406 protein-coding genes and 9 pseudogenes (2 of these 415 cut by a window edge) are annotated in these 452,402 nt (G+C 72.8%); 200 read left to right on the top strand and 215 right to left on the bottom strand.

Annotation, left to right across the window (positions count from 1 at the left end; translation table 11 throughout):
• Together ACZ6BG_RS17785 and ACZ6BG_RS17780 are read left to right on the top strand one after the other, a co-directional pair.
• Positions 1-593: the 3' end of an ATP-binding protein gene (locus tag ACZ6BG_RS17785; protein WP_469002087.1), read on the top strand. The gene continues 1,690 nt to the left of window position 1, outside the view; only the last 593 of its 2,283 coding nucleotides appear in the window; its start codon lies off the left edge, out of view; the stop codon is at positions 591-593.
• Positions 594-1,000: 407 nt separating this feature from the next.
• Complete coding sequence (locus ACZ6BG_RS17780; RefSeq protein WP_469002085.1) at positions 1,001-1,438, top strand: SRPBCC family protein; 438 nt, start codon at positions 1,001-1,003, stop codon at positions 1,436-1,438.
• Between the two features lie 137 nt (positions 1,439-1,575).
• On the opposite strand, the gene ACZ6BG_RS17775 is transcribed toward ACZ6BG_RS17780, so the two are convergent.
• The 4 genes from ACZ6BG_RS17775 to ACZ6BG_RS17760 form a co-directional block, all read right to left on the bottom strand.
• The gene (locus ACZ6BG_RS17775; protein ID WP_469002082.1) at positions 1,576-2,316 is read right to left on the bottom strand and encodes a class I SAM-dependent DNA methyltransferase; all 741 of its coding nucleotides are present in this window, start codon (positions 2,314-2,316) and stop codon (positions 1,576-1,578) included.
• Between the two features lie 149 nt (positions 2,317-2,465).
• On the bottom strand, positions 2,466-2,999 hold the full coding sequence (locus ACZ6BG_RS17770; protein WP_469002080.1) for a putative immunity protein: 534 nt from the start codon (positions 2,997-2,999) through the stop codon (positions 2,466-2,468).
• 50 nt (positions 3,000-3,049) lie between these two features.
• Complete coding sequence (locus tag ACZ6BG_RS17765) at positions 3,050-3,688, bottom strand: NAD(P)-dependent oxidoreductase (protein WP_469002078.1); 639 nt, start codon at positions 3,686-3,688, stop codon at positions 3,050-3,052.
• Positions 3,685-4,695, bottom strand: coding sequence for an EamA family transporter (locus ACZ6BG_RS17760; RefSeq protein ID WP_469002076.1), 1,011 nt, complete (start codon positions 4,693-4,695; stop codon positions 3,685-3,687). The genes ACZ6BG_RS17765 and ACZ6BG_RS17760 overlap by 4 nt, the downstream gene beginning before the upstream one ends.
• An 80-nt stretch (positions 4,696-4,775) precedes the next feature.
• Here ACZ6BG_RS17760 and ACZ6BG_RS17755 point away from each other — a divergent pair, with 80 nt between their 5' ends.
• From ACZ6BG_RS17755 to ACZ6BG_RS17745, 3 genes are all read left to right on the top strand, one after another.
• Positions 4,776-5,666: a LysR family transcriptional regulator gene (locus tag ACZ6BG_RS17755; RefSeq protein WP_469002073.1), complete on the top strand. Its 891-nt coding sequence runs from the start codon at positions 4,776-4,778 to the stop codon at positions 5,664-5,666.
• 149 nt (positions 5,667-5,815) lie between these two features.
• Complete coding sequence (locus ACZ6BG_RS17750) at positions 5,816-7,873, top strand: M6 family metalloprotease domain-containing protein (protein WP_469002070.1); 2,058 nt, start codon at positions 5,816-5,818, stop codon at positions 7,871-7,873.
• Positions 7,874-8,000: 127 nt separating this feature from the next.
• Positions 8,001-8,531 (top strand): hypothetical protein, encoded by a 531-nt coding sequence (locus ACZ6BG_RS17745; protein WP_469002068.1) that lies wholly within the window; start codon positions 8,001-8,003, stop codon positions 8,529-8,531.
• Between the two features lie 91 nt (positions 8,532-8,622).
• On the opposite strand, the gene ACZ6BG_RS17740 is transcribed toward ACZ6BG_RS17745, so the two are convergent.
• On the bottom strand, positions 8,623-9,009 hold the full coding sequence (locus tag ACZ6BG_RS17740; RefSeq protein ID WP_469002065.1) for a hypothetical protein: 387 nt from the start codon (positions 9,007-9,009) through the stop codon (positions 8,623-8,625).
• A gap of 317 nt (positions 9,010-9,326) precedes the next feature.
• Entirely contained in the window at positions 9,327-9,821 is a 495-nt protein-coding gene (locus ACZ6BG_RS17735) for a hypothetical protein (RefSeq protein WP_469002062.1), read from the bottom strand.
• A gap of 487 nt (positions 9,822-10,308) precedes the next feature.
• Here ACZ6BG_RS17735 and ACZ6BG_RS17730 point away from each other — a divergent pair, with 487 nt between their 5' ends.
• Positions 10,309-11,211, top strand: coding sequence for a class I SAM-dependent methyltransferase (locus ACZ6BG_RS17730; protein ID WP_469002060.1), 903 nt, complete (start codon positions 10,309-10,311; stop codon positions 11,209-11,211).
• A gap of 57 nt (positions 11,212-11,268) precedes the next feature.
• Here ACZ6BG_RS17730 and ACZ6BG_RS17725 read toward each other — a convergent pair whose 3' ends face one another.
• Complete coding sequence (locus tag ACZ6BG_RS17725) at positions 11,269-11,805, bottom strand: hypothetical protein (RefSeq protein WP_469002058.1); 537 nt, start codon at positions 11,803-11,805, stop codon at positions 11,269-11,271.
• A gap of 150 nt (positions 11,806-11,955) precedes the next feature.
• Between ACZ6BG_RS17725 and ACZ6BG_RS17720 the strand changes: the two genes are divergently transcribed.
• Positions 11,956-12,888, top strand: coding sequence for a MerR family transcriptional regulator (locus ACZ6BG_RS17720; protein WP_469002055.1), 933 nt, complete (start codon positions 11,956-11,958; stop codon positions 12,886-12,888).
• Positions 12,885-14,117, top strand: a complete 1,233-nt coding sequence (locus ACZ6BG_RS17715; protein ID WP_469002053.1) for an MFS transporter — start codon at positions 12,885-12,887, stop codon at positions 14,115-14,117. Before ACZ6BG_RS17720 ends, ACZ6BG_RS17715 begins: the two co-directional genes overlap by 4 nt.
• Here ACZ6BG_RS17715 and ACZ6BG_RS17710 read toward each other — a convergent pair.
• The 3 genes from ACZ6BG_RS17710 to uriH form a co-directional block, all read right to left on the bottom strand.
• Entirely contained in the window at positions 14,087-14,317 is a 231-nt protein-coding gene (locus ACZ6BG_RS17710; RefSeq protein ID WP_469002050.1) for a hypothetical protein, read from the bottom strand. The genes ACZ6BG_RS17715 and ACZ6BG_RS17710 overlap by 31 nt on opposite strands.
• A gap of 464 nt (positions 14,318-14,781) precedes the next feature.
• Positions 14,782-16,233, bottom strand: coding sequence for a uridine transporter UriT (uriT, locus tag ACZ6BG_RS17705; protein ID WP_469002048.1), 1,452 nt, complete (start codon positions 16,231-16,233; stop codon positions 14,782-14,784).
• Entirely contained in the window at positions 16,230-17,177 is a 948-nt protein-coding gene (gene uriH, locus ACZ6BG_RS17700) for a uridine-preferring nucleoside hydrolase UriH (protein ID WP_469002045.1), read from the bottom strand. Before uriH ends, uriT begins: the two co-directional genes overlap by 4 nt.
• 233 nt (positions 17,178-17,410) lie before the next feature.
• On the opposite strand from uriH, the gene ACZ6BG_RS17695 reads away from it, so the two are divergent.
• Together ACZ6BG_RS17695 and ACZ6BG_RS17690 are read left to right on the top strand one after the other, a co-directional pair.
• A complete protein-coding gene (locus ACZ6BG_RS17695) occupies positions 17,411-18,463 on the top strand; it encodes a LacI family DNA-binding transcriptional regulator (RefSeq protein ID WP_469002043.1) in 1,053 nt (350 codons plus the stop codon).
• Between the two features lie 167 nt (positions 18,464-18,630).
• Complete coding sequence (locus ACZ6BG_RS17690; protein ID WP_469002040.1) at positions 18,631-19,446, top strand: SAM-dependent methyltransferase; 816 nt, start codon at positions 18,631-18,633, stop codon at positions 19,444-19,446.
• A gap of 45 nt (positions 19,447-19,491) precedes the next feature.
• On the opposite strand, the gene ACZ6BG_RS17685 is transcribed toward ACZ6BG_RS17690, so the two are convergent.
• From ACZ6BG_RS17685 to ACZ6BG_RS17670, 4 genes and pseudogenes are all read right to left on the bottom strand, one after another.
• Positions 19,492-19,776, bottom strand: coding sequence for a hypothetical protein (locus tag ACZ6BG_RS17685; RefSeq protein ID WP_469002977.1), 285 nt, complete (start codon positions 19,774-19,776; stop codon positions 19,492-19,494).
• 126 nt (positions 19,777-19,902) lie between these two features.
• A complete protein-coding gene (locus tag ACZ6BG_RS17680; RefSeq protein ID WP_469002038.1) occupies positions 19,903-20,544 on the bottom strand; it encodes an HD domain-containing protein in 642 nt (213 codons plus the stop codon).
• Positions 20,545-20,591: 47 nt separating this feature from the next.
• Positions 20,592-21,260 carry a GrpB family protein gene (locus ACZ6BG_RS17675; RefSeq protein ID WP_469002036.1) on the bottom strand — a complete coding sequence of 223 codons (669 nt, stop codon included), beginning with the start codon at positions 21,258-21,260 and terminating at the stop codon, positions 20,592-20,594.
• Between the two features lie 124 nt (positions 21,261-21,384).
• A pseudogene (locus ACZ6BG_RS17670) lies at positions 21,385-21,492 on the bottom strand (nSTAND1 domain-containing NTPase); the annotation flags it as partial.
• An 880-nt stretch (positions 21,493-22,372) separates the two neighbouring features.
• Between ACZ6BG_RS17670 and ACZ6BG_RS17665 the strand changes: the two are divergent.
• From ACZ6BG_RS17665 to ACZ6BG_RS17650, 4 genes are all read left to right on the top strand, one after another.
• Entirely contained in the window at positions 22,373-23,752 is a 1,380-nt protein-coding gene (locus ACZ6BG_RS17665) for an MFS transporter (RefSeq protein ID WP_469002033.1), read from the top strand.
• 148 nt (positions 23,753-23,900) lie between these two features.
• The gene (locus ACZ6BG_RS17660; protein WP_469002031.1) at positions 23,901-24,506 is read left to right on the top strand and encodes a response regulator transcription factor; all 606 of its coding nucleotides are present in this window, start codon (positions 23,901-23,903) and stop codon (positions 24,504-24,506) included.
• Positions 24,507-24,748: 242 nt separating this feature from the next.
• Positions 24,749-24,973: a 50S ribosomal protein L28 gene (rpmB, locus tag ACZ6BG_RS17655; RefSeq protein ID WP_469002029.1), complete on the top strand. Its 225-nt coding sequence runs from the start codon at positions 24,749-24,751 to the stop codon at positions 24,971-24,973.
• A 692-nt stretch (positions 24,974-25,665) separates the two neighbouring features.
• On the top strand, positions 25,666-27,111 hold the full coding sequence (locus tag ACZ6BG_RS17650) for an MFS transporter (protein WP_469002027.1): 1,446 nt from the start codon (positions 25,666-25,668) through the stop codon (positions 27,109-27,111).
• A 213-nt stretch (positions 27,112-27,324) separates the two neighbouring features.
• Here ACZ6BG_RS17650 and ACZ6BG_RS17645 read toward each other — a convergent pair whose 3' ends face one another.
• The 7 genes from ACZ6BG_RS17645 to ACZ6BG_RS17615 form a co-directional block, all read right to left on the bottom strand.
• Positions 27,325-27,957 carry a DoxX family protein gene (locus ACZ6BG_RS17645; RefSeq protein ID WP_469002025.1) on the bottom strand — a complete coding sequence of 211 codons (633 nt, stop codon included), beginning with the start codon at positions 27,955-27,957 and terminating at the stop codon, positions 27,325-27,327.
• 301 nt (positions 27,958-28,258) lie between these two features.
• Positions 28,259-28,789 carry a GNAT family N-acetyltransferase gene (locus tag ACZ6BG_RS17640; protein ID WP_469002023.1) on the bottom strand — a complete coding sequence of 177 codons (531 nt, stop codon included), beginning with the start codon at positions 28,787-28,789 and terminating at the stop codon, positions 28,259-28,261.
• A gap of 143 nt (positions 28,790-28,932) precedes the next feature.
• Positions 28,933-29,160, bottom strand: coding sequence for a ferredoxin (locus tag ACZ6BG_RS17635; RefSeq protein ID WP_469002021.1), 228 nt, complete (start codon positions 29,158-29,160; stop codon positions 28,933-28,935).
• Complete coding sequence (locus ACZ6BG_RS17630; protein ID WP_469002019.1) at positions 29,160-30,395, bottom strand: cytochrome P450; 1,236 nt, start codon at positions 30,393-30,395, stop codon at positions 29,160-29,162. Before ACZ6BG_RS17630 ends, ACZ6BG_RS17635 begins: the two co-directional genes overlap by 1 nt.
• 326 nt (positions 30,396-30,721) lie before the next feature.
• On the bottom strand, positions 30,722-31,366 hold the full coding sequence (locus ACZ6BG_RS17625) for a maleylpyruvate isomerase family mycothiol-dependent enzyme (RefSeq protein WP_469002017.1): 645 nt from the start codon (positions 31,364-31,366) through the stop codon (positions 30,722-30,724).
• A gap of 182 nt (positions 31,367-31,548) precedes the next feature.
• A complete protein-coding gene (locus ACZ6BG_RS17620) occupies positions 31,549-33,813 on the bottom strand; it encodes an ATP-binding cassette domain-containing protein (RefSeq protein ID WP_469002015.1) in 2,265 nt (754 codons plus the stop codon).
• 175 nt (positions 33,814-33,988) lie between these two features.
• Positions 33,989-35,896: a helix-turn-helix domain-containing protein gene (locus tag ACZ6BG_RS17615; RefSeq protein WP_469002012.1), complete on the bottom strand. Its 1,908-nt coding sequence runs from the start codon at positions 35,894-35,896 to the stop codon at positions 33,989-33,991.
• 256 nt (positions 35,897-36,152) lie between these two features.
• Between ACZ6BG_RS17615 and ACZ6BG_RS17610 the strand changes: the two genes are divergently transcribed.
• The 3 genes from ACZ6BG_RS17610 to ACZ6BG_RS17600 are packed head-to-tail and all read left to right on the top strand — an operon-like array spanning position 36,153 to position 39,315.
• Positions 36,153-36,998 carry a helix-turn-helix domain-containing protein gene (locus tag ACZ6BG_RS17610; RefSeq protein ID WP_469002010.1) on the top strand — a complete coding sequence of 282 codons (846 nt, stop codon included), beginning with the start codon at positions 36,153-36,155 and terminating at the stop codon, positions 36,996-36,998.
• A complete protein-coding gene (locus tag ACZ6BG_RS17605) occupies positions 36,995-37,789 on the top strand; it encodes an SAM-dependent methyltransferase (RefSeq protein ID WP_469002008.1) in 795 nt (264 codons plus the stop codon). Before ACZ6BG_RS17610 ends, ACZ6BG_RS17605 begins: the two co-directional genes overlap by 4 nt.
• Entirely contained in the window at positions 37,786-39,315 is a 1,530-nt protein-coding gene (locus ACZ6BG_RS17600; RefSeq protein ID WP_469002005.1) for a helix-turn-helix domain-containing protein, read from the top strand. Before ACZ6BG_RS17605 ends, ACZ6BG_RS17600 begins: the two co-directional genes overlap by 4 nt.
• A gap of 57 nt (positions 39,316-39,372) precedes the next feature.
• Here the strand turns inward: ACZ6BG_RS17600 and ACZ6BG_RS17595 are convergent, their stop codons facing one another.
• Positions 39,373-40,242, bottom strand: coding sequence for an alpha/beta hydrolase (locus tag ACZ6BG_RS17595; protein WP_469002974.1), 870 nt, complete (start codon positions 40,240-40,242; stop codon positions 39,373-39,375).
• Positions 40,243-40,467: 225 nt separating this feature from the next.
• On the opposite strand from ACZ6BG_RS17595, the gene ACZ6BG_RS17590 reads away from it, so the two are divergent.
• From ACZ6BG_RS17590 to ACZ6BG_RS17575, 4 genes are all read left to right on the top strand, one after another.
• Positions 40,468-41,130, top strand: coding sequence for a TetR/AcrR family transcriptional regulator (locus ACZ6BG_RS17590; protein WP_469002002.1), 663 nt, complete (start codon positions 40,468-40,470; stop codon positions 41,128-41,130).
• Between the two features lie 84 nt (positions 41,131-41,214).
• Entirely contained in the window at positions 41,215-41,817 is a 603-nt protein-coding gene (locus ACZ6BG_RS17585; protein ID WP_469002000.1) for a DUF2867 domain-containing protein, read from the top strand.
• Positions 41,818-41,999: 182 nt separating this feature from the next.
• Entirely contained in the window at positions 42,000-43,172 is a 1,173-nt protein-coding gene (locus ACZ6BG_RS17580) for a trypsin-like serine peptidase (RefSeq protein ID WP_469001998.1), read from the top strand.
• Between the two features lie 52 nt (positions 43,173-43,224).
• A complete protein-coding gene (locus tag ACZ6BG_RS17575) occupies positions 43,225-44,796 on the top strand; it encodes a carboxylesterase/lipase family protein (RefSeq protein WP_469001996.1) in 1,572 nt (523 codons plus the stop codon).
• 48 nt (positions 44,797-44,844) lie between these two features.
• Here ACZ6BG_RS17575 and ACZ6BG_RS17570 read toward each other — a convergent pair whose 3' ends face one another.
• From ACZ6BG_RS17570 to ACZ6BG_RS17540, 7 genes are all read right to left on the bottom strand, one after another.
• Positions 44,845-45,849, bottom strand: a complete 1,005-nt coding sequence (locus ACZ6BG_RS17570; RefSeq protein WP_469001993.1) for an MASE1 domain-containing protein — start codon at positions 45,847-45,849, stop codon at positions 44,845-44,847.
• 137 nt (positions 45,850-45,986) lie between these two features.
• Positions 45,987-46,529 carry a hypothetical protein gene (locus ACZ6BG_RS17565; protein WP_469001991.1) on the bottom strand — a complete coding sequence of 181 codons (543 nt, stop codon included), beginning with the start codon at positions 46,527-46,529 and terminating at the stop codon, positions 45,987-45,989.
• A gap of 220 nt (positions 46,530-46,749) precedes the next feature.
• Entirely contained in the window at positions 46,750-47,517 is a 768-nt protein-coding gene (locus ACZ6BG_RS17560; protein WP_469001990.1) for an ABC transporter permease, read from the bottom strand.
• Positions 47,514-48,521: an ABC transporter ATP-binding protein gene (locus ACZ6BG_RS17555; protein WP_469001987.1), complete on the bottom strand. Its 1,008-nt coding sequence runs from the start codon at positions 48,519-48,521 to the stop codon at positions 47,514-47,516. Before ACZ6BG_RS17555 ends, ACZ6BG_RS17560 begins: the two co-directional genes overlap by 4 nt.
• Positions 48,522-48,606: 85 nt before the next feature.
• Positions 48,607-49,272, bottom strand: coding sequence for a response regulator (locus ACZ6BG_RS17550; protein ID WP_469001985.1), 666 nt, complete (start codon positions 49,270-49,272; stop codon positions 48,607-48,609).
• Positions 49,269-50,462, bottom strand: a complete 1,194-nt coding sequence (locus ACZ6BG_RS17545) for a sensor histidine kinase (RefSeq protein WP_469001981.1) — start codon at positions 50,460-50,462, stop codon at positions 49,269-49,271. The genes ACZ6BG_RS17550 and ACZ6BG_RS17545 overlap by 4 nt, the downstream gene beginning before the upstream one ends.
• Positions 50,463-50,504: 42 nt before the next feature.
• Positions 50,505-51,422, bottom strand: coding sequence for a helix-turn-helix domain-containing protein (locus tag ACZ6BG_RS17540; protein ID WP_469001978.1), 918 nt, complete (start codon positions 51,420-51,422; stop codon positions 50,505-50,507).
• A gap of 97 nt (positions 51,423-51,519) precedes the next feature.
• Between ACZ6BG_RS17540 and ACZ6BG_RS17535 the strand changes: the two genes are divergently transcribed.
• The 3 genes from ACZ6BG_RS17535 (at position 51,520) to ACZ6BG_RS17525 (ending at position 53,446) form a co-directional block, all read left to right on the top strand.
• The gene (locus ACZ6BG_RS17535) at positions 51,520-52,194 is read left to right on the top strand and encodes a molybdopterin-dependent oxidoreductase (protein ID WP_469001975.1); all 675 of its coding nucleotides are present in this window, start codon (positions 51,520-51,522) and stop codon (positions 52,192-52,194) included.
• 138 nt (positions 52,195-52,332) lie between these two features.
• On the top strand, positions 52,333-52,899 hold the full coding sequence (locus ACZ6BG_RS17530) for a cysteine hydrolase family protein (RefSeq protein WP_469001973.1): 567 nt from the start codon (positions 52,333-52,335) through the stop codon (positions 52,897-52,899).
• A gap of 4 nt (positions 52,900-52,903) precedes the next feature.
• Entirely contained in the window at positions 52,904-53,446 is a 543-nt protein-coding gene (locus ACZ6BG_RS17525) for a DUF1707 SHOCT-like domain-containing protein (protein WP_469001971.1), read from the top strand.
• Positions 53,447-53,533: 87 nt separating this feature from the next.
• Here ACZ6BG_RS17525 and ACZ6BG_RS17520 read toward each other — a convergent pair whose 3' ends face one another.
• Positions 53,534-53,944 (bottom strand): TM2 domain-containing protein, encoded by a 411-nt coding sequence (locus ACZ6BG_RS17520; RefSeq protein WP_469001969.1) that lies wholly within the window; start codon positions 53,942-53,944, stop codon positions 53,534-53,536.
• Positions 53,945-54,130: 186 nt separating this feature from the next.
• Entirely contained in the window at positions 54,131-54,910 is a 780-nt protein-coding gene (locus tag ACZ6BG_RS17515) for a DeoR/GlpR family DNA-binding transcription regulator (RefSeq protein WP_469001967.1), read from the bottom strand.
• Positions 54,911-55,057: 147 nt separating this feature from the next.
• Between ACZ6BG_RS17515 and ACZ6BG_RS17510 the strand changes: the two genes are divergently transcribed.
• The 12 genes from ACZ6BG_RS17510 (at position 55,058) to ACZ6BG_RS17455 (ending at position 77,518) form a co-directional block, all read left to right on the top strand.
• The gene (locus ACZ6BG_RS17510; RefSeq protein ID WP_469001964.1) at positions 55,058-55,942 is read left to right on the top strand and encodes an SIS domain-containing protein; all 885 of its coding nucleotides are present in this window, start codon (positions 55,058-55,060) and stop codon (positions 55,940-55,942) included.
• 20 nt (positions 55,943-55,962) lie between these two features.
• Positions 55,963-56,820 carry a class II fructose-bisphosphate aldolase gene (locus ACZ6BG_RS17505; protein ID WP_469001962.1) on the top strand — a complete coding sequence of 286 codons (858 nt, stop codon included), beginning with the start codon at positions 55,963-55,965 and terminating at the stop codon, positions 56,818-56,820.
• Positions 56,821-57,192: 372 nt separating this feature from the next.
• The gene (locus ACZ6BG_RS17500; protein WP_469001959.1) at positions 57,193-58,551 is read left to right on the top strand and encodes a cytochrome P450; all 1,359 of its coding nucleotides are present in this window, start codon (positions 57,193-57,195) and stop codon (positions 58,549-58,551) included.
• Positions 58,552-58,882: 331 nt separating this feature from the next.
• Positions 58,883-59,188 carry an acyl carrier protein gene (locus ACZ6BG_RS17495; RefSeq protein ID WP_469001956.1) on the top strand — a complete coding sequence of 102 codons (306 nt, stop codon included), beginning with the start codon at positions 58,883-58,885 and terminating at the stop codon, positions 59,186-59,188.
• A complete protein-coding gene (locus ACZ6BG_RS17490; protein WP_469001954.1) occupies positions 59,185-60,348 on the top strand; it encodes an acyl-CoA dehydrogenase family protein in 1,164 nt (387 codons plus the stop codon). Before ACZ6BG_RS17495 ends, ACZ6BG_RS17490 begins: the two co-directional genes overlap by 4 nt.
• Positions 60,345-61,370, top strand: coding sequence for a 3-oxoacyl-ACP synthase (locus ACZ6BG_RS17485; protein ID WP_469001951.1), 1,026 nt, complete (start codon positions 60,345-60,347; stop codon positions 61,368-61,370). The genes ACZ6BG_RS17490 and ACZ6BG_RS17485 overlap by 4 nt, the downstream gene beginning before the upstream one ends.
• Complete coding sequence (locus tag ACZ6BG_RS17480; RefSeq protein WP_469001949.1) at positions 61,367-64,303, top strand: HAD-IIIC family phosphatase; 2,937 nt, start codon at positions 61,367-61,369, stop codon at positions 64,301-64,303. The genes ACZ6BG_RS17485 and ACZ6BG_RS17480 overlap by 4 nt, the downstream gene beginning before the upstream one ends.
• A 43-nt stretch (positions 64,304-64,346) precedes the next feature.
• Positions 64,347-68,432, top strand: a complete 4,086-nt coding sequence (locus tag ACZ6BG_RS17475; RefSeq protein WP_469001947.1) for a condensation domain-containing protein — start codon at positions 64,347-64,349, stop codon at positions 68,430-68,432.
• The gene (locus ACZ6BG_RS17470) at positions 68,429-69,304 is read left to right on the top strand and encodes a 3-hydroxyacyl-CoA dehydrogenase family protein (RefSeq protein ID WP_469001944.1); all 876 of its coding nucleotides are present in this window, start codon (positions 68,429-68,431) and stop codon (positions 69,302-69,304) included. Before ACZ6BG_RS17475 ends, ACZ6BG_RS17470 begins: the two co-directional genes overlap by 4 nt.
• On the top strand, positions 69,291-75,851 hold the full coding sequence (locus ACZ6BG_RS17465) for an amino acid adenylation domain-containing protein (protein ID WP_469001941.1): 6,561 nt from the start codon (positions 69,291-69,293) through the stop codon (positions 75,849-75,851). Before ACZ6BG_RS17470 ends, ACZ6BG_RS17465 begins: the two co-directional genes overlap by 14 nt.
• A 1-nt stretch (position 75,852) precedes the next feature.
• The gene (locus ACZ6BG_RS17460) at positions 75,853-76,689 is read left to right on the top strand and encodes a helix-turn-helix domain-containing protein (protein WP_469001937.1); all 837 of its coding nucleotides are present in this window, start codon (positions 75,853-75,855) and stop codon (positions 76,687-76,689) included.
• A gap of 76 nt (positions 76,690-76,765) precedes the next feature.
• Positions 76,766-77,518 (top strand): phytanoyl-CoA dioxygenase family protein, encoded by a 753-nt coding sequence (locus ACZ6BG_RS17455; RefSeq protein ID WP_469001935.1) that lies wholly within the window; start codon positions 76,766-76,768, stop codon positions 77,516-77,518.
• A gap of 47 nt (positions 77,519-77,565) precedes the next feature.
• Here ACZ6BG_RS17455 and ACZ6BG_RS17450 read toward each other — a convergent pair whose 3' ends face one another.
• The 3 genes from ACZ6BG_RS17450 to ACZ6BG_RS17440 form a co-directional block, all read right to left on the bottom strand.
• Positions 77,566-78,888 carry a condensation domain-containing protein gene (locus ACZ6BG_RS17450; RefSeq protein ID WP_469001932.1) on the bottom strand — a complete coding sequence of 441 codons (1,323 nt, stop codon included), beginning with the start codon at positions 78,886-78,888 and terminating at the stop codon, positions 77,566-77,568.
• Between the two features lie 137 nt (positions 78,889-79,025).
• A complete protein-coding gene (locus tag ACZ6BG_RS17445) occupies positions 79,026-81,380 on the bottom strand; it encodes an ABC transporter permease (protein ID WP_469001929.1) in 2,355 nt (784 codons plus the stop codon).
• Positions 81,377-82,084 (bottom strand): ABC transporter ATP-binding protein, encoded by a 708-nt coding sequence (locus tag ACZ6BG_RS17440; RefSeq protein ID WP_469001927.1) that lies wholly within the window; start codon positions 82,082-82,084, stop codon positions 81,377-81,379. The genes ACZ6BG_RS17445 and ACZ6BG_RS17440 overlap by 4 nt, the downstream gene beginning before the upstream one ends.
• A 214-nt stretch (positions 82,085-82,298) precedes the next feature.
• Between ACZ6BG_RS17440 and ACZ6BG_RS17435 the strand changes: the two genes are divergently transcribed.
• Entirely contained in the window at positions 82,299-83,609 is a 1,311-nt protein-coding gene (locus tag ACZ6BG_RS17435) for a sensor histidine kinase (RefSeq protein ID WP_469001925.1), read from the top strand.
• Complete coding sequence (locus tag ACZ6BG_RS17430) at positions 83,606-84,430, top strand: response regulator (protein WP_469001922.1); 825 nt, start codon at positions 83,606-83,608, stop codon at positions 84,428-84,430. Before ACZ6BG_RS17435 ends, ACZ6BG_RS17430 begins: the two co-directional genes overlap by 4 nt.
• A 147-nt stretch (positions 84,431-84,577) precedes the next feature.
• Here the strand turns inward: ACZ6BG_RS17430 and ACZ6BG_RS17425 are convergent, their stop codons facing one another.
• Complete coding sequence (locus tag ACZ6BG_RS17425) at positions 84,578-85,384, bottom strand: S1 family peptidase (protein WP_380889728.1); 807 nt, start codon at positions 85,382-85,384, stop codon at positions 84,578-84,580.
• 468 nt (positions 85,385-85,852) lie between these two features.
• Between ACZ6BG_RS17425 and ACZ6BG_RS17420 the strand changes: the two genes are divergently transcribed.
• The gene (locus tag ACZ6BG_RS17420; protein ID WP_469001918.1) at positions 85,853-86,053 is read left to right on the top strand and encodes a hypothetical protein; all 201 of its coding nucleotides are present in this window, start codon (positions 85,853-85,855) and stop codon (positions 86,051-86,053) included.
• 79 nt (positions 86,054-86,132) lie between these two features.
• On the opposite strand, the gene ACZ6BG_RS17415 is transcribed toward ACZ6BG_RS17420, so the two are convergent.
• The 4 genes from ACZ6BG_RS17415 to ACZ6BG_RS17400 form a co-directional block, all read right to left on the bottom strand.
• On the bottom strand, positions 86,133-86,264 hold the full coding sequence (locus ACZ6BG_RS17415) for a hypothetical protein (protein ID WP_469001916.1): 132 nt from the start codon (positions 86,262-86,264) through the stop codon (positions 86,133-86,135).
• Positions 86,265-86,285: 21 nt separating this feature from the next.
• Positions 86,286-87,104, bottom strand: a complete 819-nt coding sequence (locus tag ACZ6BG_RS17410) for a maleylpyruvate isomerase family mycothiol-dependent enzyme (protein ID WP_469001912.1) — start codon at positions 87,102-87,104, stop codon at positions 86,286-86,288.
• A 201-nt stretch (positions 87,105-87,305) separates the two neighbouring features.
• Positions 87,306-89,036 carry an ABC transporter ATP-binding protein gene (locus ACZ6BG_RS17405; RefSeq protein WP_469002971.1) on the bottom strand — a complete coding sequence of 577 codons (1,731 nt, stop codon included), beginning with the start codon at positions 89,034-89,036 and terminating at the stop codon, positions 87,306-87,308.
• A 611-nt stretch (positions 89,037-89,647) separates the two neighbouring features.
• A complete protein-coding gene (locus ACZ6BG_RS17400; protein ID WP_469001910.1) occupies positions 89,648-90,937 on the bottom strand; it encodes an ROK family transcriptional regulator in 1,290 nt (429 codons plus the stop codon).
• Between the two features lie 237 nt (positions 90,938-91,174).
• Between ACZ6BG_RS17400 and ACZ6BG_RS17395 the strand changes: the two are divergent.
• Positions 91,175-91,986 (top strand): annotated as a pseudogene (locus ACZ6BG_RS17395) (family 1 glycosylhydrolase).
• 90 nt (positions 91,987-92,076) lie between these two features.
• Here ACZ6BG_RS17395 and ACZ6BG_RS17390 read toward each other — a convergent pair.
• Together ACZ6BG_RS17390 and ACZ6BG_RS17385 are read right to left on the bottom strand one after the other, a co-directional pair.
• Complete coding sequence (locus ACZ6BG_RS17390; RefSeq protein ID WP_469001907.1) at positions 92,077-93,240, bottom strand: hypothetical protein; 1,164 nt, start codon at positions 93,238-93,240, stop codon at positions 92,077-92,079.
• Positions 93,234-93,947 carry a GntR family transcriptional regulator gene (locus ACZ6BG_RS17385; protein ID WP_469001905.1) on the bottom strand — a complete coding sequence of 238 codons (714 nt, stop codon included), beginning with the start codon at positions 93,945-93,947 and terminating at the stop codon, positions 93,234-93,236. The genes ACZ6BG_RS17390 and ACZ6BG_RS17385 overlap by 7 nt, the downstream gene beginning before the upstream one ends.
• A gap of 159 nt (positions 93,948-94,106) precedes the next feature.
• Between ACZ6BG_RS17385 and ACZ6BG_RS17380 the strand changes: the two genes are divergently transcribed.
• Both ACZ6BG_RS17380 and ACZ6BG_RS17375 read left to right on the top strand, forming a co-directional pair.
• On the top strand, positions 94,107-94,640 hold the full coding sequence (locus tag ACZ6BG_RS17380) for a YbhB/YbcL family Raf kinase inhibitor-like protein (protein WP_469001903.1): 534 nt from the start codon (positions 94,107-94,109) through the stop codon (positions 94,638-94,640).
• A gap of 8 nt (positions 94,641-94,648) precedes the next feature.
• Positions 94,649-95,341, top strand: a complete 693-nt coding sequence (locus tag ACZ6BG_RS17375) for a metal-dependent transcriptional regulator (RefSeq protein ID WP_469001901.1) — start codon at positions 94,649-94,651, stop codon at positions 95,339-95,341.
• A gap of 112 nt (positions 95,342-95,453) precedes the next feature.
• Here ACZ6BG_RS17375 and murJ read toward each other — a convergent pair whose 3' ends face one another.
• The 10 genes from murJ to ACZ6BG_RS17325 all read right to left on the bottom strand — a co-directional run bounded on the left by murJ (position 95,454) and on the right by ACZ6BG_RS17325 (position 107,999).
• Positions 95,454-97,022 (bottom strand): murein biosynthesis integral membrane protein MurJ, encoded by a 1,569-nt coding sequence (gene murJ, locus ACZ6BG_RS17370; RefSeq protein ID WP_469001898.1) that lies wholly within the window; start codon positions 97,020-97,022, stop codon positions 95,454-95,456.
• A 144-nt stretch (positions 97,023-97,166) separates the two neighbouring features.
• The gene (locus ACZ6BG_RS17365; RefSeq protein WP_469001895.1) at positions 97,167-98,354 is read right to left on the bottom strand and encodes a M6 family metalloprotease domain-containing protein; all 1,188 of its coding nucleotides are present in this window, start codon (positions 98,352-98,354) and stop codon (positions 97,167-97,169) included.
• Between the two features lie 90 nt (positions 98,355-98,444).
• Positions 98,445-99,710 carry an alpha/beta fold hydrolase gene (locus ACZ6BG_RS17360; RefSeq protein WP_469001891.1) on the bottom strand — a complete coding sequence of 422 codons (1,266 nt, stop codon included), beginning with the start codon at positions 99,708-99,710 and terminating at the stop codon, positions 98,445-98,447.
• Between the two features lie 191 nt (positions 99,711-99,901).
• A complete protein-coding gene (locus ACZ6BG_RS17355; RefSeq protein ID WP_469001889.1) occupies positions 99,902-101,299 on the bottom strand; it encodes an aldehyde dehydrogenase family protein in 1,398 nt (465 codons plus the stop codon).
• Positions 101,296-102,300 carry a proline racemase family protein gene (locus ACZ6BG_RS17350; RefSeq protein ID WP_469001885.1) on the bottom strand — a complete coding sequence of 335 codons (1,005 nt, stop codon included), beginning with the start codon at positions 102,298-102,300 and terminating at the stop codon, positions 101,296-101,298. The genes ACZ6BG_RS17355 and ACZ6BG_RS17350 overlap by 4 nt, the downstream gene beginning before the upstream one ends.
• 106 nt (positions 102,301-102,406) lie before the next feature.
• Positions 102,407-103,315, bottom strand: coding sequence for a dihydrodipicolinate synthase family protein (locus tag ACZ6BG_RS17345; protein WP_469001883.1), 909 nt, complete (start codon positions 103,313-103,315; stop codon positions 102,407-102,409).
• Between the two features lie 182 nt (positions 103,316-103,497).
• Positions 103,498-105,012: an FAD-dependent oxidoreductase gene (locus ACZ6BG_RS17340; RefSeq protein ID WP_469001878.1), complete on the bottom strand. Its 1,515-nt coding sequence runs from the start codon at positions 105,010-105,012 to the stop codon at positions 103,498-103,500.
• Positions 104,993-105,313 carry a (2Fe-2S)-binding protein gene (locus tag ACZ6BG_RS17335; RefSeq protein WP_468459012.1) on the bottom strand — a complete coding sequence of 107 codons (321 nt, stop codon included), beginning with the start codon at positions 105,311-105,313 and terminating at the stop codon, positions 104,993-104,995. The genes ACZ6BG_RS17340 and ACZ6BG_RS17335 overlap by 20 nt, the downstream gene beginning before the upstream one ends.
• A gap of 29 nt (positions 105,314-105,342) precedes the next feature.
• Positions 105,343-106,497: an NAD(P)/FAD-dependent oxidoreductase gene (locus ACZ6BG_RS17330; RefSeq protein ID WP_469001875.1), complete on the bottom strand. Its 1,155-nt coding sequence runs from the start codon at positions 106,495-106,497 to the stop codon at positions 105,343-105,345.
• A gap of 140 nt (positions 106,498-106,637) precedes the next feature.
• Positions 106,638-107,999, bottom strand: coding sequence for an aminopeptidase P family protein (locus ACZ6BG_RS17325; RefSeq protein WP_469001873.1), 1,362 nt, complete (start codon positions 107,997-107,999; stop codon positions 106,638-106,640).
• A gap of 129 nt (positions 108,000-108,128) precedes the next feature.
• Between ACZ6BG_RS17325 and ACZ6BG_RS17320 the strand changes: the two genes are divergently transcribed.
• The 5 genes from ACZ6BG_RS17320 to ACZ6BG_RS17300 are packed head-to-tail and all read left to right on the top strand — an operon-like array spanning position 108,129 to position 113,947.
• Positions 108,129-109,871, top strand: coding sequence for an ABC transporter substrate-binding protein (locus tag ACZ6BG_RS17320; RefSeq protein ID WP_469001871.1), 1,743 nt, complete (start codon positions 108,129-108,131; stop codon positions 109,869-109,871).
• A gap of 14 nt (positions 109,872-109,885) precedes the next feature.
• A complete protein-coding gene (locus tag ACZ6BG_RS17315; protein WP_469001869.1) occupies positions 109,886-110,860 on the top strand; it encodes an ABC transporter permease in 975 nt (324 codons plus the stop codon).
• On the top strand, positions 110,857-111,843 hold the full coding sequence (locus tag ACZ6BG_RS17310; protein WP_469001866.1) for an ABC transporter permease: 987 nt from the start codon (positions 110,857-110,859) through the stop codon (positions 111,841-111,843). The genes ACZ6BG_RS17315 and ACZ6BG_RS17310 overlap by 4 nt, the downstream gene beginning before the upstream one ends.
• Positions 111,843-112,883 (top strand): ABC transporter ATP-binding protein, encoded by a 1,041-nt coding sequence (locus ACZ6BG_RS17305; protein ID WP_469001864.1) that lies wholly within the window; start codon positions 111,843-111,845, stop codon positions 112,881-112,883. Before ACZ6BG_RS17310 ends, ACZ6BG_RS17305 begins: the two co-directional genes overlap by 1 nt.
• Positions 112,880-113,947: an ABC transporter ATP-binding protein gene (locus ACZ6BG_RS17300; RefSeq protein WP_469001862.1), complete on the top strand. Its 1,068-nt coding sequence runs from the start codon at positions 112,880-112,882 to the stop codon at positions 113,945-113,947. Before ACZ6BG_RS17305 ends, ACZ6BG_RS17300 begins: the two co-directional genes overlap by 4 nt.
• Here ACZ6BG_RS17300 and ACZ6BG_RS17295 read toward each other — a convergent pair.
• Positions 113,892-114,554: an NADPH-dependent F420 reductase gene (locus ACZ6BG_RS17295; protein ID WP_469001860.1), complete on the bottom strand. Its 663-nt coding sequence runs from the start codon at positions 114,552-114,554 to the stop codon at positions 113,892-113,894. The two genes, ACZ6BG_RS17300 and ACZ6BG_RS17295, sit on opposite strands and share 56 nt — an antisense overlap.
• A 254-nt stretch (positions 114,555-114,808) precedes the next feature.
• On the opposite strand from ACZ6BG_RS17295, the gene ACZ6BG_RS17290 reads away from it, so the two are divergent.
• On the top strand, positions 114,809-115,504 hold the full coding sequence (locus ACZ6BG_RS17290) for a type 1 glutamine amidotransferase domain-containing protein (protein ID WP_469001857.1): 696 nt from the start codon (positions 114,809-114,811) through the stop codon (positions 115,502-115,504).
• A gap of 184 nt (positions 115,505-115,688) precedes the next feature.
• Positions 115,689-116,561, top strand: coding sequence for an aldo/keto reductase (locus ACZ6BG_RS17285; protein ID WP_469001855.1), 873 nt, complete (start codon positions 115,689-115,691; stop codon positions 116,559-116,561).
• Between the two features lie 124 nt (positions 116,562-116,685).
• Here ACZ6BG_RS17285 and ACZ6BG_RS17280 read toward each other — a convergent pair whose 3' ends face one another.
• Positions 116,686-117,873: an MFS transporter gene (locus ACZ6BG_RS17280; RefSeq protein WP_469001853.1), complete on the bottom strand. Its 1,188-nt coding sequence runs from the start codon at positions 117,871-117,873 to the stop codon at positions 116,686-116,688.
• A 417-nt stretch (positions 117,874-118,290) separates the two neighbouring features.
• Between ACZ6BG_RS17280 and ACZ6BG_RS17275 the strand changes: the two genes are divergently transcribed.
• A complete protein-coding gene (locus tag ACZ6BG_RS17275) occupies positions 118,291-119,841 on the top strand; it encodes a methionine--tRNA ligase (protein WP_469001850.1) in 1,551 nt (516 codons plus the stop codon).
• Between the two features lie 5 nt (positions 119,842-119,846).
• Here the strand turns inward: ACZ6BG_RS17275 and ACZ6BG_RS17270 are convergent, their stop codons facing one another.
• Together ACZ6BG_RS17270 and ACZ6BG_RS17265 are read right to left on the bottom strand one after the other, a co-directional pair.
• Entirely contained in the window at positions 119,847-120,929 is a 1,083-nt protein-coding gene (locus ACZ6BG_RS17270; protein WP_469001847.1) for an LLM class flavin-dependent oxidoreductase, read from the bottom strand.
• Positions 120,929-121,441, bottom strand: a complete 513-nt coding sequence (locus ACZ6BG_RS17265) for an SRPBCC family protein (RefSeq protein WP_469001844.1) — start codon at positions 121,439-121,441, stop codon at positions 120,929-120,931. The genes ACZ6BG_RS17270 and ACZ6BG_RS17265 overlap by 1 nt, the downstream gene beginning before the upstream one ends.
• Before the next feature lie 153 nt (positions 121,442-121,594).
• On the opposite strand from ACZ6BG_RS17265, the gene ACZ6BG_RS17260 reads away from it, so the two are divergent.
• Both ACZ6BG_RS17260 and helR read left to right on the top strand, forming a co-directional pair.
• On the top strand, positions 121,595-121,993 hold the full coding sequence (locus ACZ6BG_RS17260; protein ID WP_469001841.1) for an ASCH domain-containing protein: 399 nt from the start codon (positions 121,595-121,597) through the stop codon (positions 121,991-121,993).
• Between the two features lie 198 nt (positions 121,994-122,191).
• Positions 122,192-124,396 (top strand): RNA polymerase recycling motor ATPase HelR, encoded by a 2,205-nt coding sequence (gene helR, locus ACZ6BG_RS17255; protein ID WP_469001839.1) that lies wholly within the window; start codon positions 122,192-122,194, stop codon positions 124,394-124,396.
• 29 nt (positions 124,397-124,425) lie between these two features.
• Here helR and ACZ6BG_RS17250 read toward each other — a convergent pair whose 3' ends face one another.
• The 3 genes from ACZ6BG_RS17250 to ACZ6BG_RS17240 form a co-directional block, all read right to left on the bottom strand.
• Positions 124,426-124,776, bottom strand: a complete 351-nt coding sequence (locus ACZ6BG_RS17250) for a VOC family protein (RefSeq protein WP_469001836.1) — start codon at positions 124,774-124,776, stop codon at positions 124,426-124,428.
• Positions 124,777-124,840: 64 nt separating this feature from the next.
• The gene (locus ACZ6BG_RS17245; protein ID WP_469001833.1) at positions 124,841-125,338 is read right to left on the bottom strand and encodes a winged helix-turn-helix transcriptional regulator; all 498 of its coding nucleotides are present in this window, start codon (positions 125,336-125,338) and stop codon (positions 124,841-124,843) included.
• 45 nt (positions 125,339-125,383) lie between these two features.
• Positions 125,384-125,995 carry a CGNR zinc finger domain-containing protein gene (locus ACZ6BG_RS17240; RefSeq protein WP_469002969.1) on the bottom strand — a complete coding sequence of 204 codons (612 nt, stop codon included), beginning with the start codon at positions 125,993-125,995 and terminating at the stop codon, positions 125,384-125,386.
• Between the two features lie 206 nt (positions 125,996-126,201).
• Between ACZ6BG_RS17240 and ACZ6BG_RS17235 the strand changes: the two genes are divergently transcribed.
• Both ACZ6BG_RS17235 and ACZ6BG_RS17230 read left to right on the top strand, forming a co-directional pair.
• Positions 126,202-127,425 (top strand): MFS transporter, encoded by a 1,224-nt coding sequence (locus tag ACZ6BG_RS17235; RefSeq protein WP_469001830.1) that lies wholly within the window; start codon positions 126,202-126,204, stop codon positions 127,423-127,425.
• 64 nt (positions 127,426-127,489) lie between these two features.
• Positions 127,490-128,008, top strand: coding sequence for a hypothetical protein (locus ACZ6BG_RS17230; RefSeq protein WP_469001828.1), 519 nt, complete (start codon positions 127,490-127,492; stop codon positions 128,006-128,008).
• Between the two features lie 31 nt (positions 128,009-128,039).
• Here the strand turns inward: ACZ6BG_RS17230 and ACZ6BG_RS17225 are convergent, their stop codons facing one another.
• Entirely contained in the window at positions 128,040-128,648 is a 609-nt protein-coding gene (locus tag ACZ6BG_RS17225; RefSeq protein ID WP_468459049.1) for a TetR/AcrR family transcriptional regulator, read from the bottom strand.
• 110 nt (positions 128,649-128,758) lie between these two features.
• Here ACZ6BG_RS17225 and ACZ6BG_RS17220 point away from each other — a divergent pair, with 110 nt between their 5' ends.
• The 3 genes from ACZ6BG_RS17220 (at position 128,759) to ACZ6BG_RS17210 (ending at position 131,677) form a co-directional block, all read left to right on the top strand.
• Positions 128,759-130,234, top strand: a complete 1,476-nt coding sequence (locus ACZ6BG_RS17220; RefSeq protein ID WP_469001822.1) for a cytochrome P450 — start codon at positions 128,759-128,761, stop codon at positions 130,232-130,234.
• A gap of 130 nt (positions 130,235-130,364) precedes the next feature.
• Entirely contained in the window at positions 130,365-130,619 is a 255-nt protein-coding gene (locus ACZ6BG_RS17215; RefSeq protein WP_469001820.1) for a hypothetical protein, read from the top strand.
• Positions 130,616-131,677: a glutathione S-transferase family protein gene (locus tag ACZ6BG_RS17210; protein WP_469001818.1), complete on the top strand. Its 1,062-nt coding sequence runs from the start codon at positions 130,616-130,618 to the stop codon at positions 131,675-131,677. Before ACZ6BG_RS17215 ends, ACZ6BG_RS17210 begins: the two co-directional genes overlap by 4 nt.
• 73 nt (positions 131,678-131,750) lie before the next feature.
• Here the strand turns inward: ACZ6BG_RS17210 and ACZ6BG_RS17205 are convergent, their stop codons facing one another.
• Positions 131,751-132,965: a glycosyltransferase gene (locus tag ACZ6BG_RS17205; RefSeq protein ID WP_469002966.1), complete on the bottom strand. Its 1,215-nt coding sequence runs from the start codon at positions 132,963-132,965 to the stop codon at positions 131,751-131,753.
• A 188-nt stretch (positions 132,966-133,153) separates the two neighbouring features.
• A pseudogene (locus ACZ6BG_RS17200) lies at positions 133,154-133,909 on the bottom strand (MerR family transcriptional regulator); the annotation flags it as partial.
• A 686-nt stretch (positions 133,910-134,595) separates the two neighbouring features.
• Here ACZ6BG_RS17200 and rpmF point away from each other — a divergent pair.
• Complete coding sequence (gene rpmF, locus ACZ6BG_RS17195; RefSeq protein ID WP_469001816.1) at positions 134,596-134,766, top strand: 50S ribosomal protein L32; 171 nt, start codon at positions 134,596-134,598, stop codon at positions 134,764-134,766.
• 51 nt (positions 134,767-134,817) lie between these two features.
• Here rpmF and ACZ6BG_RS17190 read toward each other — a convergent pair whose 3' ends face one another.
• Positions 134,818-135,516 carry a TNT domain-containing protein gene (locus ACZ6BG_RS17190; protein WP_469002963.1) on the bottom strand — a complete coding sequence of 233 codons (699 nt, stop codon included), beginning with the start codon at positions 135,514-135,516 and terminating at the stop codon, positions 134,818-134,820.
• A 100-nt stretch (positions 135,517-135,616) separates the two neighbouring features.
• Positions 135,617-136,843: a hypothetical protein gene (locus tag ACZ6BG_RS17185; RefSeq protein WP_469001813.1), complete on the bottom strand. Its 1,227-nt coding sequence runs from the start codon at positions 136,841-136,843 to the stop codon at positions 135,617-135,619.
• Between the two features lie 217 nt (positions 136,844-137,060).
• Here ACZ6BG_RS17185 and ACZ6BG_RS17180 point away from each other — a divergent pair, with 217 nt between their 5' ends.
• On the top strand, positions 137,061-138,296 hold the full coding sequence (locus ACZ6BG_RS17180; protein ID WP_469001809.1) for a lactonase family protein: 1,236 nt from the start codon (positions 137,061-137,063) through the stop codon (positions 138,294-138,296).
• Positions 138,297-138,331: 35 nt separating this feature from the next.
• On the opposite strand, the gene ACZ6BG_RS17175 is transcribed toward ACZ6BG_RS17180, so the two are convergent.
• Positions 138,332-138,982, bottom strand: a complete 651-nt coding sequence (locus tag ACZ6BG_RS17175; RefSeq protein ID WP_469001807.1) for a CGNR zinc finger domain-containing protein — start codon at positions 138,980-138,982, stop codon at positions 138,332-138,334.
• Between the two features lie 125 nt (positions 138,983-139,107).
• Between ACZ6BG_RS17175 and ACZ6BG_RS17170 the strand changes: the two genes are divergently transcribed.
• Entirely contained in the window at positions 139,108-140,085 is a 978-nt protein-coding gene (locus ACZ6BG_RS17170; protein WP_469001805.1) for a 2-dehydropantoate 2-reductase, read from the top strand.
• 148 nt (positions 140,086-140,233) lie between these two features.
• On the opposite strand, the gene ACZ6BG_RS17165 is transcribed toward ACZ6BG_RS17170, so the two are convergent.
• The 4 genes from ACZ6BG_RS17165 to ACZ6BG_RS17150 form a co-directional block, all read right to left on the bottom strand.
• Positions 140,234-140,821 carry an isochorismatase family protein gene (locus ACZ6BG_RS17165; RefSeq protein WP_468459071.1) on the bottom strand — a complete coding sequence of 196 codons (588 nt, stop codon included), beginning with the start codon at positions 140,819-140,821 and terminating at the stop codon, positions 140,234-140,236.
• Positions 140,822-140,946: 125 nt separating this feature from the next.
• On the bottom strand, positions 140,947-141,663 hold the full coding sequence (locus ACZ6BG_RS17160; protein WP_469001799.1) for a DUF2470 domain-containing protein: 717 nt from the start codon (positions 141,661-141,663) through the stop codon (positions 140,947-140,949).
• A 204-nt stretch (positions 141,664-141,867) separates the two neighbouring features.
• Entirely contained in the window at positions 141,868-142,527 is a 660-nt protein-coding gene (locus ACZ6BG_RS17155; protein WP_469001795.1) for an MBL fold metallo-hydrolase, read from the bottom strand.
• Positions 142,527-143,612, bottom strand: coding sequence for an S-(hydroxymethyl)mycothiol dehydrogenase (locus ACZ6BG_RS17150; protein WP_469001793.1), 1,086 nt, complete (start codon positions 143,610-143,612; stop codon positions 142,527-142,529). Before ACZ6BG_RS17150 ends, ACZ6BG_RS17155 begins: the two co-directional genes overlap by 1 nt.
• A 107-nt stretch (positions 143,613-143,719) precedes the next feature.
• Here ACZ6BG_RS17150 and ACZ6BG_RS17145 point away from each other — a divergent pair, with 107 nt between their 5' ends.
• Together ACZ6BG_RS17145 and ACZ6BG_RS17140 are read left to right on the top strand one after the other, a co-directional pair.
• On the top strand, positions 143,720-144,556 hold the full coding sequence (locus ACZ6BG_RS17145) for an ABC transporter permease (protein WP_469001790.1): 837 nt from the start codon (positions 143,720-143,722) through the stop codon (positions 144,554-144,556).
• Between the two features lie 10 nt (positions 144,557-144,566).
• Complete coding sequence (locus ACZ6BG_RS17140) at positions 144,567-145,058, top strand: glutathione peroxidase (RefSeq protein ID WP_469001786.1); 492 nt, start codon at positions 144,567-144,569, stop codon at positions 145,056-145,058.
• Between the two features lie 13 nt (positions 145,059-145,071).
• On the opposite strand, the gene ACZ6BG_RS17135 is transcribed toward ACZ6BG_RS17140, so the two are convergent.
• Together ACZ6BG_RS17135 and ACZ6BG_RS17130 are read right to left on the bottom strand one after the other, a co-directional pair.
• Positions 145,072-146,046, bottom strand: a complete 975-nt coding sequence (locus ACZ6BG_RS17135) for a GNAT family N-acetyltransferase (protein ID WP_469001784.1) — start codon at positions 146,044-146,046, stop codon at positions 145,072-145,074.
• Positions 146,047-146,093: 47 nt separating this feature from the next.
• Positions 146,094-146,843 (bottom strand): AraC family transcriptional regulator, encoded by a 750-nt coding sequence (locus ACZ6BG_RS17130; RefSeq protein ID WP_469001780.1) that lies wholly within the window; start codon positions 146,841-146,843, stop codon positions 146,094-146,096.
• Between the two features lie 256 nt (positions 146,844-147,099).
• On the opposite strand from ACZ6BG_RS17130, the gene ACZ6BG_RS17125 reads away from it, so the two are divergent.
• The 5 genes and pseudogenes from ACZ6BG_RS17125 to ACZ6BG_RS17105 all read left to right on the top strand — a co-directional run bounded on the left by ACZ6BG_RS17125 (position 147,100) and on the right by ACZ6BG_RS17105 (position 151,974).
• Positions 147,100-148,395, top strand: a complete 1,296-nt coding sequence (locus tag ACZ6BG_RS17125) for an MFS transporter (protein ID WP_469002961.1) — start codon at positions 147,100-147,102, stop codon at positions 148,393-148,395.
• A 296-nt stretch (positions 148,396-148,691) separates the two neighbouring features.
• Positions 148,692-148,856: pseudogene (locus tag ACZ6BG_RS17120) on the top strand (GNAT family N-acetyltransferase); the annotation flags it as partial.
• A gap of 185 nt (positions 148,857-149,041) precedes the next feature.
• Positions 149,042-149,758: a hypothetical protein gene (locus ACZ6BG_RS17115; protein WP_469001775.1), complete on the top strand. Its 717-nt coding sequence runs from the start codon at positions 149,042-149,044 to the stop codon at positions 149,756-149,758.
• Positions 149,759-150,964, top strand: a complete 1,206-nt coding sequence (locus ACZ6BG_RS17110; RefSeq protein ID WP_469001773.1) for a D-alanyl-D-alanine carboxypeptidase family protein — start codon at positions 149,759-149,761, stop codon at positions 150,962-150,964.
• Positions 150,961-151,974 carry a Gfo/Idh/MocA family protein gene (locus ACZ6BG_RS17105; protein ID WP_469001771.1) on the top strand — a complete coding sequence of 338 codons (1,014 nt, stop codon included), beginning with the start codon at positions 150,961-150,963 and terminating at the stop codon, positions 151,972-151,974. Before ACZ6BG_RS17110 ends, ACZ6BG_RS17105 begins: the two co-directional genes overlap by 4 nt.
• Positions 151,975-151,995: 21 nt before the next feature.
• Here ACZ6BG_RS17105 and ACZ6BG_RS17100 read toward each other — a convergent pair whose 3' ends face one another.
• Positions 151,996-152,718, bottom strand: coding sequence for a siderophore-interacting protein (locus ACZ6BG_RS17100; RefSeq protein ID WP_469001769.1), 723 nt, complete (start codon positions 152,716-152,718; stop codon positions 151,996-151,998).
• Between the two features lie 95 nt (positions 152,719-152,813).
• Positions 152,814-153,227, bottom strand: coding sequence for an SsgA family sporulation/cell division regulator (locus ACZ6BG_RS17095; protein ID WP_469001767.1), 414 nt, complete (start codon positions 153,225-153,227; stop codon positions 152,814-152,816).
• A 181-nt stretch (positions 153,228-153,408) separates the two neighbouring features.
• On the opposite strand from ACZ6BG_RS17095, the gene ACZ6BG_RS17090 reads away from it, so the two are divergent.
• The 3 genes from ACZ6BG_RS17090 (at position 153,409) to ACZ6BG_RS17080 (ending at position 158,316) form a co-directional block, all read left to right on the top strand.
• The gene (locus ACZ6BG_RS17090; protein WP_469001764.1) at positions 153,409-155,100 is read left to right on the top strand and encodes a sigma factor; all 1,692 of its coding nucleotides are present in this window, start codon (positions 153,409-153,411) and stop codon (positions 155,098-155,100) included.
• A 164-nt stretch (positions 155,101-155,264) separates the two neighbouring features.
• Entirely contained in the window at positions 155,265-156,581 is a 1,317-nt protein-coding gene (locus ACZ6BG_RS17085; RefSeq protein ID WP_469002959.1) for a carboxyl transferase domain-containing protein, read from the top strand.
• Positions 156,582-156,777: 196 nt separating this feature from the next.
• Positions 156,778-158,316, top strand: a complete 1,539-nt coding sequence (locus ACZ6BG_RS17080; RefSeq protein WP_469001760.1) for an ATP-dependent DNA ligase — start codon at positions 156,778-156,780, stop codon at positions 158,314-158,316.
• Positions 158,317-158,457: 141 nt separating this feature from the next.
• Here ACZ6BG_RS17080 and ACZ6BG_RS17075 read toward each other — a convergent pair whose 3' ends face one another.
• Together ACZ6BG_RS17075 and ACZ6BG_RS17070 are read right to left on the bottom strand one after the other, a co-directional pair.
• Positions 158,458-158,703 carry a hypothetical protein gene (locus ACZ6BG_RS17075; RefSeq protein ID WP_469001756.1) on the bottom strand — a complete coding sequence of 82 codons (246 nt, stop codon included), beginning with the start codon at positions 158,701-158,703 and terminating at the stop codon, positions 158,458-158,460.
• 71 nt (positions 158,704-158,774) lie between these two features.
• Positions 158,775-159,869, bottom strand: a complete 1,095-nt coding sequence (locus tag ACZ6BG_RS17070) for a PhlD (protein ID WP_469001753.1) — start codon at positions 159,867-159,869, stop codon at positions 158,775-158,777.
• Between the two features lie 176 nt (positions 159,870-160,045).
• On the opposite strand from ACZ6BG_RS17070, the gene ACZ6BG_RS17065 reads away from it, so the two are divergent.
• Entirely contained in the window at positions 160,046-160,186 is a 141-nt protein-coding gene (locus ACZ6BG_RS17065) for a hypothetical protein (RefSeq protein WP_469001751.1), read from the top strand.
• Here ACZ6BG_RS17065 and ACZ6BG_RS17060 read toward each other — a convergent pair whose 3' ends face one another.
• Both ACZ6BG_RS17060 and ACZ6BG_RS17055 read right to left on the bottom strand, forming a co-directional pair.
• Positions 160,187-161,128 carry an MBL fold metallo-hydrolase gene (locus ACZ6BG_RS17060; RefSeq protein WP_469001748.1) on the bottom strand — a complete coding sequence of 314 codons (942 nt, stop codon included), beginning with the start codon at positions 161,126-161,128 and terminating at the stop codon, positions 160,187-160,189.
• Positions 161,129-161,270: 142 nt separating this feature from the next.
• A complete protein-coding gene (locus ACZ6BG_RS17055; RefSeq protein WP_469001746.1) occupies positions 161,271-161,426 on the bottom strand; it encodes a hypothetical protein in 156 nt (51 codons plus the stop codon).
• Positions 161,427-161,530: 104 nt separating this feature from the next.
• Between ACZ6BG_RS17055 and ACZ6BG_RS17050 the strand changes: the two genes are divergently transcribed.
• The 9 genes and pseudogenes from ACZ6BG_RS17050 to ACZ6BG_RS17010 all read left to right on the top strand — a co-directional run bounded on the left by ACZ6BG_RS17050 (position 161,531) and on the right by ACZ6BG_RS17010 (position 171,595).
• On the top strand, positions 161,531-162,001 hold the full coding sequence (locus ACZ6BG_RS17050) for a cation:proton antiporter regulatory subunit (RefSeq protein WP_468459109.1): 471 nt from the start codon (positions 161,531-161,533) through the stop codon (positions 161,999-162,001).
• A 4-nt stretch (positions 162,002-162,005) separates the two neighbouring features.
• Positions 162,006-163,343, top strand: coding sequence for a cation:proton antiporter (locus tag ACZ6BG_RS17045; protein WP_469001743.1), 1,338 nt, complete (start codon positions 162,006-162,008; stop codon positions 163,341-163,343).
• Positions 163,344-163,458: 115 nt separating this feature from the next.
• Positions 163,459-165,021, top strand: a complete 1,563-nt coding sequence (locus ACZ6BG_RS17040; protein ID WP_469001740.1) for an MFS transporter — start codon at positions 163,459-163,461, stop codon at positions 165,019-165,021.
• A gap of 54 nt (positions 165,022-165,075) precedes the next feature.
• The gene (locus tag ACZ6BG_RS17035; RefSeq protein ID WP_469001737.1) at positions 165,076-166,605 is read left to right on the top strand and encodes an MFS transporter; all 1,530 of its coding nucleotides are present in this window, start codon (positions 165,076-165,078) and stop codon (positions 166,603-166,605) included.
• 153 nt (positions 166,606-166,758) lie between these two features.
• Positions 166,759-167,694, top strand: a complete 936-nt coding sequence (hemC, locus tag ACZ6BG_RS17030) for a hydroxymethylbilane synthase (RefSeq protein WP_468459117.1) — start codon at positions 166,759-166,761, stop codon at positions 167,692-167,694.
• A 153-nt stretch (positions 167,695-167,847) separates the two neighbouring features.
• Positions 167,848-168,486 (top strand): annotated as a pseudogene (locus ACZ6BG_RS17025) (ABC transporter ATP-binding protein); the annotation flags it as partial.
• 170 nt (positions 168,487-168,656) lie between these two features.
• The gene (locus ACZ6BG_RS17020; protein ID WP_469001734.1) at positions 168,657-169,442 is read left to right on the top strand and encodes an ABC transporter permease; all 786 of its coding nucleotides are present in this window, start codon (positions 168,657-168,659) and stop codon (positions 169,440-169,442) included.
• 17 nt (positions 169,443-169,459) lie between these two features.
• Positions 169,460-170,938: a sensor histidine kinase gene (locus ACZ6BG_RS17015; RefSeq protein WP_469001731.1), complete on the top strand. Its 1,479-nt coding sequence runs from the start codon at positions 169,460-169,462 to the stop codon at positions 170,936-170,938.
• A gap of 12 nt (positions 170,939-170,950) precedes the next feature.
• Positions 170,951-171,595, top strand: a complete 645-nt coding sequence (locus tag ACZ6BG_RS17010; protein ID WP_469001729.1) for a response regulator — start codon at positions 170,951-170,953, stop codon at positions 171,593-171,595.
• 107 nt (positions 171,596-171,702) lie between these two features.
• Here the strand turns inward: ACZ6BG_RS17010 and ACZ6BG_RS17005 are convergent, their stop codons facing one another.
• Positions 171,703-172,137, bottom strand: a complete 435-nt coding sequence (locus ACZ6BG_RS17005; RefSeq protein ID WP_469001727.1) for an SgcJ/EcaC family oxidoreductase — start codon at positions 172,135-172,137, stop codon at positions 171,703-171,705.
• A 449-nt stretch (positions 172,138-172,586) separates the two neighbouring features.
• Here ACZ6BG_RS17005 and ACZ6BG_RS17000 point away from each other — a divergent pair, with 449 nt between their 5' ends.
• A complete protein-coding gene (locus ACZ6BG_RS17000) occupies positions 172,587-173,999 on the top strand; it encodes a PP2C family protein-serine/threonine phosphatase (protein ID WP_469001723.1) in 1,413 nt (470 codons plus the stop codon).
• Between the two features lie 144 nt (positions 174,000-174,143).
• Here ACZ6BG_RS17000 and ACZ6BG_RS16995 read toward each other — a convergent pair whose 3' ends face one another.
• Complete coding sequence (locus ACZ6BG_RS16995) at positions 174,144-175,643, bottom strand: DNA-binding protein NsdB (RefSeq protein ID WP_469001720.1); 1,500 nt, start codon at positions 175,641-175,643, stop codon at positions 174,144-174,146.
• Between the two features lie 234 nt (positions 175,644-175,877).
• Here ACZ6BG_RS16995 and ACZ6BG_RS16990 point away from each other — a divergent pair, with 234 nt between their 5' ends.
• The gene (locus ACZ6BG_RS16990; RefSeq protein ID WP_469001717.1) at positions 175,878-177,062 is read left to right on the top strand and encodes an aminoglycoside phosphotransferase family protein; all 1,185 of its coding nucleotides are present in this window, start codon (positions 175,878-175,880) and stop codon (positions 177,060-177,062) included.
• A gap of 144 nt (positions 177,063-177,206) precedes the next feature.
• Entirely contained in the window at positions 177,207-177,995 is a 789-nt protein-coding gene (locus tag ACZ6BG_RS16985) for a bestrophin-like domain (RefSeq protein WP_469001715.1), read from the top strand.
• Between the two features lie 82 nt (positions 177,996-178,077).
• On the opposite strand, the gene ACZ6BG_RS16980 is transcribed toward ACZ6BG_RS16985, so the two are convergent.
• The 6 genes from ACZ6BG_RS16980 to ACZ6BG_RS16955 all read right to left on the bottom strand — a co-directional run bounded on the left by ACZ6BG_RS16980 (position 178,078) and on the right by ACZ6BG_RS16955 (position 187,170).
• The gene (locus ACZ6BG_RS16980; RefSeq protein WP_469001712.1) at positions 178,078-181,224 is read right to left on the bottom strand and encodes a ThuA domain-containing protein; all 3,147 of its coding nucleotides are present in this window, start codon (positions 181,222-181,224) and stop codon (positions 178,078-178,080) included.
• 74 nt (positions 181,225-181,298) lie between these two features.
• Positions 181,299-182,150, bottom strand: coding sequence for a sugar phosphate isomerase/epimerase family protein (locus ACZ6BG_RS16975; protein WP_469001709.1), 852 nt, complete (start codon positions 182,148-182,150; stop codon positions 181,299-181,301).
• Positions 182,151-182,206: 56 nt separating this feature from the next.
• Complete coding sequence (locus tag ACZ6BG_RS16970; protein ID WP_469001707.1) at positions 182,207-183,454, bottom strand: substrate-binding domain-containing protein; 1,248 nt, start codon at positions 183,452-183,454, stop codon at positions 182,207-182,209.
• The gene (locus ACZ6BG_RS16965; protein WP_469001703.1) at positions 183,438-184,565 is read right to left on the bottom strand and encodes an ABC transporter permease; all 1,128 of its coding nucleotides are present in this window, start codon (positions 184,563-184,565) and stop codon (positions 183,438-183,440) included. The genes ACZ6BG_RS16970 and ACZ6BG_RS16965 overlap by 17 nt, the downstream gene beginning before the upstream one ends.
• On the bottom strand, positions 184,562-185,575 hold the full coding sequence (locus ACZ6BG_RS16960; RefSeq protein WP_469001701.1) for an ABC transporter permease: 1,014 nt from the start codon (positions 185,573-185,575) through the stop codon (positions 184,562-184,564). Before ACZ6BG_RS16960 ends, ACZ6BG_RS16965 begins: the two co-directional genes overlap by 4 nt.
• A complete protein-coding gene (locus tag ACZ6BG_RS16955; RefSeq protein ID WP_469002957.1) occupies positions 185,572-187,170 on the bottom strand; it encodes a sugar ABC transporter ATP-binding protein in 1,599 nt (532 codons plus the stop codon). Before ACZ6BG_RS16955 ends, ACZ6BG_RS16960 begins: the two co-directional genes overlap by 4 nt.
• 200 nt (positions 187,171-187,370) lie before the next feature.
• Here ACZ6BG_RS16955 and ACZ6BG_RS16950 point away from each other — a divergent pair, with 200 nt between their 5' ends.
• From ACZ6BG_RS16950 to ACZ6BG_RS16935, 4 genes are all read left to right on the top strand, one after another.
• Entirely contained in the window at positions 187,371-188,594 is a 1,224-nt protein-coding gene (locus ACZ6BG_RS16950; RefSeq protein WP_469001699.1) for an ROK family protein, read from the top strand.
• A 112-nt stretch (positions 188,595-188,706) separates the two neighbouring features.
• Complete coding sequence (locus ACZ6BG_RS16945) at positions 188,707-190,158, top strand: WGR domain-containing protein (RefSeq protein WP_469001697.1); 1,452 nt, start codon at positions 188,707-188,709, stop codon at positions 190,156-190,158.
• A gap of 195 nt (positions 190,159-190,353) precedes the next feature.
• Complete coding sequence (locus ACZ6BG_RS16940; protein ID WP_469001695.1) at positions 190,354-191,493, top strand: PQQ-dependent sugar dehydrogenase; 1,140 nt, start codon at positions 190,354-190,356, stop codon at positions 191,491-191,493.
• Positions 191,494-191,585: 92 nt separating this feature from the next.
• Entirely contained in the window at positions 191,586-192,584 is a 999-nt protein-coding gene (locus tag ACZ6BG_RS16935; protein WP_469001692.1) for an SMP-30/gluconolactonase/LRE family protein, read from the top strand.
• A gap of 17 nt (positions 192,585-192,601) precedes the next feature.
• Here the strand turns inward: ACZ6BG_RS16935 and ACZ6BG_RS16930 are convergent, their stop codons facing one another.
• Positions 192,602-193,090, bottom strand: coding sequence for a hypothetical protein (locus ACZ6BG_RS16930; RefSeq protein ID WP_469003039.1), 489 nt, complete (start codon positions 193,088-193,090; stop codon positions 192,602-192,604).
• A gap of 145 nt (positions 193,091-193,235) precedes the next feature.
• Positions 193,236-193,646, bottom strand: coding sequence for a hypothetical protein (locus ACZ6BG_RS16925; RefSeq protein ID WP_469001690.1), 411 nt, complete (start codon positions 193,644-193,646; stop codon positions 193,236-193,238).
• On the opposite strand from ACZ6BG_RS16925, the gene ACZ6BG_RS16920 reads away from it, so the two are divergent.
• The 3 genes from ACZ6BG_RS16920 to ACZ6BG_RS16910 all read left to right on the top strand — a co-directional run bounded on the left by ACZ6BG_RS16920 (position 193,645) and on the right by ACZ6BG_RS16910 (position 194,848).
• Positions 193,645-193,791 (top strand): hypothetical protein, encoded by a 147-nt coding sequence (locus ACZ6BG_RS16920; RefSeq protein ID WP_469001687.1) that lies wholly within the window; start codon positions 193,645-193,647, stop codon positions 193,789-193,791. The two genes, ACZ6BG_RS16925 and ACZ6BG_RS16920, sit on opposite strands and share 2 nt — an antisense overlap.
• Before the next feature lie 220 nt (positions 193,792-194,011).
• Entirely contained in the window at positions 194,012-194,383 is a 372-nt protein-coding gene (locus ACZ6BG_RS16915) for a DUF488 domain-containing protein (protein ID WP_469001685.1), read from the top strand.
• 15 nt (positions 194,384-194,398) lie between these two features.
• On the top strand, positions 194,399-194,848 hold the full coding sequence (locus ACZ6BG_RS16910) for a nuclear transport factor 2 family protein (protein WP_469001683.1): 450 nt from the start codon (positions 194,399-194,401) through the stop codon (positions 194,846-194,848).
• 56 nt (positions 194,849-194,904) lie between these two features.
• On the opposite strand, the gene thrS is transcribed toward ACZ6BG_RS16910, so the two are convergent.
• The 4 genes from thrS to sigJ form a co-directional block, all read right to left on the bottom strand.
• Positions 194,905-196,143, bottom strand: a complete 1,239-nt coding sequence (thrS, locus tag ACZ6BG_RS16905) for a threonine--tRNA ligase (protein ID WP_469001681.1) — start codon at positions 196,141-196,143, stop codon at positions 194,905-194,907.
• 171 nt (positions 196,144-196,314) lie between these two features.
• A complete protein-coding gene (locus ACZ6BG_RS16900) occupies positions 196,315-197,175 on the bottom strand; it encodes a choice-of-anchor K domain-containing protein (RefSeq protein WP_469001679.1) in 861 nt (286 codons plus the stop codon).
• 352 nt (positions 197,176-197,527) lie between these two features.
• Positions 197,528-198,718: an NAD(P)/FAD-dependent oxidoreductase gene (locus ACZ6BG_RS16895; RefSeq protein ID WP_469001676.1), complete on the bottom strand. Its 1,191-nt coding sequence runs from the start codon at positions 198,716-198,718 to the stop codon at positions 197,528-197,530.
• Positions 198,719-198,799: 81 nt separating this feature from the next.
• Complete coding sequence (sigJ, locus tag ACZ6BG_RS16890; protein WP_469001674.1) at positions 198,800-199,747, bottom strand: RNA polymerase sigma factor SigJ; 948 nt, start codon at positions 199,745-199,747, stop codon at positions 198,800-198,802.
• Between the two features lie 53 nt (positions 199,748-199,800).
• On the opposite strand from sigJ, the pseudogene ACZ6BG_RS16885 reads away from it, so the two are divergent.
• A pseudogene (locus tag ACZ6BG_RS16885) lies at positions 199,801-199,923 on the top strand (DUF6204 family protein); the annotation flags it as partial.
• A gap of 349 nt (positions 199,924-200,272) precedes the next feature.
• Here the strand turns inward: ACZ6BG_RS16885 and ACZ6BG_RS16880 are convergent.
• Complete coding sequence (locus ACZ6BG_RS16880; protein ID WP_469001672.1) at positions 200,273-201,556, bottom strand: TolB family protein; 1,284 nt, start codon at positions 201,554-201,556, stop codon at positions 200,273-200,275.
• Positions 201,557-201,822: 266 nt separating this feature from the next.
• Here ACZ6BG_RS16880 and ACZ6BG_RS16875 point away from each other — a divergent pair, with 266 nt between their 5' ends.
• From ACZ6BG_RS16875 to ACZ6BG_RS16865, 3 genes are all read left to right on the top strand, one after another.
• Complete coding sequence (locus tag ACZ6BG_RS16875) at positions 201,823-202,398, top strand: RNA polymerase sigma factor (protein ID WP_469001669.1); 576 nt, start codon at positions 201,823-201,825, stop codon at positions 202,396-202,398.
• Positions 202,395-203,126, top strand: a complete 732-nt coding sequence (locus ACZ6BG_RS16870) for a hypothetical protein (RefSeq protein ID WP_469001660.1) — start codon at positions 202,395-202,397, stop codon at positions 203,124-203,126. Before ACZ6BG_RS16875 ends, ACZ6BG_RS16870 begins: the two co-directional genes overlap by 4 nt.
• Before the next feature lie 106 nt (positions 203,127-203,232).
• Positions 203,233-204,066 (top strand): pentapeptide repeat-containing protein, encoded by an 834-nt coding sequence (locus ACZ6BG_RS16865; protein WP_469001652.1) that lies wholly within the window; start codon positions 203,233-203,235, stop codon positions 204,064-204,066.
• 58 nt (positions 204,067-204,124) lie between these two features.
• Here ACZ6BG_RS16865 and ACZ6BG_RS16860 read toward each other — a convergent pair whose 3' ends face one another.
• Positions 204,125-205,417, bottom strand: coding sequence for a serine hydrolase domain-containing protein (locus ACZ6BG_RS16860; protein ID WP_469001650.1), 1,293 nt, complete (start codon positions 205,415-205,417; stop codon positions 204,125-204,127).
• A 140-nt stretch (positions 205,418-205,557) separates the two neighbouring features.
• On the opposite strand from ACZ6BG_RS16860, the gene ACZ6BG_RS16855 reads away from it, so the two are divergent.
• Both ACZ6BG_RS16855 and ACZ6BG_RS16850 read left to right on the top strand, forming a co-directional pair.
• Complete coding sequence (locus ACZ6BG_RS16855) at positions 205,558-205,890, top strand: hypothetical protein (protein WP_469001648.1); 333 nt, start codon at positions 205,558-205,560, stop codon at positions 205,888-205,890.
• Between the two features lie 223 nt (positions 205,891-206,113).
• Positions 206,114-208,102 (top strand): N-acetylmuramoyl-L-alanine amidase, encoded by a 1,989-nt coding sequence (locus ACZ6BG_RS16850; RefSeq protein ID WP_469001645.1) that lies wholly within the window; start codon positions 206,114-206,116, stop codon positions 208,100-208,102.
• A gap of 86 nt (positions 208,103-208,188) precedes the next feature.
• Here ACZ6BG_RS16850 and ACZ6BG_RS16845 read toward each other — a convergent pair whose 3' ends face one another.
• The 3 genes from ACZ6BG_RS16845 to ACZ6BG_RS16835 all read right to left on the bottom strand — a co-directional run bounded on the left by ACZ6BG_RS16845 (position 208,189) and on the right by ACZ6BG_RS16835 (position 211,945).
• Positions 208,189-210,570 (bottom strand): glycoside hydrolase family 95 protein, encoded by a 2,382-nt coding sequence (locus ACZ6BG_RS16845; protein ID WP_469001643.1) that lies wholly within the window; start codon positions 210,568-210,570, stop codon positions 208,189-208,191.
• A 144-nt stretch (positions 210,571-210,714) separates the two neighbouring features.
• On the bottom strand, positions 210,715-211,215 hold the full coding sequence (locus ACZ6BG_RS16840; protein ID WP_468458109.1) for a hypothetical protein: 501 nt from the start codon (positions 211,213-211,215) through the stop codon (positions 210,715-210,717).
• 91 nt (positions 211,216-211,306) lie between these two features.
• Positions 211,307-211,945, bottom strand: coding sequence for a CGNR zinc finger domain-containing protein (locus ACZ6BG_RS16835; RefSeq protein WP_469001640.1), 639 nt, complete (start codon positions 211,943-211,945; stop codon positions 211,307-211,309).
• 67 nt (positions 211,946-212,012) lie between these two features.
• Here ACZ6BG_RS16835 and ACZ6BG_RS16830 point away from each other — a divergent pair, with 67 nt between their 5' ends.
• Positions 212,013-212,720, top strand: coding sequence for a leucine-rich repeat domain-containing protein (locus tag ACZ6BG_RS16830; protein ID WP_469002954.1), 708 nt, complete (start codon positions 212,013-212,015; stop codon positions 212,718-212,720).
• A 49-nt stretch (positions 212,721-212,769) separates the two neighbouring features.
• On the opposite strand, the gene ACZ6BG_RS16825 is transcribed toward ACZ6BG_RS16830, so the two are convergent.
• Entirely contained in the window at positions 212,770-214,173 is a 1,404-nt protein-coding gene (locus ACZ6BG_RS16825) for a lysine N(6)-hydroxylase/L-ornithine N(5)-oxygenase family protein (protein ID WP_469002952.1), read from the bottom strand.
• 67 nt (positions 214,174-214,240) lie between these two features.
• On the opposite strand from ACZ6BG_RS16825, the gene ACZ6BG_RS16820 reads away from it, so the two are divergent.
• On the top strand, positions 214,241-215,191 hold the full coding sequence (locus tag ACZ6BG_RS16820) for a methionyl-tRNA formyltransferase (RefSeq protein WP_469001638.1): 951 nt from the start codon (positions 214,241-214,243) through the stop codon (positions 215,189-215,191).
• Positions 215,192-215,414: 223 nt separating this feature from the next.
• Positions 215,415-215,624: an MbtH family protein gene (locus tag ACZ6BG_RS16815; RefSeq protein WP_468482074.1), complete on the top strand. Its 210-nt coding sequence runs from the start codon at positions 215,415-215,417 to the stop codon at positions 215,622-215,624.
• Positions 215,625-215,687: 63 nt separating this feature from the next.
• Here the strand turns inward: ACZ6BG_RS16815 and ACZ6BG_RS16810 are convergent, their stop codons facing one another.
• Positions 215,688-216,317 carry a hypothetical protein gene (locus ACZ6BG_RS16810; protein WP_469001635.1) on the bottom strand — a complete coding sequence of 210 codons (630 nt, stop codon included), beginning with the start codon at positions 216,315-216,317 and terminating at the stop codon, positions 215,688-215,690.
• A gap of 118 nt (positions 216,318-216,435) precedes the next feature.
• On the opposite strand from ACZ6BG_RS16810, the gene ACZ6BG_RS16805 reads away from it, so the two are divergent.
• On the top strand, positions 216,436-218,016 hold the full coding sequence (locus ACZ6BG_RS16805) for an amidohydrolase (protein WP_469001633.1): 1,581 nt from the start codon (positions 216,436-216,438) through the stop codon (positions 218,014-218,016).
• Positions 218,017-218,117: 101 nt separating this feature from the next.
• Here ACZ6BG_RS16805 and ACZ6BG_RS16800 read toward each other — a convergent pair whose 3' ends face one another.
• The 5 genes from ACZ6BG_RS16800 to ACZ6BG_RS16780 all read right to left on the bottom strand — a co-directional run bounded on the left by ACZ6BG_RS16800 (position 218,118) and on the right by ACZ6BG_RS16780 (position 222,487).
• On the bottom strand, positions 218,118-218,363 hold the full coding sequence (locus ACZ6BG_RS16800) for a DUF397 domain-containing protein (protein WP_030357441.1): 246 nt from the start codon (positions 218,361-218,363) through the stop codon (positions 218,118-218,120).
• 116 nt (positions 218,364-218,479) lie between these two features.
• Positions 218,480-219,658, bottom strand: coding sequence for a thiolase domain-containing protein (locus ACZ6BG_RS16795; RefSeq protein WP_469001628.1), 1,179 nt, complete (start codon positions 219,656-219,658; stop codon positions 218,480-218,482).
• The gene (locus ACZ6BG_RS16790; RefSeq protein WP_469001624.1) at positions 219,655-220,722 is read right to left on the bottom strand and encodes a thiolase domain-containing protein; all 1,068 of its coding nucleotides are present in this window, start codon (positions 220,720-220,722) and stop codon (positions 219,655-219,657) included. Before ACZ6BG_RS16790 ends, ACZ6BG_RS16795 begins: the two co-directional genes overlap by 4 nt.
• Positions 220,723-221,670 carry a Zn-ribbon domain-containing OB-fold protein gene (locus tag ACZ6BG_RS16785; protein WP_469001622.1) on the bottom strand — a complete coding sequence of 316 codons (948 nt, stop codon included), beginning with the start codon at positions 221,668-221,670 and terminating at the stop codon, positions 220,723-220,725.
• A gap of 16 nt (positions 221,671-221,686) precedes the next feature.
• The gene (locus ACZ6BG_RS16780; RefSeq protein WP_469001620.1) at positions 221,687-222,487 is read right to left on the bottom strand and encodes a crotonase/enoyl-CoA hydratase family protein; all 801 of its coding nucleotides are present in this window, start codon (positions 222,485-222,487) and stop codon (positions 221,687-221,689) included.
• Between the two features lie 166 nt (positions 222,488-222,653).
• Here ACZ6BG_RS16780 and ACZ6BG_RS16775 point away from each other — a divergent pair, with 166 nt between their 5' ends.
• Positions 222,654-224,267, top strand: coding sequence for an acyl-CoA synthetase (locus ACZ6BG_RS16775; RefSeq protein WP_469001617.1), 1,614 nt, complete (start codon positions 222,654-222,656; stop codon positions 224,265-224,267).
• A 120-nt stretch (positions 224,268-224,387) separates the two neighbouring features.
• Here ACZ6BG_RS16775 and ACZ6BG_RS16770 read toward each other — a convergent pair whose 3' ends face one another.
• On the bottom strand, positions 224,388-224,648 hold the full coding sequence (locus ACZ6BG_RS16770; protein WP_469001615.1) for a hypothetical protein: 261 nt from the start codon (positions 224,646-224,648) through the stop codon (positions 224,388-224,390).
• 1,440 nt (positions 224,649-226,088) lie between these two features.
• On the opposite strand from ACZ6BG_RS16770, the gene ACZ6BG_RS16765 reads away from it, so the two are divergent.
• Positions 226,089-226,427 carry a MerR family transcriptional regulator gene (locus ACZ6BG_RS16765; protein ID WP_469001613.1) on the top strand — a complete coding sequence of 113 codons (339 nt, stop codon included), beginning with the start codon at positions 226,089-226,091 and terminating at the stop codon, positions 226,425-226,427.
• 216 nt (positions 226,428-226,643) lie between these two features.
• Here ACZ6BG_RS16765 and ACZ6BG_RS16760 read toward each other — a convergent pair whose 3' ends face one another.
• The 3 genes from ACZ6BG_RS16760 to ACZ6BG_RS16750 form a co-directional block, all read right to left on the bottom strand.
• Positions 226,644-227,087 carry a DUF2267 domain-containing protein gene (locus ACZ6BG_RS16760; protein ID WP_469001610.1) on the bottom strand — a complete coding sequence of 148 codons (444 nt, stop codon included), beginning with the start codon at positions 227,085-227,087 and terminating at the stop codon, positions 226,644-226,646.
• Positions 227,088-227,144: 57 nt separating this feature from the next.
• Complete coding sequence (locus tag ACZ6BG_RS16755) at positions 227,145-227,540, bottom strand: DUF2267 domain-containing protein (RefSeq protein ID WP_469001607.1); 396 nt, start codon at positions 227,538-227,540, stop codon at positions 227,145-227,147.
• A gap of 101 nt (positions 227,541-227,641) precedes the next feature.
• On the bottom strand, positions 227,642-228,073 hold the full coding sequence (locus ACZ6BG_RS16750) for an Hsp20/alpha crystallin family protein (RefSeq protein ID WP_469001603.1): 432 nt from the start codon (positions 228,071-228,073) through the stop codon (positions 227,642-227,644).
• Positions 228,074-228,202: 129 nt separating this feature from the next.
• Between ACZ6BG_RS16750 and ACZ6BG_RS16745 the strand changes: the two genes are divergently transcribed.
• The gene (locus ACZ6BG_RS16745) at positions 228,203-228,826 is read left to right on the top strand and encodes a type III effector protein (RefSeq protein WP_469001600.1); all 624 of its coding nucleotides are present in this window, start codon (positions 228,203-228,205) and stop codon (positions 228,824-228,826) included.
• 74 nt (positions 228,827-228,900) lie between these two features.
• On the opposite strand, the pseudogene ACZ6BG_RS16740 reads toward ACZ6BG_RS16745, so the two are convergent.
• Positions 228,901-229,509 (bottom strand): annotated as a pseudogene (locus tag ACZ6BG_RS16740) (IS5 family transposase); the annotation flags it as partial.
• A 232-nt stretch (positions 229,510-229,741) separates the two neighbouring features.
• Here ACZ6BG_RS16740 and ACZ6BG_RS16735 point away from each other — a divergent pair.
• Both ACZ6BG_RS16735 and paaK read left to right on the top strand, forming a co-directional pair.
• Positions 229,742-230,791, top strand: coding sequence for a glycoside hydrolase family 5 protein (locus ACZ6BG_RS16735; protein ID WP_469001597.1), 1,050 nt, complete (start codon positions 229,742-229,744; stop codon positions 230,789-230,791).
• Between the two features lie 241 nt (positions 230,792-231,032).
• On the top strand, positions 231,033-232,328 hold the full coding sequence (gene paaK, locus ACZ6BG_RS16730) for a phenylacetate--CoA ligase PaaK (protein WP_469001594.1): 1,296 nt from the start codon (positions 231,033-231,035) through the stop codon (positions 232,326-232,328).
• On the opposite strand, the gene ACZ6BG_RS16725 is transcribed toward paaK, so the two are convergent.
• From ACZ6BG_RS16725 to ACZ6BG_RS16710, 4 genes are all read right to left on the bottom strand, one after another.
• Positions 232,297-232,809, bottom strand: a complete 513-nt coding sequence (locus ACZ6BG_RS16725) for a PH domain-containing protein (RefSeq protein WP_469001592.1) — start codon at positions 232,807-232,809, stop codon at positions 232,297-232,299. The two genes, paaK and ACZ6BG_RS16725, sit on opposite strands and share 32 nt — an antisense overlap.
• Before the next feature lie 43 nt (positions 232,810-232,852).
• Entirely contained in the window at positions 232,853-233,281 is a 429-nt protein-coding gene (gene arr / locus ACZ6BG_RS16720; protein ID WP_469001590.1) for an NAD(+)--rifampin ADP-ribosyltransferase, read from the bottom strand.
• A gap of 42 nt (positions 233,282-233,323) precedes the next feature.
• Positions 233,324-233,746, bottom strand: a complete 423-nt coding sequence (locus ACZ6BG_RS16715) for an SDR family NAD(P)-dependent oxidoreductase (RefSeq protein ID WP_469001588.1) — start codon at positions 233,744-233,746, stop codon at positions 233,324-233,326.
• A gap of 296 nt (positions 233,747-234,042) precedes the next feature.
• Complete coding sequence (locus ACZ6BG_RS16710) at positions 234,043-234,348, bottom strand: trypco2 family protein (RefSeq protein ID WP_469001584.1); 306 nt, start codon at positions 234,346-234,348, stop codon at positions 234,043-234,045.
• 117 nt (positions 234,349-234,465) lie between these two features.
• Here ACZ6BG_RS16710 and ACZ6BG_RS16705 point away from each other — a divergent pair, with 117 nt between their 5' ends.
• Positions 234,466-237,660, top strand: a complete 3,195-nt coding sequence (locus tag ACZ6BG_RS16705; protein ID WP_469001582.1) for a trypsin-like peptidase domain-containing protein — start codon at positions 234,466-234,468, stop codon at positions 237,658-237,660.
• A 32-nt stretch (positions 237,661-237,692) separates the two neighbouring features.
• On the opposite strand, the gene ACZ6BG_RS16700 is transcribed toward ACZ6BG_RS16705, so the two are convergent.
• Positions 237,693-239,237, bottom strand: a complete 1,545-nt coding sequence (locus ACZ6BG_RS16700; RefSeq protein ID WP_469001579.1) for an acyl-CoA synthetase — start codon at positions 239,235-239,237, stop codon at positions 237,693-237,695.
• Between ACZ6BG_RS16700 and ACZ6BG_RS16695 the strand changes: the two genes are divergently transcribed.
• The gene (locus ACZ6BG_RS16695) at positions 239,236-241,824 is read left to right on the top strand and encodes a penicillin acylase family protein (protein ID WP_469001576.1); all 2,589 of its coding nucleotides are present in this window, start codon (positions 239,236-239,238) and stop codon (positions 241,822-241,824) included. The genes ACZ6BG_RS16700 and ACZ6BG_RS16695 overlap by 2 nt on opposite strands.
• A gap of 32 nt (positions 241,825-241,856) precedes the next feature.
• Here ACZ6BG_RS16695 and ACZ6BG_RS16690 read toward each other — a convergent pair whose 3' ends face one another.
• Together ACZ6BG_RS16690 and ACZ6BG_RS16685 are read right to left on the bottom strand one after the other, a co-directional pair.
• The gene (locus tag ACZ6BG_RS16690; RefSeq protein WP_469001572.1) at positions 241,857-243,407 is read right to left on the bottom strand and encodes an acyl-CoA synthetase; all 1,551 of its coding nucleotides are present in this window, start codon (positions 243,405-243,407) and stop codon (positions 241,857-241,859) included.
• Between the two features lie 58 nt (positions 243,408-243,465).
• Positions 243,466-244,584, bottom strand: a complete 1,119-nt coding sequence (locus ACZ6BG_RS16685; protein ID WP_469001568.1) for an NAD(P)H-dependent flavin oxidoreductase — start codon at positions 244,582-244,584, stop codon at positions 243,466-243,468.
• Between the two features lie 149 nt (positions 244,585-244,733).
• Here ACZ6BG_RS16685 and ACZ6BG_RS16680 point away from each other — a divergent pair, with 149 nt between their 5' ends.
• Positions 244,734-245,969: an FAD-dependent oxidoreductase gene (locus tag ACZ6BG_RS16680; RefSeq protein WP_469001566.1), complete on the top strand. Its 1,236-nt coding sequence runs from the start codon at positions 244,734-244,736 to the stop codon at positions 245,967-245,969.
• Here ACZ6BG_RS16680 and ACZ6BG_RS16675 read toward each other — a convergent pair.
• Positions 245,966-247,297, bottom strand: coding sequence for an enolase C-terminal domain-like protein (locus ACZ6BG_RS16675; protein ID WP_469001563.1), 1,332 nt, complete (start codon positions 247,295-247,297; stop codon positions 245,966-245,968). The genes ACZ6BG_RS16680 and ACZ6BG_RS16675 overlap by 4 nt on opposite strands.
• Before the next feature lie 275 nt (positions 247,298-247,572).
• Here ACZ6BG_RS16675 and ACZ6BG_RS16670 point away from each other — a divergent pair, with 275 nt between their 5' ends.
• Positions 247,573-248,361: an IclR family transcriptional regulator gene (locus tag ACZ6BG_RS16670; RefSeq protein ID WP_469001559.1), complete on the top strand. Its 789-nt coding sequence runs from the start codon at positions 247,573-247,575 to the stop codon at positions 248,359-248,361.
• A 71-nt stretch (positions 248,362-248,432) separates the two neighbouring features.
• Here the strand turns inward: ACZ6BG_RS16670 and ACZ6BG_RS16665 are convergent, their stop codons facing one another.
• From ACZ6BG_RS16665 to ACZ6BG_RS16655, 3 genes are all read right to left on the bottom strand, one after another.
• On the bottom strand, positions 248,433-249,710 hold the full coding sequence (locus ACZ6BG_RS16665; RefSeq protein WP_469001557.1) for an amidohydrolase: 1,278 nt from the start codon (positions 249,708-249,710) through the stop codon (positions 248,433-248,435).
• Positions 249,711-249,842: 132 nt separating this feature from the next.
• On the bottom strand, positions 249,843-250,478 hold the full coding sequence (locus ACZ6BG_RS16660; RefSeq protein ID WP_469001555.1) for a TetR/AcrR family transcriptional regulator: 636 nt from the start codon (positions 250,476-250,478) through the stop codon (positions 249,843-249,845).
• Between the two features lie 96 nt (positions 250,479-250,574).
• Positions 250,575-252,143, bottom strand: coding sequence for a phytoene desaturase family protein (locus tag ACZ6BG_RS16655; protein WP_469001553.1), 1,569 nt, complete (start codon positions 252,141-252,143; stop codon positions 250,575-250,577).
• A 155-nt stretch (positions 252,144-252,298) separates the two neighbouring features.
• Between ACZ6BG_RS16655 and ACZ6BG_RS16650 the strand changes: the two genes are divergently transcribed.
• Entirely contained in the window at positions 252,299-252,958 is a 660-nt protein-coding gene (locus tag ACZ6BG_RS16650; RefSeq protein WP_469001549.1) for a hypothetical protein, read from the top strand.
• Between the two features lie 28 nt (positions 252,959-252,986).
• Here the strand turns inward: ACZ6BG_RS16650 and ACZ6BG_RS16645 are convergent, their stop codons facing one another.
• The 3 genes from ACZ6BG_RS16645 to ACZ6BG_RS16635 form a co-directional block, all read right to left on the bottom strand.
• Entirely contained in the window at positions 252,987-255,254 is a 2,268-nt protein-coding gene (locus tag ACZ6BG_RS16645; protein WP_469001546.1) for a serine/threonine-protein kinase, read from the bottom strand.
• A complete protein-coding gene (locus tag ACZ6BG_RS16640) occupies positions 255,236-256,174 on the bottom strand; it encodes an oxygenase MpaB family protein (RefSeq protein ID WP_469001544.1) in 939 nt (312 codons plus the stop codon). The genes ACZ6BG_RS16645 and ACZ6BG_RS16640 overlap by 19 nt, the downstream gene beginning before the upstream one ends.
• Before the next feature lie 128 nt (positions 256,175-256,302).
• Positions 256,303-256,614, bottom strand: a complete 312-nt coding sequence (locus tag ACZ6BG_RS16635; RefSeq protein ID WP_469001542.1) for a YidB family protein — start codon at positions 256,612-256,614, stop codon at positions 256,303-256,305.
• A 313-nt stretch (positions 256,615-256,927) separates the two neighbouring features.
• Between ACZ6BG_RS16635 and ACZ6BG_RS16630 the strand changes: the two genes are divergently transcribed.
• The gene (locus tag ACZ6BG_RS16630) at positions 256,928-258,232 is read left to right on the top strand and encodes a hypothetical protein (RefSeq protein ID WP_469001541.1); all 1,305 of its coding nucleotides are present in this window, start codon (positions 256,928-256,930) and stop codon (positions 258,230-258,232) included.
• A gap of 16 nt (positions 258,233-258,248) precedes the next feature.
• Here the strand turns inward: ACZ6BG_RS16630 and ACZ6BG_RS16625 are convergent, their stop codons facing one another.
• Positions 258,249-259,280 (bottom strand): sulfotransferase, encoded by a 1,032-nt coding sequence (locus tag ACZ6BG_RS16625; protein ID WP_469001539.1) that lies wholly within the window; start codon positions 259,278-259,280, stop codon positions 258,249-258,251.
• Positions 259,281-259,404: 124 nt separating this feature from the next.
• Positions 259,405-260,595, bottom strand: coding sequence for an acyl-CoA dehydrogenase family protein (locus tag ACZ6BG_RS16620; RefSeq protein WP_469001537.1), 1,191 nt, complete (start codon positions 260,593-260,595; stop codon positions 259,405-259,407).
• A gap of 203 nt (positions 260,596-260,798) precedes the next feature.
• Here ACZ6BG_RS16620 and ACZ6BG_RS16615 point away from each other — a divergent pair, with 203 nt between their 5' ends.
• Together ACZ6BG_RS16615 and ACZ6BG_RS16610 are read left to right on the top strand one after the other, a co-directional pair.
• A complete protein-coding gene (locus ACZ6BG_RS16615) occupies positions 260,799-261,560 on the top strand; it encodes a YoaK family protein (protein ID WP_469001536.1) in 762 nt (253 codons plus the stop codon).
• Between the two features lie 131 nt (positions 261,561-261,691).
• Positions 261,692-262,663, top strand: a complete 972-nt coding sequence (locus ACZ6BG_RS16610) for a hypothetical protein (RefSeq protein ID WP_469001535.1) — start codon at positions 261,692-261,694, stop codon at positions 262,661-262,663.
• An 87-nt stretch (positions 262,664-262,750) separates the two neighbouring features.
• Here ACZ6BG_RS16610 and ACZ6BG_RS16605 read toward each other — a convergent pair whose 3' ends face one another.
• On the bottom strand, positions 262,751-264,160 hold the full coding sequence (locus tag ACZ6BG_RS16605; protein WP_469002948.1) for an FAD-dependent monooxygenase: 1,410 nt from the start codon (positions 264,158-264,160) through the stop codon (positions 262,751-262,753).
• Positions 264,161-264,292: 132 nt separating this feature from the next.
• On the opposite strand from ACZ6BG_RS16605, the gene ACZ6BG_RS16600 reads away from it, so the two are divergent.
• Complete coding sequence (locus ACZ6BG_RS16600; protein ID WP_469001534.1) at positions 264,293-264,982, top strand: TetR/AcrR family transcriptional regulator C-terminal domain-containing protein; 690 nt, start codon at positions 264,293-264,295, stop codon at positions 264,980-264,982.
• Here the strand turns inward: ACZ6BG_RS16600 and ACZ6BG_RS16595 are convergent.
• Positions 264,979-265,455 carry a VOC family protein gene (locus tag ACZ6BG_RS16595; RefSeq protein WP_469001533.1) on the bottom strand — a complete coding sequence of 159 codons (477 nt, stop codon included), beginning with the start codon at positions 265,453-265,455 and terminating at the stop codon, positions 264,979-264,981. The two genes, ACZ6BG_RS16600 and ACZ6BG_RS16595, sit on opposite strands and share 4 nt — an antisense overlap.
• 155 nt (positions 265,456-265,610) lie before the next feature.
• On the opposite strand from ACZ6BG_RS16595, the gene ACZ6BG_RS16590 reads away from it, so the two are divergent.
• The gene (locus ACZ6BG_RS16590; RefSeq protein WP_469001531.1) at positions 265,611-267,083 is read left to right on the top strand and encodes a M4 family metallopeptidase; all 1,473 of its coding nucleotides are present in this window, start codon (positions 265,611-265,613) and stop codon (positions 267,081-267,083) included.
• Between the two features lie 12 nt (positions 267,084-267,095).
• Here the strand turns inward: ACZ6BG_RS16590 and ACZ6BG_RS16585 are convergent, their stop codons facing one another.
• The 10 genes and pseudogenes from ACZ6BG_RS16585 to ACZ6BG_RS16540 form a co-directional block, all read right to left on the bottom strand.
• Positions 267,096-268,844 (bottom strand): hypothetical protein, encoded by a 1,749-nt coding sequence (locus ACZ6BG_RS16585; RefSeq protein ID WP_469001528.1) that lies wholly within the window; start codon positions 268,842-268,844, stop codon positions 267,096-267,098.
• A 6-nt stretch (positions 268,845-268,850) separates the two neighbouring features.
• Positions 268,851-269,744, bottom strand: a complete 894-nt coding sequence (locus ACZ6BG_RS16580; RefSeq protein ID WP_469001524.1) for a protein phosphatase 2C domain-containing protein — start codon at positions 269,742-269,744, stop codon at positions 268,851-268,853.
• Between the two features lie 2 nt (positions 269,745-269,746).
• Positions 269,747-270,418: a vWA domain-containing protein gene (locus ACZ6BG_RS16575; RefSeq protein WP_469001520.1), complete on the bottom strand. Its 672-nt coding sequence runs from the start codon at positions 270,416-270,418 to the stop codon at positions 269,747-269,749.
• Complete coding sequence (locus ACZ6BG_RS16570) at positions 270,415-271,377, bottom strand: hypothetical protein (protein ID WP_469001517.1); 963 nt, start codon at positions 271,375-271,377, stop codon at positions 270,415-270,417. The genes ACZ6BG_RS16575 and ACZ6BG_RS16570 overlap by 4 nt, the downstream gene beginning before the upstream one ends.
• Positions 271,364-274,222, bottom strand: a complete 2,859-nt coding sequence (locus tag ACZ6BG_RS16565) for a hypothetical protein (protein ID WP_469001513.1) — start codon at positions 274,220-274,222, stop codon at positions 271,364-271,366. The genes ACZ6BG_RS16570 and ACZ6BG_RS16565 overlap by 14 nt, the downstream gene beginning before the upstream one ends.
• Positions 274,215-276,173, bottom strand: a complete 1,959-nt coding sequence (locus tag ACZ6BG_RS16560; RefSeq protein WP_469001509.1) for a hypothetical protein — start codon at positions 276,171-276,173, stop codon at positions 274,215-274,217. The genes ACZ6BG_RS16565 and ACZ6BG_RS16560 overlap by 8 nt, the downstream gene beginning before the upstream one ends.
• A 182-nt stretch (positions 276,174-276,355) precedes the next feature.
• Positions 276,356-277,309, bottom strand: a complete 954-nt coding sequence (locus ACZ6BG_RS16555; RefSeq protein ID WP_469001505.1) for a universal stress protein — start codon at positions 277,307-277,309, stop codon at positions 276,356-276,358.
• Between the two features lie 76 nt (positions 277,310-277,385).
• A pseudogene (locus ACZ6BG_RS16550) lies at positions 277,386-279,743 on the bottom strand (phosphoketolase family protein); the annotation flags it as partial.
• A 225-nt stretch (positions 279,744-279,968) separates the two neighbouring features.
• Positions 279,969-280,838, bottom strand: a complete 870-nt coding sequence (locus ACZ6BG_RS16545; RefSeq protein ID WP_469001503.1) for a universal stress protein — start codon at positions 280,836-280,838, stop codon at positions 279,969-279,971.
• Between the two features lie 163 nt (positions 280,839-281,001).
• Positions 281,002-281,286, bottom strand: a complete 285-nt coding sequence (locus tag ACZ6BG_RS16540) for a hypothetical protein (RefSeq protein WP_469001500.1) — start codon at positions 281,284-281,286, stop codon at positions 281,002-281,004.
• A 473-nt stretch (positions 281,287-281,759) separates the two neighbouring features.
• Here ACZ6BG_RS16540 and ACZ6BG_RS16535 point away from each other — a divergent pair, with 473 nt between their 5' ends.
• From ACZ6BG_RS16535 to ACZ6BG_RS16520, 4 genes are all read left to right on the top strand, one after another.
• On the top strand, positions 281,760-281,987 hold the full coding sequence (locus ACZ6BG_RS16535) for a type A2 lantipeptide (protein WP_468458214.1): 228 nt from the start codon (positions 281,760-281,762) through the stop codon (positions 281,985-281,987).
• 123 nt (positions 281,988-282,110) lie between these two features.
• The gene (locus ACZ6BG_RS16530; protein ID WP_469001495.1) at positions 282,111-282,917 is read left to right on the top strand and encodes a biotin/lipoyl-containing protein; all 807 of its coding nucleotides are present in this window, start codon (positions 282,111-282,113) and stop codon (positions 282,915-282,917) included.
• A complete protein-coding gene (locus ACZ6BG_RS16525) occupies positions 282,914-285,199 on the top strand; it encodes an NHLP family bacteriocin export ABC transporter peptidase/permease/ATPase subunit (protein ID WP_469001493.1) in 2,286 nt (761 codons plus the stop codon). Before ACZ6BG_RS16530 ends, ACZ6BG_RS16525 begins: the two co-directional genes overlap by 4 nt.
• Position 285,200: 1 nt before the next feature.
• Positions 285,201-288,083 carry an NHLP bacteriocin export ABC transporter permease/ATPase subunit gene (locus ACZ6BG_RS16520; protein ID WP_469001489.1) on the top strand — a complete coding sequence of 961 codons (2,883 nt, stop codon included), beginning with the start codon at positions 285,201-285,203 and terminating at the stop codon, positions 288,081-288,083.
• Between the two features lie 81 nt (positions 288,084-288,164).
• Here the strand turns inward: ACZ6BG_RS16520 and ACZ6BG_RS16515 are convergent, their stop codons facing one another.
• The 3 genes from ACZ6BG_RS16515 to ACZ6BG_RS16505 are packed head-to-tail and all read right to left on the bottom strand — an operon-like array spanning position 288,165 to position 291,749.
• Positions 288,165-288,806 (bottom strand): DUF6338 family protein, encoded by a 642-nt coding sequence (locus ACZ6BG_RS16515; protein ID WP_469001487.1) that lies wholly within the window; start codon positions 288,804-288,806, stop codon positions 288,165-288,167.
• A gap of 4 nt (positions 288,807-288,810) precedes the next feature.
• Complete coding sequence (locus ACZ6BG_RS16510) at positions 288,811-289,080, bottom strand: hypothetical protein (protein WP_469001484.1); 270 nt, start codon at positions 289,078-289,080, stop codon at positions 288,811-288,813.
• Positions 289,077-291,749 (bottom strand): CHAT domain-containing protein, encoded by a 2,673-nt coding sequence (locus ACZ6BG_RS16505; protein ID WP_469001481.1) that lies wholly within the window; start codon positions 291,747-291,749, stop codon positions 289,077-289,079. Before ACZ6BG_RS16505 ends, ACZ6BG_RS16510 begins: the two co-directional genes overlap by 4 nt.
• 265 nt (positions 291,750-292,014) lie before the next feature.
• On the opposite strand from ACZ6BG_RS16505, the gene ACZ6BG_RS16500 reads away from it, so the two are divergent.
• Genes ACZ6BG_RS16500 through ACZ6BG_RS16470 form a run of 7 tightly spaced genes read left to right on the top strand, consistent with a single transcriptional unit; the run spans position 292,015 to position 299,396 of the window.
• A complete protein-coding gene (locus ACZ6BG_RS16500) occupies positions 292,015-293,727 on the top strand; it encodes a GTPase domain-containing protein (protein ID WP_469001476.1) in 1,713 nt (570 codons plus the stop codon).
• Positions 293,724-294,494: a C39 family peptidase gene (locus ACZ6BG_RS16495; protein WP_469001472.1), complete on the top strand. Its 771-nt coding sequence runs from the start codon at positions 293,724-293,726 to the stop codon at positions 294,492-294,494. The genes ACZ6BG_RS16500 and ACZ6BG_RS16495 overlap by 4 nt, the downstream gene beginning before the upstream one ends.
• On the top strand, positions 294,491-294,901 hold the full coding sequence (locus ACZ6BG_RS16490) for a hypothetical protein (RefSeq protein WP_469001468.1): 411 nt from the start codon (positions 294,491-294,493) through the stop codon (positions 294,899-294,901). Before ACZ6BG_RS16495 ends, ACZ6BG_RS16490 begins: the two co-directional genes overlap by 4 nt.
• A complete protein-coding gene (locus tag ACZ6BG_RS16485; RefSeq protein ID WP_469001466.1) occupies positions 294,894-295,529 on the top strand; it encodes a hypothetical protein in 636 nt (211 codons plus the stop codon). Before ACZ6BG_RS16490 ends, ACZ6BG_RS16485 begins: the two co-directional genes overlap by 8 nt.
• A 6-nt stretch (positions 295,530-295,535) precedes the next feature.
• Positions 295,536-297,698, top strand: a complete 2,163-nt coding sequence (locus ACZ6BG_RS16480; protein WP_469001464.1) for a dynamin family protein — start codon at positions 295,536-295,538, stop codon at positions 297,696-297,698.
• Entirely contained in the window at positions 297,695-298,945 is a 1,251-nt protein-coding gene (locus ACZ6BG_RS16475; RefSeq protein ID WP_469001461.1) for an Hsp70 family protein, read from the top strand. The genes ACZ6BG_RS16480 and ACZ6BG_RS16475 overlap by 4 nt, the downstream gene beginning before the upstream one ends.
• On the top strand, positions 298,935-299,396 hold the full coding sequence (locus ACZ6BG_RS16470) for a hypothetical protein (protein ID WP_469001458.1): 462 nt from the start codon (positions 298,935-298,937) through the stop codon (positions 299,394-299,396). The genes ACZ6BG_RS16475 and ACZ6BG_RS16470 overlap by 11 nt, the downstream gene beginning before the upstream one ends.
• 272 nt (positions 299,397-299,668) lie before the next feature.
• On the opposite strand, the gene ACZ6BG_RS16465 is transcribed toward ACZ6BG_RS16470, so the two are convergent.
• A complete protein-coding gene (locus tag ACZ6BG_RS16465; protein ID WP_469001454.1) occupies positions 299,669-300,349 on the bottom strand; it encodes a hypothetical protein in 681 nt (226 codons plus the stop codon).
• A 457-nt stretch (positions 300,350-300,806) separates the two neighbouring features.
• Here ACZ6BG_RS16465 and dhaK point away from each other — a divergent pair, with 457 nt between their 5' ends.
• The 6 genes from dhaK (at position 300,807) to ACZ6BG_RS16435 (ending at position 304,683) form a co-directional block, all read left to right on the top strand.
• Positions 300,807-301,799: a dihydroxyacetone kinase subunit DhaK gene (gene dhaK / locus ACZ6BG_RS16460; RefSeq protein ID WP_469001451.1), complete on the top strand. Its 993-nt coding sequence runs from the start codon at positions 300,807-300,809 to the stop codon at positions 301,797-301,799.
• A gap of 83 nt (positions 301,800-301,882) precedes the next feature.
• Positions 301,883-302,494 carry a dihydroxyacetone kinase subunit DhaL gene (gene dhaL / locus ACZ6BG_RS16455; RefSeq protein ID WP_469001448.1) on the top strand — a complete coding sequence of 204 codons (612 nt, stop codon included), beginning with the start codon at positions 301,883-301,885 and terminating at the stop codon, positions 302,492-302,494.
• Positions 302,487-302,678: a hypothetical protein gene (locus ACZ6BG_RS16450; protein ID WP_469001446.1), complete on the top strand. Its 192-nt coding sequence runs from the start codon at positions 302,487-302,489 to the stop codon at positions 302,676-302,678. Before dhaL ends, ACZ6BG_RS16450 begins: the two co-directional genes overlap by 8 nt.
• Positions 302,671-303,081 carry a PTS-dependent dihydroxyacetone kinase phosphotransferase subunit DhaM gene (locus ACZ6BG_RS16445; protein ID WP_469001442.1) on the top strand — a complete coding sequence of 137 codons (411 nt, stop codon included), beginning with the start codon at positions 302,671-302,673 and terminating at the stop codon, positions 303,079-303,081. Before ACZ6BG_RS16450 ends, ACZ6BG_RS16445 begins: the two co-directional genes overlap by 8 nt.
• A gap of 120 nt (positions 303,082-303,201) precedes the next feature.
• Positions 303,202-304,221 carry a fibronectin type III domain-containing protein gene (locus ACZ6BG_RS16440; RefSeq protein WP_469001440.1) on the top strand — a complete coding sequence of 340 codons (1,020 nt, stop codon included), beginning with the start codon at positions 303,202-303,204 and terminating at the stop codon, positions 304,219-304,221.
• 90 nt (positions 304,222-304,311) lie between these two features.
• Positions 304,312-304,683, top strand: coding sequence for a hypothetical protein (locus ACZ6BG_RS16435; protein ID WP_469001437.1), 372 nt, complete (start codon positions 304,312-304,314; stop codon positions 304,681-304,683).
• A 75-nt stretch (positions 304,684-304,758) separates the two neighbouring features.
• On the opposite strand, the gene ACZ6BG_RS16430 is transcribed toward ACZ6BG_RS16435, so the two are convergent.
• Entirely contained in the window at positions 304,759-305,355 is a 597-nt protein-coding gene (locus tag ACZ6BG_RS16430; protein ID WP_469001432.1) for a PadR family transcriptional regulator, read from the bottom strand.
• Between the two features lie 138 nt (positions 305,356-305,493).
• On the opposite strand from ACZ6BG_RS16430, the gene ACZ6BG_RS16425 reads away from it, so the two are divergent.
• Entirely contained in the window at positions 305,494-305,970 is a 477-nt protein-coding gene (locus tag ACZ6BG_RS16425) for a nuclear transport factor 2 family protein (protein WP_469001429.1), read from the top strand.
• Between the two features lie 27 nt (positions 305,971-305,997).
• Here ACZ6BG_RS16425 and ACZ6BG_RS16420 read toward each other — a convergent pair whose 3' ends face one another.
• Genes ACZ6BG_RS16420 through ACZ6BG_RS16410 form a run of 3 tightly spaced genes read right to left on the bottom strand, consistent with a single transcriptional unit; the run spans position 305,998 to position 308,713 of the window.
• Positions 305,998-307,344 carry an aldehyde dehydrogenase family protein gene (locus ACZ6BG_RS16420; RefSeq protein ID WP_469001426.1) on the bottom strand — a complete coding sequence of 449 codons (1,347 nt, stop codon included), beginning with the start codon at positions 307,342-307,344 and terminating at the stop codon, positions 305,998-306,000.
• Between the two features lie 7 nt (positions 307,345-307,351).
• Entirely contained in the window at positions 307,352-308,014 is a 663-nt protein-coding gene (locus ACZ6BG_RS16415; protein ID WP_469001423.1) for a TetR/AcrR family transcriptional regulator, read from the bottom strand.
• Positions 308,015-308,017: 3 nt separating this feature from the next.
• Positions 308,018-308,713, bottom strand: coding sequence for a type 1 glutamine amidotransferase domain-containing protein (locus tag ACZ6BG_RS16410; protein WP_469001420.1), 696 nt, complete (start codon positions 308,711-308,713; stop codon positions 308,018-308,020).
• A 150-nt stretch (positions 308,714-308,863) separates the two neighbouring features.
• Between ACZ6BG_RS16410 and ACZ6BG_RS16405 the strand changes: the two genes are divergently transcribed.
• The 5 genes and pseudogenes from ACZ6BG_RS16405 to ACZ6BG_RS16385 form a co-directional block, all read left to right on the top strand.
• Positions 308,864-309,805 carry a LysR family transcriptional regulator gene (locus ACZ6BG_RS16405; protein ID WP_469001417.1) on the top strand — a complete coding sequence of 314 codons (942 nt, stop codon included), beginning with the start codon at positions 308,864-308,866 and terminating at the stop codon, positions 309,803-309,805.
• A 233-nt stretch (positions 309,806-310,038) separates the two neighbouring features.
• Positions 310,039-310,542: a hypothetical protein gene (locus tag ACZ6BG_RS16400; protein WP_469001414.1), complete on the top strand. Its 504-nt coding sequence runs from the start codon at positions 310,039-310,041 to the stop codon at positions 310,540-310,542.
• 220 nt (positions 310,543-310,762) lie between these two features.
• Positions 310,763-311,731 carry a bile acid:sodium symporter family protein gene (locus tag ACZ6BG_RS16395; RefSeq protein ID WP_469001411.1) on the top strand — a complete coding sequence of 323 codons (969 nt, stop codon included), beginning with the start codon at positions 310,763-310,765 and terminating at the stop codon, positions 311,729-311,731.
• A gap of 91 nt (positions 311,732-311,822) precedes the next feature.
• On the top strand, positions 311,823-312,371 hold the full coding sequence (locus tag ACZ6BG_RS16390; RefSeq protein WP_469001409.1) for a DM13 domain-containing protein: 549 nt from the start codon (positions 311,823-311,825) through the stop codon (positions 312,369-312,371).
• Between the two features lie 93 nt (positions 312,372-312,464).
• A pseudogene (locus ACZ6BG_RS16385) lies at positions 312,465-313,485 on the top strand (FAD-dependent oxidoreductase); the annotation flags it as partial.
• Here the strand turns inward: ACZ6BG_RS16385 and ACZ6BG_RS16380 are convergent.
• Positions 313,475-314,239: an NIPSNAP family protein gene (locus ACZ6BG_RS16380; protein WP_469001407.1), complete on the bottom strand. Its 765-nt coding sequence runs from the start codon at positions 314,237-314,239 to the stop codon at positions 313,475-313,477. The pseudogene ACZ6BG_RS16385 and the gene ACZ6BG_RS16380 overlap by 11 nt on opposite strands.
• A gap of 69 nt (positions 314,240-314,308) precedes the next feature.
• On the opposite strand from ACZ6BG_RS16380, the gene ACZ6BG_RS16375 reads away from it, so the two are divergent.
• From ACZ6BG_RS16375 to ACZ6BG_RS16365, 3 genes are read left to right on the top strand one after another with little or no spacing between them, the layout of a single operon-like run.
• A complete protein-coding gene (locus tag ACZ6BG_RS16375; RefSeq protein ID WP_469001405.1) occupies positions 314,309-315,319 on the top strand; it encodes a helix-turn-helix transcriptional regulator in 1,011 nt (336 codons plus the stop codon).
• A 53-nt stretch (positions 315,320-315,372) separates the two neighbouring features.
• On the top strand, positions 315,373-316,125 hold the full coding sequence (locus tag ACZ6BG_RS16370) for a sugar phosphate isomerase/epimerase family protein (RefSeq protein ID WP_469001402.1): 753 nt from the start codon (positions 315,373-315,375) through the stop codon (positions 316,123-316,125).
• On the top strand, positions 316,122-317,258 hold the full coding sequence (locus ACZ6BG_RS16365) for a Gfo/Idh/MocA family protein (protein WP_469001398.1): 1,137 nt from the start codon (positions 316,122-316,124) through the stop codon (positions 317,256-317,258). Before ACZ6BG_RS16370 ends, ACZ6BG_RS16365 begins: the two co-directional genes overlap by 4 nt.
• Here the strand turns inward: ACZ6BG_RS16365 and ACZ6BG_RS16360 are convergent.
• The 3 genes from ACZ6BG_RS16360 to ACZ6BG_RS16350 all read right to left on the bottom strand — a co-directional run bounded on the left by ACZ6BG_RS16360 (position 317,255) and on the right by ACZ6BG_RS16350 (position 320,489).
• Positions 317,255-317,788, bottom strand: coding sequence for a PadR family transcriptional regulator (locus ACZ6BG_RS16360; protein WP_469001393.1), 534 nt, complete (start codon positions 317,786-317,788; stop codon positions 317,255-317,257). The two genes, ACZ6BG_RS16365 and ACZ6BG_RS16360, sit on opposite strands and share 4 nt — an antisense overlap.
• 67 nt (positions 317,789-317,855) lie before the next feature.
• The gene (locus ACZ6BG_RS16355) at positions 317,856-319,877 is read right to left on the bottom strand and encodes an NADPH-dependent 2,4-dienoyl-CoA reductase (RefSeq protein ID WP_469002945.1); all 2,022 of its coding nucleotides are present in this window, start codon (positions 319,875-319,877) and stop codon (positions 317,856-317,858) included.
• A gap of 159 nt (positions 319,878-320,036) precedes the next feature.
• Positions 320,037-320,489 carry an Lrp/AsnC family transcriptional regulator gene (locus ACZ6BG_RS16350; RefSeq protein ID WP_030357535.1) on the bottom strand — a complete coding sequence of 151 codons (453 nt, stop codon included), beginning with the start codon at positions 320,487-320,489 and terminating at the stop codon, positions 320,037-320,039.
• Positions 320,490-320,599: 110 nt separating this feature from the next.
• Here ACZ6BG_RS16350 and ACZ6BG_RS16345 point away from each other — a divergent pair, with 110 nt between their 5' ends.
• Positions 320,600-321,235 (top strand): LysE family translocator, encoded by a 636-nt coding sequence (locus tag ACZ6BG_RS16345; RefSeq protein ID WP_469001387.1) that lies wholly within the window; start codon positions 320,600-320,602, stop codon positions 321,233-321,235.
• A gap of 164 nt (positions 321,236-321,399) precedes the next feature.
• Positions 321,400-321,897, top strand: a complete 498-nt coding sequence (locus ACZ6BG_RS16340; protein WP_469001383.1) for a methylated-DNA--[protein]-cysteine S-methyltransferase — start codon at positions 321,400-321,402, stop codon at positions 321,895-321,897.
• Between the two features lie 42 nt (positions 321,898-321,939).
• On the opposite strand, the gene ACZ6BG_RS16335 is transcribed toward ACZ6BG_RS16340, so the two are convergent.
• Positions 321,940-322,392, bottom strand: a complete 453-nt coding sequence (locus ACZ6BG_RS16335) for a hypothetical protein (RefSeq protein WP_469001379.1) — start codon at positions 322,390-322,392, stop codon at positions 321,940-321,942.
• A gap of 207 nt (positions 322,393-322,599) precedes the next feature.
• Here ACZ6BG_RS16335 and ACZ6BG_RS16330 point away from each other — a divergent pair, with 207 nt between their 5' ends.
• A complete protein-coding gene (locus ACZ6BG_RS16330; RefSeq protein WP_469001377.1) occupies positions 322,600-323,328 on the top strand; it encodes a 2OG-Fe(II) oxygenase in 729 nt (242 codons plus the stop codon).
• Positions 323,329-323,349: 21 nt separating this feature from the next.
• Here ACZ6BG_RS16330 and ACZ6BG_RS16325 read toward each other — a convergent pair whose 3' ends face one another.
• From ACZ6BG_RS16325 to lnt, 6 genes are all read right to left on the bottom strand, one after another.
• Positions 323,350-324,027 (bottom strand): alpha-ketoglutarate-dependent dioxygenase AlkB family protein, encoded by a 678-nt coding sequence (locus ACZ6BG_RS16325; protein WP_469001374.1) that lies wholly within the window; start codon positions 324,025-324,027, stop codon positions 323,350-323,352.
• A 16-nt stretch (positions 324,028-324,043) separates the two neighbouring features.
• Positions 324,044-325,210 (bottom strand): methyltransferase, encoded by a 1,167-nt coding sequence (locus ACZ6BG_RS16320; RefSeq protein WP_469001371.1) that lies wholly within the window; start codon positions 325,208-325,210, stop codon positions 324,044-324,046.
• A gap of 33 nt (positions 325,211-325,243) precedes the next feature.
• On the bottom strand, positions 325,244-325,870 hold the full coding sequence (locus tag ACZ6BG_RS16315; RefSeq protein ID WP_469001368.1) for a hypothetical protein: 627 nt from the start codon (positions 325,868-325,870) through the stop codon (positions 325,244-325,246).
• 73 nt (positions 325,871-325,943) lie between these two features.
• Positions 325,944-326,651 carry a hypothetical protein gene (locus tag ACZ6BG_RS16310; protein WP_469001364.1) on the bottom strand — a complete coding sequence of 236 codons (708 nt, stop codon included), beginning with the start codon at positions 326,649-326,651 and terminating at the stop codon, positions 325,944-325,946.
• A 112-nt stretch (positions 326,652-326,763) separates the two neighbouring features.
• A complete protein-coding gene (locus ACZ6BG_RS16305) occupies positions 326,764-327,234 on the bottom strand; it encodes an NUDIX hydrolase (protein ID WP_380853539.1) in 471 nt (156 codons plus the stop codon).
• 9 nt (positions 327,235-327,243) lie between these two features.
• Complete coding sequence (lnt, locus tag ACZ6BG_RS16300; protein ID WP_469001360.1) at positions 327,244-328,836, bottom strand: apolipoprotein N-acyltransferase; 1,593 nt, start codon at positions 328,834-328,836, stop codon at positions 327,244-327,246.
• Positions 328,837-329,057: 221 nt separating this feature from the next.
• Here lnt and ACZ6BG_RS16295 point away from each other — a divergent pair, with 221 nt between their 5' ends.
• Positions 329,058-330,152, top strand: coding sequence for an O-antigen ligase family protein (locus ACZ6BG_RS16295; protein WP_469001357.1), 1,095 nt, complete (start codon positions 329,058-329,060; stop codon positions 330,150-330,152).
• On the opposite strand, the gene ACZ6BG_RS16290 is transcribed toward ACZ6BG_RS16295, so the two are convergent.
• Complete coding sequence (locus ACZ6BG_RS16290; protein ID WP_469001355.1) at positions 330,109-330,660, bottom strand: hypothetical protein; 552 nt, start codon at positions 330,658-330,660, stop codon at positions 330,109-330,111. The genes ACZ6BG_RS16295 and ACZ6BG_RS16290 overlap by 44 nt on opposite strands.
• A gap of 223 nt (positions 330,661-330,883) precedes the next feature.
• Positions 330,884-331,711: a glutamate racemase gene (locus ACZ6BG_RS16285; RefSeq protein WP_469001353.1), complete on the bottom strand. Its 828-nt coding sequence runs from the start codon at positions 331,709-331,711 to the stop codon at positions 330,884-330,886.
• 58 nt (positions 331,712-331,769) lie between these two features.
• Here ACZ6BG_RS16285 and ACZ6BG_RS16280 point away from each other — a divergent pair, with 58 nt between their 5' ends.
• Positions 331,770-332,954, top strand: coding sequence for a glycosyltransferase (locus ACZ6BG_RS16280; RefSeq protein ID WP_469001351.1), 1,185 nt, complete (start codon positions 331,770-331,772; stop codon positions 332,952-332,954).
• 28 nt (positions 332,955-332,982) lie between these two features.
• On the opposite strand, the gene ACZ6BG_RS16275 is transcribed toward ACZ6BG_RS16280, so the two are convergent.
• Positions 332,983-334,299, bottom strand: coding sequence for a TerD family protein (locus ACZ6BG_RS16275; protein ID WP_469001348.1), 1,317 nt, complete (start codon positions 334,297-334,299; stop codon positions 332,983-332,985).
• A 280-nt stretch (positions 334,300-334,579) separates the two neighbouring features.
• Between ACZ6BG_RS16275 and ACZ6BG_RS16270 the strand changes: the two genes are divergently transcribed.
• The 4 genes from ACZ6BG_RS16270 (at position 334,580) to ACZ6BG_RS16255 (ending at position 339,883) form a co-directional block, all read left to right on the top strand.
• Positions 334,580-335,053 (top strand): DUF6643 family protein, encoded by a 474-nt coding sequence (locus ACZ6BG_RS16270; protein ID WP_030358088.1) that lies wholly within the window; start codon positions 334,580-334,582, stop codon positions 335,051-335,053.
• A gap of 45 nt (positions 335,054-335,098) precedes the next feature.
• Positions 335,099-335,923, top strand: a complete 825-nt coding sequence (locus ACZ6BG_RS16265; protein ID WP_469001341.1) for an MOSC domain-containing protein — start codon at positions 335,099-335,101, stop codon at positions 335,921-335,923.
• 217 nt (positions 335,924-336,140) lie between these two features.
• A complete protein-coding gene (locus tag ACZ6BG_RS16260) occupies positions 336,141-336,746 on the top strand; it encodes an Rv1733c family protein (protein WP_469001337.1) in 606 nt (201 codons plus the stop codon).
• Positions 336,747-337,471: 725 nt separating this feature from the next.
• Complete coding sequence (locus ACZ6BG_RS16255; protein ID WP_469001333.1) at positions 337,472-339,883, top strand: right-handed parallel beta-helix repeat-containing protein; 2,412 nt, start codon at positions 337,472-337,474, stop codon at positions 339,881-339,883.
• Here the strand turns inward: ACZ6BG_RS16255 and ACZ6BG_RS16250 are convergent.
• Entirely contained in the window at positions 339,834-342,164 is a 2,331-nt protein-coding gene (locus ACZ6BG_RS16250) for a hypothetical protein (protein WP_469002943.1), read from the bottom strand. The two genes, ACZ6BG_RS16255 and ACZ6BG_RS16250, sit on opposite strands and share 50 nt — an antisense overlap.
• A gap of 407 nt (positions 342,165-342,571) precedes the next feature.
• Here ACZ6BG_RS16250 and ACZ6BG_RS16245 point away from each other — a divergent pair, with 407 nt between their 5' ends.
• Together ACZ6BG_RS16245 and ACZ6BG_RS16240 are read left to right on the top strand one after the other, a co-directional pair.
• Positions 342,572-343,438 (top strand): DeoR/GlpR family DNA-binding transcription regulator, encoded by an 867-nt coding sequence (locus ACZ6BG_RS16245; protein ID WP_469001329.1) that lies wholly within the window; start codon positions 342,572-342,574, stop codon positions 343,436-343,438.
• Between the two features lie 62 nt (positions 343,439-343,500).
• Positions 343,501-344,001: an SRPBCC family protein gene (locus ACZ6BG_RS16240; protein ID WP_469001325.1), complete on the top strand. Its 501-nt coding sequence runs from the start codon at positions 343,501-343,503 to the stop codon at positions 343,999-344,001.
• A 28-nt stretch (positions 344,002-344,029) separates the two neighbouring features.
• On the opposite strand, the gene cds1 is transcribed toward ACZ6BG_RS16240, so the two are convergent.
• Positions 344,030-345,136: an L-cysteine desulfhydrase Cds1 gene (gene cds1, locus ACZ6BG_RS16235; RefSeq protein WP_468458540.1), complete on the bottom strand. Its 1,107-nt coding sequence runs from the start codon at positions 345,134-345,136 to the stop codon at positions 344,030-344,032.
• A 380-nt stretch (positions 345,137-345,516) separates the two neighbouring features.
• Here cds1 and ACZ6BG_RS16230 point away from each other — a divergent pair, with 380 nt between their 5' ends.
• Entirely contained in the window at positions 345,517-345,843 is a 327-nt protein-coding gene (locus ACZ6BG_RS16230; protein WP_468458329.1) for a hypothetical protein, read from the top strand.
• A 190-nt stretch (positions 345,844-346,033) separates the two neighbouring features.
• A complete protein-coding gene (locus tag ACZ6BG_RS16225) occupies positions 346,034-346,546 on the top strand; it encodes an ATP-binding protein (RefSeq protein WP_469001318.1) in 513 nt (170 codons plus the stop codon).
• A 26-nt stretch (positions 346,547-346,572) separates the two neighbouring features.
• Here ACZ6BG_RS16225 and ACZ6BG_RS16220 read toward each other — a convergent pair whose 3' ends face one another.
• From ACZ6BG_RS16220 to ACZ6BG_RS16210, 3 genes are read right to left on the bottom strand one after another with little or no spacing between them, the layout of a single operon-like run.
• A complete protein-coding gene (locus tag ACZ6BG_RS16220) occupies positions 346,573-349,188 on the bottom strand; it encodes an ABC transporter permease (protein ID WP_469001314.1) in 2,616 nt (871 codons plus the stop codon).
• Positions 349,185-349,988 (bottom strand): ABC transporter ATP-binding protein, encoded by an 804-nt coding sequence (locus ACZ6BG_RS16215; RefSeq protein ID WP_469001312.1) that lies wholly within the window; start codon positions 349,986-349,988, stop codon positions 349,185-349,187. Before ACZ6BG_RS16215 ends, ACZ6BG_RS16220 begins: the two co-directional genes overlap by 4 nt.
• On the bottom strand, positions 349,985-350,263 hold the full coding sequence (locus tag ACZ6BG_RS16210) for an SHOCT domain-containing protein (RefSeq protein ID WP_469001310.1): 279 nt from the start codon (positions 350,261-350,263) through the stop codon (positions 349,985-349,987). Before ACZ6BG_RS16210 ends, ACZ6BG_RS16215 begins: the two co-directional genes overlap by 4 nt.
• Before the next feature lie 258 nt (positions 350,264-350,521).
• Between ACZ6BG_RS16210 and ACZ6BG_RS16205 the strand changes: the two genes are divergently transcribed.
• The 4 genes from ACZ6BG_RS16205 to ACZ6BG_RS16190 all read left to right on the top strand — a co-directional run bounded on the left by ACZ6BG_RS16205 (position 350,522) and on the right by ACZ6BG_RS16190 (position 353,172).
• The gene (locus ACZ6BG_RS16205; protein WP_469001306.1) at positions 350,522-351,082 is read left to right on the top strand and encodes a TetR/AcrR family transcriptional regulator; all 561 of its coding nucleotides are present in this window, start codon (positions 350,522-350,524) and stop codon (positions 351,080-351,082) included.
• A 73-nt stretch (positions 351,083-351,155) separates the two neighbouring features.
• Positions 351,156-351,557 (top strand): (R)-mandelonitrile lyase, encoded by a 402-nt coding sequence (locus tag ACZ6BG_RS16200; RefSeq protein WP_469001302.1) that lies wholly within the window; start codon positions 351,156-351,158, stop codon positions 351,555-351,557.
• A gap of 32 nt (positions 351,558-351,589) precedes the next feature.
• A complete protein-coding gene (locus tag ACZ6BG_RS16195; RefSeq protein ID WP_469001298.1) occupies positions 351,590-352,177 on the top strand; it encodes a DUF4865 family protein in 588 nt (195 codons plus the stop codon).
• Positions 352,178-352,215: 38 nt separating this feature from the next.
• Entirely contained in the window at positions 352,216-353,172 is a 957-nt protein-coding gene (locus ACZ6BG_RS16190) for a phosphotriesterase family protein (protein WP_469001294.1), read from the top strand.
• Between the two features lie 153 nt (positions 353,173-353,325).
• Here the strand turns inward: ACZ6BG_RS16190 and ACZ6BG_RS16185 are convergent, their stop codons facing one another.
• The gene (locus ACZ6BG_RS16185) at positions 353,326-354,318 is read right to left on the bottom strand and encodes an NAD(P)/FAD-dependent oxidoreductase (protein WP_469001292.1); all 993 of its coding nucleotides are present in this window, start codon (positions 354,316-354,318) and stop codon (positions 353,326-353,328) included.
• Between the two features lie 118 nt (positions 354,319-354,436).
• Here ACZ6BG_RS16185 and ACZ6BG_RS16180 point away from each other — a divergent pair, with 118 nt between their 5' ends.
• Both ACZ6BG_RS16180 and ACZ6BG_RS16175 read left to right on the top strand, forming a co-directional pair.
• A complete protein-coding gene (locus ACZ6BG_RS16180; protein WP_469001290.1) occupies positions 354,437-355,036 on the top strand; it encodes a TetR/AcrR family transcriptional regulator in 600 nt (199 codons plus the stop codon).
• A 128-nt stretch (positions 355,037-355,164) separates the two neighbouring features.
• Entirely contained in the window at positions 355,165-356,364 is a 1,200-nt protein-coding gene (locus ACZ6BG_RS16175; protein WP_469001286.1) for an MFS transporter, read from the top strand.
• A 22-nt stretch (positions 356,365-356,386) separates the two neighbouring features.
• Here the strand turns inward: ACZ6BG_RS16175 and ACZ6BG_RS16170 are convergent, their stop codons facing one another.
• Positions 356,387-357,619, bottom strand: a complete 1,233-nt coding sequence (locus ACZ6BG_RS16170) for an ROK family protein (RefSeq protein ID WP_469001284.1) — start codon at positions 357,617-357,619, stop codon at positions 356,387-356,389.
• Positions 357,620-357,853: 234 nt separating this feature from the next.
• Here ACZ6BG_RS16170 and ACZ6BG_RS16165 point away from each other — a divergent pair, with 234 nt between their 5' ends.
• Together ACZ6BG_RS16165 and ACZ6BG_RS16160 are read left to right on the top strand one after the other, a co-directional pair.
• Complete coding sequence (locus ACZ6BG_RS16165; protein ID WP_469001281.1) at positions 357,854-359,119, top strand: MFS transporter; 1,266 nt, start codon at positions 357,854-357,856, stop codon at positions 359,117-359,119.
• 88 nt (positions 359,120-359,207) lie between these two features.
• Complete coding sequence (locus ACZ6BG_RS16160) at positions 359,208-359,936, top strand: maleylpyruvate isomerase family mycothiol-dependent enzyme (RefSeq protein WP_469001277.1); 729 nt, start codon at positions 359,208-359,210, stop codon at positions 359,934-359,936.
• Between the two features lie 43 nt (positions 359,937-359,979).
• Here the strand turns inward: ACZ6BG_RS16160 and ACZ6BG_RS16155 are convergent, their stop codons facing one another.
• Complete coding sequence (locus tag ACZ6BG_RS16155; RefSeq protein ID WP_469001273.1) at positions 359,980-360,402, bottom strand: MarR family winged helix-turn-helix transcriptional regulator; 423 nt, start codon at positions 360,400-360,402, stop codon at positions 359,980-359,982.
• 87 nt (positions 360,403-360,489) lie between these two features.
• Here ACZ6BG_RS16155 and ACZ6BG_RS16150 point away from each other — a divergent pair, with 87 nt between their 5' ends.
• Positions 360,490-362,031: an MFS transporter gene (locus ACZ6BG_RS16150; RefSeq protein ID WP_469001269.1), complete on the top strand. Its 1,542-nt coding sequence runs from the start codon at positions 360,490-360,492 to the stop codon at positions 362,029-362,031.
• A 167-nt stretch (positions 362,032-362,198) separates the two neighbouring features.
• A complete protein-coding gene (locus tag ACZ6BG_RS16145) occupies positions 362,199-362,576 on the top strand; it encodes a DUF6332 family protein (RefSeq protein WP_469001264.1) in 378 nt (125 codons plus the stop codon).
• Here ACZ6BG_RS16145 and ACZ6BG_RS16140 read toward each other — a convergent pair.
• The 3 genes from ACZ6BG_RS16140 to ACZ6BG_RS16130 all read right to left on the bottom strand — a co-directional run bounded on the left by ACZ6BG_RS16140 (position 362,568) and on the right by ACZ6BG_RS16130 (position 366,067).
• A complete protein-coding gene (locus ACZ6BG_RS16140; RefSeq protein ID WP_469001262.1) occupies positions 362,568-363,233 on the bottom strand; it encodes a response regulator in 666 nt (221 codons plus the stop codon). The genes ACZ6BG_RS16145 and ACZ6BG_RS16140 overlap by 9 nt on opposite strands.
• The gene (locus ACZ6BG_RS16135) at positions 363,230-364,525 is read right to left on the bottom strand and encodes a sensor histidine kinase (protein WP_469001259.1); all 1,296 of its coding nucleotides are present in this window, start codon (positions 364,523-364,525) and stop codon (positions 363,230-363,232) included. The genes ACZ6BG_RS16140 and ACZ6BG_RS16135 overlap by 4 nt, the downstream gene beginning before the upstream one ends.
• 339 nt (positions 364,526-364,864) lie before the next feature.
• Positions 364,865-366,067 (bottom strand): geranylgeranyl reductase family protein, encoded by a 1,203-nt coding sequence (locus ACZ6BG_RS16130; RefSeq protein ID WP_469001254.1) that lies wholly within the window; start codon positions 366,065-366,067, stop codon positions 364,865-364,867.
• A gap of 133 nt (positions 366,068-366,200) precedes the next feature.
• Between ACZ6BG_RS16130 and ACZ6BG_RS16125 the strand changes: the two genes are divergently transcribed.
• Positions 366,201-367,556 carry a M20/M25/M40 family metallo-hydrolase gene (locus tag ACZ6BG_RS16125; protein WP_469001250.1) on the top strand — a complete coding sequence of 452 codons (1,356 nt, stop codon included), beginning with the start codon at positions 366,201-366,203 and terminating at the stop codon, positions 367,554-367,556.
• Between the two features lie 69 nt (positions 367,557-367,625).
• On the opposite strand, the gene ACZ6BG_RS16120 is transcribed toward ACZ6BG_RS16125, so the two are convergent.
• Both ACZ6BG_RS16120 and ACZ6BG_RS16115 read right to left on the bottom strand, forming a co-directional pair.
• Complete coding sequence (locus ACZ6BG_RS16120; RefSeq protein WP_469001247.1) at positions 367,626-368,432, bottom strand: response regulator; 807 nt, start codon at positions 368,430-368,432, stop codon at positions 367,626-367,628.
• Complete coding sequence (locus tag ACZ6BG_RS16115; RefSeq protein ID WP_469001244.1) at positions 368,429-369,688, bottom strand: sensor histidine kinase; 1,260 nt, start codon at positions 369,686-369,688, stop codon at positions 368,429-368,431. The genes ACZ6BG_RS16120 and ACZ6BG_RS16115 overlap by 4 nt, the downstream gene beginning before the upstream one ends.
• Before the next feature lie 273 nt (positions 369,689-369,961).
• On the opposite strand from ACZ6BG_RS16115, the gene ACZ6BG_RS16110 reads away from it, so the two are divergent.
• Positions 369,962-371,323: a tannase/feruloyl esterase family alpha/beta hydrolase gene (locus tag ACZ6BG_RS16110; RefSeq protein ID WP_469001240.1), complete on the top strand. Its 1,362-nt coding sequence runs from the start codon at positions 369,962-369,964 to the stop codon at positions 371,321-371,323.
• 127 nt (positions 371,324-371,450) lie between these two features.
• Positions 371,451-372,167, top strand: coding sequence for an MBL fold metallo-hydrolase (locus tag ACZ6BG_RS16105; protein ID WP_469002939.1), 717 nt, complete (start codon positions 371,451-371,453; stop codon positions 372,165-372,167).
• A gap of 19 nt (positions 372,168-372,186) precedes the next feature.
• Here the strand turns inward: ACZ6BG_RS16105 and ACZ6BG_RS16100 are convergent, their stop codons facing one another.
• Positions 372,187-372,981 carry a hypothetical protein gene (locus ACZ6BG_RS16100; protein WP_469001237.1) on the bottom strand — a complete coding sequence of 265 codons (795 nt, stop codon included), beginning with the start codon at positions 372,979-372,981 and terminating at the stop codon, positions 372,187-372,189.
• A gap of 179 nt (positions 372,982-373,160) precedes the next feature.
• Positions 373,161-373,628 carry a peptidase inhibitor family I36 protein gene (locus ACZ6BG_RS16095; RefSeq protein WP_469001234.1) on the bottom strand — a complete coding sequence of 156 codons (468 nt, stop codon included), beginning with the start codon at positions 373,626-373,628 and terminating at the stop codon, positions 373,161-373,163.
• Positions 373,629-373,884: 256 nt separating this feature from the next.
• Between ACZ6BG_RS16095 and ACZ6BG_RS16090 the strand changes: the two genes are divergently transcribed.
• On the top strand, positions 373,885-374,805 hold the full coding sequence (locus ACZ6BG_RS16090; RefSeq protein WP_469001230.1) for an ArsR/SmtB family transcription factor: 921 nt from the start codon (positions 373,885-373,887) through the stop codon (positions 374,803-374,805).
• A 38-nt stretch (positions 374,806-374,843) separates the two neighbouring features.
• On the opposite strand, the gene ACZ6BG_RS16085 is transcribed toward ACZ6BG_RS16090, so the two are convergent.
• Positions 374,844-375,887, bottom strand: coding sequence for an NUDIX hydrolase (locus tag ACZ6BG_RS16085; protein ID WP_469001226.1), 1,044 nt, complete (start codon positions 375,885-375,887; stop codon positions 374,844-374,846).
• Between the two features lie 305 nt (positions 375,888-376,192).
• On the opposite strand from ACZ6BG_RS16085, the gene ACZ6BG_RS16080 reads away from it, so the two are divergent.
• Both ACZ6BG_RS16080 and ACZ6BG_RS16075 read left to right on the top strand, forming a co-directional pair.
• Positions 376,193-376,582 carry an STAS domain-containing protein gene (locus ACZ6BG_RS16080; RefSeq protein ID WP_469001222.1) on the top strand — a complete coding sequence of 130 codons (390 nt, stop codon included), beginning with the start codon at positions 376,193-376,195 and terminating at the stop codon, positions 376,580-376,582.
• A gap of 174 nt (positions 376,583-376,756) precedes the next feature.
• The gene (locus ACZ6BG_RS16075; protein WP_375256634.1) at positions 376,757-376,834 is read left to right on the top strand and encodes a 50S ribosomal protein bL37; all 78 of its coding nucleotides are present in this window, start codon (positions 376,757-376,759) and stop codon (positions 376,832-376,834) included.
• A 65-nt stretch (positions 376,835-376,899) separates the two neighbouring features.
• On the opposite strand, the gene ACZ6BG_RS16070 is transcribed toward ACZ6BG_RS16075, so the two are convergent.
• From ACZ6BG_RS16070 to ACZ6BG_RS16060, 3 genes are all read right to left on the bottom strand, one after another.
• On the bottom strand, positions 376,900-377,829 hold the full coding sequence (locus ACZ6BG_RS16070; RefSeq protein ID WP_469001219.1) for a carbohydrate ABC transporter permease: 930 nt from the start codon (positions 377,827-377,829) through the stop codon (positions 376,900-376,902).
• Complete coding sequence (locus ACZ6BG_RS16065; protein WP_469001217.1) at positions 377,826-378,740, bottom strand: carbohydrate ABC transporter permease; 915 nt, start codon at positions 378,738-378,740, stop codon at positions 377,826-377,828. The genes ACZ6BG_RS16070 and ACZ6BG_RS16065 overlap by 4 nt, the downstream gene beginning before the upstream one ends.
• Positions 378,741-378,823: 83 nt before the next feature.
• Positions 378,824-380,092: an ABC transporter substrate-binding protein gene (locus ACZ6BG_RS16060; protein ID WP_469001215.1), complete on the bottom strand. Its 1,269-nt coding sequence runs from the start codon at positions 380,090-380,092 to the stop codon at positions 378,824-378,826.
• A 266-nt stretch (positions 380,093-380,358) separates the two neighbouring features.
• On the opposite strand from ACZ6BG_RS16060, the gene ACZ6BG_RS16055 reads away from it, so the two are divergent.
• Positions 380,359-382,440: an NPCBM/NEW2 domain-containing protein gene (locus ACZ6BG_RS16055; protein WP_469001212.1), complete on the top strand. Its 2,082-nt coding sequence runs from the start codon at positions 380,359-380,361 to the stop codon at positions 382,438-382,440.
• Positions 382,441-382,528: 88 nt separating this feature from the next.
• Here ACZ6BG_RS16055 and ACZ6BG_RS16050 read toward each other — a convergent pair whose 3' ends face one another.
• From ACZ6BG_RS16050 to ACZ6BG_RS16040, 3 genes are all read right to left on the bottom strand, one after another.
• On the bottom strand, positions 382,529-383,227 hold the full coding sequence (locus ACZ6BG_RS16050; protein WP_469001210.1) for a GNAT family N-acetyltransferase: 699 nt from the start codon (positions 383,225-383,227) through the stop codon (positions 382,529-382,531).
• 49 nt (positions 383,228-383,276) lie between these two features.
• Complete coding sequence (locus tag ACZ6BG_RS16045) at positions 383,277-384,059, bottom strand: hypothetical protein (protein WP_469001207.1); 783 nt, start codon at positions 384,057-384,059, stop codon at positions 383,277-383,279.
• Between the two features lie 144 nt (positions 384,060-384,203).
• Complete coding sequence (locus tag ACZ6BG_RS16040; RefSeq protein ID WP_469001205.1) at positions 384,204-385,175, bottom strand: ROK family protein; 972 nt, start codon at positions 385,173-385,175, stop codon at positions 384,204-384,206.
• A gap of 490 nt (positions 385,176-385,665) precedes the next feature.
• Between ACZ6BG_RS16040 and ACZ6BG_RS16035 the strand changes: the two genes are divergently transcribed.
• Entirely contained in the window at positions 385,666-386,652 is a 987-nt protein-coding gene (locus tag ACZ6BG_RS16035) for a LacI family DNA-binding transcriptional regulator (RefSeq protein ID WP_469002936.1), read from the top strand.
• Between the two features lie 33 nt (positions 386,653-386,685).
• Here ACZ6BG_RS16035 and ACZ6BG_RS16030 read toward each other — a convergent pair whose 3' ends face one another.
• The 5 genes from ACZ6BG_RS16030 to ACZ6BG_RS16010 form a co-directional block, all read right to left on the bottom strand.
• Positions 386,686-387,204, bottom strand: coding sequence for a hypothetical protein (locus tag ACZ6BG_RS16030; protein WP_469001202.1), 519 nt, complete (start codon positions 387,202-387,204; stop codon positions 386,686-386,688).
• Positions 387,205-387,227: 23 nt separating this feature from the next.
• Complete coding sequence (locus ACZ6BG_RS16025; RefSeq protein ID WP_469001200.1) at positions 387,228-388,091, bottom strand: RNA polymerase sigma factor; 864 nt, start codon at positions 388,089-388,091, stop codon at positions 387,228-387,230.
• Between the two features lie 49 nt (positions 388,092-388,140).
• Complete coding sequence (locus ACZ6BG_RS16020) at positions 388,141-389,220, bottom strand: GNAT family N-acetyltransferase (protein WP_469001196.1); 1,080 nt, start codon at positions 389,218-389,220, stop codon at positions 388,141-388,143.
• A gap of 122 nt (positions 389,221-389,342) precedes the next feature.
• Positions 389,343-391,427 carry a serine/threonine-protein kinase gene (locus ACZ6BG_RS16015; protein WP_469001193.1) on the bottom strand — a complete coding sequence of 695 codons (2,085 nt, stop codon included), beginning with the start codon at positions 391,425-391,427 and terminating at the stop codon, positions 389,343-389,345.
• Positions 391,428-391,554: 127 nt separating this feature from the next.
• Entirely contained in the window at positions 391,555-392,853 is a 1,299-nt protein-coding gene (locus tag ACZ6BG_RS16010) for a DUF6986 family protein (protein ID WP_469001192.1), read from the bottom strand.
• A gap of 273 nt (positions 392,854-393,126) precedes the next feature.
• Here ACZ6BG_RS16010 and ACZ6BG_RS16005 point away from each other — a divergent pair, with 273 nt between their 5' ends.
• Positions 393,127-394,029, top strand: coding sequence for an endonuclease/exonuclease/phosphatase family protein (locus ACZ6BG_RS16005; RefSeq protein ID WP_469001189.1), 903 nt, complete (start codon positions 393,127-393,129; stop codon positions 394,027-394,029).
• A 107-nt stretch (positions 394,030-394,136) separates the two neighbouring features.
• On the opposite strand, the gene ACZ6BG_RS16000 is transcribed toward ACZ6BG_RS16005, so the two are convergent.
• From ACZ6BG_RS16000 to ACZ6BG_RS15985, 4 genes are all read right to left on the bottom strand, one after another.
• On the bottom strand, positions 394,137-395,099 hold the full coding sequence (locus ACZ6BG_RS16000; RefSeq protein WP_289954191.1) for an electron transfer flavoprotein subunit alpha/FixB family protein: 963 nt from the start codon (positions 395,097-395,099) through the stop codon (positions 394,137-394,139).
• Between the two features lie 61 nt (positions 395,100-395,160).
• Positions 395,161-395,949: an electron transfer flavoprotein subunit beta/FixA family protein gene (locus ACZ6BG_RS15995; protein WP_087883011.1), complete on the bottom strand. Its 789-nt coding sequence runs from the start codon at positions 395,947-395,949 to the stop codon at positions 395,161-395,163.
• Positions 395,950-396,180: 231 nt separating this feature from the next.
• On the bottom strand, positions 396,181-396,687 hold the full coding sequence (locus tag ACZ6BG_RS15990; RefSeq protein WP_380853665.1) for a flavin reductase family protein: 507 nt from the start codon (positions 396,685-396,687) through the stop codon (positions 396,181-396,183).
• Between the two features lie 207 nt (positions 396,688-396,894).
• Positions 396,895-397,344: a TlpA family protein disulfide reductase gene (locus ACZ6BG_RS15985; RefSeq protein WP_469001182.1), complete on the bottom strand. Its 450-nt coding sequence runs from the start codon at positions 397,342-397,344 to the stop codon at positions 396,895-396,897.
• Positions 397,345-397,532: 188 nt separating this feature from the next.
• Between ACZ6BG_RS15985 and ACZ6BG_RS15980 the strand changes: the two genes are divergently transcribed.
• A complete protein-coding gene (locus ACZ6BG_RS15980; RefSeq protein ID WP_469001180.1) occupies positions 397,533-398,261 on the top strand; it encodes a lysophospholipid acyltransferase family protein in 729 nt (242 codons plus the stop codon).
• Between the two features lie 22 nt (positions 398,262-398,283).
• On the opposite strand, the gene ACZ6BG_RS15975 is transcribed toward ACZ6BG_RS15980, so the two are convergent.
• From ACZ6BG_RS15975 to ACZ6BG_RS15940, 8 genes are all read right to left on the bottom strand, one after another.
• Positions 398,284-399,015, bottom strand: a complete 732-nt coding sequence (locus tag ACZ6BG_RS15975; RefSeq protein ID WP_469001177.1) for a B3/B4 domain-containing protein — start codon at positions 399,013-399,015, stop codon at positions 398,284-398,286.
• Positions 399,016-399,103: 88 nt separating this feature from the next.
• Positions 399,104-401,347, bottom strand: a complete 2,244-nt coding sequence (locus ACZ6BG_RS15970; protein ID WP_469001173.1) for a glycosyl hydrolase family 95 catalytic domain-containing protein — start codon at positions 401,345-401,347, stop codon at positions 399,104-399,106.
• A gap of 212 nt (positions 401,348-401,559) precedes the next feature.
• Complete coding sequence (locus ACZ6BG_RS15965) at positions 401,560-402,165, bottom strand: transglutaminase-like domain-containing protein (RefSeq protein WP_469001171.1); 606 nt, start codon at positions 402,163-402,165, stop codon at positions 401,560-401,562.
• 92 nt (positions 402,166-402,257) lie between these two features.
• Entirely contained in the window at positions 402,258-403,328 is a 1,071-nt protein-coding gene (locus ACZ6BG_RS15960) for a threonine aldolase family protein (protein ID WP_469002933.1), read from the bottom strand.
• Positions 403,325-404,065, bottom strand: a complete 741-nt coding sequence (locus ACZ6BG_RS15955; RefSeq protein ID WP_469002930.1) for an SDR family NAD(P)-dependent oxidoreductase — start codon at positions 404,063-404,065, stop codon at positions 403,325-403,327. The genes ACZ6BG_RS15960 and ACZ6BG_RS15955 overlap by 4 nt, the downstream gene beginning before the upstream one ends.
• Before the next feature lie 26 nt (positions 404,066-404,091).
• Entirely contained in the window at positions 404,092-405,495 is a 1,404-nt protein-coding gene (locus ACZ6BG_RS15950; protein WP_469001169.1) for a DUF6421 family protein, read from the bottom strand.
• Positions 405,496-405,576: 81 nt separating this feature from the next.
• Positions 405,577-406,668 (bottom strand): alpha/beta hydrolase, encoded by a 1,092-nt coding sequence (locus ACZ6BG_RS15945; protein ID WP_469001166.1) that lies wholly within the window; start codon positions 406,666-406,668, stop codon positions 405,577-405,579.
• 338 nt (positions 406,669-407,006) lie between these two features.
• The gene (locus ACZ6BG_RS15940; RefSeq protein ID WP_469001164.1) at positions 407,007-408,143 is read right to left on the bottom strand and encodes an LLM class flavin-dependent oxidoreductase; all 1,137 of its coding nucleotides are present in this window, start codon (positions 408,141-408,143) and stop codon (positions 407,007-407,009) included.
• A 253-nt stretch (positions 408,144-408,396) separates the two neighbouring features.
• Between ACZ6BG_RS15940 and ACZ6BG_RS15935 the strand changes: the two genes are divergently transcribed.
• The 3 genes from ACZ6BG_RS15935 (at position 408,397) to ACZ6BG_RS15925 (ending at position 410,847) form a co-directional block, all read left to right on the top strand.
• Positions 408,397-409,116, top strand: a complete 720-nt coding sequence (locus ACZ6BG_RS15935; protein ID WP_469001160.1) for a lysophospholipid acyltransferase family protein — start codon at positions 408,397-408,399, stop codon at positions 409,114-409,116.
• Between the two features lie 132 nt (positions 409,117-409,248).
• On the top strand, positions 409,249-409,884 hold the full coding sequence (locus tag ACZ6BG_RS15930) for a PadR family transcriptional regulator (protein WP_469001156.1): 636 nt from the start codon (positions 409,249-409,251) through the stop codon (positions 409,882-409,884).
• A gap of 279 nt (positions 409,885-410,163) precedes the next feature.
• Positions 410,164-410,847, top strand: a complete 684-nt coding sequence (locus tag ACZ6BG_RS15925) for a glycerophosphodiester phosphodiesterase (RefSeq protein ID WP_469001154.1) — start codon at positions 410,164-410,166, stop codon at positions 410,845-410,847.
• A 33-nt stretch (positions 410,848-410,880) separates the two neighbouring features.
• On the opposite strand, the gene ACZ6BG_RS15920 is transcribed toward ACZ6BG_RS15925, so the two are convergent.
• Positions 410,881-411,435: a GNAT family N-acetyltransferase gene (locus tag ACZ6BG_RS15920; RefSeq protein ID WP_469001151.1), complete on the bottom strand. Its 555-nt coding sequence runs from the start codon at positions 411,433-411,435 to the stop codon at positions 410,881-410,883.
• A gap of 135 nt (positions 411,436-411,570) precedes the next feature.
• On the opposite strand from ACZ6BG_RS15920, the gene ACZ6BG_RS15915 reads away from it, so the two are divergent.
• From ACZ6BG_RS15915 to ACZ6BG_RS15895, 5 genes are all read left to right on the top strand, one after another.
• Positions 411,571-411,957 (top strand): VOC family protein, encoded by a 387-nt coding sequence (locus ACZ6BG_RS15915; protein ID WP_469001149.1) that lies wholly within the window; start codon positions 411,571-411,573, stop codon positions 411,955-411,957.
• A 197-nt stretch (positions 411,958-412,154) separates the two neighbouring features.
• Positions 412,155-412,775, top strand: a complete 621-nt coding sequence (locus ACZ6BG_RS15910) for a DUF5134 domain-containing protein (RefSeq protein WP_469001147.1) — start codon at positions 412,155-412,157, stop codon at positions 412,773-412,775.
• Between the two features lie 285 nt (positions 412,776-413,060).
• A complete protein-coding gene (locus ACZ6BG_RS15905; protein ID WP_469001144.1) occupies positions 413,061-413,993 on the top strand; it encodes a M56 family metallopeptidase in 933 nt (310 codons plus the stop codon).
• A 33-nt stretch (positions 413,994-414,026) separates the two neighbouring features.
• On the top strand, positions 414,027-414,719 hold the full coding sequence (locus ACZ6BG_RS15900) for a phosphatase PAP2 family protein (protein ID WP_469001142.1): 693 nt from the start codon (positions 414,027-414,029) through the stop codon (positions 414,717-414,719).
• Between the two features lie 108 nt (positions 414,720-414,827).
• Positions 414,828-415,538, top strand: coding sequence for an HAD family hydrolase (locus tag ACZ6BG_RS15895; RefSeq protein ID WP_469001140.1), 711 nt, complete (start codon positions 414,828-414,830; stop codon positions 415,536-415,538).
• A 105-nt stretch (positions 415,539-415,643) separates the two neighbouring features.
• Here ACZ6BG_RS15895 and ACZ6BG_RS15890 read toward each other — a convergent pair whose 3' ends face one another.
• Positions 415,644-415,889: a DUF2630 family protein gene (locus ACZ6BG_RS15890; RefSeq protein ID WP_469001136.1), complete on the bottom strand. Its 246-nt coding sequence runs from the start codon at positions 415,887-415,889 to the stop codon at positions 415,644-415,646.
• A 221-nt stretch (positions 415,890-416,110) separates the two neighbouring features.
• On the opposite strand from ACZ6BG_RS15890, the gene ACZ6BG_RS15885 reads away from it, so the two are divergent.
• Entirely contained in the window at positions 416,111-416,734 is a 624-nt protein-coding gene (locus tag ACZ6BG_RS15885; protein ID WP_469001134.1) for a TetR/AcrR family transcriptional regulator, read from the top strand.
• 152 nt (positions 416,735-416,886) lie between these two features.
• Positions 416,887-417,447, top strand: coding sequence for a histone deacetylase (locus tag ACZ6BG_RS15880; protein WP_469002928.1), 561 nt, complete (start codon positions 416,887-416,889; stop codon positions 417,445-417,447).
• Between the two features lie 218 nt (positions 417,448-417,665).
• On the opposite strand, the gene ACZ6BG_RS15875 is transcribed toward ACZ6BG_RS15880, so the two are convergent.
• On the bottom strand, positions 417,666-418,634 hold the full coding sequence (locus ACZ6BG_RS15875) for a threo-3-hydroxy-L-aspartate ammonia-lyase (RefSeq protein WP_469001132.1): 969 nt from the start codon (positions 418,632-418,634) through the stop codon (positions 417,666-417,668).
• A 19-nt stretch (positions 418,635-418,653) separates the two neighbouring features.
• Positions 418,654-419,385, bottom strand: coding sequence for a helix-turn-helix transcriptional regulator (locus tag ACZ6BG_RS15870; RefSeq protein ID WP_469001128.1), 732 nt, complete (start codon positions 419,383-419,385; stop codon positions 418,654-418,656).
• A gap of 152 nt (positions 419,386-419,537) precedes the next feature.
• Here ACZ6BG_RS15870 and ACZ6BG_RS15865 point away from each other — a divergent pair, with 152 nt between their 5' ends.
• The gene (locus ACZ6BG_RS15865; protein ID WP_469001126.1) at positions 419,538-419,831 is read left to right on the top strand and encodes a hypothetical protein; all 294 of its coding nucleotides are present in this window, start codon (positions 419,538-419,540) and stop codon (positions 419,829-419,831) included.
• Here ACZ6BG_RS15865 and ACZ6BG_RS15860 read toward each other — a convergent pair.
• Complete coding sequence (locus ACZ6BG_RS15860) at positions 419,818-420,477, bottom strand: hypothetical protein (RefSeq protein WP_469001122.1); 660 nt, start codon at positions 420,475-420,477, stop codon at positions 419,818-419,820. The two genes, ACZ6BG_RS15865 and ACZ6BG_RS15860, sit on opposite strands and share 14 nt — an antisense overlap.
• A 369-nt stretch (positions 420,478-420,846) precedes the next feature.
• Here ACZ6BG_RS15860 and ACZ6BG_RS15855 point away from each other — a divergent pair, with 369 nt between their 5' ends.
• Together ACZ6BG_RS15855 and ACZ6BG_RS15850 are read left to right on the top strand one after the other, a co-directional pair.
• Positions 420,847-421,548 (top strand): FadR/GntR family transcriptional regulator, encoded by a 702-nt coding sequence (locus tag ACZ6BG_RS15855; RefSeq protein ID WP_469001120.1) that lies wholly within the window; start codon positions 420,847-420,849, stop codon positions 421,546-421,548.
• Between the two features lie 126 nt (positions 421,549-421,674).
• Positions 421,675-422,949, top strand: coding sequence for a CynX/NimT family MFS transporter (locus ACZ6BG_RS15850; protein WP_469001117.1), 1,275 nt, complete (start codon positions 421,675-421,677; stop codon positions 422,947-422,949).
• Between the two features lie 12 nt (positions 422,950-422,961).
• Here the strand turns inward: ACZ6BG_RS15850 and ACZ6BG_RS15845 are convergent, their stop codons facing one another.
• Entirely contained in the window at positions 422,962-424,176 is a 1,215-nt protein-coding gene (locus ACZ6BG_RS15845) for an alkene reductase (RefSeq protein WP_469001113.1), read from the bottom strand.
• Positions 424,177-424,235: 59 nt separating this feature from the next.
• Between ACZ6BG_RS15845 and ACZ6BG_RS15840 the strand changes: the two genes are divergently transcribed.
• A complete protein-coding gene (locus ACZ6BG_RS15840) occupies positions 424,236-424,601 on the top strand; it encodes a MerR family transcriptional regulator (RefSeq protein ID WP_469001110.1) in 366 nt (121 codons plus the stop codon).
• 28 nt (positions 424,602-424,629) lie between these two features.
• Here ACZ6BG_RS15840 and prcB read toward each other — a convergent pair whose 3' ends face one another.
• On the bottom strand, positions 424,630-425,475 hold the full coding sequence (gene prcB, locus ACZ6BG_RS15835; protein WP_469001106.1) for a proteasome subunit beta: 846 nt from the start codon (positions 425,473-425,475) through the stop codon (positions 424,630-424,632).
• Between the two features lie 226 nt (positions 425,476-425,701).
• On the opposite strand from prcB, the gene ACZ6BG_RS15830 reads away from it, so the two are divergent.
• The 3 genes from ACZ6BG_RS15830 to ACZ6BG_RS15820 all read left to right on the top strand — a co-directional run bounded on the left by ACZ6BG_RS15830 (position 425,702) and on the right by ACZ6BG_RS15820 (position 429,259).
• Positions 425,702-427,198, top strand: a complete 1,497-nt coding sequence (locus tag ACZ6BG_RS15830; protein WP_469001103.1) for an esterase — start codon at positions 425,702-425,704, stop codon at positions 427,196-427,198.
• A gap of 357 nt (positions 427,199-427,555) precedes the next feature.
• A complete protein-coding gene (locus ACZ6BG_RS15825) occupies positions 427,556-428,410 on the top strand; it encodes a glycoside hydrolase family 16 protein (protein WP_469001101.1) in 855 nt (284 codons plus the stop codon).
• A 177-nt stretch (positions 428,411-428,587) separates the two neighbouring features.
• Positions 428,588-429,259, top strand: coding sequence for an AIM24 family protein (locus tag ACZ6BG_RS15820; RefSeq protein WP_469001098.1), 672 nt, complete (start codon positions 428,588-428,590; stop codon positions 429,257-429,259).
• A gap of 30 nt (positions 429,260-429,289) precedes the next feature.
• On the opposite strand, the gene ACZ6BG_RS15815 is transcribed toward ACZ6BG_RS15820, so the two are convergent.
• The 3 genes from ACZ6BG_RS15815 to ACZ6BG_RS15805 all read right to left on the bottom strand — a co-directional run bounded on the left by ACZ6BG_RS15815 (position 429,290) and on the right by ACZ6BG_RS15805 (position 433,040).
• Positions 429,290-430,549 (bottom strand): MFS transporter, encoded by a 1,260-nt coding sequence (locus ACZ6BG_RS15815; protein WP_469001094.1) that lies wholly within the window; start codon positions 430,547-430,549, stop codon positions 429,290-429,292.
• Between the two features lie 135 nt (positions 430,550-430,684).
• Positions 430,685-432,667 carry a sigma-70 family RNA polymerase sigma factor gene (locus tag ACZ6BG_RS15810; protein ID WP_469001092.1) on the bottom strand — a complete coding sequence of 661 codons (1,983 nt, stop codon included), beginning with the start codon at positions 432,665-432,667 and terminating at the stop codon, positions 430,685-430,687.
• A gap of 49 nt (positions 432,668-432,716) precedes the next feature.
• On the bottom strand, positions 432,717-433,040 hold the full coding sequence (locus tag ACZ6BG_RS15805) for a YciI family protein (RefSeq protein ID WP_468458477.1): 324 nt from the start codon (positions 433,038-433,040) through the stop codon (positions 432,717-432,719).
• Positions 433,041-433,180: 140 nt separating this feature from the next.
• On the opposite strand from ACZ6BG_RS15805, the gene ACZ6BG_RS15800 reads away from it, so the two are divergent.
• Complete coding sequence (locus tag ACZ6BG_RS15800; RefSeq protein ID WP_469001088.1) at positions 433,181-433,861, top strand: DUF998 domain-containing protein; 681 nt, start codon at positions 433,181-433,183, stop codon at positions 433,859-433,861.
• A 221-nt stretch (positions 433,862-434,082) separates the two neighbouring features.
• Here ACZ6BG_RS15800 and ACZ6BG_RS15795 read toward each other — a convergent pair whose 3' ends face one another.
• Genes ACZ6BG_RS15795 through ACZ6BG_RS15785 form a run of 3 tightly spaced genes read right to left on the bottom strand, consistent with a single transcriptional unit; the run spans position 434,083 to position 437,417 of the window.
• Positions 434,083-435,072, bottom strand: a complete 990-nt coding sequence (locus ACZ6BG_RS15795) for a BtrH N-terminal domain-containing protein (protein ID WP_469001086.1) — start codon at positions 435,070-435,072, stop codon at positions 434,083-434,085.
• Positions 435,069-435,875 carry a MerR family transcriptional regulator gene (locus ACZ6BG_RS15790; RefSeq protein WP_469001084.1) on the bottom strand — a complete coding sequence of 269 codons (807 nt, stop codon included), beginning with the start codon at positions 435,873-435,875 and terminating at the stop codon, positions 435,069-435,071. Before ACZ6BG_RS15790 ends, ACZ6BG_RS15795 begins: the two co-directional genes overlap by 4 nt.
• A gap of 60 nt (positions 435,876-435,935) precedes the next feature.
• Positions 435,936-437,417, bottom strand: coding sequence for an amidase (locus ACZ6BG_RS15785; protein WP_469001082.1), 1,482 nt, complete (start codon positions 437,415-437,417; stop codon positions 435,936-435,938).
• Positions 437,418-437,648: 231 nt separating this feature from the next.
• On the opposite strand from ACZ6BG_RS15785, the gene ACZ6BG_RS15780 reads away from it, so the two are divergent.
• The 4 genes from ACZ6BG_RS15780 to ACZ6BG_RS15765 all read left to right on the top strand — a co-directional run bounded on the left by ACZ6BG_RS15780 (position 437,649) and on the right by ACZ6BG_RS15765 (position 440,260).
• Complete coding sequence (locus tag ACZ6BG_RS15780; protein ID WP_469001079.1) at positions 437,649-438,695, top strand: alpha/beta fold hydrolase; 1,047 nt, start codon at positions 437,649-437,651, stop codon at positions 438,693-438,695.
• Positions 438,692-439,204: an SRPBCC family protein gene (locus ACZ6BG_RS15775; protein ID WP_469001077.1), complete on the top strand. Its 513-nt coding sequence runs from the start codon at positions 438,692-438,694 to the stop codon at positions 439,202-439,204. Before ACZ6BG_RS15780 ends, ACZ6BG_RS15775 begins: the two co-directional genes overlap by 4 nt.
• A 142-nt stretch (positions 439,205-439,346) precedes the next feature.
• On the top strand, positions 439,347-440,051 hold the full coding sequence (locus ACZ6BG_RS15770) for a TetR/AcrR family transcriptional regulator (RefSeq protein WP_469002926.1): 705 nt from the start codon (positions 439,347-439,349) through the stop codon (positions 440,049-440,051).
• 20 nt (positions 440,052-440,071) lie between these two features.
• Positions 440,072-440,260 carry a hypothetical protein gene (locus ACZ6BG_RS15765; protein ID WP_469001074.1) on the top strand — a complete coding sequence of 63 codons (189 nt, stop codon included), beginning with the start codon at positions 440,072-440,074 and terminating at the stop codon, positions 440,258-440,260.
• 138 nt (positions 440,261-440,398) lie between these two features.
• Here the strand turns inward: ACZ6BG_RS15765 and ACZ6BG_RS15760 are convergent, their stop codons facing one another.
• Entirely contained in the window at positions 440,399-441,118 is a 720-nt protein-coding gene (locus ACZ6BG_RS15760) for an SDR family NAD(P)-dependent oxidoreductase (protein ID WP_469001072.1), read from the bottom strand.
• Positions 441,119-441,185: 67 nt separating this feature from the next.
• Between ACZ6BG_RS15760 and ACZ6BG_RS15755 the strand changes: the two genes are divergently transcribed.
• Positions 441,186-441,761: a MarR family winged helix-turn-helix transcriptional regulator gene (locus tag ACZ6BG_RS15755; protein ID WP_469001069.1), complete on the top strand. Its 576-nt coding sequence runs from the start codon at positions 441,186-441,188 to the stop codon at positions 441,759-441,761.
• Between the two features lie 123 nt (positions 441,762-441,884).
• Here the strand turns inward: ACZ6BG_RS15755 and ACZ6BG_RS15750 are convergent, their stop codons facing one another.
• Together ACZ6BG_RS15750 and ACZ6BG_RS15745 are read right to left on the bottom strand one after the other, a co-directional pair.
• Complete coding sequence (locus ACZ6BG_RS15750) at positions 441,885-444,824, bottom strand: FAD-binding and (Fe-S)-binding domain-containing protein (protein WP_469001067.1); 2,940 nt, start codon at positions 444,822-444,824, stop codon at positions 441,885-441,887.
• Between the two features lie 230 nt (positions 444,825-445,054).
• Positions 445,055-446,221 (bottom strand): pyridoxal-phosphate-dependent aminotransferase family protein, encoded by a 1,167-nt coding sequence (locus tag ACZ6BG_RS15745; protein ID WP_469001065.1) that lies wholly within the window; start codon positions 446,219-446,221, stop codon positions 445,055-445,057.
• Positions 446,222-446,318: 97 nt separating this feature from the next.
• On the opposite strand from ACZ6BG_RS15745, the gene ACZ6BG_RS15740 reads away from it, so the two are divergent.
• Together ACZ6BG_RS15740 and ACZ6BG_RS15735 are read left to right on the top strand one after the other, a co-directional pair.
• A complete protein-coding gene (locus ACZ6BG_RS15740; RefSeq protein WP_469001063.1) occupies positions 446,319-447,086 on the top strand; it encodes an IclR family transcriptional regulator in 768 nt (255 codons plus the stop codon).
• A 298-nt stretch (positions 447,087-447,384) separates the two neighbouring features.
• Positions 447,385-448,764 (top strand): SLC13 family permease, encoded by a 1,380-nt coding sequence (locus ACZ6BG_RS15735; protein ID WP_469001060.1) that lies wholly within the window; start codon positions 447,385-447,387, stop codon positions 448,762-448,764.
• A gap of 148 nt (positions 448,765-448,912) precedes the next feature.
• Here ACZ6BG_RS15735 and ACZ6BG_RS15730 read toward each other — a convergent pair whose 3' ends face one another.
• On the bottom strand, positions 448,913-450,496 hold the full coding sequence (locus ACZ6BG_RS15730; protein ID WP_469001057.1) for a PTS ascorbate transporter subunit IIC: 1,584 nt from the start codon (positions 450,494-450,496) through the stop codon (positions 448,913-448,915).
• 17 nt (positions 450,497-450,513) lie between these two features.
• Positions 450,514-451,332: a PTS sugar transporter subunit IIAB gene (locus ACZ6BG_RS15725; RefSeq protein ID WP_469001053.1), complete on the bottom strand. Its 819-nt coding sequence runs from the start codon at positions 451,330-451,332 to the stop codon at positions 450,514-450,516.
• 165 nt (positions 451,333-451,497) lie between these two features.
• Between ACZ6BG_RS15725 and ACZ6BG_RS15720 the strand changes: the two genes are divergently transcribed.
• Positions 451,498-452,292 (top strand): SDR family NAD(P)-dependent oxidoreductase, encoded by a 795-nt coding sequence (locus tag ACZ6BG_RS15720; protein WP_469001051.1) that lies wholly within the window; start codon positions 451,498-451,500, stop codon positions 452,290-452,292.
• Positions 452,293-452,343: 51 nt separating this feature from the next.
• Here the strand turns inward: ACZ6BG_RS15720 and ACZ6BG_RS15715 are convergent, their stop codons facing one another.
• A protein-coding gene (locus tag ACZ6BG_RS15715; RefSeq protein ID WP_469001049.1) for a hypothetical protein crosses the window boundary here: on the bottom strand, positions 452,344-452,402 show its final stretch. It continues 1,063 nt past the right edge of the window; the window shows 59 of its 1,122 coding nt (coding positions 1,064-1,122); the start codon falls outside the window, past its right edge — the gene reads right to left on this strand; it ends in the stop codon at positions 452,344-452,346.

Below are 452,402 nucleotides of genomic sequence, written 5' to 3'. Positions count from 1 at the left end.
GCGTGGTCCTGTGGCTCGCCGGGCGGCACGAGGACAGCGCGCCACCACTCAGGCGGGCCCTGGAGGCGGTCAGCGAGGTCGGTGACGTCCTGGTCGCCGCGCTCTGCTGTCTGGGCCTCGGCTGGCACGCGGCCGGGCAGCGGCGGTACACCCGGGCGGCGTGGCTGCTCGGGTACGCCGAGAGCGCGCGGCGGCTGACCGGCGACCCGGTGGCGATGATGCCGTCGCTCCTCGAACAGCAGGAGTCGACGCAGCTAGCCGTGCGGGACGCGCTCGGCGCCGCCGCGTTCGAGCGCTGGCACGGCCTGGGCGCGCGGATGACCGGCACGGAGATCCTGGAGGCGGTGCGCGCCGACGTCGACGTACCGCCGTCGGCGCGGTGCGTGCCGGGAGCCCGGCAGGCGCGGCCCTCGGACTCCCTCACCCCGCGTGAACGGGAGGTCGCCGAACTGGTGGCGGGCGGCCTGTCCAACCGGGAGGTCGCCGAACGCCTGGTGATCTCCAAGCGGACCGCGGACACACATGTCGAGCGCATCCTCACCAAGCTCGGCCTCCGTTCGCGGGCGGAGATCCCCGGTTCGCTGACGGATTGACCGCTCCTGGGGCGGGCGATCACGTACGTACGTATGCCGCGCGCCGCGCCCGACCGGGCCCGCCCCGCCGCTACGTATACGGATCCCGGCGCGTTACGGATGCCGGGACGCGCCGCCGCCCGGGAGGATGAGGCGGTCGCCCGGGGGCCGGGAGCGTGGTGGGCGCCGGCAGCGCGGAGGTGTCCCACGCTGCCAGGCACGGGCGCCCGGTACCGCCTCCCCCCTCAGGCGGTGCGGGAGGGGTGCGGCTGCCGGCGTCGGCGGGGCAGCCGCACCTCCGCAAGGCGTCGCGGGCGCCCGTCGCGCCCGTGACGCCCCGGACCGCGCGGACGCGCTCGCCGCCGCGGTCGCCGACCCGCCGCCGTGGCCCGGCCTGTTCCGCGCCGCTCCCTGCCTACGATCCCCCCATGGCTCTCTTCCGCGTCGAACGCGCCACTCCGCTCAGCCCGGCCGAGGCCTGGCGGCGGCTGACGGACTGGGAGCGGCACGGTCGGGTCGTGCCCCTCACCCGCGTCACCGTCTCCGGCGCCCCGCCGCACGGCGCGGGCACCGTCTTCACGGCGCGCTCCGGGGTCGGACCGCTGGCGTTCGACGATCCGATGGAGGTCACCGTCTGGCGGCCGCCGGAGGCGGCGGAGACGGGGCTGTGCCGCCTGGTCAAGCGCGGTGTGGTGGTGACGGGTTGGGCCGAGATCGAGGTGCGGCCGGTGGGGCAAGGCGCGCGGGTGGTCTGGCGGGAGGAACTGCGGATCCGTTGGCTGCCCCGACTTCTGGACCCGGTGGTGGCGCGGGTGGCCGCGCGGGTCTTCGGGCGGGCGGCCGGGGCACTGCTCGCCTCGCCGTGAGGGCCGGCCGCCCGGGACCGTCGTCGCTCCGATGACCGGGTCCGGCGAATCAGTCGCTCTGATGACCGGTCCAGGGAGTCAGTCACTCCGATGCCCCGGTCCGGCGGCACGGTGGCTCCGCCGCCCGGTCCCGGCGGTCAGTCGAGGGGCTTCTCCCACACCGACACGTGCTGGGTGCTCTCGCCGGTGAACGGCGTCCGCGACCACTCCTGCCACCGGTCCCTCAGCCGCAGTCCGGCGAGCCGCGCCATCAGGTCCAGCTCGGCCGGCCACACGTACCGGAACGGGACGGCCCAGTGCTCGGCGCGGCCGTCGGTGATCGTGACGTAGTTCGAGCTCATCGCCTGGGTGGCGACGTCGTAGGTGTCGAACGCCCACTCCGTGGGGCCGATGCGGAACGGCACGGCGGTCTGGCCGGGCGGCAGGAGGCGCAGGTCCGGTACGCCGACCTCGACGACGAAGGTGCCGCCGGGCAGCAGATGGTCGGCGGCGTTGTGGAAGCAGGCGACTTGGGCGTCCTGCGTGGTCAGGTTGTTGATCGTGTTGTAGACGAGATAGGCGACCGTGAACGTGCCCGGCACGCGGGTCGTGGCGAAGTCGCCGATGGTGACGCCGACGGCGTCGCCGCCGTGCTTGTCCCGCAGACGGGCCGCCATCGCGCGCGACATCTCGATGCCGTGGACCGGGACGCCACGGGCCGCCAGGGGCAGCGCGATCCGGCCGGTGCCGACGCCGAACTCCACCGCCCGCCCGTCGCCCGCCAGTTCGGCGAGCAGGTCGACCGCCGGGTCCACGGCCTCGGGCCGGAACATGTCCGCCGAGGAGTCGTCGTAGGTCGCCGCGATGTCTTCCCCGAAGTATCCGTCCTCATCAGGCATCCCAGGACCGTAGCGCCCGGGATGCCTGGGGTGCGCGGCAATTTCCGTGCGCTTCGGGCGCGGGGTGCGGCACCTTCTCCGAGGTTCGGGTGGACGGTGCGGCATCTTCTCCGAGGTTCGGGTGCGTGGTGCGGAGCCTTCTCCACCGCTCAGGCGCGCAGCCCGGCGTCGAGGTCGCGGATGAGCTCGCCCACGCGCCCGCCCCCGGGAGGTGCGGCGGGCAGGCGGCCGAGGACCGCGCCGACCGCCGCCGGTGCGTGCTGACGCGCCCACTCCAGGGTCTGCGCGCCGACGCGCGGGTCGTCCCCGGCCACCAGTTCCTCCGCCCGCGCCGCGTGCGCCGCCGCACCGACGATGTGCTTCACCTGATGGGCACTGGCCTTGGGGTGGAGGAAGGCGGCCGCCGCCGCGTGGCTCGCCGACCACGCGGCCGCGGCGGCCGCGGGCGAGGCGGCCTCCTTCGCCGCCTTGTACGCGGCCCACGCGCTCTGCCGCAGAACGGTCGTGCGCCGCTCGCCCGCGGCGAAGGCGTCGGCCCCCTCGATGGCTTCGCGAGGGCGGGTGTCGGCGGGGAGTTGCTTCTCGAAGACCGCAAGGACCCTTCGGGCGCAGGCGGCCGCGTAGCCCGTGATCTCCCGCAGTTCGTCTTCGCTCAGCTCGATTTGCTCTGTCTCGGTCGGCACGGGCCCATCCTGCCGCAGGCCGCGGCGGCCCGGCCGCGGGGTGGGTCCCGTCAGCTCTCGCCGACCGTGAAGTGCCGCTCCTCGCGCGGGTTCTCGAGTTCGTCGAGGACCGCCACGGCGAGGTCCTCGGCCGAGATCCGGGACACCCCGTCGGCGTCGGTGACGAGGGTGGTGGTGCCGCGTCGGTACGTACCGCTGCGGTGCCCCGGTTCGAGGAGGGCGGGCGGGCTGAGGTAGACCCAGTCGGCCGCCGGGTGCGCACGGCAGACGTCCAGTTGCGCGGCGCTCGCGGCGGCGATGCCGCGCCACTCCTGCGGCACGTACTCCGGGGTGTCGAGGACGAGCCGGGCGGGGTGGCCCGGTGCCCGCAGGGGTGCGGAGCCGCCGACGACGAGGATGCGGGTGCGGGCCGTCGCGGCCGCGTCGAGCAGCGCCGTCGTGGTCGGCACCACCGTGTGTTCGTGACCGGGGGCGGGGCGGGTCGCGGCCACGATCGCGTCGACGCCGCCGAACAGGGCGCTCATGTGGTCGGGGTCGTCGGCGTTGCCCTCGACGGCGGTCACGCCGGGCGGCAGGGCGGCCGTCGGTGTTCTCCGGAACACGGCTACGAGGTCATGGCCTCGGCCGGCGGCTTCGCTGACGACACGGGAGCCGACCATGCCCGCGGCTCCTACTACGGCGATCTTCATCGGGGTGTGCCTTTCGATACGGGTGCGGAAGCGGAAGCAGGGGTGGGGTTCGGGGTGGGACCGGGCGTAGAACCGGGCGCGGGCGCGGACTCATGTGCGCGCCTGGACGGCGGCAACTGCCCCGCGACGATCGCCGCCAGGGAGAGCCCGAACCCCACGAGTTGGACCGGGCCCAGCGTCTGACCGAGCACGGCGGCCCCGAGTACGGCGGCCACCAGTGGCGACAGCAGGCCGAGCACCGCCACGGACGTGACGGGCAGGGTGGTGATGCCGCGGAACCACAGGACGAACGTGATCAGGCCGCCGACCAGACCCAGCCAGAGGTAGCCGAGTGCGGCGGACAGGTCGACCGCGGGCGGCGCCCCCTCGGCGAGGAAGGTGAGGGGCAGCAGGAACAGTCCACCGGCGGCGAGTTGCCAGCCCGCGAACGCGGTGGGGCTGACCCCGGCGGGCCGCCCCCAGCGCTTGGTGAGCGTCACGCCGAGCGCCATCGTGGCCGCGCCGGCGAGGCCCGCCACCACCCCTACGGCGTCGAACCCGGCGTTCGGCCTGATGACGACCAGGCCGACGCCCACGGCACCGACCGCGCCCCAGACGAAGCGCCGGGCGGAGGGGCTCTCGTGGAGGACCGTCACGGCCAGGACCGCGACCATGAGGGGCGACGCCGCGGCGAGGGTGGCGGCGACCCCGCCCGGCAGGCGTTCGGCGGCGACGAACAGCAGCGGGAAGAACAGCCCGATGTTCAGGACGCCGAGCACGGCGGCCTTCCCCCACCACGCACCGCGCGGCAGCGTCCGGGTCACCGCGAGGGCGACGAGCCCGGCGGGCAGCGCGCGCAGCAGCCCCGCGAACAGGGGGTGCCCCTGCGGCAGCAGTTCGGTCGTCACGACGTAGGTCGTGCCCCACACGGCGGGAGCGAGCGCCGTCAGGGCGATGCGGGGCAGATTCCCTCGAAGAGCACCCGCGCCGGTTCCGCCGGAACCCGTCGGTGCTGCTGGACTTGTCATACCCGTAGCCTCGCCCGGCCCGATTGATGAGTCCAACACATGTTTGTCAGCTCATCGATCTCGATACAAGATTGATCGCCATGGAACTCCAGCAGATGCGGTACGTCGTCGCCGTCGCCGAGACGAACAGCTTCACCCGGGCCGCCGAGCGGTGCCTCGTCGTCCAGTCCGCCCTCAGTCACCAGATCGCGCGCCTGGAGAAGGAGTTGGGCGCGCGGCTCTTCGAGCGCACCAGCCGCAGGGTGCGCCTCACCCCGGCCGGCGCGGCGTTCCTCCCGGCGGCCCGCCAGTGCCTGGACGCCGCCGAGCGGGCGGCGGCCGAGGTCGCCGCGGCGGTGGGAGAGGTACGCGGGCGGCTCGCCGTGGGCCTGATCCCCACCGTCGCCGCGGTCGACGTCCCCGGCGCACTGCGGGACTTCCGCCGCCAGTACCCGCAGGTGCGGATCAGCCTGCGCGTGGGCGCGAGCGACGACCTCATCGAGCAGGTCAGGGAGGGCGCCCTCGACGTGGCCTTCCTCGGCCTTCCGACGACGGCGCGGCCCCAGGGCGTCGCGGCCCACGAACTCGCCCGCGACCGGCTCGTCGCCGTGGTCGCGCCGGACCACCCCCTCGCCGGTCGGGCGTCGGTCAGCCTGCGCAGGCTCGCCACCGAGGTCTTCGTGGACCTCCCCGCGGGCACGGCCGGGCGCCTCCAGTCCGACCAGGCCTTCTCGGCCGCCGGTCTCAGCCGGGACGTCGCCTTCGAGGTGACGGCCGCCGACTACATGACCCGCCTCGTCGCACCGGGCCTCGGCATCGCCATGCTCCCCTCCGCCTACGCGCCCCAACTCACCGGCGTCACCACCGTCGAGGTCGCCGACGCACCGGCCCGCGTCGAGTACGTCATCTGGAGCCGCCACAGCCGCACACCGGCGGCGGCCGCCTTCCTCACCGTCATCGACATCCCGACGGGGGACGCGCCCGCCGTGTGACACACCCCGCGCCACGGGCATCGAGGACGGCGCACCACCGGACCAACCCGTCCCAAAAGTCTGTTGACTCCCCAGTGGGCTCAGGCGGAAAGTACCGCTGACCGGCTTGTCATGTTCTTGTCCACACCCCCTCCGACAAGAGGTGAGCCTTGTTCCTCCGCCGCACACCCACACGACGCGCTAGAACGACGCACCCCCGAGCCCGCCGCGCGGGCCTCGTCGCCGCGCTCCTGGCCCTCACCCTCTCCCCGCTCGCCGCCGTCCCCGCCCAGGCGAACCCTGAGCCGTCCGGCAGCCGCCCCCTCGTCCGGCCGATCGACCCACAACGCTGGCAGAACCCCGACGACATGACGTGGGCCGACTACAGGTCGGTGCCCGGCACCGACTGGGCCAACCCCGAACTGGAGCCGACGAAGCGGACCTTCAAGGGCGCCCTGGTGCTGCTGGACTACCCCGACGAGGAGTTCACGGTCACCAAACCGGCGGGATCAAGCCTCTTCGGGAATCCGCAGCCCAGCGCGTCGAACGTGCCGCGCGGCCAAGTGCCGTCGTTCTACCGCGACTTCCTCAACAAGCCGGGTGCGCTCAACAAGGGCCACACCATCAACGAGTACTGGATGGAGGACTCCGGCGGCCGCATCGGCGTCGACCTGACGTCCTTCGGCGTCTACCGCATGCCGCACAAGTCGTTCCAGTACGGCATCGAACCCCAGATGAACCCGGGCGCCTGCCCGGCCGGCTTCAGCTGCGGCAAGGACATCCGCGCCGACGGCAAGGCGGCGTGGGTCGCCGACGCGGGCGAGGCCGAGACCGCGAAGTACGACTTCGTCTTCTACCTCACCGCCGGGCAGGACGAGTCGTCCGTCTGGCAGGAGTTCGGGCAGATGAAGTTCGCGTCGCCGCGGGACGTACCGGCGAAGTGGGGGCCGCCCGCGCCCATCTCCACCGGGGGCAACTCCGCCAACACCCGCTACGTGCCATGGACTTCGTGGGCGGCGGCCGCCCGGATCTGGCCGAACGCCTCCAACGGCTCCTCCACGCAGGCCGAGAGCTCCGGCATGGCCGTGTACGCCCATGAGTTGAGCCACATCCTCGGCATCGCCGACAACTACAACAACCCCTACGGCACACCGACGCGCCGCGCCTACACCGGCATCTGGAGCATGCTGTCGCGCGGCTCCTTCAACGGCCCCGGCGGCCCGCACACCCGCTGGCAGATCCCGGCCGCCAACGGCGCGTCCATGGGCTCCCAGCACATCCTGCGCGACAAGCTGAAGCTCGGCATCGTCGACGAGAAGAACGTGCTGCGCCTGGACCGCGACGCGCTCAAGGACTCCGGCACGGTCGTCGCCCGCGTCACCGCGCGCTCCGCGCCACCCGGCGACAAGGGGCTCAGCGGCGTCAACATCGCCATGAACCGCGACCTGTCACCGTCCTGCGATCCCGCCACCGACCCCCTGTGCGACGGCGGCGGCTACAACAACTACACCGTCGAGGTCGTCGACCGCATGGGCATGGACTCCTTCACGCCCGACAACGGCGTCCTGCTCAGCAAGACCAAGAACCAGGACCGCGCCCCGTTCGCCTGGGTCGTCGACTCCCACCCCGAAGACATCGACATGGTCGACTTCAAGCGCCCCGACGGCAGCCCGCAGAAGATCACCATGGGCGACTACCGGCAGCTCAGCGACGCGCTCCTGCACGCCGGTGCCGACTCCGGCAGCGAGTACGAGTACGTCGACCGCGCCAACCGCCTGCACTTCTACGTCCTGGACCTGCGCCGCACCCGCGCCGGTGTGCTCTCGTACACCGTCGCCGTGAAGTCCCTGGACGGCGCGGGCCCGCAGCGCCGCGGCGCCGACCTGAGCCGCGGCCGCGCCAAGGGCGACCCCGACCGCCGGGCCGTGTGCAGCTTCGACCTGGACAACACGGGGCGCGCCAAGGCCCCGCAGTCCGGACACCCCGAGAACGTAGACACGTACCTGAACTCCGACGTCTACCGCCTCACCGCCAAGTCCTCCGCCCGCGGCTGGTCGGCCTGGCTGCCCAACCGCCTCGCGACCGCGCGGGCGGGCGGCTCCGTCGAGGTCGATGTCGCCGTCAAGGCGCGTCCTGGCGCCGAGCGGCACAACCGCGTCACGCTCACCGCCCGCTCGGAGAGCGACCCGGGCAAGTCCGCGACCGCTGTCTGCAAGCTCAGGAAGTAGCGGCGGGGGCGGTCGCCCACCGGGCGTGGCCGACCGCCCCTGGCTTACGCGTGGCCGTCGTCACCCCTCGGAACCGGCTCCCTCGCCGCCCGTTCCTCCTAGGCTTACGCCTGGAAAGGTGGGACTGATGGACATACCAAACGTTGTCGGAGACTGGCAGGAATATCAGTCCGAGGAGTGGGCCGGGCTGCGCGTCCGCGTGCACCACCTCCGCAGGGCCACACCGCAGCGCGGGCGCGACGAGGACGCCAAGGGCCTGACGTATGTCGCTTTCGACGTCACCTTCGACAACCGCGGCTCCACCTACTTCGCCATCGACCTGCACGATCACCCGCGCCACTACGACGTCCGCGTCGGCAGGGACGGACACGGCGCGTTCGTCGACGAGTTCGGCGGCGCCGTGATCCGCGACTTCAATCTCTATCCGCAGCGCCGGGTCACGGCCACGCTGTACGCCGCCGCGCCCGCCGCGAAGCTCAAGCAGCTCGACATCCAGATCAGCCCGGCGGTCGACGACGAGCCCGCGTTCGGCTACGTGTGGTCCGGGGGGCTCGGCGTGCACGAGGGCTCCACGCGCACCGACGGACGCGCGTCGTCGGCCAAGACCGGCGTCGCCAGCGAAGTGGAGCGGTTCCTCCAGGACAGCTCGGGCGACTGAGCCGAGGCAGGAACGCCGCCGGGCCCGGTCGGCACGGTCACGCTGTGCCGACCGGGCCCGGTGACTCCTGTCAGTGGGTGGCGGTCCCCCGTCAGTTGGTGATGGTCACACAGGGCAGGCCCACGCTCGCCCCGCCGCGGAAGCCCTCGGCGCAGAGCCGGGTGCCCGCCGGGAAGTGGCGCTGGGGGTAGGCCTGGTCGCGGTACGTCCTGAACTGGGCGACGTCCTCCACCTTGGTGTTCGCGGACCAGCCGTTGGTGGTCCACACACGCGCGGAGATGCGGTTCGGCTGGTTGGTGTTGGTGACCGACACCTCGACCCGGCCGAGGTAGGTGCCCGAGTCGTACGTCTCGATGCAGACGGAGTGGTTGCACCACTTGCCGTCGGCCACGGCCGAGGGCCCCGCGACGATGACACAGCCGAGCGCGGCGACCACGGCGGCGAACCCGGCGGCGACCTTCTTGGTGAGCTTGTACATGCTGAGCACTCCTTCGAGCGTTTCCCTCACGCCCCCGCGACGAGGCACTGGGAGCTGACGATTCGGATCCCTCTGAGCGGGCCAGGACCGGTCCGATGTCGCCGGACAGGGACGGCCCAGGCGGACCAACGCGGGGCAAGATCATGAGTTACGCCGGTGTCCCTCTGCGAAGCGTGCGGGACCGTCCGGGCCCGCCGCAGAGGGGGCGAGACGGTCCTGGAAACGCGGCGGAGCCCGGTCGACCGAGGTCGACCGGGCTCCGCTTCGTGTCGTCAGGAGGTCAGGGGTCGCGCCCCGGCCCTCCCTCGGCTCAAGGTCTAGCGACCCCAGGTGCCCTGGTTCACCGCGCAGTTCCAGCCGTTGCCGCGGACGCTGAACTTCACCTTGTAGGACCTGGTGTTCAGCAGCCGCGTGCGCACCTGGACGCCGAGGCTGGCCTTCTTCTTCAGGGTCTTGGTGTGGACGGAAACGGTCCGCGACGTCTTGCGGGTGACCTTGCCGCCCTTCGCCTTGGCGCTGCCGAAGCGAATGTTCTTCACGTTGGTCACCGTGAAGGTGACCTTCTTGAAGCTCTTGGTGCTCTTGTTCTTCAGGCCGAAGTACAGGCCGTTGCCGGTGACCCAGCCGTTCGAGTTGGTGTAGAACCTCGACGTGTAGACGATGTCGATCGGGCAGCCGGCGCTCCGCGGCGCGACCTTGGAAGCGGACGGAGCGGCCTTCGGCCCCTCGGACGCGGACGCGGCACCGGCCAGACCGAGCTGAGCGGCGGTGATGGCCCCGGCGGTCGCCAGGACAGCGGCAGACGTGCGCATGCGGTTCACTACGGAATTACCTCTTCCCCCTGTGGCCCCTTGTGGGACCAACTGACAGCACAATGCAATGTGTTCGCGCCGGACGATTCACGTCCCTGCGGCGCGCCCCGTATTCCTAGCACGAGGACGCCACAGGAGAACAAGTCAGCCAGCGCGTCACCACGGCACCGTGACAGAAGCCGGACAATCGTAAGGCATTCCGAGGTGTACTCCGGAACGGGTTCCGAAGGGGCCCTTTCCGGGGTGATTCCGGTGAACTTCCGGAGTCGGCTTCCTTGGCCTTTCGCTTCCGGACCCTGCCGTTCCTCATCCGGACGCGTTCACAGAATGCGATTGCAGTGGCTAATTCTCGCCCCTCGCGGGAGCGTCGGACGTGGCTTGACTGCGTCGTCACGGGGGCCACGGTGGCGGATGCAATGGACGGTGCACGGGAACGGACCTGTCCGCGCGGGCCCCGTCGGCCCGCACCTGTCCTGAGGAGACCGCCTTGGCGACGAACCCGACCTCGAACACACCCGGCGCGACCGACGCTTCGCACCCCACCCCCGACGACGTCGGAGCAATGTACGACCAGTTCGGCGACCTGCTCGCCATGACGCTGGGGTCGACGGCCGTGCACATCGGCATGTTCGTGCCGCACGGCGAGCCCACACCCGTCACGTCGCTCGTCGGCCTCGCCGACCTCGCGCAGGACCGGCAGACCGAATTCCTCATCGACACGCTCCACGGCGCCGTCGGCCACGTACCGGCCCCGCACTTCCTGGACATCGGCTGCGGCACCGGCGGCCCCGCCCTGCGCCTCGCCGAGCGCACCGGCGGCCGGGTCTCCGGCATCACCGTCAGCAAGACCCAGCTGGCCCGGTGCGAAGACCGGCGCCGGGGGCACCGCGCGGGCGAGCGCGTCGACTTCGCGTACGGCAACGCCATGGACCTCAGCCACCCCGACGCCTCGTTCGACGGCGCCTGGTCGATCGACTGCGTGCCCCATCTGTCCGACCGGCCCGCCGCCCTCCGCGAGGCCCTGCGCGTGCTCAGGCCGGGCGGGCACCTGCTCTTCACGGAGTTCGCGCTGCGCGGCACACCCACCGAGGAGCAGTCGTCGGCGTACACGCGCCTGTGGACCTGTCCGCCGCTGCGGCCCTTCTCCACCCTCGTCGGCGAGATCGAGGAGACCGGCTTCCGGGTCGTGCGGGCGCAGGACATGACGGCCAACGCCGTGCTGTGCTCCGAGCTGATGTCGACCCTGTACCAGGACCGCCGTACGGAGATCGAGGAGCGCTTCGGCAAGGAGGCCCTGACCCACACCGACCCGCTGATGGCGCCCTACCGTTCCTTCTGCCGGAACCACTTGGACTACTACTTGATGCTGCTGCGCAAGCCGGAGGCGTAGCGGAAGGCAGCGCGGGGGCGCACCTGCCCCGGTCGTCCGCGGCGTACGGCATCCGGGTTACCCGCAGGCGTCCACCACCTCGTCGAACGTCTCCAGGAGGCCGAGGAACGCCTCCCTCCCCCAGGCGCCCACCGCCAGCGCGGCCGCCAGGACCGCGGCGCCGTGCGCGCACGCCACGTCGTCCCGCCCCCGGGACCGCAGCCCGGTGTCGTCCCCGTCGGCCCAGGCCCGCACCGCCTGGGACACGGCGAGTTCGTGGTGGGGCGGCCCGGCGGCGGCGATGGCGTCGGCCGCGCGGACGACGTCCGACGGAGTGAGGGTGCGCGGGGCCGAGAGGACGATGCCGACGACCAGGCGCAGGATGTCCCCGGTGACGGAGGGCAGTTGGCGGGCCGCGGCGGGGTCCGCTCCGTCGAGGGCGGCGGCGACCCCGGCGGCGTCCTCGCGCGCGTAGGCCCGGACGAGCGCGAGCCCGCGCCGCGTGGCCTCCCGGCCGGACGGGGCACCGGGCAGGGCCGGTCCCCCGCCCATGTCCTCCGGATCTGCTGCCGCCGGCGCCCCGTACGGGTCCAGCTGTGAGCGGTACGACGCCATGCCCATTCCCCTTTCACAGGACGTACCGAGATCCTGCGACCTCAAGTGCACTCGAGGTCAAATCGACCGATCGGGGTGTACGGAGTCGATCCGGGGCGGACAGGGCAGCCGCTTGAGTCTCCTGTAAGGGGAGACTGCAAGGTGGGGCCCATGAGCGACGAAGTGCTGTACTCGATCGGTGAGCTGGCCCGGCGTACCGGGCTGACCGTCAAGACGATCCGGTTCTACTCGGACCGGGGTGTCGTCGAGCCGACGGACCGCAGTCCGGGTGGCTACCGCCGCTACGGCGCCGAGGCCGTCGCCCGGCTCGAACTCGTGCGGACCCTGCGTGATCTGGGCCTGGATCTCGACACGGTCCGCAAGGTGGTCGAGCGGGAGCTGTCGCTCGCCGAGGTCACGGCGGCGCACGCCGAGGCGCTGGACGTGCAGATCCGCGGCCTTCGCCTGCGGCGGGCCGTGCTGGCGGCGGTGGCCCGGCGCGGCTCCACCCCCGAGGAGCTGGACCTCGTGCACCGGCTCGCGAAGCTCTCCGAGGCCGAACGGCGGCGTCTCGTCGACGGCTTCCTCGCCGCCGTCTTCGACGGCCTGGACGGACATCCGGAGTTCATCGGCGTCAGGCGATCGATGACGCCCGAGCTGCCCGCGGACCCGGAGGTCGAACAGATCGAGGCGTGGGTGGAGTTGGCCGAGCTGTTCCAGGACCCCGGCTTCCGCGCCGGCATGCACGGCATGGCCCACGACATGGCGGCCGACCGGGCCCCGGACGACACCACCGGCCTCCCCCGCGTTCTCGCCGAGGCCCTCCGCACCCGGGTCACCCCTGCGCTGGCCGCGGGCATCACCCCGGACGCCCCCGAGGCCGGTCCGGTCGTCGCCGACCTCGCCGCCCACTACGCACACATCCTCGGCGACCGCCTCGACCCCGCTGACCTGCGCCAACGGCTGCTGTCCCGCCTGGAGTCGATGAACGACCCACAGCGGGACCGTTACTTGGAGCTACTCGCCGTCGTCAACGGCTGGCCGCCGCCGGACAGCCTGGCGCCGGTACTCGACTGGTCCGTCGCGGCACTCCGCGCGCGGTGACCACGGCCTCCGACAAGGTGACCGAACCCGCCGCACACCGGCCGCCGTCCGGCTACCGTGCGCTCCGCGCGGTGCCCGGCTTCTGGCGGATCGCCGCGACCGGCATGCTGTCGAAGCTGCCCACCAGCATGGCCTCGCTGAGCCTGCTGCTTCTGATCAGCCGTCACCATTCTTACGGCATCGCCGGGTTGGCGGTGAGCTGCTCGGCGATCGGCCAGGCGCTCACGGCTCCGGTACGGGGGCTGCTCGTGGACCGCTGCTCCCACCGTCCGGTACTGCTGTGCTGTCTCGCCGGGCAGGTCGGGGCCATCGCGCTCCTGGTCGCCGTACGGAAGCAGGGCTCGCCCCTGCGGCTGCTGGCGCTCGCGACGCTGCTCGGGGCCAGTGCGCCGCCCGTCGCCGTCATGATGCGTACCGTCTGGCAGGGGGCCGCCGCCCGCGCCCTCGGCCCGGCGATGGCGCTCGACTCGGCGATGACGGGTGCGGCGCTGATGGTCGGGCCCGCCCTCGCGGGCTGGCTCAGCGTGTCGGTCTCGCCTGTCGCCCCGTTCCTCACGGTGGCCGTCCTGTCGGCCGGGGCGGTCGGGTCGCTGCTTGGCCTGCCGGTCACGCCTCGACCGGTCACGCGCGGGCACGGGGCGGGGCCGCTGCGGAGCGCGCCGCTGCGCCGACTCCTCGCCGTGAACGGCCTGTTCGTGTGCGCCGTCACCGGCATGGACGTGGTGCTGCCGAGCTATGCGCGCGAACACGGCGCGGCCGTGTACGCGGGGTGGTGTCTCGGCGCGCTGGCCGTCGGGAGCGTCGTGGGCGGTCTGGTGCTCGGGGCCGTGCCCGCTCTGTCGGGAGGGCCTGGGCGCCGGGTCGGGGTGCTGCTGTGCGTCTTCGCGGCGGGCGCGGGCGCGCTGGCCTGCGCGGCGCGGGTCTCGCCGCCGGTCGTCCTGCTCGTGTGCCCGGTGGCCGGGCTCGCCGTCGGTTCTGTCTTCGCGGCGCTGCGGACGACCGGTGGGGATCTCGCGCCGGAGGGACGTGTCACGGAGACCATGTCGTGGCTGAGCACCCTCGACCTCGCGGGAGGTGCGGTCGGGGCGGCCGTCTTCGCGCAGGTCGCGGCGGTGGCGGGGAGCGGGACGGCGCTGGTGGTGGTGCCGGGGGCGGCCGTGCTCGCCGTCGCCGTGGGTCGGATTCCCGTACGCGCTCCTCAGGCCAGCCACGCCTCCGGGTCCCGATGACACCCGAGCCCCACCGCCGCGAACTCGTTCTCGGCCCTACCCGCCACCGTGCCCAGCCGCCGCAGCGCCCGGGAGATCGGCCTCCCGGCGGCGGGAAGGCGCTGCCCCTCCCCCACCCGCAGCGGCCCCGGGGCGAGCGTGCCGCCGTCCCACATGGCGGCCCGCTGCTCGCCCGCGCCGCCGACGTACTCGGCTTCCACGTGCGCCACCGCCCCGCGGCCGACCACTTCGCGAGGAGGGTGCCGAAGCCGCCGGGCGGCCGCCAGAACGCCGGAGGACGCACGGGGCCGCCGTCCGTGACGGCGTCGGAGAGTGCGTCGGCCATGGGCATCAGCGACAGGCCCTGGCCGAGCGGTGCGAGGCGGGCGGCTGCCGGGCCGCGTGCCGTGCCCCGCGACAACGTGGCTTCGGCGATCACCGCGTGCAGCGCGTAGCCGATGCCGACGTCCCCTCCGCGACCAGCCGGTGCGAGGCCCTGCCCTGCCCCAAGGGCCCCGAGGCGCTCACAGGCCCACGACCCCACGACCCACGGCGATCGCGCCGAAGCCGACGCGGGACGCACGTGGGCGCCCCCACCCGCCGTGCGGAGGGGGCGCCCACATCACAGGGATCGCGTCACTACGGCCGTGTCACAACGAGCGCGCGGGGCCAGGGGCTCCGGCCCTCACTCGTGTGCCTCCGCCTCCACCGGCTTGGGGATGAGGAAGGACGTCACGAACGCCGCCGCGATGAGAGCGACACCCGCGATCATGGCGGCCGAGTAGCCCGCGGTCGACGTCTTGTCGGCCGGTTCGGCGGCGGTCTGGACGGCGTACAGGAGGGCGAAGCTCAGGCCCGCGCCGAGGTTGAAGGCGCCGGCGTTCAGGCCGGGCAGGAAGCCCGGGTTCTCCTTCGGGGAGAGGACGATGCCGAGGCCGTTGAGGACGATGTTGCCGACTCCGGCGTAGGTGACGCCGATGAGGACCGACGAGACCAGCAGGAGCGCGCGGGAGTCCGCCTGGAGGGTCACGAGCATCAGGGCGACGGTCGCGGCCGAGCCGATGAGGCCGAGGCGCAGGATCTTGCCGTAGCCGTGGGTGGCGGCCAGGCGTCCGGCGAGAGGGCCCATGGCCAGGCCCGCGAGGGCGTACGGGGTGAGGGTCCACCAGGCCGACGCCTCGGCGCTCATCCCGAATCCGGCGTCCGCGTTCTGGGCGAAGGCGGGGATCATGCCGTTCATGACCGCGAAGACACCGGTCATCGTCAGGACGGTGGTCAGGAGCAGCGCCCACGTGGAGCGCTGGCGCAGGTGCCGGGTCGCGACGAGGGGGTGCTTGCTGCGGTCCTCGGCTCGCCAGAACCCGGCGAAGGCGATCGCGGCGACGACGGCGAGCCCGGCCACGAGCGGCCAGTTGGCCTTGCCCAGCTTCCCGGCCTCGTTGAGGGCGATGAGGGCCGCGCCGACGGAGACGACGAGGAGCGCCACGCCGGGCCAGTCCATGCGGTTGTCGGAGCCGGAGGCGCGCGCCGTGGACTCCGGGGTGAGCGTGGCGACGAGGACCATGGCGAGTCCGGCGACGACGGCCATGACCCAGAAGACGGACTGGAAGCCGTAGTGGTCGGCGAGGGAGCCGCCCGCGATGGAGTCGACGCCCGCGATGCCGCCGTTGACGGCGGTGATGACGCCGAGGAGCGTGCCGTACCGCTTCGGCTCGTGCACCTCGTTGCGCAGCATGATCAGGCAGAGCGGCACGGTCGGCCCGGACACGCCCTGGATGACGCGGCCGACGAACAGCATGGGCACGCTCTGCGCGAGGGCGGCCACGACGCAGCCGACGGCCATGAGCGCCATCATCGCGGCGAGGACGCGGCGGCGGCCGATGAGGTCGCCGAGGCGCGGCAGGAAGAGCGAGAACAGCGCTGCGGACGTGAAGAACGCCGTCTGGGTCAGGCCGACCTCGGCGGAGGTCGCGTCGAGGGAGTCCTCGACGCTCTTCAGGGCGGGACTGAGCATGCTCGCGTTCAGCTGGAAGGCGAAGCAGGCCGCGAGCAGCGCGGTGACCAGGACCCAGACGCGCACGGGTCGGCCGCCGGGAGAGGCGGCGGGAGGTGCGGGTTCGGCGAGGGAGGCGTTCACGCGGGCACGTCACCGATCCGCTCGAGGGCGTCCACGACCAGGTCCCAGAACCGCTCGTGGTCCAGGTCGACGGCGACCTGGGTGCGGCAGTCGGCGGGGGCGGGCGCGCGGAAGTCCGCGACGGTCATGCCGAGGGTGAGGGTGCCGGTCAGCTCGATGTCCACGGGGGCCTTGCGTACGGTCATGACGCTCGGGTCGATGACGTACGCGACCGCGCACGGGTCGTGCACGGGCGGGGCCTCGAAGCCCTGGTTCTTCAGGTACATGGCGCCGAAGAAGTCCAGGAGCTCGTTGACGAAGACGGCGGGCTTCGTGCCGACGTTCGCGATGCGCTCGACGACCTCGGGGGTCGCGAGGGCCTGGTGCGTCAGGTCGAGGCCGACCATCGTGACGGGCCAGCCCGCGTTGAAGACGATGTGCGCGGCCTCGGGGTCGATCTTGATGTTGAACTCGGCGACGGCGCTCCAGTTGCCCGTGTGGTAGCCGCCGCCCATGAGGACGACCTCGCGGACGCGCTCGGCGATGCGGGGCTCCTTGCGCACGGCGAGGGCGATGTTCGTCAGGCCCGCGGTGGGCACGATGGTGATCTCGCCGGGCTCGTGCGCCATGACCGTGTCGATGATGAGGTCGACGGCGTGGCGGGGGTCGAGGGCCAGGGTGGGCTCGGGCAGGACGGGGCCGTCGATGCCGCTCTCTCCGTGGATCTCGGCGGCCGTCTCGACGGTGCGCACCAGGGGGCGGGGGCAGCCTGCCGCGAAGGGGACGCCGGTGATGTCGGCGATGCGGGCGACGGAGAGGGCGTTGCGGGTGACCTTCTCCAGGGTCTGGTTGCCGACGACCGTGGTGACCGCGACCAGTTCGACGTCCGGGTTGCCGTGCGCGAGGAGCATGGCGATCGCGTCGTCATGTCCGGGGTCGCAGTCGAGGATGATCTTTCGGGCCATCGGCGGAACCTCTTTGTTCGGCTGAGCTGCCACGGCGGGGCGGCGCTCGGGAAAACGTTCTCCAAAGACTTTGTGCAGGAGTATGAATTATGTCAATGACCTGCGGCACGTCCCGACCGGCGTGCCGCAGCGCACCCTGCTCCGCCCCTCTCACCTGGCACGAAGAAACCCTGGTCGCCGACCCCCGCCGTTGATAACGTTTGCCGAAACGCACCGAAGGGGTGGACCGAGGCGTGGCTGACGTAACACTGCGGGACGTGGCCCGGGCCTCCGGCTGCTCCGTCGCCACGGTCTCCCGGGTCCTCGCCGGGACGCGCCCCGTCGGCCCGGAGACGGCCCGCCGCGTCCGCGAGGCCGCCGAGGCCCTCGGCTACCGCCCCAACCAGGCCGCCCGCGCCCTGCGCAGCCGCTCCACCGGCACCGTCGGCCTGGTCCTGCCGCAGATCACCAACCCCTTCTACCCCGCCCTGGTGCGTGAGCTGACCCACGCCCTGCACGCCGAGGGCCGCGCCGTGCTGCTCGCCGACTGCGACGACGACCCGACGGCCGAGGCCGAGTACATCGACGACCTGCTGAGCCGTCGGGTCGACGCGCTCCTCGTCATCCCGGCCGACGAGCGCCGCAGCCGCGACGCGGTCGCCGCGGCCGCCGCCCGGGTGCCGCTGGTCCTGATGGACCGCGGCTGCGGGCCGGGCATCGCCGACTCCGTGGGGGTCGACAACGCCGCGGGCATGGCCCTCGTCCTCGGACATCTGGCCGCGACGGGCCGCCGCCGGGTCTGCTACCTGGGCGCCGACGGGACGGCGTCGGCCGCCGCCGAGCGGCGCGCGGCGTACGCGGCCGGGGCCGCCGTGCTCGATCCGGGCGCGCCCGGGCGGATCGCGCTCGGCGGCTTCTCCGTGGAGTGGGGCCGAGCCGCCGTCGACCTGGTGTGGGACGCCCGGCCGGACGCGCTGGTGTGCGCGAACGACCTCATCGCGGTCGGCGCGCTGCAGCGCCTCCAGCAGCTCGGCGCGGACGTGCCCGGCGACGTGGCCGTCACCGGCTTCGACGACATCCCGATGGCCGCGCTCGCCGCCCCCGGCATCACGACCGTCCGCCAGCCGGTCGCCGAACTCGCCGCAGAGGCCACCCAGTTGCTCAGCCGCCGCCTCGCCGGGCGCGGCGAGGGCCCGCAGCGGGCGATACGGCTCGCGCCGGAGCTGGTCGTACGGGAGTCGAGCGCGCCGGGGACGGGCGAGCCGGGCGCGGGCGAGGCGGGCGCCGCTGTTCTTCCGACGCGGTGAGGTCCGCCCCCCCCTTGAACGCGGCTCACGCACCCCTGGACGCGGCTCACTCGCCCTTGAACGGGGCTCGCCCGCCCCTGAACGGGCACCGGTGTCCCCATCAAGGTCATCGGGACGTACCTTGTGCGGTGAGACAGTTCACGCCCCGGTAGAAGACGGACGGTGCCATGACCGACCCCTCGACGACGCCCGGACCGGCCGCGCGCCCGCACATCGACACGTCGGTGCCGCACTCCGCCCGGATCTGGAACTACTGGCTGGGCGGGAAGGACAACTACCCCGTCGACGAGGCGGCCGGTGACGCCTACAGCGCCGTCTACCCCGGCATCGTCACCATCGCCCGCAGCAGCCGCGCCTTCCTGGCCCGCAACATCACGTACCTGGTCGGCGAGGCGGGCATCCGGCAGTTCCTTGACATCGGGACCGGCCTGCCGACCGTGGACAACACCCACGAGGTGGCGCAGCGCCTCGCCCCCGAGACCAGGATCGTCTACGCCGACCACGACCCGATGGTCCTCGCACACGCCCGCGCCCTGCTCACCTCCACACCGGAGGGCGCGACCGCCTACGTCGACGCCGACATCGCCGACCCCGACCGCATCCTGGCGGCGGCCGCCGAGACGCTGGACCTCACCCGCCCCACCGCCCTCATCCTCAGCAACATCCTGGGCCACGTCGCCGACTACGAACAGGCACGCGCCATCGTCGCCCGCCTGCTAGACGGACTGCCCTCCGGCAGCTACCTCTCCGTCAACGACGGCTCACGCGGCATCGACGCCGACTACGAACAGGCCCAGGACGCCTACAACGAAACCGGCGCCGTCCCCTACTTCCTGCGCCCCGTCGACCAGATCGCGGCCTTCTTCGACGGCCTGGAACTCCTCGAGCCCGGCGTCGTGTCGGTCCCCTTCTGGCGCCCGGACCCCCAGTCCCCCGCCCCGGTGGCGATCGGCGAGCACGGAGGCCTCGCGCTCAAGCGGTGACGCCCGACGCCGTTCGCGCCGACGAAAGCCGCCCGCCAAGGCATCTCACAGCCACCCGGCGTCGCTCACGGATCCCAGGCCGGTGCCCGACAGACGGCGGTGCGGGGTCATGGCCTGGTCCTCGGTCAGGGACGCGACGTGGTCGGCGGCGGCCCGCAGCGGGTCGCCGTGCAGGTCGAGTTCCTCGGCCCGGTGGGTCGGCAGGAGCGTGGGGAATTCATGGGTCCAGCGCGGCAGTTCGGAGACGACGCGTCGTTTTCCTGCTGCTCGGTGGCCAGTGCCGGGCGGTCGATGACGTAGCGCCGGACCAGTTCCTTGAGCGGGTCGCAGGCGGCTCGGCGCTCGGCGGGGACGACGAGCCCCGGGGCGGGAAGAGCCCGGCCAGCGGGATCAGACCGGTGCGGGAGAAGTCCTCCACATCGTGACAGGCGTACGTGGCGTCGTCGACCCAGTCCATCACCCGCTCCTCGACCGGCACCGCGCCGTCGCCGCGGCCCGCCCGCACCCATGCGAACGCCTGCCGGTCGACGGCGTAGACCCCCCACTTGGAGTGCCGCGCGGGGTCGACGTCACGCGGGACGCGTTCCCAGGGGTACTTGGTCGCGGCGTCCAGACAGGCCCGGGGAGGTGCAGGCCGCGGTGGCCGGGGGACTTGTGCGCGGCCAGGAAGGTCAGGATGTGCAGGGTCTGCGCGTTGCCCTCGAAGCCGTCGAGCACCCCGTCGGCGGCGCGCAGCTCGTCCATCGTCGCCCGCAGCGCGGTCTCGTCGGCGTGTCCGCAGGGCGGGTGGCCGATGTCGTGCGCCATGCAGGCCACCTCGACCAGGGCCGGGTTCGGGCCGCCGTAGCGCCGCTCAAGCCGCTCCGCCATCCGCCGCCCGAGCTGGGCGGCCTTCATCGAGCGGGTCAACCTGATCTGGCACGCGCCGAGTTCACCGCTCGCGACGACCTGACTCTTGCCCGCCAGCGCGCGCCACTGCGTGGAGTACAGGATCCGGTCGACGTCGTGCTCGAACCCCGATCGCTGTCCGTCGTCCGCGTTTCTTCGGCACAGGGAGTGCTGTTCCAGGTCTTCTTCGCTGTACCGAGCCGGTCGCATCACGGGATGGTTGTGCCCCTGCCACCGTCCACGACGGGGTACGTGCGTCAGCGCCCACTCCCCTGCCCGTGGTCACCCTTCACCCCGGCCCCCTCCTCCGCCCTCGCGAGGATCCCCTCGACCACCCCCGACTTGGCGTCGGCGTAGTTCTGCATGTACTCCCATGTCCGCTCCGCCAGCGTCCTCTTGGTACGGGCGTACAGGTCACGGTCGTCGTCGTGGGCGCGGAGCCAGTCCCGGAACCGGAGCATGCGGGCGGTCTCCTCGCAGCCCTCAGGAAACACGTGCAGGTTCGCCGACGCGGCGCCGGGCGCGAGGTCCTGTCGGCGCAGCACGCGGTGCTCGTACCAGTCGGGCTCCCGGATGGCGAGCGTGTAGCCGAGTCGTTCGAGCGCGGGCACGTACGTCGCCTCCTCCCCCGGGTCCGGGACGGTCAGGAGCATGTCGATGACCGGCTTGGCGGGCAGGCCGGGCACCGACGTCGAGCCCACGTGCTCGATCGTGTGCCGCACGTCCGCGAGCGTACCGCCGAGCCGTGCGGCCTCGGCGGCGAAGACCAGCGGCCAGCGGGGGTCGTACTCCGCCAGCGTGACCCGGCCGTCGAGCTTGGGCACCGCGCCCACGTTGGCCGCGGCGATCTCCTCGGCGGTCATCGGCACTGTGCCGTCGACCGCCGGTGCTTGCGGCTCCTGACCCTGGTTCCCCTGCTCGGGCATGGCTTGCGGCTCCTCGCCTCGGTGTGTGGGTGGCGTACTCATGATCCGACAGCGGGGCCCCGGGTGACCGCCTATGCCGGGCACAGGTCCTTCACCGGGTGCGCCCGGAGCGGACGGTCCACAGACGCCTGGTGCCGTTTCGTAATCGAGGGATGAGGCCCGCGCGCAAGAGGGAGGACTTGCCGCTGCCCGAGGCGCCGAACACCACCAGGCACGGTCGGGCCTCGGCCAGGTGTAGGGCCGCGTCTCTGTGAGCACTGACTCCTGCGGAGATGGCGAACCGGAGGCGCTGACCCACACCACCCCGTATCTACCGTCGGCCTGGGGGCCAGGTCGGTGTGGGGTGCGGGACGCTCGGCAAGCCTGCTGGCTGCGTAGGCGCGGCTGTACGACGACGGTCTCGTGTACCGCCGTTCTTCTCACCAACGGTCGACCCCACCTTGGTGGCGAGAGCCGTCAAAGGGGAGGCGCGAGCAGGCCCTGTCTGGGCTGCGGGGCACGGGGTGGCCCAGCGGCAGCTGTCAAGCGATAAGCGGTGTTCGTGCTGACTGCACGACGTGGGCGTGCAGTCAGCACGGCTGCATCCAGGTGGCGGCCCGTATCCGTAGCGTGGGACGGGGGCCGTACATGGCACCGGCGATCCGCTGCGCATACGAAGAATTCCCTGGTGGGAGCCCCCAGACGCGAGTCTCTCTCGCACTGCACGGGGTCTGTGATGCGGCCTGGGGTGGGAGTTCAGGAAGGCGAAATTCGATTGCTGGCCTCGCGATCAGGTGCCTAGCCTGGGGCCCGTCGTGGAGCTGTCCGCTCCGTTCGTTTATGTCACGAGGTGATGACCTATCTCCCAGGCTTGAGAGCCGCTCGCCATGAGGCTTGACCCCCTGCTCCGTGCAGCAGCGTGCGGTCGTCTCTCGGCAGCGGTCTGCCCTTCGGCCTGGGCGTTGCCGTACCCGAATTTTCCTGTCGCGCAGTCAGCGGGACGGGCATGCCTGGCCTGCCCCTTTCCCCTTTCTGTCCGCCAGAACAGGAACTGCGTTGTGTCTGCTGACACCAAAGCCCTCCCCTCCCGCTCCGCCCCCACGGGCAACCGTTCCGGCCGTGGTCGCACCGTCATGCTGGTCGTCGTCCTGGTTGCGGAGCTGATGAATGCCCTCGACGGCTCCGTCGTCTACACGGCTCTGCCCTCCATTCAGCAGGACACCGGCGCCTCGGGCGCCGCGGTGCAGTGGATCCACTCTGCCTACGCGCTGGCCTTCGCCCTCGGGCTGATCACCGGTGGCCGGCTCGGCGACCTCTATGGCCGCAAACGGCTCTTTCTCCTGGGTACCGGCGTCTTCACCGCAGCGTCGCTGTTCTGTGGCCTGGCCGGTTCGCCCGCTCCGCTGATCGCTGCCCGCGTCGTCCAGGGGGGAGCCGCGGCTGTCATGGTTCCTCAGGTCCTGGCCACCTTGCACGTCAGCTTCGACGAAGGCTCCCGCGCCAAGGCGTTCAGCCTCTACGGCACCATCATGTCGCTGGGCAGCGTCGCCGGACCGGTCCTGGGCGGGGTGCTCACCAGCGCCGATGTTTTCGGCCTCGGGTGGCGCCCGATCTTTTTGATCAATGTGCCCATCGGGCTGGCGACCGTGCTTCTCGGCCTGCGGTACCTTCCCGAATCCCGTGACCTCGCCGCCCGGCGCCTGGACCTCACGGGGATGGTCATGGCCGGCCTGGGCCTGCTGCTGATCGCCTACCCGCTGACCGTCGGCGGTGCGCATCAGTGGCCTGCCTGGAGCTTTTTCACGATGGCCGGGGGGTTGCTGACGCTGGCGGTCTTCGTGGTCCAGCAGCGGGCCAGGACCGCACGCGGCCGCGACCCGCTCGTCGTCCTGGCGCTGTTCAAGAGCAGGTCGTTCACCGCGGGTCTGTCCGCGCAGCTCGTCTTCGGGCTGCTGTCCGGTGTGTTCTTCCTGGCGTGGACCCTGTTCATGCAGGACGGGCTCGGGCTCTCCCCGCGGCAGGCGGCGGCAGGCTTCGTGGCGGCCTCGGTGGGTGAAATGGCCGGCGCCTGGCTGGCGATGAGTCTGGCCGTCCGGCACGGCAGGCGCGCCCCGCAGACCGGCGCCCTGCTGGCCGCGGCCACCCTGGTCGGATACGCGTGGCTGATCGCAGAGCAGAACACCGGCCTTTCCCCGGTGTTGGCGGTTCTGCCCATGCCGGCGGTCGGCCTCGGCCTCGGCATGATGGGAGCGGCCTTGGCCGACATGACGCTGCGCCAGGTCGACCACGAGCACGCCGGGTCAGCGTCGGGGCTCTTCAACACCTCGACCCAGCTCGGCATCGCGCTGGGCACGGCGTTGACCGCCGTGGTGTTCTTCGCCCACTCCCCGGTCGGCAGCCACGGCACCACCGTCACGACCGCGTTCACCGGAACCCTCTGGTACGTCATCGCCGCCCTGCTGGCGATGTGGGCCCTCGTGCTCTGGTTGCCCAAGCGCCACGCCACGCACTAGGAACAGCCCTCTCCGGGGCCCGGACGGCGACGTCCGGGCTCCGGGCGTGCCCCAGGGCAGCCGCCCGGACGGCAGGGTCCGCGACCACCGGTCGCGACCGCTGCTCTCACCCGCCGATGAGTCCGCCAACGAGGAACAACCGCCCCCCATGATCCGACTGTTGATCGCCGATGGCCTGCGACTGACGCGCGAAGCGCTGGCTGTCGTCCTTGCGTCCGAACCCGGCATGCAGGTGGTTGCGCAGGTACCACGAGGCGACGAGATCGTGCCGAACGCCCTGCGCACCCGCCCGACGGTGGCGCTGCTCGACGCCCACCTCCCCGGCCTGGACGGGCTCTCGGCCGCGGCACAGCTCAAAGCCGCCCTGCCCCCCTGCCGCATCGTCATCCTGACCACCCCAGAACGCGCCAGCGCCCTGCGAACTGCTCTGGAGGTGGGGGTCGACGGGTTCATGAGCAAAGGCGTATCGGTCAACGACCTGACCGACTCCGTCCGCAAGGTCGCACGCGGTGACCGTGTCCTGGACCCGCGGCTCGTCACTGACGCTCTGCACACCCCCGACAACCCGCTCAGCGAACGCGAGACCGACCTTCTCCGCCTGGCCGCGCACGGCCACACGCCCCCAGAGATCGCCGAGATCCTGCATCTCGCATCCGGAACGGTCCGCAACAACCTGGCCGCCATCAACCGCAAAGTCGGGGCACGCAACCGCATCGAGGCGATACGCACCGCCTCCGCCCGCGGCTGGATCTGACCGTACCGACCTCCGTCACCGCGCCTCCCGAGTGCAATCTGCACGAAGACCCATGCTTTTCACCTTCACGGCACCCCCGCGCCACCTCCTAAAGCGTCCATATCCGCTGGTCAGCGCGGCGGCAGCGAAGAATGTCGGATCCGGAACCGGTTCGGGGGCCGTCATGACCTTGGAAGAATCCGAACCCGGTCGGCCTTCGGATGATCCGTCGCCCGCCATGATCTGAACGAGAAGGAGACATCGTGTCCAGCCGGTGTGATGTGTGCAGCAAGCAGCCCAGTTTCGGCAAGCGCGTGGCCCGCTCCGGGTCCCGCGCCCAGAGCCGGCACGTCCGGGGACGGTCAAGCCGCCGTTTCAACCCGAATATTCAGTCCGTCCGGGCTGTCAAGAATGGGACGCCCCTGCGCATGAACGTGTGCACCTCTTGCATCAAGGCGGGCAAGGTGGACCGTCGCGTCTCCGCGTAAGCATGAGGAAGAAACTGGCACCCAGGCTCCTCAGCCGTATCCGCGCTGCGGTGCCTGGGTCCCGGCGCCCTCCGCCTAGGAACGAATTCCCCTGTGATGACTGCGGATTGCCGACCGCTCCCGTTGACGGCCCTGATGAGTGGTACACCGTACTCGACGGAGTGTGGGAACGCGCTGGTGCCGCCGAGGACAATGTCCTTTGCGTCGGTTGCCTCGAAGTACGCCTGAAACGCCGTCTCGTGCACACCGACTTCATCTCGGCAGCCCTCAACGACCCGAACTACGGACACCACAGTGAGCGCCTGCTGAGTCGTCTGCGACCCGCAACCCAGGATTGATATCCACCGGCACCGCCCCGGGCGCAAGCGGAATTTATTCCGTTGCATGGAGGATCGCTGCCGTTTTAGTCTGTTGTGGTTCCGTTGTATTTCCGTCGGTGCCCGTTCTGGGGCCCGACGCCGTGTTCCGAGGTGATGACGTATCCCCCAGGCCAAGTAAGTAGCCGCTGGTTTTTGAGGCGCTCTTCCGGTTGTCCGCGATGGCGGACTGCCGACGCATGCCTCGACGGCGGTGTTCCTTGATGGCCTGGGTCGTTGCACCTTGCTTTCCCCTGTCGCGCTGAGCGGCGTGCGGGGCATGCCCAGGCTGCCCCCGCCTCTTGTCCCTTCTGTACGCGAACAGGAATCTTCACCGTGTCGACCGACACCCACACCACCGGCCGCCCACGCCCGACCGGGGCTGCCCGTGCTGCCACGATCACGCTCCTCGTGATCCTCACCGCCGAGCTGATGAACGCGCTCGACGGTTCCATCGTCCACACCGCGCTGCCGTCCATCCAGGCGGACACCGGCGCCTCCAGCGCCGCCGTGCAGTGGATCCCCGCCGCCTACACCCTCACCTTCGCCCTCGCCCTGATCACGGGCGGGCGCCTGGGTGACCTTTTCGGGCGCAAGCGGGTCTTCATCGCCGGAACTGTGCTGTTCACGCTGGCCTCGCTGCTGTGCGGGACTGCGACGGGCCCGGAGTTCCTGGTCGTCGCGCGGGCCCTGCAGGGCGCTGGCGCGGCGGTGATGGTGCCGCAGGTCATGGCTACCATCGCGGTCACCTTCCAGGGGGAGTCGCAGGCCAAGGCGTTCGGCATGTACGGGATGATCATGTCGCTCGGCGGCGTCCTCGGGCCCGTCCTGGGCGCTGTCCTGACCTCCGCCGACATCGCCGGTCTGGGCTGGCGGGCGATCTTCCTGATCAACCTGCCCATCGGCCTGGCCACCGTGCTGTTCGCCCTCCGGTTCATCCCGGAGTCCCGCGAGCAGCAGGCCAGGCGTCTTGACCCGCTGGGCATGCTGCTCTCCTCCGTGGGTCTCCTGCTGATCGCCTACCCGCTCACCGTGGGCGGCGAGAAGGACTGGCCCCTCTGGAGCTTCCTCATGATCGCCGCAGGCGTGGTCGTGCTGGCCGTGTTCGTGGCCCAGCAGCACGCCAAGACCGCCAAGGACGGTTCGGCGCTGGTGGCGCTGTCTCTCTTCAAGAGCAAGGCGTTCGCCGGCGGGCTCTGCGCGCAGTTGGTCTTCGGTCTGGTCTCCGGTGTCTTCCTGCTGACGTGGGTGCTGTTCATGCAGTCCGGCCTCGGCCTCACGCCAGGGCAGTTCGCCCCGGCGTCCGTCGCCATCTCCCTCGGCGGTGTGGCCGGCGCCATGCTGGCCTCCACGTGGGCGGGCCGCCACATGCGGCGCGTGCCGCAGGCCGGAGCCGTACTGATCGCTCTCACGCTGGCGGGCTACCAGCTGCTGGTCTCCGCCCAGCAGACCGAGACGCCGTTCGTGGCCGCTGTCGCTCCGATGATCCTCGTCGGGGCCGGTTTCGGCATGGTCGGCGCGGGTCTTGCCGGGCTCACCCTCAGCCAGGTCGGCCACGAGGACGCAGGATCTGCGGCGGGACTGTTCAACACCGCCATGCAGCTCGGTACCGCACTCGGTATCGCGACGGCCTCCGTGGTGTTCTTCAACCACGCCCCCGCGGGCAGCCACGGCACAACCGTGACCGAGGCGTTCGCGGGCAGCATCTGGTACGTCGTTGCCGCCCTCGCGGTGATGTGGGCGCTGATGTTCCGGCTGCCCAAGGCGGTCAAGGACGCCTGACCCACAGCCGGGGCCCGCCCTCGCCGGGCGGGCCCCGGCCCCTCGACCACGCCGTGCCACGAGGCCTGACGGTCCTGCTCGGCCCCAACGGGGCGGGCAAGTAGACCCTGCTGCGCCTCGCGGAAGCCACCTACACAGCCGTCGGCGCGGGAGGGTAGGGCGGCACGGACCGCCCCAGGGGGTGAGCAGGCCCGCACTGGGGCGGCCGCAGGCTCAGTCCCGCAGCACCACCAGCACGAACGCCGCCGACACCGCGCCCAGCACGACGGCCGCGACCCCGCGTGAGAACCGGTGGTCCCGCAGCACGGGCAGCAGTTCGTCGGCGGCGAGGCGGCCGGGCCCGGCCAGGGCCACCGACACGGCGCCGGCCAGGAGCACGATGTCGTACTCGACGCCTTCGGGGCTGAAGAAGCCGCCGCCCCACTTCACGGCCATGGCGTTGAGCATGATGCCGAGGATCCCGGCGCCCGCGAGGGGGGTGAGCAGGCCGATCGCGAGGCCGAGGCCGCACAGGGTCTCGGTGAGCGCGGCGACCCAGGCCATCGTCTTGGCGGCCTTGTAGCCGTCGGAGGAGAAGAAGGCCGCGGTGGCGTCGAGGCCGTTGCCGTCGAACCAGCCGAAGAGCTTCTGCGAGCCGTGGGCGGCCATGGTGAGGCCGACCGCGAGCCGGAGCAGCAACAGGCCGACATCGGCGCCGGGTTGGGGCCCGGAGGCGACCGCGAGGGCGTGTCGGCGCGGTGCGCGCGGCGACGCGGAGGCGTAGGGGGACGGGGGTGGGGGCGGGGACGAGGAGTCGGCGGAGCGCGGGGAGTCAGCGGAGTGAGGGGGACGGGACGGTGAGGACATGCGTGATCTCTCCTTGTGCCGAGGGGGGAAGGACGGGGACAGGGAGGAGAGGTCCCTCTGCGTGCTGAACGGCTTTGTGCTGAACGGCTTTGTGCTGAACGGCGCGCGGCGTGGCTCCCGCAAGCGGGACGTCCTGTCGGAGCCGGGGCGCCCGCCCCGGCCCGAGGGCGTACGCTCGCCCGCTCATGTCGACCGATGATAGGTCCAGACCAAGTCGGTATGAAGCCCTCCGACCGTCACAGACCCCGGCCCGGCTCACTGCGGCCGGATTTCACCCCTCGTCGCTCCCCTCCCCCCCTGCCTACCGGGCCGCACCGGCGGACGGAGGCACGGGGCGTCGCATGCACACCCGGGGCCAGCGGTCCAGGCCGTGCGCGGCCTCGTTCTCCCGGACGGCCCGCAGCCCCGGGCCCAGTTCGGCGTCGTCGAGGAGCACGAAACCGCAGCGCGCGTAGTACGGGGCGTTCCACGGCACGTCCCTGAAGGTCGTGAGCGTCAGCGCGGGGACCGCCTCGGCCGCGGCGCGGTCGGCGAGGTGGTCGAGGAGGGAGCGGCCGATGCCGTGGCGGGCGTGGTCGGGGTGCACGGTCACCTGCTCGACGTGCAGGTCGCCGTCGACGTGGTCGGCGAGGAGGTAGGCCACCGGTACGTCGTCCGGGTCGGCGGCCACCCAGGCGAGCCCGGCGCGCTGGTAGCCCGCGAGTTCGTCCGGGGCGGGCGGCTCGTCGTCGGCGATCTCCGGCATGCCGACGTCCCGGAAACAGCGGCCGGCCGCCCGCTCGATGTCCTGAAGGCGGGTCAACTCACCGTGGCGCAGGGATCGGATACGCATCGCGCCATTGTTCCAGGTCAGTGGGGCGCCATGGCCTCGGCCCCGGGCACGGCAATGCGGTCGGCAACGAGGCGAAACCGCCTTGCCGACCCCCGTCGAGCTCCGGGGTCGGCAAGGCGGTTTCCGCTCGGCCGCGCAGCCGCTCAGGCCCCGTTGCGCCGTGGCTCGGTCGGGAACGTCTCCGTGTGCAACGTGATCGCCCGCACCGGGCAGGCCCGTGCCGCCTCCCGCAGCATGGGGTCGCCCACCCCGTCCTCGCACCCGGGCAGCAACTCGCTGAAGCCGTCGTCGTCCTGAGTGAAGACCTTCGGTGCCGTCAGGACGCACTGACCGGCGCCGATGCACACGTCCGTGTCGATGGTGACGCGCATCAGCCGCGCCCCCAGGTGACGGGCAGTTCGACCAGGCCCTGGATCGTGTCGCCCGGCTTCATCCGGATCTCGTCCGCCGGGACGGCGAGCCGCAGGTCGGGGAGGCGGGCGAGCAGGGACCGCAGGGCGATCTCCAGTTCGGCGCGGGCGAGGTTCTGGCCGAGGCACTGGTGGATTCCGAAGCCGAACGCGAGGTGGTGCCGGGCGCTGCGGCGCACGTCGAGGTCGTCGGGGTCGGGGTAGACGGCGGTGTCGCGGTTGATGGTGGAGGCGGCGAGGACCACGCCCTCGTCGGCGCGGATGGTCTGCCCGGCCACCTCGATGTCCTCGGTGGCGACGCGCACGAGTCCGTCCGCGATGGACAGGAAGCGCAGCAGTTCCTCGACGGCGTCGCGGGTCAGGTCCGGGTCGGCGCGCAGGGCCGCGAGCTGGTCGGGGTGTTCGAGCAGGGTGAAGGTGCCGAGCGAGATCATGTTGGCGGTGGTCTCGTGCCCGGCGACGAGCAGGATGAGGGCGATGCGTACGAGTTCGTCGCGGTCCAGGCTGCCGCCGCTCAGCCGTTCGCGGACCAGTTCGTCGAGTACGCCCTCGGGGGTGGCGTCGGCCGCGGCAGCCCGCCCCGTGCCGCCGTCGGCCGTCTTGGTCTTGCGGTCGACCAAGTCGCCCAGGTAGTCGAGCAGTTCGACGCGGCCAGCCTCTGACTCCTCGGCCGTGGCGCCCCGCAGGATGCGGCGTGCGGCGTCCTCGAAGAACTCGTGGTCGGCGTACGGGACACCGAGGAGTTCGCAGATCACGATGGACGGTACGGGCAGGGCGAAGGCGGTGACCAGTTCGACGGGCGGCCCCTGGGCGATGACGGCGTCGAGGAGTCCGTCGACGATGTGCTGGATGCGGGGGCGCATCGCCGCCACCCGTTTCACCCCGAACGTGGGGATGAGCATGCGGCGTTGCTTGTTGTGCAGCGGGTCGTCGACGCCGAGCAGGGCGAGCGGCTCCCGGCGGGAGAGCTCGAAGCGCGGGGCGATCATCGGGAAGGCGGGATGCTGCCGGTCGGTGGAGAGGCGGCGGTCGGTGAGCAGGGCCTGGGCCTCGGCGTGCCCGGTGACGAGCCAGGCCTCGCTGTTGTCGTAGAGGGTGACGCGATTGACCGGGCCTTGAGTGCTCAACGGCCGGTATCCGGCGGGCGGGTGATAGGGGCAGGTTCGGTCCTGGGGGAAAGGGGCGGCTTGCGCCATGGGGGCCTCCGATGTGCTCGGACGGGTTGTGCGGTGTCCCGACCCCCACTTCATGCCCCATGCAAGCATCTGGAACATGCCCGGTTCGGCCAACTTCGCGCAGGACGCCCCCGAGTTCAGCATCGCGGCCGATTTGTGATGCTCCCCCGACGCCGTCGCGCCTCATGACCTCGCAGGAGCCGCAGCTCTCCCCAGGATTTTTCGCGACAGCCACTGACACGAATGGCGTGATCACGCCGGTCTCCCGCACCGACCGCGCCGTCAGGCCGCCCATGCCGCCCACGGGCGCGCCCTCACCACACCACAAGCCCCGGCCACACGAAGAGCTAGAGCACCGATGCCAGACGCTCGGCGCCCGATCCGGACACGCCCGCGAGTCCGGCGGGGCGGCCGGTCGCCAGGAGCAACAGGTCGCCCGCCGGGCCGCGGACCTCGCCCGTGCCGTCGCCCGTCGACCAGTCCGCGTCGGTGGCGATCAGGCGCAGGCCGCGCAGGCGCTTGCGGGCGCCGTAGAACGGGCTGCCCACGACGTGGTCGAGAGCCGTCGTCGTCGGCTCCAGGGGCATGGCCCGCGTGCGTCCGAGCGGGCGCGCGATGTCCTGCCCGTGGACGAGGAAGTCGACCAGGGGATCCGCGGGGGCGGCCATGGGTGCCCGGCGGGGCGACCCCGCCGTCTCCCGGATCTGGGCGATCAGTTCGGCGGGCGGGAACGCGGCCGCCCTCCGCACGGCGAACTCGGCCTCCATGCGGTTCCAGTCACCGCGGGCGCTGAGGGCGCCGCCGAGCACCATCCGCCACGTCGTGCGCGTCGACAGCGTCAGATGGGCGGCGACGTCCCGTACCGTCCAGCCCTCGCACAGCGAGGGCGCCTCCCATTCGGCGTCGTCCAGATCCGCCAGGAGGTCGGCGACGCCGAGGCGCTCCGTCTCCACCCAGCCGAGAATCCGCTCCGCGTTCGTCTTCGTACCCATGGCTTCGCCTCTCACCTCGAAGGCAGCAGGACTCCGGCGGCACGGGGCCGCCGGAACCTCTGCGCGGGAAGTGCAGGTATGACCACCCGCCCGCCGAGAAGTGAGCGATCCACGAATGTGACCTGGACCACAAAAGGCGCGGAGGGCGGGTCACGGTCGGCGACCCGCCCCTGCGGCACCGGTCAGGAGCCGACGTACTCCCGAAGGTGACGGGCCGTCAAGGTGTCCCCGGCGGTGACCAGTTCGGCGGGCGTGCCGGTGAAGACGATCTCGCCGCCGTCGTGGCCGCCGCCCGGGCCGAGGTCGATGATCCAGTCGGCGTGGGCCATGACGGCCTGGTGGTGCTCGATGACGATGACCGAGTTGCCGTCGTCGACGAGCCGGTCGAGGAGCGCGAGGAGCTTGTCCACGTCGGCCAGATGGAGGCCGGTGGTCGGCTCGTCGAGGATGTACGTGGAGGACTTCTCGGCCATGTGGATGGCGAGCTTCAGGCGCTGGCGCTCGCCGCCGGAGAGGGTGTTCAGGGGCTGGCCGAGGCGCAGATAGCCGAGGCCGACGTCGGCGAGGCGGCCGAGGATGGTGTGCGGCTGGCCGGAGGGGAAGAAGTCGTACGCCTCGGCGATCGACATGCCGAGGACCTCACTGATGTTCTTGCCGTTGAGGCGGTAGGTGAGGACCTCCGGCGTGAAGCGTTCGCCCCGGCACTCCTCGCAGACGGAGGCGACGCCCTGCATCATGGCCAGGTCGGTGTAGACGAGCCCGAGGCCGTTGCACTTCGGGCAGGCGCCCTCCGAATTGGCGCTGAACAAGGCCGCCTTGACGCCGTTGGCCTTGGCGAAGGCGTTGCGGATCGGCGTGAGCAGGTTCGTGTACGTCGCCGGGTTCGAGCGGCGCGAGCCACGGATCGGGGACTGGTCGGCGACCACCACGCCGTCCTGCCCGGACAGATAGCCGTGGATGAGCGAGCTCTTGCCGGACCCCGCCACACCGGTGACGACGGTCAGGACGCCGAGGGGCACGTCGACCGAGACGTCCTTGAGGTTGTGCGCGTCGGCACCCTTGATGGCCAGGTGGCCCTTGGGGGTGCGGACGGTGTCGCGGAGCCGGGCGCGGTGGTCGAGGTGGCGGCCGGTGAGGGTGCCCGAGGCCCGCAGGCCCGCCACGTCGCCGGTGTAGCAGATCTCGCCGCCCGCCGTGCCCGCGCCCGGGCCGATGTCCACGACGTGGTCGGCGATCGCGACGACCTCCGGCTTGTGCTCGACGACGAGCACGGTGTTGCCCTTGTCGCGCAGCCGCAGCAGCAGGTCGTTCATGCGCTGGATGTCGTGCGGGTGCAGGCCGATCGTCGGCTCGTCGAAGACGTACGTGACGTCGGTGATGCTGGAGCCGAGGTGGCGGACCATCTTCACGCGCTGCGCCTCGCCGCCGGAGAGGGTGCCCGAGGGGCGGTCGAGGCTGAGATAGCCGAGGCCGATCTCGGTGAGCGAGTCCAGGAGGTCAAGGAGGTTGGCGAGGAGCGGGGCGGTGCCCGCGTCCTCGATGGAGCGGACGAAGTCGGCGAGGTCGTTGATCTGCATCGCGGAGCACTCCGCGATGTTCACGCCGTCGATCCGCGAGGAGAGCGCCTCCCGGGTGAGGCGGGTGCCCTCGCAGAGCGGACACTGCCGGAAGACCACGGCGCGGTCGACGAAGGCCCTGATGTGCGGCTGGAGTCCGTCGCGGTCCTTGGCGAGCCAGGTGCGCTGCATCTTGGAGACGAGGCCCTCGTACGTGAAGCCGTTGGAGCCGACCTTCACCTTGACCGGGTCCTTGTGCAGGAGGTCCGCCCACTCCTGCTCGGTGAAGTCCTTGAGCTTCTTGTCGGGGTCGTAGAAGCCGGAGTTGGCCATGACCTGCCAGCTCCAGGAGTCCACCGCGTAGTACGGGAGGGTCAGGGCGCCCTCGTTGAGGGACTTCTCGCGGTCGAGGAGCTGGTCCACGTCGACGGTCGAGACCTCGCCGGCGCCCTCGCACTCGGGGCACATGCCGTCGGGCAGGTTGAAGCTGAAGGCCCCGGACGTGCCGATGTTCGGCACGCCGAGGCGGCTGAAGATGATCCGCAGCATCGTGTACGCGTCCGTGGCGGTGCCGACCGTGGAGCGGGAGTTGGCGCCCATGCGCTCCTGGTCGACGACGATCGCGGCGCTGAGGTTGCGCAGCTCGTCGACGTCGGGGCGGCCCACGCTCGGCATGAACGACTGGATGAAGGCGGTGTACGTCTCGTTGATCAGGCGCTGGGACTCGGCGGCGATGGTGGCGAAGACGAGCGAGGACTTGCCGGAGCCGGAGACTCCGGTGAACACGGTGAGGCGCCGCTTGGGCAGGTCGAGGGAGACGTCCTTGAGGTTGTTCTCCCGCGCTCCGCGGACCTGGATCAGGGTGTGGCTGTCGGCGGGGGTGACCTTCACGGGGGCTCCTTGTACGGCTCGCACAGCTGTCCGGCATGAATAGCGTACAGCGTACTCAGTCAGGGAGCGCGATGCCTCTGTTTTTTGTGAGCCTCCCGTGCTGCGGCTTTCTGTGCGCCTCCCGTGCGGCGGTCCCTCGGGTCTCCGTACGCCCCGGGTGTCGTGGGTCCGTCGATCACGTCGCCGGACACAGGACCCCGCGGCCCTCCGCTATCTCGACCTTCCCGGTCGCGACGTGCAGGGCGAACTGAAGGTCGCGCAGGCCGCTCAGCGACCCGAGGTCCCGGGACATGTGCGCCTCCAGGGCGCGCAGATGGGAGCGCACGGTGGCCTCCGACAGGCCGAGGGCCCGCGCGGCCGCCTCCAGGTGCGCCTCATGGGTGAGCCACACCGTGGCGGTCGTGATCAGGTCCCTGCGATCGCCCCGGGCCGACCGCAGCAGGGTGTCCGCCCACGCCGTCACCTGGGGCGAGGCCAGGAGGGAGTGGAGGGTCGGCGCGTACGTTCCCGGCGTCGTGGACTGCGCGGGCGGCTCCCGGTGGGTGACCAGCTCCAGCGCGAGGCCGACGGCTATCCGGTCGGCGACGGAGGCGAAGTCCACGCGCAGCGCCTCGGCGGCCCGGGCCACGCGGCGCGTGACGGTGTTGCGGTGCAGGTTCAGCCGCCGTGCGGCGACGGTGTAGGGGTGGGCGAGGGCCATCGACAGGGTCTCGCGCATCTGCTCCCACTGGGCGTCGTGGCGCATCAGCGGGTCGAGCAGGTTCCTCGCCCACAGTTGCGCGTCGCGCGGCGGGAGCAGGCCTATCAGGTCCGTGTTCGGCGCGGACAGCGCGGCCGCGTCCGGCTGGAGCAGGGCGAACCCCTGGGCGGCGCTCGCCTCCCGGAGCGCGTCGGCGAGCAGGGACATGGAGTAGACGCCGCTGCCGCCGACGGAGGCCTCGGCGCCCAGGGCGGCGACGAGCCGGGTCAGGTCGGCGCCCACGCCGTCGTCGGCGCGGCCGGGGCGGACCGGTTGGACGACGATGATCCGGCGGTCGGAGCGCGGGTCGGCGATCACCAGGGCGCGGCCCTCCGTGACGACCTCGCACCGGCGCACCGCGACGTCCCGGTGGGCGCACGGGACGTCGACGACGAAGACCCGGACCGTGTCGGCCTCGAGGAGACCGGGCGCCTGGGCGGCGAGCACCCGGCGCGCCTTGTCCACCTCCCCGTCGAGGAGCAGCTCCACCGCCGCCCTGCGGGCCGCGCGGGAGGTCTCGGCGGCGGCGCGGTACTCCCGGCGCGCCTGGTCGAGCAGGCTCAGGAGCTTCGCGGCGTGCCCGAGGAGGCGCACCTCGGCGTCGTCGAAGGGGGCCGTGCCGCGGGCGATGGCGAGGACCGTGCCCGCCCCGCGCGCCGGGCCGAGGGAGATGAGCCGGGTGTGCGGGCCCGAAGGACGGCCGGACGCCGTGCCGTCGACGGAGCTGTGGATGATCGCCGGGGCGAGGGTCTCGGCGGCCGTGGCGGGCGAGGCGGCGAGCACCCGGTGCGGGTCGCTGACCAGGACCTGTACCTGCAGGGCGCGCGCGAGCCAGTCCGCGATGCGCTGCATCGCGCGGGGGTCGGCGAGTTCGGACGGCACCTGCTGCACCAGCGTGGCGAGCTGGCTTGCGCGCAGTTCGGCCCCGGCGAGGCGGCTCTCCTGGAGACGGTGGCGCGTCTTGGCCCACTCCCGCAGCGGCGCGGTGGTGACGAGCACCGGGACGGCCAGCGCGTGGGACAGGTCGCGGATCGCCTGGGGCAGCGGCTGGTGCGCGCCGGGCTCCAGGCTCACCACGAGGCCGGCGCACTTGTCCAGGGCCAGTTGCTCCATGAGCGTCTCCAGGGCGACCTCCGCGCGGCCCCGAGCGCGGAACTGCAGCCCGGTAACCAGGACGAGGCATCCGGCGTCGAGGCGCCGCTGGGGCTCGCCCTCCAGCAGCTGCGACACGGTCAGGGCCGTCAGTCCGGCCACGCCGACAGCCCCGAACCGGGCAGCGTCGACACCTCCGGCGAAGGCGAGCTCCAGCTCCGCCCTGCCGACCAGCACGCCCAGTGTCAGCACGTCATCTCCCCCTTCTGCCCGAGGAGTTGGTGATGTCCCTCGACGGGGCTCACAGCCGCATGGTGTGCCGACGCGCTCTCTCTCGGGCTCGCCGACACGTCAACTCCAGCCGAAGCAAGCTCAGGCAGTGCACAGCGACTTGACCGGTTTCCCGTCGGCGGTCGCCATGGACATACTCAAAGGGTTGCGCACACAGATTGCAAGCGACAAGGTGTGCACTATCCGCAAGTTGTGGAGAGTGCCGGAAGGAGCGTTCGTGGCCCGCGAAAGGTCAGGTCCGACCCTCGCGCATCTCGTTCTGGCCACCCGGCTCAAGATCCTGCGCGAGGCGGCGGGACTGTCGCGAAAACAGGCCGCCGACGCCCTCGGCGCCCACCCGGTCACCGTCCGCCGGATCGAGCACGCGCAGACGTCCCTGGACGAGGGTCAGGTCCGCTCGCTCCTCGGGGCGTACGGGGCACCGGACGCGGAGATCGAGGAGTTCCTCGGTAAGCTCGCGACCGCCAACCTGCCCGGCTGGTGGCATCCCTGGCGCACTGTCATGGACCCCTGGCAACTCGACCTGATGAGCGTGGAATCCGCGACCAGCATCATCCGCACCTGGGAACCGGCCCTCGTCCCCGCCCTCTTACGCACCCGGGACTACGCCCGCGCCGTCGACGACGCCCTGCGGCCCGATCTGACGGCCGCCGCCAAGGAGGCCCGCACCGAACTGCTCATGGTGCGCCAGGAGCGGCTGCGCACCCAGCAGACCCGGATCTGGGCGCTGATGTCGGCCGTGGCCCTGCACACCCGCGTCGGCAACGAAAGCGTCATGGCGGAGCAACTCACCGCGCTGCGGGCGGCCGCCGAGCGGGCGGACGTGACCTTGCAGATCCATCCGCTGGACGGCCCCCCGCACGCCCTGACCGGCAAACCGGCCATCACCGTCTACCGCGTCGAGGCACCGGAGATCCCCGACCGGGTGGTCCGCGAGGGCGGCCCGGTCGGCGCCGCCGACATCTGGGACGCGCCCACCACCGTGACCGACTACCGCCTGCTCCTTGACTACTCCTGCGCCACCGCCTTCCATCCAGACAAGTCGAAAGAGGCACTGTCATGACCGAGCCGACAGACCCCCTGCAGATCGACACCTCTGTCGCCCACAGCGCCCGGGTCTGGAACTACTGGCTGGGCGGCAAGGACTGGTTCCCCGCCGACCAGGCCGCCGGTGACGCCTACCGCGACAAGTACCCGATGATCGAGCCGATGGCCCGGGAGTCCCGCGGCTTCCTCATACGCAGCGTCAACTGGCTGGCGCGGGAGGCGGGGATCAGGCAGTTCCTGGACGTCGGCGCCGGGCTGCCCACGGCCAACAACACGCATGAGGTCGCCCAGCGCATCGCACCCGAGTGTCGGGTGGTGTACGTCGACCACGACCCGCTCGTCCTGCTGCACGTCCACGCGATGCGCAAGAGCACGCCCGAGGGCGCGATGGACTACGTGCTCGCGGACATGCGGGACACCGACGCCGTCCTTCAGGGCGCCGCCAAGACCCTGGACATGACCCGGCCCATCGCCTTAGTGATCAATGACGTGCTCGGCCACATCGTGGACTGGGACGAAACGTTGTCGCTGGTACGCCGGCTCGTCGCCCGGCTCCCTTCGGGCAGCTATGTGTCGCTGAGCCACTCCACCGCCGCCGACGAACGGCACCGGGAGGTCCAGGAGGAGTACAACAACTCCGGCGCGATCCCCTACATCTTCCGGGAGCCGGAGCAGACGATCGCCTTCTTCGACGGCCTCGATCTGGTCGAGCCCGGCTATGTGTCCTGGCCCAACTGGCGGCCCGACGCCACCACCGGACGGCTCACCGAGCGGGCCGGGTGGGGCGGGGTCGCCCGGATCTCATGACGACCGGTGGCGCGGGCCGTCCGCAGCACCTCACGGGGCCCCCGTCCACTCCCGTCGCGCCGGACCCCGCGAGCCAATGGGTGCAGCGGCTGACGCGGGCGGCGGCGCGCTCCGGCGCCGTCCTGATCGCCGAGACCGCCGCGCTCGCCGACGGCTGGGCCGCCCTCGTGGACCCCTCGGTCGGCACCGTCCACAGCACCCCCCGTACGGCGGGGCCCGACGGCGAGCGCGCCGCCGCGCACCCGCAGGCCCATCCGCACCTCACCGTCCGGCACGTGGGCGACGCTTCCGGTTCCGTCCTCGTCGTCGGCCCCGGGCGGGCGCCGTGTGCCCACGTCGCCCTGATCGCGCAGGCCACCGCCGACCTGCTGCGGGTACGGGCCCGGCGGGCGGACGACGTGCGCGGCACCGAGCAGCGACTGCACGCCGCCGTACTGAACCTGCTGCTGCACGGGCAGCACGCCCTGGCCTCCTCCGTCCTGGGCGACGGCACCGCGACGCACGCGACCGTGTACCGCCTCACCGGGCGCACCGTGCACGCCGCCTACCAGGCCCTGTGGCGGGCCGCGCAGCCCGGTGCGTTCCTCGGCGGCCCCCGGATGCTGGTCTGCCTCGACGGGACGGAACTGGTGGCCGTCGCCCGCCACGACGCGCACGGCGATCACACCTCCGCGCGCACGCTCATCGCGCGCGTCGCCGAACGGCACCACCTGACGGGGGGCGCGGCGGAACCCGCCCCCCTGGACATGTTCGCCACCGCCTGGTCCGAGGCCGGCGCCGCCCGGCACAGCGCCACCCCGGGCCGCCTCGCCGCCGCGAGCGGCCTCGGCGCGGACGGGCTGCTCCGGGTCGTGCCGGGCGACCGCCTCGGCGCCTGGTCCGCGGCCGTCCTGCGGCCCCTGGACCGGGAGCAGCGCCGGACCCTGGAAGCCTGGCTGCGGTCGGGCTCGGCGCAGACGGCCGCGCCCGCGCTCGATGTGTCCGAGGGGACGGTACGCGCACGACTGCGGGCGGCAGGAAGCCTCCTCGCCGTCGATCTCGACCACCCCACCGTGCAGGCGCAGTTGCTGCTCGCGCTGCGCGCCCCGGCCGCTCCCCTGCCCGTGCCCGCGCAGGCCGCCGCCCCGACGACCGCTCCGGTCCTGCCCGTACCGCCGATCCGGGCGACCGCCCCGACCCGGCTGCGCACCGACCCGGCGCTGCCCGCCGGTCTGCTCGGCCCGCAGGACGCCGCCCGCTGGGCGTCCGGGCTGCTGGAACCGCTGGACACCCGCTTCCGCATCACGCTCCGGTGCTGGCTCCGGCACCGGGGCCGCACCGCGCCCGCGGCCGCCGAGCTGGGGCTGCACCGGTCCACGCTCACGGCCTGGCTCGGCGAGTGCGGCAAACTCCTGGACCTGGAGCTGTCGTCGGCGACGACCAGGAGCGAACTGCACCTGGCCGCCGAGACGATCGCCACCCCCGCCGACACACCGGCGGCGCTGCCACGCCGCGGGGGCAGGACCTATCGGGGGGCCGGGCGGTAGGCGCACATCCGTCGGACGGGCACCACCGCCACCGCCGAATTCCTCAGCCGGCCGCGCTCACGGCCCTTCGGCAGCGGCCAGGGGCGCGGCGAGTTCGCCCAGGAGCCGGGCCGCCGGGGCGGGGTGGACGAGCCACTTCAGGTGGCTGCCCTCGAGGTCGCGGACGTCGTAGGGGTTGTCCGGGGTCAGCGCGTCGCCCTCGCGGATCAGGCGGTCCTGCAGGGCGAGCGGCAGGCTCGTGTCGTCGGTCAGACGCACGTAGGTCTTCGGGATCCGGCCCCAGGTCTCGGCCCGCGCCCGGTCGGCGGAGGTGCCGACGTCCAGGTTCTCGTCGGGCTGGAAGGTGTTCAGGAAGGTCAGGAACTCCTCGTCGGTGCCGTCGGCGAGGAAGGCCGCCTTGAACGCCGCCAGGGCGCCGGGGTCCGCGGTGCGGAAGTTGACGCGGAGCAGGCCGAGTTCGGCCGGGTTCCCGGCCATCGCCAGGGCCAGGGACGCGGCGTCGACCGTGGCCATCTCCGGCTCGGCGTAGTAGTCGCCGACGTCGAGGACGACCGGGCACCAGGCGGAGACGTAGACGATGCGGTCGATGAGGTCGGGTCGCGCGTTGGCCGCGGCGGTCGCCGTGACGCCGCCGCGGCTGTGCGAGACGAGTATCACGGGGCCGTTCCGCTTGGCCCGCTCCAGGGTCCCGATCAGATGCGCGACGTTGTCGGCGAGGGTGACGCCCTTGATCGCGCCGGGCGCGGTGGCGAGCCCTTCGGGGTCCTGGGGCGCCTGGTAGGCGCGGGTGTAGGTCGCGGCGAATCCGTGCCCGGGCAGGTCGACGGCGACCGAACGGTGGCCGAGGAGGCCGAGTTCGGCCTGGAGCGGTGCGAAGGAGAAGGAGTTCGCGAACGCCCCGTGCACCAATACGAAGGTCGGCTGCATCTGTCTGCTCACTTTCTGGCCCCCCACGGCGTCGGCGGCGCGCGCCACACCGGGAAAACTGGTCTCCGGTTTCCGATGGCGCACCCTACCTGCGCATTTCCACGAGAATCACCCCCTCGAAGAAACATACACACGTGCATGTATGGTTGCTGTCGGAGGAAGGGCAACCAGCCTCCGCGCAGCAGGACTTCGGCCATCCGGCGCGACGAACCGAGCGGAGCAGCCATGCGAACCCCGGACACACGAGGCGGGACACGGCGGCAGCCGACCGCGCCGGACGGCGTCGACCGCCCTCGCCCCACCCAGGCCGATCGCAGCGCGCGCTCGCGCACCGCTCTGCTCGAGTCGGCCGCGCGGGGCCTGTCCCGCTACGGCTACGGCCATCTCAAGCTGGAGCAGGTGGCCCGCGAGGCCGGGTACACACGCGGTGCGCTCTATCACCAGTTCAAGGACAAGCAGGATCTGGCCCTGGCCGTGTGCGCGTGGTTCCGCGAGACGTACTGGCACGAGGTGGCGCGTTTCGTCGAGCAGGAACCGGACCCCGTCGTGGCGCTGCTCACCCTCGCCCGCGGCCACGCCGTGTTCTGCCGGCGTGACGTGGCACGCGTACCGATCGCGCTGCGCCTCGAGTTCAGCGGTCAGGACCATCCCGTCGGGCGCGAGGTCGAGCGGAACTACGACACGCTCCTCACCCGCGTCGCCGGTCTCATCGACGCCGGGCGCGCGGCGGGCGCGATCCCGCCCGGCCGGCCGACCGAGGCCCTCACGCTCGCCTTCGTCGGCGCGCTCGAGGGCACCGTGATCGCACTGGCCGGCCGAACTCCGGACGACGAGCTGTTCGCGGCCCGGGCCGTGGCGGGCGTGCTCGGCATCGCTCCCCCGCCCTGACGCGGAGCCGTAGCGCGATCTCGTACCCCATCCGGACCCACTCCCTCGCAGTCATCCGACACCGAGCAGACGGAGGTTCCACGCATGAGGCTCCCCAACACCGCGCACACGTCCCGGCCCTGGCGGATCCACGAGATCACGCCGGACTTCCGTCTCTACGACGTGTGGGCCCTGCCGACGCCGGGCGGACCCGACGACTTCCCGCACCTGGTGCGGCAGACCACCGGCGGCGACACGTCCGACAACCCGTCCCGGATCGCCCGTGTGCTCTTCGCGATCCGCTGGAAGCTCGGGGAGTGGTTCGGCTGGGACAAGGCCGACGCCGGTGTCGGCTCCCGCGTGGCGACGCTGCGGGACCGGCTGCCCGACGATCTGCGCGGCGGCCCCTTCGGCCCGGAGTTCGACCGTCTCCCGTTCCGCTCGGTCCTCCTGACGGACGACGAGTGGGCGTCGGAGATGAGCAACCGGACCATGCACGGGGTGATGCACCTGAGCTGGGTCCCCGACGGCAAGGGCGGGTATCGCGGCCAGATGGCCGTGCTCGTCAAGCCCAACGGCCTGTTCGGGAAGGCCTACATGGCCGCGATCGCACCGTTTCGGCACCTGCTCGTCTACCCGCCCCTGATGCGCGGCATCGCCGCCGAGTGGCGGGCCGACCCACCCCAAGGGGCCAACCCCACGGCCTAGTTCGCGTCAGCGGCGCCCCGGCGGACCGGGCCACCCTCGCGGGGACGGCCCCTGCCGGGCGACCGCTGGCCGGTACGCCTCTCACATCTTGTCATGTCCACACCTACCTTGGTGTGTCGAAGCGGTCGCGCGCAGCGGTCCGCTTCTGGCCGACCCACGGCCGACCCACCAAGGAGGCAACCGTGTTGAGACGCATCATCGTGGCCGCCGCTCTCGCGGCCACGAGCATCCTGGTTCCCGTAGCACCGACGGCGGCGGGCGATGCCGCGCCGCCACGCGCCGAGGCCGCCCCGATCCCCACCGTCGGCGAAGAGCAGGCGGTGGATCTCAGGCTCGGGTCATCCGGGAACCCGGCCCGGCAGGAGATCCGGCACCGCGGAGCGGCGTACGTCAAGGTGCACTTCGCCCGGCTCGACCTCGCCCCCGGCGACTACGTGACGGTCGCGGACCCGGCCGGACGCGAGGTGCACGCGTACCACGGCGATCCCACGCGCGGGGCCGCCGCACGCGACGACGCCGGGTTCACCCGGCACGGCCGCACCGGCTTCGCCGCGATGTCGGTCGACGGCGACACCGCCGTGGTCACCCTGCACACCCGCGGGAAGGGCGGATCGCACGCCGCGATCGACCGCTACTGGCGCGGCTACAGCGAGGCGGAGATCGCCGACAGGAACCCGCGCAGCGTGTGCGGCGCCGACGGCCGCCGGGACGCGGTCTGCTACCGGGCCAGCCATCCCGCGCAGTACGCCGCGTCGCGCGGTGTCGCCCGCATGCTCAAGAACGGCGGCGGCTGGTGCACGGCGTGGCGCGTGGGCCGCGGCAACCACATGATGACCAACAACCACTGCGTCAAGAACCAGGCCGAACTCGACACCATGGAGGTGCAGTTCGACTACGACTGCGCCACCTGCGGCGGCAACGACCCGCGCCCCGGAACCAAGGTCGGCGCGAACGCCCTGCTCCGCACCTCGCCTTCGCTCGACTTCTCGCTGTTCAGCGTGGACAACTTCGACCAGATCACCCAGTTCGGCACCTTGTTCCTGGAGACCCGCGCACCGATCGCCAACGAGCGGGCCTACATCGCCGGGCACGGCGACACCAAACCGAAGCGCATATCGCTGTACGAGGAGAACGACGGCGGCGCCTACTGCGGGATACGCAACCCGCAGCTCGGCACCGAGGACGTCGGGTACAACTGCGACACCTCGGGCGGCAACTCCGGCTCCCCGGTCCTCGCCGGCTCCTCCAACAAGGTGATCGCCCTGCACTGGGGCGGCTCCTGCCCGCACAACGTGGGCACACGCATGGACAAGATCTATCCGCAGATCCAGGACCTGGTGGACAACCGCCCCTGATCGGCGTTGCCGGACCGTGGCCGACCACGGTCCGGCAACGGGTCGTCCCACCATGTGTCGGCGGGAGTTCCGCGAGGGAAGGAAGGCCGGTGTGACTGCTTATGGGTCTGAGCACGTGTCCGACATCCGTACGGCGCGCGGGACGGTTCGCGGGCGGTGGGAAAGCGGGGTGGCGGTCTTCCGGGGGATTCCGTACGCCCGGCCGCCGATCGGCCCCCTGCGGCTGGCGGCACCGGTGCCCGCGCTGCCGTGGGAGGGCACGCGGCACGCCGACGACTTCGGCGAGTCCCCTCCGCAGTCCCGGGCCTTCGGCCCCCTGGGAGGGCCCGAGAGCACGGCGGAATCCGGGGACTGGCTGACGGTGAGCGTCTGGACACCCGATCCGGGCGCGGCGGGGCTGCCCGTGCTCGTATGGATCTACGGCGGGGTCTATCTGTTCGGCACCAGCGCCGGCCCGACCTACGACGGCACGGGGCTGGCCCGGCGCGACACCGTGGTCGTCACCTTCAACCACCGTGTGGGGGCGGAGGGTTACGGGCACTTCGAGGGGGCGGTGCCCAACCGTGCCCTGCTCGACCAGGTGGCCGCGCTCCAGTGGGTGCGGGACAACATCGCCGCCTTCGGCGGCGACCCGGGCCGGGTGACGGTCTTCGGTGAGTCCGCGGGTGCGGGCGCGATCGCCGCGCTCCTCGCCATGCCCCGCGCGTCCGGCCTCTTCCACCGGGCGGTGGCGCAGAGCGTGCCGGGGCCCTTCTACAGCGCCGCGCTGGCCGCTGACATCGGGGCCACCGTCGCGGCCGAGCTGGAAGCGGCGCCCACGTCGGCCGAGCTGGCGGCGGCGACCCCCGAGGCATTGCGCGACGCGGCCGACGCCGTACTGCACAAGATCAGCCAGTACGAGCCCCGTTGGGGGCGGGCCGCACGCGCGCGCATGCCGTTCGCGCCCGTGGTCGACGGCGAGGTGCTGCCCCGCTCGCCCTGGGAGGCGCTCCGGGCGGGCCAGAGCGCCGATGTGGACCTGATGGTCGGTCATACACGTGACGAGACACGGTTGTTCACCGCGTTGTCCGGGCAACTCGGCCTGGTGACCCCGGAGGAGGCGGCCGACACCTTGACATGGTTCGCTCCCGGGGATGCCGGTCGGCGCGCCTACCGCGCGGGGCATGCGGCGGCCGACCCGACCACGCTGCGGGACCTGGTGATGTCGGACTGGCTGTTCCGTATGCCCAGCCTCCATCTGGCCGAGGCGCACGCCGAGGGCGGCGGCACCACGTACGCGTACGAACTCACCTGGGAGGCGACCGGACAGGGAGGCGTCCTCGGCGCCTGCCACGCGCTCGACGTGCCGCTTGTCTTCGGCACGCTGCGCGAGGGGATCGCGACGCTGCTCCTGGGCGAGGAACCGTCGGACGAGGCCGTCGCGCTCTCGGACCGGATGGGGGCCGCGTGGACGGCGTTCGCCACGACCGGCGCCCCTGGCTGGGCCCCGTACCGGGTGGAGGAGCGGCTGACGCGCGTCTTCGGCGCGGAGCCGCACACGGCTCCTTGTCCGGAGGAGACGTCCCGTCTGATCTGGGCGGACCATGAGTTCACCGTGCTGGATGCGGCTCCAGCGACGGACTGACGCGCACGGAGGAGGAGAGGGGCCGGTGACGTCGTCCGCGCCGCGCTGTCACGGGGCGTCCTTGGGTGCGGCCTCGGCCTGCCGCGACCCGGGCAACCCTTTGAGGAGCGTCAGCTGCGGGACCAGCTCGGAGAGTTGGAGGTGGACGCGGGCGAGCTGTTCGTGACTGCGGTTCCGCTCCGCGACGACCGTGGCGAGCACCAAGGAGGTCAGGGCGGCGGAGCCGTTCAGGGCCTGCAGGACGAGCATGCGCGTCGCGACGTCGTGGCCGGCGAACGGGCCGGTGCCCGCGGCGGCCGCGGGGACGGCGAGCACGGACACGAGCAGGGCGCAGGCCACGCCGCCGACGATCTGGAAGCGGTAGGCGGCCCAGATGAGGAACGGGAAGACCAGGAACGACAGACTGAGCGAGGTGCGCGTCGCGAGCAGCGTGACCGCGACCGTTGCCGCCACGAGGGCGGCCCCCTCGGCCCAGCGGGCCACCGGGATCCGCCGCGGCCACGAGGCGCCGAACAGCACCAGAAGCAGCGGGGTGACCAGCAGGACCCCCATCGCGTCGCCCGTCCACCACACCGACCAGGTCGCCCAGACACGGCCCGGGCGCAGCGCACCGGTCGCGGCCAGGACCGCGGTGCCGACGGTGGCGCTGACCAGCATGCCGGTCAGGGCGCCCAGGAAGACCAGGGACAGCGTGTCGCGCAGCGCCATGAGCGTCGGGCTGAAGCGGACCTGGCGCAACAGCAGGACCGCGCACACCGGGGCCAGCGTGTTGCCCGCGGAAATGCCGCAGAGCGCCCAGAGGGAAGGACCGAGGGGCCAGTTGACGAGGATGGCGCCGAGCGCGATCGCGGGCCACATGCGCAGCCCCCACAGCAGCAGCGCGGCCACGGCGATCCCGGTCGGCGGCCACAGGGGGGTGACCTGCCCGCGCACCACTTCCAGGAGCAGGCCGCAGCGGCCCGCGCCGTAGTAGACGGCCGCCACAGCGGCCAGGCGCAGGATGCGGTCGGTGTGGTGGCCGAGCGGGACGGGTGTGCTGCACCGCAGTGCCAACAGGGGCTCCGAGGGTGTGCTGCCGCCGGCCGGGGACTGAACCGGCGCCATTCGTACGGGATGTAACGATTCCACGCTAGCGCCTTCGTGAACCGCGGCGCCCCGCAACGGAACGGCCCGACCGGCCCCTTACTCCGTCAGGTTTCCCCGTCAGGTCTCTCCGCCGAGGGGGTGCGGACCCTGGGCTCGGACTCGGCCCACGGGCCGCGGTAGGCGAGACGGAGGTGGCCGTCCAGGGTGCGGTGCAGATCCAGACCGTGGTCGTCGTTGCCTCTGGCCGGGAGGGAGTCCAGTGCGGTGGGGGCGGGTTCGAGGTGACCCGCGTGCGAGACGGGCAGCCAGGCGGGCGCTCCGGCCGACAGAGGTTCGATGTAGTCGGTGACGGCGAGGCTGACGCCGCCCGGGTCGACGGTGATGCGCAGTCGGTAGCGGGACAGAGTGCTGTGCCCCACGAGGTAGTGGGCGGCGACGGTGGCCGCGTCGCTCATGCGACGGGCCAGCGGAGGCGGAGCGCCGATCGCGATGAGCAGGCTGTGGGCGGCCTCACCGATCAGGGTGTGGGTGCGCTGACCGCGGCCGGTTTCCACGGCGAGGGACAACTGCGGCGGTGCGGGCTCCGGCGCGGAGGGCGCGCCGGGCGCGTAGGGCGATGTGGTGCTGCGGTGGACCGTGCTGGACATCTCGGGCTCCCGCTGCGGGGTGAGGGTGTGAGACCGCGAGAGGCGGGGCCAGTTCAGCGCCTCTCGCGGCCGCGTCTACAGCATTGGCCGGGGTCCGGGACCAGGCGGAAAACTAGGCCGCGCGGCCGCCAATGCCTAGGCACGTACTCAGCCATTCGCAGACGAACTGAGCCAACATGGTTCGTTCTACGTCGAATTGACGAACCGGCAAGTCGGCCACTCACACGTCGCGGTACCGCAGTCTCCAGGTGGCGAGGCCGAGGAGCAGCGCACTGTAGGCGGTCACCAGTGCCAGCGAGGGCCAGGCGCCCAGGGAGCCCACCGCCTGCGGCCCTGCGTCGGAGGTCTGGGTCAGCTTCTCCAGCGCGGCGGTCGGGGAAGCGCCCGCGATCCACCGCTGGGCGTCACCGAGGAGGGGGCCGAACAGGGAGGGCAGCAGCAGGACGGCGACCACGGTGGTCACCGCGCCGACGGAGTGTCGCAACAGGGTGCCGATCGCCAGGCCCAGGACGCCGACGACGGCGAAGAGCGCGGCGATCCCGAACAGCGCGGGCAGCGGTTCGCCGCGTGCGTACGCCCCGTCCTCCAGGATCGCGCCGCCGAGCAGGTACGCCACCGTGCAGGAGACGAACGCGACCCCGTACAGGAGCACGGCGAGGAGAGCCGCCTTGGCGCCGAGGACCCGGCCCCGGCGGGGCACGGCGGTGAACGTGCTGGTGACGGTTCCGCTGGCGTATTCGCCGCACACGGTCAGGGCGCCCACCACACCCGCGATCATCAGGGACACGATGCTGAGGGTGAGGCTGCCGCCGAGGACCGTGTCGTCGGGTTGCAGGCTGCCGCTGACGCCGACGAAGACCGCGCCCACCATGGTGACCAGACCGGTCGCCGCCGTGGTCCAGAGGGTCGAGCGGAGGCCCGCGAACTTGGTCCATTCGAAGGCCAGGGCCGCACGGAAGCCGGGTGCCCGGCCGGTGAGCGTGCTCATCGCGCCACTTCTTTCGTTTCGGGGGCCATTTCGGGGGTCTCTTCGGGCGTCGCGCCGGGGGCCGTTTCAGGCGTCACGTCGGGGGTCACTTCGGGGGTGGCGCCCCGGTACTCGACCGAGGCCTTGGTCATGGCCGTGTAGACGTCTTCGAGGGAAGAGAAGACCGGGGTCAGCTCGTGGACGGCGAGGTGGTGTGCGCGGGCCAGCTCGCCGATCTCGGCGGGCGGCAGGCCACCGACGCGCCAGCCGCCCCGCGCGTCCAGGCGCACCCGTGCGCCGTGCGCTTCCAGCAGGGCGCGCATGCGCTGCGCCTCACCGTCGGCGGTCCGCACCCGGGTGCCGCCCCGCGAATGGTCCTCGATGAACGTCCGCATGCCGGTGTCGGCGAGCAGCCGACCCTGTCCGATGACGATGAGCCGATCGGCGGTCAGCTCCATCTCGCTCATCAGGTGGCTGGAGAGGAAGACGGTACGGCCCTGCGCGGCGAGTCGCCTGAGGAGGTCTCGGATCCAGCGGATGCCTTCGGTGTCGAGCCCGTTGACCGGCTCGTCCAGGATCAGGACCGCCGGGTCGCCGAGCAGTGCGGCGGCGATGCCGAGCCGCTGGCTCATGCCCAGGGACAGGCCCTTGGCCCGCCGGTCCGCCACCCCGTCGAGGCCGACCTCGCCGAGGACCTCGGCCACGCGCCGCCGGGGCAGGGCGTTGGAGCGGGCCAGGCCGAGCAGGTGCCCGCGCACGGTGCGCCCGCCGTGCACCGCGCGTGCGTCCAGGAGCGAGCCGACCTCGCGCAGGGGTGCGGCGAGGTGGTCGTAGCGGTGTTCGTTGACGGTGACGGTGCCCGAGCTCGGTGCGTCCAGGCCGAGGATCGCGCGGATGGTGGTCGACTTGCCGGCCCCGTTCGGACCCAGGAAGCCGGTGACCACACCCGGTCGCACCGTGAAGGTGAGCTGGTCGACGGCGGTCCGCGCGCCGTACCTCTTGGTCAGTTCCCGTACTTCGATCATGCGGCCGACGCTACGGACACCGGGTGGCCCCGGACATCTGCCGCGGGGAGTCGGCGACTGCTCTCCTGGGAGTAGCCGCGGAGGCTCAGCTCTCGCCGGGCCGCACCAACGCGGTCTCGTACGCGAGCACGACCAGCTGGGCCCGGTCGCGGGCGCCCAGCTTCGTCATCGCCCGGCTGACGTGTGTCTTCGCGGTGAGCGGCGACATCAGCAGGCGCGTGCCGATCTCGTCGTTGGACAGGCCGCGTCCGACGAGCGCGAGCACCTCGCGTTCGCGGTCGGTCAGCGGCGCCAGCCGCTCGCGGGCCTCGATCCGCGGGCCCTGCAGCCGGGCGAACTCCTCGATCACGCGCCGGGTCACCGTCGGCGCGAGCAGGGACTGCCCGGCCGCGACCGTGCGGATGGCCGCGCGCAGGTCGTCCGGGTCGACGTCCTTCAGCAAGAAGCCCGCCGCTCCGGAACGCAGGGCCTCGAAGACGTACGCGTCGGCCTCGTAGGTCGTCAGGACGAGGACGCGGACGCCGTCCAGGGAGGGTTCGGCGCCGATGCGGCGGGTGGCCTCCAGGCCGTCGACGCCGGGCATGCGGATGTCCATGAGCACGACGTCGGGCCGGGTGGCGCGGGTCAGCTCGACCGCCGCCGCCCCGTCGGCGGCCTCGGCGACCACCGCGAGATCGTCCGTGAGGTCGAGCAGCGCGCGGAAGCCCGCCCGTACGACGGTCTGGTCGTCGGCGAGCAGGACCCGGATCACGGCGCCTCCAGGGGAAGCACGGCACGTACCCGCCAGCCGCCGCCCGGAACCGGCCCTGCCGCGGCGCTTCCGCCCGCCGCCGCGGCCCGCTCCCGCACGCCGATCAGGCCGTAGCCCTCGGTGGCCGCACCGTGCACGGGCGGGCCGTCGTCGGTCGCCTCCACGATCAGGGCGTCCCCGTCCGGGCGGCCCGCCGCCAGGACGACCGAGACGGCCACGTGCCGGGCCCCCGCATGCTTGATCACGTTGGTCAGTGCCTCCTGGACGATCCTGTACGCCGCCAACTCCACCATCTGCGGTACCTCCCGGCCACCGGTGTCCACGTGCAGCGACACCCGGAGTCCTGATCCCCGCACCCGCTCCACCAGCTCCGCAAGGCGTTCCAGGCGGGGCGCGGGCCCTCGTTCGGGCTGCTGCCCCTCCCGCAGCACGCCGACCGTCGCCCGCAACTCCCGTACCGCTTCCTTCCCCGAAGCCCGCACCTGCCGCATGGCGTCGCGCGCCACCTCGGGCCGCTTGTCCAGGGCGTCCAGTGCCAGCCCGGCCTGCACGGTCATCGCCGACACGGTGTGCGCGACCACGTCGTGCAGTTCCCGGGCGATCCGCACCCGCTCCTCCCGCACCTTGCGCCGGCCCTCCCGCTCCCGCTCGGCCTCCGCACGGACCGCCCGCTCGGCGTACTCCGCCAGCAGTTCCTGGCGCCCGCGCACCACTTCGCCCAGGAGCAGCGGCACGAGCGGCCAGAGCATCTCCAGCAGGGGTGCTCCTTGGGGCTGCGCCACGTCGATGCCCGCCACCACCGACACCACGCCCGAGGCGAACGCGGCGATGGCCGCCGCCCTCAGGGTCCGCCGCCGGTCACCGCGCACGGCGAGCGCGTACAACGCCACCATCACCGGCAGGTTCAACAGTTCCCCGATGTGCCCGTACAGCGCCCAGCCCGCGCACGCCGCCCCCGTGACCGCACTGACGGCCACCGGCCACCGGCTGCGCACAAGGAGCGCGGCGATGGACACGCCGAACAGGAGCCAGGTCAGCCAGTCGGCCTGCCGGTAGGAGGGATCGTTGACCGCCGCGTCGGCGCCGGTGAACACCGCGACCACCGCCGCCACCACCAGGTCCGCCACGGGCGGGGACGGCGGCCACCGGATGCGACGCGGGCCGGGGAGAACAGGGCTCGGGGAGGGCACGTTCCGAACGATAGGCCGCCGGTCGGCGTCCCGCGTACGTCGTCAGGAGTACGCGTTTCCCGGCACACTGCCGCGGCCGTACTCGGCGACGACGCCCTCCGCCAGCCAGCAGTGCGTCTGGCCCAGGCTCGGCCCGGGGGCGGTGGTGAGGGCGTCCAGATGCCGCCAGTAGCGGCGGAGCAGGGGAACGGTGGTCCGCACGCCGGTGGCCATGAACGCACGGAAGTCGGGGGTGTCCTCCCTGTCGAGGGCGCGGGCACACGCCCGGCAGAAGGCGTCCAGCGCCTCGCACCTGTGCGGTGCGTGCCCGGCGGCGACGGCGGGTGCGGCACCCTCCGAGGCGTCGATCAGCGCCGCGTACATCGATGCCTTGTCCCGTACGTGGGGCGCGGCCCAGTAGTCCAGGAACGCCGGCTCCGCCACGAGGAGGTGCAACTCGGCGTAGGCCAGTACGGCGCCGGGTGTGGGATCGAGGGGCAGTTCGGGAACGGCCTGCGCGATGACGGCGGCGGCCAGGCGCGGCGGCAGGCCCTCGGGCAGGGCGCGCTGCCACGCCCGGGTGAGGTCCGCGGTGTCCTGCGGTCGGCGCTGCACCCCGGCCAGCAGGCGCAGGCGGCGCAGGCGCTCCGGGCCGTGGCACTCCTCCAGCGCCCGCAACGCCGCCTCGCGCCACCGCAGTTCCGCCAGTTGCGTCTGTGTCCTCTCCAACTGCCCGGCCACCAGGTCGCCGAGACCGGACTCCCCCTTCGCGACATCGGTGATGGCCGCGATCGGCACATCGAGCGCACGCAACTGCCGTACCAACTGGAGTTGTTCCAGGGCCTGCGGCGGGTAGCGGCGATGACCTCCCTGGCTGCGCGGGGCCGTGGGCAGGAGGCCGATGTCGGTGTAGTAGGGGATGGCCTTCACCGAAAGCCCCGCACGGGTGGCGAGTTCTCCGATCGACCAAGTGACGTGCATCCCAGCCCCTTGAATCTCCCGCGCGGTGGAGGTCCTAGCGTACGAGTGTCGGACCACGCCCGCCCTCAGACCGAGCCGCACCCCTTGGAGCAGCGACATGGCGCTTCCCCCTGGCCAACGAGCCGTCGTCGGATTCCCGCGCTTCGGCACCCATCTCCATCACCCACCGCCGCCCGTCCCCGCCGACCCGGTGATCGTGATGGTCGGAGCCCTCGCCGAGGACATCACCCTGCCCGTGGCCGACCTCGCCAAGCTGCCGCGGCAAGAGCTCGCGGCCGACTTCCACTGCGTCGCCGGATGGTCGGCGACCGGCCTGCTGTGGGAAGGAGTCACGTTCGGGGCCGTGTACCGCACCCAGGTCGAACCGCAGCTCAGGTCGGACGCGCCCCTCAGCCACGTCGTCTTCGAAGGGCTCGACGGCCACCGGTCGATCGTGTGGCTCGAGGACGCCTTGGCCGACGACGTCCTCATCGCCGACCGGCTCGACGGGCGGCCGCTCGACAGCGACCACGGTGCTCCGGTGCGCCTTGTGAGCCCCAGCCAGTACGGCTTCGTCAGCACCAAGCATCTCTGCCGCATCGAGTTCCACACGTCCCCGCCCCCGGATCCCGACCGGTGGTCGCCCATCGCGGCGCACCACAGGGCGAGGGTCTGGCGGGAGGAACGGCACCGCCGTCTTTCCGGCCGTGTGGTGCGGCCGCTGTACCGGACGCTGATCGGACCGATCCGCGCGCTCAGCGCGCGAGGCAGCCGCACAGGGCCGCAGGGATAGCGCTCGCCCCGCTGCTACCGCAACGAGCAGGGGCCACAAGGGCTTTCACGGCGCAGCCCGTGCCCGGCTCGTTAGGATTCGAACATCGGACCCCCCGGCCCGTTGCGCACACGAACTGACTTCGTTCCTGGAGACGACATGAGCAGCGCCCTTCTCGTGATGGACGTCCAGCAGGCCATCGTGGACATCGCCGACGACGGCTCCGGATATCTGCCACGGCTGAGCAGGGCCATCGACGGGGCCCGGGCCGCGGACATCCCCGTGATCTACGTGGTCATCGCGCTGCGCCCCGGCTTCCCCGAAGTCGGCACGCGCAACAAGCCCCTCGCCGCCATCGCGCAGGCCGGTCTCTTCGTCGAGGGCGCCCCGGGAACCGAGATCCACCCCGAGGTCGCGCCCCGGCCGGGCGACGTGGTGGTCACCAAGAGGCGGGCGAGCGCGTTCTCGGGCAGCGACCTCGACGTGGTGCTGCGGGCACGCGGTATCGACAGCCTCGTGCTCACCGGGATCGCCACCAGTGCCGTGGTGCTCTCCACCGTGTGCCAGGCCAACGACCTGGACTTCGGGCTCACCGTGCTCTCCGACGCCTGCCTGGACACCGACCCGGAGGTGCATCGGGTCCTCGTCGAGCGGCTGTTCCCACAGTGGGCGGACGTCGTCAGCGTCAACGACTGGGTCAAGGCGACGATGCCGACGCTATCGTGATCGCATGTCCTCCGTGCCAGAGAACGTATCGCCACGGGTCACAGAAGTTGACCGTGACTCCGCTGTTCAGCGCCTGCAAGAGGCATTCGCCGAGGGGCTGATCCCTCAGGACGAGATGCACGCGCTGCTCCAGACGGCGCTGACCGCCACGACCCAGGCCGAGTTGGCGTCAGCCCTGGCTTCACTGCCGGACGAGGACGCGGGACCGACGGTGGTCGTGAACGCCGCCGGCGGACTGATCCACCGGCGCGGCAGGTGGCACGTGCCGCGGAACTTCAAGGTCACCTCCAGGATGGCCAAGGTGTACCTGGACCTGTCCCGAGCGGTCATCGAATACCCCGTGATCAACATCGAGTTGCACCTGGGGTACGGCTGGGCCCGGATCATCGTGCCGCCCGACGCGACGGTCGACTACGAGGAACTGGCCGCCGAATGGAAGCAGCCGAGCTACAAGGCCCCGCAGCACAGCGGCGCGAACGGGCCGCGCGTCCGGATCTTCGGGACCATGGGGCACGGCCGGTTGCGCGTCAAGCACGGCCGCGGCTGAGGACCCGGCCGCCCGGCGGCTCGGCGCGGCCCACGAGGAGCGCCCCGGCAGACGTGTCGGGCCGGGGCGCGGGCGGTGCCGTGGATCTCAGCCGCGCAGGACGCGGCCCTCGGCGTCCGTCTTGCCGTTGCTGACGAGCATGAGGACCCCGTCGAACAGCGACCAGACGCCGAGACCGCCCAGGGTGACGAGCTGGCACACCGCCATGCGGGTGTGGCCGGTGTAGAAGCGGCCGATGCCGAGCGGGCCCAGGACGATCGAGAGCGCGCCCGCCACGTACTTGGACTTGTCGGAGTAGGGGCGCCCGAACGGGTCGTAGCCGTAAGGGGCGTTGATGTCGGACGCGCCGCCGGGGGCGCCAACGCCGGGGGCCATGCCCGGCCGGGGGGCCGGAGCCGCGCCTGGCGGGGGCGTACCCACGTGGTCCCCACTGGGCTCCGCCTGGCCCAACTGCTTCATTTCCTGGCCGTATTGGTTGTTCGGGACCGGGTGGCTCACGAGTGTGTTCCTCCGAGCGATCGTGGTGGGGGACTCTACCCATCGCGAGGGGCATCACCCTGGGAACCCCCGTGCCGCAGTGACAGATCCTGACCATGCTGTCCATGCGGAGCTGCAATTGTCCAGTACAGTTTTGGACGCTTGAGGCACAAACTTTGCCGCGGCCGCCTGGCATCTCCGCACAATCTATGCCGTGACTACTGACACCCCTGCGTCGGTGAACCGTGCGGCCATTTCCTCGGAGACGGCCGTGTCGGTCACGAGCGTGTCCACGCGCCCGGCCTCGCAGATGCGCGCGAACGCCCGGCGGCCGAGTTTGGTCGCGTCGGCCGCGACCACGACCCGCGTGGCACGCTCGCACAGCAGACGGTTGATGGCCGCCTCGTCCTCGTCGTGCGCGGTCGCCCCGTGCACCACGTCGAAAGCGCCGACGCCGAGCACCGCGACGTCCAGCGTGATCTGACCGAGCACCCCGCCGGCGAGCGGACCCGTGAGCTCGTACGACTGCGGGCGGGCCACCCCGCCCGTCACCACGATCTTGAACTGCGGCCGCACGGCCAGCTCGTTGGCGATGTTGAGGGCGTTGGTCACGATGGTCAACGCCGGTGACCCGGCGGCCAGTTCGGTCCGCACGGCGAGGGCCCGCGCGACCTCGGTGGTCGTCGTGCCGCCGGTCAGGCCGACCGCCTCGCCCGGGGCGATCGAATCCGCCACAGCCTTGGCGATCCGCTGCTTCTCCGAGGCCTGCCGGGCGGTCTTGTAGCGCAGCGGCAGCTCGTACGAGACGCCGTGGACGACCGCGCCGCCCCGGGTGCGCACCAACATCTGCTGCTCGGCGAGCTGGTCGAAGTCCCGGCGGATGGTCGCGGCCGAGACGCCGAGCTCCGTCGCCGCTTCCTCGACGTCCAGGCGCCCCCGGTCGACGAGCAGTTCAAGCAGCGCCTGCCAGCGGGCATCGCGCGACATCCGCACCCTCCACTCCGTTCCCACTCACTGTCCGTAATGACCTTAACCCACGAGTGAATGCTTGATTGTGCTTGAAAAATGGCTATAGATTGCAGAAAAGAGCATCCTGGCGCCCAGGGCGCCCGACTCACAGGGTGGAAGCCGGCCATGAGCCATGCCGAGAACGAACTGATCACCCAGCCCGAGTGCTGGACGCGCGCCGCCGACCTCGCGGTGCGCCACAAGGACGCGCTGACCTCGCCGGGCGAGCGCGTCGCCGTGGTGGGCTGCGGAACCTCCTTCTTCATGGCGCAGGCCGTCGCCGCGCTCCGCGAGGGCGCGGGTCTCGGCGAGACCGACGCCTTCGCCGCCTCCGAGTTCCCCGCGGCGCGCTCGTACGACCGGGTAATCGCCCTGACCCGGTCCGGCACCACGACCGAGGTGCTCGACCTGCTCGCGCGGCTGCGCGGCGGCGTCCGCACCACCGCGATCACCGCCGACCCCGAGACCCCGGTGATGCGCGCGGCGGACGACCTCGTGGTCCTCGACTTCGCCGACGAGCAGTCCGTCGTCCAGACCCGCTTCGCCACCACCGCCCTGACACTGCTCCGCGCCCATCTCGGTCTGCACACCGAGCAGGCCGTCGCCGACGCCCGCGCCGCGCTCGCCGAGCCGCTGCCCGACGGGCTCGTGGAGTGTTCCCAGTTCACGTTCCTCGGCAAGGGCTGGACCAACGGCCTCGCCCAGGAAGCCGCGCTGAAGATGCGCGAGGCGTCGCTGTCCTGGACCGAGGCGTACCCGGCCATGGAGTACCGGCACGGCCCCATCAGCATCTCCACGGACACCACCGCGACCTGGATGTTCGGCGAGGCACCGGTGGGGCTCGCCGACGAGGTCCGGGCGACCGGCGCGCTGTGGATCGAGGGCGCCCTGGACCCCCTGGCCGAACTCGTGCGCGCCCAGCGCCTGGCCGTCGCGGTCGCCGCCTTCCGGGACCTCGACCCGGACCGGCCGCGCCATCTGCGCCGCTCCATCGTCCTCGACAGCCACTGACCGGGACGGGAGGAGACCTGATGCCGCTGGCACAGACCGGTGCCCTCGTCGCCGAGGCCGCCGCCAAGCGCCGCGCCGTCGCGGCCTTCAACATCATCACCCTCGAACACGCCGAGGCCGTCGTCGCCGGCGCCGAGGCCGCCACGTCCCCGGTGGTGCTCCAGATCAGCGAGAACGCGGTCAGCTACCGCTACGGCCGCATCCTGCCGCTCGCCCGCGCCGCGCTCGCGCTCGCCGAGGCGGCGACCGTGCCGGTCGCCCTGCACCTCGACCACGTCACGCAGGACGCCCTGCTGCGGCAGGCCGCCGACGCCGGTTTCAGCTCCGTGATGTACGACGCGTCCCGGCTTCCCTACCACCAGAACCTGACCGCGACCCGCGCCGCCGCCGACTGGGCGCACAGCCAGGGCCTGTGGGTCGAGGCGGAGTTGGGGCAGGTCGGCGGGAAGGGCGGCAAACCGCCGCTGGACGCGCACGCTCCCGGCGCGCGCACCGGCCCCGAGGAGGCCTGCCAGTTCACGGCCGAGACCGGCGTCGACGCGCTCGCCGTCGCCATCGGCAGCTCGCACGCCATGACCTCGCGCACGGCCGTCCTCGACCACGCCCTGCTCGCCCGCCTCGACGAGGCCCTGCGGGTGCCCCTGGTCCTGCACGGCTCCTCCGGCGTCCCGGACGACGAGCTGGCCCGGGCGGTCTCGGGCGGCATCGCCAAGGTCAACATCGGCACGGCCCTGAACATCGCCATGACCAACGCGATCCGTGCCTATCTCGCCGACCACCCCGAGGCAGTGGACACCCGCAGCTATCTGACCGTGGGCCGCCAGGCCATGACGACGACGGTCACGCGTCTGGTCGGGGTGCTGAACGCGGACAGCTAGCGGACACCACCGATGCTCATGGCCGACGCCCGGCGGGTCACCGCCGGGCGTCGGCCATGTCCGTTCTCGCCACCGGCTCCGGGGGGCCGGGACGGGTCGACAGTCCCGTGATCGAAGAAGCGTGGATTTTCGAACACCGTACGGGGCATGCTGCTCCGAAGCCGAAGCCTCTCGCGCCCGTCGAGCGAACCGCGAGGGCTCACGCGCGCCAACGCGCCGACGGCGCACCAACGAGCGTCGGCCGCGTACCGATTCGGCCGCGCGCCCAAGACGCGCCGACGAGACGGCGACGGCCCGTCCCCCACAGCTACGACCCACGAGGGGCGCACGCAGAACGCACTCATCCACGCGAGGATCGGAGACGAAGACCGCATGAGCGCAACCGCACAGGGATCGCAGTGGCTCGCCCAACAGGTCCGCTGGACTCTCGGGCACGCCCTGCCCCGCATCGCCATCGCCGGAGCGGCACGGCGAGACGAGCTCCACAGTCAATTCGTGGCCCAGTCCAGGAACCCCGACCCCACGGGCGCGGGCGAAGGGCGGCTCTACCACTTGATGGACCGCATCCGCGACCAAGGCTCCGTGCATCGCGGCCGGTACGGCCTCGTCACGGCCTCCCACGCCGTCGTCAGGGAAGTACTCAGCAGCAACGACTTCCGCACGGGAATCATCCCCGACGGAACGAGCCCGCTCGCGCGCCTCGCCGCCTGGTCCGCCGCGAACGCGCCGATGGGGCCCCTGAAACCGCCGTCCCTGCTGGTCACCGAACCGCCCGAGCACACCCGCTACCGCAAGCTCGTGACCCGCGTCTTCTCCGTCCGGGCCGTACAGCAACTGCGTACCCGCACGGAGAAGATCGCCGACGAGTTGCTGGGCGACCTCCGGCGCCGCGAGCCCGCCGCCGCACCGGTGGACCTGGTCGCCTCGTACTGCAGCCTGCTTCCCATCACCGTGATCGCCGAGATCCTCGGTGTCCCGCAGTCCGAGCGGCACCGGCTGCGGTCCTTCGGCACGTCGCTCGCTCCCAGCCTCGACTACGGGCTGACCTGGCGCCGGTTCCGTTCGCTCGAGCGCTCGCTGATCAGCTTCGACCGCTGGCTGGCACACCACATCGAGCGGGTCCACCGCGAGCCCGGCGACAATCTCCTCAGCCAACTGGTCGCCGCCCGTGACGACGACGGCAGCGGCCTCACGGACGTCGAACTCCGGGCCACCGCCGGGCTGGTGCTCGGAGCGGGCTTCGAGACCACGGTGAACCTGCTCAGCAACGGCGTCGGGCTGCTGCACCACCATCCCGACCAGCGTGCCGCGCTCGGTGACGACCCCACCCTGTGGCCGAACGCCGTGGACGAGATGCTGCGGTTCGACCCGCCGCTGTTCCGCACCGGAAGGACCGCCGTCCGGGACACCACCGTCGCCGGACGCGCCATCCCCCAGGGAGCGGTCATCTCCCTCCTGCTCGCCGGAGCGAACCGCGACGCCTCGGTGTTCACCGAGCCGCACCGCTTCGACATCACCAGGACCAACGCCAAGGACCACCTGTCCTTCTCCACCGGCCGCCACTACTGCCTCGGCGCGGCCCTCGCCCGCATGGAGGGGGAGGTCGGGCTGCGCACTCTCTACGAACGCTTTCCGCGGCTCGACCTGACGGCAGGGGCCCGTCGTCGCGGCACCCGCATACTCCGCGGCTATGAACGCCTGCCCGCCCGTCTGGAGCCGACACCGGCCTAGCCGCCGCTCGTCGCCTTCACAGTCCCGAAACTGGCAAATTTCTGCATACCGCTGTCAAGTGAAAGGGGAAGTTCATGTTCCGAAATGCCTTGGAGCTGCAGACTTTCCCTTTCATTTGATGTCACACAAGGAGATCCATTAGATCTCTGGACGCACGAACAAGCCCTGTGACAGACTCGCCGCGTTGCACGTGAATCCTGCACGCAGTTTGACCGACCGCCCATGCATGCCGCCATGACCTGCACTTATATGGCGGATGCGGTAGCGGCCACCGTGAGCTTCACACCATTGAGGCCGTCACGGGGCCGTCGCGAAAGGAATTGAACGCGGCATGACCAAACAGGCACATTCTTTGCATGATGCTGTGCACGACGATCTCCTTGTTGAGTTGCAGAATCACCTTGAGTCGCTCACTGCCTCCACGATTGAACCGGACGACGATTTCTTCGAACGCGGGCTCATCAATTCTCTGAGAGCGCTGGAAATCGTGGTCCACGTCGAACAGGTCTATGGCGTTTCCGTCGAAGTCGAGGACCTCGATCTCGACAATTTCCGCACCGTCAGACGCATCGCCGAGTACGTGCGGCGCAAGCGTGGGGAGCAGCCGTCGCCCGCCGCGGAAGCGGTGCCGCGGTGACGGTGACCGACCTCGCCCCCGGCCTCTCGCCCGACCTCTCACCCGGCTTCCCGGCGCTGCTCGCGAGAGCGACGGCCGAGGCGTCCGCGTGGGACGCCGGAACCGGCCTGCCCCGGGACGTCATCGGCGAAGCCGCGCAGGCGGGGCTACTCGGCCTGGACCTTCCCGCCGCGTACGGAGGCGGCGGCGCCGGGGCCCGCGCGATGGGGTACGCCGCGGCTGAACTCGGCGCGGTCTGCTCCTCGTTGCGCGCCCTGCTCACCGTCAGCGGCATGGTCAACGCGGCCGTCCACCGCTGGGGTACGGCCGAGCAGCGGCAGAGCTGGCTGCCGCGCCTCGCCTCGGGAGACCTGCTCGCGGGCTTCGCCGCCACCGAACCCGGCGCGGGGACCGAACTCGCGGCCGTCGCCACCCGCGTCGAGCCCCGCGCCGGCGAGGTCCGGGTCAGCGGCCACAAGGTGTGGGTCACCTTCGGCCAGGACGCCGACGTCCTGCTGGTCCTCGGCCGGGCGCCGGGCGGGCTGACCACGGTCCTCGTACCGGCCGACGCGCCCGGCGTGAGCCGGCAGCCGGTGACGGACGCGCTCGGCCTGCGCGGCGCCCGCCTCGCCCACATCAGCTTCGACGACGTCCGCGTTCCGGCGGACCAGGTCATCGGCCCGCCCGGATTCGGGCTCACCCACACCGTCGGCACCGCCCTCGACCACGGGCGCCACACGGTCGCCTGGGGGTGCGTCGGGATGGCCGAGGGCTCTCTGGCCGAGGCAGCCGGGCACGTCGCCCGGCGCAGGCAGGGCGACGTGCCGCTGTCCGGGCACGCCACCGTGCGCGCCGCCCTCGGCCGTGCCCACGTGCGCGCCGAGGGCGCCCGCTCCCTGTGCGAACGGGCCGCCGCCCTGCGGGAATCGAAGGACCGCGAGGCCATCACCGCGACCATCATGGCCAAATACGCGGCCGCCACCGCCGCCGCCGCGGTCAGCCGCGACACCGTCCAGCTCCTCGGCGCGGCGGGCTGCGCGATCAGCGGCCGGGCCGCGCGCTTCTTCCGGGACGCCAAGATCATGCAGATCATCGAGGGCACGGACGAGGTCTCGGAGCTCGCGATCGGCGACCGGGTCGTCGCGCGGCACACCCCTCACGTCAGGGACGGGCAGCGGTGACCGCCGCCCCACCGGTGACCATCGGCCATGTCGGCACCTGGTTCCCCGACACCGTCAAGTCCCTCGACCGCCTGACGGACGGGCTCCCCGCCGCCCAGCGCGGGCACGCCCGCGCCCTCGGCATCGACGAAGTGCGCGCCGCCGACGGACTCACCGAGTCCGACCTCGCGGTACGGGCCGCGGAGGCGACGCTGCGCGCGACCGGCACCGAGGCCGCCGAACTGGACGCGCTGCTGCTCGTCCAGGGCCGCGCGCCGCAGTACCTGATGGCCTCGGAGGCGACCCGCGTCCAGCACGCCATCGGCGCCCACCGGGCGCTGGTCTCCGGCGTCGGCGACCTGGGCTGCGTCTCGGTGTCGGCGGCGTTCAGCCTCGGCACCGGGCTCCTGCGCGGCATGCCCGGCTTCCGCCGTGTCCTGGTCGTCGCCACCTCCAAGGCCGCCGCGCCCGCCCGCTACCGCCCGCCGATGACGATCGTGGGGGACGGCGCAGCCGCCGTGCTCCTGACGAAGTCCGAGGCGCCGGGCCCCTTCGAACTGGTCGACCAGTCGTTGCGCACGGACGGGGCCTTCGCCGACTTGTTCCGCATCGACTACCGCGACGTGCCGGAACGCGACTGGGCGGAGCGGTGTGCCAACGAGCCGGACTACACGTTCCGGCTCGCCGTGCGCAGCCGCAAGGAGTTCCTCGCCCTCAACGCGGATCTGCTCCGCCGCAACGACCTGACCGGCGACGACATCACGGCCCATCTGATGCAGAACCTCTCCGGGGGCGCCTTCGGCTTCTGGCAGGAGGCCCTCGACGTCCCCATCGACCCGGTCTGTGGGCGCAACCTCGCCCGCTACGGGCACCTGGGCCCCGTGGACGTCCTGCTCAACATGGCCGACGCCGCGCCCGCCCTCGCCCCCGGCACCCACGCACTCGTGATGAACAGCAGCCCCGTGGCCGCCTGGAGCAGCTGGCTCGTACGCCGCACCGCACACGCGGCGACCCCGACACCGGGAACGGAGGACCCGCGATGACCTCACCGGTGAAATGCCTGGTGTGGGACCTGGACGACACCATGTGGGACGGCGTGATCCTGGAGAACGACACCGTCACCCCGCGCCCCGAGGCCCTGCGCGCCCTGGCCGAACTGGACCGGCGCGGCATCCTGCACGCCGTCGCCAGCCGCGGCGACCACGAGACGGCCACGACCCACCTGCGGGCCCACGGCCTCCTCGACCGGTTCGCCGCGGTGTGCGTGGGCTGGGGCGACAAGTCCGAGTCCGTGCGGCGGATCGCTCGGGAGCTGAACATCGGCGTCGACTCGCTCGCCTTCATCGACAACGACCCCCTGGAACGGGCCGAGGTCAAGCACGCCCTGCCGGAGGTCCGCGTCTACGCGCCCGAGGACATGGCCGGTCTCCCGGAGCGGCCCGAGTTCACCCCCGCCGTCACCACCGCGGAGTCCGCGGACCGCGCCGCCCTCTACCGCACGGAACGCGCGCGGAAGGAGAGCGAGGACGCGTTCGACGGCACCCGCGAGGAGTTCCTGGCCTGGCTCGGCCTGGAGATGCGTGTCTGGCGGGCCACCCCGGAAGACCTGGCGCGGGCCCACGAACTCACCGTACGCACCCACCAGTTGAACAGCACCGGCCTGGTGTACGGGATGGAGGAACTGCGGGAGCTGATGGCTTCTCCCGACCACGAGATCCTCGTCGCCTCGCTGCGGGACCGTTTCGGCGACTACGGCACCATCGGGCTCTCCGTCTCGCACCGGCGCGGTGGTGACAGCGTGCTGCGGCTGCTGCTCATGTCCTGCCGGGTGATGTCCCGGGGTGTGGGTGCCCTGTTCATCCAGCACGTCAACGCCCGGGCCAGGGCGGCGGGCCTGCGCCCGCTCGCCGAGTTCGTGGCCACGGACGTCAACCGCGTCATGCTCGTGACGCTGCGCTTCTCCGGCTTCCAGGTACTCGATCCCGGACCGGACCCCGTGGTCCTCGTCGCGCCCGACGCGCAAGGGCCGCCCACGCCGCACGTCACGCTCATCGACGACTCGGCGGCGCCCGCCGCGGCCGGCACTCCGCCCGACGTTTTCGGCCTGATCTCGCGGCAGTTCCAGCGGGTGCCCGGGCGGACCGCCGCGGCTGTCGGCGCGGAGTCTGTGACGTACCGTCAACTAGACGTGCAGAGCGCCGCTTTGGCACTCCGGCTGCGGGGCTCCGGTGTGCGACCCGGGGACGTCGTGGTGCTCCACGCGCGGCAACGGCTCTCGCTCGTCGTCGGCATGGTCGCGGCCCTGCGCACGGGAGCGGCCTGGTGCGTCGCCGACCCGGGGCATCCCGTGGCGCACTTGCGGGCGGTCGTCGGCGACACCGGCTGCGCGGCGGTCGTCTTCCACGGCGAGGACGCCGCGACTTCACCCGAGAAGGTACGCGCGGCGGTGGCCGTCGACGGTGCGGCACCCGGGCTCATCGACCTGGACACGGCGCCGGGTGGACGGGCGCGGACCGAGAGCGCGGGCACGACCTCGCCCCCTGTCGCGTCGTACACCGTTTCGTCCCCCCACTCCCCCGCGTACCTCATCTCCACCTCCGGCACGACCGGCCCGCCCAAGAACGTGATGATCAGCCGCGGCGGGCTCGCCTCCCTGATCGCCTCGCGCCCTTACGAACCCGGGCTCACGGCCTTCTCCGCGCTGCGTCTTGCCTTCGACGGTTCGCTGATGTTCACGTTCCACGCGCTGTGCACGGGCGGCACCGCCGTGCTCCCCGACGCGGACGAACTCATGTCCGCCGAGCGGGTGGCGGCCCTGCTGCGCGCCCACGAGGCCCAGCAGTGCCTCACCACACCGTCCTTCTACCGGCAGTTGCTGGAGCACCTCGACGGCGCCGACCGGCACCTGCGGCTCCTCGTCCTGGCCGGTGAGGCCACCGCGCCCGCGCTGGTGCGGCGGCACCGTGCCGCACTGCCGGGCACCCGGCTCGGCAACGAGTACGGGCCTACGGAGGCGACGGTGGCGGTCACCGCGCACGACGTCAGGGGCGTCCCGGAAGATGTGGTGCCCATGGGCGCGATCACGGCGGGGTCCACCGCGTACGTCTTGGACGACCGGCTCCGCCCCGTACCGACGGGCGACACCGGCGAGCTGTACCTGGGCGGCCTGCAGCTCGCCCTCGGCTACGCCGCGCGCCCGACGACGACCGCGCTGCGGTTCGTCGCCAACCCCTTCGCGCCCGGGGAGCGGCTGTACCGCACCGGTGACCTGGCGCGGCTCAACACCGAGGGGCACTTCGAGTTCCTGGGCCGCAGCGACGGCCAGGTCAAGATCGGCGGGGTCCGGGTCGAACGGCTTGCCGCCACGGCTGTCCTGGAGAGCCACCCCGGGGTCGGGCAGGCCGTCGTGGTCGACACCAAGGCGGCACTCGCGGGAGTGGACGACGCGGACGTCACCACGCTGACCGCCTACTGGGTGCGCGCCGCCCCGGAACTCGGGCAGCAACCTCCTCCCGAGGCACGGGAGTTGCGGGAGTTCTGCGCGCGCCACCTCGTCCCCCAGGCCGTACCCGGACGGTTCGTGGTGGTGGACTCCATCCCGCTGACCCCCAACGGCAAGGCGGACGAGGCGGCTCTGCGCCGACTCCACACGGCGACGGCCGACACCGTGGCCCTCGACGCCGACCGGTGGCCGACCGGCGTGCAACGGGAGGTCGCGACGTGCTGGGCGGGCGTCCTCGGCCACGGCGACTTCGACGCGCGGGACAGCTTCTTCGACCTCGGCGGTACGTCGCTCCAAGTGCTCGCGCTGCACGCGTCGTACGAACTGCGCTGGCCCGGCGCCGTGCAACTGGGCCAGCTCTTCGACAGCCGGACGGTCGCCGCCCACGCCGAGCTCATCGCGAGCACCGCCGCGCCGGAGACGGCCGCCGCGCGGGCGCCGGGCCCGGCCGTGCCAACGGGGAGCGACGTATGAGCGGCGCGGAACGCACGAACCGCAGACGAAACGGAGGGGCCGCATGAGCGGGGGAGCACAGATCGGCACCGCGATCCGGCGGGGCGAGGCGCACGAGTACCGGGAGCCGGCCAGGAGCCCGGGGGCACACGGCCAGGAACCGGCCACGGGGCCGGTCGGCCCGCAGGAAGCGGACGCCCCCGCGAGGGGCGTGCTCGACACCGACATCGCCATCGTGGGCATGGCCGTGCGCTTCCCGGGCGCCGACGACCTGGACGCCTTCCGCGCCAACCTCCGCGCGGGCCACGACGCCGTGCGCACCATGCCCGCGGCGCGGGCGGCGGCCACCGGAATCGACCCGGCGGCGGACTACCTGCCCATGGGCTACCTGGACGACATCCACACCTTCGACCACGCGTTCTTCGGACTCACCCGGCACGAGGCCGGGCTGATCGACCCCCAGCACCGTCTCGCGCTGACCCTCGCCCACCAGGCGATCGAAGACGCGGGCCAGAGCACGGGAGAGCTGCGCGGCCGGTCCACCGCCGTGGTCTTCAGCGCCACGTCCTCCGGCTACGGCAGTCGCATCGACCTCTCCGACGTCGTCGGCTCTCTGGGCAACGCGCCCTTCGGCCTGCCCGCCCGGATCGCGCACACCCTCGGCCTCGACGGCCCCTGCTACTCCCTCGACAGCGGCTGCAACGGGTCGCTGCTCGCCGTCCGGCTCGCCTGCCGCGAACTGGCCGCGGGCGACGCCGAGTACGCGCTCGCCGGAGGCGTGAGCGTACGCCCCGACGGTGTCACGCGACAGCAGGTCGGCGGCTTCGCCGAGATCGCGTCGAGCAGCGACCGCTGCCGGTCGTTCGACGCGACGGCCGACGGCACCGTCGCGGGCGAGGGCGGTGCGGCACTGCTGCTCACGACGGTGGCGCGTGCCCGCGCCGCGCACCTGCCGGTCCATGCCGTGATCCGCGGGATCGCCGCCCGCCACAACGGCGGCGCGGCCGCGACGATCAGCGCGCCCAGCGCGGCGGCGCACGCCACCGTCATCCGGCAGGCGTGGCGGACGGCCGGAGTCGACCCCTTCCGAGCGGGGTTCCTGGAAGCCCATGGCTCGGGCACCAGGCTCGGGGACGCGGTGGAACTGGAAGGTCTCGCCGAGGTCTTCCGGGGCCGTTCGCGACCGCTGCCCGTCGGGGCGGTGAAGTCCGCCATCGGCCACCTCGACGGCGCGGCCGGGGTGGCGGGCCTGGTCAAGGCCGTCCTGAGCGTGCGCGACGCCGAGCTCTACCCCTCGCTGCACTTCACCGAGGCGCCACCCGGGGTCGACCTGCGGGCCGCCTCACTGGAGATGATCGGCGAGACCCGGCGCTGGGAGGACGACGAGCGCCTCGCGGGAGTCAGCTCCTTCAGCCTCGGCGGCGGCAACGCGCACTGCGTCGTACAGGCTCCGCCCCGGCCGCCCGTGCCCGCCACCACGGACACGCGGTCCCCGCGGCTCATCGGCGTGTCGGCTCGCAGCCGCACTGCCCTCGCGCGGCTGTGCGCCGATCTCGCCGTGGCCCTCCACGGCGACACGCGGCACCTCGACGACATCGCCTACACCCTCAACAGGGGCCGCGCCCACTACGGGCACCGCGTCGGCGTGACCGCGGATTCGACCGGTGCGCTCGCCCTGAACCTGGCCGCCCAGGCCACCTGGCTCAACGCCGGCCCCGAAGAGGACACGCCCACCACAGCGTCCCGGAGCGACCGTCCCCGGGTGGTGCTGCTGCTCTCCCCTGACGCCCCGGCACCCGTCACCACCCCGGCGGACCTGCCGGACCAGCTCCCGGCCGTCGGCGCCACCGCCGAGATCCTGTCCAGCCAACTGGCCGCCGTCACCGAACTGAGGCGCTGCGGCATCCGCCCCGACGTGGTCATCGGCGCGGGCGTCTCGCGCTACCTGGCCCGTCACCTGCGCGCCGAACTCACACCGGCGGACGCCGCCGACCTAGCCGCGGGCACCGACCCCGGCCCGCTGGACACCGGCCGCTTCGCCGAGGTGGTCGGGGACCTGCTCGACCAGGGGCCCGCCGTCTTCGTCGACGTCACCCCCGGCGGGTCTCTGGGCACCCTCGCGCGCGAGCGGTTCGGCACCGACCCGCGTGCCCACTGCCATGTCGTCAGCCCCGACGACCGGGGTCTGCTGGGTGTGCTCGGTGCGCTGTACGAAGCCGGGGTGGACCCGGACTGGTCTGCGGTCGGCCCGGCCGCGCCCCGGCACAGCCGCGTCCGGCTCCCCGGGCACCCGTTGCGGCCGACCACGTGCTGGCTGCCGCCACGGGACGCGAGCGTGGCGCCGCCCCCACCGGCATCGACTCCGGCGCCGAGAGCAGACGCCGTCCGCGCCGCGGAGCCGGGCGACGCGCCCGGCACGCTCGACTGGCTGTGCGCGACCCTCGGCGAACTTCTCGGGATACCGGTCCCCGGCCCCGAGAGCGACTTCTTCGAGCTGCGGGGCAACTCGCTGATCGCGCTTCAGGTCATCAACCGCGTCGAGGAACGCTTCGGGGTCCGCCACCGGCTCCTCGACCTCTACGAACACCCGCGGATCGAGGACTTCGCCCGGTTCATCGAGCCCTCCCCGGACGTGCTCGCCCCCGACCTGGCGGCACCTGCCCCCGACCTGGCAGCGCCTGCCGCCGGCGCGGAGCCCGCTCGCGCGCCAGAGCCCGCCGCACCGGCAACCCGGCCGGAACTGGTCCTCCGCGACGAACTGACCATGTCCTTCGGTCAGGAGCGCATGTGGTTCCACCATCAGATCGACCCCGGCACCACCCTGTACAACCAGCCGACGGTCCGGCGGATCGACGGTCCGCTGGACGTGGACGCGCTGCGCGGCATGTGGCACGACCTCGCCCTGCGGCACGAGCCGCTGCGGTGCAACTTCGTCGACGTCGACGGTGTACCACAGCTGCGTGTCCGCCCCGACCCCGGTGACTTCTTCACCTTCACCGACGTCTCCGACTCCCCCGACCCGGAGTCGTCCGCCAGGGAACTGGTCCTGCGGGCCGCACAGCACCGCTTCGACGTCGCCGGCGAACCGCTGCTGCGGGTCCTGCTGGTGCGCATCGCGCCCGAACGGCACGTGATGCAGTACACGACGCACCACGCCGTGAGCGACGGCGGCACCCCGCGCATCCTGCGCCGTGAACTGCCCGAGCTGTACGCGGCACGGCGCGAGGGGCGAGCGGCTCGGTTGCCCGCCCTGCCCGTGCGGTACCGGGACTACGCGTTCTGGCAGCGTGAGTTGCTCGCCGGCTCCGCCCTGGACCACGAACTCGCGTACTGGAAGAAGACCCTCCAGGACGCGCCCCGCGTCGAGCTGCCCCTCGACCACCCGCGACCGGCGCGCAAGTCGTACACCGGCGACATGGTGCCGTTCACCGTCGAGGCGCCGGTGGTGGAGCGGCTGCGGACGCTGGCGGCCGAGGAGTCGGTGACGCTGTTCGTGGTGCTCCTGTCCGGGTTCAATCTGCTGCTCGCGCGGCTCACCGGACAGCGGGACCTGGTCGTCGGCACGCCGACCTCCGGCCGCAACCATCCGGCCCTCCAGGACCTGATCGGCTACTTCAACAGCACGGTCGCGCTGCGCTGCGCGGTGCCTCCGCAGGCCGGTCTCGGTGACTTCCTGCGCCAGACACGGGCGACGGTGCTCGACGCCATGGACCACCAGGAGGTCCCCTTCGACCGGGTGGTCAGCGCGCTGGGCGCCCCGCGCGAGGCCGGTCGCGACCCTGTCGTCGACGTGTCGTTCGTCCACCAGGAGGTGCCCGGCTTCACGCTGGCCGACGGCAGCCGCGGCGGCCTCTTCGACGAGCGGGAGAACGTCGTCACCCTCGTCGAGGGGATGCCCGCCCACACCTCCAAGCTCGACCTGACGCTGGTCACCAGCGTCAGGGAGGGCCGGGCGGACGTGACCGCGGGCCTGGAGTACAGCACCGAGCTGTTCACCGCCGACACCGCAGCCGGCTTCATCAGCGCCTACCAGGACGTACTGCGGGCCCTGGCGTTCACACACGACGCCGCACAGCCGATAGCGGCGCTCCTCGGCCCCTCCGAAGCACCACGCCGCGATGCAGACTCAAGCCCGGAAGGACCACGATGACCGCAGGGAACCGCCCCCAGGACGCTTCGGAACGCGTCGGCGTCGTCGGCGCAGGGACCATGGGCAGCGGAGTCGCCCAGAGCCTCGCCCAGGCCGGGTACGAGGTCGTGGTCGTCGAACCCGACCCCGCCGCGGCCGAACGGGCACGCGCCGCCATCAAGGACGGCGTGCGGCTCGCCGCCCTCCTCGGCCGCGTCCAGCGGGGCGCCGCCGTCGGCGTCCTCGGCCGCGTGCGGTGGGCACAGGCCCTGGACGCCCTGGACGACGTCGGCTTCGTCATCGAGTGCGCCACCGAGCGACAGGACCTCAAGGAGAAGCTCTTCGCCGAGCTCGACCGCGTCACCCCGCCGGGCGCCGTCCTCGCGTCCCTCACCTCGGCGATCCCCATCGCCGGGCTCGCCGCCCGCACCGACCGCCCCGACCGGGTGCTCGGTCTGCACATCATGAACCCGGCGCCGCTGAAGGAGACCGTCGAAGTCGTCCGGACGCCGGAGACCAGTGACGACACGCTCGCCGTCGCGGCGCGTCTCCTGGAGCGCATGGGCAAGCGGCAGTTGGTGGTCCTCGACGGCCCCGGCTTCGTCATCAACCGCGTGCTGATGCTGACCATCGTCGAGGCGGCGGCGGCCATGGGCGAGGGCAAGGCCGACGCGACGACGACGGACGCGCTGTTCGAGCAGTGTCTGGGCCATCAGATGGGCCCCCTGCGCACGGCGGACCTCATCGGCCTGGACAACGTGGACGACACCTTGACCGTGCTGCGGGCGCACACCGGGGACAGCCGCTACACGGCACCGCCCGCCCTGCGGAAGCTGGTGGACGCGGGGCACTTCGGCCGTAAGACCGGAAAGGGTTTCCATGACTACGCATGAGACGCGCGGCCCGGAACGGGAGAGCGGCGGTGCGGCGCCGGAGGACACCGCGGAGCGCCTGCGGGACACCTTCCGTCAGATGAGCGCCGACGAGCTGCGCGCCCATCTCGACACGGTCCTCCGTGCCACGCCCCCACAGACCTCCGCACCGCGGCAGCCCGTCCGATCCGTTCCCGGCCACCAGCCCGCGCCCGACCCCACCGACCTCGGACGGCGCCCCGCCCTCGTGCACGAGCGCTTCGCCCAGTGGGCCGCACGCACCCCGAACGCGGTCGCCCTGGTCGACCGCGACACCCAGGTCACCTACGCCGAACTCGACGCCCGCGCCAACCGGATCGCGCACCGCCTGCGCGAAAACGGGGTCGGACCCGGCGTCCTCGTCGGCGTCAGCATGGACCGGTCCGCCGGCCTGGTCGCGGCTCTCCTCGCCGTCCTCAAGGCCGGGGGCTGCTACGTCCCGCTCGACCCCTCCTACCCCGAACGACGGCTCCGGTACCTGGCCGAGGACTCCGGGGTGGCCACGGTTCTGGTCAGCCGGGAGATCCCGCGGTGGTGGTCCGGGTTCACGGGCACCGTCCTGGACCTGGCCGACGCCCGGGAGGACGATCCGTACCCGGCCACGCCGGTGGAGCGGAGCGCCGGGCCCGACGACCCCGCGTACATCATCTACACCTCGGGCTCCACGGGCCGCCCCAAGGGCGTCGTGGTGCCGCACCGCAACGTCAGCAGGCTGTTCGGCGTCACCGAGCAGTGGTTCCGCTTCGGCCCGCGGGACGTGTGGACACTGTTCCACTCCTACGCCTTCGACTTCTCGGTGTGGGAGGTCTGGGGCGCCCTCGCCCACGGGGGCCGGCTCGTGGTGGTGCCGTACGAGACCAGCCGCGCGCCCGACGCGTTCCTGCGGCTCCTGCGCGAGCAGCGGGTCACCGTCCTGAACCAGACTCCGTCGGCCTTCCACCAGCTCGTCCGCGCCGACGCCGCCGCGCGGCCGGACGGGGGCGAACTGGCCCTGCGCTACGTGATCTTCGGCGGTGAGGCGCTCGACCCGCGCGCGCTGGCCGACTGGTGCGCCCGGCACGGCGACGCCACACCCCAGTTGATCAACATGTACGGAATCACCGAGACGACCGTGCACGTCACCTACCGCCCGATCACGCTGAAGGACGTCACGGCGGGCACCAGCAGTGTGATCGGGCGCCCACTGCCGGATCTGGAGCTGCACGTCCTGGACCCGCGCCGACGACCGGTGCCGACCGGAGAGGCCGGCGAGCTGTACGTGGGCGGAGCGGGCCTGGCCCACGGCTACGCCGGCAAGCCGGGCCTCACCGCCGAACGCTTCGTCCCGCACCCCTTCGCGACACGCCCCGGGGAGCGGCTGTACCGCACGGGGGACCTGGTGCGCGTGCTGCCCGACGGGGACATCGAATACCGCGGCCGGCTCGACTCCCAGGTCCAGCTCCGGGGGTTCCGGGTGGAACTGGGCGAGATCGAGTCGGTGCTCGCCGAACACCCGGCCGTGCACGAGGCCGTGGTGGTGCCGCGCACCGACGACGAGGGGCACGTCCGCCTCGCGGCCTACGTCACCGCGCGCGAGGCGGCCCCCGGCCCCGGGGCGCTGCGCACCCACGCGATCGGCGGGCTGCCCGCCCACATGGTCCCGTCGACCTTCACCGTCCTGCCCGAACTCCCCCTCACGGGCCACGGCAAGGTGGACCGCGACCGGCTGCCCGTGCCGGACGCGCACGAGGACGGGGCCGCCGAGCCCTACGTCGCTCCCCGCGACCAGGCGGAGAAGATCCTCGCCGACGCGTGGTGCCGGGTCCTGGGCCTGGAGCAGGTGGGCATCGACGACAACTACTTCAGCCTCGGCGGCGACTCCATCCTCAGCATCCGGATGCTGGCGCTCGCCCGGAAGGCCGGCCTGGAGCTGGCGTTCCAGGACCTGCTGGAGTGCCAGACGGTCCGCACGCTCGCCGCGGTGGCCCGGCACACCGCGCGCGAGCCCCGGGCGACTCCGGTGTACGAGGCCTTCTCCCTGCTCACGGCGGCGGACCGGGACCTGTTGCCGGACGGCATCGCCGACGCCTACCCGATGACGCGGCTTCAGCAGGGCATGCTCTTCCACAGCGATCCGACGGCGCCCGGAGCGGCGTACCACAACGTCTCGACGTACCGGCTGCGCGGCCCCTTCAGCGAGCGTGCCTGGCGCGAGGCCGTCTCCGGCCTCCTAGAGCGGCACGACGTCCTGCGTACCTCTTTCGATCTGGTCCGCTTCAGCGAGCCCTTGCAGCTGGTGCACCGGCGGGCCGAACTGCCCCTGACCTTCGAAGACCTGCGTGGTGAAGATCAGGTCGAGCTGAACGCGGCTGCGGACCGCAGGTTCGGCCGGGAACGGGCCGAGCGGTTCGACTGGCGGTCGGCCCCGCTGATCCGCTTCCATGTGCAGCGCCGCACCGACGACACGCACCAGTTGTTCGTGACCGAGCACCACGCGATCCTCGACGGCTGGAGCGAACGCTCGCTCTTCGTCGAGTTGCTGCGCCGGTACGCCGACGGGGTCCGTGGCACGAACAGCCCGACGCCACCCGCGCCCGCCACCCGCTTCGCCTCGTTCGTCGAGCTGGAGCGCGCCTCGGTGGCGAGCGAGGCCGACCGGCGGTTCTGGGCGGAGCAGTTGGCGGGCGCCACGTTCACGCCGCTGCCGCGCGGCGTGCCGGCCGCCGAGCAGGCACCGGGGCCGGTGATGCGGATCGACGGCCGCTGGGTTTCCCCGCAGGTGTACGAGGGCCTCCGGGCGTTGGCGCGTGAGCTGGGCGTCTCGCTGCGCATCGTGCTGCTCGCGGCGCATCTGCGGGTGATGGGCCTGCTGAGCGGCTCGGACGACGTCGTCACCGGCGTCATCCACAACGGGCGCAGCGAGGAGGAGGACGGCGACCTCACCCTCGGGCTCTTCCTCAACACGCTGCCCGTGCGCGGCCGTCTGACCGGAGGGACCTGGCGCGACCTGGTGCGCCACACGGCGGAACTCGACCGTGCCGTCCAGCCGCACCGCCGCCATCCGCTCGCGGAGATCCTGCACGGCACGCGGACGCCCGAGCTCTTCGAGACGTTCTTCAACTACACCCACTTCCACGTCGAGCGTTCCCTCGCCGACCAGTCGCAGGTGGAAGTCGTCGAGCAGAACGTCGTCGCCGACACGCACTTCCCCTTCGGCGTCGAGTTCCTCCAGCGCAGCACCGAGGACGGGCTGGGCCTCGGACTGCGGTTCGACGCCTCGCTCTTCACCGCCGAGCAGATCGACCTCGTCCACGGCTACTACGTGGCAGCGCTCACCGCCCTCGCCACGGACGGGGACGCGCGCTACGAGACCGCCGACCTGCTGTCGGCAGCCGAGCACCGCAGGATCCAGGAGTGGAACGACACCACCGAGCGGTACGACCGCCCCCACGTCCTGCACACCCTGGTGGCGGAGCAGGCAGCCCGGACCCCCGGCGCCACGGCCGTGCGCTTCGACGGCGAGGGGATGACGTACCGCGAACTGGACGAGCGGGCCGACCGGCTCGCCCATCTGCTGCGGGCCGAAGGGGTACGGCGCGGCAGCCTCGTCGCGGTGGTCCTCGACCGTTCGCCGGAGCTGCCGGTGACCTTGCTCGCGGTGCTGAAGGCCGGTGGCACCTACGTTCCGCTGGACCCCGAACACCCGCGGCAGCGGCTGCGCGAGATCCTCGCCGACGCGGGGATCACCGTGGCCGTCTCCCGGGGGCCGGGGAGCGAGAAGATCGCGGCACCGGGCATCACGGTCGTCGGACCGGGTGCGGCCGAGGTACCCGGCTTCAGCTGTCCGCCGGGACCGCCTGAGGGCGGGGCCGGGCCGGACGACGGGGCCTACATGATCTTCACGTCGGGCTCGACCGGGAAGCCGAAGGGGGTCCTCGTCTCCCACGGGGCGATCGCCAACCGGCTTCTGTGGCTGCAGCGGCAGTTCCCGCTGCGGCTCGGCGAACCGGTACTGCAGAAGACCCCCGCGACCTTCGACGTGTCCGTCTGGGAGTTCTTCTGGCCGCTGTTCACCGGGGGCGTCCTGGTCGTGGCGCGGCCCGGCGGCCACCGCGATCCCGCCTACCTCGCCGAGCTGATCGTCGCCGAGTCCGTCACGACGGTGAACTTCGTGCCCTCCATGCTCCGGGCGTTCCTGGAGGATCCGGCCGGTTCCCGGTGCACCGGGCTGACCCGTGTCCTCTGCGCCGGGGAGGCCCTCCCGTACGACCTCCAGCGGCAGTTCCAGGCCACGCTGCCCGCGGAGCTGCACAACATCTACGGTCCCACCGAGGCCGACCTCACCCACTGGAGGTGTGCCGAGGACGGCAGCGGCACCGTGCCCATCGGGTGGCCGATCGCGAACTCCGAGGTGCATGTCCTCGACCGTCACGGGCAGCACGTCCCCCAGGGTGTGACCGGGGAGCTGCACCTCGCCGGCGCCGGACTCGCCGAGGGCTACCACCGGCGGCCCGACCTGACCGCGGACAGCTTCGTCCAGCACACCGACCACACGGGCGTGACCCGCAGGATGTACCGCACGGGTGACCTCGTACGCCATCGACCCGACGGGGCGTTGGAGTTCCGCGGCCGTGCCGACGCACAGCTCAAGCTGCGCGGCCACCGGATCGAGCCGGGGGAGATCGAGGCCGTGCTGCGGAGCCATGACGACGTGCTGGAGTGCGCCGTACTGCTCCGGGAGGGGCAGCTCGCCGCCTACTTCGTCGCGGACGCGGGCGCTCGTCCCGACGCCGCGGACATCACCGCGCACGCGGCGAGCAGCCTTCCCGCGTACATGGTGCCGACGGTCTGGACCCAACTCGACGCGCTGCCGCTGACCGGGAGCGGCAAGGTGGACCGCAAGGCCCTGCCGTCGGTGGCGGGCACCCTGCTGACCGACAGGTCACTGGACACCACGCCGCCGCGCGACGCACGCGAGGCCCGGCTCCTCGAGCTCTGGACCGAGCTGCTCGGCGGGCAACAGCTGGGCGTGCACGCCGACTTCTTCGCAGCGGGGGGCCACTCACTGCTGGCGACCCGCCTCGTCTCGCGCATCCGTTCCGAGTTCGGCGCGGAGCTCGGCATCGGCACCCTGTTCGAGAACCCCACGGTCGCCGCGCTCGCCGCGGCCCTGGACACACCCGGCCGCCACCGGCCGGCACTCGTCCCCGGGCCCCGCCGGCCGGTGACTCCGCTGTCCTTCGCCCAGGAGTGGTTCCGGGACGAGCTGGACGGCCCCACCCGCCACAACATCACGATGGCGTTGCGGCTCACCGGCTCCCTGGACCGCAAGGCACTGGAGACGGCGCTCCAGGACGTGGTGGCCCGCCACGAAACGCTGCGGACGATGTTCCCGTTCGTGGAGGGCGAGCCCTGTCAGCGCGTCCTCGACGTGGACGCCGTCTCCTTCGGCCTGCCGGTGCGCGAGGTGTCGCGCGACGAAGTCGACCGGGCCATCGAGCGCGCGGCCCACCACGCCTTCGTCCTGAGCGACGAGATCCCGTTGCGGGCCCACCTGCTGGCCGTCGCCGAGGAAGAACACGTCCTGGTGATGGTCGTGCACCACATCGCGTCGGACGGATGGTCGGAGTACGTGCTGGGCCGGGACATCTCGGCCGCCTACGCGGCCCGCGTCGAGGGCGGGGCGCCGCGATGGGATCCACCGTCGGTGCGCTACACCGACTACACGTGGTGGCAGCGCGACCTCCTCGGCGACAAGGACGACCCGGACAGTCCGCTGCACCAGCAACTGGCGTACTGGAAGGCCAGGCTGGCAGGGGTCCCGGAGGAGCTGGCGCTGCGCACGGACCGGCCGCGTCCCGCCGTCGCCTCGCGCCGAGGCGGTGATGTGCCGGTGCGGGTTCCGGCCGACACGCACCGGAACCTCGTCGCGCTGGCCGAGGGGCGCGGGGCGAGCGTGTTCATGGTGCTGCAGTCGGCGCTCGCGCTGCTGTTGTGCCGCATGGGGGCGGGCCGGGACATCCCCATCGGTACGGCCGTCGCCGGGCGCACCGACGAGGCGCTGGAAGACCTGGTCGGCTTCTTCGTCAACACCCTCGTCGTCCGGCACGACCTGTCCGGCGATCCGTCCTTCAGCGAACTCCTTGAGCGGACGCGCGCACACACGCTCGCCGCCTACGACCACCAGGACCTGCCCTTCGAACGGCTCGTGGAGGAGCTGGTCCCCGACCGGTCGGCGGCCCGCTACCCCCTGTTCCAGGTCAAGCTGGTCCTGCACAACACCCCGGAAGCCGCCCTGGACCTCGCGGGCGTCCAGGCCGCGCCGGTCCCCATGGAGCACACGTTCATCGTCTACGACATCAACATCCACCTGTACGAGCGGTTCGACTCCGCAGGACACCCGGCCGGTATCGAGGGGAACCTGATCTTCGCCACCGACCTCTTCGACCGGAGCACCGTCGACACCCTGGCCCAAGGGCTGATCCAGGTCCTGACCGCGGCGGCCGCCGATCCCGGACGGCCTGTCAGCGGATTCCCCGCCCCGGTCTGAGATGCCCTCGACGCCCGTGCTGCTGGAGGCCCCGGAGAGGACGCGGGACGATCGCGACTGGCTGCGGCGTCTGGACCGGCATCCGGACGTCGGGATGCTCAAGTACGGGACGGCGCCCGCGGATTGGGAGGTGTCGTTCGACCACGGGCTCTCCGAGCATCTCATCCACCTCGTGGTGGCCGGCCGGTACGAGGGTGTGGCCGGCCACCAGCGGATCCAGGTCGGTCCGGGGACGCTGGTGTGGCTCAAGCCAGGGGTGCCGTTCGCGCTGCGCGCCGCGGATTCGCGGCCGCTCGCCCTCTACCGGCTCCAGCTGCCGCCGGCGCCCGCGGAGGATCCGCCGCTGGGGCCGGTCGTCGTGCTGCCCGGGGCGTGGGAACTGCGGGCGCCCCTCGACCTGTTGATCAACGAGAGGGAGGAGCGGCAGCCGTTCCGCGAGGTCCGGATGCGGGCCGCGCTCGAGTTGCTGTTCAGCTCGGCCCTCCGGCTCGCGGAGCAGCAGCGGACCGTACGTCCGGCGCTGGACGCCGCGCAGCGGCGCCTCTTGGAGGACCACGCAGACAAGCGGGTCGCCGAGCGGGTGCACCCGGCCGAGCTTGCCCGACTCCTTCGGATGTCCCCGGAGCACTTCACCCGCTGCTTCCGCCGGACCTACGGCTGCCCGCCCAAGGTGTGGCTGGTGCGGCGGCGTATCCAGCACGCCGCGCGGCTGCTCGACGAGACGCAGGACACGATCACCCGGATCGCCCGCAGCCTCGGGTACTGCGACGTCTACCTCTTCAGCCGCCAGTTCAAGTCCACGATGGGTGTTTCCCCGCGGACCTACCGAGCGCGCTGAGGCATGCGGTTCAGTGCAAACTTTACCCGGCCTCGGGCATGGCAGCCGGGGGCCGCCCGGTGACACCGTGATCTCCATGGACACCACCACTGCCGCGCTGACCAGCGACGAGGTCGCCCGATTCAACGAGCAGGGCTTCCTCGGGCCGTACGTCGCCTGCTCGCCCGAGGAGATGGACACCTTCCGCAGGCGCATCGACGCCGAGGTGCTCACCTCGCCCGGCCCCAACCCGGCGACGCACCTGCACTCCCGTCACCTGGACCACCGTCCGGTCCACGACCTCGCCACCCTGCCCGAGGTGCTCGGCCGGGTGCGGGGGCTGCTCGGCGACGACATCCTGCTGTGGTCCACGTTCCTGTTCAACAAGGAGCCGGGCGGTCTGGAGGTGCCCTGGCACCAGGACATCGACAGCTGGCCGCTCGACCCGCCCGTGAACCTCTCCCTCTGGCTGGCGATCGACGAGGCGACCACGGAGAATTCGTGCGTACAGATCATTCCCGGCTCGCATCGCGAACTGCTGCACCACGTGCCCTCACGCCCGGGGATGAGTTTCCCGCAGGAGATCGACCCCGCAGTCGTCGACACCACCACGGCCGTCGACATGGAACTCGCTCCGGGTGAGTTCTTTCTCTTCAGCGAGCAGTTGATGCACCACTCCCACAAGAACACGTCGGACCGGCGCAGGCTCGGGCTGTCCGCCCGATACACGACCCCCGAGGTCAACATCGTCGACCAGGACTCCTCGCCCCTGTTTCCGGGCCACGCGTGCGTCCTGGTGAGCGGGAGCGACACCGTGGGTCACAACCGCATGACGCAACCCCCGGCCTGACCCCGACGGGCCGGTGCGGTGCGTCCCCTTCCGACCTCCGCGCCGGCTCAGTCGGCCCCCGGGATCCCGCCCGCCCCCAAGGCGGCCACGCTGGTGGTGACGTCGGCCACGATGTCCCGGACCAGTGCCTCGTACCACCGCGCATAGCCGGTGACATCGTCGAGGCCGAACCTCGCGGGGTCGAAGTGCAGCCCGCCCTGCAGGGCACCCTCCATCTCGCCGATCTGCATCCACAGGGGGAACTGGCCGACCTGCTGCCGGATCGGGACAGCCTCGACCTCATGGCCGAACAGCTCGGCCGGTCCCAGGTCGCCGAAGTGCATCCGGGCCCCGTGGGAGAGTCGTTCGGGTTCGAACTGGAAGCTCACCTGATGGATGGCGCGCGCGACTTCGGGGGTGACGCCGCTGAGCACGGCGGGGATCGGTATCGCCTGGTGGCGGACGGCGCCGACGAGTGCGGCGTGGGTGGCGGACAGCAGTGAGTCGAATCCGTCGTCCGCGACGACGCCGGTGCGCAGCGGCAGCGAGTTGACGAAGTACCCGACCGTGCGTTTGAAGGGCTTCTTACGGCCCTCGATGGGAAAGCTGACGACGATGTCGGTTTCACCGGTGAGTTTGTGCAGCAGTACGTTGAAGGCCGCGAGCAGGACCGTGGCGGTGGACGTGCCACTGGCGTCGGCCGTCCGCCGGACCCCGTCCGCCAGGGGGCGCGGGAGGGTGAACCGGGCCAGTGCCGGGGCGTCCGCGGCCGTGGTGGACCCGGTGCCGGGAACGTCGAGTGCGAAGGCGCAGCCGGCCAGCCGATCCGCCCAGTAGCGGCGCATGGGCTCCGACCTGGCGCTCTCGAGGAAGGTGCGTTCGTGCGCGACGTGGCGGGCGTACGAGTTGTCGGCCTGGACCGGCTCCTCGGCATTGCCCTCGCGATATCCGGTCAAGAGGTCTTCGCACACGGTGAACAGAGAAGTCAGGTCACCCACCATGTGGTGCACCACCATGAGCAGCGTGGAACGCTCCGCGTGCTGGTAGAGGAAGAGCCGGGCGGGTGCTTCCTTCTTCAGGGCGAAGGCAAGGGAGTAGTCCTGGTTCACCACTCGCGTCAGGTCATCGGCGTCCATGCCGGGTACCTCACGCACCGTCAAAGGCGGCTCGGCCGAGTACCAGCGTTGTGCGTAACCGCCCGCTCCCGCGAAGACGACTCCCGTGAGCACCGGGTGTCGGGCCCACACCCTCTCCCATGCGCCTCGCAGACGCCCGGAATCGAGTTTCTCCCGCATCGTGATGCCGACAGCCATGTTGTACATGGTCGACTCCGGGGCCAGCTCATGGATGAAGAAGAGCGAGCTCTGCCCGATGGACAGCGGAACTTCCACGCTTTCCCGTCCGGGCCCGTCCTGTCGGTGCTGAGTGTCGTGCGTCAACGTTGTGCACCCCCGTGCCTGCGATGGTCCGACTGACCGAGATCAAACTCTCGGGCAGGGAAGGGGATTTCGCAACAAGTCAGCTCCCCTTATTCGGTGCGCAAGGCCGTGGTGGTGCGGGCTCTGGCAGCCCAGCCTGCGGGCAGGAGCGCGCCCAGGATGGCGATGAGCAGGCCGCCGAGGGCGAGCGGAAGCAGTTCGGCCGCGTCGTAGACGGCGATGACGGAGTCGGGCAGGCGGAGCCCCACGCTGTCGCCCATCGCGGGGATGACCCAGCCGTGCAGGGCCACGCCGAGCGGCACGCCCACGGCTCCCGCGACGAGTCCGGTCACGGCGACCGAGGTGAGGACCATCGTGATGGTCTGCCGGGGGGTCATGCCGAGCGCCTTGTGGACTCCGAGTTCCCGCACGCGCTCGCGCGTGTCGAGCAGTACGCCGTTGAGCACACCGAGCGCGGCGACAGCGACGAGCATCAGCGTCAGGATCGCGGACAGCGCGTTGAGCGTGGCGGCCATGTCACCGCCGGCGCCGAGCCCACCGGCCCGGGCGGTGACGCCCAGCGGCGCCAGGTCCCTGTTCAGCGCGTCGACGTAGCCGGTCACTTCGGTGCCGGACTCCACCGCGATGTGGTGGCTCGCCTCTGTCAGACCGGGATGTGCGCCCGTGAGGGTCGAGGCGTCGGTGAAGACCTGCATGCCGTCGTTGCGGGTGTCGAGGACTTCACCGACGATCCGCACGGTGACCGGCTCGGCCAGGCCGCTCAGAGTGACGGTGTCGCCGACGCGGATGCCGGTGGCGGCGAGGAAGGGGGTCGGGACCACGGCCTCGCCGGGCTCGTCGATCCAGCGGCCCGAGACCATGGTGTAGCCGCCCCAGGAGGCGTCGCCGGTGATGGCGTTCACCTCGATGGTGCCGCTCAGGCCGGACACGGTCGCGCGTACCTTCGCGGTGCTGTAGTACTTCCCGGTTCCGGCGGCGGCCTTGATGGCCGAGGCGACCGCGGCGGGATCGGGCTCGGGCTGCCGCTTCTCGGTGGCGGGGCCTTGGGGTCCGGCGTCCGGCAAGGGCGCGGGCACGACGACGTCGGCGGCGTCATGGGCCTTGGCTTTCATCACCTGGCTGAGCGAGGCGCCCATGCCCACGGTGAACGTGACTGCGATGGCGCCGAACACGATCGCCGTCCCCATGGCCAGCGCGCGGGCGGGCCGCGCGAAGGGCCGGGCAAGGCCCAGGGCGACCGGCCGCGGCAACGGCAGTCGTCCGGCCAGACGGGCCGCCCACCGGCCGCGGCCCGCCGAAGCGGTGCGCCCGACGGCGAGCACGTCGACCGTACGCAGCCGCCCGGCCCGCCAGGCGCCGGCCCACGCGGTCGCCGCGACCAGGCCGAGCACCCCGGCGACCACCGCCAGGTCGACCCAGGGGGCGATGGCCAGGGACGAGGTGCCGTAGACCTCCTCGGTCTCGGCCAGTACGGGGACGGCGAGCAAGTGACCGGCGAGTACGCCGAAGACCGTTCCGGCGGCGGCAGGGATCAGCGCCTGGCCCACGTAGGCCCGCACGACCTGGGCCGGGGCGAAGCCCACGGCCTTGAGGATGCCGATGCGGCGCGTTCCCGTGCCGACGGCCGACGCCACGACGTTGCCGACGATGAGCATCGACATGACCAGGCCCAGAGCCCCGAACGCGACGAGGAACGGGACGTACAGGGCGGTGTCGCGCTCGGCGGACTTCCTGACGGTGAGCCAGGACTGTTCGCCGACGGCCGTGCCCGGCGGCAAGGATTCCGTGACGGCCTTGCCGCCTGCGGTGATCTGTGCGGCGGTGCTCGCGTCGGTGAAGCGGTAGAGCATCTGGTACCCGCCGCTGCCGTTCGCGGTGAGCGCCGGCATCTGGGACGGAACCACCCAGGCGTCAGCGGTTCGCGTGACCGAGCGGGCCACACCGACCACTGTCAGGGTCGGATCGCCGGGCAGGTCGGGGAAGACGAGCTTCATGCCCATGGTCGGGATGACCGAGGAGCCCGCGGACAGCACGATCTCGCCGGAGCGCGTGGGCCACCGCCCGTCCAGCAGTGCCACCTCGTCCACGTCCCGGCCGGAATCACCCCGGCCGACCACGGTCATCGGCCATCCAGGGGTGTCCCGGCCGTCCGGCCTCGGGGTGACCGACGCCGTACGGAACGGCCCTGCCGCGTCGCTCACCCCCTGCGCGTGCCCGGACCTCGACAGCTGTCCCGCGCTCACCTTGCCCGCGTCGAACTGCAGCGACAGATGGGCCCCGTGGCTCTTGGCGAAGGCGTCGTCGAAGGGCGCTCCGGACACCGCGAGCAGCGATCCGCCGAGCACGGACGCGGCCACTGCCATCATCGTGGCGAGCCCGATCACCAGCGTCTGCACCCGACGTCGTCCCACCTCCGAGCGCACCACCTTGCCGAGCGCGCTCATCGGTCGGCCCCGGAGACGACGGCCGACGAGCGGACGTCTTCGGTGATCCGGCCGTCGGCGATCCGGACCGTGCGGTTCGTGCAGGACCGGGCCAACGCCAGGTCGTGGGTGACCACGACGATGGTCTGGCCCTCGGCGTTGAGGCCGCCGAGCAACCTGCTGACGTCCTGTCCGGCGGCCGTGTCGAGGGCGCCGGTGGGCTCGTCGGCCAGGAGCAGCGTCGGCCGGTTCATCAACGCGCGGGCCACCGCGACGCGTTGGCGTTCGCCGCCGGAGAGCCGCCCCGGGCAGGCGCGAGCGTGCCGGTCGACGGCAAGGAGTTGAAGGAGTTCCGCCGCCCTGCGGTCCGCTTCGCCGCGCGCCATCCCCGCGAGCCGCGCGGGCAGTACGACGTTGTCGGTGACCGTCAGATCGTCGAGCAGGTTGAAGAACTGGAAGACCATGCCGATCTTCGATCGCCGGTAGCGCGCCGATCCGGCTTCGCCCAGTCGGTCCACTCGTACCCCGTCCACGGTGACGCTCCCGGTATCGGGGCGGTCCAGGCCCGCGATCAGGTTGAGCAGTGTGGACTTGCCGCTGCCGGAAGGGCCGAGGACCGCGACGGCCTCTCCGGGCCGCACGGTCAGCGAGACGTCGTGCAGCGCGGGCGGGCCGTCGTCGTAGCGGCGGCTCACCGCACGCAGTTCGATCACCGGCATGGTCATGAAGGGCTCCTCGGGTACGGGCAGTTGGCCGTGTGAACGCTAGGAGCGAGTGGGGCCCGTACGCGTCGCCCGTGCGAACCCCATGCGGTACCGCGCTGGGACAAGCCGCGAGAACGTCATCCCTGCGATGTAGGCGGCTGATGTATCCGGTGCGCCGACGACGACCGCCAAGGCGGACTCCACGGGTTCACGCGGTGGCGACAATGAACCGGTGATGAACGTACGTACGACGATGGCGCGGCTGGCGGAAGCCGCCCGGCGGACGGTCCTCGACGCCGGGCTCGCGAGCGGTCCACCGCTGCGGCCCACCCGGCGCGCCTGGCAGTTCGACGTGCTGGTGGCGCTGGTCATCGGAGTCTCCACCGTCTACTACGGCATCGACAACGCCGGCAACGTCGTGGTGCGTGAGATCGCACCCGGCGTGCAGCATGTCGTGCGGCGCCCGCACGGCCCCGGCGGCCTGGCCTTCATGGTGACCCTCGCGGCCGTCGCCTCGGGCGCACTGGCGCTGCGCCGCCGCTACCCGCTCGCCGTGCTGTGCGTCGTGACGGCCGCGACCCTGGCGACCCCGCAGAGCGTTCTGCGGCTGACCTTCTACGCGTTCGTCATCGCCGTCTACAGCGCCGCCGTGTACAGCCCGTACCGGGTGGCGACCCTGGCGGCGCTACCGGTGTCGGTCGTCCTGGTCGGCACCTCGGGGAACTCGGTGACACCGATCGTCCCCAACGAATACATCGCCCTGCTGATCCTCGTCCCGATGGCCGTGGCCGCTGTCGGCCTGCGCACCTGGAAACTCCGCACCGACGAGGGCCGCACCCGGCTCTCCGCCCTGGAACGCGAACAGGCCGAGGCGCTGCGCCGGGCCGTCGAGCACGAGCGGGCCCGCATCGCGCGCGAACTGCACGACGTCGTCACGCACAACGTGAGCGTGATGGTCATTCAGGCGGGCGCCGCCCGCACGATCATGAAATCCTCCCCCGAGCAGGCCGGCGAGGCGCTGCTCGCGGTCGAAGCGGGAGGACGGGCGGCCATGACCGAGCTGCGGCACGTCATGGGGCTGCTCACCATGGCCGACGAGGGCGAGGAACCGGGCCGGGGCGCCGACTTGGCCGACGCGTCGAGGGAGCTGGCCCCGCAGCCCGGCCTGGACCAGTTGGAAAAGCTGGTCGGCCGGGTCCGTGACACCGGACTGCCCGTCGACCTGACCGTGACAGGTCCGCCCCGTCCGCTGCCCCCGGGCCTGGAACTCGCCGCCTACCGTGTCGTCCAGGAAGCCCTCACCAACACCGTGAAGCACGCGTCCGGCGCCACCGCCGCCGTGACCGTCGAATACCGTCCCGAACAGCTCAGGGTGGAGGTGACCGACGCCGGAGGACGCCCCGGCGCGGACGCGGCGGCCGGAAGCGGCCGGGGCCTGATCGGCCTGCGCGAGCGCCTCGCCGTCTACGACGGAACCCTCACCACAGGCCGGTGCCTGACCGGCGGCTACCGTGTGGAGGCCTTGATCCCCTTGGAGACACTGTGACCGAGCCGCTGCGTGTGCTCCTCGCCGACGACCAGACCCTGGTCCGTACCGGATTCCGGTTGATTCTCGGTGCCGACGGCATCGACGTCGTCGCCGAGGCCACCAACGGGGCCGAAGCCGTCGACAGGGCCCGCCGTACCCGTCCCGACGTGGTCCTGATGGACATCCGGATGCCCGAGATGGACGGCCTGGAGGCCACCCGCCACATCCTCACCGGCGCCCCGGACGAGCCACGCGTCATCATGCTGACCACCTTCGACCTCGACCGGTACGTCTACGCGGCACTGTCCGCCGGTGCCAGTGGCTTCCTCCTCAAGGACGTCACCCCCGAGCAACTGACCGCGTCCGTCCGCACGGTCCGTACGGGCGACGCTCTCCTCGCACCCGCCATCACCCGTCGCCTCGTGCAGCGTTTCGCCGGAGGCGAACATCAACGCAGTGCCGGAGGCGAACATCAACGCAGTGCCGGAGGCGAACATCAACGCAGTGCCGGAGGCGAACATCAGCACGGCTCCGCAGGCCAACATCGGCACGCCCCCGACACCGCCCCCCTCCACCGCGACCTCGCCCCGCTCACCCCGCGCGAACTGGAGGTCCTCGGCCTGCTGGCACGCGGACTGAGCAACGCCGAACTCGCCACCCACCTGCATCTGGCCGAGGCGACGGTCAAAACGCACGTCGCCCGCATCCTCGCCAAGCTCGGCCTGCGTGACCGTGTCCAGGCCGTCATCGTCGCGTATGAATCAGGGCTGGTCAGCGCCGGTGCGTACGAGCCCACCCAGCATCCCGCCGGGCGGACGTGGGCCGGAGCCGAGACATGAGCTGAGCAGAAGCAGGCGGACAGGCCGCATGGGCCGACACGCACGTGCGCCGTACGTCCGCGGGCGGCCGGAACCGGTCCCCGCGGACGTACGGCGCGAGCAGACTCACCGGACGGGCTCAGACAGCGGCCCGCCGGACGACGGGCGTCAGCCCAGCTCGCCCGCCGCCTTCTTGATGTCGGCCGCGAAGTGGCTCACCTCGGTGTAGACGCCCGGCTTGGACGGACGGGCGCAGCCCTCGCCCCAGCTCACGATGCCGACCTGGACGAGCTTGTCGCTGTCGTCCTTGCGGAACATGGGGCCGCCGGAGTCGCCCTGACAGGTGTCGACGCCGCCGGTGTCCATCTTCCCGGCGCACAGCTCCTCGTCCTCGACCAGGTTGGAGTAGGCGCCCTTGCAGGTCGCGTCGTCCACGAACGGCACCTGGGCCTTGAGGAGGTGGCGCTGCTGGCTGCCGCCCTCCTTGTCGGCGCCCCAGCCGGCGATGGTGAAGTCGCCCTTGTCGAACGAGTTGTTCTCGGCTATCGGCAGCGTCGGCTGGTCGATGGCCTTCTCCAGCTTGATGACCGCCCAGTCCTTGCCGGTCCCGTTGTAGCCGGGAGCCTGGATGACCTTGGTGGCCTTGACCGTGACGGCGTCCGGCGACTCCAGGTCGACCACACCGCCGGTGGCGGTGATGTTCGGGTTGTCGCTGCTGCCGTCGACGCAGTGGGCGGCGGTCAGCACGACGTCCTTCTCAAGGAGCGAGCCGCCACAGCCCATCGAAAGACGGACCATGAAAGGGAATTCGCCCTGCTCGGCCGGGGTGCCGCCGACGACCCTCGTGCGGGGCCCGTCGCCGCCGGGCCCGTCAGCGGGCACAGCCCAGGAGTTGGCCGGGTTCAGGCTGAAAGCGGCGAGGGTGACGGCGCCGACGGCGGCGGCCCTCTTGAGGTACGTGACCGTGTTCTTCAACGGACTTCCTCTCGGTGGGGGGAGAGCACTCTGTTGGGCTCATGCCAACCCCAGGCCGGAGGCGCCCTTCGGAAAAACCGCATGGACAAGGGCAGTTGACCGCAAGGTGTCCGGGCCCCGTGGGGTGAGCCCGTGAAGTGCTCCCGTGATTATGGAGACCCACCGAACGGCTCGGCAAGACCTCCTCACACACCAGTCACGCACAACCCACCTCACGCGCACGGCACTTCTGCCTCGTACTGCGGCCCAATGCCGCGCCCCGGAGCCCGTCCGATGGGTCGGCGCGAAGCAAGGATCGGCTCGAAGCGGGAACTTCGCTCCGCCCTGGCCGTGGTCTGCGCGTTCAGCCGGTACGGCGATCCCGGCGACGACGGCAATGTTCCCGAACCGTTCGATCATGTCAACGTCGGGGCCCGTGCGGTCCATGACAGGCTTGCAGTTCCTGGGCCGCCCGTCGCCCTCGCCGTCATGGAGTACGCCGTCCTGGCGGTGCGGTTCGTCGACGACGACGTCGAACTCCCCTTGCCCATGGGCGGGTTTCACGACCGCGTCCGCCATCTGACCGCCCTGCCGGTCCGCGCCCTCGATCCCGCGCCGCGCGCCGCCCCCGCCCCCGCCCCCGACGAGCGCGAGAAACTTCCTCCCCGGCCCGCGCAGCCGGGCCCCTGACTCCCCGGCCCCTCGCAACGACACCCCACCTACCGCAAGCGAGGGCGCGACCATCGCGCCTACATCGTCGAGTACAAGCTCACGTGCGGCGCATGACCGGCGGCCGGGGCTGGGTGGCCCACCAACGGAAGTGGTCGGCGGCGTCCGCGCCGGTCGTCCGGGGGCGGATCCACGGGACGACCGGGTTCGGTGTGAGGTGGTCATGGTGCACAGCGGCAGAGCCTCTGCCTCGTCACCTCCGGAGCCACGCGCTGACTCCCTCCCGCCACTCCTCGAACAGCTCCCGCTCCCCGACGATCTCCACCGCGTCGTCCAGGACGGAGTCCCGTTGGTACATGAGCAGCAGGAGCGCCGCCGCCGAACCGCGCAGACTCACGGCCGCTCCCCCGGGTGCGCCTTCTCCCGCTCCGTGGCGCCGCACGGCGGGCGCCTCACCGGTGAGGTCGATCAGCCAGTCCCCCCGCGCCCCGGGGGCCGCGTCCGTCGCGTGGAAGTGGACGGTCCGGCCGGGCCCGAGCAGGCCGCGCATCGCCTCCGGGGACTCGTAGACCTGCGGCAGTTCGAGGAAGCCCAGCCACTCGGCCAGGGCGTCGAGGGCGACGTCGTGGTCCAGGATGTACGTCCCGTCGACGGCCGCGACCGCGTCCGCGCGGTGCACCACTGTCTCCACCGTCATGCGGCGCGCCCAGAACACCGGGGTGCCGCTCGGCGCCACCGTCCACACCTGCGCGTCCGGTCCGGCCTTCCGCAAGGCGTCCGCGAACAGCTCCGCGCCCTCGCTCAACCAGGCGCCGAGCGCGGCGACATCCGCCCTGTCGTCGCCCGACACGTCGTTCACCTGGTCGTCCGGCACCGGGCCCGTCGCCCGGGTGCGGACGATCTCCTCGGCCCAGCGGTGCGCGCCACCCAGGTGCCGCAGGAGGTCACCGAGGCTCCAGCCGGCGCAGGTCGGCACCGGGGCGGCAAGGTCCGCGCCCTTGATCGAGAGGGTCAACCGCTCTGTCTGCGCGACGATTTCGGCGGCGTAGCGATCCAAGGTCAAGTCGGTCATGGGGGCACGATAGCGGCGGCTCGGCGCTGGGGCTCGCTGCTTTTTCCCGGGCGTGGAGGGCCGCATGCCGCGGGCGTGGAGGGCCGCATTCTCCAGGTCCTGGAGGGTCGCGTTCCCCAGGGCCCGAGCGCCGAGGGTGGCGGCCGCGTGCACCACGGCCGCCCTCCCCCGCACCTGTCGCGTCCAGCCCGCGGCTCCCGCTCAGGACGACGTCGCCAGGAACTGGGTCGCGGCCAGCTCGCCGTACAGCGGATCTCCCTCGACCAGTTCGTCGTGCGTGCCGACCGCGCGGACCCGGCCCGCGTCCATGACGACGATCCGGTCGGCCAGCGTGACCGTCGACAGCCGGTGCGCGACGACGAGGACCGTCACGGTCTTCGACACCTCGGCGACGACGTCGCGCAGCGCCAGTTCGTTGACGGCGTCCAGTTGCGAGGTCGCCTCGTCGAGGAGCAGCAGCCGGGGCTTGCGCAGCAGGGCGCGGGCGATGGCCACGCGCTGGCGTTCACCGCCGGAGAGCTTGGAGCCGCGGTGGCCGACCACGGTCTCCAGACCGTCGGGCAGCTTCTCCACGAGGCTGTCCAGGCGTGCTTGTACGAGGACGTCGTGGATCTCGGTGTCGGTGGCGTCCGGCGCGGCGAACAGCAGGTTCTCGCGCAGGGTGCCCGCGAGGACGGGGGCGTCCTGCTCGACGTACCCGATGGTCGCGCGCAACTCGGCGAGCGGCCAGTCCTGTACGTCCCGGCCGTCGACGAGGACGCGGCCGCCCGTGGCGTCGTAGAAGCGCTCGACGAGCCCGAAGACGGTGGTCTTGCCCGCGCCGGACGGGCCGACGAAGGCCGTCATGCCGGGGCCGGGGACGGCGAAGGTCACTCCGTGGTGGACGTGGGGGAGGTCGGGGCGGTAGCGGAAGGTGACGTCCTGGAAGAGGACGGAGGCGGGCCGCTCCACGGCTGCCCGACGGCTCGCCGCCCGGTCCCCCTGCTCCGTGACGGTGGCCGCCTCCTCCGTCTCCATCCGCTCCGCCTGCACGATGCGGGCCACGGCGGCGGAGCCCACCTGGTACTGGGTGACGGCGTCGACGAGACGGCTCACCGGGTCGATCAGGTAGAAGAGCAGCATCAGGAACGCCACGAGGGTAGCGACGGAGATCGCCTCGGAAGCGACGCGCGCGCCGCCGACGCCGAGCACCGCGAGGAACGAGACCTGGATGGCGAAGCCCATCGAACTCCACGCCACCGCCTGCCACTTGGCCGACTTCACACCGTGCCGCCAGGCCTCGCGCGCCGCCGCCTCGACCTTGGCGACCTCGCGTTCCTCGGCGCCGGAGGCCTTCAGCGTGCGGAACGCGCCGAAGGCCCGCTCCAGAGCGGTCGAGATCATGCCGACGGCTTCCTGCGACCGCTGTGTCGCCTTGGAGATCTTCGGCATGACCAGGCCGGTCGCGGCCCCGATGAGGACGATCACACCGAGCGTGACGCCGAGGAGCACCGGGTCCATGAAAGCCATCATCACGATGGTCGCGACGACGGTGAGCGCCCCGGAGAACGCGGACACCACGGCCTGCGTGGTGACGGCCTGGAGCAGCGTCGTGTCCGAGGTGACGCGGGACATCAGGTCGCCGGGCTGTACGCGCTCGATCTCCGAGACCTTGAGCCGCAGCAGGCGCCCGATGAGGGACCGCCGCGAGTCGAGGACGACGGACTGCGCGGTGCGTTCCAGGATGTAGCTGCCGACGGACTCGACGGCCGTCCCGACCACCAGGAGCCCCGTGAGCAGGACGAGGATCGAGGTGATCGACTCGTCGTCCTGAAGCCGGCTCACCAACTGCTCGACCGCGACCGGCTGCGCGAGGCCGGTGGCGGCGCCGATCAGGGTGAACAGCGCGCCGAGCGCCACGATGCCGCGGTGCGGCTTGAAGTGTCTGTACAGGACGGTCCAGGTCTCCCGCGCGGGAAGCCGCTCGGGCGCGTCCTTCTCCTCGGTCTGCTCGGCCTTGTTGGCCTTCGCGGCCCTCTCGGCCCTCTCGGCCCTCTCGGCCTTCTCAGCCTCGCCGGAGGCGCGGGCGCCTTCGGCGTCGGGGGCACCGGCGGACTTGCCCGTGCGCACGGGCCCCCCGCCGCCCGCCGGCTCTTCGGCGTGAGACTGTTTATCGAACGTTGGTTCTGGACTGGTCACACACGACAGGACGCGTCAGGGCGCGTTCCGCCTGACCTAAATTCGCGGTCGATCGCGGGGCCGTCGCGCCGAGATTCACGGTCAGGGCCCGTGGCGCGGCGGGGGAGGGTGGCTTTTCGCCAGCAGAGGGCGCCGCCAGCCTCTGCGCCTGCGGGCGAACTGGTGGCATGTGCGGAGTTGCCAGGCGGTTGGGCGGGGTGCCGGAACCTCAAGAAATACTCCGGAACTCTCTTCCATCCATGTGTGAAGGCGCAGGTCACGGCCTGTGGTCCCCGCACGCGCGGGGGTGACCCCTCCAAGCCCCCCACGGCGAGGCCGTCCGCAAACAAGCCCGCAGCGAATGACCGATCAAGCGCGGGTCCGCGTCAAAGCGCCGCCCGCGCCGCCGAGCCCAGCAGCGGGCCCGCCCCCGGCGCCTCCCCCGTCTCCTCCCGCCGCCGCCCGCCCCGCGCCAGGAAGTCCGCGAGGGGCAGCGTCGCCGCGCCCACCGTCACCGCGTCCGGGCCCAGTTCGCCGAGGGCCACGGTGACGCGGGCCGCGGGATGGCGCAGGGAGTACGCCGCGGCGTGCTCGCGGACGGCGGGGAGGAGGTGCGGGCCGAGGGCGAGGCCCGCCCAGCCGCCGACGAGGACGCGTTCGGGGCCGAAGAGGTTCACCAGGCCGGAGATGCCCGCGCCGAGATACTCGGCGGTCTCGTCGAGCACGGCCCGCGCCACGGGGTCGGCGGCGTCGCCGTCCTCGGGGTGAGCGGCCGCGATCAGCGCGGCGACCCCGCTCTCCTCACCGGTCCCGGGCGGCTCGCCCCCCGCCTCGCGCCAGCGGTCGAGCAGCGCCTCCGCCCCCACGTACGCCTCCAGGCAGCCCAGCGCCCCGCACCGGCAGCGCCGCCCGCGCACACGGACGGTCAGGTGCCCCCACTCGCCGGGCCCGCCGTGGATGACGCCGTCGGTGACGATGCACGCGCCGACGCCGGAGCCGAGGAGGACGATGACCGCGTCGCGCACCCCGCGGCCGCCGCCGAACCACATCTCGGCCTGGCCGAGCGCGCGGGCACCGTTGTCGATGAAGTACGCCGATTCCGGTGGGAGTTGGACGGCCTCGCGGAGCAGGGACTCCAAGGGCACCGCGTCCCAGCCGATGGTCTGGCCGTGGACGAGGGCGCCGCCGGGGGCGGTCGTCTCGACGATGCCGGGGACGCCGACGCCGACGCCGATCAGACCCTCGCCCGCCGTGAGCCCGGCGGCGGCGGTGACTTCGGCGACGCCGTCGCGGATATGGGCGACGACGGCCTCGACGTCATGGCCGGTCGGGGTCAACGGGCGGTCGGCGCGGGCGAGTTCCGCGAGGGCGAGGTCGAAGGCCTCGATGCGGACGCGGGTCTCGCCGACGTCCACGCCGATGAGGTGGCCGCTGCCGGGGGCCACCCGCAGCAGGGTGCGGGGGCGCCCGCCGTCGGACTCGACGACCCCGGCCTCCTCCAAGAGGTGGTCGGCGGTGAGTTCGGCGACGACGTTGCTGACGGAGCCGGAGCTGAGCCCGGTTGCGCCGCCGAGCGCCTGGCGGCTCATCGGCCCGTGGAAGTACAACCGGCGCAGCACCGAAGCCCGGTTGCCCAGACGCAGGTCACGCACGGTTCGGCTGTTCCGCTCGGCCATGTGGCTCCTCTCCCCGTTCGCAACATACCCGTGCCGTACCCCTTGACGCGACTTGCCTTCAGGATTTAACTCACGCTCTAAGTTAAGCCGTGAAGCTCATTCAAACACTGAACACAACCATCACGGGGACCCCTCTCAGCACCCACCGGGTTCCCCAACACGACTGCGCTCGACAGGACTTGAGCGCAGCCAAGTGACCGCTCCCCCGCCCGTCCCGCCCCCGCCGAAAGGACCTCCATGACCGACACCTCCGACCTCGCCGCGCTCCCCCACCCCTTCACCTGGGGGGCTCCACGTCGGCGTACCAGATCGAGGGAGCCGCCGCGGAAGACAGCCGCTCCCCCGTCCATGTGGGACACCTTCTCCCGCACCCCCGGCAAGGTCGCGCACGCCGCCGTGGTCGCCGAACGCCTCGGCGACCGGGTGCCGCAGTGGGCCACGCTCAACGAGCCGCTCTGCTCGGCCTGGATCGGCCATTTGGAGGGCTGGAGGTGTACGGCACCGAAATCCCGCAACAGCACGGCGACTTGGACGTCATCGCGCAGCCCCTGGACTGACTGGGCCTCAACTACTGCATCCCCGCCCACGTCACCGACGACCCCGCGGGCCCGCCCCCGCGCGCCCACCGGATCCACCGCCCCGGCCGACGGCACACCGGCATGGGCTGGGAGATCGACGCGAACGGCCTGGAGACCCTGCTCCTGCGCCTCACCAAGGACTACGGCGCGCGCAAGCTCTACGTCACCGAGAACGGCTCGTCCTACCCCGACGTGGTCCGCGCCGACGGCTCCGTCGACGACCCCGAGCGCACCCAGTACCTCCGCGAACACCTCACGGCCTGCGCCCGCGCCGCCCACCGGGGCGCACCCCTCGCCGGCTACTACGCCTGGACCCTCTTCGACAACTTCGAGTGGGCGTACGGCTACGACAAGCGTTTCGGCCTCGTCCACGTGGACTGCGCGACGCGGCGACGCACGGTGAAGGGCAGCGGGCGCCTGTACGCGGACCTGATCCGCCGGCATCGGCTGCGGGCTCGGCGGGCGGCCTGAGGGACGCCCGTGCGGCGGCTCGTGGGGTGGCTGCTGCCGCGGGCGTCGCGGGAGCCCTCGGGCGTCGAAAGGCCGTGGGGTGGCAGTTGCTCAGTGGCCGGTCACCGGTGTCCACAAGGGATCGTCGTCTCCGTCGACATCGCGCAGTTCCCAGTCGGTCGGCACGTCGCCGAGGCCCGTGGAGCCCGTGAGCCAGTACGTCGTGTCCGGGCCCCACCCAGCGAGCACGGTGGCGCGGGGCTCGCCGGAGTCCCCCGCGTCTGCCGTGGCGCTCACGTTCAACGCCCGGCCTGCCGTGCTCAGATATCCGGTCCCCGTGAGATGCACCGCGTCGAAGTCGGCGGCGACCGCCTCCCAGTCGGGGATGTACCACTGGGCCGTGCGACCCGTTGCCCGCGACCAGTCGTGCCGCCGCCCCCGGGTGACCCGCAGGGGGTACCGCGCGACCAGGTCCGTCCAGGCCCGCGGCCCGGTGATCTCATAGGTCCGGCCGTCCTGCGGCACACGCGTCGGCCACAGCCGCGCACGCGTCCAGCCCGCACCGTCCTCGACGGCCATGAGCTGCGTGGCACCCAGCCGCGGGAGCGCGCGGGAGGTCACGGTCACGCCGGAGGCCGGGGGCGTCGACCACCAGATCCCGCTGTACGAGACCGAGGGGTCCTCGCGGAAGGGCGGTGCGTCACGCTCGTCCTTCACCGTCTGCGCCTTCCACCTCCGCAGGGACTCGGCGGCCCCGCGGGCGGGCGGCGGACGGTCCTTGTCCCCGGGCTTCTCGATCCACTGGACGTGCACCTGCGCGGTTGGCTCCATGGCCGCCGCCCACCAGGTGGTCTCCGGCGCGTCACCGACGGCTCGCGCGAGCGGGCGCAGTGCCTCGACGAGCTCTTGGTGGCCGAGCAGGGAGTCCTCCTCGTCCGGCTCCTGCCAGTACATCGCGGCGGCCGCGCTGTCGCCCAGAGCCCTCATCAGGCCCAGCTCTCCCGCGGCCGCGACCGTGCGGACAGGGTCCAAGGCGTCCAGGTGCCGGAGCAGTCGCCTCCGCCTCCGCTGGTCGGCGGGATCGTGCGCCGCGTGGAAATCGTGCGCCGCGTGGAAGAAGGCTTCCCTCACGTCGTCGGAACGCTCCGCGAGCACCATGCACAGCCGGCGACCGCGCGGACCGTCAAGTATGTCGAACGCGCCCATCTGCTGGCTCTCCTGGTCCGTGGGGGTCCACCGCTGTCCGTCCGACCCGGAGTTGTACCTGATCAGCAAGGTCCGGCGGAGTCGGTCAGTGCGGTCGCCGTCTGGGTGAGGTGTCGGGCCAGGACCTCGGCCGCCGTGTCGGCGTCGCGGGCCAGTGCCGCCTCCTCCAGGCGGCGGTGTTCGCCGAAGCCGTCCCGGTCGGGGTCGCGGTGGGCCGACCAGCGGCGGGCCAGTTCGCTCGCGGTCCACATGCGGTCGAAGGTCTCGAGGAGGACGGGGTTGCCGCAGCCTTCGAGCAGGGTGCGGTGGAAGACGCGGTGGGCCTCGGACCAGGTGCTGCTGTAGTACTCGCCCTCCCCCGGTTCGTACGCCGGGGTGCGGGCCAGGCGGTGGTGGGCGGCTCGTACGCGGGCCTCCCAGTCGACGTCGCCGCGCTCGACGGACATGCGCAGGACGACCGGTTCGACGGTCCTGCGGGCCTCGGCGATCTCCTGCCAGCGGCGGTCGGAGAAGGCCGGGACGGCGAAGCCGCGGTTGTGCAGACGGTCGGCCAGGCCTTCGCCGACAAGCCGCACGAGCGCCTCTCGCACGACGGCCAGGCTCACGCCCTGGTCCTTGGCCAGGTCCTGCGGCTTGAGGGCGTCACCCGGGGCGAAGTCCCCGCACATGATCGCGTCCCGCAGGTGTGCGTGGACCTGCTCGGAGAGCATCTGCTTCCCCGACTGCCTTCCCGTCCGCTGTCCCGACGGGGGTGAGGTGTGGACCGTCTGCGTCATGCCGCCAGCATAGACGATCTCTTCAATAATCGATTATTGATGCTATGGTCGATTCATCGGCGATAAGAGACGGCGGCGGTGCCTCCGCACGACGCCGCGTGCCTTGCCGTCCTGACCTCTCGTCGCCACCCCGTAGCACGGCCTGAAAGGAACGACGCGATGAACGCCAACAACCCCTTCGCCCGCCTCCCCGAGGCGGCCTCCTTCACCGTGACGAGCGCCAACGTCACCGACGGCGCCGCCTGGTCGCCCGAGCAGCTCTCCGCCGGTGTCCCCGGCGGCAAGGACGTCTCCCCGCAGCTCTCGTGGAGCGGCGCCCCGGACGGCACGAAGAGCTACGCGGTCACGGTCTACGACCCCGACGCCCCCACCGGGTCCGGGTTCTGGCACTGGGCGGTCGCCGACATCCCCGCCACCGTCACCGAGTTGCCGGAGGGCGCGGGCGACGACACCGGCTCGGGCCTGCCCGAGGGCGCCTTCCAGTTGCCCAACGACGCCCGTATGGCGCGCTACATCGGCGCCGCCCCGCCCGCCGGACACGGCCCGCACCGCTACTTCGTCGTCGTGCACGCCCTCGACGTGGAGTCCATCGGCGTCCCCGCGGAGGCCACCCCGGCCTTCCTCGGGTTCACCATCGCCGGTCACATACTCGGCCGCGCGGTCCTGACCGCCACCGCCGAGACCTCCGCCTGACGCACGGCATGACCCGACTCATCGACGCCACGGAGATGTACCTCCGCACCGTCCTGGAGCTGGAGGAGGAAGGCGTGGCGCCGCTGCGGGCCCGCATCGCCGAGCGCCTGGACCAGAGCGGCCCCACGGTCAGCCAGACCGTGGCCCGCATGGCACGTGACGGACTGCTGCGCGTGGCCGCCGACCGGCGGCTGGAGCTGACGGAGGAGGGGCGGCGGATCGCCACGCGCGTGATGCGCAAGCACCGGCTCGCGGAATGTCTCCTCGTCGACGTGATCGGGCTCGAGTGGGAGCGGGTGCACGCCGAGGCCTGCCGCTGGGAGCATGTGATGAGCGAGGCCGTCGAGCGCCGCGTCGTGGAACTGCTGCGGCACCCGACGCAGTCGCCCTACGGCAATCCGATCCCGGGCCTGGAGGAACTCGGCGAGCGGAGCGCCCCGGGGCCGGGCCCCGACGAGGGCATGGTCAGCCTCAGCGACCTCGAACCCGGGCCGAACGGCGTGCGTGCGGTCGTCCGGCGCATCAGGGAACGCGTCCAGACCGACCCGCGGTTGCTGGACACCCTGTGGCGGGCGGGGGTGCGGCCCGGCGCGGTGGTGAGCGTGACGTCGGCACCCGGCGGTGTGTTGGTCGGCAGCGGCGGGGCGGCTGCCGAACTCCCCGCGCGCACCGCCGCGCACGTCTTCGTCACGGAGCACTGAGCCCGGCGCCCACACACGGGGATGGCCCTCGATCACCATGGTGGTCGAGGGCCATCCCCGTTTCTTCCGTGGCCGAGAGCCATCCGCCCGTGGCCGAGAGCGGTCCGCCGACTCAGCGCAGGACGCGCAGTCGCAGCTCACCGACCTTCAGCAGCCGTGCGAGCAGCACGTATCCGACGATCAGCACCGCGGCGCCCGCCGTGAGAGCGAGGGCCGTCGTCGCCGTGTCCGCGGCGTCCGTCCGGTCCGCGCAGGCGCGGGCCACCAGCCAGGCGAGGGCCCCGGCGGGGGCGGCGGCCAGGGTGAGCTTGCCGTACGTGCGCACCAGACGCCTGCCGTCCATGCGGCCGTCGAGGCGCCTGCGCAGCAGTCGCGCGGTGAGCAGCAGACCGACGGCGTACGACAGCGTGTACGCGGCGGCCATGCCGACGACCGCCCAGCGGGCGGGCAGGAGTTGGTAGCAGACGGCGGCCAGGGCGATGTTCACGGAGGCGATCCACGCCGCCGTCCAGAACGGGGTGCGGGTGTCCTCGTAGGCGTAGAAGCCGCGCAGCAGCAAGTACTGGGCGGAGAACGGGATCAGGCCGAGGCCGAAGGCCTGGAGCATCTGGCCGAGCGGGCGCGTGGCGGCCGCGTCGGCGGCTCCGTGGCCGAACAGGAGCGCCGCCGTCTCCGGGCCGAGCGCCAGGAAGAAGAATCCGGCGGGCACGATCACGACACCGGTCAGGCGCAGCGCCCGGGACAGTTCGCCGCGCAGGTCGTCGGTGCGGCCCTGCGCCGCGGCCTTGCTCAGCCGCGGCAGGAGCGCGGTGACCAACGAGACCGTGACGATGGACTGCGGAAGGAGCCAGATCGTCTGCGCGTACGTGTACGCCGTGTACCCGGCCCCCGCGTGCGGCAGCCGCTGGTCGGTGGCGTTGGCGTAGTTCGAGACGACGGTCAGGGCGACCTGGTTGGCGAGCACGAGCAGCAGGGTCCAGCGGGCGGCGCGGGCGCTCTTGCGCAGGCCCGTGCCGCGCCAGTCGAAGCGCGGCTGGAAGCGGAAGCCCGCCTCGCGCACGTACGGCACCAGTGCGAGGGCCTGCAGCGCGATGCCGCAGGTGGTGCCGACACCGAGGAGCCGGACCTGCTCGGCGGTGATGTCGCCGACGCTGTGCGGCGCCGTCATCAGCGCCAGGTAGGCGCCGAACATGGCGATCAGGACGACGTTGTTGAGGACCGGCGTCCACATCATCGCGCCGAACTTCTCGCGGGCGTTGAGGACTTGGCCGAGCATCCCGAACATGCCGTAGAAGAAGATCTGCGGCAGCAGGAAGCGGGCGAAGACGACGGTGAGTTCGAAGGCCTCGTGGTTCTCCGCCGTGTCGCGCATGTACAGGCCGATGATCTCCGGCGCCGCCCACACGGCGAGCGCCGTGCCCGCCGCGAGGACGCACAGCACCAGGGTGACCAGCCGCTGCTCGTAGGCCCGGCCGCCGTCGGGCTGCGTGGCGCGGGCCCGTACGAGCTGCGGCACGAGCACCGCGTTGAGCGCGCCGCCGATCAGCAGGGTGTACAGGCCGGTGGGCACGGTGTTCGCCGTGTTGTACGTGCTGGCGAGCAGGCCGGTGCCGAGTGCCGCCGCCTGGAGGACCTGCCGGATGAGGCCGGTCGCCCTGGACACGACGGTACCGACGGCCATGAGCAGCGAGGACCGTGCGAGTCCGCCTTGCTCCGCGCTGTTTCTCCTGTGTTTTGCGTTGGCGTGTCTTGCGATGGTGTTCCCCTCCCCCATCCCGCCACCCTACGCAAGGAAGATCAAGCGGGGGCAAAGGACACATCGCTCTCAGGGCCTGCTGAGCCGGATGGTGTCTCCCTCCCCGCTACCCCTGATCACGGTGATCCTCGCTCCGGTGTCGGGGTCGGTGAAGGTCTGGCCGGGGGTATGGGCGGCCAGGTCCAGGGGCACGCAGCCCGGGGGCGGGGTGGGGGACGGCGCGGCGTTCATGACGCGGACGGGGCCCTCGCCGGTCGGGGTGGCGGAGTCGACCTTGTAGATGAGGACGCCGCTGGAGCAGGCGGTCCGGTCATGGCCCTCGGCCCGGCGGGACTCGGCCACGTACGCCGTCGTCCCGCCGGTGCGCAGGACGGCGATCTGGGTGCCGCCCCCGCGCTCCACCGGGGTCAGCCGCACCGTGCGCCGCCCGTGCGCGGGCAGGCAGGCCACCTGGGCGTCGCGGATCCAGCCGAGCTTCCAGGAGTGCCAGCCGAGGTGCTGCGGCGCACGTCCCGCGATGTCACCCATGACGTCCCAGCCGCCGGTGTACCGGTGGGTGTCGCCCGCGAACGCGTAGAGATCGGGCAGGCCGAAGGTGTGGCCGGTCTCGTGGGCGGCGACCTTGTGCCCCCAGCGCCACAGGTCCTGGCCGAAGGTGACCCCCCACTTGAGACGCCTGCCGTCGGCGCTCACGCCGGACGTGCTCGGGTCGAAGAGGTAGGTCGGCGAGAAGGTGATGGCGGCGGCCGCCCGGGTGGGGACGACATAGACCATGTCGTAGCGGGAGAAGTCCGCGTGCGGGTCGGCGGCGGTGACGGCGTCCCGTACGTACTTCTCGTGCGCCTCGAAGGTCAGACCGCGCTCGAATCCGTACGAGGCGGAGTCCGCGGGCATCCGGATCCAGCGGTGCAGCGAGGTGACGGCGAGCCGGGAGCGGCCGTGGCTTGCCTGCTTCAACCAGCTTGCCGCGGGCGCGAGTTGGTCGGCGTAGGCGCGGGTGGAGTCGGTGGCGGGCGCGTCGGGGAAGTCGACGAAGAGGGTGAGGACCTTGCGGGTGCCGGTGGCGCGCTGGAACTGCCGGAGGTCGGTGTCGTGGCCTTCGTCCGTCCAGCCGGTGCGACCGGGAAGTGCGCAGTCGGATGCGGGGGCGGAGGGCCGGGGCGGGGTGGCCGCGTCGGCCGCGGTGGGGGCGGCGAGACAGGCGACGAGGGCGAGCGCGGCGGTCAACGGCCGCAGGTGGAGGGGCGGTGCGGGCATGGCTCTCCCGAGGGTGTGGAACGGGCCGGGTGGGCGGAACCGGGGCCCGTCCGACGGGTGCGCGACGCCGCGCCGACCGTCGGACGGGCCCTAGGCGCGGCCCGCGGCCATCGCCGTCAGACGTTCGAGCACACGGCCCCCGGAGGCGGTGACGCCGTCGTGCTCCCATTCGTTGGTGACCCAGACGCGGGCGGCGCCGACCTGGCAGGCGGTGCGCAGGGAGAGTCCGGCGTCCACGTACATGTCGTCGTGGTAGACGATCGCGGCGAGGGGGACCTCGTTGGCCGCGAGCCGGTCGAGGTCGTACAGCGGGGGCCAGTCGGTGCGGTCGGCCAGCAGGTCGGCGGCGGCCGCGAAAGGGCGCAGGCCCGCGATGTCACGGAACATCCAGGGGTAGATCATCTCGCCGGTGAGCAGGAGCGGGTCGGCGTCCTCGGCGAACTCGGCGAAGTCCGTGAGGGCGCGGGACGCGGCCCAGCCGGTGCGGGACGCGCCCTGGCCGTAGAGCGTCTCCTGCATGACGGCGAACAGCGGGTTGTCGCTGAAGCCGGTCACGGCCATCACCTGGCGCAGGAAGGTGTCGGTCAACTCCCCGTCGGTGTCGAGGGATTCGTCGAGCAGCCAGTGGATCCGCTCGAATCCGTCCCCCATGCCGAGGACGAGCCCGAGCGTGCGCAGTCGGCGGACGGTGAGACGGTCCCCGTCGGGCAGGCGGACGTCGGTGGCCGCGAGGAGGTCCGCGATCTTGCGCAGCCGTGCGGCATCCTCCGGATAGCGGGCGTAGAGGCCGCGGACGCGGTCGCGCACGCGCGGGTAGGTGCGGGTGTAGACGTCGTCGGCGGTGGCGGTGAGCCCGGGCAGGCCCCCGGTGACGTAGCAGGCCTTGAGGCCCTCGGGCGCGCGGGACAGATAGGTGAGGGTGATGAAGCCCCCGTAGCTCTGCCCGAGGGTCTCCCAGGGCTCGCCGCCGCAGAGTTGACGGCGGATCAGCTCGGCGTCGGCGACGATGGCGTCGGCGCGGAAGTGGCCGAGGTACGCGGCCAGCCGGGCCGGGTCGGTGAAGCGGGCGGCGACCCTGGCGGTGACGGGGGTGGAGCGGCCGGTGCCGCGCTGGTCGAGCAGGAGCACCCGGTGGGTCTTGAGCGCCGCGTCCAGCCAGCCCGGCGAACCGGCGGACGGACGCGGGGACTTGCCGCCCGGTCCGCCCTGGAGATAGAGCAGCCAGGGCAGCCGCTCGTCCGCGCGGCGCGGGTCGACGACCTCGCGGGCGAAGACCTGGATGGTCGGCCCGCCGGGCGCGGAGTGGTCGAGGGGGACGGTGAAGAAGTGGTCGACGGTCGTGTACGCGGGGTTCATGAGCCCTTTCCGGGATGACTGACTGGAGCATGCCATGTGACATTGCATCAGAGGGTCGCTGCGACCCGAGGCCGATGGCACCGGGCCCCGTAAGGGGCGCGGGGAACTGCGCGATCAACCGCCACAGCCCTGCAGAGACACCACAAAGCTCCCGCAGAACCCGCACGTCTCCGCGCCCCTGGCGTCCGATGTCACATCGCGTGCGCGGGCGACAGGGTGTAGGTCCGGGTCGTGGCATAGAACTCCAGGGCCGCGCGCCCCTGTTCCCGGGACCCGTGGCTGGAAGCCTTCGTGCCGCCGAACGGCAGGTGGAAGTCGACGCCGGTGGACGGGGCGTTGATCCGGATCATGCCGGTGTCGAGGTGGTCGAGTCCGCCGAGGGCCGTGTCCAGGTCCGCGGTGTGCAGCGAGGTGACCAGGCCGTGCGGGACGGAGTTGGTGATCCGGACCGCGTGGGCGAGGTTCTCGGCGGGCAGCAGGGCCGCGACGGGCCCGAAGACCTCCTCGGCCAGCAGCCGATGGCCGGGGGGAACGTCCTCCACCAGGGTCGGGGTCGCGTACCAGCCGGGCCTGTCCGGCACGGTGCCGCCCGCGAGGACGCGCAGGCCGTGTACGGCGTCGCCGAGCTGGTCGCGGGCGCGGGCGTCGATGAGCGGACCGCAGACGGTGGCCGGGTCGGCCGGGTCGCCGACCGGGACGGCTCGCAGCGCCTCGCCGAGGGCTTCGCGCAGCGGGTCGAGGGCCCCGCCGACGGCGATCACGCGGCTGGTGGCGGTGCACTTCTGGCCCGCGTATCCGGCGATCGCGGCGGCGATGTGCGCGGCCGCCCGCTCGATGTCGGCTTCCGGCAGGACGATGGCCGCGTTCAGGCCGCCCATCTCGGCCTGGACGGGGATGCCGCGGGCGGTGGCGGTGCGCACGACCGCCTGGCCGACGGTGGTGGAACCGGTGAACGAGACCACGTCGGAGGCGGAGACGAGCGCGTTGCCCTCGGTGGCGTCGCCGGGCAGCACGGTGAAAACGCCGGTGGGCAAGGCCTGTTGGACGATCTCGGCGAGGCGCAGGGCGCAGGCCGTGGCCTGCGGGGCGGGCTTCAGGACGACCGCGTTGCCGACGGCGAGCGCCGGGGCCGCCTTCCAGCTCGGGATGGCGAACGGGAAGTTCCACGGGGTGATGAGTCCGGCGACGCCGTGCGGACGACGGCGGCTGAGCAGCAGCCCGGCGCCGGCGGCGGTCTCGTGGACGGCGCCGACGGGGTCGTAGGGGGTCTGGGCGTAGTACCGCCAGATCGCGGTGGTGCGCGCGACCTCGGCCCGGGCCTCGGTGAGCGGCTTGCCCACCTCGCGCACGGCGAGCGCGGCCAGTTCCTCCGCCGCTGCCTCGACGGCGGCGGCGACGGCGCCGAGGGCGGCCGAGCGGGCGGCCGCCCCGGCGAGCAGCCAGCCGGCCTGGGCCGCGCGGGCCCGCTCGACGGTGTCCACGGCGGCGAAGGCGCCGGGGGTGCTGACGCGCAGGACCACGTCGTCGGGGTCGGCCGGGTTGACGGAGCGATACGCGGACGCGGACAGCGGGGATACGGCGGCGGTCACAGGAGGAATCCTCCGGGGAAGGGGTCGTCCGGGTCGAGGAAGTACTGGGCGGTGCCGGTGACCCAGGCGCGCCCGGTGATGGTCGGTACCACGGCGGGCACCCCGCCGACCTCGGCCTCGGCGACGAGCCGGCCGGTGAACCTCGTACCGATGAAGGACTCGTTGACGAAGTCGCGGTCCAGGGGCAGTTCGCCGCGGGCGTGCAGCTGGGCCATCCGGGCCGAGGTGCCGGTGCCGCACGGGGAGCGGTCGAACCAGCCCGGGTGGATGGCCATGGCGTGCCGCGAGTGGTGGGCGTCGGAGCCGGGCGCGGCCAGGTAGACGTGCTTGACCCCGGCGATGTCGGGCCGCTCCGGGTGGACGGGGCGGTCCGGTGAGGCGTTGATGGCGTCCATGACGCCGAGCCCGGCGGCGAGCAGGTCGTTCTTGCGGGCGCGGTCGAACGGCAGGCCGAGGGCGTCGAGTTCGACGAAGGCGTAGAAGTTCCCGCCGAAGGCGAGGTCGTAGGTGACCGTCCCGAAGCCGGGGACCTCCGCCTTGCGCTCCAGGCCGACGCAGAACGCGGGCACGTTGGTGAACGTGGCGGACCGGGCGACGCCGTCCTCGACGCGCACGTCGACCGGGACGAGTCCGGCCGGGGTGTCGAGGCGCACCGTGGTGACGGGTTCCGTGACGGTGACCAGGCCGGTCTCCACCAGGACGGTCGCGACGCCGAGGGTGCCGTGGCCGCACATCGGAAGGAGGCCGGAGACCTCGATGAACAGCACCCCGTGGTCGGCGTCGGGGCGCGTGGGCGGCTGGAGGATCGCTCCGCTCATCGCGGCGTGGCCGCGCGGCTCGTACATCAGCAGCGTGCGGAGGTGGTCCATGTGCTCGATGAAGTGCAGCCTGCGCTCGGCCATGGTGGTGCCGGGGATGACCCCGACGCCTCCGGTGATCACGCGCGTGGGCATGCCCTCGGTGTGCGAGTCGACGGCGTGGAAGACGTGACGCGTACGCACAGAAGCTCCTTTCGGAAGCGGGCGGTTGCGGGCGGCTCGACGCCGAGCAGCCGAGGGCGGCCTGAGGCCGACCGAGTGCCGTCAGCGGCGAGTCGAGCGGTCGCGGTCAGCGGTGACCGTGTGCGACGGCCTTCTCGGTGGCCTCCCGCACGCGGCTCGCGATCTCGCCGGAGAGCGGGGAGCGGGGCGGGCGGACGGGGCCGCCGGGTCGGCCGACGATGTCCATGGACAACTTGATGGCCTGCACGAACTCGGTCTTGGAGTCCCAGCGGAGCAGGGAGTGCAGGGAGCGGTAGAGCGGCAGGGCCGTGGACAGGTCACCGGCGACGGCGGCATGGAAGAGCTCGGCGCAGGAGGCGGGCAGGGCGTTGGGGTAGCCCGCGATCCAGCCGACCGCCCCGGCCACGGCGAGTTCGAGCAGTACGTCGTCCGCGCCGATCAACAGGTCGAGCTCGGGGGCGAGTTCGGCGATCTCGTAGGCCCGGCGCACATCGCCGGTGAACTCCTTGACGGCGACGATCGCCCCGTCCCGGTGCAGCTCGGCGAGCAGCGCGGGGGTGAGGTCGACCTTGGTGTCGAACGGGTTGTTGTACGCCACGACGGGCACCCCGGCCTTGGCGACCTCGGCGTAGTGGGCACGCACGGCGTCCTCGTCGGCGCGGTAGGCGTTGGGGGGAAGCAGCAGGACCGAGCCGCAGCCGGCCGCGGCGGCCTGCTCGGCCCAGCGCCGGGCCTCGGCGCTGCCGTACGCGGCGACGCCGGGCATGACGCGGGCGGCGTCGCCCGCCGCCTCGACGGCCGTGTGCACCACGCGGGCGCGCTCCTCGTCGGTGAGGGTCTGGTACTCACCGAGCGAGCCGTTGGGGACGACGCCGTCGCAGCCGTTGTCGATCAGCCAGCGGACGTGCTCGGCGTACGCGTCGTAGTCGACGGATCGGTCGTCCCGGAGCGGCAGGGCGGTGGCGACCATGATGCCGCGCCAGGGGCGGGTGGTGTTCCAGGCGGTGTCGGTCATGTCGGACGACCTCTCTATAGTGTGTGACATTTTATTGAGGGAAGTACGGTGCCCACAAGGGGGCGCGGTCAGTGGACGGCGTCGCCTTCGGGTCAGGGGGCAGGCAGGATCGCCGGTGGGTTCGGCGGCGGGTTCGCCGCGGGTCAGGTGATGGGTCCGGCGACGGGTTCGCCGCGGGTCAGTCAGGTGGCGGACCCCTCGGCGGGTTCGGCGGCGGGCCCGTCCAGCGAGGCCAGCACCCCCAGCGGCACCGGCACCGCGAACGGGCGGCGTTCGGCGGGCGCCTCCCCCGGCCCGGCGCCCGCTGCGAGGCAGGCCACGCCCGTCCCGCACATCCTCCCCTGGCACCAGCCCATGCCCGCGCGGGTGAGGAGCTTGACGGTGCGCGCGTCGCGTGCGCCGAGGTCGGCGACCGCCGTCCGGATGCTGCCCGCGGTCACCTCCTCGCACCGGCACACGTCCGTGTCGTCGGTCAGCCAGCGCGACCAGCCCGGTCCGGGCGCGTGCGCGGCGGCCATGGCGTCGGCGAAGGCGCGCATGCGGTCGCGGCGGCGCTGGAGCTCGCGGACGCGACCACGGTGTGCGGGGCGGCCGCGCAGCCGGGAAGCAATCGCAAGCCCCGCCACCTCCCCCTCGACCCTGGCCAGTTGTGCTCCGCCGATACCGCCGGTCTCGCCCGCCGCCCACAGGTCGGGCACCGACGTCTCCTGAAGGTCGTCCAGGACGAGGGCCGTGGCGCGGTCGGGGGTGGCGCGGGTCGCGCAGCCGAGCGTCGTGGCCAGTTCGATCTGCGGTACGAGGCCGTGGCCGACGGCGAGAGCGTCGCACGCGATCCGGCGTGACGTCCCCGGCAGCGGCCGCCAGTCGCGGTCGAGCCGGGTGACCGTGACGGCCTCCACCCGGTCGCGGCCGTGCACTTCGGTGACGGCGCCGCGGGTGCGCAGCCGCACCCGGTGCCGCAGCAGGATGCCGCCGTGCAGCGCCGCCTCGGCCAGCTTGTGCGGGTTGGCCGCGAGCACCCGCGGATGCCGGGCGTACGCCAGGTAGCCGGACGCCTCGACCACGGCGGGCACCCGCGCCCCGGCCGCGGCCAGCGAGGACGCGACCGCGAGCAGCAGTGGCCCGCTCCCGGCCACGACGACCCGCTTGCCGGGCAGCACGAGGCCGGACTTGAGCATGGCCTGCGCTCCCCCGGCGCCCACGACCCCCGGCAACGTCCAGCCGGGGAAGGGGAGTTGGCGCTCGTACGCACCGGTCGCGAGGAGCACCGCCCGGGCCCGCACCCGCACCGGCCGCTCCTCGCAACCGTCGGCGCCGGTGACGGCGTGCACGGTCCACGGCCCGTCGCCGTCCGGGGAGCCGCCCTCCCGGGCGATCGTCCACACGTGGTGTCCGCCGAGGCGGGTGACCGCGCTCGCCTCCAGGCGTCGGTGGAGCGCGGCGTATGCGGACCAGTCGTGGTGCAGGGCTTCGGGGCGCAGGGCTCCGGCGGCCGGTGCCGGGTGCCGGTAGAACTGCCCGCCGGTCCCGTTCGCGGTGTCCAACAGGGCGACGGTCAGGCCGAGTTCGGCGGCGGTGACGGCCCCGGCGAGGCCGGCGGAGCCCGCGCCGATCACCGCGAGGTCGTACGGTCCGGACGGCTCGGCGGGTCCGGCCGCTCGCGGGGCTGCCGCCGGTTCAGACGCCGAGGCGCTCATGGCCGTGTCCTTCCTGGGTCGTGATCGCGTCGCCGGGGCGTGCGGGCACCAGGCAGGCCCGGCGGTTGGGCGCGCCGTTGATGGTGGCGAGGCAGTCGTAGCACTGTCCGATGCCGCAGAAGGCGCCGCGCGGCCGACCGCCCACGCGGGTGGTGCGCCAGGCGAGGATGTCCGCGGCCCAGAGCGCGGCGGCGACGGACTGCCCCGGCAGGGCGGGGACGGGGCGGCCGTCGAAGGTGATCTCGAACGACGGGCCGGGCTGCGCGCCGACCAGGTCGGCGGGGGTACGGGCACGGGCCACGGTGGGCCTCCTCTCGTGGTGGTGGCTGATCAGGCCGTGGGCATGAAGCGGCCGGGGTCGAACGGGCTTGTGTCCAGGGGCGGTCGGCCGCCGGTCAGGCAGCGCGCCACGATCAGCCCGGTGGCCGGGGCGAGCCCGATGCCCGCGCCCTCGTGTCCGCAGGCGTGCAGCAGCCCGGGGACGCGCGGGTCGGGTCCGATCGCGGGCAGGTGGTCGGGGAGGTAGGGCCGGAACCCGGCGTACGTACGCATCGCCCGGACCCCGGCGAGGACCGGGAACAGGGCGGTCGCCTGGGCCGCGAGACGCCGCAGGACCTCCGTGGACAGGGTGCGGTCGAAGCCGACCCGCTCCCGGCTCGCGCCGATCAGGACCGGCCCCGCCGCGGTGCCCTCGACCACCGCCGAGGTTTGCAGCGCCGCCGAGCCGCTGGCGACGTCGGCGACGTAGTCGGCCGCGTACACCTTGCGCCGCACCACGCGCGGCAGCGGTTCGGTGACGAGCACGAAGCCACGGCGGGGCAGGACCGGCAGGTCCACGCCCGCGAGCGCGGCGACCTCGCCGCCCCAGGTACCCGCGGCGTTCACCACGTACCCGGCGTACAGCTCGCCGGTCGCCGTCGCGACCCCTCGCAGTTCGCCGTGGCCGCCGGTGAGCAGACCGGTGACCTCCTCGCCGAGCCTGAGGCGCACGCGGTCGCCGCCCGCCCGCAGCAGATGGGCGGCGGCCAGGGCGGGCATGACCTGGGCGTCCTGCGGGTAGAGGAAGCCGCCCGCGAGGCCGGGGGCCAGGTGCGGCTCCAGGTCGTGGAGCCGGTCGGGCGCGACCTCCTCCGCCCGCACCCCGGCCTTCTCCTGTCCGGCCGCGAAGTCGCGCAGGGCGCGCATCCCGTCCTCGCCGGAGGCGACGACCAGGCCACCCTTGGTCTCGTACTCGATCTGCGGCGGGAGCAGTTCGGTCAGCTCCCGCCACAGCTCGGTGGAGAGCAGGGCCAGTTCGAGCTCGGGGCCCGGCTCCTTGTCGGAGACGAGGAGGTTGCCCTCGCCGGAGCCGGTGGTGCCGCCCGAGACCGGGCCGCGGTCGACCACGGTGACGGTGAGGCCGGCCTGCGCGGCGTAGTAGGCGCAGGCCGCGCCGACGACGCCCGCGCCGACGACGATGACGTCCGAGGAGTTTCTCGTGAGCACGCCAGTAATATTTCACATGGCACTGACGATGCCAAGGGTTTCGCGCGAGCCGTCCTCGCTTCAGCCGTCCGGCCCGCACCGCCGGATCAGCAGTCCGGCCCCGGCCCTGGTCGATCCGCCCGGCCCCGGCCGCCCCGGGCTCAGCCCTCCATCAGCGCACCCATCCACTCCTCCACGCCCTCCGGCGTCCTCGGCAGCGCGCCGGACATCAGGCGGGCCCCGTCGGCCGTGATGACGAGGTCGTCCTCGATGCGCACGCCGATGCCGCGCAGTTCGCGCGGCAGGGTCTCGTCGTCCGGCTGGAGGTAGAGGCCGGGCTCGACGGTGAGCACCTGCCCCTCCTCGAGCACCCCGTCGAGATACGCCTCGGCCCTCGCCTGGGCGCAGTCGTGCAGGTCGATGCCGAGCATGTGTCCGCTGCTGCACAGGGTGTAGCGCCGGTGGAACTCGCCCTCGGCGTCCTTCAGCACCCCCCATGCGGCGAGCCCTTCGGCGATGACGCGCATCGCGGCCCGGTGGAAGTCTCGGAAGGCGGCGCCGGGCCGCAGCGCGGCGATGCCCGCGTCCTGCGCGGCGAGGACGAGTTCGTAGACCTGCCGCTGGACCGGGGAGAAGCGCCCGGACAGCGGCAGGGTGCGCGTGATGTCGGCGGTGTAGAGGGTGTCGGTCTCCACGCCCGCGTCGAGCAGCAGCAACTCCCCTGCGTCCAGGGGGCCGTCGTTGCGTATCCAGTGCAGGACGCAGGCGTGGGCGCCGGACGCGGCGATGGTCTCGTAGCCGGTGCCGTTGCCCTCGGCGCGGGCGCGCAGCCCGAAGACCCCCTCGATCCAGCGCTCGCCGCGCGGCTGCGTGAGGGCGCGCGGCAGGGCGCGGACGACGTCCTCGAAGCCGGTCGCGGTGTGATCGACGGCGAGCTGGAGCTGGCCCACCTCCCAGGGGTCCTTGACCAGCCGCAACTCACTGAGTACGGTGGCGAGTTCGCTGTCGGCGGCGGCGTTCCTGCCCGGCGGCAGCTCGACGAGCGGCACGCAGCGGACGCCGGTCATCCGCTCGGCCTCCGCGAGGTCGGCGCGTCGGCCCACCCAGAACTCGCCGTAGCGGCGGTCCCGGTAGAAGCCGTTGTCGGTGCGCGGGGACCGGGGGCGCAGGTGCAGCACCGCCTCATGGCCGTGCGGTCCGTCGGGTTCGAGGACCAGCACATGACCGGCCTGGTCCTCGCCGCAGAGTCCGGTCAGCCAGGCATAGGCGCTGTGCGGGCGGAAGCGGTGGTCGCAGTCGTTGGAGCGGACCCTCAACTCCCCCGCCGGGACGATCAGCCGCTCGCCGGGGAAGCGGGCCGACAGGCGGGCGCGGCGGGCCGGGGTGAGGTCGGCGGCGGGCAGCCGGATGCCGTCCGGCAGTGGGCTCGGTGCCCAGTCGCGGGCCATGAAGGACGCGAACTCGGGGGACTCGGGGAGGTCGTGGCTGACCGTGCGGATGCCGGTCGACGCGGACTCGTTCACGGGGATCCCTTCGGACACAGGTGAGTAACGGACGGGTCGATGCCTTGCCAGTACAATTTCACATTACTATGTTACCGGTCACATTCCAGCCACCTCGGGGCTGGCCGACTGTTCTCGGAGTGACCACTGATGAACAAGCGCACCCTCACCGCTGTCGCCGCCGTCCTGGCGACGGCCGTCACCCTTGGCACGGCGGGCTGTTCCGGCTCGAGTTCGGGCAAGGGGCGGGGCGGCAAGAACCCCGCGACCCTCAACGCCGGGGCCGTGGTCGGCGGCACTCCGCAGCGCGGCGGCACCCTGACCGTCCTGTCCAACCAGGACTTCACCCACCTCGACCCGGCCCGCAACTGGGTCATGAGCGACATGGACTTCGGCACCCGGCTGCTCTACCGCACCCTCGTCACGTACAAGGCAGCCCCCGGCACCGCGGGCGGCGAGCTGGTCCCCGACCTCGCGGCCGACCTCGGCACCCCCTCCAACGGGGCCAGGACCTGGACCTTCCGCCTCAAGAAGGGCATCAAGTACGAGGACGGCACGCCCGTCACCGCCCAGGACATCAAGTACAACGTCGAGCGGTCCTTCTCCCCCGACCTGCCCGGAGGCGCCGACTACGCGGCCCGCTACCTCGCCGGGGCCAAGGGCTACAAGGGCCCGGCCGAGGGCGAGCACCTGGACTCCGTCAAGACCCCCGACGACCACACGATCGTCTTCGAACTGCGCAAGCCCTTCGCGGAGTTCCGCAATGTCACGGTGATGCCGACGTTCGCACCGGTGCCCAAGAAGCGGGACAAGGGACCGCGGTACGACAACAGGCCCTTCTCGTCGGGCCCCTACAAGATCCAGTCGTATCAGCGCGGGAAGAAGCTGGTGCTCGCGCGCAACCCGCACTGGAAGGCCTCGACCGACACGGTCCGCAAGGCCCACCCGGACAAGCTCGTGATGGTCATGGGCCTCAAGGCCAACCAGATCGACGACCGGCTCATCGCCTCGCAGGGCGCCGACGCCTCCGCCGTCTCCTGGGGAGCGGTGCGGCCGGAGAGCGCCGCCAAGGTGCTGCCGAGCGCCGAGGTCAAGAAGCGGCTGATCGCCGAGTCCACCAACTGCACCGACATGGTCCAAATGCACACCGGACGCGGTCCGTTCACCGATGTGAAGGTCCGCCAGGCCGTGCAGTACGCCCTGGACCGGGAGTCGGTGCTCACCGCCTCCGGCGGCCCCGCCTTCAACGACCCGTCCACCGCCTACATGCCGGCCTCGCTGTTCGGCGGCAAGCAGCCCGACACCCTCAAGATCCCCGTCGCCGGTGACGTCGACAAGGCCAAGCAGCTCCTGAAGGAGGCGGGCAAACCGGGCGGCTTCACGACCAAGATGACCGTCTCCACCGGCGACAAGGGCCGGGCCGAGGCGATACAGGAGTCGCTCGGCAAGGCCGGCATCAAGGTCACCATCGAGACCGTCGACCCGTCCGCGTTCTACGCCACGATCGGCGACACCAAGAACCGCACCGACCTGGTCTACACGGGCTGGTGCCCGGACTACCCGTCCGGTTCGACCTTCCTGCCCTTCGTCTTCGACGGCCGCTACATCAAGGAGAAGGGCAACACCGGCAACCATTCCCTCTTCCGCGACAAGCCGACCATGAAGCGCATGGACGAGATCGCCGCCATGACGGACGCGAAGAAGGCGGGCTCCGCCTGGCGGGAGCTGGACGGCGAGATCCTCGCCAAGGCCCCGACCGTCCCGGTCCTGGTGCGCCGCTGGCCCCTGGTCCTCGGCAGCAACGTCGCGGGCGCGTACGGCCAGACGTCCTTCGGCGGCCAGCTCGACTACGCCACGGTCGGCCTCAAGGACCCGTCCAAGAGCAACGGCTGAGGGGCACTCCGACCATGACCACCCTCACCCCGAAGGCACCCGAGCCGAAACCGGCACGGGAAAAGGCTCAGCAACCGACGACGACCGCCGCGGGCAGCGGCCCCTGGCGCCTCGCCCGCGCCGAACTGCGCCGCCGCACCTCGGCGAAGATCTCCCTCGTCATCGTCGCGCTCTTCGCCGTCATGGCCATCGCCGCTCCGCTGCTGAGCGCGCTCGGCGGCTGGTCGCCCGAGGAGTTCGACAAGACCGCGGTCGACCCCTACCTCGGCGGGCAGCCCATCGGGCCGCTCGGCGGGATCTCCGCCGAGCACTGGCTGGGCGTCGAACCCGTCACCGGACGCGATCTGTTCGCCCGGGTCGTGCACGGCGCGCAGGTCTCCCTGCTCATCGCCTTCGCGGCAACGGCGATCGTCGTGATCGCGGGCACGGCGGCCGGGGTCGCGGCCGGCTACTTCGGCGGCCGGATCGACGCCGTCCTCAGCCGGATCATGGACCTGACCATGTCCTTCCCCTCCCTCATCTTCATGATCGCGATGATGTCGGTGGCCAAGGACGTCAACCGCATCCTCCTGATGACCGCCGTGATCGGCCTGTTCGGCTGGCCCGGCATCGCCCGCGTGGTGCGCGGCCAGACGCTCTCGCTCAAGCACCGCGAGTACGTCGACGCCGCGCGCGTGGGCGGCTCGGGGTCCTGGCGGATCCTCACCCGCGACATCCTTCCGGGCGTCGCCGGGCCCGTCATCGCGTACACGACCCTGATCATCCCGGGCATGATCGCCACCGAGGCGGCGCTGAGCTATCTCGGCGTCGGCGTCCGGCCGCCCACGCCCTCCTGGGGCCAGATGATCGCCGAGAGCGTCGCCTTCTACGACACGGACCCCATGTACTTCGTCATTCCGAGCACCTGTCTCTTCCTGACCGTGCTCGCATTCACCCTGCTCGGCGACGCGCTGCGGGACATCCTCGACCCGAGGGGCAGCCGCACATGATCCTGTACATCGCCCGCCGTCTCCTCGCCGTGACCGGTGTGCTCATCGCCATCGCCGCCGTCACCTTCACCATCTTCTACGTCCTGCCGTCCGACCCGGCCGCCGCGGCCTGCGGCAAGTCGTGCAGCGCCGACAGGCTCGCGGCGATCCGCGCCAACATGGGCCTCGACCAGCCGATCTGGCAGCAGTTCTGGGACTTCCTCGCCGGCATCTTCACGGGCCGCACCATCGGCACGGGCCAGTACGCACTGCGGTGCGACTTCCCGTGCCTCGGCTACAGCTACGAGAACAGCGAAGCCGTCTGGGGCCTGCTGATGGACCGGCTGCCGGTCTCCGCGTCGCTCGCGCTCGGCGCGGCCGTGCTGTGGCTGGCGCTCGGCCTGACCGCGGGGGTGACGGCCGCGCTGCGCAAGGACACCCTCACCGACAAACTCCTGATGGTCGGCGCGGTCGGCGCCGCCTCGCTGCCCGTGTACTTCACGTCGATGATGCTGATCTACGGCCTGATCCGGACGGCCGACCTGCTGCCCTATCCGCAGTACGTCTCCTTCGGCTCCGACCCCCTCGACTGGGCGTCGAACCTGCTCCTCCCCTGGCTCGCGCTCGCCATCCTGTACGCGGCCATGTACGCACGCCAGAGCCGCAGTTCGATGATCGAGACGATGGCGGAGCCGTACATCCGCACGGCCCGCGCCAAGGGTCTGCCGCGCCGCAAGGTCGTCGTCAAGCACGGCCTGCGGGCGGGGATGACGCCGATCCTCACCCTCTTCGGCATGGACCTGGGCGGGCTGCTCGCCGGCGCCGTCATCACCGAGTCCATCTTCGGCCTGCCGGGCATCGGACGGCTCTTCTACGGCGCCCTGTCGACCGGCGACCAGCCGGTCATCCTCGGCGTCACGCTGCTCGCCGCCACCTTCATCGTCGTCGCCAACCTGGCCGTCGACCTGCTGTACGCCGTCGTCGACCCGCGAGTGAGGTTCTGATGACCCTGCTGTCCCACGAGGACGCGCCGGCCCCCGTCGAGCGGAACGAACCTCTGTTGTCCGTAAGGGACTTGAGCGTCACGTTCACGACCGGGCGCGGCCGGGTCCGGGCCGTGGACCAACTCTCCTTCGAGGTGCGCCGGGGGCGGACCCTCGGCATCGTGGGAGAGTCGGGGTCCGGCAAGTCCGTCACCTCCCTCGCCGTCCTCGGCCTGCACACCGGCGCCGAGGTCACCGGCTCCATCCGGCTGCACGGGCGGGAGCTGATCGGCCTCGACGAGCGCGCCCTCAACCGGCTGCGCGGCCGCCGCATGGCGATGATCTTCCAGGACCCGCTCTCCAGCCTCCACCCCTACTACACGGTCGGCGAGCAGATCGCCGAGCACCACCGTGTGCACTTCAACTCCCGCCGTGCGGCGGCCCGTCGGCGTGCGGTGGAGATGCTCGCCGAGGTCGGCATCCCGGAGCCGGAGCGGCGGGCGGGTGAGTATCCGCACCAGTTCTCCGGCGGCATGCGTCAACGCGTGATGATCGCGATGGCCCTCGCCTGCGAGCCCGAGCTGCTCATCGCGGACGAGCCCACCACGGCCCTCGACGTCACGGTGCAGGCGCAGATCCTGGAGCTGATCGCCCGTCTCCAGGAGGACCGGGGCCTCGCCGTCGTCATGATCACCCACGATCTGGGCGTGGTCGCCCGTGTCGCCCACGACGTGCTCGTGATGTACGGGGGCCGGGCCGCCGAACAGGCCCCGGTGGACACGCTGTTCGCGACCCCGGCCCACCCCTACACCCGGGGCCTGCTCGACTCCCTGCCACGTCTGGACGACGCCGACGACGAGCCGCTGCGGGCCATCCCCGGCAGCCCGCCCTCCCTGCTCGCCCCGGCCCCCGGCTGCGCCTTCGCGCCCCGCTGCCCCCGGGCCGCGGCCGCCGCCGACGACGAACGGCTGCGGTGCGAGACCGAACAGCCGCTGCTCGGCGGCCCGGCCGACCACCCGGCCGCCTGCCACTTCCCCGCGTACGAAGGCGTCCCCTCATGACCTCAGCGACCCACCCCACCCCGACGGAACGGCAACCACTCCTCGCCGTGCGGGACTTGACGACGTCCTTCCCGTCCAAGCGGCGCGGCACGGCTCCCGTGCGGGCCGTCGACGGCATCAGCTTCGACGTCGCCGAGGGCGAGACGCTCGGCCTCGTCGGGGAGTCCGGCTGCGGCAAGTCCACCACCGGGCGCACCATCGTGCGTCTCCTGGAACCCACCAGCGGCACGGTCACCTACGACGGCCGCGACATCAGCCATCTCTCGCAGCGCGAACTGCGGCCGCTGCGCCGCGAGCTCCAGATGGTCTTCCAGGACCCGCACTCGTCCCTCAACCCGCGCCAGACCGTGGCCCGGATCATCGCCGACCCCCTGCTCGTCCAAGGGAGTTCGGCCACCGACGCCCGCAAGCGCGCCCTCGAACTGATGGAGCTCGTCGGGCTCATCCCCGAGCACAGCGACCGCTATCCGCACGAGTTCTCCGGCGGCCAGGCCCAGCGCGTCGGCATCGCCCGGGCGCTGGCCACCGGGCCGCGCCTCGTCGTCGCCGACGAGCCCGTCTCCGCGCTCGACGTCTCCGTCCAGGCCCAGATCGTCAACCTGATGGAGCGACTGCAGCGGGAGCTGGGCCTCGCCTACCTCTTCATCGCCCACGACCTGTCGGTGGTCAAGCGCATCTGCGACCGGGTCGCCGTCATGTACCTCGGCCGCATCGTCGAGATCGGCGCCAAGGAGCGGGTGTACGCGGCCCCCGCGCACCCCTACACCCGGGCGCTGCTTTCCGCCGTACCGCTGCCCGACCCGGCGGCCGAGCGGGCCCGGGAGCGCATCACGCTCCTGGGCGACCCGCCGAGCCCGGCCGCTCCCCCGCCCGGCTGCACGTTCCACCCCCGCTGCCCCAAGGCGCAGGACATCTGCAAGGCCGAGGCGCCGGTCCTGCGGATCGGGTCGCCGGGCGAGGCGCGGGAGGTGGCCTGCCACTTTCCCGAGACGGCCGTGGCCCCGCCGCCTACGCCCGGAACGTCGCCGGGCGCTCGGGGGACGCCGCCGCGAGCGCGTCGGTGACCGCGGCGACTCCGGCCCGCAGGCCGTAGACGGGGGTGTCGGGCTGCTGGCGCCAGGACTCGTCGATGCCGCCCGCGTCCACCGTGTCGAAGCCCAGCTCGTCGATCAGGTCGCGGACGACCTTCTTGGCGGCCTCGTCGTCACCGGCGACGGGCAGCGCCATGCGCTCCGGGTCGCCCTTGGGCAGCGGCTTGTCGAGGATGTCCTCGGCGTACGTGCCGTTGAACGCCTTGATGACCGGGTGGCCGATGTGCTGCTCGGTCCAGCGGCTCTCCGTGACGCCGCCGTCCTCGATGGCGTCGATCCTGCCGTCGCGCTCCTTCGGGTAGTAGTTGCCGGTGTCGAGCACAACGAACCCGTCGGCGGCCCCGTCGAACAGGTCGAACGGCAGGTCGGGGACGTTCTTCAGCGGGATGGTCACGACGACGAGCTCGGCGCCGCGCGCGGCCTCGGCGACGGTCACGGGCGTGGCGCCGGTCTCCTCGGCGAGGGCGGTGAGGGTCGCGGGTCCCCGGGAGTTCGCCACGGACACCTCGTGCCCGAGCTTCGTGAGGCGCCGGGTGAGATTGCCGCCGATGTTGCCCGCGCCGATGATGCCGATCTTCATGGGGTCCTCCAGAACCGTGGCGCGACGGGGGTGCCGCTGCCGCATGTGTGCACCCAACCCCGGGGCCACCGGCACTATTTCCGCCGGGCCCCGGGAATATCCGGCGCCCCTGCCCGTCCGCGCGGGGCTCGCACGGCCGGCCTTCGCAGGCTTGGGGGCCGTCCCGGATATTCCCCGCCGCCCATTGGATATCCAATCGCTGCCAGTGGCGTTCCTATTGGATTCCTATGGAGCCGGACACCTACGTTCGACGCATGTCGAAGATTCTTTACGTGATGACCGGTGCCGCCTTCTGGACGCTCGCCGACGGCACCCCCCACCCCACGGGCTTCTGGGCCGAGGAGGCCGTGGCGCCGTACGAGGCGTTCCGGGCGGCTGGCCACGAGATCGTGGTCGCCACGCCGGGCGGCGTCGTGCCGACCGTGGACCGGGGCAGCCTGGCGCCCGAGGTCAACGGCGGCCAGGAGGGCGCCGACAGGATCGCCGCCGGGCTCGCCTCGTTCACCGCGCTCCAGTCGCCGATCCGCCTGGAGGACGTGGACCTGGACGACTACGCGGCGGTGTACTACCCGGGCGGCCACGGCCCCATGGAGGACCTCGCCGTCGACGCGGCCTCCGGACGGCTCCTGTCCCTGGCGCTGGAGTCGGGCAAGCCGCTCGCCGCCGTCTGCCACGCCTCGGCCGCGCTGCTAGCCGCCACCAGGGCCGACGGCACCAACGTCTTCGCGGGCTACCGCCTCACCGGGTTCACGAACGCCGAGGAGGCCCAGGCCGGCCTCGCCGACCGGGCGAAGTGGCTGCTCCAGGACCGTCTGGTCGCGGTGGGAGCCGACTTCCGGGAGGGCGAGCCGTGGGCTCCGTACGTGGTCGTCGACCGCAACCTGGTCACCGGCCAGAACCCGGCCTCTTCGGCCCCGCTGGCCACGGAACTCCTGAAGCAGTTGGGCTGACACCCGGCCTGCTCCCACCAGCGGCTTCGGCCCTGTCCTGTCCGACGTGACGCCGGGCGGCCGGCTTTCCGACGTCACGTCGGACGGCTGCCCGTGCACGGCTGAACCCGCTCTTCACGCGTTCTTGCACATAGGTTCGGAGTCACACATCTTGTCGTACGCACGCCGTGAAAGGACCGCTCCCATGAGCACCTCGAACACCTCGCGCCCCGCCGACGCCTCGGGCACCTTCGCCCTCGGCGGCGACCTTCCCGTCAACCGGCTCGGGTACGGCGCGATGCAACTCACCGGACCGGGCGTCTGGGGCGAGCCCAAGGACCGGGACGAGGCCGTTCGGGTGCTGCGGCGCGCCGTGGAGCTCGGTGTGACGTTCATCGACACCGCCGACTCCTACGGCCCCATCGTCAACGAGGTGCTGATCCGCGAGGCCCTGCACCCCTACGCCGACGACCTGGTCATCGCCACCAAGGCCGGTCTGACCCGCTCGGGACCGGACGACTGGCGTGCCGTGGGCCGCCCCGAGTACCTGCGCCAGCAGACGGAGTTGAGCCTGCGTCACCTCGGCGTCGAGCGCATCGGCCTGTTCCAGCTGCACCGCATCGACGAGCAGGTGCCGCTCGCCGACCAGCTCGGCGAGCTGGTGCTGCTCCAGAAGGAGGGCAAGATCCGCCACATCGGCGTCTCCGAGGTGACGGTGGATCAGCTCAAGGAGGCCCGCGAGCACGCCGAGATCGTCTCCGTGCAGAACCAGTACAACCTGGTCAACCGCGGCTCCGAGGACGTCCTCGAGTACGCCGAGCGCGAGAACATCGCGTTCATCCCCTGGTTCCCGATGGCGACCGGCGAGCTGGCCCGCCCGGGCGGCCCGCTCGACGCGGCCGCCAAGGAGCACGGCGCCTCGCCGTCCCAGCTCGCGCTCGCCTGGCTGCTGCGCCGCTCGCCGGTGGTGCTGCCCATCCCCGGCACGTCCAAGGTGGCCCACCTGGAGCAGAACACCGCCGCCGCGGAGATCACCCTGACCGACGCGCAGTTCGAGGCGCTCGCGGCCGCCGTCTGACGAGACCGCGGCCCAGGGTGCTCGGTCGCTGGCGCTCACCACCGCACGGTGGGCGCCAGCGCCCGTGCTCAGCTCCGCGCGGTGGGCGCCCCTGCTCATCGCCGCGCGGTCGGCGTCCCCCTGGTCATCGCCGCGCCCCCACCACCGCCACCGCGACCGCCGCCGTCAGCCCGCCCAGCACCATCACCGCCGACGGCGCGGCCCGGTCCACCACGGCCCCACCGGCCAGCGCCCCCAGCGAGATCGTCGCCTGGAACGAGGCGGTGAAGAGCACCGAAGCCGCCTCCGGGGAACGCGGCACCGCCGCCGCGAACCACGCCCCCGAGCACACCGGCACAGCGCCGTACGCGATCCCCCACACGACCAGCAGCGCCACCGCCCCGCCCGGCCGGTCCCCGAGCACGGGCAGCAGCAGGACCGCGGCCGCGATCAGCCCCGCGGCCACCGCGAACGCGGCGCGCGGCCGCCGCGCCACCGCGGCGCCCCCGAGGAAGTTCCCGGCGATCCCCGCGGCCCCGTACGCCAGCAGGAACACGGTGACCACGCCCGGGCCCACGTCCGTGACCTGCCGCAGGAACGGCGTCACGTACGTATAGGCACCGAAGTGCGCCAGGACGACGAGGAACGTCACGAGCAGCGCCCAGCGGGTGCCCGGGCCACGCAGCGCGGCCCGCAGAACGCTCACGCTCAGGGCCTCCTCCGGTGCGAGCGGCGGCAGCACCAGGACCATGGCGCCGCAGACGCCCACGCTCAGAACTCCCATGACGGTGAACGCCGTTCGCCATCCGGCCGCCTCCCCCAGGAAGGTCCCGAGCGGCACGCCGAGCACCGACCCGAGCGGCACCGCGGAGAAGATCACCGCCGTGGCCCGGCCCGCGGAGTCCGGCGGCACGAGCCGCCCCGCGAGCCCGGCCCCGATCGACCAGAACCCGCCGATGGTCACGCCGACCAGGACCCGGGACACCAGCACGAGCCAGTACGCCGGCGCGACCGCCACGACGAAGTTCGCCAGCGCGAGGAGCGCCATGAAGGCGCACAGCATGGTCCGCCGGTCCACGCGGGCCGTGGCCGTCGTCACCAGCGGCGCGGACAGCGCGGCCAGGAAGCCCGGCATCGTCATCGTCAGTCCGGCCGTGCCGTCCGTGACGTCGAAGCTCCGCCCGATCGCGGGCAGCAGGCCGATCGGCAGGATCTCCACCGTGACGATGGCGAAGAGCCCGGCCGTGACCGAGCAGACGGCCAGCCAACTGATCAGCGGGGAACGAGGAGTCGCCCGGGGGCGCTCGGCGGTGGTCGTGAGGGTGTGCGGCATGGGCGGGTCCGTCCTGGCGGAGAGTTCCTGGGAGTTCCTGGGAATTCCTGTGGGGGAAACACATCGATGAATCGACACATCGATGTGGGCGCGCTGAGGGCGCGTCTCAGTCCATCAGGGGGCGCGGGTCCCGGTCTGGCAGGTAACCGACCCCATGGTCGGCCCCCGGCACGTACCCGAGGGCGGTGCCCAGCGGCACGTACCCGACGGAAAACAACAGGCCCCGCCACAAGCCCCGCTGCTAGCATCCCCGCATGATCACGCCAGAGTTCCGCGTCGCCATGATGCCCCGCCGACGGGGCTGCTGACAGCGGACGCGAGCGTGTCCGAGGCCCCGAGACGGGGCCTCGTTCTGTCGCACGGCACGGAGCCCCGCCTCTCCCGTCCGGACCTCATCCGGAAATCCTGGAGGCTCCCATGACCACACCCCGTACGACCTACGTCACCACGACCATTCCGTACGTCAACGCCCGCCCGCACCTGGGCTTCGCCCTCGAACTCGTACAGGCCGACGTGCTGGCCCGCCACCGCCGCCACCGGGGAGACAGGGTCCGTTTCCTCACCGGCACGGACGACAACTCCCTGAAGAACGTCCTCGCCGCCGAGGCCGAGGGCGTCCCCGTGCAGGACTTCGTGGACCGCAACGCGGACGCGTTCGCCGCGCTGCGCGCCCCGCTCGCCCTGTCGTTCGACGACTTCATCCGCACCAGCCGCGACCCGCGCCACCGGGTCGGCGTGGAACGCCTCTGGCGTCGGTGCGCGGCCTCCGGCGACCTGTACCGCAAGCACTACGAAGGCCTGTACTGCGTCGGCTGCGAGCAGTTCTACACGCCCGCCGAACTCGTGGCGGGCCGCTGCGCCGAGCACGGCACGGAGCCCAGGCCCGTCGCCGAGGAGAACTGGTTCTTCCGCCTCTCCCGGTACGCGGACCAACTGCACGAACTGATCTCCTCCGGCCGCCTGCGCGTCGAGCCCGCCGTGCGCCGCAACGAGGTCCTCGCCCTGATCGAGGGCGGTCTGCACGACTTCTCCGTGTCGCGCTCACAGGCCCGCGCCCGCGGCTGGGGCATCCCCGTCCCCGACGACCCGGACCAGGTCGTGTACGTGTGGTGGGACGCCCTCGGCAACTATGTGACGAGCCTCGGCCACGGCACCGACGACCCCGCGTACGACCAGTGGTGGACCGGCGCGACGGACCGCCGACACCTGCTCGGGAAGGGCGTCGTCCGCTTCCACGCCGTGTACTGGCCCGCGATGCTCCTGTCGGCAGGTCTGCCGCTGCCCACCGACATCCTGGTGCACGACTACCTCACCGTCGACGGCCGCAAGATCAGCAAGTCCGGCGGCACGACCGTCGACCCGGCTGAGCTGACGGCGGAATTCGGCACGGACGCGGTCCGCTGGTGGCTGCTGCGCGAGGTGCCCCGGGTCGGGGACGCGGACTTCACCCGGGAACGGCTCGTGGCGCGCGCGAACGCCGATCTCGCCGGTGGGCTCGGGAACCTCGTCAACCGGGTCGTGACGATGGTGCACCGCTTCCGCGACGGCCGGGTGCCGGAGCGGAGCGCGGTGACCAACGGCACGGACACCGAGGGCACCCCGGCCGTGGGCACGGAGCGGCTGGCGGCCGTCTGTCGTGCAGTGCCGGGCCAGGTCGACGACGCCCTCGCGGACTTCGACTTCCGGCGGGCGACGGCCGCCGTGTGGCGGATCGTCCAGGAGGGCGACCGCTGTATCGACGGTACGCGGCCGTGGGAGGCGGCCAAGGCCGAGCGCGCGGGCGACCGGGCCGCGGGCGAACGGCTCGACGGGGTCCTCGCGTCCCTGGTCGGGGCCTGTCGCACGGTCGCCGACCAACTCGGCCCGTTCCTGCCGGAGTCCGCGGCCCGGGTGGCGGCGCAGTGCGCACCGACGGACGGCCGGCTCCCCGCGGCGCGCCCGCTGTTCGCGCGGGTGGGCGAGGCGTAGAGGACTTACTCCTGGCTCTGTTCCTGCTGTTCCTGCTGTTCCTGGCGCTCGACGTCCCGTACGAGGTCGAGGGCCCGGCCCAGGGTGGTGAGGCGGGCGGCGAGGGTGGCACCGGCCGGGTAGAGGCGGACGGTGGTGACTCCCGTCGCCCGCCACACCCGCAGTCGCTCGCGCACCCGGTCCTCGGTGCCGATGAGCGTCGTCGCGAGGACCATGTCGTCGCTGATCAGCGACGCGGCTCCGTTCCGGTCGCCGGCCTGCCAGCGTGCGCGCACGGCCGCGGCGACCTCGCTCCAGCCCTGGCGGCTGTACGCGTCGTTGTAGAAGTTCGTGGCCGCCGTGCCCATGCCGCCCAGGCTGAAGGCGAGTTCCTTCTTGCGCCCGCCGACCAGTGCGCGCAGGGCGTCCTCGTCGTCGGCGAACGCCACTTCGGCGCCCTGGCAGATGTCCAGGTCGGCGCGGTGCCGTCCCGCTTCGGCGAGCCCGGCGTCGAGGTGGTCGAAGTAGGCCTCCTTGGCGCCTTCGGGTACGAAGCTGGTGCCGAGCCAGCCGTCGGCGACGCGGCCGGTGAGGCGGAGCATGCGGGGTGAGAGCGTGGCGAGGTGGACGGGCAGGGCGTGCTCGGCGCGGATCGCCAGGCGCATGGGCCGGGCGTCGCCGCCCGGCAGTGGCAGGGTGAACTCCCGCCCCTCGTAGGCGATTTTCTCCCCGGCCGCCGCCTGCCGGACGATCTCGACGGTCTCCCTCATCCGGGCCAGCGGCCGGTCGAAGGGGACCCCGTGCAGCCCCTCGACGACCTGCGGCCCGGACGGGCCGAGGCCCAGCAGGAACCGGCCGTCGGAGATGTTCGACAGGGTGATCGCGGCGCGGGCGATGGCCACGGGGGTGCGGGTGCCGAGCTGGATGACGCCCGAGCCGAGCTGGATGCGGTGGGTGCGGGCGGCCAAGTAGCCGAGCGGCGACGGCGCTTCGGCACCCCAGGCCTCGGCGACCCAGCAGGTGTCGAGGCCGAGCTTCTCGGCCTCGGTGACATAGGTGACGGTGTCCTGCCAGTCGGCGGACGCCTCGACGGTGGTCGCCGTACGCATCACGCGTCCCCCTCGGCGAGCGCCCTGATGGTGTCGAGGGTGGCGCTCATCCCGCTCTCCAGTTCCCGCATCCGTACGAAGACGATCTTCTGCTCCTTCTCCGGCGCCCGCTCGATCGCGAGGGAGAGGCCGGACGGCCCGGGCCCCATCCGCATCCAGTGCGTCAGCTCGGTGCCGCCGTCGCGGTCCCGCAGGCTGAACCGCCAGAAGGCGCTGGGGCGTTCGGGGTCGGTGACCGCCCAGCCGAAGACGCGGGGCGCCTCGCACTCGACGACGTGGGACGTGGTGGTCCACGCGCCGAAGGCCTCGTGTTCGTTGTGTCCGGCGAAGCGCGCCCCCGGGGCCGGGGCGGCGGCGCCGTCCAGCCACTCCACGGCCCGCAGTTCGCCGCTGCGGCCGGGCATCAGCGTGATGTCGGTGGCGAGGTCCCACACCCGGTGGGGCGGCGCGTCGATCCAGGTGCGCACCTCGACGGTCGGCTGGTCCACGTAACGTACGCCAGTCCACTCCATGGCCAGCAGAGTTGCTCAACAGGACTGACGTGTCAAGGAGTTGCCAAGCTGCCCGCGCACCCGGCAATCAGGGGTCCGACCGCGACCGCTTCGGGCACACTGGTGCCGTCGGGTCCCCCGAGCGGGGCGAACGAGGCGGGCGAGGCGGGGACGATGTGGCCGCGAGTCAACGGAATGCGCTCCCTTGAGCTGGGCACACCCGGAGCGATGCGGGCCGAGCTGAACAGCCGCGTCCTCGCGGGGGCGAAGGCCACGACGACCGGTCTCCTCGCCGACTACGCCAAGGAGACCGAGGGCCTGGAGTATCCCGGCGAGCGCCTTGCCGTCCTGGACGACGACGGCGGGTGCGTGGCCACGGTCGAGGTCACCGGCGTCCAGGTGCTGCCCTTCGCCGAGGTGACGTGGGCGCACGCCGACGGCGAAGGTGAGGGATTCGCCGACCTCGCCGACTGGCGCTCGGGGCACCTGCGCTACTGGGCGCGGCAGGGGGTGCCGGTCACCGATGGCACGCTCGTGGTGTGCCTGGCCTTCCGGCTGGCGGAGAACTCGTGACCCCGCGGGACGGCCGGGAAGTCGGGCGCCCGTAGAAAGCGGGCAAAAAAGAAAGCAAGGAGAGCACCCGCTCCTTGCCACTCTTAACTTATAGCGCACTGGGGGGCTTGCGGCAAGGCCCCGGTCGTCCCGCAGAATCGCTCATCTCAGCCGGACCTCCGGGCCTCCGGACCTGCGAAAATGGGAGATTCACCCAGCATGACCCCCCTGAGCACCAGTGCGTTCGACCTGCCCGACCGACTCGACGCCAAGGCCGACCCGGCGTTGATCGCCGACGACGAAAAGCACTTCGCGGCCATCGCGGAGACCCTCGCGCAGACGATCGCCGAGCTGTCCGACCACCTGGACACGGTGCGCAGGGCGCCCGGCGGCATCGGCCGCCAGGGTCTCGACCGGGACGCGGAGGTCCACCGGCTGACCGCACGGCTGCGCGCCCTGCGCCGCTTCGGCCTCGACCTGTGCCTGGGGCGCGTCGTCGGCGCGGACGACCCCGAGCCCCTGTACGTCGGGCGGCTCGGCCTCACCGACAGTTCGGGGCGTCGGCTCCTGATCGACTGGCGCTCCCCCGCGGCCGAGCCGTTCTTCGCGGCGACCCACGCCAGCCCGATGGGCCTGACCAGCCGCCGCAGGTACCGCTGGACCGGCGGGCGGATCAGCGACTACTGGGACGAGGTGTTCACCGCCGACGGCCTCGAACACCACGCCGCGCTCGACGACCAGTCCGCGTTCATCGCCAGCCTGGGCAGCAACCGGTCGGAGCGGATGCGTGACGTGCTCGGCACCATCCAGGCCGACCAGGACGCCATCATCCGCGCGGGTTCCCGCGGCGCCCTCGTCGTCGACGGCGGCCCCGGCACGGGCAAGACCGTCGTCGCCCTGCACCGCTCGGCGTACCTGCTGTACTCCGACCCCCATCTCGGCCACCACCGGCGCGGCGGCGGCATCCTGTTCGTCGGCCCGCACGAGCCCTACCTGGGGTACGTCGCCGACGTCCTGCCCAGCCTCGGTGAGGACGGCGTGCAGACCTGCACCCTGCGGGACCTCGTCGCCGAGGGCGCGACGGCGGACGCCGAGACCGACCCGGACGTGGCCCGCCTGAAGGCGTCCGCGGGCATGGTGCGGGCGATCGAGAAGGCCGTCGCGTTCTACGAGGAGCCGCCCACCGAGGCCATGACCGTCTCGACGCCCTGGTCCGAGGTCCGGGTGAGCGCCGACGACTGGGCCGAGGCGTTCAAGGCACCGGGCCCCGGCACCCCGCACAACGAGGCGCGGGAGCAGATCTGGGAGGAACTGGCCACGATCCTCATGGACAAGCAGGGGATGGACGAGGAGGAGGACGGCGTCTCGCCCGAGCTGTTCCTGCGCTCGCTGCGGCAGGACCGGGACCTGGTCACGGCCCTCGACCGCGCGTGGCCGCTGCTCGAAGCCGCCGACCTGGTCTCCGACCTGTGGACGGTCTCCGCCTACTTGCGGATGTGCGCGCCCTGGCTGGACCGCGACGAGGTGCGAAAGCTCCAGCGCAAAGACGCGCCCCAGGCCTGGACGGTGTCCGACCTGCCGCTTCTGGACGCGGCGCGGCAGCGGCTCGGCGACCCGGAGGCGGCCCGTCTGAAGCGCCGCCAGGCCGCCGCCGTCGCCGCCGAGCGCGAGCGCATGGCCCGCGTCATCGACGAGATCGTCACGGCCGCCGACATCGACTCGGCCGGTGACGACAGCGAGGGCGCGGTGCGCATGCTGCGCGGAAAGGACCTCCAGGACAGCCTGATCGACGAGAACGCCCTGCCCACCGCCGACGCGGACCGGCTCGCCGGGCCGTTCGCGCACATCGTCGTGGACGAGGCGCAGGAACTCACCGACGCGGAGTGGCAGATGCTGCTGCTGCGCTGCCCGTCCCGCAGCTTCACCATCGTCGGCGACCGCGCCCAGGCCAGGCACGGGTTCACGGAGTCGTGGCAGGAACGCCTGGAGCGGGCAGGTCTCGACCGGATCACGCCGGCCTCCCTGACCGTCAACTATCGCACCCCGGAAGAGATCATGACGGAGGCCGAGCCGGTCATCCGGGCCGCGATCCCCGACGCCAACGTACCGACGTCCATCCGCAGCAGCGGCCTCCCCGTCACCCACGGCTCCGTCGCGGACCTGGCCACGGTCCTCGACGACTGGCTGGCCACGCACGCCGACGGGACCGCCTGCGTCATCACGACGCGCGCCACCGAAGGCGGCGCGCTCCCGGCGACGCCCCGGGTGCGCTCCCTCACCCCGGAGCTGTCGAAGGGCCTCGAGTTCGACCTGGTCGTCCTCATCGACCCGGAGTCGTACGGCGAGGGCATCGAGGGGGCGGTGGACCGCTATGTCGCGATGACCAGGGCGACGCAGCAGCTCGTGGTGCTCACGAGCGGCTGAGGCCACGCGCACCCGACGTCGGCCGTGGGTCAGCGGTGGCTCAGTACGTTGACCACACGGCCGTTGGGGTCACGTACGAAGAACCGCCGCACGCCCCACTCCTCGTCCTGGAGCGGGTGGACGATCTCCGCGCCGCTGTCCCGCAGCGCCGCGTACGCCGCGTCCACATCGTCGACCTCCACGCTCATGTCGGGCGGAACCGGTGCGGTCTTGTCGGTGGCGGTGTAGAGGCTGATCTGCGCCGCCGGGGCGGTCGGGGAGGCGAGGGTCATGATCCAGCCGTGGTTCATGACCTCCTCGAAGCCCAGCAGGCCGTAGAACTCCCGGCTCTTGCCTGCGTCTTCCGAGGGGATGTTGGGCACGACTCGACGAACGGACATCGGAGGACTCCAGGAGGAAGACGACGCCAACGATGACGCCAACGGGGAACACGTCTGTCACTTGTCACTGATCGAACCGTCTGCGCACCTCCGCCCGTTCGGCCAGGCGGGACGGGAAGCCCGGGCCCATCCGGGGGCGGGTGTCCGCGGCCGTCATGGGCTCCTTGCAGTGCGCGCACACGACCTCGGCGGCGCTGTCGTGGCCACACGGCTCGTGCCGGAAGACGACCGGTGCGCCGTCGTCGCCGCTGAGCCAGCGGTTGCCCCAGCTGTTCATCGCGGCGAGCACGCCGAAGAAGTCACGGCCCTTGTCGGTGAGTACGTAGTCGTGGCGCACCGGGTCGCTCTGGTACGGGCGCTTCTCCAGCAATCCCTCGTCGACCAGGCGCCGCAGCCGGTCGGCGAGGGTGTTGCGCGCGATGCCGAGTTCCTGCTGGAACGCGTCGAACCGCGTGACTCCGTAGAAGGCCTCGCGCAGCACCAGCGGCGTCCACCAGTCGCCGAGCAGGTCCATGGTGCGCGCGATGGAACAGGGCCAATTCGCAAAGGAGGTCCGCCTCATGGGGTCAGCATAGGAAGGTTCGCGCACACGTACGCCTTCTGGAGTTCACCGGTTCTCCTCGCGCCCCTGGTGTCCCTGGTGTCCCTGCTCCCTCCGGGCCGGTCGGCGCTCCTTGGCGCGCCGGTGCTCCGCCACCCGTTCACGGGTCGCGCACCGCGGTGAGCAGTAGCGACGTTCCGCCCCGCTGCCGCCGGTGACGTACACGTTGCCGCAGCGCGGTGAGGCGCACACGCCACCGGGGGGCCGCTGACGGTCCCAGACGAGGACGGCGAGGGCCATGCAGGACGAGGCGAGGAACCACTCGGCCCAGGGCGCGGAGTCATCGCTGTCGAGGTGGATGTGCCACGGCGAGCCGCCGCGGTGCGCGGTGAGCCGGACCGGGCCGCAGCCCTCGGCGAGGAGCCGGTTCAGGAGGGCGGCCACCGCGTCGACGTCGGGGGCGGCGAAGACCTCCCGCAGCCGCGCGGCGACAGCGCGCATCTCCGCCACGTCCGCGGGGGACACGTCCAGCGGATCGGCCTCGCCGTACTCGTGCAGGACCGCTTCGAGCGCGGCGAGCGGGTCGGTCTTGGCGAGCGGGTCGATCGTGGGCTCGGCGGTGCTGTCGACACCGAGGACGTTGACGAGCGCGGCGGCACGCTGGGCGGACCGCTGCACGGAGTGGCGGGTGGACCACTCGCCCGCCGATCCGCGCTGCGGCTCGCTCTGCGGCTCGTTCTTGGGCCCGCGCTTCGGCCCGCGCTTCGACTCGGGCTGCGGCTCGGTCTTCAACGGGTCGGCGGTTTCTGCGTCGTTCAGCCTCGTCACGCCCGTCAGCGTAACGCCCTTGGACGCACCGACCGTTACCTTGTAACGTGCTGTGAATGTCAAGGCGTTACAGCATGGCGCTCTATCTCACCGGCGCCACGGCGGCCCGCACCGGGGACGAGATGTCGGGTCCCGCGCTGCTCCTCGTGGGGCTCTCCGTGACGGGGTCGGCGTCGGCGGCATCGGCGCTCCTGTCGGGGATCACCGTGTCGGCGGCCGTGGGCGGGCCTGTCTTCGGCGCGCTGCTCGACCGGTCGGCACGTCCGGGGCGGCTCCTCGCGGGTGCGCTGGCCGCGTACTGCGCGGCGCTGCTCGTCATCCTGCTGAGCCTGGGGCGGCTGCCGCTGCCGGTGGTTCTCGCCACCGCCGTGGGCGGCGGGCTGCTCGGGCCCGCGCTCGCCGGTGGCTGGACCTCGCAACTCCCGCGTGTGGCCGCCCCGGAGAACCTGCCGCGCGCCAACGCCCTGGACGCGCTGACGTTCAACACCGCGAGCCTCGCGGGTCCCGCGCTGGCCGGTGCGGTCGCGATGGCGGCGGGTGCCTCGATGGGTGTCGTCGTGTCCCTGACCCTGATCGCCCTCGCGCTCCCGGCCGCGTGGACGCTGCCGAGGCGTGCGGCGGCGGTCCGCGCCGAGCCGTCCACGTCCGTCGTCGCCGACCTGGTCGCCGGCTTCGCCGCCATCGGCCGCACCCGGCCCCTCGCCCGCGCCACCCTCACCTCCGTCATCTCCTACGTCGGCGTCGGCATGCTGGTGACCTGCACGCCCCTGCTCGGCGAACGGGCCCTGGGCACGACCGGTTCGGGCACGTTCCTCCTCGCGGCCCTCGCCGCCGCGTCCCTCCTCGCGAACGCGCTCCTGGCCCGGCGCCCCGAGGCGCTCCGGCCCGACGCGACGATCCTGGGCAGCGTCCTCGCCCTCGCCCTGGCCCTGCTCCTCGCCGCGACCCTGTCGCCCCTCGCGCTGTTCGCGGCGATAGCCGTGGCCGGGGCGGGGGCGGGACCGCAGTTGACCGCGCTGTTCGCGGTACGCCACCGGGAGGCCCCCGACCGGCTGCGCGGCCAGATCTTCACCACCGGCGCCAGCCTCAAGATCACCGGGTTCGCGATCGGCGCGGGCCTCGGCGGCCCGGTCGCCACCTGGTCGCTCTCCGGCTCGCTCCTCGTGGCGGCGGGCTTCGAAGTCCTCGCCGCGCTGGGCTTCGTCCTCCTCACCGTGGTACCCGTACGTCACTCGGACGCGCCGTCGTCACACGCCGCCCAGGCGCGCGTACGGCCGTAACGTCCGCTGCGTCCCGCGCGCACCGTGCCGGGATCCAGGAGCTCGGACGGGAGCGCCGCCGCTGATGTCTGCCTCAGAGAAGCCCTTCGCGCCACCGGCCGCGGTCGTGCTCCAGGACTACGACCACCACGGGCGGGTGTGGTCGCTGGAGATCGCGACGGGGCTGCTCACGCCCGCGGCGGGCCGCTGTCACGGGTTCGTCCGCGTGCGGGACGAACCCGCCCGGGGCGGGCCTCCGGTCGCGGCCGCCCTGTACGCCGAGGGGGCCGACGCGGGCACGCTCTGGCTCCAGTACGGGCCGGAGCGCTGGGACTGCTCGGCAGTGGCCGTGCGGCAGGTGTCCGAGCCGGACGGCCACCGGCTGTTCACGGTGTTCGGGAAGCGCGGAGCGGAGCTGGAGCTGCGCTACCCGGCGCCGGATCCGGGGCCGTTCGACCCGGCGTACGACTGGATCGACACCGTCGCGGACGACTTCTTCCTCTGGGCCGCCGAGCGGCTCACCGACGCCGACGCCGGGGACGACGCCACGGCCGCCCGGCAGGCTCTGACGGAGCACTTGGCGACGGGGTTCCTGTCGGCCTGACATCGCCCCGGCCCCGTAAGAGGCGTCCGGGCTACGGCAGGATCGCCCCGAGCAGCGCCCGCGCGCACAGGTCCCGCACCTGTGCGCGCGTCAGCTCCGGCTCCTCCAGCCACTCCAGGCACACCGCGACCATGAAGGCCAGCCAGCCGCGCACCGCGAGGCGCACCGCGGGCAGTTCGGCGGCCAGGGGCGCTGTCTCGGGGTCCGCGGCGAGGGCGGCGAGGATCTGACGTTCCTGGGCGGCGAGGCCCTGGCGGTAGACCTCGCGGACCGTGGGGTCGCCCGCCGCCTCCGCCCGGTGAAAGGCGCGGAAGCCCTGCGCGTGGCCCTCGACGTACCCCAGGAAGGCGTCGAGACCGGCGCCGAGCTGCTCGCGCACGGGCCGCCCGGGTTCGGCGGCCGTCAGGCGCAGCATGCGCTCGCTCTCGCGCTGCACGACGGCGGCGAAGAAGTCCCGTTTGGTCGGGAAGTAGTGGTAGAGGAGCCCGCGGGAGACGCCCGCGATCTCGGCGACCTGCTCGATCCAGACGTCGTCATAGGGGTTCTGCGCGAACAGCCGCGCGCCCACGGTCAGGAGTTGCTCCCTGCGCTCCTCGGTGCTCAGTCTGCGGCGCGTGCGCTCCTGCGGATTCGCGGCCATCCGATCACCTTACTTGACGTCGGTTCAACAACCGGACCAGACTGCGAACCGCTATTGAATCCACGTACAACAGGCTTGAACGAGCCGCGTGCACAAGGGAGATGGCGGTCATGGCGCAGACGACGCAGCCGACGGGACGTGCCGAGCCGCTGCCCGGGGACCTGCCGAAGGGATTTCGCGGCGCCGAGGCCGGCTGGCCCGAGCTGCACCGCATCCCGCACCCGCCGCGCCGGGTGCCGCTGGTCGGCGACGTGCTCGGTGCGAACGTCCGCACGCCCGTGCAGGACTCGATGCGCATCGGCCGCGCCCTGGGGCCGATCTTCCGGCGCAAGGCCTTCGGCAAGGAGATCGTGTTCGTCTGGGGCGCGCGGCTCGCGGCGGATCTGGCCGACGAGGCGCGGTTCGCCAAGCACGTGGGGCTCGGGGTGGCCAATCTGCGGCCGGTCGCGGGCGACGGCCTGTTCACGGCGTACAACCACGAGCCGAACTGGCAGTTGGCGCACGACATCCTCGCGCCCGGATTCAGCCGTGAGGCGATGGCGGGCTATCACCCGCTGATGCTGGACGTGGCCGGGCAGCTCACGGCCCGCTGGGACGGCGCGGCCGCCGCGGGGCGGGCCGTGGACGTGCCGGGCGACATGACGAAGCTGACCCTGGAGACCATCGCCCGCACGGGGTTCGGGCACGACTTCGGCTCCTTCGAGCGGTCCCGGCCGCACCCCTTCGTGACCGCGATGGTCGGCACGCTCTCCCACGCCCAGCGGCGCAACGTCCTGCCGCCCGCGCTCGCGCCACTGCTCCTGCGCCGGTCCGAGCGGCGCAACGCCGCCGACATGGCCCATCTGAACCGGACCGTCGACAAGGTCGTCGCGACCCGCCGCGCGGCGGACGCCTCCGGCGCCTCGGGCGACCTGCTCGACCGGATGCTCGACGTCGCCCACCCCGACACCGGTGAGCGCCTGTCGGCGGAGAACATCCGGCGCCAGGTCATCACCTTCCTGGTCGCGGGGCACGAGACGACGTCGGGTGCCCTGTCGTTCGCGCTGCACTATCTGGCGGGCCACCCCGAGGTGTGCGCCCGCGCGCGGGAGGAGGTCGAGCAGGTGTGGGGGCGGACGGAGGTGCCCGCGTACGAGCAGGTGGCCAAGCTCCGTTACGTACGCCGGGTGCTCGACGAGTCGCTGCGACTGTGGCCGACCGCCCCGGCGTTCGCGCGCGAGGCCCTGCACGACACGTTGCTCGACGGGACGCATCCGATGCGGCGGGGCGCGTGGGCGCTGGTCCTGACGATGCTGCTGCACCGGGACCAGTCGGCGTGGGGCGACCGGCCGGAGGCGTTCGACCCCGACCGGTTCACGCCCGCCGCGGTGCGCGCCCGGCCGCCGCACGTCTTCAAGCCGTTCGGCACGGGCGCGCGGGCCTGCATCGGCCGTCAGTTCGCCCTGCACGAGGCAACCTTGGTGCTCGGGCTGCTGCTGCGGCGCTACGACCTGGTGCCGGAGGCGGACTACCGGCTGCGGGTCGCCGAGCGTCTGACCCTCATGCCGGAGGGGCTGCGGCTGCGGCTCGTACGCCGGGAGGGGTGAGCGCGGGGCTGCGTCCGGGGCGCTCGCGGGCACGCGCGCGTGGTGGTTGAAGGGCAATTGTCAGACCCGTGCGCAAGAGTGGGGGTTGCACCTTCGACCCTGGTGACCGCGCGCAAAGGAGCCAACCGACATGACCGGCACGACCCATCCCGAACTGGCCGCGGCGCAGGCGTGCTTGCGCCTCCTCCACACCGCACGCGCCGCCCTGTCCGGACCCGTGACGGCGCAGACCGCGGCGCTGCTCGCCGTGCCGATCGCGGACGCCGACGAGGCCCTGCGCCGCGCGGGCCTCGCGGGCAACGAGGCCGCGCTCCTGAACAGGATCTACGACCTGTCGCCACCCGCGCCCGCACCCGGCCCTCGCCCCGAGGGAAGCCTGCGGTGAGCGGCGCGGAGCGGAAGCCGGCAGGCGGGGGCGAGGCGGACGGCGACAAGGCCGGCGGCAACGACACGTACGGCAAGAAGCCGTTCAAGCGTTCGCGCAGCCACTTCGCCGACCGCGTCACGGCCGACGGCCGCGACGGCTGGCCGGTGGAGGCCGGGCGCTATCGCCTGGTGGTGAGCCGCGCCTGTCCCTGGGCGAGCCGCGCGCTGATCTCCCGCAGGCTGCTCGGTCTGGAGGACGCGCTCTCGCTGGCGGTCGCCGACCCGATCCAGGACGACCGCAGCTGGCGCTTCACGCTGGACCCGGACGGCCGCGACCCGGTGCTCGGGATCCGCTATCTGAGCGAGGCGTACGACGCGCGGGAAACGGGCTATCCGGGCGGCGTGAGCGTCCCGGCGATCGTGGACGTCCCGAGCGGCCGCCTGGTCACGAACGACTACCAGCAACTGACGCTGGACCTCGCCACCGAGTGGACGGCCCTGCACCGCCCCGGAGCGCCCGACCTGTACCCGGAGGAACTGCGCGACGAGATCGACACGGTGATGGACGGCATCTACCGCGACGTCAACAACGGCGTGTACCGCTCGGGTTTCGCGTCCTCCCAGAGCGAGTACGAGACCGCGTGCCGGGATGTGTTCCAGCGCCTGGAGGAGACGTCCCGGCGCCTCGCCGACCGCCGCTATCTGGTCGGCGACAGCATCACGGAGGCGGACATCCGCCTGTTCACGACGCTGGTGCGCTTCGACGCCGTCTACCACGGCCACTTCAAGTGCAACCGCTGGAAGCTGACCGAGGACCCGGTGCTGTGGGCGTACGCCCGCGACCTGTACCAGACGCCGGGCTTCGGCGACACGGTCGACTTCGACCACATCAAGCGGCACTACTACGAAGTGCACACGGGCATCAACCCGACCGGCATCGTGCCGCTCGGGCCGGATCTCGGCGGCTGGCTGACACCGCATCACCGCCGGCAACTCGGCGGCAGCCCGTTCGGGAAGGGGACGGCGCCGGGGCCGGTCCCCGAGGGCGAGGAGGTGCCGGAGGCGGGGCGGCCGTGACGCGTCGGCAGCCGTGAGGCGGGGGGGCGTTGCGGCGGGGCGGCCGCGAAGCGTGGCGGCGGGCACCGGCTCCTCACCCCCGGCCGAGCCGCTCCACGGCCGTGAGGACCCGGCCCGCCCCGTCCTCCGCCGCCATCGACCGGGAGACGGCCAGGGCGGCGGAGGCGCAGGCCGGTTCGTGGACCGCGCGGGTGAGCGCGTCGGCAAGGCGCGGCGCCGTGAGGGCCCGGAACGGGACGGGAGCGGGGGCGGCGCCGAGCGCGGTCAGGCGCGCCGCCCAGAAGGGCTGGTCGGCGGTGACGGGCACGGGCACGGCCGGGACTCCGGCGCGCAGGCCCGCCGCCGTGGTGCCCGCGCCCGCGTGGTGCACCACGGCGGCCATACGGGGGAAGAGCAGGGCGTGCGGCAGCTCGCCGACGGTCAGTACGTCGTCGCCGGACGCCTCCAGGCCCGCCCGCCCGGACTGCAGGACGCCCCGGAGTCCGGCCCGCCGCAGCGCCGCCACGGCGAGTTCGCCAAGGCGTTCGCCCTCGCCCGCCGCCATGCTGCCGAAGCCGATGAAGACGGGCGGCGGACCGGCCGCCAGGAAGTCCTCGACCAGGGACGGCAGTCGCCCGTCCGGATCGTGGTGCGGCCACCAGTTGCCGACGACGTCGAGCCCGGCACGCCAGTCGGCCGGGCGCGGCACGACCGCCGTGCTGAAGCCGTGCAGCACCGGCCCGCCCGCCCGTTCTTGACGGGCGCGGACTGCGCCCACCGTGGCGGCCGGGAGCCCAAGGCGCGACCGCAGGTCCCGCACCGCGTCGGCGTACACACGGTCGACCATGCGCAGGGAGAAGCGCGCCAAGCCGCGGTTGCCCCAGCGCCCCAGGGACCGCGCGCCGCTCACGACCGGGGCGAACTCCCCCGTCGGATGGGTGGGCTGGAGGTAGGCGCCGATCGTCGGCACACCGTGGGCCTCCGCGAGCTGCCAGCCCAGCGGGGCCGTCGTCGTGGACAGGACGAGCAGTTCGTCGCTGTCGTCGACGGCGTCCGCGAGTCCGGCGCCGAGGTCACGCACGAAGGCACCGGCCGCCCGCATCAGCTCGCGGCGGCCCGCCGTCGCCCCGGAGGCACGCGCGTCGGCGGGCAGCGGCCGGAACCCCAGACCGGCGCCGCGCACCAGCGGCGCGAAGCTCTCGTGCGTGGCGAGCGCCACCTCGTGCCCCGCCGCGCGCAGGCGGGCGCCCAGGCCGGTGTATGGGGCGATGTCGCCGTAGGAACCGGCGACGGTGATCAGGATTCGCACCACACACCCCCACGACCCTTACCCTCAGGTTTAGCTTCACCCTTGGAGCAAGTATCGGCATCGGTGATCACCTCAGTGTCGTCAATGGCGATCGCCTCGGCGTCGTCGCTGACATCGGCGTCGACATCGGCGTCGACATCGGCGTCGACATCGGCGTCGACATCGGCATCCGCACCGACGTCGGCATCGGCGTTGGCACGGACGGCCTCCCACAAGTACCGGGCCAGCCCGGGGCGCTGCTGCGAGGGCGGTACGACCAGCGCGAACGCCCGGGCGTCGGTCAGGAAGTCGTCGGCGATGCGCAGGTGCATGGCGGGCGGGCAGTCGGTGAACCAGCGGCCGATGTGCCGCCGGTGCTCGTCGGCGAGCGTCCTGGCCCGCTCTCCGTCGGCGGGTTCGTGAGCGTCGAAGGCCACGAGCAGCCGCTCCCGCCAGGCCGCCGCCTCGTCCATGAGGCGGGCCCAGTCCTCCTGGGAGTGCGCGGCGGCGCGGGCCATGGCCTCCTTGTGTCCGGCGCTGTCCGCCCATTTGGTCTCGGCCTCGGTGGCGTAGCTCAGGTCGAAGGTGATCTCGCCGAAGACCTCGAAGCGTTCGCGCGGGGTCAGCCTGACGCCCGTCTGCTGGACCTCCATGGCGCGGTCGGCGACCTCGACGAGCCGTTCCAGGCGGTCGATCTGCTCGCGCAGGGTCCGGCGCCGGGCCCGCAGCAGGTCGAGCGCGTCGGCCTGGGGGTCCGTCAGGATCTGGGCGATCTCGTCGAGCGCGAAGCCGAGTTCGCGGTAGAAGAGGATCTGCTGGAGCCGGGCGAGGTCGGTGTCGCCGTAGAGCCGGTAGCCGCCGGGGCTGCGCTCGCTCGGCGTGAGCAGGCCGGTCCGGTCGTAGTGGTGCAGCGTACGGACCGTGACCCCGGCGAAACCCGCGACCTGCCCGACGGTATAGCTCATGATCGTCTCCCTGTCGTCGCCGTACAGCGTGCAGCCTGACGTGACGTGAGGGTCAAACAGCGGCGGTGACCGTGGGGGCGCCGGTCGCAGCGCGGGCCCCGCTGGTGCGGCGTGCGGTGCAGGCGTGCGGTCGGCACGTGGCCCCTTCGAGTGGTCGGCGCGAGGCCCGTTCATGCGGTCGGCACGGGCACCAGTCGTGTCGTCAGCGCGGCGGCAGCGAACGAGGCGCGGCGCCCCGGCGCCGCTCCGCACGGCGTGCGGGACGCGCGGGTCGACGGGCGCGGGCGCTCCGGTGAGGGCGGCGAGTTCCCGGTGCAGCGCGTCGGCGTCCAGGTCCGCCCCGGACGCGGCCGTCAGCCGCGGCACGCTGCCGTCGTCCAGCCAGGTCGGCCCGGCCGGGTCGGCCCGTACGCACCACGGGCCCAGGAAGGCGGCGACGAAACCGGCCGGGGTGTCGTCGGTGTGCGCGTACCGCGGCGGCACCAGCACGCCCGCACCGACGACACCGCCCACACGCACGCCCCCCACGGCGTGGTGAACGCGGGCTATGTCGCGTGGGCGGCCACGGTCACCCTCACCGCCTGACGCCCAGTCCTACCCATGCCCCCCCATTTGTTAATGGGATCCATTTTCATATAGCCTCTGGCCAGCTCTTCCCCACCCGCACGCACCACTCTGGAGGACCCATGGCCGTACCCAAGCGGAAGATGTCCCGCAGCAACACGCGGCACCGCCGCGCCCAGTGGAAGGCCACCACCCCGCAGCTGGCGCCGGTGACGGTCGACGGCGTCACGCATCTCGTACCGCAGCGCCTGATCAAGGCGTACGAGCGCGGCCTCATCGCCCCCGAGGGCTGACCACCCCGCCACGGCGGCCCCCGGCACGGGCCCGGTCGGCTCGCCGCGTCGTCAGGCGGTGGCCGGCTGGAGGTAGCCGTGGTCGAGGAGCCACTTGACGTTCAGGCGCTGCCCCTCACCGGGGTCGAGGAAGACGGGGTCGAGCTTGATCTGCTCGCCGCCGCCGGGCTGCTCGAACCAGGGGGCCACCCCGCCCTGCCAGACGAAGAACGGTTTCGCCACCTTGTACACGCGATAGTCGCAGGCGTACGCGGCGTCGCGGGTGTTGAGGTTCTGCGGCGGCAGCGAGCGCTCGGCGTAGGAGTCCCCGGCGGGCGCGAGGAACGAGCCGAACTCGGAGCCGAAGCGATCGAGCAGCTCACCCTTGTCCAACTGCTCCGGGTGCTTGTCGACCTCACCGTTGACTGTCTCGAAACCGTCGTTGGGCGGGTACTTCCAGCCGCCGGAGTCCGCCGGGCCCTCCCAGTACTTCTTGAAGAACGCCGACGGCGTGAGCTTGCCCGTCCGCTTCCACTTCTTCAGGAGCGGCCCGACGGGCTTCTGCCCCTTCCTGGGCAGCCACTTGGGGCCGAGGCGGGCGTCGTCAAGGAAGGCCCCGGTGCAGGGCTCGGGCTTCGCCGCCGGAGCCGGGGCCGTCGCGGCGGTGGATATGCCGGACGGCGCCGCGTGCGCGGCGGGCGCCACGGCGACGGCCGTCACCACGGCGACCGTCACCCCCATCGCGGCCAGGGTCGTACGGATCCGGATCACACGGCTCTGCTCCACTCGGCGACTCCTCAGGTCTGCGCTCGCACGGACGCGGGCATCACGATTCACTCGCGCACCGTAGCGACGCAGGACCATTCAGTGGTCAACCTCCGTGCGGGCGTGGCCACTTCGCGACGGCCGGGTCGGAGACGCAGCGCGGGCGCGTACGTCCGGCGTACGACCTGGCCGCGACAAGGAGACCCCAGCCGAGCCCGCCGAAGGCGAGACCGCCGAACGCCACCATCCAGGCGAGCCCCGAGCCGGTCGTGAACACCCCCTGCGGCTCCGGCTTCGGCAGCACCCCGACGGCCATGAGCAGGGAGCCGAACGTGAGCGGCGTCCCGTACAGAGCGAGAGCGAACCCGGTCAGCCAGGCCGGGATCAGCGGGAGCAGCCGGGGCACGCGCCGACCGGCGAGGGGCAGGGTCCAGCGCGGAAAGACCTGGCCCCAGCGGTGCGTGAGGCCGAGCGTCAGGAACACCCCGAGCAGCGCGGCGAGCACCGTCACGTCCACACCCACCGAGGCGAGCGCCCGCGCGCCGCCGGTCGCGTCCCCCTCCATCTCGCGCTGCCAGGCCTCCCCGCTCACCCCGATCGCGTCACCGCCGAAGAGCCAGACGGTCTTCACGACGGACCACGGAAGCAGTCCGCACAGCAGCAGGTACGCGGCAAGGCGCGTCCTGCGGGGCGCGAGGGACGGGGCGGGGTGACTCAGCGGCCCCTCGCCGCCGCCCGGGTGCGGCCACCCGCAGCGGGGGCAACTCCCGCGCCGCCGACGGCGGTACGAGACGGCGACCATGCCGAGCAGGGCCGTCCCGGGCGTGAGCAGCAGGAGGTTGGCGAGGCCGGTGGCGCTCTCCAGGCCCGAGCCCGACATGAGGACGACGAAGTACAGGGGGAGGCCGATCACGCCCCAGCCGAGCGCCGGGATCAGCACGGCCAGCGCGACGCCCACGGCGCGGCGGGCCCGGCCGCTGAGCGGCCTCGTCGTGGCGAGGCCGACGGCGGCGGCGAGCAGGGCGAGGGCGGCCAGGAGGAGTTGGAGGGCGGCCGGGGTGTGTCTGTCCCCGGCTATCGGTACGACGGTGCCGGTGGCGGCCCACAGCGTCTGGGCCAGGGCATACGCGACGCCCCAGGCCGCGGTGGCGCGGGGCGCCCAGGTGGGCCAGCGCCGCCACCAGAGCGCGGGGCCCCGCGTCGGTGGGGCCGGGGTGGAAGCGGAGGGCGAGGGAGGCGGTGGCGGGGCGGGCACGGTCTCCGTGCGGGCGGTGCGGGCGGGGAGCGCCACGGGGTCCTCCAGGATGCGGCTCGACGGGAAACGGCCAGGCACACAGGGGGCCTGCGCCTGAGACCCTGCCGTCCGGCCACGGCCCGCACATCGCTCCCGTGGACCACCCTCCTCCCCCACACGGCGGAAGAAGCACGGGGAATGTTGTTGCGCATACTGCAACCCAGGTTGCGGCTCTTGCCTGTTGGCAGGGTTCGGGGCCACTGTGTCTGCCACATCCGTCACCACTGACCCGCAAGGTGGAGTCATGAGTGGAGTCATGAACAGAAGGCGGTTCCTCGGTACGGGACTGGCCGCGGCCACGGCGGTCACGACCGGCGTGATCGCCTCCGGCATCTCCGGTTCCTCGGGCTCGTCCGGTGCCGCGGGCCGCTCCGGCGCCACGGGTTCCGCCGGGACCTCCGCCACGCCGCCGGTCGCCGCACGAGCCGCCAGGTCCGGGGCCGGCCCGCGCGGTCAACGGCCGCTGTTCCTCGGCACGTACACCTCGCAGTCGGGCGGTGGCAAGGGCATCGGACTCGCGACGTACGACGAGGAGACGGGCGATGTCACCGGCGTCGGCACGCTCGGTGGCGTACCGGATCCGTCGTATCTGGCGGCCCATCCGTCGGGGCGGACGCTGTACGCCGTCAACGAGCGGGAGCAGGGCGGGGTGACCGCGATCGCGCTCTCCCCCGACGGCGACCACCGCGTCCTCGGCACGCGCGGCACCGGCGGCGCCGGGCCCTGCCATGTCTCCGTGCACCCCGGCGGCCGCTGGCTGCTCAGCGCCAACTACACGTCCGGCAGCGTGGCCGTGCACCCGATCGAGGCGTCCGGCGCGCTCGGCGAACGCACCGACCTCGTCACGCACTCCACGCCCCCGCCGGGACCGGGGCAGCAGGGCCCGCACGCGCACCAGATGGTCACCGCCCCGGACGGCCGGTACGTGCTCGCCGTCGATCTGGGCACCGACACGGTGTACACGTACCGGCTCGACACGAAGGCAGGGAGGCTGAGCCGCGTGTCGTACGCGACGGTGCGGCCGGGCGCGGGGCCCCGGCATCTCGCCTTCCATCCGTCGGGGCGGTTCGCGTACGTCGCCGACGAACTCGACAACACGGTCGTGGTCTGCGGCTACGACCCCGCGACCGGTCGGCTCTCACCGGGCGAGCCGCAGCCCACGGGCACCAGGCCCGGCGTCACGAGCTACCCGGCGCAGCCCGTCGTGACCGCCGACGGCAGCTTCGCCTTCCTGGCCAACCGCGGCGACAACAGCCTCACCCGGTACGCCGTCGAGCGCGACGGGGCCCGCCTCCGGCTGCTCGACACGGTGCCGGTGGGCGGGGACTTCCCCCGGCACATCGCCCTCGCGCCGTCGGGCCGCCTGCTGTTCGCCGCGAACCAGCGGTCGGGGTCGGTGAGCGTCTTTCGCGTGGACGGGCGCACCGGTGAACTCGCCCTCGCGGGGAAGCCGTTCGGAGCTCCGATGGCGGTGTGCGCGTTGCCGCTGTGAGGCGGGGCGGCGTTGCGGTGGCGCGACCTCTCCGGTCAGTCGGGGCGCGTGCCGCCGCGCGAGCGGGCCGACGTCCCGCCGCGCCTGCGGGCCCGGTACTCCGCCATCTTCGCCCGCGCCCCGCAGGCGTCCATCGAGCACCAGCGCCGCGCCCCCGCCCGGCTCTCGTCGACGAACAGCAGGGTGCAGTCGGCGGCGGCGCACTCGCGGATCCGTCCGGACAGGGGGCCGCCGAGCAGGTCCGCAGCGTCGCGGGCCAGCAGGCCGAGCAGGCCGGGGGTGTCGAGGGCGGGTGGCAGCAGCCGGGGAGTGCCGTCGCCGTCGAGGGTGAGGCCCGCGCCGGGGAGCGGCCGCGCCGCCCAGTGGTTGAGGAGGTCCAGGTCCGCCGCTTCGGGTGCGGTGGCCTCGCGTACCGCCGCCGCGATCCGGTGGACGGCCTCACGCAGAGCCCGCGCGACCGCCAACTCCTGCTGGGAAACAGCGAGGTGATACTCCGTCATGCCTGCGTCGCGGAACCAGCGGGACAGGTCCGACGGGTCCCGCAGCCGCTCGACGGCGCCCTGGCCGCGCCTGCCCACGGTCGCGGTGAGGTTCAGCGACGTCCGGCCGCCGTGCCAGCGGAACTCCCGGTCGGCGGCAAACGGTTCGCGGTCAGCTGCCGCGGGGGCGGTGCGCGCCTTGGTCATGACCGCACGCTAGCAGCGTTACCCCATGAGGGAGTAACTCGCTAGGGTGGGGGCGGGGTCGCCGAGCGTGCGGCCCCGCCGGGTGCCGCGCGGCGGCCCGGCGTCGGCACACGGGGAGGTTCTTCATGGCGGAGACGGCACGGGACGCGGGCGGGGCGCTGAAGGTCGCGGTGGTCGGCACCGGCGGTGTGGGCGGCTACTTCGGCGGGCGGCTCGCGGAGGCCGGGCACGACGTCGGGTTCGTCGCGCGCGGCGCCCATCTGGAGGCCCTGCGGCGTGACGGCCTGACCGTCGAGACCCCGGCGGGCGACTTCACCGTCACCCCGGCGCGCGCGAGCGACGACACGCACGACATCGGCGAGGTCGACGTCGTCCTGCTGTGCGTCAAGACCTGGCAACTGCCGCCCGCCATCGCCGCGTTGAAGCCCCTGGTCGGCCCGGACACGGCGGTGGTGACCCTGCAGAACGGCGTCGAGGCGCCGGAGCAGGTGGCCCAAGAGGTCGGCAGGGACGCGGTCCTGCCCGGCACCGCGAAGATCCTGGCGCAGTTGGACGGCCCTGGCCGGGTGCGGCACATCGGCGGCCCCGGCTCGCTCGCCTTCACGGAGTGGGACAACCGCGCCACGCCCCGCGTCGAGCGGCTGCGCGCGGCGCTCGACGGGGCGGGCGTGAGCGTCACCGTGCCCGACGACATCTGGGCCGAGCTGTGGGCCAAGTTCCTGTTCGTGGTGCCCTTCGGCGGCCTCGGCACGGTGACGGACGCCCCGTTCGGGGTGCTGCGCTCGCGCCCGGGCACCCGGCGGCTGCTGGTCGAGGGGATGACGGAGATCGAGCGGGTCGCACGGGCCCTGGACGTCCGCCTCCCGGACGACATCGTGACCCGCACCCTGGACTTCATCGACCAGCAGCCCGCCGAGGGCACCTCGTCGCTCCACCGCGACATCCGCTCCGGCCGCCCGTCCGAACTGGACGCGTGGAACGGCTCGGTGGTGCGCCTGGGCGGTCGCACCGGGACGCCGACCCCCGTCAACGGCTACCTGCACGAGGTGGCGAGCGTGCTGGCGGCCCGGGCCGGGGAGCAGGCCGGGCGCGGCGAGGGCTGACGGCCACCGCCCGCACGACCCAGCACTCCCGTGGTCCGGCGCCAAGGGCCGAGCCCGGCACCGGACCACGGGGGAGGCGATCCGTCGGCCACGCGGCCGTCGGCCACGCAATCCGCGGCCGCGCAACCAGCGACCGCACGACCGTCGACTACGGCGCGACGAAACTCACGTCGTCCGCACTCGCCACGATCTCGACCTCGTCGCCGAGCGCCCACTCCGCGACCCGCGACACCGTCGCCGCCGGGATGGCGTCGCTGATGCCCGGCGCCTCCGGAATGTCGTACGTCCCGTGCGCGTCATGGGCGATGACGAGGCGGAAGTCCAGGTCCAGGGCGGTGCGCGCGGTGGCGCTTACGCACATCTCCGACATGACGCCGCAGACGGTGAGCGAGGTGACGCCCTCCTCCCGCAGCACGTCTTCGAGTTCGGTCTCCTCGAAGCCGTCGTCGACGGTCTTGCGGAACAGCAGTTCACCGCGTTCGGTGTCCACCGGGAAGTGCAGCTCCCACGTGGGTGTGCCCGGTTCGTCCAGGGTGCCGTCCGGGCCGTCGTTCTGCAGTTGGACGACGAGCGCGCCGGCGGCCCGCGCCTTGGCGAGGAGTTGCTCGACGCGCGACAGCAGGTGGCGCGCGCCGGGCACGGCTTCGTCACCGGTGACGAAGCCCGACTGGGTATCGATGATGATCAGGGCCTGAACAGGCTCGACGGGTTCGAATTCTGCGGTGGCGGGACTCATGTGGCCCATCATCCCCGCGCGTTGCGCGCGCCCGACACCGGGGGCCGCTCACACGTGCGAGGTGTCCTCCCGCCGGTCGGGCCCGCCGACCGGGACGACCGCCGCCCGCCGGTCCGGGGCGGGCCTCAGGACTCGGGCGGCGCCGGACGCAGCACGGGCCGACGCAGCAGCCTGGCATTGGTGAGCAGGGTGTGCATGCGCTCGGTGACTTGTCCGAGATCCTCGACCGGTTCGTGGAACGGCAGCCGTACGTCGGCCTGGCTGCTGACGCGTTCCAGGCGCAGGGTCAGGCCGTGACGGTCGATGGCGAGCGGTTTGACGTCGACGACTCCGGCGAGGCTGTCGGCGGCGACGAGCCGGGTGAGCTGTTCGACGGCCTCGGGGTGCGAGTCGGCCAGGTGTGTGAGGAGCCGGGCCTCGGCGTGCGCGAGCGGGTCGGCGTCGGCGAGCGCGAACTCCTCGAGGTCGATGCCGGTGCGGCCGCTTCCGTCGTGCAGCACCGCGCAGGCGGGCTCGAAGACGAGGTGGTCGCGGGTCGCCGTGAGGGTCCCCGAGAGCCAGAGCCGGGAGCGCACCCGGTCCCTGACCGGCACCGGCGCGACGTCCGCGAACTCCACGAGCGTGGACGGCTCGCCGCGCGGGGCGCAGATCAGCGCGGCGGCGAGGGCGCTGTCCTCCGGCGGGTGCAGCAGCACCGTGCCCCGCTCGCTGACGGTGTGGGCGCCGACGAGGTCGTCTCTGCCGATCTCCGTGGTCACCGCGCAGGACCAGGCGGTGGCGAGCACGGAGCGGGCGCGCGCCGCCGCGCTGGGCATGGTCGTGCTGACGTGTCGGACACCCATCCTCAACCTCCATTAGGTAAGCCTTGCCTAACTTATCGGAGATCGTGTCGCGCTGCCAGCACGCGTGCGCGGTGTCGTGAACGTGTCCGGGACGCCGTGCGCGCACGACGAAGGCCACCCCCGAGCCGTGCTCAGGGGTGGCCCGTGCGCCGTGCCGGGCGCGTCGGAACCGGACGGGCGCGGCCGCCGGAACCGGGTGGCGGGTCAGTGACCGCGCGCGATCCACTCCTCCAGGTGCGGTGCCTCCGCCCCGACCGTCGTGCTGTCGCCGTGGCCGGTGCGCACCACCGTCTCCGGCGGCAGCGTCAAGAGCCGGTCGCGGATGGAGTCCACGATCGTCGGGAAGTCGCTGAAGGACCGACCGGTCGCGCCGGGACCGCCCGCGAAGAGCGTGTCCCCGGTGAAGACCGTGCCGAGCGCCGGGGCGTACAGGCTCACCGCGCCCTGGCAGTGGCCCGGGGTGTGCAGGACCCGCAGCACCGTCCCGGCGACGGTCAGCTCCTGCCCGTCGGCCAGCTCGCCGTCCGGCGCGCGGTCGGGGTGGGTGAGCTTCCACAGCTCCAGGTCGGCCGGGTGCAGCAGGACAGGCGCGCCGGTGCGGTCGGCGAGGGCGGGCGCCGCGTCGACGTGGTCGTCGTGGGCGTGCGTGCACACGATCGCCACCAGGCGCCGCTCCCCCACGGCGGCCGCGATGGCCTCCGCGTCGTGCGCGGCGTCGATGACGACGGCCTCGTGGTCGTCACCGACGATCCATACGTTGTTGTCGACGTCCCAGGTGCCGCCGTCCAGCGAGAACGTGCCGGAGGTGACGAGGTGGTCGACGCGCGCGCCGCCCGGCGTCGCGGGGCCTTCAAAGGCGGCCATCAGAAGACCACCACCGAACGCAGCACGTCCCCGTGGTGCATCCGCTCGAAGGCCTTCTCGACCTCGTCGAGCGCGATCGTCTCGGTGACGAACGCGTCCAGGTCGAGCCGCCCCTGCCGGTACAGGTCGATGAGCATCGGGAAGTCGCGCGAGGGCAGGCAGTCCCCGTACCAGCTGGACTTGAGCGCGCCGCCGCGCCCGAAGACGTCGAGCAGAGGCAGGTCGATCCGCATCTCCGGCGTGGGCACGCCGACCAGGACGACCGTGCCCGCGAGGTCCCGGGCGTAGAAGGCCTGCTCGTACGTCTCGGGGCGGCCGACCGCCTCGATGACGACGTCGGCGCCGAAGCCGCCGGTCAGCTCGCGGATGGCCTCGATGGGGTCGCTCGTGCGGGAGTTGACGGTGTCGGTGGCGCCGAGGCCGCGGGCGGTCTCCAGCTTCCGGTCGTCGATGTCCACGGCGATGATCTTCGCGGCGCCGGCGAGCCGGGCGCCGACGACGGCGGCGTTGCCGACGCCGCCGCAGCCGATGACGGCCACCGAGTCGCCGCGCCCCACCCCGCCGGTGTTGATCGCGGCGCCGAGCCCGGCCATCACGCCGCAGCCGAGCAGGCCCGCCGCGGCCGGGGACGCGGCCGGGTCCACCTTCGTGCACTGCCCGGCGGCGACCAGCGTCTTCTCCGCGAACGCGCCGATGCCGAGCGCGGGCGCGAGCTCGGTGCCGTCGGTCAGGGTCATCTTCTGCTTCGCGTTGTGGGTGGCGAAGCAGTACTGGGGGCGGCCGCGCTTGCAGGCGCGGCACTGGCCGCACACGGCACGCCAGTTGAGGATCACATAGTCGCCGGGCGCGACCTCGGTGACGCCCTCGCCCACCGACTCGACGACGCCCGCCGCCTCGTGCCCGAGCAGGAACGGGAACTCGTCGTTGATGCCGCCTTCGCGGTAGTGCAGGTCGGTGTGGCAGACCCCGCACGCCTGGACCTTCACCACGGCTTCGCCCGGCCCCGGGTCCGGCACGACGACCGTCTCGATCCGTACCGGCTCACCCTTCGCGCGTGCGACCACGCCCCGCACTTGCTGCGCCATGACTCTCGCCCTTCTCTCGCCTGTACGTCCCGTCCGGCGCCGCCGCCCCAGGGGCCGGGACGCGCCGGTACGAGGAGCCTACGGCCCCCCGCGCCTAGGGTGAGCACGTGCGTGAAATCGCTGCTCAGACCCTGCTGCCCGTGAACGTCACGCTCGCCGTCGTGCTGGTCGTGCTGCTCCTCGCCGCGGCGACGGTGGCCGCCGTGTTCCGGCTCTCGCCGGACGCGTCGCGGGGCCGGGCGCGGGAGATCGTCGTGGCCGGGGTGCGGGCGACGGCTCAACTCGCCGCGGTGTCGCTCCTGATCGGCTGGGTGGTCCACCACACGGCGGCACTGTTCGCCTTCCTGTTCCTGATGTGCGCCGTGGCCGCCCGCACGGCCGGGCGGCGCATCACCCCGAACGGCACCTGGTGGTGGGCGGCCGCGCCCATCGCGGCGCCCGTGGTGCCGGTCGTCGCCGCCCTCACCCTCGCGGGCCTCGTCCCCGTCCACGGCATCGCGATGATCCCCGTGACCGGCATCCTCATCGGCGGCGCGCTCACGGCGACGGTCCTCGGCGGCCGCCGCGCCCTGGACGAACTGCGTACCCGGTTCGGCGAGTTCGAAGCGGGCCTCGCCATCGGTCTGCCGCCCCGCCACGCCCGCCTCGAAGTGATCCGCCCGGCCGCGTCCGACGCCCTCCTGCCGGGCCTCGACCAGACCCGCACCGTCGGCCTCGTCACGCTGCCCGGCGCGTTCGTCGGCATGCTGCTCGGCGGCGCGTCTCCGGTGCAGGCGGGCGCCGTGCAGCTCTTCGTCCTGATCGCCCTGATGGCCGTGCAGGCGGTGGCCGTGGCCCTCACCGTCGAACTGGTCGCGCACGGCAGGCTGCACCGTGACCAGCCCCAGGACACCCCGGGGACACCGCCCGGTGCCGCCGCGTCCGGCCGCACGGCCGACGCGTAGGCTCCGCTTCATGTCTGTTTACGACGCAGTAGAGATCGACACCCTCCAGGGCGGCCCGGCGAACCTGTCCCAGTACCTGGGCAAGGCCGTCCTCATCGTCAACGTCGCCTCCAAGTGCGGGCTGACCCCGCAGTACGCGGGCCTGGAGCGCCTCCACGAGACGTACGCCGCACGCGGCTTCACCGTCCTCGGCGTGCCCTGCAACCAGTTCATGGGCCAGGAGCCCGGCACGTCCGAGGAGATCGCCGAGTTCTGCTCGGCGACGTACGGCGTGACCTTCCCCATGACGGAGAAGGTCGACGTCAACGGCGACGCGCGGCACGCGCTGTACCAGCGCCTGGTGCCGACCGCGGACGCCGAGGGCCACACCGGGGACGTGCGCTGGAACTTCGAGAAGTTCCTGGTCGACGGCTCGGGCAAGGTCGTCGCCCGCTTCTCCCCGCAGACGGAGCCGGACGCCGCGGAGGTCGTCTCCGCGATCGAGGCGCACCTCCCCGCCTGACGCGTCCGCCTCCTCAGGGCCGGTACACGCACTCCGTCAGCGGCGTGCTGAGCCGCCAGCCCAGCGTTCCGTACAGCGCGCGCCCGTCGTCGGTCGCGCCCAGGACGCCCACCCTCGCCCCGCGCGCCGGAGCCTCGTCGGCGAGCGTACGCATGACGAAGCCACCGAGGCCGCGGCGGCGGTGGGCCTCCTGGGTCACGACGCGGTCCACGACGCTCGCCTGCCCGAGGACGGCCATCTGGCCCTGGGCCGCGAGGTCGCCGGCGGCGTCGTGCACGCGCACGAAGGTGACGCCGTCGTCCGTCTCGACCGACGCGGTGCAGCCGTCGGGCGCCACCGGCTCCGTGGGCCGGAGCCCGACCGTCATCAGAAGGCCCGACTCCTCCTCGTCGACCACCCAGCCCTCGGGGAGCCACGGTTCCGCGTCGCGGGGCTCCCCGGGAAACTTGAGCCAGGTGTACGGCGCCTCGACCGAGGCGGCCGCCGCGCGCACCGTGGCCGCGCGCGCGTGGTCCACGCCGTTGTAGCGGGCCACGAGGGTGCCGCGGGTGACCGTGACGAGGTCGGTGCCCTCGTGCCGGAGATCCTCGGTGAGGCCGCAGCCGGGGGCGAAGTCGCCGGTGACGACCTGGTATCCGAGTTCCGGTGAGCGCAGCACGTGGTAGACGACACCGGGCGCCCGGTTCAGCGTCTCCCGCTCCTCCCTGGGGAAGACCGAGGGGGCGGCCCGCCCGCGGGAGAACCCGAGGAACGAGCCGACGTCGTGCCCGAAGACCTTCGCGAGCCGGCCGAGGCGCTCCAGGGCGATGTCGGTCTCGCCGCGCTCCAGGGACGCCAGGAAGGAGACGGAGAGGCCGCACTCGGCGGCGACCTGACGCAGTGACATGCCCCGCTGGGTACGCAGCCGGTGCAGCACCTCGCCGGGCGGCGGGAAGCCCAGCTCCGGATCCCACGCGGAGGGACGGGTCGAGGGGTCCGGATCAGCCATGAGGGCTTCATAAGCACCCTCGGCGCCGCCCCGGCCGGGGGCCGTCGTCAGGGGCGGCGGTTGTGAGTGCCGGGCGTGTACCCGAAGGACCTGCGGAAGACGTCGATGAACGCGCTCGGCGACGACCAGCCGCAGCGCCGCGCCACGGTGGTGACGGGTGTGTCGTCCGCGAGCATCCGCAGGGCGTGGTAGAGGCGCGACTGGGTGCGCCACTGCGGGAAGGTCATGCCCAGTTCGGCGCGGAAGAGGCGGCTGAGGGTGCGCTCGCCGACGCCGGTCGCGGCGCCGAGCGCGGCCAGCGTGCGGGGGTCCTCGGGGTGGTCGTGGACGAGGGCGCAGACCGCCGCGAGGCGCGGGTCGGACGGGGTGGGGAGCTGCATCGGCTGCTGCGGGGACGCGCACAGCTGGTCGAGCAGGACCGCGCGCAGCCTGCGGCGTTCGGGGCCGGTGTCGGTGGGGACCCGCGTGTATTCGATGATCAGCTCGCGCAGCAGCGGGCTCACGGACAGGACAGTGGGCGCGTCGAGGCCCAGCGGGTTCTCGCCCGCGGGGAAGCCCACGAAGTACGCGTTCAGGCGGCCGTGGGCGCGATGGGCGTGGACGGTGCCCGCGGGCACCCAGATGGCGCGCGTCCCGGGCGCGAACCACGTACCGGCCTCGGTGGTGACGGCGACGACCCCGTTGCCCGGCAGGACGATCTGGTGGTCGTCGTGCCGGTGGGCGTCGATGCGCTGCCCGGCGGCCAGGGTCCGGACGTGAGTGGGGGCCTTGGGGGTGTGGCGGACGGCTTCCGGCACGGGCGGTGGCACCTCCGGGCGGGGCGGGCGGCCGACGGGGCCTCCGGCAGGCGGTCGGCCGGACCAGGGCGGGCCTTCGGCGCACCCCCTGGCGGAACATCGATACAAACTGGCACTTTATCGGAAGCCCGACACCGGGTCCCCTCGCGACGATCGACACGTGCCCACAGACAGGACCACGGTCCCACCCCGCTCGCAGCCCCGCCCCGGCTCCGCGCCGCGACGGCGCACCGCCCGCGACCGACCCCTCACCCTCATGGCCCTCGGCCACGCCTGCGTGGACGTGTACCAAGGGTCGGTCGCCGCGCTCGTGCCGTACTTCGTGGCCGAGCGGGCCTACTCCTACGCCGCCGCCTCCGGCATCGTCCTGGCCGCCTCGCTCCTCTCCTCGGTGGTGCAGCCGCTGTTCGGGGCGCTCACCGACAAGTGGGCGATGCCGTGGCTGCTGCCGGTGAGCACGCTGGTGGGCGGCGCCGGTGTCGCGCTCAGCGGCGTCGGCGGCTCGTACGCCCTCACCCTGGCGGTCGTCGCCGTCTCCGGGATCGGCGTCGCCGCGTACCACCCCGAGGCGGCCCGGGTGGCGCGCCTCGCCAGCCGGGGCAGCCACACCTCGATGGGGTGGTTCTCGCTGGGCGGCAACATCGGCTTCGCCACGGCCCCGTTGCTGGTGGCCGCCGTCGTCGCCACCGGCGGTCTGGGCGCGTCCCCGTTGCTCGTCGTCCCCGCCGTCGCGGGCGCGGCTCTGTGCATGGCGGCGCTGCGGGCCCTGCGGGCGCCCGGGTCGGTGACAGCGTCGGCGCGCGGCGGCACCGCCGACGGCAGCGACGACTGGCCGTCGTTCCTGCGCCTGTCCGGTGCCGTGGTGTGCCGCTCGATCGTGTTCGTCGGGCTGAGCGCGTTCATCGCGCTGTACGTGCGCGAGCGCGCCTTCGGCGGGGAGTTCGCGGGTATGGCGGCGCTGTTCGTGCTCTACGTCGGCGGGGCGGTGGGCACGGTGGCCGGGGGTCGGCTCGCCACCCGCTACAGCCGCGTGCCGGTCGTGCGGTGGTCGTACGCGCTGAGTGTCCTCGCCGTCGCCGGGGTCGTCCTCGTCCCGGGCCCGGCGCTGTACCTCTTCGTCGCGCTCACGTCGGCGTGCCTGTACGTACCCTTCTCGCTGCACATCACGCTCGGCCAGGACTATCTGCCCCGGCACATGGGCACCGCCGGCGGCGTCACGCTCGGCCTGACCGTCAGCGTCGGCGGCCTCGCCAGCCCTCTCATCGGCGCCCTGGCCGACAGGACGTCCCTCCAGGTCGCCCTCGCGCCGCTGATCGCCCTGCCCGCCGTGGGCTGGCTCCTGCTGCGCCCGCTGCGCGAGCCCGCGATGCCGGAGGCGGCGCCCGCCACGGCCGAGGCCGCCCCCGCCGGGGCCGAGCCGATGTCCGCCGAGGCAGCGCCCGGCCGGGGCGGAGGAGCCGCCACACCGACCGTCGAACACCCTTGCCACGATCCGGTGACGCGTGCACCTTCCGCGCCCGCCCCGGACTGCCGCTCCGACGAAGGAGGTTGATGAACATGGCCTGCCAGGCCCGTCGTCAGCATGCCCTTGTCCGGGCCGCGCAGGGACAGTGAGTCGCGGCCCGGTCGTCTGAATCGACCAGGAGTTCCGCATGGCTGCTTCCGCCTCTTCCGCCTCTTCAGCACCTTCCGCCTCTTTCTCGTTCTCCTCCTCCGACCCCGCCGGGGACCTGCTCACGGACCGGCTCGCGCTGCGTCCGTGGTCGCCGGACGAACTGACCGCCGTCGTCGGGCGGCTCCCGCCGCGCCGACTGGGCGCCGGACTTCCCCGCCGAGGGCGACCGCTTCATCGCCGGTTTCCTCACCGAGCACCCCGAGGGCCCCGCCCGCCACGGCCACCGGCTCGTGGCCGAGCGCGACGGTGGCCTGGTCGTCGGCTCGATCGGGCTGTTCTGGCCGCCCAGCGACGGGGCGATCGAGGTCGGGTACGGCATCGTCACCTCGCGCCGGAGCCGCGGCTACGCCTCCGAAGCCACCCGCGCGCTGACCGAGTTCGCCCTGATCGAGGAAGGGCCCGTCGATCAGCTCCTGTGGAACGACTCCTACGCCGGGCAGGACCTGCTGCACGGGCCGTCGTTCGTGCCCGGGCTCGGTGCCAGCGTCGAGCTGGTCCAGGCGGTGCTCGCCCCGCACACCGTGTGGAGCGTCTGTGTGCCATCGCGCTCGTCGAGGCCTGTGTGCCCGCGCGCCGGACCATGCCGTGGCTCGGCCGCCGGGGGCTCGCCGTCACCGCGGTGGTGTACGTCCTGGGCGCGACCCTGGTGTTCTGGGGCAACGACAGCGAGGAGCACTCCGTCGTGCCGCCCGCCCAACTGGCCGTGTGCGTCGTCGCGATCGTGGCGTTGGTGGTCGTAGCGCTGCGGATCTCCCGCGACCACCCGAAGGCCCCGGAGGCCGACACGACCGCTGAGGCCGCCGCCCTCAGCCCCGCCCCCGCCCCCTGGCGCGTGGGCGCCCTCGCCCTCGCGGGCACCAGCCTCCACTGGGGTCCGTCCGTGCTCCTCACCGCCGACCGGTTCGAGTGGATCGGCGTGTTCCTGTGGTTCCTCGTGGCCGTCCTCGGAGTGCTCGCGGTCGCGCGCCGGTCGCGGCGGCCCGGCTGGGAAGCGCGGCACGTGTGCGCGCTCGCGGGCGGCGCGCTCCTGACCTACGTGTGGGCGGCCCTAACCGTACGCCCGGAGGACGGCGGGTCCCTGACGGCGGATCTGGTGAGCAACGCGGTGTGCGCGGTCATCGCCCTGGCCGTGCTCGCGCGGGCCGTGCGGACCGCCCGGGCGGAGCAGTCCGAAGGCGGCGTACATCCACCCGGGCCAAGCCGATCTGCGCAGTTGGGAGCCCGCTCCTACGGTGGCTGAATGGTCATCAGGTACCTTTCACGCCCGGTCCGGCGCGCCACCGCACTGCGTGCCACAGCCCTCGCCACCGGGGCCCTGGTCTGCCTCTCGGGACCGGCCGTCTGCGCCGAACCCGCGCCCCCGAAGCCGCCGCCCGCGTACTCCTCGTCCCTGCTCGACCGGCCCGGAACCCAGGTGCGTCCGGGACCTCGCACACCGGCACTCCCCCGCGGACTCACCGCCCTGTCCTGGGTGGTCTCCGACGCCCGGACGGGCGAAGTGCTCGCCGCGCACAACGCACACCGCCGACTGCCGCCCGCCTCCACGCTCAAGTCCTTGTTCGCGCTCACCGCGCTGCCCCGACTGCACCCCGAAACCCGGCACACCGTCACCGACCGCGAGCTGTCCCGTGTCGGCGGCGGCAGCAGCCTGGTGGGGGTCGCCGCGGGCCGCAGCTACCGGGTCTCCGACCTGTGGCGGGGGGTGTTCCTCAGCTCCGGCAACGACGCCGTGCACGTGCTCGCCGGGATGAACGGCGGCTGGGACCGCACCGTGCGGCAGATGCGCGCCAAGGCCCGCTCGCTCGGCGCCCGCGACACCCACGTGGTCTCGCCCGACGGCTACGACGCGCCGGGGCAGGTGTCGTCCGCGTACGACCTGGCGGTGTTCGGGCGGGCCGGGCTCGCCGATCCGCAGTTCGCCCGCTACTGCTCGACGGCCGTCGCGCGCTTCCCCAGCGGCAACTGGTCCTACCCCATCCGGAACACCAACCGGCTGCTGACCGGCGCCGACGGCGTGGCCCGCTACCCGGGCCTGATCGGCGTCAAGAACGGCTACACCAGCGGCGCCGGGAACACGCTGATCGCCGCCGCCCACCGGGGCCCGCGCACGGTCCTGGTGACGGTGATGAACCCGCAGCGGGGCGGCCATTCCGTGTACGAGGAGGCCAGGTCGCTTCTCGACTGGGGCTTCGCCGCGGCCGGCCGGGCGCGGCCGGTGGGCTCGCTGCTGCCCGTCAAGCCCCGCAAGGCCCCGAACCGGGTGCGCCACACCGCGGCGGCCGCGATCGTGCCGCCCGCCGCGACCGACGACGGCTCCGACTGGCCCGCCCTCGTCCTGGTCGGCGTCGGCTCGACCGCGCTGATCGCCGGGTGCGTGGTGATCGTGCGGCGGCGGGCGGCTACCGTGGCCCGACGCAGAGCGCTGGGAGGGGAGTTCGTGCCGTGAGCGAACCGTTGGGGGTGGCCGTGCTCGGCGCCGGGCACATGGGCGCCGACCATGTGCGGCGCCTCGCCCGGTCCGTGACCGGGGCCCACGTCGTGGCCGTCGCGGACCCGGACCGGGCGCGGGGCGAGGCGGCGGCCGCCGGGATCGAGGGCGTGCGCGTGCACGCCGACGCGCTCGCGGCCCTCGCCGAGCCCGGGGTGGGGGCGGTCCTGGTGGCCTCGCCCGACCACGCGCACGAGGAGGCGCTGCTCGCGGCCCTCGCGCGCGGCCTGCCCGTGCTGTGCGAGAAGCCGCTCGCCGCCGACGCCCGGGCCGCGCTTCGCGTGGTCGAGGCGGAGGCACGCGGCGGGCGGCGGCTGATCCAGGTGGGGTTCATGCGCCGGTACGACACCGAGTACCGCGGGCTCAAGGCGCTCCTGGACAGCGGGAGCATCGGCAGGCCGCTGATGCTGCACTGCCGCCATCGCAATGTGTCCTCGCCCCCGCACTTCACCTCCGCGACGCTGATCAGCAGCTCGGTGTCGCACGAGATCGACGCGGCGCGCTGGCTGCTCGGCGACGAGGTCACCGCGGTGACCGTGCTCCGGCCGCGGCCGTCGGCGGCCGCCCCCGCCGGGCTCCAGGACCCGCAGCTGGTGCTCTTCGAGACCGCGGGCGGCGCCCTCGTGGACGTGGAGATCTTCGTCAACTGCGGGTTCGGCTACGAGGTCACGTGCGAGGCGGTCGGCGAGCGGGGCAGCGCCCGGATCGGCGACGCGCCCGGCATGGTGGTGCGCTCGGCCGGGCGCGCCCGGCGGGACATCGCGCAGGACTACGTGGCGCGGTTCGCCGACGCCTACGACCGCGAGGTGCGCGAGTGGGTGGCCGGTGTCCGCGAGGGGCGGGTGGCGGGTCCGAGCGCGTGGGACGGGTACGCGGCGGCGGCCGTCGCCGAGGCCGGGGTCCGAGCGCTCGCCGACGGCACGCGGGTCGCGGTCGACCTGGCGGAGCGGCCCGCGCTCCACGGCTGAGAGCCTGCCTTCGAGGCGGCGTCAGGCCGGGCCCGGCCGCCAGTAGCCGAGCGCGTGGATCCGGTGGCGCGGTACGGCAAGCTCCTTGCGGGCGTACGCGGACAAGGACCGGGTCGTCGTCGTGTCACAGGTGATCCACACGTACGCGTCCGGCTCCTCCTCGACGGCGGCCGCGAGCCCGGCCCTGGCCTCCTGGTCGACGCCGGTGCCGCGCTCGACCCAGTGGACGTCGTGGCGTGCGGGGTCGACGCGCAGGTCAAGGTCGCGGTCGTCGGCGTGCTGGGTCTCGAACCAGATCGTCGCGGGGGTGTCCGGCATCGCGCCCAGGAGCGAGTTGATCGCGGGCAGCGCCGCCGCGTCGCCGACCACGAGCAGCCGTGACGGCGGCGGGGTCGGCACCTCGAAGCCGGTGCCCTGGACGGTCGCGTCGATGGTGTCGCCCGGTTCCGCCTTGCGCGCCCATTCGCTGGCGGGGCCGTCGTGCAGCGCGAACTCCAGGCTGAACGTGCCGGCCTCCGCGTCCGGGTCGACCAGCGTGTAGGCACGCTGGTGCGGCTTGCCCGCGTTGTCGAACCACAGCCGCACCCACATCGTGGGGTGCACGCCGGTCGCCGCGAGCATGCCGCCGTCGGTGAGGTGAAGGCGGCGATAGTGCTCGGTCACCTCGTCGGCGCCGGTCACCGTGAAACGGAAGTCCTTGCCGCGCAGCAGCTTGAGGACGACGCCTTCCCAGCCGTGGCCCACCCTGGTCCCCTCCCTAGAGACACCCGACCACACTTGATCGAGTTAGGGCAGCCTAACCTATCCGGCGATGGTCCGACCTCCCGCGTCCGTGCCGTTCACACCCCGCCGAGCAGCTTGGTGAGGCCCTGGTCCAGATCCCGCACCGCCTCCTCGCGGCCCGAGCCGACGACGGCGTACGAGCGCATCAGGAAGCGGCGCAGCGCCGCCCGGTCGAACTGCACCAGGGCCAGTCCGTGCGGCGCGTGGAACTCCAGGACGGTCCGCTCCCGCCCGCACGGCCAGATGTGCACGTCGCCCGTACCGGCCGGGGCGCCGAGCCCCTCCTCCAGCAGGCCGCGGGCGAAGATCCAGGTGACCTCGGCGCCGTCGAGGGACACCTCGGGCGGGAAGGTGACCTGCACCGCGAGCGGGTCGGACGCGGCATAGCGCAGCGTCACGGGAATCGGCCGCTCGCGGCCCTCGGGGGTGATCAGACGGGCGCGGGCGGACTGTTCGAGCGTGACGGCCATGGTCGATCTCCACTTCTGCTGCTTCCTTGCCCTTTCGACCCCACAGCGGGTGCCCGCATTACGGGAGTGCACAAAGAGATCTCTGTGACCTGCGCCACTCCCACGCGATAAGTCGGACATTTCTGGCCTAGGCTTCCGAACTCGTCCCCATCCCCGCAGTGGGACAGGAGTGTGTCCTGCCATGTCAGACGTCCCCGCAGACATTCCCGCGGATGTCCCGCCCGACGTTCCCGCGGACTCCCGGGCCGGTGTCCCCGCCCAGGCGTCCGGCGCCGCGACCGCCGCGTACGCGCGCGTCTACGAGGCCGAGCACCCACGGCTCGTCGCGTACGCCCGGTCCCTGACCGGCAATGCCTGGATCGCCGACGACCTGGTCGCCGAGGCACACTTCCGTGTCTGGCGGCGCCTCGCCGCCGGGCACGAGATCGAGAACGTACCGGCGTACCTGATGACGACCGTGCGGCATCTCGCGTCGTCCGCGGGGCGCGCCGCCGCGCGCGAGACCCCGCGCGACCCGCAGGACACGGGCGCGGCCGAGACCGTCGACGTCACCACGGTCCCCGACGGCGGCGGCGACCCGGCCGCCCGCGTCTCCTCCGTCGACCTGCTCACGCGCGTGCTCGGCCAGCTCCCCGAGCGGTGGGTGAAGGCGCTGTGGCTCGCGGAGGCGGAGGGCCAGCCGCTGGAGGCGGTCGGGCGCGGCATCGGCGCCGGGAGCGGGGCCACGGCCGTGCTCCTGCACCGGGCGCGCGAGGGCATGCGGCAGGCGTTCCTGCGCGCCCACCCCGGTGCGCCCGAGGACTCGGCGTGCGAGACCCACTGGGACCGGATGCCCGCGCACATCCGCGGCGAGGCGTCCCCGCGCCAGTCCGAGACCCTCGTCGACCACCTCGGCGGCTGCGCCGACTGCCGGGCCCGGCTCGCCCTCCTCACCCGCGCCAACAACCGGCTGCCCGCCCTGGTGGGACCGGCGCTGCTGATCTTCGTGCTCGGCGGCGCGGGCAAGTTCCTGGTGCCGCTCGCCGCCGGGGCAGGAGCGGGGGCCGGTGTCGCGGCATCCGCCGCCGGGTCGGGCTCGCCGGGGCAGGCGGGCCTCCTGCACGGGGTACGTCATGTCCTCACCGGGGGCGGGAAGCTGCCCGTCGCCGTGGCCGGGGCGATAGGCACGACGGCGACCGCGGCCGCCGTCGCGGCGGGCCTCGTCCTCAGCGGCGTCGGCACCGGCTCGGCCCCCGCGCGGGCCACGGTGGTGGAGAGCGGGAGCGGCCACGCGCCACAGCCGTCGGCCGCGCCCGGGGAGGCGCCCGGGGACGGCGGCGGGGCCGTGCCGCAACCCAGGAGCGAGGCGGCCCCGGAGGGTCCTGCGGCGGACGCGGCAGCCCCCGACCTGGTGGCTCCGCGACCCCCGGCGGTGGCGCCGCCTGCCCCTGAGCAGCCCGTCCCACCGGCGCCGGTGGCACCTGTTCCGCCGGGTGCGGCCGAGGCGCCCGCGCCGGAGCCCGCGCCCGACCAGCCGGAGCCCGTTGCCCCGGCACCGGAGCCCACGCAGCCGACGGAACCGGCCGAGCCGGAACCGACTCCCACGCCTACACCCACGCCCACGCCGACCCCAACCCCCACCCCGACACCGACGCCCACCCCGACACCGACGCCCACACCCACCCCCACTCCGGTCGACCCCACTCCCACCCCCGTCGACCCCACGCCGACTCCCACCCCGACGCCGACTCCCACACCCACGCCGACACCAGTTCCCACCCCCACTCCGACCGACCCGCCGCCCACCACGGACCCCGTCTGCCATTGGGTCGGGCCGATCCTCATCTGCCACCGGGGCCAGTGGGTCCTCGACGAAGCCGGGGCGAACGGGTAGGAGTACGAGGCGTGCCTGATCCCTCCTCGAACGCCCCGGACGCTCCGAACCCTCCAGACGCCTCGAACGCCCCGAACTCCCAGGGCCCCTCGAACGCTCCGACCTCCCCGCACGCTCCGAACCCCCCGAACGGCCCGGAATCCCGGCCCCGCGCCCCCGGCCGGGTGTCCGCGCGCGAGGCCCTCTCCCTCGTGACGTCGGACTTCGCCGAGCTCCCGTACCCGCACCGGTCCACACGGCCGGACGGCCCGCTGGCGTGGACGGGGTACGACATCGCGCGGGCCGCCGCCACGGAGCGTACCGGCGAGTCGGAGTCCGTGATCTGCGGGACGGCGGCGGTCGCCGGCCGTGTGGCCGTGCTCGTCTCCTTCGAATTCCGCTATCTGGGCGGTTCGCTCGGTGAGCGGACCGGGGACCGCCTGGAGGCGGCCTACGCGGCCGCCCGCGAGCGCGGCCTCCCTCTCGTCTCCCTCATCGCGACCGGCGGCAGCCGCATGCAGGAGGGCATGGTCGCGCTGCGCCAACTCCAGCGCGTGGCCGCCCAGTCGGCGCTGAACCGGGCGGCCGGGCTGCCGCAGCTCGCGGTCATCCGCGACCCGACGACGGGTGGCGGCTGGGCGACCCTCGGCGCGGGTGCCGACGTTGTGCTCGCGCTGCCGGGCGCGCAGGTCGGGTTCGCGGGGTCGCGGGTCCGGCCGCCGGACGCCGACCCGGCCGCGTACACGGCGGAGGGCCAGCTCGCGGCGGGCGCGGTCGACGCCGTCGTGGCGCCGGACCGGCTGTCCACACGCCTGGGCCACTGGCTGCGGCTGCTCACCACACCCGCCAGCGGCGCGCCCGAGCCACCGCGCGCCCTCGTGGACGCGGCGCCGCCCGCGACCGGCTGGGACGCGGTACGCCGCGCCCGCTCCCCCGAACGGCCGCGCGCCGAGGCCTACTTGGACAACTACTTCGACTCCCGTGAGCCGATCAGCGGCGACCGCTGCGGCGGCACGGACGACGGGATGCTGTGCGGCGTCGGACTGCGCGCCGGGCGGGCCATCGCGTACGCGGCCCAGACCGGCACCCCCACCCGCCCCGCCGGATACCGCACCGCGGCCCGCCTCATCCGTCTGGCCGACCGCCTCTCCCTCCCCGTCCTCACCCTCATCGACACGCCCGGCGCCGCCAATGACGCGACGGCGGAGCGCGCGGGCGCGGGCGCGGCGATCGCCGACGTCTTCGCGGCCGTCGCCGCCGCCCGGGTCCCGCTCACGTCCCTCGTCGTGGGCGAGGGCGGCTCGGGCGGCGCGCTCGCGCTCGCCGCCCCCTCCAACACCTGGGCCACGCCGCACAGCTACTTCTCGGTGATCGCCCCAGAGGCCGCGGCGGCCATCCTCAAGCGCCCGCGCGAGGACGTGCCCGCGCTGGCCGGGGAGCTGCGGCTGCGCCCCCAGGACCTGGTGGAGCTGGGTGTCGTCCGCGGTGTCGTACGGGCATAGGGCGAGCCCGGCCGGTCGGGGGCGCGGGCGGGGCGGGCGTCACACGCGTCGCGCCCCAGGCCTCACGGAGTCCGGCGCCACCCACGCCGCCCCACCGGCATTGAGCGACCCCGACCCCGGCGGGCGGCCTGGACGGGCGCCACACACGCCACCCCCGTGCCGTGCGGAATCGGGTGGGGCGTTGCAGGATGGCGGCATGTTGTTCGTCCGGGTCGCCGAGGTGTCCAAGGGGGTGGCCGCGACATCGGCGCGGTCGCGGAAGGTCGAGCTGCTGGCCGAGCTGTTCCGGGCGGCCGGGCCCGACGACGTGCCGCTCGTCATCCCGTATCTCTCCGGGCGGATGCCGCAGGGGCGGATCGGGGTGGGCTGGAACGCGCTCAAGGAACCCGTCGCCCCGGCGCCGGAGCCGACGCTCGCGGTCCGGGACGTGGACGCCGCCCTCACCGCGCTCGCCGGGGTGTCGGGCTCGGGCGCGCAGGCCGAACGGCGGCGGCTCGTCCAGGAGTTGATGGGCGCGGCCACAGCGGACGAGCAGCGCTTTCTCTTCGGTCTGCTGACCGGCGAGGTGCGGCAGGGGGCCTTGGACGCCCTGGCCGCGGAAGGGCTGGCCCGGGCGACGGGAGCGCCCGCCGCGCGGGTGCGGCGCGCGGTGATGCTGGCCGGGGCGACGGCTCCCGTGGCGCGGGAGTTGCTGGCGCGCGGGCCGGACGCGCTGGAGGAGTTCCGGCTCACCGTGGGGCGGCCGGTGCAGCCGATGTTGGCGCATGGCGCGGGGTCCGTGGGCGAGGGCATCGACAAGCTCGGCCCGTGCGCGGTCGAGGAGAAGCTGGACGGCATCCGCGTCCAGGTGCACCGCGACGGCGCCCGCGTCCGGGCGTACACGCGCACGCTCGACGACATCACCGACCGACTGCCCGAACTCACCTCTGCGGTAGGTGAGTTGAACGGAGAGCGCCTCATCCTCGACGGTGAGATGATCGCGCTCGGTGACGACGGGCGGCCGCGTTCCTTCCAGGACATCGCGGGTCGGGTCGGCTCCCGCCTCGACGTGGCCGGCGCGGCCGCCGAACTGCCCCTGTCCGCCGTCTTCTTCGACGTCCTGTCCGTCGACGGCGAGGACCTGCTGGACCTGCCTCTGCGCGAGCGGCACGCACGGCTCGCACGGCTGGTGCCCGAGCCGATGCGGGTGCGGCGCGCGGTCGTGGCGGATCCCGCCGACGAGGGGGCGCGCCGGGCCGCCGACGCGTTCTTCGCCAAGACCCTGGAGCGCGGCCACGAGGGCGTCGTCCTCAAGGGCCTCGACACCCCCTACAGCGCGGGCCGCCGAGGTGCCGCCTGGCTCAAGGTGAAGCCCGTGCACACCCTGGACCTCGTGGTCCTCGCCGCCGAGTGGGGCCACGGCAGGCGCACCGGGAAGCTGTCCAACCTGCACCTGGGAGCGCGCCGGGACGACGGCACGTACGCGATGCTGGGCAAGACCTTCAAAGGCATGACCGACGTGATGCTGGCCTGGCAGACCGAGCGCCTGCGCGGACTCGCCGTCGAGGACGACGGGTTCACGGTCAAGGTCCGCCCCGAGCTGGTCGTGGAGATCGCCTACGACGGGCTGCAGCGCTCCACGCGCTATCCGGCGGGGGTGACGCTGCGGTTCGCGCGGGTGGTGCGGTACCGCGAGGACAAGACGGCGGGGGACGCGGACACGGTGGATACGGTGCTTGGGCGGTACGAGGGGTAGGACGCGAGCCTGGGGGGCGTCAGCCGGTCCGGGGTGCGCCGTCGGCCGGTGCCGGGTGCGCCGTGCCGCGGGGCCCGGGCCTCCGCCCCGCGAGGAACAGCACGCCCACCCCGACGGCCATCAGGGCGAAGCCCGCGACCGTCAGGGGTTCCAGTCCGGCTCCAGGAAACGCAGTCGCGCGGTGATGCCGCTGGTCCCGCCATCCCCGTCGGCCCTGCCCTCGACGTGACCGCGTCCTGGTACAGCCTGGTCACCCGCTGAGCGCCCGCTGAACCCGAACAGCATGACGACGATCGAACCGCCGACGGACAGCGCCACCGCGAGCCAGAACAGCTTGACGCCCCGCCTCACCGCCGGGCCCGATGTCTGCGGGGGCGAGTGGGTCATGCGGCCGTCGTGGCGGTGGCGTGACATCCGCGTCCGGGATGCGCCACAGTCGGCGCGGCCGGGGGCTCGGCTCAGGCGCGGGTCAGCCTGCAACCGGCGACGATGAAGCCGGGGCCGAACCCGAGCAGGAGGCCCTTTTCTCCGGGGTCGGGCTCGTCGAACGAGCGGCGAAGCACGTCCAGGACGGACGCGCCGCCGAGGTTCCCGCACTGCTCCAGGCTGTCCCAGGAGTGGCGCAGGGGGCCCGTGCGGGCAGCTTCCCCGTCTCCGGTGCCGACGCGGAGCACCGACTCCGCCTGCCTCAGGATGGCTGGGCCCCCGGCGTGCACGACGCAGAAATCGGGAACGAAAGCGGTGCCATGTCCGTCCAGCCACTCGTACAGGGCCGGTGCGACGAAGCCGACGGCCCGGGTGGCGTCCCGCGTGGAATCGAAGTGCAGGCCGTAGCCGTCAAGCCGCCCTTCGTAGAAGTTCTGGCTTCTGGGCAGGACGTACTGCCAGGTGTCATCGATACGGAACCGTGGGCCTTCCCCGCCACCGTCCCGGCCGGAGACCACGCAGGCCGCGGCGCTGTCCCCGAAGAGAACCTTGTAGATCATGCTCTCGCGGCTGGTGTCGACGGGGTTGTACGTCGCGGCGCTCAGGCACTCCGCGACGACGACCAGGACGTGCGCGCCCGGGCGGGCGGCGATGTGGTCGTGCGCCAGGGCCAGGGCCTGGGCTCCCCCCGCGCAACCGTACGAACCAAGAGGTATGCGCGCTATGTCCGGCCGCAGCCCCTGTGGCGCAAGACGCTGGATGAGGTCCGTGTCGAGGCTCGGAGCGGTCCAGGAGGTGGTGTGACTGGTGACGACACAGTCGATGTCCGCCAGGGTCAGACCGGCGTTTTCCAGGGCTCGTGGCACCGCGAGCAAGGCCATGTCGAGCGCGTCGTCGTAGGCGGCCCGGTTGCGTTCCTCGAAGCCTGCGTCGCCCGCGACGGTCGCCGATCGCAAGGGCCTGCTGAAGTACCGCGTCCGCACCCCGGTGGACCGCGCGGTCCTCAGGTAGGCACCGAGCCGCGGGAGGTCGGCGTGCCGACGGGACATGTCCGCGGTGAGATCGTCCATCGAGACGGCGTGCTTGGCGAGTTCGACGTGCGGTCTCGCGATCAGTGTGGTGGGCATGGACCAGGGGCTCCTTCGACCTGCGCGGGTGGGCCCAATCTACGGCAGAGCGGCGAGCATGGAACGGTCCTGTTTTCACTGCTCCGTGCCGGATCGGGCGTACGACCCCGTCGAGAGGCAAAGCGCATGCCCCCCGCGCTCCGGACACGGAACCGGCAGTCCCGGAACGCGATCTCATGCGCTACACGCTGCTCAACGAAGTAGCCCGCGAACACCACCTGGTGAACCGGGACTCGAAGTGGGCCGTACCTCTCACCGCCCAGTTCGGCCTGATGCCGCCCGCACCCGACCCCATCGCGGCGGGCGGCACCCGATAACTACCGGTATGACCAGGCCGCCGCCTTGCTGGAGAGCTCGAGGATGCTCGGTGACGGAGAGCCGCCACGCAGATGGCCGTACTCCACCGCGATCACTATCATCAGCCGTTCCGGCAGGCCCAGGTGAGGATAGAAGTCCCGCTGGAACAGCTCATCCATGGTTTGCTCCGCCGTGAGGTCGGCCTCGTAGCAGCGGCGAACCTCACGCTGCACCGTGCGCAGGTAGACCAGGTGCTCCTCCAGCCCGGCTTGATCCGTCGGCTGCCCGTGCCCGGGGATGATGACCCGCGGGTTGAAGCCGAGGACGAGTTCACACGCGTTGATGATGTTCTGCAGCGGCCCCGCCCAGTGAGGGGGGTGGTCGCCGTGGAAGAAGATGTCGCCGGTGCAGACCACGTCCCCGATGCGAGCCACCAGATCGCTCACGTGGTGCGCGGGCCCCACCTGGTACAGCTCCACAACCTTGTCGCCCACGACGACGGCGTGCCGTCCGGAGAAGGTCAGGGTGGGCACGGTGACTTGAGCCGATGTGAAGTCGAAGACACTGAAATGGTCTCGAAGGTAGCGGCCTAGCGGAAGGTCGGGCGGCGAGTCGTGCACAAGTGCGTGCATCTCCTGCGGAGTCGGCTCGTGATGATCGTGGTGGTCGGCGCCGGCGGCAATGATCTCCGCATCGGGGAACAAGTGGTTCCCGAAGCTGTGGTCACCGTTCGCATGAGTGTTGATCACAGTCCGTACGGTGCGCCCGCCGAGCCATGGCCGAGCGGCAGCGATCATCGCCTCGGTCATCGGCCCGTCGTAAGGAGTGTCGATCACCGCCGCGTCGGCACCTGAGATGATCCACAGACAGTTCGCGTACCCCCAGAGACCGGTGCCCTCGGGATTCCAAAGGTAGAGGCCGTCCGCGCCAGGCACGGGAGAGAGCTGCGTAGGGAGATTCATGGGCGCATTGTTACCGGTCAGGACGCCCAGTAGCGCTGTGGCGTCGCGCACAGTCCGATTCCGCCCGGGCGGTCCGGCCGAGGGCGCCAAGTCCCCTTACCACAGGCCTCTGTGACGTCCAGTCACTGACGATGTCAGCCGTTCACCAGCGGCGCGAGGCACCCCCGTCCGCTTCCGCGAACGCCCGCGGCATCGCCGTCGCCTGCGCGAGGGCGGACTCGCCCGCGGGGAGCAGTCGCGCGAGACGCTGCTCACGCAGCAGGTCCGCGGGCCCGGCCCCGCGCTCGCTTAGCGCCACCCCCACCCCTACACCACCAAGTATCAGTAAAATCTGGACCGATAGGGTGGCATGAGCACGAAGTAACCCATGAGCACCAGGGGAGAGCTGTGTCCGCTCCACGTATGAGCCGAACGCCACTGCCAGGCATCGGTACGCGCTACGACCTCACCACCCGCGAACAGCGGCGCTTGTCCGTCGTGGCGCACCGGGACGGGGGCCGGACGCTCAGCGCCTACCGCTCCGACGACCCGGACGCGTGCGCGCTCTCGCTGAGGCTGAGCGCGGGCGAGGCGTCGGCGCTCGTGGACGCGCTGCTGCCGACCCACCAGAGCCCCAATCTGCTGCACACCACCGACCTGGGCCTGCTCGCCGAGCGCATCGAGATCGCGGCGACCTCGCACTGGAACGGGCGCCTGCTCGGCGACACCCGGCTGCGCACCGAGACCGGCACCTCCGTCGTGGCGGTGCTGCGGCGGGCCGACGCCATCCCCTCCCCGACGCCGGACTTCCGGCTCGCGGGCGGCGACACCCTCATCGTGATCGGCACCCGGGAAGGCGTCGAGAGCGCCGCGGCGATACTCGGCCGGGAGTGATCGCGTGCACTCTGCCGTCCTGCTCATAGAGTTCGGCGCGATCATCCTCGCGCTCGGGCTGCTCGGCCGCCTCGCCGGGCGCCTCCGGTTCTCCCCGATTCCGCTGTACCTGCTCGCCGGACTCGCCTTCGGTACGGGCGGGCTGCTGCCGCTCGGCACCAGCGAGGAGTTCGTCGCCATCGGCGCCGAGATCGGCGTCATCCTGCTGCTCCTGATGCTCGGCCTCGAGTACACGGCCAGCGATCTCGTCAGCAACCTCAAGACCCAGTACCCGGCCGGGATCGTGGACTGCGCCCTCAACGCGCTGCCGGGCGCAGCCGCCGCGCTCCTGATGGGGTGGGGCCCGGTGGCCGCCGTCGTCCTCGCCGGTGTCACCTGGATCTCCTCGTCCGGCGTCATCGCGAAGGTCCTCGGGGACCTGGGGCGGCTCGGCAACCGCGAGACCCCGGTCATCCTCAGCATCCTCGTCCTCGAAGACCTCGCGATGGCCGTCTATCTGCCCATCATCACCGCGCTCCTCGCGGGCGTCGGCTGGGCCGCGGGCAGTCTCACGCTGGCGATCGCGCTCGGCGCGGCGGGCGCGGTGCTCTTCGTCGCGGTGCGCTACGGGCGGATCATCTCGCGGTTCGTGTCGAGCGACGACCCGGAGAAGCTGCTGCTCGTGGTCCTGGGCCTGACGATCCTGGTCGCGGGCATCGCCCAGCAGCTCCAAGTCTCCGCCGCCGTCGGCGCGTTCCTCGTCGGCATCGCGCTGTCGGGCGAGGCCGCGGAGGGCGCGCACAGTCTGCTCGCGCCGCTGCGGGACCTGTTCGCCGCCATGTTCTTCGTCTTCTTCGGCCTGCACACCGACCCGGCGAGCATCCCGCCGGTGCTCCTGCCCGCGCTGGCACTCGCCGCGGTCACCGCGTGCACGAAGATCGCGACCGGATACTGGGCGGCGCGGCGGGCGGGCATCTCCGTGAAGGGCCGCTGGCGCGCGGGCGGCGCGCTCGTGGCGCGCGGCGAGTTCTCCATCGTGATCGCCGGGCTCGCGGTGACGGCGGGCATCGAGCCCCGCCTCGGCCCGCTGGCCACGGCGTACGTCCTGATCCTGGTCGTGGTGGGACCGCTCACCGCCCGCTACGCGGAGCCCGTCGCGGCGCTGGCCGGGCGGCTGTCCCGTCGCCGGGATACCGGCGGGGCCGAGGCGCCGGCGCCCCTGGAGCACGTACCCGCCACATCGAAGGACCTGCCGGGCACGGAGGACCCGGCACGGAGCCCCGAGGACACAGCACCGGCGACCGAGGCCATGTCGTCCGTGCCCGTGGACGAGCCCGGTGGCGGTGGGGCGCGCCGGCCCTGACCGCCGGTCACGGCCTCGCGCCCGCGGGGTCGTGATCGCCCAGGTCGCGGGCCCTGGGCCGGGCGCTTAGCGTGTGACAGGGGTGTCTCTTGACTCGGGGGGTCTGGAGGTCACGATGGACCGCTCGCCCGGCGCCGGCCCCGAGGGCATACCGGAAGGCATTCCGCAGCCGCTGTCCCAGCCGGCGCCAGCCGCCGAAGCCCCTCCCCCGCCACCGGCCGCCCATCACACCGGCGGCAAGCACGAGCACCGCTGGCTGATCCTCGCGGTCATCGCCACCGCGCAGCTCATGGTGGTCCTGGACGCGACGATCGTGAACATCGCGCTGCCGTCCGCGCAGCAGGACCTGGGCTTCACCGACGGCAACCGGCAGTGGGTCGTCACCGCGTACGCGCTCGCGTTCGGCAGTCTGCTGCTGCTCGGCGGGCGGATCGCGGACCTGGTGGGCCGCAAGGCGGTCTTCCTGGCGGGGCTCGCCGGGTTCGCGCTGGCCTCCGCGCTCGGCGGCGCCGCCACCAGCTTCGGGATGCTGGTGATCGCCCGCGCGCTGCAGGGCCTGTTCGGCGCGCTCCTCGCGCCCGCCGCGCTCTCCCTGCTCAGCACCACGTTCACGGACCCGCGCGAGCGCGCGAAGGCGTTCGGCATCTACGGCGCCGTGGCGGGCTCGGGCGCCGCGGTCGGGCTGCTGCTCGGCGGCGTCCTCACGGAGTATCTGGACTGGCGCTGGTGCCTGTACGTGAACCTCGCCTTCGCCGCGGCCGCGATGATCGGCGGCGCCCGCCTGCTGCACCCGGGGGCACCGGAGGACCGGCCCAAACTCGACGTGCCGGGCACGCTGTTGGTCTCGGCGGGCCTCTTCTGCATCGTCTACGGCTTCTCCAACGCCGAGACGCACGCCTGGGGCGACCCGCTGACGTGGGGGTTCCTCGTCATCGGCGTCGTACTCGTGACCGCCTTCGCCTGGTGGCAGACACGGGCCGCGCATCCACTGCTTCCGCTGCGGGTGGTCCTCGACCGGGACCGAGGAGCGTCGTTCCTCGCGATGTTCATCTCCGGCGCGGGCATGTTCGGCGTGTTCCTGTTCCTGACGTACTACATGCAGCAGATCCTCGACTACACGCCCATCAAGACGGGGCTCGCCTTCATCCCGATGGTCGTGGTGATGGTCGTGATCTCCGTGCTGACCACCAACGTCCTCGTCCCGCGCTTCGGCGCGAAACCGGTCGTGCCGCTCGGCATGGCGCTCTCAGCCGGCGGGATGGTGTGGCTGACGACGCTCGACACCACCAGCGGCTATGCCTTGCACGTGCTGCCGCCGCTGCTCGTGTTCGGACTCGGGCTCGGCCTCATCTTCGCCCCGGCGATGAGCATGGCCACGTCGGGCGTCGCCGCGCACGACGCGGGCGTGGCCTCCGCGATGGTCAACACCACCCAGCAGGTGGGCGGTTCCATCGGTACGGCGCTGCTGAACACCCTCGCCACGAGCGCCGCCACCAACTACCTCGTCGGCAAACGGCCGACGCCCGAGGTGCAGGCCCAGGCCCAGGTGCAGAGCTACGAGACGGCGTACTGGTGGTCGGCTCTCTTCTTCGCCGTCGGCTTCCTCGTTACGTTCGTGCTCTACCGCAAGGGACGTCCCGCCGACAGCCACCTCGGCGAAGGCGCCGTCCACATGTAAGGCGGCGCGTCCGGCACGGAGCCCGCACAGATCGGCCAGGAGGGCGGTGGGTCCATGACGGCGTCCCCCGGCGGGCAAGGCGCTCCCGGCGCTTCCCACGGCGACGGCGGGGTCGCCCTCGCGTCGACGCGCGGCCGGTGGGTGCTGACCAGCGCGGTCCTCGCCTCCGGCATGGCGATGCTGGACGGCACGGTGGTGAACGTCGCCCTGCCCACCCTGGGCCGTGACCTCGACGCGTCGATCTCCGCGCTCCAGTGGGTGATCAACGCCTACATGCTGACGCTGTCCGCGCTGCTGCTCCTCGGCGGGGCGCTCGGCGACCGGATCGGGCGGCGGCGCACGCTCGTCATCGGCGTGGTGTGGTTCGCGCTGGCGTCCGCGCTGTGCGGCCTCGCACAGGACGCGGGCACCCTCATCGCGGCGCGCGCCCTCCAGGGTGTGGGCGGCGCACTGCTCACACCGGGCTCGCTCGCCCTGGTGCGCTCCTCGTTCCGGCCCCGGGACCAGGCCAAGGCGGTGGGCGCGTGGTCGGGGCTCGGCGGGGTCGCGGGGGCGGTCGGGCCTTTCCTCGGCGGCTGGCTGATCGACGGTCCCGGCTGGCGCTGGATCTTCCTCATCAATGTGCCGCTGGCCGCGCTGGTGCTCTTCGCGGTGCGGCACGTGCCGGAGAGCCGCGACGAGAACGCCGCGGGGCAGCGCTTCGACGTGCCGGGCGCGGTGCTCGCGGCGCTGTTCCTCGCGGGCGTGAGCTTCGCGCTCATCGGCGCGTCCGGCGACTCCTCCTTCGTGGCGGGGGTGCTGCCTGGGCTCGTGGGGCTCGCTGCGGGCGCGGCGTTCCTGCTGGTCGAACACCGGCGGCGGGACCCGATGCTGCCCCTGGGACTCTTCCGCTCCGGCCTGTTCGCCGCGGCCAACGTCATGACGCTGTGCCTGTACGCGGCCATCGGCGGCATCCTGTTCATGCTGCCCGTGCAGTTGCAGACGACGCTCGGCTACGACGCCCTCCAGGCCGGTACGGCGACGCTGCCCATCACCGTCCTGATGCTGCTCCTTTCGGCCCCCGCGGGCGACCTGGCCCGGCGGATCGGCCCGCGCCTGCCGCTCTGCGCGGGCCCGCTGATCGCCGCCGCGGGCGTCCTGCTGATGCTGCGGATCGGCCCCGGAGCCTCCTACGCCGCCGATGTGCTGCCCGCCGTGGTCGTGCTCGGCCTCGGCATGAGTGTGTTCGTGGCCCCGCTCACGGCGACGGTGCTCGCGTCGGTGGACGCGGGCCGCGCCGGACTCGCCAGCGGGGTCAACAACACGGCGGCCCGCATCGCCCAGCTCCTTGTGGTCGCCGCGCTGCCGCTCGCGGTCGGCCTGACCGGCACGGCGTACACCGACCCCGACGCCCTCGACTCCGCGTTCGGGAAGGCGGCCTGGGGCTGCGCCGGTCTGTTCGTCCTCGCGGCCGCCGCGGCCTTCGCGTTCGTCCGGCCGCGCCCCGCGGACTGGCACGAGGGCGAGGGCAACACCCCGCACTGCACGGCCAACATGTCGGTGACGTCGCCCCCGCTGGAGCCGGGCGAGTGCGGCCGGGCCTGACCACGGCGGGCGCGGGGGCCGACGGCTGGGGCGGCGCGTGCCCGCCGGAGTATCCCAGCCGCCCGCCGGGCGCATCAACAGCTTGGCGGAGTAACCCAGTTGGCGCAGGCTCCGATGCGAGGCGGCCGCCGCTCAGGGCCTATGGTGTACGCCATGTCCGCTCCCGAGCTGATCCGCATCGTCTCCCGCTCGTCCCCCATGGCCCTCGCCCAGGTCGAGCGGGTACGCACCGAACTCGCCGCCCTCCACCCGGGCATCCGCACGGAGGTCCTGCCCGTGACCACCTCCGGCGACCGGTGGATGGGCGATCTGGCCAAGCTCGGCGGGAAGGGCGCGTTCACCAAGGAGGTCGACGCGGCGCTGCTCGCCGGTGAGGCGGACCTCGCGGTGCACTGCGTGAAGGACGTACCGGCGGACCGGCCGCTGCCCGCGGGCACGACCTTCGCCGCGTTCCTCCGGCGCGACGACATCCGGGACGCGCTCATCCACCCCAAGGGCCTGACCCTCGACGAGCTGCCCCCGGGCACCCGCATCGGCACGTCCTCGGTGCGCCGCATCGCGCAGCTCTCCGCGTCCCACCCGCACCTGAACTGCGTACCGATGCGCGGCAACGCGGGCCGCCGCCTGGCGAAGCTCGCCGCCGGGGACGCCGACGCGCTGCTGCTCGCGGTGTCCGGCCTGGAGCGCATCGGCGCGACGGAGCACATCTCCGAGGTGCTTTCCGTCGAGACGATGTGCCCGCCCATCGGCGCCGGGATCCTCGCCCTGCAGTGCCGCGAGGACGACACGACGACGATCGACGCGGTGAGCGGCCTCGGTGACCGCGACGCCTGGCGTGAGGCCACCGCCGAGCGGATGTTCCTGCACGTGCTCCAGGGGCACTGCAACTCGCCGATCGCCGGATACGCCCGCAGCGAGCCGAGCGGCGACCTGTCCCTGCGCGCCCGGGTGTTCACGCCCGACGGCAAGACGGTCCTCAACGCCCACGAGTGGGCCGGACCGCTCGACCCGGCGACCCTCGGCACGTCCGTGGCGGTCACGCTGCTGCGCCAGGGTGCGCGCGAGCTGATCGACTCGATCGCCCACTGACGGCGGTCCGCACCGACGCCCCACCGGCCGCCGAGGATGGCGGCCCTGGGGGAAAACCCCCAGCTCAGTCGGAGGAAAGCCGCGTTACGGCGGTGCCTGCCCCAGACCTAGCGTGAGTGACATGACAACGCCAGGTTCGCGGCAGGAGTGGTGATGATCGAGGTCAAGGGCCTGACCAAGCGGTACGGGCCGAACACCGCCGTCGACGCGCTGAGTTTCGACGTGCCCCCCGGAGCCGTGACGGGCTTCCTCGGCCCGAACGGCTCGGGCAAGTCGACCACCATGCGCATGATCATGGGCCTCGACCGTCCCGACGCCGGGCACGCGCTGATCGCGGGCCGCCCCTACGGCGCACTGCGGCGGCCGCTGCGCGAGGTGGGCGCGCTCCTCGAAGCGCGCACGTTCCACCCGGGGCGCAGCGCGCGGGCCCATCTGTCCGCCCTGGCCGCCGCGGGCGACATCCGGTCCGCCCGGGTCGACGAGGTCCTCGCCACCGTCGGCCTGAGCGACGTCGCAGGGCGGCGCGCCGGAACGTACTCGCTCGGCATGGCGCAGCGGCTCGGGATCGCGGCCGCGTTGCTCGGCGACCCCGGGGTGCTGCTGTTCGACGAGCCGGTGAACGGGCTCGACCCGGAGGGCGTGCGCTGGATCAGGGATCTGATGCGGTCGCTGGCCGCGGAGGGCCGCACGGTGCTCCTGTCCAGCCACCTCATCGGCGAGATGGCGCTCACCGCGGACCACTTGGTGGTGATCGGGCAGGGGCGGCTGCTCGCGGACACGTCCGTGCGGGAACTGACGGGGCGTGGGCGGTCGCTGGAGGAGGCGTTCTTCGCCCTGACGGAAGCCGCGTCCGCGTACCAGGGGACCGCTCACCGCACCGCCCGCCACGAGGGCGCGTCCGCCGCGGGTCCGGCCCCCGGCACAGCGCCCGCGTCCGACATCGCGCCGGAGAGGAACCCCCGATGACCGCCCTCGTGCCCATCTCGCGCTCCGCCCCGTTCCCGCGGGCCGCCCGCATGGAGTGGATCAAGCTCCGCAGCCTGCGCTCCACGGCGTGGGCGCTGCTGCTCACCGTCGCGGGCATGGTCGCCGTCGGTGTCGTCACGATGGCCAACACCAAGGCGCCGTCGGCCGCCAAGGCCGCCGCGTTCGACCCGACGAACAACGTCCTCGCGGGCGTCGCGCTCGGCCAGTTGGTGGTCGGCGTGCTCGGTGTCCTCGTCGTCACCGGGGAGTACTCCTGCGGCTCCATCCGCTCCACGCTCGCCGCGGTCCCCGACCGGCGCACGATGCTGGCGGCCAAGGCGGCCGTGTACGGCACCGTCACGCTGGTCGTGGGTGAGGCGGTCGCCCTCGTGACGTTCTTCGCGGGCCGCGCGGCCCTGGCCGACGGCGTGCCGCGCCCCGGCATCGGCGACCCGGGCGTCCTGCGGGCCGTGCTGCTCGCCGGCGCCTACCTGAGCCTGGTCGGGCTCCTCGGCATCGGCATCGGCGCCCTGACCCGGCACACGGCGAGCGCCATCGCCGCGCTCGTCGGCGTCACCTTCGTGCTGCCCGCGGTCATCGGCGGCCTCTCCGGCCCGACCGTCGCGAAGTTCTTCCCGACCATGATCGCCGGGAATTCCCTGGCCGTCGCCAAACCCGTCACCGACATGCTCGCGCCCTGGACCGGCTTCGCCGTGCTGTGCCTGTACGTGGCGGTCACCCTCGGCGCGGGCGCCCGGCTGCTGGCACACCGCGACGCCTGACAGGGAAAATGATCACCATGCACGACTCTCCCCGGCCCACCCCGCACCCCGCGCCCCGCGCGCTCCCGACGCGCGTCGCCACGGTCCTGCGCGCCCCGCTCACCCGCCGCGCCTGGGCCGAGGCGGCGTACTGCCTGATCGCGTTCCCGCCCGCCCTGGCGGGCGGTGTCGTCCTGCTCGTGTTCCTCGCCCTGGGCGCAGGCCTGACGGTGTCGCTGCTGGGCGCCGTCATCGGCGTGCTGGTGCTTGTGGGGTGTCTGTGGTTCGCGCGGCGGCTCGGGGCACTGCACCGGGGCCTCGCGTCGGGGCTGCTCGGGGAGCGGGTGCCGGGGCCGGTGACGCCGGAGCCCGGCTCCGGGGTGTTCGGCCGCCTCGACGCGCGGCTGCGGGACCCGGCGAGCTGGCGGGCGGTCTGGTACGTGTTGGTGAAGCTGCCGGTGGGTGCGCTCGGCTGGTACGCGGTGCTGTTCTGGGTCACCGGCCTGATCAACCTCACGGCGCCGCTGCGGTGGGGCGTGTTCGGGCAGCAGGCGGCGCCCGCCGACGGGGGCGGCATGCCCGTGCTCACGCCCGTCCCGGTCGGCGGCTTCGACGTGCACACCTTCGCCGGTACGTTCGTGGGGCTCCCGCTCGGTCTCGCGCTGCTGCTGCTCGCGCCCTGGACGACGCGGCTCGTCGTGGAGGCCGACCGGCGGCTGCTGCGCTCCCTGCTCGGGCCGAGCCGCCTGGCGGCCCGCGTACGGGACCTGGAGGAGACCAGGGCCCTTGCGGTGGACGACTCGGTGGCGCTCCTTCGCCGGGTCGAGCGCGATCTGCACGACGGCGCGCAGGTGCGGCTCGTGGCGGTGGCCATGAGCCTGGACATGATCAAGGAACGCCTCGGCGAGCCGGACGGCGGGGGCCGGGGCGAGCCGGGTCAGGGAGCCCAGAACCAAGGGGCCCAGGGCGACCAGGCCCCGGCAGGCCCGGCCGACGGCCCCGCACGCCCGCCCATCGACCTCGACCGCGTACGCCAACTCGTCGACGGCGCGCACCGCAACGCCACCGAGGCCCTCACCGAACTGCGCGACCTTGCCCGGGGCATCCACCCGCCGGTCCTCGACGACGGCCTGCCCGACGCCCTCGCCACCCTCGCCGCCCGCAGCACCGTGCCCGTCGACCTGACCACGGACATCCCCCTGCGCCCGACCCCCGCCATCGAGACCATCGCGTACTTCTGCGCGGCCGAACTCCTCACGAACGTCATCAAGCACAGCGGCGCGTCCCAGGTCGTGATCACGGCGGCCCAGAGCGCGGCCGAGGACGGCGGGAGCGGCGCCGGCGGCGTGCTGCGGCTGAGCGTGACCGACGACGGGCGCGGGGGTGCCGCCGTCGGCACGGGCAGCGGGCTCGTCGGGCTGACGCAGCGCGTGCGCACGGTCGACGGGAGGCTGCACGTCCACAGCCCCGAGGGCGGGCCGACGACGGTCGTCGTCGAGCTGCCGCCGCACGCGTGAGAGCATGCCGACATGCGTGTCGTGATCGCTGAGGATGCCGCCGTCCTGCGGGAATTGCTGGGCCAGATGCTCGTGGAGCGCGGCCATGAGGTGTGCGCGGCCGTCGGCGACGCGGACGCGCTGCGGGCCGCCGTCGCCGAGCACCGCCCGGACGTCACGGTCGTCGACATCCGGATGCCGCCGTCGCACACCGACGAGGGCCTGCGCGCCGCCATCGACATCCGGCGCGACCACCCGGGCACGGGCGTGCTCCTGTTCTCCCAGTACGTCGAGACGAAGTACGCCACGCGGCTGCTCGCGGCCGGGTCGGCGGGCGTCGGCTATCTGCTCAAGGACCGGGTCGCCAACATCGCCGAGTTCACCGACGCGCTGGCCCGGGTCGCCGGCGGCGGCACCGCACTCGACCCGGAGGTCGTCACCCAGCTCGCGGGCGCGAGCCGACGCGCGGCCGAGCTCACGCCGCTCACCGCGCGCGAGCGGCAGGTCCTCTCGCTCATGGCGGAGGGCCGCTCGAACGCCGCCATCGCCCAGGCCCTCGTGGTCTCGGCCGGGACGGTCGAGAAGCATGTGGCCGCGGTCTTCGACAAGCTGGGCCTGCCCGCGTCGCACGACGCCAACCGGCGGGTGCTCGCGGTGCTGCGCTATCTGCGCGACTGACGGAGCGCCCCGGCGTGCGGAGCCCCCCGCGCAGCCACCGCGCGAGACCGCCCGCGAGTCGAGCCACCACCCCCGTGTGCGTCCCGACCCGCGGGCGGACGTCCGGCTCAGGCAGCGGGCGGGGCGTCCACCGCGGCGTTCTGGCCCACCACGATCCTCCAGCCGTCCCGCTGCCGCGCGATCACGTACGTCGTCACGCCGTGGGGGCCCGCGACCGGGTTCCCGGAACTGTCCGTGGGGGTCTGCCGCACGTTCACGCCGATCACCTCGGGTGCTACCCCGAGCAGCTTGACGACGTCGTAGCGGGCGTAGGAGTCGCGCAGGAAGCCCTTCATCGCGGGCCCGCTGAACTCGGCGATGGCCGCGCGGCCGTCGAGGCGCGTGCCCACGGCGTTGGTCCAGGAAGCCTCCTCGGCGAACTGCTCGCTCAGGGCGATGGGGTCATGGGCGTTGAAGGCCTTCTCCAGATCCTTCACCACTGCCGTCACCGCCGCCTGGGTCTGCGCCGGAATGGCCCCCACCACCAGGATCTCGTTCGTCATGACCGCGCCCTTTCGTCGCCCGGTCCGCAGACCGGATGTCTGTCGCCGGATCCCTCCGGGGCGACGTGTACGCCGCCAGCAGCAACTCAACAACCTCAAGCGGACTTGAGGTCAACCGGGACCGATCACGTCTCCGAGACCGGGCAACCCACGCGCCATGTCAGGCGCTGCCATCGCGAGGACAGCGACATATGTCAGAAGCACCACCGCATCGGGTGTTGCCAAATCCCTTACGAGCGTGGGCGCGCTGTGCCAGAGTCGTTACCGGTCGAAGAGTTGTCACTGAAGTCAGTACGGAAGCGGCACGCACGTCACCCCCGCCACGCGCGCAACTCACGTACCCGACGCACGAAGGCCAGTACGAACGTCACACCGGTACCGGTCGAGGAGCCATGACCGGCGATCCCCACAGCAACCCCGGTCGCACCGCATCGTCAACGGAGCACCCCATGCCGTCCCATGTGTTCGCGGACCGCCCCGACCGGCCGCAGGAGCACGGCGCGGTCGACGCGCTCATCTCGCAGACGCGCCGACTGCGGGGCGAGGTCGACGCCGTGCGCCGCGAGGCCGTGGCCGACCACAGCGACCCCACGGGCCGCTGGCAGCGCGCCCTGTGCGAACTGGCGGTCCATCAACTCAACGATCTGCACGGCCACTTGGCCCAGCTGCGGGACGGCCCGCCGCGCACCCACCCCCCGGAGACGGGGCCCGCGCGGCCGGAGCCGCAGCACGGCTCCCTGCTCAGCCGGGTCGGCAGCGCCGAGTGGAACCTCCTCACCGACGAGGCCACCTGGTCCGGCGAGCTGTTCCAGATCCTCGGCAGGGACCCGTCCGCGCCGCCGCTCTCCCTCGACGAGCTGCCCTCCCTGATCCACCCCGACGACCAGCCGATGCTGACGGCGATGGTCACGGACTGCCTGGTCGACGGCAAGCCGATCGACGGCGAGTTCCGCGTCGTCCGACCCGACGGCGTCGTCCGCCAGGTGCACATGATGGGCGAGCCCGTGCTCGCCCCCGACGGCTCCACCGCCTCCATGTGGGCGGTCCTCAGAGACGTCAGCGAACTGCGCCGCAGCCAGCGCGTGGTGCGCGAGACCCGGGACTCGCTGCAGCGCCAACGGCACATCGCGCAGACCGAGCACCGCCTCGCGGTCGAACTCCAGGAGGCCGTGCTGCCGCCGTGGCGCGGCTCCCTGCGCTTCCCGCACGGCGGCTCCGCGAACCTGGACCTCGCCGCCCACTACCTCCCGTCCTCGTCGACCGCCCTGATCGGCGGCGACTGGTACGACGCCCTTGAAGTGGCCGACGGCCGCACGCTCCTGAGCGTCGGCGACCTCACCGGCCACGGCGTCACGGTCACCTCCGGCATGGCGATGCTCCTCGGCGCCCTGCGCGGCATGGCCGTCGCCGGAACAGACCCGGGCCGCCTCATGGGCTGGCTGAACCAGTTACTCGACGCGTCCGTACAGCCCGCGCTCGGCAGCGCCGTCTGTTGTCTGTACGACGCCAAGGAGCACACCCTCACCTGGGCGCAGGCGGGACACCCCGCCCCACTGCTGTTCCGCGGTGGGACGGGGCACGCGCTCACACCACCGGACGGCGTGCTCCTCGGTGCGACGTCAGGTGCCGCCTACGAACAGGCCGAGGAGCGACTGCGCCCCGGCGACCTGCTGTTGCTGCACACCGACGGTCTGGTGCCGCGACGTTCCCGAGAGGCCGCGACCCAGCGGCTGCTCGCCCTGGCACCCCGCTTCGCCGAGGCGAAGGCGGCACAGGACTGTGTGCGCATCGCTGTCGAGGAGTTCGGCGAGGCCCCGCGCGAGGACGACGCCTGCCTGCTGGTGGCCAAGGTCGAGGCCTAGGCCTGCTTGTGCTTGCTTGCTGGGAGGCCTAGGCCTGCCTGCTCGTGGCCGAGTTCAGGGCCCGGGCCGAGTACGTGGCCGAAGACGAAGACCTAGCCACGACTTCGTCACCGCCGTAACCACCGGCCCCGCACCGGCCGTGACCTAAGCCTGGACCCACTTGCCTCCCCCCGGCCGCCCCGCCGCCCGCGGCAGCGCCTGCTTGATCTCCGCACGCAGGTCCTCGATCTTCGGGTAGCCCGCGTACTGGCCGGTGAGCCGGTACATCTCACGCAGCCGGTCCCAGGTGCGGTGCGAGGAGTTGGCGCCCATCGACACCAACGCCAGGCGCGCGTATCGGTCGGCCTGCTCGGGGTCGTCGGCGATGAAGCAGGCCGACGCCAGCGAGATGTAGTCGAAGATCGTCGAGCGGTCCCGGCCCTTGGTGCGCAGTTCGATGGCCTCCTTGGCGTGGCGCTGGGCGAGCTGCGCCGCGGCCGGCTCGTGCTCGGCGAGGGTGCGGTACGCCAGGGCCTGCATGCCGTGCAGGTCCGCCTCGTCGAACATCTGCATCCAGCTGGGCGGCGGCACATCGCCCTTGTCGGAGACGAACAGGTCCTCCGCCCTGCCGAGCGTACGGCGCATCGCCTGGCCCTTGCCCATCGAGGCCTGAGCCCAGGCCTCGATGGTGTGCAGCATGGCCTGGGTGCGCGGCAGGGTCTGCTCGCCCGAGCCGGACTTGGCGAGCTTCATCAGGTCCAGCGCCTCGTCGGGCTTGCCCAGGTGCACCATCTGGCGCGCGGCCCGGGACAGGGCCTCGCCCGCTCGTGGCCGGTCGCCGCCCTCACGAGCCGCGTGCGCGGCGATCACGAAGTACTTCTGGGCGGTGGGTTCGAGGCCGACGTCGTGGGACATCCAGCCCGCGAGGACGGCGAGGTTGGCGGCGACGCCCCACAGGCGCCGCTGGAGGTGGTCGGGATGGCGGTAGGCGAGCATGCCGCCCACCTCGTTCAGCTGCCCCACCACGGCCTTGCGCTGCAGGCCGCCGCCCCGGGAAGCGTCCCAGGCGCGGAACACCTCGACGGAGCGCTCCAGCGCCTCGATCTCCTGGGACCCGATGGGGGCGGCCTCGTAGCGGTCGAATCCAGCGGGGTCGGCGTGCAGGGGGTCGTCGGTGCGGGGGGCGTCGGCCTTCAGGGTCGGATCGGTGTGCAGCCAGTCGTGCATGGCGCTGCTGAGTGCGGAGCCGGCGGCGAGCGCGGCACCCGCGCCCACCAAGCCGCGTCGGTTGAGCATGAGGTCCATTCCCGTGAATTCGGTGAGGACCGCGGCGGTTCGCTCGGGCGCCCACGGCACGCCGTCCGGGTGCTCCACGCCCCCGTCGCCGCGCTGTTTTCCTGCGCGCCCGTGCCGGACCAGACCGAGGTCCTCGATGGTCACGACACGGCCGAGACGCTCGGTGAACAGAACAGCCAGGACCCTGGGCACCGGATCGCGCGGGATCTCTCCCATGTCGATCCAGCGCCGCACCCGCGAGGTGTCGGTGGCCAGCTGCGGATGACCCATCGCGGCCGCCTGCCGGTTCACCATTCTGGCGAGTTCGCCCTTGGACCAACCCGCCAGGCCGAAGAGGTCCGACAGGCGGGTGTTGGGTTGTCCGTTCACGTCAAGCCCCCAGGTTCTCGGCTGAATTGACAGTAACCGCCTGTCAGTTGCTGAGCGACTATTCGCCAGGGTTCGCCAGGGTGCGCCACATGGTGTGCCACGGGCTCACGGGTGTCAGGTAGGAATGCGCCACCCCGACCCGGCCGCCTCACGGCACTCCCCAGGGTGCACCCACAGCGGCCGGGGCGGGAGGGCGCCGCAACTCGCTGGCACACGAAGGGATCTGTATCGCCCATGTACGCAGCATCGTCCTCCGTGTCCGCCCCGCCTCGGCCGCTGCGCCCGCACCCCTCCTCCCGCGGCCCGGCCCGCGCGGCGGAGGTCCCGCTGACCGGCGGCGGCCCCTATCTGGCCCCGGCGCGCGCCGCGGCCGCGCCGCTCGGCACCGGCCGCCCCCGCCGGGTACCGGCACCCGGCGCCGGACCGCTCAGCGGGAGACTCGATCTGTCCGGTCCCCAGGGAGCGCAACTGCGCACCGCGATCGCCTCGGTGCACCGCATCTGTCCGGAGTTCCAGCCGGTGCAGGTGCTGCGGCGCAGCGGGCGCACCGTGCTCCTGGTCGGCACGGCCGGCCGTGCCACCGTCGTCGCCAAGTGCCTGCTCGACCACTCGCCCCTGTGGGCCGAGCGGATCCGGCACGAAATAGCTGCTTACCGCTCGTTCGTCAGGCACCGTCCGCCCGTGCGCGCGCCGCGGCTCATCGCGGCCGACCCGGACGACTGCACGCTGGTGATCGAGCGGGTGCCGGGCCGGATGGCCGCCCTGCAGCGCCATCCCGCGGACGCGCCGCCGCGCGCGGACGTCCGGGCGGCCCTTGGTGCCGTGTGCCGTCTGAACCAGTGGCGGCCGCCGCAGGAGATGTTCGGCAGGCCGCTGGACTACGGCCGCCGGATCTCCCGCTGCCACGAGCTGGGGCTGCTCACCGACCGCGACATGGGCGACCTGCAGAAGCTGCTGCACGGAATAGCGCACGCCCACCCGTCGGGCCCGCAGCTCACCTGGCAGTTCTGTCACGGCGACGCGCTGCTCTCGAACGTGCTGCTCTCCCCCGCGGGTCCGGTCCTGGTGGACTGGGAGCACGCGGGCTGGTACCTGCCGGGCTATGACCTGGCGACGCTGTGGTCGGTGCTCGGCGACTCGCCCGTGGCGCGGCGCGACATCAGCCAGCTCGCCCAGGCTGCGGGGCCCGCGGCGCGCGACGCGTTCCTGGTCAACCTGATGCTGGTCCTCACGCGGGAGATCAGGATGTGCGAGACGGCCGTGCAGCGCACGCTGCACGAGACGGCCCCGACGGCATCGGGCCAGGCCCACTCCGGTGCCGCGCCGTCCGGCGAGGAACAGCGGCTGCTGCTGCGGCGGCTGCACGACGACTGCCAGATGGCCCGCCGGGCCGTGCGCGCGGCGGTCGGCACTCGCTGACGGGGGCACGAGGACCCGCGGCGCGCTGTTGGACAGGGAGCGCGCCGCGGGTCTTGGTGTGTGTGGGCTCCGGGGCGCGCCGTGAGCACGGGCGGCGCTGCGCCGGGGAGCGTAACCGGCGCGCACGCCCGGCGTTGGGGGGCTGTGGGAATCTGGCTGCTGAACAACTTCCGTACGCCCGCGCTCGCCGGACTGCTCGGGGGCGGTGCCGTACTCGTCGCCGTCGTCGGCGCGCTGCTGGTGCGGCGCACGCACTCCCGGGTGGCGGAGGGCAAGTACAACGACATGGTGGGCGTCGTGCTCAGCATGTACGCCGCGATCTACGGCATCATTCTCGCCTTCGTCGTCGTGGCCGAGTGGGAGGCCCTGAACGACGCGGAGACGAACGTCGCCGCCGAGGCCAGCAAGACCGCCGAGGTGCTGCGTGACGCCTCCGCTTTCCCGCCCGAGCAGGAGCGCAAGGTGACCGCCGCCGTCGGGGAGTACGTCCACGCGATCGTCGACAAGCAGTGGCCGCTGATGCGCGAGGGCCGCCCCGACCCGGGCCTCACCAACCCCCAAGTGGTGAAGCTGTACGAGACGTTCCAGACGTACGAGCCGAGGACCGAGTCCGAGAAGGCCTACTACGAGCAGTCCGTGTCCACGCTGGGCGAGGTCGCGGAGGCGCGCCGGACACGGCTCTCCGACTCGCAGCAGTCCCTGCCGTCGCTCCTCAACGTCCTCATCTACGGCGGCGCCCTCGTCATGCTGCCGCTGACCCTCCTCTACGGCATCAAGAGCCTGCGGGCCCAGCTGATGTTCGTCATTTCGGTCGCCGGTCTGATCGGTGTGAGCCTGCTGCTGTGCCTGAGCATGGACCATCCGTACGCGGGCGATCTGGCCGTCTCCCCCGCGCCGTTCAAGGAGGGCGTGCTCGCCCAGTTCTGGCCGTGAGCGCCCTCGGCCCGGCTGCCGGGCGTGCGTCGGCCCCTCCGGATCTGCCCGGAGGGGCCGACGCGTCGACGGGAAGCGGGAGTCAGCCGGTCGAGAAGGCGACGGCGTCCACGTCGAAGGAGTTGTTCTGCGGTGACTTGAAGACCAGGTACAGCTTGTGGGTACCGGCCAGGGCCTCGACGTCGACGGCCGGGGTGTTCTGGTACGTGTCCCAGCCCCCGGTGTTGAGCACGGGTGTCGTGGCGAGGAGCTTGCCGTCGGGGGCGTCGGCCCGCAGTTCTACGGACCCCACACCGTACGGGGACGACATCCGGTACGTGACCTTGCTGACGCCCTCGACGCTCATCGGCGCGAACGCGATCCAGTCGCCGTCGCTGATGTCGCCGATGCGCTTGCCGTTCTCGGCCCCCTCCTGGGAGACGATCCGGGTCCCCGACTGGTCGTCGTGGTACTCGGCCTGCTTGTGCCGGGGCTGCAGGACCGAGCGGCCGTAGCCGGTCAGGGCGCTGGTGCCCGCGGAACCCTTGTCGGTGTACTTGGCGTTGAGCACGTAGGTGAGGTCGGCGCCCTCGGGGTGGCCGCCCAGGTCGCCGGTGTCCACGGTGCCCTCGCAGCCGGGGATGTCGGTGGTCGGGTGCTCGTGGTCGTCATGACCGAGCGCCGGGTTCACGAACACCCTGGAGCAGTCGATCTCGCCGTCCTCGGGGTCGGTGACCTTCACCTTGTAGGGGATCTTGTCGCCGAAGGTGATGAGCTTGCCGTCGACAGGGGTCTCGACGGTCACCTTGGGCGCCGTGTTGCCCGCCGTGATGGGGATGTTGGCGTAGCCGGACTTCCCCGAAGGGTCGGTGACCTTCAGCTGGGCGTTGAAGTCGCCCTTGGTGGTGTAGGTGTGCGAGGGGTTGGCTTCGGTGGAGTCGTAGGTGCCGTCGCCGTCGAAGTCCCAGGCGTAGGTGAGGGGGTCGCCGTCCGGGTCCTTGCTGCCCTCGCTGGAGAAGTCTGCCTTGAGGGGCACGGGTCCGTTGGTGGCGGACGCCTTGGCCTTGGCGATCGGGATGCGCTGTCCCTGTGCGTAGTCGATCCGGTAGAGGCCCGAGTCGTTGTTGCCGCCACCGAACTCGCTGCCCCACTCCAGGACGTACAGCGAACCGTCGGGGCCGAAGGTCATGTCCATGGGCTTTGCGAACTTCGCCGACTTCAGGAAGTCATTGATCTTCAGGAGCTTCCCCGAGTCGTCGAAGCGCATCTCCTTCACGGAGTTCCGCGCCCACTCGTAGAAGAAGTTGGCACCGTCGAAGTACTGCGGGAACTTCGTCTTGGAGGGGTTCTTGGGGTCGTAGCGGTAGACGGGTCCGCTCATCGGGGCGGAGCCGCCGGTACCCATCTCGGGGAACTCCTTGGAGGCGCCGTAGCCGTACCAGACCTCGGGGAGCGTCAGCGGCGGCAGGTCCTTCAGGCCGGTGTTGTTGGGTGAGGGGTTCACCGGCTTCGCGCAGTCGAACTTCTGGCCGGGCTTCTGGGTGTCGGGGTCGTAGGGTGCGTACGCCTGGTTGTCGCCGTGGCAGAAGGGCCAGCCGAAGTTGCCGGGCTTCTTGATGACGTTGTACTCGACCAGGCCCTCCGGTCCCCGGTCGGTGGTGGGGGCGCCGCGGTCGGGGCCGTAGTCGGAGACGTGCACGTCGCCGGTCCTGGGGTCGACGGTGAAGCGGAAGGGGTTGCGGAAGCCCATGGCGTAGATCTCGGGGCGGGTCTTCTTCGTGCCGGGCTTGAAGAGGTTGCCCTGGGGGATGGTGTAGCCGCCCTTGTCCTTGGGCTTGACGCGCAGGATCTTGCCGCGCAGGTCGTTGGTGTTGCCCGCGGTGCGGGCGGCGTCGAGCATCTGCTTGCCGGGGCGCCAGTCGAGGGGCGCGTATCCCTGCCAGTTCGGGTCGAGGTTCGGCGGCACGTCGTCGCCGACGCCCAGGTACAGGGTGCGGTCGGGGCCGAACTCGACGGCGCCGCCGGTGTGGCCGGGCTCGGGGAAGGTGCGGTCGCGGTAGGCGGGGACGTCGAGGATCTTCCTCTCGCTGGCGAGGTCGAGGGTGTTGTCCCGCTTGACCGTGAAGCGCGAGAGGCGGTTCACGTCGTCCTTGGCGCTCGCGGGCGCGTAGTAGAGGTAGATCCAGCGGTTCTTGGCGAACGCCGGGTCCAGCTCCATGCCGACCAGGCCGTCCTCGCCGCCGGTGTAGGTGTCGACCTTGCCCGCGGTGGTCGTGGCGTGCGTCTTCGGGTCGAAGATCTTCACCTCACCGCTGCGCTGGACGTAGAAGACCTTGCCGTCCTTGGCGACGTCCAGCTCCATCGGGTCGGCGGTGTTCTCGTCGAGCGCGACCTTCTCGTAGCCGGACCAGACGGTGCCGCCGCAGTCACCGGGCTTGTTCCCGGCCGCCCACTGGATGCCGCCGAGCACGTGGTCGCGGAAGGCGGGTTCGCTGTACGAGGCCTTGTCGTGGCCCATGGCGGTGGCCCAGACCTTGCCGCCCTCGGCGTTGCGGCACCAGGAGATGGGGTGGTCGGCGCCCATCGCGGAGCCGCCGGGGTTGTACGTCGTCTCGTCGGCGGAGACCAGGACGTGCACGTCGCCGCGCGGGTTCTTGTCGAAGTTGTACCACTCCTCGGGGCGCTCCCAGCGCTGCGGGAGGCCCTTGGTGGAGGGGTGCACGTGGTCGGCGACCTTCGCGGTGCCCTTGAGGACGCCCGGGGAGTGGGCGGGCATGTGGGCGCCGCCGTTGACGGTGTCGTCCCACCACGGGAAGGAGTCCTCGATGCCCATGTCGAGGGTGTTGTGGAGGGCGACGATGCCCTTGCCACCGCGCACGTACTTCTGCATGGCCTCGCGCTGGGCGTCGGTGTCCCAGACCATGCCGGAGTTCTGCAGCATGACGATGACGTCGAAGTCCTTGAGCCTGGCGTCGTCGAAGACGGTCGAGTCGTCGGTCTGGACGACCTCGAAGTTGTTGGCGGCGGCCTGTTCCTTCACCATCTGGATGCCGGCCGGGATGGAGTCGTGGACGTAGCCGACAGCCTCGGTGAACAGCAGCGCGCGGAAGGCCGGTGCCTTGTCGGCGGCGGGCGCTCCGGTGGCGGTGGCTCCGGCGGCCGGCAGGAAACCGACGGCCAGCAGCAGCGCCGTCAGAACGGCGATGACCGCTCTTCGTACGCCTCTGATGTCACGAGCATGACATCCCATGAGGTGGTCCTCTCTGTGTGGACGAAACGGTGCGGGTGCCGGATGCCGGAAGTGCGGGGGCGCCGTGCCCGAGGTCAGCGGGCCGCGAGGGCGCGGCGCAGGAAGCCCAGGCCGTCGGTGGCGAGCGCGTCCTGGCTGGGGGCGAGCGGACGCCACACGGAGGCGGCGACCGCGATGGAGGCGTTGTGCGCCGTGAACGACTCGATGCACAGGGCGCCTTGATAGCGAATCGCGCGCAGGGCGCCGAGGAAACCGGCCCAGTCGAGGTGGTCGGCGCCGGGCGTGCCGCGGTCGTTGGCGCACACCTGGACGTGCGCGACCCGGTCGCCCGCCTCGTGCGCGGCCGTGGGCAGGGAGCGTTCCTCGATGTTCTGGTGGTACGTGTCGAGCGCGACGCCGATGCCGTCCTCGGGGAGGCCCGCGAGGGCGTCGAGGGTCTGTGCGACGGTGTTCAACAGGCTCGTCTCGTACCGGTTGAGGGGTTCGACGGCGATGCGCACGGCGGCGTGCCGCGCGTGGTCGACGACCGGCGCGATGTGCTCGCGCCACTCCTCGTACGCGGATCTCCGCCCGGCGGGGTCCAGGCGCCAGGTGCGGCCCACGGCTGCGTAGACGGGGCCCGCGACGACGGGGGCGCCGACGGTGTGGGCGGCGTCGACGCAGCGGCGGAGGTAGTCCTGGGTGGCGCGCACGGCCTTCGGGTCGGCGCGCACCAGGTCGCGGCCCGGTGGCATGACGGCGACGACGGCGGCGGGGGCGAGGCCGGTGCTGCCGAGGAGCTTCGCGGTGGCCTCGGGTTCCCAGTCGTCGGGCTGCTCCAGCGGCAGCTCGACGCAGTCGAAGCCCCAGGCGGCCAGGCGCGGCAGGACCTCGGCGAGGGCCCGCGCGGTGACGGGCGAGTGCCAGATCCAGGGGTTCGCGCCCACTGGCCAGTCGGTACCCGACGGCCGGGCATCACTCCCCCACTCCCCTGCGGGCCGCGTCACTTCTTGCCTCCCCAGTCGCCGGGGAACCCGGGCAGCTTCTGGCAGCCGCACATCGCGTAGTGCAGCGGTGGCATGCCGTCCCGGAGGTAGTCGTCGAGGTTGGCCTCGGTGACGGTGGGCTGCGGCAGCTTCCACTCCTTGGGCACCCGCTCGCCCTTGAGGATCCGCAGGGCGGCGATCACCGGGGTGCGCCACTGGAACGTGGGATAGGTGGGGGCGATCGCCGTGAGCTTCTTGTCCTTCCAGGCCTCCAGGAAGTCCTGCTGGTCCTCGCCGGTCAGGGGCGGCACGTCGGCGCCCGAGTCCTCGAAGGCCTCCACCGCGGCCACCGCTGTGGCGCCCGAGTCCATCCACACGCCGTCGATCGAGCCGTGCCGGGAGATCGCGTCGGACACGACGGACTTGGTCTTCGCCGGGTCGCCGTCGGTGAACTTCACGTCCACGACGTCGAGTTCGCTCTTCTCGAAGGCGAGCTTCGCGGCGGACCAACGGGTCTCCAGGACGTCGACGCCGGGCGAGATGCGCAGCGCGAGGATCTTGCCCTTGGGCTTGACCTTGTCCACCAGGAAGTCGGCGGCGACCGCGCCGTAGCCGTAGCCGCCGATGGGGTTGATGAAGGTGACGGCGCAGTCGGTCTCCACGCCCCGGTCGAAGACGATGACGGGCAGCTTGCCGCAGGCCTCCTTCACCGCGGGGGTGAGGGTGGCGGTGGTGTTGGGCGAGACGATGAGCGCGTCGCAGTCCTTGTCGCCCGCCAGCTCCTGGATGTCGGAGATCTGCTTGTCGTCCTTGCCCTGGGCGTCGAGGACGGTGAAGTCGTCGATCTCGTCGTGCAGTTCGGCCTCGGCCTTCATGTTCTTCAGGCCGACCTGCCGCCAGGGGTTGAACACCCCGGCGTTGGAGAAGCACAGGTCGACGTCGTCGGCATCGCCCTTCTTCCGGTACCGGGCGGTGTCGGTCATCTTCGGTTGGAGCATCTGCTCCCACGGCTTGGCGGCGGGGCCCTTCGGAGTCAGCCCGCTGAGCGTCAACTGCCGGTCGTACTCGGCCCGGTCGAAGAACTTGGACGGCTTGTCCCCGCTGTCGTTCTGCTGCTCGGCGTTCTGTCCGGACGCGGCGGGCGCGTCGGCGGGGGCGTCGCTGGAGCAGGCGCTGAGCGCGGCGAGCAGGGCGGTGGCGAGGACGGCGGCGGCCGCGGGGGTGGTGGGGCGGCGGCGGGGTCGCGGGCTACGGCTGCGGGTCATGGGGGTCTCCCTCCCGGAGGGTGCGCGATGGGGTGGCCGGTGCGGGTGGGGGCGGAGTGACCTTCGGCGGGCCCGGCGGGGTGCCCGGCGGGTGGTCACGGCGGCGGCGCAGCCGGGAGAAGTCGGCGGCGCCGAGTCCGACGGCGGCGATGACGATGACGCCCTGGACGGTGGACTCCAACGCCCCGGACACGCCTTGGAGGTTGAGGAGCGTGAACAGCGCCTGCAGCGAGAAGGCGCCCGCCATCGCGGCCACGACGCTGCCGCGCCCGCCGCCGAGGGCGACCCCGCCGAGCACGACGGCGGTGATCGCCTCGAACTCGTAGCCGCGGCCCGCCTGCGCGGACACCCCCGAGAAGCCCCCGACGAGTACGGCGGCCAGGGCGGCGGCGACGCCGGACAGCACGAACGCCAGGACGCGGACCCGGCGCACCCGCACCCCGGCGAGGTGGGCGGCGCGTTCGCTGTCCCCGGTGGCGACGAGCGTACGGCCGAAGTCGGAGCGCGTCAGGAGCACCACGAGGACGCCCGCGACGACGCAGGCGAGCACGGCCCAGGGCAGCCAGCCGAGCGCCGTGTCCCGGCCGAGGCGGCGGAAGTCCTCCGGAAGACGACCCTGTGGGGAGCCGCCGGTCCAGTAGAAGACGGCGCCTTCGAGGATCAGCATCATGCCGAGCGTGGCGATGAACGACGGCACCCGGAGCACGGTGGTGATCAGCCCGTTCAGGAGCCCGGCCGCGGCGCCCGCGAGCAGCAGTCCGGCGGTCATCAGCGCCCAGGGGGCGTCCGGGTGCGTTCCGTAGACCTCGGCGGCCGCGACCACCCCGGCCGTGACGATCGCACCGACGGACAGGTCGAACTCGCCGCACACGATGACCAGGTACTGCCCGGCGGCGAGGATCACCAGCGGCGCGGCGCGCTTGACGAAGGCGAGGAAGCGGTCGGGTTCGTAGAAGCCGGGGTCGGTCGCGGCGAGCGCCACGAGGAGCACGATCAGGAGGGCGTAGACGGGTGCGCCCGTGCCGAGGTTGCGGGCGAGGGCCCGGTACGTGGCGGTGGCGGCCGTCGAGGTCCGCTCCCGCGTCGCGTCCGTGGCCGTGCCGGTGCTCATGCGGACCTCCTGGCGCCGCGCCGGGCGTAGAGGGCGACGGCGGCGATGATGACGACGCCGCGCACGACGTTCTTGAAGAAGGGGTCGACGCCGAGCTGGTTGAAGACGGAGTCGAGGACGGCGAGCACGAGGACGCCGCCGAGGGTGCCGACCACTCCCCCGCGCCCGCCCGCGAGCACGGTGCCGCCGAGGACGACGGCCGCGATGGACTCCAGGTCGTAGCGGGCCTCGGTGCCGGCCCACGGCGCTCCGGCGCCCAGGCGCGACGCCAGGAACAGGGCGGCGGCGCCCACGCACAGCGAGCACAGGACGTGGGCGGCGATCACGGTGCGGCGGGTGCGGACGCCGGACAGGCGGGCGGCGTGCTCGTCGCCGCCGGTCGCGTACAGGTGATGGCCGAAGCGGGTGCGCCGGGTGATCACCCACAGCGCCGCGGTGACGGCGAGGAGCAGGAAGAGGGAGACGGGGACCGGGCCCATGCGGTCGTAGCCGAGGTGCTGGAAGGAGGCGGGGACCTTGCCCGCGGGCCCGGTGTAGTTGTCCTCGATCCAGCCGCGCAGGATGAAGGCGGTGCCGAGGGTCGCGATGAACGCGTTGACCTTCAGGCCGGTGACGATGAGCCCGTTGGCGAGCCCGACGGCCGCGGACAGCGCGAGGACCGCGAGGACCCCGGTGACCACGGAGCCGCCCTCCATCGTGGTGGCGGCGACGAGGGTGCCGAGGCTGATGAGGTACGCCACCGACAGGTCGAGGGAGCCGGTGAGGATGACCGCGGTCTGGCCGACGGCGACGAGTCCGAGGGCCACGCTGTTCTGCAGGATGCCGACGACGTTGGTGAGGGTGAGGAAGTCGCCGCCGCGGGCGTCCACGGCGATCCAGCCGAGCGCGGTGACGGCCGCGGCGGCGAGCCAGACGCCGACGGCGGGGTCGGCGAGGCGGCTGCGGCCGAGCGGGGCGCGGGACTTCGCGGGGGCCCGAGCGGGCCCGGGGGCGAGGGCGGTGCCGGTCATGCCGCTCCTTCCTGCGGTGTCGGGGCGGACGGGGGCGGGGTCGTGTCCGGGGCGGAAAGGGGCGGGGTGGTGCCGTCCGGAGTGGCGGAGTCGCAGGACGCGCTGTCCGGGCCGGTCGTCGCGGCACCGTCCCGGGTGGTCGTCGCGAGCCGCATGACGGCCTCTTCCGTTGCCCCGGCGGCCAGTTCACCGGCGATGCGCCCCTCGGCCATGACGACGATCCGGTCGCTCATGCCGATCAGTTCGGGCAGCTCGGAGGAGACGATGAGGACGGCGAGGCCTTCGCGGGCGAGGTCGCGCACCAGTGTGTGGATGGCTGCCTTGGCGCCGACGTCGACGCCCCGGGTCGGTTCGTCGAAGAGCAGCACCCGGGGTCGGGCGGCCAGCCACTTGGCGATGACGACCTTCTGCTGGTTGCCGCCGGACAGGAAGCGGGTCTCCTGGTGCTCGCCGCGCGCCTGGAGGCGGACCTTCTCCAGGAGCGCGGTCAACTCCCGTGCCGACGGGGGCCGTTCACGGTCGGGGACGGCGCGGGTGACCAGCAGGGCGTTGTCCCGCACGGACTGGCGCAGGGCGAGCCCCTCCGCCTTGCGGTCCTCCGTGACGAGGGCGACACCGGCGCGGATGGCCTGACGCGGCGAGCTGGGCCTGAGCGCCGCCCCGGCGACGGTCATGGTGCCCGTGGTGAAGGGCGCGGCGCCGAACAGGGCCCGGGCGAGGGCGGTGCGGCCCGCCCCCTGCAGGCCCGCGACGCCGGTGACCTCGCCCGCGCGCAGCGTCAGGTCGATGCCGGTCAGCCGCGCGTTGCCGCCGCCGCGCACGGCGAGGCGGGGCCCGCCGACCTCTTCGGGGCGGGCGCGCGGCGGGTAGTAGGCGCTGAGCTCCCGGCCCACCATGGCCCGTACGATCCGGTCGGTGTCGGTGTCCTCGGTGCGTACCGTCGCCACATGGCGGCCGTCCTTGAGGACGGTGACGCGCTGGGACAGGTCGAAGACCTCGCGCAGCCGGTGTGAGATGTACAGGATGCCGAGTCCGCGCGCGGCCAGGCGGCGCACCAGGGCGTGCAGCAGCCCCGCCTCGTGGTCGGCGAGCGGCGCGGTCGGCTCGTCCATGACGAGGACGCGCACGTCGGAGGCGAGCGCCTTGACGATCTCGACGGTCTGCTGCCGGGCGACGGACAGGTCGCGCACGTACGTCCGCGGCCCGATGCCGGCCTCTCCGAGATCGGCCAGGAGCCGGGCGGTGCGGTCCTCCATGGCGCGGCGGTCGACGAGGCCGTAACGGGTGGGCTCGCGGCCGAGGAAGACGTTCTCGGCGACCGTGCGGTGCTCCAGGAGCGCGAACTCCTGGTGGATGATGCCGATCCCGGCGGCCTGCGCCTGGGCGGGATGGCTGAAGTGGTGGCGCCGTCCGTCGAGCGTGATGACGCCTTCGTCCGGTACGTGTTCACCCGCCAGGACCTTCATGAGCGTCGACTTTCCCGCGCCGTTCTCCCCGACCAGGGCGTGCACCTCGCCTGCGGCGAGGTCGAGCGAGACGCCGTGCAGCACGCGCACGCCGAGGAAGCTCTTGGACACGCCGTGCATCGCCAACATCGTGTGCGTCGCCTGCTTCGCATGCATCGCCTGCACCCTCAGCTCCTTCGGCAGCGGCCTGCAGAGCAATGTGATGAGGACCCTTTGGCCTGTCAAGGGTCCAAGCGCGTTTGTTTACACGGCATTTGACGGTGACTTAGGTCGACGATCAAACATCATCGGCCTTGTGAGCAGCGAAAGTCGTCCCTAGGGTGACTGGCATGCCTGGAGCGCCGGATCTTCCCCCCTCCGCCCCGTCCCCGGACGGCTCACCCGCGCCGGTGGCCTCCTCGCCCGGCGACGTCCTCGCCCTCCTTCGCGCGGGCGCGGCGGCCACCCGGGCGGACCTCGCCCGGCTCACGGGCCTCGCGCGCTCGACGGTCTCGCAGCGGGTGGACGCGCTCATCGCGCACGGCTTCGTGGCGGAGGAGGCCGACGGCAGCTCCACGGGCGGCCGCCCGCCCCGGAAGTTGCGGCTGCGGACGCGTGAACACGCCGTCGCGGGCGTCGACTTGGGCGCCTCGCACTGCCGTGTCCTGCTGATGGACGTCGGCGGCGAGACGCTCGCCCTGCGCGAGGACCCGCTGTCGATCGCGGACGGACCGCAGTCGGTGCTCGGCCATGTGGAGCGCACCCTGCACGCGCTCCTGAAGGAGGCCGGGCGCGAGCCGTCGACCCTCCAGGCCATCGGCGTGGGCGTGCCGGGGCCCGTCGAGTTCTCCACCGGCCGCCCCGTCGACCCGCCGATCATGCCCGGGTGGCACCAGCACCCGATCCCGGAGTTCTTCGCCGACCGGTTCCAGGTGCGCGCGCTCGTCGACAACGACGTGAACGTGATGGCGCTCGCCGAGCAGCGCCGGGCGTTTCCGGACACCCGCTATCTCCTCTACATCAAGGTCGGCACGGGCATCGGCTGCGGGATCGTCGCCGACGGCAGACTGCACCGGGGCGCCCAGGGCAGCGCGGGCGACATCGGCCACATCCGCGTCGGCGAGCTGGACGAGCCGTGCCGCTGCGGCAACTCCGGCTGCCTGGAGGCGGTCGCGGGCGGCGCCGCCCTGGCCCGCCGCCTGTCGGACCTGGGCCTGGCGGCGGCGTCGGGCAGCGATGTCGTACGCCTGGTGAAATCCGGCCACCGGGACGCGGTCCGCATGGTCCGGGAGGCGGGGCGGGCGGTGGGCGAGGTCCTCGCGGGCCTGGTGAACTTCTTCAACCCCGACACGGTGGTGGTCGGCGGCGCGCTCGCCGCGGTCCACGACCAGCTCCTCGCGGGCGTACGGGAGGCGGTGTACCGCCGCTCGCACCCGCTGGCCACGCACGTCCTGCGCATCGAGCCGAGCCGCACCGGCGAGAACGCGGCGGCGATCGGTGCGGGGATCCTCGCGGTGGAGCACGCGCTGTCGCCGCGGGAGGTGGACCGGGTGGTGGCGGGCGGCGGGTACTGAGGGGCGGGCCGACCGCGCGGACCAGGGCGGTCGTTGTCAGTGGCTCCTCCTACGGTGTGAGCAGTGGGGCCCGCCGGAGAAGCCGCGGGTCCACCCTGGGGAGGGGTCTGCCATGCCTGCCGCGTCCACGGTGTCGACGACGTATCTGGAACTGTCACAAGAGGGCGAGGGCGCGCACAAGTTCTACGAAGTGACCGTCGCCGACCAGACGGTGACGGTGCGGTACGGGCGCATCGGCGCCGCCGGGCAGACGCAGACGACCTCGTTCGCCTCGGTCGCGAAGGCACGGGCGGCGGCCGCGAAGAAGGTCGCGGAGAAGGTCCGCAAGGGGTACGCCCCGGCCGTTCCCGGGCAGCGGGCGCCGCGCGCGGTGACGCGGCGCCAGGTGGCGTCGGCGCCGTCCACCGCGCGGGCCGTGGCGCCGGTGCTGTGGCGCTTCCGCACCGGCTCCTCGGCGTTCGGCATCCACGTCGACGACGACCACTGCTGGGTCGGCAACCAGGCGGGGGATGTGTACACGCTGGACCACAACGGCGGCGTCCTCGCCCGCTTCCAGCTCCCCGACGGCGTGAAGTGCCTGGTCGCCGACGACTTCTGGATCTACGCGGGCTGCGACGACGGCAGCGTCTACGACCTGTCGTCGAAGCTGCCCTTCGCGGCGTACGACATCGCCGCCGACGTCGACATCTTCTGGCTGGACATCCACGAGGGCATCCTGAACGTCTCGGACCGCGAGGGCCGCCTCACCGTCATCGACCACGAGGACGAGCACCAGTGGGCGCGCCGCAGCCAGGGCGAGCACGCCTGGATGGTCCGCGCCGACGACCGGGCGGTCTACCACGGCCACACCGGGGGCGTCACCGCCTACGCGCCCGACGGCGGCGGCGAGCTGTGGCACACGCCCACCCGCGGCGGCGTCCTGTTCGGCTGGCAGGAGGACGACGCCGTGTACGCGGGCACGGCCCACCGCGCGGTCCAGCGCCTGTCGAAGGCGACGGGCGCGGTCGAGGCCACGTACGCCTGCGACAGCCCGGTGTACTCGTGCGCCACCTCGCCCAGCGGGCGGTTCGTCTTCGCCGGTGACGCCGCGTCGTCCGTGTACTGCTTCGACCGGGACGGCACGCGTCTGTGGAAGCTCGGCACGGGTGGCGGCTCGGCCCTCTCCATGCAGTACCGCGACGGGCGGCTGTACTTGGTGACGACGGACGGCTCGCTCGTCTGCGTGGACGCGAGCGAGACGGCCATCTCGGCGGCACAGCAGGGCACGGTGCCGCAGCCGCGGGACGTCAAGCTGGCGGCGGCCCTGCCGACGTACGCACCGGCCACGGCGGCGACCGCGGTGGCCACCGTGACCCGCGTTCCCGCCGGGGCGGTCGTCGTCGAGTGCGTCCAGGACGGCGGCCGCCTGCGCGTGCACGTGGTGTCCGAGGGGTACGACGGCTCCTGGAACGTCCAGTTCCCGCGCGCGATACGACAGCCGGGTGCGCGCTATGTGGTGGACGCCCTGCACGCGGCCGCCGGGGGCTTCTACCGCGTGCGCGGGGACATCCGACGGCTGCGGTGAGCCGCGGCGACCGGAACGCGGGCAGATGGCGGGAGTTTTGGTCTACACCAACCATCCCGGCCCCAGTATTCTCATGCGTGGCCAGTTGCACACCATCCCCCACCCAGGTTGCGTGCTGGCACGGGCGACACCCCCTCACAACTGCCCCTAGCAGCTGGGTGACTTCCCCCATTCGCCGCCTCCAGGAGGATCACGGTGAAAGTTCGCACCAGAAGCTCGGCGACCGTCGGCGCCCTCTGCCTCGTCGCCTCCCTCGCCCTGACCACGGCGTCCGCCGACGAGCCCGCCGCATCGAAGCAGGCGCCGAAGGTGGCGCTCACGAAGGTGACCACGGCCCAGAATCCGATCGCCGGGACCGCCGGTCCCGGCGGCACGGTCTGGATAGCCGAACGCGCGGGCACCGTACGGGTCCTGGACAGCCGGGGAGGGCTCGGCAAGCCCGTCGTCGACATCACGAAGGAGACCACCACCGACGGCGAGCGCGGCCTGCTGGGCATCGCGTTCGACAAGAAGTTCGCGCACTTCTACATCTCGTTCACGAACCTCCAAGGCACCAGCACCATCGACGAGTTCGCCGTGCGGAAGGGCAAGATCCAGCCGCAGACCCGGCGCACCGTCCTCACCCAGACGCAGCCCTACTCCAACCACAACGGCGGCGACATCAAGTTCGGCCCCGACGGCTATCTGTACATCGCGTTCGGCGACGGCGGCTCGGGCGGCGACCCGCACGGCAACGGGCAGAACCTCGACACGCTCCTCGGCAAGCTCGTGCGGATCGACCCGAGGGGCGCCAAGCCGTACGCGATCCCGAAGGACAACCCGTTCGTCGGCGACCCGAAGGCGAAGGACGAGATCTGGTCGTACGGGCTGCGCAATCCGTGGAAGTTCTCCTTCGACGCGGGCACCGGCGACCTGCTGATCGGTGACGTCGGCCAGAGCGCCTGGGAGGAGATCGACTGGTCCCCGGCGAGCAGCGACGGCGGCGAGAACTACGGCTGGTCCCAGATGGAGGGCACCCACCCCTTCCGGGACGGCAAGGAGCCCGCGAACCACGTCCGGCCGGTCTACGAGTACGACCGCACCGGCCTCGGCTGCTCGGTGACGGGCGGCTACGTCTACCGGGGCAAGGCGATCCCGGACCTCAGGGGCCAGTACGTGTACAGCGACTACTGCGACGGCACCGTCCGCGCCCTGAAGATGGAGAACGGCAAGGTGACCGGGGTGAGCGACCTCGGGGTCAACGCCGGTGAGGTCGTCTCGTTCGTCCAGGGCGGCAACCGCGAGCTGTACGTCCTCGACATCGGTGGCAGCGTCTACCGCATCGACCGGGCGTAGCACCCGGGCGCGGGGCTCGGCCTGTCGTCCGGTCCGCAACCGGCGGCAGGCCGTTCTCTTCACCGCGGCCGCGGCGGGGAAGGGTGTACAGCATGACCAACGATGATGCTTCCGGTGCCTCCCGTCGAGCGGTTCTCGGCGCCGGCGCCGCCTTGGGGGCGCTGGTCGCCCTCGGTCCGCTCGCGTCGGCGGCCCGTGCCGGGAGCGCGGATGCCACCTGGCCCACGGACTTCCCCCTGCCGAACGGCTTCCAGCCCGAGGGCATCACCATCGGGCCGGGCGCGACCGCCTGGTTCGGCTCGCGGATCGGCGGGGACCTGTACCGCGCGAGCCTCGCCACCGGGCGCGGCGAGACCGTCCCGACCGGGACGGACGCGATGAGCCTCGGCCTCAAGAGCGACGGGCGCGGCCGCCTGTTCGTCGCCGGGGGCTTCACCCGCCAACTGCGCGTCGTCGAGGGCCGCACCGGCCGCGTCCTCGCCGCGTACGAGGTCGGCACGCCCAGGACCGTCGTGAACGACGTCGTCCTCACGCCCCGCGCGGCCTGGTTCACCGACTCCACCCAGCAGCAGCTGTACGGCCTGCCGCTCGGCCCCCGCGGCGAGCTGCCCCGGGCCCGGGAGATCGTGACGCTGCCCCTGACGGGCGAGTGGGTCTCGGCGCCCGCCGACGGGTTCACCACCAACGGCCTGGAGCGGACGCCCGACGGCCGCGGGCTGCTCGTCATCAATATCCACGCCCACGGCGGCAGCCTCTACCGCGTCGACCCGCGCACCGGCGACACCCGCCGGGTCGACCTCGGCGCCGACAAGCTCCCGGACGGCGACGGCGCCCTTCTCCTCGGCCGCACGCTCTACGTCGTCCAGCAGATCCAGAACGCCGTGGACGTGTTCCGCATGCACCCCACGGGCCTGCGCGGCACGGCGATCGCCCGGATCACCGACCCCCGCTTCCGCATCCCCACCACCGTCGCCGCGTTCGGCAACCGCCTCTACCTGCCCAACTCCCGCTTCACCGAGGAGACCACGCCCTCGACGCCGTACAACGCGGTGGCGGTCAACCAGGTGCGCCGGGGCGGCCGGGCGCGCTAGACCGGCCGCGCGCCGAATCAGCCGGAGGAGCCCGGGCGAGTCCGGTCGCCGTGGCGTGCCCGGTAGGCGCGCTGCCGGCACGCACGTGAGCAGTACGTCCGGCGCCGCCCGCGCGAGGGCCGTGTCAGCGGTTGCCGGCAGCCGGGACAGAGCTTCGGGTTTTCGTCACGCACAGGGCGCTTTGCCGCCGGATCTACGTCACGGGCCGACGCGCCCGCGTGCCGCTCTCCGCCGCCGCGGGCCGTCCGCGCCGTCGTGACCAAGTCGGCGGCGACGCGTCCGCGTGGGGTGTGCGCGGACAGTTCGGCCTCCAGGACGGGGCACTCGGCCATGTCGTCGTCCGTGCGGCTCAGCGGATGCCGGAGATAGTCCCGCGCGGCCGTCAGCTCCTCGATCCGCTGCTCCACGAGCGTGATCCGCGCGCCGACCGTGCCCTGCCAGGCGCTGTGCGTGGACTTTCCGGAGGTGACGACGGCCGCCTGGTCGAGCGGCACGGCCCCCACCACGCAACAAAGATGGACAACGCCGGCGCGGCGAAGGTCGGGTTCGCCGTAGCGTCGCTTGCCGCCGTCACGGGCGGGCGGGTTGAGCACGCCCCGGCGCTCCCACCACCGCACCGTGGCCGGCGCGAGGCCGTACAGCGACGCCGCTTCACCGGTCGTGGACGCCGGGCGCGCGGTCTTCCTCTCGGTCGGCCGCCACCGCGCGTGGCCGCGCCGCTATCGCGGCCGGGGTCTCCACGAGTGGATGTTCGCCCTCTCCTTGTACGAGGACTCCGTCACGGTGGGCGACAACGGCACCTCCGTGCTGCCCGGCCTGCCGGTGACCGCGGTGCGGGACAAGAGCGGCGACCTCGATCTCGGCACCCTGGCGGCGAAGGGAGTCGTCCTCGTCGGTTCCCCGCGCGGCGGACCGGGGCGCCTTCCTCCGGGAGGACGACGTCGTCACCGTCGCGGAGGAATCCGCCCGCTCCTTCCGGGAGGCCACGGTCATCATCGACACCCGTATCCGCCTGCGGGGTTTCGTGGCGCCGGAGGAACGCCCCGCGCCGGTCGTGGTCATGGACCACATCTGCGACTTCGGCAAGCGCCTCGACCTGGCACGGCACCACATCACGACCATCGTCTGGTGCACCGGTTTCGGCCCGGACTACCGCATCCTGTCCGCCCCCGTGCTCGACGACGACCACGGGGCACCGCTCCAGTAGAGGGCCATCCTCGGCGCGCTCCCCGGCCTGTACTGCGCCGGGCTCCCGGACGGGAACTCACTCGCCCCGGTGGCCATCTCCGCCAGCGTCGAGAACGGCCGGTTCCTCGCCCGCCAGATCCACATCGACCACGTCATGTGGTCCGGCACCTCGGCGTCCCTCATCACGCCCTGACGGCCACCGAGCGGCCCCGTCCGCGTACGGGACACACAATGCAGACATGACGACAAGGCGCTCCCTCGACATCCAGGTCAAACGGATCTACGACGCCACGGCACCGGACGACGGCTCCCGCGTCCTCATCGACCGGCTCTGGCCCCGGGGCGTGTCCAAGGAGCGGGCGGGACTCGATGCATGGGAAAAGGAGCTCGCCCCGTCGAACGAGCTGCGACGCTGGTACGGCCATGACCCCGACCGCTACGAGGAGTTCGCCGCACGCTACCGGCAGGAGCTCGCGGACCCGGCCCGCGCGGCGGAGCTCGACCGGCTCCGCGCTCTGGCCCGCGCGGACCGGCTCACCCTCCTGACGGCCACCAAGGACCTCCCGCACGGGCATGTGCGGGTACTGACGGACGTCCTGACCTCCAGCTGACCAAGGAGACCACCCTTGTCCCGCACACCGCAGCAGATCTTCGAGAGCTACGTCTACGCCGGCGCGATGACCCAGAACGCCGCCGCCCTCGCCGAGAACTTCACCCCGGACGGCGTCTTCGAGCTGCCGCTGATGCCGCGCGACGGCGCCCTCCCCCGGAGGATGGTGGGGCGCGAGGAGATCCGCAGCGTGATGGCGGCGTACTACGAGCGGCATGCGAAGGACCAGCGAGCGCCGAACCTGGAGAAGTCCGGATTCGTACTGCACACCACCGCCGATCCCGACGTGTTCATCGCGGAGATCGACACGGTCTTCGACGGGGAGGGAGACGGGAGCGGGGACGGGGGCGGGCACGCGGACTCGGGCAGGGAGGACGTGACCGTCTCCCTCGTGCAGATCTTCCGGGTCCGCGACGGGAAGATCGCACGGCTGCGCGACTACTTCGCGCCCGAGCTGATGAGCTGAGAGTCCGCCGACCCGCGTCGGCGGACTCCCCAGCCGTGGCCGCCGCCCCGCGGGTGCTACGAACCGGCCTCGTCCTCCCACAAGTCGGTGCTGTGGGCCTCGACGAGCGCGCCGACGCGGGCGAGGACGTCGGCCGCGGGGCGCGGGTCGAGGCGGCGGCCGTCCCGCAGGCGCAGGGCGACCCGGTCGTCGGCGGCTTCCTTGGCGCCGACGACGGCTTGGTACGGCACCAGGCGGGCCTCCCTGATCCGGGCGCCGAGGCTGCCCCGCTCCGGCCCGGCGACCTCGGCGCGCAGGCCGAGGTCGGCGCAGCGCCGGGCGAGTGCTTCGGCGTTCGGCAGCTCGCTCCCGGAGATCGGCAGGACGACCAGCTGGGTGGGGGCGAGCCAGGCCGGGAAGGCGCCGCCGTGCTGCTCGATGAGGTGCGCCACGGCCCGCTCCACACTGCCGATGATGCTGCGGTGCACCATGACCGGGCGGTGCTTGGCGCCGTCCGCGCCGATGTAGCGCAGGTCGAACCGCTCGGGCTGGTGGAAGTCGACCTGGACGGTGGACAGGGTGGACTCGCGGCCCGCGCTGTCGGCGACCTGGACGTCGATCTTGGGACCGTAGAACGCGGCCTCGCCCGGCACGGCCTCGTAGGGCAGCCCGGAGCGGTCCAGAACCTCGGTCAGCAGCGCGGTGGCCCGCTGCCACAGCTCGGGCGCGGCCACGTACTTCCCGCCGGGGCCCGGGAGGGAGAGCCGGTAGCGGGCTGGGGTGATGCCCAGTGCCCGGTAGGCGTCACGGATCATGTCGAGTGCGCCCCGCGCCTCCCGCTCGGCCTGGTCGAGGGTGCAGAAGATGTGCGCGTCGTTGAGCTGGATGGCCCGCACCCGGGTCAGCCCGCCGAGGACGCCCGACAGCTCCGAGCGGTACATGCCGCCCAACTCGGCCATGCGCAGCGGCAGTTCCCGGTAGCTGTGGGAGCGGGAGCGGTAGATCACCGCGTGGTGCGGGCACAGGCTCGGCCGCAGCACGACCTGCTCGCCGCCGAGGTCCAGCGGCGGGAACATGTCGTCGCTGTAGTGCGACCAGTGCCCGGAGATCTCGTACAGCTCGCGTTTGCCGAGCACCGGCGAGTACACGTGCCGGTAACCCGCCCGGCGTTCGGCGGCGCGGATGTACTCCTCCAGGGCGTGCCGTACGGTCGCGCCGTCGGGCAGCCAGTACGGCAGTCCCGCGCCGATCAGCGGGTCGGTGTCGAAGAGGCCGAGCTCGCGGCCGAGTCTGCGGTGATCATGGGCGGTGGTCATCGGAATCTCCTCGCTGGTGGCGGAGCGAGTGAGGGGAGCCGCACGACGAAGCCCCGGGGCACTCGCCCCGGGGCTTCGCGTCAGATCAGCTGTCAGCGCGCCGGGACTCTGTCCGGCGTCGTCGTCACTGCGGCGCGCTTCATGCCGGTCACCGTAACAGAGACCCGCCGGTCAGGGCTTGGTGGCGTCCGAGCCGTAGCGGTACTCGGACACGAGGTTGCCCGCGGTGTCGCGCAGCACGGCGGTGTCGCCCTGGTCGTTCCAGATCGGGCGGCCGCTGCCGTAGGCGAAGCCGCCCCACTCGGGGTGGACCTCGTTGGTGTGGACGCGGATGCGCTGGCCGGGCATCAGCACGGTGCCCGCCGGGAACGTGATGTTCTGCCCGGTGTCACCGGCGCCGAGGACCCAGCCGGACACGTCGGCCGGTGCGGTACCCCGGTTGACGACCTCCACGTACTCGTCGGCCTGGGTGCGCTTGACCTGGCCCTTGAACCGCACCGTGGTGATGTGCACGTCGGGCTGTCCGACGCGGGAGAGCACGGCGACGAGCTCGGCGCTGTTGGAGCCGTTCTCCGGGCTGATGAACCGCGTGACGATCTGGCCGCCCTGCTTGAACCCGGTGATCACGACCGCGTACGGGGTGCCGTTGATGGTGACCGTCTCCGGGGACACCCGGGTGGGCAGGTCGACGATGTCCTCGGGGTTCGGACCGACGTTGGGCGTCTCGTTGTGCTGGAAGCGGAAACTGAAGTCGTGCGGCACCTGGTCCTCGAACAGGACGCGCACCGCGAGGTCGACCTCGAACTGGCTCTGCGGCATGCCCTGGATCGGATGGTTCTGGTGGGTGATCGTCCCCAGCGTGAACTCCGTGCCGTCGAGCAGCACGTCGATGGTGCCGCCCGCGAAGACGTACCCGCTCTTGTCCGCACCCACGGGAATCCCCCAGGTGACGTTCTCGGTGCTGATCCCCGCGAGATTGGGCGGGGTCACGCTGATCCCGGACCACGTGCCTGACGTCTCGACTTTGGACATACGCTCTCATCTCCCCGATGGGCGTCGTCCCGGCGGGACAGCCGGGCCCAGGAACGTAACTCCGGGAGCATCGCCCCGACAGGGTGAAAACCGGCGGTATGAGGCCAGTTGCCATGATTGGCCGATTACTTGCAAGCCGCCGCGGGCCATCGTTGTCAGCGACGCCTCTGGCCCGGAGAGCGCGGGGGTCGCCCTCAGGCCGCGTAGCGGTCGGCGCGCGCCGATCGGCGTCGGCGCGGGGCGGCCGCGTCGACGTGACCGGAACTCGCGGCGTACAGGGTCGCTTCCTCCGCACTTCCGTACGCCGCGCGAGCCCGGCGCTGGACCGGCGCGTTCGGCTGCCGCGGCCGCGTCACGCGGTGACGGGCCGGGGCTCCGCCGCGGCGGTCGACGCGATGCGGTGGCGGCGGGCCGGCATCATCATCGTCGGGTGGGAGACGCTCCAGGCCGCGCCCGAGCAGATGAGTTCCTTGATGCGGGCGCCGGCCCGGCCCGTGAACACGGTGGACGTCATCTGGTCGTCGGTGGTGACGCGCTGGAAGATGCCGTCGCGGCGGCCGAGGCTGACGCACTGGGCGTTGTAGCCGATCGTGGTCTCGGGGACCTTGCGGCCGGTGAGGCGCGCGGCGAGGGCGTCGGCGGCCTGCCAGGCCATCGGGGTGGCCGTGGCGCAGGACATCCGCAGATGCTTGCCGCCCGCCCCTTCGGCGAGCGCGGCGTCCCCGACGGCGTACACGTCGGGGTGCGACACCGAGCGCATGGTGCCGTCGACGACGATCCGCCCCGTGTCGGACACCGCCAGGGTGCTGGCCGCCGCGATCGGGTGGACGGTGAAGCCCGCGGTCCACACCGTCACGTGGGCCGGGATCTCCCCGGCCGCGTCGGTGACGACCCTGTTCGCCTCGACGCGTGTGATGTCGGCCCGCTCGTGGACCGTGATGCCGAGCCGGTCGAGTACGACACGGAGGTGGCCCTGGGCCTTGTCGCTGAGCCAGTCGCCGACGCCGCCGCGGGCGGCGATGGCGACCTTGAGGTCGGGGCGGGCCTCGGCGATCTCGGTGGCCGCCTCGATGCCGGTCAGGCCGCCGCCCGCGACCAGTACGGTCCCGCCCGGCTCCAACTCGCCGAGGCGGGCCCGCAGTCGCAGCGCGTCCCGCTTCCCGGTGACGGTGTGGGCGTGCTCGGCGACGCCGGGGACGCCGTGGTCGGCGGCGGTGCTGCCGAGCGCGTACACGAGGGTGTCGTAGCCGAGGGTCTCGGCGCCGTGCTCGCCGGTGAGGGCGACGCTCTTGCGGTCGGCGTCGACCGCGGTGACCCATGCCTGCCGGACCTGCACCCCGGTGCCCGCGTAGAGGTCGCGCAGGGGGCGGCTCGGCAGGTCCTGCCCGGTCGCGAGCTGGTGCAGACGCACCCGCTCGACGAACTCGGTGTCTGAGTTGACGAGGGTGATCTCGACGTCGTCGCGGTGCAGTCGCTTGGCGAGGCGGCCGGCGGTGATGGCTCCGGCGTATCCGGCTCCGAGGACGACGATGCGGTGCTTCATGACTGGCTCCCTATCCGGTTGGACTCCCCCCCTGAACCGGACAGCCGCACGATCCCTGACAGGAATCCGTTGTGACGTGGGTCACCACACCTCCATGAGGGGGTGGTGCGGACCGTCGGCCGCCCACTGGCGCGTGATGCGTTCGAGCTTGTCGGGGTTGACCTGGATGTGGAGCGCCTCGACGCCCTCGGGGGTCGGCGCGAGGCAGATGACGCCGAGGATCTCAGCGCCGACCGCGATCAGCGCGGCGGGGCCGCCGTTGACGACGGCGGCGTGCAGGGCGACGCTGCTGCCGCCGACTTGGGCCCGCTTGGCCTCGTTCGGCCGGAACAGGCCACGCATGTACCGGGCGATGGCGAGCGCGCCGAGGACGGGGGTCCTGCGGGCCCGGACCTTGGCTCCGCCGTCGGCCACGCTGACCGCGTCGTCGGTGAGCAGCCGGATCAGCGGCTCGGTGTCGCCGCTGAGGGCCGCGGCGAGAAAGCTCTCGACGGCCTTCCGCGCGGCGGCCGCGTCGACCTCGACGCGGGCCCGGTCGGTGCTGAGGTGCTGCTTGGCGCGGCGGTAGATCTGCTGGCAGTTCGACTCGGTGAGGTCGAGGATCTCCGCGATCTCCCGGTGCCCGTACCCGAACGCCTCACGCAGTACGTAGACTACGCGCTCGTTGGGCGAGAGCCGCTCCATGAGCGTGAGCATCGCGATCGAGACGGACTCGCGCTGCTCGACGGTGTCGGCGGGGCCGAGCATCCGGTCCCCGGCAAGGACCGGCTCCGGGAGCCACTGCCCGACGTAGGTCTCGCGCCTGGCCCGCGCCGAGGTGAGCTGGTTGAGGCAGATGTTGGTGAGCACCTTCGTCAGCCACGCCTCGGGTATCTCGATCCGCTCCCGGTCGGCCGCGTGCCACCGCAGGTACGCCTCCTGCACCGCGTCCTCGGCGTCACCGGCCGACCCCAGGAGTCGGTAGGCGATCGCCTCCAGGCGGCCCCGGGCGTTCTCGAACAGATCGGCCTCGTACGTAAGCAGCGACATCAGGCCATGATCGACTATGCCCGCGCGCCACGTCCACCGTCCGCCACACCCTGGCGAGGGCCTGGCTGACCGAGCGCGGCTACGGCTACAAGAACCTGAGGGCCCAGACCGAGGACCTCTCCCAGGCACCCCTGGGCGAGCGGCAGCGCCGGGAGGCGGCCCGCAAGAACGGCTGATCCGCCGCGACGGGGGCACGGTGCCCCCGGAAACGTACGTCGGCCGCTCGGGAACCTACTGCGTCGCCACCCCGGTGTCCCAGAGGAGTTCCGCCACCAGGAAGCGGCACGTCCACCGGCGGCGGCTGCGCACACCCTCCGTGATCATCATGAAGCCGTCGACGGTGCGCGGTCTCGCCTCTTCTCCCACGTCGCGCGGCGGCGTCCGGGTACCGCCGTCCGCCGCCGCGCGCCACCACCTCGCTGATCGCCCTGTCGAGCATCGCCCCGGGAGATCACACACCGACCGCCGTCCCGTCACGGGCCTGCCACAGGACCGGTCGGTCTCCCACCACCTGCCACCGCCTCCTCACCGCTTCTTGCGTACGAACACGAACACGTCCGCGACCCCGTTGGTGTCGTCCGCCACGAAGTTCGCGTGGTCGAACCCGGAGAAGACGACGGTCCGCGCGGCGGCGTCCGTGCGGGCGTCGATCGCGTTGCCGGGCCGTCCGTCCTTGTCCGGGGAGACGAGGACGTTGGAGCCGGTGCGCAGGTCACGGACGTACTCGGCGTCCTCGACGGTCAGGATCGGCCAGGTGTCGAGCAGCAGCTTCGACCCGTCGGCGGACACCCCGTCCACGGACAGCACGCCTTCGGGCCCGGGCAGCACCGCGTCGACCCGCTGGAGGATGCCGGTGCGCAGGTCGCACACGAAGGGGTTGTGGCTGCCGTTCGGGTCGCGGCCGGGGACCAGGTTCGAGGCGGCGGAGTCGAAGGCGAGGGTGGAGCCGTCGGCGCTGAACAGCGGGTTGGTGGCCGCGCCGTTGGCGGGGCTGCCGTCGTAGGGGGTGTCGATCTGGGTCTCGCCACCGGTGTCACGGTCGTGGACGTAGATGTCGGACCAGTCGCCGCGCGGTGGGGTGCCGTGCACGTACTGGTAGGCGACGCGCTGTCCGTCCGCGCTCAGGGTCGGGGCGCGGAAGCCGAGGAAGGTCTCGTCCTCGTCGGCGGGGAAGCTGGCGAGTTCGGTGCGCTGGGCGCGCAGGTCGCGCAGGTAGACGGCTTGGGCGCCGGGGCGGCTCGGGTCGGTGCCGAGGACGGCGAACGCGACCGTGCGGCCGTCGGCGGAGACGGCCGGTGCGTGGCCGTCGATGTGCTGCATCGGGAGGTCCACGTCGGCGCGTTCGGTCCCGCCCTTCCACAGGTCCCGGACGATGACGGCGGAGCCCTCTTCGTCGCGCGTCGTGTAGGCGACGTACCGGCCGTTCGCGCTGAGCGCCGGCGAGGAGATCTCCCCGCGGGGGTCGACGACCCGCTGGAGCTCGCCGCCCCGCAAGTCCCTGACGAACAGGTCGGATTGGTTGCCGGTGTCCCCGGCGACGAGGTTGGTTGCCTGCGAAGTGAACGCCACGACACGGCCGTTGGCGCTGACGACAGGGCGGCCGGAGGGGCCGTTTGCCTGACCGCCGTCGGCGGCGGCGCTGAGCAGATGGGTGGTCCCGGCGGGCCCTCGGGGCGCCGGTGCCGAGGCGGCGGCGGGTGCGGAGACGGCCGTGGGCAGGGCCCCGGCCGACAGTAAGACGGCGAGCGCGCCCGCGCTCGCCGTCCGTACGATTCCGCCACGTCTCTTGTGCGGGCCGGTTCCGGCCATGTGTTCCCCCACGGAGCGCGGGCCCCGGCCCGGTGCCAGGGCCCCCGGGGGATGCAAGCGCACCCGGGCGGACGGGTCAATCGGCCGGAACGCGTACAACCTGGACGGGGTGGCGATCGTCCGAGGCCGCTGCGAATTCCCGGCGGCCGGGCTGTCGCCTTTTCGATGCCGCTGTCGGCTTTCTAGACATGAGCGAAGCCGCACAAGACGCTCGGAACGGTACTGTCCGCGAGCTCGGGTGGACCCGGACGAGGGGTGGGCACCCTGTGATACGCCGTGCTCTGCCGCTCCGGCCCGAACTGGACGCCCTGTTCACCGAGACGTACAAGAAGTATCGGCCCGGAGTGCGCTCCGTGATCTACACGGTGGCCGGACCGGGAGCCGATGTCGACGCCATCGCCCACGACACGTTCCTGCGCTACCTCCAGATCCTCCGTGAGGACGGGCCCGTCGCCTCGCCCTGGCCGCTGCTCCGCAAGATCGCGTCCGGCAAGGCCATCGACGCCGTCCGCGCCGCCCAGCGCAGTCCCTGGGCGCCCGCAGGCGACCTCCCCGAGGACAACGGGGAGTGGACCTCGGTGAGCAGGACGCTGGGCCCGGACCGGGCACTGGAGATCGCCGAAGTGCTCCGTGAGATCAACACGCTCACCGAAGAACTGCGTTGGGCGCTGCTCCTGCGCGAATACCTGGGGCTTTCCCGTACCGAGACCGCGGAAGCCCTCGGCATCGCCCCCGCTTCCGTCTCCGCCTCCGTGCGGCGCGCGAAGAAGAAGCTCCGTCAGCGTGCCGCCGAGGCCGAACTGCCCCGCCCGCCCCACCGGATGGAGGGAGGATCCCGGTGAATCCCCACGACCGCGACCGTCGAGCCGACCGGATCGACGAGCTGCGAGCCGCCCTGGTCCAGCACTATGAGGACCACCCCGGCGACATGGAACATGAGCTGCGGGCGCTGCACGCGGCAGAGTCGGCCGCGCCGGACCCGCCCGGCCCGGACACCGCGCCGGAGGCCGTGGTGCTGCTCCACCCCACGGGTCACCACCCCACCGGTCACATCCCGGCGCCGCCCCGGACGCGGGCCCGGCCCGCCCGCCGGGCATGGCTGGCGAGCCTCGGGATAGCTGCCGCGCTGGCCTGCGTCACCGTCGGCTGGCAGGCCCGCGACCTGCACGAGCCGGACCCGGCCGGGTCCGTCGCGCGGAGCCCCGTCCTGCCGCAGTCGAACCCTCTCAACGCCCGGTGGATCGCCCAGCTGGCCTCCGTGGCGCACCAGGAGGGCGTGGTGAGCGCCCGCCGGATCCTCGCGGAGATACGGAGGTCCGTCCCGTACGCGCAACTGCTCGACAGCGGCGACTTCGCCTCGCTCCGCCCCGGCTACTGGGTCGTCTACGAACCGGGCCCCTACCGGGACGGCACCCAGGCGCTGAAGTTCTGCAGGTCCGTCGGCCGCACCCAGGCCGAGGACTGCATGGGCCGGTATCTCTCGCACGACCGGCGCGATCGGGACCTGGTGTGCCTGCCGCGGTGGCCCGCCGAGCCGGTCGGCGCCTGCACCAGGGACGCCGGGTCCTAGGGACAGCCCCGCGTACCCGGAAGGTGCGCGGCCGAGGGACAATCGACACATACGCCCACCGCGCGCCAGAGCACCGCGAACACCCAGAGCACCAGGAGCCACCCCCTTGTCCGAGCAGACCTCGCACGCCGACCAGCCCGAACTGCGGGCCGACTGCGGCAGTTGCTTCGGGCTGTGCTGCGTGGCCCTGCCGTTCTCGCGTTCGTCGGACTTCCCGGTGGACAAGGCAGCCGGTACGCCGTGCGGCAATCTCCAGGACGACTTCCGCTGCGGGATCCACGAGCGGCTGCGCGACAAGGGCTACCAGGGCTGTACGGTCTTCGACTGCTTCGGCGCCGGCCAGAAGGTCTCCCAGGTGACGTTCAAGGGCGTGAGCTGGCGGGAGGAACCCGGCACGGCCCGCACGATGTACGAGGTCTTCCCCGTCGTGCGGCAGCTCCAGGAGCTCCTGAAGTACACCGCGCAGGCCCTGGACCTGCCCGCGGCCCGCCCCGTGCACAAGGAACTGCGCCGGGCGTACTCCCGGATCGACGCGCTGACCCGGGACGCCCCCGAGACGCTCCTCGACGTGCACGTGGACGCGCTGCGCGGAGAGGTGAACCCGCTGCTGCTGCGGGCCAGCGAGCTGGCCCGGGACGCCGTCCCGGGCCGCAAGAAGGACCACCGGGGCGCCAACCTCATGGGCAAGCGCCTGCACGGAGCGAAGCTGCGCGGCGCCAGTCTGCGCGGCGCCCTCCTCATCGCCGCCGACCTGTCGGACGCCGACCTGCGCGAAGCCGACCTGATCGGCGCGGACATGCGGGACACCAACCTGTGCGGGGCCGATCTGACGGGCGCCCTGTTCCTCACCCAGCCGCAGCTCAACGCCGCGCGCGGCGACGCGCGGACGAAGGTGTCGAGCCCCCTGGAGCGCCCCGGGCACTGGGCTCCGGCACGCTGACCACGCCGCCGGGGGGGGACCTCCAGGTGGCCGACGTGCCCGGGGCCGCCGTCGACGGTCAGCCCGTGGGGGTCCCGGGCGGCACCGGCTTGTCGAACATGGCGCACATCGAGGCGAGCTGGAGCTCCTGGGACGCCTCGTTGATCTCCGGGAAGGCCGCCGGGTGCTCGGCGAAGGCCTCCGTCGAGATGAGGACGGTCGCCGTGCGCCCGCCGGTGGGGTCGGTGACGTTGGTGCTGAGGTAGCCGGGGATGCCGCCCTCGTGGGACCACACCGTGCCGCAGGGGCTCGTGAACCTCTGGATGCCGAGACCGCCGCCGGGCCCGTCCGGCCGGTCCGGGAAGACCGGCACGGTGGTGCGCATCTGGGCCAGCTGCGCGGCGGGCAGCAGCTCGCCCGACATCAACGCGCGGTAGAACCGGCCCCACTCGCGGCCGGTCGACACCATCGCACCGGCCGCGCCGCCCCACGACGGTGAGTTGCCGGAGACGTCCACATGGCCCTCTCGCGCGGCCCCGGCATACTCCCTGTACTCGGGCGGCACACCGGGCGGCATGTGCGCGGCGTCGGGTTCGTAGCCGCGGGCGTGCCGGCCGCGCCAGGTGGAGTCCGTGGCGTAGTAGGTGTGCTTCAGGCCGAGCGGCCGGGTGATCCGGTCCCGGACCAGAGCGGCGAGGCTCTTGCCGGTGACCCGCTCGAGCAGGGCGCCGATCGCGACGTAGTTGGTGTTGCTGTACGACCATCTGGCGCCCGGCGCGAACAGCGGATCGTGCCGCACACCGACGGCGAGCAGTTGCTCCGACGTCCAGCGCCGCTGGTCCTTGCCGAGGATCGACGGCAGGACCTCGGGGTCCTCGGTGTAGTCGGCGAGGCCGCTGGTGTGGTTGAGGAGCATGCGCAGGGTGATCTCGTCGCCGTTGGGTACCGACCCGGGCAGCCACTTCTCCACCGGGTCGGTCAGGGTGAGCCTGCCCTCGCCGACGAGTTGCAGGACGAGGGTGGCCATCATGGTCTTGGTGTTGGACCCCATCCGGAACTCGTCCTCGCCCCGGAGCCGGTGATCGGCCCTCGCCCAGGGCGCCTGCTCGACGACCTCGACCGGTCGGCCGTCCCCGTCGTCCACGCGCACGATCACGCCGGGCGCCCCGGCAGCCACCACTTTCCGTGCCAGCCGCTCCAGTTGGGCGCGCTGCCGCGCCTGGGTGCCACCGCTCGGGACGGCGGACTCGGCGGCGGACTCGGCAGCGACCACTGCGGCCTTCGGCATGTCGCCCGTGTGCGCGGCCGCCTGCCCCGGCTGGCCGAGCGTGCCGACGATCCCGGTCGTGGCAAGGAACGATGACGCCGCCATCAGCCGCACGCGGCGACGACGGTGAGCGGTTCGCGTACTGGACAGTCCGTGCCCGCTGACGGGCCGCGCTCTCATCGGCATGCCGACCACCCTCGCGCACCGGCGCCCCCGGGGCACTGGGGCACACCGGAGACTCCAGGGTGGGGCCTGCTCCCCCTTTCGGGTCGACTGCAGGGGAGCAGGCACCCGTCCCGGCGTCGACGACCGGCATCCGCTTCGACTGGGGGCTGAGCGACCCGTTCCACTACGAGGACTGGCTCATCGACATCAGGTGGTACACCGCCGACATCGGCGGGGACCAGGAGTGCGTCGCGCACGGCGGCGGAAGCGGCGACTGCGGGCGCTACGACGGCACCGTGTGGTGGTACGACCTCCAGCCCGGTGTCCACCGCATCAGCGTGGAGGGCTGTGACTTCGGCCTGCGCCGCACCTGCCGCCAGGGCCGGCCCCAGCCCGTCCACCTCGCACTCTGACGTACCCGCTCCGACGCACGGCTCCGCCCATTGGTCCACTCCACTGACGCACCGCAGGCGATGACACCGCCCGCGGCGAAAACACGCCAGACCGGCGCTGACATGGGAAATCCCTTCTCCTGGGCATGATTGACGGATCGTGGGCGAGCCGGTACCACTGACGCACGCCCGGCCCCGCACGCCCCGTCACGCCGCTTTGGCCCGGAAGTCCCAGGAGGCTGCCTTGCGAGGATCCGTCACCGCATCCGTCCCGCCCACGCGCAGACGTGCCGCCAGGGCGGCGGGCGCTCTCGCGTCGGCCGCCCTGCTGGTGCCCCTGCTCGGCGCCGCGCCGTCGTCCTCCGCGTCCCGGCCCGCGCCGGACGCGGGGCCCGAGAGCCTGCAGAGCGCCTTCGCGGCGGCGGCCGCCGAGTACGACGTACCGCAGAGCGTGCTGCTCGGCGTCTCCTACCTCCAGTCCCGCTGGGACGCGCACGGCGGCGCCCCGAGCGTCACCGGCGGCTACGGCCCGATGCACCTCACCGACGCCCGCACCGCGCTCGCCTCCGCCCCGCACCACGGCGACGGCGCGGAGGACCCGCGCGGGGACGCCTCCCGGGCCGCGCTGCGGCCCAAGGCGAAGCCGCCGACGGAGTCCCAGCTCCCGGACCGGTTCAAGACGTTGAAGCGGGCCGCGAAGCTCAGCGGTCTTCCCGCGGAGCGGCTGCGCGAGGACTCGGCGGCGAACGTCCGCGGCGGCGCGGCCCTCCTCGCCGCCGCGCAGAAGCAGCTCGGCAAGCCGCTCAGCGGTGACCCGGCCGACTGGTACGGGGCGATCGCGCGCTTCTCGGGAGCCGACGACCGGGCGAGCGCGGCCACGTACGCCAATGACGTGTTCGCCGTCATTCGGGACGGGCAGCAGCGGACGACCGACGCGGGGCAACGCGTGACGCTGGCGGCCCGGCCCGGACTCGCCCCGGAGAACGCCCAGTTGCGCGGCATGGGGCTGCGCAAGGCGAAGGCGGCCGGGACGGACTGCCCGAAGACGCTCGCGTGCGAGTGGATCCCCGCGCCGTACGAGGAGTTCGGCGACAAGGACTACGGCAACCACGACAAGGCCGACCGCCCCAAGAGCCAGGGCATCAAGTACATCGTCGTGCACGACACCGAGGGCACCTGGGAGGGCGTCCTCAAGATGGTGCAGGACCCGACGTACGTGTCCTGGCACTACACCCTGCGCTCCTCCGACGGCCATGTCGCCCAGCACGTGCGGACCAAGGACGTCGCCTGGCACGCGGGCAACTGGTACGTCAACGCCAAGTCCGTCGGCCTGGAGCACGAGGGCTTCCTGACGGCGCCCGACACCTGGTACACGGAGGCGATGTACCGCTCGTCGGCGCGCCTGGTGAAGTACCTCGCCAAGCGGTACGGCATCCCGCTGGACCGCCAGCACGTCCTCGGCCACGACACGGTGCCGGGCACGACGGCCGCGACGATCCGCGGCATGCACACCGACCCCGGCCCGTACTGGGACTGGCAGCACTACTTCGAGCTGCTCGGCAAGCCGCTGCACCGCACGGCGGGCCCCAAGGGCGGCCTGGTCACGGTGGCGCCCGAGTTCAGCAAGAACCAGCCGGAGTTCACGGGCTGCGCCAAGCCGGGCGAGAAGTGCGTGCCGCACGGCTCCAGCGCGGTGCGCGTCTACACCGAGCCCCGCGAGGACGCCCCGCTGATCCAGGACATCGGGCTGCGCCCGGGCGGTGAGCCGTCGACGATCGACGTCAACGACATGGGCTCGCGCCTGTCGACCGGCCAGCAGTACGCGGTCGCCGACCGCCAGGGCGACTGGACGGCCGTCTGGTACCTCGGCCAGAAGGCCTGGTTCAAGAACCCGAGGAAGCAGCCGACGGCCGTCGACGCGCGCGGCTGGGTCCTGACACCGAAGGACGGCGCGAGCGACGTCCCGGTGTACGGCCGCGCCTATCCGGAGAAGGAGGCCTACCCGGCCGGGGTGCCGGTGCAGGCCGTGTCGCCGCTGCCGTACAAACTCCTCGCGGGCCAGAAGTACGCGGTCGGCGACAAGCTCCCCGGTGAGTACTTCTACTCGCCGACGTTCGACCTCGCCCCGCACCGCGTGGTGCGCGGCAAGGACATGTACTACGAGATCCAGTTCGGCCACCGGGTGGCGTTCGTGCGCGCCGCCGACGTGAAGGTGGTGCCGTCCGGATCGTGACGGTGTGACGGCGTGGCCGTGCGAACTCGTCGGGCCCGGACCTGCGTGGGGGCAGGATCCGGGCCCGACGTCGTACGAGGGGCGGGCTAGCGGAACGCGTAGCGGCGGCCCGCCACCGCCTTGAAGGAGCGCTCGCCGCCCGGCACCAGGGCGCAGCGCACGGTCAGTTCGCGGGTGCGCGAGGCGTGCACGACGACGTGGGTGGCGCGGCCGTCGGCCCAGGTGATGTCGACGGTGGCGCCGCCGCGGGCCCGCAGGCCCCGCACCGAGCCGTCCGGCCAGCTCAAGGGCAGGGCGGGCAGCACGTCGATGACGTCGTGCTGGCTCTGCAGCAGCATCTCGACGATCCCGGACGTGGCGCCGAAGTTGCCGTCGATCTGGAACGGCGGGTGGGTGTCCCAGAGGTTGGGCAGCGTGGAGGACTTGAGCTGTTCGCCGAGCATCTTGTGCGCGTGGTCGCCGTCGCGCAGCCGCGCCCAGAAGTTGATCTTCCAGGCCTTGGACCATCCTGTGCCGCCGTCGCCGCGTGCCTTCAGGGAGACCTCGGCGGCCTTCGCCCACCGGCCGCCGGGGCGGATCTGCCGTCCGGGGTGCAGGGCGTAGAGGTGGGAGACGTGCCGGTGGTCGTCGCCGGGGTCGTCGAGGTCGTCCTTCCACTCCTGGAGCTGCCCCCAGGAGCCGACGCGCAGGCCGGGGTCGAGCCGGTCCAGGGTCTGTTCCAGGCGGGTGCGGAAGGCGGGGTCGTCGCCGAGGACGCGGGCGGCCTCCAGGGTGTTGGTGAGCAGGTCGTGCACGATCTGCTGGGACATGGCGGCGCCGACGGTGAAGTCGCCGTGCTCCGGTGAGTAGCTGGGCGTGACGACGAGGGTGCCGTCGCGCGGGTCGGTGCGCAACTGATCGAGCCAGAACGCGGCGGCCTCCTTCATGACGGGGTAGGCGGTGTGCCGCAGATAGCGCGTGGACCCGCCGAAGCGGTAGTGCTCGTAGAGCTGTGCGGTGAGCCAGGCGGCGGCTTCGGGGAACCAGAACGCGGTCGACCAGTCGTGGACGCCGGTGAAGCCGTAGGGGTTGGTCTCGTTGTGCACCACCCAGCCGGGCGCCCCGAACATCTCCCGCGCGGTGCGTCGCCCGGGTTCGCGCAGTGCCTCGACGAAGCGGTCGTAGGGGGCGGTGGTCTCGGCCAGGTTCGCGGCCTCGGCCGGCCAGTAGTTCATCTGGAGGTTGATGTTGACGTGGTAGTCGGCCGACCACGGCGGGGCGGTGCTGTGGTTCCAGCCGCCCTGGAGGTTGGCGGGCAGCGAGCCGGGGCGGGACGAGGCGATGAGGAGGTAACGCCCGTACTGGAAGAACAGGGCTTCGAGGGCCCGGTCGGCGGCGGGTGCGGTGCCGTACTCCTTGAGGAGCCGGTCGGTGGGGACGTCCGGGGGCGCTGCCGTGCCCAGGTCGAGGGTGACGCGGTCGAACAGGGCCCGGTGATCGCGCACATGCCGGGCGCGCAGCTCCTCGTGGCCGCGGGCGAGCGCGGCGTCGACGGTGCGCGTGACGGTCCTGTGCGGGTCGTCGCCGCGGTAGCGCGGGGAGGTGTCGGCGTAGTCGGTGGCGGCCGCGAGCACGAACCACACCTGGTCGGCGCCGGTGACCGTGAGACTGCCGTCGGGGCCCGCGGCGAGCGTCCCGCCCCGGTGGGCGACCCGGATCTGGGTCTCGAACCTCAGCCCGTTGTCGGCGAGTTCACCGCGTACGGTGATGCGGTCGCCCTCGGCCGTGGCGGTGACGTCGGTGCGCGGTGAGGTGGTGCGCAGGGTGCAGGTGACGGCTCCGGGGCGGTCCGCGCCGAGCCGTCCGACGAGCACGGCGTCGGGGTGGGACGCGAAGAACTCCCGGGTGTGGCGGGTGCCTTGGTGGGTGTACGCGACGGTCGCGACGGCTTCGCGCAGGTCCAGGGCGCGGCGGTACGAGGCGTCGGGGGCGTCCGGCCCGCCCGCGACGTCGATGCGCAGGTCACCCAGGGTCTGGTGGGCGCCGTAGCCGCGCCGGGGCTGGCCGAGGGCGGCGGCGACGGCGTCCGGGGCGAGTCGGCCGCGGTCGTCGAGGTCCTTGCGGACGGCGGCGAGGGCGTCGGGGCGGGGTGCACGCCAGTTGCCGTGGTCGTAGCCGCCCTCGGCGCCGGGGCCGCCGGTCCACAGCGTCTTCTCGTTGAGCTGCAGCCGCTCACTGGCGAGGGACCCGAAGACCATGGCGCACAGGGCCCCGCCGCCGATGGGCAGCGCCTCCCGTTCCCAGTCGGCGGCCGGAGCCCGGTACCAGAGCCTCAGGTCATCGGATGACTGGGCAGAATCGCCGGTGATGGCGATGCCCTCGGAGGCCGGTCCGCCAAGAGCCAGGACGGCTCCTGCCCCTACGGCCGACTGAATGGTGGTTCTTCGAGTGATCCCCTGCCGCATGAACTCCAGGAACTGTGGCCTCATGGGCTGCCACGCTAAAAGTCCGATGACTCGCCTGACAAGGAGCATGACAAACCCACTCCTTGGACGGAGTGGGCGGGCACTTGGACTTCGGGGCAGCGGCGGGGCGCGGTGGTCTCGGGGGCGACGATGGTCCTCCGGGTGCCGTCAGCCCTGCTGGAACAGCTCCGCGGGCAGCGGCTTGAGGAGCGCGTACAGGTCGTCGGTGATCGGGCGGTCCCAGGCCGCGATGGTCACCAGGACGTTGTCGCTGCGGTCGAACTGCACGCAGGAGACACGGCTCTCGGACAGCCGCAGGCGGCGCACGATCAGGAGGTTGTCGCCCTGCATCACCGGCACGTCCTCGCTGGCGACGACGGTGACCTCCTCGTCGTTCTCCAGCGCGAGCAGCAGCTGGGCCACCTCGAAGGGCACCTCACCGTCGGCGAGCTCGCGGGCCGGGGCGCCCTCCGGCAGATTGCCGATGACCATCGCGGGGCCGCGGCCGCCGAACAGGTCGTAGCGCAGGAAGACGCCCTGGCAGCTGCCGTCGGGGGCCGGCAGCAGGCCGGCGCCGAGATTGCCGGGCCAGTCACCCGGGTCCATGGCCAGGACGTCGAAGTCCGGGCCCGCGGGAGTGGCGGAGCTGCGGCGGCGGAGGAAGGACATGCCGCCATGGTACGTGTCCGGCGCGCTCACCCCTGCCCGGGGGCGGCGGCGGGAAAGCGCCGGTGAGGGTGCGGTTCCCGGCCGGGCGGGCTCAGGCGTGCCCCCGGTTGCGCTCGTGGTGGCGGGCCACCCGGGCACGGTTGCCGCAGGCGGGTTTGCACCACTCCTGGCGCGGGTGGTCCTTCAGGAAGTACCGCACGCAGCGGGGCGCGTGGCAGGCGCGCAGCCGCTCCCGGTCGGGTCCGGTGAGGAAGGTGAGCACGGCGCGGGCGAGGGCGGCGTTCAGGAGGTCGGCGCGTGCGACGGTCTCCGCCTGGGCCACCGGCTCGTCACGGACGCCGGGCGCTCCGCCGCGCGGCCAGCTCAGGACGGGCACGGCGGGCACCCGGGCGGCCGCCTCGTTGAGCCTGGTCACGGCCTGGCCGACCGGCAGCAGCCGCCGGGCGTCGGCGGGACTCGGCTCTCCCGGACGCACGGCGTGGGCGAACAGCGCGCGGACGGCGGCACGCACCCCCCGTACTGCTTCCAGTGCGCTCTCGTCGGCCCGGAAGCGCCGGGCGGCGAGGGCACCGGGCAGCGCCGTCGCGTGGGCGCGGACCCAGACGGTGAGGCCGTCCGGCGCGTCGAGGTCGTCGGCGACGCCGCCGTGGCCGTCGTGGCGGATGGTGGCGGCGAGGTCGAGGGTGAGGCGGGTGGCGGGCGGCGCCGACGGCTCGGGCGGTGCGGACATGCGGCTAATGATAGGTTCCACGGCGACCATTAACAGGGGGTGGCTCGAGGTGCCGGACGGGACCGTACTGGACTACTGGCGTGCCGGACTCGACGCCGTACCGGAAGCGGTCTGGGACCACCCCCGCGTCGAGTCCCTGCTCCTCGCCGACAACGCGCTCACGCACCTGCCCGCCCGAGTCGCCGCCCTCCCGGCCCTGCGCACCCTGGACCTCGGCCACAACCTGCTGACCGAGGTCCCGCCGGAACTCGGCGCCTTGCCCGCGCTGACCGACTTCCTCTATCTGCACGACAACCGACTCACCGCCCTGCCCGAAGAGCTGGCCGGCCTGAACCGGCTCGCCTACCTGAACGTGGGCGAGAACCGGCTCACCGCACTGCCCGGCGCGCTCGGCCGCATGACGTCCCTCGTCGAGCTGCGCGCCCAGCACAACCGGCTCACCACGCTGCCCGCGACACTCGGCGGCCTGCGTCGGCTGCGCGAGCTGTGGCTGCGCGGCAACGAGCTGACCACGCTCCCCGACGACGTACGCCACCTCGGCGAACTCCGCGAACTGGAGCTGCGGGAGAACGCGTTCGCGACCGTGCCCGACGCCGTGCGCGGGCTGCCGCTCCTGCGCCGCCTCGACCTGCGGGCCAACCGGCTGCGCGAAGTGCCGCACTGGCTGGCCGCGTTGCCGTCCCTGGAGAAGCTGGATCTGCGCTGGAACGACGTGCGAGGCGGCGAGGACACCCTGACGGCCCTGCGGGCGCGGGGCTGCGTGGTGCTGCGCTAGCTCCCCGCGGTGCCGCGCGGCACCGGGTTGTTGCACCGCCGGACGGGCCCTAGCCCTTCAGCGCGGGTTCCCGTCGGCGGCGCTCGATCAGTGAGGCGCGGATCTCGCCCGCCCTGACCGCCGTGTTGGACAGGAGCGTCGAGGTGAGGCCGTGGGTGTGTTCCGTGCCGCCTTGGAGGTAGATGTCGGCGGTGACGTCGGCGTGCGTGGCGACGCGGTGGTCACGCCCGACGACGAGGGCGTCCTCGTCGTCGCGGCGGCACAGCTTGCCGAGTTCGCCCATGCGCTCGTCGATGCCGCGCGGCTGGTAGCCCGTCGCGCACACCAGGAGGTCTGCGTTCAGGACGTCGCGTTCGGCGGTGGGCAGGAACTCGATGCCCACGCGCAGGCCGTCGTCGTGGGCCTCGATCTCACGGATGCGGGAGATGTTGAGCATCCGCATGCGCTGGCGCCCCTGCACCTTCTCCTGGTACATGGTGCGTGAGAGCGACTCGATGAGGTCCATGTCGACCACCGAGTAGTTGGTGCCGCGGTGGTAGTCGAAGAGGGACTGCTTCACCTCCGGCGGCGCGTTGTAGAAGATGTCCACGGCCTCCGGGTCGAAGATCCGGTTGGCGAACGGGCTGTCGTCGGCGGGCGTGTAGCCGTACTTCGCGAACACCGAGCAGATCTCGGCGTCGGGGAAGTGCCGGTGGAGGTAGTCCACGCTTTCGGCGGCGCTCTGGCCGGCGCCGAGGACGACGGCGCGGCGCACGGGGGTGCCCGAGTCGAGGAGCGCGCCGACCCGCGGGATCAACTCACTGTTGTGGAAGACCCGTTCGGAGCGGGCCGCACTGGGCGGCAGATGGGGCTCCATGCCGGTGGCGACGCAGAGGCTGCGGGCCCGGCGCACGATCTTCCGCTCCGGGTCGCCCGGGGCCCGGCTGACCACGTCGAAGGCGACGACCTGGCCGTCCTCGGTCACCGGCTTCACGGCGACGACCTCGCTGGAGTACTCCACGAGCCCGGCGACGCGACCCGCGGCCCACTCCAGGTAGTCGTGGAACTCGATGCGCAGCGGGAAGAGCGTCTTCTGGTTGAGGAAGTCCACGAGCCGGTCGCGCTCCTGCAGGTAGCACAGGAAGCTGTAGCTGCTCTTCGGGTCGCGCATGGTGACGAGGTCCTTGAGGAAGGACACCTGCATCGTCGCGTCGTCGATGAGCATGCCCCGGTGCCAGCCGAACCGCGGCTGCTTCTCCAGGAACCCTGCGCGTATCCGGTCGCCCTCGGCGGCCCGCGCGTTGTGCTCCTCGACCGCGATCGCGAGGGCGAGGTTGGACGGCCCGAAGCCGATCCCCAGGACGTCGTACGTCACTTCCGGTCCCCCATGCGCCGACCCCGTGCCGCCGCTCGTCGGCTCCGTGCCGCCGTACGTCGAATCCTGTTCGCTGTGCAGAGTGTTCACCCGCGTCATCGCCTCCCTAAGCAGGCACATGTTAGATAAGGTTAGCCTTACCTTGCAATGTCTGAGGAGGATTCACATGCGGGTCGTCATGTTCGGCTATCAGACGTGGGGCCACCGCACACTGCAGGCCCTGCTCGACTCCGAGCACGACGTGGCCCTCGTCGTCACGCACCCCAGAAGCGACCACGCGTACGAGAGGATCTGGAACGACTCGGTCGCCGACCTCGCCGCGAAGCACGACGTGCCCGTACTGCTTCGCAACCGCCCAGGAGATCCCGAACTCCTCGAAACCCTCAAGTCGGTCGAACCTGACCTCATCGTCGCCAACAACTGGCGCACCTGGCTGCCCCCGGAGATCTTCGACCTCCCCCGGCACGGCACGCTGAACGTACACGACTCGCTCCTGCCCGCCTACGCCGGCTTCTCCCCGCTGATCTGGGCCCTCATCAACGGCGAGCCCGAAGTCGGCGTCACCGCCCACCGCATGGACGCCGATCTGGACATGGGCGACGTCCTGCTCCAGCGCGCGGTGACCGTCGGCCCGCGCGACACGGCCGCGGACCTGTTCCGCGCGACGGTCGACCTGATCGCGCCGATCGTGCGCGAGTCGCTCGATCTGATCGCCTCGGGCACGGCGGTGTGGACGCCGCAGGACCGGTCGCGGGCCAGCTTCTTCCACAAACGCGCCCTGGAGGACAGCCGCATCGACTGGACCTGGCCAGCGGAGGACCTGGACCGGCTCGTGCGCGCCCAGTGCGACCCGTACCCGAACGCTTTCACGTACCACCGCGGCAAACCGCTGCGGATCGTGGAGGCGGCAGTGTCCGAGGGCCGGTACGGCGGCACTCCCGGGCGCGTCTTCATCCGCGAGGGCGACGCGGTCGTCATCGTCGCGGGCACCGACGCGCGCACGGGCCACCGCCACGGGCTCGCGGTCAAGCGGGTGCGGACGGAGGACGGGACGGAGTACGCGGCGACGGACCACTTCCGCACGATGGGCGGGTATCTGACGGCCCGTCCGTCCTGACCCGGCCGGGGACATCAGGGGGCGGCACCGCCCGCGGCGAGCGCGAGGTCCACCGGCGTACCACCCGAGCCGCCGGACCCGCCCGGGACGGCGCTCACCGGACTCCCCCGTCCACTCACCCGGCCGGCCACCCGATTAGGCAACCCTTACCTTACTATGGCATCGATCTCCGGACGGCGCCCGCACCGATCTCCGGACCACCGACACCGAGGAGAGACCGCAGATGAGCAACCCCTTCGACGACGCCGACGGCCGGTTCTCCGTGCTCGTCAACGACGAGGGCCAGCACAGCCTGTGGCCCGAGTTCGCCGAGGTGCCGGCCGGCTGGACCGTGGCCCACGGCCCGGCCGACCGGCAGTCCTGCCTGGACCACGTCGAGGCCAACTGGACCGACCTGCGGCCCAGGAGCCTGCGGGAGGCCACGCGCGCCTGACGCACGGCGGCCCGCGCCATCAGGGCGCGGGCCACTCCACCCCGCGGCGACACCCCGGGCACCTCACGCGTCCCCCGCACCCCGCGCATGCGCCAGCGGCCCGTCGTCGACGCGCACAAGGCGGTACCCCCGCCCTCCCCCGGACCCTCCGCGCCGCTCCGCCCTGCGTGCTCGGGCCCGGGCACGGCGAGCAGCGGCCAGCAGCGCCGCGACCTCCGGGCTGCGTCGGCGCAGCCGCAGGAAGGACCGCTCCGACCAGCCGCCGAGCACCGCCGCCGAGGGCTGCGCGACCCCGTCGCGCACGGCCCGCAGGACGACCCGCAACGCCGCCGCGCCCGGCCCGGCCGAGGCCGCCATCGGACGCCCCCGCTCGCGCTCGCCCGCCGCCATGAGGCTTGCCGCCACCATGGCCTCCGCGAACGAGGGGTCCTGGGCCTGCCAGTTGAGCAGCAGCCGCTCCGTCACCCCCGCCGCCGCGGCGCAGCCCGCCTGCCCGAGGCCGAGCGCCGCCGCGCGCAACGCGTCGGCCCTGCGCACCGCGGTCTCCTCGCGCAGACTCGGGTCCACCCGCAAGGCCGCCAGCAAGGAGCGATCGATATCTTCTTGCGCGTCGAGGCCCGCGACCACACCATCGGCCCAGGCCTCAAGGCGGTTGACCGCGGCCGTGCGCCGCTCCACCCGTTCGTCGTCCACCAACTCACCACCAAAGCAACTTAGGCTAGCCTCACCTAACAATAGAACAATAGCCCGTCGGAATTCCGTACGGACGAAGACCGGATCCGACACCCCGCTGCCTCGAAGGGATCTGTACGTGCTCTGCACCAGGATCACCAACGCCCGCGTCGTCACGATGGACCCGGACCGTCCCACCGCCCGCGAACTCGGCATCTGGCGCGGGCGGATCGTGGGGCTCGACTCCGATGTGGCGGACCTCCCGGCCCGCCGCGTCCTGGACCTCGGCGGCGCGACCGTGCTGCCCGGCTTCATCGACAGCCATGTCCATCTCGTCTGGGCGGGACTGGCGGCCAAGGCCCCGAGCGTGGCGCCGAGCAGCCGCGTCGACGACGTCCTCAGGGTGGTGGCCGACGCCGTCGCGGCGGCCCCCGGTGACGGCTGGGTGACCTTGGCCGACTACGACCAGCGCGGACTGGACCGGCCCCTGACCGCCAAGGAACTCGACGCCGTGAGCGCCGGGCGCAAGGTGTACCTGGGACACATCTCGGGGCACGCGTGCCTGGTCAACACGGCGATCCTGGACCTGCTCCCGGCGCAGGTCGCGGGCTCGGACGGGTTCCTCGCGGAGGAGGACATGGGCGCCGTACTGCGGCTGCGGCCGCCGCACGCGCTCGGCGAACTGGCCGACGCCATCGAGCACGCGGCGCGCGTGTGCCGGTCCGAGGGCGTGACGGCGGTCGCGGAGGCGGGCATCGGCAGCGAGCTGTTCGCACACAGCCCCATCGAGGCCGCGGCGTACCAACTCGCCCATGAGTCGGGCAGGTTGCCCGTCCGCGTACAGCTGATGGTGGCCACGGACGCACTGCGCCCGGTCGAGGCGGCGCACGAGGACACCACGACCCGCGCCTTCGGGCTCGGCCTGCGCACGGGCTTCGGCGACGGCGGGCTCTCCCTCGGCGCCCTGAAGGTGTTCACCGACGGCGGCATGATGGCGCGGACGGCCGCGCTCACCGACCCCTATGTGGGCAGCGAGTCGAACGGCCAGCTCCAGATGGCCCCCGACCTGCTCAAGGACACCATCGTGGCGGGCCATCGCGCGGGCTGGCAGCTCGCCGTGCACGCGATCGGGGACCGCGCGGTCGACGTCGCCCTGGACGGCCTCGAGGCAGCCCAGCGCTCCCGGCCCCGCCCCGACGCCCGCCACCGCGTGGAACACGCGGGCCTGGTGCGCCCGGACCAGTTGCGCCGGTTCGCCGAGCTCGATGTCACGGCCGTCGTCCAGCCCAGCTTCCTGCGGTACTTCGGCGACGACTACGCCACGATCATGGGCACGGAGCGGGCGCCCTGGATGTACCGGGGCCGGGGCTTCCTCGACCACGGGGTGCGTCTGGTGGGCAGTTCGGACCGGCCCGTGGCCGACGGGGCGCCGCTGCGGGCCATCCAGTTCATGGTCGAGCGGGCCTCCGCCTCGGGCCGGGCCATCGGCCCCGACGAGGCCGTCGATGTGGACGCGGCGCTGCGCGCGTACACGGTCGACGCGGCGTACGCCTGCCACTGGGAGGACAGCGCGGGCAGCATCACGCCCGGCAAGCGCGCCGACCTGGTGGTCCTCGGCGAGGATCCGAGGGAGGTGGAGCCGGGGCGGATCGGGGACATCGAGGTGCTCGGCACGTTCGTCGAGGGCGAGGACGACCTGGCGGCGCCCGCCGCCGACTGACAGCCCCCCAGACGCCCCCTGGAAATCACCGCGGCCCCGCCCCCGGCGTACGGGAGGCCGGGGCCGCGGCCTGTCGCGGCGCACGGGCGCCGCCACACGTCCTACGTCAGGTCGAATCGCCCCTCACGCGCCCCGTGCACGAACGCGCCCCACTCGGCGGGCGTGAAGATCAGGGACGGGCTCTCCGGCCGGCCGCCGTTGCGCATCGCGATGAATCCCTCGACGAAGGCGATCTCCACGTCACCGCGGCCCTCGCTGCTCGACCGCCATTCGGCGCTGCTGAGGTCGAGGTCCGGCTTGTCCCAACCCGCGAGCGGATGCTGCTGGGTGATGGTGCTGTCGGCCACGTCCGTGCTCCTCCCGATGCGTCGTCCGCCGCCAGCCTAGCTTTCACCCCCGGCGCAGCACAGGCCGCGGCACAGGCCACGAGGACGGGCGGAATCACGCCCGCCGGGAGCGCGCGTCACGTCGTCGGCGGCTCCGCGCCGACCAGCCACATGGCGAAGAACTGCGAGCCCCCTCCGTAGGCGTGCCCAAGTGCCGTGCGCGCACCGGCCACTTGGTGCTCACCGGCCTGTCCCCGCACCTGGAGCGCGGCCTCCGCGAAGCGGATCATCCCGGACGCCCCGATGGGGTTGGTGGACAGGACACCGCCCGACATATTCACCGGAAGGTCACCATCCAGTTCCGTCACGCCGGACTCGGTGAGCTTCCAGCCCTCACCCTCCGCCGCGAAGCCCAGGTTCTCCAGCCACATCGGCTCGTACCAGGAGAACGGCACGTACATCTCGACCGCGTCGATCTCGCGGCGCGGGTCGGCGATGCCCGCCTGCCGGTAGACGTCGGCCGCGCAGTCCTTTCCGGCCCGGGGCGACACGAAGTCCTTGCCCGCGAACATGGTGGGCTCGCTGCGCATCGCGCCGCCGTGCATCCAGGCGGGCGGGCGGGGCGCCCGGGCCGCGCCCGCGCGGTCGGTGAGGACCATCGCGCAGGCTCCGTCGGACGAGGGGCAGGTCTCGGAGTAGCGGACGGGGTCCCAGAGCATCGGCGCCGACTGCACCTTCTCCAGGGTGATGTCGTGCTCGTGCAGATGCGCGTAGGGGTTCTTGAGGGCGTTGCGCCGGTCCTTGTACGCGACGAGCGAGCCGATGGTGTCGGGGGCGCCGGTGCGTCGCATGTAGGCGCGGATGTGCGGCGCGAAGAAGCCGCCCGCTCCCGCGAGCAGCGGCTGCTGGAACGGCACGGGCAGCGAAAGCCCCCACATCGCGTTGGATTCCGACTGCTTTTCGAAGGCCAGGGTGAGGACCGTGCCGTGGACGCGGCCCGCGACGAGGTTCGCGGCGACGAGCGCGGTGGAGCCGCCGACGGAGCCCGCGGTGTGGACGCGCAGCATGGGCTTGCCGACGGCGCCGAGCGCGTCGGCGAGGTACAGCTCGGGCATCATCACGCCCTCGAAGAAGTCGGGCGCCTTGCCGATGACGACGGCGTCGATGTCGGCCCACGTCAACTCGGCGTCAAGGAGGGCGCGTTGCGCCGCCTCGCGGACCAGGCCCGCGATCGACACGTCCCGGCGGGCGGCGACGTGCTTGGTCTGCCCGATCCCGACGACGGCGACCGGCTCCTTGCCGGGCGCGTCGCTCATCGCGGGTCTCCTTCCAGTACGGCGACCAGGTTCTGCTGGAGGCAGGGGCCGGAGGTGGCGTGGGCGAGCGCCCGGTCGGATCCGCCGCGGTGGATGCGGGTCGCGGCCTCGCCGAGCCGGATCAGACCGGCGGCCATGACCGGGTTGGCGGCGAGCGCACCGCCCGAGGGGTTGACCGTCACCTCATCGCCGAGCCGCAGCGCCTTGCGCAGCACGACCTCCTGCGAGGTGAACGGCGCGTGCAACTCGGCGGTGTCGACGGGCCGTTCGAATGCGCCGGCCCGCTCGGCGGCGAGGCGCGTGGACGGCGAGTCCGTGAGGTCGCGCACACCGAGGCTGTGCGCCTCGACGCGGTGGTCGATGCCGCGGATCCACGCGGGCCGCTCGCACAGCTCACGGGCCCGCTCCCCCGCGGCGAGGACGACGGCGGCGGCGCCGTCGCCGACCGGCGGGCAGTCGCCGGTGCGCAGGGGACGTACGACATAGTCGCCGTGCGGCACCGAACCCCGCAGCTGGGCATGGGGGTTGGCGCGCGCGGCGGTGCGGCTGCGGGTCGCGACCGCGGCCAGGGCGGGCTCGTCCGTGTCGCCCGCGTCGATCAGGGCCCGCGCCTGGAGCGCCGCTAGCGCGACGGCGTCCGGCCACAGCGGCGCCACGTAGTACGGGTCGAGCTGGCGGGTCAGGACGTCGCGGACCGATCCGGGCGACGACTTGCCGTAGGAGTAGACGAGCGCGGTGTCGCACTCGCCGGTCTGGAGCCCCACCCACGCCTCGTACAGCGCCCAGGCGCCGTCCATCTCCACGTGTGACTCGGAGATCGGCGGCCAGGCGCCGACGCCGTCGAGGGCCATCGTGAAGGAGAAGGCGCGCCCGGCGAGGTAGTCCGAGGAGCCGGAGCAGGTGAAGCCGATGTCGCCGGTCTTCAGGCCGGTGGCGGCGAGGACTTCGTGCAGGACGGGCATGAGCAGCTCGACCTCGGAAAGATCGTCGGTGCTGCGCCGGTGGTCGCTCTGCCCGAAGGCGACGATCGCGACGTCCCGTGCCCCGTGCGCGGCGGGCGCCATCTACACCAGCTCCTTGTACGTGTCGTAGTCCGCGTCGGGTTCGCCGGTGGGCCGGTAGTGGTCGGGGTAGCGGCCGCTCTCGCTCCACACGGGTTCGACGCGCAGGCCCATCCGGACCCGGTCGTAGGGGATGCCCGCGATCCGGGCGTGCAGGGCGAGGTCGGCGCCGTCGAGGGCGATGTGCGCGTAGACGTAGGGCACTTCGATGTCGAGGTTCTTCGCCTTGATGTTGACGATGCAGAAGGTGGTGACGGTGCCGCGCGGTCCGACCTCCACCTGCTCGGCGGTGGCGATGCCGCAGGTCGGGCAGGCGCCGCGCGGCGGCACGTACACCTTGCGGCAGGACGGGCAGCGCTCGCCGACGGTCCTGCGCCCGGACAGGGCGTGGATGTACTGGGACTGGGCGCGGCCGGGGCTGTAGGTGTAGTCGAGCCGGGCGGGCGCGACGATCCCGGTGACGTCCTCCCCCGCGAACTCACCCTCGTGCGGGGTCACTTGATGGTCCGCCACGCCGTCGTACGGCTCGAAGCAGGCGATGTCCGTGATGGCGCCGGCGCGTTCGGCGGCCCAGCGGACGCGGACGCGCATGCCGGTGCGGACGGCGTGCGGGCCCGGGGCGTCGAGGGCGTGCAGCAGGGCCGTGTCGGCGCCGTCGAGGCGTACGAGGACCCAGGCGAAGGGGGTGTCGAAGGGCTGGCCCCGGCGGGGCTCGTGGTTCCAGGCCCAGGTGGTGACGGTGCCGGTGGCGGCGACTTCGACGAGGTCGCGCAGGTCTTCGGCGGTCACCGGGTCGTACTCGACGGGCGGCACGAGAACTCGGCCGTCGCCGGTGCGCACGCCGAGCACGGTGCGCTCGCGCAGGCCGGTGAGGAAGGCCGACTGGACGGGGCCGAGGGAGCGGGTGAAGGGGAACTCGACGACCAGTGGGGCACGCAGGACTTCGGGCACGGGGCGGCTCCTCGCGTCAGGCGCGGCGGTAGACGGGCGGGCGCTTCTCGGCGAAGGCGCGGGCGCCCTCCTTCGCGTCGGCGGTGTCGAACACCGGCCAGCCGCGCTCCAGTTCGACCGCGAGGCCGTCGGCCTCCGTCATGTCGGCGGTCTCGTACACCGAGGCCTTCACGGCCTCGACGGCCAGCGGCCCGCAGGCGTTGATCCGCTCGGCGATGGCGAGGGCCTTCTCCAGGGCGGTGCCGTCGGGTACGACATGGCCGATCAGGCCGACGGCGGCGGCCTCCGCGGCCGAGTAGGGGCGGCCGGTGAGCAGCATCTCCAGGGCGTGGGTGCGCGGGATCTGCCGCTGGAGGCGCACCGTGGAGCCGCCGATGGGGAACAGCCCCCGCTTGACCTCGAAGAGCCCGAAGGTCGCGGACTCCCCCGCGACGCGGATGTCGGTGCCCTGGAGGATCTCGGTGCCGCCGGCCACGCAGGCTCCCTCGACGGCGGCGAGCACGGGTTTGCGGGGCCGGTGGTGGCGCAGCATGGCCTTCCAGTGCAGGTCGGGGTCGGCCTTGAGGCGGTCCCGGTACTCCTCGCCCACCATCTGGCCGCCCGCGAGCGCCTTCAGGTCCATCCCCGCGCAGAACGCGGACCCCGCGCCGGTGAGCACGACCGAGCGCACCGCGTCGTCCTCGTCGGCGGCCACCCACCCGTCGTACAGGCCGACCAGCATCGGCAGCGAGAGCGCGTTCCTGGCCTCCGGCCGGTTGAGCGTGAGTATCAGCGTGGCGCCTTCGCGCCGCACGGACAGATGTTCCGTACCACCCATAGCCGTCCTCCCGTCTTCAGACCTGGAACAGGTTGCAGGAGGGGAGGTGCCAGTTCAAGAGTTTTCTGACAGGTAGTCAGTTTTCTTCTCCGCGGGCTCTTCCCACTTGTGCGCGCCTCTGCTGTCATGACCGCCACACGAGATGGCGCCGGGGTCAGGAGGAGCGGTGGAGTACAACCTTGCCGACCTGTTCGAGTCGGTCGTGGACGTGGTGCCGGACCGCGCGGCGCTGCTGTACATCGACCACCCCGGCACGGGCGCGGAGCGCGGACTCACCTACGCCGAGCTGGACGCGGCCGCCAACCGCATCGCCCACCACCTGATGGACCACGGCGTCAAGCCCGGTGAGCACCTGGGGCTGCACCTCTACAACGGCGTCGAGTACCTCCAGACGGTCCTTGCCTGCCTGAAGGCGCGGATCGTGCCGGTGAACGTCAACTACCGCTACGTGGAGGAGGAGTTGGCGTATCTGTACCGGGACGCCGACCTCGCCGCACTGGTCTTCGACGCGGAGTTCGGCGAGCGGGTGGCCGCCGCGCTGCCGCGCGCGGAGAAGCTGCGGCATCTGATCCGGGTCGGCGAGGCGCCACCCGGTACGCCGGGTCCTGACGCGGTGGCGTTCGCGGAGGCGGAGGCGTCCGGGTCACCCGAGCGCGGGTTCCCTGAGCGCTCGGCGGACGACCTGTTCATCATCTACACCGGGGGCACCACGGGCATGCCCAAGGGGGTGATGTGGCGCCAGGAGGACCTGTTCTTCTCCGGTCTCGGCGGCGGCGCCCCCACCGGCGAGCCGGTGACGAGCCCGCAGGAGGTCGCCGAGCGGGTGGCGGCCGGGGGCGACGGCATCACCTTCTTCCCCACCCCGCCCCTGATGCACGGCACGTCCACGCTCACCGCCTTCATCTGCTTCCACTTCGGCCAACGCCTGGTCATCCACCGCAAGTTCGCGCCCGAAGAGGTCTTGCGCACCATCGCGAAGGAGAAGGTCACCAGCGTGTCCCTGGTGGGCGACGCGATGCTGCGGCCCCTCATCGATGCCCTGAACGGCCCGCTGCGGGGCACCGACCTCTCCGCCCTCTTCAGCGTCTCCTCGTCCGGCGCGATCATGTCGGAGACGGTCCGCGCCCAGTTCGCCGCGCTCGCCCCGAACGTGATGCTCCTCAACAACTTCGGCTCGTCCGAGTCCGGCTTCAACGGCACCGCCACGGACGACTCCGGCCCCGAGAAGGGCTTCCGGCTCCGCGTCAACTCCCGTACGCAGGTGGTGGATCCGGCGACCTACGCCCCGGTGGCCCCCGGCGAGCCAGGCCGCATCGCCCAGCGCGGCCACGTACCGCTCGGCTACTACAACGACGCCCGCAAGACCGCCGAGACCTTCTTCCAGCGCGGCGACGAACGCTGGGTGCTGCTCGGCGACATGGCGACGGTCGACGCGGACGGCATCGTGACGGTGCTCGGCCGCGGCTCGCAGTGCATCAACACGGGGGGCGAGAAGGTCTACCCGGAAGAGGTCGAGCAGGCCCTCAAGTCCCACCCCGACGTCTATGACGCGCTGGTCGCCGGGGTGCCGGACGAGCGCTGGGGCAACCGGGTCGCCGCGGTCGTCCAACTCCGCGACGGCGCGGACCAGTTGGAACTCTCCGCCCTCCAGACCCACTGCCGCACGCACCTCGCCGGGTACAAGATCCCGCGCGCGGTGGTCTTCACCGACCACATCCAGCGCTCGCCGAGCGGGAAGGCGGACTATCGCTGGGCGCGGACGGTGGCGGCCGGGGCGTAGCCCCCACGACCGGTCAGCCACCCGGCCCGTACGCCCCGCCCCCGTACGCCCCGCCCCCTCAGAACCTGTAGCCGAAGGGGGCATGACGACGCTGCCACAAGAGCGGGCTGATCGGATTCGTCAGACAGAGAAGATGCCTCCTCCGAGCTCTTCCGGCTTCGCCAATCGGGCCTGGATCGGGCCTGTCCTGAACGTGTCCGGATGCCTCTCTACGAGGGAAGCTGCCGCCCGCGCGCTCAGCAGGTTCTGCACCTGCTCATCAGGAAGACCCAGAACGTGAGCGGTGCCGCGCAGGGTTCCCAAGGACGGAATGCCGTTGCCGTTGAACGCTCGGGCAACCGTCGCCCGGACGAGGGCGGCGCGCTGCGCCATCTCGTCCAAGGGCGATCTCGTGGATTGTTGAGCCTCCTTGAAGATCGTCTCGAGACGGACCAGGGAGGGGCCAGGCGGTGGTGGTTGGGTTGCCTGCGGGGCACTCGCTCCTGTCGGCTGATCCAGCGGTGTGGTTGCCGGCCTCGCCACGTCGTCGACGTCCCGTGCCGGAGCAGGGCGCCTCATGAGGGCGTCTTCCACCTCGGAGCGAAGACGCAGCCACCTTCCCCTCGCCTCGGCACTCCCCGAGGGACGACCGCTCAAGCGGGTCGACACCGTCACGCCGGTTCTGGGCGCGGGCAGAACGCAGGAGCAGCGCAGGCGGCGCCACTGAGCGCGGCGGCCTTCCTCAGAAGCCGCTGAACAAACAGCCTTTGCTGAGAGGGCGAAGGCCTGGCGTGTACCTCCTTGGCGTAGAGGAAATGCGCTGTCCCGGCTCGTTCTGCCCCTTGTCGAGGGAGGAGGGCAGGTTGTCGAGGGAGGAGGGCAGGGCCAGGACGTTGCGGCCGTGTCGAGCCCCCCTCCGCAGTCGGTGCAGTCCGACCGCGGGTGTCGGCGTCTCGGGAATGCGCCGGCACCCACGGATCATGGGCGGGACAACGTCGCGGATCGCGCGGGTACGACAGTGACGCTCATCGTGTCCATCAGGTCACCCTGACCTCTGCGTCGTCGCCCGGTTGCCCGCGCGGCGCCTGTGCCGGCCTGTGGTTCGCCGCCCCCCGTGTCATCGCCGTTCGAGCGTGAATACCTCATCGTCGAACACCCGAAAATCTATGGTGGCTGGAGTAGACATTGGGTGGTGGCCTGGTTATGGTTTCTCTTGTAGCCAAGGAAGTCAGCAGGCCCTGGCAGAGACGAACTGCCGGGCAGCAGTAACCGCAGTTGCAGTTCGCAGGACGGTGCGGTGGCGGAGTGTCGAAGCCAGGGTTGTTGCAGGACGGCGACGGGACTGGCGACCGGACCGGGTGACCCGCAGTGATCAGGGGTCGCCGTGAGCAGTACCGCAGTTGACGCAGTACCCAGCAGTGAAGTCAGCGAGCAGCACCTCGGTGAAGGCGTCGGCTGCGGACGCGCGCACCGGGAAGTTCGGCAGTGGGGTTCTGAGCCAGAGCAGACGCAGGACGGGCGACGGGGCCGACTGCCGAAAGTGGCGCTGTCACAGGCCGCTGAGCAGTTCGCAGTTGATCGCCGAGGAAAGAACGGAGGAGCCAGGCGCCATCAGGATCGCCCGGGCGGAAGTGTTGAGCCCGGGTACCGCAGGACATCGATAGTGAGGTGGTCTCCGGTCAAGCAACCGCGATCCCCGCACCCCCGACAGCGTTCCCGTCGGGTCAGCGGAAACAGAACGCCGGCGCAGTACCAGGGCCGGCAGATGGTGTAGCAGTTCCTTCGGGGCCCTGGTGTCGTACGACACCAGGGCCCCTCAAGCGTGTTCCACAGAGAGGTGCAATGACAGCAGACGACACCTTCGGCCGTCTCGACGACGACGACTACCCCGCCTACACCATGGGCCGGGCCGCCGAGATGCTCGGCACCACCCAGGGCTTCCTCCGCGCCATCGGCGAAGCCCGCCTGATCACCCCGCTCCGCTCCCCGGGCGGGCACCGCCGCTACTCCCGCTACCAACTGCGCATCGCCGCCCGGGCCCGGGAGCTCGTCGACCGCGGGACCCCGATCGAGGCCGCCTGCCGCATCGTCATCCTGGAAGACCAGCTCGAAGAAGCCCAGCGCATCAACGCCGAATACCGTCGCGCCGCCGAGTCGTCCGCTCCGCCGGCCTCGGCCTGAGACAGCGAAGACCTGCAACGACCCAAGTGGCTTCGCGTCTGGCACCCGCACATACCGCCCGGCACGCTCCGGCGCCCCGGGGTCGTCTTCACCGGGGCTCCGACCCCGCCCGCGGCCCCGGCTGTCACACCGGGGCCGCGGCGGCCTCTCCCTGCGGGGTGCGCGGGCCGGGCAACGTCGCCCAACCCTCCCTGGCGCCGGAAGGGCACGGACCGTTTACGCGGAAAGGGTGAGTTCGGCGCGGCCGAACAGCAGCGCGTAGCCGGTGGGGAGCTGGCACAGGATGCGGGTGATGAGGTCGGGGCCGGCGTGGGCGGCGACGGCCGCGAAGACGGAGCCTGTGTCCCACCGGGTCGTGGCCAGGGAGGCACCGGAGCGGGCGGCGAGGTCCTTGACGAAAGCCCATCCGGTCAGCGGCTGGGGGTCGGGGATCTGCGCGGTCAGGACACGTGCGGCCTCCAGGGGCAGGCAGGCGGCCAGATCGACGCGTTCGTCGCCGGTGAGCTGGCGTCCCAGCCCCGAAAGGACCAGGCGGACGGCTTCCTCGGCTCGCTCACGGGTGGGATAGGCGCCTTCGTAGCGGACCTTCTCCAGCATCTGCTCATATGCCGTCCCGTACGGCTGCTGGCGCTCAAGCGGTGCGCGCACGTCGGTGATCACTGCGGTGCATGCCTTTCATGGGAGCAAGGGTGCCGGTGTGCGGCACCGAGGTATGGGTCAGATGGGCTGAGGGCGGCCGAAGAGGAGGTCGTAGCCGGCGGGGAGCTGGAACAGGATCTGCCCCAGCAGGTCATCGCCGGCCGTGTCGGCGACCGTCGACAGGACGGCGCTGACGTCCCAGGTCGCGGTCTGCTCGGTGGCACCCTCGATCCAGGCCGCGGTCGCCCGGACGAACCGCTCCGGGGGCAGCGGTTCGGCGCTCTGCAGCGGGTTGAGCAGGATCAGGGCGAAGCCCTCCGGCAGGCGTGCCGCGAGTTGGGCGCGGACCTCGCCGATCAGATGCGCGCCGAGCAGGGCGAGCACCACACGGGCCGCGCGCTCGGCTTCCTCCACAGTGCCGTACTCGCCGCGTTCCTTCACGTGGTCGAGGAACGCTTCGCGTCGCAGAGTCATCTCGGCCGCCGCCCCTTCTTGTTCTTCGGACTGCCCACGGGGTGCGGAGGGCGGGTGAGAGGGAGATCAGATGCCCGTCCTCCGCACCTGTCCGGCCGGTGTCAGCCGGAGATCTCCTTGTGGTCGGCTGCGACGCCGATGGAGATCTTGCGGGGCTTGGCGCGCTCGGCGATCGGGATCCGCAGGGTCAGCACGCCCGCGTCGTAGTCGGCCTTGATGCGCTCGGTGTCGAGGGTGTCGGCCAGCACGATCTGGCGGGAGAAGACGCCCAGCGGCCGCTCGGACAGCTCCATCTGCACGTCGTCGGCCTTCGCCACCGGCCTGCGCTCGGCCTTGACCGTCAGCATGTTCCGCTCGACGTCGATGTCGATCGTGTCCGCGGTGACGCCGGGAAGGTCGAAGGCCACCACGTACTCGTCGCCCTCGCGGTAGGCGTCCATCGGCATCGCCGACGGCTTCGACCAGGTGCCCGGGCCCATCAGCTGCTGCGCCAGCCGGTCCAGCTCACGGAAGGGGTCAGTGCGCATCAACATCGTGAAAACACCTCCAGCAGGTTCAGGCAGTTACTGCCAATGCGCCTCACTGACACCGTTGTAACATGTCATCCAATGGATGACAAACATGATGTCGTCTACCTGATGACAACCTTGAGGGAGGTGTCCGTGACCGCGGCAAACCAGCCGTCCTCGCCCAGCACCGACGCCCACAGCCCGGTGTCGTTCTTTGCCGCCGCGGCGGCCCTTGACGCCATAGACGACGCCCTGCGTGAAGCCCAGCACGAGACCCCAACCGCCCCCGCCCCCGGTCCGGAACAGGCCCTGGCCTCCTTGTCGCTGCTGCGGCACGTACGCGAGCAGCTCGCCGGATGGGAGACCGGCCTGATCGAAACGGCCCGCGACGCGGGCGCCAGTTGGGCCGACCTCGCCCACCCCCTCGGCGTCGCCAGCCGCCAGGCCGCCGAACGCCGCTACCTGCGCGGCCGCCCCGGCCCCGCCGGGACCACCGGCGAACAGCGCGTCCAGGCCACCCGACAGGCCCGCGCCGCCGACCGCACCACCGCCGCCTGGGCCCGCCGCAACGCGGCCGACCTGCGCCGCCTCGCCGGCCAGATCACCGCACTCACCGACCTGCCCCCCGCCGCCCGCCGTCCGCTCACCGAGCTCCACGCGGCCCTCGCCCACGACGACCCCGCCGACCTCATCGCCCCTCTGACCGCGGCCCGCCCCCACCTCGCCGCCGCCCACCCCGACCTCGCCGCCCGGCTCGACACCCTCACACCCCCCTGACCGCCACCCGGCGCACCGCGACAGCGGCCAAGGCGCCCCGGCGCCGGTTCGTGCCGGGCTGCCGACCGGCTCCGGCCTTTCGGGCAGCCTGGCCGAAGCCGGCCACGGCCGGGGCCCGCCCGTGCCCAGGAGGCGAGGGTGCCGGCGTAGGCGCGGTCGGCCCAGACGATCGCGATCTCGGGGTGTTCGGCGCGCAGGCGGGCCAGGACGAGGCGGGCGGCGTTCGCGTCGCGCATGTCGGCGGGTGTGACCGTAACCAGCGGTGGAAGCCCCAGAAGGTCCACAACTACGTGCCTTTTGCGGCTTTTTATGCGCTTGCCGGGATCAGATCCGCGGGAGTCCTTGCCGACCGTCTCGGCGGCCTTGACCGACTGGCTGTCGATGACGGTCGCCACTCCGTGCGGTGAGGCGCCCATGGCGCACCGGACTTCGCGGCACAGGTGACCGCGGACCTTTTCCAGGACCCCGGACTTGGTCCACCTGCGGAAGAATCCGGAGACCGCGGCAGCAGGCGGGAAGTCCATGGACAGGGAACGCCAGCGGAAGCCCTCGCAGCACACGCACTGGATCGCGTCGAAGATTGCCCGGCGCGGGTGCTTTTCGGGCCGGCCGCCGCGCGGTGTCGTCCAGGCGGGCGGCGGCAGCTTCTCGATCAGCGACCACTCTTCGTCCGTGGTGTCCGAGGCCTAGCAGCGCCGCCGCATCCCCATGCTGACGGCGGCCGTTGGGCACACGGGCACCGGGACGGCGACCGCGACGACGCGGCCAGCGTACGACCGACATTCCGGTTCAGCGGGCTGGCCCACCAGACAGCCCGCTGAAGTATCTCTTGTCATGCACCTTGTGATGCGGACTCGCCTTTTGCTATTTCTTGGTTAGGAAAGGTTCCTAACCTTCAATGGCTTGGAGTCCCCCATGAGACCAGCCCGTCTGGCCGCCACTCTCGCCACAGCACTCGTCGCGGGCCTCGCCTCCGCCGCCCCGCCGGCCGCCGCGACCGCGTCGGGCCCCGCCGCCCCGCGCGCCGCAGCGCCGACCCCCGTCGCCGCGAACGGCCAGCTCACCGTATGCGGCACCAAGCTCTGCAACCAGAACGGCAAGGCCATCCAGCTGCGCGGCATGAGCAGCCACGGCACCCAGTGGTACGCGCACTGTCTGACCAAGGGCTCCCTCGACGCCCTCTCCGGCGACTGGAACGCCGATGTCCTGCGCGTCTCCACATACGTACAGGAAGGCGGGTACGAGACCGACCCGCGCAAGTACACCGACCTCGCGCACTCCCTCATCGAGCAGGCCTCCGCGCGCGGCATGTATGTGATCGTCGACTGGCACATGCTCAGCCCCGGCGACCCGAACTCCAACCTCTCCCGGGCCAAGACGTTCTTCACCGAGATCGCCAAGCGGCACCAGGGCAAGAGCAACGTCCTGTACGAGATCGCCAACGAACCCAGCGGCGTGAGCTGGTCACGCATCAAGTCCTACGCCGAGCAGATCATCCCGGTGATCAGGAACATCGACTCCAACGCCCCGGTGCTCGTCGGCACCCGTGCCTGGTCGTCGTTCGGCGTCTCGGAGGGCGCGAACGAGTCCGAGGTGGTCAACAACCCGGTGAACGCCGCCAACATCATGTACACCTTCCACTTCTACGCCGCCTCGCACCGCGACGAGTACCTGAACACCCTCTCCCGCGCCGCCGCCAAGCTCCCCGTCTTCGTCACGGAGTTCGGCACCCAGAACTACGCGGGCGAGAACGCCAACGACTTCACCATGTCGCAGAAGTACCTGGACCTGATGGCCTCCAAGAAGATCAGCTGGGTCAACTGGAACTTCTCCGACGACAACCGCTCCGGCGCCGTCTTCAAGACCGGCACCTGCGACAAGGGCGGCCCCTGGACCGGCACGGCGCCGCTGAAGCCGGCCGGGGTGTGGATACGCGAGCGGATGCGTACCGCGGACGACTTCTGAGCACGGCGGGGACCGGCGCGGAACGTCCGCCGACCGGCGCCGGTCCCCGGCACCACCCGCACGGTTCATCGCCCCGGGAACCGGAACTCCACCCCCGCCCCGGGAGCCACCCGTCCGCCGCGACACCGCCCATGCCACCTCGTACGAAACCCTTGCCAGAAGCCATGAAACCTTGAATAACTGACCCCGACACAAGATCGGCCAAGAGCCGGTCGCCCGGCATGGGACGGGGGTACTCCAGATGGCGCGCACACCGGCACTGCTGGACGCGGGGGAGCGGCTCGGCCGCGCGGAACTGGAGGCACTGCAGCTGGACCGGCTCCAGGACACGCTGCTGCACGCCTACGAGAACGTGCCCTTCTACCGGGCGGCGTTCGACGCGGCGGGGCTCGGCCCGGACGACTGCCACTCGCTCGCGGACCTCGCCCGGTTCCCGTTCACCACGAAGGCGGACCTGCGCGCGAACTACCCCTTCGGGATGCTCGCGGTCGAGCAGTCCGAGCTGCGGCGGCTGCACGCGTCGAGCGGCACCACCGGGCGCCCCACGGTCGTCGGCTACACCGAGCAGGACCTGAGCATGTGGGCGGACGTCGTGGCCCGGTCCATCCGCGCCGCGGGCGGGCGGCCGGGGCAGAAGGTGCATGTGGCGTACGGGTACGGCCTCTTCACCGGCGGGCTCGGCGCGCACTACGGCGCGGAGCGGCTCGGCTGCACGGTGATCCCCGCCTCCGGCGGCATGACCGCGCGCCAGGTGCAGCTCATCCTCGACTTCCGGCCCGAGATCATCATGGTGACGCCGTCGTACATGCTCACGCTCCTCGACGAGTTCGAGCGCCAGGGCATCGACCCGCGCACCACCTCGCTCCAGGTCGGCATCTTCGGCGCGGAGCCGTGGACGGAGGAGATGCGGCGCGAGATCGAGGAGCGGTTCGCGATCGACGCCGTCGACATATACGGGCTCTCGGAGGTGATCGGGCCCGGCGTCGCCCAGGAGTGCGTGGAGACCAAGGACGGCCTGCACATCTGGGAGGACCACTTCTACCCGGAGGTCGTCGACCCGATCACCGGCGAGGTGCTGCCGGACGGCGAGCACGGCGAGCTGGTCTTCACCTCCCTCACCAAGGAGGCGCTGCCCGTCATCCGGTACCGCACCCGGGACCTGACGCGGCTGCTCCCCGGCACCGCCCGGGTGTTCCGGCGCATGGAGAAGGTCACCGGGCGCAGCGACGACATGGTGATCCTGCGCGGCGTGAACCTCTTCCCGACCCAGATCGAGGAGATCGTCCTGCGCACCCCCGGGCTCGCCCCGCACTTCCAGCTGCGGCTGACGAAGGAGGGCCGCATGGACGCCCTCACGGTGTGCGTGGAGGCCCGCGCGGGCACCCCGCCCGGGCGGCGCGTCACGGCGGCGCGGGAGATCTCGGCGGCGGTCAAGGAAGGCATCGGTGTCTCGGTCTCCGTCGAGGTCGTGGACCCCGAGACCATCGAGCGTTCGGTGGGGAAGTTCAAGCGGATCGTGGATCTGCGGGGGAAGTGAGCGGGGCCCGCGCCGAGGGGCGGGCGCGTTCCCTGTACTGGTCGAGCGTCTCCAGGGCGGCCCGGAACGCCTCGTCCTGCTGGTGCTCGGACAGCGCGCCGGGCAGGACGACGGGGCGGCCGCGGACCAGGTGCGCACGGGCGACGTACCAGCAGAGACCGCCGCGGCCGGTGCGTCGCTGCGCCTCGATGCGGGTGACCGTGTGCCAGGGGATCAGGCGTCGGCTCACTGCCGTCCTGAGCCGCATCCCCTCGGGGGTGAGCGTGGTCGTGCCGCGGGCGCGGTTCAGCGCGTAGAAGGCGGTCGGCAGCCAGATCCCGGCGAGTACGGCCGTGGCCGTGCGGCCACTGCTCATCGAGTGCGCGTAGGCGCCGGGGAGCACGAACAGAGCGATGAGCCCCAGCGTGAGCGTGAGCACCGCCAGGCCGAGGTGCAGGGAGCGGCGCCGGTGCCGAGGGAGCGCTATTCGAACTGTTTCCACCGGTTCATGGTAATTCGCCGGTACGCGCCTCTCGGCCGCCCGGTCAGTCGTTGATCGCCTCGACGCCCTGGGCCTTGAGGGCCGCGAGGTGGTCCCGCATGTGCTGGAGGGTCTCGGGCGGGTGGCCCTGCCAGTCCCGGACCTCCGCGACGACGCGCAGGGCCTCGCGGGTGCGGTAGGAGCGGGTCGGGTTGCCGGGGAACTTCTTGTCCGTGAGGTTCGGGTCGTCCTCGAAGGGGCCGGTGGGCTCGACGAGGTAGATCCGCTCGCGCTCCGCGCCGGCGGCCAGCTCGGCCCCCCAGATGGCGGCGTCCAGCGTGGCGGTCAGGTAGACGAAGTTCGCCCGGTCGCCCTTGCCGTAGTTGGAGCCGTAGCCCGGCTCGAGGAGCGACCCGACGGCCACGTCGGCCTTCGTGCCGTGGAAGAAGGGTCCGGGATCCTCGCTGCCCCAGCGGATCGGCGCGTTCACCATGGGCTCCTTCGGGTGTCGGTGGTCCGGGCCACGGTAGCGCCGTCAGGCGGGTACGGCCCCGACCAGACCGCCGTCGATGATCAGGTCCTGGCCGTTGGCGTAGGACGCGTCGGACGAGGCGAGGAACGCGACGGCCGCCGCGACCTCCTCGGGGCGCCCGAAGCGGCCGGTGACGATCCGGCCGGTCACCACCGCCGCTTCCGCGTCGCTCAGCGAGGCTGCGGGATGCATGGGGGTGTCGATGTATCCGGGCCTGACGGAGTTGACGCGGATGCCGCGGGGGGCGAGTCCCGCGGCGAGGGGCCTGGCCAGGTTGTGCGCGGCGGCCTTGGTCGCCGCGTACAGGGTGAGGACGCTGTTGCCCCGGTGCAGGGTCCAGGGCGCGTTGACGACGATCGAGCCTCCGTCCACGAGCAGCGGCCCCGAGGGGGCGGCCCACCCGCGCCGCTTCTCGCTGCTTCCCACCGAAGTGCCCCTGCCGGACGTCCCCGGCCCGCGCTCCGTCCCGCTGGATCCCCCCGCTGTACGCCTGGTCGCTGCTGTGGCGCACCGGGAACGCCCGCCCCGGGCTGAGCGATCTCGCCGCCGCGTGCGCCGGGGAGGCGGGGCGGAGCCGGTGGCTGGAGCACGACCCGGCGCGGGACTGGCTGCCCGGACGGCCCGCACCCGATCCCGGTACGCGGGCGGCGTGATCCGGCGCCTCCGCGGCGCCGGATCAGCGGGACCGGTGCTGCCGCGCGGTCCGGGCCCCGCGACGGCCCTCACCGCTCGTCGTCCGCCGCCTCACCCGCGATGTACGCGGTCGTCAACGTGCCGTCGCGGGCGCGGACCTTGGGGTGCAGGGTCAGGGTGATCCGCTGGGTCCGCGCCGCGGTGTGCGTGGCGTCCGCCGCGCCCTCCACCACCCAGAACCGGATCTTTCCCTGCCCGCCCGCCGTGCGCTCGGCCGCCACGGTCGCCTCGATCTCGACCGGGCCGAGTTCGAACCGGACCGGCTCGTCGGCGCCGTCGGCCAAGGCGTCGTTCAGTTCCTCGCGCAGGGCGCGAATCATCTCGGCGAGTTCCACTGCCTGCCTCCCTGGCGTGCGGGACCGTCGTACTCTCATCCCTGTGGCGTGTGCCACACGGCAGTTGATCGGGTGGAGCCTAGCCAGTCGGCGGCTCGGGCGGAACAGGTGGCGGACGTGTCCGGACTGCGGGCCGGTCAGGTGGCGGAGATCCTCGTGCCGCACGACGCGGGCGAACGCCGCGGGTCCGGCTACTTGGCGGGGCCCGGCATCGTCCTGACCGCCGCGCACGTCGTCGCGGGGGCCGGCCTTGCGCGCGTGCGGTTCGACGCCGACCGGCCGGGCGAGTACAGCGTGGCCGCTGAAGTGCGCTGGCGGCACGAGGGAGTTGACGTCGCCGTTCTCCGCGTGCCGTCGCGGGCGGGGACGGAGGTGGGCACAGCGCGGTTCGGCCGGGTCCCCGAGGAGGATCTGCTGCTGCGGTGCAGCGCGGCGGGCTTCCCGCGCTTCAAGTTGCGCAAGAGGAGCGACGGTTCGCGATTCCGGGACTGCGAGCACGTCCACGCCACGTGTTCGGTGCTGGCCAACCGCCGTGAGGGCACGCTGGACCTGCGTGTGGCCCAGGCCGTCCCCACCGCGGCCGGGGCGCGCCCGGTGTCGCCCTGGGAGGGCATGTCCGGCGCCGCGGTGTTCAGCGACGGGCGGATCGTCGGCATCGTCTCGCGCCATCACCTCAGCGACGGGTCCGGTCGGCTCGGCGCTTCGCGGGTGGACCGCTGGGCCGAGACGCTGTCGGCGGACGAGCGGGAGGAGTTGGAGGAACTCCTGGGCCGCCGGCTGACGCTCGACGCCTTGGAAGCCGTACGGGAACAGGCGCCGCGGACGTCGTCGTACACGCCGGACGGTCAGCTCGACCACTATCTCGCGGCGGCCGAGCGCTACGCGGGCACGCACCCCTACGACGACGTGTCGTTCGGCCGCACCCCGCCGCTCGCGGACGTCTACCTCCGCCGGTGCGTCAGGAGACGTCTCATCGAGCACCCGCGAGGGGGCGAGGAGAACGAGGGAGCGGGGACCGTGGGCAGCCGCGACCGGCTCACCGCCCGGCTCTTCGAAGAGGTCTCCGCCGAGGAGGTGTTCACCAGCGAGGAACCCTGCGTCGTGGTCGCCGGAGCCGGTGGCGGCAAGACCAGTCTGCTGCGCCGCTGCCTCGCCCTCGGCATCGAGGCACGGCGGCGCGGCGAGACCGACGACGTGAGCGTCCCCGTGCTGGTTCCGGCGGCGTCACTGGCCGGGAAGCCGCTCGCCGAGGCCCTCGCGGCGGCGGCCACCGCGGAGTTGGCGCCCTTCGGGCTCCTGGAGACGCTCTCCCCCACGTTGTTCAGCAAGGGCCCCGGTCCCGGGTCCCGCTGGACGGTGCTGGTCGACGGGCTCGACGAGATCGCCGACGTCGGTGTCCGACGGGGCGTGCTGGGCAATCTCGCCGCGCTCGGCGAGGGCAGTCCCGCGGGCCCGTTCCGGTTCGTCGTCGCCACCCGGCCGCTCGCCGACGAGGAGTTGGAGAGCTTCAAGCTCCACTTCGTCCTCAAGCCGTTCCAGGACCACGATGTGCGAGAACTCGCCCAGGTGTGGTTCCGCTACCTGGGTCTGGCCGATCCGCCGGGGACGGCCGACCGCTTCCTGACCGTCCTGACGCGGGCGAAGCTGGCCGAGATGGCGAGCAGTCCGCTGATGGCCACCATGCTGTGCCGCCTCTACGCCGCGGGGCCGGACGGGACGCTGCCGAGCAGCCGGGGCGCGGTCTATCGGAGCTACATCGAGCTGCTCGACAGCGGCCGCAGCCCCGCCGGTCTCGTCCGGGTCCGGGCCCAGACCCGCGCCGCCCTCCAAGGGCGCGGCGACCAGGCCCTGAAGGCCGTCGAACACACCCTGGACCACCTGCCCGCCCTGATGGCCGAGGTCGCGGACGTCCTGCACGGCGACAACAGCCGGTCCCCGGTCGACGTCCTGGAGACGCTGCCCGCGGCGGAGCGCCCCCGTGCGGTTCCACCGCGGGAATGGCGCGCGTTCCTGGAGGCCGCGCTGCGCGGCAGCGGTCTGCTGACGGCCGGTGCCGGCCGGCTGGAGTTCTGGCACCAGACGTTGCTGGAGTTCCTGGCCGCACAGCACGCCATGACCGACCCTCACGCGCTGGAGCCTGCGCTCAAGCGCGTCTTCGAGACCGGCAGCCACGGGCAGTCGTGGCGCTTCGAGTACGGCATCCGCATCCCCAGCGAGTACCTCTCCTACATCGCCTTCCTCCTGGACGCGGCCGCGGAGGGCGGCGACCAGAAGATGGTGCGGCAGATCAGTGGGCGCCTGTGTCACCTGCTCGACGACGAATACCCGCTGCGCGCCTGCCAGTTCATCGCGCAACTCGCACGGTTCGGTGCCGTGCTGCCGCCGCAGGTCGTCACCGCCGTCGTGGCCACGGCCCTGCGGCTGCTCAGGACCGGCCCGGACCACCTCTACTCGTACGAGGAGGGTGACGAGATCGTGGACGTCGTGCTCGACGTGGGGCATGCCGACGCCGTCGGGCTCTGCGCGGAACTCGTCCAGGAACCCCAGCTCGACGACCGCACCGCCATGTGGGCGGCGCGGGCCCTGCCGCGCGCGGGCGGCGCACGGGGCGTCGAGCTGTGTGTGCGCCTCGCCTCGGACCCCGACCTGCCCGGGGCCGTCCGCGTCAGATCGGCGCGTGCGCTTGCCGGGTGGGATCCACGCGGTGCGGACCTGTGCGCCGCCCTCGGGCAGGACGCCGGTCTGGGTGACGAAGCCCGGGTGCGGGCGCTGCGCGCGCTGACGCGGCTCGGTGACCCGCGCGCCGCCGACCTGTGCGCGGGTCTCTGCGCGAAGCGCACGCTCAACGCGACCCATCGCACCTGGATGGCCATCCTGCTGGTCTCGCTCAAGGACGCGCGCGGAGCCGACCAGTACGCCCTGCTCGCCGCGGACACCCGGCTGGATCTCGCGCGCCGCCGCCGACTCGTCAAGAAGCTCGGCCGGCTCCCGTTCCCCCGGGCGGCCGACCTGTGCGCCGCACTGGCCGCGGGCAGTTCACTCGGCGGACCGGTGCGGGTCGCCGCGGCCGATGCCCTGTTGTCCCGATGCCCGGACGCCCGCGCCATCGCCCTGGCCACGGCGCTCACCGCGGAGGCCGGGCTGCGGGACGGGCACCGCGTCGCGGCGGCGCGTGCGCTGGCGCACCGGTCGCCCTGGCAGGGCACCGCCCTCTGCGCCGCCCTGGCCACGGACCCGAGCCTCAATCCCCATGCCCGTGCCGAACTGCGGCAGCTGCTCACCGACGTCCAAAACGCCCACGCCGAGCCGTGAGCGACCGCCTGGCCCGACCGGCCCGCCCCCGGTCAGCCCGCGCCGAAGCGGTCCCGCAGCTCCCTCTTGAGGATCTTCCCGCTGGCGTTGCGCGGCAGCGCGTCCACGAACACCACGCGCTTGGGCGCCTTGAAGTGCGCGAGCCGTTCGCGGGCGTGGGCGATGAGTTCGGCTTCGGTGACCTCGCCGCCCCGTACGACGACGGCGGTGACGGCCTCGATCCAGTGCTCGTCGGGGAGGCCGACGACGGCGGCCTCGGCGACGGCCGGATGGGTGTAGAGCGCGTCCTCGACCTGGCGCGACGCGACGAGGACTCCGCCGGAGTTGATGACGTCCTTCACCCGGTCGACGACCGTGAAGTAGCCCTCCGCGTCCCGCACCGCGAGGTCGCCGGAGTGGAACCATCCGTCCCGGAACGCCTCAGCGGTCTCCTCCGGCTTGTCCCAGTAGCCCTCGCACAACTGCGGCGAGCGGTAGACCACTTCACCCCGGGTGCCGTCCGGCACCTCCTTGCCCGCCTCGTCGACGACCCTCGCCTCGACGAACAGGACGGGCCGCCCGCAGGAGTCCATGCGGCCCTCGTGTTCGTCCGGGCCGAGCACGGTGGCGAGCGGGCCGATCTCGCTCTGGCCGAAGCAGTTGTAGAAGGCGAGGCCGGGCAGGCGTGAGCGCAGCCGCTCCAGGACCGGCACCGGCATGATCGACGCGCCGTAGTAGGCCTTGCGCAGGGCGCTCAGGTCGCGGGTGGCGAACTCGGCGTGCTGCGACAGGCCGATCCACACGGTGGGCGGCGCGAACAGGCTGTCGGCGCGGCCCGCCGCCACCAGGTCGAAGATCCGCACGGCGTCGGGCGCGTCGAGGACCGTGTTCTCGGCGCCGACGGCCAGGTACGGCAGCAGGAACACGTGCATCTGGGCCGAGTGGTAGAGCGGCAGGGAGTGCAGCGGCCGGTCGGACTCCTTGAAGTCCAGGGCGTGCACGGCGCTCATGTACTCGTGGACGAGGGCCCGGTGGGTGAGCATCGCGCCCTTGGGGGCGGCCGTGGTGCCGGAGGTGTACAGGAGCTGCGCGAGGTCCTCGGCGTCCGGTGCGGGGCCGTCGTAGGGGGCGGCGGCCGCGAGGCGCGCGAGGAGTGCGTCGTCGGCGTCCCTGAGCGGCAGCACGGCCACGTCGTCGGGGAGGCGTCCTGCGAGGTCGGGGTCCGCGAGGACGAGGGTGCTTCCGGACTGCCGGACGATGTACGCGAGGTCGTCGCCGGTGAGGTTCTGGTTGACCGGGACATGGACGAGGCCCGCGCGGGCGCAGGCCAGGAAGCCGATGAGGTAGGCGTCCGAGTTGTGGGCGTAGGCGCCGACGCGGTCCCCCCGGTCCAGGCCGGTCGCGCGCAGGACGGCGGCCGCGCGGGAGACGGCGTCGTCGAGTTCGGCGTACGTCCAGGCGCGGTCGCCGTAGCGCAGTGCGGTGCGGGCCGGTGTCCGGCGCGCGCTGCGCCTCAGGACGCCGTCGACCGTGCTGCCGCGCGCCGCCGCGGTGGCCGTGCCGTCGCCCGCTGTCGCCCTGCCGCGTTCACCCGTCATGGGCGTGATCCTGCGGGCGGTCCGGTACGGCGGTCAAGGGCCCCGCCGCGGGCGGCGTCGCCCCCCATCAGGCGCTGTCGCCCCACGTCAGGCGCTCCGGACAAGATACATACCGCTTGGTACGCTCCAACGGCCACTGCTCTCAAACGAGTTGGGAGGCTCTATGCGCATCCGCACGAGACCCGTCATGGCGTCGGTCGCCGCGCTCCTCACCGCGTCGGCCCTGCTGTCGCCCATGGCGTCCGCACGCGACGACGACCGCTCCCGCGACGCCCATCCGTCCGGCGGCGGCCTGTCCGCCACGATCCGCTACACCGAGTACGGCATCCCGCACATCCGCGCCGACGACTACGCGGACCTCGGATTCGGCAGCGGCTGGGCCCAGGCCGCCGACCAGGTGTGCACGCTCGCCGAGGGGTACGCCACCGTGCGCGGCGAGCGCTCCCGGTACTTCGGCGCCGACGGCGACCCCGGCGGCGAGCTGTCGTCGGCCACCACGAATCTGGCGAGCGACCAGTACTTCCGGGGCGTACGCGAAGCGGGCACCGTGGAGCGGCTGTTCAAGCAGTCCGCCCCGCTCGGCATGAGCCGCGCGAGCAAGGAGCTGACACGCGGGTTCGCCGCGGGCTACAACGCCTGGCTGAAGCAGAACCGCGTCACGGACCCGGCGTGCGCGAAGGCCGACTGGGTGCGTCCGGTGACCACCCTCGACCAGGCGCGGCTCGGCTACGCGGTGTCGGTGCTCGGCGGGGAGGGCCGCGGCGTCGACGGCATCGTGGCGGCCAGGCCGCCGGGCGCGGAGGCCACCCGCCGGGCGCCGGACCCGCGCCGGGCCGCCGCCGCGGCACGCGATCTCGTCTCCCCCGGCCCCGGCAACGCCGACATGGGCTCCAACGCCGTCGCCTTCAACGGCAGCACCACGGCGAACGGCCGCGGCCTGCTCATCGGCAATCCGCACTACCCCTGGCACGGCGGCAGGCGCTTCTGGCAGTCGCAGCAGACCATCCCCGGCGAGCTGAACGTGTCGGGCGGCTCGCTCATCGGCACCCCCGTGATCAACGTCGGCTTCAACGGCCAGGTGGCGTGGAGCCACACCGTCGCGACGGGCGTCCCCTTCAACGTGCACGAGCTGACCCTGGACCCCGCCGACCCGACCGCGTACCTCGTGGACGGCAAGCGCGAGCGGATGACGAAGCGGACCGTGACCGTCCCGGTGAAGGACGGCGCCCCGGTGACACGCACGCAGTACTGGACCCGCTTCGGTCCGGTGGTGACCTCCCTCGGCGCCCAGTTGCCGCTGCCGTGGACGAAGACGACGGCGTACGCCCTCAACGACCCCAACTCCCGCCATATGCGCACCGGTGAGGCCAACCTCCGCTTCGGCCAGGCGCGTTCGACCAAGGGTGTGCTGCGCGCGCTCGGCGCCACCCAGGGCCTGCCGTGGGTCAACACCGTCGCCGCCGACCGGCACGGCAACTCCCTGTACACGCAGTCGCAGGTGCTGCCCCGGCTCACCGACGAGCTCGTCGGGCGCTGCTCCACCGCCCTCGGCAAGGCCACCTACCCGGCGGCGGGCGTCGCCGTCCTCGACGGGTCCCGCGCCCAGTGCGCGCTCGGCAAGGACAAGGACGCGCTCCAGCCGGGCACCTTCGGCCCGTCGCGGATGCCGACGCTGGTGAACGCCCCGTACGCCGAGAACTCCAACGACAGCCCCTGGCTGAGCAACGCCGACCGGCCGCTGACCGGGTACGAGCGGGTCTTCGGCACCATCGGCACGCAGCGCTCGATGCGCACCCGCGGCGCGATCGAGGACGTCGCGGCGATGGCCGAGCGCAGCGGTCTGACGGTCAAGGACCTCCAGCGCCAGCAGTTCGCGAACCGCGCGCCGGCCGGTGACCTCGCCGCCGCCGACGTGGCGCGCGCCTGCGCCGCGCTGCCGCCCGGGACCGCGCGGACCAGCGACGGCAAGGCCGTCGACGTGGCCGAGGCCTGCCGGGTGATCAAGTCCTGGGACCGCACCCTGGACACATCGAGCAGGGGCGCGTTGCTCTTCGACCGGTTCTGGCGCGCCCTGACGGCGAAGGTGCCGAGTGCCCAGCTGTGGCGGGTGCCGTTCTCCGCCGCCGATCCGGTGCGCACCCCGAACACCCTCAACACCGGCGCACCCGGCTTCGCGACGGCGCTCGCCGACACGGTGGCGGAGCTGACGGCTGCGGGGATTCCGCTCGACTCCCGTCTCGGCGACCACCAGTTCGTCGTGCGGGGCGGAAAGCGGCTGCCGATCCACGGCGGTACCGAGTCCCTCGGCGTCTGGAACAAGATCGAGCCGCGGTGGAACGCGCCCGGCGGCGGCTACACGGAGGTGGCGCACGGCTCCAGCCACATCCAGGCCGTCGGCTGGGACGAGTCGTCGTGCCCCAAGGCCCGCACCCTGCTGTCCTATTCCCAGTCGTCGAACCCCAACTCGCCGCACTACAGCGATCAGACGCGGCTGTACTCCGACGAGCGCTGGGTGACGTCACGCTTCTGTGAGAAGGACATCCGCAGCGCGCCCGGCCTGAAGGCGGTGAAGGTCCGCCAGCGCTGACGCCCACGGGACGGGGCGGGGGCGCGGCGGTCTCACACCGCCCGTTCCCGCCCTTCCCAGTACGGCTCCCGCAACCGGCGCTTGTACAGCTTGCCGTTGGGGTCCCGGGGCATGGACGCGACGAAGTCGACGCTCTTCGGCCGCTTGTAGCCCGCGAGTCGGCGCTCGCAGTGGCGCAGGATGTCGGCGGCGAGCGCCTCGTCCGCAGGGTGCCCCTCGGCGGCCTCGACGACGGCCTTGACCTCCTCGCCCCAGTCGTCGTGCGGGATGCCGAACGCGGCGGCGTCGGCGACGGCGGGGTGGGTGAGCAGCGCGGACTCGATCTCCGCCGGGTAGATGTTGACGCCGCCCGAGATGATCATGTCGATCTTGCGGTCGCGCAGGAAGAGATAGCCGTCCTCGTCCAGATAGCCGAGGTCGCCGACGGTGAAGAAGTCGCCGATGCGGTTCTTGCGCGTCTTCGACTCGTCCTTGTGGTACGAGAAGCCGCCGGTGCTCATCTTCATGTAGACGGTACCGAGCTCGCCGGGCGGCAGCCTGTTCCCGTCGTCGTCGAAGACCGCCAGCTCACTGATGGGCCAGGCCTTTCCCACGGTCCCCGGCTTCTTCAGCCAGTCCTCCGCGGTGGCGAAGGCGCCGCCCCCCTCGCTGGCCGCGTAGTACTCCTCCACGCACGCGCCCCACCACTCGATCATCGCCCGCTTCACATGGTCGGGGCAGGGCGCGGCCCCGTGGATGGCGTGCCGCATCGACGACACGTCGTACGCCGCCCGGATCCCTCCGGGCAGGGCGAGCAGGCGGTGGAACTGGGTGGGGACCATATGGGTGTGGGTGCAGGCGTGCTCGTCGATGAGGCGGAGCATCTCCTCGGGCGCCCACTTGTCCATGAGGACGAGGGGGTGGCCGATGTGCAGGGCCGCGCCCGCGAACTGGAGCACGGCCGTGTGGTAGAGCGGCGAGCACACCAGATGGACATTGCCGTCGAAGGGCTTGATCCCGAAGATGCCGAGGAAGCCGCCCAGGTAGGACTCCTCGGGCGGCTTGCCCGGAAGGGGGCGGCGGATGCCGCGGGGCCGTCCGGTGGTGCCGGACGTGTAGTTCATGACCCAGCCGAGGGTGCGGTCTGCGGGCACCGACTCGGGCTGCCCGTCGACGAGTTGGGCGTACGGGCGGAATCCGGGTAGGTCGCCGACGGCGTAGCGGTGCGTCGCGGGGAGCTTCGCCTCGTCGGCCGCCGCGGTCGCGGCGTCGGCGAACCGCTCGTGCGCGATCAGGACCTTGGCGCCCGAGTCGGCGACGATCCAGGCGATCTCCGGGCCCACCAGATGGTGGTTGACCGGGACGAGGTAGAACCCGGCCTGGCTCGCGGCGAGGTACGCGGTCAGGAACTCCACGCCGTTGGGCAGCACGACGGCGAACGCGTCGCCTCGCTCGAGGCCCGCCGCGCGCAGGCCGTGCACGAGCCGGTTGACGTCGGCGTGCAGTCGGCCCGCCGTCCACTCCTCGCCTCCGGGGTCGACGAGGACGGTACGGCCGGGGTCGGCACCGGCCTGGGCCCAGAATCCGTTGGGCGGGGTGCTCATCGGGTCTCCTCGGGGGTTGGGCGCGGGGCGGCTCGGCGGGAGGTGCGGGGCGGCCCCCTCAGGCCCGCCCCGCGATGCGGTTCAACCGGTCGATCGCCCGCTCGAACCCGCGGGTCAGGTCGTCGAACACGGCCTGGACGCTGCGCTCGCTGTTCATTCGGCCGACGATCTGCCCGACGGGCGTACCGAGCAGCGGCTCCACCTCGTACTTCTGGATGCGCGACACGGCCTCGGCGACGAGCAGCCCCTGCAGCGGCATCGGCAGCGTCCCGGGGCCTGCCGGGTCGTCCCACGCGTCGGTCCACTCCGTGCGCAACTGGCGTGCGGGCTTGCCCGTGAGGGCCCGGGAGCGGACGGTGTCCCCGGACCCGGCGGCGAGCAGTTTGCGGGTGAGCGCGGCGGAGTGGAGGTCGGCCTCCGTCGTCGTCAGCCAGACCGAGCCGAGCCAGACGCCCTGCGCGCCGAGGGCGAGCGCCGCCGCGACCTGTTCGCCGCCGCCGATGCCGCCCGCCGCGAGCACCGGCAGTGGCGCGACCGCCTCGACGGCCTCGGGCGTGAGCACCATGGAGGCGATCTCGCCGGTGTGGCCGCCCGCCTCGTACCCCTGCGCCACGACGATGTCGATGCCTGCGTCCGCGTGCTTGCGGGCGTGCCGGGCGCTGCCCGCGAGGGCGGCGACGAGCACGCCCTGGTCGTGGGCGCGGGTGACGACGTCGGCGGGCGGTGAGCCGAGGGCGTTGGCGAGCAGCTTGATGGGGTAGTCGAAGGCGACGTCGAGCTGGCCGCGCGCCACCTGCTCCATCCAGCCGGTGATGCGCCAGCCGGACGCCTCGCCCTCGGCGAGCGCGGGCACGCCGTGCTTGGCGAGGGTCTCCTCGACGAACTGCCGGTGCGCCGCGGGGATCATCGCCTCCACGTCGGCCTCGGTCGGCGACTGCCCTCCGGGAGCCTCGGCCCGCTTCGCGGGCATGACGACGTCGAGCCCGTAGGGCAGGCCGTCCACATGCTCCTGCATCCAGTCGAGGTCGCGCGCGAGGTCGTCGGGCGCGGTGTAGCGGACCGCGCCGAGCACCCCGAACCCGCCCGCCCGGCTGATGGCGGCCGCCACGGCGGGGAACGGCGTGAAGCCGAAGACGGCGTACTCGACTCCGAGTTGCTTGCTCAGCTCCGTCTGCATGGGCGCAGGATGCCGCAGCGGCCCGGACGAGGGAAGAGGTTTCTGATGCAGTGTCAGATAATTTACGCGAGCACGGACCTGACCGTACGGTCAGCAGTCTGACCGATCGGTTAGGGTGGCGCGCACGACACTCACGAGGGGACCCGGGGATGGAACGCACGACGTGCTGTGTGGTGGGCGGCGGACCGGCGGGCATGATGCTGGGCCTGCTCCTCGCCAGGGCCGGGGTCGAGGTCACCGTCCTGGAGAAGCACGGGGACTTCCTGCGCGACTTCCGGGGCGACACGGTGCACCCGTCGACGCTGCGACTCCTGGACGAACTGGGCCTGGGCGAGCGGTTCGACCGGCTGCCAGCGCAGCGGCTCACGCAGATGCGGATGCATGTCGAGGGCACCACGTTCGTGGCGGCCGACCTGCGCCGGGTACCCGGTCGCCGCAAGTACATCGCGATGGTCCCGCAGTGGGACTTCCTCGACCTGCTCGCGTCGGCGGCGGCCGAGGAGCCGTCGTTCAGGCTGCGGATGCGCACGGCGGTGACGGGACTGCGCACGGACGCGGCGGGGCGGGTCACCGGCGTGACGTACACCGACGAACAGGGCGTGCCGGGCGAGCTGGCGGCCGATCTGACCGTGGCCTGCGACGGCCGGGACTCCGTGGTCCGGGCGGCGGCCGGACTCGTGCCCCGGTCGTTCGAGGTGCCGATGGACGTGTGGCAGGTCAGGGTCCCCGCGCCGCGCGACCGCCGCAAGCGCGGCCAGGTGTTCCTGAGCGTCCGCGACGGCCAGGTCGCCGCCACGATGGACCGCGGCGACTACTACCAGACCTCCTACCTCATCAAGAAGGGCACGGACGCCCGGCTGCGCGCCCACGACATCGCCTGGTTCCGCGACCGTCTGGGCGCCCTTCTCGGCTGGGACGACGAAGCGCTGCTCGCGATCGGGTCCTGGGACGACGTGCTGCTCCTCGACGTCACCATGGGCCGCCTCCCCCGCTGGTACCGCGACGGACTCCTGTGCATCGGCGACGCCGCCCACACCATGTCCCCGGTGGGCGGCGTCGGCGTCAACCTCGCCGTCCAGGACGCCGTGGCCGCGGCCCGCCACCTGGCAGCGCCCCTGCGCCGAGGTCGCCCCACGACCACCGATCTGCACCGCGTCCAGCGCCGCCGCGAGTTCCCCGCCGCCCTGACCCAGCGCTCCCAACTCACCGAACACGAGACCCTCCTCCGCCCCGCCCTCGACGGCACCCTCCGCCCCGGCCGTCTGCCGACCCCGCTCCGGCTGCTCCGACGGGTGCCGCTGCTGCGGATGGTGGCGGGGTACGTGGGCGGGGTGGGGGTGCGTCCGGAGCACGCGCCCGGGTTCGCGCGGCGGGGGCCGCGCTAGCGCACCAGGCAGGGACGCTTCGCGTCGAACGTCCAGCCCGGGACGAGGCACCGCATCCCGGCGCTGTCGTCGCGGGCGCCCAGGGCCTTCTCCCGGTAGAGGTCGTGGGCCGCGTGGAGGCGGTCCGGGTCGAGGGTGATGCCGAGGCCCGGGGCGTCGGGGACGGATATCTCGCCGTTGCTGATCCGGGGCGGGGTGACCGTCAGGCGTTCCAGGCCCTCCTGCCAGATCCAGTGGGTGTCCAGGGCGTTGTAGGGGCCGGGGGCCGCGGCGCCGCAGTGCGTGACCATGGCCAGGGAGATGTCGAAGTGGTTGTTGGAGTGGCAGCCCCAGGTCAGGCCCATCGCGTTGCAGAGCTGGGCGACGCGCACCGAGCCCCGCATGGTCCAGAAGTGCGGGTCGGCCAGGGGGATGGAGACGGACTGGAGGGCGAGGGCGTGCGTCAGCTGCCGCCAGTCGGTGGCGATCATGTTGGTGGCGGTCGGCAGGCCGGTGGCGCGGCGGAACTCGGCCAGGATCTCCCGGCCCGAGTAGCCGTCCTCGGCCCCGCAGGGGTCCTCGGCGTAGGCGAGGGTGCCGACCAGGGGCGCGCACAGGTCGACGGCCTCGCGCAGTGACCAGGCGCCGTTCGGGTCCAGGGTGATCCGCGCCTCGGGGAAGCGGTCCTTGAGGGCGCGTACCGCCTCGACCTCATCGGCGCCCGGCAGGACCCCGCCCTTGAGCTTGAAGTCCCGGAAGCCGTACAGGGCGTGGGCCGCCTCGGCCTGGCGGACGATGGCCTGCGGCGTCAGGGCCTCCTCGTGCCGGAGGCGGTACCACTCGACGTCCGAGTCCGGCTCCCGGACGTAGTCCAGGTCGGTGCGGTCGGGGTCGCCGACGTAGAAGAGGTAGCCGAGTACGCGTACGGAGTCGCGCTGTTGGCCGTCGCCGAGCAGCGCGGCCACCGGGACGTCGAGGTGCTGGCCGAGCAGGTCGAGCAGGGCCGACTCGACGGCCGTGACGGCGTGCACGGTCGTCCGCAGGTCGAAGGTCTGGGCGCCGCGTCCGCCCGCGTCACGGTCCGCGAAACGGCTCCCCATCGCGCGCAGCACCCGCTTGTAGTCGCCCAACTGGGCGCCCATGACGAGGGGTTCGGCGTCCCGCAGCGTCTGCGTGATCTTCTCGCCGCCCGGCACCTCCCCCAGGCCCGTACGGCCTTCGGAGTCCCCCAGGACCACGATGTTGCGGGTGAAGTAGGGGCCGTGGGCCCCGGAGAGGTTCAGCTCCATGCAGTCGCGGCCCGCGACCGGGTAGACGGCGAAGTGCGTGACGGTCGGCTGGCTGCTCATGCCTGTCGAGGTCCTTTCGGGAGAGAGGGAGGGGGTGCGCGAGGTCGTGGTGGTCCGGTGCTCTCAGAGGTCGAGGACGTCCAGGGTCCGCCGGGCGCGCCCCGGACTCATCCCCGTATGCAGATGATGTACACGTATGGGAACGGAGATTATGGGGGTGAACAGGCGGGGGTCAATGGGTGCGGCACCGTCCATGAGGGCGTGGCTCCGCGATGGGGCATGGCGACGTGAACGGCCGCGGACAGCAGGCCATCGCGCGGAATTACGATGAGGCCATGGCGAAGACGAGCGGGACCCGCGGGGTGAAGTCGGCGGCCCGCACCGTGGAGCTGCTCGAACTGCTCGCGGCCCGGGGCGACCGGCCCGCCCGCCTGGACGAACTGGCCGCGGAACTCGGCGTACCGCGCAGCAGCATGTACCAGCTGCTCCAGACCCTCGTCGACTGCGGCTGGGTGCGCTCCGACACGACCGGGTCCCTCTACGGCATCGGGATCCGCGCCCTGCTCACGGGCACCAGCTACCTGGACAGCGACCCGCGCGTGCGCCGGGTCCGCCCCGCGCTCGACCAGGCCTCGGACGCGCTCGGCGAGACGATCCACCTGGCCCGGCTGGACGGCCCGAACGTCGTCTACCTCGCGACGCGCGAGTCCCACGCGTACGCGCGCAGCCTCAGCCGCGTCGGCCGCCGGGTCCCGGCGCACGCGGGAGCCCTCGGCAAGGCCCTGCTGGCCGAGCGGCCCGACGACGAACTCCCGCTCCCCGAGGGCCCGTTGGCCGCGTACACGGAGAACACGCACACCGAGAGGAAGGCGCTCCTCACCGACCTCGCCGGAGTCCGCGAGCGCGGCTACTCCATCGACCGCGAGGAGACGGTGACCGGCATCGCGGGCTTCGGCTTCGCTCTGCGCTACGACGTACCGGCCACCGACGCCATCAGCTGTTCCGTGCCCGTGGCACGGCTCAGCGAGGAGCACGAGACCCGGATCGTGGCGGTCATGCGGGAGACCCGGGCCCGGATCGAGAGTGTCGTCGCACCGGCGCCTGGCGCTCCCGACTGGCGCTGACGCTCAGGCCGTACGCCGCCCGCTCAGGGCGCATGCCGCCCGCCCCGGCCGAACTCCCCGCCGCCCGACCCTCACTCCGGCCGCCCCAGCCACTCCAGCGCCGCCGTCGTCAGCGCCGTCACGCCGGTGGTGACGGCCGGTTCGGGCACGGGCGCGAAGCGCGGCGAGTGGTTGGACGGGATGTCGCGGTCCACGGTGCCCGCGGCCTGTGCCGCGGCGTACGTCGCGGGGTCGCAGCCGCCGAACAGCCAGTAGCAGACCGGGGCCTTGGCCGCCGTGCCGAGGATCCCCACGTCCTCGCTACCGGTCACGGGCCCCGGGTCGATCACCTGCCCGTCGCCGACGACCGCGCCGATCGCGGCCATGGTCCTGGCCACCGCCACCTCGTCGTTGACGAGCACCGGGAACGCGTCGAGCTGCGTGAACTCCGGCTCGCGCTCGGCCCCCGCCACCCACGCCTCACCGCGCACGATCCGCTCGACGGCGGCCCGCATCCGCACCCGGATGTCCTCCTTGTAGGAGCGGATGCTCAGCCGCAGCTCGGCCTCGTCCGGGATGATGTTGTCCACCGTGCCCGCCCGCAGCGACCCCACGGTGAGCACGGCCGTCTCCCCCGCCGGGACCTCGCGCGAGACGACGGTCTGCAACCGCATCACCGTCGCGGCGGCCATCACCACGGGGTCGACGGACGTCTCCGGCCGGGAGCCGTGCGCGCCCTTGCCGTACATGACGACCTTCAGCGAGTCGGTGGCCGCGAACGCCGCTCCGGCGTGACAGGCCACCATGCCCGCGGGCAGCGGCGCGACATGCTGGCCGAGCACCACGTCCGGCGTCCCGAAGCGCTCGAAGATGCCGTCGTCGACCATCGCCCGCGCGCCCTCGCCGATCTCCTCGGCGGCCTGGAACGCGGCGACGATCCGCCCGCGCCAGCTCGCGCGCGCCTCCGCGAGCAGCTTCAGGGTGCCAAGGAGGCAGGTGACGTGCATGTCGTGGCCGCAGGCGTGCATCACGCCCTCGGTGCGGGAGGCGTAGGGCAGGCCGGTGCGTTCGACGAGGGGCAGGGCGTCGAAGTCGGCGCGCAGCAGGACGGTGGGGCCTTCGCCGTTGTCGAGGACGGCCACGACGCCGGTACGGCCCACGCCGGGCGTGACGTCGCAGCCGTACGCCGTGGCGCGCCGGGCGATCTCGGCGGCGGTGCGGTGTTCCTCGAAGGACAGCTCCGGGTGGGCGTGCAGATCCCGGTACAGGGCGACGAGTTCGGGCAGGGCGGCGTCGAGGCCGCGCAGAGCGGGGGGTATGGACTCGGCGGGCGGGTCCTGCGGTTCGGACGGGGAGTTGCTGACGCCCATGCGACGCTCCTTCGGCACGCGGTTGCGGCGTCGCCCCGCGGCCCCGGCGGCCGACGGCTCACGCCCCCCAAGTGCTGCCCACGGCCCACGGGCCACACACCTGTGCGCTCCGCGCCCGCCGCACACCCGGTTTCAGCGGTCGCCGCCCCCGACCCCGATCGCGTTCAGCGTGAACGTCTCCAGCTCGTCCGCCGCCGCGTCCAGGTCGAGGTCGGGGTGGGCAAGCCAGTGGCCGATGACGCCGTCGATGGCGCCGCCGACGGCGAGGGAGACGGTGCGGACGTCGAACGGGCGGAAGCTGCCCGCCCGCTGGCCCGCGGCCAGGAGGTCGGCGAGTGCCTGCCAGCGGCCCGCGGTGTCGTGGCCGCCGGGGGTCTTGAGGCGGGTGCCGCCGTGGTCGTCCAGGAGCATCTCCGTGATGACCCGGACGTGGCGGCGGTGCGCCTGCTGGTAGCCGATCATGGCGCGGACGTAGGCGATGACGGCGGCGCGCGGGTCCGCCTCGGCCGCGACGCGTGCGCCGACGTACGCGGTGAACTCCTCAAGGACATGGTCCAGGGTCGCGCGGGTCAGGTTGTCCTTCGAGGAGAAGTGGTAGAGGACGGCCGCCTTGGACAGGCCCGCCTGTTCCGCGATGGCGGACAGGGACGTCGCGGGGTAGCCCTTGGTGGAGATCAGGTCGATCGTGCACTCGATGAGCTGACGGCGGCGCGCCTGTTCGGTGAACGTCGGGGAGCCCCCGCTGCAACCGGCGCGTCGGGAAGCCATGGTGAGCACCTCTTGTCTCCGTCACTCACGCGTGGGTCCTCCTCGCGCATCGAACGGTGTCCGACCGTACACCAGCCCGTTCCACGCGGTCGCCGCTCACCGACCCAGTACGGCCATGGCCGCGTTGTGCCCGGGGATGCCGCTGACCCCGCCCCCGCGCACGGCGCCCGCGCCGCACAGCAGGACGTTCGCGTGCCGGGTCTCCACACCCCAACGGCCCGCCTGTCCCCGCTGGTCGGGGGCGCTCTCGTCCGCGTACGGGAAGGACAGGTTGCCGTGGAAGATGTTGCCGCCGGGCAGGCGCAGATCGCGCTCCAGGTCCAGCGGGGTCTTCGCCTCGACGCACGGACGGCCGTCCGCGTCGGTGGCCAGGCAGTCGGCGATCGGCTCGGCCAGGTGCGCGTCGAGCTGGGCGAGGGCCGACGACAGGAGTTCGGCGCGCAGGGCGTCGTTGGTGGCGTCGGTGAAGAGACGGGCGGGGGTGTGCAGGCCGAAGAGGGTCAGGGTGTGGCAGCCGCGGTCGACGAGGTCCTGGCCGAGGATGGTCGGGTCCGTGAGGGAGTGGCAGTAGATCTCGGAGGGCGGTGCCACGGGGAGTCCGCCCGCCTCTGCCTGCGCGTGGGCCCGCGCCAGTTCCCCGTATCCCTCGGCGATGTGGAAGGTCCCGGCGAAGGCCTCGCGCGGGTCGACGTCGGGGTCGCGCAGCGCGGGCAGCCGGTCGAGGAGCATGTTCACCTTGAGCTGGGCGCCTTCGGCCGCGGGCGGCGGCGCGTCCCCGGTCAGCGCGGCGAGCTGCTGCGGCGAGGCCCCCACCAGGACGTGCCGGGCCCCGACCGTGCCCTCGCCGTCCGCCGTCCGGTACGTCACCTCGGCGTGCCGCCCGTCGGTCTCGACGCGGGTCACCTCGTGGCCGGTGCGCAGGTCGGCGCCGGCCGCGCGGGCGGCCTCGGTGAGGGCGCGGGTCAGGGCGCCCATGCCGCCGACGGGGACGTTCCAGTCGCCGGTGCCGCCGCCGATCACGTGATAGAGGAAGCAGCGGTTCTGGCGCAGGGACGGGTCGTGGGCGTCGGCGAACGTGCCGATCAGCGCGTCCGTGAGGACCACACCGCGCACCAGGTCGTCCGCGAACCGCTCCTCGACGGCCCGGCCGATGGGCTCCTCGAACAACATCCGCCAGGCGGTGTCGTCGTCGACGCGGCGGGCCAGCTCCTTCTTCGTCGGCAGCGGTTCGGTGAGGGTGGGGAACACCCGGGTGGCGACGTGGGCCGTGCGCGCGTAGAAGTCCCGCCAGGCCGTGTACTCGCGGTCGTCGCCGGTGAGCCGGGCGAACGACTCCCGGGTGCGGGCCTCGCCGCCGCCCACGAGCAGCCCCGTGGGGCGCCCTTCGCGGACCGTCGGCGTGTACGACGACACCGTGCGGGTGCGCACCCGGAAGTCCAGGTCCAGGTCCCGCACGATCTTCCGCGGCAGCAGGCTCACCAGGTACGAGTAGCGGGAGAGGTTGGCGTCCACGCCGGGGAAGGGCCGCGTCGACACGGTGGCTCCGCCGGTGTCTGGCAGCCGTTCGAGGAGCAGCACGGAGTGGCCCGCGCGGGCCAGGTAGGCGGAGGCAACCAGGGCGTTGTGGCCGCCGCCGACCACCACTGCGTCGTAGCTGGATCGCATGATCCTTGGTAGCACGGAATCGAGCGGTTGTCCGGGGGCGGGAGCGAAGCGGTGGCTGGGGCGCGTTCCCGGCACCGTTCGTCCCGTACGCCCCAGGTACCGCTTGAGTACGGGTACTCATGCCCGTCGCGCCGCGCCGACGCAGGATTCCCCCTATGGCAAAGATCAGCATGGCCCCGGAGCAGCGTCGCAAAGCCGTGAGAGCGACGGCGACGGGCCTGGGGATCGTCGCGGCATTCGCGGGTCTCATCGGCTTCGCCCGGTGGTTCGAGGGGGTCTGGCAGGGCGACCCGTACCCCGTCGCCGATCCGGCGGCGACGTCCCGGCACCTGGACGAGCGCAGCCAGATGGTCTACGACGCGCTCGCGCTGCCGGACGCCCGGCTCGACGCCGAGCGGTCCGGGGTGCACGCGTACACCGACGCCTACAACTGCGACCGCCGCGGCCTGCGCACCTGGTCCGACGCGCTCGACCCCTCGCCGCCGAGCGAGCCGCACGTGGTCAGCGTCAGCTACGACTGGACCCTGCGGGACGTCCCCCGCGCCCGGGCGGTGACCGCCCTCCAGCACGCGCGCAAGGAACTGACCCGCCAGGGCTGGCGGGTGACCGAGCACCAGAACGACCGCTACGGCCTGGAGCTGAGCATGCGGCCCCCGGAGGACGGCACATCGGTCGCGATCACGGCCTACCCCGGCGGCCGCCTGGAGGTCTCCGCGTACGCCGGCTGCGCCCGTTATCCCAAGGGCACTCCGATGGACATGGACGGCGATCCGGAGCTGGCCACCATGCGCGCACCCGTCCAGCTCCGCGACTGACCGGGAAAGCCAGGCCGCGCCCCGCGCCTCAGTGCGCCCCGGACGCCCGCCGCTGCCGCAGTGCCGCCACCCTTCGGTACAGCTCCACCGCCTCCGTGCCCCGGCCCAACTGCTCCAGGCAGTGGGCCTCGTCGTTGCGGCTCGCGAGGGTGTCGGGGTGGTCGGGGCCGAGGACCTGTTCGCGGGCGGCGGCCACCCTGCGGTACTCGATGAGGGCGTCCGGCCACCGCCCGAGCCAGCCGAGGCCGACGGCGACCTCGCGGCGGCTGACCAGCGTGTCCGGATGGCCCGCGCCCAGGACGCGTTCGCGGATCGCGCACACGTCACGGGCCTCGGCGAGGGCCTCCTCCCAGCGGCCGAGGCGGCCCAGGTTCACGCCGAGGCCGTGCCGGGCGCGCAGGGTCTCGGGGTCGGCGGGGCCGTTCACGCGGGTGCGGTCCTCGATCAGGGCGCGGTACAGCTCCAGGGCCTCCGCGCTGCGGCCGAGCCGTCCGAGGCTGATGCCGACCTCGTAGCGCGCCGCGAGGGTGTCGGGATGGTCGGCGCCCAGCGCCCGCGTCCGCGCCTCGGCCACGTCGCGGTACGTCTGCAGCGCCTCCGGCCAGTGCCCCAACTGGCCGAGCGCGTAGGCGACTTCGTAGCGGGTGACGAGGGTGTCGGGGTGGGTGGCGCCGAGGACGCGGGCCCGGGCGACGGCCACGTCGCGGGCCAGGCGGTAGGAGTCCTCGAGGCGGCCCAGGCGGCTGAGGTTGAACGCCAGGTTGTGGCGACATCGCAGGGTGTCGGGGTGGTCGGGGCCCGCGGTGCGCTCCCGCACGGCGAGCACCTGGGTGTACACCTGGTGCGCCTCGAAGTGCCGCCCGAGCTGGCCGAGGACGTAAGCCATCTCCTGGCGGGCAGCGAGGGTGTCCAAGTGGTCGGCGCCCAGGGCGCGTTCACGGCCCTCGGCGACGCGGCCGTACTCGCGCAGGGCGTCCGCGGGGCGCCCGGTGCGGCTGAGCGTGAAGCCGACCTCGTACCGGCTGGCGAGGGTGTCGGGGTGGTCGGGGCCGAGGACGTGCTCGCGCTCGGCGGCGACGGCTCGGTGCACTTCGCCCGCCTCCGCCCAGCGGCTGAGACGGCCGAGGCTCAGGCCCGCGTTGTGGCGGCTGACGAGGGCGGCGACGACGGACGGCGGCGGCGCGGGCCGCTCCGGCGCGGGCGCCGGAAGCACGGTGTGCCGACCGGTGGGGCGCGGGATCCACTCGCCGGTCAGGCCCGCGGCGGCGTCCGGCGGTGTGGTGCGCAGACCGGCGCCGGTCGCCTTGTGGCCGGTGGTCATGCCGCGCGTCCAGGGCGGCAGGGCGGGCTCGTGATGCGGCTCGGGGCGCGCCTGGCGCTCGGGGCGTGCGGTCTCGGGGCGGCGCAGGGAGGGCGAGACGACGGTGGGTACGTAGGCGACGGGGGCGCTGCGGCCCGCGGTGATGCGGCGGCCGAGTTCGCGGGCGTCGGCGGGGCGTTCGTCGGGGCGCTTGGCGAGCAGGTCGAGGACGATCCGGTCGAGGTACACGGGCAGTTCGCCGCGGTGGCGGCGGGGCGGCTCGGGAGCGGTGTCGCGGTGGCCGACGAGGACCGCCCAGGCGTCCTCCATGTCGAACGGCGGGGCGCCGGTGGCGAGTTCGTACAGCACGCAGCCGAACGAGTAGAGGTCGCTGCGCTGGTCGACCTCGGCGCCGCTGATCTGCTCGGGCGACATGTAGTGCGGGGTGCCCATGGCGATGCCGGTGCCGGTGAGGCGGGAGGTGAAGCCGATGTCGTGACCGAGCCGGGCGATGCCGAAGTCGCAGATCTTCACCGTGCCGTCGACGAGCCGCATGATGTTGGCGGGCTTCAGGTCGCGGTGCACGATGCCCTGTTCATGGGTGTACGCGAGCGCGGAGGCGACCTGGTCGGCGATGTCCACGACGTCGGTGACGGGCAGCGGGTGCTGTCTGTTGTCCTCCAGGAGCTGGCTCAGGTTGCGGCCTTCGAGCAGCTCCATGACCAGGAACAGCACGCCGTCGTTCTCGCCGAAGTCGTGCACGACGGTCACACCGCGGTGCTGGAGCGCCGCCGCGACCCGCGCCTCGCGCCGGAACCGCTCCCGCAGGACCCGGGTGAACGACTGGTCGTGCTGGGGCCCGAGCGGCTTGAGGCATTTGACGGCGACCTTGCGGCCGAGCGATTCGTCGCGCGCCCGCCACACTTCGCCCATGCCGCCGCGCCCGATCAGGTCGAGCAGTCGGTACCGGCCCTGGATCAGCCTGGTGTCCGCCATCGCGTGCCGTCGCCCCCGTTGCCTCGCTGCGCCCTCCCCGGCCCGTCCAGTATGGCGTCCCGTCTGTCGACTTTGTACGGGACACGGCGCGGGTCGGGACGGGTGCCGGGGCCGAGGCGGGCCATGGCGCGCAGGATGTGCTTCGGCGGGAGCTGCCAGCGCACCCGGGCGGGCACGAGGCGCAGCAGGGTGCCGGTGGCGGCCAGGCGGCGGGTGACCGCCGACGGCGGCGGCGCGGGCCTGCCGTACAGCTCGTGGGCGTAGCGGGGCAGGGACGCGTACGCGAGGTTCGCCACGCGCCGCCACAGCAGGGCGCGCGCCGGGATCAGCAGGGCCCGGGTGGGCGGCCGTCGCAGGAAGTCGTCGACGGCGCGGGCCTCGGGGCCGACGGCGAGCTGGGGGTGCGCCTTCGCGAAGTAGGCGGCGAGTTCGGCGGTGGAGGCCGGTACGCCGTCGGGGTCGAGGCCGACCAGGCGGGCGCTCTCGCGGTGTTCCGCCACGTAGCGGTCGGCGGCCGCGTCGCCGAGGGGGTAGCCGGAGCGGCGCAGGACGTGGAGGTAGGAGTCGATCTCCGCGCAGTGCACCCACAGGAGCAGGTCGGGCTCGTCGACGCCGTAGCGCTCCCCGGTGTCCGGGTCGGTGGCGGAGAGCATCGAGTGGATCTTGCGAACCCGGGCGCCCGCCTTCTCCGCGGCCTGCGTGGTGCCGTACGTCGTCGTCCCCACGAAGTTCGCGGTGCGCATCAGGCGGCCCCAGGCGTCCTTCCTGAAGTCCGAGTTCTGCATCACGCCGCGCACCGCGCGCGGGTGCAGCGCCTGGAAGTACAGCGCCCTCACGCCCGCGACCCACATCATCGGGTCTCCGTGCAGCTGCCAGGTCACCGACGAGGGCCCGAAGAGCCCGGCGTCCGCCTCGCGCATGCCGCCACCTCCCCCTCGCAGGTTACGCACACCGCGTGGCCCGCGATACGGCCGTGAGCGGCCCGTCTCGTGTCCGTGCGGCGGCACGGGCACGAGACGGTCGCCTGGCCGGCCCGGAGGACTCGGGACTACTGCCCCAGTTCACCGTTCGGGCTCGCCGCGTCCACGGCGAGCGGCAGCATCTCGGCGACCTTCTGCGCGATCTCGTCCGCGGTGGAGCCGGTGACCGTGGCTATCCGGGCGAGGTGCCCGCCGAGGACCTTGCCCAGCTCGTCCGCGGTGACGGGCAGGTTCTCGCCCGTGCTCAGCCAGGAGTCGACCTTGTCGCCGAGGCCGGCCTGACGCAGTTCGTCGAAGGCGGCGCCGACCTGGCTGCCGTCGTAGAGGGTGGCGATGAGGAGCTGCTCCAGGGGGGTGGCCGGGGCTTCGAAGGCAGCCATGTGTTTCTCCCATACGTTGCATGTGGATCGATGGTCCCGGGCACCGCGGCGGAGCGCCGTCGCGGGGATGCGACGGCGTTCTCCCTGCTGCCTAGGTGCCCTTGTGGGACCAGACGTGAGGGTGCCGTCCGACGGTTGCCCGGCATTTTCGGCGGGGCAAGGAACCGGCCACGCCTCCCGTGAACACGGCCCGACCAGGACTGACTTTCGGCCACACGGAGACGGCCGTGCGGTGAACTCCCGGTTGCCGCGCCCGAGTCGGGCCTCGCCCGCGTGATCGAACAAGCGCACAGAACGGCATATGGTCCGCCGCATGACTTCTGTGTGGAGCACCCGTCTCACCGTGGCCGGATCCGCGGCGGCCCTCGTCGCCACGATGCTCGTCAACGCCCCACCGGCCTCCGCCGCGATGCCGTTCGGGGCGGTGGACCCCGCAACCGTCGCGCAGTTCAGACTCAACCAGGTCGTCTCCGGGGGCGGCGCCGACGGCACGGACGTCGCGGTCAAGGCCGTGGAGCGGACCGGCGCCGTCACGACCGTCGACGTCAGCACCGTCCTCAACACGGGTGGCAGCACCGGCATCGCGGGCCTCTGCCACGACACCGGCCTGTCCGCGAGCCTCAAGCCCGCCGGGCACTGCTGGAAGAAGGAGGACGACCGGTCGAGCAGTTGGAACGCCACGGAGGGCGGCTGGACCCCGCAGGGCCTCTCCCTGCCGTACAGCGACAGCGGCGCGCCCGCCGACGGCAAGTGGAAGGGCGTTCCCGCCCACGCCGTGACCTGGCACCACGGCACGGACCTCGGCAACCCCGACCCGGCGAAGCGGCGCGGTGACGAGTACGCCCGGCTCACGCTGGTGAACGCGAGGAACGCCGCGCCCAACTACCACAACCTGCTTCTGGTCCGGCCCGTCAAGAAGGCCGACGGCAAGGGCGACTTCCGCGTGGTCCCGCGCAATCACGTCGACGGTGTCGTCTGGTACGGCCACCGCGCCTTCGTCGCCAACGGCCGCTACCTCCAGGTCTACGACCTGCGGCACATCTGGAAACTCAACAAGCAGGGCAAGGAGGTCGGCATCTCGGGCACGACCTCGTCGGGCCTGTGGCACAACTACGCCGTCCCGATGGTCGCGATGTACCGGACCACCACCGGCGACACCCCCTGTTCCGTCACCTCGGGCACCATCCCCTGCCTCAACTCCCTGAGCCTCGACCGCACCGGCGGCCAGGACTCCCTCGTCTCGGCCGAGTACAAGAAGGACGCCGCGGGCGGCCGCGTCGTGCGCTGGCCGCTCGACGCCACCACCAAGCTCCCCCGCGGCACCGCGTCGGCCGCGTACTCGTCCCCGGTCTGGTCCATGCAGGGCGCGGCCACCGACGGCACGAACTGGTACCTGGCGGGCACCTGCCCGACGGGCTCGGGCGGCGGCACCCCCAGCGATCCGTACTCCTGCGTCCACAAGGCCCAGGCGAACGCCGCACCGCGCGTCATGACGGCCGCCCCCGTCTACACCCAGAACCTCGCCTACTCCTGGACGACGGACAGGCTGTGGGGCGTCAACGAACGCATCAACTCCACGGTGGGCAAGCGGGTGGTGTTCTCCGTCAACACCCCCTGAACCGACCGTCGGCCCCCTACTGTCGGCTGTCCGCCAGGGCCCGTGCTCCGGGAGCGCAACGCTCCCGCAGCGCGGCGAGTTCGGCGGCGGGCAGCCGACGGGAGGAGCCACGGCGACTGCCGTCGAGCCGCGCGGCCCCGGTGTCGAGCCACTGCGGGAGCGGCTCCACGCCGATGAAGTCGGCCAGTCGCGTCAGCTCCGCGCGGGGCTCGTCGAGCAGGTCCTCGTACGCGAGCGTGGTCCGCAGCTGGGCGGGCACCTCACTGAGACGGTCGACGCCCTGGGTGACCAGCTCCGACCACAGCGCCCCGAACCCGGTCAGCGGCAGATCGCTGTCCAGGACGAGGGCGGGATCGAACCGCTCCCCGAGCAGGGGCGCCAGCTCGGGCGGCAGGGAGCGGACCTGGTCCTCGGTCAGGCTCTCGACGCGCTCGGCACCGGTCCGCGCGAGAATCTCGCGCAGCAGGAAGATCAGCCGGTAGCCCGTGTGCCGGCTCATGGACAGGGCGCAGTCGGGCCCGTCCCTGAACAGATGCACGAAGCGCGCCTCCGGGAACACCTTGCGCAACAGCGGCACCCGCTCCAGCGAATACCCGGACCGCTCGACGGCCACCGTGCGCCCGAAGCGCGCGCCCAGCAGGTCGAACAGGGCCTCGTAGTGCCCCGCGGCCGTGCGCTCCGGCCAGCGGGGCACCTGCTCCTCCAACTCGTCGAAAAGCCCGTCCGGGTCGTCGGTCAGGTGCGGGAGCACCATCAGGGACAGCGCGGGGATACCCGTGGTCTCCGTGGCGAAGCGTCCGGGACGGCGCGGGTAGACGAACTCCGGCATCGGCACGCCGTTCCGGATCATCCGCTCGAACAACGGATTGGGCTCGGCGAGCAACCGCCAGAACTCCTTGCCCCCGAACACCCCCTCCGGAAAACCCCGACTCTGCACCGACGACAGCAGTTCGTTGAGGCTCAGCACGTCCGGATGCGCGTGGACGATCCCGGACAACGCGGTCGACCCACTGCGGCCGGTACCGACGACGAACGTCAGGGTGCGCATATGACGACTCTCCTTGGACGACGACCCGTACTGATCACGGGCAGACTTCCCTGAGGGGCGTCGTCCGACGCTTTTCCCTGCGCGGGAGCACCCGGTCGTTCGGGCCACGCGGGCGCACGGCTCGTCAGCGCCGCACCCGCGGCATCCCCAGGCCGATCCACGAGATGATCTCCCGTTGGATCTCGTTGTTGCCGCCGCCGAAGGTGAAGATGACCGCCGAGCGGTAGCCGCGTTCCAGTTCGCCGTGGAGGACGGAGCCCGCTGAGGCCTCCTTCAGGGCGCCTGCGGCGCCGATGACTTCCATGAGCCAGGCGTAGGCCTCGCGGCGGGCCTCGGAGCCGTAGACCTTGACGGCGGAGGCGTCCTGGGGGGTGAGGGTGCCGTCCTGGACGGCGTTCACCATTTGCCAGTTGAGGAGTTTCATCGCGTCGAGCTTGGTGTGGGTCTGGGCGAGGCGGCGGCGCACCCAGGGCAGGTCGATGACGCGGCGGCCGTCGGCGAGCTTGGTCTCGGTGGCCCAGCGCTGCACGTCGTGCAGGGCACGGATGGCCATGGTGCCGTGGGCGGCGAGCGTGACGCGTTCGTGGTTGAGCTGGTTGGTGATCAGGCGCCAGCCCTTGTTCTCCTCGCCGACGCGCCGGGAGACGGGCACGCGGATGTTCTCGTAGTAGCTGGCCGTCGTGTCGTGCGAGGCGAGGGTGTTGATCAGGGTGCAGGAGTAGCCGGGGTCCGACGTCGGCACGAGCAGCATGGTGATGCCCTGGTGCGGCGGGGCGTCCGGGTCGGTGCGCACGGCCAGCCACACCCAGTCCGCCGTGTCGCCGTTGGTCGTCCAGATCTTCTGGCCGTCGACCGTGTAGTGGCCCGTGTCCTCGTCGCCCTCCCGGACGGCCCGGGTCTTCAGCGCCGCCAGGTCGGTGCCCGCGTCGGGCTCGCTGTAGCCGATCGCGAAGTCGATCTCGCCGGACAGGATCCGCGGCAGGAAGTACGCCTTCTGCTCGTCCGTGCCGTACCGCATGAGCGTCGGGCCCACGGTGTTGAGGGCCATCAGCGGCAGCGGCACCCCGGCCTGGGCCGCCTCGTCGAAGAAGATGAACTGCTCCATCGGGGTCAGCCCGCGGCCGCCGTACTCCTCGGGCCAGCCGACGCCGAGCCAGCCGTCGGCTCCCAGGCGGCGGATCGTCTCGCGGTAGAACCGCTTCTGGGCGGCGGGCTCGCCGTAGCGGGTGTACGCGCGGTCGGGCACGAGTTCGGCGAAGTACGCGCGCAGTTCGGTGCGCAACCGCTGCTGCTCGGGGGTGTATTCGAGGTGCACGGGCCCTCCTGTCGTCCCTGCGCCCGACCCTGCCGTGGCGCTGCGGCTTGACGGCGGACAGAGTAGAACGTGTTTCAGTAAGGGGGAAGGGGGGTGGCCGGGGGGCGGCTCCTCGGATGCGGGAGTGCGGGCACCCGTCGCCGTACGGGTGGGCCCGGCGGGCCCCGCCCTGTCGCGGCCTGCCCCCTTGAGAGGCTGACCGCATGACGAATGATCAGCCGGGTGCGGACGCGGGCACCGAGACGCCGGGGGCGCGGGTCGGCAACCGGCACCCCCTCGCCCTGGTCCTCTTCGCGCTCACCGCGGTCAGCGGGTTCGTGGACGCCGTCACCTTCCTCGGGCTCGGCCGGGTCTTCGCGGCGAACATGACCGGAAACGTCGTCGTCATCGGCTTCGCCGCGGCCGGGGCGCCCGGGTTCTCCGTCACCGGGTCACTGGTGTCCCTCGGCGCGTTCCTGGTGGGCGCGGCCGGGGCGGGACGGCTCGCGCGGGCGTTCCGGGGGCGACGCCGGGTGCCGTGGGTGCGGGCCTCCCTCGGCGGCGAGGCGGTGCTGCTGGGGGCCGCGACCGTCCTGGCGTTCGCGGGCGCCGCCGACGCCACGTACGCCCTGATCGCACTGCTCGCCCTGGCGATGGGGCTGCGCAACGGCACCGTCCTGAAGCTGAACGTGCCGGACCTGACCACGACCGTCCTGACACGCACGCTCACCGGGCTCGCCGCCGAGTCCCGGCTCGCGGGCGGCACGGACCGGCTCGCGGTCCGGCGGGTCGGCGCGACCCTCGCGATGATCGCGGGGGCGCTGCCCGGCGCCTGGCTGGTTCTGCGCCACGGGGTCGGCTGGCCGCTGCTCGCGGGGACCGCGGCGGTGACGGTCGTGGCCTGCGTGTATCGCGAGAGGCCGGATGTGACCCCTGAGGAGTCGGGCGCCCAGTCCGGCAGCCACAGGTTCAAGACGCACTCCTAGCTTAGACATTGTCTCGGTTTGGTCACAGCCCCCAGAAGGCTGAACAAGCGTGAGCGCGGCGCCCGTACTCACGCCTCGAAGGCCCACGAAAGCCCGGGCGACCGAGCGACAACATCACTAGGAGACCTCTCATGTTCAGCAAGAACACGCGGCCGGCCATGCTCTTCACGTCCTTCGCGGCGGCGGGCGTACTGCTCCTCACCGCGTGCGGCGGCGGTGGCGACGACAGCGACTCGAAGGCCGCGGGCGACGCCCCCACGTCCAACGCCCCGGCCGCCGACGGCCAAGCGGGCGGCGGCCAGTCGGGCGGCGGCACGATGGACCTCTCGCTGCGCTCGGGCACCGCCGAGCAGAACAACGCCCAGCGGCGCACCGGCGACTGGGCCAACCCTCCGGGCAAGCCCGCCACCAAGCCCGTGCAGCGCAAGTGGGTCCAGCTGTCGGCGGGCCGTGCGGGCGACCTGAACCCGGTCGTGGTGAACGGCGCGGGCTTCACCCTCTACCGCTTCGACAAGGACACGGCACGGCCGTCCAAGTCGAACTGCTCCGGTGCCTGCGCCACCACCTGGCCCCCCGTCCTGGTGGACCCGGGCGGCAAGATCTTCGTCGACGGAGTGAAGCCGTCGGACGTCGGCGTCATCAAGCGGGACGACGGCACCCGCCAGGTGACGATCGGCGGCTGGCCCGTCTACCGCTTCAGCAAGGACACCAAGCCCGGCGACACCAACGGCCAAGGTGTGGGCGGCACCTGGTTCGGCGTGACGCCGAACGGCCAGAAGTCGGGGCGGCCCGCGGGCGGCGGCACGGGCACCGGCGAAGGCACCGACGAGGCGGGCGGTGGCCAGGCCGCCGCCCCCGCCACCAGCGCGATCCTCTTCGACGACGCCGACTTCCCCGGCGACGGCGTCGCGCAGGGCGTGGCGGGCGAGGGCTGCCAGAACGTGGCGCGCCCGAAGGTGGCGTCCTCCGTCTCGGCGAGCGGCTCGCTGAAGCTCTGGTCGAAGGCCGACTGCAAGGGCGAGTCGAAGGTGATCAACGGCGACGTGGCGGACCTGGCCACCATCGGCTTCGACAACAAGACCAGCTCGGTCGCGTTCGGCTGACGGTCCATCACGGTTGACTGACGAACCATCATGGTCGACTGACGAACCATCACGCCCCGCGCGCCCGGACTCGCGCCACACACCCCCTCACACCCGGACCCGCGCCACATGCCCGTCCGGACGGATCAACGCCGAGCCCACCCCCACCCAGTCGGGGTGGGCCTCGGCCAGCGGCCCCTCGTGGACGACGACGTCCGGCGAGGGGCCGTCGGCGTGCCCGGCGCCGGTGAGGTCGAGGAGCACGTGGCGGCCCGGGCGCAGCAGGTCGAACAGGCAGCGCCCGCCCGCGAGTCGCAGGTTCGGGGCGCGGCGACCGGTGAGCGGGTGGCTGTCGGCGTCGGCCGCGTACGCCACCGAGAGGCCCGAAAGCCCTTCGGCCAGGCGCCGGGAGAACTCCGGTACGGCGGCGATGGCGCCGCTGAGCAGGTCGCGCAGGGCGGCTCCGTCGCCGGAGTACGCCGTCATCAGGGCGGTCTGGGCGCGGGTGTTCTCGATCAACTCGGCGCCGACCGGGTGGCGTTCGTCGTGGTAGGTGTCGAGGAGCCCGTCCGGCGCGTCGCCGCGCACGGTCGCGGCGAGCTTCCAGCCGAGGTTGGCCGCGTCCTGCACCCCGACGTTGAGGCCGACCCCGCCCGCCGGGAAGTGCATGTGCGCGGCGTCGCCCGCGAGCAGCACCCGGCCCTTGCGGTACGCCTCCGCCTGCCGTGCCGCGTTCCCGAACCGCGAGAGCCAGCGCGGGTCGCGCATACCGAAGTCGTCGCCGTTGATGCGCAGGACCTTCGCTCGAAGCTCCTCGAAGGTCAACTCCCCCGGCCAGTCCCGCTGTTGGTCCTCAAGCGTATGGCCGACGAAGCGGTGGACGCCGCCGGGCAGGCCCACGCAGAGCAGTCCGCCCCGCGGGGTCGACATACTGATGACGGGGCGGGCCGGCGGCGCGTCCAGGACGACGTCGCCGAGCCAGCCCCACACCGTGGCATCGCTGCCGGGGAAGCCGATGCCCGCCGCGGCGCGCACGGTGCTGCGGGTGCCGTCGCAGCCGACGACGTACGCCGCCTCCGTCTCGTACGGGCCACTGGGGCCCATGACCTCCACGCGCACGCCGGACGGGTGCTCGGTCAGGCCCGTCAGGCGGTGACCGCGCCGGATGTCGGCGCCCGCGGCGCGCGCGTGCCCCTCCAGAAGCGCCTCGGTGCGGGCCTGCGGCAGGGCGAGCGTGAACGGGTACGGGGTGTCGAGGACGCCGAAGTCGAGGCGGTGGTCGAGGGCCGCGAAGTGCCCGTCGGGCAGGCGCAGGCCTTCGGCGAGGAACGGCTCGACGACGCCGCGGCACGCCAGGACCTCCAGGGTGCGGGGGTGCACGGTGAGGGCCTTGGAGTGCGGGGACGGCGTGGCGCGCTGCTCCAGGACGGTCACCGGCACGCCCCCCAGGCGCAGTTCGGCGGCGAGCCACAGGCCGACGGGGCCCGCTCCGGCGATGAGGACGCGCGGGTGCCGCAGGTCCTGCCGGTCGACGCCTTGTGTGCGCTTCGCGCGCCCTGAGTGATCCGAGTGCTTCGTCTGCACAGGGCCTCCCCTTCGAGTCACACTTGGTCAGTGACCAAGCGGCCTGGCCGTCAGTACACTAGGTCAGTGACCAAAAAGCAAGGGACGACCGCGCGGACCGAGAGCGGCTACCGCGCGGGCCTGACGCCCGGCGCCGTGGCGCGCGCGGCTCTCGACGTACTCGCCGACAAGGGCGCCGACGGACTCTCGGTGCGGGCGACGGCGGAGCGCCTGGGCGTGCGGATGAACACCGTGCTGTGGCACGCCAAGACCAAGACCAGGCTCCTGGAGCTGATGGCCGACGCGATCGTCGCCGAGATCTCCCTCGACGGCCTGCCCGACGAGTGGCGGGCGCGCGTGCGTGAACTCATGCGCCGCTACCGGAGCGCACTGCTCGCGCACCGGGACGGCGCGCGCATCGTGGCGGGCACCTACGCGGCCGAGCCCGCCACCCTCCGCTTCGCCGAAACGCTCACAGCCGCACTCCTGGCAGGCGGCCCGGCGGGCTCGGCCGCCCCATCAGACCCGTCAGACGCAGCGGGCCCGGCGGGCGAGCGCGAGGCGGCGTGGACGGCCTGGAGCCTGCTGTACTTCGTCCTCGGTCTGACGCAGGAGGAGCAGTCGCTGCCGGAGACGACCGACCCCCGTTTCACCCGGTCGCTGGAGTCGGGCGCGTACCCGTCGCTGCGGCGCCTCGCACCGTACTTCCGCGACCCGTCCTTCGAAGGCCGCTTCGAGCACGGCCTCGATCTGCTCGTGGGGACCGGGGAGGCCTAGGCGCCGTCGGCCGCCGCCCGCAGCGCCGCCACGTCGATCTTCCGCATCGTGAGCATCGCCGCCATGGCCCGCTGCGCCCGCTCCGGGTCGGGGTCGGTCACGAGCGCGACGAGTTCGTCGGGGACGACCTGCCAGGACAGGCCGTACTTGTCCTTCAGCCAGCCGCACTGGCTCTCCTGGCCGCCGTCCGCGGTCAGCCTGGTCCAGTAGTGGTCGACCTCCTCCTGGTCGGCGCAGCCGATCTGGAAGGAGACGGCCTCGTCGAAGGTGAACTCGGGGCCGCCGTTGATGCCGGTGTAGTCCTGGCCGTCCAGGGAGAAATCGACCGTCAGGACCGTACCGGCCGGGCGCGGTCCCGCCTCGCCGTAGTACGACACGTTCGTGACCTTGGAGTTCGGGAACACGGAGACGTAGAACTCGGCGGCCTCCAGTGCCTGGGTGTCGAACCAGAGGTTGGGCGTGATCTTGGGCATGGCGCTCTCCTGCCGTCCGCATGGCCTTCGCTTGTCCGTACTGACCCTCGCTCCGGTCGAAACTCATCGCCACCGGACGCCCCGATGTCTTGGCCGCACTCCCCCGCGCCCCGATGATGCGTGCAGGGGCCGGGCACATCGGGGGAGGCCGGGACATGGACAGCGGTCTGATCAGCACCGTCATCGCGACCGTGGGCGGTGGCCTGCTCGGCGGGGGCGGCGCGATGCTGAGCCACCGCAGCAACACCCGCACCGCCGCCCGCCTCATCTACGCCGAACTGGCCAGGAACAGCGCGGCCGTCGCCTACTTCCGGCAGGCCGGCCACTGGACGGCGCCCGCGCTGTCGCGGACCGCGTGGGACGAGCAGGCCGCGGTCATCGCCCGCAGGCGCGGCAGCACGGCCTTCGTCGCCGTGCACCAGGGCTACGAGGCGCTGGAGACCGCCCCCGCGCTCGCGGCGGACGGACTGAGCGACGCCGTCCGGGACCGGCTCCTGAACGGGGCCGTACGCCAGTTGGTGCGGGCGCTCGAAGAGATCGCCGCGATGGCGCGGATCCCGCCGGAGCTGGTCCGCGAGGCCACGGGCCTGCTCGACGGCTCGTACCCGGCGCCCGCCGAGGAGACCGGCGCGCTCACCTGGCTGCTCCAGGGTGTCGTCCCGCTCGCGCTCCAGGCGCGCCTCGCCCCGGAGGACGTGGCGCGCCTCATCAGCGAGCCCGCGCCCCCGCCCCCGGCCACGGGCCCGGCCTCCGTCGAGGACGCCGACCAGGTCGTGTACGACGCCGGGCACAGCCGGGAGACCACGGGTCTGGCCGTGGCCCGGCGCACCGGACAGCCGCCGACGGACGACACGGCCGTGGACGAGGCGTACGACGCGCTGCTCGCCACCTCGGCCTTCGCGCGTGCCGTCCTGGGCCGCGACCCCCTGGTCAAACGGCCCATGACCGCGGTCGTGCACTACGGCGACTCCTTCAGCAACATGTACTGGAACGGGGAGCTGCTGGTCCTCGGCGACGGGGACGGCAAGGTCTTCGGGCGGTTCAGCCAGTGCCTGGACGTCGTCGCCGGCGGCGTCTGGATGGGGGTGCGCGAGATGACGGCGCTCTTCTCCCACGCGGGGCAGAGCGGTGCGCTCTCGGTCTCGCTCTGCGACGTCTTCGGCCAGCTCGTCAAGCAGTACACCCACCGCCTGGGCGTCGAGGAGGCGGACTGGGTGGTCGGCGCGGGCCTGCTGGCACCGGGCGTCCGCGGCTCGGGTCTTCGCTCCCTCAAGGCGCCCGGCACCGCGTACGACGACGACGTCCTCGGCAAGGACCCGCAGGCGGCGGCCATGGACCACTACGTCCGCACGGCCCGCGGCAACGGCGGCGTCCACATCAACAGCGGCATCCCCGGCCACGCGTTCTACCTCGTCGCCGAGCGCCTCGGCGGGTACGCGTGGCAGCGCGCCGGGATGATCTGGTGGGACGCGCTGACCGTGCACGCGATCGGCGGTGATCTGCTCTTCGAGGACTGGGCCCGCTTCACGGCGGTGGCGGCCGTGCGCAGGTACGGCGAAGGGAGCGCCGAGCACCGGGCCGTGCTCGACGCGTGGGAGGCGGTGGGGGTGCGGGTGCCGGAACGGTAGGTGCGGGAAGCTTCACCCGTGTGCGCGCAGTGCCGCCGTCAGCGCCTCGGCGAACTCCGCCGCCGTGGCCTCCTCCGGTCCGGCCAGGGCGCTGCGGGTGAGCTGCCCGAGCCACGGCGTGAACCAGAACTCGCCCTGGACGGGCGGCTGTCGCGCGTCCCAGTCCGGTACGGGACCGGCGAGGCGCGCCACCAGCAGCGCCACCCGGTGGACATCGCGGACCAGGGGCGGCATGCGCGGGTCGTCGCCCCAGTCCGGCTGGTGCATCAGGAGGGGTCGCGGGTCGTCCAGGGGCGTCACGCTGTCGATGTCGATGAGCCGCCCGCGTCCATGACCCGCCTCGACGCCGTACACGAAGTTCTTCCAGTTGGTGTCGCCGTGGGCGAGCCCCATCCCGTGCAGCAGGGCGTGCGCCGACACCACGTCCAGGAGCAGTTCGGCGCGCTGCCGTGACGAGGGCACCTGGCAGCCGACGAAGTCCGGCTCCTCGGCCAGCAGGTGGTCGCCGGTCTGCGCGCCGCCCTCGCGGAGCAGGAACGGCGCGGCGAGCGGCGGGTACAGGACGCCCTTGGCCCACTCGCCGGCGCCGACGACCGCGCGCGGCCACAGCAGGACCCGGTCGGCCGTGCGACGCCCGGGTGTGGGCAACGTGCCGACCCGGGAGAGGAGTTCGCGGTACGGGGCGAGGGCCCGGACGGGATTGCGCTGCCGCTCTCCCCCGGCCGAAGGACCCGCCGCGCTGTCCTCGTCGAACAGCTTGACCAGGAACTCCTCGGTGGAGGCCCCGGCGCGGGCCGGGCGGATGTGCGGCGGCACTCCGGGCCGGGGGTCGCCGATCCACAGGTCGGCCAGGGGCACGAGGTCGATCATCGGGTAGCCGTGGGCGGGTGGGGGGCGCCCGAAGGCCTGGTCCGGCCGTGACCGGCCGCCCTGCGGTGTCCGGCGCGGCTTCACGGGCGTGGGTCCGGGCGTGGGTCCCGGGAAGACCGGGGGCACGTGTGATGTGTGCGGCAGGGGCCCGAGCGGGATGTCGGGCAGGGTGTCGGAGCGGGTCGCGGGCGCGGCTCCGGACGGGGTGCCTGCCGCCGTCCCCTGCGCAGCGAGCCGCGCGGGCGGGTCGATCGTGTCCACCAGGGCCGTGGCCTCCGCGTCGAGCGGCACCGGACCCGGGCGCCTCGGCACCGTCGCCACGACCCGGCGTACCAGCGGCGAAGCGGCGATCGCGACCACGCTCGCGGTCGTGCCCTCGGCCGCGCCGTCCGCCCCCGCGGGCCCCGCCACGAGCAGGGCGCCCGCCGCCACGTACACGAGTAAGGCCACCGACCGGTCGAGGGCCGCGGGTTGCCCGGCGATCCTGGCCGTCGCCCACAGCGCGAGCAGCAGGACGGCCGGGCCGGCGACCGCGAGGCCGACGACGACGTCCTCGTCCCAGCGCCCCGGCTCCGCCCAGCGCGCGTTGACGTCCCACAGCCAGCACGCCGCCTGGCTGCCCGCCCAGACCGCGGTGAGCAGCAGCCACCCGGCGGCGCGGCGGCGCCGGGCCCGCCACCGGAGGCCGCGCAGCCGGTGCGCGTGTCCGGCCAGCTCCGCGCCCCGCGTGGTGCTTCCGCTGGTGTCCGCGCGCCGCCGCAACTCCGCCGCGGCGGCGGCGAACCGCAGCGCGTCGGCCGCCGCGCCGTCCATCGCGCGACGCACCACCTCGGCGAGGAGCTGGGCGGCGGCGACAGCGAGCACGAGCCACCAGCCGGGGGTCACGTCCAACGGCCCTCACCCCGCGCCGGAGCCGAACGTGCCGTCGGGCGCCGCCTCGTAGTGGCCGAGCCAGGCGACCGCGGCGGCCCGGTCGTCACTGCGGTCGTTGCGCCGCACGGCCAGCGAGCCGAGGAACTCCAGCGGGGTCGGCGGGGTCGCCCAGAGCCGCCCCAGGAAGGCCCGCACCTGCTCGTCGCGGCCGTCGCGCGCCAGCCCGTCGGTGGTGAGGGCCAGTACCTCGCCGTCGCCGAGGTCGAGGACCTGGATCTGCAGCGCCGCGTAGTTGCCGGGCAGGGCGGCCGTGGGCGTGAGGTCCTCGGCCCGGCCGGGGAAGACGGGCGCGAGGAAGCCGGGGCGCAGCCGCCACGCGGTGGAGTCCCCGACGCGGGCGACCACTGCCGCGACGCCGCCGCCCGGCGGAATCCGGGTCGGCAGTGCCGCCACGACGAGCGTCGTGCGGTACTCGCCGTGCTCGTGCCCGCCGCCCGTGCGCCGCCGGGACAGTGAGTCGAGGGTGACCGCCACGTCGGCGACCGTCTCGCGCACCCGGTCCGCCAGATGGTCGCCGGAGGGATCCGGCGCCGCGAGCCACTGCGCGCGGAACGCCTTCACCGCCACCCGGGCGGCGGCGCGGGCGGCGCGGCCCGCGTCCTCCGAGCGGCCCACGCCGTCCGCGACGGCCAGGAAGCAGATGCCGGTCGCCGCGTCGGACCACAGGGCGAAGGCGTCGTTGCAGTTGTCACGGGGACGGCAGGTCTCCGCGGCCGCCGCGCCCGCCCGCACCGTGACCGCGCCCGCCTGCCCGCCGTCGTACGCGAGCAGCGGCAGGGCCGCCTCCGCGTCGCCGGTGAACAGCGGGGGCTCGTACCAGGGTCGGTCCATGGCGTCGACAGCCGGGAAGTCGGACATGGTCAGTAGTCCTCGACGTAGGGCCGCACCGTCCCCGGCGGCGGCACGACCTGCTCGGAGTCCATCGCCACGCTGCGCGCCACGGAGCCGAAGACCAGCTCGGCGAAGCGCTCGATGGCCTGCGCGGGCGAGTCGCTGCGGCCCGCGAGGTACGCGGCGCTCGGGTCGGCGGCGATCGACGCGAGGGTGCGGGGGTCGACGCGGCCGTAGCCGTAGGGCACGAGCAGGACCCGCCGCTCCTGGCCCGCGCTGGCCAGGAGCGCCTGATGCTCCGCGTACCAGCCCCCGGCGCGGTCGCGGTGGGCGGTGGGGCGGCCGTCGGTGAGCATGAACACCAGCGGCGGGCGCGCCGCGGGGCCGAGCGCGGCCAGGTCGTGCGCGACGGTGTGCGCGGTGGCCTCGAAGACCCTCGCGAACGACGTCGGCCCGGAGGCCTCCAGGTCGGGCACGGCCGTCGTCGACGACAGGCTGGTGAGCGGCAGGTCCACGCGGGCGTCCTCGGCGAAGGAGATCACCGAGAGCCGGACCGCCCGGCGGATCGTGGGGTCCTTCGCGAGCCGCGCGAGGAGTTCGCGCAGCACGGTGTTCACCACCTCGATCGCGGTGGCGGACCCGGCGGTCTCGGCCATGGACCCGGACCTGTCGGCGAGTACGTAGAGCGGCAGCACGTTCATCCGCCGCTCCTCGGGGCGAGCAGCACCAGGGCCTTCTCCATCCGTCCGGCCCGTTCCCGCGGCAGCCGTACGACTTGCAGGACGTTGCCGGAGCGCGCCGGATACCCGTCGAGGGTCACGCTGCGCTCCATGTCGACGAGCGCGGCGAAGTCGGCGGAGCCCCTGCGGTCCAGCTCGCCCTCGCCCTCCCTGGCCTCGCCCAGTTCGGCGAGCGCGCGCACGGCGTGCCCCCGCACCGCCGCCATCAGCTGCGCCCAGACGCTGCCCTCGGCGGCCTCGGGCACGAACGCCGACGCGGCCAGGTGGTGGGCGGCGATCACCCAGGCGCCCGGGTCGCCGGTGGCCGCGGCGGCCGGGCCGAGCGCGTCGCACTCGGCGAGCAGCCGCAGCCGGGCCGACCAGCCCGGCACGGTGGTGGCCTGGGTGCGGTCGACGAGGGCCACCCGGCGCATGGCGCCTAGGAGTTCCGCGACGGTCGGCAGCAGGCGTTCGACGGCCTCGCGCGGCGCGAGGCCGTCCGGCAGCGGGGTGAGGGTCAGGCCGGGCAGCAGCCGCTCCCCGCCGAGCCGGAGGGTGGCGATGTCGACCGCCGATGGGCCCCACAGCTCGGGCTGTTCGCCGCGCTCGGCCGTGCCGGCCCGCACCCATTCGGCGAGCAGTCGGCAGGCGACCTGGCGCGGTCCCGCGGCGGCCACTCCCACCAGGCCCAGCAGCGGCGCCGCCGCCCCGTCGTGGCGGGGGTGCAGGTCGTCGGGGTCGACGGGGGTGCGCAGGACGGTGGCGAGGTCGTCGCAGAGTGCGTGGACCAGGTGGTCGTCGGGGCCGGGGGTGGCTTCGGGGCCGCTCTCGTGGAGGCGGCCCGGGTCGGCTCCAGGGACGCTGCCGGGGCCGCTGCCCGGGGTGCGGGCCTCGTCGGGCCGGGCGCCTTCGGCGGGTTTCACGGCGTCAGAGGGTGCCACTGAACGGGTCCTTGCTCTCGTCGTAGTACAGGCCCGACTTCATGACCTCCTCGAAGACTTCGCCGGGTGCGGCGTCGATCAGGTCGAGGGGCGCGGCCACGGTGCGGCGGCGGGGCCGTTCCTTGTGGAAGCGGAGCGCGCCCGTGGCGTCGAGGGACACCCAGACGTACCCCTCGGGCACATCGGCGAGGGTCCCGAACTCCCGGCGTGACGGGTCGTCGGCGCGTGCCGGGCCCGGCCCGGCGTCCTGTTCCACCCCGGTCCCCGTGTCCGCCCCCGCACCGGACTCCCGGCCCGTACTCGTCCCCGCACTGGGCAGCCCCCAGTACAGCGTGATGCGCCGCGCGGCCACATGCAGCAACAGCCCGCCCGCCGGGACCTCATCGCCCGCGAAGGCCAGCGGCTCCCGCTCCCGCAGGCCCACGCCGACCTGGTACACCTCCTGGTAGAGCGAGTAGCGCAGGGTGGCGGACGCGCCCTCGTGCTCCGGCGGGGCGACCAGGCCGTGGGGCACGTCGGTGGTGTCGACCGGGGCGCCTTCGAGCAGCCAGCCCGGTGTCCCCTTGCACAGCAGGAGTGTGATGCGCTCCTCCTGGTCGATCTCGAAGCGAACGTTGACGCCCGCGGCGGCGAGTTGGTTCGCCTCCTCCTGCAGCATCGTGTGGGTCGCCCACAGCGAGTCGGCGTCGCGGCCGCCGTCGTCGTCGGAGACGTCGTAGCGGTGCACGGCGAGTACGGCGCGCACCGGGTAGGTGGAGCGGCCCTCGGCGTAGGCCCGGCCGCCGGGTTCCAGTTCGAGGCGCTGGCCCCGGCTGAACACCGGTTCCTCGTACGTCTCCTGGGAACCCTTGCGGAGGTGGAAGTCGGCCGCCAGGTTCACGTACAGGCGGCTGGCGTCGACGTCCAAGTAGGAGATGCCGCTCAGCAGTTCGGGGATGACCTGGGGGTCGTCGGCGTCCGGGCTGAGGTCGGCCACCGCGTCCAGGTACACGCCGCCCACCGCGGTCCCGGTCTTCGCGAACTCCGCGTCGAACTCGACCTCGAAGGTGGGCGCGAGCTGGTCGCTCTCGAAGCGGCGGCGCAGTGCGTCCTCGATGCCGCGACGCAACGCCGCCGACTGCATGGAGCCGCCGGAGAACAGCACCCGGTCGACGCTCTCGTGACCGCCGCCCGACACGTCGAGGCCACCGCGGGCGATGCCCCCGGCCAGCCAGGCGATCTCCGCGACGAGGTCGCGCACCTGCTCGCCGAGTTCGTCGGCGGTGACAGTCGCCTCCGCGACGGACGGCTCGGCGGGTGCCGCACCGTCCGGGGACACCGGCCAGACGAAGGGGACGGCACCGGAGTCCGGTGCGGCGCCGCCCGGGGCGGCGGCACAGACCCTGACCGTCGCCGGGTTCTCCCTCCGGAGCCCCTGCCGTTTCACCGCTTCGGCGGCCTCCCACAGGGCGTGGAACCTCTGTTTGCGGAGCAGGGCCTGTTCCACGCCCTGGAACCGGGTGTCACCGGCCATGATCCCGAGCTTGCCGCGCAGCAGCGTGAAGAGCTGGGCGGTGAGGCGGTCCCCGCCGAGATTGAGCCGTCCGCCCGAGGCCAGGACCTGCGGCTGGAGTTTGTAGAACCGGCCGGGGCTGTCCCCGGCGGCGGCCGGGGTCGCGTCCACAATGGTCACCTTGATCAGGGCGCAGTCGGTGGTGCCCCCGCCGACGTCGATGACCAGCAGGTTCTCGTGCCAGGCGCGGGCCTTCGCCCACTCGCGCGGCTGCTCCCAGGCCCGGCCGCCCTCGGGGCAGCGGGCGTTCAGCGTGAACGCCTCGACGCCGAGCAGGAAGTCCGCGCCGAGCCGCTTCATCATCGCGAACCCGGCGGCGGCGACGGCCTCGTCGATGTTCATCTCCACCTTGGGCGCGAGGGTGCGCAGCACGTCGAGCAGCTCGTCGCGCTTGTCCGGCGGCAGTTTGGTGGGGAAGGTGACGCTCAACGAACCGATGGCACGCGGCAGTTCCAGCTCGGCGGCCACCAGCTCGGCGAACCGCGCGTACACCCGGCGGAAGAGCTCCCGGCCGCTCAGCTCGGTGCCCGGCACCTCGTGCTCCAGGTCGGCCAGATGGCGCTTGGCGCCCCGGACGCGCTCGCCGGTGGCGTCGGACGCGAAGTCGACGCTGTCGCCGGTCACGACCAGATCGCTGGTGCGGGGCTTGGTGTGGCTGACGTGGTGCACGTCCAGGGGCGCGCAGCCGAAGATCTCGCGCCAGGCCTCGCCCCGGGCCCGGGGGATGCCGGCGGTGCGGTCCTCGATCTCCTGCGCCGGGTCCGGCGATTCGTCGGTGGCGAACAGTTGGACCGGCAGCAGGCTCCTGGCACGTTCCACACCGGCGGCGGGCAGCGCGGCGTCGCTGCCGCGCACCCGGCGGCGGTCGAACACACCGCACACGGCGCGGCTGGTGCCGAAGTCGAAGAAGGCGCCGATGAGGTCGGGGCCCTGTGTCTGCGCGGGGCTGCCGTCGGGCGTGGCCTGGGGCATGGGACGGTCTCCGATCTGGTCCGGGTCGAGCCGGAAGCTGCCGCGCGCCGACGGCGCGGGGACGCGGGACTCCGGTTGGTGGCGGCGGTAGTGGACGACGACCGTCGGCGCGCCGGGCCTGCGCCGCCACGGGGTGAGGACGAGGTCGGCGTCAGCCGCCGCGCCGTCGACGGGCGGTGTGAAGGTCGTCGTGCTGACGACGGCCGAGCCGTCCAGCACGTCGACGCGCTCTATGCGCCCTGGAACGGTGCCGCGCCGCAGCGCGAGGCCGGTGCTGTCCGACCGGCCGTAGAGCTCCAGCGACGGCCGGTCATCAGGCACGTCCCGCCCTCGCCGTCGACAGTTGCTGCAGCTCGGCCCCGATCTGGTTGAGCACGGCGAGCGGTCCGGTGGCGCTCACGAGCGCGAGCCGCTGCTGGACGAGGAGTTCACCGAGGGCCTTCTGGGTCTGGACGACGGCGGGTTCGAACTTGTCGATCAGCCGCCGTTCCAGGAGCCGGGCCAGCTCCTCGCGGACCCGGGCGACCTGCCGGAAGTACAGCCGCGCCCCCGGGCGGTACGCGGACCCTTGAACACCTCCGCGCCGCCCCGCCAGCTGGTCGAGGAGGCGCCCGGCCATGGTGTCGATCTGCGCGACCTCCTCGGCGTCGGCGTCCGCGCGCAGCTGCCGCGGGCCGTCGTGCGCGTCGCCTCCGGGCGGCGCGGTGAGCCCGGCCCACGGCGCCCGGTCGGCGAAGTCCTCGCGGGTGTGCGAGGCCCACCAGCCCGCGAGGGCGTCGGTCAGCTCGGCCCGGGTCCCGTCGACGGCGGCCGCGGCGAGGCCGCCGATGTCGAGTCCGCGCAGCGGCTGGAGCGCGTCGCCGCCCGTCCTGCCCCCGGTGCCGGTCGGTTCCAGGGCGAGCCGCACCTGCGACCAGGCGTCGGCCGCGTACACGGCGGTGTCGGCCTGTTCCCTGGCGATGCGCCGCAGGTCGGCGATGGGGCGGGCGTCGTCGCGGGCCGCCGCCTCCTGGAGCTTGAGCTTCCCGGCGACGGGGACGTGCCCGCCCGCCTCCTTGAGCAGCCGGATGCCGTCCTCGATGAGCTGCTCGAACTCCTGCGAGTCGACGTGCGCGGTGTCCTTGTCGGCGAGTTCGGCGATGAGTGCGCGCAGACGGCCGACGCCGCCGTCGGCGAGGGCGCCCTCGACGGCGACGCGCAGTTGGCCGCCGGTCGCCCCGGACGGGTCCCAGGGGGCGGCGCGCCACTGCTCGCGCGCGGGCTGGGTGCTCTTCCAGATGTGCGGGTTGTCCGGGTCGAAGGCGTGCCAGGCGGCCTCGTCGGCCGCGGCCCAGGGGCCGCTGACGGCGGCGACGCGGGTCTCGCGTCCGGGCCGTCCGTGTGCGCCGATGTCACGCACCATGGAGGCGATGGACGTCTCCAGGACGCCCAGGGAGTTGGCGTTGCTCGGGTTGTCGACGGCGTCCAGGCGGGTTGCGACGAAGACGCAGTGCGGGTCGGGCGCGGTGCGCGGTGTCGTGAACTGGGTGCCGCCGCCGCAGGCCACGGTGAGCAGGGCGATGTGCGCGCGGCTCTGCGTCTCGGCGATGACGACGTCCTCCAGCGGACCGCCCTGGCGGGTGCCGGGGGTGTCGACGATCACCACGGACCGGCCCGCCGCCCAGTCCAGCGGCCACACCTCGGCCGGGACGCGCAGGCGCGCGCTGACCCGGGCGATGAGCGGGCTGCCCCGCCCGGCGCTGAAGGTGAGGGTGCCGTCGCGGGCGGCGAGTTCCTCCATGGTCATGGTCGAGCCGTAGCCGAGCCGGTCCACGGCCTCCAGCATCTCCTGGACGAGACCGACGTGCGGATGCACGGTCCGGCTCAGCTCCTCCAGGCTCCGGGAGTCGTCCTCGTCCAGGTCGAGCAGTCGGCGGGCCCGGCGGCGGGCGCCCTCCTCGGTGAGCGTCACGACTTTGTACTCGGGCGGGCCCAGGGGGCCCTCGTCCTGGACGAGCCGCAGCTCCGTGGAGACCGCGCTGACCGCGCCCGGGCCCACGGAAAGGATGTCGTGGCGTCCGAGGAGCAGACGCAACGTGGTGGACTTCATCGAGGAGTTGGCCCCGAGGGCCACGATCCTGACCTCGCCGGCGGTGGTGTGCCGCATTCGCTCGAGGACGTGCTTCAGCTGGTCGATCCGGTCGACGAGCACGGGCGAGTCGGCGGGCAGCGCAAGCCGCTCCAGACTCGCCGCGAGCTTCTCCAGCTTCCTGACCAGATAGGTGTCCCCCATCGGGTGCCTCCCCCCTCGGCATCCGGGGAGCACCACCCCGAACGCGCGGAACGCCGCCGGCCCCGGTGGATGGGCGGCGGCTCCAGGCCCTTCAGCCTGAAGCACTTTTCATGATTTTGATAGACATCTGGCGCAGGCTGACAGATCGTCAGCCATACGTCCCCCCAGCGGCCGTCACCCCGTCAGCCGTACGGCACCACCGCGATGGGGCAGGCCACGTGGCGGACGACGGAGTGCGCCGTTCTGCCCAGGCGCGGTCCGGCCTGCACACGGCGGCCGACGACCAGGAGCGAGGCGCCCGTCGCGGCCTTCAGCAAGTGGTGCCCCGTGCGCCCGAACCGGACGCGCTCGACGACCTCCGTGGCGGGGTAGGCGAGGCGCCACGGCAGGAGCGCCGCCGCCACATCGCGGCGCGCGTCCTCCTCGCGCCCGGCGAGCACGTCGGGGACCGCCTGGCCGGGGGCGTAGGCGTCGAGCGGCGGCACGGTCCACACGTGCACCACGTGCAGGGGGGCGCCGCGGACGGCCGCCGCCTCGAAGGCGTATCCGAGCAACTCCTCGCCGGGGAGCGGCAGATCGAGGGCGAGGACGACCGGCCGGTACGGCGTGCCGCGCGAGGGTCCGCCGTCGGCGTCCAGGACATGGGAGTCCTCGGGGCACTCCCCGGCCCGGACGAGCACGACCGGCCGTTCCGCGCGGGCGGCCACCACCGAGGCGACCGAGCCGACCAGGAAGCCGCCGACCCCGGGCAGCCCCCGGGAGCCGAGGACCAGCGTCTCGGCGTCGGCTGCCGCCGCGAGCAGGGCGGCGGCCGTCGGCCCCGAGGGCTGCTGGGCGTGGATCCGCAGCGCCGGGTGGACGTACGCCAGGGTGATCGCCGCCCGGTCGAGGACGCCGCGCGCCCGGTCGGCGGGGCCTGCCCGGCGTATCCGCGACCGGTGGTCGGGATCGGCCACGACGTGCAGCAGCCGCAGTGGCACACCGAGGCGCAGTGCCTCACGGGCCGCCCAGTCGGCGGCGTCCATGCCGGCGAGGGTGCCGTCGATGCCCGCGGTGACCGCGCGCGTGCGGTCACCGGCGGCGAGGCGGGTGCGGGACGTCGGGCAGGGGCGGGATGACGTGCGGTGGCGATTCATGGGGGGCCTCGGCGGGTGTGCGGTCCAATGCTGTTCGGGTGGTTCAAGCGCTGCTCGATTGCGGACCGGGGGCGGGTCAGTACGGCCACGACCAGTCCGCGACCTCGGGCAGGTCGGTGCCGTGCTCGCGGATCCAGGCGTGGTGGCGGGTGCGCTGGTCGGCCATCAGCTGGCGCAGGGCCGTGGCGCGGACGGACAGGGTGGGGACGCGGTCGATGACGTCCATGACCAGGCGGTACCGGTCGAGGTCGTTGCGTACGACCATGTCGAAGGGCGTGGTGGTCGTGCCCGCCTCCTTGTAGCCGCGCACATGGAGGCGGCCGTGGCCGGTGCGGCGGTAGGTGAGGCGGTGGATCAGCCACGGGTAGCCGTGGTAAGCGAAGATCACCGGCTTGTCGCGGGTGAACAGGGCGTCGTACTCGAAGTCCGCCATGCCGTGCGGGTGTTCCTCGCGCGGCAACAGCCGGGCGATGTCGACGACGTTGACGACGCGCACGGCGAGTTCGGGCCGGTGTTCGCGCAACAGGGCGGCGGCCGCGAGGACTTCCAGAGTGGGGACGTCGCCCGCGCAGGCCAGCACGACGTCGGGGTCGCGCAGGCCGTCGTCGGTGCCCGCCCACTCCCACACGCCCGCGCCGCGCGCGCAGTGGGCGCGGGCCGCGTCCAGGGTCAGCCAGTCGAAGCAGGGCTGCTTGCCCGCGACGATCACGTTCACGTAGTCCCGGCTGAGCAGGGCGTGTTCGGCGACGGACAGCAGGGTGTTGGCGTCCGGCGGCAGGTAGACGCGTACGACCTCGGGGCTCTTGTTGAGGACGTGGTCGACGAAGCCGGGGTCCTGGTGGGAGAAGCCGTTGTGGTCCTGGCGCCAGACGTGCGAGGTCAGCAGGTAGTTGAGGGAGGGGATGGGCGCGCGCCACGCCAACTGCCGCGATGTCCGAAGCCACTTGATGTGCTGGTTGACCATGGAGTCGACGATGTGCACGAACGCCTCGTAGCAGGAGAACAGGCCGTGGCGGCCGGTGAGGAGATAGCCCTCGAGCCAGCCCTGGCAGAGGTGTTCGGACAGCACCTCCATGACGCGGCCGTCGGTGGCGAGGTGTTCGTCGGTGGGCAGCGTCTCGGACTGCCAGGCCTTGCCGGTGGCGGTGAACAGGGCGCCGAGCCGGTTCGACTCCGTCTCGTCGGGGCCGACGACACGGAAGTCACGCCGCTCGGCGGTGTCGGCCATGACCTTGGCGAGCATCCCGCCGAGGACCCGGGCGGGCTCGTGCAGGGCGGTGCCGGGCTTGTCGACGGCGACCGCGAAGTCCTCCAGGGGGCGCAGCGGCAGGGTGCGGGTGAGCAGGCCGCCGTTGGCGTGCGGCGTCGAGCCCAGGCGTCGGTCGCCCTGGGGCACGCAGGCCAGGACCTTCGGGGTGGGGCGGCCCTCGGCGTCGAACAGCTCCTCGGGGCGGTAGGAGCGCAGCCAGGCCTCCAGTTGGCGCAGGTGCTCGGTGTTCCCGCGCACGCCCGCGAGCGGCACTTGGTGCGCGCGCCAGGTGCCCTCGACCGGTTCGCCGTCGACGTGCGCGGGCCCGGTCCACCCCTTGGGCGTGCGCAGGACGATCATCGGCCACGCCGGGCGGCGCCCGCGCCTGCCCGTGGAGCGCGCCTCCCGCTGGATGGCGGTGACGCGGTCGACGGCCCGGTCGAGGGCGGCGGCGAGGTCGCGGTGGACGGTTCGCGGGTCGTCGCCGGTGACGTGCAGGGGCTCGTGGCCGTAGCCGCGCAGCAGGGCGTCGAGTTCGGCCTCGGGGATGCGGGCCAGGAGCGCCGGGTTGGCGATCTTGTAGCCGTTCAGGTGCAGGATCGGCAGGACCGCGCCGTCGTGCACGGGGTCGAGGAACCGGCCCGAGTGCCAGGAGCCGGCCAGCGGCCCGGTCTCGGCCTCGCCGTCCCCGATGACACAGGCCACGAGTAGGTCCGGGTTGTCGAAGGCGGCGCCGTAGGCGTGCGCGAGGGAGTAGCCGAGTTCGCCGCCCTCGTGGAGGGACCCGGGCGTCTCCGGCGCGACATGGCTGGGTACGCCGCCGGGGAAGGAGAACTGCCGGAACAGCCGCTCCATGCCCGCCGCGTCCCTGGTGACGTCCGGGTACGTCTGCGTGTAGCTGCCCTCGAGCCAGGAGTTGGCGAGGATCGCGGGACCGCCGTGGCCGGGTCCCCACACGCACAGGGTGTTGAGGTCGCGCTCCTTGATCAGCCGGTTCAGGTGCGTGTGGACCAGGTTGAGGCCGGGGGACGTGCCCCAGTGGCCGAGGAGGCGGGGCTTGATGTGCCGCGGTTGCAGCGGTTCGGTCAGGAGCGGGTTGGCGAGCAGGTAGAGCTGGCCCGCGGCGAGGTAGTTGGCGGCGCGCCAGTGGGCGTCCAGGGCGCCGATGTGATCCTTGGCCATAGGTGACTGACCTCGATTCTGTCCGGGTTCGTGGCCGGGTCCGCGCCGCGCGTGTCCGGGTCCGCGTCGTCGTGCGTGTCCGGAGGTGCCTCGTGCGGGTCCGGGCCTCTGTCGTGCGCGTCCGGGTCTGCGTCCGGTGAGCGGCCGGGTTCCACGTGCGGCGCGGTTCAGACAGGTCGGGCGCGGGCGCGTCTGGTACGTCCGGCGCGCGCGCCGCGCGGGCGCCGCTCAGACATCGGGCACCACCGTGACCGGGCAGGCGGCGTGGTGCAGGACGGTGTGGTTCACGGGGCCGAGTTGGAGGCCGGCGTGACCGGGGCGGCGGCGGGCGCCGACCACGACCAGGTCGGCGGTGGCGGAGGCTTCGAGGAGGGCGGCGCGGGCCTGGCCCTCGACGGCCTCGTGGCGCACGGCGACGGCGCCGTGGTCGCGTACCGCGGACCGCAGGGCCGCGTCGAGTTCGCGTTCCGCGCGCAGCCGGAGCGGGTCGGCGGCGCCGACGGGGTACGTCCCGCCGCCCGCCTCGGGCACGGGGCGGCGCCAGGCGTGCACGGCGAGCAGTTCCGTGTCGCGCCGCTGGGCCGCGCGGACGGCGTACCCCACCGCCGCCGCGGCCCCCGCGGACTCGTCGACGCCGACGACGACCCGCCGGAACCCGCCGCGCAGGCTCTGTTCGCCGCCGCGCACCACGGTGACCGGGCAGGAGGCGCGGGCGGCCACGGACAGGCTGACCGAGCCGAGGAGCAGTCCGGCGAGGCGGCCGCGCCCCCGGCTGCCGACGATCACCCCGGCCACCCGGCGGCTCTCGCGGATGAGGGCGGCGGCCGGGTCCTCGTCCAGGACCTCGCTCGTGACGTCGGCCGCGTGGGCCCGTTCGCCGACCCGCGCCATGGCGGCCGCGAGGACGCGGTCGGACTGGGCGCGCACGGCCTCGCGGTTGATGCCGAACGACGGTTCGTGGCCCTCGTACCACTCCCAGCCCGACGCGTGCACGATCCGCAGCGCGAACGGGCCGCGCACGGCCTCCTCGGCGGCCCAGTCGAGGGCCCGCAGGCTCGCCGGTGAGCCGTCCACTCCGACGATCAGTGTCCCGTCCACGGCGTTCGGCCTCCCTGGCGTCGTGCCCACGCCCGCTGCCCGGATCAGCCGCTCGCTCGACGGATCCCATCCTGACGCTGACATGCTCCGGCCGCGCCGGGGCAGAGCCGAACCGGCCCGTCGGCAGGGCCGACCGGCCCTGCCGTGCGCGCCGCCGCGGGGGTCAGCGCCGGGTCAGAGCCGCGCGCTGGGCGGCACTGAGCCGTCCCGGCCTCGCGACCACTCCGTACGTGTCCGGCGCCTCGTGGCGCAGGGCCACCGGATCGGCGATGTCCGGGTGCTGCTCGGCGTCGTGCAACGCGGTGGCGACGTACTCCCCGGTCCAGCCGAGCGCGGTCGCCCATTGCCGAACCGTCAGCGGGACTTCGGCGTGGACGAGGGCCGCGAGGACGCGGGCCGCCATGCGGGGCAGCCCGGTGTGCACCATCAGCTCCGCGAACTGGTCCACGAAGCCGCCTACCGCTTCGGGGTCGCGCCCGTGCGCCGCCTCCGGGGCGGCACGGCGCCGTGCGGATCCGTCGGCCCCCGGTGTCCCCTTCGGCCCCGATTGCGCACGCCTTCAGTGAACCTGCACATCGAATGCGCACCCCCGTCATGTCATTCCCTCCGCACGCCCCTCGCATTTCCATGCATCGGCCACGGGGAGCGCTCTTTGGAGGGAGAGTGTCCGATTTGCTGGAATGAGTCGCTCCGGGTGCCGCATTTCCTTCTGTGAATGTTGTGAAGGAGCTGCCACCGCGCGGTGAACCTGCCTGCACGCAGCAGTGATTCAACGCCGCAGCAGCGGATGACCGTTGCTTGGCCGATTGGATGTGCGAGCTGCGAACATGCTTTGATCCTGGCCGCCGCGGAATTCGAATCCCCAGGTTCCGCGGATTTGGAAACACCTGTGCACCACTCATGAGAAGGGCAGCTCACATCATGAACAACGTCCCCCAGGTCGAGACCCTCGAGATTTCCGACGCCGACCTCGACAACGTCGCCGGCGGCCTCGTCTCCGGTGTCGTGGGCAACGTCACCGGCACCGTCGACTCCATCGCCCCGGTCTCGGGCGTCGTCGGCGGCGTCGTCGGCACGGTCGAGGGTGTCACCGGCGTGAACACCGGCGCCGTCACGGGCCTGGCCTCCGGCCTGACCGCCGGTCTCTGAGCCTCCGCTCACCGAGACGGCTTGACACGTACGCCCCGGAACCTCATGTTCCGGGGCGTACGGACGCCACGGCACCAGCTGGGCGGTGCCGCCACCGGCCAGGCACAGTAAGGGAAGCGTTCCGTGCAGTTCCGCCAACAGGCCCTGTCCAAGCTGCAGTCGCCCGAGGAACTCGACGTGCCGGTGCGCTACGCCCGCCCGCAGGGCCTGCTCGTCCTCGCCGTCACCGTCGTCGTCATGGCCGCCGCGAGCGTCTGGGCCGTGACCGGATCGGTCTCCTCGACGCTCCGGGCACCCGGAATCCTCACGTACGGCCGGGGCAGCTACGTCCTGCAGAGCCCCGTCACCGGTCAGGTGACGCGCGTCCTCGCCGAGGAGGGCAAACGGCTCGCCGCGGGCGCTCCCGTACTGAAAGTCCGTACGGACCGGGGCGACAAGGTCGTCCGCGCGCTCACCGCGGGCCGTGTGACCGCACTCGTCGCCAGGATCGGCGCCGTGGTCACCACCGGCGCCGACGTCGCCACCCTGGAGCGCGTGGCGGGCACCGACGACCCGCTCCACGCGATGCTCTACGTACCCGCCGACAGGGTGGCCGGTGTCCCCGTCGGCGCCCCGGTGGATCTCACCGTCCAGTCCGTGCCCACCAAGGAGTACGGAAAGCTCCGCGGCCGGGTGCGGGCCGTCGGGCGGGCGGCGCAGAGCAGGCAGAAGATCACCGGTTTCCTCGGCGACAAGGAACTGGCCGGGCAGTTCACGAAGGACGGGGCACCCGTCGCCGTGCTCGTACGGCTCGAGAAGTCCTCGCGCACCAAGTCCGGCTACGCCTGGTCGACCACCGGCGGTCCCCCCTTCGCACTCGACTCCATGACCCCGGCCACCGGCGCCTTCCACCTCGCCGAGCAGCGCCCGATCGATTGGCTGCTTCCGTGACCGCACCGCTTCCCTCCCCCGCGCACCAACAGCCGCTGCCGCCCCCCGGCGGCCGTCGCCGACACCGCCCAGAACCCCCGCGGCGCGGACGACGCCGTGCGGCACCGCGCGCCGCGCCGAAGCGCAGGCGCCCGCGCACCGTTCGTACGCCCACCGTCCTGCAGATGGAAGCCGTGGAGTGCGGGGCCGCCGCCCTCGCCATGGTCCTCGCCCACCACGGACGGCACGTCCCCCTGGAGGAGCTGCGCATCGCGTGCGGCGTCTCCCGCGACGGCTCCCGGGCCAGCAACGTCCTCAAGGCCGCGCGCGGTTACGGCCTCACCGCCAAGGGCATGCAGATGGAGCCCGCCGCGCTCGCCGAGGTCGAGGCGCCCGCGATCCTCTTCTGGGAGTTCAACCACTACGTCGTCTACGACGGCACGGGGCGCCGTCTCGGCCGCAGGGGCGTGTACGTCAACGACCCGGACAAGGGGCGCCGCTTCGTGCCCGCCGAGGACTTCGACACCAGCTTCACCGGAGTCGTCCTCGTCCTCGAACCGGGCCCGGACTTCCGTCCGGGAGGCCGCAGGCCCGGCCTCATGAAGGCCCTCCCCACACGGCTGCGCGGCACGACGGGCACGATGCTCGCCGCGCTCCTGGCCAGCCTGCTGCTCGTCGCGGTCGGCGCCGCGCTGCCCGCGCTCAGCCGGACGTACATCGATCTGTTCCTGATTGGGCGTCAAACCTCGCTGCTCGGCGCGCTGTTCACGTCGATGGGCGCGATGGTCGCCCTCACCGTGGTGCTGACCTGGCTGCAACAGGCGAACCTGCTGCGCGGCCGCATCATCTCCTCCACCCTCGGCAGCGCCCGCTTCCTGCGCCATCTGCTGCGCCTGCCCGTCACGTTCTACGCCCAACGCGGCCCCGCCGACCTCGTGCAGCGCCTGGCGTCCAACGACGCGGTCGCCGAGACCCTCGCCCGCGACCTCACGGCCGCCGGGGTCGACGGCATCGTCGTCCTCCTCTACGCGGCCCTGCTGTGGACGTACGATCCGCAGCTCACCCTCGTCGGCGTCGGCATCGCCCTGCTCAACGTCGTGGCGATGCGCGTCGTCATCCGGCTGCGCGCCACGGGCACCCAGAAGCTGCGCGCCGACAGCGCCAAGCTCACCAACACCTCCTACACCGGCCTCCAGTTGATCGAGACCATGAAGGCGACCGGGGGCGAGAACGGATACTTCCGGCGCTGGGCGGGCCAGCACGCCACCACCCTTGAGGAACAGCAGCGCCTCGGGGTGCCGAGCGCCTGGCTCGGTGTGGTCGCGCCGACCCTGGCGACCCTGAACAGCGCGCTGATCCTGTGGATCGGCGGCCTGCGTGCCGTCGAGGGGCAGCTGTCGATCGGGCTGCTCGTCGCCTTCCAGGCACTGGTGACCCGCTTCACCGCGCCCCTCACCCGCCTCAACGGCGTCGCGGGCCGTGTCCAGGACTTCGCCGCCGACGTTGCCCGCCTCAAGGACGTCGAGAACTTCCCCGTCGACGCGCTCTACGCCCGCCCGGAACCGGCGGCGAGCACACGCCGCCTCAAGGGCCACGTCACCCTCGACGACATCACCTTCGGCTACAGCCCCCTCGACAAGCCGCTCCTGACGGGGTTCTCCCTGGCGGTCGGCCCGGGGCAGCAGGTCGCGCTCGTCGGCGGCTCCGGCAGCGGCAAGTCGACCGTGTCCCGGCTCCTCTCCGGGCTCTACCGGCCGTGGGAAGGCACCATCCGCATCGACGGGCAGCGCCTGGAGGACATTCCGCGCGGCGCGCTCTGTGCCTCCGTCTCCTTCGTCGACCAGGACGTCTTCCTCTTCGAGGGCACGGTCCGCGACAACGTCGTCCTCTGGGACCCGTCGATCCCCGACGACGCCGTCGTCACCGCCCTCAGGGACGCCTGCCTGTACGAGGTCGTGGCCCGCAGGCCCGGCGGCATCCACGGCCGGGTCGAGCAGGACGGGCGGAACTTCTCCGGCGGGCAGCGACAACGCCTGGAGATCGCGCGGGCCCTGGTCCGGCGCCCCAGCATCCTCGTGCTCGACGAGGTGACCAGCGCGCTCGACGCCGAGACCGAACAGGCCATCATCGACAATCTGCGCCGCCGCGGCTGTGCCTGCGTCGTCATCGCGCACCGTCTGAGCACCGTGCGCGACAGCGACGAGATCGTCGTGCTCGACCACGGCCGGGTCGTGGAGCGCGGACGGCACGAACACCTCGTCACCGCCGGCGGCCCCTACGCCCACCTGGTCAAGGAGCACTGAGGTGACGTCCGCACCGCGGCAGCACGGATACCCCGGCACGACGGCCGACCCGGTCGCCGCCGCCTTCGGCGCCCTCGGCGCACCGGTCGACTGCGCGGGGCTGCGCAGCGCGCACCTGGAAGGCCCCCAGGTGCTGTGGCTCGTCGAGGCCGGCGCCCTCGACCTGTTCGCCGTCGACGCCGCGCGGCAGGGCCACTGGCACTACCTGGGCCGCATCGAACCGGGCACGCTGCTCCTCGGCCCGGTCGAGGGCCCCCAGCACACCCTCGTCGCCCGCCCCCTGCACGGCTGCGAGCTGCGCCGGATCCCGCTGCGCGAGCTGTACCGGCCGGACTACGGCGGGAGTTGGCCGCACGAGCAGCAGTACCCCAGCCGATACGACACCCAGGACGCGGCGCTGAGCCTCCTGGAGCACGCCTTCGCGCTCGGCATCGGGCGCGGCCACCGGGTCCTGTTCGAGGCGCCGCTCGACGGCCGCGGCACGGGCGACGTCCCCGACGCGGCGGACGGCGCCGTGGCCGACGACGACATCCTCTGGATGCCGGTCGCGCCGGGCAGCGTGCGGTACGGCGCCGCCTACAGCGAACAGGCCGCGGGCGACCTGCTCGTGGACGCGGCGATGTGGCAGCGGATGGTCGACCAGCAGTACCGGCTTCTCGCCGCCCTGGACCGCTGGATCGAGCGTCTGGAGCGGGCCCACGAGGACCGAACGGCCGCCGGCATCAAGGCGGGCGAGAGTGTCCGCGAGCAGGCCGACAGGACACTGATCGCCTCCATGGGCCGCTCCGGCGGGCGGGGCGCGCGCACCACCGGGTCCCGTGGCGGTCACGACGCCACGTACGCGGCGTGCCGCCTGGTCGCCGAGGCGGTGGGCGTCACGCTGGCCGACGCCGCGGAGAGCGGTGCGGTGAGCGACCGGATCGACCCGGTGGAGCAGATCGCGGTGGCCGCGCGGATCCGTACGCGTGCCGTCCGGCTCGACGGCCGCTGGTGGCGCGAGAACTCCGGTCCGCTGCTGGGACACCGTGCCGCGAGCGGCGCGCCGGTCGCGCTGCTGTGGCGTCGCGGCGGCTACGAGTCGGTGCATCCCACGTCCGGGCGGCGCAGCCGCGTCGACGCGGGCAATGCCGACGAGTTCGCACCGCGGGCGGTCATGTTCTACCGCCCGTTGCCGGACCGGGCGTTGACGCCCTGGCGCCTTGCCCGCTTCAGCCTGCGCGGCAGTGGCGGGGACGTGCGCAGGCTCGCGCTGGCCTCGCTGGTGACGGTCGCGATCGGCGCCCTGGTGCCGATCGCGACCGGGCAGGTGCTCGGTGTCCTCGTCCCGAACGCCGAGAAGAGCCTCATCGTCCAGGTGTCCCTGGCCGTCATGGTCTCCAGCGTGGTCTCCGCGGCGTTCATGCTGCTCCAGAACCTCACCGTCCTGCGGATGGAGGGGCGCATGGAGAGCACGCTCCAACCGGCGGTCTGGGACCGGCTCCTGAGGCTGCCCACACGCTTCTTCGCCGCCCGCTCCACGGGGGAACTGGCGAGCGCCGCGATGGGCGTCAGCACGATCCGCCGGGTCTTGTCAGGCATCGCCCCGGTGGCCCTGCAGTCCGCCTCGATCGGCGCGATGAACGTGCTGCTCCTCCTGCTCTACAGCGTCCCCCTCGCCCTGGCCGCGCTGGCGATGCCGGCCGTCATCGCCGCTGTCTTCCTCACGCTCGGCCTGTGCGAACTGCGCTGGCAACGACGCCTGGTGGAGCTCGGCAACAAGCTGAACAACCAGGCCTTCCAGACCTTGCGCGGACTGCCCAAACTCCGCGTGGCCGGGGCGGAGAGCTTCGCGTACGCCGCATGGGCCGGGGAGTTCGCACGCAGCCGGGAGCTGCAGCGGCGGGCAGGGCGCGTCAAGAACATCACCACGGTCCTGAACGCGGTCTACCTGCCGCTCTGCACGCTCATCATGTTCGTCCTGCTCGCGGGACCGGCGCGCGGCAGCCTGACCGCGGGCGAGTTCCTCACCTTCAGCACCGCCGTGACGATGCTCCTGACCTCCGTCACGCAGCTCACCGGCGCGCTGCTCTCGGCGGCCGCGGTGCTCCCGATGTTCGAGCAGATCAAGCCGGTGCTCGACGCGGTGCCGGAAGTGCGCGCCGGGAGCACCCAGCCGGGCGAGCTCCAGGGCGGGATCGAGGCGCGCTCCCTGTCCTTCCGGTACGCCGACGACGGCCCCCTGGTCCTCGACGACGTGTCCCTGGCGATCCGGCCCGGCGAGTTCGTCGCCGTCGTCGGCCCGAGCGGCTGCGGCAAGTCGACACTGCTGCGCCTCCTGATCGGCTTCGACGAGCCGGTCTCGGGCAGCGTGCTCTACGACGGGCAGGACCTGGCGGCCCTCGACCGGTCGGCGGTGCGCCGCCAGTGCGGCGTGGTCCTGCAGGACGCCCAGCCGCTCACCGGCTCGATCCTGGACTGCATCTGCGGCGCCGAGTCGTTCACGCAGGAGGAGGCGTGGGAGGCCGCCGCGATGGCGGGCCTCGCCGAGGACATCAAGCGCATGCCGATGGGCCTGCACACGATGATCTCCGGCGGCGGAGCGGTCTCCGGCGGCCAGCGCCAGCGCCTGATGATCGCCGGGGCCCTGATCCGCCGCCCCCGCGTCCTCTTCTTCGACGAGGCGACGAGCGCCCTCGACAACGAGACCCAGCGCACGGTCACGGACAGCACACGCGCCCTCGACGCCACCCGCGTCGTGATAGCCCACCGCCTGTCCACCGTCATGGACGCCGACCGCGTCGTCGTCATGTCAGAGGGACGCATCGTTCAACAGGGCGCACCCGCGGCGTTGTTGGCGGACACGGGTGGACGCCTGCATGAACTGGTGCGGCGGCAGCTGCGGTGAGACGGTCGCCGCCTCGGCCACGAGTTCCGGGCCGGGGCGACCGGAGGAACAGATCGTCGCGGGGCAGGGCGCGGCAAGGGGTCAGTGCCGATCCGCGCGTACGGTGGTGATCTGGATGAGCCGGATATGGGCGCCGGGGATGATCACGTAGTCCGCGTCCGAGACGTGCGGCTGTTCCTCGCCCTCGGTGTGGATCACGATGGGGTGGTGCAGGGCCACATCGCGGAAGTAGGGGTCCCGCTCGTCGGAGACCATATGGCCGCTCCCGTGGACGCGCGTGCCGTCGTCCATCAGGATCTGCACGTGCGGGTCGGTCTCTCCGCGGGACGGCTTGAGGAGTTCGGACCACACGGTTCCCGCCGCGTTGGACCAGGTGCCGCCGTTGCGGCGGCCGCGGAACTCCCCCAGCGCGGCGCAGGCGAGCGCGCTGACGGCGAGGGCCAGGAGGCCGGAGCGTGCCAGATGCCAGGGATGCGAGCGCGGGTAGGCCGCACCGGACGCCGTGCCGTCGAGCGTGGCGAGGCCGGGGACCGCCTCGGCGAGGACGAAGACGCCCGCCACGGAGGCCAGCGTCACGAAGGTGCCCACCGCGAAGAGTTCGGCGATCTCCCGGGCGGCGCCCGGTCGTTCGCGCACGCTGTGGCGCTCGTAGCGCACCAGGTAGAGGTGGCCGGGCACTGCCACGAACAGCAGGGCCACCAGTCCGATCAGGCCCGATGGCACGGGGTCACGCGGGCTGCGGCGGGGCGGGGGGCGGGCTCGTCGGCGGGGGTGGACGGTCCGCGGGGGTCCAGTGGTCTTTGGAGTGGCCCAGCGGCGGGTCGGCCGCGTCCGGGTCGGATACGTCTGGCTTGGATACGTCCGGGGATACGTCCGGGTCGACCGCGTCCGGGGCGGGTCCGGTCCGCGCGTCGAACCGGTCGCGCATCGTCCGCGCCACCTCTTCCGGCGTCGGTGTGTTCTCCGTCATCGTCGTCCCCCAGGGGTCATGGGTCATCGTGCTCCGTAGGCCGTGATCCCGGCCCAGTTCCCGACCTGCCGCGGCGCGTCGTCCGCGTCGAGCAGCGCCACGGCGGCCCGCCGGGCGGCCTCCAGCGGATCGCAGCCCGCAGCCCGGTAGGCGAACCACGTCAGGGAATGGTGGCTCGCGAGTCTCGCGCGCACCGGAACCGGGCTGGCGAGCACGAAGGCGGCGCCCGCCTCGTGGAAGGCATGGACCAGGGCGTTGGCCACATCTCCGGCGAGTACCAGGGGCCGCGGCGCCCGCGGTGGCGGTCCGGGGAGCGCCCCGTGTCCGCCACTGAGGTCGGCCGCCGCGCGAAAGCTGGTGCTGCACGCGGTGAGGACGACCTCCTCGAAGCACATGCGTCCCATGAGGATCTCACCCGTCTCGACTTCGCCGTCGGCCATCTGCACGCCTGCGCGGAAGGGCGCCCCCGGGTCGCGGATGCCGTGCGTGGCGATGTGCAGCACGGCCGTCCGGTCGGGGAGCGGCGGCCCGGAGTCCAACAGGGCCCGCAGGGCGGCGGCATCGGCGGCCGGACCGACGGCCGGTTCGCCGAACAGCCGGTCGGGCCCCAGGAATTCGGCCAGGTCCGTCACCAGTTGGCCCACCTGCGGGATCGGCGTGCTGCCTGCGGGCGGCTCGGTGACTCCCAGCAGTGCCACGTGGAGCGGTGCGTCGGGGCGGTGGTCGAGGGCCGGTACGCAGGCCAGGTTGGGGACGACGCCGAGGGCGGTGTCCCGGACCAGGTGGCGGCCCCGGTGACGTACCACCGTCCAGGGCAGGGCGTGCAGGCGGCCGTGCGGCGACAGCAGGCAGGTGCCGCTGGAGGCGACCTCGTCGGCGAAGGCCTGGGGGACGAGATCGCCGAGCGTGATTCCGTGGTGGCCCCAGAAGTCCAGCTCCTCGGGTGCCTGTTCCGGTTCGTCCAGCATGCGCTCGTACGCGTCGAGGGCGCGACGGGTGCCTTTGGCCCATGCGCGCGTGCCCATCCGCAGGCAGCCGTCCGGGGTGGCGAGCAGGGCGAGGACTCCGCCCGGACGTTCGTACAGGCTCAGGGCGACGCAGCGGCCCCTGCCGCCCGGTGCGTCGCCTCCGTACGCGGCCAGGTAGCCGGTGAGCGTGGCGGGGTCGAAGGGGGGATCGTCCCTGATCAGGTGCCAGCGGGTGTCCACCGCACGGATCTTGAGGAGCAGCGCGGCCCGCTGCTCGTACAGCCGGTGGGCCTCTTCCGGCTGGCCCCGGCCCTCGGCCCGGCTGATCGCCCCGGTCAGCTCGGTGAAGCGCGCCCGGTCCGGACCGTCCCGTTCACCGGACTCGGCCGGCCCGGCCGAGCGCGCGAGCGAGAGGCGGGCGGAGAAGGCGCGCGCCTTGAGCAGATCGGTGACCACGGCGGCCAGCCGCGCGCGGCCGGTCTCCTCGGCGGCGGCCAGCGCCTCCTCGAACACCGGCCTGCGGTACCGCAGATGAAGCGTGTCGAAGCGGTGGCCGAGGGGGATCCGCAGGACCCGGTCGAGGGCGTGGGCCGCCTGCTGGTACGCCTGCGCCGCGCGGTTCGCGTTCCCCAGGGCACGCTGGGCCCGGGCCCTCTCGGTCTGCAGCATCGCGCCGAGGGAGTCGTCGCGGCGGGCGGCCAGGAAGGTCTCGCCCCGGTCGCACCAGGTGAGGGCCTCGCGGTGGTGCCCGGACCGCCGGGCCACCTCGGCTCTCATGCGGCAGTACGCCGCGCCGCGGACCAGTCGCAGGTGCGCGCGCATCGACGTCCGGTCGCTCTCGGAGGGGGCCTCGAACAGCGGCGCGGCGAGGTCGAGGCGTTGTCGCGCGCGTTCCGTCGCCCCTTGGTCCAGCGCGACGCGGGCCAACTGGATGTGGCCGACCTCCGGCAGCCCGGACGCCGCGTAGTGCGGCATCAGCGTCAGGTAGACCCGCTCGGCCTCCGCCGGGCGGCCGCTGTCACGCAGCGCGCCCGCCTTGGTGTCCAGGATCTGGTGGTAGACGGCGGAGGCCGCCAGTGCGTGGGCGAGGTTCACCGCGCCGTCCCTGTGCCGTGCGAACTCCTCCTGGAGGCGGCGCACCGCCTCGTCGTCGGTGGCGAGCACCGGCCCCCGCGGAAGGAGAGCGCCGAGCTCGGCTTCCAGCGGAGCCAGGACGTCGAGGGCGGTGTCCGAGTCGTACAGCTGATGCAGGGCCGCGGCCCTCAGCGCGCGCAGGTCGCCGTGCGCGTAGTCCGCCATGGTGCCGGTGGCGGGTTCACACCGCAGCCGGTCGGCCTCGTCCACCAGGGCCAGTGCCTCGTCGGCCCGGCCCTCCCCCAGCTCGTAGTGCGCCCTGCCCGTCAGGTAGTGCCGCAGCTTGTCCGGTCCGACGAGGGGGGTGAACTCGTCGGCGGCCGCTGAGTGGGCCCTGACCTGCTGGTATGTCCAGCCCTTGGCTTGATGCGTCGTCAACTCGCGGCCGTACGCGTCGAGCAGCACCCCTGCGACGTCGGCCTCCGTATACGCGGTGAAGGCGCCGGGGCCGGCCTCCCGCCGGGCCGCCAGTGCCAGCCGTCCGTGCTCGACCAGTTGCTCGAAGAGCTGCCCGGTCGGCAGCCCGGCACCCGCTGCCTGCCAGTACTCCCTCGACAGTTCCCAGCAGCGCGCTGCCGGGTTGTGGACTTCCACCCGGTATCCCCCGATCACCCAGAGCAACCACCGTACGACTCGGTGCGGTGGAGAGGGAATACGCACAGGACGCAGCCTGAGCGCGCGACCTTCCGCCATACGCCCCCCTCTTCGCCCCATGCGCCCCAGGCCGGGAACAGTTCCCGACAACCCCTCCCCCGCGATCCGTTGGGCTGCCACCCTGGACTGGCCGGCGCACGGGACGAGCCTCGACCCCGGGCCGGCTTCGGGGGATCACATGGCACAGCCGCGGGGTGGTGAGGGCATGTCCGACCTGCCGGACCCCGCGTCGCCCCACGGCGAGGTGTTCGACCGGATCGCCAGGGCGGTGGGTCCCGGCGACCCGGAGGCCGGGAACCTACCGGTCGTGGTGCGCGCCGCCCGGGCCCGCCTGGCGCAGCCGATGCGGGTGGCCGTGGCCGGACAGATCAAGCGCGGCAAGTCGACGCTGGTGAACGCGCTGCTCGGTGAGGAGGTCTCCGACACCGGGCAGTTGGAGCTGACGTTCAACGTCTGCGAGTTCCACCATGCCGAACGCCGTCGGCTGCTCGTCCACTTCAAGGACGGCCGGGCGCCGGAGGAGTGGGCTCCCGCGGCGCTGTCCCGGCTGACCGCGCGCGACCCCGGCGGCCTTCGTCTGCTGCGCTCCGTGCGGAAGGTGGAGGTGGGGCGGCCCAGTGCCCTGCTGCGCCGCTTCCGGCTCGTGGACACCCCCGGCCTCGGCAGCGTGCACGGAACCGACGCCGAGAACACCCTCGCCTTCCTCGGCATCGACGACCCGGTGGAGCGCGACGAGGCCGCGCGGGTCCTCAACGAGCTGGGGCAGGACGCGCGTTCGGTCCACGCCGACAGCGCGGCCGAGATGGACCGGGCCGACGCCGTCGTCTTCGTCTTCAGCCGGGGCCTTGGCCGCGCCGACCAGCAGGCGGTGGACTCCTTCGCCGGGACCTACGGGGAGGTGGTCAGCCCGCTGAAGGCGTTCGGAGTGCTCTCCCGCAGCGATCAGTACTGGCCGCCGGTGGGCGAGACGGACGCCGACGGCATGCCCGCCGACCCGTACGGCTACGACCCGATGGCGACCGCCCGCCGCATCGCCGACTCCTACCTCGAACGGCCCTCCGTCCAGCGGGTGTTCCGCACCGTCGTCCCGGTCGCGGGCCTGCTCGGGGCCGGGGCACAGTGCATGGCGGCCAACGGCTTCGACCCGCTGGCCGACCTGGCGAAGGTGCCGCCGCGGCGGCTGGCGGACCGCATGGAGGACGTCAACCTCTTCTGCGTACGCGAGTATCCGGACCTGCCCGTGCCCGCGGGAGTCCGCGCCACTCTGGTGGACCGCCTGGGGGCCTGGGGAGTGTTCCTGGCCTGCGCGTACCTCCGGGACGGCCTCGGCGAGGACGCGGTGCGCCGGGCACTCCTCGAACGCAGTGGGGTGACCGAACTGCGGGCGCTGGTCCTGCGGCACTTCGGCAACCGGGCGGCACTGATCAAGCTGGACCACGGCCAGCGGGAGATCGCCGACGAGGTGGCCCGGCTGCGGGCCGCCGCCCAGCGCGCCGGGCGGCGGCCGCCCGCGGTCGCGGACCAGGTCGCGGATCTCCTGGAGAGCATGCGGGTGACCGACCCCGGTCCTTCCGAACTCGCCGCGCTGGGCGCGCATTACCGCGGGCGGCTGAGCCTGACGGCGCGGGAGGAGTCCCAACTGCTCGCGGTCACCGGAGAGCTGGGGACCAGTTGCGCCGCCCGGCTCGGCTTGCCGCCCGGCACCCCGGTGGACGTGCTGCTCGCGACCGCCCGCGGCCACGTCGGCCACTGGGCCGCGCGCGCGGGCGATCCCCTGCTCGACCGGCCCACGCTCACCGTGGCGCGGGTGGTGCTGCGCTCGTACGAACGCGTGGCGGACCTCGTCGGCCGTGCGCGGACGCTGCTGTACGGGGACGACATGCCGACCGGACAGGACGGCGGAGGGAGCGAGCCATGAGCTGGGACGCGTACGACCCCGCTGTCGACCCCGGCATCGCACCGGAGGTGGACGCCGCGCCCGGCGACGAATCGACGGACCTGGCAGATCCGGGGTACCCCTTCGACGACCCGGCAGCGGCCGTGGCAGCCGACCCCGCTCCTGACGGCGACCCCGGCCTGGCGAACTTCGACCCCGCCCGGAGCGATCCGGGTGCCGTCCTCGGCGACCCGGGCGAGGCGATGGGGGTGTGGCAGCAGCACCAGGGCGAGGGTGCCTGTGCCATCGGTGCCCAGGGCATGGTCCTGGAGTACCTGACGGGCCAGCGGATCAGCGAGGAGGAACTCATCGCCGAGGCCGCCGCGAAGGACGGCTTCGACGGGACGGGCACCGCGCCGGACGACCTGGGGAACCTCCTTGAGCGGCACGGCGTCCCGGTGCGGCACGTGGAGGGTGCGTCCCTGGAGCAGTTGGAGGGGGTGCTCGCGGGTGGCGGGGCCGCCATCGTCGGCCTGGACGCGGACGAGATCTGGACGCCCGGACACGGCCCGGGGGACGACACCGCCGTGGGCGACACGTCGGGCATCCCCGGGCAGGACGCCAACCACGCCGTATGGGTCACCGGCATCGACAACAGCGACCCGGCGCACCCGATGGTCGTCCTCAACGACTCCGGCCACCCCGAGGGCCAGGGCCTGCAGGTACCCCTTGACGAGTTCATGGGCGCCTGGCAGGACTCCGGCAATCTCCTCGTCGCCGCGGGCTCGTCGCAGGCGGTGCGTCCATGACGGCCGAGGACGAGGGCACTCAGCGACCGGCCACGCAGCCGCCCGTCCCGGCGTCAGCGGCACCGCTCATCGCGCTGTTGGACCGGCTCGCCGGGCTGACCACGGGCCCCGATCCGCCCGCAGAGCCCGTCCTGGACTGGGTGCGGCGCAGCGTCCTGGCCGCCCTTGCCGCGTCCGGCGTCGTCCCCGTCGAGGACTCCGGCCCCGTGGACCCCGCGCGGCACAGCGTGGTGGCCACCCGTGACGCCCCCTCGGGGCTGCGCTGCGACGCCATCGCGGAGACGGTGCGGCCGGGTTACCTGTGGGGCGAGGCGCTGCTGCGTCCCCAGGAGGTCGTCGCCTACGTACTGCCCGGCGAGCCGGAACCGAGTGAGGCGAGTGAGGAAGGCGGCACGCCCTATGAATGACGCCACGAACGGCCCCGGCGTCCCGCTGAGCGACGCCACGGACGGCCCCGGCGTCCCGCTGGACGACGCCAAGGACGACCCTTCCGTTCCGCGCTCCGAAGCGCTGTGCCGGGAGTTCCGCCGCACTCGGGCCTTTCGCCAGCTCGTTCCCATGGAAGCGGGCATCGGCTGGCCGCTGCCCGTGCCGGTCGTCCAGGACGGCGTGCCCCAGGTCTACGCCCGCCTGCCGCTGTTCGTCCTGCGTCCCGATCCGGCCGGCGGCGCCGACCTCTTCCCGCCGTTCGCCACGGCGGTGCTCAACTGGTCCACGCGGCGCCTGGTCGAGTACACCGACCTGCGCTTCAAGGAGCCGCACCGCTCGCGTGCGGAGTGGTCACGTCCCGTCGGCCGCTTCCCGCATCCCGCGGTCGCGGAACTGACCACCGGGGCCTACCGGGATCTGCGCACCCGCCTGTTCCATCTCTACGACGAGCTGTTCGACGGCCTCGCACGCGGGCGGCAGCCCGGCAACGAGTGGGACGGGCAGTTCAGCAGCCTCCTGAGCCTGCTCATCGAACCGTCCCTGACGCCTTACTACCGACAGCTCGCCCCCAATTTTCTGCGCCGGCATCTGCCCGACGAAGGGTGAACCACCATGCAGGACAATGCCTTCAGCCGCCTGCGTTCGGACGTTCTGGCCGCGTTCCCGAAGCTCACCGCGGAGCTGTCCGGTGAGCTGGGTCCCCGGCAGCGGGAGCTTCTGGCGCAGTCCAAGGCCCGTCTGGAACAGGGCACATGTCATGTCGTCGTCGCCGGTGAGTACAAGCGCGGCAAGTCCACGCTGCTCAACGCCCTGGTGGAACGGCGCGGTCTGTTCCCCGTGGACGTGGACGTGGCCACGTGCGTGGTGTCCACCCTCGCCTGGGGCCCCCGTGAGCGGGCCGTGGTGCACCTGAGTGCCCCGGACGGCGGCCGGGGGGCCGTCCAGCGGTTGGAGGTCGGCCTCGACCGGATGCCGGAGTTCGTCACCGAGCAGGGCAACCCCCGTAACCACAAACGGGTCCAGCTGGTGGAGATCCAGGCCCCGGTACCCGAGCTGGAGAGCGGGCTCGTCCTGATCGATACGCCCGGTGTCGGCAGCGTCAACCCCGAACACACCGCGGCCACCCTTTCCTTCCTCGAGCGGGCCGACGGCCTGGTCTTCGTGTGCGACGCCATCGAGCCGCTGGCCACCTACGAACTGGACTTCCTGGACCGGGCGTTGGAGAAGTGCGAGGTGGTGATCACCACGGTCACCAAGACCGACAAGGTCAGGGACGCCTCCCCCGTGGTCGCCGGTGCCCGCGAGAAGATCTCCGCGCGCACCGGCCGCCCGGCCGACAGCCTGGTGATCGTCCCGGTCTCCGCCTTCCGCAAGCTCAAGTGGCTCAGGGACCGCACCGACGACCAGCTCCTCGCCGATTCCGGCTTCTTCGAGCTGGGCCACGCGCTGTGGGAGGGCCTTGCCACCACCAGCGGCGCGGTCCAGCTTCGACGGGCCCTGGACGGCCTGTGCGACGCCGTGGCGACGGCGGGCTCCCCGCTGGTCAACGAGTTGGCGGCGCTGGAGTCGGACGAGTCCCTGGAGCGCATCCGCCGTGAGGTGGCGCAGACCACCGCCAGGCTCGGGGAGCTGTCCGCGGGCGGCGCGGAGTGGCGCACGGAACTGCGCCGCCGCTTCGACCTCGACACCCGGCCCGCCCGGACCGCGCTCCAGGGCGCCTTCGACACGGCGTTGCGCCAGTATCAGGAGAAGGTGACCGCCGGCGCCGACCCGGGGGCGGACGAACTGGTCGGCGAGGTGGCCTCCGACATGCTCAAGGCCCTTGCCGCCGCGCACGACCAGCTGGCCGCGACGGCTGTGGCGATCATGAGGGAGTTCGCCGAGCGCACCAGCCTGCAACTCACCTCGCCCGAGGTCTCGAAGCCGCCCTTCACCCCGGCCATCGCGGTGCCCACCGTCCCGCTCAACGTCCGCCCCGCCCGGTTCTTCGACCAGTTCCGGGCCAGCTGGTCCACCGGGATGGCGGGCATCGGCGCGGGCGGTGTGGTCGCTCTCGTGGAGCCCTTCAGCGGTATCGCGCTGCTCCTGGGGCTGGGAACGATGGGGTTCGTGCACGGGGTCAGGAACCACCGGCAGGATCTGCGTGAGCGCGCCGAGCGTGAACGCGCGGCGCGGCTGCTCCAGTTGGTCAGCCAGGAGATCGCCGCGAGCCGCCGGCACGCCACGGAGTCCTTCAACCAGACCTACGCCGACTTCACCCAGTCCCTGATGGCGGAGTTGAACGCCCAGCTCGCGGCCCAGCAGGAATCCCTGACGGAATCCACCCGCAGGCTCCGGGCGGCGACCGGGCAGACCAAGGCGGACCTGGCCAGGCGGCGCGGCGAGCTGCAGGCCCGGCAGCAGAGCTACCGAGGCCTGCAGGGCGAACTCGACCGGCTGCGCGCCCGCGTGGAGCGACTGGCCGTGCCCGCGCCCGCGCCGGGCCCCCGGCTCCGGCCACCCGGGAGGCCCGGGGCGGCCGCGGCGAAGGACATCGCCGCGGACCTGGCCGTCGGTGCCGTCGCCGACGCCGCCCTCGGAGCCGCCTCGGCCCGCCCCGCCGTCGACGTCACCAAGGACACCGCGTCCGGCGACGCCACGGCCGCGGACGCCATTCCGCAGGACCCGGCCGGCACCGAGCCGACCGCGCCCGCGGCCCACGAGGCCGACGCCGAGAGCGCGACGGCCGACGGGCTGGGCGCCGCTTTCGACCCCACCCAGTTCGACGCGCCGTGAACAGCGGCGGTGCCGGTTCCGGGCCGGTCTACGGCATCGACTTCGGCACCTGGACCTCCGCCCTGGTCATCCTGCGCCCGGGCCGTCCACCGCTCCCGGTGCGCGATCCCGTGAGCCCGTTCGGCGCCACGTCGGTGCGCAGCGCCGTGTGCCTGCTCCCCGACGGTTCGACCGTGGTGGGGCAGGCCGCGCTGAACTCACGCCTGCGGCGTCCCGAGCGGTTCCGGGCGGAGTTCAAGAGGGAGTTCGGCGAGGCGTTCCCGCATCAGCTCGGTGAGCGCCGGTTCACCACCGTGCAGCTGACGACGGAGGTGCTCGGTTTCCTCGTGGAGCAGGCCAGGGCCGCGGTCAGTGCCGCTCCCTCCCGTGTGGTGATCACAGTGCCGGCGACCTGGGAGGGCAACCGGCGCGAGCTGATGCTGACCGCCGCCGAGGCGGCGGGGCTGCCGCCGGAGGTCGTCGAGGTGCGCACCGAGCCGGTGGCCGCCACGGTGTACGCCCTGCACGACCACGGCATGGACCGCGACCGCACCGTCCTCGTCTACGACCTGGGCGGCGGCACCTTCGACCTGGCGGTGGCCCAGGGCAGCACAGAGGGCTTCGCCGTGCTCGGTTCGCCCGGCGGGCTCGCCGACGCAGGGGGGATCGCCATCGACCGGGCCGTGCTCGCCCTGGTCCAGGAGCGCTGCCCCGAGGCGGTGGCGGAGCTGCGGCAGGCCGCCGCGGGCTCCGACGACCCCGGGGTGCTGCGGCGCGCGATCCTGCTGGCCGAGGCGTGCACCACCTTCAAGCATCAGCTGTCCGTCTCCTCCCAGCACTCCGATCTGCTGACGATGCTGGATCCCCCGGTCGAGGTCACGTTGACGCAGGCCGACTTGAAAGCGGCCATACGACCGATGCTGTCGGACACGGTCGAGGAGTGTGAACGAGTCCTGCGCACGCACGGCCTTGAGTGGGGGGACCTCGACCTGATCGTGCCCGTGGGCGGCAGCTCCCGGCTGCCGATGGTCGGCGACCTGCTGGCCGAGCGCTCGGGACAGCCGGTGCTCACCGTCTCCGAGCCCGAACTCGCGGTGGCGACCGGTGCCGCCTGGCTCGCCTGGGACAGCGCTCCGGTACGGGTGGCCGACGCGCCGCCGCCCCCGGACACTCCGCACACTCGCCGGCTGCCACCCGAGGTCGCGGCGCTCCTGGACGCGGGTCTCAACGCTCGGATGCTGCGGGAGGCGGTACGCGATGCCAGGTGAGCCCGCCCCGGAGAAGCCGCTCGAGCTGAGGGTGCACTGGCGGCGCCTGGTCAACGGCTGGATGACCCGGCAGCGCCGCCCCTACGAGGCCGACGCTTCCTCGGTCGGCCTGGAGCTGGAGCATCCCGAGGCCGAGCGGAAGATCCGGCTCGCCTTCAGGATCACCAGCAACGACATGCTCCTGGTGACGGTCACCGACGACCGCTACCTCACGGAGGACCAACTGGCCCTGGCCGCCGCGGCCGCCAACGCCTGGAACATCGAGCGGCTTGCCCCCATGCTGTCGGTCTGCGACCTCGCCGGCGCCGACCAGCAGCCGTACCTGATGGGCATCCGCACGCTGCCGCTCGCCTGCTGGTCGACACAGAACGCGTTCAGGGGCATGGCCGATCAGTGGCTCCAGGAGTCCCGTGACCTGTTCCTGTGGTGCCACCGGAACTTCCGGCTGTGACCGGGGCGCAGATCCCTGTCTTCGCCCAACTACCAGTGGGGACGTCCTCAGACGTGAAATGGGTGAGCGGAAGGGCTGCGGCGTCTTTCGCGGGTCGTGACAGGTGCAGTGCGGTGTGGAAGTAGCCGTCGGTCTCCTTGCCCCGGGGATCCTCACCGGCGGCCATCACCGCGGTGATGGCATACCGCTGCTCATGCGCGCTGGTGAAGCGGCGTTGCGGATAGCTCGGAGCAGCCGCTCTCTCGGTGACGAGGCCGTACGGCGCAAGCCCGTCAGCGATGGGGCGGTAGGAGCCGGTACGCAGAACGAACGCCGCGATCCACATCGGTTCGTGAGCGGCGGCGAGGAGCGGTTGGAAGGTGCGCGGGGACAGGAAGCTCGCTCCGCCCGTGACGGTGACCAGACGGGCCGGCTGCGCGGCCCGCAGGAGCGGGGGTGGGCGGAGCCGTTTCGAGGTTCTCGGTGAAGCCGTCGTCCAGCAGACCGACAGCGAGAGCGTAGGAGATGGCGTTCGCGGCGATGTCGAGCCCGATCACCCGGTGCGCGTGGGGACGTCGATGAGCCGCGTAATAGGCACGGTCCCACTCGATCAGCTCCGCCGTGCTGAGCTCTGCGGCCCGCGGGGACGTGTAGTGGGCATACAGGTCCTCCAGGGTGAGGTCGTGGTTGAGGAGCGCCGCGTTGATGCCGTACGAGCAGCAGATGTCCAGCACAGTGACCGGGGCGGCGGTGCGGGCGGTTCCCTTGCGGGCGGCGGCCAGGCGCCGGAACACCCCCTGCGCATGGCGAGGCGTCTGATAGTCCCAATGGCCCAGGAGGCGGAAGAAGCGCCTGGGGTCCGGCTGGTCGTACACCTCGTCGAACGAGGTCATCTCCGTCTGGCCGCGGGCGGACGGCACAAGGGGCTCGGCGCTCTCCAGGTCTCCTTGGCCGTAGTGCCGCGCATGCGTCATCGCTGTGTCCCTTCCCTGCCCTGGGCCGCCCCTGCGCCTCGGCAAGGAACACCGAAGGAATACCGCCTGACCGGGAGGCGGGGAAGGGAGCACCTGCAAATCCAGCCACAAGCCCACGGTCACGTCGGGAGAGCTCGGCCGGCGATCACAGCGCCCTTGAACCTCAGCAGTTCCCGCACCTCGTCCACGAACTCCTGCTGTCCTCGTGCCGGGAGCGTGCGACGCCGCCCGGGCCACCCGTTGGAATTGCGAGGCCAGATCACCTTCACGCGGTCTCACTTGAACTGCTCCCAGAAGTACTGCATCGGGTCCTTGCGCGAGCGGAAGAACGTGGAGATGCTTCCGCCGGAGTCCATGCAGCCAAAGCAGCCCCTGCCGGGATCAACCCGCCATGTGTGCTCTGGCCTCGGTAAACGCAGGTCAAGGGCACGCCCGCAAATCTCTCCAGGAGGTACCCGTGAGGATGCTCATCAACGTGGCGGAGACCGTGGTCGCGGACGCGCTCAGGGGGATGGCGGCGGCGCATCCGGAGCTGACCGTCGATGTGGAGAACCGGGTGATCACGCGGGCGGACGCGCCCGTCGCCGGGAAGGTCGCGCTGGTGTCGGGCGGCGGGTCGGGGCACGAGCCGCTGCACGGCGGGTTCGTGGGGCCGGGGATGCTGTCGGCCGCGTGCCCCGGTGAGGTGTTCACCTCGCCCGTGCCGGACCAGATGGTGCGGGCCGCGGCGGCCGTGGACAGCGGCGCGGGTGTGCTGTTCGTCGTGAAGAACTACACCGGTGACGTGCTGAACTTCGACATGGCCGCCGAGCTTGCCGAGGACGAGGGCATCCAGGTCGCCAAGGTCCTCGTCAACGACGACGTGGCGGTGACCGACAGCCTGTACACGGCGGGGCGGCGCGGCACCGGCGCGACCCTGTTCGTGGAGAAGCTGGCGGGCGCGGCCGCCGAGGCGGGCATGCCCCTGGAGCGCGTCGAGGCCGTCGCCCGCCGGGTCAACGAGAACTCCCGCAGCTTCGGCGTCGCCCTCAGCGCCTGCTCCACCCCGGCGAAGGGCTCCCCCACCTTCGACCTGCCCGCCGGTGAGCTGGAGCTGGGCGTCGGCATTCACGGCGAGCCGGGCCGGGAGCGGCGCGCCATGATGACGTCCCGGGAGATCGCCGACTTCACCGTGGACGCCGTCCTGGACGACCTCGCCTCGCACGACCCGGCCCTCGTCCTCGTCAACGGCATGGGCGCCACCCCGCTCCTGGAGCTGTACGGCTTCAACGCGGAGGTCCAGCGCGTGCTCCGCGAGCGCGGGGTCCCCGTGGCCCGCGCCCTCGTCGGCAACTACGTGACGTCCCTCGACATGGCGGGCGCCTCCGTGACGCTCTGCCGGGTCGACGAGGAGTTGCTGCGGCTGTGGGACGCGCCCGTGCGCACCGCGGGGCTGCGCTGGGGCATGTGACCGCCGGTCCGGCCCCGCACCGGTCCCGCACACCATCACCCCGGGCCCAGCGGCCCGGCGCACCGACAACGCAAGGAGTTCCCGTGCTCGACGCCGATTTCTTCCGCCGCTGGCTGACCACCGCCGCCGCGGCCGTCGACCGCGAGGCGGAGCGGCTCACCGAGTTGGACTCGCCCATCGGCGACGCCGACCACGGCAGCAACCTCCAGCGCGGCTTCACCGCCGTCGCCGCCACCCTGGAGAAGGAGGCCCCGGACACCCCGGGCGCCGTCCTGACCCTGGCGGGACGGCGGTTGATCTCCACCGTGGGCGGCGCGTCAGGACCGCTGTACGGCACGCTGCTGCGCCGCACGGGCAAGACGCTCGGCGACGCCGCCGAGGTCAGCGAGGCCGAGTTCGCCGACGCCCTGCGCACCGGCGTCGACGCGGTGGCCGCGCTCGGCGGCGCCGCACCCGGCGACAAGACGATGCTGGACGCCCTGGTCCCTGCGGTCGACGCGCTCCCCACGTCCTTCGCCGCGGCCCGCGCCGCCGCCCACGAGGGCGCCCTCGCGTCCACACCGCTCCAGGCCCGCAAGGGCAGGGCGAGCTACCTCGGCGAACGCAGCATCGGCCATCAGGACCCGGGGGCCACGTCGTCGGCCCTGCTGTTCGAGGCACTGGCCGAGACCGCGGAGGGGGCGGGGCATGCCTGACCGAAGGGGTTCCGCGGGCGAAGGCCACGACGGCGTGAGCGGCGAGGGTCACGGCAGCACGCCCGGTGAAGGCCACGGCAGCGTGAGCGGCGAAGGCCCCGGCGGCACGAGCGGCGAAGGCCACGGCAGCGTGAGCGGCGAAGGCCCCGGCGGCACGAGCGGCGAAGGACGGACACATGAGTGACGACGGCAAGCTCGTGGGCATCGTGCTCGTGTCCCACAGCGGGCCCGTCGCCGAGTCCGTGGCGACGCTCGCGACGGGTCTCGCCGGGGGCGGCACCGCGCCGGTGGCGGCCGCGGGCGGCACGGAGGGCGGCCGCCTCGGCACCAGCTCCGAGCTGATCGCCGCGGCCGCGCACCGGGTCGACCGGGGCGCGGGCGTCGCGATCCTCGTCGACCTCGGCAGCGCCGTCCTCACCGTCAAGGCCCTCATCGCCGAGGGCGACGAACTCCCGGACGGCGCCCGCCTCGTCGACGCGCCCTTCGTGGAGGGCGCGGTGGCGGCGGTCGTGACGGCGTCGGCGGGCGCGGACATCACGGCGGTGGAGGCGGCGGCGCGGGAGGCCTACGCGTACCGGAAGGTGTGAGGGGGCGCGGGGTCGACGGGGGTCCCTCCCCGCATCCCCGTTCCACCCCACCTCTTGATGTGCCCCCGTCACCCCTGTCAAATTGGTCCGGACCAATTGCGTCGAGTGGAAGGCACGACCGTGCGACGGACCCCCCACCCGCCCCACCACCGGCTCCCCCTGATGTCCGCCTGTCTCACCGTCACCGCGGCCGTCCTCGGAGTGAGTTCCTGCGCCTGGGGCGGCGACGACGGCAAGAGCACGCGGCCGCCCTCCGCGCCCCGCGGGCTCACCGTGCAGGCGGGCAGCGCCACGTCCGTGCACGTGATGTGGAACAGCACCACCGACGGCTCCGACGTCACCGGCTACGAGATCTACCGGGGCACCGCCAAGGTCAAGGACGTCCCCGCCGACCAGCACATGGTGGACATCACCGGCCTCAAGCCCAAGGCCACCTACACCTTCTCCGTCCGGGCCCGCGACGGCGACGGCAACGTCAGCCCCGACAGCAAGAAGCTGCGGGTCACCACGCCCGCCGCGACCGCCGCCGACCGCAAGGCCCCGTCCCGCCCGCGCACCCTGCGCGGCGAGGCCCAGGGCGGGCGCGCGGCGACCCTGGCGTGGGGCGCGTCGAAGGACAACCGCAGCGTGGCCTCGTACGAGATCTACCAGGGCACGTCGAAGATCCACAGCGTGGGCGGGGGCACCACCGACACGCTGATCACGGGCCTGCGGCCGGGCACGACGTACACGTTCACGGTGAAGGCGCGCGACGCCGCCGACAACTTCTCGGCCGCGAGCCCCGCCGTGCGGGTCAGGACCGCCGCGGGCAAGGGCGGCGGGCGCGCCACCGCCCCGGCGGACTTCGGGGCGCGGACACACAGGGCCGGCGACGGGGCGTACTACATCGACCTGACCTGGAAACCCCCGCACACCGGCGGCGCGGTGACGGAGTATCAGATCCATCTGGACGGCAAGAGCGCGACCTCGCTGGTGTTCGGCGGCACGGCGCCCCAGGGCAGGGCGAAGCACAGCTTCTACATCGGCAGGAAGTCCGGCGAGACGCACCGCGTGAAGCTCCGCGCCAAGCTGCCCGACGGCACCTGGGGTCGCTACTCCCCCGAACGGACCGTCACCACCGCGCGGAGCGGCCCGAAGTAGGTGATCTCGTTCCGCTCCATGGGGATGTTTCGGCCTTTATGATCACCGCGGGTCCCCAGGGGGGAGGCCCGTATCGATCAGGAGGGGAACATGTCCGGAGTCTCCAGGCGGTCCTTGCTGGGCTACTCGGGTTCGGCCGCAGCGGGCGCGGTACTCGCTTCCGCGGGTACGGCACAGGCGGACGACAACAGCGGCGCCGCGGCCGCGCAGAGCGCCCAGGCGGCCGAGGGCAGCCAGTCGGCGGTGGCGTTCGACCCGGGGACGCAGTTCAGCGGGCGCGTCCAGCACGGCTCGGGCTACGCGGAGCTGTCCATGACCTTCAGCGTCCGGATCGAGGAGGGCTCGGGGCAGCAGGAGGTCACGCCCACGGACATCGCGGAGGCCCTCAACGACCTCGCCGCCAAGCGCGGCTGGCCGCCCATCACCTTCTACGGGACGCCGCCGAAGGCCCGCCTGAACTGACCCGGGCGGCCGACCACGAAAGCCACCCCCGCACCGGACGCCGATCGGGTGCGGGGGCACCCGGACGGAGCCGAATCACCCGGCCGGGCGGCCGCGCGCCGACCCCGAAGGGGCCCCCGCACTCTGCCGCCGCACCAGCAGCTCCGCCGTCCGCAGGCACCACTCCCGTGTCTCGCGCTCGAAGGCGAGCCCGCGCTGGCAGGTCAGATACGGCCCGATCCGCTGCCCCGCCAGCAGGAACTCCTCCTCGTCCCGCTCCCCGCGCAGCCGCCGCAGCAGCTTCCCCAGGACCTCCGCCTTGGCCTCGGCGACCGCCGCCCGCTCCTGGAGCTGGGCGATCACCGGCGCCGCGTCGACGCCGTCGACCGCCTGCACCTTGACCAGCAGGTCGTCCCGGATGAACGACGGCTTGGCGGGCGCGGCGGCGAAGCGCTCCAGCTCGGCGACGCCCTCGTCCGTGACCCGGAACATCCGCTTGTTGGGCCGCCCGTCCTGCACCACCTCGCGCCCGGAGACAAGGCCGTCGCTCTCCAGGCGTGACAGCTCGGCGTACAGCTGCTGCGGCAGCGCGTGCCAGAAGTTGGCGACGCCGATGTCGAAGCCCTTGGCCAGCTGATAACCGCTGAACTCGCCGTCGAGCAGTGCCGCGAGCACCGCGTGCCGCAGAGCCATGTCCGCCTTCTCCCTCTCACCCCGTGCCGCTCCGGTCTTTTCCCTCCGGGCGCCCTCGCGCAGTCTTCCCTTCCGGGCGCCGCGCCGCCATGATAGTCATCAATCTGACTACTCAGATTCTTGACTATGGAGGTCCGTATGGCCACCGCACCGTCCGCCGATGCCACCCCCGCCGCGGCCCGCGACGCCGTCGCCCGCTTCCGCGAGGCCGTCGAGAAGCGTGAACTGGCCGCGCTCGACGACCTGTTCACACCGGACATCCGCTTCTACAGCCCGGTGAAGTTCCAGCCTTTCGAGGGCCGCGAGATGGTGGTCGGCCTCTTCGGGGTGCTGCTCCGGCTCTTCGAGGACTTCCGGTACGTCGGGTCCTACGAGGGCGCGGCACAGACCAGCACCGACGGGAGCGAGGCGGCGTCGGCCGTGCTGCTGTTCCGGACGACCGTGTCCGGCAAGGAGATCCACGGCATCGATCTGCTGCACTTCGACGAGGACGGACGGATCAAGGAGTTCACGGTGATGGTGCGGCCGCAGTCGGCCGTCCAGACGCTCGGGCAGGCCGTTTACGCGGGCCTGGTCGCCGACGGCCTGGTGCCGCCGCTTCCCGAGGAAGGGTGACACCAGGCCGTCGGGGACGGTGGCGGGTCAGGCGGACAGCGGCACGTCCAGGCGCGCCTTGCGGTGGCTGAACGTCGCGATGGAGTGCGGGCCGTGGTAGGCGCCGAGCCCGCTCTCGCCGACGCCGCCGAACGGCAGCTCGGGGACGGACAGATGAGCCATCGGCAGGCCGAAGCCGAGCCCGCCCGACGAGGTCTCGGCGGCGAGCCGCTCGCGGGTGACGTCCGCTTCGGTGAACGCGTACAGAGCGAGCGGCTTGTCCCGGTCGTTGATGAACTCGATGGCCTCGTCCAGGTTCTCGACCTCGACGATCGGCAGGACGGGGCCGAAGATCTCCTCGCGCATGACGGGCTCATCGGGCTCGACCCCGCCGAGCACGGTCGGCGCGATGTACTTCGTGGCCCGGTCGGTCTGCCCGCCGGTCACCAGGCGGCCCGAGCCGAGCAGCCCCGAAAGCCGGTCGAAGTGCCGCTCGTTGACGATCCGGCCGTACGCGTCCGACGCCGCCGGGTCCGCCCCGTACCGCTGCGCGATGGCCTCCGTGAGCGCGGCCTCCAGGGCACGGGCGGTAGCCGGGTCGGTGAGGACGTAGTCGGGCGCTACGCAGGTCTGCCCGGCGTTGGCGAACTTGGCCTGGGCCAGGCGCCGGGCGACCTCCGGCACGTCCACGCCGGTGTCCACGAACGCCGGTGACTTGCCGCCGAGTTCGAGGGTGACGGGGGTCAGGTGCTCGGCGGCGGCGCGCATCACGATGCGGCCCACGGTGCCGTTGCCGGTGTAGAAGATGTGGTCGAAGCGCTGGGCCAGCAGCGCCGTGGTCTCGGGCACGCCGCCCTCGACGACGGCCACGGCCTCGGTGTCCAGGTACCGCGGCAGCAACCGGGCGATGACCGCGGAGGTGGCGGGCGCCATCTCGCTGGGCTTGACGACGACGGCGTTGCCCGCGGCGAGCGCCCCGGCGACGGGCACGAGGAGGAGCTGCGCGGGGTAGTTCCACGGCGCGATGACGAGGACGACACCGAGCGGGTCGACCTGCGTGCCCGCGCTGGCCCGCTCCCCGAAGACGCCGCTGACGTCGACGGACTGCGGGCTCAGCCACTCCTCCAAGTGGTCGAGGGTGTGGTCGATCTCCCGGACGCTGAAGTCGACTTCGGAGCGGTAGGCCTCCGCGCGGGGCTTGCCGAGGTCCGCGTGCAGGGCGTCCGCGATGTCCTCGCGGTGCTCGGTGAGCAGGTCGCGCAGCCGGGTGAGCTGACGCACGCGCCAGTCGAGGGGGCGGGTGCGGCCGGTGCGGAAGGTGGCGCGCAGGCGGGCCACGAGGGCGGCGGGGTCCTCGGGGGCAGGGGCGTTCGTGGGGGCGGCGCTGTCGTTCATGAGGTCCTCAGGAGTGTGACTCGGGTGCGGGCAGGAGCCCGGTGAGCAGGGCGTCGGTGGCGGGGCACAGCAGGTGCGCCGCGGCGGGGACGGATTCCAGGCCGATGACGAGGGCGAGGCAGATGTCGGCGGCCTCGGCGGGGGTGAGGGGGGTGTCGGCGGCCTCGGCGGGGGTGGGGGCGGTGCCGGTGGCCTCGACGCGGGTGCGCGTGGCGGCGGCGGTCCGGGGGCCCCCGGCAGGTCCCGTGGGCACGGCCGCCACTCCCGTCCCGGTGAACTGCTCGGTCAGGAGTTCCCGGATCCGGTCGGTGAACGCGTCGCAGATGTCCCCGGACAGGCGCGCCTTGGCGTCGAGGAGTTCCGCGGCGTGCCCCGCCCCGCCCACGAGGTCGAGGACCAGGTCGAGCTTGGCGGCCAGGATGCCGTGGATCCGCTCGGCGGGCGGCGCGTCGGCGGTGGCGGCCGCCGCGGCCCGGTCGAGCGCCCGGTCGTGCAGGCGCCGGGCGAGCTGCCGGACCGCGTCGTCCTTGCCGCGTACGTACTGGTAGACCGCGGACCGGGACACACCCATCTCGCCCGCGATGTCGTCCATCGTGGTGCGCCGCACGCCGTACCTGCTCAGGCACGTGTACGTCGCGTCGAGGACGTCGGTGAGCCGGTCGTTGGCCATGGCTCAGCCCAGCGCCGTGACGATCCGGGCGGCCAGCGGGGCGGCCGACGCCGGGTTCTGGCCGGTGTACAGGTTGCCGTCGGTGACGATGTGCGGCGCCCACGGCTCGCCTTCCTGGAAGTCCACGCCGAGGGCGACGAGCCGGTCCTGGAGCAGCCACGGCGCGCGGTCGGCGAACCCGGCCTGGGTCTCCTCGGCGTTGCTGAACGCGGTCACGCGCCGGCCCGCGAAGGGCGAGCCGCCCTCGACGTCGGCGGTGGCGAGCAGCGCGGCGGGGCCGTGGCAGACGATGCCGAGGGGCTTGCCGGACGCGAGGGCCGCGATCAGGAGGGCGCCGGACACGGCGTTCACCGCGAGGTCCTCCATCGGGCCGTGGCCGCCCGGGTAGAACACCCCGGCGTAGTCGTCGAGCCGCACGTCCTCGAGTGCCACGGGCTGCTTGAGCTCGGCGGCGCCCGCCAGGAGGGCGGCGATGGCGTCGGCGTTCTCCTGGCCGTCGTTCAGCTCGGGCGCGAGGCTCGCGGGGTCCATCGTCGGCTCGACGCCGCCGGGCGTCGCGACCACGACGTCGTACCCGGCCGCGGTGAAGGCCTGGTACGGGGCCGCGACCTCCTCGGCCCAGTAGCCGCTCGGGTGCGCGGTGCCGTCGGCCAGCGTCCATACGTCGGAGCCGGTGACCACCATCAGGATCTTCGCCATAGCCCTCTCCTTGTTTCGGGTGACGCCTTGTCCGTGTCTCGGGTGACGCCTTGTCTGCGTGACGCCCTGACATTCCGTACACAGAACGTCAGGTCGCCGGTGGTTCGAAGGTAGGCCGCCTAGCCATAGAGTTCCAATACGATCTCCGGTATGCCCCATAGAAATTCCAATGGCACGAGCTCAGGGCGGGCGCCGCTCGACCTGTCCCTGCTGCGCACCTTCCTCGCCGTGCACCGCTCCGGCTCGTTCACGGCGGCCGCGCGGGTGCTCGGCCTCTCGCAGCCGACGGTGACGACGCAGATCCGATCCCTGGAGCAGCAACTGGGCCGGGAGCTGTTCGAGCGACGGCCGCGCGGCGCCGTCCCGACATCCGTCGCCGACGAGCTGGCCACCCAGGTGGCGGCCCCGATCGACGCGCTCGCCGCCGTGGCCGACCGGGGCCCGCTCGCCGCCGAGAAGCGCCCGGACCCGGTGCACCTGGCAGGACCGGCCGAGCTGATGTGCGCCCGTGTCCTGCCCGCGCTCGCACCGCTCACCGACCAGGGGGTCCGCCTGCGGGTCACCATGGGCCTCACCGACGAACTCCTCGACGGGCTCCGCGCCGGCCGCTTCGACCTGGTGATCTCCACGCTGCGGCTGCGCGGGCGCACGTTCAGCGCGGTGCCGCTCGCCGACGAGGAGTTCGTGCTCGTCGCCTCGCCGGAGTGGGCGGAGCGCATCGGCCCGCGACGGGTCGCGGCCGAGGGTGCGGCCGCGCTGCGCGGGGTGCCGATCGTCGCGTACGCCGACGACCTGCCCATCGCCCGCCGGTACTGGTGGCACGTCTTCGGCGAGCGCCTGACCGAGCAGCCCGCGATCACCGTGCCGGACCTGCGCGGGGTGCTCTCGGCGGTGGCGGCCGGGGCGGGCATCAGCGTGCTGCCGCGCTATCTGTGCCTGGACGCGCTGGCCTCGGGCGCCCTGGTGCCGCTGCTGCTGCCCGAGGACCCGCCGATCAACACGGGCTATCTCGCGCAGCGGCCGGGCGCCGCGGCCAATCCGCATGTGCTGCTCGTCCGGGACCGGATGCTGCGGTCGGGGCCGTCGTGGTGACGCTCCCCCGGGTGACATCGAGTCAGCCGGCCGGGACGCCCCTGGCACGCCGGGCACGCCCCTGAAAGGGGGTCAGCTCTCGGCCGGACGATGGACTCCGTCACCTGCCCGGGGGCAGTCCGCATGCGGTCCGGGCTGACGCCGCGTTGGCTCGTCGTCAGGTAGCACGGGCGTTTCCCAATTCCGGCGGCGCACGGGACGTACCGCCAACCGTGCCACCGGAGGGCAGACGCATGCGTACTACTCAGATATCGCTCCGCTCCGGACTGGCCGTGGCCGCCATCTCACTCCCGCTGGCACTGACCGCCCCCGCGGCGGTCGCGGGGCCGGGGATCAATGTGACCGTCACCGGGTCGACCGTGCAGGTCACCACGGCTGCCTGTCCCAACGGCGGCAAGGCCGCGCTGATGAGCGGCGGCAACGCCAGCTTCGCCTCGGGGAGGCAGGCCCAGCTCACCGGTGGCAGTGCCTCCTGGTCGGGTGTCAGTGCCGGCACCCATACGGTGGTGGTGCTCTGTCAGGACGGTTCGGCGGCCGGTTCGCAGTCGGTCACGGTCGGCACGACCGCGACGACCTCGTCGACGACGGCTCCCGCGCGCGGTGTGCGCGGTGGCATCGGCGGCGCGGTCGAGGACTACGGCACGATCACGCTGGTCGCGGGCGGGGCCCTGGTGGCCGCGGGTGTGACGGGCGGCGTGCTGTACTTCCGGCGCCGCACGGTGCACCGCCACTTCTGACGCCGTCCCCCACGGTGACCGAGCCCCCCTCGGCCACCACTCCGGCCGGGCTCACCCCCGGCCACCACTTCGGCCGGGTCCGCCCCGGCCACCGAACGGCCCGCGCCCGGCCCCGGCACTCCCGCCGGATCCGGGCCCGGGCCGTCGCGCGTGCGGGCGGGGACGGCGGCCCCGCCCCCGATGTGCCGGGCGCCGAAACCGGTCGACAGGCTTCCGCCGCATGGACGTGGACATTCCCATGCGCCTGCTGGAGCCTGTCCGTGTGGACTCGTCCCTGACCACATTCCTGCTGCCCGCCGTCCTCGCCGTCATCATGTTCGGCCTCGGGCTCGGCCTGACCGTGGCCGACTTCCGCCGGGTCACCGCCCATCCGCGGCCCGTTGCCGTCGCCCTCTGCTGCCAGTTGGTGCTGCTGCCCGCCGTCTGTCTGGGCCTGGTCCTCGCCTTCGGCCTGAGCCCGGCGCTCGCCGTCGGCATGATGCTGCTCGCGGCCTCCCCCGGCGGCACGATGGCCAATATCTTCAGCCATCTCTTCGGCGGCGACGTCGCCCTCAACGTCACGCTCACCGCCATCAATTCGGTCGTCGCCGTCGTCACGCTGCCGATCGTCGTGAACCTGTCCCTCGACCACTTCATGTCCGGCACGGACGAGGCGCTGGGACTGCGCTTCGACAAGACCCTCCAGGTCTTCCTCGTCGTGCTGGTGCCGGTCTCGGCGGGCATGCTGGTCCGCCGACGTCATCCGAACTTCGCGGAGCGCTCCACGCAGGCGGTCAAGGCGACGGCGGTGACCGCGCTCGTCGGCGTCATCATCGCCGCGGTCGTCAGCGAGCGGGAGAACGTGCTCGGCTACCTCGCCGACGTCGGACACGTCGCCTTCCTCTTCGCCGCGATCTCCCTCACCGTCGGGTACGGGGCGACCCGTCTCGCCCGCGGCGACCACCGGCAGTCCGTCGCCACCTGCTTCGAGATCGGCATGCACAACACCACGCTGTCGATGGCCATCGCCCTCAGCCCCTCCCTCCTCGACAGCACCCGCATGGCCATCCCGTCGGCGGTGTACGCGGTGGAGATGTTCGTCATGGCCCTGGCCGCGGGCTACCTGCTGCGCCGGATCGCCCCGCCCGAGGCCACCGCCGTCAGCACGGGGGCACAGCGGCCCGGCTCGGCACCTCGCCAGGTCACGTAAGACTTTCGTCATCTGATTCCGGGAGTTCCGGGCACCCCGCCGACGTCGTACAGGGACAGAGACACCTTTCCATCCCTTACGGAGGCACGACATGGGACGCCTGCGGCGCACACTCGGCAAACCGTGGTTCATCACCGCGCTGTTCACGGGCGTGGTGCTCACGGGAGTGGGCCTGTACTGGTTCCAGCCGTGGAAGCTGTGGGTGGACGAGACCGTACGGGACCCGTTTCCCGTCGCGGCGTCCGTGCCGCCCTCAGGGGTGGCCGGGGGCGGGGCGGACGCCGGGCCGAAGGAGCTGGCCACCGGGAAGCTGATCAGTCACGAGCACGAGACCAGCGGCTCGGTCCGGATCCTGCGCCTCGCGGACGGCACCCGCGTCCTGCGCCTCACGGACCTGGAGACGAGCAACGGCCCCGCCCTGCGGGTCTGGCTCAGCGACGTGGAAGTGAAGCCGGGCAAGGACGGCTGGCACGTCTTCGACGACGGCCGACACGTCAGCCTGGGCGAGCTCAAGGGCAACAAGGGTGACCAGAACTATCCGCTGCCCGCCGACGTCGACCTCGACAAGTACCGCAGCGTCACCATCTGGTGCGACCGCTTCGACGTGTCCTTCGGCGCCACGGAACTGACCCGCGCCTGACCGCGCTACGCGGACGTCCTGGCGGGCGGCTGCCAGCCGCCCGCCAGCATGTCGAAGACCGCCTCGACCGCGGCCCGGTGGTCCTTCTGCCCCCCCGACTCCCGTGACCAGGGCGGCACCTTGGACCTGCACGCCGACAACGGCCAGATCGCCCTGCGCGCGGCCGGGCTGCTGGACGAGTTCTTCGCGCTCGCCCGCCCCGAGGGCCAGGAGACGCGCCTGCTCGCCCCGGCAGGCACCCGCACGTCCCACCAGGTCCCGGCGCCCGGCGAGACGTTCAAGCCGGAGATCGACCGGGGGCGGTTGCGCGACCTCTTGCTCGGCTCCCTGACGCCCGGCACCGTGCAGTGGGGCCCCGGCACCGTGGGGCCAGGCGCTGGAGCGCGTCAGCGGACCCGCCGAGGGGCCGCGGCGGTTGCACTTCGCCGACGCCACCCCCATCGAGGCCGACCTGGTCATCGGCGCCGACGGCGCCTTCTCCCGGGTCCGCCGGGCCGTCTCCCCCGCGACGCCCGCGTACACCGGCGTGAGCTTCCTGGAGGCGTGGTTCGACGACGTCGACAACCGGCACCCCGAGATCGCGGACCTGGTCGGCCCGGGCGGCGCCCACGCCGCCGACGGCGAGCGTGCCGTGTTCGCCCAGCGCAACGGCGGCGACCACATCCGCGCCCACCCCATCCAGCGCGTCCCGGTCGACTGGATCCGCGCGAGCGGCCTGACGCCCCGGGACACCGACGGCATCCGCGCCCTGCTCCTGGAGCGCTACGCCCACTGGTCGCCCCTGATGCGCCAGATGATCACCGACAACGACGGCCCCTACGTCGACCGCCCGATCCTCGCCCTGCCGGTGCCGCACACCTGGGCGCACGACCCCACGGTGACGCTCCTCGGCGACGCCGCCCACCTCATGCCGCCGCTCGGCGTCGGCGTCAACCTCGCCATGCTGGACGCCGGTGAACTCGCCCTCGCCGAAGCGGCCACCGTCGACGACGCCGTCCGCGCCCACAAAGCGACGATGCTTCCCCGCTCGACCGAGATGGCCAAGCTCCTCGACGGCGGCGCCGAGGGCCTGTTGGACACCGAAGACGGGCCGGACACCGGGATCAGCGGATGAGCGAACGGCCGGTGGGCGCGAGCCGGAGCACCCGCGGCGCCGCGATCTGTTTCCGCTCGATGCCCGGCAGGACCTCGTCCCGCGCGACGGGATGGGCCCGTACCTCGGCGACGTGACGGCGCCGAGCCCGCTCGTCCGGGTACGAGGTGAGGACCACGGCGACGTTCTCGCCGGTGCGGACCGGCAGCCTGGTGAAGGTGTTGGGCGCGGTCTCGGTGGTGAGGACGGCGAGCGGCGCGGGGCCCGTCTCGCGGAGGACGGGGAGCAATCCGTCCTGGACCAGTGCGAGGCCGTCGGGCCGCCCGGGCGGGAAGGACCAGACGGTGGCGGACACGAACCGGTCCGGTGCGGGAGCGCCCGCGCGGGGGCGCTCGGCCGGGGAGGCGGTGAGACCGTTCGCCTCCGATATGGGGCGCAGCAGCAGGACGTCGTCGGAGTCGGACATGGTGGCGTTGGCCCGGGGACCGTGCTCGGCCCAGACGGGGCCGCCGTAGAAGGCCGTCAGTGCGCGGTGGCGTGTCTCCATGCCCTCGAATCCGCGCAGCCAGACGAAGCGGTCGGGGTCGTCGAGGTCCCGGAACTGGCCGAGCACGGTCATCCCGGTCGCTTCCTGGGTCTCGACGAACTCCCGGTCGAACAGCTCGATGAGCTCGTCGCGCCGTCCTGGCCGCAGCGTGTACTGGCGAAGCTCGACGACGGCGGGAGGGCTGACGGGGGCATGAGGGGGCACGGCGGGCTCCTGTTGGGTGCGCATGCGCCGACCGTAGGGAAGCCGTGTGCCAGGGCCTGTCAGTGTTTCCGAGTTTCCGAGCAGAATGTGTCCATGTCCGCCGGTCGCCTGCTGTCGCTGCTCCTGTTGCTCCAGTCCCGTGGCCGGGTGTCCGCGCGCGCCATCGCCGAGGAGCTGGGGGTGTCCGTGCGGACCGCCTACCGTGACGTGGCGCGGCTGCAGGACGCCGGGGTCCCGGTCTACGCGGAGCCCGGCCGCACGGGTGGCTATCAACTCCTCGACGGCTACCGCACCCGTCTCACCGGGATGAGCGAGGGCGAGGCGCGGGCGCTGTTCTTCGCCGGACTGCCCGGCCCCGCCGCCGAGCTGGGCCTCGCGGCGGAGGTGACGGCCGCCCGGTTGAAGCTGCTTGCCGCACTGCCCGCGGGGCCGCGCGAGGAGGCGGCGCGGACCGCGGCGGTGTTCCACGTGGACGCTCCCGGCTGGTACCGGGAGCCCGAGGAGACGCCCCATCTGCCCCTCTTCGTCGACGCGGTGCTCGCCCGGCACGCGGTGGACGTGCGCTACCGCCGCTGGCGCGCGCCGCAGGAAGTGAGCCGTCGCCTGCGCCCGTACGGCCTCGTCCTCAAATCCGGCACCTGGTACCTCGTGGCCGCCGCGGAGGGACGGACCGCGACCTACCGCGTCACCCAGGTCCTCGACGCCACCCTGACCGACGAACGGTTCGACCGGCCCCGGGACTTCGACCTGGGCGCGTACTGGGCCTCCTACCTCGACGACTTCCAGAGCCGCCGCCACACCGGCACCGCCACCATCCGCCTGTCCCCGCGCGGACGGCACCGCCTGCCCGACAACGTCACCCCGGACGTGGCGCGGGCCGTCGACGCCACCGCGACCCCCGTCGGCGACGACGGCTGGGTCGAGGCAGTCATCCCGACCGAGAGCACCGGCCACGCCTGCGGCGAACTGCTCCGGCTCGGCGTCGACGTCGAGGTCGTCGCCCCGGCCGAACTGCGCCAGGCCATGGCCGCCACCGTGGGCGCGCTCGCCCGGACGTACGGCGTAGCTGACGGCCGACCCACGGAATCGTGCGCACCCTTGTAGACCCGACGTTCGCGCCTTACGGTCCTCCCAGCCGCCGACGGGGAGGGACCTCCATGCCACGACCGCTCAGCGTTCAGCTCTACTCCGTACGCGACGAGTTCGCCGCCGACCGCGCGGGGACCCTGGGTCGGCTCGTGGAGATGGGATACGGCGCGGTGGAGGCGTACGACGTCACCGATGACGCGGCCGGGCTGCGCCGCCTCGTCGACGACCTGGGCCTCACCGTGTCCGGCGCGCACGCCGTGCAGCTCCTCACCGGCGAACCCGGCCCCGTCCTCGACGCGGTGGCCGCGCTCGGCACGCCGCTCGCGATCGTCCCGGCCGGGTTCCCGCACGAGGACTTCACGACGTACGACGGCCTGGCCCGGGTCGCCGACCGCCTCGGCGGCCTCGCGCGTGACGCGGCCCGGCACGGGCTGCGGCTCGGCTACCACAACCACTGGTGGGAGGTGGAGCCGCGGCTCGCGAGCCGCGGCGGACGCCACGCCCTTGAGGTCCTCGCCGAACTCCTGGACCCGGAAGTGTTCTTGGAAGTCGACACGTACTGGGCGGCGGTCGCGGGCGCCGACGTCCCCGCGCTGCTCACCCGCCTCGGCGACCGCGTGGAGGCCCTGCACCTCAAGGACGGCCCCGGCACGAAGGACGACCCGAACGTGGCGGTCGGCGGCGGCACCATGCCCGTACCGGAGGTCCTGGCCGCGGCGCCGGACGCCTGGCGCGTCGTCGAGTTCGACGCGTGCGCGGGCGACCTGCTCGGGGAGCTCGCGGCCAGCCGCACGTACGTCAGCGCCCTGGAGGCCGTGTGAACAGGGGCCCGGTCGGCGTCGCCGTCGTCGGCGCGGGCGTCATCAGCGCCGAGTACCTGCGCACCCTCGCCACCTTCCCGGACATCCGGCTCGTGGCGGTCGCGGACATCGTCCCGGAACGCGCTGCCGCCGCGGCCCGCACCCACGGCATACCGCTCGCGGGCGACCTGCCGACCGTCCTGGACGAGCCGGACGTCGAGCTGATCGTCAACCTCACCGTGCCCGCCGCCCACGCGCAGGTCGCGGCCGCCGCGCTGCGGGCGGGCAAGCACGTGTACGGCGAGAAGCCGCTCACCGCGGCCCCCACCGACGCCGAGAAGCTGCTGGCCGAGGCCTCCGAGCGCGGGCTGCTGCTCGGCGGCGCGCCCGACACGTTCCTGGGCGCGGGGCTGCAGTCGGCGCTGCGGGCCGTCCGGGCGGGGCACATCGGCACGCCCGTCGCGGCGACGACAGCGGTGCAGAGCCTCGGCCCGGAGGGCTGGCACCCCGACCCGGCGTTCTTCTACCAGCCGGGCGCCGGGCCGCTGTTCGACCTCGGTCCGTACTATCTGACGGCTCTGGTGGCGCTGTTCGGCGCAGTGGAACGGGTGGCGGCGACGGCGGCGCGGGCCCGGGTGCGGCGCACGGTCGGCTCAGGGCCGAAGGCCGGGCAGTCGTTCCCGGTCGACGTGCCGACGCACGTGTGCGCACTCCTCGACTTCGCGTCGGGCACGAGCGCCAACTCGACCTTCAGCTTCGACAGTTCGCATCCGCGGATCCGGTTCGAGATCACCGGCACGGAGGGCACGCTCGCCGTGCCCGACCCGAACACGTTCCGCGGCCCGCTCCGCGTGCGGGCCAACGGCGACGACCAGTGGCGCGACCTTCCGGTGCGGGGGCGCACGGACGGGCGGGGGCTCGGGGTCCTCGACATGGCCCGCGCGATCCGCGCCCACGACGCTCCGCGGGACGGCGGCGCGCCCGACGCCCACCGGGCCTCCGGCGCCCTCGCCCTGCACGTCCTGCAGACGATGACGGCCATCACCCGCTCCGCCGACCGCGCGGAGTTCACTCCGCTCCCGGCCCAGGTCGTGCCGCCGCCCCCGCTGCCGGACGGCTGGGACCCGACGGCGGCGACGCTCGGGGCCGCCTAGGACTCCGTCAGCTCCTCCAGCGTCCGCGTGAGCCACTGCGTCCAGAACGTCTCCAGGTCGATCCCGGCCCGCAGGACGACATGGCGCAGCCGGTCCTCGATGGCGTCCCTGCCGGGCGGGAAGTCGCGCCGCTCGATCTCCTCGTACTCGGCCAACTGTTCCTTGTGCAGGGTGAGATGGCGGCGCAGGTCCGCCTCGATGCCGTCGGTGCCGACGACGGCGGCGGCACGCAGCCGCAGCAGCAGGGTGTCGCGCAGCGGCTTGGGGTCCTGGCTCGCGGCGGTCCAGCGGGCCAGTTCGGCGCGGCCCGCGGGCAGCACCTCGTACTCCTTCTTCTGGCCGCGCGTGGCCTGCGCGGACGGCAGCGCGCGGGTGAGTCCGTCGCGCTCCAGGCGGCCGAGCTCGCGGTAGATCTGCTGGTGGGTGGCCGACCAGAAGTAGCCGATCGACCTGTCGAACCGGCGAGTCAGCTCCAGACCCGATGACGGCTTCTCTAGCAGGGCGGTGAGGATCGCGTGCGGGAGTGACATGACGGCATCCTAGGGACGGTGAGCGGGCGCGCGGCCGTCCGCCCGGCAGGCCGCGCGCCCCGGTGCCTCACAGCGCGGCGGCCAGCTCCGTGCCCTGCTTGATGGCGCGCTTGGCGTCGAGTTCGGCGGCCACGTCGGCGCCGCCGATGAGGTGCGCGTCGACGCCGGCGGCGATCAGTTCCTCGTACAGGCCGCGCCGGGGCTCCTGGCCGGTGCAGAGGACGACCGTGTCGACGGGGATGGTCCGCTGCTCGTCGCCGACGGTGATGTGCAGGCCCTCGTCGTCGATGCGGTCGTAGGTGGCACCGTTGACCATGGCGACACCCCGGTGGCGCAGCTCGGTGCGGTGGATCCAGCCGGTGGTCTTGCCGAGGCCCTGGCCGACCTTCGACGTCTTGCGCTGGAGGAGGTGGACGGTGCGGGGCGGCGTGGGCCTGACGGGCTCGGTGAGGCCGCCGCGGTCGCGGTAGTCCATGTCGACGCCCCACTGCTTGAAGTACGTCGCCGGGTCCAGGCTCGCTTTGTCGCCGCTGTCGGTGAGGTACTCGGCGACGTCGAAGCCGATGCCGCCCGCGCCGACGATCGCGACCCGCTCGCCCACGGGCGCGCCGTCGCGCAGGACGTCCAGGTAGCTGACGACGCTGGCGTGGTCGACGCCGGGGATCTCGGGGGTGCGGGGCGTGACGCCGGTGGCGATGACGACCTCGTCGTACCCGGCGGCGGCGAGCTGGTCCGCCGTCACGTGCGTGTTCAACCGGACGTCCACGCCGCGCAGTTCGAGCTGGGTGCGGTAGTAGCGCAGCGTCTCGTCGAACTCCTCCTTGCCGGGGACCTTGCGGGCGATGTTGAGCTGCCCGCCGACCTCGGACGCCGCGTCGTACAGCGTCACGTCGTGGCCGCGCTCGGCCGCGGAGACCGCGCAGGCGAGCCCGGCGGGGCCCGCGCCGACGACGCCGACGCGCTTGACGCGGCGGGTCGGGGCGAGCACCAGCTCCGTCTCGTGGCAGGCGCGCGGGTTCACCAGGCAGGAGGTGATCTGCAGGCTGAAGGTGTGGTCGAGGCAGGCCTGGTTGCAGCCGATGCAGGTGTTGATGGCGTCCGCCTGCTCGGCCCGCGCCTTGGCGACGAAGTCCGGGTCGGCGAGCAGCGGGCGCGCGAGGGAGACCATGTCGGCGGCGCCGTCGGCGAGCAACTGCTCCGCCAATTCGGGGGTGTTGATGCGGTTGGTGGTGACGAGCGGCACCGACACCTCGCCCATGACCTTCTTCGTCACGAAGGTGTACGCGCCGCGCGGCACCGAGGTCGCGATGGTCGGGATGCGGGCCTCGTGCCAGCCGATGCCGGTGTTGATGATCGTGGCGCCCGCGGCCTCGATCTCCTTGGCGAGCTGGACGACTTCGGCGAGCGTGGAGCCGCCGGGCACGAGGTCGAGCATCGAGAGGCGGTAGATGATGATGAAGTCCGGGCCGACGCGTTCGCGGGTGCGGCGGACGATCTCGACGGGGAAGCGGACGCGGTTCTCGTAACCGCCGCCCCAGCGGTCGGTGCGCCGGTTGGTCGGCGCCGCGATGAACTCGTTGATCAAGTAGCCCTCGGAGCCCATGACTTCGACGCCGTCGTAGCCCGCGAGCTTCGCCAGTTCGGCGGCGCGCACGAAGTCCTCGACGGTCTGCTCGACCTCGTCGTCCTCCAGGGCGCGCGGCGGGAACGGGCTGATGGGCGCCTGGATGGCGCTCGGCGCGACGAGCTGCTCGTGGTAGGCGTACCGCCCGAAGTGGAGGATCTGCATCGCGATCCGGCCGCCTTCGCGGTGCACGGCCGCGGTGACGCCCGCGTGCTTCTCCGCCTCCGCCTCGGTGGTCAGCTTGGCGCCGCCCTCGTAGGGCCGCCCGGCGTCGTTCGGAGCGATGCCGCCGGTGACGATGAGGCCGACGCCGCCGCGGGCCCGGGTCGCGTAGAACTCGGCCATCCGCGCGAACCCGTCGGGCGCCTCCTCCAGGCCCACGTGCATGGAGCCCATCAGGACCCGGTTGGGCAGGGTCGTGAAGCCCAGGTCGAGGGGGCTGAGCAGGTGCGGGTAGCGGCTCACTGAGCTCATGCGGTACGGCCTCTTTCGTCCACATACGCCGGGGCGTCAGCGTCATCGGTGTCGTCGGAACAGTTGTAGGCCAGCCCACGGCTTTATGCAACTAGTTGCACATACGGTTCGGGCCGCGCGAGACACAGTTCACAGCGGCCCGCGCGCGCCTCACAACGGCAGCGACCGCTCCCGCACCACGTGCTTCATCACGAGCGTCGAGCTCAGCCGCTGCACCCCGGGCAGCGTCGCCAGCTCCTCGTCGTACAACTGCTGGAAGGCGCGCAGGTCCTTGCTGACGATCCGCAGCAGATAGTCGGGGTCGCCGAAGAGGCGCTGCGCCTGTACGACATGGGGGATGTCGGCGACCGCCGCCTCGAAGGCCGCCACCGTGTCCCGGTCCTCCTGGCGCATGGTGACGAAGACCAGGGACTCGAAGGTCAGGCCGACGGCCTCGGGGTCGAGCACGGCGCGGTAGCCGCGCACCGCCCCGCGGCGTTCGAGTTCGCGCAGTCTGCGATGGCACGGCGACAGGCTCAGGCGCACCCGCGCGGCCAGTTCGGTGACGGTCAGACGACCGTCCTTCTGCAGCTCGGCAAGGATCTGCCGGTCGACTGTGTCCATGGGGAAGATTCTTCCACTCACACACCCCTGGGCGGCAGATCTTGGGAGCACCTTTGGGCAGATCGGAACTAACCTCCCTCACGCGATCGAAAAGGGAGGGAAAAACATCCATGGCCGTCAGCTCCATCACCGCTTTCTGGGCGGTGTCCGTCCTGCTCATCCTGGTTCCGGGCGCGGACTGGGCGTACGCGATATCGGCAGGACTGCGGGACCGCTCGGTGGCCCCGGCCGTCGGCGGGCTGCTGCTCGGCTACGTCGGCCTCACCGCCGTCGTCGCGGCGGGCATCGCGGCGGTCGTCGCCGACCACCCGGCCGTGCTGGCCGGCCTGACGCTGCTCGGCGCGCTGTACCTGATCTGGCTCGGCGTGACGACACTGACCCGCCCGAGCACCCCCGACGCCGCCCCGGACGGAACGTCGAGCGCCGCCGCGGCCGACCCCGCGCCCTGGCACAGCCGCGTCCTCCAGGGCGCCGGGATCAGCGGCCTCAACCCCAAGGCGCTGCTCCTCTTCCTCGCCCTGCTCCCCCAGTTCACCCAGCCCGGCACCGGCTGGCCGCTCGCCCTCCAGATCAGCACCCTCGGCCTGGTCCACATCCTCAGCTGCGGCGCCATCTACTTGTGCGTGGGCGTGCTCGCCCGTACCGTCCTGCGCACGCGCCCGGCCGCCGCCCGCGCGGTCACCCGGATCTCCGGGGCGGCGATGGTCGTGATCGGCGCGGTCCTGGTGATCGAGCAACTGACCTGACCGCGCCGCACCTCTCGCATCCTCCGCGCCCCGTGAGCGCCGCGTCCGAAATCCGCCAGCCGCCGGTGTCCGCACCGCGCAGACTGGTCACTGTCGGACCGGGGGAAGAAGCCCCGGACCAGGACAGACGCATCAGCGGATGTGCAGGAGAGAGGACAGGCGCGATGACAGTCCACACGACGTTCGACAGCCCGTTGGGCGAGCTGCTGCTCGTGGGCGAGGCGTCGGCCTCGGCCCCCGGCGGGACGGCACTCGCCTCCCTGTCGATGCCGGGCCAGAAGGGCGGCGCGGTCGTCGAGGACGGCTGGGTCCGCGACGACGAGGCGTTCACGGCGATCACCGGCCAACTGCGCGCGTACTTCGCGGGCACGCTCACGCACTTCGACATCGAGTACGCGGACGGGGCGGGCACCGAGTTCCAGCGGAGGGTGTGGTCCGCCCTCGACTCGGTGCCCTACGGCACCACGACCACGTACGGCAAGCTCGCGGAGCGGCTCGGTCTGTCCCGCGCGGCGGTCCGCGCCCTCGGCACGGCCCTCGGCCGCAACCCGGTCCTGGTCGTCCGCCCCTGCCACCGCGTCGTCGGCGCGGACGGCTCCCTCACCGGCTACGCGGGGGGCCTGGACCGCAAGAAGCAGCTCCTCGACCTGGAGACGAGGTGAGCGGGGCGCCGAACGGCCCGGGGCCCCGCGGGGCGCGCGAGCTCAGGCGCCCTTGGTGAAGATCCGCCCGGTCTCGTCGGTCCAGGCCTGCAGCCGAAGCACCTGGTCCTGGGAGGCGGCGCCGCCGATCCCGACCGCCGCGCCACCTGCCCCGACCGCGCCACCGGCGGCCGCCACGGCCGCACCTCCGCCGAAGGCGGCGATGCCCGCCGCGATCATGGGAATGCCGACGAAGGCACCGATGATCGTGAGGGTCAGCAGGACGCCGAAGAAGATCATCACGATCCCGAGCAGCGCTCCGGCAAGACCGACCCCGCCCACCGCCGCACCCGTGGCGACGCCGACCGCGCCGACCCCCATGGCCGCGCCGCCGTCGGCGCGGTAGGTCCGGGCAAGGAGCACGGCCCCGGGCATGCGGTGGACCTGCGTCCACCCGTGCGCCGCCATCCAGCCGACGAACCGCGTCAGCTCCGCTTCCCGCCGCTCGGGGGCCACCGGCTCGCCGTAGCCCCGCGAAGACGACGCGGACTGGGCCTTGTGGCCCCCACTGGGGCTCCCTCAGCGCCGCGGCCTCCGCGGCCCCGGCCGACCTGGTCTTCCGCGTGCTGTCCTTCATCGCTCTGCGCTCCGACCGACATGCCCCTCTCTGTCCATTACACACCCGAACCCGCCACCGCCCGCTCCCCGCACGGAGAACCCACCATGAGCGCCCCCACCACCCACGAAGCCGGACCCGCCGAACGCGTCGACGCCACCGACTGGCACACCGTGGCCCACGACCTCGACCAGCACGGCTGTGCCCTCACCGGTCCGCTCCTCACCCCCGACGAGTGCCACGAGATCGCCGCGCTCTACGACGAGCCCGGCCGCTTCCGCTCCACCGTCGACATGGCCCGACACCGCTTCGGCTCCGGCCAGTACCGGTACTTCAGCCACGACCTGCCCGACCGGATCGCCGAGCTGCGCCACGCGTTCTACCCGCACCTGCTGACCGTGGCCCGCGACTGGGCCGCCCGCCTCGGCCGCCCCGCGCCCTGGCCCGACACCCTGGACGTCTGGATCGAGCAGTGCCACGCGGCGGGCCAGGCCAAGTCGTCGCAGATCCTGCTGCGGTACGAGAGCGGCGACTGGAACGCCCTGCACCGCGACCTGTTCGGCGACCTCGTCTTCCCGCTCCAGGTCGTCATCGGCCTCGACAGCCACGGCTCCGACTACACCGGCGGCGAGTTCCTGCTGGTCGAGCAGCGCCCTCGGGCCCAGTCACGGGGCACGGTGACCGTCCTTCCCCAGGGCCACGGCCTCGTCTTCACCACCCGCGACCGCCCCGTGCGCTCCAGCCGCGGCTGGTCGGCGGCACCGGTGCGGCACGGCGTGAGCACGGTCCGCTCGGGGCTGCGGCACTCCCTCGGCCTGGTCTTCCACGACGCGTAGACGCGGAGGGGCACGGCACGCTCAGCGCAGCCCGCTCACCCGCAGCGTGACGTTGAGCCGCCCGGCGAGGCCGAGCTCCGGCGGAGCCGTGCCCGCGTACACCTTCGGCACCCCGTGGTACGCGAGCCGCGACGGGCCCCCGAACACCATCAGGTCGCCGCTGCGCAGCTCGACGTCGGTGTACGGCCGGGTGCGCGTCTCGGTGTTGCCGAAGCGGAAGACGCAGGTGTCGCCGAGGCTCAGCGAGACGACGGGCGCCGTGGACCGCTCGTCGCTGTCGCGGTGCATGCCCATGTGGGCGTCGGCGTCGTAGAAGTTGACGAGCGCGATGTCGTACGCGGCCGGGTCGCCGTCGGCCGCACCGTCCCCGTGCCCCGTGTCGTCGCCGTACGCCGCCCGCACCGCCGCCCGCCCCAGCTCCGCGAGCCACCCGGGCATCGGCTTCACCGGCGCGCCGTCACCGTCGACGACCGTGCGCGCGTACCCGTACGGGTACCAGTGCCAGCCCAGGCACACCTGCCGGGCCGTCATCGTCCCGCCACCGGGCAGCCGGACCGTGCGCAGCCCCGCCGGGGGCGTCGCCCACGCGCGGCAGGCGGTGACCAGCTCCCGCTGCCGTTCGGGCCCCAGCCAGTCGGGCACGTGGACCGCGCCCGGCGCCACCTCGCCGGGCTCGCGCGGGAACAGTTCGCCGGTCATGGCCGGGGGCCCGCACTCACGACCGCCGGACCGCCCGCAGGATCACGAACTTGCGGTTGCTCGCGGCGACTTCGACGTTGCCGAACAGACGCTTCAGGCGCACGTGGTAGCCGAGGTGGCGGTTGCCGACGACCCACAGTTCACCGCCGGGGCGCAGCGCTGCGCGGGCGCCGCGGAACATGCGCTGGGCGGTGGCGTCGGTGGTCGCCTGGTGGCTGTGGAAGGGCGGGTTGTTGAGGACCAGGTCCACGGACTCCGGCTCCATCGCGGTGAGCGCGTCCCCGGCGACGAAGTCGGCCTTGGCGGCGGAGTCCCGCGCGGTGTTCGCCGCGAAGGTGGCCTCGGCGGAGGCGACGGCCTGGTAGGACTCGTCGACGAAGGTGAGCCGGGCGTCGGGGTTGGCGACGGCCGCGGCGGTGCCGAGGATGCCGTTGCCGCAGCCCAGGTCCACGATGTGGGCGTCGCCGCCGCTCGCGGGCAGGTGCTGGAGGAGGAAGCGGGTGCCGATGTCGAGGCGTTCGGCGCAGAAGATGCCCGCGTGGTTGACGGCGGTCAGGCCGGCGCCCGCGCCGGAGTCGCCCGGCAGGACGTACGACCGGGGCCAGGGGGCGGGCCCGGAGGAGCGCTCCGGGTCGGGGGTGCTGAAGATCAGGCGGGCCTTCTGGCGGGCCAGCGAGGTGCGCGTCGGCCCGACGATCCGCTCGAACAGCTCCAGGGTCGAGGTGTGGATCTCGGTGACCATGCCAGTGCCGACGACGACGCTGCCCGTGTGCAGCGCCGGGGCGATCCGGTGCAGTTGGTCCTCCAGGAGCGCGAGGCTCTTCGGCACCCGCACCAGGAGCACGTCGACACGCTCCGGCGGGGTGTCCCGCGTCGTCAACAGGCGGCTCCCGTCGGCCGGGAGACCGGCGCGCGCGAGGTTCGCGAGGGTCGCCTGCCGGGCGAGGTGGGAGTCGGTGATCTGCACGGGCCGGTGCGCGGCCAGCGCGGTGGTGAGGGCGCCCCAGCGGTCGCCGACGACGGCCACCGTCCCGTCCAGGGCGATCGGCTCCGCGCTCTCCTCCCCCGCCAGGTGCCGCAGCAGATAGGCGTCCGCCGCGGACCAGGCCCGCAGGGTGTCGCGCGGGTCCTCCGGGAAGCGGGTGAGGTCGTACTCGCCCCATGACGTGCTCAAACGGTTCATCGTGCCCTCAGGCTAACGGAGCCCGCGCCCCGGTCAGCCCGCCAGGTGCAGGGCACCGACCAGGCCCGCCGCGACCACGGCCCCCGTGACGAGGACGTGCGCCCCCGGCGGCAGCCCGGCCGGAGGTCCCTCGGCGGTGTGCGCGGCCTCCGGGTCCAGGCGCCGCGCGCGGGCCGTCCACTCGGCGGGAGGCCGGTTCGGCAGGACGACGCGCCAGGGCTGGCGCGGGTCGTACTCGACGACGGCACGGCTGCCGTGCAGCAGATCCTGTACGTCGAGGGGGTGCCGCACCTCGACGCGGAACGGGCGTCGCCCCTCCGGCACGACGGTCAGGTCGAAGGCGAACAGGCTGCCCGCGGCCTGCGGGTCGAGGACGAGCTGCCCGGTGTCCTGGTGGACGGCCCGCACCGAGTGCACCAGCGCGGGCGCGTACGCGCGCGGGCCGCCCGGGCGCAGCCCGGCGGCGACCCCCGCGCCCCGGCCGCGTTCGGCGACGGCGCCCAGGCACAGGAGCACGACGGCCGTGGCGGTGAGGCCGACGACGAGCAGCCAGGTGGGGCCGTCGAGGACGCCCTCGGCCAGCGCGCCGAAGGCGAGGCCGACGGCGGCGGCGCCGAGCAGCACGTCCGGGGCGAGGAGGCGGCGTACCGCATGCCTCATGCGACGGGCCCCTTCGCCGCGTACCGCGAGCGCGTCACCGCCGCGTGCCGGACGTGCGTCGTCGCCGCGTGTCTCATGAGGACCGCAGCCGCCGTCGGCGGGGCACCGCGACCCGGGTGCGTCGGGGGTCCGCCGGGTGGTTGCGGTCGTACACGGCGAGCACGGGCCGGTCCAGGGCGGCGCGGTCGACGACGACGGGCACGGCGTGCCGGGCGCCCTGGACGTCGTGGAAGACGACGGTGACCTCGCCGCGCCTGCCGCGCACCGGCCGCCAGCCCTCCAGGCGGGCCTGCGCGGTGCTGAAGTCGGCGCGCAGCCTGCGCAATGCGGCGGTGCGGCGCAGGCTCACGGCGCCGCCCCACACGGCGACGAGGCCGCCCGCGGCGGCGACCGACCACAGGAAGGTCAGCCAACCCGACACGGTGTGCCGCCCCGCGGGCACGACGAGCATGAAGTCGGTGACCGTGTCGTACCCGACGCGCCCGTCGGACACCGCGTCGTACCAGCCCGCGGCGGCGCCCGCCGCGCTCAGGGCGACCACCGCGCCCACCGTCGCGCGGTGCAGGAACCGCGCGGCTACGAAGCCGAGCAGCGCCGCCGACGCGATGCCGAGCTCCGGCGCCATGGAAGCGAACTGGTCGCTGCCGCAGCCCTCGTCGTCGCACGACCACACGACGGTCGTGACGTCATAGGTGCTGAGGTGCCACACGAGCCAGACCTGCCAGGCGAGCAGCGCGCAGGCGAGTCCGCGCAGCGTCAGGCCGTAGGTCCTCCGGCTCAACTCCCGCCCCTGTTCTGAGGTCTGAGGCGGCGCGCGGGCCGCCACGCGGACAATGTCCGTGCAGGTTACATGCTGTGCTGGGCCGTCACCATGGCCCGGTCCTGCCCGCGGCTCAGCCGCGGTCGAACCAGGTGGGTCCCTCCGCCATGGCCTGCTTGATCCGGAAGAGCCCGGTCTCGTGCAGGTCGGGCAGCCCGTCCAGCGGGAACCACGCGACCTCCAGGGACTCGTCGTCGTTCACGCGCGGCTCACCGCCCACGGCCCGGCAGCGGATCGTGATGTCCATGAACTGGCAGACGTCCTCGTTGGGGTACGTGACCTGCTCAAGCGCCTCGACGAGGACCACGCGCTCGGCGACGCAGCGCACCGCGGTCTCCTCGAAGACCTCGCGCACGGCGCACGCGGCGGGCTGCTCCCCCGGGTCCGGGATGCCGCCGATGACCGACCACTTGCCGTTGTCGGCGCGGCGGCCGAGCAGGACTCTGCCCGCGTCGTCGAAGACGATGGCGGTGACTCCGGGGAGCCACAGCAGCTGATGTCCCGCGTCGGCGCGCAGGGTGCGGATGAAGTCGGGAGTAGCCATGATCCGACCCTAACCGGCGGCTCCGGCACGGCGGCGGGCGATCACCCAGCCGACCCCGGCGGCGCCGACGAGCACCAGGACGACTTCCGGCCAGACCCCGGCGCGGGTGGCGGGCGTCAGCGAGGTGCGCCTGGGCACGTCGGCGACCAGCGACTCGGCGGTGAACATCCCGGTGCGCTGCGCGACCGACCCGTCGGGGCGGATCACGGCGCTGACGCCGCTGGTGACGGGGACCATGACGGCCCGGCCGTGCTCGACGGCCCGCACCCGGTCTATGGCCAGTTGCTGGTACGTCATCTGGCTGCGCTCGAACGTGGCGTTGTTGCTGGGCACGGAGAGGATCTCGGCGCCTTCGCGCACCTGGTCCCTGACCACGTCGTCGAAGGCGGCCTCGTAGCAGGTCACCGGGCCGATGCCGGTGCCCGCCATGTCGAACACGGCGGGCTTCGTGCCGGGTTCGAAGATCCCGGCGCGGTCGACGTCGGAGCTGAAGACGCGGAAGAAGCTCCGGTAGGGCATGTATTCGCCGAACGGCTGGAGGTGCCGCTTGTCGTAGGTGGCGCCCGGTCCGGTCTTCGGGTCCCAGAGGATCTGCCGGTTGCGGGGCTTGCCGTCCTTGCCCGTGACGACGGCGCCCACGGACACGGGGGCCTTGATGGCCTTGGCGGCCTTGTCGATGACGGCGTAGGCGTCGGCGTTCGCGTACGGGTCGATGTCGGAGGAGTTCTCCGGCCACAGGACGAGGTCGGGCTGCTTGGCCCTGCCCGCCTTCACGTCGGCGGCGAGGCGCAGGGTCTCGCGCACGTGGTGGTCGAGGACTGCGCGGCGCTGGGCGTTGAAGTCCAGGCCCATGCGGGGCACGTTGCCCTGGATGACGGCGACGGTCGCGGTGCCGCGTTCGGCGCCGGTGGCCACCAGCGGCAGGGCGGCGGCCCCGGCGACGACGGGGGCGACGGTCAGCGCGGCGGACGCGACGAGCGCGCGGTCTCGCGCGCGGGGATCGGCCTTGAGGCGGCGTACGACATCGGCGAGGCCGAAGCCGCAGAGCACGACCGCGAAGCCGAGCAGCGGGGTGCCGCCCAGCGAGGCCAGCGGCAGGAACAGGCCGCCGGGCTGGCTGAAGGCGACCTTGCCCCAGGGGAAGCCCTCGAAGGGGAAGCGCGCCCGGGCGGCCTCGCCCGCGATCCACACGCCCGCGGCCCACACCGGCCACGCGGGCAGCCGGGAGACGAAGGCGATGCCCAGGCCGGTCAGGCCCACGAACAGGGCCTCGGCGACGGCGAGCGCGAGCCACGGCAGCGGCCCCACGTCGACGCCCGTCCAGGAAAGGAGCGGCAGGAAGTATCCGAGCCCCATGAGCAGCCCGAGTCCGAAGCCGGACTTCGGGCGCCGCCCGTGCAGGACGGAGCCGAGGACGGCGAACGCGAAGGGGGCGAGCCACCACAGTTCCCGCGGCGCGAAGCTCAGATACAGCAGCACGCCGGAGACCACCGCGGTCCCGCCGGGAATCAGCCGTCTGCGGATCCGCTCGGCGCGCGTCTTCGGGCCGGGCAGTGGTGCGGTCTGCGCGGACGCGTCGGTGGGAGCGGTGGTGGCGGTCACTCGGGGAGTGTACGGCGCGTCACCTGGCCGCGGACACCGCGGTCGGGACCGCCCGTACGGCCGCCTCGCGGGACCGTTCCGTATCTCCGCCGGATCGTTCCTGCGCAAGATCTCCACAATTGGTCGTCGTAGCCGCTAGCGTGTTCCGAAGTCCTGACGTGCGACGAGAACAAGCCATACGGTCGGGGCCGCACGGATCGGGGGCGGCGGGGGTGGGGGCGATGAAGGCATCCGCGACGCCCGCGGCGGCCACGACGGTCGGATCGGCCGCGGAGCGGCGCGGGGGCACGGACGTCGGCGGCATGGCGATTCTCGCGCTGTGCGCCGCGTGGGCGCTGATCACGACCGGGGTGCGGGGCGGCCGGCCGGACGGCGTGCTGCTCGCGGTCCTCGCGGTGGCGGCCGGATACGCGGGCGGGCGCGTCGCGGGGGCGTTGCTGCCGGTCGCCGCGCCCTGCGCCGGGGCGCTCGCCGGGGTCGGCCTCGCCGCGGCGGCACCGCACGTCACACCGGGTCCCGTCAGTTCCTCGCCGCTCGGACCCATCGGCGCCACCGCGGCGCTGCTGGCCCTCGCGGCGGGCGCGGCCTGCTGTGCGGCGTGGTCGGCGCGCGGGGCTGTGCTGCGGACCGGTCTGCGGGTCTTCGCGGCGGGGATCGTCCTTGCGGCGGCGCTGCTCGGGTCGACGGCCGGGGTGATCGCGTGCGCCGGGATCGTGCTGTGTTCGCTGGCGGCGGCGCTGGTGCGCAGCCCGGGCCTCGGGCTCAGCGGGTTCGCGGTGGCCGCCGCGGTGGTGACGGGGCTCGCCTGGGCCGTCGCGCGCGGGGCGCTGCCGGAGGGGCTGAGTTCGTCCCTGAAGGGGCAGTTGGGCCCGTACCGGGTCCGGGTGTGGCAGGACGCGGAAGGGCTCGCGGGCGCGCACCCGGCGCTCGGTGTGGGGCCGGGGCGGTTCGGCGAGGCGGCGCCGGCGGCCGCCGAGGGGACGCTCGTGGACGACAAGCCGCACTCGGCGCTGTTGCAGCAGGCGGCCGAGCAGGGATTCGTGGGGGTGGCGCTGCTCGCGGCCGCGTTCTGCTGGCTGCTGTTCGCGCTGTGGCGCTCGCCGCGCCCCACGCAGGTCGTCCTGTCGGCGGGCGCGGCCCTGACGGCGCTCGCGGGGGTGGCGACGGTCGGCAACGCGCTGAGCGTGACGTCCGTGGCGGTGGGCGCGGGACTGCTCGCGGGCATCTCCACGGCCCGCCCCCTGCACGAGGAGGCGGACGACGCGGGCCGGGTCAGACCGGCGTACTCCCGGACAGGCCGAGGCGGTCCCGGATGACGCGGACGGCCGACTCGGCGTTGTCCACGGTCACGGTGAACTTGCGGCCGTCGCCGAGGCTGAGGACGACGCCCTCGCCGCGCCGGACGATGACGGCGGTGCCCTGCTCGGGCCGCCAGCGGTAGCCCCAGCCGCCCCAGTTCCGGGGCGTCACGGCCGGGGCGAAGTCGGCGCCGATGACATGCGAGAGCGGGATGCGGCGGCGCGGCACCCCGATGTGCCCGCAGCGCACCTCCAGGGAGTCCTTGTCGACCTTCACCGCGACGTGCACGAAGGCGAGCGTGCCGAAGAGGATCAGCAGGCCGACGGCGATCAGGCCGACAATGGACATGATCAGCGGGAGGATGCCGGAGGGCCACAGGGTCTCGACGGCCAGGTCGATGCCCAGGGCGAGACAGGCGGCACCGCCGCAGGCCAGCAGCCACTGGCCACGGTTTCGTGCGCGTCCGGTCCAGATCTCGGGGTGCTGCTCGGAGCTGACCCGCTCGCTGGGGGCGTGGTCCGTCATGGAATCGAGAGTACTCACCTTCCGGGACGAAGGCACCGCGTCACCTAAGGTCACTCCTCCGGTTGGACACCCGGCCCGCCCGCGTCACGGCGTCGTGGCCGGTGAGGGGCGGGAGTGGGCGGTTCCGTGCGGGAAGGAGAGCGATACGGGTCCGGAGGCAGTGGTGCGGGTCCCGCCTTGCCTCGGGCCGCCGAGCGCCGCCTTCCGGCTGACCTTCCGGCCGTCAGGCCTTCAGGAGCGGGTCGGACGCCGCGAGGAGCCGTCCCTCCGCGTACGCGAGCGCAGCGCTCGGGAGCGCGGACTCACGGCCGCCGAGGAGCACCGTCAGGGTGCCTTCGGCGCCATCGGAGTCGTACGAGTCCTCCGCCTGCCCCTCGGCGTCGGCGGCGTCGACGTCCCGCTCGCGGATCCGGCGCAGCGCCTGTGCGGCGACGGCTTCGGCCGAGCCGCGCAGGACGAGCGGCTTCGCGTCCGGCTGCTGCACGGCGGCACGGATGCGTTCGGCGACCAGCTCGTAATGGGTGCAGCCCAGGACTACGGTCGTTACATCGGGCGGGGTGAGGGCGGCGGCGGCCTCGATGGCGCGCGTGATGGCCTCCTCGTCGGCCTCCTGCACGGCGTCGGCGAGGCCGGGGCAGGGCACCTCGGTGACGGCGACGCCCGCGGCGAACTCCTCGATCAGGCCGCGCTGGTAGGGGCTGCCGGTGGTGGCGGGCGTGGCCCAGATCGCGACGGGGCCGCCGGTGGCCGCCGCGGGCTTGATCGCCGGGACGGTGCCGATGACGGGCAGCTCGGGCTCCAGGCGGGCGCGCAGCGCGGGCAGGGCGTGCACGGACGCGGTGTTGCAGGCCACGATCAGCGCGTCCGGGCGGTGCGCCGCGGCGGCCTCGGCGGCGGCGATGGCCAGCTCCGTGACCTTCTCGGGCACACTGCCCCAGGGCATCGTGTCCGGGTCGGAGGAGAGGACGAGGTCGGCGCCGGGGTGCAGCCGCCGTACCGCCGCGGCCGCGGCGAGCAGTCCGATACCGGAGTCCATCAGCGCGATCTTCACCCGGTCACCTTAGACGATGAGCCGGACAAGCCCGGCGGGGTGGGGCAGACTGCGGCGGATGAGCGCCGTTGTGTGGATCGCCGCCGCCTCGCTCGCCGCGTGGCTGTGGCTGCTGGTCGGACAGGGTTTCTTCTGGCGTACGTGGCACCGGCTGCCGCCGCGCCGGGACCCCAAGGCCTGGCCGTCGGTGGCGGTGGTCGTCCCCGCGCGGGACGAGGCCGAGGTCCTGCCGACGAGCCTGCCGTCGCTGCTCGCGCAGGACTATCCGGGGCACGCCGAGGTGTTCCTCGTCGACGACGGCAGCAGCGACGGCACGGGCGCCCTTGCCCGGTCCCTCGCGGAGCGGCACGGCGGACTGCCCCTGACCGTCACCTCGCCCGGTGAGCCGCCCGCGGGCTGGACCGGCAAGCTCTGGGCGGTGCGGCACGGCATGACCCTGACACGCGCGCGCGAGCCCGAGTTCCTGCTGCTCACCGACGCGGACATCGCGCACAGGCCGGACAGCCTGCGGACGTTGGTGGCCGCGGCCACGACGGGCGGCTACGACCTCGTCTCGCTGATGGCGCGGCTGCGGGTGGTGAGCCTGTGGGAACGGCTCGTCGTCCCCGCGTTCGTCTACTTCTTCGCGCAGCTGTATCCCTTCCGCTGGATCTCGCGGAAGGGCGGCCGGACCGCGGCGGCGGCCGGTGGCTGTGTACTGCTGCGCGCGGACGCGGCCGAGCGGGCCCGGGTCCCCGACGTGATCCGGCACGCCGTCATCGACGACGTGGCGCTCGCCCGGGCGGTCAAACGGTCGGGCGGACACATCTGGCTGGGGCTCGCCGACCGTGTCGACAGCGTGCGGCCCTATCCGCGGCTCGCGGACCTGTGGCGGATGGTGGCGCGCAGCGCGTACGCCCAGTTGCGGCACAGTCCGGCGCTGCTCGTCGGGACGGTGGCCGGGCTCGCCGTGGTCTATCTGGCGCCGCCGGTGGCGCTGTTCGCGGGCCTCGCGACGGGCTCCGCGGGCACCGCGCTGTGCGGTGGTCTCGCGTGGCTCGTGATGACCGCGACGTACCTGCCGATGCTGCGCTACTACCGCCAGCCCGCGTGGCTGGCGCTCACGCTGCCCGCGACCGCGTTCCTGTACCTCCTGATGACCGTGGACTCCGCGGTGCGGCACTACCAGGGGCGCGGCGCGGCCTGGAAGGGCCGCACGTACGCGCGCCCCGGCACGGCCGCGCCGGAGGAGTCCCGGCCCTAGAAGGCCAGGGGCTCCTCCGGCGTGGAGGTCACTTCCGGCCGGGGGTCCAGTTCATGCCCCACCCGTAGGCGTAGTCGATGGTCCGCTGCGGGCTGACGCCGCGCTCGGGCACCAGGTAGCGGGCCTCGCGCTGGACGGTGAGTTCGCCGCCGTTGTTGGTGATGAGCGCGAGGGCGCAGACCGTGGAGGGCACCGTGCACTCGTCGAGGGAGAACTCGATGGGCGCGCCGTGCTGCGGGGTCAGCGTGACCGTGGCGTTCAGGTCGGCGAAGCTGCGCGCGCCCTCGTAGATGGTCACGAAGATGACCAGACGCTTCAGTTCGTTCGAGTGGTCAAGATTGACCGTCAGGTTCTCGCCTGTCGACACGGCGCCGGTGCGGTCGTCACCGTCGAGGAGGATGTACGGCGGCTGGTTCAGCGCGCCGAAGGCGTTGCCGAGAGCCTGGACGACGCCCTTGCGGCCGTCGGTGAGCTCGAAGAGCGCGCACAGGTCGAGGTCGAGGTCCGCGTGCATGGCGACGGCACGGCCGAGCTTGCTGGCCCAGCCCTTGAACTGCTTGCGCACCTCCCAGTTGAGGTTGACGCGCAGCGCGCCCGACGTGCCGCCCTGCTTGGTCAGCGAGACCGACGGCGCCTCCTTGGTCAGCGTGACCTTGGTGAGGCGCACCGGCTGCGCGGGCGCGGCGGGGGGCGGTGGCGGGGAGGCCGGGGCGGGCGCGGCGACGGGGGGCACGGGGGCGGCGACCGGCGGCGCGGGGGCCGGTGGGGCGGCGGGGGCGGCGGGGGCGGCGGGGGCGGCCTGCTGGGGCTCGTCGACCGAGATGCCGTAGTCCGTCGCCAGGCCTTCGAGGCCGCTGCTGTAGCCCTGGCCGACGGCGCGGAACTTCCACGCGCCCTGACGGCGGTAGAGCTCACCGAGCACGAAGGCCGTCTCGACGGTGGCGTCCGCGCTGTCGTAGCGCGCGATCTCCGCGCCGCTGGCGGCGTCGACGACCCGGACGTGCAGGCCGGGAACCTTGCCGAACGAGCCGCCGTCCGAGGACGCGGCGAGCACCACCGTCTCCACGGCGGGCTCCACGCGCGCGAGGTCGACGACCAGCGTGTCGGTCACGCCGCCGCCCGCGGCCTGCTTGCCCTCGTGGCGCACCGCTCCGGAGGCGTGCGTCGCCTGGTTGTAGAACACGAAGTCCGCGTCCGAGCGCACCTTCCCGGAGGCGTCGAGCAACAGCGCGGAGGCGTCGGCGTCCGGCACCCCCGGCCCGGATCCCCATCCCAATTCGACCCGCACCGCGGGTGCCGGCACGGGAACATTCGAACCTTTGGCCATTGACATGTCTGCCCCCATCACAAGTTGCCGGGTCGTCCGGGCCGCCGTTGCGTTCCCGTCCAACCTATTACCTGGCATTCGAAGAGACGTACACGCGGTCCCGGCAACGGCCCTCGACAGCCCCCGGTCGACCACGGGTAACCCCTGAGGAACGCGCTATTTACACGATCCGTACGTCGCCACGCGACCGATTTTCCCAAGTTCGCTCGCATTGGGGATCCGCAGCCCCTGGCGACACGTAAAACAACCCTCTTATCGGTCTCCCCAACCAGCACATCAAGGGCTTAACTTATGGAGCATGACCTCCCCCCGCTCCACCTATGGCGGCGGTTACTACTCCGCGCCGTCCTTCCCGGACACCCCGATCTACGACTCGCTGGTCGCCGAGCGGGGCACCCCGCAGATCGCCCCGATCCGGGTCCCCTCCGCGTACGACACGGGCAGCCACCTCCCCGCCCTCCCGGCCGCGCTGCCCGCCCTGCCCTCCGGCCCCTCGGGCTATCCCGCGGCCGCCATGGCCCCGGCGCCCATGCCCGCCGCGGCCCACCCGAACCCGGCGTACGGCTACGCGCCCGCCCCGCAGCCCGCACCGCTGCAACAGGCCCCGGCGCCGTACATCCCGCAGCAGGCCGGAGCCCCGCGCGGCTACCCCGGACCCCAGCAGCAGCGCCCCATGGGCGGTACGGGGTACGAGGCGATGCGTCCCGCGGCGCCCCGCCCGGCCCCGGCGCCGCACGAAGACCCGTACAACCGGCAGTACCGGGGCTACTGATCGGCGGCGGCCCTCGCTGTCAGTGCCCGCTGGCAGGATGGCCGTATGTCGATTGCCCGGCTCCACTCGATCCACATCCACCCGCTGAAGGCGGCCGGGGGGCACGCTGCGCGTGAGGCCGTCGTGGAGCCCTGGGGGCTCGCGGGTGACCGGAGATGGGTGTTGGTCGACAGCGCGGGCCGGGCCGTGACGCAACGGCCCCATCCGCGCCTCGCGTTGGCCGCCGTCGAGCCACTGCCCGACGGCGGCATGCGTGTGTCCGCACCCGGCATGGAGACGCTTGCCGTCGGCGTCCCGGAGCCCGGGGCGACCGTGCCGGTGGAGTTCCTGCGGGACAAGTCCGAGGCCGTTCCCGCCGATCCCTCGGCGGACGCCTGGTTCAGCGACTTCCTCGACCTGGACGTACGCCTGGGACATCTGGACGCCCCGGCGACGCGGCGCCCCATCAACGCGGCGTACGGCGGGCCCGGTGAGACCGTCTCGTTCGCCGATGCCTTCCCGCTGCTGCTCACCACGCTGTCCTCGCTCGACGCGCTGAACTCCCTCATCGCGCAGGGCGACCACGCGGACGAGGGCCCGCTGCCCATGAACCGCTTCCGGCCGAATGTGGTCGTGGAGGGCGTCGCGCCGTGGGCGGAGGACGACTGGTCGCGCCTCGCCATCGGCGAGGTGGAGTTCCGCGTGGCCAGGAAGTGCGCGCGGTGCGTCGTCACGACCACCGACCAGCGCACCGCCGAGCGCGGCAAGGAACCGCTGCGCACCCTCGCCCGGCATCGTCGCAGCGGTGACCAGTTGCTCTTCGGTCTGAATCTGATCCCGGAATCGACCGGAACCATTCGAATCGGTGACCCGCTGACGATCCTCGAATGAACGCCGCGCGGCCGGGGAACTCGACGTCGGTGGAAGGACGTTGAAGCCGATGGAGGCTCAGTGAGGCCCGGTTGCCCCACCCGCTGCGCGCGGGCGGGGTCCCGGCGGGGTGAGGGCGCGTGCGCTCGCGCGGGGTGATGTCGCTCTCTCTTCCTGCCTTCCGGGCGTGCGCCGTGCCGTTCGCGGCTATCACGGACGCGGAAGGGGGTGCAGGACTGTGCGAGCGATCGCCGGACTCTGGCGCTGGCGCCACAATCCGCTGCGCCGCGGCACCGACCTCGCCGAGGCCTGGGTGGCGCTCGCCGCCCTTGTGCTCATCGTCGTCGCGGCCCCCGTCGTCGGCGCGGTCGCCGGTGTCCTGACGCACGACGCCCTGCTGCGGTCGGTCCAGGCTCAGCGCGAGGCCCGGCACAGCGTCACCGCCACGGTCCTGCAGAAGCTCGACCAGCCCCCGCTCGACCCCGACCCCGAGACCTCATCGGCGCGCGACGCGCACCGCCGGGTGCTCGCGAGCTGGACCGGACCGGACGGCTCGGGCCGCGCGGGCACGGTCGCATCCGACCTCAAGTCCCCGCACCCGGGCGACCGGTTCCGGATCTGGACCGACACCGAGGGCCGCATCGTCGGCCGCCCCCTGGACACCGCCACAGCCACGACCCACGCCGCCCTGGCCGGCCTCGGTGCCACCCTCGCCTGCGCCGGCCTCATCGAGGGCACCCGCCGCCTCATCGTCTGGCGCGCCGTCCGCCGCCGCTACGCCCGCTGGGACCAGGCCTGGGCCAAGGCGGGGCCGGACTGGGGGCGGGCGGGGACCGGTGCGTGAGCTGGCGGGGGCGCCTCGGGTGGGCGGGACGCATCAGCCTCGGGCAGGCGGGCGAGGGCAGTTGAGGGCGAGGGCGGTCGAGCGGGTGGGCGTGGAAGCCCTGGGGCGCTGGGCACGCACGCGCAGGTCCGGAGGCAGGCGCCTGAGCAGGCAAGCACGGAGGCTCGGGTTCATCGGGGACACACTCGTCGGGCGGGCGAGCACAGGGCACTTGAGCGGGCGCGCGCGGTAACGCCGGAGCACGTGACCGCAGGTGCCCAAGCAGGCGAGCGCGGACGCCTGAGCGAGAGGGGGCGAGAGGGTACGGCCGCGTCGGGATACGGCCCCTTGAGGAGGTGGGCGCAGACGCTTGAGGGAGCGGGCACGGGCACTTGATCCGGCGAGCGCGGAGGCACTGGAGCACACGAGCGCGAATCACCCGCACACACGCGCACGGGAGCCCTTGACCAAGCGGGCCCAGACCGCCGCGTACCTCGCCCGACAACCCCCGGCCAAGCCACCCCGCACCCCCACGCACCCTCGCCCGACGCCCCCGACCGCCCCACCCCACACGCCCCCCGCACCCGAGCGCCCGCGCCAGCGCAGGTGGGACCGTGCCCGTCGGCGCGGCCATCAGGTCAACTCGCCCTCCCTCCGCGCGCTACGGTGGACCGGGCGAACTCTTCGGTCTCCTTGCGCGCGGGCGCGAGGTCCCGCGAACTTCGAGGTGGGGGCAGAGCAACTCCATGGCACAGGGCACGGTCCAGGTGACGCACACCGGTACGTCGCGGTGGCGGCGCCGCACAGGCGAGTACGCATCGCTGGCGGCCGCCCTGGAGGCCGCGGGCGACGGGGACGTCCTGACGGTGGCCCCGGGGACGTACCGCGAGAACCTCGTCGTGCAGCGCGCGGTGACGCTCCGCGGCCCCGAGGGCTCCCCCGGCTCCGTGCGCATCGCGCCGGTGGACGGGGTGCCGCTGACGGTGCGGGCGTCCGCGCTCGTGCAGGACCTCCATGTGGAGGGCCAGGACTCGGCCGCGCCCGCGCTGCTCATCGAGGACGGCGCCCCGGAGCTGACGGACGTGCGGGTGATGACGCGCTCCGCCGCCGGGATCGAGGTGCGCGGCGGCGCCCGCCCGACGCTGCGCCGCTGCACGGTCGACAACCCGGGCGGCATCGGCATCGGCGTGCTCGACGGCGGCGGCGGGGTGTTCGAGGAGTGCGAGGTCGTCGCCGCGGGGCAGTCCGGCGTCGCGGTGCGCGGCGGCGGGCACCCGCGCCTGGAGCGCTGCCGGGTGCACCACGCCTCGGGCGCCGGTCTGTCCGTCACGGGCGAGGGCAGCGGCCTGGAGGCCGTCGGCTGCGAGGTGTACGAGATCAAGGGCTCGGGCGTGCAGATCACCGCGCGGGCCACGGCGCACCTGACGGACTGCGACGTGCACCGCACGACGTCCGACGGCGTCACCCTCGACACCGACGCCGTCCTCACCCTCGCCGACTGCCGCATCCACGACATCCCGGAGAACGCGGTCGACCTGCGCTCGCGCTCGGTCCTGACGCTGACGCGCACCACCGTCCGCGAGTTCGGCCGCAACGGCCTGTCGGTGTGGGACCCGGGCACGCGCGTCGACGCCAACCAGTGCGAGATCCACGACAGCACGGGCGACTATCCGGCGGTGTGGGTGAGCGACGGCGCGACGGCCGTCCTGGAGTCGTGCCGGGTGCACGACGTGCCGGACGCGCTGTTCGTCCTCGACCGGGGATCACGCGTCGACGTCATAGACAGTGACCTGACGCAGGTGCGCAACACGGCGGTGTCGGTGAGCGACGGCGCGACCGCCCAGCTGGACGACGTGCGCATCCGCGAGGCCGCGACCGGCGCCTGGTTCCGCGACCACGGCAGCGGCGGCGTTCTGGCGGGCTGCACGGTGGACGGCACCCAGACGGGCGTGATCGTCACCAAGGGCGCCGACCCCACGATCGAGCGGTGCACGGTCACCTCCCCCGCCGAGGCGGGCTTCTACGTCTCCGCGGGCGGCCGCGGCAGCCTGGACCGCTGCAAGGTCATCGGCAGCGGCGGCTACGGCTTCCACGTGATCGACGGCTGTCGTACGACACTGCGCAGGTGCCGTACGGAGCGCTGCGCGCGCGGAGGTTACGAGTTCGCCGAGGACGGGCCACTCGTCGAGGACTGCACGAGCGACGAGAGCGCGAGCGTCCGCCCGGCCGCGCCGGAGCCGGTCACACAGACGGCCACGCAGTCCCCGGGGCTGCTCGGCGCGGTGCCCGCCCGGCGCGAGCCGCAGGAGCCCGTCCCCGCGGTGCCCGAGCAGCAGTCCCGCTCGTCGAAGGACGTGCTCGGCGAACTCGACACGCTGGTCGGCCTGGAGAGCGTCAAGCGTGAGGTACGGGCCCTCACCGACATGATCGAGGTGGGGCGGCGCCGTCAGGAGGCGGGCCTGAAGGCGGCCTCCGTCCGCCGCCACCTGGTGTTCACGGGCTCCCCCGGCACCGGCAAGACCACCGTCGCCCGGCTCTACGGCGAGATCCTCGCCTCTCTCGGCGTCCTGGAGCGCGGCCATCTCGTCGAGGTGTCCCGCGTGGACCTGGTCGGCGAGCACATCGGCTCGACGGCGATCCGCACCCAGGAGGCCTTCGAACGGGCCCGTGGCGGCGTGCTGTTCATCGACGAGGCGTACGCGCTGTCGCCTGAGGACTCCGGGCGGGACTTCGGCCGCGAGGCCATCGACACGCTCGTGAAGCTGATGGAGGACCAGCGCGACGCGGTGGTGGTCATCGTCGCGGGCTACACGGCGGAGATGAGCCGGTTCCTGTCCGTCAACCCCGGCGTCGCGTCCCGCTTCTCGCGCACGATCACGTTCGGCGACTACGCGCCCGAGGAGCTGCTGCGCATCGTCGAGCAGCAGGCCGAGGAGCACGAGTACACGCTCGGCCCGGGCACGGGCGAGGCGCTGCTGAAGTACTTCACGGCGATCCCGAAGGGCCCGGCGTTCGGCAACGGCCGCACGGCGCGGCAGACGTTCGAGGCGATGGTGGAGCGCCACGCGGGCCGGGTCGCCCAGCTCGGCGCGCCGAGCACGGACGACCTCACCCTGCTGTACTCGGACGACCTTCCGGACCTTCCGGACCTGCTGTAGCTTCGGACGCCGCCGTCGCGGCCCCGGGCGCGCCCGCCCCCACAGCGGCTTCGGTCGCCCCCGCACCCTCCGGCCTCGGCCTCGGCACGGCCGGCCGCAGCCGGGCGAGCAGCCGCCCCCGCTCCTCCGCGAACGCCGGGTCCGCCTGGTAGTCGCCGTGCCCGAGGATCGGCGCGGGCAGCGGGTGGGCCTCGGTCCGGCCGTAGGCGAGCGGGTCCTTCAGGGGCTCCCGGTCGACCTGCGGGCCGCAGTCGCCGTGGAGCCGCACGGGGCCGCCGATGGGGTCGGTGGGGCGGTGCAGGTTGCGCCAGCAGTCGACCTCGCGGTGCAGGGAGCTGAGGGCGGCGGGGCCGAAGTGCGCGGGGAACCAGCGGCCGTAGAGGCGCTCCAGCGGTGAGCCGTAGGTGAGCAGCGCGACGCGTTTGCGTACGGAGGGCAGCAACTGCCAGGCCGCGGCCGCCGCGAGGACACTGCCCTGCGAGTGGCCGGAGAGGACCAGGCGGCCGCCGGTGGCACGAGTCCAGGTGTGCATCCGCCAGGTCAGGTCGGGCACCGCGCGCTCCGCGTAGCAGGGCGGCGCGAAGGGGTGGGCCGCGCGTGGCCAGAACGTGCCGACGTCCCACAGGATGCCGATGGTGCGGCGGGCCGAGGGGTCGCGGTAGGCGCGACGGCCCCAGGTGACGAACAGTATGAAGCCGAGGCCGATCAACCAGGAGCCCAGTGCCTGCGAGGTCTCGGCGGTGCCCTCGACGAAGGCGGGCGCGCTCTTCGCCGCCTCGCCCGGCACCTTGTCGGTGACCCAGGCTCCGACGAGGGCGGCCGCGCCGAGCAGCAGCGTCGCGGCCGAGGTCACGCCGACGATCTGCGGCACCCGGTCGGTGAGGGCGGCGCCCGCGCGGGTGCTCGCGATGCGGCGGGTACGGGCGGTGTCGGGACGCTCGTCCGGGTAGTCGCGCGGCACCTGGGCCAGCTCCCGGCGCAGCCGCTGGGCGGTGCGCACCGCGAGCCAGCCGCACAGGACGGCGACGATCACGAGCAGCGGCGGGATGACGGAGGCCTGCCAGGTGAGGAGTGCGGGCGGGCCGTCGATCGAGCCGCCCGCGCCGGGTGAGCCCGAACCGTCGAGCCAGTCGGCGACGCGCTGCGAGCCGCCGCCCGACATCACGCCGCCGAGGGCGCAGGCCAGCATGGCGACGGCGGGTCCGCCGAGGCCGCGGATGGCGGTGCGGGCGTCCGGGGACGTGCGGTGGATGTGCGTCGCGGCCACGGCGAGGGCGAGCACCAGGGCGCCCTGGACGAGGGTGATGCCGCCGAACGTCGTGTTGCCGGGCAGCCGTCCGGTCGAGGTCCAGCCGGGGCGGGACCACCCGGCGTACAGGACCGCGAGGACGAGCAGGGCGAGGGCGGCGAGGGGCAGTCGGCGCACCAGGGTGCGGTCCAGGCGCCGGTCGAGGCGGTTCTCGCTGCGGCCCCGGCGGCAGACCACCCACACGACGACGGCTCCCGCGGCGACCAGGGCCGACTCCAGCGCCCAGCCGAGGACGTCGAGGAGGGCGGGCCCACCGGCCCTGCGGTCGTGGCGGGCGGCCGAGGCGCCGACGGCCGCGGCGACCGTGAGGAGGCCCGCGGCCGTGTGGGCGGCGCGCAGCCGGGCGACGAGCCTGCGGCCGTACCAGAAGCCGGGCTTGCCCAGGGCGTTGCGGCTGGTCTCCTCCGGGTCCGGCTGGTGCGACAGGGGCTGCTGGGACTCGTACGCGCTCCAGGTCCGGTGGGACAGGTACCAGAGCAGGCCGGTGAGCGCGGCGGGAAGGAGCGCGGCGAGCGCGAGGCGGCGGCCGGGCTGCGACCACCAGCCGCCGCCCCCGGCGGACTCGGGCGCGAGGAAGCCGAGCCAGGAGTGGTCGTCGACGCAGGCGCGGGTGCCCGCGCACTGCCAGGCCGTCAGGTCGATGGCGATCTCGCAGGCGGCGGCGACCAGGAGCACGGTGAGGCTGAGGGCGACCAGGCGCACCAGCAGGCCGTACGTCCGCACGGCGCGTTTCGCGCGGCGGGCCGAGGGCCGCATCCAGTGGGCGAGGTTGACGACCATGAACGGCAGGAGCAGCAGCCACAGGGCGCGGGAGCCGTTGCCGGAGGTCAGGTTGGACCAGACGTAGGCCTCCTGGACCGGACGGTCGCGGTGGTCGGCCGGGCGGGACTCTGCGTCCACGTCGTCGGCGCGGCGGTACACGGCGGCGGTGCCGTCGCCGGACACGCGGACCGTGCGGGGGTCGTCGAGCATCTCCTCGGGCGTGGTGCCGCCGACGCCGTGGACGAGGAGTTCCAGGGCGATCGGCTCGGCCTCGTCGCCGCGTTCCGGGTGTGCCGTGGGGCTTGGGTCCTCTGGCTGGTTCGGGTGTGCCGGTCCGTTGTTCCGGGCGGTCCGGGCCGCCGTGGCGCGCTCCACTGTTCCGCTTCCCCCGAGTCGTGCGCTGTCATGAGCCGTGTACGGGCCATGCAAGCCGTGCAGGAACACAAGGATCGCCGTTTCCCGCCCCGCGCGCAGCCGCCCTCACGTAATCTCCCCCTTCGGCAGGTCCCCCTTCCGGATGGCGGGGCCGCCCGGTCGGTGGCACCCGCAACGACGGCTCGTGCGAGGATGAGGCGACCCGGTGACGGGCTTGACTAGGCGAAAGGGCCGGACCTGACGTGAGTGAGAATCAGAACCTCCTCGCGGAGCAGCGTCGCGCCCTGATCCTCGACGAGGTCCGTCGCCGCGGCGGCGTCCGGGTCAATGAACTCACCAGAAAACTGGGCGTGTCGGATATGACCGTCCGTCGTGATCTGGACGCCCTTGCCCGTCTCGGCGTCCTGGAGAAGGTGCACGGCGGCGCCGTGCCGGTGGCCGAGGCCAGCACGCACGAGCCGGGCTTCGAGGCCAAGTCGGGCCTGGAGCTGAGCGCCAAGGAGGACATCGCGCGGACCGCGGCGACCCTGGTGGCGCCGGGCACGGCCATCGCGCTCTCCGGCGGCACCACGACGTACGCGCTCGCCCATCAGCTGCTCGACGTCGCGGATCTGACGGTCGTGACGAACTCGGTGCGGGTCGCCGACGTCTTCCACTCCGCGCAGCGCAGCTCCGGCCAGCGGCAGGGCGCGGCCACGGTGGTCCTCACGGGCGGGGTGCGCACGCCGTCGGACTCACTGGTCGGCCCGGTCGCCGACCAGGCGATCGCGGCGCTCCACTTCGACGTGCTGTTCCTCGGTGTGCACGGGATATCGGCCGAGGCCGGCCTGTCCACGCCCAACCTCGCGGAGGCCGAGACGAACCGGCGCCTGGTGCAGTCCGCGCGCCGGGTGGTCGTGGTCGCGGACCACACCAAGTGGGGCACGGTGGGCCTGAGTTCGTTCGCGACGCTCGGCCAGGTGGACACGCTGGTGACGGACGCGGGGCTGCCCGCGCGGGCCCGCGCGGAGATCTCCGAGCAACTGCGGCGGCTCCTGGTCGCGGGCGCGCCCGAGGACGCCGCCGAAGCCGCGGGCACCACCGGCGACGCGAACTCCGGCGACTTCTGACGGGCCCCGGCTATGGTGGTCGGGCCCGGTCCACCGCCTCGTCCCGCCAGGGGGTCGCGTTCATGCCACGCCGACTGAGGCCCGAGGGCCTGGAGTTCCTCGAGACCGCTCCGGTCCGCCTGGTGTTCACGCACGATGTCGCGGCGCCGCCCAAGGCGGTGTACGACGTCCTCGAGGACGTCCGGCGCCTGCCCGCGTGGCACAGCTCGGTGGTGTACGCGAGGCCCTTCGACGACGGTCTGGGCCGCCTGGTGCGCGTCCAGGGCCGCTTCTGGTTCCGCGAGACCTTCCTCGCGACGGACGCGCCCACGCGGTACGCCTACCGCGTCGACCTGACCAACTTCCCCGGCCTGCGCGCCCTGGTGGAGGAGTGGCGGCTCATCCCGCTGGAGCCGGCCGACGGCCGGGGCGCGGGTACCCGCGTGCAGTGGACGTACGCCGCGGACGCCGTGGCCCTGACGCGGTTCCTGATGAAGCGCGGCGGCCGCCGGGGCATGGGCACGTCCTTCCACGCGGCGGTGGCGAACCTGGACCGGCACCTCTCCGGCACGAACGGCGGCTGACCCGGCCCAGGCTCCGGCTCCGGCGGGCCTAGTCGGCGTGCGCGGGCCACTCCCCCGTGGCGAGCAGCCCTTCGATCGTCCGCTCGTACGGCGCGATGTCGAGCCCCTGCTCGGCAAGCCAGGCGTCCGAGTAGTACTTGTCCAGGTAGCGATCGCCCGGGTCGCAGATGAGGGTGACGACGCTGCCCGTGCGGCCCGCGGCCACCATCTCCGCGGCGATCCTGAGGGCGCTCCACAGCCCCGTGCCGGTCGAGCCGCCCGCCTTGCGGCCGATGGCCCGGTCCAGGGCGCGCACCGCGGCGACGCTCGCCGCGTCGGGGACCTTCATCATGCGGTCGATGGCGCCGGGCACGAAGCTCGGCTCCATGCGCGGCCTGCCGATGCCTTCGATGCGCGAGCCGCAGTCGCTGGACGCGTCCGGGTCGTTCTTCGTCCAGCCGTCGAAGAAACAGGAGTTCTCCGGATCGGCGACACAGATCCGGGTGTCGTGCTGCATGTAGTGGACGTAGCGCGCGATGGTCGCGGAGGTGCCGCCGGTGCCCGCCGTGGCGACGATCCACGCGGGCTCCGGGTGCCGCTCCAGGCGCAGTTGCTGGAACATCGACTCGGCGATGTTGTTGTTGCCGCGCCAGTCGGTGGCCCGTTCCGCGTAGGTGAACTGGTCCATGTAGTGGCCGCCGGTCTCGACGGCGAGCCGGGCGGACTCCGCGTACATGGTGCGCGAGTCGTCCACGAAGTGGCACCGACCGCCGTGGAATTCGATGAGGCGGCACTTCTCGGCGCTCGTCGTGCGCGGCATCACCGCGATGAAGGGCACGCCGATGAGCTTCGCGAAGTACGCCTCGGAGACGGCCGTCGAGCCGCTGGAGGCCTCGATCACGGGGCGCCCCGGACGGATCCAGCCATTGCACAGGCCGTACAGGAACAGCGAGCGGGCGAGCCGGTGCTTGAGGCTGCCGGTCGGGTGCGTCGACTCGTCCTTGAGGTACAGGTCGATCCCCCACCGCTCGGGCAGCGGGAAGCGCAGGAGGTGGGTGTCGGCGGAGCGGTTGGCGTCGGCCTGGACCTTGCGCACGGCCTCTTTCAGCCAAGTGCGGTACGCGTCGTCGCTGCGGTCCACGTCGAGCGTGGCCATCGGCTCGTCGGCCGGTTCGTGCTGGATGGTGCTCACCGCGGGCTCCTTAGGCCTCGTGCCGGAACGGGATCGGTCCGGCCGGACACCTCGATGATAAACACCCACAACACGGCCCTCACCTGCATAAACACACCTTTCGAGCACCCAAAGGAGGGCCTTGCCCGCCGGGTGGCCCCGGGCGGCGCGCCGCACCGGTCACGCACCGAAGTGGCATGTGCGTCGTCGCCGGGCACACTGGTCCTCGACGCCGTGCGCGTGCACACTGCACCGCACGGAACAGGGGTAGGTTTCCACCAGGTGCCGTACGACGGGCGTGCGGCGCCGTGCGTCACCACACCGAGGGCGCGTCGACACCAGGCGCACGAGGGGGGCGGAGCCTCATGGCGGAGCCGGAGTTCAGGGCCACGGGTGTACGGATCGGGCGACGGCTGCGGTCGCTGACCCATGCCGGCCAGGTCCGGATCAGCGACGGCAGGCTGGAGTTGCTCACCAGTTACGGCACGGAGATCGACAGCGCGCCACTGCGCGCGGTGCGCACGGCCAAGCCATGGTTCGCCCCGCAGGACAAGGCGCTCGCCGAGGTGAACGGCACCCGGTATCTGCTGACGCTCGGCGAGCACGATCCGGTGCCCGGGGAGGCGGGGCCGCCCACGGTCCGTACCTTCCTCGAAGCGGTACGTCTCGCGACCGGCGGGCGCCGGGACTGAGGGGCGCGGCAGGGGCGCGAGTTGCACGCCCCCACCCCCTGAGTCACGCTGGTGTCACATCACTCTGGGTTTACCGGTGATAACGCTGCGAACCAGCCCGCCGGTCACCACCGCAGGCGGCGGCGCGAGCGCGGCCCCTGCTGGATCCGAACGCCGTCTTCTTCCGGACCTCAATTCGGGGAGTCGCACCGTGATCAGCCAGCCAAGCAGGCATTGCACGGTAGAGCTCCAAGCCCTGCCGTCGCGGATCGGCCAGGTCCGCAGAATCGTCTCTGCGCAGTTGCGCTACTGGCATCTCGATCCCTTGATAGACCAGGCCGCGCTCGGCGTGACCGAGCTCCTGACCAACGTCCATCGGCATGCCGAGCCGGACAAGACCTGCACCGTGGAGATCGAGCTGCTGCTCGAACGCCTCATGGTCTCCGTCCACGACCACGATCCGAGGCTGCCCGTGGTGCACGACGCCGATCCGTTCGAGACCTGCGGACGCGGGCTCGCGATGGTCGCGGCGGTCAGCGAGAGCTGGGGCGCGCAGCCGCAGGGCGACACGGGCAAGGTCGTCTGGTTCACGCTCTGCGCTCCGTCGGCCGCCGCGTCGCTGCCGGCGTATCCGGTGTACGGAACCCCGTGCGCCGACCCGTTCGCCGAGGCTCCCGCCCCCGTCGGCGCCCATGCTCCCGCCCGGTCCGCCGTTGCCGGCTGACCGGGCGGTGACTTCACCTCCGCACGTCACTCCGCGGCGACGGCCCGCAAGACGTCGAGGCGGGCGGCGCGCCGGGCCGGACGCAGGCCCGCGAGGGCTCCGGCCGCCAGGCCCACCAGGGCGACCACGGCGAGCTGTACCGGCGGCAGCGCGAACGCGAAGGCGCTGTCGGACGCGCCGTCGGAGGCCTTCACCAGGACCCAGCCGAGGAAGCCGCCGAGGGCCAGGCCGCCCGCCGTGCCGAACGCGGCGACCAGGACGGACTCCCAGCGGACCATGGCCCGCAGTTGTCCGCGGGTCTGGCCGACGGCCCGCAGCAGGCCCAGCTCGCGGGTGCGTTCGTGCACGGCGAGGGTGAGGGTGTTGGCGATGCCGAGCAGGGCGATGAGGACGGCGAGGGCGAGCAGGGCGTAGACGAGGGTCAGCATCATGTCGATGCCGCCTGCCGCGGCCTTGGCGTACTCGTCGCGGGTCTGGACCTCCGGGTTGCCGTACTCCTTCGCCACGGCCGACACCGCGGCCTCGCCGTCCGCCGCGCTCACCCCGTCCTTGAAGGTCACCGACACCAGCGTGTCGGCGTCCTGGGAGCGGTGCGGGGCCCAGGCGTCGCGGGTGATGACGTAGTCGCCCGCGAGTTCGGACTGGCCGTAGACGGCGCGGACCGTGAAGGTGTCCTTCTTGCCGTCGGTGAAGGCGAGTTCGGCCTTGTCGCCGACTTTCAGGTGCTGCTTGTCGGCCTCCTTGCGGGTGATGGCGATGCCCTCGTCGCCCAGGCGGCTCATCGACCCTTCGACCTTGCCGAGGTCGAAGGACTTGGCGAGCGCGATCGGGTCGGTGACGGTCAACGCCCGGCCCTCGCCGTTGACTTCGGCCACTCCCCTGCCGAGGCCGACGGCCGTGGCGACCTCCGGGCGCTCCCCGATGGCGGGGGCGAGCCGGGGGCTGAGTCCGCTGCCGCCCGCGCCGAAGGACGGCGTGCTGACCGCGACGTCGCCCGCGAAGGAGCGCGACACGGTCTGGTCCATGGTGGCCTTCAGCGAGGCGCCGAAGACGGTGAACAGGCAGACGACGGCGACGCCGATCATCAGGGCGCTCGCGGTGGCGGCGGTCCGCTTGGGGCTGCGCAGGGCGTTGCGCCGGGCCAGCGAGCCGGTGACGCCGCGCAGCCGGTCGAGCGGCCCGCCCAGGATGCGTACCGCGCGCGAGGACGCGACGGGCCCGAGGACCACGAACGCGGCGAGGGCGAGCACGGCGCCGCCGCCCGCGAGCCAGATGGACGGCGAGGCGAGCACGCCGACCAGGGTGAGGGCGACGGCGGCGAGGGCGATGCCGGTGCCGACGGCCGCGCGGGTGCGGGAGGCGCCGGAGTGGTCGACGGCCGTCTCGCGCAGGGCCGCCAGCGGGGCGGTGCGCCCGGCGCGGACGGCGGGCAGCAGCGCGGAGGCCACGCACACGGCGACCCCGACCGCGAGGGGCAGCAGCATCGACGTACCGCTGATCACCAAGTCGCCCTCGGGGAAGGGGAATCCGATGGCCGGGAACAGCGCCTGGAGACCGGCGGCGATGCCGATGCCGCCCGCGAGGCCGGCGGCGGACGCCACGACGGCGACGACGGACGCCTCGGTCAGCGTGGACGCGGTGACCTGGCGGCGGGAGGCGCCGAGGGCGCGAAGGAGTGCGTTCTCGCGGGTGCGCTGGGCCACGACGATCGCGAAGGTGTTGTGGATGGAGAAGGTGGCCACAAGCAGCGCGATGCCGGAGAAGACCAGCAGGAACGTGGTGAACAGGGTGAGGAACTGACCGGAGATCATGTCGGAGTTCTCCTCCGCCGCCTCCTGTCCGGTGATGGCCTCGACTCCCTTGGGCAGGACGGGAGTCAGCGCGTCGACGAGTTCCTGCTGAGTCGTTCCGGGTCCGGCGCGTACCTGCACGGTCGCGGCCTCGCCGGGCTTCGGCATCAGGTACTTCTCGGCGTCGCCCCGCGTCATGCCCGTGAACGTCGTCTGCGCCATGCCGTCCTCGCCGCCGAACGTGGCGAGGCCGACGATCGTGACCTTGACGGGGTCGGGGGTGCGCAGCGTCGTGGTGTCACCGATCTTCAGGTCGCCGCTCTCGGCGGCGCCGCGGTTGACGACCACCTCGCCGCTCCTGGCGGGTGCGCGGCCCTCGGCGAGGCGGTAGGCGTTCAGCTCCGGGTCGGTGATCCAGTTCCCGGCCAGGGTGGGTGGGCCCTGGCCGCCGATCGGGTCGCCGTCCTTGCCGATGAGCTGGCCCGCGCCCTGGATGCCGGGCACGGCGGCGGCGACGCCCGGGACCCGCTCGATGCGGTCGACCAGGGCGGTGTCGACGTATCGGCGCACGCCCTGGCTCTCGCCGGGCGTGGTGATGGTGTTGGCGCCGCGGACGACCGCGTCGGTGCCGCGGGTCGCGTTGTCGAACATCGTGTCGAAACTGGCGCGCAGGGTGTCGCCCATGACGAGGGTGCCCGCCAGGAAGGCGACGCCGAGCAGCACCGCGAAGAACGTACCGGCGAAGCGGCGCTTGTGGCCGCGCAGCGAGGTGAGACTGATCCGCAGGGCCGCGGCCGTCGAGCCGGTGGGACGGCCGCTCCCCGCGGAGAGCGGCGAACCGGTGGAACTCATGAGCGTGCTCCTTCGGACACGGCCGCCGACCTCGTGTCGAACGCCTTCAGACGGTCGAGGACCTTGTCGGCCGTGGGCGCCGCCATGCGGTCCACGAGGCGGCCGTCGGCGAGGAAGACGACCTCGTCGGCGTGGGCGGCGGCCACCGGGTCGTGGGTGACCATGACGACGGTGCGGCCCATCTCGCGCACCGCACGGCCGAGCAGGCCGAGGACCTCCTCGCCGGAGCGGGAGTCGAGGTTGCCGGTGGGCTCGTCGGCGAAGACGACGTCGGGGCGGCCCGCGAACGCCCGTGCCACGGCGACGCGTTGCTGCTGGCCGCCGGAGAGTTCGGCGGGCCGGTGGCGCAGCCGGTCGCGCAGGCCGACGACGTCGATGAGGGCGTCCGTCCACTCCAGGCTCTCCTGGTCGAAGCGCCGTCCCGCCAGGTCCATGGGCAGCGTGATGTTCTCGGCGACGGTCAGCGTCGGCACCAGGTTGAAGGCCTGGAAGACGAAGCCGACGCGGTCGCGGCGCAGCAGGGTCAGGCGCCGGTCGTCGAGCGGGCCGAGCTCGGTGTCGCCGATGTACGCGGAGCCCGAGGTCAGGGTGTCCAGACCGGCCGCGCAGTGCATCAGTGTGGACTTGCCGGAGCCCGAAGGGCCCATGATCGCGGTGAAGCGTCCGGCGGGGAAGCCGACGCTCACGCCGTCGAGGGCGGTCACGGCGGTGTCGGAGGACGAGCCGTAGACCTTCACGGCCGACTCGACCCGCGCGGCGTCCGGGGCGGCGGGCTGCTGCCGGAGGTCGGCGGTGTTCATGCCCTGCCGCCCTTCGAGGCGCGGCCGAACTCCTCGTTGAGGACGCTCAGTCGGCGCCAGTACTCGTCCTCGTCGATCTCACCGGCGGCGAAGCGGTGGCCGAGCACGGCGATCGGCGACTTGTCGCCGCTCCCGCCGACACGCCAGGGTCCGCGCCGGCCGCGCCGGACGGTGCGGCGCAGGAAGGTCACGACGCCGATGACGACGGCCGCCCAGATCAGCGGGAAGAACAGGATCCACGGGCCGGGTCCGCCGTCGAATGCCAGGGTCTGCATGGTGTCCATCTCCTCGGGAAGGGCAGGTGCCAGCCGTGTGACCAGGGCTTCCGGCCCTCGGTGCGCACTGGTGCGTTCGCTTTCGAGGCTCCTCGGCGCGGGGCGCGAAGTCGTCGTACGGCCAGCGGCAGTGCGCGTACCTCCTGGGGAGTACACGGCCCGGCGCCGCCTGCTTCTCCGGTACGGGACGACGTCACGGGATCGTCCTCGCACCCCCTCACCTGGACTTCTGTACCTATTAGTATGTACAGTCGCCTCATGAGCACCCCGGAGCGTCTGATCGAGTCCACGCGCGAACTGCTGTGGGAGCGCGGCTACGTCGGCACCAGCCCCAAGGCGATCCAGCAGCACGCGGGCGCCGGACAGGGCAGCATGTACCACCACTTCGCGGGCAAGCCGGATCTGGCCCTCGCGGCGATCCGCCGCACCGCCCAGGAGATGCGCGCCACGGCGGAGGTGTCCCTCGCCGGGGACGGACCGGCGTACGACCGCGTCTCCTCGTACCTCCTGCGCGAGCGGGACGTGCTGCGCGGCTGCCCGGTCGGTCGGCTGACGATGGACCCCGACGTGATCGCGAGCGACGAGCTGCGGGAGCCGGTCACCGAGACCCTGGAGTGGCTGCGCGGGCGGCTCGCGGACATCGTCCAAGAAGGCGTGGACCGGGGCGAGTTCGGCGTCGCGCTCGACGCGGGCGAGATCGCGTCGACGATCGTCGCGACCGTGCAGGGCGGCTATGTACTGGCCCGCGCCACGGGCTCGCCGGAGGCGTTCGACGCGGGGGTACGGGGGTTGTTGGCGCTGCTCGCGCCGCGCTCCTGAACGCCGAGCCGCACACGCCCCCACCTCTCTCGGCTCACCTTCCGCGCTCACCAACCGAGTTAAGGAACCACCCGTGCACATCACCCGCACCCGCCCCGCCAGCAAGCAGGGCCCCGCCGAGAACTTCACCGGCACCGTCTGGCTCGACGAGATCGCGCACCCCGAACCGCCGTCCCGGCTGCGCGTGTTCAGCGTCCACTTCGCCCCGGGCTCCCACACGGCCTGGCACCGCCACCCGCGCGGCCAGGTCCTGCACGTCACCGAGGGCGAGGGGTACGTGCAGCGCGACGGCGGCCCCGTCGAGCCCATCAGGGCGGGCGACACCGTGTGGATCGAGCCGGGCGAGCGCCACTGGCACGGCGCCGGACCACGCACGTTCATGACGCATCTCGCCGTCGTCGAGGCGGCGGACGACGGCACGACGGCCACGTGGGAGGAGCTCGTCCCCGACCCGGAGTACCCGACGACCGCCTGAGGCCCGAGCCCCGCACCTTCCCTGGAGCACGCATGCACGCCAAGCAGTACGAGATCACCCTGCCCGCCGACTACGACATGGGCGTCATCCGCGAGCGAGTGGCGACCAAGGGCCATCTCCTCGACGCCTTCCCGGGGTTGGGTTTCAAGGCGTACCTGATGCGCGAACGCGGCGTCGACGGCTCACCGGTGAACCAGTACGCGCCGTTCTATCTCTGGCACACCGCCGAAGGCCTCGGATCCTTCCTCTGGGGCCCCGGATTCCAAGGGCTGTGCGACGACTTCGGACGTCCGGTGGTGCAGCACTGGATGGCGGTCGGTTACGAGGACGGGGGCGCAGCCGGTGACCGTCCCCGCACCGCCGTGCGGCACCGCAGGCCCGTCCCCGAGGGCACCCGCGCCACCGACCTCGCCGAGGAACTGCTCACGGAGGCAGAGGCGTTGGCAGCACGGGACGGGGCCGTCGGCGTACTGGTCGCGGTCGACCCGCGGCACTGGGAGGCGGTGACGTTCTCCTTGTGGGCCGAGGGTGCGGCGGCGCGGGCGAGCGGTGAGGCGTTCCAGGTGCTGCACTGCTCGACGCCGGAGCTGGAGCGGGTGGGCCGGGGGCGGGCGTGGTGAGGGCCGGGGCGTTGAGTACGGGCGGGTCGGGGGCCAGCATGTCGGAGGCGGACTCGTCGGGTGTGGGTGCGGCGGTCGCCGTCCGGACCGTCCTCGGCGATGTCGGCCCCGGCGATCTGGGGGTCTGCGACGCCCACGACCACCTCTTCCTGCGGAGCCCGCAACTGCCGGGCCAGGAGCTGGACTCCGTGGCCGCCGCCGCGGCCGAGCTGGCCGCGTTCCGCGCCGAGGGCGGGCGGAGTGTCGTGCAGTGGACGCCGCACGGCATGGGGCGGTGCGCCGCCGAGCTGCCCGGCCTCGCGCGCTCGGCGGGCGTCCGGATCGTGGCGGCCACCGGGCTGCACCAGGCGGCGCATTACTCCCCGGAGCTGCTCAGCGAGCTGGGCGACGGGGACCCCGATGTCCTCGCGGCGGTGTTCGTGCGCGAACTCACGCAGGGCATCGGCGACACCGGTGTGCGGGCCGGACTCATCAAGGTCGCGGGCGGCTTCCACGGCCTGGACGCGCACGCCCGCTGGACGATGGCCGCGGCGGCCGGGGCCCACCGGGCGACGGGCGCTCCCATCGCCGTACACCTGGAACTCGGCACGGGCGTGCTCGACGTACTCGACCTGCTGTGCGGCGAGTTGGAGGTCCCGCCCGACAAGGTGGTCCTGGGGCACCTCAATCGCGCCCCCGACCTGGAAGTGCACCGCGAGGCCGCATCGGCGGGCGCCTGGCTCGCCTTTGACGGACCGTCACGGGCCAACCACGCCACGGACTGGCGGATGCCGGAGGCGGTACGCGCCCTCGCGGACGCCGGGCACGGCGATCAGCTCCTGCTCGGCGGCGACACGACGACCGCCGGGGCGCGTTCCGTGAACGGCGGCCCGGGGATGCCCCATCTGCTGCGCCGGGTACGGCCACGCCTGGAGCAGGCCGTGGGCAAGGAGCTGGTGGACCGGATCGTCACCGTGAACGCGGGGCGGGCGTTCGGGGTCGTGTGGCCGGAGTGAGACGGGCCTGCGGCTCGGGGGCGCCTGCGGCCGGGGGCGGGGCGCCGCCGGGTCGGCGTGCGGGGCGAGGCGGGAGCACCATCCCGCACCGCCCCGCGCCCCCACCCCCAGCTCCGCCGCGCACCACCGCCCGACCTCATGCCCAGCACCGCCTCAGGCCTCTCGTCCCGTCCCAGCCCGGCCACCCGCACCCGCCAGCTCCTCCCGGTACCCGGCGACCGCCCGCTCCGTGTCCTCGTTCACCAGATCGGCGTTGATCTGTGCCGCAGCGAACGCCCCCGCCGCCGCGGCCCCGCCGACCTGCGCGGACAGGTCCGAGGCGTTGCCCGCGATCCACACGCCGGGCGCGTCCGTGCGCCCCGTCGCGTCCGCCGGCACGTACTCGCCCGCGGGATGTGGCACCGGCTCCACGCCGAGCGCCTTCAGGAAGCCGACGCGCGCCACCATTCGCGGCCCGACGACGAGCGCCTCCCGGCGCACCAGGCTGCCGTCGGCCATCCGCACGCCCACGAGACGGTCGTCGACGACCTCCAGGGCCGCGACCTCCCCCTCCACCACACGGATGCCGCGGGCGGCAAGGCGCTCCGCCTCCTCGTCGGTCAGCGGCTCCGCGGTGTGCGCGAAGTACGTGATGTCGGCGCTCCACTGCCGCAGCAACAGCGTCTGGTGCAGCGACATCGGCCCGCCCGCGAGCACGCCGATGGCCCGGTCCCGCACCTCCCAGCCGTGGCAGTACGGGCAGTGGATCACGTCCCGGCCCCACCGCTCACGCACCCCCGGCACGTCCGGCAGCTCGTCGACCAGGCCGGTCGCCACCAGCACCCGGCGCGCCCGGACCGTCCGGCCGTCGGCCAGGCCGACCACGAAGCCGTCCCCGTCCCGGGTGACCTCGTCGACCTCGCCGGACACCACCTGACCGCCGTACCCGCGCACCTCGGCCCGCCCGCGCTCCAGGAGTTCGGCGGGCGGCATGCCCTCCCGCCCGAACAGCCCGTGCACCGCGTCCGCCGGGGCGTTGCGCGGGGCTCCCGCGTCCAGGACCACCACGGTCCTGCGCGCCCGGGCCAGCATCAGCGCGCCGTTCAGACCCGCGGCGCCACCGCCGATCACCACTACGTCGTACACGTCGTCCAATTGATCGTTCATGGCTAACACCTCCACCACGACCATGCGCCGCCCTCCCCAGGAACGCAAATGGCATTGCCATATCGGCAAATCCGGATTTATATTGCATCACGCGTTCCAAAACGGCTACGGTACCGACATGGCCCGACCACGGACGTTCGACGAGGACCGGGCCCTGGACGCGGCGATGCGCGCCTTCTGGGCGAACGGCTACGAGGCCACCTCGACCCAGGATCTGTGCGAAGCCACCGGACTGGGCCGCAGCAGCATCTACAACACCTTCACCAGCAAGCACGACCTGTTCCGGCGCGCCCTGGCCCGCTACATCGAACTGATGAGCGTGCCCCAGGCCGAGATCCTGGAGGACGCCGCACGCTCCGGCATGGAGCGGATCGAGGCCCTGTTCACCCGCATCGTCAACAGCGAGTACGAGTACCGCGAGGACGACGGGACGAGCATCGGCTGCCTCACCGTCAACACGGTCGTGGAACTGGCGCGGCGCGACCCGGAGGCCGCCGCGCTCGTCGAACGCGACCTCGGCATCCGGCTCGGCCTCCTGCGCATCGCACTGGAGGCGGGGCAGCGCGACGGAACGATCACCGCCAAGCGGGACGCCGAGACGCTCGCCCGGTTCATCAACGCCACCATCGGCGGGATGCGCGTCTCGGCGCAGGCGGGAGCGGGCCGGGCGGTCCTGGAATCGATCGCCGACACGGCCATGGACGCGCTGCGCCCCTGATCCTCGCGGCTCCCGGCACGCGGCGACAGCCACACGGTCATGAATGCCTCGCCCCCCGGGGTCGACCATGTCCATATTCTGTACTGATCCATCCAATACTCTCGACCACCTCCCCAAGGAGCAGCACCATGCCCCGCGCCGTATACGTCCTGGCCCTAGGCATCTTCGCCATGGTGACCAGCGAGTTCGTCGTCGCCGGACTCATGCCGCAGATGGCCGACGGGCTCGACGCCACGATCCCGGAGATCGGTTATCTGATCACCGCCTTCGCCGTGGCGATGGCCTTCGGCGGGCCGTTCCTCACGGTCGCCCTGCTGAAACTCCCGCAGAAGCAGGCCCTGATGGTGCTGTTCGGCATCTTCCTCGGCGGCAACGTGCTCGCCGCCCTAGCCCCGGACTACTGGACGATGCTCGTGGCGCGCGTCGTCACGGGTGTCGCCTCGCAGGCCTTCTTCGGCGTGGGCATCTCCATGGCGACCCGGCTCACCCGCCCCGAGATACGCGGCCGCGCCGTCGCCGTGGCCCTCAACGGGCTCATGCTGGGCACGCTCCTCGGCCTTCCACTGGCCACCGTCGTCGGTGAGCACCTGGGCTGGCGGGCGGCGTTCTGGGCCATCACCCTGCTGACGGTGCTCGCCGCCGCGGCCACCTTCGCCGGCGTACCGCGTGTCGAGCGCGCCGAGGACGAGGCCGGATCACTGCGCGAGGAACTCGGCGCCTTCACGAGCCCCCGGCTCTGGCTCACCCTCACCACCAGCACCTTTGTGATCGGCGCGACGTTCGCCGCGTTCAGCTACCTCAACCCGATCCTCACCGAGATCACGGGCTTCGCCACCGGCACCGTGCCGCTGCTGCTCGTCGCGTACGGCGCGGCCACCCTCATCGGCAACACCATCGTCGGCCGCCTCGCCGACCGCCACACGCTGCCGGTCCTGGTCACCGGCCTGCTCCTGAACTTCGGGTTCCTGGTCGGCTTCGCGCTCCTCGCCGACCTGCCCGTCGGGGCCGTGGCGATGATGCTGGGCATCGGCCTGGTCGGCGTCACCATGAACCCGGCGATGGTGACCCGCGTGCAGCGGGTGGGCAACACCGGAGCGCTGGTCAACAGCGTCCACTCGTCGTTCATCACGGGCGGCATCATCATCGCCACGTCCATCGGCGGTCCGGCCATCGACGCCTACGGGCTGCGGGCGCCGCTGTGGATCGGCGCCGGGCTCGCGGTGCTCGGACTGCTGTCCCTCGTCCCGGACCTGAGGCGGCGCGCGGCGCACACGGCGGCTCCCGCCGATGCCCCCGCGCCCGCGCGGGAACCCGTCGAGGTCGGCTGACCCCGAGCGGCCGGCCCGTCGGCTAACCCAGCGCCCCCAGGGGGTCGTCGAGCACCGGCTGCCAGGCCAGCTCGGCGGCCCCCACCAGGCTGTTGTGGTCGAGGGTGCAGGCCAGGATGGGGACGCTGCCGCTGCGGCCCCACAGGCTGCGGTCGGCCACGACGGCGCGCAGCCGCTCCGGGTCGGCTTCCAGCAGGGCGCGGTGCAGCCCACCGAGGATGATCCGGTCCGGGTTGAGGATGTTCACCAGGCCCGCGAGACCGAGGCCGAGCCGGTCGATGAGGGCCTCGATCGCCGTGCGCACCGCCGGGTCGGCGCGCTCCTCGGCGACGAGCCTGCGGGCCTGCACGAGCAGTCCCTCGGGGCCGGGTTCGACACCGACGGCCGCCAGGAAGGCCAGCGGGTCCGTCTCCACGTCCAGGCAGCCGCGGCTGCCGCAGTAGCAGGGGCGGCCCTCCGGGTGCACCGTGAGGTGGCCGACCTCCAGGGCCAGCCCCGAACTGCCCGTGTGCAACCGTCCGTCGAGGACGAGCGCGCCGCCGACACCGCGGTGCCCGGTCGCCACGCACAGCAGGTCGCGCGCGCCGCGCCCCGCGCCGTGCCGGTGCTCGGCGAGCGCCGCCAGGTTCACGTCGTTGCCGGTGAACGCGGGACCCTCGATGCCCGCGGCCCGTACGCAGTCCGCGAAGATCTCCCGGACCTGCGCACCCGCGGGCCAGGCCAGGTGCAGCGGGTTGAGGGCGGTGCCCTCCGGCTCGGCGACGGCGGACGGCACCGCGAGGCCCGCGCCCACACACCGTCTGCCGGTCTCGCGCAGGAGCTGCGCGCCTGCCTCGATGACCGAGCCGAGCACCTGCGCCGGGTCGGCGTCGATGGTCTCGCAGCCGGGCGCGGTGGCGACGATCCGGCCGCCGAGGCCGACGAGGGCCGCCCGGAAGCCGTCGGCGTGCACCTGGGCCGCGAGGGCGACGGGCCCGGCCCCGGCGACGGAGAGCCGGTGCGAGGGCCGCCCCTGGGAGCCCGCGGCGGCGCTCGGCTTGGCGTCGACGCTGATCAGGCCGAGCGCCTCCAACTCCGCGGCGACCGCTCCTGCCGTGGCGCGGGTGACACCGAGCTCGGCGGTGAGGACGGCTCGGGTGGGGGCCCGCCCGGTGTGGACGAGTTCGAGGGCGGGGCCGAGCGCGGTACGACCGCGCTCCAGACGCGTACGCGTGGACAGATGTGCCTCACCCCGGGTGGCAGCCTTCCCGTTCATGAGGGCGAGTCTCCCATGATCCGTACGCCGTCTCGCCGTTCAGCCGTCATCCCGTCTTCCCCATCCTGTCTCCCGTCGCCCATCCGACCCGCGCGCCCCGTGCGCGTACCGCCGACGGCCCCCGCGTACGCACCCCGGAGCACTCCCCGTCCGCACAGCCGCCGCACCGCACCCCGCGCGCACCACGAGGCAACCGTCTTGTCCACAGCCAGGTTTCCCCTCTACGCTGACTTTGTGCCGCTACTAAACAAAACCACGTCCGGGGCCTCAGGAGCCACTTCCCCGGGGTTCACCCGGCTCCGTGTCGCCCTCACCGTCTTCTTCGCCCTCGACGGCTTCATCTTCGCCGGATGGGTGGTGCGCATCCCGGCGATCAAGGAGCAGACCGGGGCGTCGGCGAGCGACCTCGGGCTCGCCCTGCTCGGGGTCTCGGCCGGTGCCGTGGTCACGATGACGCTCACCGGGCGCCTCTGCCGACGCTTCGGCAGCCACCCGGTGACCGTGGCCTGCGGCGTCCTGATGCCATTGAGCGTGGCGCTGCCACCGCTCACGCACTCGGCGCCGACGCTCGGCCTCGTGCTGCTGCTCTTCGGGGCCGCGTACGGGGGGATCAATGTGGCGATGAACAGCGCCGCCGTCGACCTGGTGCGCGCGCTCAGGCGCCCGGTGATGCCCAGCTTCCACGCCGCCTTCAGCCTGGGCGGCATGATCGGCGCGGGGCTCGGCGGGCTCGTCGCGGCCCATGTGTCGCCGACGCGGCATCTGCTCGGGCTCACCGTGATCGGCCTGCTCGTCACGGCGGTCACGGCGCCGACCCTGCTGCGGTACGAGGCCCCGGTGGCCCCGGCCCTCGACGACGCGGGGAACGCCGGATCCCGCCCGGGCGCGGCACGCGGGATCGACCGCCGCACCCGTGGGCTCGTCCTCGTCTTCGGGCTCGTCGCGCTGTGCACGGCGTACGGCGAGGGGGCCCTCGCCGACTGGGGCGCGCTGCACCTGGAGCAGGACCTGGACGCCCACCCGGGCATCGCGGCGGCGGGCTACTCCTGCTTCGCGTTCGCCATGACGATCGGGCGCCTTTCCGGTACGACGCTGCTCGAACGGCTCGGCCGCACGCGCACGGTGGTCGGCGGCGGGCTCCTCGCGACGGCCGGGATGCTCTTGGGGGCGCTGGCCCCTTCGGTCGGCGTCGCGCTCGCCGGTTTCGCCGTCACGGGGCTCGGGCTCGCGAACATCTTCCCCGTGGCGGTCGAGCGCGCCGGTGCCCTCGCCGGGCCCAGCGGGGTGGCCGCCGCCTCCACGCTCGGCTACGGCGGCATGCTGCTCGGGCCGCCCGCGATCGGGTTCATGGCGGACTGGTTCTCACTGCCGGTGGCGCTGACGAGTGTGGCCGTGCTGGCGGCGGTGGCGGCGGTCATCGGCGCCGCGACGGGGCGTACGCAGCTTGCGGAGGAGCAGCCTTCGGAGGAGCGGGCGACGGCGCCGACGGCGGCTTGCTGATGGCTGCGGATGCGGGACCCCCGGAGGCGCGCGCCCCGGCGCGGTCCCGGGGGGCGCTGGAGTCCGCTCCATCCTGCACAATCCCCGCATGAAGACTGCCGAGCACACCGAAGTCCTGGACCGCGAGGGCACGTTGCTGGCGAACGCGGCTCAGGACGCGGACCTCGACGCGCCCGTGCCGACCTGTCCCGACTGGCAGGTGCGCGACCTGCTGCGGCACACCGGCACGGTGCACCGCTGGGCCACGCGGTTCGTCTTGGAGGCGCTCCCCGAGTTCGCGCCCTGGCAGGAGCGGCTCGACCTGGACGGCGACGCCCTGCTCGACTGGTTCCGCGACGGGCACGCCCGGCTGGTCGCCGCGCTGCGGGACGCGCCCGCCGACCTGACCTGCTGGACGTTCCTGCCCGCGCCGTCGCCGCTCGCCTTCTGGGCGCGGCGGCAGGCCAACGAGACGGCCGTCCACCGGATCGACGCCGAGTCCGCGCGCGGCGGCGCGCTGTCGGCGCTGGACGCGCGGTTCGCGGCGGACGGGATCGACGAGTTGCTGCGCGGGTTCCACGGGCGCGAGAAGAGCCGGATGCGGACGGCCGAGCCGCGCGTGCTCCGGGTGCGGACCACGGACACGGAGGGGACGTGGACCGTACGCCTGTCCGTCGACATCGCCGTCACCGAGCGGGGTGAGACGGCGCCCGCCGACTGCGAGGTGTCGGGCGCGGCCGCGGACCTCTATCTGGCCCTGTGGAACCGCCGGCCGTTCCCGGAGGTGTCGGGGGACGCCGACCTCGCGGCGCTGTGGAGCGAGAAGTCGGGCGTCTGAGGCTCCGGCCTGATACCAGGCGCCCGCGCCAGGGAGCCTGACGTCAGGCGTCCGCGCCCGGAAGCATCCGCGCGAGAACCGCCCGCTGCACCGGCCGCACCTCGGCGTGCACCTTGCGCCCCTTGTCGGTGAGGCAGACCCGGACGCCGCGGCGGTCCTCGTTGCACATGCCGCGTTCCACCAGTCCGTCCTTCTCCAGGCGGCCGATGAGCCGGGACAGGGCGCTCTGGCTGAGGTGCACGTGGCAGGCGATCTCCTGGACGCGGAAGGCGTCGTCGCCGTCCTCCGCGAGGCCCGTGGCGAGCACGTCGAGGACCTCGAAGTCGCTTGCGCCCAGGCCGTACTGATGCAGTTCCCGGTCCAGCTCGCACTGGGTGCTCGCATGCACCGCGAGGATGTCCCGCCACTGCTTCACGAGCCGCTGCTCGGCGTCAGTCGCCGCGGGCCCGGCCTTGGTCGCCGCCATGTACGCACGGTAGCAGCAAGGTGGCCTTTATTGCACATGAATTAAATGCACTTGCATTGAATGCATGTGCATGCGAGTCTCCTCGGCATGACTTCTCCGCTCCCCTCCGGCTCCGCTGGCCTCCCCGGCCAGGCCGGCCCCGCAGGTCCCGCCTCCCCGTCCCAGGAGCGCTGGACCCCGCGTCTGTGGGGCACGCTGCTCGTGCTGTGCGCAGCGATGTTCCTGGACGCGCTCGACGTGTCGATGGTCGGCGTCGCCCTGCCCTCCATCGGCTCCGAACTCGACCTGTCCACCTCGTCCCTGCAGTGGGTGGTCAGCGGCTACATCCTGGGCTACGGCGGCCTGCTGCTGCTCGGCGGCCGGGCGGCGGACCTGCTCGGGCGCCGCGAGGTGTTCCTGATCGCGCTCGGCGTCTTCGCCCTCACCTCGGTGCTCGGCGGACTCGTCGACTCCGGTCCGCTGCTCATCGCGAGCCGCTTCGTGAAGGGCCTGAGCGCCGCGTTCACCGCGCCCGCCGGCCTGTCGATCATCACCACGACGTTCGCCGAGGGCCCGGTCCGCAACCGCGCCCTGTCCATCTACACCACCTGCGCCGCCACCGGCTTCTCCCTCGGCCTGGTCCTGTCCGGCGTGCTCACGGAGGTCAGCTGGCGGCTCACCATGCTGCTGCCCGCGCCCATCGCCGTGATCGCCCTCGTCGCCGGTCTCAAGCTCATCCCGCGCTCGGCGCGTGAGGAGAAGCGCGGCGGCTACGACGTGCCGGGCGCCGTCACCGGCACGGCGTCGATGCTGCTGCTCGTCTTCTCCGTCGTGCAGGCTCCCGAGGTCGGCTGGGCCTCCGCGCGCACGCTCCTGTCGTTCCTGGCCGTGGCGGTGCTGCTCGCCGTGTTCGTCGCCATCGAGCTGCGCACCCCCAACCCGCTCATCCGCCTCGGCGTGCTGCGCTCCGGACCGCAGATCCGGGCCCAGCTCGGCGCGGTGACGTTCTTCGGCGGGTACGTGTCGTTCCAGTTCATCGCCACCCAGTACCTCCAGTCGCTGCTCGGCTGGTCCGCCCTGGAGACGGCGCTGGCGTTCCTGCCCGCGGGCGTGATCGTGGCGCTGTCCGCCACGAAGATCGCCGGTGTCATCGACCGGTTCGGCACGACCCGCGTCATCGTGACGGGCTTCGCGCTGCTCGTGGCGTCGTACGGACTGTTCCTGCGGATCGACCTGACGCCCACGTACGTCGCGGTCATCCTGCCGTCGATGGTGCTGCTCGGCGTCGCGTGCGCGCTGGTCTTCCCCTCGCTCAACATCCAGGCCACCAACGGCGTCGACGACCACGAGCAGGGCATGGTCTCCGGCCTCCTGAACACCTCGATCCAGGTCGGCGGCGCGGTGATCCTCGCGATCACCACCGCGGTCATCACGGCCGACGGCGGCTCCGCCGAGGGCACCGCCTCGCCGCAGGCCGTCCTCGACAGCTACCGGCCCGGTCTGGTCCTCGTGACGCTGTTCGCGCTCGCGGGCCTGCTCATCAACCTCACCGGGCTGCGGGCGCGGCGCAAGCAGCAGACCGTCGTCGTCGCCAAGTCGCCTGCCGCGACCCCGTCCCGGAAGGACGAGCGGGTGGCCGTGGGCGACTGAGCAACGCGGACCCGGTCGGCCAGTGCGGCCCGGGAGTGAGGCGGTCCGGCGTGCGTCCCGCGCCGGGCCGCTTCGCGTCTCCCCTGGTCGCCCGGCGAATTCCTTGCCTACCGGGCATTCGGCTGTGAGACTCCCTGTACTGGACGATCTGCGGGGGGAACGGCGGAATGACGGACGAGGCAGTGGGTCGCGGGCGGCGGAGTCAGGCCGAGCGGGACGCCATCACGGTCGAGATCGGGTACGCGCTCGCGAGCGCGACGGCTGTGGCGCTCGCCATCATCGGCGTGGTGGTGGCCGGCCCCGCCATCACGTTCAGCCTGTCGGAGTCCACCGAGCGCGCTCTGCTCGGCGTGGGCGGCTCGCTGGCCGCGACCGCGTTCATCGCGCGGCTCATCACGGTGCTGTGGCGCTTCACCAACCGCGAGCGGGAGCGGCGGGCGGCCCTCGGCAGCGATGCCGCCTTCACCGACGGCGGGGTCGCTGACGGCGGTATCGCCGGTGACAGCCGTGACGGGGGTGGGCGGCCCGGCGCCGGGTCAGCCTAGCCAGCCCGGCCGGACGAGGCCCGACTCGTAGGCGAGCACGACCAGTTGCGCCCGGTCCCGGGCGCCCAGTTTCACCATCGTGCGGCTCACATGCGTCTTCGCGGTGAGCGGGCTGACGACGAGACGGCGGGCGATCTCCTCGTTCGACAGGCCGATGCCGACGAGGGCCATGACCTCCCTTTCCCTTTCGGTGAGTTCGTTCAGGGTCTCGGCGGCGGCGGGCTCCTTGGAGCGCGCGGCGAACTCCCCGATGAGACGGCGCGTCACACCGGGCGAGAGCAGCGCGTCCCCGGCGACCACCGCCCGTACCGCCCGCAGCAGTTCATCGGGCTCGGTGTCCTTGACCAGGAAGCCCGAGGCACCCGAGCGGATCGCCTCGAAGACGTACTCGTCGAGCTCGAACGTGGTGAGCATGACCACCTTCACGCCGTCCAGGTCCGCCTCGCCCGTGACTCGCCGGGTCGCTTCGAGACCGTCGAGCACCGGCATGCGGATGTCCATCAGGACGACGTCCGGCCGCAGTTGCCGTACCAGTCGCACCGCCTCCTCGCCGTCCGCCGCCTCACCGGCGACCTCGATGTCCGGCTGCGCGTCGAGCAGGGCCTTGAACCCGGCGCGGACCAACGACTGGTCGTCGGCGAGCAGTACGCGGATCACTGGTTCTCCTCGGATGCGGTGCGGGTGGGCAGGACCGCCGTGACGCGGAAGCCGCCGTCGGGGCGCGGGCCCGCCTCGATCGTGCCACCGAGGGCGGCGGCGCGCTCCCGCATCCCGGCGAGTCCGTTGCCGCTGCCGCCCGCCTCCGCCCCGGTCGCGGGCCCTTCGTCGTCGACGCGCAGGGTCACGGCGTCGGGCGCGCGGTGCACCAGGACGGTCGCGTTCCGGGAGCCCGAGTGCCGTACGACGTTCGTCAGGGCCTCCTGGACGATGCGGAACGCGGCCAGGTCGACGCCGGGCGGCAGGGCGGCGCGGCGGCCCTCGGTCGTGACGGTGACGGTGAGTCCGGCGCTCCTGGCCTGCTCGACGAGTTCGCCGAGGCGGTCGAGTCCGGGCGCGGGGGCACGGGGGGCGGCGCCGGGGGCACGGAGGGTGTCGAGGACCTGGCGGACCTCGCCGAGTGCTTCCTTGCTCGCGGCCTTGATCGTGGTCAGGGCCGTACGGGCCTGCTCGGGGTCGGAGTCGAGCAGGGCGAGGCCGACGCCCGCCTGGACGTTGATGACGGAGATGCTGTGGGCGAGTACGTCGTGCAGCTCCCGCGCCATGCGCAGCCGCTCCTCGTCGGCGCGCCGCTGAGCCGCCAGCTCCCGCCCAACGCGCTCCTTGGCCCACTGTTCGCGGCGGGTGCGGGCGAGCTCGGAGACGGCCGCGATCGCCACGACCCAGACGGCGATGACGACCTCCCCGCCCCAGGACCTCGGGCCGTCGCCGCTCGGCGGGAGCCAGCGGTACAGCCAGTGCGCGGTCAGCAGATGCCCGGCCCAGAGCATGCCGACGGCGCCCCATGCCGCGTACCGGTGCCCCGCGACGACCGCCGCGAAGCAGCCGACGGCGACGGTGACGAGGACCGGCCCGTACGGATATCCGGCGCCGAGGTACACCAGCGCCGTCCCGGCGGTGAGGTACGCCACCAGGACCGGGTGGCGGTGCCGGAACAGGAGCGACGCCGTGCCCGCGAACAGCAGCGCCCGCGCGAAGCCGTCGGGCGACACCCGGTCCTCGGTCTGGCCGCGCGCGGCGAAGGTGGTGCCGACCTGCACGAAGACGGTGAGCAGCGCGGTGGTCAGCCAGGGCAGGCGGCGCGTGGCCGCGTCCCCGATCCGCCACCAGGGCGGGCCCTGGTGCCACCACGGCGGCCCCTGCCGCCAGGCCGCCGGTCCCGGGTGTGACGGCGGCGGCCCGCCCGCTGCCCCGGGCGGGCCGCCGTCGTCGCGCTGATGCTGCTGTTCCATGGCAGTCACGCTAGACCGGGGCGTCGGCGCAGGGCGTCCGCCGGGCGTGGCGATCAGGCGTACTCCCGGTGGAGTACGAGAGGGCGTACGAGGTGGGGTCCGGGAGGCACCGGCCGGGGCTCATCCGCCGCCGGGTCGGGCCGCCGGGCGACCGGGTCCGGTCGGGCTGCCGGTGCAGGCGGCCTGCGCGTCCGGCCGGGCGACCGGATCCGGTCCGGCTACCGGTCCGGGCGGACTACCGCTCCAGTCCCGCTCCCGGTCCGGTCGGCCTACCGGCCCGGCCGGGCGACCGGGTCCAGTACCGGCTACCGGTCCAGCCGGACTGCGGGCCCCCGCGGACTACCGGTCCAGTCGGCTCAGCGCCCGCCCCGCCACCGGATGCGTCCGCACCAGCTCGGCCAGCGTCATCGAGCCGCGGGTGATCTTCGCGAACGCGTTCCACGCCGGGCGGAAGCCCGTGATGGCCGTGTGCAGCAGGCCGGGGCGGCGCTCGAAGACCTTGAGCATGCGGCGGCCGACGCTCATCTCGACGCCGAGGCCCGCCTTGATCGCGAACGCGTAGTTCAGGGCCTGGCGGCGGGCGTCCACCGCGTCGCCCGCCTCGGCGATGCGCACGGCCCACTCCCCCGCGAGCCGCCCGGAGCGCAGCCCGAACGAGATGCCCTCACGAGTCCACGGCTCAAGCAGACCGGCCGCGTCGCCGCACACCAGGACGCGCCCGCGCGAGAGCGGCGAGTCGTCGCTGCGGCAGCGCGTGAGATGGCCGGAGGACAGGCTCGGCTCGAAGCCCGCGAGGCCGAGGCGGGCGATGAAGTCCTCCAAGTACCGCTTCGTGGCGGCGCCTTCGCCGCGCGCGGAGATCACGCCGACGGTGAGGGTGTCGCCCTTGGGGAACACCCAGCCGTAGCTCCCGGGCATCGGTCCCCAGTCGATGAGGACGCGGCCCGCCCAGTCCTCCGCGACGGTCTCGGGCACCGGGATCTCCGCCTCCAGGCCGAGGTCCACCTGGTCGAGCTTCACGCCGACGTGCGCCCCTATGCGGCTGGCGCTGCCGTCGGCGCCGACGACGGCGCGGGCCAGGACGGTCTCGCCGCCCTGGAGGACGACGGCGACCGTGCGCCGGTCGGGCACGGCGGGGCCGTGCTGCTCGACGCGGCTCACCGTGGCGCCCGTGCGCAGTTCGGCGCCCGCCTTCTGGGCGTGCTCGACCAGTTGCTGGTCGAACTCCGGGCGGTTGATCAGCCCGAACAGCATGTTCCTCGAGCGGCGGGTGCGGGCGAACTTGCCGTCCAGGGAGAACGTCACCGCGTGCACGCGATCCTTGAAGGGAAGCTCGAACCCCGGCGGCAAGGCGTCGCGCGAGGGGCCGATGATGCCGCCGCCGCACGTCTTGTACCGCGGCAGTTCGGCCTTCTCGAGGATCAGTACGCTGCGTCCCGCGACGGCTGCCGCGTACGCCGCCGAGGCGCCCGCGGGTCCGGCGCCGACCACGACGACGTCCCAAACCTGCCGCGCGTCGTCCGCTGAGTTCTCGCTGCTCACGTTGGTCTTCCGCTCCCGATCCCGCTCTTGGCCGCGCTCTCTTGAGGCATCCTACGGCGCGCACTTCCGCAACCCTCCTGTGGGAGGATCACGTACACCCCTGCACAACGTCGCACCCACGAGGAGCGTGCCCATGTCGCCGCATCCGATCGCCGAGACCATCGCCTCTCTCATGCCGAGGGCGAAGGCGGAACTCACCGAACTGGTGGCGTTCAAGTCGGTGGCGGACTTCGAGCAGTACCCGAGGAGCGAGAGCGAGGCCGCCGCGAACTGGGTCGCCGACGCGCTGCGCACCGAGGGCTTCCAGGACGTCGCGCTGCTCGACACCCCCGACGGCACCCAGTCGGTGTACGGCTTCCTGCCCGGCCCCGAGGGCGCCCCGACGGTCCTCCTCTACGCGCACTACGACGTGCAGCCGCCGCTCGACGAGGCCGGGTGGGCCACGCCCCCGTTCGAGCTGACGGAGCGCGACGGCCGCTGGTTCGGCCGCGGCAGCGCCGACTGCAAGGGCGGCATCATCATGCACCTGCTCGCGCTGCGTGCCCTCAAGGCGAACGGCGGCGTCCCGGTGCACGTCAAGGTCATCGCCGAGGGCTCGGAGGAGCAGGGCACGGGCGGCCTTGAGCGGTACGCGGAGGAGCACCCGGAGCTGCTGCGCGCGGACACGATCGTCGTCGGCGACGCGGGCAACTTCCGCGTCGGCCTGCCGACGGTGACCGCGACGCTGCGCGGCATGACGCTGGTGCGCGTCCAGATCGACACCCTGGAGGGCAATCTGCACTCCGGGCAGTTCGGCGGCGCGGCACCGGACGCCCTGGGCGCGCTGGTGCGCGTCCTCGACTCGCTGCGCGCCGAGGACGGCTCGACGACGGTCGACGGCCTGGACGGCGGCGGCGTCTGGGAGGGCCTGCAGTACAGCGAGGCGGACTTCCGCGGGGACGCCAAGGTCCTCGACGGCGTCGGGCTCATCGGTGACGGTTCGGTCGCCGACCGCATCTGGGCCCGCCCGGCCGTCACGGTCCTCGGCATCGACTGCCCGCCGGTGGTCGGCGCGACGCCGTCCGTGCAGGCGTCCGCGCGTGCGCTGATCAGCCTGCGGGTGCCGCCGGGCGTGGACGCCGCCGAGGCGACGAAGCTGCTGCGCGCTCACCTGGAGTCCCGCACGCCGTGGGGCGCCCGGGTGAGCACCGAGCAGATCGGCCAGGGCCAGGCGTTCCGCGCGGACACCACGAGCCCCGCCTACGAGGCGATGTCCGGGGCGCTCAGCGAGGCCTACGACGGCGAGAAGATGCAGGCCGCCGGCATGGGCGGCTCCATCCCGCTGTGCAACACGCTGGCCGCGCTGTACCCGGAGGCGGAGATCCTGCTGATCGGCCTGAACGAGCCCGAGGCGCAGATCCACGCGGTCAACGAGAGCGTGTCCCCGCAGGAGCTGGAGCGGATGTCGGTCGCGGAGGCGCTGTTCCTCCAGCGGTACGCGACGAGCTGACGCGACGGCCCCGGCAGTACGACGCCGACCACGGCCGGGCCGCCCTGCGCGGCTCGGCCGTGGTCGGCGCTATACCAGCCCGCGGTCCCGGGCGTACAGCGCCGCCTGGGCGCGTCCGCGCAGGCCGAGGCGGGTGAGGATGCGGGAGATGTGGTTCTTGACGGTGCCCTCGCTGAGGTAGAGGCGGGAGGCGATCTCGCGGTTGGTCGCTCCGGCCGCCACGAGCCGCAGGATCTCCACTTCCCGGGCGGTCGGTTCGGGCTCGCCCCGCACGGGTGGCGGTGGCGCGATCGGGGCGGGTGGCGGCGGGGGCGCGGCGGCCAGACGTCGGGTGACCGCCGGGTCGAGTTGGGCCACACCCCGGTGCGCGAGCCGGACGGCGGCGGCCAGTTCGGCCGCGGGCAGGTTCTTCAGGAGGTAGCCGACGGCACCGGCGCGCAGTGCCTGCACGACGTACTCCTCGTCGTCGAACGTCGTCAGCATGACCACCTTGCAGCCGGGCGCGCGGCTCCCGATGACCGTCACCGCCTCGACGCCGTCCATGCCCGGCATGCGCACGTCCATGAGGACCACCTCGGGCGCCAGGGCGAGCGCCGCGTCGACGGCCTCGGCTCCGTCCGCCGCCGTACCGACGACGCGGATGCCCGGCTGGATGCCGAGCAGGGAGGCGATGCCTTCGCGGACCAGCTCTTGGTCGTCGACCACGAGGACGCGCACGGGGTCGGGGGTGCTGGGGGCGTCGCAGGTGCCGGGGGTGTTGGAGGTGCCGGGGGTGTTGGAGGTGCCGGGGGTGTTGGAGGTGCCGGGGGTGTTGGAGGTGCCGGACGTGCCGGGAACATCGGGTGTGCCGGTGGCGTCCGGGGTCTCCGAGGTCATGGCGCGCCGCCCGGCGTACGCGGCACCGTCGCCGTGAGCGTGGTCCCCGCCCCGGCCCCGCTCTCGATGCGCAGTGCGCCACCGAGGAGTTGGAGCCGTTCCCGCAGGCCGCGCAGGCCCACTCCCGGCGCACCGCCCGCCGCTGCCGGGCCGGGCAGGCCGCGCCCGTCGTCGGACACGGTGAGGCGCGCGACGGACGCGCCGTACTCCAGGGACACCGTGACGTGCCGGGCGTCGGCGTGGCGGCGGGTGTTCGTCAGCGCTTCCTGGGCGGCGCGGTACAGCGCGGTCAGCGGGTCCGCGTCGTACCCGGTCTCCGCTCCGGCGATGGTGAGGGTGACGCGCGGCCGGTCGGTGTCGGTGTGGCGCACGAGGTCGGTGAGCGCGGTCGACAGGGAGAACGGGTCGGCCTCGTCACGCAGGGCGCGGACCGACTGGCGCACCTCGTGGAGTGCGCGCGCCGCCGACCAGCGGGCGTCGGCGACCGCCCGGTCGGCCGCGGCCGCGTCGAGGGCCCGGAAGGCGTCGGCCTTCTCCAACTGCACCGCGACGGCGGTGAGATGGTGACCGAGGCTGTCGTGGATGTCGCGGGCGAGCCGGTTGCGCTCCTGGGCCGTGGAGAGTTCGGCGACCCGCGCCGCGTACTCCCGCAACTGGCGGTGGGAGGACCGGAGTTCCCGCACGGTCGACTCCAGGGTCCGCCGGGCCTCCTGCTCGCCCGTCGCGACGGCCGCCATCGACACGGCGAGCACCAGGCCGAGCCCGAACATCAGCAGGTCGGAGATCGCCTCGGCGTCCGCGTACCAGCCGTCGACCGCCAGCGCGTACCAACCGAGCAGCGCACCCGCACAGCCCGCACCGAGTGCGAGGCTCGCGCGCCGCCCGAACGCGAAGTACGCGGTGAACGGCACCAGGACGAACAGCGCCCGGGACAGGCCCGCGCCGTCACAGGCGGCCACGGCGAAGAAGAGCCCGACGCGCAGGACGAGGACGGCCGCCGCGACGGCAGGACGCCGCGCGCCCGCACGGCACCAGTGCGCCTCGGCCGCGTCCAGGGCGAACAGGGCGGCCACGGCGGTGACGAAACCCGCGGCGCGCGCGGGGTGTCGGGGGTCGCCCCCGACGATGTCGTAGTACACGCCCGCGAACAGCACGGCGGCATAGAGCACGGAGGAGACCCAGGGCACGGGGTGCGGCGGCCGGTTCTCCGCCACGCACGCGTGGGGCGTGCCCAAGGGGTGCGCCGTGGCTGTCATACGTGCCTCCCGACCAGCACGGCCGTCCGTGCCTCCCAACCCGGCATGGCCGTCCGCGCCTCCCAACCAGCTGGGCTGTCACGGTACTTGGATTCACTCGGCCACAACGAGGCTTCGGGGGCGGGACGGTCGACTGTGGCCGTTCGGCATGTGCCGTACGGCCAGCCGCCCCTCGGCACCCGGACGCACGCGTGGCCGCCACCCTGGCCGGTCGGCACTTACGACCGTCCCCGGCCGCTCCCTACGGTCGGTCTGACCTAAGGAGCCCCACATATGATGTTCCGTCACCTCTCCGCAGTCGCGGCCGCGTTGCTGCTGGCCACGCTCACCCCGACCGCCACACCCACACCAACCGCCGCGGCCACCCCCTGCCCCGCCGACCGGCTCCGCGTCCCCGGCGCCGAGCGCACCGTCGCCGCCTGCCTCCGCGACCTCACCACGGCGGGCACCGTCGCGTCCGGCCACACCGACCCCGCGGACTGGGCGGGCCTGGAGGCCCCGGGCACCCGCAACCCGAGCGGGGTGCCCGGCGCCCAGCTCGACGGCTACTTCCCCGACTCCTCCACCACGAACAGCACGCACGGCTGGGACCACGACAGCCAGTTCGTGATCCGGCTGCCGGAGCGCTGGAACGGCGGCCTGGTCGTGGCGGGGCCGCCCGGCGTCCGCGAGCAGTACGCCAACGACCGCACCATCGCCGACCACGTCCTCGCGCGGGGCTACGCGTTCGCGGCGACCGACAAGGGCAACACGGGCCCCACGCTGTACCGGGACGGCGAGCGCCCCGGCGACGCCATCGCCGAATGGCACCGGCGCCTCACCCAGCTCACCGTCGCCGCCGAGCGCGTCACGGCCCGGCACTACGGCCGCGCGCCTCGGCACACGTACGCGGCGGGCATGTCCATGGGCGGCTACCTGGTCCGCTGGCAGCTGGAGAACGTGCCGTGGCTGTACGACGGCGGCCTCGACTGGGAGGGCGTCCTGCTGACCCGCGGGTCACCGAACCTCCTGGCGACGCTGCCACCCGCGCTGCGCGCCTACCCGCGGCTCCTCGCGGGTGAGCCCGGCGCGCGCGAGGCGCTGCGCGCCGCGGGCTATCCGCCGGAGTCCGAGCCGCTGTGGGAGACGCACTACCGCACCCAGTGGGACACCTTCCAGCGCCTCATCCGCGAGGAGGTCGACCCCGGCTACGACGGCGCCACCGAGGCCGGGACGCCGTTCTGCCGCGAGGGCACGGGCAAGGGCTGCGACACCGACTACGACTACGCGGCGCGCCCGCGCGCGGTGCACGACACGGTGGCCCGCCTGTCCCTGACGGGCCGCGTCCAGCGCCCCCTCATCACCCTGCACGGCACGCTGGACGCCCTCGTCCCCATCGGCCCCGGCTCCGACCGGTACGCGCGGCTCGTGCAAAAGGCACACCGCGGGGACCGGCACCGTTACTACCGCGTCACCGGCGGCAACCACACCGACGGCCTGTACGGCGCACACCCGCGCCTCGTACGCCCCATGCTGCCCTGCGTACGCGATGCCTTCGACGCGCTGACGGCCTGGGCCGAGGACGGCACGGCCCCGCCGCGAAGCCGCACGGTGCCGCGCCCCGAAAGCGACCCGGTGCGTTCCTGCACGCTCTGACCAGCCGGTCGCCCTGATCCGGCGCACGGCACGCAGCGGTGCTCTGCCCTGAGCGGAACGCGCATGCCCAGGGCGAAGTGACCTCCCGTCAGCGGGCACGTCTCCGTACGGTCGCCGCATGAACGCCATCGGGATCACCGAGCTCAAGCCCCGCCTCCACGTCTTCCGCTTCCCCGTCGGCCAGGCCTACCTGTGGCGGGACGACGAGGAGCTGACCCTCGTCGACGCGGGTCCGCCCGGCGGCGGCGCGGCCCTCGCGGACGCGATCACCGGGCTCGGCCTTCGCCCCGGCGACGTGCGCCGCGTCGTGCTCACGCACTTCCACGGCGACCACGCCGGCGGCGCGGGCGAGTTCGCGGAGCTCACCGGGGCGACGGTGTACGCGCACCACCTGGACGCGCCGATGGTGCGCGGCGAGGTGCCGGGTCCCGCGCCCGCCCTTGAGGACTGGGAGGTGCCGATCTTCGAGGAGGCGACGAAGCACGTGCCGGGGGCGACCGAGCAGCACGTGTACGCCCCCGAGGTTCAGGAGGTGTCGGACGACGACGTGCTCGACTTCGGCGGGGGCGCGCGCCTGGTGAGTGCGCGCGGGCACACGGCGGGCAGCGTCGGCGTGCATCTGCCGCGGCACGGCGTGCTGTTCACGGGTGACGCCATCGCCGCCACGCCCGAGCACGGCGTGCTGCTCGGCGTCGGCAACCAGGACCGGGGGCAGGCCGTCGCGTCCTTCCACCGGCTCGCCGCGCTGGAGGCGGACGTGGCGTGCTTCGGGCACGGCGACCCGGTGGAGCGGGACGCGTCGGCGGTGCTGCGGGCGGCGGCGGAGCGGTACGGGAACTCCTGAGGCCCCCTCCGACGGTGTCCTAACGGGCTGCCCGCCGAGGCTTGTCGACGAGGACCGCCTCGGCCCTTTCCAACGCCGCCGCCTGAATGCGCGCCAGCTCAGTGATAACCGCACGATCCTTCTCCGGAAGGGAATGCACGAGCTTGCGCCGCGCTTCAATGGCCGACAAAGGAAGCCGATTTGCCAAGGCGCATTCGCCGTCATCTGCGGCGACATCACGTTCGAGTGCGCGGAACTCCAAATTCTGCGCGGACTTCCTCCGATCACGTTTCTCATATGCGTCGCTCAACTTCTTGCGGGCCGCTTCGGGAGACGGGTACGAGTGCCCGCGCCCGGTCATGCAGGACCGCCAGCCGGCCAGCGCGGCGACGTAGGCGGGCTGCCGGGGGACGGCCGCGTCCAGGCGGGCGTTGAGCGCCTGCGGCGTGTAGTACATGCGCGCCCAGGTGACGACGTCTCCGGCGAGCCCGGCGCGCGACTCGGCGTCACAGCCACGCCGCCCCACCTGAATCGTGCCGGCCCCCGTCCCCACGTCGGTGCGCGCGTCCCGAGGACCGGCGAAGGCCAGGTCGAAGCGGCGGCGCCGGTCCGCGTCGAGTTCGGTGTAGTACGGGGCGGGTGGCGCCCCGGACGACGGCGGCTTGGACGCGATGCCGTACCCGTGACGGCGGCGCGTGGGCAGGTCGACCAGCGCCTTCGCGTCGTCGAGCGACGTCGGCAGGGCCGCCTTCGCCGCCGGGTAGGCGAAGCCCGCGCGCCGCATGCAGGTGTGGGTCAGCTTGTTCAGGGCCGTGTCCAGGGTCTGCTGGACCACGGGCCAGCCCCCGGACCGGGTGACCATGTCGACGGCGTCCGCGCTCAGCCTGCCCGGGGCCGACGGACCGGCCGCCCCTGACCGGGGGGCGGCCGGCCTGTCCGGCCCGGTGGACGAGCAGCCCGACAGGCCGGCGAGCACGGCCACCGCGAGGCACACAACCCGTGGTGGCCTGCGCGTCATCGCGGCGAACACCAGTGGTTGGAGCTGATGGTGTCGTTGAACGCCGGGTCGCTGTAGCCGGTCGGCGGCGCGGCCGCGAAGTTGGGCACCGCGTCGTTGCGTCCCAGGCTGTGCCACCTGCCGGTGTAGTTGGCGCTCGTCCAGAAGTAGACGGTGCACTCCGTTCCCGCGTTGGAGTACGAGCTGATGCAGTCGTTCCAGGTGCCGCTCGCACACTGGCCTTGCCGGAAGGCCCTGTAGTCCGGGTTGTTTCCGGCGACCTGCCCCCTCGCACCGCCGTAGTTGATGTTCACCCAGAAGCAGGCGTACGTGCTGGGACACGAAGGCAGCGCCTGTGCCCCGCTCTCACCCCGCGAGCCGCTCGCACCGCTTCCGCCGCTCTCCCCCGCCGAAGCCGGAGCCGCCGCGATTCCACCGAGCACCAGCGTCGCGGAAGCCGCCGCGACTCCCCAAGTCTTACGCATGTTCTCCCCTTCGACGGACGATGGATGGAACGCCCTTTCTTCGTGCCGAAAAGAGACTGATGCATTAACCGGGCGGACTGCTACAAGTGTGCGACTGGATGCAATGTCCCTGGTATGCGGGCGCCAACCGCACCGCGACCACAGGGAAGTCACCTGCGCTACCAAAATCGGGGGAAACGGAATGCTGAGGATTCATTTCACCTCGGACGATCTCGCTCGCACTCGATTCGCCGACGGACCCGATCCGATGTGGGAGTTGAGCATCAGCCTGCACCGGCTCCGGCGCCGCGACGCCTCCGTGCTCTTCGGCGCCTGGCGACGGCAGGTGGCCCCGGCGCTCCCGGCCGACGTCCGGCTGCTCACGGCGCTCTCCCCGGTCCGCGGCTACACCTGCGACTTCCTCACCCTGCGCACCGGCGCGGGACTCCGGGCGCAGACGGAGGCCCTGCGCGCCCTGCCCCGGCACACGCTGCGCACCGACCTCCGGACCTTCGACCGCCTCAACCCCGGCCACAGGCTGCCCTCCTGGACGGCCGACCTGGCCGCGGGCTCGGCCCACGTGCTCGGCCGCATCGCCGACACCGCCAAGGCCTGCTTCGACGTCGGGCTCCAGCCGTACTGGCCGGTCATCCACGATCAGGTGCGCCACGACATCGCGCTGCGCGGCCGGGCCCTCGCACACGGCGGGTGGGGCGAGGTCCTCGGCGCGCTGCACCCGTCCGCCCGCTGGGACTACCCGGTCCTCACCCTGGACTTCCCGCTCGACCTGGACCTCCGTCTGGCGGGACGCGGCCTGCTGCTCCTGCCGTCCTTCTTCGGCCTCCGCCGCCCCACGACTCTCATCGACCCCGCCCTGGACCCCGTCCTGGTCTACCCGATCGAACGCCGGCCGGGCTGGGAGCGGCCGGACCACACCCCCGCCGACCACCCGGCCCTCACCGCCCTGCTCGGCCGCGCCCGCGCCCAGCTCCTGGAGGCAGCGGCCGACGGCACGTTCACCACCACGGAGCTGGCCCTGCGCACCGGCCTGAGCCCGTCCAACGCCAGCCGCCACCTCACGGCGCTGCGCCAGGCCGCGCTCGTCTCCAGCCGCCGCCACCGGAACACCGTGCTGCACGCGGTCACCGCGCTCGGCGCGGCCCTCCTGAACGGGCAGCAGCCGCTGCTTCCCGCCTGACGCGAGCACCCAGCGCCTTCGCCGCCGGGCCGCCCGGATCAGCCGCCCACCGGCTCCCCCGCCTCCAGGTACAGCGTCGCGCCCCGCTCCCGTGCCCGCAGCGCCCAGCGCAGTCGGGCGTAGCGCACGGGCGGGAGCATCCGGGCGGCCTCGTCCTCGGTGGCGAAGCGCCAGTCGCGCAGCTCCGGTCCCGGCAGCAGCAGCCGGCGCGCATCGGCGCTGTCGAGGCGGCCGCCGTCGAAGAGGAAACGCATGCCGCCGTAGCCGGGCGGCGCGGGCGGCTCCCAGTCGGCGACCAGGAGGCGCGGCGTGCCGGTGAGGCGGATGCCGGTCTCCTCGGCGACCTCGCGCACACCGGCGTGCGCGGGCGCCTCGCCCGGCTCCACCACACCGCCGGGGAACTCCCAGCCCGCCTTGTACGTCGGATCCACCAGGAGGACCCGGTCCTGCTCGTCGAAGAGCAGCACCCCGGCGGCGAGGGTCTCGGCGGTGGGCTCGGGCGTCTGCACGATGTCGCAGACGGCGGCGGCCCCGGTGCGGACGGCCTCGGCGATGTGCTCGGCCGTCTCGGACGGCGTCAGGGCGCCGTTGTCGACGCGGTGGGCGTCCGCGCCGAGCCAGGCGGCCAGCGCGGCGAAGTAGGGCTCGATGTGGTCGAACGACCACTGGCGGACGCGCAGTTCGCCGTCGGGCACGTCCGGGGAGACCTCGCGTCCGGCGATACGCGCACGCAGGATCGTTTCGTCCGGAGTGAGCAGAACATGGCGCACGGCTATGCGGCGGGCGGCGAGGCCGCCGAATATCTCATCGCGGTACTCCTGGCGCAGCAGTGTCATCGGCACCACCAGTACGCCGCCGACCTCGGCGAGCAGCCCGGCCGCCGTGTCCACCACCAGGCGCCGCCAGATCGGCAGGTCCTGGAAGTCGCTCACCTCGGCGAGGTGCTTGGCCGGCAGCAGCTGCGGCAGCTCACCGCCGATGACCTCAGGGTCGAAGAGTGTGCTGTTCGGGATCAGCTCGATCAGTTCCCGTGCGGCGCTGGTCTTGCCCGCACCGAACGCGCCGTTGATCCAGACGATCACGGTTCCCCCTCTTCTGTTGGCCCCCAGTGGCTTGCCCGCAACACACTGCCACGGAAACCAGCGCCTGATGAGGGTGACCGTTCTCGTACGAACAGCCAAGACTCCTTGTCAAGCGCCTTGAGGTAACTTCCCCCTATCGAGTGGCAGTGCCCTCCCGTGAATCGTTCCCGCACTCCGCGTCGCAGCCCTGCCCGATACCGTGATCCGCCAGGCACCCTGGCCCCTGGTGACCTCCTCGTTCCGGTTGCTACACGGCAGCCGCCCCCGGCCGCGCGCACTGGCCGGGGCTCGCCCTGGGGGGATTAGTGCATCAGGACAAGCTGAGCGAATTCACGTGCGAGAACCCGGAGTTACCACCCCGGGTGTACGAGGTCGGCAACGCCACCGTCGTGGAGTTGTACGGCGACATGGACCTCGTGGGGTTCCAGCGCACGCTCCCCCACCTCGACCCCGTGACGGCGGGCCCGGCCCCGGTCGTCGTGGTCGACCTGACGCGTGCCACGTTCCTGGACTGCTCCGGCCTCTCCCTGCTCATGCGGGCCCACCGCCGCCTCACCGCCCGGGGCGCTGCCCTGCGGGTGGTGTGCACCGACCCCATGACCCTGCGCGTCATGGGCATCACAGGACTGAAGGCGACGCTGTCACCGGTCGCCTCGGTACGGGAAGCGCTGGCGCAGCCCCGACTCGGCCCTTGACCGGGGCGGCCGTGGGACTCGGGGCCGCGCGCCCCGGAGCCCCACGGCCGCGTCGCTCCCGCGAAGCACCGGGCGGAATCGCGAGCCCCGCAACGGTGTGAAAGGGTGGAAAACGTCGGAAAACGCTGGATAGAAGCACAACCGGCGCCATCCCACCCCGAGAGGAGCGCGGTCATGTCCTCGAAGCGACGCCGCAAGAAGAAGGCCCGCCGCAAGCACGCGGCCAACCACGGCAAGCGGCCGCAGTCCTGACGGCAGGCCGCCGACACCTCTGACTCCGGCCCGGTGCGGCGGGGAACACCCCCGTCGCACCGGGCTCAGCCCTTGCTCGACCCCAGCGTCAGACCCGCGATGAAGTGCCGTTGCAGCAGCAGGAAGACGAGAATCGTCGGCAGGGCCACCAGGACCGATCCCGCCGCCAGCAGGTTGTAGTCCGTGAAGAACTGGCCGCGCAGGTTGTTCAGGGACGAGGTGATCGGGAGTTTGTCGGGGTTGGAGATGAAGATCAGGGCCCAGAGGAAGTCGTTGTAGATCCACGTGAACTCGAGCGTGGCGAGGGCCGCGATCGCGGGGCGGCACAGGGGCAGGGTGATGCGCCAGAACTGGGTCCAGACCCCGGCGCCGTCGACGATCGCCGCCTCCAGGATCTCCTTGGGCAGCGTGCGCATGAAATTGGACAGGACGAAGACGCAGAAACCCACCTGGAAGCCGATGTTGACAAGGATGACGGCCCAGTACGAGTCGTAGAGGGTCATCGAGTCGGACATCCACCAGGGCAGGTCGATCTTCAGGAACAGCACATAGAGCGGCGTGACCAGGACCTGCGGCGGCAGCAGATTGCCCGCGGTGAAGAACATCAGCAGGGCGAGGCTGCCGCGGACGTTGATGCGGGCGACGGCGAACGCGACGAACGCGGCCAGGAAGAGCGTGACGATCACCGCGGGGACGGCGATGATCAGCGTATTCATGAAGTACTTGCCCATACCGGATTCGGTGTAGGCCTCGCGGTAGTAGTCGAAGGACAGCTTCTTAGGGAACGAGAAGTAGCCGTGCTGGGCCGTCTCCTCGTACGGGCGCAGGCTGGCGTAGACGGCGAGCAGCAGCGGCGCGAGGAACGCGAGCGACACCGCGGACAGGAAGATGTGGGCGCCGTAGCGGCCGCGGCGAGGGCGGCGGGGCGGGCCGGATTGGCGCGCGGGCGGCGCGGATCGGCCGGGGCGGGCGGTGGTACGGATGTCCGCGGTCATTTCTCGCGCGCTCCTCTCAGCTCCTGGACCAGGAACGTCACGATGAATCCCAGCGAGACGCCGAGCAGGACCACGGCGATGGCGGAGCCGAATCCGATGCGGCTCGCCTCGCCGATGATGTTGTCGGTGATGAGCACGGAGAGCAGTTCGAGGCCGTTGCGGCCCTTGTTCACCGCGTACACGATGTCGAAGGCGCGCAGCGCCTCGATGACGGTGATGACGCCGACGATGACATTCACCGGGCGCAGCGTCGGGAGGGTGACGCGGAAGAACGTCTGGCGTTCGTTCGCGCCGTCGATGGCCGCCGCTTCCTTCAGGGCCGGGTCGACGGACTTCAGTCCGGCCAGGTAGAGGATCATGACGTAGCCGGTGTGCCGCCAGCTCGCGGCCAGCATCATCATCCACAGGTTGATGTCGGAGTCGCCGAGCCAGTCCACGGGATCGTTGGGGTCGTCGAGGATCGTGTTGACGACGCCTTGGTCGGTGCCGAGCAGGAGCTGCGCCATGAAGCCGACGACGGCGAGGGACAGCACGACGGGCATGTAGAGCACGGACTGGTAGAAGCGGCTGAAGCGGATGCCGCGGTCGATGAGGACGGCGAGGAAGAGCCCGAAGGGCGTCGCGACCAGGCCGAGGAAGGCGATCCACAGCAGGTTGTGACGGACCGCCGGCCAGAACGCGGGATAGTCCTGGACCAGGTTCTCGTAGTTGTCGCCGCCCACCCAGTGGATGTCGCCGATGCCGTCCCAGGAGGTGAAGGACAGGCCGACGGAGGCCAGGGCCGGGCCCCAGACGATGACGATGTCCAGCAGAATGGGGATGCCCAGAAGCACGCCGAGCACGGCGATGTCACGGCGCGTGAAGCGCCGCGTCGCCCTTCGTCCGGCGCGCCGCGCGGTTTTCTGCGGCACGGAGTGCGGTCCTCTCGAATCAGCTCACGCATCAGCTCACGAATCAACGCTCGGTTCGGCTCACGGCTCCGGTTCCGGCCGGGTCAGCTCACGGACGCGGAGAAGATGTCCTTCTTCTGCCGTTCGATGCTGTTGACCAGACCGTCGACGTCCTTCGGGTCGTCGATGAAGTCCTGCAGCGCCTTGATCATCACGGTCTGCGCGAAATCGGGGCGGGTGTCGCGGTCGAGGAACTGCGAGATGTGCTTGGCCTTGGAGACGAGTTCGGCGGACTTCTTCTGCAGCGGGCTGTATTTCGCGGTGTCGGCGTCGTCGTTGACCGCCACGTTGTTGGGGTCGCCCTTGAGATAGACGTCCTCGGCCTCGGCGGTGCCGAGCCAGGCGAGCAGGTCCTTGGCGCCTTCCACGTTCCTGGACTTCTTGGCGATGAGGAATCCGTCGATGGGCGCCTCCACCGCGTCCTGGCCGAACTGCGGGTCGATCTCGGGGAACGCGAAGAAGTCGATGTCGTCGCGCTCGTTCTCCGGGAACTGGGTGCCGGGGTGCGGCATGCCGAAGACGGCCATGCCGGTCTTGCGCTGCTGGAGGCCCTGCCCCGCCTCCTCCCAGGTCCGGCCGAGGGCGCCCTTCTGGTAGTACGGCATGAGCTCGCGCCACAGGTCGAAGACCTTCTTCACCTTCCGGTCGGTCCACGCCTCCTCGCCCGCCATCAGGCTCTGGTGGAAGTCGTATCCGTTCAGGCGCATGTTGATGTAGTCGAAGGTGCCCATGGCGGGCCAGCCGTCCTTGTCGCAGAAGGCGACCGGGGTGCCGTCCTTGTGCATCTTCTTGGCCAGCGCGATGAACTGGTCCCAGTTCTTGGCCTGCTCGTAGCCCTGCTTCTCGAAGAGGCTCTTCCGGTGGAAGACGGCCCACGGATAGTAGTAGTACGGCACGAAGTACTGCTTGCCGTCGTGGGTCGACTGCTCCTTCAGTGCGGGCGAGAATCCCTTGAAGTCCTTCCAGACATCGCTGATGTCGATGAGCAGGCCCTTTTCGGCGAAGTACTGCATGCGGTAACCGGCGAACCACATGAAGACGTTGTCCGGTGAACCCTGGAGATAGCGCGTGATGTTCTGCTGGAATTCGTTGTGCTCTGTGGTGTTGACCTTGACCTTCTTGTCGCTCTGCTTCTCGTACGCGGCGAAGGCCGCGGTGAACGCCTTCTTCGGCACGGCGTCCGAGGCGTTGGAGCCCACCGTCACTTCGTTCTTGTTTCCGCCGGGCCCGTCGCCACAGGCGGCGAGCAGCGCGGGAAGCGTGACCGCCCCGGCGCCGACGGCCGCACCACGCAGGAGACTCCGCCGGGACATCGGATGTCCAGCCCCACCGCGCGGGGTCGGTGGACCGGTGAACGATGACTGCGTCATGTCCCCTCCTCGGGGTGCAACCGAACACAACCGAACGCAAGGATTGGATCTCACTCTCACCAGTCCCCGCAGTCAAGGGTTTTGACGGGGACGGCCCGAACCGTTACCGCTCCTCTTCCAACAGAGTTCAACACGCCCTACCGTAAGCGCGCACGAGTGACACGTACACGAAGACATCCCATCTTCCGCGAGTACGGAGGAACGTCACGATGCGTCACCTTTCCAGCCGCACCATCCCCCGAAGAGTGGTCGGGTCGCTCGCCGCGGCGCTGCTCTGCGCGGCCGGGCTCGCGGCGCCCGCCGTCGCCCGCGACGCCCCGGGCACGGACACCGCTCGGTCTCCCCAAGCGGACGGCGCCCAGACCCGGGGCAGCGAGGGCTCCCGGCTGCCGGGTGGTCTCGCGCTCACCCCTCCGATGGGCTTCAACAACTGGAACGCCACGCACTGCCGCGCCGACTTCGACGAGTCCATGGTCAAGGGGATCGCCGACATCTTCGTCGAGAAGGGCCTCAAGGCCGCGGGGTACGAGTACGTCAACCTCGACGACTGCTGGGCGCTGCCGCAGCGCGACGCCGACGGCAAGCTGGTGCCCGACCCCAAGCGGTTCCCCGGCGGCATCAAGGCGGTCGCCGACTACGTCCACTCCAAGGGGCTGAAGCTCGGCATCTACACCAGCGCGGGCACGAAGACCTGCAACTCGGCGGGCTTCCCCGGAGCGCTCGGCCATGAGCGCAGCGACGCCCAGCAGTTCGCCGACTGGGGCGTCGACTACCTCAAGTACGACAACTGCAATAACCAGGGCGTGGACGCCAAGAAGCGCTACATCGCCATGCGGGACGCCCTGAAGGCGGCGTCGGAGACGACGGGCCGCCCGATCGTCTACAGCATTTGCGAATGGGGCGAGAACAAGCCCTGGGAGTGGGCCGCCGACGTCGGTCACCTGTGGCGCACCACGGGCGACATCAGCGACAACTGGGGCTCGATGCTCTCCATCATGAAGCAGAACCTGCCGCTCGCGCAGCACGCGGGACCCGGCCGCTGGAACGACCCCGACATGCTGGAGGTCGGCAACGGCGGCATGACGGCGACCGAGTACCGCACGCACTTCTCCATGTGGTCGGTCATGGCCGCACCGCTGCTCATCGGCTCCGACCTGCGCAAGGTCTCCCCCGAGACCTTCGACATCCTCGGCAACAAGGAAGTCATCGCCGTCGACCAGGACCCGCTGGGCAAGCAGGGCCACGTCGTCTCGTCCGACGGCGGGCGCTGGGTCGTCGCCAAGGAGATGAAGGACGGCAGCCGGGCCGTGGCCCTGTTCAACGAGACCGGCAGCCCGAAGACCATCTCCACGACCGCCAAGGCCGTGGGCCTGCCCGCCGCCGACGGCTACTCGCTGCGCGACCTGTGGAAGCACGAGAGCTACAACGTCGCGGGCACCATCTCCGCGACCGTGCCCGCGCACGGCACGGTCCTCGTCCGGGTCTCGGCCGACGGCCAGTGGCAGGACAAGCCGCCCGCCGTCGACCTCGGCTCCGCCGCCGACCCGCTGGTGGAGGCGGGCAAGGCCGAGAAGCTGCTCACCAAGGTCGCCAACCGGGGCAGCACCGACGCGCGCGACGTCCGCGTCTCCCTCACCGGACCCTCCGGCTGGCGCCTCAAGGCGACCTCCCCGACCCGCGCGTCCGCTCTCCGGAGGGGCGAGACCCTCGGCACGTCATGGCAGGTGGCGGCGCCCCGGGACGCCGAGCCCGGCACCTACACCCTTGATCTGAAGGCGAGTCACCGCGCCCCCGGCGGCGGCCGCGTCCAGCTCGAACTGCCGCTGACGGCAAAGGTCGTGGTGGCCCCACCCGCGGGCGACACCGCGCTCAGCGGCCTGCCGTGGCTGTCCACCACCAACGGCTGGGGCCCCGTCGAGAAGGACACCAGCAACGGCGAGAGCGCGGCGGGCGACGGCAAGCCGCTCACCATCGGCGGCAAGGTGTACGCCAAGGGGCTCGGCGTGCACGCGGAGAGCACCGTCGAGTACTACGCGGGCGGAACCTGCGAAAAGCTGACCGCGCAGGTCGGCGTCGACGACGAGAAGCCGGACAAGGGCACCGTCGCCTTCCAGATCTGGGCCGACGGCAGACTCGCCGCGTCCACCGGCGTCCTCACCACCGCCGACCCCGCCAAGCCGATCTCGGCCGACGTGCGCGGCGCCGAGGTGATCCGCCTCGTCGTGACGGACGGCGGCGACGGAATCGACTCGGACCACGCGGACTGGGCGGAGCCGGTGCTGGGCTGCTGAGTGCGCGCGGGCGCGGCGCCCGTTCGCACCTGGGCGGCGCCAGTGGGCCCGGCCCTGTCTCGACGACGTGGCCGGGCCCCACAGCGCGTCACGGGGTGCGGAAGCCGCGGAAGGTCACCGACTTGCGGCTCTCGAACCCGAGCCTCTCGTAGAGGGCGATGGCTCCGGTGTTCGCCTCGGCCACGTGCAGGAACGGCCGCTCGCCCCGGGACAGAACGCGCTCGACCAGCGCGAGCACCAGGCGGGCGGCGTGGCCCTGGCCGCGTGCCTCGGGGGCCGTGCACACGGCGCTTATCTCGGTCCAGCCCGGAGGCCGCAGCCGCTCGCCCGCCATCGCCACCAGGCGTCCTTGCGCACGGATCCCGAGATAGGTGCCGAGTTCACAGGTGCGGGGCCAGAACGGTCCTGGTGCGGCCTGCGCGACGAGGTCGAGCATGTCCGGCACGTCCTCCGGCCCCAGCTCCAGGACCGCGGCATCGGCGGCAGGACGTGGAGCACCGGCCTGGCGGCCGGGCCACAGCATCTGCCGCCCCTCCAACTCGAAGACCGGCTCCCAGTCCGACGGCGGGAGCGCCGGGCTGCTGAACATGTCGGCGAAACCGCCGCTGCCGAGCAGCCGCGCCAGATCGGCCCAGTCCGTCGCGTCGGGCTCGGCCGGCACCGCACAGAAGGTCGCGACCCCCGGCAGATACGTGACAGCCTGCCCGCACCGGCGGGCCAGCTCCGCGTGCTGCCCGAGCAGCGACTGGGCGACGGGATGGTCGAGCACGGCGGCATCACTGGTCACCGACCGATCTTCCCATCCCGGCAGCCCCCGGCGGCACGGGGGTCGAAGGTCATGTCCGGTTGCGACGACGCACGCGGGGTCCTTCGCGGTGCCTCACCCTCCGTGGCGGAGCCTTCTTCGCGGCCTCGGCTTCGGCCTTTCTGCCGGAGCGACGCTGCCAGAACTCGTGGATCGTCACCCAGGCGACGCCCAGACCGAACACCGCGCCCAGGAAAGCCAGCACCGCGATCGCGTCGTCCTTGGCGCGCCGGGCCGTGTGCGCCGCCGTCGCGTCGACGCGAGCTCTCTGCATGAAGGGCGGCTTCTCGAAAAGGACGTTGTTCGTGTCGCGGTAGTACGCCGTGACCGTGAGGGCGAGAGCCATGGTGCCCGTCGCGGATGGCTTGACGATCCATCGCCATTTCGCCTTGTCGTCAGGCGTGAGCACGTTCTGCCGCGCGGAGGAGAGTGCCGTGCATGTGACGCCCGCCCCGCTGCAGTGCAGCTTGACGCCCACGAGTGTGCCGACCTGCAGCTCACCCGTGTGCTGCAAGTCCTTGCGCGCACCCTGCGATCCGGCGGCGCGGAGCCCTGCCACTTCCGCCTGGAACTCAAATGCTCGACCGATCTTCGCCGAACGAAGACGCGTATAGCTGATCCGGCCTTCGAACATCTCCTTGCGGCTCTCGATGATTTCCTGTCCGTAGAGAGCTTGGCTTTCCGGGTCGTCACCCCCGCTCGGCCTACCCGCACATGAGGTCACCAGCAGAGCGACGAGCGCGGCACCAACCGTCCACGCGGCCGCCCGAGGTGCTGTGACTCTCCTCCGGCTCGGATCCTTCTGCGCTGCCATCGTGATCGCCTGACGCTCCCCCCGTTGGGAGCATCGTGCCGCAACTGGGCGCAGGCCGCTGGCCGTTCGCACGGCGTCGACGAGATTCGGCCCGTCCCCGCGGGCGGCGACCTCCCTGAGCCGCCGGAGCCGCCGCGACCGGGCTCAGCGATTGGCCACCGGGCGCAGCTGTCCGACCGTCGCGTCGGGGAACGCCCGCAGCGCCGCCGCGGCCGCGCCCACGAGGCCCGCGTCGGTGCCCATCAGGGCAGGGGCGACGGTGAGGCCGCCGACGAACGACAGCGTGGCGTACTCCCGCAGGGCGCGGCGCAGCGGTGCGAACAGGAGGTCGCCCGCCATCGCCACGCCGCCGCCGATCACCGCGATGTCGATCTCGACGAGCGTGGCCGTGGCGGCGATGCCCGCGGCGAGGGCCTTCGCCGCGCGGTCGAAGGAGGCGACGGCGACCGGGTCGCCCGCGCGGGCCGCACGGGCCACCGCGGCGGCGGAGGTGTCGCCGTCGGGCCCGGGGAGCCAGCCGTTCGCCAGGGCGCGCCGGGCGATGTTCGGGCCGCTCGCGATCCGCTCGACGCAGCCGCGCCCCCCGCACGGGCAGGAGTCGCCGTCGAGGTCCACGCTGATGTGTCCGATGTGGCCCGCGTTGCCGGTGGGGCCGGGGTGCAGGGAGCCGCCCAGGATCAGGCCGCCGCCGACGCCGGTGGACACCACCATGCACAGCGCGTTGTCGTGGCCGCGGGCGGCGCCCTGCCAGTGCTCGGCGGCCGTCATCGCGACGCCGTCGCCCACCAGCTCGACGGGCCGGCCGTCGGCGGCGGCACGCACCCGCTCCACGAGGGGATAGCCGCGCCAGCCAGGGACGTTGACCGGGCTGACCGTGCCCGCGGTGGCGTCGACCGGACCGGCGCTGCCGATGCCGACCGCGCGGACGAGGCCCCACGGTTCACCGGCCGTCAGCTCGCCGATCACCTCTTCGACCGCGCGCATCACGGTGTCGCCGTCCTCGCGCGCGGGCGTCGGCCGCTGGGCGCGCAGCAGGATCCGGCCCTGGCCGTCCACCAGGGCTCCGGCGATCTTGGTGCCGCCGATGTCGAGTGCGGCGACGAGGTCCGTGGGCATCAGTGTCAGATCTCCTGGTGAAAGGGCAGGCCGGAGAGTGCGGTGCATAGTCTCTCGTGCATCTGACAACGTTGTCCAGGTCCTATGCTCGACGCCACACGCGGGGCACACGCATGCGACCGGGTGCGCACGGCCCCGGGCGGCGGGGACGCGGACCCCGATGGGCGAGAGCGTACGGCCCTCCATGGATAGTGGACCTCACGTGAGCCCGTACACAGCTCGACGTACCCGAGCCGACGTACCGAGGGCGCGGTACGGAGGTCCGAGTACGGAGATCGCGGTACCGAGGCGGAAGTACGGAGGTGGAAATCTGAACTTCCGCACGTGAAGCATCAACGTTACGCAGACTGAGATCCGCACCAGTGGACGACAGACAGGACAGCGCACCGTGGCAGAGACCGCCCGCACCCCCGTCTCCCGCCTCCGTACGGACGGGAGCACTTCGGACGGCATCGCGGACTCCAAGAGCCGTTACGGCAACCGGCCGACCATGAAGGACGTCGCCGCGCGCGCGGGCGTGGGCCTGAAGACGGTGTCGCGCGTCGTGAACGGCGAGCCCGGTGTCACGCCCGACACCGAACGCCGTGTCCAGGAGGCCATCGAGGCGCTGGGCTTCCGGCGCAACGACAGCGCGCGGGTGCTGCGCAAGGGCCGTACGGCGAGCATCGGCCTGGTCCTGGAGGATCTGGCCGACCCGTTCTACGGGCCGCTCAGCCGGGCCGTGGAGGAGGTCGCCCGCGCGCACGGGGCGCTGCTCATCAACGGCTCGAGCGCCGAGGACCCGGACCGCGAGCAGGAGTTGGTGCTCGCGCTGTGCGCGCGCCGGGTGGACGGGCTCGTGGTCATTCCGGCGGGCGACGACCACCGCTATCTGGAGCCGGAGATCGCCGCCGGTGTCGCCACGGTGTTCGTCGACCGGCCGCCGGGGCGGATCGACGCCGACGTGGTGCTCTCCGACAGCTTCGGGGGCGCGCGCGACGGGGTGGCGCACCTGGTCGCCCACGGTCATCGCCGGATCGGCTTCATCGGTGACCAGCCCCGGATCCACACCGCGATAGAGCGGCTGCGCGGCTACCGCGCGGCGATGGCGGAGGCGGACATCGACGTCGACGAGTCCTGGGTGTCGCTCGGCCCCACGGACCCCGAGCGGGTCCGGCGCGCGGCCGAGTCGATGCTGTCCGGCCCCTCCCCCGTCACCGCCGTCTTCGCGGGCAACAACCGAGTGACGGTCACGGTCGTACGTGTCCTCGCGAGCCTCCCCCGCCCCGTGGCCCTCGTCGGCTTCGACGACATCGAGCTGGCCGACCTGCTGAGCCCCGGCGTGACGGTGGTCGCCCAGGACGCGGCCCAGCTGGGGCGCACGGCGGCGGAGCGGCTGTTCCGCCAGCTCGACGGCGCCTCGGACGCGCCGGAGCGCATCGAGCTGCCGACGCGACTGATCACGCGCGGGTCGGGGGAGCTGCGGCCCGCCGACTGAGGGCGGGCGCGGCGCGGGCCCGCGAAGAGCGCGCTACCCGTGGGGGTCGCTCACGACGACCTTCCCCTGCCGGTCGAGCGCGTCGATGGTGCGGTACTCCCGCTCGGTCTCGGGCTGCCTGCGGGCGAAGGTGAGGAAGGTGCCGTCGGGGTTCAGACGGACCGTCCGCCGTGCTCCGTCGGCCCAGGTGATGCGTACCGTCACGGCGGGTTCGGCGGCGCGCCCGTAGACGGTCTCGTATCCGGGCATCTCGGTGGTGCCGCCGCCGGTCCACAGCGGCAGCCGGTCCAAGGGGGTCGCGCCCGCTCCGTTCGAGCACTCGGTGCCGCCCCCCTCCGCCGCGCCGTCGGCGGCGACGTACCGCGTGTGCAGGCAGGTGCCGCCGCTCTTGTTGGGCGCCTGCCAGACCTGCATCGTCCGGCGGCCGTCCGGCATCGGGCCCGCCACCAGCATCCGGGCCCGGTCCAGGTCGACCTCGCCCATGCCGTCGTCCTGGATGCGGGTGAGCCCGTCGACCACGCCCGACGGGAGCACCCCCATGGCGTCCGCCATCACTGTCACTCCTCCCAGTGCCGTCACCGTGGCCGCGGCGACGAGCCGGCGGCATCGCGTTCTCCGGGCACGGCCGCGCTGCTCCGGCCGGTCCGCGAGGATCCGGGCCAGCACGGCCCGGCCCTCCGGTGCCCGTGCGGCGCCGGTGAACTCGTCCCCGCGCGCCGGGTCGCAGGGGCCGAGGGTGCGCCGCGTGCAGTCCAGCGCCTCCTGGGTCGTCTCCGTCCGCCGACCGCCCATGCCTGCCTCCCCTGCAGCGCCACGGCGGTCCGCGGCGCCCCCTCGTCCGCGTACGAACCCGCGAGCGCCTGCGCGAGGCGTCGCCGGGCCCGGTGCAGCCGGACCGCGAAGGTGCGGCGGCCGCAGCCCACGACCTTCGCGGCGTCCGCCACGTCGAGGCCGTCCCATCCCACGAGCAGCAAGGTCTCCCGGTCCCGCGCGGAGAGCGTGCCGAGCGCCTGCCGCAGATGCAGTACGCCGACGACGTCCCCCGCGTGGTCGGGCCCGGCCCTGGGCGGGTCGACGCCGCCGATGCGGGCGGCGAGCCGCTCTCCCCGCCGGTCGCCGCGCCGCTGGTTGGCCAGCACGCGGCGGGCCACGGCGTACAGCCACGGTCGTGCCTCGTCGTCGGACCGCGGCACCTTGGCGAGGCGCCGCCAGGCGACCAGGAAGTCCTCGGCGGCCACGTCACCCGCCGCCTCCGGCTCGACTCTTCGCGCGGCGAACCGCAGCACGTGCTCGTAGTGCGCCTCGAAGAGTTCCTCGAAGCGTTCTTCGTCGCGGCCGCCGACGTCGTCGCCCCGGTGGTCGCGATGGTCCCGGCTGTCCCGGTCGTCCCCCCGCACTCCGTTCCTCTCCTCGCGCGGCCTGTCCTCCTGCCTCTTCATGCCTCTTCATGTCCGGTACGGGCAGCGGGGTTACAGGCCGGCGGGCGGTTCAGCGGGGCGTGGGCAGGGTGACCTCCCAGGTGTCCGCGGCGAAGTGCAGGGTGAGGCCGTGGGCCGTGTACAGGTTCAGGGCGCCGGTGGCGTTCTCGGTGTCGACGCCGAGGCCGATGGTGTCGCGGCCGCGGGCAGCGTACACGGCGAAGGCGTGCCGCAGCAGATGACCGGCGATGCCTCGGCCGCGGGCGTGTTCGCGGACGCCGACGTTGCGGATCCACGCCATGGCCGCGCGGTCGTCGCGGGTCAGGACGACGGCGACGTCGCCCGCCCCGGCGAGGGAGGCGATCCAGACGAGGGACCAGTCCATGCCCTCGCCCAGGTCGTCCAGCCACTGCTGGTAGGTGCGCCGCTGGTGGTCGTGGTGGGCGACGAAGGTCTCCTCGACCAGGGCGTGGGCTCGCCGTCGGTCGGCCTCGGCCTCGCAGCCGCGCAGGGTCAGGCCGGGCGGCGGGGTCGGGGCGGGGTCGGCCGCACGGGAGAGGGGGCGGGTCAGGACGTGGTGGCGGCGGACGGTGCGCCAGCCGCGTCGGGTGAGGGTCGCCCGGTCGAGGCTGGGGCGGATGTGGAGGGTGAGGTGGACGACCGCGCGGGCCGCGCCGTTCTCGGCGGCGCGTTCGGCGGCGCGGGTCTCGATCGCGGCGAGCACGCGCTCGCCCGCGTCCTGGTGGTCGGGCAGGACGTAGTGGTCGGCGTCGATGCGGTCGGCGCCGGAGTCGTCCCAGAGGAGTCCGTACGCGACCAGGTGTCCGTGGTGGAAGGCCAGCCAGGAGTTGCGAGCGAGGTCGGCCTCGGGGTGGACCAGGTCGGTCTCGACGGTGCCCAGGTCGGTTTCCGGATGCCCGACCTCCGCGATGTCGATGGTGTTGAGCAGTCGGCAGATCTCCGCGGCGTCTTCGGGGGTCGCGGGCCGTACGGTGAGGTCGTCGCCGCGGGCCGACTCGTCGTCGTGGGTCAGCTCGTCACCGCGGGTGGGATAGCCGTCGCGGGTCAGCTCGTCGTCGTGGGTCGGATCGTCTTCGTGGGCCAGGTCGTCCGCACGGAGCAGGGCTTCCGTCGGCGTCAACTCGTCCATCCGGCAAGGGTCCTCGCCGCCGCGCGGGCCGCGCAACCAGATTGTTCACGGCGTGCCCGGCGTACCAGCGCGCCAGCCTACGGCGTCCCCGGCACCCCCTCAGTGGCCGCGCGGCCCCGGAATCAGCAGGTCGGCAGCCCCGGAAGCGGCTTGTCGTTGTCGCCGCCCCGGATGTAGACGTCGCTCACGAACACATTCGTGTTGCCGCTGTCGTCGTCCGTCTTGGCCCACCAGACGTTGGTCCACTGGCCGTACGTCTCGCGGCGGCCCAGGTTCTGCTGGCAGTAGAAGTAGTTGGTGCCCGCGTTGAGGATGCCCGCCTCGGCACCCGACGCCTGGTACGACTTCGCGGTCCGCCACACCGAGCAGTCGTACTTGCCGCCGCCCGCGGGATGGCACGCGGGCTCCTCGTCGCCACCGGAGGAACCGCCGGACGTACCGCTCTTGGGCGGCTTGGACGACTCCTTGGGGCGGGCGTCGGACTTGTCGCCGGAGTCGGATCCGGAACCGGAGTCGTCGTCCGACTCCCCGTCGTCCTTCTTGCCGTCGCCGTCCCGGTCGTCCTTGCCCGCCTTGTCGGGGCGTTCGGCGTCCTTGGAGGGCTTCTGCTTCTTGTCCCCCTGCTTCGAGGGCTTCGAGCCGTCCGGGTCCAGTGCGCCCCGGCTCGCGTCCGAGCCCGGCTCGGCGGTGCTCCCGGCCTCCTGCGCGTCCCGCGCGTCCCGCGCCTGGTCCTTCTTGTCGTCCCCGCCGGACAGGACCGCCACGGTCACGCCCGTCACCGCGAGGACCACCGCCACGGCCGCGGCGGCTAGCAGGGCCTTGCCGCGGCGCGGTCGGCCCGCCCGCGCGGCACGCCGACCGGAGGGTTCCGGAGCGGGCGCGGGTATGGACCCCGCGGGCGCCGCACCCGGCGTGCCGAACGCCTCGGGCTCGCCGGGCGTCCCCTGCCCCCCGTGCCCCGCGGACCCGCCGACCGCACCAGGGGGCGGGCCGAACCCGGGCGGCGGCGCGGTCGGCACATGGCGCACCGTGGGCTCGCGCTCCCCGCCCCCGACGCCCTGGGACGACGACTCCGCGTACCCGAGAGGCCCGGTCGCGCCATGAGGGCCGCCAGCCCCGAGAGGGCCGCTCGCCCCCACAGGCCCGGCAGCCCCAAGAGGCCCAGTAGCCCCCACGGCACCACCAGCCCCGATTGCCCCAGGAACCCCAGAAGACCCAGAAGACCCAGAAGACCCAGAAGACCCGGAAGACCCGGAAGCCCCGTTGTCCCCACCGGCCCCCGCAGCCCCCACTCCTCCGCCAACAGCCCCCGCCGCACTCCCCGCCCCCGGGGAGCCCCCCGAGATCGTCTCCCCCGCAGCCACCTGCTCCAGCAGCAGCCGCGCGCCCTCCGCGTCCGGGCGTGCCTGCGGGTCCTTGTCCATGAGCAGCCGCAGCACCGGCATGAGCGTGCCCGCGCGCAGCGGCACGGGCAGGGGCTCGACGACGATCGCGGTGAGCGTGGACCACGTCGACGTGCGGCGGAAGGGCGAGGCTCCCTCGACGGCCGCGTACAGCGTGGCGCCGAGCGCCCAGACGTCGGACGCGGGGCCGGGCTCCTGGCCCTGGGCCCGCTCGGGCGCCAAGTAGTCCAGGGAGCCGACGAGTTCGCCGCTGCGGGTGAGGTGGGTGGCCGAGCCGTCGCCGGGGTCCTCCATGGTGGCGATGCCGAAGTCGGTGAGGACGACGCGGCCGCCGGTGCCGAGGAGGATGTTGCCGGGCTTCACGTCGCGGTGCAGGACGCCCGCGCGGTGGGCGGCGGCGAGGGCGTCCATGACCTTGGCGCCGATGGTCGCCGCCGCACGCGGGTCGAGCGGGCCGCGCTCGCGCAGGACGTCGTCCAGGGAGGGGCCGTCGACCAGCTCCATGACGATCAGCGGCCGCCCGTCGACCTCCGCGACGTCGTGCACGGCGACGACTCCGGGGTGGCGCACCCGGGCCGCCGCGCGGGCCTCGCGCTGCATGCGCAGCCGCAGGTCGGCCAGTTCGGGCCCGGCGGTGTCGGTGTAGGTGCGCAGTTCCTTGACCGCGACCTCGCGGTGCAGCACCTCGTCGAGGGCGCGCCACACCACGCCCATGCCGCCGCGCCCGAGCTGCGCGAGAACGCGATACCGCCCGGCGAGGACGCGGCCGATCCCGTCCGTCTGTCCCTGTTCCCCCGAAGACACCGCTGCCCCGTCCCTGCGATCCCTGTGCCGCCGTCGTGCTGATGTGCTGTGTGGCGTACAGAGTACGGGGCAGAAGTGACAGCCGGTGCGGGGCATCTCGTGACGACGACGGGACGCCCGCGCTCCCTCATTTGGCGGACGGCGTCAGATCCCCCCGGCGCGGCCCCGCGTACACCTGGAGTCCGGCGAGCGTCAGGCCGGTGAGCCGGGTGACCTCGGCCGTGTCGAGCGCCCCGCAGTCCAGGCCGCGCAGCAGGTACCCGGCGAGCGCCTTCGCGGTGGCGGGCTCGTCCGCGATGTCGCCGCCGGTGCAGTTGGCGTAGGCGGCGAGGCGGGCGGCGGCCTGCGCGAAGCCCTCGCGGTAGAAGGCGAAGACGGCGGCGTACCGGGTGGGGATGTGGCCGGGGTGCATGTCCCAGCCCTGGTAGTAGGCGCGGGCGAGGGCGCGCCGGGTCAGGCCGTAGTGCAGACGCCAGGCGTCGTGGACCTTCGCGGTGGGGCCGACGGGCAGCACGTTCGTGGAGCCGTCGGAAACACGCACGCCGGTGCCCGCGGCGGCGACCTGCATGACGGCCTTGGCGTGGTCGGCGGCGGGGTGGTCGCTGGCCTGGTAGGCGGCGGAGACGCCGAGGCAGGCGCTGTAGTCGAAGGTGCCGTAGTGCAGGCCGGTGGCGCGGCCCTCGGCGGCGTCGATCATGCGGGCGACGGCGGCGGTGCCGTCGGCGGCGAGGATGGACTGGCTGGTCTCGATCTGGATCTCGAAGCCGATCCGGCCGGGGGCGAGGCCGCGGGCCTTCTCGAACTCCTCCAGGAGCCGCACCATCGCGGTGACCTGCTCGGCGTAGGTCACCTTGGGCAGGGTCAGGACGAGGCCGTCGGGCAGCCCGCCCGCCTCCATGAGGCCGGACAGGAAGATGTCGAGGGTGCGGATGCCCCGGTCGCGTACCGGCGCCTCCATACACTTCATGCGGATGCCCATGTACGGAGCGGCCGTGCCGTTCGCGTAGGCCTCGGCGATCAGGCGGGCCGCGCGGGCGGCGTGGGTGTCCTCGTCGGCGTCGGTGCGCCCGCCGTAGCCGTCCTCGAAGTCGACGCGCAGGTCCTCGACGGGTTCGCGCTCCAGCTTGGCCCGCACGCGCGCGTGGACGGGCTCGGCGAGTTCGTCGGCGAGGCCGAGGACGGCGGCGAAGGACGCGGCGTCGGGGGCGTGCTCGTCGAGAGCGGCGAGGGCGCGGTCGCCCCAGTCGCGGATGGTGTCGGCGGCGAAGGCCTCACCGGGTACGTACACGGTGTGCACGGGCTGGCGGGTGCCGGGGTCTCCCGGGTACCGGCGTTCGAGCTCCGCGTCGACCGGCGCGAGCGAGGCGCTGATGCCTTCACTGACCGCACCTGCGAGGCTCGTGGACACCTTCTCCTGCTGACCCATCCGTGCACCCTCCACTGTTCAGTGACCCACACCGGGACCCGGTGACTCACACCCACGGCACGATCGACCGCGTTTCCGTCTGACGGAATCGAACATCCGAATACTGAAGTTATCCGTGCACCTTCCCGCTGGTCAACACCTTCTCGCGTGCCGGTCCCCGTGTGTTCACGCGTGTCTCAGATGGTGCTTCCACACTCCCGTGGGCGCACTCCACGCTGACCGTGGCCCGACCGTGACCGAACGCACCGACCACGACCCGATGAAGGAGAACGCGTGCCGACCGACAACCGAGTGACCCGCCGCTCCGGCCTGCGGACGGCGGCCGCGGCCGCCGCCGTCACGGTCCCGCTGCTCGCGACCGCCCTGGCCGCGTCGCCCGCCCGCGCGGTGGAGCGTCCGGGCCGCCGCCTGGAGGTGATGTCGTTCAACCTGCGCTACGCGGGAACGCCCCCGCCGAACACCTGGGCCGACCGCCGCCCCGTCACGCGGGAGCTGCTGCGACGCGCCCGCCCGCACGTCGTGGGCACCCAGGAGGGGCTGTACCAGCAGGTGCAGGACATCGCCGAGGACCTGGGGCAGCACTACGCGTGGATCGGCACGGGCCGTGCGGGCGGCAGCCGCGACGAGTTCATGACGGTCTTCTACGACACGCGCAGGCTGCTGCCCGTCGCCTACGACCACTTCTGGCTCTCCGACACCCCGGACGTGATCGGCTCCAACACCTGGGGCGGCGGCTCGATCCGCATGGTGACCTGGGTCCGCTTCCTGGACCGGCGCACGGACGGCGAGCTGTACGTCCTCAACACCCATCTGGACAACGCCAGTCAGTACGCCCGCACCCGCGCCGCGCGACTGATCACCGACCGGATCGCGACCCTCGACCGGTCGCTGCCGCTGATCGTCACCGGTGACTTCAATGTCGCGGCCCACAAGAACCCGGTGTACGAGACGATGCTGAGCGCCGGGCTCGTCGACACCTGGGACGCGGCGGACGAGCGCAGCAAGCAGTACGCGACGTTCCACGGCTACAAGCCGCTCGTACCGGACGGCGACCGCATCGACTGGATCCTGGCGACGCCGGGCGCCCGGGTGCACGCGGCCGCCATCAACACCTTCTCGCTCGGCGGGCAGTTCCCGAGCGACCACCTGCCGGTGCAGGCGAGCCTGACGCTGTGACGCGCGAGGCCCCCGCGTCCGCGCACGGCGGAAACGGGGGCCTCGTCCGGCCTCGGCCGCGGGCCGCCGGGAGAGCCGGTGCCCCGGCGCTCCCCGACCCGACGGGCTCAGCCCTTGCGCGACTTGACCTCGTCGGTCAGCTGCGGGACGACCTCGAAGAGGTCGCCGACCACGCCGTAGTCGACCAGGTCGAAGATCGGGGCCTCGGCGTCCTTGTTGATGGCCACGATGGTCTTCGACGTCTGCATGCCGGCGCGGTGCTGGATCGCGCCGGAGATGCCGGAGGCGATGTACAGCTGCGGCGACACGGACTTGCCGGTCTGGCCGACCTGGTTGGAGTGCGGGTACCAACCGGCGTCGACGGCGGCGCGCGAGGCGCCGACGGCGGCACCGAGCGAGTCGGCGAGCGCCTCGATGATCGCGAAGTTCTCGGCGCCGTTGACGCCGCGGCCGCCGGAGACGACGATCGCGGCCTCGGTCAGCTCGGGGCGGCCCGTGGACTCGCGCGGGGTGCGCGCGGTGACCTTGGTGCCGGTGGCCTGGGCGGAGAACGACACGGACAGGGCCTCGACGGCGCCCGCGGCCGGGGCGGCCTCGACCGGCGCCGAGTTCGGCTTCACGGTGATGACCGGGGTGCCCTTGGAGATGCGGGACTTGGTGGTGAAGGCGGCCGCGAACACGGACTGCGTGGCCACCGGACCCTCGTCACCGGCCTCCAGGTCGATGGCGTCGGTGATGATGCCGGACTCGATCCGGACCGCGAGGCGGGCCGCGATCTCCTTGCCCTCGGCGGAGGACGGCACCAGCACGGCGGCCGGGGACACGGCGTCGTAGGCGGCCTGGAGGGCGTCCACCTTCGGTACGACGAGGTAGTCGGCGAACTCGGGGGCGTCGGCGGTGAGGACCTTCACCGCGCCGTGCTCGGCGAGCGTGGCGGCGGTGGCCTCGGCGCCGGAGCCGAGCGCGACGGCGACGGGCTCACCGATGCGGCGGGCCAGCGTGAGCAGCTCAAGGGTGGGCTTGCGGACGGCGCCGTCGACGTGGTCGACGTAGACGAGAACTTCAGCCATGGGACTTCAATCTCCTGCGATTACGAAGAAGTGGGGACGTGAGGGGTGACTGAAGCTCAACTCAGATGAACTTCTGGCCCGCGAGGAACTCGGCGAGCTGCTTGCCGCCCTCGCCCTCGTCCTTGACGATCGTGCCCGCGGTGCGCGCGGGACGCTCGGCGGCGGAGTCGACCTTGGTCCAGGCGCCCTCGAGGCCGACGGTCTCGGCGTCGATGTCCAGGTCGTCCAGGTCGAGCGACTTCACCGGCTTCTTCTTGGCGGCCATGATGCCCTTGAAGGACGGGTAGCGGGCCTCGCCCGACTGGTCCGTCACGGACACGACGGCGGGCAGGGACGCCTCGAGCTGCTCGGAGGCGGTGTCGCCGTCACGGCGGCCCTTCACGACGCCCCCTTCGACGGAGACCTCGGAGAGCAGCGTCACCTGCGGCACGCCGAGGCGCTCGGCGAGAATCGCGGGCAGCACGCCCATGGTGCCGTCGGTGGAGGCCATACCGGCGATGACGAGGTCGTAGCCCGTCTCCTCGACGGCCTTGGCCAGGACCAGCGAGGTGCCCATGACGTCGGTGCCGTGCAGGTCGTCGTCCTCGACGTGGACGGCCTTGTCGGCGCCCATCGAAAGGGCCTTGCGGAGCGCGTCCTTGGCGTCCTCGGGGCCGACGGTGAGGACCGTGATCTCGGCGTCGTCGTCCGCCGCTTCCTTGATCTGCAGGGCCTGCTCGACCGCGTACTCGTCGAGCTCCGAGAGCAGGCCGTCCACGTCGTCGCGGTCGACGGTCAGGTCCTCGGCGAAGTGCCGGTCGCCGGTGGCGTCGGGCACGTACTTCACACAGACAACGATCCTCAAGCTCACGCCGGCTCTCCTACTGCATCGTCATTACTGGGCTGCTGCCTCGGCATCGGGCCACTGCCTTCTTGCAGGCAGCATAGGCGCCTGAAGCGGCGGATCCCGGTTGGGGCGGCCCCCGCTCCAACCGGAATATTACTCATGAGTACACCCAGTACTTTCCCCCTGAGCAAGCGCTTTGAACTGTGACCTTCGCAACGCTCCGTAATCACGCGCACCCCGCGTCATCGGGAACTCTCAGTCACGCAGCGCGTTGAAGCGTCCCTGGTGGTACAGCAGCGGGCGGCCCGCCCCCGCGGGGTCTCCGGCGACGGCCTCGGCCAGGACCACCCGGTGGTCCCCTGCGGGCACCCGGGCCACGATCCGGCACACCATCCAGGCGAGCACGCCCTCAAGGACCGGCACGCCCTCGGGCCCGTCGAACCAGCGCGTGGGCGCGCCGAAGCGGTCGGCGCCGCTGCGCGCGAAGGTGGCGGCGAGTTCCTGCTGGTGCTCGCCGAGGATGTGGACGCCGACGTGTTCGGCCCGGGATATCGCGGGCCAACTGGAGGCGCCGGTGCCGATGCCGAACGAGACCATCGGGGGTTCGGCGGAGACCGAGGTGAGCGAGGTGGCGGTGAAGCCGACGGGGTCGGTACCCCGGGCGGTGATCACGGCGACTCCGGCCGCGTGCCTGCGGAAGGCGGAGCGGAGCAGGTCGGGCGTGGCGAGCTGAGGGGCGGAGAGGTCGGGCGTGGCCGTCATGGAGTTGTGTCCTTCTGCCGAGAGGTACGAACGGGTCCGTGGCTGCTCAGCGGGACCAACAGCGCGCACTGGCATGGCGCGCGAGGTCCACGTGGACACGCTCGTAGAGAAGGAGCTCCTGGGGCATGGCAGCAGGCTGACGATAGGTGGCGGGTGCAGTCAAGCCCGGCCCGGGACGCGCATGCTCGGCGGGCCGCCGCATATCGCTCATATCGCCGCCCCCAGGGCCGCGATCACATCGGCCTTCCGCGGCTGTCCCGCCGCGCGCCGCACCTCGCGCCCCGCGGCATCCAGGACGAGCACGGTCGGGGTCTTGTCGACGCCCAGCGCGCGTACGAGATCGAGGGCGCCCTCCGCGTCGATCTCCACGTGGGCGACGCCCGGGACCAGGGCGGCGACGTCGGCGAGGACCCTGCGGGTGGCCCGGCACGGCTGGCAGAACGCGCTGGAGAACTGCACGAGAGTGGCTCTCTCGCCCAGCTCCGCGCCGAGCTCTCCCGCGCCGAGCCGAGTCGCACCCGGCCGAGCGGCACCGGGCCGCGCCACGCCCCGCGGTTCCCCGCCGTCGCCTCCGCGCACCCCTGTCACGCGCGCCCCGCCTTTCCCACCCCCACCGGGGGCCTCGATCCGCCCCACCGGGGCTCCACATACGTCCATCGCTACAGCGCACACGCCTGCCGAAAGATTCCGACGTGACGAGAATCTCGCGCGATACGGGCACCATGGCTGGCCAGCCGCTCGTTCTTGGGGCACGATCTGGCGGAGCCGTAGACCCTACGGATCCGTAACTTAGCTTCCTGCCAGAGGCCCTGTCCTCCGGCAGAGACGAAGGGCCCTCCCCAGCCATGGCAGAACTCGTCTACCGACCGGTCATCGGCGCCGCCAAGACCTTCTTCAAGGCTCTCGACCTGAAGATCGACTGCAAGGGGTCCGAGAACATTCCGCGCTCGGGCGGGGCGGTCCTGGTCAGCAACCACATCAGCTACCTGGACTTCATCTTCGACGGCCTCGCGGCCCTGCCCCAGAAGCGCATGGTGCGCTTCATGGCGAAGGAGTCGGTGTTCCGGCACAAGATCTCGGGTCCGCTGATGCGCGGCATGAAGCACATCCCGGTGGACCGCAAGCAGGGCGAGACGGCCTACGCCCACGCCCTGGACTCGCTGCGCGCCGGCGAGATCATCGGCGTCTTCCCGGAGGCGACGATCTCGCAGTCGTTCACGCTGAAGTCGTTCAAGTCGGGTGCCGCGCGCATGGCCCAGGAGGCCGGGGTCCCGCTGATCCCGATGGCCCTGTGGGGCACTCAGCGGCTGTGGACGAAGGGGCACCCCCGCAACTTCAAGCGCCAGGGCCTGCCGGTCACGATCCGCGTCGGCGAGCGCATGGAAGCCCCCAAGGACCAGTACGCGGGCGCGATCACGCGCCGCCTGCGCGAGCGCTGCCAGGAGCTCCTGGAGGCCGCGCAGCGCGCCTACCCCGTGCGCCCCAAGGGCCCGGAGGACACCTGGTGGATGCCGGCGCACCTCGGCGGCACGGCCCCGACGCCCGCCGAGGTCCGCGCCGCCGAGGCGGGCTGACCCACCACCCGGCCCACAGGGGTCACCGCGAGGGGTGCGCCGCCCAGGGCCTGCCTGATGGGCCCTGGCCCACCGGCTCGTGGACGGTGACGCGGGCCCCCGGGCTGACCTTCTCCAGGAGCTCGGCGAGTTCGGCGCCCGCCGCTTCCAGGCCCGCGTCCGGCCCCATGCCCTCCAGCAGGAAGATCGCGTTCACGCTCGCCTCCGTGAGGCGGGTGCGCGGGCCCTGCCGCCAGTTCCACCGTCGGCAGGTGACACCCTCCTCGTCCCGCCAGACGACCTCGCCCGGCTCCGGGCGCTCGACGGCGCGCTCGCCCGCCGCCATGGTGACGAAGTCCTCGTCCCCGGTGGCCCGCACCAGCCGCATGCCGCCCTTGATGTGGTCCAGGTCCTCGCCGCCGACGGGGATCAGACGGGCCACGCTGATCGCGTTGTAGACGTCGACGAGTGCGTTGATCCGCGGCAGTCCGCCGTCCGCGAGCGCCCGCTTGGCCAGCGCCTCGGCGGAGTTGCGGGTGCGCGAGGGCTTGGCCCCGAAGGCCGTGTAGGCGGCGCGCCAGGCCACCATGTGCGGGTCCTCGTGCGGGGCGCGGCCGTCGAGACGCGCGGCGAGGCGGCGGGCGGCGTCGTCGAGCAGGGCGGAGGTGTCGTCGGTGCTGGGGCCGTTGACGAGGTCGTACGCCTCGATGGCGACGTGGGTGAAGCCGGGCGCGAGCGTGCGCACCTCGTCGGACACGGTGAGGGTGAGCGTCATGGTCTGCCTTGGTTCGCGGGAATCGACGGAAGTACAGCATAGAGCACTACCGAGTGCACCATGATGGACTTCCGTCGTCTTCCGCGCCCTACGGCAGCCCCCAGGCGGGCTCCGTCCCGTTCGCACGCACATCGCGCGGGCGCAGCGACGGCCTGGCCCCCTTGGGCGTGATCACCGCGGCCTGCCCGCGCCGCAGCGGCACGCTGATGACATCCCGGCCCGTGTACGGCAGCGGCCGTCCGCGCTCGTCGCGTACGTCGACGGCGCCGGTGATGCCGTGCCGCAACCGCAGCGGCTCCCCGGCCTCGCTCGCCACCCTGATCCACTCGGTGCGCCCGCCGCGCCGCGAGGCGTCGACGAGGAAGGCGCCCTGCGTACGCACCTGTTGCAGGCTGGCGTCCGCCCAGGTGCGGGACACCGCGGGGAAGACCTTCAGCACTCCCCCGTGGCTCTGCGTCAGCATGTCGAGCAGGGACTGCCCAGCGCTGATCGGGCTCTCCAGGGCGAAGTTGGAACCCTCGCGGTACATGGTGTTGGGCGTCATCGCGCACTTGTCGGTGACGTTGCCGTCCAGGAAGAACCGCAGGTGGCGCAGCGCCTCCTCGGGCTTGCCGAAGAGCGTCTCCATGGAGGCGGCGGCCGCGTAGCTGTAGCCGTGCCAGCGGTCCTGGCGGCTGGTCCAGTGGTCGAAGGCGCGCCGGTCCAGCTTCTCCTGGAGCGGATAGAGCCACAGCAGGTGCGAGTAGTGGCGGTGGGACTCGGCGAGCGGGACGCCGTCGCCGATCATGACCCCGTTCTCGTTCTCGTGGTACGGGACGAGCCGGTCGCGGATGTCGCGCCACCGCTTCTGGTGCGGGTCGCTGACGCGCAGCCGCCGCGCGGAGTCGAGGAGCGTGGTCACGCCCCAGCGCAGCAGCGAGAGGTCGTAGGTGCAGTCGGAGGCGTTGGCGTACTCAGGGGAGCGGGTCTCGGGCAGGTGGAGGCGGCCGTCGGAGCCTTCGGTGAGGTGGCGGGAGTAGTAGTGGACGGCCTTGGTGAGGACAGGGCGGATGACGTGCCGCAGGACGTCGTCGTCCATGTGGTGGCGGTAGGTGACCCAGGCGTTGTGCAGGGCCCAGGTGAGGTTGCCGGTGTGGTCGTTGGGGCTCTCGCCGGGGATGCCGACGTAGCGCGGGCCGGAGCGCAGCTTCCAGTCGCCGGGGTGGCACAGGGCGTAGGTGTCGCCGTCGCGCAGCCGCGGCCAGATGTTGGACTCCAGGTTCTCTTGGTACTTGGCGAACGTCGGGGTGACGGCGTCGAGTTCCCGGTGGTTGGAGCCGTTGGCGATCGGATACGTCACCTGGACGTTGGTGTTCCACCAGATGCTGGTCCAGTTGTTGCCGGTCTCCGGGAACCAGGGTCCGAAGACGGGCGTGACGGGTCCGTGGCTGCGGGTGGCGCACGCCAGCTTGTAGAGCTGGATCCAGTAGAAGCGCTGCACCCTCTTGTCGGGTACGGACACGAAGCTGCGCCGGTAGAAGGCGTGCCACCAGTCCCGGTGCCGGGCGATGGCCGCGGCGGGCGAGCCGTCGAGGGCGCGCGCCACGGTACGTTCGGCCTCCTCACGGCCGGTCGAGCGGGGGTGTCCGTACGCGATCGTGGCCGCGAGGAGCCTTTTCGTGCCGGAGCGCACCTCGCGCCAGGCGGTGGTGTAGCCGCCGCCCGCGCGCAGGGGCTGTTCGACGATGCCGGGGGCGGTCGTCGGGTCGGGGTTCGCGGTGTAGTCGGGCGGGACGCGGGTGGTGCGGGTGGTGTGCGAGGGCAGCGCGGTGAAGTCCCAGGCGGCCGTCTCCTCGCCAGCGCTCGGCTCCGACGTCACCAGCAGGACGTCTTCCTGACTGAGGATCAGGGCGGTGAACCGCACGCTGCCGCGCGCCGTGGTGATGGTGCCGGTCAGCTCGGCGTTGTCGAGGTCGAGCCGCCAGTCGACGCCGGTGATCGTGCCCGCGAGGGTCAACGTGAGGTAGCCGACGCCGAGCCGGGAGTAGCCGATCGCGGCCTCCCACTGGCCGCGCTGGTCCTGCACGTACGAGTGGTTGATCATGATGCGCAGTACGTTGCCCTCGCCGGGCTTGGCGTACAGATGGGCGGCGAGGAACCCGTTGCCGAGGAACGGGCCCTCCTGCCAGCCGCCGGGCAGGCGTCTCCACACCATCGCGGCGTCACGCAGCAGCGCGGCGTGCACGTCGTCCGGTGCGGCGGCCGGGGGCCCGCCCCAGGCGACAGGCGACCCGGCCGCCACTAACGCTCCGGAGGTGCCTGCGACGAACGCACGCCGCGAGATGGGGGACATGGCGAAGCCTTCCGACAGAGGACGGCGCGAAAGCGCGAAAGCGCGATGCGACAACGCGGACGGCACGCAGCATCGACGTCGGGACGGGTACGCGTCAAGGAATCCGACAGGAATAGGTCGGATGAATCCCCAACCAATGCGCCACGCATGGGACTTGCAGGTGCATTGGCTTCACGTACTCGACCTGTCCTCCGATGAATAGACCCGCATCCTCACCGGGTAGTCGGGAGCTCCGTCGGCAGCGTGTCCCACAAGCGCGGCCGACTGGTGGCCTGCCGCAGGCTGGTGAGCACCGACGGGTGCGGGGACGCGTGGAGTTCGGGGTAGTCGACCTCGCCCGCCGAGGCGTCCGGGATCCAGGCGAGCCGTTCGCCGTCGAGCGAGAACCGCGCGTCCACGCCCGGCTTGTTGCCGCGCGGGTCCTGCCGGTGCCAGGCGCCGTCGAGGCGCACGGCGACGAGGCCGTGGACGACGAAGCCGCTGCCGTCGTCGTGCAGGAGGCGCTGGTAGCACAGCGCCGTCGGGATGTCCTCGGCGCGCAGCAGCGCCACCAGGGCGTGGGCCTTGGCGTGGCAGATGCCGGTCGCCTGCTCCAGGACGTCGGAGGCGCGCCAGGTGACGCGCGGGTCGCCGGAGTCCGCGGAGTGCGGGACGGTGTCGCGCACGAACTCGTAGGCGGCGCGGGCGTACGCGTAGGAGTCGGCCACGTCCTTGGCGAGCCGGGCCGCCGTCTCGCGTACGAGGGGATGCGTGTGGTCGATGGCCTCGTCCGCCGCGAGATAGGCCGAGAGGTCCGGGGTCTGCTGGATCAGTTGCATGGCGAGGGAGCATAAGAAAGCGGCCGACCGAGAGTCAATGACTTTTCGATCGACCGCATACTTATGCACCGCCCGTGCCCGGAGTGGCGCGGTTAGCGCGCCATTTCTTCCTTCAGCGCCACCACGAAGGCGTCCACGTCGTCCTCGGTGGTGTCGAAGGAGCACATCCAGCGGACGTCACCGGCCGCCTCGTCCCAGAAGTAGAACCGGAAGCGCTTCTGCAGGCGTTCGCTGACGTCGTGCGGCAGGCGCGCGAAGACGGCGTTGGCCTGGACGGGATACAGGATCTCCACGCCGTGCACCGCACGGACGCCCTCGGCCAGGCGCTGCGCCATCTCGTTGGCGTGCCGGGCGTTGCGCAGCCACAGGTCCTTGGCGAGCAGCGCCTCCAACTGCGCGGAGACGAACCGCATCTTGGACGCGAGCTGCATGGACAGCTTGCGCAAGTGCTTCATGTGCCGCACCGCGTCCTGGTTCAGGACGATCACGGCCTCGCCGAACAGCGCGCCGTTCTTGGTGCCGCCGAACGAGAGGATGTCGATGCCGACCGCGTTCGTGAACGTCCGCATCGGAACGTTCAGGGACGCGGCGGCGTTGGCTATCCGCGCGCCGTCGAGGTGCACCCGCATGCCGAGGCCGTGGGCGTGCTCGACGATGGCACGGATCTCGTCCGGGGTGTAGACGGTGCCCAGTTCGGTGTTCTGGGCGAGCGAGACGACCTGCGGCATCGCGCGGTGCTCGTCCTCCCAGCCGAACGCCTGACGGTCGATCAGCTCGGGGGTGAGCTTGCCGTCGGGCGTCGGGACGGTGAGCAGCTTGATGCCCGCGACCTTCTCGGGGGCGCCGCCCTCGTCGACGTTGATGTGCGCGCTCTCGGCGCAGATCACCGCGCCCCAGCGGTCGGTGACCGCCTGGAGCGCGACGATGTTCGCGCCGGTGCCGTTGAAGACCGGGAAGGCCTCCGCGCTCGCCCCGAAGTGGCTGCGGATCACCTGCTGGAGGTGCTCGGTGTACTCGTCCTCGCCGTAGGCGACCTGATGGCCGCCGTTGGCCAGGGCGAGGGCCGCCAGCACCTCCGGGTGCGTACCGGCGTAGTTGTCGCTCGCGAAGCCGCGGACGTCCGGGTCGTGGTGCCGGCGCGCGTCGGTCTTGGGCGGGTTCACGGCTTCTCGGTCAGCCACAGACGGTTTCCGTTCACTTCCTCGGCGGGCCGCTCCCAGACTCCGGCGATGGCCTCGGCCAGCTCCTTCACGTCGGTGAAGCCCGCGAACTTCGCGCTCGGCCGCTCCGCCCGCATCGCGTCGTGCACCAGCGCCTTGACCACCAGGATGGCAGCCGCCGCGCGCGGCCCCTCGTCGCCCCCGGCCTTCCGGAAGGCGTCGCCGAGCGCGAGCGTCCAGGCCTCGGCCGCGGCCTTGGCGGACGCGTACGCCGCGTTGCCCGCCGTCGGCTTCGAGGCGCCCGCGGCGCTGATCAGCAGATAGCGGCCGTTGCCGCTGCGCTGGAGGCCGTCCTGGAAGGCGAGCGAGGTGTGCTGGACGGTACGGATCAGGAGGTCTTCGAGGACGTCCCAGTCGCCGAGGTCGGTCTCGGCGAAGGAGGCGCTGCCGCGCCAGCCGCCCACGAGGTGCACCAGGCCGTCGACGCGGCCGAACTCCTTCTCGGTGCGGTCGGCCCAGGCACGGGCCGCGTCCAAGTCGAGCAGGTCGACGGTGTCGCCCGTGACCGTGGCACCGCCGTGGGCGTACCTCGCGGCGTCCACGGCCTCCGCGAGGCGGGCGGCGTCGGCGTCGGAGGCGACGACCGTGGCCCCGGCCTCAGCGAGCCTGAGCAGGGCGGCCCGGCCCGCGGGTCCCGCGGCCCCGGCCACGGCGACTACGGCTCCGTCGAGTGCGGACATGGTCCTCGCCTCCTTGATGTGGTCGCTCACGCGGCGACCTTCCCGGCTCCCGAGCCCGCGGTGATCCCCTGGGTGGAGGCGATCACTGCCTTGAGCTTCTTGGAGAGCGCCTCATAGAACATGCTGAGCGGAAACTCGTCAGGAAGCACCTCGTCGACCAGTTTGCGCGGCGGCAGCGAGGTGTCCAGGGCGTCGGGGCCCTTGGCCCAGCGCGAGCCCGGGTGCGGGGCGAGATAGGTCGAGACCAGGGCGTACCCGGCGAGCCAGTGGACGAGCTTGGGGCGGTCGATGCCGTCCCGGTACAGCTTCTCGATCTCCGCGCAGAGCTGGTTGGTGACCTGGGGCGCGCGGTCCCAGTCGATCTTCAGCTTGTTGTCGGTCCAGCGGACCACGTCGTGCTTGTGCAGGTAGGCGAAGAGCAGCTGGCCGCCGAGGCCGTCGTAGTTGCGCACGCGCTCGCCGGTGACCGGGAAGCGGAACATCCGGTCGAACAGCACCGCGTACTGCACGTCGCGGGCCTGGGACACGCCGTCGGCCTCGAGCTTCACGGCCTCCTTGAAGGCCGTGAGGTCGCACCGCAGCTCCTCGAGCCCGTACATCCAGAACGGCTGCCGCTGCTTGATCATGAAGGGGTCGAACGGCAGGTCGCCGTGGCTGTGGGTACGGTCGTGGACCATGTCCCACAGGACGAAGGCCTCCTGGCAGCGGTCCTGGTCGTCGAGCATCGCGCGGACGTCGGCGGGCAGCGAGATGCCGAGGATGTCCACGGCGGACTCCGTGACGCGGCGGAAGCGGGCCGCCTCGCGGTCGCAGAAGATGCCGCCCCAGGTGAAGCGCTCGGGGGCCTCGCGCACGGCGATCGTCTCGGGGAAGAGGACGGCCGAGTTCGTGTCGTACCCGGCGGTGAAGTCCTCGAAGGTGATGCCGCAGAACAGCGGGTTGTCGTAGCGCGTGCGCTCGAGCTCGGCGAGCCACTCGGGCCAGACCATGCGCAGGACGACCGCTTCGAAGTTGCGGTCCGGGTTGCCGTTCTGCGTGTACATGGGGAAGACCACGAGGTGCTGCAGGCCGTCCTCGCGGCGGGCCGCGGGGTGGAAGGCGAGCAGCGAGTCCAGGAAGTCCGGCACCACGAAGCCACTGTCGACCCAGCCGCGCAGGTCGCTCACCAGCGCCTGGTGGTACGCCTCGTCGTGCGGGAGCAGCGGGGCGAGCGCCTCGACGCCGGATATGACGCGGTTGACCGCCGCCTCCGCGTCGACCCGGGTCGGGGCGCCCTCGCGCTCGAAGTCGATGGACCCGTCCTTGGACTGCCAGGGCCTGATTTCCTCGACGGCACTCTTGAGTTCCGGCCAGGCCGGGTGATCCACCACTCGTCCGTCACGGATGGCGTCGCCACCCTCCACCACCGTGTGCACAAGAATTTCCGTCATAACCCATCCTCCACGGGAGAACCTCGCGTATGGACACCGTATGTGTGCGAGGTTCTCCGTTTCAAGAGGGGATCCGGGAAATTATCCTGCCCCACCCCCGCTGGCGCCGCTGTTTTTCCTGCCTCCAGCCGTGGAGGCGATCGCTTCTCCCACGGTTTCCTGTGCGGCGCGGGCGTCCGCGAGGAGATCCGGGAAGCCGAAGAACCCGTGGAACATGGCCGGGAAGTGCCCCTCGACGACAGGGACCCCGGCGTCTCTCAGCCGCGCCGCGTAGGCCCTGCCCTGCGCGCACAGGGGGTCGTGGCCCGCGGTGACGACGACGGCGGGCGGTAGGCCGGAGAGGTCGGCGGCGAGGAGCGGAGAGACGCGCGGGTCCGCCGGGTCGCCGCCCGCGCGCAGGTACGCGCCCAGGTACTGCTCGCGGAACCAGCGGCCGTGGGCGGGGGTGAGGAAGCTGGCGTTGGCGTCCGGGGGCTCTTGACCGGCGGGACCGGCGGGACCGGCGGGACCGGTGAGATCGGAGGGACTGATGGGGCCGGTGAGATCGGAGGGACTGATGGGGCCGCTGGAGCCTGCGGACTCCCCCGAGCCGCCGTGGTCGCGGCCGTCCACCGCCGGATAGATGAGCACCTGCAGCGCAAGCGTCGGTCCTTCGTGGTCGCGGGCCGTGAGCGCGGACACGGCCGCCAGGTTGCCGCCGGCGCTGTCACCCGCGACCACCAACGGGCCGCCCTCGCCGCCGAGTTCGGCGCGGTGTGCGGCCGCCCACAGGACGGCGGCGTACGCGTCCTCGACGGCCGCCGGGAACGGGTCCTCCGGGGCGAGGCGGTAGTCCACGGAGACCACGGCGGCGTGCGCCTCCCGGCACAAGCCGCGCGCGGTGGCGTCGTGGGTGTCCACGCCGCACAGGGACCAGCCGCCGCCGTGGAGGAAGACAACGGTGGGACGGGGCTCGGATGCCGACGTCCCCTGCGCGGGGACGGCCTCGGGCAGGTAGCACCGCACGTGCAGGTCCGGCGCCCCGGACGGCCCCGGGACGAACCGGCCGGACACCGGGCCGACCCGGGGCGGCGGGAACGGCGACGCGGGCGCGGCGGCCAGGATGCGGCGGGCCTCGGCGGCGTCGGTGACGGCACCACCGATGTCGGGGAAGAACGCGGTGAGCGCGGCCACGAGGGGCCGGGCCTCGGCGGCGAGGGGGACGGGGGCGGTCGGGGGCGGTCGGGGGCGGCCCAGCGGGTGGCACGGTTGCCGCGGAGGGCATGGCAGGCGCGGGCAGCTCGGCAGGCGCGCCACCGCCGCCCGCCGATCCGGAACGTGCCACGCCGGAAGCCGCCCGAGGCCGCCTTCCCGCGTCCGCCTGAGGCCACCGTTCCGCGTCTGTCTCAGGTCGCCTTCCAGCCCCCGCCTCAGGCCGTCCTCCAGCGCCTGCCGCAGACCGCCTTCCAGCGCTCGTCCCATGCCCCCTTCCTTCTCCTTCGCCCGCCTCAGACGGCTTTCCTCCCTCCATCTCAAGCCACCTCCCTCTGTCGGGGACGAAAGTGCGGGATCACCGTCTCGCCCCACTGCCGCAGCGTCTCCAGGCAGGCCTCCTGCGGCACCGTGCCCATCTGGACCAGGCACATCACCTCGTCCGCCCCGGCCGCCCGCAGCCGCTCGACGTAGGCGATGGCGTCGGCCGCGGTGCCGTAGGCGTGGTCGGCGTGGAACACGGCGGTGGCGGCCGGGCGTACGGGGATGTCCTGCTCGTTCAGGCGGGCCACGACCTGCTCGCCCGCGGTGCGCAGCGCGGCCGCCTCGTCGGCGCCGTCGACCACCGCCTCGTCGGGCAGCCCCGCGCCGCCGTACCAGTGCGCGATGGACTGCGCGAAGAACCGCTGGCCGCGCAGGCCCACCCGCCGGGCGGCCGCGCCGTCGTCGAGCACGACGGTCGGGCAGAGCACGGCGAAGTGGTCGTTGACGACGCTCGACACGAACTGGTCCGGTGTGCGCGCCGCGATGGCGTCGTCGTACACGCGCCGCATCCCGGCGATCGACTCGGGCCCCGCGAAGCCCATCACCAGCGCGCCGACGCCGAGCCCGGCCGCCCGCTCCAGGGTCTCGGCCCTGCTGCACGCGAGGAACAGCGGCGGGTGCGGGGTCTGCGCGGGGCGCGGCAGGATGGGGTGCGGCTCGATGTCGAGCAGCGGGCCGTGGTGTTCCAGTTCGTCGCGCTCCCAGGCCTTGGCGACGACGCGCAGCGCCTCCTCGACCTCCTGTGCCGTGCGGTCCGGGTCGACCCCGCACAGCGAGGTCTCCTGCGCCGTGCCGCCGCGGCCCGCGCCCAGGTCGAGCCGTCCGCCGGAGAGCAGGTCGAGCATCGCGGCCCGCTCGGCCACGCGCGCGGGATGGTTGAAGCGGAACGGCATGCAGACGACGCCGTGCCCGACGCGGATCGTGCGGGTGCGCGCGGCCACCCAGGTCAGGAAGACCTCGGGCGCGGACATGTGCGCGTACCACTTCAGGGAGTGGTGCTCGACCGCCCAGACGCGGTCGAACCCCATCTCCTCGGCCAGGACGGCCTGTTCGACGCAGTCGTGGATGAGCCGGTGCTCGCGGTCCACGGTCGGATCGGCGAGTTGCGCTTCGAAGATGACGGAGAACTGCACGTTGCCTCCTGGGAGTTGGACCTCCGGGACGCTCGCATGTTTCAAACAGCCATATGACTAGTCGTCAGATCTTGAAGAGGCAAGAGGCAAGAGACACGGCAATCCCCGTGCAAGGCGAGGGTGATGGATCAACTCACGCCAGACATAGCTCACATGATGCGCCATCTCTGGCTGATTACGCGTTCTCCCTCGAACCCCGCGAGACCACTAGCGTTCCCCGGCGCGGGGGCAGCCGAGGAGGGGACTCACAGGCATGTTCTACCGCTTGTTCAAGTGCGTCGTACTGGTCCCGCTGCTGCGGTGGCTGTTCCGGCCGCGGATCGAGGGGCTCGGGCACGTGCCCGCCGCAGGCGGGGCGATCATCGCGGGCAACCACCAGTCGTTCTGCGACCAGTTCCTGCTGGGGGTGACGCTGAAGCGGCGCATCGGCTTCCTCGCGAAGATGGAGTACTTCACCGGCAAGGGGATCAGGGGCCGCCTGGCCGCCGCGTTCTTCCGGGGCATCGGGGCGATCCCGGTGGACCGGTCCGGGAACGGGGCCGGGCGGGCGGGGGTCGAGTCGGGGCTCGCGGTGCTGCGCGGGGGCGGGCTGCTCGGGATCTTCCCGGAAGGGACGCGTTCGCACGACGGCCGTCTGTACAAGGGCCGGGTGGGGGTGGCGACGATGGCGCTCCGCTCGGGCGCGCCCGTGGTCCCCTGCGCGATCATCGGCACGTTCGAGGCGCAGCCCGCGGGGCGCAGGGTGCCGAGCCTGGTCCCCCTCACGCTGCGCTTCGGCGAGCCCCTGGACTTCTCCCGCTACGCCGGCATGCAGGACCAGCGCGCCGCGCTGCGGGCCGTCACGGACGAGATCATGTACGCGATCCTGGTGCTGTCCGGCCAGGAGTACGTGGACCAGTACGCCGTGGACGCCAAGGCGGAGGCACGGACGAAGGCACTCGCCGAGCAGACGGCGGCCCCGCGGACGGGCTGAACCCCGGCGGCCCCAACGGCGGATTGTCCCCGGGCGCCCCGGCGGACGCGCCGAACCCCGGCGCCCCCCGGCCGCACCGGCCCACGGGCGAACTCTTGCGCGTACACCGGCCCGTTCACTTCAATGCGGCTCATGGCAGCCCCGCTCCCGACCCCGTCGCCCCCGCCCGCACCACTGCCGCCGACCGCGTGGGCCGTGCTCGGGCTGCTGTCCTTCCCGGGCGAACGGACCGGCTACGAGCTGAAGAAGTGGGCCGACTCCTCGCTGCGCTTCTTCTACTGGTCACCGGCCGTCAGCCAGATCTACGCCGAGCTGCGCCGCCTGGAGGCGCTGGGGTACGCCTCCTCTCGCCGCTCGGGCCCGGAGGAGCCGCGGACGAGACGGGCGTACGCCATCACGGACGCGGGCCGGGCCGCGCTCGCGGGCTGGGCGGCGGGCGGGCAGGACGCGGGGCCGCCGGTGCTCAAGCATCCGCTGCTGCTGCGGGTCTGGCTCGGCCACCTCACCGAACCGGCCCGGCTGCGGGCCATGGTGGGCGAGCACATCGCGCACACCCGGGACGAACTGGCGCAGGTCCAGGGCGCCCTGGCGCACGCCCAGGGCGTCGAGGGCAGGTCCCATCCGCAGATCGCGCTGCGCTGGAGCGCCCGCCATCTGGAGGCCGAACTGGAGCTGGCCGAGGCGCTGCTCACCGACCTCGACGGCCTCCCGGAGACGCCCGGCGAGGGCCCGGGTCAACGACCGGGCGACGCGCCCACCCACGGGTGAGACCGCTCGCGATCAGGGGCTCCGTGGCGATAGGACGGGCCAGGTCAGCCGACCGAGCCCGAGAGAGGCCGCGAACCCTTGAGCACCCGCGCCGTACTTGTCGCCGCCCTCCTCACCGGACTCATCCTGGGGATCGTCGGAACCAGACCGGACGACTCCACTCCGTCACGCAGGGACGGTCCCATCGCGGAGGCGGGCCATTAGGCTGCGCCTTGCCGCGTGGTCATGAGCCGCCGAGCCGCGCGGAGCCGAGCCGCCGTCGACGGAAGCGAGTGAACCTTGAACTTCCTCACCATCGGTCATCGCGGTGTCATGGGGGTCGAACCCGAGAACACCCTGCGTTCGTTCGTCGCCGCCCAAGCCGCGGGCCTCGACATCATCGAACTCGACCTGCACCTCAGCAAGGACGGCGCCCTCGTCGTCATGCACGACGCGGACGTGGGCCGCACCACCGACGGCCGAGGCGCCATCGCCGACAAGACCCTGGCCGAGCTGCGCGACCTGGACGCGGGCAGGGGCGAGCGGATCCCCGTCTTCGAAGAGGTCCTCGATGCCGTGAAGGCGCCGCTGCAGGCCGAGATCAAGGATGTCGCGGCGGCTCGCGCGCTCGCCGACGTGATGCACGCGCGCGACCTGACCGGCCGGGTGGAGGTGCTCTCCTTCCACGACGAGGCCATCGCCGAGATCGCCCGGCTCGTCCCCGGCGTGCGGACCGCGCTTGTGGCAAGCCGCTACGGCACGGACGTCGTGGAGCGCGCCACCGCGGTGGGCGCCACCACTCTCGTACTGAACATCCGGCGTCTGACGCTGGAGATCGTGGAGCACGCGCGCAAGGCCGACCTGCGGATCATCGGCTGGGTCGTGAACACCCAGGACGATCTGCGCCTGGTGCGGGCGCTGCAGCTGGACGGCGCGACGACGGACTACCCGGAGATCAAACGCACGGGCCGCTTCACCGCCTGACGGCCCGCGCGCCGCCCCGCCCCGGGGCACCGCTCAGGCGATCTCCTTCACCAACAGCTCGAACTGCAGGTCGTCGCGCTGCGGGACGCCGAAGCGCTCGTCGCCGTACGGGAAGGGGCTCATCTTTCCCGTACGGCGGTAGCCGCGCCGCTCGTACCAGGCGATGAGTTCGTCGCGTACGGAGATCACGGTCATGTGCATCTCTCGCGCCCCCCACGCCTCGCGTGCGATCCGCTCCGCCTCCGCCATGATCACCTTGCCGAGGCCGGCGCCCTGGAGCGCCGGGCTGACCGCGAACATCCCGAAGTAGGCGTGCTCGCCCCGGTGTTCCAGCTGGCAGCAGGCCACGACACGGCCCTCCATCTCGACGGCGAGCAGCTTGCTCCCGGGCTTCTCGATGACCGCCACGACGCCCTCGGGGTCGGTGCGCTGCCCTTCGAGGATGTCCGCCTCCGTCGTCCAACCGGCCCGGCTGTCGTCCCCGCGGTACGCCGACTCGATGAGCGCGACCAGCGCGTCGACGTCGTCCGCGGTGGCGTCCCGGAACGTCGGGTCGCCGTGGGTGCTGGGGCGCGGTGCGGTGTGCATGGGCGCGTGTCTCCGATCTCCGGAGCCGCGGCGCGTGCCGGGCCCCGGCTGCGACGGGTTTCCGTACGGCGACGGCGCCACTCCCGCACCACCGCGCGCACCGCCGAGGGTAACCCGCCCCTAGGCTGCGTCAGCATGGTGCACGTACTGAGCAGCAGGATCCTCCTGACCCCCACCGATCCCGAGCGCTCCCGCGCGTTCTACGGCCGTGACCTGGGTCTGGCGGTGTACCGGGAGTTCGGCACGGGCCCGGAACGCGGCACGGTCTACTTCCTCGGCGGCGGCTTCCTCGAGGTGTCCGGCCGCTCCGAGGTGCCCGCGTCCCCCGCCGTACGGCTGTGGCTCCAGGTCGCGGACGCGGCGGCCGCCCACGAGGACCTCTCGGCACGCGGCGTCGAGATCCTGCGCCCGCCGGTGCGGGAGCCGTGGGGCCTGATCGAGATGTGGATCGCGGACCCGGACGGGACGCGGATCGCGGTGGTGGAGGTCCCGGAGGACCATCCGCTGCGCCACCGCCCCTGAGGACACCCCGCGACGCCACGTCCGCCACCTCCGCCACCCCTCTTCCGCACCCCGCGCGCCCTTGCGCCCACGAGCGCGCCCAGCGGCGACCCACGCCCGCGATGTGCTCCCGCCGTACCTCCGTGCGCTCCCGTACGCCGCCCCGGGGCCGGGCATCGACCCGACGACGGCGTGACGTCGATCGAGGAGGTGCTCAGGTGCACGGACCGGGGTCGGCGAGCTGGCTGCTCGTGGCGCTCTGCGCGGGAAGCGGCGCCTACTGCCTGCTGCGGATGCGCAGCCGCGTCGAGGAACAGCGGCGCACGGCGGGCGGTGAGGCGCTGATGGGGTTCGGCATGGCGGTGATGGCCCTGCCCGCCACGGTGGTGGAGCCGCCGCGCGGCGTGTGGCTCGGGTACGCGGCGGTGTTCGCCGCCGCCGGGCTGTGGATGGCGTGGCCCGCTCGGCGCGCACCGCGGCATCTGCACCATGTCGTGGGCGCGCTGGCCATGGTGTACATGTCGGCGGCGATGGTGGCGGTGCCCGGCGGCCACGCGGGTCACGGCGGCGCGGGCGTGCCGGTGGTGACGGGCGCCCTGCTCCTGTACTTCGCGGGCCACGTCCTGCTCTCGGGCGCGCGCCTCGCGCCGGTGGGAGCGGTGGTCGCCGGGGGTGAGGGGGGCGCGGGCGGGGCCGGGCCCGGGGGCCGGACGTCGTGCCGCGCCGCCGACCCGCGTCCGGACGGCGCCGTGGGCTGGGCCGACCGGCCGGAGCTGGTGCTGGTGTGCCGGCTCGCGATGAGCATGGGGATGCTGGCGATGCTGGTGCTGATGTCGTGAGGGGGTGCCTGGGCCGGGCGGCCGAGCGGGCGGGGCGGGCGACGGCCTCGCGGCACGCGTCACGGCACGGGCGGCACGCCTCACGGCACTCGCGGCACGCGTGATGGCACTCACGGCACACGTCACGGCACTCGTCCCTGGCGATCACCGCAGCAGCAGGGCGTCCGCCGGTCGGTGCTTCGCCGCGGGGCCCGCTCTCTCGGGACGCCTGATCCCGTCGTGGCGTACGTCACTTGCGGGGGCTGCCCATACCCCCGCGCGGCGCGGCCCTCATAGGGTTGACCCATGATGGTCCCCGTCGCGCTGTTGCTCCTCGGCGCGCTGACCGCCGTCGTCGCCCCCAGACTGCTCGCGAGGGCCGACTGGGTGGAGCGCGAACCGGTGGTCGCGCTGTGGGCTTGGCAGTGCGTGGTGGCGGGTGTCCTGCTGTGCTGTGCGCTGTCGATGACGTTCAGTGCGGCGTCCGCCTGGCAGGCGGTGCGCGGGCAGTTGTTCGCGCCCGCGCCGCGTGACGTCGTGGAGGCGTACGCGCTCGGACCGACCCCGTGGGCGGCCGCGACGGCGGTGGCGCTCGCGTGCGGCGGCGTGTGGACCGCCGCGATGCTCACCCGGGAGATCGCCCGGGCCCGCACCCGGCGCGTCAAGCGGCGGGCCGAACTCGTCGTGCGGGCACCGCTGTTGCCCGGCGAGGAGCCCGGCGCCGACCGGCTCGTGGTGCTCGAGGGCGAGCGGCCCGACGCCTGGTGGCTGCCCGGCGCCGCACCCCAACTGGTCATCACCACCGCCGCGTTGCGCCGCCTGAAGGGCCGCCAGCTCGATGCGGTACTCGCCCACGAGCAGGGTCACGCGCAGGCCAGGCACGACTGGCTGCTGCACTGCTCGGGCGCGCTCGCCGCGGGTTTCCCGCAGGTCCCGGTGTTCGCCGCGTTCCGCGACGAGATGCACCGGCTCGTGGAACTGGCCGCCGACGACGTGGCCTCGCGCCGCTTCGGACGGCTCACCATCGCCCTCGCCCTGGTCGAACTCAACGAGGAGCGGGGGGTGTTCGGGCCCTGCCCGACCCCGCAGGCACATGTGCCGCAGCGCGTGCACCGGCTGCTCTCGGCCCGCCCCCGGCTCACGGCGGGGCGTCGGCTGCGGCTGACGGCGGCCGCGGCGCTCGTCCCTGTCGTGCCCCTGCTCGTGGCCTTCGTCCCGGCGCTCCGCGCCCTCGGTTAGGTGCCGCCGCCCTCCATCGGCCAGGATCGACGCATGCCTTCCGCACCGCCCGGAGCGACCCGGCGCGCCACCCGCGCCCCGCGCGCCGCCCTGTTCCTCGCCGTCCCGTCCGTGCTCCTTCTCCTCCTCGTCGCCGCCGGGTGGCACCCGCTGCTCGGCCTCGACGACGACATCGCGCGGACCACCCACCGCTGGGCGGTCGGGCATCCGGGCCTGACGCGGACCGCGCGCGTCCTGACGGACTGGGTGTGGGACCCGTGGACGATGCGCGCGCTGATCACCGTCGTCGTGCTGTGGCTGGTGGCGCGGCGCGCGTGGTGGCTCGCGGGCTGGCTCGCGGCGACTTCCCTGGTGGGCGCGCTGGTGCAGCAGGGGCTGAAGGCGGCGGTGGGGCGGGAGCGGCCCGAGTGGCCGGACCCGGTGGACTCCGCTCGCTACGCGGCGTTCCCCTCGGGGCACGCGATGACCGCGACCGTGGTGTGCCTCCTGATGTTGTGGCTGCTGCGGCTGTACGGCGCCGGGGCCCTGGTGTGGCGCGCTGGGCTGGCCGTCGCCGTGGTGTCCGTGGTGGGCGTGGGGTTCACACGGGTGTGGCTCGGCGTCCACTGGGCGTCGGACGTCGTCGAGGGCACGCTGCTCGGGGGGCTGACGGTGGCGGTGGCCGTGACGGCGTACGAGCGTTTCGTGCCCGAGGACCAGCGCCCGGATCGCTCCGGAAGCCGCTGACGCCCGCGTCGGGCACCGCTGACTCCCGCGCCGTGAGCCGCTGACCGCGCCCCTCGCCGCGCGGCGCGTCCTTGACCCCCGTTCGCCCGGTCCCGGAGGATCTCTCCCATGGCGATCAAGGGCGTGCTCTTCGACTTCTCCGGGACGCTGTTCCGCATCGAGTCCACCGCTTCCTGGCTGCGCGGCACGCTGGCCGCGAGCAGGCTGGCGCTCCCGGAGGACGAGGTGGCGCGGCTCGCGGCGGCGCTCGACCGCGCGGGCGCGCTGCCGGGCGGCTCGCCGACGGTCGACGTACCGGAGGGCCTCGCGGACCTGTGGTCCCGGCGCGACGAGAGCGCGGAGCTGCACCGGGCCGCGTACACGGGGCTCGCCCGCACGGTGGAGCTGCCCGATCCCGCCCTGTACGACGCGCTGTACGAGCGGCACCGGACGCCGGAGGCGTGGCGGCCCTACGACGACTCGCTGGAGGTCCTGCGGGCCCTGCGGGCGCTGGGCGTGCGCGTGGGCGTCGTCAGCAACATCGGGTGGGACCTGCGGCCCGTCTTCCGGGCGCACGGCCTGGACCCGTACGTCGACGTGTACGTCCTGTCGTACGAGCACGCCGTGCAGAAGCCGGACGCGCGGCTCTTCGCGCAGGCCTGCGCCGGGCTCGGGGTGGCCCCGCAGGACACGCTGATGGTGGGCGACGACCGGCGCGCGGACGGGGGTGCGGCCGCGTTGGGCTGTGCGGTGCACTTCGTGGAGCATCTGCCGGTGGCTCGGCGGCCGGACGGACTGCGGCCCGTGCTGGGGCTCGTCGAGGGTGCGGGCGCGCGCTGAGGCCGGGCGTCGGCCACCCGCGTCAGGCGTCCGCCGCCCGCCTCAGGGGTCCACCGCCCGCGCCCGGGAGTCCACCGCCCGGCTCAGGCCCCCGCCGCCGCGTCCTCAGGACTGATAGCCCTCGACCTGCGCCACCGGCCGCACCCGCACCGTGTCGGGGTCGCCGCCGAACTCCTCCTTGGCCCGCCGCCTGCGCAGCAGGTCCCAGCACTGGTCGAGTTCCCGTTCCAGGACTCCCAGGCGGGCCCGCTCCGTCGTCTCGTCGATCGCTCCGGACGCGAGCGATTCCCGCAGGGTCTTCTCGGCGTCGACCATCTCGGTGATCCGCGCCAGAATCTGCTGTTGGTCCATGTCCAAGCGCCTCCTCGGCCCCCGGCCCACTGTAAGGAGGCGGAGCCGGATCCGCGAGAAGAGCGCGGGCGGGCGCGCGACGGCCCGGGTCCCCGGCTGCCCAAGGGCAGGCAACACTCCCCCGCGGTGTTGCCTGCCCCGGACCGCACCGGCCCATGACGGCCAGGGCCGGGTCGTCCTGAGTATATTGGCTGTGAGCCAGTCAACGCAGGAGTTACAGGATGTCCCCGCGTAGCCCATCGGTCAATGAAGAGTTGCGGCGACGTTCCCGCGAGCGGCTCCTGCAGGCGACGGTGGAGCTGGTCGGCGAGCGCGGGTACGAGGCCACGACCCTTGCCGACATAGCCGACCGGGCCGGTTCGGCACGCGGCCTGGTGTCGTACTACTTCCCGGGGAAGCGGCAGCTCCTGCAGTCGGCCGTGCACCGCCTGATGCATCTGACGCTGCAGGCCGCGCTCGAGCGGGAGCCGCGCACGGAGGACGGGGACGAACTGCTCGCCCGCGCCATCGACGCGATCCTCGGTCTCGCCCGCGACCGGCCGGTGCTGATGCGCACGCACATGGCGGGCATCCTCCAGGCCGAGGGGTTCGTGCAGTGCCCCGAGCAGCAGCGTCTGGCCCTCCTGCTGCGTGAGGCGGTGTCCCGGCACGGGTCGCCGGAGGCCGAGACGGACTACCGGATGCTGCGCGCCCTGCTGATGGGCGCGGTGTTCGCGCTGCTCATCCCGGGCGCGCCGATGCCGTTCGACGTGCTGCGGGCCGAGCTGTTCCAGCGGTACGGCCTCGACTGGAAGTGCGGCGTCCCGCCGGGCGAGGAGCCGCCCGAGGGGTCGTTCAGGACGTGAGTCGCGTACGGACGATCCAGACCGGGGCGAGGGAGCCGGAGCGGGACGGCGGTGGGCCGGCCGCGGCGGACGGCGGGGAGCGGGCGGCGGCGGTCGTGCCGGAGCTGGTCTGGTACGCGGCGTACGGCTCCAACACGCGGCGGAGCCGCCTGATGCACTACATCGAGGGCGGTCGGGCCCCCGGCGCCGCCCTGACCTCGCCCGGTTGCCGGGACCCGAGGCCACCGCGGGCGTCGGTGCCCGTGGAGCTGCGGGGCGTCGTGTACTTCGCGACCGAGTCCGCGCTCTGGTCGGGCGGCAGGGCGTTCTACGACCCGGACGCGCCGGGGCGGGTGTACGCGCGCGCCCATCTGGTCACGGCGGGGCAGTTCCGCGACATCGCGGCGCAGGAGATGTACCGCGCTCCGGGGACCGGCCCCGACCTGGCGCCGGCGCTGCGGCACGGCCGGGCCCGGCTCGGCGAGGGGCGCTACGAGACGCTGGTGTGCCCGGGGACGCTGGACGGCCTGCCGGTGCTCACGTTCACCGCGCCGTGGGCCCTGGGGGACGTGCCCCTCAACGCCCCCTCCGCGAGCTATCTCCGGCACCTGGCCGCGGGGCTCCTGGAGGCGGACGCGTGGGACGGGGCCGCCGTGGCCGCGTATCTCGCGGCGTGCCCGGGGGCGGCGGGGCGATGGACGGCCGAGGGGGTCGCGGAGCTGCTGCGCGACTGACCGCCCGCGCGGGTCGTGGAGTTGCTGCGCGGCTGACCGCCTGCGGGACTGCGCGCCTGGACACCTGCGCGACCGGCGGCCCGGCCGTGGCACGGCATGTCGCGCGCCGCGCCCGGCCGCGCCCGCCTGGGTCCGGTCCAGTCGCCGCGCCCTGGGCCCGGGCTGGTTCACCGCGCCCTGGGCCCGGACCGGTTCGCCTCGCCCTGGGCCCGGCCCGGTCAGGTGCCGCAGATCTCCGCGAAACGCCGGGCATCGACGTTGCCGCCGGAGAGGATGACGCCGACGCGGGGCGGTACGCGGTCGACGCGGCCGCTGAGGGCGGCGGCGAGGGCCGTGGCGCCGCTCGGCTCGACGACGGTCTTCAGGCGTTCGAAGGCGAACCGCATGGCGTCGCGGATGTCGTCGTCGGAGACGAGGGCGATGTCGTCGACGAGCCGCCGGTTGATGGAGAACGTCAACTCGCCCGGGATCTCGGCGGCTTGACCGTCGGCGATGGTGCGCGGCACGGGGATCGTCACCCGGTGCCCGGCCGCGAGCGAGCGCCTGGTGTCGTCGCCCGCCTCCGGCTCGACGCCGACCACGCGGACGCTGCCGCTCAGGCCCTTCACGGCGGTGGCGCTGCCCGCGATCAGCCCCCCGCCGCCGACCGGCACGAGCAGCAGGTCCAACTCGCCGACCTCCTCCATGAGTTCGAGGGCGGCCGTGCCCTGTCCCGCGATGACGTGCGGGTGCTCGTACGGCGGGATCAGGGCGAGGCCGCGCTCGGCGGCCAGGGCCGCACCGATGGCCTCCCGGTCGCCGGTGTAGCGGTCGTACGTGACGATCTCCGCGCCGTAGCCCTCGGCGGCCGCGCGCTTGGAGCCCGGGGTGTCCTCGGGCATGACGATCACGGCACTGCTGCCCAGTTCGCGGGCGGCGAGGGCGACGGCCTGGGCGTGGTTGCCGGAGGAGAACGACGCGATGCCCTTCGCCAGTTGCTCCGGCGCCAGACGGGACACGGCGTTGTAGGCGCCGCGGAACTTGAAGGCGCCGACGCGCTGTTGGTTCTCGCACTTGAGGAACACCTCGGCGCCGACACGGGCGTCGAGGGTGCGCGAGCGCAGGACGGGCGTACGGTGCGCGACGCCCTTGAGCCGGGCGGCCGCGTCGCGGACGTCGTCGAGGGTGACCGGGGGTGTGCTGGTCATGCGGTTGCTCCCTGTCTCGTCATGCGGATGCCCCCTGTGCGGTGCCGGGCCCGTCCTTCGGGGGCTCCTGGGCCCGGGCCTTGGCGAGATAGCTGTACGCGGAGGCGCGGGAGATGCCGAGGCGCTCCGCCACCTGCGGCACCGCGCGCCGGACGGCGAAGACGCCATGCTCGTCGAGCCCTCGGAACAGCTCGACGCGTTCGGCGCGGTCGAGCTCGCCCCAGGGGCGGCTGCGCCCCAGCTGATAGGCGTCGACGACGGACCCCACGACGGCGTCGATGACTTCGGCGGAGTCCCCGAAGGTGGTCGTCGGCACGTCCACCGGGGCCGCCACACCGGCGAGTTCACCGATGAGCGAGCCCACCTGCTGGAGGGCCGTGATGTCGAGGTTGACGCACAGCGCGCCGAACACCGCGTCGCCGCTGTCGCGCAGCAGCATCGTGGACGACTTGACCAGCTTGCCGCCCTGAGTGCGGGTCAGGTAGTTCAGCTCGTCACCCGCCTCGTCGCCGCGGGCGAGCATGCCCATCCCGATCTCGCTCATCGCGCCGCCGACGCTGCGCCCGGTCACGGAACCGGCGATCGACACGACGGACTCCTCCGGCCGCCGGTAGTCGTGGACGACCACCTCGCACAGCGAGCCGAAGGTGGCGGCGATGCCGTCGGCGACGGGGACGAGCGCGGCGAGGATCGCGTCCCGCTCGCGGTCCCGTCGGGAATCGGATGCTGTCGGCCTGTCCGCGGCGCTCATGTCGGTCCTCGTATTCCCGGTCGTGGCCGCGGTCCGGACGCTGCGGCCCGGACCGTCTGGACACAATGTACATGCCTTGGACGAAAATTCCAGACGCCGATGATCCGCCGGAACCGTTCGACGCGCGCGGCGTGCGGTCGACACTCGCGGGCATGCGCGTCCTGGCGGACCTGTCGCGCAACTACCGTGCAGCCCGGGCCCATCGCCTCACGTCCGTGCCCCTCTCGCCGGACGAGGCCACGGTACGGACGTACACGGACGCCGTCGCCGGCACGGACGGCGCGACGGTGGCGGAGGTCGCGGACGCGGTGGCCGCCTCGCCCGCCTGGCGGGGGTGCCGTGACGCCGAGGGCCCCCGGCCCTCCGTACGCGGGAACGATCCGCGTACGGAGGGCCGGGGGCCCGAATCCGTGGGGGGGGGAGGTGACGGCGTCAGCGCACGGTGACCGTGAACACCGGGGACAGCGTGGCGCCGCTCTTCATGCGCAGCTCGTTCTTGCCCTTCAGGCCGAGCTTCACGCGCAGCGTGTACGTGCCGGACTTGTTGACGGTGGTGGACGCGGGCAGCGTCTTCCACGTGCCGCGCTGCTTCTGCTGGAGGCCCACCTTGGCGCCGGCCTTGATGCCGGTCGCCTTGCCGCTGACGCGCAGCTCCTGCCAGGCCTTGACGGAGGTCGCGGACGGCTTCGCGGTCAGCGCGGCCTTCACCTTGGCGGTGGGGCTGTTCTTCTGGGTGCCGAGGCTCTTGCCGGTCTTGACGTCCCAGATGGCGTACGGCGTACCGCCGCCCTGCGTCTTGCTGTACAGCTTCTTGCCGTCGGCGCTGAGGTGCAGGTAGATGCCATCCTCGACGGTCTGACCGGGCTTCAGGGCCTTGCCGTTGTAGTACGGCTTGCCGCCCTTGACCTGGAGGGTGACACCGGCACCGATGTCGATCTTGACCGGCTTGGGGGCGGCGGTGCGCACGGCGGCCTGCTGCGGGGCCGGGGTGCTCGCGAGGGCTGCGGCGGCCGGGGCCAGGAGCGCCGCACCGACGGCGACGGAAATGGTGGCGGTACGAAGGGCGCTGCGGCGGTGGGTGGTGTGACGCATGGTGGCGATGTTCCCCTTCACGGTACGAATGTCTTGATTGCCCTCAGCCTTCCGGCGAGTGCTCAATCAACCTATTCGCCCGGCATTACGGATTTCCCGAGATCATGTAACGGTGCCCCGTAGATCACCTCACGGGTCCGACTCGAAACTCCACCCACACCCGGTCACCCCCATTTCCACAACACCCTTGACCACACGGCGAGTTCCGGAATCGGCCCACGAGGGCCATCCGGGGCGGTGCCGCCCGGCGCGCTCGCCGCGGGTCCGCCCGGACGGGGTCAGGGAGTCCGGCCGATTGACACCCTCAAACATGGGATGTTCCCATGTATCCACGATCCCGTCCGCCCAGGCAGAGAGGGCACCTCACCGATGCCGCTGCGCAGCACCGCACGGACCAACCTCGTCGACCTCGTCATCGCCCAGATGGAGAGCCTGATCTCGGACGGCGAGTGGCCGGTCGGCACGAAGATCCCGGCCGAGCCGCTGCTCGTGGAGCAGCTCGCCGTCGGCCGCAACACCGTGCGGGAGGCGGTCCGCGCCCTGGTGCACACCGGCATGCTGGAGCCGCGCCAGGGCGACGGCACGTATGTGCGGGCCAGCAGCGACTTCGGGGCGGCCGTGCAGCGGCGGGTGCGCAAGGCGAGCGTCCTCGAGGCGTACGAGGTGCGCGCCTCGCTGGAGCGCGACGCGGCCCGGTACGCGGCCGAGCGCCGCACGCCGGAGGACCTGGCCGCGCTGCGCGCCGCGCTCGACGAGCGCGGCCGGGCCTGGGAGAGCGGCGACACGGACGCCTTCGTCGACGCCGACATGGCCTTCCACCGCACCGTCGCCGCCGCGGCCCACAACGCCGTCCTCGCCGAGCTGTACGGACACCTCAGCGACGCCATGCGCACCACGGTCAAGGCCGTGATCGGCGCGGCCGTCCCCGACTCCGTACGGCACCAGATCGACGCCCACAGCGCGATCGTCGACGCCATCGAGGCGCGGGACCCGGCGGCCGCCGAGGCCGTGGTGCTCGCCCATCTCGCCGAGGGCATGGCGGCGTTGCGGGAGCAGCCCCCGGCCGACTGAGCCCACGGCGGCGCCCGACCGATCCTGCCCCCGGCCCGAACGGCCCCGCCCCTCCGGGCTCGACCCGCCCCGCCGGGTCCGCCCACACACACGTACCACCGAAGCACGACCCCCGGGAGAAACCTCATGCTCAGCCAAGGGCCCGCCACCACGGACACCGTGGCGCGGGCGGACGCCGGTCCCACGGTGTCCGGCCCGCCGACGGCCGCCCCGCCCGGCGTCACCGGGCGGGGCGCCCTCTGGCTCGGCCTGGGTGTCGTCCTGCTCGCCCTCAATCTGCGCCCCGCCCTGGTCGCGGTCTCCCCGCTCGCCGACACCATCCGCGACGACAGCGGCATGTCAGCGGCGGCCACCAGCCTGCTCACGGCGCTGCCGCTGCTGTGCTTCGGGCTGCTCGCACCCGTCGCACCGCGCCTGGGCCGCCGCTTCGGCACCGAGCGGACGCTGCTCGCCACGATGGTGCTGATCTGCGCGGGCACGGCGCTGCGCATGCTGGACGCGGTCGTCGCGCTGTTCACGGGCACCGTCGTCATCGGCGCGGGCATCGCCGTCGCCAACGTGCTGCTTCCGGGCCTGATCAAGCGGGACTTCCCCGGGCGGGCCGGGCTGATGACGGGCCTCTACTCGATGTCGCTGTTCGGCGGAGCCGCGCTCGCGGCGGGCGTCACGCTGCCGGTGCAGGAGGCCTCCGGCATGAACTGGCGGACGACGCTGGCCTGTTGGGGCGCGCTCGCGGTAGTGGCGCTCGTGGTGTGGCTGCCGCGGCTGCGGGCGCGGGCGCGGGACGGCGCCGCGGCGGCCCGGGAGACGGCCCCTCCGGTCCGCGGCCTGTGGCGCTCGCCGCTGGCCTGGCAGGTCACCGGGTACATGGGCCTGCAGTCCCTCAACTACTACGCCGCGGCGGCCTGGCTGCCGACGCTCCTGAAGGACGCCGGGATGAGCGCGGGCGACGCGGGCTGGATGCTGTCCTTCTCGTCGCTGCTCGGCATCGCGGGCTCGTTCGTGGCCCCCGTGGTCGTCGGCAGGCGGGTGCGGTCCGGCACGCTCGCCGTCCTCGGCGCGGTGCTGTGCGCGATCGCGTACGCCGGGCTGCTCACCGCCCCGGTCGGCGCCGCCTATCTCTGGATGAGCCTGCTCGGGCTCGGCCAGGGCGCGGCCATCAGCCTCGCGCTGCTGTTCATCGTGCAGCGCGCGCCGGACGCCCGGCACGTCGCGCCGCTGTCCAGCATGGCCCAGTGCTTCGGCTACATCCTCGCCGCCACAGGACCGGCCGTCCTCGGCGCCGTCCACGACGCGTCCCACGACTGGACGCTGCCCGTCGTCCTCCTGCTGGTCCTGCTCGCGCCGCAGGTCGCGGTCGGCCTGGGGGCCGCCCGCGACCGGCAGGTGGCGGGGCGGTAGGAACGGCCGGGGTCAACGCGTCGCGGCCGGGGTCGCGGGGCGGGCCGCGGCCGGGTCGGCGAGGTCGGCCTGGCCCGCGGGTTCGGCGGGGCCGACCGGGCCGTCGGCGGCCGCTTCCAGGGCGGGATAGTCGGTGTACCCCTTCTCCCCGCCCACGTACATGAGGCCGTGGCCCCGCACCGGGTTGACGGGGGCGCCCGTGCGCAGCCGGTCGACCAGGTCGGGGTTGGCCAGGAAGGGGCGGCCGAGGGAGATCAGGTCGGCGCCCGCGGCGAGCAGGCGCTCGGCCTCGTACCGGCCCCCGTCGGCGGGAATCTGATCACGCGGCAGCATCGGGTTGGCGACGAGCGTTCCGGTCCAGCGCTTGCGGATGTCCTGGAAGACGGGGCTGTCCGGGTCGGCGTACACGATGTGCAGATAGGCGAGCGGGACGTCCGCGAGCGCGTCCAGGAGCGCCGGGTAGAGGTCCTCGGTGTCGCCCTCGTCCATGCCGTTGACCTTGATGCCGGGCGAGACGCGCAGGCCCACGCGCTCCGCGCCGATCTCGGCGACGACGGCGCGGACCACCTCGACGACGAACCGGATGCGCCCCGCCACGGAACCGCCGTACTCATCGGTGCGCCGGTTGGTGCCCTGCCCCAGGAACTGGTGCAGGAGGTAGCCGTTGGCACCGTGCACCTCCACCCCGGCGAAGCCCGCGTCGACGGCACGGCGGGCCGCGGCGGCGAAGTCGGCGACAGTGGCGCGGATGTCGGTCACCGTCATCTCGCGTGGGACGACGGCCTGTTGGTGACCGTCTGCCGTGAAGATGGTGTCGGGCAGCGGTATCGGCGACGGCGCGAGCGGGGTCAGGCCGCCGCTGTTGTCCGGGTGCCCGACCCGGCCGCCGTGCTGCACCTGGAGGAACATCCTGCCGCCCGCCGCGCGCACCGCGTCGGTGACGCCCCGCCAGCCGGTGACGTGGGAGTCGGTGTGGATCGCGGTGATGTTCGGGTAGGTCCGGCCCACCGCGTTGGGCGTGGCGGCCTCGGCGATGATCAGGCCCGCGGTGGCCCGCTGTGCGTAGTACGTCGCCATGAGCGGGGTCGGTGTGCCGTCGGCGGCGGCCCGGTTGCGGGTCATCGGGGCCATCACGAGGCGGTTGGGGAGGTCGAGGGTGCCGAGGCGGGCGGGGTCGAAGAGGCCGCGCGGGGCGAAGGGACGGGAGTTCGCTGCTGTGTTCGTCATGCCGGTACCGTAGAACCTGACATTGGTGTCAGATTCAAGCCCGGAAGGCCCGGTGGGACATGCGGATCGGCGAACTGGCCCGGCGCACCGGCGTGAGTGAACGCTCCTTGCGCTACTACGAGAAGCAGGGGCTGCTGACCGCCGAGCGCACGCCGGGCGGCCATCGCGACTACGCCGAGGGCGCGGTCGACCGGGTCATCCGCATCCAGGAGCTGTTCGCGGCGGGCCTGTGCAGCTCGAAGATCGTCCGGCTCCTTCCCTGCATGCGGGACGCGGACGGCGGCCCTTCCGCGATCGCGACCCCCCACCTGGTCGCCGAACTGGGCGCCGAGCGGGACCGCATCAACCGCATGATCAGCGACTTGATCCGGTCCCGCGAGGTCCTGGAGGACGTCATCGACGCGGCGTCCGTGGGCAACGCCTAGGGCCCTCGCCGGCCCAGTCGGACAGGCCCTAGAGCACCGCGGCCCGCGGCCCGTCCGGCAGTTCCAGGCGGCCGGCCACCACCGACCGGGCGACCTCCGCGACCTCGTCCTGCGTCAGTTGCCGGTAGCCGTCCTCGGTGACCAGGGCGACGCGCGGGAACAGACGGCGCGTCAGGTCGGGGCCGCCCGTCGCCGCGTCGTCGTCCGCCGCGTCGTACAGCGCCTGGATGGCGGCGAGGACGACGTCCTGCTCGGACATGCCCTCGTGGTAGAGCTTCTTCAACGAGCCGCGGGCGTACACCGCTCCCGACCCGGTGGCCGCGACGCCCCGCTCCTCGCTGCGGCCGCCGGTGACGTCGTACGAGAAGATCCGGCCGACGCCCTTGGCCAGGTCGTACCCGGCGAACAGCGGGACCACGGCGAGGCCCTGCATCGCCAGGGCGAGGTTGCCGCGGACCATGGTGGTGAGGCGGGCGGCCTTGCCGAGCAGGGACAGGGCCGTGCCCTCGATCTTCTCGTGGTGTTCGAGCTCCAGTTGGAAGAGCTTGACCAGTTCCACGGCGAGCCCGGCGGTCCCGGCGATCGCTATCGCGGAGTGGCCGTCGGCCGGGAAGACCTTGTCGTACTCGCGGTGGGCGATGACGTTGCCCATCGTGACCCGCCGGTCGCCCGCCACCAGCACGCCGTCCGCGTACGTGGCCGCGACGATCGTGGTGCCGTGCGGGGCGTCGAAGCCGTCGTGCGCGGCGGGCAGGGCGCGCCGCGCGGGCAGCAGGTCCGGCGCCTGCTCGGCCAGGAAGTCCAGGAAGGACGAGGTCTCGGTGGCCATGAAGGCGGCCGGGAGACCTCCCGACCCCCGCGGATCTGTGTTCATGCGCGCCCCTCCCGAGCAGCCCGACGCATCCTGACGCGGACCCTACCCCCCGCCCTCACGTCATGAACCCCCGGCCGCGGTTGCGGGCGGCGGCCCGGTGAACCCGCGGCGACATCCCGTACAACCCTTCCGTACCGCTCGCGGTCGAACAGGGCGCCGGACGAGGAACGGGCCCTTTCCGGACACCCCCGCGCCGCCCGGCCACCTTCCCGCACAGGAGTCGCTCGTGCGCAAGAACCGTTCGGCCGCCGTCGCCGCGGCCTCATTCCTTCTGCTGTCGGGCGCGGCCGTCGCCGCCGCCCCCGCCGCCGTCGCGGGCACCCCCGGAGGGACGCACGCGGACGACCGCAACAGCGACTTCGACGGCGACGGATACGAGGACGTCCTGGTCGGCGCGCCCGGCGCGACGGTCAGCGGCAAGAAGGGCGCGGGTCTCGTCACCGTGCAGTACGGCTCCTCCAGAGGCATCGGCACCAGCGACGTGGCGCGGTTCAGCCAGTCCACGGCCGGTGTCGCGGGCGCCGCCGAGGCGGCCGACGGCTTCGGCACGGCCGTCGCCACCGGTGACCTCGACGCCGACGGCTACGACGACGCGGTCGTCGGCATCCCCGGCGAGGACATCGGCGACCAGGCGGACGCCGGTGGTGTCGCGATCCTCTGGGGCTCCAAGCAGGGCCTCAAGGGGGCGGCGAGCGACTGGCTGCAGACCCAGGAGCCCACCAAGGGCGAGAAGTTCGGGTCCGCGGTGACCGCCGCGCGCCTCACCGGCGACACCCCGGGCGACGTCCTCGCCGTGCTCGACCGCGACGACCTCGAACTCTTCGTCTACGACGCCGTGCCGCAGGCCCGCGACGCGGCGCCGCTGAAGCGCCTGGCGACCGAGCACCTGGCCTCGGGGCGCACGGCCGCGCGCGCCGAGGAGCGTCACATCCTGCCCAAGTCCCTGACCACCGGCGACTACGACGACGACGGCTACGCCGACCTCGTGGTGTCCGGCGTGACCGTCGGCGACGAGGAGCCGGGGCACGGCTGGTCCGCGTACTTCAAGGGCGGCGCCGACGCCCTCACCCACCAGGGCGACCTGCGCGGTGGCCCGGCCGCCGCGTCCGGGGACATCAACGGCGACGGCTTCGACGACCTGGTCACGGGCGAGCCCCACTCCCCCGACGACGGCGGCGACACGATGACCGGCGGCCTGGTCGGCGTGCGCTACGGCTCCGCCGAGGGGATCTCGCAGGACGTGAAGTGGTGGACCCAGGACGCCGCCGACGTGCCCGGCACCGCCGAGCGCGGGGACGGCTGGGGCACCGACCTGTCCGTCGCCGACACGAACAAGGACGGCTACGCGGACGTGGCGATCGGCGCCCCCGGCGAGGACATCGGCACGGTCGCGGACGCGGGCGCGGTGTGGGTGCTGCGCGGCACGGCCACCGGACTGACCGGGACCGGCGCCAAGTCGTGGGACCAGAACTCCGCCGACATCCCCGGCGCCGCCGAGAAGAGCGACAAGTGGGGCGCCCAGGTGCGCCTCACCGACCCCAACCGCGACGGCCGCTTCGGGCTGCTCTCGTCGGCGCCGGGCGAGAACACCGGGGACGGCGTGGTGTGGGTGCTCTCGGCGGGCTCGGGCGGGGTCACGGCCGCCGGGTCGTGGACGTACGGGGCCGGATCGCTCGGCGCGCCCGCGCAGGACGCGGCGTTCGGGGCGGCCGTCGACGAGTGACCGACCGCGGGCCCGGCGCGGGAGCGGGGGCGCGCGGAGAGCATGTCCGGCGCGGGAGCGGGGACATGCGAAGGGCGTGCCCGGCACGGCCGGGGCAGCGGTCGTGACGGACACGACGAAGGGGTCGACAGCGCCGGGCGCCGTCGGCCCCTTCGGCAGTCGGTCCGCACCAACGCCTTGACGGCCCCTGCGCACCTGCCTTAAATCAAGCAGTGAAGAAACCGTCGCGGAGGATCGCGTACCGCGTTCAACTCTCGACGCGATCTTGTCATGCACACGACTGCTTCACGTACGACCGCCATGCCCCCACGGCATGCGTGCCCGCTCCCCCCTTCCCCCCCCACTCGAAGCGATGTGATGACCGTGTCCCTCTCCTGGCGCCGCCGCGCGGCGCTCTGCGCACTCTCCCTGGTCTGCTGCGCCACCGCCGCGACCGCCGCCCCCGGCGCCGCCGCCGCGCCCGAGCGCGCGAAGGCCCTCGCCTTCTCCGACGACTTCAACGGCCCCGCCGGGTCCGGCGTGGACGGCGGCAAGTGGCAGGTCGAGACCGGCGACAACGTCAACAACCACGAGCGCCAGTACTACACCTCGGGCAACAAGAACGCGAAGCTCGACGGCCAGGGCAACCTGGTCATCACCGCCCGCAAGGAGAACCCCGAGAACTACCAGTGCTGGTACGGCCGTTGCGAGTACACCTCGTCCCGGCTCAACACCGCCGGCAAGTTCACGTCGACGTACGGCCGAGTCGAATCCCGCCTGAAGGTGCCGCGCGGCCAGGGCATGTGGCCCGCGTTCTGGATGCTGGGCGCCGACATCGGCACCGTGGGCTGGCCGAACTGCGGCGAGATCGACGTGATGGAGAACGTCGGCAAGGAGCCGAACACCGTCCACGGCACGCTGCACGGCCCCGGCTACTCCGGTTCGGGCGGCATCGGCGCCGCGTACTCCCTGCCGAACGGCGAGGCCTTCGCGGACAAGTTCCACACCTTCGCCGTGGACTGGTCTCCGAACAAGGTGACCTGGTCGGTCGACGGGCACGTCTACCAGACCCGCACCCCGGCCGACCTCGGCGGCAGGCAGTGGGCGTTCAACAAGCCCTTCTTCCTGATCCTCAACCTGGCCGTCGGCGGCTACTGGCCCGGCGACCCGGACGGCGGCACGACCTTCCCGCAGACGCTGACCGTCGACTACGTCCGCGTGACGACCGGCTGAGCTGGGGTGGGCGCCCCGCCTTGCACGGGCGCACCGCCCGAGACGGGCGCCCCGCCTCAAGTCGAAGCGCCCCTGGCCGAAAGTCGCGGCCAGGGGCGCGCGGGCGCGACCCCGGTCCGGTGGACATGCACCCCCGAAGGCTTGGCGGGGCACCCCCGCGCGGGGCACGATGCCCGCATGAAGAGCGACCTTTTCTCCCAGGACCACGTGGCGCAGCCCGCGACGGCGCCCGGCATGAGCCTGCACAACTCGAAGTCCATCCGGTACGCCGTGAGCGGCGAGATGATGGCGCGTCAGGGCGCGATGGTCGCCTACCGCGGCAGCCTGCAGTTCGAGCGCAAGGGCCAGGGCGTCGGCGGGATGCTGAAGCGCGCGGTCACCGGTGAGGGGCTGCCGCTGATGGCCGTGAAGGGGCAGGGCGAGGCGTGGTTCGCGCACGAGGCGCAGAGCTGCTTCGTCGTCGACATCGAGCAGGGCGACTCGCTCACCGTCAACGGCCGCAACATCCTGTGCTTCGACGCGTCCCTGTCGTACGAGATCAAGACCGTGAAGGGCTCGGGGATCTCCGGCGGCGGGCTCTTCAACAGCGTGTTCACGGGGCACGGGCAGCTGGGCCTGATGTGCGAGGGCGAGCCGCTGGTGATCCCCGTGTCGCCGCAGGCGCCGGTCTTCGTGGACACCGACGCCGTCGTCGGCTGGACCACGAGCCTGCACACGTCGCTGCAGCGCTCGCAGTCGATCGGCTCGATGATCCGCGGCGGCTCCGGTGAGGCGGTGCAGCTGAAGCTGGAGGGCGAGGGCATGGTGATCGTCCGCCCGAGCGAGGCGACGCCGCACAAGCCGCAGTAGTACGGCGGCCGCCCCGCGCCCGTCGGCCGCTCAGCAGCAGACGGGCGCCGTCGTCTCCGTCGGCGCGGCAGGCGCCTGTGTCGCCCTGTCCGCCCGGTCCGCTCGCGACAGCCGCGTACGCAGCACCGGCAGCGCGCACAGCGTCAGCAGGAGCGCCGCGGCACCCGCGACGAGCGCCACCGAGACCCCGGCGGTGGCGCCGAAGCGGTCGTAGACGACACCGGTGACGGCCGCGCCGATCGCCACGCCGCTCTGCAGGCCCGCGATCATCCAGGTCATCGCCTCGGTGAGTTGGTGCTCCGGTGTCACGCGCTCCACGATGCCCATGATCACCACCATGGTCGGCGCGAAGAACACCCCGGCGAGGAGCACCACCACGCACATCCCCACCACCCCGTCGACGAGCAGGAACGGCAGCGTGGTGAGGGCGGTCCCGGCGACCCCGAGGAGCAGCAGCCGCGGCAGCGGGACGTTCCGCTCGCGGGCCCCGAAGAGCAGTCCCGACAGGCCCGAGCCGATCGCGTAGACGGTGAAGACGAGCCCACCGAGCGACTTGTCGCCCTGCTCCTCGGCGAACGCCAGACCCATGGTGTCGACCATGCCGGGGATCGCCCCGCCGCAGAGCAGCACGAGCGCGAGCAGCAGCACCGGCGCCGAGCGGATCACGGAGGTGTCGCCGCCGCTCGCGACGCGCGCCCTGACGGGCGGTTCGGTGCGCTTCTGCGGTACGAACAGGGCGACGCCCACGACCAGGAGAACTCCCGCGAACAGGGGCGCGGCCTGCGGGAACAGCGCCGTGGACAGGACCACGGCGAGCGCCGGGCTGATGACGTACGTCAGCTCGTCGACCACCGACTCCATGGAGTACGCGGTGGTGAGCTGCGGGGTGCCCCGGTAGATCTCCGTCCAGCGGGCGCGGACCATCGCGCTCATGCTCGGCATCAGTCCGGACAGGAGCGCGAAGAGGAACAGGGTCCAGCTCGGCGCGTCGGCGGTGGCGCAGAGCAGCAGCGCCGCGAGGCCGAGGACGCTGACGCCGGTGGCGAGCGGCAGCACGCGGCTCTGCCCGCGCCGGTCCACGGCCTTGGACACCTGCGGGCCGAGGAAGGCCATGGAGAAGGTGAAGGTGCCCGCGACAAGCCCGGCGAGGGCGTACTCGCCGGTCGTCTCGGACAGCATCGTCAGGATGCCCATGTGGGTCAGGGGCAGCGGCAGCCGGGCCATCAGACCGGCGGAGCTGAACGCCTTCGTGCCGGGGGCGGTGAAGATCTCGCGGTACGCGTTTGCCATTGGTCGTCCTGTCGTGGAATCGGCCCTGGCCCGTGCGGGCATGCGCGGTCAACCGGCGCGCGTGCCCACACGAACAACAACCGGGACTATCGTTCCACTTTCTATCACGCCCCGCGCCGCGAGGACGCCGCCCGGCTAGGACTTGAGCTGACTGAGGGTGTAGCCGTGGGCGGTCGGGTCCAGAGGCTTGGTGGTCTGCTTGAAGAGGTACTCCGCCCGTTCGTACGAGAGTCTGCGGCGGCCGGTCTCCGGGCACAGGTCGGCCGCCGCGGGCATCCGGGCGGGGGCGGGACGGCGGTCGGCGAGGAACAGCGGGCCGCGGGTGCGGCCGGACAGCAGGGCGGGGAGCAGTCGGGCGGTGCCGGAGCGCCAGGAGACCCAGGTGCTGCCGCTGCGGGCGCGGCGGTCGTCCAGGTCCAGGTGTTCGACGTTCAGGGACAGGACAGTCGTCACCCCGGCCGCCGACTCGTGGAGGAGCCACCACAAGGTCCGTTCGCGCAGGGGCAGTTCGGTGCGGTGGAGCAGGGCGTCGAGTTGGGTCCGTGGCAGGGGGCGCGTGGCCTGGCCGGGTTCGTGGCGTCGTTCCAGGTCGGCGGTGAGATCGTCCAGGCCGACCCAGGCGCAGAACGAGCGGACGGCCGCGCGGTGGCGGTTCCACGTCGTGGCCGCGGCGTCCGTCCAGGTCGCCGCGAACACGTGCGCCACCTGCTGTGCGGTCAGGGAGTGCAGCGGCTGCCGCTCGCCCAGGCCGCGGCACAGACGGCGCAGCGTCTGGGCGTACGAGCGGAGGGAGGAGGGCGTGAGGTCGTCGCGGTCGAGGAAGTCCTGGGCGGCTCGCCCGAGCGTGGGGCCGGGGGTGTCGGTGACGGTGATCTCGTCCGCCCTGCGGAGCAGGAAGGCGCGCTCGGCGACGTTCTGGGTCAGCTGGGCGGCCCGTTCGAACTCCCGGCGGGCTTCCGCGGAGCGTCCCAGCCGGAGCAGGAGGTCGCCGCGGACGCCGGGGAGCCGGTGGTAGTCCCGCAGGGCGGGGTCCGACGTCAAGGAGTCGACCAGATCGAGGCCTTGCTGGGGGCCGTGCGCGTGCGCGAGGGCCACGGCCCGGTTGAGCTGTACGACCGGTGTCGGCAGCAGGCGTGCGAGGGCCTCGTACAGAGCCGCGATCTGTGCCCAGTCGGTATCCTCGGCGGATGCCGCCTGGGCGTGGCTCACGGCGATCGCCGCCTGGAGTACGTACGGCCCGGGGGCGGCTCCGATCTCCCGGGCGCGCAGCATCGCGGTGAAGCCGCGACGGATGAGGAGTTGGTCCCAGCGGCCCCGGTGCTGCTCGTGCAGGGGGACGGGCTCCCCCGACGGTCCGGTGCGCGCGGCGGAACGGGACTGCTGGATCTCCATGAGGGCGACCAGGCCGTGCACCTCGGCTTCCTGCGGGGCGAGTTCGGCCAGGAGTCGGCCCAGGCGCAGGGCCTCCAGGGTGAGTCCGGGGCGCATCAGGTCGTCGCCGGATGTCGCCGCGTAGCCCTCGTTGAAGATCAGGTAGATGACTTCGAGCACCGATGCCAGGCGCTCCGCCAGTTCGGCGCCCGGGGGCAGCTCGAACGGCACCTGCGCGTCGGCCAGGGTGCGCTTGGCCGCGGCGATGCGCTGGGCGATGGTCTGCTCGCTCGTCAGGAACGCCCGCGCGATCTCCCCGGCGGTCAGGCCGCCGAGCAGGCGCAGGGTGAGGGCCAGGCGCTCCTGGGTCGGCAGGAGCGGGTGGCAGGAGATGAACATCAGCCGCAGGACGTCGTCCTGCTCGGGTTCGGGCTCGGGGCCGGGTCCGGGTTGCTGGTCCAGGTCACGGCCGAGGTCGTGGGCGAGCTGTTCCTGCTTGCGCTCCAGTCGCTGGGAGCGCCGGATGTGGTCGACGGCTCGGCGCTTGGCGATCGCGAGGAGCCAGGCGCCGGGGTTGTCGGGGACGCCCGACGTGGGCCACTGTTCGAGCGCGGCGACCAGCGCGTCCTGGGCCAGCTCTTCGGCGAGTGCGACGTCCCGCACCATCCGGGTCAGCGTGGCGATGATCTTGGCCGACTCCAGCTTGAAGACCGCGTCGACCGTGCGGTGCGTATCGGTCACGGGCATGACGGCGCCGCCTCCGCCGGTCGACGACAGAGGCGGCGCCATCGGCCGGTCACTGGCTGAACACCTGCCGGATCTCGCTCTCGCCGTCACCGACGATCTTGCGGAACCGGCGGGCCAGCTCGACCGCCTCCTCCTGGGAGCGGGCCTCGATCAGCGCGAAGCCCACCACGGCCTCCTTGGCCTCGGCGAACGGCCCGTCCGTCACCGTGATCTCACCGTCGACCGAGGTCAACCGCAGGCCGCCGGGCTCGAGGCCGCCCGTGGCCAGCAGGGCCCCGGAAGCGGTCAACTCCTCGATGAACTGGCCCATTTCCGCGAAGAGGCTCTCGTCGGGGGTCCGCGAAGAAGCCTTGGTCGTCATCAGGTAGCGCATGGTCGTTCCCTTCCACTTCGGGCTGCTGTTACGCCTCCACGTCGAACAGCCTATGTGACAGGGAATCTCGGCGTTCCCTGTCACATCGCCCGATCGACGTAGGGGCAGAACCAGCCGACGAACCACGAAGGGCCCTCGCCATGACGACCACGCCGCTCACCGCCCGCGCCGCCGCCACGAGCACCTCCACCACCGCCTCCGGCCCCGCCCGTGCGCTGCTCGCCGCCGGAGCCGCCGCCACTCCGCTGTGGACCGTGGCGGCGGTGACCCAGGCCCTCACCCGGGACGGCTTCGACCTGACCAGGCACCCGTTCAGCATGCTCGCCAACGGCTCGCTCGGCTGGATCCAGATCACCAACTTCCTGCTCGTCGGGTCCCTGTTCATCGCCGGGGCGGCCGGCCTTCGCCGCGCCCTGCACGGCTCGACCGGCGGCACCTGGGTGCCCCGACTGGTGCGGGTCGTCGGCATCGGGATGCTCGCCGCGGGCATCTTCGTCGCCGACCCGGGGGACGGGTTCCCCGCGGGCACCCCGGCCGGCAGGCCGGAGAGCATGAGCTGGCACGGCACGCTGCACCTGGTCGCCGGGTCGATGACGTTCTTCGCCCTGATCGCGGCCTGCCTCATCCTGGGCCGCCACTTCAGCCGCGCCGCCGACCGCCGCTCGGCCCTCGCCTGCCGCGCCGCCGCGGTGGCGGTCGTCCTCGGCAACGGGTGGGCGATGAGCGGCGGTCCGGCCGGCTCGCTGACCCTGGCGGTCGGTGTCATCGCCGGAATGACCTGCGTCTCCTCGGTCGCCGCCCGCTACCGCAAGGGCCTGTGACCCCGGGCGAAACCGTCGGGTCGGGAGCCGCGTGCGCTGATCCCCTTCACTCCGGTCGAGCTGATCCCCTTCACTCCGGTCGAGCTGATCCCCTTCACTCCGGTCGAGTGGAGGGGATCAGCTCTGTTCGCGTCGCCGGGCCTCCGTACGAGCACGGCGGCACCTCGAACTCCTCGGCGCTCAGAGCCCTTCGCCCCCGGGCCCCTGGCTCCCCAGAGCCCTCACTCCCCCAGCCGGTTCAACACCCCCATGGCCTCGCGCTCGATGCGCGCGAGGTCGCCGAGGACGGTGCCCGCCTGCGCGAGGCACGCCTCATCGCCCGACTCACCGGCCTTCGTGATCAGCGCCGCGACCTCCGTCCAGTGCTCGGCCGCCTCCGTGTACAGCCCGAGGCCGGTGCGCAGGTGGGGGCTGTCGAGCAGGTGGGCGCACTCGGCGAGGAAGTCGCGGTAGAGGTTCCGGAACAGGGCGCCGCCCGTTCCGGCCTTCTCCATCAGAAGGGCGGCCCGCGGCAGATCACGCCGCGGGTCGTCGGTCCGCTGGAACCACGTGCGTACCAGCTTGGCCGCCTTCTCGATGCCCCGGTGGCCGAGGTTGGCGATGGGCGGGTTGAGGAAGGCGTCCGCGCACGCGGTGATCGCCGGGATGATCCGGTCCCGCGGGGAGGGCGGATTCCGCGGAGCGGTCAGGGTGAAGGAGCGGTGCTTGGCGGTCATCGGGCCGCGCGCGGCCCTGGCCTCGGCCAGGCTCGTCAGGCTGGTGGAGACCGCTCCGCCTTGCTGGTCGGTGTCCACCAGGTACGCGACGCGGTCGTCGTAGCCGTACAGGGCGACGACGTGACCGCCGAAGTGCGCCTTCGTCCCGAAGTAGTCCAGGTAGTAGCTGTCGAGCTGCAGTCCGACGGGGTGGCCGGCCTTGAGGGGGGCCGCCACGTTCTCCCACGCCTTCCGGGGCGAGGCGGTCTCCTTGACCACCAGGTCCAGGCCGAGGCGGGCGGCCAGGTTCCTCGTGAGGTCGAACGGCTTGACCCGTCCCCCGAGGAAGGGGAAGTCCATGGCCTTGCTGTCCCAGTAGACGAACGACAGGCCGGCGCCGAGGCCGAAGAGCATGGGCTCGGACAGATCGAGCCCCTGGTGCCGCAGCAGCACCCCCAGCGCTGTCGTCTCGCAGTGCCGCGTACCGCGGACATCGATGCCTGCCACCGTGGTCATGCCGTGCCCTCCTCGACGCCGATGATCAGCCGGGTCCTCAGTTCATCCTGCGGGGCCTGAGCCGGTCCGGCGAGATAGGCCTCGCGCACGGGCGCCCGCGGCCGGAGTCCGCGCTCGTGGACGGCCGCGAAGAGCGCGTTGTACGCCAAGGGCAACTGGGCGTAGGGCCCGATGTGCACCGTCTCGGCGACGAGTCCGCCGGGCAGCACCTCGCACTCCAGGCCGGGCGTCGGCGCGCCCCGCCGCACCTGGGCTCCGACGGCGATCTCCATCCGCGCTTCCAGGTCGAGCGGGTACAGGCCCCACAACGGCGGCTCCCACGCGGTTCCCGCCCCGCCGAGCACGGCCAGCAGCCGCCCCACGCACTCCCCGGCCTTCGCCCCGAGCCGAGCGGGAGCGCAGACCGCACGCACCACGGCGAGGTGCCGCTCCGGCTCCCGGCCCATCGTCACCTCGTAGCCGGGCAGGCCGCCCTCCGCCAGCCGCTCAAGGATCTTCAGCCGTGCCTGGTCCCTGCTGATCCGCTCGGCCAGCCGTGCGCGCTCGGCGCGCAGGAGCCGGGCCCGGGACGCCGGCTCGGCGGCCAGCGCCCGGGCGATCACGGTCAGGGGCAGGTCCATGTCGCGCAGGAGGGCGATGGTCAGGGCCTCGCGCGCCTGTTCAGGTGCGTAGTAGCGGTAACCGGAACCGGCGTCCACGCGGACCGGGGTCAGGAGACCCGTCTCGTCGTAGTGCCGTAGCTGTTTGACGCTGAGCCGGCACAGGCGGGCGAAGCGCCCGATGGTGAGGAGTTCGTCGCGCACGCCACCATGGTGGACTCTCCCACCGTGGGAGAGTCCAGCCTCGCCCGCACCGGCGAGGTCTCACAGTTCCGGACGGTCCCGGCCCCAGGGCACGGCCGACTCCAACTGCGCGGCGAGCGCGAGCAGCATGCCCTCGCCACCGAGCGGTCCGCCGAACTGCACGCCCAGGGGCAGGCCTTCGGGGGTGCGGTACAGCGGGACCGACATGGCGGGGCGGCCGGTGATGTTGGCGAGCTGCGTGAACGGGTTCGGGGCGAGGTTCTGGACCACGGCCCGCCGCCACAGCTCGGTGCGGCTGAGCCGGCCCGCCACGCCCGCCTTGAGCAGCGCCTTGCCGAGCTGCCGGGTCGGCCAGGGCGTGGCGAGCTCGCCGATCTTCACCGGTGGCCGGGCGAGGGTCGGGGTGAGCAGCACGTCGTACGTCTCGTGGAACGCGGCCAGCTGCCGGGTGTAGGTGTTCCAGCGCGCGTGCCGGACGGTGTGCTCGACCGCGCCGAGGGCGCGGCCCGCGGCCGCGAGGAGCCGGGTGTCGAGCTCGAACTGGTCGTCGTCCGCGCCGGTCTTGTGCTTCAGCTCCGCGAGGGTCGCGGCGTTCTCGGCGGCGTACATGGCCATGAAGTCGTCGGCCATGCGCAGCCCGTCGATGACGGGTTCCGCCTCCTCCACGTCGTGGCCGAGGCCGACGAGGAGCTTCACGGCCGTGTCGACGGCCTCGACCGCCTCGCGGGACACCGGGGTGCCGATCGGCGAGCGGGTGCTGACGCCGACGCGCAGCTTCGGCGGGGTGCGCCGGGCGAGTTCGGCGTACGGCTCGTCGGGGCGGGCCGCGAGGAACGGGCCACCGGGGTCGGGACGCGCGGTGAGGACGTCGAGCAGGGCCGCGCTGTCGCGCACGGTGCGGGAGACGACGCCGTCGCTGGCGGCGCCCGCGAGGAGTTCGCCGTACGCGGGGCCCGCGGGCACCAGGCCGCGGCCCGGCTTGAGGCCGAAGAGCCCGCAGCAGGCGGCGGGTATGCGGATCGAGCCGCCGCCGTCGTTGGCGCCCGCGGCCGGGACGATGCCCGCGGCGACGGCGGCCGCGGAGCCGCCCGACGAACCGCCCGGCGTGTGGCCGAGGTTCCAGGGGTTGCGGGTCGCCCCGCCGGCCTCGGGCTCGGTCACGCTCTTGATGCCGAACTCTGGCGTGTTCGTCTGCCCGAAGATGACGAGCCCCGCGTCCAACCACCGCCGGACGGGCTCACTGTGGCGCGTCGCGACCAGCCCTTGGGCCGCCCGGGAGCCGCGCCCCGTCGGGCGGCCCGCGTAGTCCTGCATCAAGTCCTTGATCAGGAACGGCACTCCGGCGAAGGGCCCCGACAGCGGGCCCGCGGCGCGCTCACGGGCGACGACCGGCATCGGGCGCACGATCGCGTTGATCTTCCCGTTCACCGCTTCGGCGCGCGCGAGGGCCGTCTCGAGGAGTTCGCCCGCTGACACGTCACCCCGCGCCACCAACTCGGCGAGCCCCACTGCGTCGTACGTCGCGTAGTCCCGGTAATCCACCGCGCACCCCACTGACTTGGCGTCAAGAACGCACCGGAGCGTAGATCGCCGGTGCGGCGGGCGGCAACGGGGCCGAGCCCGGACAGGCCGTCTTGCGGAAACCGCAAGATTGCGTGCCGGGTCGTGGGGTGCCTGGCAAGACTGCGTGCATCGACGTCCCCCGCGAACCGGTCGACGGCTCGACCGGCCGCTGATCCGCCTTCCGCCTCGCCTTCCCCCGGACGGGACCACATGATCACAGCACCACGGCCGTCGCCACGCCGCTTCCGCCGATCCACGTACACGCTGGCAACCGTCATCCTCGCCTTCCTCCTCACGATCACCACCGCGGCCTGTTCCGCACCGGCATCGACCACGGACGACACAGCCGACGCCGTGCCCGCGTACGCCGCCGCCACCCACGACGACCCCCGTTTCAAGAAGACCTTCCGCCACGAGTTCGCCAAGGTCGACGGCGTCCGCATGCACTACGTGGCCGGCGGCAGCGGCCCACCGGTCGTGCTGCTCCACGGCTGGCCCCAGACCTGGTACGGCTGGTGGCGGGTCATGCCGGAACTCGCCGAGCGCCACACCGTCTACGCCGTGGACCTTCCCGGACTGGGCGACAGCACCGGCACACCGACCGGCTACGACAAAGCCACGCTGGCGCGGTACGTGCACAAGCTGGTCGCCGACCGGCTCGGGGTGGACGGCGCCCGAGTCATCGGGCACGATCTCGGCGCCGCGGTGGCCTTCCAGTACGCCAGCCAGTTCCCGAAGGACACCGCGCGCCTCGGCTACCTCGACCTGCCGCTGCCCGGGCCCGCGATCGACGCACGCACCTACCGCTCGCTGAGCTGGCACATCGCCTTCCACTCCCAGCGGCGGGTCCCCGAGGCGGTCGTGGGCAACGACGTCCGCGCGTACCTGGCACTGTTCTACCCCCAGGTCTCCTTCGGCGGCACGGCGTTCGGAGGGACCTCCCAACGGTCCCCGTTCACCCGCGCCGAGATCGACGAGTACGCCCGTACGTACAGCCGTCCCAAGGTCCTGTCGGGCGGCTTCGAGCTCTACCGCGCCCTCGACAAGGACGTCCACGACACCGCGGCGGCGAAACCGACACGCGTCCCCGCCCTGCTCATGACCGCCCAAGGCCAACTCGACGCGATCCGGCGCACAGTGGCCCCCCGCATGACCGCCATCGAACGAGCGGTGGACGTGCCGAAGGCCGGGCACTGGCTCGTCGAGGAGAACCCCCGGTTCGTCACCGCCGAGCTGCTCCGCTTCCTCGACGGATGACAGGCCACCACCACCCCGCCCGGAACGCCACCCGCGTCCACCCCCAGGAGCCCGCCACCATGCACACGTACGACGTCACCGTCACCACCAGTGCCTCGCCGGAAATCGTCTGGAAACTGCTGGTCGACGCCACCACCTGGCCGCTGTGGTCCAAGGTGGACAGCCTGGACACGGCACGGTCGGTCAACCTCGCCTCCTTCGGCGACGACGGCGTCGGTGCCGTCCGGGCCTTCCGGACGGGACGCACCGTGACCGGGGAACGGATCACCGAGAAGGTCGAGCAGCGCCTCCTGGCCTACGAAGACGCGTTCAACACACCGATCCACAACCTGTACGCACGCATCGAGCTCCAGCCGACGACGACCTCGGGCACCCTCATCCACTGGCACGGCAAGTACGAGACGAACTGGCCGATGGGCTGGATCATGCCCCGCTACCTCCAGAAGTTCATGCAGGGCATGGCGGACGGACTGGCCCGCTACGCCGAGGAGAACAAGCCGCCCCAGTGACCCCGAGCTCGCGTTCGTGGGCGGCCTGTCGGTATTCGCCCAGGCCGGCCGTCGACGCCAGGGCGCCAGGGCGGCCGTACCGGCAGGCGTGGCCCGATGAGCTACAGGTAACGTCGGCGCGAACGGGTCATGCGCGAGCGACATCTGTGAGCAGTGGAGAGTCACCCTGAACGAGACGGGCACCGACACCAGTACGGGAACGACGGCCGGGCCGGGCGGCGCGGCGAGGGCCGGGCGGAAGGCCGCGCCGGACCTCAAGCGGGCCGAAGGGGCGGCTGTCACGGATGGCCGCCGCGTCAAGGGTGAGCGCCGTCGGCGGGCGCTGATCGAGGCGACCGTACGCGTCATCGCGCGCGACGGTGCCGCCGGAGTCACGCATCGCACGGTGGCCCGTGAGGCGGAGCTGCCGACGACCGCGACGACGTACTACTTCAGCAGCATCGACGCGCTCCTCACCGCGGCGCTGACCCAGTGCATGGAAGAGGACTCCGCGCGCATCGAGGCGCTGGTCGACGCGCCGGACGACGGCGTCGACAAGCGGCGGTCGCTGGCGCTGCTGATGGCGGAGATCCTGACGCCCCCCGGGCATCTGCTCGCCGAGTTCGAGCTGTGCCTGCTCGCGGTGCGCCGCCCGGAGCAGCGCGCGGCCACCCGCCGCTGGAAGGAGGCCCTGGCCGCCTTCGCCCGCGCCTTCACGGACGACCCCCTGCGCGTCAAGCTCTTCACGCACGCCTACGACGGGCTGCTCCTCCAGGCGCTGCTCGACGACGAGCCGCCCTCGGCGGACGCGTTCGAGGAACTGCTGCGGGAGCTCCTGCCGGATCCGGCCGAGGGCGAGGGCTCCTAGAGCCGGTCCGACGGTTCGGCGTGGACCTCCGCGACGCCGTGGGCGGCGAGAGCGGAGCCGCCGACGACGAGGTCATGGTCGCGCTCGGCCTTCAGGCGCCGGACCGCCTCGGGGCGAAGACCCGCTCCACGCGGGTCCTCGCCCTGATGAAGCTGTGGACCTCGTCGTCCGGGACCGCCCAGTCGAAGAGCCCTCCTCGTCCTCGATGAATCCGTCGAGCGACGTGATCGCCGAACAGATCAGCGTGCCCACGGTGGGACTCCCTTCGCGTGGTGTCGCGTCCCGCACGGTGTCGCGTCGCACCCCAACCGCCGCCACCGACACCCGGCCGGGCCCGGCCGCGCGTCTCAACGCGTGGCGCGGGCACCGCCGTTGACGTGCAGCACCTGACCCGTGATGTGGCGGGCCGCGGGGGACGCGAGGAAGGCGACGGTGCCCGCGATGTCGGCGGGCGCCCCGGCGCGGCCGGTCGCGGTGGCCGCCACCAGTTGCTCGCGCCGCTCGCCCGTGAGCTTGTCGCGGAAGAACTCGGTGTCGGCGATGTAGCCGGGCGCGACGACGTTGGCCGTGACGCCGCGGCGGCCGAGCTGCTGCGCCAGGTCGATGTTCCAGGTGGCGAGGCCCGCCTTGGCCGCGCCGTACGAACCGGCGCCCTGCTCGGCGGCGATCGAGCCGATGTGCACGACGGCTCCGCCGTCCGCGAGCCGGTCCTCCAGGGCCTTCGTGGTGAGCGCGGCACTGACCAGGTTGGCGTCGAGGTTGGCGCGGAAGTCCCGGGCGTACGAGGCCAGGTCCGTCTTGCCGTCGGCGTCGAAGCCGGTGTTCCCGCCCGCGTTGTTCACCAGGACGTCGATCCGCTCGGGCAGGTCCGCGAGGAGGCGGGTGAGCGCGGCGGGGTCGGTGTGGTCGCAGACCGCCGTACGGACTCCGGCCTCGGCCGCCAGCTCCGCGAGCGGGCCGGGGCGGCGGCCGGTGACGGTGACGCGGTCGCCCGCCGCCGCGAAGTGCTCCGCGATCGCTCGGCCGATGCCAGTGCCGCCTCCGGTGACCAGGATGATGCGTGCCATATGCTGAGCTCCGAATCAGTCTCGTATAGGTCTAAATATAGGCCTCAACATAACACCGGGGAGCGACATGACGGCAAGGGAGCAGGAAGAGGGCGGAGCGTCGGCCGACACGGCGAGGGCGCACACCGCTCAGGGCATCGCCGAGGCCTGGGAGCGCGAGCGTCCCGGTACGCCGGTCTCCTCGATCCGGATCCTCACGCCCGTCTGGCAGTTGGCGAAGCTGTTCGGCGACGACCGGCGCCGGGTCCTGGCCCGCGCGGGGGTGGACGCCGCGACCCTGGACCTGCTGAGCGTGCTGCGCCGCAGTGGGTCCCCGTACACCCTCAGCACCCGTGAGCTGGGGCAGCGTTCACTGGTCACCGCGGGCGCCGTGTCCCAGCGCGTGGCCCGTGCGGAACAGGAGGGCCTGGTGACCCGGGGGCCCGCCCGCGGCCGGGCCCGTACGGTCCTGGTCACCCTCACCCAGGCCGGGCACGACCTGGTCGAGGCGACCGTCGACCAGGTCCTGCACCGCGACGCCGAGCTGGTCTCGGGGCTCACGCCCGACCAGCAGGCCCAGCTCACGGACCTCCTTGAGAGCCTGCTCACGGACGTGCAGCGGCGGCTCGGCGACGACCGGATCGGCCACGTCGGGCACGCGTGAGTGTGGGCATCCCATGAGCGGACCCCGTCACGGTCCGGCGCCGGTGACCGTCGGGCCAGTGGCCGTCCGGCGCCGGTGGCCGCCGGGCGCCAGTGCCCGTCCGGCGTCAGTGCCCGTCCGGCGTCAGTGCCCGTCGGCCATCAGCGCCTCCCGCACCAACTGCACCGGATGCCACGCGTTCCGTTCCGTGCCGTGGAAGATCTGCTGGCGGCACGAGGCCCCGGTGGCGACCACGACGGTGTCCTCGGACGCGGCCCGCACCGCGGGGAACAACCGGTCCTCCCCCACCGTCATCGACACGTCGTAGTGCTCGGACTCGAAGCCGAAGGAACCGGCCATGCCACAGCAGCCCGCGTCGAGTTCGGTGACCTCGACGCCGGGGATGCGCCGCAGCAGGGCGACGGTCGCCGCGGTGCCGACCTCGGCCTTCTGGTGGCAGTGGCCGTGGAAGAGCAGGGTGCGGCCGCTGAGCCAGGAGTCCTCGCGCAGCGTGAGGCCGCCGTCGTCGATGGCCTCGGTGAGCAGTTCCTCCAGCTGGCGGACACGGCCCGTGACGGCCTCGCGGGCCGAGTCGAGCGGCAGCAGGGCCTTGTGCTCGTCGCGCAGCGTCATCAGGCAGGACGGCTCGCAGCCCGTGATGGGAGCCTCGGAGGGCGTGGTCTCCGTGATCCGGTGGACGAGCTGGAAGGCCTTGTCGCTCGCCTCATCGAGGAGCCCCTTGGACAGGGCGGCGCGGCCGCAGCAGCCCCCGCTCTCCAACTGCACGGACCAGCCCGCGCGTTCGAGCAGCTCCACGGCGGCCCGGCCGATCTCCGGTTCGGTGTACGTGGTGAAGGAGTCGGCGAGCATGACGACCGGGCCCCGGGGTGCCGCGGCGACGGCCGCCGGGCGGTGGGTGAACCAGCGCACCAGGTTGCGGCGGGTGTAGCGGGGCAGCGGCCGGTGCGGGGTGATGCCGACCGTGCGGTGGAGCAGCCGACGCAGCAGGGGGATGCGGCCGGGCAGGTTGGACACGGGGGCGGTGGCCGAGCCGAGGCGGTTCAGGAGGCGGATGGCGCCGAAGATCCGGGAGCGCAGCGGGGTGCCGTGCTCGTCGTGGTGGTGGGCGAGGGCCTCCGCCTTCAGGGACGCCATGTCGACACCCAGCGGGCACTCGCTCTTGCAGGCCTTGCACATCAGGCACAGGTCGAGGACCTCGTGCAGGCGTTCGTCGCCGAGGGCCTTGTGCGGGTCGGGTGCGGACAGGGCCTTGACGAGGGCGCCCGCGCGGCCGCGGGTGGAGTCCTCCTCGTTGCGGGTGGCCATGTAGGAGGGGCACATCGTGCCGACGTCGCTCTTGCGGCACAGGCCGATGTTCATGCAGCGGTCGGCCGCGGCCCGCATGCCGCCCGCGACCTCGAAGTCGAGCCGGGTGCGCAGGCCCGGCGCGGGCGGCAGCGCGGCGTCGCGCAGGTGGTCGGTCATCGCGGGCGCGTCGACGATCTTGCCGGGGTTCAGCCGGTTGTCCGGGTCGAAGAGGCCCTTCACGCGCCGCATCGCCTCGTACAGCTCGTCGCCGAACAGCTCCCGGTTGAACTCGCTGCGGGCGAGGCCGTCGCCGTGCTCGCTGGAGTTGACGCCGCCGTACTCGGTGACCAGGTCCTTGATCTCCTCGGCGACCTCGCGCATGGTCCGGCGCTGCGCGGGGTCGGTCACGTCGAGGAACGGGCGGATGTGCAGACAGCCCACCGAGCAGTGGCCGTAGAAGCCCGCCGCGAGGCCGTGCCGGTCGAGGACCTTCTTCAACCTGGCGGTGTACGCCGGCAGATGGACGGGGTCGACGGCGGTGTCCTCGATGAAAGCCAGCGGCCTGCGGGTGCCCTCGCTCGCCGCCATCAGCAGGCCGAGGCTGGACTTGCGGACCTTCAGCAGGGCGGTCTGGTCGGCGGGGGCGACCGCCGCGAGGGTGTGGTAGCCGTGGCCGTGCCGCTGCCACAGCTTCGTCAACCGCTGGACGCTCGCGATGAGTTCGCGTTCGTCGTCGCCGGTGAACGACACGAACAGGAGGGCGTCGGGGTCGCCTTCGAGGACGGTGGACAGGGAGGCGTACTCGATCTTCTGGCGGGACAGGTCGAGGATGGTGCGGTCCATCAGCTCGACGGCCGCCGGGTCGCAGGCGAGGGCGTCCTGGGTGGCCTCGATGGCCCCGGTCACGGAGGTGAAGTGACCGACGGCGAACACGGTGTGCTTCGGCTTCGGCACGAGGTCGACCAGGGCGCGGGTGCTGATGGCGAGCGTGCCCTCCGAGCCGACGACGAACTTCGCCAGGTCGAACGGGGCGTCCTCGCGGGCGAGCCGGTCCAGGCGGTAGCCGCCCGCCCGCCGCCAGTGCTTGGGGAATCCGGCGGCGATGGCGTCGGCGTGCGCGGCGACGAGCGCGGGCAGTTCGCGGTGGATGCGGGCGTCGAGACCCGCGCCGCGGGCCCGGTCGGCGTGCTCGCGCGCGGTGAGGGGCGCGAGGTGGGCGGTGCCGGCGTCGGCGAGCACCACGTCGAGGGCGCGTACGTGGTCGATGGTCATGCCGTACCGCAGCGAGCCGCTGCCCGCCGAGTTGTTGCCGATCATGCCGCCGATGGTGGCGCGGTTGCTGGTGGAGGTGTCGGGGCCGAACATCAGGCCGTGCGGTGCGGCGGCGCGGTTCAACTGGTCCTGGACCACGCCCGTTTCGACCAGGGCCGTGCGGCCCTCGGGGTCGAGAGCGAGGACGCGGCGCAGGTGGCGGGACAGGTCGAGGACGATGCCCGGTCCCGTGGTCTGGCCGGCGAGGCTGGTCCCCGCGCCGCGCGGCACGACGGACACGCCGTACTCGGCCGCCGCCGCGACGACCGCCTGCACGTCCTCGGCGTGCCGGGGGAAGACGACCCCGAGGGGGGTGATGGCGTACATGCTGGCGTCGCGGGCGAAGAGATGGCGGCTGTAGTCGTCGAAGCGGACCTCGCCGTCGAGGTCGGCGCGAAGCCGCCGCGCGAGGTCGCCGCCGAGCGCGTCCCGCTCGGCCTCCGTGGACTCGGTGCTTGTGGTCATACGACACGCTCCTGGCGGTGAAGGGGCGTACGGGACAAGGGCGGACGGGGCTTGCAGGGAATGGGGGGCTTGCGGGGGATGGGGGTTCCGGGCCTGCGGGGCAGAACGTTCGCGGCGTGCGGGAGGGGAGGAGGACGTTCACGGCGTGCGGGAGGGGAGGACGTTCACGGCGTGCGGGCGGGGAAGTTCACGGCGTGCGGGTCGGGCGGGAAGGGACCGGTGACGTGGCGTCAGTTCACGCGCAAGTGGTCGAGGGCCGCCGCGACGCCGTCGCGGCCGACGGGGATCCCGGCGAGTTCGAGTCCCATCTGCACGCCGACCAGGGTCCCGGCGAGGGTGAGGTCGTTGAAGTGGCCGAGGTGGCCGATGCGGAAGACCTTGCCCGCGAGGCGGCCGAGGCCGGTACCGAGCGACATGTCGAACCGCTCAAGGACGATCTTCCGTACGGCGTCGGCGTCCTGGCCGTCGGACAGCAGCACGGCGGTGAGCGAGCCGGAGTGCTCGCGCTCGTCGGCGCACAGCACGTCGAGGCCCCAGCCGCGGACGGCCGCGCGGGTGGCGGCGGCGTGCCGGGCGTGCCGGGCCCAGACCTGTTCGAGGCCTTCCTCCGCGAGCATGAGCAGCGCCTCGTCGAGGCCGTACAGGAGGTTGGTGGCCGGGGTGGAGGGGAAGAACCCGGCTTCGTTCGCGTCGATGACAGGCTCCCAGTCCCAGTAGGACTTGGGCAGCCGAGAGCCGCGGGCGGCCGTGAGCGCCTTGTCGCTGACGGCGTTGAAACCGAGGCCGGGCGGCAGCATCAGCCCCTTCTGGGATCCGGTGACGGTCACGTCGACGCCCCAGGCGTCGTGCCGGTACTCGATGGAGCCCAGCGAGGAGACCGTGTCGACCAGGAGCAGGGCGGGGTGCCCGGCGGCGTCGAGGGCCGCACGGATCTCCGGGACGCGGCTGGTGACGCCGGTGGACGTCTCGTTGTGGACGACGCAGACGGCCTTGATGTCGTGGGCGATGTCGGCGTCCAGGCGCTGGGCGGCGGCCTCGGCGGAGGCGCCGTGGCGCCAGTCACCGGGGACGAACTCCACCTCCAGGCCGAGCGATCGGGCCATGTCGCGCCAGAGCGTGGCGAAGTGCCCGGTCTCGAAGCACAGCACCCGGTCGCCCGGGCTGAGCGTGTTGACCAGGGCGGCCTCCCAGGCGCCCGTGCCCGACGACGGATAGACGACCACGGGGCCCGAGGTGCCGAACACCGGCTTCAGGGCTTCGAGTACGCGCCGGGCGAGGTCCGCGAACTCGGGCCCCCGGTGGTCGATGGTGGGCGCGGACATGGCGCGAAGTACCCGGTCGGGGACGTTCGTCGGTCCGGGTATCTGGAGAAAGTGGCGTCCGGTCCTGACAGTCATTGCGCGGATCTCCCCTCCACGCTTGTGCCGTGAGACGGCACAGCGTATCGTGATGCGGCACGACGCAGCATAGGTTCCGATCCGGAGGGGGTCAACGGTGCAGAACGTCCTGAACACCTTGCGCGTGCTGGAGGAGCTCGCGGTGCGCCAGCCCGTGGGCGTGGGGGATCTGGCCCGCGCCATGGAACTGCCGAAGAGCACCGTCCAGCGGGCGCTCGGCACCCTGCACACGGCGGGCTGGATCAAGCAGACCGGCAGCACCCCCACGCGCTGGACGCTCACGACGAAGGCGCTGCTCATCGGGCGGCAGGCCACCGGCGAGCTGGACCTGCGGGACGTCGCCGTGCCGGTGATGGAGGAGCTGCGGCGCACGGTGGACGAGACCGTGCACCTGGCCGTCGCGGAGGGCGAGCGGGTCGTGCTCGTGGAGCGCCTGGAGACGACCCAGCCGGTACGGATCGTACTGCCGCTCGGCCAGCACCTCTCCGGCCACGCGTCCGCCAACGGCAAGGCCATCCTGGCGGCCCGCTCCCCCGAGGCCGTCGAGCGCTATCTCACCCAGGGCCTGACGCGGTTCACGGACGCGACGATCGACGACCCGGCCGCGCTGCGCGCCGACCTGGAGACGGTCCGCGCCTGCGGCTACGCCCTCAACCAGGGTGAATGGCGCGATGACGTGTCCGCGGTCGCCGCCCCCGTGCTCGGCCCCGACGACTCGCCGGTGGCCAGCGTCAGCATCAACATGCCGACCAGCCGCTGCGACCGCGACCGCCTCGTCGAGCTGGGCGAACACGTACGCGCGGCGGCCCGGAGAATCAGCGCGGCACTCGGCCACCAGGCCCCGGACTCGGCCCGCGCCAGCTGAACCGGGCGCCGATCACCCCACAACTCGGATGTGTCCGCACCCCCTTGACGGGGCGTGACCGCCGTCACATACTCGCCAACGTTGCACGGGAGTTCCGCATGACGGAACTCCAAGTCCACTCTGCGGACAGTCCGGGCTCTTGAGGCTGCCCGCCCGCGGCAGGGGCGCGGCCCTTCCTGCCCCTCTGCCGCCGGACGCCACCACGGGTCCCTCCCGCATGCCCGCAGTCGGCCACAGCCCGCGCGTCGGCTCCAAGCCCGCGCACTGCGACCGCCGTCCGAAGGCGAGGACGTGTCACATGGCAGACCATCTCATCGCGATCGGCGCACTGGTACTCATCTTCACCATCTCCACCTTCACCTCCGTCCACATGGGGGCGCTCGCCCTCGTCGCCGCCTTCGCCGTCGGCTCGTCCGTCGCCGGCGAGAACGCGGACGACGTCTTCGGCGGCTTCCCCGGCGACCTCTTCGTCGTGCTCGTCGGCGTCACCTTCCTCTTCGCCATCGCGAAGAACAACGGCACCATCGAATGGCTCGTGCACGCGGCGACGCGCGCCGTCAGGGGACGGATCGCGCTCATCCCCTGGGTCATGTTCCTCATCACCGCCGCCCTCACGGCCGTCGGCGCGGTCGTGCCCGCGGCCGTCGGCGTCATCGCCCCCATCGGCATGAGCTTCTGCGTCCGCTACGGGATCAGCCCGCTGCTCATGGGCCTCTTGGTGATCAACGGCGCGAGCGCGGGCGGCTTCTCCCCCGCCAGTGTCTTCGGCAGCATCACCAACGGCGTCGTCGAGCGCAACGACCTGCCGGGCGACCCCGGGCTGCTGTTCCTGATGTCGTTCCTGTTCAACGTCGCGCTCAGCGTCGTCGCGTACTTCCTGTTCGGCGGGCGGCATCTGCTCGGGCGGCGGGCGGAGGACGGGGCCACGGGTACGGAGGCCGGGGGCACGCTGGAGACCACGGGGACCACGGGGACCCCAGGCAACGGAGGCGCTCCCACGGCCCCAGCGGGCTCCGCCCCCGAGCCCGGCGGCACTACCACGGTGGCCTTCGCGTCCGCGACCACCGACGCCGGCCCTCGGCTCGACCGGTCGCGCGCCCTGACCCTGCTCGGGCTGCTCGGCATGGTCGCGGGCGCCCTGTTCCTGGACTACAACGTCGGCCTGATGGCCTTCACTGTGGTCGTCGTCCTCACCCTCGTCGACGCTGACGCGGCGAAGGGTGCCGTGGATCGCTGCGCGTGGTCGACCGTGCTGCTCGTCTGCGGTGTCGTCACGTTCGTCGGCGTGATGGAGCGCATGGGCACGATCAACTGGCTCGGCGACAGCGTCGCGAAGATCGACTCACCGCTCCTCGGCGCCCTGTTGATCTGCCTCATCGGGGCCGTGGTCTCCGCGTTCGCCTCCACCACCGGCATCCTCGGCGCCCTGATCCCGCTCGCCGTACCGTTCCTGATGGATGGTCAGGTCGGTGCGGTCGGCCTCATCATCGCCCTCGCCGTGTCCTCGTCGGTCGTGGATTCCTCGCCGCTGTCCACGAGCGGCGCGCTGGTCACCGCCAACGCCCCGGAGGAGCAACGCCCGCAGGTGTTCGGCGCGCTCATGAAGTGGGGCATGTCGATGGCGCTCATCGCGCCGCTGGCCACGTGGGCGCTGTTCGTGGTGCCGGGGCAGGGCTGAGCGGTTCTCCTTGTGGGCCTCCCCCGCCGGACGGCCCTCCGCCGGACGGCCCTCCCTCTCCGGACGGCCCTCCCTCTCCGGACGGACCTCCCTCTCCGGACGGACCTCCCCCGAGCGGCACGCCCCGGGCAGGCCTCCCCGGCGGTCCTCAGCCGTCCTGCCCGGGCGGCGGCGGAGGCTTGGGCGCGCCCGGCGGCGGGGCGATCTTCGCGTACGTCGCCGTCGGACCCGCCCCGGCCTCGGCCCCGGCGTCGCCCCCGGTGCTCGCGGCGGCCGCGTGGCCGAGGAGCGCGTCACGCCGGGCGCCGGGGTCCCAGCCGGTCTCCACCACCCGCTTCTGCACGACGATCGCGCCCGCCAGGATCACCGCGCCGATCACCAGCATCAGGATCGCTCCGGCCACGGTCCCCGCCTTGGCCGCGTTGCCCACGAGCGAGCCGAACCAGCCGAAGTCCGCGTCGCCGAACGTGGTGTTCTCCTTGCCGAAGGCTCCGAGGACCTTCAGGAGCAGCGCGGGCAGGAAGGTGATGAGCACACCGTTCAGGAACGCGCCGACGACCGCGCCGCGCCGTCCACCCGTCGCGTTGCCGTAGACCCCGGCCGCGCCGCCCGTGAAGAAGTGCGGCACGAGGCCGGGCAGCACCAGGGCGAGACCGAAGGCGGGCTCGAAGATCCAGGCGAGCAGGCCGAGGCTGGTCAGGCCGCCGACGAAGCTGGAGATGAAGCCGATGAGGACGGCGTTCTGCGCGTACGGGAACACGATCGGCGCGTCCAGGGAGGGCACCGCGCCGGGCACGACGCGGTTCGCAATGCCCTGGAAGGCGGGGACCAGCTCGCCGAGGATCGTCCGGACGCCGAAGAGGATGACGGCGACGGCGATGCCGAACTGCAGGCCCTGCATGACCGATTGCATGACGTACGCGCCGACGTCGGGCGCCGCGGGACCGCCGTCGACGGCGAACGCCTTGAAGGCGCTCTCCTTGCCGACCTTCGCGAGGAAGACCAGCGACATGATCAGGTAGATCAGGACCATGGACAGGGCCGTCGCCACCATGGAGTCACGCAGGAAGCGCAGTCCCTCCGGCAGCTTCATGTCCTCCGTGGACCGGCTGCGGCGCCCGACGGCCTGCCCGGTCGCCCCGGCGACGACGTACCCGGCGGTGCCGAAGTGCCCGATCGCGACGGTGTTGTTGCCGGTGACGCGCTTCGTCCAGGGGTGCGCGAAGGCGGGCATCGCGACCAGCATGATGCCGAGCAGGACGCCGCCGACGACGACCACGACCCAGGAGCGCTGCCCGGCGGTCGCGAGCACCATCGTCAACAGCGTGGCCATGAACAGCATGTGATGGCCGGTCAGGAAGACGTAGCGCAGCGGTGTGAAGCGGGCGAGGACCAGGCTGACGGCGAAGCCGAGGATCATCAGCCAGGCGACCCGGGAGCCGTACTCGGCCTGGGCGATGCCGACGATGGCCTCGTTCGTCGGGATCACCCCGTGCGCGCCCGTCGAGCCCTGGATCATCTCGCCGAGCGGGGCGAGCGCGGCCACGACGAGCCCGGCGCCCGCGCCGATCAGCAGGAAGCCGAGGGTCGCCTTGATCGCCCCGCCGAGCACCTGGCCCGCCGACTTGCGCAGGGCGATCAGGCCCGCGGCGGTGATGAGCCCGATCAGGTACGCGGGCTGGCTGAGGATTTCGTTGACCAGGAACTTCGCTACGGAGACCAGCCAGTCCACGGCTCTCCCCCCTCTTTCTAGACGTCGTACGTGTCCCGCAGGACACGGTCGGCCTCGGCGGTGGAGGTGAAGTCGTCGACGACCCGCACGGGGACGCCGACGTCGCCGAGGGTCTTGGCGATCTCCCGGGACGTGAGGATGGCGACGGCCTCGGAGGCCTTGCCCTTGGCGGAGATGGTGTCGGTGGCCTCGACGGTCACGTACCGGCTCCAGCCCCAGCGGTCCAGGACCTGCTCCAGGGTGTTCTTCAGGAAGAGGCTGGTGCCGAGGCCGTTGCCGCACACGGTGAGGATCTTGTGCACGGCGGGCCCGGCGGCGGCCGGGGGCGCGGAAGCGGTGGCTCCGGCATCGGCTCCGGATGCGGCCCCCGCAGCTTCCTCGTCTCCCGTCTCCCCCGCGAGGATCCCCCGCACCGCCTCCGGGGTCGGCGCCACCCGCAGGGCCTCCGCCGTCTCCGGGTCCGCGAGCAGCCGGGCCAGGGACGCCATCGCGTCGGTGTGCGCGGTGGCGTCCTTCGCGGCGAGCGCCACGACGAGGCCGACGGGGTCGTTCGTCTCGTGCCCGAACTCCACCGGCCTGGCGAGCCGCACCCACGCCATGCCCGTCCGCAGCACCGCGGGCGAGGGCCGCGCGTGCGCGAAGGCGAAGCCGGGGGCGACGACGATGTAAGGACCGCTGTCCACCACGGTCCGGATCATCTCCGCCGTGTACGCGTCCGTGCCGCTGCCCGTCGCCACGAGCAACTCGCCCGCGGCACCGATCGCGGCACGCCAGTCGTCGGCCGCCACGTCGAGGCGGATCGCCTCGACGGGCAGGAGGTCGCTCACAGACACCATGTGGTTGATCGTTTCACAGACCGCCTGACGCGGCAGGGGCTGCGGCGCCGAACGGTGCGTACAACCGTCGGTTCGACCGGTTGCAAACGCGCAGCCGCCCCTGGGAGAGGATGGCTCACGGCAAGGAATCCGCTCGACACCACGACGACAGAGAAGGTGCACAACGTGCTGATCGACCTCGCCGGAAAGTCGGCCCTGGTCACGGGATCGACCCAGGGAATCGGAGCCGCGATCGCCGCGGGTCTGGCCCGCGCCGGAGCGCGCGTCTCGGTCAACGGACGTACGAAGGAGTCCGTCGACGCGGCCCTTCAGCGGCTGCGCGCCGCGGACCCCGAAGCGGACCTGGTGGCCGCCCCTGGTGACATCACCACCGACGACGGTCTGGAGCAGGTGCTCACCGCGCTTCCGCAGGCGGACATCCTCATCAACAACCTGGGCGTCTTCGGAGCCGCGGCCGCCCTGGACATCTCCGACGCCGAATGGCGCCGGTACTTCGAGGTGAACGTGCTCGCCGCGGTGCGGACGACACGCGCGTATCTGCCGGGGATGAAGGAGCGCGGCTGGGGCCGGATCCAGAACATCGCCAGCGACTCGGCCGTCGTCATCCCCGCCGAGATGATCCACTACGGCATGTCCAAGACCGCGCTGCTCTCGGTCTCCCGCGGCTTCGCCAAGGAGGCCGCGGGCACCGGCGTGACGGTGAACTCCGTCATCGCCGGGCCGACGCACACGGGCGGCGTGGAGGACTTCGTGTACGAACTGGTCGACCGGAGTCTCGCATGGGACGAGGCACAGCGTGAGTTCATGCGCCTGCACCGGCCCCAGTCACTGATCCAGCGGCTCATCGAGCCCGAGGAGATCGCGAACATGGTGGTCTATCTGAGTTCGCCCCTCGCCTCCGCGACCACGGGCGGTGCGGTCCGGGTGGACGGCGGGTACGTCGACTCGATCCTGCCCTGAGCCGGACGAGCCCTCGGCCCGGGACGGTCCCAGCCGCCCCGGGCCCGGCGGTCAGCGCGTCTCCGAGGCCTTCCGCAGCGCCGTGATGCAGGTGGTGATGGCCTGCTGGA

This window comes from Streptomyces sp. NPDC041205 (assembly GCF_055591765.1).
Note: the sequence above shows the minus strand (reverse complement) of the source record. Positions and strands in the feature narration are given on the sequence as shown.

Bases quoted from the DNA above. Each gene is read 5' to 3' on its own strand.
- ACZ6BG_RS17780 (WP_469002085.1), top strand. From the start codon at position 1,001: ATGGCTCTCTTCCGCGTCGAACGCGCCACTCCGCTCAGCCCGGCCGAG.
- ACZ6BG_RS17775 (WP_469002082.1), bottom strand. From the start codon at position 2,316: ATGCCTGATGAGGACGGATACTTCGGGGAAGACATCGCGGCGACCTAC.
- ACZ6BG_RS17765 (WP_469002078.1), bottom strand. From the start codon at position 3,688: ATGAAGATCGCCGTAGTAGGAGCCGCGGGCATGGTCGGCTCCCGTGTC.
- ACZ6BG_RS17760 (WP_469002076.1), bottom strand. From the start codon at position 4,695: ATGACAAGTCCAGCAGCACCGACGGGTTCCGGCGGAACCGGCGCGGGT.
- ACZ6BG_RS17755 (WP_469002073.1), top strand. From the start codon at position 4,776: ATGGAACTCCAGCAGATGCGGTACGTCGTCGCCGTCGCCGAGACGAAC.
- ACZ6BG_RS17745 (WP_469002068.1), top strand. From the start codon at position 8,001: ATGGACATACCAAACGTTGTCGGAGACTGGCAGGAATATCAGTCCGAG.
- ACZ6BG_RS17740 (WP_469002065.1), bottom strand. From the start codon at position 9,009: ATGTACAAGCTCACCAAGAAGGTCGCCGCCGGGTTCGCCGCCGTGGTC.
- ACZ6BG_RS17735 (WP_469002062.1), bottom strand. From the start codon at position 9,821: ATGCGCACGTCTGCCGCTGTCCTGGCGACCGCCGGGGCCATCACCGCC.
- ACZ6BG_RS17725 (WP_469002058.1), bottom strand. From the start codon at position 11,805: ATGGCGTCGTACCGCTCACAGCTGGACCCGTACGGGGCGCCGGCGGCA.
- ACZ6BG_RS17720 (WP_469002055.1), top strand. From the start codon at position 11,956: ATGAGCGACGAAGTGCTGTACTCGATCGGTGAGCTGGCCCGGCGTACC.
- uriH (WP_469002045.1), bottom strand. From the start codon at position 17,177: ATGGCCCGAAAGATCATCCTCGACTGCGACCCCGGACATGACGACGCG.
- ACZ6BG_RS17690 (WP_469002040.1), top strand. From the start codon at position 18,631: ATGACCGACCCCTCGACGACGCCCGGACCGGCCGCGCGCCCGCACATC.
- ACZ6BG_RS17680 (WP_469002038.1), bottom strand. From the start codon at position 20,544: ATGCGACCGGCTCGGTACAGCGAAGAAGACCTGGAACAGCACTCCCTG.
- ACZ6BG_RS17675 (WP_469002036.1), bottom strand. From the start codon at position 21,260: ATGCCCGAGCAGGGGAACCAGGGTCAGGAGCCGCAAGCACCGGCGGTC.
- ACZ6BG_RS17665 (WP_469002033.1), top strand. From the start codon at position 22,373: ATGCTGGTCGTCGTCCTGGTTGCGGAGCTGATGAATGCCCTCGACGGC.
- ACZ6BG_RS17660 (WP_469002031.1), top strand. From the start codon at position 23,901: ATGATCCGACTGTTGATCGCCGATGGCCTGCGACTGACGCGCGAAGCG.
- ACZ6BG_RS17645 (WP_469002025.1), bottom strand. From the start codon at position 27,957: ATGTCCTCACCGTCCCGTCCCCCTCACTCCGCTGACTCCCCGCGCTCC.
- ACZ6BG_RS17640 (WP_469002023.1), bottom strand. From the start codon at position 28,789: ATGCGTATCCGATCCCTGCGCCACGGTGAGTTGACCCGCCTTCAGGAC.
- ACZ6BG_RS17635 (WP_469002021.1), bottom strand. From the start codon at position 29,160: ATGCGCGTCACCATCGACACGGACGTGTGCATCGGCGCCGGTCAGTGC.
- ACZ6BG_RS17630 (WP_469002019.1), bottom strand. From the start codon at position 30,395: ATGGCGCAAGCCGCCCCTTTCCCCCAGGACCGAACCTGCCCCTATCAC.
- ACZ6BG_RS17625 (WP_469002017.1), bottom strand. From the start codon at position 31,366: ATGGGTACGAAGACGAACGCGGAGCGGATTCTCGGCTGGGTGGAGACG.
- ACZ6BG_RS17605 (WP_469002008.1), top strand. From the start codon at position 36,995: ATGACCGAGCCGACAGACCCCCTGCAGATCGACACCTCTGTCGCCCAC.
- ACZ6BG_RS17600 (WP_469002005.1), top strand. From the start codon at position 37,786: ATGACGACCGGTGGCGCGGGCCGTCCGCAGCACCTCACGGGGCCCCCG.
- ACZ6BG_RS17595 (WP_469002974.1), bottom strand. From the start codon at position 40,242: ATGCAGCCGACCTTCGTATTGGTGCACGGGGCGTTCGCGAACTCCTTC.
- ACZ6BG_RS17590 (WP_469002002.1), top strand. From the start codon at position 40,468: ATGCGAACCCCGGACACACGAGGCGGGACACGGCGGCAGCCGACCGCG.
- ACZ6BG_RS17585 (WP_469002000.1), top strand. From the start codon at position 41,215: ATGAGGCTCCCCAACACCGCGCACACGTCCCGGCCCTGGCGGATCCAC.
- ACZ6BG_RS17575 (WP_469001996.1), top strand. From the start codon at position 43,225: ATGTGTCGGCGGGAGTTCCGCGAGGGAAGGAAGGCCGGTGTGACTGCT.
- ACZ6BG_RS17565 (WP_469001991.1), bottom strand. From the start codon at position 46,529: ATGTCCAGCACGGTCCACCGCAGCACCACATCGCCCTACGCGCCCGGC.
- ACZ6BG_RS17560 (WP_469001990.1), bottom strand. From the start codon at position 47,517: ATGAGCACGCTCACCGGCCGGGCACCCGGCTTCCGTGCGGCCCTGGCC.
- ACZ6BG_RS17555 (WP_469001987.1), bottom strand. From the start codon at position 48,521: ATGATCGAAGTACGGGAACTGACCAAGAGGTACGGCGCGCGGACCGCC.
- ACZ6BG_RS17540 (WP_469001978.1), bottom strand. From the start codon at position 51,422: ATGCACGTCACTTGGTCGATCGGAGAACTCGCCACCCGTGCGGGGCTT.
- ACZ6BG_RS17535 (WP_469001975.1), top strand. From the start codon at position 51,520: ATGGCGCTTCCCCCTGGCCAACGAGCCGTCGTCGGATTCCCGCGCTTC.
- ACZ6BG_RS17530 (WP_469001973.1), top strand. From the start codon at position 52,333: ATGAGCAGCGCCCTTCTCGTGATGGACGTCCAGCAGGCCATCGTGGAC.
- ACZ6BG_RS17525 (WP_469001971.1), top strand. From the start codon at position 52,904: ATGTCCTCCGTGCCAGAGAACGTATCGCCACGGGTCACAGAAGTTGAC.
- ACZ6BG_RS17515 (WP_469001967.1), bottom strand. From the start codon at position 54,910: ATGTCGCGCGATGCCCGCTGGCAGGCGCTGCTTGAACTGCTCGTCGAC.
- ACZ6BG_RS17510 (WP_469001964.1), top strand. From the start codon at position 55,058: ATGAGCCATGCCGAGAACGAACTGATCACCCAGCCCGAGTGCTGGACG.
- ACZ6BG_RS17505 (WP_469001962.1), top strand. From the start codon at position 55,963: ATGCCGCTGGCACAGACCGGTGCCCTCGTCGCCGAGGCCGCCGCCAAG.
- ACZ6BG_RS17500 (WP_469001959.1), top strand. From the start codon at position 57,193: ATGAGCGCAACCGCACAGGGATCGCAGTGGCTCGCCCAACAGGTCCGC.
- ACZ6BG_RS17495 (WP_469001956.1), top strand. From the start codon at position 58,883: ATGACCAAACAGGCACATTCTTTGCATGATGCTGTGCACGACGATCTC.
- ACZ6BG_RS17480 (WP_469001949.1), top strand. From the start codon at position 61,367: ATGACCTCACCGGTGAAATGCCTGGTGTGGGACCTGGACGACACCATG.
- ACZ6BG_RS17475 (WP_469001947.1), top strand. From the start codon at position 64,347: ATGAGCGGGGGAGCACAGATCGGCACCGCGATCCGGCGGGGCGAGGCG.
- ACZ6BG_RS17470 (WP_469001944.1), top strand. From the start codon at position 68,429: ATGACCGCAGGGAACCGCCCCCAGGACGCTTCGGAACGCGTCGGCGTC.
- ACZ6BG_RS17465 (WP_469001941.1), top strand. From the start codon at position 69,291: ATGACTACGCATGAGACGCGCGGCCCGGAACGGGAGAGCGGCGGTGCG.
- ACZ6BG_RS17460 (WP_469001937.1), top strand. From the start codon at position 75,853: ATGCCCTCGACGCCCGTGCTGCTGGAGGCCCCGGAGAGGACGCGGGAC.
- ACZ6BG_RS17455 (WP_469001935.1), top strand. From the start codon at position 76,766: ATGGACACCACCACTGCCGCGCTGACCAGCGACGAGGTCGCCCGATTC.
- ACZ6BG_RS17445 (WP_469001929.1), bottom strand. From the start codon at position 81,380: ATGAGCGCGCTCGGCAAGGTGGTGCGCTCGGAGGTGGGACGACGTCGG.
- ACZ6BG_RS17440 (WP_469001927.1), bottom strand. From the start codon at position 82,084: ATGACCATGCCGGTGATCGAACTGCGTGCGGTGAGCCGCCGCTACGAC.
- ACZ6BG_RS17435 (WP_469001925.1), top strand. From the start codon at position 82,299: ATGAACGTACGTACGACGATGGCGCGGCTGGCGGAAGCCGCCCGGCGG.
- ACZ6BG_RS17420 (WP_469001918.1), top strand. From the start codon at position 85,853: ATGGAGTACGCCGTCCTGGCGGTGCGGTTCGTCGACGACGACGTCGAA.
- ACZ6BG_RS17410 (WP_469001912.1), bottom strand. From the start codon at position 87,104: ATGACCGACTTGACCTTGGATCGCTACGCCGCCGAAATCGTCGCGCAG.
- ACZ6BG_RS17400 (WP_469001910.1), bottom strand. From the start codon at position 90,937: ATGGCCGAGCGGAACAGCCGAACCGTGCGTGACCTGCGTCTGGGCAAC.
- ACZ6BG_RS17385 (WP_469001905.1), bottom strand. From the start codon at position 93,947: ATGACGCAGACGGTCCACACCTCACCCCCGTCGGGACAGCGGACGGGA.
- ACZ6BG_RS17380 (WP_469001903.1), top strand. From the start codon at position 94,107: ATGAACGCCAACAACCCCTTCGCCCGCCTCCCCGAGGCGGCCTCCTTC.
- ACZ6BG_RS17375 (WP_469001901.1), top strand. From the start codon at position 94,649: ATGACCCGACTCATCGACGCCACGGAGATGTACCTCCGCACCGTCCTG.
- murJ (WP_469001898.1), bottom strand. From the start codon at position 97,022: ATGGCCGTCGGTACCGTCGTGTCCAGGGCGACCGGCCTCATCCGGCAG.
- ACZ6BG_RS17365 (WP_469001895.1), bottom strand. From the start codon at position 98,354: ATGCCCGCACCGCCCCTCCACCTGCGGCCGTTGACCGCCGCGCTCGCC.
- ACZ6BG_RS17360 (WP_469001891.1), bottom strand. From the start codon at position 99,710: ATGAACCCCGCGTACACGACCGTCGACCACTTCTTCACCGTCCCCCTC.
- ACZ6BG_RS17345 (WP_469001883.1), bottom strand. From the start codon at position 103,315: ATGACCGACACCGCCTGGAACACCACCCGCCCCTGGCGCGGCATCATG.
- ACZ6BG_RS17340 (WP_469001878.1), bottom strand. From the start codon at position 105,012: ATGAGCGCCTCGGCGTCTGAACCGGCGGCAGCCCCGCGAGCGGCCGGA.
- ACZ6BG_RS17320 (WP_469001871.1), top strand. From the start codon at position 108,129: ATGAACAAGCGCACCCTCACCGCTGTCGCCGCCGTCCTGGCGACGGCC.
- ACZ6BG_RS17315 (WP_469001869.1), top strand. From the start codon at position 109,886: ATGACCACCCTCACCCCGAAGGCACCCGAGCCGAAACCGGCACGGGAA.
- ACZ6BG_RS17310 (WP_469001866.1), top strand. From the start codon at position 110,857: ATGATCCTGTACATCGCCCGCCGTCTCCTCGCCGTGACCGGTGTGCTC.
- ACZ6BG_RS17305 (WP_469001864.1), top strand. From the start codon at position 111,843: ATGACCCTGCTGTCCCACGAGGACGCGCCGGCCCCCGTCGAGCGGAAC.
- ACZ6BG_RS17300 (WP_469001862.1), top strand. From the start codon at position 112,880: ATGACCTCAGCGACCCACCCCACCCCGACGGAACGGCAACCACTCCTC.
- ACZ6BG_RS17295 (WP_469001860.1), bottom strand. From the start codon at position 114,554: ATGAAGATCGGCATCATCGGCGCGGGCAACATCGGCGGCAATCTCACC.
- ACZ6BG_RS17290 (WP_469001857.1), top strand. From the start codon at position 114,809: ATGTCGAAGATTCTTTACGTGATGACCGGTGCCGCCTTCTGGACGCTC.
- ACZ6BG_RS17285 (WP_469001855.1), top strand. From the start codon at position 115,689: ATGAGCACCTCGAACACCTCGCGCCCCGCCGACGCCTCGGGCACCTTC.
- ACZ6BG_RS17280 (WP_469001853.1), bottom strand. From the start codon at position 117,873: ATGCCGCACACCCTCACGACCACCGCCGAGCGCCCCCGGGCGACTCCT.
- ACZ6BG_RS17275 (WP_469001850.1), top strand. From the start codon at position 118,291: ATGACCACACCCCGTACGACCTACGTCACCACGACCATTCCGTACGTC.
- ACZ6BG_RS17270 (WP_469001847.1), bottom strand. From the start codon at position 120,929: ATGCGTACGGCGACCACCGTCGAGGCGTCCGCCGACTGGCAGGACACC.
- ACZ6BG_RS17265 (WP_469001844.1), bottom strand. From the start codon at position 121,441: ATGGAGTGGACTGGCGTACGTTACGTGGACCAGCCGACCGTCGAGGTG.
- ACZ6BG_RS17260 (WP_469001841.1), top strand. From the start codon at position 121,595: ATGTGGCCGCGAGTCAACGGAATGCGCTCCCTTGAGCTGGGCACACCC.
- helR (WP_469001839.1), top strand. From the start codon at position 122,192: ATGACCCCCCTGAGCACCAGTGCGTTCGACCTGCCCGACCGACTCGAC.
- ACZ6BG_RS17250 (WP_469001836.1), bottom strand. From the start codon at position 124,776: ATGTCCGTTCGTCGAGTCGTGCCCAACATCCCCTCGGAAGACGCAGGC.
- ACZ6BG_RS17245 (WP_469001833.1), bottom strand. From the start codon at position 125,338: ATGAGGCGGACCTCCTTTGCGAATTGGCCCTGTTCCATCGCGCGCACC.
- ACZ6BG_RS17235 (WP_469001830.1), top strand. From the start codon at position 126,202: ATGTCAAGGCGTTACAGCATGGCGCTCTATCTCACCGGCGCCACGGCG.
- ACZ6BG_RS17230 (WP_469001828.1), top strand. From the start codon at position 127,490: ATGTCTGCCTCAGAGAAGCCCTTCGCGCCACCGGCCGCGGTCGTGCTC.
- ACZ6BG_RS17225 (WP_468459049.1), bottom strand. From the start codon at position 128,648: ATGGCCGCGAATCCGCAGGAGCGCACGCGCCGCAGACTGAGCACCGAG.
- ACZ6BG_RS17220 (WP_469001822.1), top strand. From the start codon at position 128,759: ATGGCGCAGACGACGCAGCCGACGGGACGTGCCGAGCCGCTGCCCGGG.
- ACZ6BG_RS17215 (WP_469001820.1), top strand. From the start codon at position 130,365: ATGACCGGCACGACCCATCCCGAACTGGCCGCGGCGCAGGCGTGCTTG.
- rpmF (WP_469001816.1), top strand. From the start codon at position 134,596: ATGGCCGTACCCAAGCGGAAGATGTCCCGCAGCAACACGCGGCACCGC.
- ACZ6BG_RS17180 (WP_469001809.1), top strand. From the start codon at position 137,061: ATGAACAGAAGGCGGTTCCTCGGTACGGGACTGGCCGCGGCCACGGCG.
- ACZ6BG_RS17175 (WP_469001807.1), bottom strand. From the start codon at position 138,982: ATGACCAAGGCGCGCACCGCCCCCGCGGCAGCTGACCGCGAACCGTTT.
- ACZ6BG_RS17170 (WP_469001805.1), top strand. From the start codon at position 139,108: ATGGCGGAGACGGCACGGGACGCGGGCGGGGCGCTGAAGGTCGCGGTG.
- ACZ6BG_RS17165 (WP_468459071.1), bottom strand. From the start codon at position 140,821: ATGAGTCCCGCCACCGCAGAATTCGAACCCGTCGAGCCTGTTCAGGCC.
- ACZ6BG_RS17160 (WP_469001799.1), bottom strand. From the start codon at position 141,663: ATGGGTGTCCGACACGTCAGCACGACCATGCCCAGCGCGGCGGCGCGC.
- ACZ6BG_RS17155 (WP_469001795.1), bottom strand. From the start codon at position 142,527: ATGGCCGCCTTTGAAGGCCCCGCGACGCCGGGCGGCGCGCGCGTCGAC.
- ACZ6BG_RS17150 (WP_469001793.1), bottom strand. From the start codon at position 143,612: ATGGCGCAGCAAGTGCGGGGCGTGGTCGCACGCGCGAAGGGTGAGCCG.
- ACZ6BG_RS17140 (WP_469001786.1), top strand. From the start codon at position 144,567: ATGTCTGTTTACGACGCAGTAGAGATCGACACCCTCCAGGGCGGCCCG.
- ACZ6BG_RS17135 (WP_469001784.1), bottom strand. From the start codon at position 146,046: ATGGCTGATCCGGACCCCTCGACCCGTCCCTCCGCGTGGGATCCGGAG.
- ACZ6BG_RS17125 (WP_469002961.1), top strand. From the start codon at position 147,100: ATGGCCCTCGGCCACGCCTGCGTGGACGTGTACCAAGGGTCGGTCGCC.
- ACZ6BG_RS17110 (WP_469001773.1), top strand. From the start codon at position 149,759: ATGGTCATCAGGTACCTTTCACGCCCGGTCCGGCGCGCCACCGCACTG.
- ACZ6BG_RS17095 (WP_469001767.1), bottom strand. From the start codon at position 153,227: ATGGCCGTCACGCTCGAACAGTCCGCCCGCGCCCGTCTGATCACCCCC.
- ACZ6BG_RS17090 (WP_469001764.1), top strand. From the start codon at position 153,409: ATGTCAGACGTCCCCGCAGACATTCCCGCGGATGTCCCGCCCGACGTT.
- ACZ6BG_RS17080 (WP_469001760.1), top strand. From the start codon at position 156,778: ATGTTGTTCGTCCGGGTCGCCGAGGTGTCCAAGGGGGTGGCCGCGACA.
- ACZ6BG_RS17075 (WP_469001756.1), bottom strand. From the start codon at position 158,703: ATGACCCACTCGCCCCCGCAGACATCGGGCCCGGCGGTGAGGCGGGGC.
- ACZ6BG_RS17070 (WP_469001753.1), bottom strand. From the start codon at position 159,869: ATGCCCACCACACTGATCGCGAGACCGCACGTCGAACTCGCCAAGCAC.
- ACZ6BG_RS17065 (WP_469001751.1), top strand. From the start codon at position 160,046: ATGCGCTACACGCTGCTCAACGAAGTAGCCCGCGAACACCACCTGGTG.
- ACZ6BG_RS17060 (WP_469001748.1), bottom strand. From the start codon at position 161,128: ATGAATCTCCCTACGCAGCTCTCTCCCGTGCCTGGCGCGGACGGCCTC.
- ACZ6BG_RS17050 (WP_468459109.1), top strand. From the start codon at position 161,531: ATGAGCCGAACGCCACTGCCAGGCATCGGTACGCGCTACGACCTCACC.
- ACZ6BG_RS17040 (WP_469001740.1), top strand. From the start codon at position 163,459: ATGGACCGCTCGCCCGGCGCCGGCCCCGAGGGCATACCGGAAGGCATT.
- ACZ6BG_RS17035 (WP_469001737.1), top strand. From the start codon at position 165,076: ATGACGGCGTCCCCCGGCGGGCAAGGCGCTCCCGGCGCTTCCCACGGC.
- hemC (WP_468459117.1), top strand. From the start codon at position 166,759: ATGTCCGCTCCCGAGCTGATCCGCATCGTCTCCCGCTCGTCCCCCATG.
- ACZ6BG_RS17020 (WP_469001734.1), top strand. From the start codon at position 168,657: ATGACCGCCCTCGTGCCCATCTCGCGCTCCGCCCCGTTCCCGCGGGCC.
- ACZ6BG_RS17015 (WP_469001731.1), top strand. From the start codon at position 169,460: ATGCACGACTCTCCCCGGCCCACCCCGCACCCCGCGCCCCGCGCGCTC.
- ACZ6BG_RS17010 (WP_469001729.1), top strand. From the start codon at position 170,951: ATGCGTGTCGTGATCGCTGAGGATGCCGCCGTCCTGCGGGAATTGCTG.
- ACZ6BG_RS17005 (WP_469001727.1), bottom strand. From the start codon at position 172,137: ATGACGAACGAGATCCTGGTGGTGGGGGCCATTCCGGCGCAGACCCAG.
- ACZ6BG_RS17000 (WP_469001723.1), top strand. From the start codon at position 172,587: ATGCCGTCCCATGTGTTCGCGGACCGCCCCGACCGGCCGCAGGAGCAC.
- ACZ6BG_RS16990 (WP_469001717.1), top strand. From the start codon at position 175,878: ATGTACGCAGCATCGTCCTCCGTGTCCGCCCCGCCTCGGCCGCTGCGC.
- ACZ6BG_RS16980 (WP_469001712.1), bottom strand. From the start codon at position 181,224: ATGGGATGTCATGCTCGTGACATCAGAGGCGTACGAAGAGCGGTCATC.
- ACZ6BG_RS16970 (WP_469001707.1), bottom strand. From the start codon at position 183,454: ATGACCCGCAGCCGTAGCCCGCGACCCCGCCGCCGCCCCACCACCCCC.
- ACZ6BG_RS16965 (WP_469001703.1), bottom strand. From the start codon at position 184,565: ATGAGCACCGGCACGGCCACGGACGCGACGCGGGAGCGGACCTCGACG.
- ACZ6BG_RS16960 (WP_469001701.1), bottom strand. From the start codon at position 185,575: ATGACCGGCACCGCCCTCGCCCCCGGGCCCGCTCGGGCCCCCGCGAAG.
- ACZ6BG_RS16955 (WP_469002957.1), bottom strand. From the start codon at position 187,170: ATGTTGGCGATGCACGGCGTGTCCAAGAGCTTCCTCGGCGTGCGCGTG.
- ACZ6BG_RS16950 (WP_469001699.1), top strand. From the start codon at position 187,371: ATGCCTGGAGCGCCGGATCTTCCCCCCTCCGCCCCGTCCCCGGACGGC.
- ACZ6BG_RS16945 (WP_469001697.1), top strand. From the start codon at position 188,707: ATGCCTGCCGCGTCCACGGTGTCGACGACGTATCTGGAACTGTCACAA.
- ACZ6BG_RS16935 (WP_469001692.1), top strand. From the start codon at position 191,586: ATGACCAACGATGATGCTTCCGGTGCCTCCCGTCGAGCGGTTCTCGGC.
- ACZ6BG_RS16920 (WP_469001687.1), top strand. From the start codon at position 193,645: ATGGACCACATCTGCGACTTCGGCAAGCGCCTCGACCTGGCACGGCAC.
- ACZ6BG_RS16925 (WP_469001690.1), bottom strand. From the start codon at position 193,646: ATGACCACGACCGGCGCGGGGCGTTCCTCCGGCGCCACGAAACCCCGC.
- ACZ6BG_RS16915 (WP_469001685.1), top strand. From the start codon at position 194,012: ATGACGACAAGGCGCTCCCTCGACATCCAGGTCAAACGGATCTACGAC.
- thrS (WP_469001681.1), bottom strand. From the start codon at position 196,143: ATGACCACCGCCCATGATCACCGCAGACTCGGCCGCGAGCTCGGCCTC.
- ACZ6BG_RS16900 (WP_469001679.1), bottom strand. From the start codon at position 197,175: ATGTCCAAAGTCGAGACGTCAGGCACGTGGTCCGGGATCAGCGTGACC.
- ACZ6BG_RS16895 (WP_469001676.1), bottom strand. From the start codon at position 198,718: ATGAAGCACCGCATCGTCGTCCTCGGAGCCGGATACGCCGGAGCCATC.
- sigJ (WP_469001674.1), bottom strand. From the start codon at position 199,747: ATGTCGCTGCTTACGTACGAGGCCGATCTGTTCGAGAACGCCCGGGGC.
- ACZ6BG_RS16880 (WP_469001672.1), bottom strand. From the start codon at position 201,556: ATGGCCGGAACCGGCCCGCACAAGAGACGTGGCGGAATCGTACGGACG.
- ACZ6BG_RS16860 (WP_469001650.1), bottom strand. From the start codon at position 205,417: ATGGCGGCGTCATCGTTCCTTGCCACGACCGGGATCGTCGGCACGCTC.
- ACZ6BG_RS16845 (WP_469001643.1), bottom strand. From the start codon at position 210,570: ATGAGGCCACAGTTCCTGGAGTTCATGCGGCAGGGGATCACTCGAAGA.
- ACZ6BG_RS16840 (WP_468458109.1), bottom strand. From the start codon at position 211,215: ATGTCCTTCCTCCGCCGCCGCAGCTCCGCCACTCCCGCGGGCCCGGAC.
- ACZ6BG_RS16835 (WP_469001640.1), bottom strand. From the start codon at position 211,945: ATGTCCGCACCGCCCGAGCCGTCGGCGCCGCCCGCCACCCGCCTCACC.
- ACZ6BG_RS16825 (WP_469002952.1), bottom strand. From the start codon at position 214,173: ATGACGCGGGTGAACACTCTGCACAGCGAACAGGATTCGACGTACGGC.
- ACZ6BG_RS16820 (WP_469001638.1), top strand. From the start codon at position 214,241: ATGCGGGTCGTCATGTTCGGCTATCAGACGTGGGGCCACCGCACACTG.
- ACZ6BG_RS16815 (WP_468482074.1), top strand. From the start codon at position 215,415: ATGAGCAACCCCTTCGACGACGCCGACGGCCGGTTCTCCGTGCTCGTC.
- ACZ6BG_RS16795 (WP_469001628.1), bottom strand. From the start codon at position 219,658: ATGAGCGACGCGCCCGGCAAGGAGCCGGTCGCCGTCGTCGGGATCGGG.
- ACZ6BG_RS16790 (WP_469001624.1), bottom strand. From the start codon at position 220,722: ATGGCGCCCGCCGCGCACGGGGCACGGGACGTCGCGATCGTCGCCTTC.
- ACZ6BG_RS16780 (WP_469001620.1), bottom strand. From the start codon at position 222,487: ATGGGTGGTACGGAACATCTGTCCGTGCGGCGCGAAGGCGCCACGCTG.
- ACZ6BG_RS16765 (WP_469001613.1), top strand. From the start codon at position 226,089: ATGACAGCAGACGACACCTTCGGCCGTCTCGACGACGACGACTACCCC.
- ACZ6BG_RS16755 (WP_469001607.1), bottom strand. From the start codon at position 227,540: ATGACTCTGCGACGCGAAGCGTTCCTCGACCACGTGAAGGAACGCGGC.
- ACZ6BG_RS16750 (WP_469001603.1), bottom strand. From the start codon at position 228,073: ATGTTGATGCGCACTGACCCCTTCCGTGAGCTGGACCGGCTGGCGCAG.
- ACZ6BG_RS16735 (WP_469001597.1), top strand. From the start codon at position 229,742: ATGAGACCAGCCCGTCTGGCCGCCACTCTCGCCACAGCACTCGTCGCG.
- paaK (WP_469001594.1), top strand. From the start codon at position 231,033: ATGGCGCGCACACCGGCACTGCTGGACGCGGGGGAGCGGCTCGGCCGC.
- arr (WP_469001590.1), bottom strand. From the start codon at position 233,281: ATGGTGAACGCGCCGATCCGCTGGGGCAGCGAGGATCCCGGACCCTTC.
- ACZ6BG_RS16695 (WP_469001576.1), top strand. From the start codon at position 239,236: ATGGGCGTGATCCTGCGGGCGGTCCGGTACGGCGGTCAAGGGCCCCGC.
- ACZ6BG_RS16700 (WP_469001579.1), bottom strand. From the start codon at position 239,237: ATGACGGGTGAACGCGGCAGGGCGACAGCGGGCGACGGCACGGCCACC.
- ACZ6BG_RS16690 (WP_469001572.1), bottom strand. From the start codon at position 243,407: ATGAGCACCCCGCCCAACGGATTCTGGGCCCAGGCCGGTGCCGACCCC.
- ACZ6BG_RS16685 (WP_469001568.1), bottom strand. From the start codon at position 244,584: ATGCAGACGGAGCTGAGCAAGCAACTCGGAGTCGAGTACGCCGTCTTC.
- ACZ6BG_RS16680 (WP_469001566.1), top strand. From the start codon at position 244,734: ATGGAACGCACGACGTGCTGTGTGGTGGGCGGCGGACCGGCGGGCATG.
- ACZ6BG_RS16675 (WP_469001563.1), bottom strand. From the start codon at position 247,297: ATGAGCAGCCAGCCGACCGTCACGCACTTCGCCGTCTACCCGGTCGCG.
- ACZ6BG_RS16670 (WP_469001559.1), top strand. From the start codon at position 247,573: ATGGCGAAGACGAGCGGGACCCGCGGGGTGAAGTCGGCGGCCCGCACC.
- ACZ6BG_RS16665 (WP_469001557.1), bottom strand. From the start codon at position 249,710: ATGGGCGTCAGCAACTCCCCGTCCGAACCGCAGGACCCGCCCGCCGAG.
- ACZ6BG_RS16660 (WP_469001555.1), bottom strand. From the start codon at position 250,478: ATGGCTTCCCGACGCGCCGGTTGCAGCGGGGGCTCCCCGACGTTCACC.
- ACZ6BG_RS16655 (WP_469001553.1), bottom strand. From the start codon at position 252,143: ATGCGATCCAGCTACGACGCAGTGGTGGTCGGCGGCGGCCACAACGCC.
- ACZ6BG_RS16650 (WP_469001549.1), top strand. From the start codon at position 252,299: ATGGCAAAGATCAGCATGGCCCCGGAGCAGCGTCGCAAAGCCGTGAGA.
- ACZ6BG_RS16645 (WP_469001546.1), bottom strand. From the start codon at position 255,254: ATGGCGGACACCAGGCTGATCCAGGGCCGGTACCGACTGCTCGACCTG.
- ACZ6BG_RS16640 (WP_469001544.1), bottom strand. From the start codon at position 256,174: ATGCGCGAGGCGGACGCCGGGCTCTTCGGGCCCTCGTCGGTGACCTGG.
- ACZ6BG_RS16635 (WP_469001542.1), bottom strand. From the start codon at position 256,614: ATGGCTGCCTTCGAAGCCCCGGCCACCCCCCTGGAGCAGCTCCTCATC.
- ACZ6BG_RS16630 (WP_469001541.1), top strand. From the start codon at position 256,928: ATGACTTCTGTGTGGAGCACCCGTCTCACCGTGGCCGGATCCGCGGCG.
- ACZ6BG_RS16625 (WP_469001539.1), bottom strand. From the start codon at position 259,280: ATGCGCACCCTGACGTTCGTCGTCGGTACCGGCCGCAGTGGGTCGACC.
- ACZ6BG_RS16615 (WP_469001536.1), top strand. From the start codon at position 260,799: ATGACGAATGATCAGCCGGGTGCGGACGCGGGCACCGAGACGCCGGGG.
- ACZ6BG_RS16610 (WP_469001535.1), top strand. From the start codon at position 261,692: ATGTTCAGCAAGAACACGCGGCCGGCCATGCTCTTCACGTCCTTCGCG.
- ACZ6BG_RS16595 (WP_469001533.1), bottom strand. From the start codon at position 265,455: ATGCCCAAGATCACGCCCAACCTCTGGTTCGACACCCAGGCACTGGAG.
- ACZ6BG_RS16590 (WP_469001531.1), top strand. From the start codon at position 265,611: ATGGACAGCGGTCTGATCAGCACCGTCATCGCGACCGTGGGCGGTGGC.
- ACZ6BG_RS16580 (WP_469001524.1), bottom strand. From the start codon at position 269,744: ATGTCCGACTTCCCGGCTGTCGACGCCATGGACCGACCCTGGTACGAG.
- ACZ6BG_RS16575 (WP_469001520.1), bottom strand. From the start codon at position 270,418: ATGAACGTGCTGCCGCTCTACGTACTCGCCGACAGGTCCGGGTCCATG.
- ACZ6BG_RS16560 (WP_469001509.1), bottom strand. From the start codon at position 276,173: ATGGGGGACACCTATCTGGTCAGGAAGCTGGAGAAGCTCGCGGCGAGT.
- ACZ6BG_RS16555 (WP_469001505.1), bottom strand. From the start codon at position 277,309: ATGAATCGCCACCGCACGTCATCCCGCCCCTGCCCGACGTCCCGCACC.
- ACZ6BG_RS16535 (WP_468458214.1), top strand. From the start codon at position 281,760: ATGAACAACGTCCCCCAGGTCGAGACCCTCGAGATTTCCGACGCCGAC.
- ACZ6BG_RS16510 (WP_469001484.1), bottom strand. From the start codon at position 289,080: ATGACCCATGACCCCTGGGGGACGACGATGACGGAGAACACACCGACG.
- ACZ6BG_RS16500 (WP_469001476.1), top strand. From the start codon at position 292,015: ATGTCCGACCTGCCGGACCCCGCGTCGCCCCACGGCGAGGTGTTCGAC.
- ACZ6BG_RS16495 (WP_469001472.1), top strand. From the start codon at position 293,724: ATGAGCTGGGACGCGTACGACCCCGCTGTCGACCCCGGCATCGCACCG.
- ACZ6BG_RS16490 (WP_469001468.1), top strand. From the start codon at position 294,491: ATGACGGCCGAGGACGAGGGCACTCAGCGACCGGCCACGCAGCCGCCC.
- ACZ6BG_RS16485 (WP_469001466.1), top strand. From the start codon at position 294,894: ATGAATGACGCCACGAACGGCCCCGGCGTCCCGCTGAGCGACGCCACG.
- ACZ6BG_RS16480 (WP_469001464.1), top strand. From the start codon at position 295,536: ATGCAGGACAATGCCTTCAGCCGCCTGCGTTCGGACGTTCTGGCCGCG.
- ACZ6BG_RS16470 (WP_469001458.1), top strand. From the start codon at position 298,935: ATGCCAGGTGAGCCCGCCCCGGAGAAGCCGCTCGAGCTGAGGGTGCAC.
- ACZ6BG_RS16465 (WP_469001454.1), bottom strand. From the start codon at position 300,349: ATGACGCATGCGCGGCACTACGGCCAAGGAGACCTGGAGAGCGCCGAG.
- ACZ6BG_RS16450 (WP_469001446.1), top strand. From the start codon at position 302,487: ATGCCTGACCGAAGGGGTTCCGCGGGCGAAGGCCACGACGGCGTGAGC.
- ACZ6BG_RS16445 (WP_469001442.1), top strand. From the start codon at position 302,671: ATGAGTGACGACGGCAAGCTCGTGGGCATCGTGCTCGTGTCCCACAGC.
- ACZ6BG_RS16435 (WP_469001437.1), top strand. From the start codon at position 304,312: ATGTCCGGAGTCTCCAGGCGGTCCTTGCTGGGCTACTCGGGTTCGGCC.
- ACZ6BG_RS16430 (WP_469001432.1), bottom strand. From the start codon at position 305,355: ATGGCTCTGCGGCACGCGGTGCTCGCGGCACTGCTCGACGGCGAGTTC.
- ACZ6BG_RS16425 (WP_469001429.1), top strand. From the start codon at position 305,494: ATGGCCACCGCACCGTCCGCCGATGCCACCCCCGCCGCGGCCCGCGAC.
- ACZ6BG_RS16420 (WP_469001426.1), bottom strand. From the start codon at position 307,344: ATGAACGACAGCGCCGCCCCCACGAACGCCCCTGCCCCCGAGGACCCC.
- ACZ6BG_RS16415 (WP_469001423.1), bottom strand. From the start codon at position 308,014: ATGGCCAACGACCGGCTCACCGACGTCCTCGACGCGACGTACACGTGC.
- ACZ6BG_RS16410 (WP_469001420.1), bottom strand. From the start codon at position 308,713: ATGGCGAAGATCCTGATGGTGGTCACCGGCTCCGACGTATGGACGCTG.
- ACZ6BG_RS16405 (WP_469001417.1), top strand. From the start codon at position 308,864: ATGCCCCATAGAAATTCCAATGGCACGAGCTCAGGGCGGGCGCCGCTC.
- ACZ6BG_RS16400 (WP_469001414.1), top strand. From the start codon at position 310,039: ATGCGTACTACTCAGATATCGCTCCGCTCCGGACTGGCCGTGGCCGCC.
- ACZ6BG_RS16395 (WP_469001411.1), top strand. From the start codon at position 310,763: ATGGACGTGGACATTCCCATGCGCCTGCTGGAGCCTGTCCGTGTGGAC.
- ACZ6BG_RS16390 (WP_469001409.1), top strand. From the start codon at position 311,823: ATGGGACGCCTGCGGCGCACACTCGGCAAACCGTGGTTCATCACCGCG.
- ACZ6BG_RS16380 (WP_469001407.1), bottom strand. From the start codon at position 314,239: ATGCGCACCCAACAGGAGCCCGCCGTGCCCCCTCATGCCCCCGTCAGC.
- ACZ6BG_RS16375 (WP_469001405.1), top strand. From the start codon at position 314,309: ATGTCCGCCGGTCGCCTGCTGTCGCTGCTCCTGTTGCTCCAGTCCCGT.
- ACZ6BG_RS16370 (WP_469001402.1), top strand. From the start codon at position 315,373: ATGCCACGACCGCTCAGCGTTCAGCTCTACTCCGTACGCGACGAGTTC.
- ACZ6BG_RS16360 (WP_469001393.1), bottom strand. From the start codon at position 317,788: ATGTCACTCCCGCACGCGATCCTCACCGCCCTGCTAGAGAAGCCGTCA.
- ACZ6BG_RS16350 (WP_030357535.1), bottom strand. From the start codon at position 320,489: ATGGACACAGTCGACCGGCAGATCCTTGCCGAGCTGCAGAAGGACGGT.
- ACZ6BG_RS16345 (WP_469001387.1), top strand. From the start codon at position 320,600: ATGGCCGTCAGCTCCATCACCGCTTTCTGGGCGGTGTCCGTCCTGCTC.
- ACZ6BG_RS16340 (WP_469001383.1), top strand. From the start codon at position 321,400: ATGACAGTCCACACGACGTTCGACAGCCCGTTGGGCGAGCTGCTGCTC.
- ACZ6BG_RS16330 (WP_469001377.1), top strand. From the start codon at position 322,600: ATGAGCGCCCCCACCACCCACGAAGCCGGACCCGCCGAACGCGTCGAC.
- ACZ6BG_RS16325 (WP_469001374.1), bottom strand. From the start codon at position 324,027: ATGACCGGCGAACTGTTCCCGCGCGAGCCCGGCGAGGTGGCGCCGGGC.
- ACZ6BG_RS16320 (WP_469001371.1), bottom strand. From the start codon at position 325,210: ATGAACCGTTTGAGCACGTCATGGGGCGAGTACGACCTCACCCGCTTC.
- ACZ6BG_RS16315 (WP_469001368.1), bottom strand. From the start codon at position 325,870: ATGAGGCATGCGGTACGCCGCCTCCTCGCCCCGGACGTGCTGCTCGGC.
- ACZ6BG_RS16305 (WP_380853539.1), bottom strand. From the start codon at position 327,234: ATGGCTACTCCCGACTTCATCCGCACCCTGCGCGCCGACGCGGGACAT.
- ACZ6BG_RS16295 (WP_469001357.1), top strand. From the start codon at position 329,058: ATGAAGGCATCCGCGACGCCCGCGGCGGCCACGACGGTCGGATCGGCC.
- ACZ6BG_RS16290 (WP_469001355.1), bottom strand. From the start codon at position 330,660: ATGACGGACCACGCCCCCAGCGAGCGGGTCAGCTCCGAGCAGCACCCC.
- ACZ6BG_RS16280 (WP_469001351.1), top strand. From the start codon at position 331,770: ATGAGCGCCGTTGTGTGGATCGCCGCCGCCTCGCTCGCCGCGTGGCTG.
- ACZ6BG_RS16275 (WP_469001348.1), bottom strand. From the start codon at position 334,299: ATGGGGGCAGACATGTCAATGGCCAAAGGTTCGAATGTTCCCGTGCCG.
- ACZ6BG_RS16270 (WP_030358088.1), top strand. From the start codon at position 334,580: ATGACCTCCCCCCGCTCCACCTATGGCGGCGGTTACTACTCCGCGCCG.
- ACZ6BG_RS16265 (WP_469001341.1), top strand. From the start codon at position 335,099: ATGTCGATTGCCCGGCTCCACTCGATCCACATCCACCCGCTGAAGGCG.
- ACZ6BG_RS16255 (WP_469001333.1), top strand. From the start codon at position 337,472: ATGGCACAGGGCACGGTCCAGGTGACGCACACCGGTACGTCGCGGTGG.
- ACZ6BG_RS16250 (WP_469002943.1), bottom strand. From the start codon at position 342,164: ATGCTCGACGACCCCCGCACGGTCCGCGTGTCCGGCGACGGCACCGCC.
- ACZ6BG_RS16240 (WP_469001325.1), top strand. From the start codon at position 343,501: ATGCCACGCCGACTGAGGCCCGAGGGCCTGGAGTTCCTCGAGACCGCT.
- cds1 (WP_468458540.1), bottom strand. From the start codon at position 345,136: ATGGCCACGCTCGACGTGGACCGCAGCGACGACGCGTACCGCACTTGG.
- ACZ6BG_RS16230 (WP_468458329.1), top strand. From the start codon at position 345,517: ATGGCGGAGCCGGAGTTCAGGGCCACGGGTGTACGGATCGGGCGACGG.
- ACZ6BG_RS16220 (WP_469001314.1), bottom strand. From the start codon at position 349,188: ATGAGTTCCACCGGTTCGCCGCTCTCCGCGGGGAGCGGCCGTCCCACC.
- ACZ6BG_RS16215 (WP_469001312.1), bottom strand. From the start codon at position 349,988: ATGAACACCGCCGACCTCCGGCAGCAGCCCGCCGCCCCGGACGCCGCG.
- ACZ6BG_RS16210 (WP_469001310.1), bottom strand. From the start codon at position 350,263: ATGCAGACCCTGGCATTCGACGGCGGACCCGGCCCGTGGATCCTGTTC.
- ACZ6BG_RS16205 (WP_469001306.1), top strand. From the start codon at position 350,522: ATGAGCACCCCGGAGCGTCTGATCGAGTCCACGCGCGAACTGCTGTGG.
- ACZ6BG_RS16195 (WP_469001298.1), top strand. From the start codon at position 351,590: ATGCACGCCAAGCAGTACGAGATCACCCTGCCCGCCGACTACGACATG.
- ACZ6BG_RS16190 (WP_469001294.1), top strand. From the start codon at position 352,216: ATGTCGGAGGCGGACTCGTCGGGTGTGGGTGCGGCGGTCGCCGTCCGG.
- ACZ6BG_RS16185 (WP_469001292.1), bottom strand. From the start codon at position 354,318: ATGAACGATCAATTGGACGACGTGTACGACGTAGTGGTGATCGGCGGT.
- ACZ6BG_RS16180 (WP_469001290.1), top strand. From the start codon at position 354,437: ATGGCCCGACCACGGACGTTCGACGAGGACCGGGCCCTGGACGCGGCG.
- ACZ6BG_RS16175 (WP_469001286.1), top strand. From the start codon at position 355,165: ATGCCCCGCGCCGTATACGTCCTGGCCCTAGGCATCTTCGCCATGGTG.
- ACZ6BG_RS16170 (WP_469001284.1), bottom strand. From the start codon at position 357,619: ATGAACGGGAAGGCTGCCACCCGGGGTGAGGCACATCTGTCCACGCGT.
- ACZ6BG_RS16160 (WP_469001277.1), top strand. From the start codon at position 359,208: ATGAAGACTGCCGAGCACACCGAAGTCCTGGACCGCGAGGGCACGTTG.
- ACZ6BG_RS16155 (WP_469001273.1), bottom strand. From the start codon at position 360,402: ATGGCGGCGACCAAGGCCGGGCCCGCGGCGACTGACGCCGAGCAGCGG.
- ACZ6BG_RS16150 (WP_469001269.1), top strand. From the start codon at position 360,490: ATGACTTCTCCGCTCCCCTCCGGCTCCGCTGGCCTCCCCGGCCAGGCC.
- ACZ6BG_RS16145 (WP_469001264.1), top strand. From the start codon at position 362,199: ATGACGGACGAGGCAGTGGGTCGCGGGCGGCGGAGTCAGGCCGAGCGG.
- ACZ6BG_RS16135 (WP_469001259.1), bottom strand. From the start codon at position 364,525: ATGGAACAGCAGCATCAGCGCGACGACGGCGGCCCGCCCGGGGCAGCG.
- ACZ6BG_RS16125 (WP_469001250.1), top strand. From the start codon at position 366,201: ATGTCGCCGCATCCGATCGCCGAGACCATCGCCTCTCTCATGCCGAGG.
- ACZ6BG_RS16120 (WP_469001247.1), bottom strand. From the start codon at position 368,432: ATGACCTCGGAGACCCCGGACGCCACCGGCACACCCGATGTTCCCGGC.
- ACZ6BG_RS16115 (WP_469001244.1), bottom strand. From the start codon at position 369,688: ATGACAGCCACGGCGCACCCCTTGGGCACGCCCCACGCGTGCGTGGCG.
- ACZ6BG_RS16110 (WP_469001240.1), top strand. From the start codon at position 369,962: ATGATGTTCCGTCACCTCTCCGCAGTCGCGGCCGCGTTGCTGCTGGCC.
- ACZ6BG_RS16095 (WP_469001234.1), bottom strand. From the start codon at position 373,628: ATGCGTAAGACTTGGGGAGTCGCGGCGGCTTCCGCGACGCTGGTGCTC.
- ACZ6BG_RS16075 (WP_375256634.1), top strand. From the start codon at position 376,757: ATGTCCTCGAAGCGACGCCGCAAGAAGAAGGCCCGCCGCAAGCACGCG.
- ACZ6BG_RS16070 (WP_469001219.1), bottom strand. From the start codon at position 377,829: ATGACCGCGGACATCCGTACCACCGCCCGCCCCGGCCGATCCGCGCCG.
- ACZ6BG_RS16060 (WP_469001215.1), bottom strand. From the start codon at position 380,092: ATGTCCCGGCGGAGTCTCCTGCGTGGTGCGGCCGTCGGCGCCGGGGCG.
- ACZ6BG_RS16055 (WP_469001212.1), top strand. From the start codon at position 380,359: ATGCGTCACCTTTCCAGCCGCACCATCCCCCGAAGAGTGGTCGGGTCG.
- ACZ6BG_RS16045 (WP_469001207.1), bottom strand. From the start codon at position 384,059: ATGGCAGCGCAGAAGGATCCGAGCCGGAGGAGAGTCACAGCACCTCGG.
- ACZ6BG_RS16040 (WP_469001205.1), bottom strand. From the start codon at position 385,175: ATGCCCACGGACCTCGTCGCCGCACTCGACATCGGCGGCACCAAGATC.
- ACZ6BG_RS16035 (WP_469002936.1), top strand. From the start codon at position 385,666: ATGAAGGACGTCGCCGCGCGCGCGGGCGTGGGCCTGAAGACGGTGTCG.
- ACZ6BG_RS16030 (WP_469001202.1), bottom strand. From the start codon at position 387,204: ATGGCGGACGCCATGGGGGTGCTCCCGTCGGGCGTGGTCGACGGGCTC.
- ACZ6BG_RS16025 (WP_469001200.1), bottom strand. From the start codon at position 388,091: ATGAAGAGGCAGGAGGACAGGCCGCGCGAGGAGAGGAACGGAGTGCGG.
- ACZ6BG_RS16020 (WP_469001196.1), bottom strand. From the start codon at position 389,220: ATGGACGAGTTGACGCCGACGGAAGCCCTGCTCCGTGCGGACGACCTG.
- ACZ6BG_RS16010 (WP_469001192.1), bottom strand. From the start codon at position 392,853: ATGGGTCAGCAGGAGAAGGTGTCCACGAGCCTCGCAGGTGCGGTCAGT.
- ACZ6BG_RS16000 (WP_289954191.1), bottom strand. From the start codon at position 395,099: ATGGCTGAAGTTCTCGTCTACGTCGACCACGTCGACGGCGCCGTCCGC.
- ACZ6BG_RS15990 (WP_380853665.1), bottom strand. From the start codon at position 396,687: ATGACGGCCACGCCCGACCTCTCCGCCCCTCAGCTCGCCACGCCCGAC.
- ACZ6BG_RS15985 (WP_469001182.1), bottom strand. From the start codon at position 397,344: ATGGACGTATGTGGAGCCCCGGTGGGGCGGATCGAGGCCCCCGGTGGG.
- ACZ6BG_RS15980 (WP_469001180.1), top strand. From the start codon at position 397,533: ATGGCAGAACTCGTCTACCGACCGGTCATCGGCGCCGCCAAGACCTTC.
- ACZ6BG_RS15975 (WP_469001177.1), bottom strand. From the start codon at position 399,015: ATGACGCTCACCCTCACCGTGTCCGACGAGGTGCGCACGCTCGCGCCC.
- ACZ6BG_RS15970 (WP_469001173.1), bottom strand. From the start codon at position 401,347: ATGTCCCCCATCTCGCGGCGTGCGTTCGTCGCAGGCACCTCCGGAGCG.
- ACZ6BG_RS15965 (WP_469001171.1), bottom strand. From the start codon at position 402,165: ATGCAACTGATCCAGCAGACCCCGGACCTCTCGGCCTATCTCGCGGCG.
- ACZ6BG_RS15955 (WP_469002930.1), bottom strand. From the start codon at position 404,065: ATGTCCGCACTCGACGGAGCCGTAGTCGCCGTGGCCGGGGCCGCGGGA.
- ACZ6BG_RS15950 (WP_469001169.1), bottom strand. From the start codon at position 405,495: ATGACGGAAATTCTTGTGCACACGGTGGTGGAGGGTGGCGACGCCATC.
- ACZ6BG_RS15935 (WP_469001160.1), top strand. From the start codon at position 408,397: ATGTTCTACCGCTTGTTCAAGTGCGTCGTACTGGTCCCGCTGCTGCGG.
- ACZ6BG_RS15930 (WP_469001156.1), top strand. From the start codon at position 409,249: ATGGCAGCCCCGCTCCCGACCCCGTCGCCCCCGCCCGCACCACTGCCG.
- ACZ6BG_RS15920 (WP_469001151.1), bottom strand. From the start codon at position 411,435: ATGCACACCGCACCGCGCCCCAGCACCCACGGCGACCCGACGTTCCGG.
- ACZ6BG_RS15915 (WP_469001149.1), top strand. From the start codon at position 411,571: ATGGTGCACGTACTGAGCAGCAGGATCCTCCTGACCCCCACCGATCCC.
- ACZ6BG_RS15905 (WP_469001144.1), top strand. From the start codon at position 413,061: ATGATGGTCCCCGTCGCGCTGTTGCTCCTCGGCGCGCTGACCGCCGTC.
- ACZ6BG_RS15900 (WP_469001142.1), top strand. From the start codon at position 414,027: ATGCCTTCCGCACCGCCCGGAGCGACCCGGCGCGCCACCCGCGCCCCG.
- ACZ6BG_RS15895 (WP_469001140.1), top strand. From the start codon at position 414,828: ATGGCGATCAAGGGCGTGCTCTTCGACTTCTCCGGGACGCTGTTCCGC.
- ACZ6BG_RS15890 (WP_469001136.1), bottom strand. From the start codon at position 415,889: ATGGACCAACAGCAGATTCTGGCGCGGATCACCGAGATGGTCGACGCC.
- ACZ6BG_RS15885 (WP_469001134.1), top strand. From the start codon at position 416,111: ATGTCCCCGCGTAGCCCATCGGTCAATGAAGAGTTGCGGCGACGTTCC.
- ACZ6BG_RS15880 (WP_469002928.1), top strand. From the start codon at position 416,887: ATGCACTACATCGAGGGCGGTCGGGCCCCCGGCGCCGCCCTGACCTCG.
- ACZ6BG_RS15875 (WP_469001132.1), bottom strand. From the start codon at position 418,634: ATGACCAGCACACCCCCGGTCACCCTCGACGACGTCCGCGACGCGGCC.
- ACZ6BG_RS15870 (WP_469001128.1), bottom strand. From the start codon at position 419,385: ATGAGCGCCGCGGACAGGCCGACAGCATCCGATTCCCGACGGGACCGC.
- ACZ6BG_RS15865 (WP_469001126.1), top strand. From the start codon at position 419,538: ATGCGCGTCCTGGCGGACCTGTCGCGCAACTACCGTGCAGCCCGGGCC.
- ACZ6BG_RS15860 (WP_469001122.1), bottom strand. From the start codon at position 420,477: ATGCGTCACACCACCCACCGCCGCAGCGCCCTTCGTACCGCCACCATT.
- ACZ6BG_RS15855 (WP_469001120.1), top strand. From the start codon at position 420,847: ATGCCGCTGCGCAGCACCGCACGGACCAACCTCGTCGACCTCGTCATC.
- ACZ6BG_RS15850 (WP_469001117.1), top strand. From the start codon at position 421,675: ATGCTCAGCCAAGGGCCCGCCACCACGGACACCGTGGCGCGGGCGGAC.
- ACZ6BG_RS15845 (WP_469001113.1), bottom strand. From the start codon at position 424,176: ATGACGAACACAGCAGCGAACTCCCGTCCCTTCGCCCCGCGCGGCCTC.
- ACZ6BG_RS15840 (WP_469001110.1), top strand. From the start codon at position 424,236: ATGCGGATCGGCGAACTGGCCCGGCGCACCGGCGTGAGTGAACGCTCC.
- prcB (WP_469001106.1), bottom strand. From the start codon at position 425,475: ATGAACACAGATCCGCGGGGGTCGGGAGGTCTCCCGGCCGCCTTCATG.
- ACZ6BG_RS15825 (WP_469001101.1), top strand. From the start codon at position 427,556: ATGACCGTGTCCCTCTCCTGGCGCCGCCGCGCGGCGCTCTGCGCACTC.
- ACZ6BG_RS15820 (WP_469001098.1), top strand. From the start codon at position 428,588: ATGAAGAGCGACCTTTTCTCCCAGGACCACGTGGCGCAGCCCGCGACG.
- ACZ6BG_RS15815 (WP_469001094.1), bottom strand. From the start codon at position 430,549: ATGGCAAACGCGTACCGCGAGATCTTCACCGCCCCCGGCACGAAGGCG.
- ACZ6BG_RS15810 (WP_469001092.1), bottom strand. From the start codon at position 432,667: ATGCCCGTGACCGATACGCACCGCACGGTCGACGCGGTCTTCAAGCTG.
- ACZ6BG_RS15805 (WP_468458477.1), bottom strand. From the start codon at position 433,040: ATGCGCTACCTGATGACGACCAAGGCTTCTTCGCGGACCCCCGACGAG.
- ACZ6BG_RS15800 (WP_469001088.1), top strand. From the start codon at position 433,181: ATGACGACCACGCCGCTCACCGCCCGCGCCGCCGCCACGAGCACCTCC.
- ACZ6BG_RS15795 (WP_469001086.1), bottom strand. From the start codon at position 435,072: ATGACCACGGTGGCAGGCATCGATGTCCGCGGTACGCGGCACTGCGAG.
- ACZ6BG_RS15780 (WP_469001079.1), top strand. From the start codon at position 437,649: ATGATCACAGCACCACGGCCGTCGCCACGCCGCTTCCGCCGATCCACG.
- ACZ6BG_RS15775 (WP_469001077.1), top strand. From the start codon at position 438,692: ATGACAGGCCACCACCACCCCGCCCGGAACGCCACCCGCGTCCACCCC.
- ACZ6BG_RS15760 (WP_469001072.1), bottom strand. From the start codon at position 441,118: ATGGCACGCATCATCCTGGTCACCGGAGGCGGCACTGGCATCGGCCGA.
- ACZ6BG_RS15755 (WP_469001069.1), top strand. From the start codon at position 441,186: ATGACGGCAAGGGAGCAGGAAGAGGGCGGAGCGTCGGCCGACACGGCG.
- ACZ6BG_RS15750 (WP_469001067.1), bottom strand. From the start codon at position 444,824: ATGACCACAAGCACCGAGTCCACGGAGGCCGAGCGGGACGCGCTCGGC.
- ACZ6BG_RS15745 (WP_469001065.1), bottom strand. From the start codon at position 446,221: ATGACTGTCAGGACCGGACGCCACTTTCTCCAGATACCCGGACCGACG.
- ACZ6BG_RS15735 (WP_469001060.1), top strand. From the start codon at position 447,385: ATGGCAGACCATCTCATCGCGATCGGCGCACTGGTACTCATCTTCACC.
- ACZ6BG_RS15725 (WP_469001053.1), bottom strand. From the start codon at position 451,332: ATGGTGTCTGTGAGCGACCTCCTGCCCGTCGAGGCGATCCGCCTCGAC.